We start from the raw sequence: 404,700 nt of genomic DNA, 5'->3' as shown, positions 1-404,700 counted from the left end.
TTGACAATTGTGCACGCTGTTGAGTTCTCAAGGATCGGCCGCACATCGCCCACCAGGCTTCCACCCAGCAGCTCGAGGCGCCTCGATGACTCCACCCATCCGCACCGCCGGGGGCTTCCCGTCGGCCTCGCCGAAGCGATGGAGTCCATCAGGCTGTGGGCGGAGAGTGGGGCTCTTGGAGCCTTTCTCATCCGCGGCGTCGCGCTGACAAGGGAAGACAGTACGTGGATCGACACGTGTTCGCAACTCACCCGAAACACACGGGCGTGTCGCGGTCCCCCCGGGGCTGTTCCGAGGGTCGGCGGGTCAGCCCGGCACGACGGCGGCGAGGTTCCGCTTGCCCCGTCGCAGCACGGCGAACCGGCCGTGGAGCAGGTCCGCCTCGGTCAGCACCGCGTCCTCGTCGTCCACCCGTCGGTTGTTGACGGACACCCCGCCCTGCGCGGCCGCGCGGCGTGCGTCGCTGTTGGACTTCGCCAGCCCCGAGGCCACGAGCAGCACGTCGAGCCGGTCCCCCACCGCGCCCGCGGCCCGCGGCAGCTCGGCGAGCGCGGCCTCAAGCGTGCCCTCGTCGATGCTGGCGAGGTCGCCGGTCCCGAACAGCGCCGCGGACGCGTCGCGCGCGGCGTCGGCGGCGGCGTCCCCGTGGACGAGGGCGGTCACCTCCCACGCGAGCCGGCGCTGCGCCTCCCGAGCTCCCGGCCGCTCGGTGCTGGTCCGTTCGAGGTCCTCGATCTCCTCCCGCGTCAGGAAGGTGAAGACCTTGAGCCGGCTCACGACGTCGGCGTCCGACGTGTTGAGCCAGAACTGGAAGAACGCGTACGGCGACGTCTGGGCCGGATCGAGCCAGACGGCGGTCCCCTCGCTCTTGCTGAACTTCCGGCCTTCGCTGTCCGTGATCAGCGGCGTCCCGATCGCGTGCACGGCCGCACCCTCCGCACGGCGGATGAGATCGATGCCGCTCGTGAGGTTCCCCCACTGGTCGCTGCCGCCCGTCTGCAGCACGCATCCGCGCGACCGGTAGAGCTCGAGGAAGTCGTAGCCCTGCAGGATCTGGTAGCTGAACTCCGTGTAGCTGATCCCGGCTTCCGAGTTCAGCCTCGCGGCCACGGCGTCCTTCTTGAGCATCGTGCCGATCCGGTAATGCTTGCCGATGTCCCTGAGGAAGTCGATCGCCGACAGCGGCGCGGTCCAGTCGAGGTTGTCGACCATCTCCGCGGCGGCCGGACCTTCGAAGTCGAGGAAGCGCTCGACCTGCGTCCGAACCGCGGCGACCCAGTCCGCCACGAGCTCCTTGGTGTGCAGCACCCGTTCGGACGACGGGCGAGGATCCCCGATCAGACCCGTGGAGCCGCCGACGAGCCCGAGGGGCCGGTGTCCCGCGAGCTGGAGACGTCGCAGCACCAGGAGCTGGGTCAGGTGACCGAGGTGCAGGCTCGGCGCGGTCGGGTCGAACCCGCAGTAGGCGGTGATCGGTCCCCCGGCGAGGGCCGCGGCGAGCGCCTCCTCGTCGGTCGAGACCTGGACGAGCCCGCGCCAGCGGAGCTCCTCCCACACGGACGGGAAGCTCGGATCGTTGTGCTGGCGGGCCAGCGCGGTCGGCGGCACGTCCCGACGCTAGCAGCCGGCCGCCTCGGGGCTCCGACGATCAAGCCGCGATGCTTGATCCAGCCGGAACAAGTCGCTAGGCTTGCGGGATGTTCGTGCTGACCGTCGACCAGGTCGACAGCCGCCACACGGCGACCGATGCGGTGGCCCCGATCCTCGCGGACCGGGACGCGTGGCGCGAGGCCGGCGCGGTGCTCGGCCCCGACCGCACGGCGGGCGACGAGTTCCAGGCGGTGTTCGAGGACGCCGGCGCCGCGCTCGAGGCGGCCCTGCGGCTGCGCCGCGACGGCGGCTGGAGCGTCGGGATCGGCGTCGGCGACGTGCGCTCCCCCCTCCCGGACACCACGGGCGAGGCGACGGGCACCGCGTTCCTCGCCGCCCGCGTCGCCGTCGAGGCGGCGAAGCGGGCACCGCACCGGCTCGCCGTGGTCGCGCCGGACGAGTCGGCCGCGACCGGCGTCACGGCGTTGATCGGGCTGCTGCTCGAGCTGCGCTCCCGCCGGTCCGCCGAGGGGTGGGAGGTGGCGGACCTCGCGGAGCAGGGCCTGACCCAGGCCGCCATGGCGGAGCGCCTCGGCGTCACCCCGCAGGCGATCAGCCTCCGCAGCCGCGCCGCCGGGGTGCGCCTGGACCGCGAGGCGGTCCCGGCCCTCGTGCGCGACCTGGCCGCGCTGCAGCCCGCCTGACGCCGGCGGCCGGAGCCGGACGTCCCGGGCTCCCCCTACGATCCTCCGGGTGAGCGTGTCCGGTCTCCTGCTCGTGCTCGGGTGGTTCCTGTTCGTGGTCTGCCCGATCGCCGCGGCCGTCGTCGCGGCGGTGGCGTGGCGCACGCGGGCCCGGGTGATGACGGTGCTCGCGGTGGCGCTGCTCGCCGTCACGCTCGTCGTCGCGGCGGTCCTGCCCGAGCCGGCGCCGGCCGTGGTCGTCGCGATCGCGGCGCTGGCCGCGCTCGTGATCGCCGTGACGGGCGGCAGCCCGGTCGTCCGGCTGCTGCTCGACCGCACGACGTTCGACGAGCAGGAGGGCGTGCACGGGGGCATCGTCGTCGGCGAGCGCGAGCTGCTGCGCGGCGGCGAGGTCATCGGCCTGCTCGAGCGGCTCGCGGTGGCGGGCGCGATCATGACCGGGTTCCCGGAGGCGCTGGCCGTGATCATCGCGATCAAGGGCGTCGGCCGCTTCACGGAGCTCGAGAACGGCGCGGTGCGGGAGCGCTTCATCGTCGGCACGCTCGGCAGCTGGATCTGGGCGGCCGCGGCCGCCGGCGTCGTCCTGCTGATCACCCGGTCCTGACGCGGCGCACGGCCGGCCGGTAGGCCGACACGGTCGGCTCGTCCGGCAGCCAGAACCGCCACGGGAAGGCGTCCGACCCGCCCGCTCCCGACACCCCCACCCGCGGCCCGGTGCGCACGTCGGCGGCGGGTGCGCCGAGCTCGAGGGCGAACGCCTCGTCGGCGAGCAGGTCCGCGCCGCCGTCGGCGAGCGCGATGCCGAGCGCGGACGCGAGGTTCGCCGGTCCCCTGGCGAGGTCCCGGGGCCGCACGCCGCGTCTGCGGCGGGCGGCGACCTCCTCCCCCGCGACGACCTCCCCCGCGCGCAGCAGGACGCCCGACGCGCTGCCGGGCGGGAGGCAGACGACGTTCGCGCAGGTGTGCATCCCGTAGGTGAAGTACGTGTAGAGCCGGCCGGCGTCGCCGAACATGACGTCGTTCCGCGGCGTCCTGCCGCGGTGCGCGTGGGAGCCCGGGTCCTCCCCCAGGCCGGAGTACGCCTCCACCTCGGTCAGCCGCACCGCGACCTCGCCGTCGGGCGTCCGGTGGGTCAGCACCGCGCCGAGCAGCAGCGGGGCGACCTCGACCGCGGGCGCCTCCAGCAGCCCGCGATCGGCCGCGGTGAGCGGCATCAGCGCGACGGCACCGCGAACAGGAAGCCGTGCGCGGCCGCGTAGACCAGGGCGAAGACGAGGATCGCGGCGGCGACGAGCACGACGCCGCGGATCACCCACGGGCTCGACCAGCGCCCGCCGTGCTCGGCCCCGTAGCGGCCGGTGCGGACGACCGCCCTGCGCTTCGGGGCCCTGGCGCTCACGGCAGCTCCCGCTTCGCGGCCCGCACCCGCTCGGTGAGGGAGGCGAGCTGCTGCCGCACCCGGTCCGGCGCGGTCCCGCTGACGCCGGTGCGGCTCGCGACCGAGCCCTCCGCCGTCAGCACCGAGCGCACGTCCGGCGTCAACGACGCGGACACCCGCTGCAGCTCCTCGTCGCTCAGCCCGCCCAGGTCGACGCCGCGCGCCTCCGCCGCGGCCACGAGGGCGCCGGTGATCTCGTGCGCGTCGCGGAAGGGCACGCCCTGCTTGACCAGCCACTCGGCCACGTCCGTCGCGAGCGAGTAGCCCTCCGGGGCGGAGGCGGCCATCCGCTCGGTGTCGAACCGCAGCGTGGCGACGAGCCCGGTCACCGCCGGCAGCAGGGTCTCGAGCGTCACGACCTGGTCGAAGACCGGCTCCTTGTCCTCCTGCAGGTCGCGGTTGTACGCGAGCGGAAGGCCCTTCAGCGTCGTCAGCAGCCCGGCCAGGTCGCCGACGAGGCGCCCCGCCTTGCCGCGCGCCAGCTCCGCGATGTCGGGGTTCTTCTTCTGCGGCATGATCGACGACCCCGTCGACCAGGAGTCGTGCAGCCGGGCGAAGCCGACGTCGCGGGTCGACCAGAGGATGACGTCCTCCGCCAGCCGCGACAGGTCGACGCCGATCATCGCCGCGACGAAGGCGAACTCCGCCACGACGTCGCGGGCGGCCGTGCCGTCCATGGAGTTCTCGACGGTGCGGGAGAAGCCGAGCAGCCGGGCGACGAGCGCGTCGTCGAGCCCGAGGCTCGACCCGGCGAGCGCCCCGGAGCCGTAGGGGGACGCGTCCGCGCGGCGGGCCCAGTCGCCGAGCCGTTCGAGGTCCCGCACGAGCGGCCACGCGTGCGCGAGGAGGTGGTGGGCGAGCAGCACCGGCTGCGCGTGCTGGAGGTGCGTGCGGCCGGGCAGGATCGCGCCGAAGGTCGCGTCCGCCTGCGCCGCGAGCGCGTCGACGAGGTCCACGAGCTGCAGGCCGACCACCCGCACGTGGTCGCGCAGGTAGAGCCGGATCAGGGTCGCGATCTGGTCGTTGCGGCTGCGGCCGGCGCGGAGGCGGCCGCCGACCTCCGGCCCGGCCTCCTGCAGCAGCGCCTGCTCGAGGACGGCGTGCACGTCCTCGTCGTCGGGGCCCGGCACGAGCGAGCCGTCCGTCACGCGCGCGTCGATCCGGTCGAGCGCGGCGACGAGCGCGGCGTGGTCCGCCTCGGAGAGGTGCCCGGCGGCGGCGAGCGCCTCCGCGTGCGCCTTGGAGCCGGCGATGTCGTAGCGGGCCAGCGCCCAGTCGAAGTGCGTCGACCGCGACAGCGCCTTCAGCGCGTCGGACGGCCCTTCCGCGAAGCGGCCGCCCCAGAGGGAGCCGGCGTTGGTGCCCGGGTGGTCGGTCATCTCGCGCGCCAGCCTAGGCCCGCTCGAGGAGCCAGATCAGGAGCGCCTTCTGGGCGTGCAGGCGGTTCTCCGCCTCGTCCCAGATCACGCTCTGCGGGCCGTCGATCACCTCGGGGGCCACCTCGTAGCCGCGGTCGGCGGGCAGGCAGTGGAGGAACAGCGCGTCCTCGGCGGCCCTGCCCATCAGCTCCGTCGTCACCTGGTACGGCGACAGCGCGTCGATGCGCACGGCCTTCTCGTCCTCGCGCCCCATCGACACCCAGGTGTCGGTGACGACGACGTCCGCGCCCGCGACCGCCTCGGCCGGGTCGTGCGTCAGCGCGACCGAGCCGCCGGTGGTCGCGGCGATGCGCCGCGCGTCCTCCACGACGGCCCCGTCCGGCGCGTACGCCTCGGGGAACGCGACCTTGACGTGCATGCCCGCGGTGGCGCCTGCGAGCAGGTAGCTGTGCACCATGTTGTCCGCGCCGTCGCCGACGAACGCGACCGTGAGGCCCGCGAGGCGCCCCTTGTGCTCGCGGATCGTCAGCAGGTCGGCGAGCAGCTGGCAGGGGTGGAAGGCGTCCGAGAGCGCGTTCACCACGGGGACCGTCGTGCCGGCGGCCATCTCCTCGAGGCCGGCCTGGCCGTAGGTGCGCCACACGATCGCGGACACCATGCGCTCGAGCACCCGGGCGGTGTCGGAGGGGGTCTCCTTGCCGCCGAGCTGGCTGTTCGCGGTGGAGATGACGAGCGGGCTGCCGCCGAGGTCGGCGATGCCGACCGCGAAGCTCACGCGGGTGCGGGTGGACGACTTGTCGAAGATGACCGCCACGGTCTGCGGGCCCTCGAGCGGGCGCCGGCCCCATCGGTCCGCCTTCACCTGCACGGCCAGGTCGAGGATCTCGGCCTGCTCGGCCGGGCTCAGGTCGTCGTCGCGGAGGAGGTGGCGGGTCATCGCTCAACGCTATTGGGCGGCGCGCTCCCGGCCGAATCGTGGGGTGCACGGGGTGATCTCGAGCCCCTCGCCCGGGAACACCGCCCGTGGGGCCCATCGCTCCGCTCGCACGTCGATCAGCGGGACGGGCGACCGCGTGCGCGCGCGGGTCAGGACGCGGCGAGGGCGGCGGCGAAGCGTTCGGTGAACGCCTCGACCTCCTCGTCGCCGACGATGAGCGGCGGCGCGATGCGGATCGAGGTCGGGTTGATCGGGTTGACGATGAGCCCGGCCTCGAGGGCGGCGGCGCCGATCGCGGGCGCGGCGCCGTCGGTGGTGCCGACGCCGATCAGCAGGCCGCGACCGCGCACCTCGGTGACGAGCGGCGAGCCCATCGCCTCGACGGCGGCACGGATCTGCTCGCCGCGGCGGGCCGCGTTGCCGACCAGGTCCGCGCGCTCGATCTCGCCGAGCACCGCGTTCGCGGCGGCCGTCGCGAGCGGGTTGCCGCCGAACGTGCTGCCGTGGTCGCCGCGCTGCAGCAGGCCGCTCGCGGCGCCGAAGGTCACCATCGCGCCGAGCGGCACCCCGCCCGCGATGCCCTTCGCCATGGTCACCGCGTCGGGCACCACGCCCTCGTGCTGGAAGTCGAACCACGCGCCGGTGCGCCCGAGCCCGGTCTGGATCTCGTCGATCACGAGCAGGGCGCCGGAGCGCTCCGTCAGCTCCCGCGCGGCGCGGAGGTAGCCGGCGGGCAGCGGGACCACGCCCGTCTCCCCCTTGATCGGCTCGACGATCAGCATCGCCACGTCGTCGCGGATCGCCTGCTCGAGCGCCTCGACCGTCGAGTCGATGTGCTCGACCCCCGCGGGCAGCGGCTCGAAGGGCCCCTGCAGGGCGGGCTTGCCGGTCAGCGCGAGCGCCCCCATGGTGCGGCCGTGGAAGGCGTTCTTCAGCGCGAGGATGCGCGGCCGGCCGGTGCGGCGGGCCAGCTTGAACGCGGCCTCGTTCGCCTCGGCGCCCGAGTTGCCGAAGTAGACGCGGCCGGCGTCGCCGGCGCCCGTGATCCGCTTCAGCCGCTCCGCCAGCTCGAGCTGCGAGGGGCTCGCGAAGTAGTTCGAGATGTGGACGAGCCGGCGCACCTGGTCCTCGACCGCCGCGACGACGACCGGGTGCGCGTGCCCGAGCGAGTTCACCGCGATGCCGCCGAGGAAGTCGAGGTACCGCGTGCCCTCGTCGTCCCACACCCAGCAGCCCTCGCCGCGGACGAGCAGGCGCAGCGGCGGCGCGTAGCTCGCCATCAGGTCGTGGGCGTGGCGCTGCCGCCAGTCCGTCTCCACCGCAGCGTCCGTCATGCCGGGACCACCTCCGTGCCGATGCCGCTGCCCGTGAACACCTCGAGCAGCACGGAGTGCGGCACGCGGCCGTCGATCACGGCCGCCTTCGGCACTCCGCCGACGACCGCTTCCAGGCACGCGGTCATCTTGGGGATCATGCCCGACTCGAGCGACGGCAGCATCGCCGTCAGCTCGGTCGTGGTGAGGCTGGAGACCAGGGAGTCGCGGTCCGGCCAGTCGGCGTACAGGCCCGGCACGTCGGTGAGCACGACGAGCTTCTCGGCGCCGAGGGCCACCGCGAGCGCCGCCGCGGCGCTGTCGGCGTTCACGTTGAGGGACTCGCCCGGCCGGTCGAGGTCGGGGGCGATGGTCGACACGACGGGGATGCCGCCGGCGTCGAGCTGCGCGAGCACCGCCGTCGGGTCGACCGCGACGACGTCGCCCACCTGCCCGAGGTCGACGGGCTCCCCGTCGACGACCGCGCCGCGGCGTCGGCCGCCGAACAGGCCGCCGTCCTCGCCGGAGATCGCGGTCGCGATCGGGCCGTGCAGGTTGATCGCCCCGACCAGGTCGCGGCTCACCTGCCCCGTCAGCACCATGCGGACGACGTCCATCACCTCGGGCGTCGTCACCCGGTAGCCGCCGCGGAACTCGCTCGTGATGCCGAGGCGCTCGAGCATCGCGGAGATCTGCGGGCCGCCGCCGTGCACGACGACGGGGCGGACGCCGACCGTGCGGAGGTAGACCACGTCCTTCGCGAAGGCCGCGGTGAGGGCGTCGTCCACCATGGCGTTGCCGCCGAACTTGATGACGACGACCCGCCCCGCGAAGCGGGTGATCCACGGCAGCGACTCGATGAGCACCGCTGCTTTCGCCGCGGCCTCCTCCGGCGTCGTCGTCTGGACGGGCAGCGCGGTCATGCGCGCGCCCCGAGGGGTGGTCTCGAGGCTCGCTGCGCTCGCACCTCGACCAGCGGAAGGGAGGTCACGAGGAGTACGCGCTGTTCTCGTGCACGTAGTCGTGGGTGAGGTCGTTGGTCCACACGGTGGCCGTCGCCTCGCCGGCGTGCAGGTCGATCACGACCGAGACCGCGCGGTCGGTGAGGTCGACGAGCGTGCGCGGCTGGTCCGGCTGCCCGGCGCGGCACACCTGCACGCCGTTCATGGCGACGTCGATGCCGAACGGGTCGAAGGCCGCCTGCGTCGTGCCGACCGCGGCGAGCACCCGGCCCCAGTTGGGGTCGTTGCCGAACACGGCCGCCTTGAACAGGTTGCTCCGCGCGACGGCGCGGCCGACCTCGACCGCGTCGTCCTCGTCCGCCGCGTTGCGCACCTCGATCGCGACGTCGTGCGCCGCGCCCTCCGCGTCGGACTGCAGCTGCAGCGCGAGGTCGCAGCACAGGTCGGTCAGCAGCGCCGTGAACTCGTCGAGGTCGGGGGCCACGCCGGAGGCGCCGGAGGCGAGCAGCGTCACCTGGTCGTTCGTCGACATGCAGCCGTCGGAGTCGAGGCGGTCGAACGTGACGCGGGTCGCGGAGCGCAGGGCGGCGTCGAGGTCCGCCGACTCCACGTCCGCGTCCGTCGTGATGACGACGAGCATGGTCGCGAGCCCGGGCGCGAGCATGCCGGCGCCCTTCGCCATGCCGCCGAGCGTCCAGCCGGTGCTCCCCCGCCGGACCGCCTGCTTCGGGCGGGTGTCCGTCGTCATGATGGCGCGGGCGGCCCGCCCGCCGCCGTCCTCCGCGAGCGAGGCGACGGCGCGGCCGACGCCGGCGACGACCTTCGTCGAGTCGAGCTGCTCGCCGATGAGGCCCGTGGAGCAGACGAGCACGTCGCCGGGCGACAGGTCGAGCGCGCGGCCCGCCGCCTCCGCCGTCTCGTGCACCACCTGGAAGCCGAGCATGCCCGTGTAGCAGTTGGCCCCGCCGGAGTTGAGGACGATCGCGGACACCACGCCGTCCTTGATCACCTCCTTGCTCCAGATGATCGGGTTCGCGGTGCAGCGGTTGCTCGTGAAGACCGCGGCGGCCGCCGCGGCCGGGCCGCGGTTGACGACGACGGCGAGGTCGGGCCCCTCGCCCGACCGCAGGCCCGCCTCGACACCGGCCGCCTCGAACCCTGCTGCTGCCGTGACGCTCATGGTGCCGTTCCGTCGATGGGGAGCCCTGCCGCCTCCGGCAGGCCGAGTGCGAGGTTCGCCGACTGGATCGCGGCCCCGGCCGTGCCCTTGACGAGGTTGTCGAGCGCGGCGACGACCACGAGCCGTCGGGCGGCCGTGTCGACCGCGAGGCCGAGCAGCAGCGTGTTCGCGCCGATCGCGTGCTCCACGGCGGGGAAGGACCCCGCGGGCAGCAGGTGCACGAACCGCTCGTCGCCGTACGCCTCGTCGTAGACGGCGCGGAGGCGCCGCTCGTCGGCGTCGGGGGCGAGCCGGGCCGTGCAGGTCGCGAGGATGCCGCGCGCCATCGGCACGAGCACCGGCGTGAAGGAGATGGAGCCGCGGACGCCGGTCACGAGCGCGAGGTTCTGCAGGATCTCGGGGGTGTGCCGGTGGACGCCGCCGACGGCGTACGCGTTCGCGGAGCCGAGCAGCTCGCTCGCCGAGAGGTCCGGCCGGGTCGAGCGCCCCGCGCCGGACGGGCCGACCGCGAGCACGGCGACGAGGTCCTCCTGCTCGACGAGCCCGGCCGCGACGGCCGGGGCGAGCGCGAGGCTGACCGCGGAGGCGTTGCAGCCGGGGGCGGCGATCCGCTTCGTGCCGGCGAGCGCCTCGCGCAGCCTGCCGCCCTCGGCGAGCAGCTCCGGGACGCCGTACGTCCACGCGCCGTGCCAGTCGCCCGGGTAGAACGCGCGCCAGTCCGCCTCGGACGCGAGCCGGTGGTCGGCGCCGGCGTCGACGACGAGCACGTCGTCGGGCAGCTGCTCGGCGATCGCGCCCGACTGGCCGTGCGGCAGCGCGAGGAACACCGCGTCGTGCCCCGCGAGCACCTCCGGCGTCGTGTCCTGGAACACGAGGTCGGCCGCGGAGCGGAGGTGCGGCTGCACCTCCCCCACCGTCCGGCCGACGGTCGAGCGCCCGGTGACGGTGGTCACCTCGAGCTCGGGGTGCTGCGCGATCAGCCGCAGCAGCTCCCCGCCGGCGTAGCCGCTCGCACCAGCGACGGCGACCCGGATGACCACCGTCCAACCCTACCGAGCCGCGCGGGCGCGGCTCCCGGGCGTCATCGGGCGAGGACCGCGGCGATCCGGGGTTCCCGGGCGGCGTCCGGCGCGATCGCCCCGGAGTCGCGGCAGGCTGTGCGCATGAAGCCCTACGAGGTCCGCGCCCCGCGGTCGGACGAGATCCGGCAGCTCGCCCGGCTGAAGATCGACTGGGCCCGGCTGGACCCGGCGCCGGACCGGGCCGCCGAGTGGGCCTACGCGGACGAGCTCGCCTCGTGGATGGACCGCATGGGCGACCGCATCGTCTGCCGGGTCGCGGTGATCGGCGACACCCTCGTCGGCATGGCCTGGCTGGTCGTCTTCGAGCGGGTGCCGGACTTCGAGCAGCGGAAGCGGCGCACCGGCGACCTGCAGAGCATCTACGTCGTCCCCTCGAAGCGCGGGCACGGCGTCGGCCGGGCGCTCGTCGAGGCGGTGTGCGCGGAGGCGGACCGGCGCGGGATCCCGCGGGTGACCGTGCAGTCGAACCGCAGCGGCATCGCGCTCTACGAGGCCTCGGGTTTCCGCGGCTCCGCCACCCTGCTGCACCGCGACGCGCCGACGGCGCCGACCCCGTAGGACCGGCGCCGTCGGGGCGCGCCTACTCGCGGAGGTGCGCGCCGGTGCGCTCCGCGGCGACGGCGACGCCCGCCTCCTTCGCCGCGGTCGCCTCGGCCGCGGTGAGGGTGCGGTCGGGGCTGCGGAACCGCAGCGCGAACGTCAGCGACTTCGTCCCCTCCGGCAGGCGGGGCCCCCGGTAGTCGTCGACGAGCGCGATCGACTCGAGCAGCGCGCCCGCGCCGGCGACGACCGCGTCGCGCACGTCGCCAGCGGGCACCGCCTCGGCGACGACGAGCGACACGTCCTGCGTCGCGGCGGGCATCGCGGAGATCGGCGCGACGTCCGGCGCGGTCGGCGCGGCCGCGACGAGCGCGTCGACGTCGAGCTCGACGGCGGCGACGCGGCCCGGCACGTCCTCGACCGAGCCGGGCAGCAGCTCGCCCGCGACGCCGACGACGACCTCGCCGACGAGCACCTCGGCGGCGCGGCCCGGGTGGTAGCCCGGCGGCGTCGCCTGGCGCAGGCGCACCGTCGTACCGACGGCCGCGGCGATCCGCGCGGCGACGTCGATCGCGTCGCGCCAGTCCACGGGCTCGGCGGCCGTGCCCGGCTGCTTGGCGACGCGGTCGCCGGTGAGCACGGCACCGACGTGGACGGGCTGCGGGGGGAGGTCGCCGAGCAGGCGCTCGAGCAGCTCCGGCGCCGGCCGCGCGCCGATGGGCGGCAGCTCGGCGGTGCCGTAGCCGACGCCCTCCGCGGGCAGGAAGACGAGCCCGATCTCGTACAGCGCCAGGTCCGTGAGGCCGCGCGCGCGGTTGCGCCGCACGGCGTCGAGCAGGCCCGGCAGCACCGAGCGGCGCAGCAGCGGCGCCGACGCGTCGAGCGGGTTCGCGACGCGCATCGACGGGCCGGGCGAGTAGACGGCCTGCTGGTCCGCCGACACGAGCGGGTACGACTGCACCTCCGTGCCGCCGGTCGCGGCGAGCACCGTGCCGATCGACCGGCGCAGGCGCTGCGGGCGCGTGAGGCCGCGCCCCGGCGGGGCGACGGGCAGCACCGAGGGGATGCGGTCGTACCCGACGATGCGGACGACCTCCTCGACGACGTCGACGGGCTCGAGCAGGTCCCGGCGCCACGACGGCGGGAGGACGAGCAGGCCCTCCTCCCCCGGCGCGACCGTGCAGCCGATCGCGCGGAGCGCGGCGACCGTCTCGGGCTCCGCGATCTCGGCACCGGTGCGGCGCAGCACGGCGAGCGCCGGCAGCAGCACCGGGGCGGGCGCCTGCGCGACGTCGTACCAGGTCTGGCCGGGGTCGGCGGTGCCGCCGGCGAGCTCGACGAGGAGGTCGACGGCCCGCTGCGCGGCGGCGCGGGCGACGGCCGGGTCGACGCCCCGCTCGAAGCGGCGGCTCGCCTCCGATGGCAGCCTGTGCCGGCGCGCGGTGCGGCCGATCGACACGGGGTCGAAGTTGGCGGCCTCGATCACCACGTCGACGGTCTCGTCGGAGATCTCGGTCGTCGCGCCGCCCATGACGCCGGCGAGGCCGATGGCGCCGCGGTCGTCGGTGATCACGAGGTCCTCGGCGTCGAGCACGCGCTGCTGGCCGTCGAGCGTCGTGAGGGGCTCGCCCGGCTTCGCGCGGCGGACGCCGAGGCCGCCCTGCAGCCGCGCCAGGTCGTAGCCGTGCAGCGGCTGCCCGATCTCGAGCATCACGTAGTTCGTGACGTCGACGGGCAGGGAGATGGAGCGGACGCCCGCGAGGCGGAGGCGGTTCGCCATCCACCGCGGCGTCGACGCGGTCGGGTCGATGCCGCGCACGACGCGCGTGACGAATACGGTGCAGCCCTGGCGGCCGCGGATCGGCGTCGCGTCCTCCACGGCGACCCGCACCGCGCCGTCGTCGGTCGACGGGGCCGCGACCTCGAGCGCCGGGTCGCGGAACGCGGCGCCCGTCGAGGCGCCGTACTCGCGGGCGATGCCGCGGATGGAGAGCGCGTAGCCGCGGTCGGGCGTGACGTTGATCTCGACCGCCGCGTCGTCGAGGCCGAGCAGCGCGATCGCGTCCGTGCCGACCTCGGGGTCGAGGCCGATCTCCGTCAGCCGCAGGATCCCCCCACCGGACAGGGGCGCAGTCTCCTCGGAGAGCCCGAGCTCGCGGGCGGAGGCGATCATGCCGTCGGAGACGTGGCCGTAGGTCTTGCGGGCCGCGATCGGGAACGGGCCGGGCAGGACCGCGCCGGGCAGGGTCACGACGACCTTGTCGCCCGGGTGGAAGTTGTCGGCGCCGCAGACGATGCCGCGCACCGCCTCCCCGCCGTCGGCCGCCCGCTGCCCGTCGGGCGCCACGCGCACGGAGCACCAGCGGATCGTCTTGCCGTTCTTCTGCGGCTCGGGCGTGAGCTCGAGCACCTCGCCGACGACGACGGGGCCGGAGAGCTCGCCGCCGTGGACGGTCTCCTCCTCGAAGCCGACGCGGACGAGCGCGGCGTGCAGCGCCTCCGGCGTGGTGCCCGCGGGGAGGTCGGCGTACTCCGCCAGCCAGGACAGGGGGATCCTCATCAGCGGGCCACCAGCCCCCACTGCCCGGAGAACCGGACGTCGCCCTCGATCATGTCGCGCATGTCGCTGAGTCCCTCCGCGAACTGGAGCGTCCGCTCGATGCCGAGCCCGAACGCGAACCCCTGGAACTCGTCCGGGTCGAGTCCCGCGGCGCGCAGCACGTTCGGGTGGACCATGCCGCAGCCGCCCCACTCGATCCACCGCGCGCCGCCCTTCGCGGTGGGGTGCCAGACGTCCATCTCCGCGGACGGCTCGGTGAACGGGAAGAAGTTCGGGCGGAGTCGGATCCGCGCGGCGTCGCCGAACATGCGGCGCGCGAGGTGCTCGAGCGTGCCGCGCAGGTGCGCCATGGTGAGGCCGCGGTCGATCGCGATGCCCTCGAACTGGTTGAAGACCGGCAGGTGCGTGGCGTCGATCTCGTCCGTCCGGTAGACGCGGCCGGGCGCCAGCACGTACAGCGGCGCGCCGCGCTCGAGCAGCGACCGCACCTGCACCGGGGAGGTTTGCGTGCGCATCACGAGGTGCGCGCCGACGGGCTCGACGAACAGCGTGTCCTGCGGGCTGCGCGCCGGGTGGTCGGGGTCGATGTTCAGCGCGTCGAAGTTGAACCACTCGTGCTCGAGCTCGGGGCCGCCCGCGACCTCCCAGCCCATCGCGACGAACACGTCCTCGACCGTCTCCCGCACGATCGTCAGCGGGTGCCGGGCACCCGGGCGCTGCCGGACCGGGGCGGCGGTCACGTCGACGCGCTCCGCCTCGAGGCGGGCGGCCTGCTCCGCCTCGGCGAGCACCGCCTCGCGCGCGGCGACCGCCGCGTTCACGCGGCCGCGCGCCTGGCCCACGAGCTTCCCGGCGGCGGGCTTCTCGGCGGGCTGCAGGTCGCGCAGCCCCGCGTTCAGCCGGGCGAGGGCCGAGCCCTCCCCGGTGTGGGCGATGCGGGCGGACTTCAGGGCGGCGGTGTCGGCCGCCGCGTCGATCGCGGCGAGCGCCGCCTCGACCGCGGCGGACACCGACTCCTCGGTGGGCTGGGCGTCGGACACGGACGACGATCCTACGGATCCGGGACCGGACGCCGATCCGGCCCCCGTCCGCGGGCGGGACCGGCGTGTCGGCTCCACGGGCCGGATCGCGCTCGACAATCTGCGCATCGTGGCCGCTCCGAACGACCAGACATGCTGATCTCGCGACCGACCGTCGGACCGTCCGCGACCGCGTTCGCCCGCAGCCCGCTGCCGCCCGCCGTGCTGCTCACCCGGATCGCCGACTACCCGATCCCGGACATGTTCGTCGGCTGGCGCATGTTCCCGGCGGTGACGGCCGTGGACGACGAGACCTGGGACCACGTCGGCGCGGCCCGCGTCCACCGGCTCGCCGACGGCGGTCAGGTGCTCGAGACGATGGTCGAGCACGTGCCGGGCCACGGCTTCGCCTACGAGCTGACCGGCTTCACCGACGTGTTCGGGAAGCTCGTCCACGGCGTGCGGGGCGAGTGGTCGGTCTCGCCCGACGGCGACGGCTCCCTCGCGCGCTGGACGTGGGAGTTCGCCCCCCGCCGGTTCCGCCGCACCCTGATGGCCCTCGTCGTCGGCCCGCTGTGGGGCGTCTACATGCGCCGGATGATCGCGGCCGTCACCGCGGCCGTGTCGCAGGAGCCCGCTCCCCGCGCCTGAGCCGCGCATCCGCTTGACTGCTGCCCGTGACGGTCGTCGTCCTGGGGCTCGTCTCCGCGCTGCTCTACGGCGTCTCCGACTTCTTCGGCGCGGTCGCCTCGCGGGCGCGGCCGGCGACCGACGTCGCGTTCGCCGCGCTCGTCGTGGCCGCGATCGCGGTGCTGCCGGCCTTCGCGGTCGTCGACTCCGCCTGGTCGGTCTCTGCAGTCGTGCTCGGCGCGCTCGCGGGCGCCGCCGCGGGGCTCGGCGTGCTCCTGCTCTACGCGGCCCTCGCCGCGGGGCCGGTCGGCTTCGTCTCCCCCGTCGTCGCGCTGATGAGCGCGGTGCTGCCCGCGCTCTACGCCTTCGCCACCGGCGAGGCGCCGAGCCGCGGCTCCATGCTGGCGCTCGCCGCGGTCGTGCTCGGCGGCGTGCTGATCGGCCTCGAGCCGGACGCCGGCCTGCGCCCGCACCGCCGCACCGTGCTGCTCACGCTCGTGACGGGGATCGTGTACTCGGCGTACTTCGTGTTCATGGACGCGACGCCGGAGGACTCCGGCGCCGTGCCGATGCTCTCGGACTCGGTCGCCGCGGTGGTCGCGGTCGGCCTGGTCCTGCTCGCTCGTCGGCGGCGGGAGGGGCCGGTGCGGCGGCCGACGGGCCGGGAGGCCGCGCTCATGGTCGCGGCGGGCGCGACGCAGGGCGTCGCGACCGTCCTGCTCGTCGTCGCCCTCCACCTGCCCGGGCTCGCGATCGTCGCGGCGCTCTCCGCGCTCTACCCCGTGACCACGGTGGGCCTGGCGGTGCTCGTGCTGCACGAGCGGGTCCGCGTGCGGCACGCCGTCGGCCTCGCGGTCGCCGTGCTCGGCGTCGCCGGGCTGGCGCTCACCCGCGGCTGACGCCGGGTCCGGGCCGGGTTCAGAGCGCGGCGGCCTTCGCGAGCAGGACCGCGCGGATCCGCTCGTTCGCCGTCAGGGCCGCCGCCGCCGCGAGCGCGGCGGTCGCCTCCTCCCGCCGGCCGAGCCGGGCGAGGAGCTCCCCGCGGACGCTCGGGACGAGGTGGCTGCCGCGCAGGGCGCCCTCCGCGACGAGCGCGTCGACCGCGGCGAGCCCGGCCGCCGGACCGTCCGCCATGGCGAGCGCGACCGCCCGGTTCAGGCGGACGACGGGGTTCGGCGACAGCGCCGCGAGCGCGTCGTAGAGGCGGACGATCCCGGGCCAGTCGGTGGCGGCGACGGAGGGGGCGACGGCGTGCCGCTCCGCGATCGCCGCCTGCAGGGCGAAGGGGCCCCGACCGCGACCGATCGCGTCGGCGCGCTCCAGCGCCGCGCGCCCGCGCCCGATCTGCGCCCGGTCCCAGCGGCTCCGGTCCTGGTCCTCGAGCAGCACCGGTCCGCCGTCCGGCCCGCGCCGAGCGGCGAACCGGGACGCCTGCAGCTCCATCAGGGCCAGGAGGCCGAGCACCTCCGGCTCCCGCGGCAGCAGGCGTCCCAGCACGCGGCCGAGCCGGAGCGCCTCCTCCGCGATCTCCGGCCGCATCCACTCCGCGCCGGACGTCGCCGCGTAGCCCTCGGTGAAGAGCAGGTGGACGACGCCGAGCACGCCCGCGAGCCGGTCGCTCCACTCCGCCGGGTCGGGCGTCGCGAAGGGCACGCCGGCCAGGGCCTTCTTGGCGCGGGTGATCCGCGCCTGCACGGTCGGCACGGGCACGAGCAGCAGGCGGGCGAGCTGCTCCGTGGTCAGCCCGTTCACGACCCGCAGGGTCAGGGCGACCTGCGACTCGCGCGACAGCGCCGGGTGGCAGGCGGTGAGCACGAGGCGGAGCACGTCGTCCGCGACCGGCTCCCACTCCGGGTCGGCCGCGTCCGCCAGGTCCGCGGCCATCGCCCGGTACCGGTCGTCCAGGCGCTCGCGCCGCCGCCAGCCGTCGATCGCCCTGCGCTTCGCCACCGCCGTGAGCCACGCGCCGGGGTTGCGCGGCGTGCCGACCGACGGCCACTGCTCGAGCGCCTCGACCAGCGCCTCCTGCGCGAGGTCCTCCGCGAGGCCGAGGTCGCCCGTCATCCGCGCCAGCGTCGCGACGATGCGCGCGCTCTCGATGCGCCAGACCGCCTCGACCGCGCGGACGGCGCCGACCCCCGCGGCCGCGTTCACCGCCCGGCGCGCCGAGCCTCCTCCTCGCGCCAGCCGACCTCCTTCTGCAGGTACTCGTTGTCCTCGTGGCCCGCGAAGTCGCTCTCGTCGGTCACGCGCCGGACCTCGATCTTGTTGCCCGCCGTCAGGGGCGCGCGCTTCGCCCACTCGACGGCCTCCTCCTTCGTGGCCGCCTGGATCGTCCAGAAGCCGTTGAAGAGCTCGTGCGCCTCGCCGTAGGGGCCGTCGGACACGATCGGCGCCTCGCCGGTGAACTCCACGACGGCGCCCTGCGCGGCGTCGGAAAGCCCCTCGCCGGCCAGCAGCACGCCGGCCTCGATCATCGCCTCGTTGTACTTCCCCATCGCCGTGATGACGGCGTCGAAGTCCATCTCCTCGAACGACTGCACCGACCCGCTGCTGCGCATGATCAGCATGTACTTCGCCATGGTGTCCTCCCGGACGCGTCCTGGGGCGCCCTCTGCGCCTCCCTGCCTACACGTCGAACGGGGATCGCGGGGATCGACATCGCGTTCGGGTGGTCTCGGCACGGGCGCGGAGCGCCCGGCTCGACCACCGATCGAGCCGGGCGCCGCGCGCCCGGCTCGACCGCCGCGAGGGGTCAGGCGCGGTGGCGGAAGGCGGAGGCGTAGAGGCAGACGGCCGCGGCGGTGCCGAGGTTGAGCGACTCGGCGGCACCGTAGATCGGCACGGCGACGGTGCGGTCCGCGAGGGCGCGGGCCGCCGCCGAGAGCCCGTGGGCCTCGTTCCCGAACAGCCACGCGGTCGGGCCGGACAGGTCGGCCCCCGGCAGCGGCTCGCCGTGCATGTCGGCGGCGAGCAGGGCCAGCCCAGCGCCGCGCACGGCGTCGGCCGCGGCGCCGAGCGGGACGCGGGTGGCGACCCGGAGGTGGAACAGGGAGCCGGTCGTGGCGCGCACGACCTTCGGGTTGTACGGGTCCACCGAGCTGCCGGTGAGGATCACCGCGTCGGCGCCCGCGGCGTCCGCGACGCGGATGATCGTGCCCGCGTTGCCGGGGTCGCGCACGTCGTCGAGCACCACGACGAGCCGGGCGCCCTCCTCGAACAGGTCCCGCAGCCGCACCGGGGTCTGGTGCGCGACCGCGAGCACGCCCTGCGGCGTGCGGGTGTCCGCCATCGCCGCCAGCGCGGCGTCGCTCGCGAACTCCACGTCGATGCCCGCGTCCGACGCCGCCTTCGCGAGGTCGGGGTGCCGCTCGAAGCCGTCGGAGGTGAAGTAGAGCTCCTCGACGGTCTCCGCCGCGGAGGCGAGCAGCTCGCGGACGACCTGCGGGCCCTCCATCAGGGCGAGCCCGGTCTCCTCCCGCTCCGCGCGCTGCTTCAGGCGCGCGACGCGCTTCACGGTGGTGTTCTTGGTGCTCTCGATCACGGGGTCTCCAGTCGGGGTCGTGGTCCCGGCCGTCGCCGGACGCAGAACGAGCCCGGCCGTGCGGCCGGGCTCGTTCGTGGTGGTGCTGCGCTCAGGCGGTGACGGCGGGCGCCGACGTGTCGGCCGGCAGCGCGGCCTTCGCGGTGGCGACCAGGCCGGCGAACGTCGCCGGCTCGTTGACCGCGAGCTCCGCGAGGATGCGGCGGTCGACCTCGACACCGGCCAGGTTCAGGCCCTGGATGAACCGGTTGTAGGTGAGGCCGTTCGCACGCGAGGCCGCGTTGATCCGCTGGATCCAGAGACGGCGGAAGTCGCCCTTCTTCTGGCGGCGGTCGCGGTACGCGTAGACGAGGGAGTGGGTGACCTGCTCCTTCGCCTTGCGGTAGAGGCGGGACCGCTGACCGCGGTACCCCTCGGCGCGCTCGAGGACGACCCGACGCTTCTTCTGCGCATTGACGGCGCGCTTGACCCTGGCCATTGCTTACTCCTTCAGGCTCTCGTCGGGCTTACTTGCCGAGCATCTTCTTGATCTGCTTCGCCTGGGGCGCAGCGACCTCGGCGTCTCCCGTGATGCGGCGGGTGAACCGGCTCGACTTGTTCTCGAGGTTGTGGCGCTTGCCGGCCTGGGCCTTCATGACCTTGCCGCTGCCGGTGATCTTGAACCGCTTCTTGGCACCGGAGTGCGTCTTCTGCTTCGGCATCACTGCTCCTGGGATGTCGGGGCGTCCTCGGCATCGGTGGATGCCGGGTTGTTCTGGTTCCGGGCGGCGGCGCGCTTCGCGTTCTGCTCCGCCTTCGCGTCGACCTTGCTCTTGATCGGGCCGATGACCATGACCATGTTGCGACCGTCGATCGTGGGGTTGGACTCCACGTTGCCGAACTCGCGCACGTCCTCCGCGAACCGGGCGAGCAGGCGCACGCCCTGGTCGGGGCGGGACTGCTCGCGGCCGCGGAACAGGATCATCGCCTTGACCTTGTCGCCGTCCTTGAGGAAGCCCTCGGCGCGCTTGCGCTTGGTCTCGTAGTCGTGCGAGTCGATCTTCAGGCGGAAACGGACCTCCTTGAGGACCGTGTTGGCCTGGTTGCGCCGGGCCTCCTTGGCCTTCTGCGCCGTCTCGTACTTGAACTTCCCGTAGTCCATGATCTTGACCACCGGGGGACGGGAGTTCGGCGCGACCTCGACGAGGTCGAGGTCCGCCTCACGGGCCAGCCGGAGGGCGGTCTCGATGGGGACGACGCCGACCTGCTCGCCGGCGGGGCCGACGAGTCGGACCTCCGGGACGCGGATCTTGTCATTGGTACGGGGATCGCTGATGCGTTGCTCCAAACAGTCGGTTGAGGGGTCGGCGCGGGACGCGCTTCCCCAGGGTTCAACCGGCGGACGCACAGAACGATTCCGCGGCTCCGCCCCGGGACACCGGTCCGGACACCGCTCTCGCACCCCTGCTCCCCGGATCACCGGAGGGAGGTGCTTCGACCTCGTCGCCCTTCGAGAAGGCGGGCGGGAGGTGGGATCGCTCCACTTGTACGCCGGGTCGAAGCCCGGAACCGCAGCATCGTACCAGGAACGCGGACCGGGCGCCCGGCCCGGGAGAATGCTGCGGTGACCGACTACCGCTACTCCCCCGACGACGCCCCCGGCGAGGCCGAGGCGGCCGACTCCCCCGACGAGCTGGCCGACGCGACGCGGGACATCGCGGACGTGCCCGCGGTCGAGGTGATCGGCGCGGCGGCCGTGCACCTCATGAGCGCCGCGGCCGTGAAGTGCGGCCTCGCCGACGACCCGGCCGCGCAGACCGACCTCGACGAGGCGCGGAAGCTCATCACCGCGCTCGCCGGCCTCATCACCGCGGCGGCGCCCGAGATCAGCGACTCGCACGCACGCCCCCTGCGCGACGGGCTGCGCACGCTGCAGCTCGCCTTCCGCGAGGCCTCGACCGTGCCGGACCCGGTCGGCAAGGGCCCGGGCGAGAAGTGGACCGGCCCCGTCACCTGATGCCCGCGTGACGCGGTGGTCTCGAGGCTCGCTGCGCTCGCACCTCGACCAGCGGGGCCGGGCGGGATGCGAGCGCAGCGGGACCGAGCAGGCGGCGGGTCAGACTGCGGCGAGGGCGCGCTCGGCGGGCGGAACCCAGCCGATGGCGGGCGCGACGTGCTTCGCGATCGTCTCGAGCAGGCGGGCGTTGTACTCGACGCCGAGCTGGTTCGGGATCGTGAGCAGCAGGGTGTCGGCGGCTTGGACGGCCGCGTCCTGCGCCAGCTCCTCCGCCAGCCGGTCCGGCTCCCCTGCGTAGGTCTTGCCGAAGCGGGCGTAGCCGCCGTCGAGGTAGCCGACCTGGTCGTCGGAGCCCTGCTCGCCGCCGAAGTAGAGGCGGTCGACGTCGGTCGTGATCGGCATGACGCTGCGGCTCACGGACACCCGCGGCTCCCAGTCGTGGCCGGCCGCCTTCCAGGCGTCCCGGTAGACCTGGATCTGCTCCGCCTGCAGCTCGTCGAAGGGCACGCCCGTGTCCTCGGTGAGCAGCGTCGACGACTGCATGTTCAGCCCCTGCTCCGCGACCCAGGTCGCGGTCGCCCGGGTGCCGCTGCCCCACCAGATCCGCCGCGCGAGGCCCGGCGACTGCGGCTGCACGGCGAGCGCCTGCGAGACGCCGGTCATCCGCGGGTCGGACGCGACCACGCCGGCCCCGTCGATCGCCGCCATGAACACCTCGAGCTTGTGGCGCGCGAGGTCGGCGTCGCTCATCCCCTCGGGCGGCACGAACCCGAACGCGTGGGCGCCGTTCAGCGCCGGCTCGGGTGAGCCGCGGCTCACGCCGAGCTGCAGCCGGCCGCCGGAGATCTGGTCGGCGACGCCCGCCTCCTCCGCCATGTAGAGCGGGTTCTCGTAGCGCATGTCGATCACGCCGGTGCCGAGCTCGATGCGGCTCGTGCGCGCGGCCATCGCCGCGAGCAGCGGGAAGGGCGCCGAGAGCTGCGGTGCGAAGTGGTGGACCCGGACCGACGCGTTGTCGATGCCGATCTCCTCCGCCGCGACCGCGAGCTCGATCGTCTGCAGCAGGGTGTCCTTCGCCGTCGGGGTGCTCGACCCGCGGGCCGGGCCCCAGTGGCCGAAGGAGAGGAAGCCGATGCGCTTCGTAGACATGTCAACCACTGTACCCCTTGCCGCCGCCCAGCGGGAGGGGGCAGGGTCGCCGGATGGCGCCGCTGACGGCCTTCTTCACCTGCTCCCTCGACCTCCGGCTCACCGACGGGGACGGGCGGTTCGACTGGGCCGAGCCGCCCGAGGACGTGCACGCGTTCGCGAACGACCTCGAGCGCACGGTCGGCACCCACCTCTACGGCCGCCGGATGTGGGAGACGATGCGGTACTGGGCGACCGCCCCTGACGACGGCTCGGTCGAGGGCGAGTACGGGCGGCTCTGGCGCCGCGCCGACCACGTGGTCTTCTCGACGACGCTCGACGCCGTGGACGTGCCCCGCACCCGGCTCGAACGGCGCTTCGACGCCGACGCCGTGCGGCGCCTGAAGGCCGCCGCCACCGCTCCCTTGACGATCGGCGGCGCCGGGATCGCGGCGCACGTCTTCGCGACCGGGCTGGTGGACGAGCTGCAGCTGCTCCTCGTCCCCGTCGTCGTCGGCGAGGGACCGCGCGTGCTGCCGGACGGCGCGCGGCTCGGGCTGGAGCTGCTGGAGCAGCGGACGTTCCCGGCCGGCTGGGTGCACCTGCGGTACGCCGTCGCCGGCCGCCCCTAGCGTCGTCGCATGGCGAAGCGCGATGCGGGAGCCCCGCGGATCGTCCCGGTGGCCCTGCCCGACCTGAGGGCGGGGTCGGCCGACGACCTCGCGGCCGGCGCCCGCGTCGACGGCCTCCGGGTCCACGGCGTCGACGCCTCGGGACGCGGGCTGCAGGACCTCGTGGTGGACGAGAGCCTGCTCGAGTCCGTCGTGCTGGACGGCGCCGTGCTCGACGGCGCGCGCGTCGTCGACAGCGTGCTCGAGGCCGTCACCGCGACGGCCCTGCGCGGCGCGCGGCTCACGCTCCGCGACGTCCGGCTCGAGGGCTGCCGGTTCGGCGCCGCCGAGTGGTTCGAGGCGGACCTCAGCCGCGTCGAGCTCGTCGGCTGCCGGATCGACTACCTCGGGCTCGCGGACGGCCGCCTGGAGGACGTCCGCCTCGTCGACTGCACCGTCGGGGACCTCGACCTGCGGGGGACGACGGCGCGGCGGGTCGCCGTCGTCGGCTCCCGGGTCCGGGAGCTGTCGGTGCGCGGCGCCCGCCTCGAGCACCTCGACCTCCGCGGCGCGGACCTCGAGGGCGTCGACGACCCGCGCGGCCTGGCCGGCGCGATCCTGTCCACGGACCAGCTGCCGCGGTTCGCGCCCCTCTTCGCGGAGGCGCTCGGGGTCACGATCGCCTAGGTGCGGGTGGTCTCGAGCCCCTCACCCGGTGGTGGGCGATCCGGATGGCGCCGCGGGTCAGCGGGGCTGGCCCGTCGAGGCCGAGGTGCCGCCGTCAACGGTCAGCACGGCGCCCATGATGTAGCCCGCGTCCTCCGTGGCGAGGAACAGCACGGCGGGCGCGACGTCCTCGGGCAGCCCGGGGCGGCCGAGCGCGATGCGGTCGACGAAGGGCGCGAGGGACTCGTCGTCGGACCCGACGCCGGCCGTCATCTCCGTCTGCGTGAACGCGGGCGCGACCGCGTTCACCCGCACGCCGCGGCCCCCGTAGTCGAGCGCGAGCGACTGCACGAAGCCGACGACCGCGTGCTTCGTCGCGTTGTAGGCCGCCTGCCCCCAGTCGCCGGAGAGGCCGGACACGCTCGCGACCGCGACGAGCGACCCCTTCGACGCCTCCAGGTGCGGGAGGACCGCCTGCGCGAGGTGGAACAGGCCGTCGACGTTCGTCCGGCGCAGCGCCTCCCAGTCCGACGCGGACAGGTCGACGAGCTCGCCGGCCGCGTACCCGGCCGCGTTGCTCACCACGACGTCGAGCCCGCCGAACGCCTCGACCACCGCGGCGACGACGCGCGCGACGTCGGCCGGGTCGCCCACGTCGCCCTGCACGGCGAGCGCCCGCCCCTCCTCGGCGCCGTCCACGACGCGCTGCAGCGCGTCCTCCCGGCGCCCCGTGACGGCGACGCGCGCCCCGTTGTCGAGGAACGCGCGGGCGATCGCCGCGCCGATCCCGCTGCCGCCGCCCGTGACGAGCACCGCCCTGCCCTCGACCGCGTACCGGTTCACCGTCATGCCGACCCCTCTCCGCCTCCCCCGATCCTCGGGGAGGCACCCGGGCGTCCGCTCGATCGGGCAGGCTCGAGGTCGACGAGGGGAGCGCCGATGCGCGTGGTGATCGTGGGCGGGGTCGCGGCGGGCATGTCCGCGGCGACGAGGCTGCGCCGGCTGGACGAGACCGCCGAGATCCTGGTGCTCGAGGCCGGCGAGCACGTCTCGTTCGCGAACTGCGGCCTGCCGTACCACGTGGGCGGCGTGATCCCGGAGCGCGCTGCGCTGCTGCGGGACGCGGACGGGCTCGCGCGCCGGTTCCGGCTCGACATCCGCACGCGCCACCGCGTGACGGCGATCGACCGGGAGGCGAAGCGCCTGCGGGTCGAGGCGGACGGCACGGCGTCCGAGGAGCGCTACGACGTCCTCGTGCTGGCGCAGGGCGCGGAGCCGGACGCCCTTCCCGCGGACGGCTCCGTGCCGGTGCACGCCCTCCGCAGCGTCGACGACATGGACGGCATCGTCCGCGTCGTCGAGTCCGGAGCGCGGTCCGCGGTCGTCGTCGGCGGCGGCTACATCGGGCTGGAGACGGCGGAGAACCTCGTGCGGCGCGGCCTCGCGGTCGCGCTCGTCGCGCGGGGCGACCAGGTGCTGCACACCCTCGACCCGGAGATGGCCGCCCCCGTCCACCGGGTGCTGCAGGACGCCGGCGTCGACCTCCGCTTCGGCGCGGCCGCGACCGGGGTGGTCGACGGCGCAGTCGTGCTCGAGGGCGGCGAGCGCCTCCCGGCCGACCTCGTGGTCGACGCGACCGGGGTGGCGCCGCGGTCGGAGCCCGCGCACGCCGCGGGGCTGGAGCTCGGTCCGACCGGCGGCATCGCCGTCGACGCGCGGCATCGCACGTCCGACCCCGCGATCCTCGCCGCCGGCGACGCGGTCGAGAAGCGGGACGCGGTGGACGGCGGCCCCGTCCTCGTCGCGCTCGCCGGCCTGGCGAACCGCCACGGGCGGTCGATCGCGGACGTGATCGCGGGCGAGCCGGAGGACGCGGCCCCGGCGATCGGCACGGCGATCGTGCAGGTGTTCGGCCTCGCGGTCGCGACGCTCGGCTGGACCGAGCGGCGCCTGCTCGCCGCGGGCCGGGCGCACCGCGTCCTCCACACCCACCCGGCGCAGCACGCCGGCTACTACCCGGGCGCGACCCCGCTGTCGATCAAGCTGCTCGTCGACGCGGAGACGGACCAGGTGCTCGGGGCGCAGATCACGGGTCGGGACGGGGTCGACAAGCGGATCGACGTGCTGGCGACCGCGATCGCGGGCGGCATCCCCGCATCCGCCCTCTCCCGGCTCGAGCTCGCCTACGCGCCCCAGTTCGGCTCGGCGAAGGACCCGGTGAACCTGCTCGGGTACGTCGCCGGGAACCTCGCCTCCGGAGCCGCGGCGACCGTGCAGTGGCACGAGCTGCCCGGCCTGCAGCGGAGCGGCTGGACGCTCGTCGACGTCCGCACCCCGCAGGAGTTCGCCGCGGGCGCCATCCCGGGCGCGGTCAACGTGCCGCTCGACGACCTCCGCGAGCGCCACGGCGAGCTGCCCGCCGAGCGGCTGGTCGTGCACTGCCAGGTCGGCCAGCGCGGGGCGACGGCCGCGCGGCTGCTGAACCAGCTCGGCCACGCGGCCGCGAACCTCGACGGCGGGTACCGCACCTGGCGCGACGCGGAGGCGACGCGGCGGCACGAGACGGAGGCGGCGGCCTGACCCGGGGCCGCCCCGGAACACGGGGGCGACCATGTGGTTATCATCCGGTAAGCAAATCTGTCCGGCCGACGGCGTCCGGTCCTCGTCACCGACCGCCGGAGCCCCATGAGCACGACCGCACCGGCCCCCCGCAGGGCCCTCTTCGACAAGGACCACCCGCACTACAAGTGGGTGGCCCTCAGCAACACGACGCTCGGCATGCTGATGGCGACGATCAACTCGTCGATCGTCCTCATCTCGCTGCCCGCGATCTTCAACGGGATCAAGCTGAACGCGCTCGACCCGGGCAACACGAGCTACCTGCTGTGGATGCTGATGGGCTTCATGCTCGTCACCGCGGTGCTCGTGGTCGGCTTCGGCCGCCTCGGCGACATGTACGGCCGCGTGAAGATCTACAACGCCGGCTTCGTGCTCTTCACGATCGGCGCGATCGCGCTCTCCCTCGACCCGTTCATGGAGGGGGCCGGCGCGCTCTGGCTGATCCTCTGGCGCGTGTTCCAGGGCATCGGCGCCGCGATGCTGTTCGCCAACTCGACCGCGATCCTGACGGACGCGTTCCCGGCGGAGCGGCGCGGCATGGCGCTCGGCATCAACCAGATCGCCGCGATCGCCGGCTCCTTCATCGGCCTGATCCTCGGCGGCCTCCTCGCCGTGATCGACTGGCGCGCGGTCTTCATCGTGTCCGTGCCGCTCGGCATCATCGGCACGATCTGGTCGTTCAAGTCGCTCCACGAGGTCGGCCAGCGCAACCCGGGGTCGCTCGACATCCCGGGCAACGTGCTCTTCCTCCTCGGCCTGACGTCCCTGCTCACCGGCATCACCTACGGCATCCAGCCCTACGGCGACGACGCGACCGGCTGGCTGAACCCGTGGGTGCTCGGCAGCATCATCGGCGGCGTCGTGCTGCTCGCGGTCTTCGTCGGCGTCGAGCTGCGCAGCCGCGCGCCGATGTTCCAGCTGCGGCTGTTCCGCTCCCGCCCCTTCGCGATGGCGAACCTCGCCGGCATCCTCGCGGCGGTGGGCCGCGGCGGGCTCCAGTTCATGCTGATCATCTGGCTGCAGGGCATCTGGCTGCCGCTGCACGGGTTCGCCTACGAGGACACCCCGCTCTGGGCCGGCATCTACCTGCTGCCGCTCACCGTCGGCTTCCTCATCTCGGGCCCGGTGTCCGGCATCCTCTCCGACCGCTGGGGCGCCCGCGGCCTCGCGACGACCGGCCTGCTGCTCAGCGCCGCCACGTTCGTCGCGCTGCTGCTCATCCCCGTCGACTTCGCCTACTGGGTGTTCGCGGTCATCACCTTCCTGAACGGCGTCGGGTCCGGCATGTTCGGCGCCCCGAACCGCGCGACGATCATGGGCAGCGTGCCCGCGGACCAGCGCGGTTCCGCCTCCGGCATGGCCGGCACGGTCCTGAACGCGGGCTCGTCGCTGTCGATCGGCATCTTCTTCTCGCTGATGGTCGCGGGACTCGCGGGCTCCCTGCCGCAGGCGCTGCGGTCGGGCCTCACCTCGCACTCGGTGCCGGCGCAGGCCGCGGACCAGATCGCGAACATCCCGCCGGTCGGCAGCCTGTTCGCCGCGTTCCTCGGCTACAACCCGATCGAGACGCTGCTCGGCCCGACGGGGATCCTGAAGGCGCTCCCCGCCGCCGACTCCGCCGCCCTGACCGGCAAGGAGTTCTTCCCGAACCTGATCGCCGGGCCGTTCCACGACGGCCTCGTCATCGTCTTCATCGCCGCCGCGGCGATGAGCGTCGTCGGCGCGATCGCCACCTTCGCGGGCGGCTCTCGCACGACGATCGACCGCCCGGCGGCCTCCGCCGCCGAGGCGCGGGGCGAGGCCGTGCTCGCGGAGGCGGACGACGCGTTCGCCCACCACGTGGCGGTCGCGCACGCGGAGCACGCGGACCGCGCCGAGGCGGCGGCCGGCGGCGAGGCCGGGGCGGTCCGGTGAGCACGGCGGACGCGGCCGGCCGGAGCGAGCTGGCGGAGCGGCTGGCCTTCGTGGCCGGCAGCATCAACCGCCGCCTCCGGCCGCCCGCCGACGCGCTGACCCACGTCGCGCTGTCGGCGCTCGCGTCCATCGACCGCGTCGGCGAGGTCCGGCCCGGCGAGCTTGCGCGGATCGAGGGCATCGCGGCGCCCGGGATGACCCGCCTGATCGCGGACCTCGAGGGTCGCGGCCTCGTCAGCCGGGCCGCGGACCCGGACGACGGCCGCTCGCAGCTCATCCGGCTCACGGAGCCGGGCACGGCGGCCCTCGCCGAGGCGCGCGCCGCCCGGGCGGCGGGCGTCGCGGCGATCCTCCACGAGGTCCCGCCCGAGGACCTCGCCGCCGTCGAGCGGGCGGTCGCGCTGCTCGAGCACGCCCTGCTCGTCTCGACGCCCGCCCCGACCCGAGCCTCCTGACCCGACTTCCGTTTTGAAGGAGTTCTCGGCCCTCGCGGTCGAGAACTCCTTCAGAACGGAATGGCGGGAGCGGATCGTCCCCTCCCCAGGGCGCATCCGCCCGATCGGGGGTTCCCGACTCGAGCGCGCCCTCCGCGCCGCGGCACCATGCCCGCGTGACGACGGAGCAGGAGTGGGCGGCCCTCGACGGGCTGGTGCGGACGGTGCTGCAGCAGCACGACGGCGTGGTGCGGACGAGCGCCCTGCTCGCCGCGGGCGTGACCGGCAAGCAGATCGGTGCGCTGACCGGACGCGGCGTCCTCGAACGTCCCCGGAACGCCTGGTACGTCGACCCGGCCCTCGGCTGGGAGGCGAAGTGCGCCGTCCGGGTCGGCGGCATCCTCACCTGCGTCTCGGCCGTCGACTCGTTCGGCCTCCCGGTCCCGAACCCGCCCGTGCGCCGCATCCACGTCCGGGTGCCCGGCAACAGCGCTCGGCGTCGCCACCACCGGAACAAGCGGCACTACGTCGTCCCCGGCGAGGACCGCGAGGTCGTGCTGCACTGGGCGGACGGACCGGGCGCGCGGCCGGGGTGGCGGGTGGGCCTCGTCGAAGCCCTGCTCGAGCTCGCGGGCTGCGTCCCGGAGGACTGGTGGATCGCCGCGCTCGACGCGGCTCGGCACCGTCCGCGCGACGGCGAGCCGCTCCTCTCGGACGATGACTGGACGCGCTTCCGCGAGCTCGTGCCGAAACGGCTGCACGCGGCGCTGGAGCTCGTCGACCCGAGCTCGGAGAGCGTGCTCGAGACGCTCCTCCGGCTCGGCATGCGGCGTCGGGGCATCCCGATCGTCGACCTGCAGTTCGCGCCGGACCCGGTGCACCGGGTCGACTTCCTGCTGCCCGGGAAGCTGATCGTGGAGGCGGACGGCGAGGCCTGGCACGACCCGGAGGCGGATCGGATCCGGGACGCCTTCCTGCGCCGCCTCGGCTACCGCGTCATCCGGTTCTCGTCCCGACGGATCCTCCACGAGCTGGAGGCCGTGCTGGACGAGATCGAGGCCGAGCTCAGCGCCTGATCTCCGTTTTGAAGGAGTTCTTCGAGCGCGAGCGCGAGAACTCCTTCAAAACGGAATCGGCGGGTCAGCAGAAGGCGGCCTCGAGCCGGACGGTCATCGAGTCGACCCGGGACCGGACCACCGGGTCCTCCGTCCACCGGCGCTGCACGCGCGCCATCAGCTCGGCGACCTGCTGCCGGTCCAGCGTCTCGTGGAGGACGATCACGACGAGGACCTCGGCGCCGTCGAGCGACGAGCCCGGGTCGTCCGTGCCGACCCGCGCGGTCGTGACCGCGGGCTCGTCGGCGACCGCGCGCCGGATCGCGCGAGCCACCTCGGGGTCGTTCCAGGGCGCGGTCCACGGCAGGTCCCGCGCCAGCGCCTCGAGCGTGCCGCGGCGCAGCCCGAACCGGTCGGTCGAGGGGTCGATCACGACCAGCTCGGTGCCGTCGCCCGCGGCACCGAGCGCCACCTGCCGGGCGGGCGCGGGCACGGGCCGCGCGGCCGGGTTCCAGGCGCTCATCGCGGCGGCGGAGGAGAACGCGGGCAGCACCCGGCGGCCGTCCGGTCCGGCGACCGTCACGAGCGCGAGCTCCGCCCGCTTGTCGTGGACGAGCCCCGAGTCGCTCGTCCCGGTCTCCCCGACCTCCGCGAGCAGCGGCACGAGCAGCCGGACGTCGCGCAGGGCGTCGACGACCGCCTCCGGTCCGGTCTCGCCGCGCCGAAAGGCCGCGAGCGCCGCCGCGTAGGCGGCGGGCGCGGTGCCGTCGTCGCCCGACCACGGGGACGGGGCCGCCTCGAAGGACCGCCCGGCCCAGGGGCGACCGGCCGAGTCCGACGGGTTCACAGCGTCGCGACGGCGAGCGCCTCGGTCAGCGTGAACGCGCCCGCGTAGAGCGCCTTGCCGACGATCGCGCCCTCCAGGCCGCGGTCGGTGAGGGATCGGAGCCGCTGCAGGTCCTCGAGGGAGGAGATGCCGCCGGAGGCGACGACCGGCTTCCCGGTGCGCTCGAGCACCTCGCCGAGCAGCTCGAGGTTCGGGCCGGCGAGGGTGCCGTCCTTCGTGACGTCGGTGACGACGTACCGGGCGCAGCCGGCGTGCTCGAGCCGGTCCAGCACCTCCCACAGGTCGCCGCCCTCCCGGGTCCAGCCGCGGGCGGCGAGGGTCGTGCCGCGCACGTCGAGGCCGACCGCGATGCGGTCGCCGTACAGGCCGATGATCCGCTCGGTCCACGCCGGGTCCTCGAGCGCCGCGGTGCCGATGTTCACCCGCTGCGCGCCGGTGCCGAGCGCGGCCTCGAGGCTCGCGTCGTCGCGGATGCCGCCCGACAGCTCGACGCGCACGTCCGGCACCCGGTCGATCGCGGCCTGGATCACCTCGAGGTTGCTGCCGCGGCCGAACGCGGCGTCGAGGTCCACGAGGTGGATCCACGACGCGCCCTGGTCCGCCCAGTCCCGCGCGGCGGCGATCGGGTCGCCGTACCCGGTCTCGCTGCCGGCCTCCCCCTGCACGAGGCGGACGGCCTGGCCGCCCGCGACGTCGACGGCGGGCAGCAGGACGAGCGGACGCGCGAGCGTCGGGTCGGGCAGGCTCACAGGGTCTCCAGCCAGTTGGTGAGGAGTCGCAGCCCGGCGGCGCCGGACTTCTCGGGGTGGAACTGGGTCGCGGCGAGCGGGCCGTTCTCGACGGCCGCGACGAACGGCCCGCCGTGCTCGCCCCACGTCACCATCGGCGCGGCGAGTCGGGCGTGGGGCTCCATGGTCCACTCGCGCACCCCGTAGGAGTGCACGAAGTAGAACCGCTCGTCGCGGATCCCCGCGAAGAGCCGCGACGCCTCCGGTGCGCGGACGAGGTCCCAGCCCATGTGCGGGAGGACGGGGGCGTCGAGGCGCTCGACGGTGCCGGGCCACTCCCCCATGCCCTCCGTCGTGACGCCGCCCTCGACGCCGCGGTCGAACAGCACCTGGAGCCCGACGCAGACGCCGAGGACCGGCCGCCCGCCCGCGAGGCGGCGGCCGATCAGCTCGGGCCCCCGCTCCGCCTCGAGCCCGCTCATGACGGAGGCGAAGGCGCCGACGCCCGGCACGTACAGGCCGTCGGCCTCCATCACGGCCGCGCGATCGGCGGTCAGGCGGACGTCCGCTCCGGCGGCCTCGAGCGCCTTGACCGCGGAGTGGACGTTGCCGCTGCCGTAGTCGAACACCGTGACGCGCGGTCGCGCGGTCACAGCGCGCCCTTCGTCGACGGGACGCCCGCGACCTGCGGGTCCGGCGCCTTCGCAGCGCGGAAGGCGCGCGCGAACGCCTTGAACTCGCTCTCCGCGATGTGGTGCGGATCGCGGCCGGCGAGCACGTCGACGTGGGCGGTCATCCGCGCGTTCAGCACGATCGCCTCGAACACGTGCCGGACCATCGAGCCGGTGAAGTGGCCGCCGATCAGGTGGAGCTCGAAGCCGGCGGGCTCGCCGCCGTGCACGAGGTAGGGGCGCCCGGACAGGTCGACCACGGCGCGGGTGAGCGCCTCGTCGAGCGGCACGGTCGCGTCGCCGAAGCGGGCGATGCCGCGCTTGTCGCCGAGCGCCTCCCGGATCGCGTCGCCGAGCACGATGCCGACGTCCTCGGCCGTGTGGTGCACGTCGATGTCGGTGTCGCCGCTCGCCGTCACGACGAGGTCGGTGAGCGAGTGCTTCGCGAAGGCGGTGAGCAGGTGGTCGAGGAACGGCACCGAGGTGCGGATCGTCGAGGCGCCGGTGCCGTCGAGGTCGAGCGAGAGCTCGATCGAGGACTCGGAGGTGGCCCGGGAGCGGGACGCGGTGCGGCTCATCGCGCGCCCACCGGGGTCAGGCTGGTCATGGCGTCGAGGAACAGGTCGGTCTCCTCCGCGGTGCCGGCGCTCACGCGGAGCGCGCCGGGGATGGCCAGGTCGCGGATCAGGACGCCGCGGTCGAGCAGCCCCTGCCAGAGGGCGCGCGGATCCTCGACGCCGCCGAAGAGCAGGAAGTTCGTCCAGCTCGGCCAGACGCGGTAGCCGAGCGCCTCGAGGCCGGCAGCGGTGCGGTCGCGCTGCGTGCGGATCTCGTCGACCATCCGCAGCATGAGCGGGGCGTGGTCGAGCGCGCCGAGCGCAGCCGCCTGCGTGAGCGAGGACAGGTGGTACGGCAGCCGGACGAGCCGGAGCGCGTCGATGAACGCGGGGTCCGCCGCCAGGTAGCCGAGGCGGGCGCCGGCGAAGGCGAAGGCCTTGCTCATGGTGCGGGAGACCGCGAGGCGCGGCCGCCCGGGCAGCAGCGTCAGGGCGCTCGGCGCGTCGGCGGGCATGAACTCCCCGTAGGCCTCGTCGACCACGAGCACGCCCTCGAACGCGTCGTAGGCGGCGCGGACGGCGTCGAGCCCGACCGGCGTGCCGGTCGGGTTGTTCGGCGCGGCCAGCACGACGAGGTCGGGCCGGGTGCGCTCGATCTCCGCCACGACGGTCTCGGGCGACAGGCGGAAGTCGTCGTCGCGTCGCCCCTCCACGACCGCCGTGCCCGTCGTGAGCGCGTAGTTCGGGTACATCGAGTACGTCGGCGGGAACGTGAGGAGGGTCCGGCCGGGGCCGCCGAAGGCCTGGAACACCTGCTGGAGCACCTCGTTGGAGCCGTTCGCGGCCCACAGCTGCGCCGGGCTCAGGTCGTGGCCCAGGTACCGCGCGAGCGCCTCTCGGAGCGCGGTGAACTCGCGGTCCGGGTACCGGTTGACCTCGTCGAGCGCGGCGCCGACCCGGCGCAGGATGTCGGCGCGGACCTCGTCCGGCACCGGATGCGTGTTCTCGTTCACGTTCAGCGTCACGGGCACGTGCAGCTGGGGGGCTCCGTACGGGCTCCGACCCACGAGGTCGGCGCGCAGCGGGAGGTCCGCGAACGAGGTCACCCCCCGATTCTCGCAGACGACGCCCGGCGGGCTCCCGGGGTCAGCCTGCGGGGAGGACGAGCACCTCGCCGGCCTGGATCACGGCCCCGTCGAGCCCGTTCGCGCGCTCGAGCGCGGCGACGGTGCCGCGGGGGTCGGCGTGCGGCGCGACGCGCTCGGCGATGGTCCAGAGGGTGTCCCCGGTGCCCACGACGACCGTGCGCACGGCGGTGCGCGGCTCGGTGCGGGGCGCGGCCTCCGCGGTGCCCGGCGCCGCCGCGAGCAGGGCGCCCGACAGGGCGAGGAGCGCGGGGAGCACCACCAGCACGACCCGACCGCGTCGCGTGAGCCGCAGCCGCGTCGGACGGGAGGCCGTCGCGGCCGGACGCGCCGCAGCGGCGGCGGACCGGGTGCCGGCCACCGCGGGTCGGACGTCGGCGGGACGGAGACCGGCGCGCAGCGGCGCCGGAGCGGTGCGCTGCTCGCGCACCACCGGCACCCGCTGCGCGCAGGCCGCCCCGCCCCGGACGGCGACGCGGCGCGCCGGCACCGGCGTGGTCTCGTACTCGATCCAGTCGTCCTGCACCGTGAACATCGCGTTCCCCTCCCGCATCCGCCGTCCGTTCGAACGTACCTTCGACTGTTCGAACCGGCAAGCAGATCTTCGAACGGGGCACCGACAGCGGTCCACGAGTGCTCGAACAGGTGTTTGCATCACGCGGCCGCTCGCGAATAACATGGGTGTGACTTCCCGGCGAGGACCGCGGGACCCCGGCCGATCTGGAGGACCGATGACCGACGAGCAGACCGAGGCGAAGCCGCGCACCCGGCGCCGCACCTCGCTGTCGCCCAAGCAGCACGCGATCCTCGAGGTCATTCAGAACTCGGTGGCCTCCCGCGGCTACCCGCCGAGCATGCGCGAGATCGGCGACGCCGTCGGCCTCGCCTCGCTCTCGAGCGTGACGCACCAGCTCAAGCAGCTCGAGCTCTCCGGCTACCTGCGGCGCGACCCGAAGCGCCCCCGCGCGCTCGAGGTCGTGATCCCGGTCCCGACCTCGTCGACCGTGGAGCACGACGCGCCCTCGATCCCGGTCGGCGACGCCGCGATGGTGCCGCTCGTCGGGCGCATCGCCGCGGGCATCCCGATCACCGCGGAGCAGCAGGTCGACGAGGTCTTCCCGCTCCCGCGCCAGCTCGTCGGCAAGGGCGACCTGTTCATGCTCAAGGTCGTCGGCGAGTCGATGATCGACGCCGCCATCTGCGACGGCGACTGGGTCGTCGTGCGGTCGCAGCAGACCGCTGAGAACGGCGACATCGTCGCGGCCATGCTCGACGGCGAGGCGACGGTGAAGGTGTTCCGGCAGCGCGACGGACACACCTGGCTGCTGCCGCGCAACACGGCCTTCGAGCCGATCCTCGGCGACGAGGCCGTCGTGCTCGGCAAGGTCGTCGCGATCCTCCGCGCGGTCTAGACCGCGCCGCCGGGCCTCCTCCGCACGGAGGAGATCGGGGGCAGGAGCCTGCGGGCGACCGCGCCGCCTCCGTACGGTGGACCCGCGCCGCTCGTCGCGGCGCGGGAGGAGCGGCCGTGATCGAGGCGACGGGGCTGGTGAAGCGCTACGGCGCGAAGACCGCGGTGGCGGGGATCGACTTCGAGGTGAGGCCCGGCCTGGTCACCGGGTTCCTCGGTCCGAACGGCGCCGGCAAGTCCACGACGATGCGCATGATCGTCGGTCTCGACGCGCCCACGGCGGGCTCCGTGACCGTGAACGGCCGGCGCTACCGCGAGCACCGGGCGCCGCTGCACGAGGTCGGCGCCCTGCTCGAGGCGAAGGCGGCGCACCGCGGCCGCAGCGCCCGCAACCACCTCCGGGTCCTCGCGGCGACGCACGGCATCCCGGACCGCCGGGTGCAGGAGGTCATCGACCTCGCCGGCCTCCACGAGGTCGCGGGCAAGCGCGTCGGCGGCTTCTCGCTCGGCATGGGCCAGCGCCTCGGCATCGCGGCCGCCCTGCTCGGGGACCCCGCCACGCTGATCCTCGACGAGCCGGTGAACGGGCTCGACCCGGACGGCGTCCGCTGGGTGCGCACCTTCGTCCGCGAGCTCGCCGCCGAGGGCCGCACGGTCCTGCTCTCCTCGCACCTGATGAGCGAGATGGCGCAGACCGCCGACCACGTGATCGTGCTCGGGCGCGGCCGGGTGCTCGCCGACATGCCGATCGGCGACCTGATCGCCGGCGGCGGGTCGAAGGTGACCGTCGCGTCGCCGCGCGCGACCGAGCTCGCCGCGCTGCTCGCGGCCCGCGGTGCGACGACCGCGCCGACCGGCGACGGCCGGTTCGACGTCTCCGGGCTCGACGCGGCCGCCGTCGGCGACCTCGCCGCGGCTTCGGGCATCGCCCTCCACGAGCTCACCACCGTCGGCTCCTCGCTCGAGGAGGTCTACATGGCCATGACCGCGGACGACGTCGAGTACCGCAGCGCGCCGACCGGCGTCGACACCGAGAGGACCCCGGCATGACCGCCGTTCCCGCGACCCGACCCGCCGGCTCGGCCGGGACCGCCGGCGTGACCGCGCTCCACGTCCTGCGGTCCGAGTGGCTGAAGCTCGTGACTGTCCGCAGCACCTTCTGGACCACGGCGGTGGCTCTGCTGATCGCCGCGGCGATCGCCCTGCTGTTCGGCGCGGCGGTCGACCCGGACCCGGGATCCGCGACGGCCTCCGCGCTGCTCGGTTCGACGGTCGGGCTCGGCTTCGTCGCGCTCGTCGTCGGCGTCCTCGGCGTGCTCGCGATCGGCGGCGAGTACGCGACGCTGCAGATCCGCTCCTCCTACACCGCGGTGCCCCGGCGCTGGCCGGCGCTCGTGGCCAAGGGGGCGGTGGTGGCCGCGTGGTCCTTCGTGGTCGGCCTCGTCGTGACCTTCGGCGGCTTCGGCGTCATCGCGGGGCTCTTCGCCGGCAAGGGGGTCGGCGTCCCGCTCGACGGTGAGGCGGTCGGCGTGCTGGTCGGCGGCGCCGTCTACCTTGCGGTGATCGGCGCCTTCTCGGTCGGGCTCGGCGCGCTCGTGCGGTCCTCGGCGGCGGGGATCACGATCCTCTCCGCGGTGCTCTTCGTCGCGCCGGTCGTCCTCCAGCTGCTGGCGGTCGCCCTGCGGGCCGAGTGGGTCGGCCGCGCGAACGAGTACCTGCTGTCGAACGCGGGCGGCGTGCTCTTCACCCGGCCCGGCGAGGCCTCCGTAGCCCTGTGGGCGGCGCTGCTCGCGCTCGCCTGCTGGCTGGCCGCGGTCTGGGTGCCGGCGCTCCTGCTGACCCGCGGGCGGGATGTCTGACGACGCGCGGACGCTGCCCGTCCCGGGCCTGCGGAACGGCCGGGACCTCGGCGGGCTGCCGCGGCACGACGGGACGAGGACGCCCTCCGGGGTCTTCCTGCGCTCCGAGGTCCCCGACCTCGTCGACCCGGCCGGATGGCGGGTCCTGATCGAGCGCGGGGTCCGGAGCGTGCTCGACCTCCGCGAGCCCGCCGAGCGGTCCGCGCGCCGCTCCAGCCCTCCCGCGGAGGTCGCGGACCTCCACGTCCCGCACGACGGCCTCGAGCACGAGGCCTTCTGGGCCGACTACTGGGACTCCGGCCTCGCCGGCACGCCCGTCTACTACCTCCCGCACCTGCAGCAGCTGCCCGAGCGCACCGTCGCCGTCCTCTCGGCGATCGCGGTCGCGCCCGAGGGCGGCCTCCTCCTGCACTGCGCGGGCGGCCGGGACCGGACCGGGATCATCTCCGCGGTCCTCCTCCGCATCGCGGGCGCGACCGACGACGCGATCACCGACGACTACCTGGCATCGATCGCGAACGCGTCGGCACTGGCGGCCGCCCGCGGCCGGCCGGACGAGGAGCCGGCGGTCGCGGCACTGCTCGCGTCGCGCGGCACGGACTCGGAGGAGGCGTTCCGCGCCTTCCTGGCCGGCCTCGACGTCGACGCGCTGCTCGCGGATCTGCCGGTCGAGCAGGCGAGCGCCCTCCGGACCTGGCGAGGAGCGCTGCCCGTCGCCTGATCCTCAGGCCGGCACCGCGTTGACGGCGTGCTCCCCGGTCGCCCAGAGGTGCTGCACCGCGTACGCCCGGTAGGGCGACCAGGCGCGCGACCGGACCTCGAGCGCGCGCGGCGCGTCGGGGAGGCCGAGCCGACGGGCGGCCGCGACGACGCCGAGGTCGCCGGGGAGGAAGGCGTCCGCGTCGCCCAGCGCGCGCATGAGCACCGTGTCCGCCGTCCACGGACCGATGCCGGGCAGCGCGAGGAGGGCCGCGCGCACGACCCGCGGGTCGGCCGCCAGGTCGACGACGCCGTCGGCGAGCGCCGCCGCGACCCCGAGCAGCGTCCGCAGCCGCGACGCGGGCATGCGGACGACCTCCGCGACCCGCTCGGGCGCGGCGACGAGGTCCGCGGCGCGCGGGAAGACGCGGGTCAGCCCGCCGTCGGGCGCCTCGAGCGGCGCGCCGAGGGCGGCGACGAGCCGGGCGGCATGCGTGCGCGCGGCGGCGGTCGAGACCTGCTGCCCGAGCACGGCCCGCAGCACCATCGCCTCGGGGTCGACCGTGCCCGGCACCCGCCGCCCCGGCGCGGCCGCCACGAGCGGCGCGAGACCGGGATCGGCGGCGAGGGCCGCGTCGACCTCGAGCGGGTCGGCGTCGAGGTCGAAGGTCCGCCGGACCCGACGCAGCGCCTCCTCCTCGTCCGCGGCCTCGCCGAGCACGAGGCGCACCGGCACGGCGTCGGCCTCCGGCAGCCCGACCGTCACGACGCTCGGGCCGCCCGGCAGCGGCACGACGGCGCGGTAGGCCCCGTCCGCCCACTCCTCGACACCCGGCACCGCGGTCGCGGCGAGGTGCCCGTAGAGGTTCGAGGGGTCGAGCGGCGGGCGGAACGGGAGGCGCCGGACGAGCTCGATCACGCGGTGAGCGTGAAGCGGCGCCGGTAGGCCTGCGGCGACGTGTGCAGCACCGTCGAGAAGTGGTGGCGCAGCACGGCCGCCTGGCCGAACCCGACCCGGCGTGCGACGTCCTCGACCGGCAGGTCCGTGGACTCGAGCAGCTGCTGCGCACGGGCGAGCCGCTGGCGCGCGACCCATGCGGCGGGCGTCGTGCCGGTCGACTCGCGGAAGCGGCGCGCGAAGGTGCGGGGCGACTGCAGCGCCCGCGCGGCGAGCACGTCGACGGTCAGGTCCTCGGCGAGGTGCTCCTCGATCCAGTCGATGACCGCGGCGTAGCCGTCGTCGGCGCACTCGGGGACGGGCACGGCGATGTACTGCGCCTGCCCGCCGTCGCGCTGCGGCGGCACGACCATGCGGCGGGCGATGACGTTCGCGGCACGCGGGCCGAGCTCGGTCCGCACCAGGTGGAGCGACGCGTCGATGCTCGCCGCGGTGCCGGCGCTCGTGATGATCCGATCCCGCTCGACGTAGAGCACGTCCGGGTCGACCGTGGTGAGGGGGCACGCGTCGGCCAGCTCGGCCGTGTGCTTCCAGTGCGTGGTGCTCGGCCGGCCGTCGAGCAGACCGGCGGCCGCGAGGACGAAGGCGCCGGTGCAGGCGCTCATCACCCATGCCCCGCGGGCATGCGCCGCACGCAGGGCCTCGAGGACCCGCGGGTCGACCTCGGTGCCGACGTCCGGCGCGGGCACCGCGATGAGATCGGCGTCCGCGGCCGCGTCGAGCCCCTCCTCGACCGTCAGCGTCAGCCCGTGCGGCAGGCGCACGGGACCGGGCTCCGCCGCGACGACGTGGAAGTCGAACGGCGGGAGGCCGTCGTCCGACCGGTCGATGCCGAACACCTCGCAGAGGATCCCGAACTCGACCACGGCCATCTCGTCGAGCGCGAGGACGGCGACCTTCTTCAGCACCGGACCAGTCTGGCAGAGATTCGACGGTCGGTGTCAGAACTGCCACTCGTGGCAGGAACGACCCGGTCGTAGCCTTCCTGCCATGACGCTCCTCCTCGTCCTCGCAGTCCTCGCCGCCGGCCTCGTGCTCGGCACGGTCGGAGCGGTCCGCACCGACGGCTACGGGCGGCGGCCCGATCACGACGACCGGACCGCCGCTCCGCAGCGGTACCTGTGACCGCTCAGCCGCGCACGAGGTAGGGCTCGAGCGCGGCCCGCTCCTCGTCGCCGACCAGGGCCTGGATCCGCGCGCCGCCCTCCTCGTACACGGTGGCGAGCACGCGGCCCTTCTCGTGGATCATCGACACGACGCCGCCCTCGTCGAACGGGACGAGCACCGTCACCTCGTGCCGCGGCACGGGCAGCAGGGCCGCGATGGTCCCGAGCAGCCGGTCGACGCCCTCGCCGGTACGGGCGGAGACGAACAGCGCAGTCGGCTCCATCCCGCGGAGCACGAGGCGCGTCGCCTCGTCGGCGAGGTCGGCCTTGTTGAAGACGACCTGCTCGGGCACGTCCCGCGCGCCGACCTCGGCGATGACCTGCCGCACGGTCGCCAGCTGGGAGGCGGGGTCCGGGTGCGACGCGTCGACGACGTGGAGCACGAGGTCCGCCTGCTCGACCTCCTCCAGCGTCGACCGGAACGCCTCGACCAGCTGGTGGGGCAGGTTCCGCACGAAGCCGACGGTGTCGACCAGCGTGTAGGGCCGGCCGTCCTCGGTCTCCGTGCGGCGCACGGTCGTGTCGAGGGTCGCGAACAGCGCGTTCTCGACCAGGGCGCCCGCCCGGGTGATCCGGTTGAGCAGGCTCGACTTCCCGGCGTTCGTGTAGCCGGCGATCGCGACGGACGGGATCGCGTTGCGGACGCGGTTCTGCCGCTTGACCGCGCGCGCGGGCGCCATGTCCGCGATCTCCCGGCGCAGCTTCGCCATGCGGGAGTGGATGCGGCGTCGGTCGAGCTCGATCTTCGTCTCACCGGGACCGCGCGAGCCCATGCCGGCGCCCGCCCCGCCGACCTGGCCACCGGCCTGGCGGGACATCGAGTCGCCCCAGCCGCGGAGGCGCGGCAGGAGGTACTGCAGCTGCGCGAGCTCGACCTGCGCCTTGCCCTCACGGCTCTTCGCGTGCTGGCTGAAGATGTCGAGGATCACCGCCGTGCGGTCGATCACCTTCACCTTCACGACGTCCTCGAGCGCGCGCCGCTGGCTCGGGGCCAGCTCGGTGTCGGCGATCACGGTGTCGGCGCCGACCATGCGGACGACGTCGCGCAGCTCCTCCGCCTTGCCCGAGCCGAAGTAGGTGGACGGGTCCGGGTGCGAACGGCGCTGCAGCAGGCCGTCCATGACCTGGGCGCCCGCGGTCTCCGCGAGGGCAGCGAGCTCGCGGAGGCTCGTCTCCGCCTCGACCTGCCCTCGCGAGTAGACGCCGATGAGCACGACGCGCTCGAGGCGCAGCTGCCGGTACTCGACCTCGGTGACGTCCTGGAGCTCGGTCGAGAGCCCCTGGACGCGGCGGAGCGACTGGCGCTCCTCCAGGTCGAACTGCTCCCCGTCGAAGTCGTCGTGGGTCGCGTCGATCGCGCGCTCGAGGTCCGTGGTGCGGATGGTGTCGGTCAAGAGACTCCTTGCGATGCGGCCCGGTCGGGTCCGCTGTGGTTCGATGCTTCGTCGTGGACGGGGAGCACTACTTCACCGCGCGGCCCGCCAGCGAGCTGCACGAGCGGACGATCCGCGTGGTGCTCCAGGGTGAGACCTTCGACCTCAAGACGGCTGACGGCGTCTTCAGCTCGGAGCATCTCGACACCGGGACCGCAGTGCTGCTCGCGACCGTCCCGCCTCCTGCGACGGAGGGGGATCTGCTGGACCTCGGCTGCGGCTGGGGTCCGATCGCGATCGCGTTGGCCAGACGGTCTCCCGGTGCTTCGGTGTGGGCTGTGGATGTGAACGAGCGCGCCCTCACGCTCGCCGCCGCGAATGCCCTGATCGCCGGCGTAGAAGTCAAAGCGACATGGCCCCAGGGTATTCCCGAGGACGTCCGGTTCGCCACGATCTGGTCGAATCCGCCGATCCGCATCGGCAAGGCGGCGCTGCACGAGCTGCTGGCCATGTGGCTGCCCCGGCTGGCGCCCGGCGGCACGGCGTGGCTCGTCGTCGCGAAGCAGCTCGGCGCCGACTCGCTGCAGCGGTGGGTCGCCGAGACCTTCCCGGACCTCGCCGTGTCGCGCGCGACGACCGACAAGGGCTTCCGGGTGCTGCGCGTCTCCCGCCCCTGATCGCGGAGGACGTGCGGATCCGCGAACAGGGTCAGAGCTCGGTGACGCCCGTGTAGACGAGCTCGGCCGGGCCGGACAGCGAGACGTGCTCGCCGTCCTCCGCCCGGAACACCCGGACGCCGAGGACGCCGCCCGGCACGGTGACGCGCCAGTCGTCCGGCGCGCTGGGGCCTGCCCAGTAGCGGGTCGCGAGCGCCGCGGCGACCGCGCCGGTGCCGCAGGAGAGGGTCTCGCCGCTCCCCCGCTCGTGCACGCGCATGCGGATCCGCCCGATGCCGTCCTCCACCAGCGGGTCCTCCGGCCGGACGAGCTCGACGTTCGCGCCGGCGACGGGCGGCGGGTCGAGCACGGGACCGGTCGACAGGTCGGCGGCGGCCAGCTCGGCGTCGTCGCCGAGCGCCACGACCACGTGCGGGTTCGGCACGTCGACGGCGAGGCCGGGACGGACGACGTCGACGCCGGCGATGCGCACGGCGACGTCGTCGGCGCCGAAGGTCCAGCCGCCGAGGTCGGCGGCGAAACCGGTCGCGGTGCGCTGCACGGTGACGATCCCGCCGCGCGTCGCGATCGGCAGCGAGCCGCCCGCGGGGATCTCGGCGAGGCCCTCGGCGAGCAGGAAGGCGGTGAAGACCCGGATGCCGTTGCCGCACATCTCGGCGACGGAGCCGTCGGCGTTGCGGTAGTCCATGAACCACTCGGCGTCCGCGTCGCCGGCGAGCGGCTCCGCGGCGACGCGGACTGCCCGGAGGAGCCCGTCGGCGCCGATGCCGAAGCGGCGGTCGCAGAGGCGCGCGACGTCGCTCGGGGCGAGGACGACGTCGCCGTCCGGATCGGCGACGAGCACGAAGTCGTTGCCGGTGCCGTGCCCCTTCGTGAAGCGGAGCTCGGTCATGGGCCGAGCCTAGCGAGCGGGCAGGACCCGCTCCGCCGCCGCCGGGCGCCCGAGGACGGCGACCGCGACCGCCGCGGCGACGGCCAGCAGGCCGCCCGCGACGCCGAAGGCGGCGCCGGGCACGGCGCCCGCGAGCAGGGACCCCGCCGCCGCGGCGAGGATCAGCACCGCGACCTGCACCGCGAAGACGGCGGGCACCCGCTGCGGCGCGACGAAGCGGTCGAGGACCAGGGCGGTGCCGAGGGACTGCACCGCGGTCGCGAGGCCGAGGGCGACGGCGAGCGGGACCGCGGCGAGCCCCGTGGCGAGCAGCCCGTAGACCGCCGCCATGGCCGCCGTCCCGCCGAGCAGCAGCCGGACGGCACGGTGGGGCCCGACCCGGCCGCCGACGAGCACGGCCCCCGCGACCTCGGCGAGCGCCAGGACCGCGAACGCGGCGCCGGCGGTGGTCGCGCCGGAGCGCACCGGCAGCAGCACCTGCAGCGTGCCGATCCCGAAGCCCGCGGACCCGGCGACGAGCAGGAGGGCGAGCACGCCCGAGCGCGAGCCGGTCGCCGCGGTGCGCGGTGCGGCGGCGCGCGCCGTCGCGGGGACGGCGCCGCGGTGCGCCGCGACGAGGAGGACGGCGGCGCCGATGCCGCCCGCGGCCGCGAGGGGCGGTGCCAGCGCGACGCGGCCCGACGCGGCCAGGCCGGCCGCGAGGAGCGGCCCGAGGGCGATGCCGGCCTGGAACAGCACGTTGACGAGCGCGTACGCCCCGGGGCGATCCGCGCCCGGCAGGGTGCCGGCGAACCGGCCGCGCACCGCGGGCGTGATCGCCGGGATCGCGAGACCGGCGAGCGCCGCGCCGGCGAGGCTCCAGGGCCCCTGGAGCAGGAGCACCGCGGGGACGCCGACCGCGGCGGCGCCGATGAGCAGCGGCGCCGTCCGCACACGCGCGAGCAGGGCGCCCTGGGTCACGACGCCGAGGGCGTTGCCGACGCCGAAGACCGCGGCGACGAGGCCCGCGTCGACGGCGGAGCCGCCGCGGGCGAGCGCCGTCAGCACGACGGTCAGGGGCCACATCCCGATCGGCACCGCGCCGATGAACGCCGCGAGCAGGGCGAGCGCGGTGGAGGGGCGGCGGAGCAGCCGGCCGTAGGTGCGCACGAGGGTCCTTCGATCGACCCGCCCACCCGGAAGAGGCTGCTTCCTCAGGGAGCCGCGCGGCGGCTCGAGGTCGAGGATAGCGCCGGGGACGTCACCGGGCGGCGCGGACCGCCGCGAGCACCCGGTCGGCGGCGGACGCGTCCGTCCCGTCGAGGGTGACGGCGCCCTCGTCGCGGGCGAACCAGGCGCGCTGCCGGCGCACGAGCCGCCACGTGAGCCGGATCGTCTCCGCCAGCCCCTCCTCCGCTCCCAGGTCGCCGCGCAGCACCGCGATCGCCTGCGCGTACCCGATCGCGCGGGACGCGGTCTGCCCGTCCGCGAGGCCGAGCGGCAGCAGGCCGCGGACCTCGTCGAGCAGTCCGCCCGACCACATCCGCTCCGCGCGCACCCGCAGACGGTCGGCGAGCGGCTCCCCCGGCACCTCCGCGACGAACCGCAGCGCGGGCCGCCACAGCGGCGCCGCGTCGGGCAGCGAGGCGGCGAACGGCCGGCCGGTGAGCGTCACGACCTCGAGCGCGCGGACGACCTTGCGCAGGTTCGCGGAGTGGATGCGGCTCGCCGCGACCGGGTCCTGCTCGGCGAGGCGCCGCCAGAGCGCCTCCGACCCGAGGACCTCGCCCTGCTCCTCCAGCTCGGCCCGCAGCACGGGGTCGGTCGCGGGGAACTCGAGCTCGCGGATCACCGACTCGACGTAGAGGCCGGAGCCGCCGACGAGGATCGGCACCGCACCGCGCGCCTCGACGTCCACGATCGCCGCGCGGGCGGCGTCCCGGTACACCGCGACGCTCGCGGTCTCGGTGACGTCCCACAGGTCGAAGCAGTGGTGCGGCACCCCGCGGCGCTCGGCGACCGGCAGCTTCGCCGTGCCCACGTCCATCCCGCGGTACAGCTGCATCGCGTCGGCGTTGACGATCTCGGCGGCGCCGCCCTCGCGCGCGATCGCCTCCGCGACGTCCAGCGAGAGTCCGGTCTTCCCGGTCCCCGTGGCCCCGGCCAGGACGAGCAGCACGGGCGGGATCAGCCCAGCAGGTCAGGACGCAGCCCGGGCAGGCCGAGCGACACCGCCCGACCGGCACCGGCGGGCTCCGGCACCGCGCAGGACGCGGCCTCGCGGGCGTCCCACGCGTCGCCCGCGCGCGTCCGCTCGAGGCGCGCCTCGGTGCCGACCGGCACGTCGCCGATGAGGAACGCGGGCGCGGCGTCCGTGACCCGCACGGTGACGAGGTCCCCGGGGCGCGGGGCGGGCGACCCCTCGGGCAGCCCGACGTGCACGAGCCGGTTGTCCCGCGCGCGGCCGGACAGGCGACGCGTCGCGCCGTCCTTCCGGCCCTCCCCCGCACCGACGAGCACCTCGACCTCGCGGCCGACCAGCGCCCGGTTGCCGGCCCACGAGAGCTCCTCCTGCAGCGCGGTCAGCCGCTGGTAGCGCTCCTGGACGACCTCCTTCGGCACCTGGTCGGGCATGGTGGCCGCCGGGGTGCCGGGACGGATCGAGTACTGGAAGGTGAAGGCGGAGGCGAATCGCGACTGCTCGACGACCCGCATGGTGTCCTCGAAGTCCTCGTCGGTCTCGCCCGGGAAGCCGACGATGACGTCCGTGGTGATCGCCGCGTCGGGGATGCGGTCGCGCACCGCGTCGAGGATCCGCAGGAACCGGTCGGAGCGGTAGGAGCGCCGCATCGCGCGCAGCACGCGGTCGCTGCCGGACTGCAGCGGCATGTGCAGCTGCGGCATCACGGCCGGCGTCTCCGCCATCGCGTCGATCACGTCGTCGGTGAACGCGGCGGGGTGCGGGCTCGTGAACCGCACCCGCCGGAGGCCCTCGATCCCCCCGGTGGCGCGCAAGAGCCCCGCGAACGCCCCGCGGTCCCCGAACTGCACGCCGTACGAGTTGACGTTCTGGCCGAGCAGGGTCACCTCGATCGCGCCGTCGTCGACGAGCGCGCGGATCTCGCCGAGCACGTCGCCGGGCCGGCGGTCCTGCTCCTTGCCGCGCAGCGACGGCACGATGCAGAACGTGCACGTGTTGTTGCAGCCGACCGAGATCGACACCCACCCGCTGTAGGTGGACTCGCGCTTGGTCGGCAGCGTCGAGGGGAACACCTCGAGCGACTCGAGGATCTCGACCTGCGCCGCGTGGTTGTGCCGGGCGCGGTCGAGCAGGCGCGGCAGGGCGCCGACGTTGTGCGTGCCGAAGACGACGTCGACCCACGGCGCCTTCTCGATGATCGTCGTGCGGTCCTTCTGCGCGAGGCAGCCGCCGACGGCGATCTGGAAGCCCTCGTGCTCGCGCTTCACCTTGGCGAGGTGCCCGAGGTTGCCGTAGAGGCGGTTGTCGGCGTTCTCGCGCACCGCGCAGGTGTTCAGCACGACGACGTCCGCCTGCGCGCCCGGCTCCGCGGCGACGTAGCCCGCCGCCTCGAGGGAGCCGGCGAGGCGCTCGGAGTCGTGCACGTTCATCTGGCAGCCGTACGTGCGCACCTCGTAGGTGCGCGCCGGCGCCTCGAGCAGGTCGGTCACCACTGCAGTGTAGGAACGCGGCGGGCGTCCGCCCCGCCGCGCCCCTGGCGGGGCGCTCCGCTGCTCGCGCGGCCGAGCGCTCGCCCCGATCAGCAGCGGGGCGCCCCGCTAGCGGATGCCCGCGCCCTCGAGCGCGCTCCGCACCGCGGTGCGGACGGCGGAGCCGCTGTACCCCTTGCGCATCAGGTAGGCCGTGAGCCGGCGCTCGGCGACGTCGAACGCCAGCGAGCCGAGGCGCCGTGCGCGCTCGTCGGCGACCTCCTGCAGCCGCGCCTCCGCGGTCTCCTCGTCCTCGGCCTGCTCGAGCAGCACGGCGTCGATGACGTCCTGCGGCACGAGCCGGCCGCGCAGCGTGGAGCGGATGGCCTGGTCGCCGAGCCCCTTCCGGTCGCGGAGGCGGTCGACCAGGCGCGCGGCGAAGGCCGCGTCGTCGAGCAGGCCGGTCCGACGGAGCCGGTCGACCTCGGCCTCGACGTCCTCGGGCGGCAGGCCCTTCGCGACGAGCTTCGCGCGGATCTCGCCCTCGGAGGCGTCATGCCGCGTCAGCGCCGCGATGGCGACGTTCTCCGCCCGCTTCGACGTCCGGGTCGGCAGCGGCGCGGGCTCGTCCGCGTCGACGCCGGGCACGGCCCAGCCGGGCGCGTCGTCCTCGCCGGCGGCCGGCGGGGAGCCCTCCTCGGCCCGGCGACGCGCCTCGGGGCCCGCGAGCCGCTCGATGTCGTCGAGCGTCTGCTCGCGGACGGGGCGCGGGAGACGGGAACGGCGGGAGGGGGCCGAGCGCTGCTCGACCCCCTCCTGCTGCCCGCTGCCGGCCCGGTTCCCCGGGAACTGCAGCAGCTCACCCATGGGTCAGGCGCCCACCTTGCGGGCGACCGGGGCGCGGCCCTGGAGCGGCTCGACCGGAGCGGCGGCGGCCGCGGCGGCCTCGTCCGCCGCCTGCTGCTTGTACGCGCCGACGCCGAGCTTCTTCAGGATCTTCTGCTCGATCTCGTTCGCGATGTCCTTGTTGTTGAGCAGGAAGTCGCGGGCCTTCTCCTTGCCCTGACCGAGCTGGTCGCCCTCGTACGTGTACCAGGCGCCCGACTTCTTGACGATGCCGTGCTCGACGCCGAAGTCGATGAGGCTGCCCTCGCGGGAGATGCCGACGCCGTAGAGGATGTCGAACTCGGCCTGCTTGAACGGCGGGGCCATCTTGTTCTTCACGACCTTGACGCGGGTGCGGTTGCCGACGGCCTCGGCCCCGTCCTTCAGGGTCTCGATGCGTCGGATGTCGAGCCGCACGGAGGCGTAGAACTTCAGCGCCTTGCCGCCCGCGGTGGTCTCGGGGCTGCCGAAGAACACGCCGATCTTCTCGCGCAGCTGGTTGATGAAGATCGCGGTGGTCTTCGTCTGGTTGAGGCCACCGGTCAGCTTGCGGAGCGCCTGCGACATGAGGCGGGCCTGCAGACCGACGTGGCTGTCGCCCATCTCGCCCTCGATCTCGGCCTTCGGCACGAGGGCCGCGACGGAGTCGATGACGATCAGGTCGATGGAGCCGGAGCGGATCAGCATGTCCGCGATCTCGAGCGCCTGCTCGCCCGTGTCGGGCTGCGACACGAGCATCGCGTCGATGTCGACGCCGAGCTTCTTCGCGTACTCGGGGTCGAGCGCGTGCTCCGCGTCGATGAACGCCGCGATGCCGCCGGCCCGCTGCGCGTTCGCGATGGCGTGGAGCGTGAGCGTGGTCTTGCCCGAGGACTCCGGGCCGTAGATCTCGACGATGCGGCCGCGCGGCAGGCCGCCGACGCCGAGGGCGACGTCGAGCGCGATCGAGCCGGTCGGGATGACCTCGACCGGAGCGCGCTCGTCGCTGCCGAGGCGCATGACCGAGCCCTTGCCGAACTGGCGGTCGATCTGGGCGAGCGCGGTCTCGAGGGCCTTCTCGCGGTCGGTGATGGATGGCATTGCAAGGTCTCCTCGTGTTCGCGACCCCGGTGTCCCGAGGTGCTCGGCTGCCCATCGGCTGTCGTCCCGATGCGGAATCGACAGGGCTGGCGGCACTCCGCCTGTCTGCTCCCGACTGTACGGAGCCCCTCCGACACCGGGTGGCGGACGGGCTCCGGCCCGTCGGGACGGGCGTGCGGAGCACCTGGGGAGGGAGCGTAGGCGTGATCGAACACGGATTCGAGCGACACGCCGCAGGAGGATCACATCGGTGTGATTCGCGTTCGAACGACGAAGGGCGCCCGCCGACCGGGAGGTCGGGGGCGCCCTTCGATCGGGGTCGCTCCGGGCGGACGCGCCCGCTACGAGTGCACGGGCCTGCCGCGGCCGTGCCAGCGGTCGCGGGGCACGTCGTTCGCGCGGCAGAGCGCGACCCAGACGTCGCCGGTCGGCACGCCGGCGGCCAGCGCCTGCTGCGCGGTGCGGCCGCCGAGCTCGTCGATCACGAGCTCGGAGACGAGCACGCGGCCCTGCTGCTCGCCGAACTCGTCGTCGACGGCGAGCCGGAACTCGCTGACCTTCATGGCCGGACCGTGGTCAGTGCGCCACCAGGTCGGGGCGGCGCAGGCGGTCGGTGTCGGTGCCGTCGCCGCGCGTGTAGCGCTCGCCGAAGTCGGCGGGCAGCGCGTCGGGCACCTCGAGGCCCTCGAGGACGGCGAGGCGGTCGCCCACCTCGCGCATGATGACCGAGACGGGCGTCTCCAGCGCGTCGGCGACCGACGCGAGGATCTCGCTCGACGCCTCCTTCTGACCCCGCTCCACCTCGGAGAGGTAGCCGAGCGCGACCGAGGCCCTGCTCGCCACCTGCCGGAGGGTGCGGCCCTTCTGCAGACGGAAGTCACGCAGGACGTCGCCGAGCTCCTGACGAACGAGAACCATGTCCCCTCCTTCTCGTGTCGTGTGGTGCGGATCCTGCTGCGGGACCGTCGAGCCGGGCGGCCGCCGAAGCGGACGGCCACTGTACCCCGACCGATCTGATGCAACGGTAGAGCCGCGCGCCGACACCGCAGGTGCCGCCGCACGAGACGTAACGGGATCGAAACCTCGGCTATTCCGGTGCGCGGAGGGTCTCGAGCAGCACCTCGAGGGCGAGCTCGACGGCGGCCGCGCGCACCGCCGCCCGGTCGCCGGGGAGCACCGCGGTCCGCGCCACGACGCGGTCGCCGACGGCTGCGCCGACCCACACGGTGCCGGCCGGCCGCCCGTCCTGCGGGCCCGGACCGGCGACGCCGGTGGTCGCCACGCCGGCGTCGGCGGGGCGCCCGTCAACGGCGCAGGCGCGGCGGACGCCGGAGGCCATCTGCCGCGCGACCTCGGCGTGCACGGGCCCCTCGCGGTCGAGCAGGGCGGCGTCGACGCCCAGCAGGCTGTGCTTCAACGGGGTCGCGTAGGCGACCACGGCCCCGTTCAGCACCGCGGAGGCGCCCGGCACGCGCACGAACGCGTCCGCGAGCAGGCCGCCGGTCAGCGACTCCGCCACGGCGAGCGTTCGGCCGTCCGCGGCGAGCCGGCGGAGGACCTCCTCCGCCGTCATCCGCGGTTGAGGCGGCGGTCGTCGACCAGGTACTGGATCCCGGTCGCGACCGTCACCACGAGCGCCGCGGCGATCAGCACGCCGTTCACCCAGGCCATCCACCCGCCGAGGAGCGCGGGCAGCGGGGCGAGCGCGAGCGTGATCGCGACGGACTGCAGCACGGTCTTCGTCTTGCCGCCCTTCGACGCGGGGATCACGCGCTTCGACAGCACCGCGAACCGCCAGACCGTGATGCCGATCTCGCGCACGAGGATGAGCGCGGTCACCCACCACGGCACCTCGCCGAGGGCGGAGAGCACGACGAGCGCGGCGCCGGTCAGCGCCTTGTCCGCGATGGGGTCGAGGATCTTGCCGAGGTCCGTGACGAGGTTGCGGCTGCGCGCGAGGTGGCCGTCGAGGCTGTCCGTCGAGATCGCGACGACGAAGATCGCGGTCGCGAGCCAGCGCAGCGCTCCGCCGTCCGCGCCGCGCAGCAGCACCACCACGAAGACCGGCACCAGCGCGATCCGCACGAACGAGATGAGGTTCGGGACGCTCCAGGTGCTGACGGGGCCGTCGCCGGCCCGCAGCATCCGCGGCCGCGTCGCTCCCGTGCTGCTCATCCCTGCAGGGTAGGGCCGCGGCCCGGTCCGCGGGTGGGAGGTGCCGCGGAGGGCGGGCGCCGCACGGGCGCGGCGCGGACGTGGAGGAGGCCCGGTCCCGTGTCGGGACCGGGCCTCGGATCACTCCCGGCCGGTGAGGCTCCAGGCGTCCTCGGAGTCCTCGCCGCCGCCGGAGTCGTCGTCGAAGTAGTCGAGCGCGACCTTGCCGCCGCCGCCCGCGGAGGCGCCGTTGCCCGGCATGCCCCGCACCGCGGCGAGCGTGTCCTGCAGCTGGTCCGCGGGCACGAGCACGTCGCGCGCCTTCGACCCCTCCGAGGGCCCCACGATCTTGCGGGACTCCATCAGGTCCATCAGCCGGCCGGCCTTCGCGAAGCCGACGCGGAGCTTGCGCTGCAGCATCGAGGTCGAGCCGAACTGGGTCGTGACGACCTGCTCGATCGCCGCGAGCAGCAGCTCCATGTCGTCGCCGATCTCGCCGTCGATCTCCTTCGCCGGCGCGACCTCGGCCACGTCCTCGCGGTAGTCCGGCCGCGCCTGGTTCTTGACGTGCTGGACGACCTTGGCGATCTCGGACTCGTTGACCCACGCGCCCTGGATGCGCATCGGGTTCGCCGCGCCCATCGGCAGGAACAGGCCGTCGCCCTGGCCCAGCAGCTTGTCGGCGCCGACCTTGTCGAGGATGACCCGGCTGTCGGTCGCCGAGCTCACCGCGAAGGCGAGCCGGCTGGGGACGTTCGCCTTGATCAGACCCGTGACCACGTCGACGCTCGGGCGCTGCGTCGCGAGCACGAGGTGGATGCCGGCGGCGCGCGCGAGCTGGGTGATGCGGACGATCGAGTCCTCGACGTCGCGCGGCGCGACCATCATCAGGTCGGCGAGCTCGTCCACCACGACCAGCAGGTACGGGTACTTCGACAGCTTCCGCTTCGAGTCCGGCGGGAGGCGGATCTCCCCGTTCGTCACGGCGCGGTTGAAGTCGTCGATGTGCCGGAAGCCGAACGACGACAGGTCGTCGTACCGCATGTCCATCTCCTTCACGACCCACTGCAGCGCCTCCGCCGCCTTCTTCGGGTTCGTGATGATGGGCGTGATGAGGTGCGGCACGCCTTCGTAGGCGGTCAGCTCGACGCGCTTCGGGTCGACCATGACCATGCGCACCTCCTGCGGGGTCGCGCGCATGAGCAGGCTCGTGATCATCGAGTTGACGAAGGACGACTTGCCCGCGCCGGTCGCGCCGGCGACGAGGAGGTGGGGCATCTTCGCGAGGTTCGCGACGACGTGGCCGCCCTCGACGTCCTTGCCGACGCCGATCGTCATCGGGTGCGGCGACTTGCGGGCCGCGGGCGAGCGGAGGATGTCGCCGAGGCTGACGATCTCCTTGTCCTCGTTCGGGATCTCGATGCCGATCGCGCTCTTGCCCGGGATGGGCGAGAGGATGCGGACCTCGTTCGAGGCCACGGCGTAGGAGAGGTTCTTCGCGAGGGCGGTGACCTTCTCGACCTTGACCCCGGGGTTCAGCTCGACCTCGTACCGCGTCACGGTCGGGCCGCGGAGGTAGTCCGTCGCCCGGGCGTCGACCTTGAACTCGTCGAGCACGCTCTGGATCGAGGCCTTGATCCGCTCGTTCGCCTCGCTCTTCGCCTTCGGCGGCGTGCCGGCGGCGAGCAGGTGCTCGGGCGGCAGGCGGTACGCGCCGGCCGGCGCCTGGGCCTGGTACTCCGACTCGGGCTCCGCCTCGGCCTCGGCCTCGGGGGTCGGGTGCTGCTCCGCGGCCGCGGGGACCGCGAGAGGCGCGGCCGGCTCCACGTGCTGCACGGGCGCGGTGCGGGGCGCCTCGGTGCGGCCCGCCGCGAGCTCGTCCAGGGTGAGGAAGCCGAAGTCGACCTCCTCCTCCGGCGCCGCGTCGACGTCGGGGACCGGCGTCGCCGCGGCCCCCGTGACGAACGGCTCGTCGGCGACCGGGACCACCGAGGTCGCGCCGACGACCTGCCCGGTCGCCACGTCGATGATCGGGCTGTCGAAGGCGGGGTCGCGCTCCTCGGCGGGTGCCGCGTCCTCGACCGGCTCCGCCTGCTTGCGGCTCCCGGGCCACCAGCGGCGGCGCTCGCCGCGCGCGGGCGCCTCGGTCTCCTCGAGCCCGAGGCCCGCGAGGTCCGCTCCGTGCAGGTCGTCGCCGACCGCGTCCGGCACCGGGGCGGCCCTGCTGCCGCGCTTCGGCTTCGGCGCCGTCTCGGACGCGGACTCGGGCGCTGCGCCCGGCCCGGCGTCGAACAGGTACCGGTAGAGGTCGCGGAGGCGGTGCGGCAGGCGGTTGGGCGGCGTCTTCGTGAGGACGAAGAGGCTGAGCACGAGCACGATCCCGCCGATCGCGCCGGGCAGCGCGGGCGTGCCGGCGAGCGCCTGCAGCGGCGTGACGACGAGCCAGCCGGCGACGCCGCCGCCCGCCGCGAGCTTCGGGAACTGCTCGGGCTGCGGGTTGCCGGCGACCACCTGCGCGATGGTCGACGCGGACACGACGAGCATCGCCGAGCCGACGCCGATCCGGCCGTTGTCGTGCACGGTCGGCGGGTGGCGGAAGAGCCACAGCGCGAGCAGCGCCATGAACACCGGCAGGCCGACGGCGACGACGCCGAACAGGCCGCCGAACGTGGAGAGGTGCACGGCCTGCGCGATCGGGTTGCCGCGGAGGAACCACTCGACGGCGCCGCCGATGACGGCGAGCAGGATCAGCAGGAAGGGCACGCCGTCGCGGCGCTGCTCCTTCTGGAGCGTCTCGGGCCCGAAGGTCCTCGCAGCGCCGCCGGCGACGTGGGCGAGCCCGAGGTACGCCCGGGTCGCGACGGTGTCCTGGTTCTCCGGCGTGAACGCCTTCGTGCGGCTCGACGTGCCGCCGCGCGTCGAACCGCCCCGCGCCGCGCCGGCGCGCGAGCGCGTCGTGGTGCCCGCGCTGCGGGCGACCGTCGCGCGGGCGGCATCCTTCCCCCTGGCTGCACCCATGCGGCCCAGGCTAGGCGCGGGGTCCGTCGCCGCCGGTGAGGCCCCCGGCCCTCGTTCGGGGGCCAGGGGCCTCCCGGCCGCTCACACCGCCGCCGCGTCCTCGGCGAGGATGCCGTCGATCTGGCCCATCGCCTGCTTCAGGCCCTCCTCCATGCCCATGTCGAGCAGCTGCTGCAGCTGCTCGACGGACCGGTAGGTCGAGACCACGCGCAGCCGGGTGCCGCCGTCGACGGGCTCGAGGAGGAAGTCCATGCGGCCCCAGCCGATCTCCTCGTCCGGCTGCCACTGCTCGTCGGCGAAGGCGTCCGCCACCTGGAACGAGCGCGGCTCGTCGACCGCGACGACGTCCCAGACCCCGTGCGGCCGCTCGCCGTCCGGGCCGGTCATGTAGTAGCGGGAGCGGCTCCCCGGCACCAGCTCGTGCCGCACGAAGGTCGCCGGGTAGCCGGGTAGCCGGGAGGACCCCAGTGCCGCTCGAGCCGGCGCGGGTCGGCGTAGAGGCTCCAGACGCGCTCGACGGGCGCCGCGAACTCCGCGACGACGGTCAGGGTCAGGCGGTCGAGGTCCTTCTCGACGTCGAGGACGGGCATCTCACTGCTCCTTCTGCTCGCTGGGATCCTCCGCGAGGAGGCGGTCCATGGCCGCGACGCGGTGCCGCCAGAGCGCCTCGTACCGGTCGAGCTGCTCGCGCGCGACCCGGATGCGCTCCGGCACCGCGTGCACCTGCTGCTCCCGCCCCACCCGGGTCCTGCCGACGAGCCCGGCCCGCTCGAGCACCGCCACGTGCTTCTGCACGGCCGGCAGGCTCATCGCGTACGGGCGCGCCAGCGCGGACACCGACTGCTCGCGGTCGACCACCCGGGCGAGGATGTCCCGCCGGGTCACGTCCGCGAGCGCGTGGAAGATCCGGTCGATCTCGTCCTGGCTCGGCACCACATCTACAACCATTTGGTTGCAGGTTACACCCGTCTCGGGGTGAGAGGCAAGAGCCCGACGACCGATTCGGACTACCGCTCGGGGTGGTTTCGGCACGGGCGCGGGGCGCCCGGCTCAACCAGCGGTGATCGCACGGGCGCGGGGCGCCCGGCTCGACCAGCGGTGGCCTCGACCCGGGCGCCAAGCGCCCGGGTCGACCAGCGACGACCGCTACGCGGAGACGACCACCGGGACGATCATCGGACGGCGGCGGTGCTTGGTGCTCACCCAGCGACCGACCGTGCGGCGCACCACCTGGCGGTACGCGTGCAGGTCGTTCGTGCCGTTCGACGCCGCCTCGCGCAGCGCGTCGACGATCTGCGGGCGCACCTTCTCGAACACCTCGTCGTCCTCGGCGAAGCCGCGGGCGTGGATCTCCGGGCCCACGACGCAGCGCCCGGTGGCGGGGTCGAGCGCGACGAAGATCGAGATGAACCCCTCCTCCGCGAGGATGCGGCGGTCCTTCAGGTCCGCGTCCGTGATCTCGCCGACGCTCGAGCCGTCGACGTAGACGAAGCCGAGGTCGTACTGCCCGGTCACCGTCGGCACGCCGGCCTTCAGGTCGACCGCGGTGCCGTTCTCCGCGATGATCACGCGGTCCTCCGGCACGCCCGTGTCCATCGCGATCCGCGCGTTCGCGACCTGGTGGCGGATCTCGCCGTGGATCGGCATCGCGCCGCGCGGCTTCAGGATGTTGTAGGCGTACATCAGCTCGCCAGCGGCCGCGTGGCCGGAGACGTGGACCTTCGCGTTGCCCTTGTGCACGACGGTCGCGCCGAGCTTCGTCAGCCCGTTGATGACCCGGTAGACGGAGTTCTCGTTCCCGGGGATCAGGCTCGACGCGAGGATGACGGTGTCGCCCTCGCCGATCTCGATCGCGTGCTCCCGGTTCGCCATCCGCGACAGGACCGCCATCGGCTCGCCCTGGCTGCCGGTCGACATGTAGACGATGCGGTCGTCCGGCAGCTTCGCGGCCTGCTTCAGGTCGACGAGCACGTCCTGCGGCACCTTCAGGTAGCCGAGGTCCGCGGCGATGCCCATGTTGCGGACCATGCTGCGACCGAGCAGCGCGACCTTGCGGCCGTTCTTGTGGGCGGCGTCGAGCACCTGCTGCACGCGGTGGACGTGGGACGAGAAGGAGGCGATGACCACGCGGCGCGGCGCGCGGCGGATGACGTCGTCGAGCACCGGGCCGATCGAGCGCTCGAGCGGCGTGAAGCCGGGCACGTCCGCGTTCGTGGAGTCGGCGAGGAACAGGTCGACGCCGCGCTCGCCGAGGCGCGCGAACGCGCGGAGATCGGTCAGCCGGTCGTCGAGCGGCAGCTGGTCCATCTTGAAGTCGCCGGTGTCGAGCACGGTGCCGGCGGAGGTCGTGATCGCGACCGCGAGCGCATCCGGGATGGAGTGGTTCACCGCGACGAACTCGAGCGAGAACGGGCCGAGCTGCTCGGTGCCGCCCTCCTTCACGACGTGCGTGTAGGGCTTGATGCGGTGCTCCTGCAGCTTCGCCTCGACGAAGGCGAGCGTCAGCGCCGACCCGAGCAGCGGGATGTCGCGCTTCAGGCGGAGCAGGTACGGCACGGCGCCGATGTGGTCCTCGTGGCCGTGCGTCAGCACCACGGCGACGACGTCGTCGAGGCGCTCCCGGATCGGCGCGAAGTCGGGGAGGATCAGGTCGACGCCCGGCTGGTCCGTCTCCGGGAAGAGCACGCCGCAGTCGACGATCAGCAGCTTGCCGTCGATCTCGAAGACCGTCATGTTGCGGCCGACCTCGCCGAGCCCGCCGAGCGGGACGATGCGGAGCGTGCCGCGCTCGACCGGACGGGGCTCCGGCAGCTTCTCCGCCATCAGCGGGTCGTCCCGGCGACCTTGGGCAGGGCGCCGCCGGCGGCCGCGTTGCGGTCCGGTCGGAAGTTCTTGAAGTCGGCCCCGGCCACGTCGTGCACCAGTGCCAGCTCGTCCTCGATCACGGCGGCCTCCGCCTCCTCGGGTCCCACCAGCGGCAGTCGCACGCGCGGGCTGCCGATGCGGCCGAGGCCGTGCAGCACGTACTTCGCGGCGACCGTGCCGGGGACGTGGGTCATGATCGCCCGCACGAGCGGCTCGAGCAGCCGGTGCTGCGCCGTCGCGGAGGCGAGATCGCCGCGGTTGACCGCGTCGACGATGGTCCGGTACGGCGCGGCGGCGACGTTCGCCGTCACGCCGATGAGCCCGGAGGCGCCGATCGCGAGGTGCGGGAGCACGTTCGCGTCGTCGCCGGAGAAGTAGAGCAGGTCCGTCTGGTTCAGCACCCGGCTGACCTCGCTGAAGTCGCCCTTCGCGTCCTTCACGGCGACGATGTTCGGGTGCTTCGCGGCGCGCAGGATCGTCTCGTACCGGATCGGCACGCCCGTTCGGCCGGGGATGTCGTAGAGGATCACCGGCAGGTCCGTCGCGTCGGCGACCATCCGGAAGTGCGTGAGCAGGCCGGCCTGCGTCGGCTTGTTGTAGTACGGCGTCACGATCATCACGCCGTCGGCGGCGTGCGCGGACTTCTTGTAGAGCTCGATCGCGTGGGCGGTCTCGTTGGAGCCGCCGCCCTGGACGATCTTCGCCCGGCCGGCCGCCACGTCGCGGGCGACCTCGACGAGGCGCAGCTTCTCGGGATCGGTCAGCGTGCTCGTCTCGCCGGTGGTGCCGGAGACGACGATGCCGTCCGCACCGGCCGTGATCACCGAGTCGACGTGCTTCTCGACCCCGGGCCAGTCCACCTCGCCGTCGGCGGTGAACGGTGTGACCAGGGCGACGAGCACCTGGCCGAACGGGTTCTCGGGCACGGACCGGAAGCCTACCGGGGAGATGCGCGCGTCCGGCCGCCGCGGTCGGCGGCCGGACGCGGCGGCGGCGCTACGGGGCGACGCGGCCGTTCTTCGTGAAGGCGGCGTGGGTCGCGGGCATGAGGGTCGCCCACTGCGCCTCCATCGCCTCCGCCACCAGCTCGATCTCGCGCTGCGGGAACGACGGCACGGTCGCCTCGGGGTGCTTCGTGCGCAGCGAGACGAAGTTCATGAGGCTGCGGGCGTTCATCGTCACGTACATCGACGAGTAGAGGTTCAGCGGCAGGACGATGCGGGCGACCTCGCGGGCCACGCCCTCGTCCAGCAGCCGCCGGTAGGCGGCGTAGGCCGCCGTCGACTGCGTGCGGACCGCGTCCTGCACGGCCTCGTGCTGCTCCGGCGTGCCGGGCAGGAAGTCGTAGGCGCCGGGCTTGCCGACCTGCACCAGGTTGCGGCTCGCGTCCGGCACGTAGAAGACCGGCTGCAGCTCGCGGTAGCGGCCCGACTCCTCGTTGTACGAGGCGATGCGGTGCCGCATGAACTCCCGGAACACGAATATCGGCGCCTGCACGTAGAAGGTCATCGAGTTGTGCTCGAAGGGCGAGCCGTGCCGGTCGCGCATCAGGTAGTTGATGAGGCCGCGGTCGCGCTTCTCGAGCTCCGCCTCGTCCGACGCGGACTCGAGCGACTGCTCCCCCACGGTGGAGACGCGGGCGGCGAAGAGCACGTCGGCGTCGCGGGCGGCGGACCGCACCAGCTCGACGGTCATGTCGGATCGGAACTCGGCTTCGTCGGTCACGGCCGCAACCGTAGCGACGCCCTGGGACGTCCGTCGCGGCCCCTACGCTCGCACCGTGATCGCGCTCGTGGCCGTGGTGGCGGCGGTCGTCGTCGGGCTCGTCGGCTGGCTCTGGTGGCGCGGCGACGGCACGGTCCGACGGGGCTCCGGCGAGGTGCTGCGCCCGCACGAGGCGGCGCTGTCGGACGACGCGTTCGGGTCCGCGGCCACGCTGCTGCTGTTCGGCTCGCAGCAGGACGAGCGGACGGACGCGGTGCGCCGGCGGCTGCTCGCCCTGGCGATCGAGCACCCCGGCGTCGCCGTCGCGGAGGTCGACCTGACCCGCCGCGGCGACCTCGCGGGGCGCTGGGCGGTCACCCGCACCCCGAGCGTCTTCGCGCTCGACGGCGGCGGCCGCCTGCGCGCGCGGGTCCTGGGCGCCGCGAGCGCCGACGTGCTGCGCACCGCGCTCGACACCGCGCTGCGACCCGCCGGCTGACGGGCGGGGGTGGGTACGCTCGGCCCATGGCGCAGAAGCGGGTCCCCGTGCCGTCCGCGAGGCCCGCTCCCCGGCGGCAGCCCCCTCCCCCGCCCGTCGAGATCCCGAAGCCGATCGTGCGGCGCCCGATCGCGAAGGACAGCCGGCTCACGGTGCTCGTCGGCGGCGCCTCCGGCCTGATCGGCACCGAGCTCGTGCGGCAGCTGCGGGAGGCCGGGCACACGGTGCAGCGCCTCGTGCGCCGCCCGCCGCGGAGCGCCGACGAGTTCAGCTGGGCCCCGGACGCGAAGATCGTCGACTTCCGCCTGCTCGAGAGCGTCGACGCGGTGATCAACCTCTCCGGCGCCTCCCTGAACCGCATCCCGTGGACGAGCGGGTACAAGGAGCAGATCCTCCGCTCCCGCGTGAAGGCGACGCAGGCGCTCGTCGAGGCGATGGGCATGGCCTCGTCGCCGCCCCCGGTGTTCCTGTCCGGCTCCGCCGTCGGCTTCTACGGCGACCGCCCCGGCGAGACCCTCACCGAGGAGTCGCCGCGCGGCACGGGCTTCCTGGCCGACGTCGTCGCCGAGTGGGAGGGCGCCGCGCTGCTCGCCCCCTCCCGCACGCGCACCGCGCTGCTCCGCACGGGCGTCGTGCTGGCGCAGGGCGGCGGCGCGCTGCAGCCGCTCACGCTCGCGACCCGGTTCGGGCTCGGCTCGACGGTCGGGCACGGCACGCAGCACTGGCCGTGGATCTCCCTCCACGACGAGGCGGCCGCGATCGTGCACCTGCTCACGAGCACGATCGAGGGCCCCGTGAACCTCGTCGGGCCGACCCCGGCGACGAGCGAGGAGATCACGCGGCGCATCGCCGGCGACCTCCACCGCCCGCACGTGCTGAAGCTGCCGGAGGCGGTCGTCGGTCTCGGCATGGGCGAGATGGGCCGGGAGCTGCTGCTGCCGAGCCAGAAGGTCGTGCCGGCGAAGCTCGAGGCGGATGGCTTCGTCTTCCGCCACCGTACGAGCGACGAGGCGATCGACGCGGTCCTCGCCGCCTGACGCCCGCCTCGCTCCCGACCGTCGCCCTCAGAGGCCCAGCGCCGCGACGGCCCGGGCCAGGTGCGGCTCGAAGGCCGCCGGGTCGGCCTCCCCCAGCTCCGCGAGCGTCCACCAGCGGACCGCGCGGAACTCGCGCTCGTCGGGCAGGAAGGGCGTCCCGCGATCGGCCGCGAAGGCGTACCAGAGGCTGATGTCGTCGTGCCGGGAGGCGGCGTCACCGGTCGTCGTCGTGACGGTGAGGAACCACGGCGCGCCCCCGGTCGCGGGGTCGGGAGGCAGGTCGACCCCGAGCTCCTCGCGCAGCTCCCGGACGGCCGTGCTCGCGGGGTCCTCGTCCGGCTCGACGTGGCCGCCGGTCGGCAGCCAGAGCCCGGCGAGGCGGTGGTCGGCCAGGAGGACGCTCCGCCGAGGGCGGTCGACGACCAGCACGTACGCGACGAGGTGCGGGTCGGGGGTCCTCGGGCGCTCGCGGCGGTACACGTCGTCGGTGCCGCGCAGCCACTCGAGCGCCCGCGCCCGGTGCTGCTCGCCGAGCGCATCGGTGCTCGGCAGCGCCGCGACGAGCCGGACGAGGTCCGTGCGCATCAGCGGGAGAGGGCGATCGCGCGGCGCACGGCCGCGCGGGCGCGGCGGCGGTCGCCCGCCATGTCGTAGGCGAGGCCGAGCCGCAGCCATGCGCGCCAGTCGTCCGGGTGCGCCTCCGCGTCCTCCGCGTAGGGCTCGAACGCGGCGTCGGCGGCGGCGCGCTCGACGCGGCCGCTCGCCCGCCGGGGCAGGTCGTCGCCGGGCAGCGGGCCCTCCCCGCGGAGCCGCCGGGTGAGGCGGGTCGCGCGGAGGCCGAACAGCAGCTCCCGGGCGAGCAGGTAGGCGCCGATCGCCGGGAGCACCAGCAGCGCCACCCCGATCGCGACGCCGACCGGCTGCCCGGACTGCAGGAACGCGATCGCCCGCGTCACGACGACGACCAGGTAGAGCACGAGGAGGAGCGCCATCAGCAGGGCGCCGCCGAAGGCCCTCACCCGAGCAGCAGCGGCTCGAGGCCGACCGTCACCCCGGTGAGCGCCGGCAGCGCCGCGATCGCGAGGCGGATGCCGGCCGCGTAGGCGACGGGCGAGGTGGTCTCGTGCCGGATCGTGAGCAGCTCGCCGGGACCGCCCAGCAGGACGTCCTGCTTGGCCTGCACCCCGTCGAGCCGGAGCGAGTGGATCGGCACGCTCGCGACCTGCTGGCCGCGCGCGCGCTGGTCCGTGTGCGGCGCGGAGACCGGGCCGAGCTCGGACCGGGCGGCCGCGATGCGCTCGGCGGTCGCGACGGCGGTGCCGGACGGCGAGTCCGCCTTCCCGGCGTGGTGCGCCTCCACGATCTCGATCGACTCGAACCACGTCGCCGCCTGCTCGGCGAAGCGGGCCGCGAGCACGGCGCCGACGGAGAAGTTCGGGACGATCAGCACGGCGGGCGCGTCCTCCGGCCGGCCGGCGCGGAGCGAGCCGATGCGCTCCCCCGACCAGCCGCTCGTGCCGACGAGGACGGGCAGGCCCGCCGCCGTCGCGGCCGCCACGACGTCGGGCGACACCTGCGGCAGCGTCACGTCGACGACCGCGTCCACGGCCTCGTCGAACCGCAGGGCGTCCGCGGAGCCGACGCGCTGCACGACCTCCGCGTCGGCCATGCCGTCGACGACCTCGGCGACGAGGCGTCCCATCCGACCCTGGGCTCCGACGACGGCGAGGCGGATCACGGGCGTCGAGCCTAGCCTTGGCGCACCATGCGCGTGATCGAGACGAGCCCCGACGACCCCGTCACGGCGGGCCTGCTGGCCGCCTACTTCGCGGAGCGGGTCGACGGGTTCACGGCCGGCCGGTACCGGGTCGCGTCGCCCGACCCGGCGCAGTTCCAGCCGCCCGGCGTCTTCCTCCGCATCGACGAGGACGAGGGCGCGCCCCTCGCCTGCGGCGGGCTGCGCGAGATCGCGCCCGCGGAGGACGGCCGCCGCATGGAGGTCAAGCACCTCTACGTCGCGCCCGCCGCGCGGGGCTCCGGCCTCGGCCGCCGGCTGCTGACCCTGCTGGAGGCGCACGCGCGACGCGAGGGCGCGGCCTGGCTCGTGCTCGACACGAACCGGTCGCTCGAGGCCGCGGCGGGCCTCTACCGCACGAGCGGCTTCGCGTCGGTGCCGCCCTTCAACGACAACCCGAACGCGACCGACTGGTACGCGAAGCGGATCGCCGGCGCCTGACACCCGGCGCCCGACGGCTCAGACCGGCAGCGGCTCGACGAGCCCGGTCCGCAGCTCGAAGGGCAGGTGCGCGAGGTCGTTGTGCGCCAGCAGCGTGATGGGGCGACCCGACCGGGCCTTGAGGATCGTCAGGCCGCCGTGGGCCTGGGTCAGCCCCAGCCACCGCCACTCGGGCGCGTCGAACGCGTGCCGCACGAACTCCGCGATGACGAGGTTGTGCGTGATGAGGAGGTCGTGGCGCTCCTGCCCGCCCGGCGTGACGAACTCCGCGAAGGCGTCGGCCATCTGCGCCCGGCCGGCCTCGATCTCGGCCTCGGTGGCGGAGGCGAACCAGCCGGAGAACGCCCGCGGCACCTCCGGCGTGGGGCCCGACGGCACGCAGTCGAACAGCAGCGCGGACGGCTTCGGCTCGACCGCGGGCAGCCGGTCGCGGATGATCTGCGCGGTCTCCGTCGCGACCGTGCTCGGCGCGTACCAGGCGCTCGTCAGCGGGACGCCGCCCAGGCGTTCGGCGAGGAGCGCGGCCTGCCGCCGTCCCCGCGGGGAGAGCGGTCCGTCGACGACGCCGTGCTCGGCGTCGCGCTGCTCGCCGTGTCGCACGAGGTAGAGGTACTGCGTCATCGCGCCGTCGATCGTAGCCGCCGCCCCTGCGGCCCCGGCGCGTGGGGACAGACCGGTCCGTCCCGGCGGGGTACGGTGCGGCTGTCCGCGACCCGATGGGAGGACCCGCCGTGACCGACGCCGCACCGGCTCCGAACCGTTCGTCGCCCGCCCGGGCGCGGCTCGCCGCCGTCGCCGACGAGCTCTTCTACGCGGACGGCATCACGGCCACCGGCATCGACCGCCTCATCGCGGAGGCGCAGGTCACGAAGGCGACCTTCTACAAGCAGTACGGCTCGAAGGACGCCCTGATCCTCGAGTACATCGCGGGCCGCGACCGGCAGGTCCGGCAGGCGCTCACCGCGCTGCTCGCGACGCGGCCGGACCCGGGCTCGGTGCTCGGCGCCGTCATCGACGCGGTGGTCGCGGACACGGCCCGGCCGGACTTCCGCGGCGACCCGTTCCTCAACGCGGCCGCCGAGTTCGCCTCGCCCGCGCACCCGGTCCGGGTCGCGATCGTCGAGCACCGCGACTGGTTCACCGGCTTCCTCGAGGACCGCTTCCGCGACCTCGGGCACCCGCGGCCGGGCGCCGCGGCCGACGAGTTCTCGCTGCTGCGCGACGGGGCCGTGTGCGGCTCCTACGCGGGCGACGCCGTCGCCGCGACGAGCGCGTTCGACCGGGCCGCGAGGCGGCTCGTCGCGGAGCCCGTCCCGGCCGGCTGACCGGGCGAGGTCACTCCGCGGAGGCGCGGTCGAGCGCCGCGACCTCGGCGCGCGACAGGTGCACGCCGGCCGCCGCGGTCGCCGCCCACACCTCCTCGACGGTCGTCGCCGACACGATCGGCGCCGCGATGTGCGGCCGCGTGAGCAGCCAGCCGAGGGCGACCGCGGCGGGCGGCACGTCCCGCTCCCCCGCGAACCGCACCACGGCGTCGACGATCCGCATGCCGCGGCGGGTGAGGTTCGGCTGCAGCCGCTCGGCGCGCGCGGGGTCGAGCTCTCGGAGCCGGCGGAGCGCGCCGCGGGTCGGCACCGTGGCCGCGAGGAAGCCGCCCGCGAGCGGCGAGCGCGGCAGCACGGCGAGCTCCTGCGCGTGGGCGACCGGGGCGACGCCGGTCTCGAAGGGCGCGCGGGCGACCAGGCTGTGCACGGGCGCGACGGCGACGAACCGCGGCAGCCCGCGCTGGCCCGCGAGCACGCGGGCCTGGATGAGGCGCTCGGGCGTGTGGTCGCCGGCGGCGAGGTGGCCGATGCGCTGCGCGTCGAAGAGCCCCGCGACGGCGGTGAGGGTCTCCTCCATCGACGTCGTGCGGTCGTGGCCGGCGAGCACGAGGAGGTCGAGCTGGTCGGTGCCGAGGCGGTGCAGCAGGCGCTCGACGGCGGCCTGGAGGCTCGCCGCGGTGAGGTCGCCGGCGGTGCCCACACGGGCGGCGAGCACGGTCTGCTCGCGGCGGCGGCGGCTCGCGAGCCAGGTGCCGACGAGCTGCGCCGACGCCCCGTCCGCGGCGTCGTCGACGACGAGCGCGTTGCCGCCCGCCGCGGCGTAGGCGTCGAGGGCGCGGTGGGCGGCGGTGCGGTCCGCGGCCTCGCCGAGGCGGGACACGTCGAGCACGACCGGGAACATCGCGAGGCCCGTCTTCGCGAGCGGGCGGAGGCGGTACGGCTGCGAGGGCGCGTCGAGCAGCGGCCGGGTCACCCGGTTCGCCATCTGCGCGATCGAGCGCTCGACGACCGCGAGGGCCGCGGCGACGGCCGGGTCGGGGTCCGTCGCGATCGGCTCGCGCGCCGGCAGCCCGCCTGGCCCGAGGTCGACGGGACGGGTCTCGTCGTCGGACCGGCTGTGCCTGCCCCGCGTCTCGTCCATCGGCCCCCCTCCCGGCGACCGAGCGTACGGCGCCGGGCGCGCGGCGCCCCGGCGACACCTCGGCGGGTCAGGAGTCGGTGGCGCGGTCCAAGCGGTCGATCTGGTCGGGCGTGAGCTCGAGGGAGGCGCCGGGCAGCAGGTCCGCGAGGGCGCGGGCGCTCGGCACCCGCACGACCGGCGCGGCGACGCCGGGCCGGGTCAGCAGCCAGGCGAGGGCGACGCGGCCGACGTGCTGGCCGACCTCGCCCGCGATCTCGTCGAGCACCCCGAGCACGGCCGCCCCGCGGCGGTTCACGTACTTGAGCGCGCCCTGGAAGATCGGCGACGCGGGCTTGTCGTGGCGGGAGCGGAAGTCGCCGCGGAGGTAGCCGTTCGCGAGCGGCGTGCGGGCGAGCACGCCGAGGTCCGCGGCGACGGCGATCGGCGCGAGGTCGCGCTCGTACTCGCGCCGCTCCAGCAGGTTGTACTCGGGCAGGATCACGACGATGCCCGGGATCTCGAGCCGGCGCGCGGTCTTCACGGCCTCGCGGAGCGCCTCCGGGCCGAAGCCGGTCGCCGAGATGTGCCCGACCTTGCCCGCGGCGATCAGCTCGGTCGCCGCGGTGAGCGACTCCTCGATCGGCGTCGCCGGGTCCTCGCCGTCGAGGCCGAGCAGGTCGATGCGGTCGAGCCGGAGCCGCTCGAGGGAGGCGTCGACGCCGCGCCGGATCGACTTGGCGGAGAGCCCGAGCGCGTCCGGGTGCTTGCCGACCTTCGTCGCGATGACGAGGCGGTCGCGGTTCGGGTGCCGGGCCAGCCAGGACCCGATCATGATCTCGCTGCGGCCGCCCGCGTAGTGCGCGGCCGTGCTGATCAGGTCGCCGCCCGCGGCGTAGAACAGGTCGAGGACGTCCGCCGTCTCCTTGGCGTCGGTCGCCCAGCCGAAGACGCTGCCGTCGAGGGCGATCGGGTAGACGGCCATGCCCGTCTGTCCCACCCGCCGTGAGATCGGTCCGGAGAGCGGACTCGCCACGCGCTCCCCCTCCGGAACACACGAACCTGGAAAGTCGCAGTATCTCATGTGCCGAGATGCTGCGAACACTCTTGACAGGAGCGCCCCGCATCCCTACCGGGACACGGGGCGCTCGTGCGGAGCCGCGGACGGTCAGACCGTCGCGGGCTCCTCGACGACCGGGGCGAGCGAGAGCTTGCCGCGGTCGTCCATCTTCGTGATCTCGACCTGGATCTTCTGACCCACGGACAGGACGTCCTCGACGTTGTCGACCCGCTTGCCGCCGGCGAGCTTGCGCACCTCGGAGATGTGGAGCAGGCCGTCGCGGCCGGGCAGCAGCGACACGAACGCGCCGAACGCGGCGATCTTCACCACGGTGCCGAGGAACCGCTCGCCGATCTCCGGGTTGTGCGGGTTCGCGATCGCGTTGACCGCGGCGCGCGCGGCCTCGGCCGACGGGCCGTCGACGGCACCGATGTAGACGGTGCCGTCCTCCTCGATGGAGATGTCGGCGCCGGTGTCGTCCTGGATGCCGTTGATCGTCTTGCCCTTCGGGCCGATCAGCTCGCCGATCTTGTCGACCGGGATCTGGACGCTGATGACGCGCGGCGCGGTCGGCGCCATCTCGTCGGGGGCGTCGATCGCCTGGTTCAGGACGCCGAGGATCGTCAGACGAGCCTCCTTCGCCTGCTGCAGCGCGCCGTCGAGCACCGACGACGGGATGCCGTCGAGCTTGGTGTCGAGCTGGATCGCGGTGACGAACTCGCTCGTGCCGGCGACCTTGAAGTCCATGTCGCCGAGCGCGTCCTCCGCGCCGAGGATGTCGGTGAGCGTCGCGTACTGCGTCTCCCCGTCCACCGTGTCGGACACGAGGCCCATCGCGATGCCGGCGACCGGGGCCTTGAGCGGCACACCGGCGTTCAGCAGCGAGAGCGTGGAGGCGCACACGGAGCCCATCGACGTCGAGCCGTTGGAGCCGAGGGCCTCGGACACCTGGCGGATCGCGTAGGGGAACTCCTCGCGGGCGGGCAGCACCGGCACGAGCGCGCGCTCGGCGAGGAAGCCGTGCCCGATCTCGCGACGCTTCGGCGACCCGACGCGGCCGGTCTCACCGGTCGAGTAGGGCGGGAAGTTGTAGTGGTGCAGGTACCGCTTCTTCGTGACGGGCGACAGCGAGTCGATCTGCTGCTCCATCTTCAGCATGTTCAGCGTCGTGACGCCGAGGATCTGCGTCTCGCCGCGCTGGAAGATCGCGGAGCCGTGGACGCGCGGGATGACCGCGACCTCGGCGTCGAGCGGGCGGATGTCCTTCAGGCCGCGGCCGTCCATGCGGACGCCCTCGGACAGGATCCGGCCGCGGACGACCTTCTTCGTGACCGACTTGTACGCGCCGGACACCTCGCCGAGCGCGGAGGCGGGCAGCTCGCCGCCGTCGACCATGGCCTGGACGGCGTCCTTGACGCGCGACTTCAGGTTGTCGTCGGCGTCCTGCCGCTCGATCTTGCCGGCGATCCGGTAGACGTCCCCGAGCTCCTGCAGCGCGAGGTCCTCGACGACCTTGTAGGTCGCCTCCGTGTAGGGCAGGAAGACCGGGTACTCGCGGGTCTCCTTGGCGGCCTGCTTCGCGAGCTCGGCCTGCGCCTCGATGAGCGACTTGAGGAACGGCTTCGCGGCCTCGAGGCCCTGGGCCACGACCTCCTCGTTCGGCTTCACGGCGCCGGCGCGGATCTTCTCGAACGCGGTCTCCGTCGCCTCGGCCTCGACCATCATGATCGCGACGTCGCCGGACTCGGTGACCCGGCCCGCGACGGTGAGGTCGAAGACGGCGTCCTCGAGCTGCGCGAAGGTCGGGAACGCGACCCACTGGCCGTCGATGAGGGCCAGGCGGACGCCGCCGATCGGGCCGCTGAACGGCACGCCGGACAGCTGGCTGGAGGCGGAGGCCGCGTTGATCGCGAGGGCGTCGTAGAACTCGCCCGGCGCGATCGAGAGGACCGTGATGACGATCTGGACCTCGTTGCGGAGGCCGTTGATGAACGACGGGCGCAGCGGCCGGTCGATCAGGCGGCAGACCAGGATCGCCTCCGTCGAGGGACGGCCCTCGCGGCGGAAGAACGAGCCGGGGATCTTGCCGGCGGCGTAGGACCGCTCCTCGACGTCCACCGTCAGGGGGAAGAAGTCGAACTGGTCCTTCGGGTTCTTGCTGATGCTCGTCGCGGACAGCAGCATCGTGTCCTCGTCGAGGTACGCGGCGACGGCGCCCTGCGCCTGCTGCGCGAGGCGACCGGCCTCGAAACGGATGGTGCGCTTGCCGAACTTCCCGTTGTCCAGGATGGCTTCGGCGGACTTGATCTCGGGACCCTCCAAGAGGCGTCTCCTTCTCTCTGTTCGTGTTCGAGCAGACGGAGATCAGCGGGGAGGAGCGTGGCAAGCCGACCCGTCCCGCGCCCCGGATGGATGCGGGTCAGGCGCGGCTCCTGGTCATCAGTAGAAGAGCGCGGGACCGCCTGCGGCCCCGAAGTCCACCACTAACGACCAGCTCCCTGCCGGTCTGCTCCGGTGCCCCGCACTGCTGCGGAGCGCTTCCATGCTACCAGGAGGCGTTTTCTCCCCACGTCCGGGGATCCGGCGCGTTCCGCGCGGGATCCCCGGACGTGCGGAGGAATCGGCTCAGCGGGCCGCCTTCGCCGCCATCCGCGGGCCCGCCACCGCGGCGAGCACCGCGATCGCGGCGCTGAACACGACGAGCACCGGCACCGCGGGCAGGAACGCGAGCGCCGCGCCGACCAGCAGCACGGGCACCGTGAGGCCGACGTAGGCGATCAGGAACATGGCCGCGAGCACCTCGCCGCGCTGCGGCGCCGGCACGAGGCCCGTCGCGATGCCGAGGGAGGCGCGGAAGAGGAGCCCGACGCCGAGGCCCGCGACGAGGCCGCCCGCCACGAACAGCCACTCGGCGGTCACGAGCGCGCCGGCCGCGAGACCGGCCAGGCCCACGACCATCGCGACGGTCGCGACGACGAGCTGCACCCGCACGGCCACCGGGGTGAAGAAGACCTGCCCGAGCGCGGCGACGGCGAACACCGCGAACGGCACGACGCCCGCGACGAGCCGCGAGGGCTGCTGGAACTCCCCCGCGAGGAACGAGGGGGCGAGCGAGGTGAAGAGGCCGAAGATCGCGAACGCCGCGAAGACGCCGGCGCCCGCGGCCGAGAAGACGCCGCGGCCCTCGGCCGGCACCGTGAGGCGCTGCGGGCGCCACGCGCGGGAGGAGCGCTCCACCGTCTCGGGCGCGACGAGCACGGCGACCGCGGCGAGCACCAGGACGACGAGCGCGACGACGTAGGGCGTGACGAGCGGGGCGGGCGCGTACTCCGCGAGGAGGCCGCCGACGAGCGGGCCGAGCCCCAGGCCGCCGATGTTGGCGATGGTCGCGACGACCGCGGGCACGCCGGGGCGCCGCGGCCCGCCGGCGCCGCGCCAGAGCTCGCCGAGGTGCGCGGTCGCGGCGGCCGTCAGCGCGCCGACGCCGAGGCCGGTGAGGAAGCGGGCGACGAGCAGCACCGGCACGGTCGGCAGGAGGAGGAACAGCACGCTCGCGACGACCTCGAGCCCGAGCGCGAACAGGGCCGGCGGCTTGCGGCCGACCCAGTCGGAGACGTGCCCGACGAGGTAGAGGCTGAGCGCGACGCCCGCCGCGTACGCCGCGAAGACCACGGTGACGACCCACGTCGGGAACCCGTCGCGCTGCTGGTAGAGCGCGTAGAGCGGCGTCGGGATGGTCGTGAACGCCATCGCGGCGAGGAACACCGCGGCGGTCGTCCAGAAGGCGGCGCCGTGGGGCAGCCGGCGGGAGGGGGCGGGCAGGGTCGTCGCGGTCACGGGTCGAGGATGCGCCCCGGGCGCGATCGTGTCCAACGAACGTCCTTGCTCGCAGCGATCGGCGTGATCGATCATTGGCGGCATGGACCTGCCCACCGTCGAGGCCTTCCTCGCCGTCGCCGAGGAGCGGCACTTCGGCGCCGCGGCCGCTCGCCTCCACCTCGTGCAGTCGAGCGTCTCCGCGGCGGTCGCCCGGCTCGAGCGCGAGCTCGGCGCCCGGCTGCTCGACCGGTCACCCCGCTCCGTCTCGCTCACCGAGGCGGGCGAGGCCGTGCTGCCGGAGGCGCGCCGCCTGCTCGCCGCCGCCGACCGCATGCGGCTCGCGGCCGGCGGCGAGGCGGGCCTGACGGGCTCGGTGCGGCTCGGCACCTTCTCGGCCCTGCCGCTGCTCGACCTGCCCCGGCTGCTCGCGGCGTTCGCGGCCGCCCACCCCCGCGTCGAGGTGCGGCTCAGCACGTCGCCCTCCGGCTCCTCCGGGCTCGCCGCCGACATCCGCGCCGGGCGGCTGGACGTCGGTCTCGTCGCCCTGCCGCCCGACCTCACCGGCGGGCTCGCGCTCACCCCGCTCGCGCGCCACCGGTTCGCCGTGCTCCTGCGCGAGGACCACCCGCTGGCCGGGCGCGCGCGGCTGCGGCTGGCCGACCTGGCCGACGAGTCCTTCATCGACGGTCCCGAGGGCTTCGGCCACCGGGTGTTCTCGGACCGGGCGTTCGCCGCGGCCGGCACGGCGCGGGTCGTCCGCACCGAGATCGCGGACCTCCCGTCGCTCGGCGACTACGTCGCGGCGGGCCTCGGCGTCGCCGTCGCCCCGGTGGAGCTGGTCGCCCCGCGCGCCGACGTCGTCGCGGTGCCGCTCGAGCCCGCCTTCGAGTGGGAGGTCGCGCTCGCGACCCGGGCCGACCCGGCGCCCGCCGTCACCGCCTTCACCCGGCTCGCGCTCGACCTGCGCGCCGCCTGACCCGGCTCACCAGCGCGCGCCGGTCATCCACGCGCCGCCGCGCTCGGTCACGACGGTGCGGAACAGCAGCCGCATGACCGACTCCTGGACCCGCGCCCCGACCGGGCCGGGGATCTTGCTGCTGCTCGCGCGCGCCCCGGCGGCGACGATCCGCTGCACGCGCCGCCGCCGGGCGCGCTCGAAGGCGGCGAGCCCCTCCTCCACGCCGCGCCCCGCCGCGGTCAGCTCGCGCCCGAGCACGACCCCGTCCTCGAGCGCCATCGACGCCCCCTGCCCGGAGCTCGGGGAGGGCGCGTGCGCCGCGTCGCCGACGAGCACGGCGGTGCCGCGGCGCCAGCGGCGGACGCGCGGGAGGTCGTAGGTGCTGTCGCCCGCCAGCTCGAGCCGGCCGGCGGCGATCAGCGCGGCGGCCGGCCCCGCGTCGTCCTGCACGAGGGCCACGAGGCGCTCCCGCCACCGGTCGTCCGTCGTGGTGGCGCGCACCTCCGCCGGGATCGGCGGCTCCGGCACGTTGACGAACCACACGACCTCCCCGGACGGCAGCGGGTGCGCGCCGAAGAACGCGCGTCGCCCGAAGACCATGGTCCAGGCGCGGGGGCGCAGCCCGGCCGCGATGCCCGGGTCGGCGGTCACGCCGCCGAAGTTCGTCAGGCCGACGTAGCGGGGCGCGGGCGCGCCGGGATCGACCGCGCGGCGGACGAGGGAGCGCACGCCGTCCGCGCCGACGAGGACGTCGCCGCGGAGCCGCTCGCCGCGCTCGGTTCGGACGGCGCCGTCGGCGACGTCGACCTCGACGACCCGGGCGTCGGCGCGCACCTCCACGCCGCGCCCGGCGGCGTGCTCCGCGAGGACGGCGACGAGGTCGGCCCGGCGCAGGGTCAGGCCGCGGAGGCCCGACGCGAGCGGGACGCCGATGGAGACGGTGCCGAGCACCCGCCCGGTGGCGCCGACGAGCAGGTTCTCGTCGGTCGGGGCGCCGACCGCCTCGAGGTCGGCGAGGACGCCGAGCGCGGCCGCCGCGCTCAGCCCGTTCGGCGCGACGGTGAGCCGGCTGCCCGCCGCTGCGGCCGCCGGGGAGCGCCGCTCGAGCACGGTGCTCGCGACGCCCCGGTCGTGCAGCGCGAGCGCCGTCGCGAGCCCGGCCGCGCCGCCGCCCACAATGAGAGCACGCATCTCCCACCCCTTCGAATGTCAAACTATACGAATATCGAAAGGTTAGGACCATGGAGGACGTCCGGCAAGCGGCGATCCGCGAGATCGGCGCGTCGATGCAGCGCTACCAGCGCAGCGTCCAGGCGTTCGACGACGCCGTCGGGCGGCGTCTCGGCCTCGGCCCCGCCGACCTGCGCTGCCTCGACTGGCTGGCCGACGGGCCGAAGACGGCGGGCGAGCTCGCCCGCGGCGCCGGGCTGCGCGCCGCGGCGACAACCGCGCTCGTCGACCGGCTCGAGCGCCGCGGCCTCGTCGAGCGCCGCCCCGACGAGGCCGACCGGCGTCGTATCCTCGTGCGGATGACGCCCGACGCCGAGGCGCGCGTCGGCGCGCTCTACGGCCCGCTCGTCGCGGAGGGCGTCGACGTGTTCGACGGGCTGGGCGCCGCCGAGATCGCCGAGCTGCGCCGCCTCCTCGAGCGGATGACCGCGCTGACCGACCGGCACCGCGCCCGCGTCGAGGAGGATCCGGGCGATCCGACGGCGACCTCTCGGGCTGGCGGGGCATCGTTCGGGTCGTGAGCACCGCGGACGCCGCCGTCACCACCGCCCCCCTCCACGCGGACGAACCGGTCCGGACGCACCGGCACGGCTGGTGGTGGAAGTCGCTGCTCGCCGGCGCCCTGCTCTGGCTGGTGACGGTCGTCGTCACGATCGCGACGAGCAACGCGAACCTCGTCCCGACGCTGATCCTGCTCGGCAGCTTCCTCGTCCCGTTCTCGGTCGTGCTGTTCGCCGCCGAGCGCATCAGCTCGTCGGTCCCCGTCGCGTCGCTGATGCTCGCCTTCTTCGTCGGCGGCGTGCTCGGGGTGCTCGGGGCGTCGGTGCTCGAGGCGCCGCTGTCCTCCGGCGGCCTCGGCGGGTTCCTGCTCGTCGGGATCATCGAGGAGCTCGTGAAGGGCGTGCTGCTCGTCGTCATCGGGCGCCACCTGGTGCCGAAGACGGCGCGGCAGGGCGCGCTGCTCGGCGCCACGGTCGGCGCGGGCTTCGCCGCGTTCGAGTCCGCCGGGTACGCCTTCAACGCGGCCCTCGGCAACGGCGGCATCGACCTGCTCAGCCTGCTGCAGACGGAGGTCACCCGCTCGGTGCTCACGCCGCTCGGGCACGTGCTCTGGACCGCGGTGCTCGGCGCCGCGCTCTTCGCCGCCTCCCGCGACGGGCGGCGCTACCGCTTCACCGCCGGCGTCCTGCTGGCCTACCTGCTCGTCGCCGTGCTGCACGGGCTCTGGGACTCGATGGGCGGGATCAGCACGATCATCGCCATCGTCTCGACCGGCAACGTCGTGCCGGCGCTCTCCTCCGGCACCCTCCGGCCGGGCACGCGGGGCGAGGTCGGCGAGATCACGACGGGCGTCTACGTGCTCGGCCTCGGCGTCATCTCGGTCATCGGCGGCCTGACGCTGCGCGGCATCGTCCGCCACCACCGGCCCCGCGACCGCGCGATGTCCGCGCAGCACGCCGCCGCGCGACAGGTGTTCACGGATGAGGGGATCCGGCAGGCCGGATCCCCTCATCCGTGAACACCGCTTGCGCTAGTTCGCGGTGATCTTCGCCGGGTTGAGGTTCCGGCCCGGGTCCGTCGCGGTGAAGAGGCCCTCGAGCACGCCGATGCCCTGCTCGGACAGCACGTCGGGCAGCCACGCGGCGTGCTCGACGCCGATGCCGTGGTGGTGGCTGGGGACGCCGCCGAGGTCGATGAACGCCTGCTGGATCGCCTGCTTCACGACGTCGTACTCGGCCTCCGGGTCGTCGCCCATGACGAAGGCGAACGTGAAGTACAGGCACGCGCCCGAGTGGTACGAGTGCGACAGGTGGCTCATGATCCAGCCCGTGCGGCCGAGCGACTCGTAGGCCGCCTCCGCCGCGGCGATCACGCCGTCGTGCATCCGGTCCAGCCCGGCCCACGGCACGCTCGTCTCCGACACGTCGCCCGCGGTGCCGCGGTCGAGCAGGAAGTCGCGCAGGTACGGGGTGTCGAACTTCTTCTGGTCGTAGAGCACGCCGGGGCCGGTGCCCACGCTGATGCCGCGGTTGCGCTTGACGATCTTCTCGACCGCCTTGCGCTGCCGCGCGACGTGCCCCGGCTCCCCCTCGTAGCCGATGAACGAGAGGCACATCTCGTCCAGGTCCCAGCCGCGGCGCTCGAGGAACGCGAACAGCGCCTTCTGCGCGAACGCGCCGAAGCCCTTCGACTCCTTCGACGTCGAGAGCGAGAAGCCCGTCTCGCGGCCGTCGGAGACGCGGGTGATCGCGGGGTGCACGTCGCTCTCGGCGATCTCGCGCATCGCCTTCGAGCCGGCCCGCCAGTTCGGGAAGAAGTAGGCGTGGATGACGCGCTTCGCCGGCACCCGGTGCACCTGCACGGTCGCCTCGGTGATCACGCCGAGCCGGCCCTCGCTGCCGAGGATCATCTCCCGCACGCTCGGCCCCGTGGAGGCAGAGGGGGTCGGGCGCAGGTCGAGCAGGCCGCCGGGGCGGGCGACGCGCATGCCCCGCGTGATGTCCGCGATGTCGCCGTACTTGTCCGACTGCATGCCGGACGACCGGGTCGCGATCCAGCCGCCGAGGCTCGAGTGGGTGAAGGAGTCGGGGAAGTGCCCGATCGTCCAGCCGCGGGCGTTCAGCTGCGCCTCGAGCGACGGGCCGAGCACGCCCGCCTGCACGCGGGCGAGCCCGGAGAGCTCGTCGATCTCGAGCACGCGGTCGAGCAGGCCGAGGTCGACCGAGACCACGGGCCGGGTCTCCCCCGGGATCGGCTCGAGCGAACCGGCGATGTTGCTGCCGCCGCCGAACGGGATGAGCACCGCGTCGTGCTGCACGACCGCGTCGACGACCGCCTGCACGGCGGCCTCGTCGGCCGGGTAGACGACGAGGTCGGGCACGCGCGGCAGACGCCCGGCGCGGACCTTGATCAGGTCGCGGATGCTCTTGCCGTAGGTGTGCACGACGCGGTCGAGGTCGTCGTCGGCGACGCGCTCGGCGCCCGCCGCGGCGGCCATCGCGGCGCGGAGCGCCCCGTCGGCGATCGAGGCCGGCACGTCGAGGGCGCCGAAGTCGGGCTGCTCGAGCGGCGAGGCCGCGTGCAGGTCGAGGCCGACGGCCTTCAGCACGAAGGGCGCGAAGTTCGGCTTGTCCTCGTGGTGGAAGGCGACGCCGGGCACGCCCCAGCCCCACCACTTCATGTGCGCCACGGGGTTCTCCCGCACGGCCGCCGCGTCCTCGCGGTCGGCGACGGTCGGGGTGACGAGATCGGTCATCGGGGTCCTCCGGAGGCGATGCGGCCCGTGGAGAGGACCGCGTGGGCGTGCTCGTCGTGCAGGCGCTGCACCTCGCCGCGGACGCGGCGCATGTACTCGGTCGGCGTCTCCCCCGCGTGCGCGAACACCGGGTCGCCGAACACGACGGCGACCGGGGGGCGACCGGCCTTCGGCCACTTCGAGCCGCGCGGGTGCGCGGCGTGCGCGCCGATGATGGCGACCGGCAGGACGGGCACCTTCGACTGGTTCGCGAGCGCCGCGGCGCCGACCTTGAAGGTGCCGATGCGGCCGGTCCGGCTCCTCGTCCCCTCGGGGAAGACGAGCAGCGGCACGCCGCGCTCGAGCAGGGCGCGCGCCTCCGACGCGGGACGGTTCAGCCCGGCGCGGTGGATGGGGAACGCGTTGAAGAAGAGCGCGGTGAGGCCCTTGCGCCACTTCACGTCGAAGAAGTAGTCGGCCGCGGCGCCGGCGGAGAGGTAGCGGGCGAGGCGGCGCGGGAGGGTCGTGAAGACGAGGGGCGCGTCGAGGTGGCTCGTGTGGTTCGCGACGACGACGAAGGCGCCGCGGAGGTCGCTCAGCCGTTCCCGGCCGAAGATCCGCACCGACACGACCGAACGGATGACGCCCCCGAGCAGCACCCGCTGCGCCACCCAGCGCGCGGCCGCCATCGGCTTCGAGGTGTACCGGTCGAATCGCACGACGGGTGGTTCGGAGCCGGGGGCGTGCTTGGTCGTCACCCGCGTCGTCACTCGGGAAGGCTACTGCGGCGGCGGTCGCTCAGCGCCTTGGAGACCCTGCGGATGCCGGATCGCGGCGCATGCCGCGCCACGAACATGAGCGCCTTGTACCGCGCGCTCGGCGTCGAGACCACGCGGCCCCGCAAGAGGTCGCGGAGGGCCGCGGCGACGAGGTCGTCGGCGTCGAGCCAGAGGGCGTCCGGCATCGACGAGCCGCTGATGCCCGCCCGGGCATGGAACTCCGTGCGCACCCAGCCCGGCTCGAGCGCCATGGCGGTCACGCCGGTGCCCGCGAGCTCGTTCGCGAGCCCCTCCGTGTAGACGGTCACCCAGGCCTTGATCGCGCTGTAGGCGCCCATCGTGATCCGGCCCGCGGTCGACCCCACGTTCACGATGCGGCCCCGGCCGCGCGCAGTCATCGCCCGCCCCGCGGCGCCGGAGAGCACCTGCACGGCCCGCACCATGACCTCGAACGCGCGGTCGTGGGCGGCCTGGTCCGTGGACAGCAGCGACGCGCGCACCGAGAAGCCGGCGTTGTTGACGAGGAGGTCGACGGGCGCGGCGGAGTCCTCGAGCCGCGCGGCCACGCGGTCGACGTCCCCGCGATCGGTGAGGTCGGCCCGGAGCACCTCCGCCCCGCGGCCGGCGGCGCGGTACCGCGCCGCCTCCTCCTCGAGCCGGTCCTCGTCGCGGGCGACGAGGACGAGGTCCCATCCGCGGGCGGCGAGGGCCCGCGCGAAAGCCGCGCCGATGCCGCTCGTCGCACCGGTCACGAGCGCGGTCGCCATTCCGCATACGATACGGACCCGATGACTGCCCCCGCTGGTGCCGACAGCGGCGCTCCCTCCATCGCCCCCGTGGAACGACTCTCCGGGCACGTGCTGCTCACCGGCGGCACCGGCTTCGTCGGCCAGGCCGTGCTCGAGCGCCTCCTCGTCTCCCACCCCGACACCCGGGTCTCGCTGCTCGTGCGCGGCAAGACCGGCCAGTCCGCCGACGACCGCGTGCGCAAGCTGCTGTCGAAGCCGGTGTTCAAGGCCTGGCGGGAGGCGGTCGGCCGCGACGAGGCCGCGCGGATCTTCGCCGAGCGCGTCACCGCGGTCGAGGGCTCGCTCGACGCCGTGCCGCCGCTGCCCGGCGACCTCACGCACGTGCTGCACAGCGCCTCGACCGTCTCGTTCGACCCGCCAATCGACGAGGCGTTCGCGACGAACACGGGCGGCGCGAGGAACCTCTACACGGCCATCCGGGAGTCCGGCGCCGACCCGCACGTCGTGCACGTGTCCACCTGCTACGTCGGCGGCCTCCGCAAGGGCGTGCTGCCCGAGGCCCGGCTCGACCACGACGCCGACTGGCGCGTCGAGGCCGACGCCGCCGCGGCGGCCCGCCAGCGCGTGGAGCTGCGCAGCCGCGAGCCCGGCGTGCTGCGCGGCCTGATGCTGCGCGCCCGCGCCGAGCACGGCAAGGAGGGGCCCCGCGCGGTCGCGATCGCCGCGGAGGCCGCCCGCGTCGACTGGGTCAAGCGCCGCCTCGTGACCGCCGGCCGCGCCCGCGCCCAGAGCCTCGGCTGGACCGACGTCTACACGCTGACCAAGGCGCTCGCCGAACGCGCCGCCGAGGAGCTGTGGGGGGCGGAGCACCGCCTGTCGATCGTGCGCCCGAGCGTCATCGAGAGCGCGCTCGAGCACCCGTTCCCCGGCTGGATCGACGGCTTCAAGGTCGCCGACCCGTTGATCATCGCCTTCGGCCGCGGGCAGCTCGAGGACTTCCCGGGCGTGCCCGACTCGGTGCTCGACATCATCCCGGTCGACTTCGTGGTGAACGCGATCCTCGCCGCCGCGGCGACCCCGCCGCCCGTCGCGGAGCCCCGGTACCTCCACGTCGCGTCGGGGGCGAGCAACCCGCTGCCGTTCCACGGCATGTACCGCAACGTGCACGAGTACTTCACCGCGAACCCGATCCCGGACACCCCTGGCGCGGAGCGGGTGCCGACCTGGCAGTTCCCGGGCGACCGCCGCGTGGAGCGCGCGATCCGCCGGGCGGAGGTCCTCGTCGGCGCGGCGAACTCGACCCTGGACCGGCTGCCGTCGACCCCGCGCCTGCGCGAGTGGCAGCGCACCATGGGGCGGCGCGAGCGCGACGTGCACAGCCTCCGGCAGCTGTCGGACCTCTACCGCGCCTACGTCGGCACCGAGCTGATCTTCGACGACGCGAACGCCCGCGCGCTCGGCGCCCGCATCCCGGCGGACCGGCCCGACGAGGGCTTCGACGTCACCCGCATCGACTGGCGCGACTACCTCCAGCGCGTCCACGTGCCCGCGATCACCCAGCTCATGCGGGTGTTCTCGCGCGGCCGGGGCGGCGACCGGAGCAGCGGGCCTGCGGCGCCGAAGCCGCTGCCGCAGCGCACCGACGTGCTCGCGGTCTTCGACCTCGAGGGCACCGTCGTCGACTCGAACATCGTCCAGCAGCTGCTGTGGGTGAGGCGCTCGCAGGGCGGCGAGGCCGCGGCGGCCGCGGAGGCCGGCTCGATCATCACGCGCCTGCCCGCGTACCTCGCCGCCGAGCGGCGCGACCGCGGCGAGTTCCTGCGCACCTTCCTCCGCCGCTACGCGGGCATGCCGGCCGAGCGGCTCGAGTCCGCCGTGCGCGGCGGCTACACCGACCTGCTGCTCGCCCACACGAGCGCGGCGGCCCTGCAGCGGGTGCGGGAGCACCGCGCCGCGGGGCACCGCACGGTGCTGGTGACCGGGTCGATCGGCGTGCTCGCCGAGCCGCTCGCGGCCCTGTTCGACGAGGTCGTCGCGGGGACGATGCACGAGGACGACGGCGTGCTCACGGGCTACCTCGGCGCGCCGCCGCTCGTCGACGAGGCGCGCGGCGCCTGGCTCGCGCAGTACGCGGCGCGCGGCGGGTTCGACCTGGGCGCCTCCTACGCGTACGGCGACAGCGTCGCGGACCTCCCGTGGCTCTCGCTCGTGGGCGAGGCGACGGCGGTGAACCCGGACGCGCGGCTCGCGCGGGCGGCGCTGAAGCGGCGCTGGCCGATCCTCGACTGGCGCCGCGGCGGCGTCTCGCGCGCCGACCTGATCGCGCGGTGACGGACCCGGACGACCTCGACGGCCTCGCCGCCCGGCTCCGCTCCGCGGGGATCGTCTTCGCCGAGGAGGAGGCCGCGCTGCTGGCCGAGGCCGCCTGGGGCGACGCGCTGGACCGGCTCGTCGAGCGCCGACGGGCGGGCGAGCCCCTCGAGCCGCTGCTCGGCTGGGCCGCGTTCGACGGGCTGCGCGTGCCGGTCGACCCCGGCGTCTTCGTGCCGCGGCGGCGCACCGAGCTGCTCGCCCACGAGGCGGCGCGGCTCGCCCGACCCGGCGCCGTCGTGCTCGACCTGTGCTGCGGCACCGGCGCGGTCGGCCTCGCCGTCGCGACGCGGGTCCCGGGCATCGAGCTGCACGCGGCCGACGTCGAGCCCGCCGCGGTCGCCAACGCGGCGCGGACGGTGGCGGGCGTCGGCGGGACCGTGCACGCGGGCGACCTGTTCGCCGCGCTGCCCGACGCCCTCCGCGGCCGGTTCGACGTCGTCGCGGTCAATGCCCCGTACGTGCCGACGGGGCGCATCGCCGACATGCCTCGGGAGGCGCGGGAGTTCGAGCCGCACGTCGCCCTCGACGGCGGCGACGACGGGCTCGACGTGCACCGCCGGGTCGCGGCCGGCGTGCGGGAGTGGCTCGCGCCGGGCGGCGCCGTGCTGATCGAGACCGGCCGGACCCAGGCGGCCTGGACGGCGCTGCTGCTCGAGGGCGCCGGGCTCGCCGCCTCCGTCGTGGCCGACGACGAGATCGACGGCACGGTCGCGATCGGGGCGGCCCCCCGCTGACGTCCGGGCCGACGTCGCTACCGTTCCCGCATGACGGACGACGTGCGGCTCGGGGTCTGGGCGATGCTCGGCGAGCCGAGGACGACGGCGGCGCTCGAGCACGCGGGTTTCGACTGGCTGCTGCTCGACCAGCAGCACGGCCACTTCGACGACGCCGCGGTGCGCGCGACCTTCGCCCTCCGGCGCGAGCACCGCGTGCCCGTCCTCGTCCGGCCGGCCGCCAACCGCGCCGACCTGATCGGGCGCGCGCTCGACGCGGGCGCCGACGGCGTGATCGTGCCGCTCGTCGAGAGCGCCGAGGAGGCGGAGGCCGCGGTCGCCGCCTCCCGCTACCCGCCGCGCGGGATCCGCAGCTCCGGTCCCCTGCCCGGTTCGGACCAGGCGGAGCGGCCCTTCGTCGGCGTCATGGTCGAGACCGCAGCGGGCCTCGCCGCCGTCGACGCGATCGCCCGGACGCCGGACCTCGACCTCGTGTTCGTCGGCCCGTTCGACCTGTCGCAGAGCCTCGGGACGACCGTGGACGACCTCCTCGCGGACGACGGGCCGGAGGCGCCGCTGCTCCGCATCCTCGACGCCTGCCGCGCCGCGGGCGTCCGGGCGGGCGCCTTCGGGGCGACGGAGCCGCGGGCGCGCCGCTTCCTCGAGCTCGGCTTCACCGACGTCGTCGCGGCGCTCGACACCTCCGTGCTCGCGGCGGGCGCCGCGATCGCCGCCCGCGTCCGCGGCTGAGGGGTCCGAGGGGTGGTCTCGAGGCTCGCCGGCGCTCGCACCTCGACCAGCGGGACCGCGCCCCGCGCCCGTGCCCACGGTGGTCGAGCCGGACGCCCCGCGCCCGTGCTCACGGTGGTCGAGCCGGGCGCTCCGCGCCCGTGCCGGAACCACGTCCGCGGGAAGGTTCCCGGTGCTCAGACCGCGGCGAGCTTCGTGCGCAGCGCCTCGTCCGACGGCTCGACCAGGTGGGAGCCGTCCGGGAACACGATGACCGGGATGTTCGGGCGGCCGCTGACCGCCATCGCCTCGTCCGCGGCCTCCTTCGAGACCTCCACGTCGACGTAGCGGTAGGCGACGCCCTCGCCGTCGAGCAGCGCCTTCGACCGGCGGCAGTCGCGGCACCAGTCGGCGCCGTACATCGTGATCTCGGCGGAATCGCTCATGCGCCGAGCCTACGGCGGTCACGAGAACCCATGAGTCCCGGCGGCCCCCTCCCGGCGGCGACGGCGCGGGGCTACCGTGAGCGCGGCTCGGGTCGACGACGACCGCAGGAGGTGCCCGGTGGGAGAGACGCCCGGCGGCCGCACGCCCCGCCGGCTCGTCGCGGAGTCCTGGGCGCGCGCCCGTGCCGGCCGGCTCGCGCCCGACCGGGCCGAGCCGGGGCCGCCGCTCGAGGTCGACCGACTCGAGGACGTCCGCGGCAGCCACCCGCTCGCGTCGGCGCTGCCGATCATCCGCTCGCTCCTGGTCCGCGACGCGGACGAGGACTCGGGCGTCGTCGTCGCGGTCGGCGACGCCGCCGGGCGGCTGCTGTGGGTCGAGGGCGACCCCGCGCTCGTCCGCCGCGCGGAGGCCATGCGGTTCGTACCCGGCGCGGACTGGTCGGAGCCCCGCGTCGGCACCTCCGCACCCGGCACCGCGCTCGCCCTCGACCGCCCGGTGCAGATCGCGGGCGAGGAGCACTTCGCGCTGCAGGTGCAGCAGTGGAGCTGCACCGCGGTGCCCGTCCACGACCTCCGCACGCACGAGACGATCGGCGTGCTCGACATCACCGGCGGCCCCGACGTCGCCGCGCCCCGGTCGCTGCCGCTGCTCGAGGCCACGGCCGCCGCCGTGGAGCGGGAGCTGCTGCTGCAGCGTCTCGCGCGCGGCGGCCGGCGCCGGGCCCCGAGGCCGGAGCCGGCGCGGGCGCCGCGGCTCGCGGTGCTCGGGCAGGACCACGGGCGGCTGGCGGCCGGCGGACGGACCGTCGAGCTGTCCCTCCGGCACGCGGAGCTGCTCACGCTGCTCGCCTGGCACCGGACCGGCCTGTCGGCCGAGCACCTGGCCGAGCTCGTGCACGGGCGGGCCGACGCCGTCGCGACGGTGCGGCCCGAGATGGTCCGCCTCCGGCACGTGCTCGCGGGCGTCGCGCCGTCGCTCGTGCCGGTCGCGCGGCCCTACCGGCTGCCCGTGCCGATCGACCTCGACGTGCGGCAGCTGCTCGCGCTGCTCGACCGCGGCGCGCACCGGGCGGCGCTCGACGCGTGGCGGGGCGAGGTCCTGCCGGGCTCGGTCGCGCCGGGGATCGAGGCGATCCGCGCGGAGGCGTCGGGCCGGCTCCGCGAGGCGCTGCTGGAGAGCGCCTCCCCCGCCCTGCTGCTCGACTACGCGGAGCGCGTCGCGCCGGGCGACCCGGAGCCCCTGTTCACCGCGCTGCGCCTCCTCCCGGCCCGCTCGCCGAAGCGGGCCGGCGTCGTCGCGCGCCTCGACGCCCTCGGCTGACCGCCGCCGGGCTGCAACGGGGTGCAACGTGCGCGCGCCTACCGTCGGCACCGGGCGCGGGGACCGCGCCCGACCGCCCGACCGGCCCGCGAACCGGGTCGGCGGCGCGGCCCGGACGACGAGGTCTGGAAGGACGAACGACCATGACGATGTACGCCGACGCCCCCGCCGAGAAGGCGGAGGAGACGCCTCCCGCCGCCGGCCCGCAGGTCTACGCCGCGCCGGGCGCCGAGGGCTCCGTCGTGTCCTACAAGCCGCGGTACGACCACTTCATCGGCGGCCGGTACGTCCCGCCGGCCGAGGGCCAGTACTTCGACGACATCACCCCGGTGACGGGCAAGCCGTTCACCGAGATGGCGCGCGGCACCGCGAAGGACGTCGACGCGGCCGTCGAGGCCGGCTGGAAGGCGTTCCCCTCCTGGAGCCGCACCTCCCCCGCCGAGCGCGCGCTCATGCTCACGCGCATCGCCGACCGGATGGAGGCGAACCTCGAGGCGATCGCCGTCGCCGAGACGTGGGAGAACGGCAAGCCCGTGCGGGAGACGCTCGCCGCGGACATCCCGCTCGCGATCGACCACTTCCGCTACTTCGCCGGCGCGCTGCGCGCCCAGGAGGGCGGGGTGTCGGAGATCGACCACGACACGATCGCGTACCACTTCCACGAGCCGCTCGGCGTGGTCGGGCAGATCATCCCCTGGAACTTCCCCATCCTGATGGCGACGTGGAAGCTCGCGCCCGCGCTCGCGGCCGGCAACTGCGTCGTGCTGAAGCCGGCGGAGCAGACGCCCGCGTCCATCCACCTGCTGCTCGACCTGATCAAGGACCTGATCCCGGCCGGCGTGCTGAACATCGTGAACGGCTTCGGCTTCGAGGCCGGCGCGCCCCTCGCCTCCCACCCGCGCATCCGCAAGATCGCGTTCACGGGCGAGACGACGACCGGGCGCCTGATCATGCAGTACGCCAGCGAGAACCTGATCCCGGTGACGCTCGAGCTCGGCGGCAAGAGCCCGAACATCTTCTTCGAGGACGTCGCGCGCGAGCACGACGCGTTCTACGAGAAGGCGCAGGAGGGGTTCTCGTTCTTCGCGCTGAACCAGGGCGAGGTCTGCACCTGCCCGTCCCGCGCCCTCGTCGCGAAGACGATCTACGACGGCTTCGTCGGCGACGGCGTGGAGCGCGTGAAGCGGATCAAGCAGGGGAACCCGCTCGACGTGTCCACGATGATCGGCGCGCAGGCGTCGAACGACCAGCTCGAGAAGATCCTCAGCTACATGGACATCGGCACGCAGGGCGGGGCGAGGCTGCTCACGGGCGGCGAGCGCGCGGACCTCGGGGGCGACCTGACCGACGGCTACTACGTGCAGCCGACGATCTTCGAGGGCACGAACGACATGCGGATCTTCCAGGAGGAGATCTTCGGTCCGGTGCTCGCGCTGACCTCCTTCGACGGGTTCGACGACGCGATCTCGATCGCGAACGACACGCTCTACGGCCTGGGCGCCGGGGTGTGGAGCCGCGACGGGTCGCAGCTGTACCGGGCCGGGCGGGCCATCGAGGCCGGGCGCGTGTGGTGCAACACGTACCACCAGTACCCGGCGCACGCCGCGTTCGGCGGGTACAAGCAGTCGGGCATCGGCCGCGAGAACCACAAGATGATGCTCGACCACTACCAGCAGACGAAGAACCTCCTCGTCTCCTACGCCGAGGGGCCGATGGGCTTCTTCTGATCCCTCCCCTCCACCGGCCGGCCCGTCGCGCGATGCGTCGTCTCGCGCGACGGGCCCTTCCCGTCCCCCACCCCGTCCCGAAACCGAGGAGTTCCCCATGACGGCGTCGAAGATCGACGTCACGCCTGCGGCGGCGGACCTGCTGCGCACGCTCGCGGGCAAGCACGGGCCGCTGATGTTCCACCAGTCCGGCGGCTGCTGCGACGGGTCGAGCCCCATGTGCTACCCCGTCGGCATGTTCCGCACGGGCGCCTCCGACGTGCACCTCGGCGACCTCGCCGTCGACGGCTTCGACCCGGTGCCCGTGTACATGTCCGCGTCGCAGTACGAGCTCTGGAAGTTCACGCACATCACGATCGACCTCGTCGACGGGCGCGGCAGCGGCTTCTCGGTGGAGGCGCCGGAGGGCAAGCGCTTCCTCATCCGCAGCCGCATGCTCACGGACGAGGAGGTCGCGGAGCTCGGCATCACCCCGCGCTTCCCCCTCCGCGCCCAGCCCCTCCCCCGCTAGCGGGGCCTTCCGCTGCAGATCCGCCCGAGCGCTCGCGCCGCTCTGCAGCGGAGCGCCCCGTCAGGTTCTGGAACGGCGTCGAGGCCGAGCGAGCCGTGCCTGCTCGCAGTAGGCCGCGAACGCGGTGCGCGGGTTCGTGGGCCGGACGCCGACCCGAGCGAGCACGACGCGGAGCGCTGCCGGTGAGCCCGACTGGACCCATCCGATGCGTACCAGTGCGCGGACTTCGAGGCGGACGTCGTCCTCGCGCCGCTTCTCCCGGATGACGGCTCGCGCCGGCCCCTGCGGCGCCATCGCGGCGTCGAGGTACTTCTGCTCGCCGTCGACCTCGACGCCGGCATCGGCCGACCGGAACCAGCCGTCGAGGAACACCTCGCCGTCCCGGACGCGCACCGGGCGCTGCAGCACGGGGACCTCGAGGCCCAGCCGCATGGCTGACGCCCGGAAGCGGGACTCGGCGGCGGACTCCCCGCCCGGATGCGCGAAGGCGACGACGTCCTCGATGCGACGGGACGCGCGGCGCTCGCCGGCGAGGTCCGCTGCCGCTTCGAGCGTCTCCCGCGGAAGACCGGCGAGCAGCGCGGCGTCCGCCGCCATCACGCCCTCCTCGAACGAGGACGCTCCGGCCACGTCGACCACCGTGCGTCCGACGCCGGTCACGAGCAGGTCCCCGATCAGCACGACCTCCTCGTCCTCGACGAGGAAGTGATGGGTGACGACGCCCGTGCGGTGCCGGTCGTCGTCCTCAGGCACGGTGACGTGGACCGCGGCCGCCCGCGAGCGGAGGACCGGGAGTCCGTGAACGACCGCGGCGGACCAGTGCGACACCACGACCGGGCGCGGGGACGTCGCCGTCACGGCTCGGAGCCGGACGAGGTGCTGCTGCTCGGGCGTGAGCGCCTCGAACGCGGACCGCTCGACGTAGCCCCGCGGACACAGGCGGAGCAGCAGCCCGGCTGCGACGTCCCGGCTGATGCTGCTGCGCTCCGAGGAGCTGCGCGTCCCGCCCGAGACCACGAGGATCTCGAGCCGCCACGGGTCGACGACGGGGGCGTCTGACGTCTGCACGCCCGGGATGATGGCCCGGCCTACCGCCCCTTGCACCGACTCCGCCTGGGGAGGACCCGATCCGCCACTGCAGCAGCGGCGGGCGGCCCGCTTTGGCGGGGCGCTCCGTCGCAGATGGAGCGGAGCGCTCGCGTAGATCTGCAGCGGAGGGCCCCGCTAGGGACGGGTCAGGCGGCGGGGAGGTCCGCGTAGAGGCCGCGGGCGCGGAAGGCCGCCTCGTTGATGGCGAGGCCCTGCATGCCGGGGAGCTTCGCGATCGCCTCGTCCATCTTCCGGACCTCGCGGAGGCCGTCGGGGCCGTCGAAGAGGTAGCCCATCACGAAGCGGACCTCCTCCTCCGGCTCGATCGTGGACCCGACCGGGCCCCACACCTTCGACAGCGCGAAGCGGGTGAAGGCGCGGGCGAGCTTCGACTCCTCGAGCCGCTTCGTCGCCTGCGTCGTGTAGAAGGCGATGTGCCGGCTCTCCTGCGCGGCGATGCGCTTCAGCAGCGGCGCGAGCGCCGGGTGCGGCTCGAGCGCCGCGAGGCGGCGGTAGGCGGAGGCGGCGCCGCGCTCGTTCACGCTCCCCCACGACATGTGGGTGGCGACGAAGTCCTTGCCGACGATGTTCCCGTAGACGGCCTGCTTGATCGGGTCGATCCGGTCGCGCCAGCCGAGCTTGATGCGGCTGGCCTTCAGCTGGTCGTACTCGACCTCGATGCCGTGCACCTTGAGCACGGCGGCGAGCGCCTCGCCGTGCCAGTACTCCTCGCGGTTCCACATCGTCATGAACGTGGAGACCTCGCCGTCGCCGTGCGACGGGGTGACGAGCATGTCCCGGAGGTAGCAGACGGTGTGGTACTCGACGTCGCACATGTACCGCAGCGCCCGGAGGGAGTCCTCGGGGAGCGGGTTCTCGCGGAACGCGTCCAGGTCGATGTCGCTCCAGGCGACGGCGGTGCTGGACTCGGCGAAGGTGTCGATGTCGAATGCCATGGTGCGGCGCTAGCGCGCCTCGTCCTTCCCGTCGGGGACCGGTGCCGCGTGCCGGGTTCGCACGCTGCGGAGAGGGGTTCGGACCGGGCGGCGGCCCGGTTTGCGGCTCGTGCGGCGCGCGATGTGCAGGCCGGCGAGGCCGGGCAGCGCGTCGATCCGCGCGTCGATGCCGTCCGCCCAGGAGGCGTCCGGGCCGAACAGCGTCCGGATGGCGTCGGCGGTCGCGGCGACGGGCTCGCGCTCGGCGCCGATCGGCCACGCGCGGCGGGCGAGGCGGCGGCGGGCGAGCACGCGGGCGGCGCGCGAGCCCATCAGCGCCTCGGACGCGGTCTCCGCGAAGAAGTGCGCCTGCCGGGCGATGCCCTCCCGGATCCGGGCGAGGTCGGCGGCGACGGCGGCGGGCGCGAGGTGCTGCGCGCGCTCGAGCATGGCGTCGACGATCCAGGCGTCGACGAGGCGCTCCGTCATCTGCACGCCCGTGAGGGCGCGGCCGTGGAGGTTCGCCACGACGGCCTCCCAGAGCGGCCCGAAGCGGTCGCGCACGGTGGCGGCGATCCCGCGGCGGATGGCGGGGACGGGGCCCGCGCCGGCGAGCGCGGCGAGCGCGTCGCCGAACCAGTGCGCCTCGTAGGCCCAGGTGGAGAGGAACGCGGTGATCCTGGCGTCCTTGTGGGTCGCGGTGACGAGCACGCGGGCGAGCCAGGAGCCGGTGCCCTGCGCGCGGCGCTGGACGTAGCGCAGCGCGTCGGCGAGGTCGGCGGGCAGCGCGGCGCCGAGACCCGTGAGGGTCTCGCGCATGGGTCCGGACGGCTGCCGCACGTAGGCGGCGACGTCGAATCGGGCGGTGCTCATCGGCCGAAGACTATCCGTTCCTGTGCGTTCCAGGGCTTGCGGATCGCACCCCAGATGTGGTTGAAGGGGCTTCCCTCCGAGGGGGTGTTCGGAGCCGCTCGGCCGACGGACGGGCGCCCGGGCTAGCGTTCCCCATGTGACCGCCTTCCTCCGTCTCGGTGCAGCGGGCGCCGAACGCCCTGCACTCCTCGCCGACGGCCGAACCTACGACCTCGCACCCCTCACGGGCGACGTCGACGCCGCCTTCCTCGCCGACGGCGGCCTCGACCGCGCCCGCCGCGCGCTCGCGGAGGGGCGGCTCTCGGAGCTGCCCGACGCCGACGACCTCCGCGTCGGCGCGCCGGTCGCCCGGCCGGGCGCGATCCTCTGCATCGGCCAGAACTACGCCGCCCACGCGGCCGAGTCCGGCAGCGCCCCGCCCACGCACCCGATCCTGTTCTTCAAGCACCCGAACACCGTCGTCGGGCCCTACGACGACATCGTGCGGCCCGCGGGCGCCGAGTCGCTCGACTGGGAGGTCGAGCTCGGCGTCGTGATCGGCACCGCCGCCTGGCAGGTGGAGGAGGAGGACGCCCTCCGCCACGTCGCCGGGTACCTGGTCGGGAACGACGTGTCCGAGCGCACCTGGCAGCGCGCGGAGTCCGGCGGCCAGTGGTCGAAGGGCAAGACCGCGCCGACGTTCTGCCCGCTCGGCCCGTGGCTCGTGCCGGCGGACGAGGTCGACCCGACGACGCTGCGCATCTGGAGCCGCATCTCGGGCGACCCGCGGCAGGACTCGTCGACGGCCGACATGGTCTTCTCCGTCGCTGCGCTCGTCGCGGACCTCTCCCGCTACGTGCGGCTGGAGCCCGGCGACGTCGTGCTGACCGGTACGCCGGAGGGCGTCGCGATGTCGGGCCGCTTCCCCTACCTCGCCGACGGCGACGTGGTGGAGGTCGGCGTGGACGGGCTCGGCGCGCAGCGGAGCACCGTCGTCGCGGGCTGACCCGCCGCTCGCGGGCCCGGCCGGTCAGTCGACCGGTCGGCCCTCGAGCAGCCGATCGGCCGCGAGCACGACGAGCGCGATCGCGCAGCCGATCGCGGTGTCGAGCACCCGGGTGCCGGCGATCGTCCACGGGTCCCCGGGCGAGCCCGCCTCGGCGATGAGCAGCGCGAGCGGGGTGATGAGCACGAGCGCTGCGCCGTAGTGCGCGACGACGACGAGCTCCGTGCCGAGCTGGAGCAGCGCGAGCACGACGGCCAGCACGAGGCCGGGTGCGGGCGCGCCGACGAGCGCCGCGAGGAGCACGAACACCCCGGCGCCGACCACGGTCCCGAGGGTGCGGTGGACGGCGCGGATGCCGGAGACCCGTCGCCCCGGACCCGACTGGAGCACGGCCACCACGGCGACGACGACCCAGTAGCCGCGGTCGAGACCGAGCACGGCGGCCAGCACGGCCGCCACGGCGGTGGCCGCGACGACCCGCAGCACCACGACCCGGCCGCCGCGGTCGAGCGCGAAGCGGAGCGGCGCGACCGGACGTCCCCGGTCGCGCCGCCGGACGGCGGGGACGGCGAGCGGCGCCACGACGACGAGGAGGGCGAGGACCGCGCCGCCCGCCGCGCAGCCGAGCACGAGGAGCGGGTCGAGGCCGGCACCGCCGTGCTCGGGAGCACCGCACAGCCGCGTCGCGACGCCCGTCACGAGCACCGGGAAGAGGGCGCCGGGCGGCCCGACGGCCGTGCCGACCGCGAGCACCACGGCGGCGACCGCGACGAGCGCGAGCACGATCGGGGCGGCGACCGGGTCGCCCCGCGTCGCCGCGCCCGCCGCCGTCGCGACGAGGAGGCCGAGCTGCACGAGCGGGAGGCGGCGCACGCGCTCGCGACGGCTGCGCGCGGAGAGGTAGAGGGCGGACAGGGCCCCGGTGGAGGCGAGCAGCCCGACGTCGGTGCGGCCCGCGACGGCGGGCGCGCCGACCGCGAGCAGCATCGCGACGGCCGCCTGCACCGCGATCCCGAGGCGCGGCGGGCTCGGCGACGGCCGCACGACCGCGCCGACCAGCCGTCGCGCTCGGCCCGCGCCCTCCGCCCCGTCCGTCCCCACCCCTCCATCGTCCCCGGCGGGGGCTGCGGGTACGGTCCCGGCATGCACGGGGATCTGCACGACGGCGAGCTCGCGGCGGACGAGCGCACCGTCGCCGCGCTCCTCGCGGCGCAGGCGCCCGACCTCGCCGCGCTGCCGGTCCGCGCGCTCCGGGCCGTCGGCACCGTGAACCGCGTCTTCCGGCTCGGCGACGACCTCGCCGTGCGCCTCCCGCGGCTGCCCGCGGGCGGCGCGGACGTGGCGCGGGAGGCCCTCGTGGTGCCGCTCGTCGCGCCCGCCCTGCCCGTCCCGGTGCCCGGGCCCGTCGTGCGCGGCGAGCCCGTCGCCGGCCTGTTCGAGGCCGCGTGGTCGATCGTCCGCTGGGTCCCCGGCGCGCCCGCGGCGGCGGGGGCGGTGCCGGCCGAGGACCTCGCCGCGGTCGTCGAAGCGCTGCGCGGCGTCGACCCGCGGCCGCTCCCCCGTGCCGGCCGCCGGCCGGCCGCGGCCGCGGACGCCTCGGTGCGCGACGCGATCGACCGGCTGGCGGGGTTCGACCGCGGCGCCGTGCGGGAGGCGTGGGCGGCGGCGCTCGCCGCGCCCACGTGGGACGGCCGCCCGGTCGCGATCCACGCGGACCTCCTCCCGCCGAACCTCGTGCTGTCGGCGGGGCGCCTCGCGGGCGTCCTCGACTGGGGCGGGGCGGGCGCCGGCGACCCCGCGAACGACCTCGTGCCGGCCTGGTCGTGCCTCCGCGGCGACGACCGGGCCGCGTTCCGCGAGCGGCTCGCGCCCGAGGACGGCACCTGGGCGCGGGCGCGCGGCATCGCGCTCGAGCAGGCGGTGCTCGCGATCCCCTACTACGTGCGGACGAACCCGGCCTTCGCGGCGCTGTGCACGGCGACGCTCGCGGAGGTGCTGGCGGACCGCTCGCGCTGACGGGTCAGCCGAACAGGCCCTCCCGGACGGTGGCGAGGGTGCGCTCGAGCAGCGCGTCCCGCGCCGCCTCGGGCACGGAGCGCAGGGGCCCGTCGAGCAGCAGCACGGCCAGGCCGTGCACCGCCGACCACGCCGCGATCTCCGCGTGGGGGCGCCGCTCGGGCGGCATCGCGCCGGACGCCACCGCGTCGTCGAGGACCTGCAGCAGCAGCCCGAACGGCCCGAGGCCGCCGCCCTCCGCGCCGCGCCCCGCCTCGGGATCGGTGTGGACCGAGAAGGCGGTGCGGAACAGCCCGGGCTCGCGGAGGGCGAACCGGACGTAGGCGCGGCCGACGGCGTCGAGCCGGGCGCCCGCCTCGCCGCTGCGGTCCGGGCCGTCGGCGCCCTCGAGCCCACGCGCGATCTCGGACGCGACGAAGGCGAGGCAGCGCAGGGAGACCGCGGCGAGCAGGTCCTCCCGGTCGGCGAAGTGGCGGTAGGCCGCGTTCGGCGAGACCCCCGCCTGCCGGGTGGCCTCCCGCAGCACCACCGCGTTCGGGCCGCCGCCCGCCGCGAGGCGCAGGCCGGCCTCGACGAGCGCGTTGCGGAGGTCGCCGTGCCGGTACGCGCGGCGCGGTGCGGACCCGCTGTCGGTGGCGTCCGGCACGCTCTCCTCGTCGCGGTGGACAGCGTTCACATCGGAGTCCATCATCGGCATCGTAGACACACGAGGAGGACCCGCATGAGCACCGTGGAGCCCGCGGGCTGGCGCCGGAACACGGCGCTGTTCCTGGGCGGGCAGACGATCTCGCTGTTCGGCTCGATGGTCGTGCAGTACGCGGTCATGTGGTACGTGACGCTGCAGACGCGGTCGGCGATCGCCGTGGCGCTCTACGCGGTCGCCGCCTTCCTGCCGCAGGGCGTCGTGTCGATCTTCGGCGGCACCTTCGCGGACCGCGTCAACCGCAAGGCGCTGATCATCGTGAGCGACACGAGCACCGCGCTCGCGACGCTCGGGCTCGCGGTGCTGATGCTGAACGGCGTCACCGACCTGTGGGTGATCCTCGTCGCGTGCGCCGTGCGGTCGGTGGGCGCCGGGTTCCAGCAGCCGACGGTGCAGGCGGTCATCCCCCAGCTCGTGCCCGCGGACCGGCTGCTGCGGATCAACGGCGTGTTCCAGACGATCCAGTCCGGCCTCGCGCTGCTCGCGCCCGCCGTCGCGGGCGCGCTCTTCGGCGCCTTCGGCATCGTGCCGACGTTCTTCCTCGACGTCGTGACCGCGCTGCTCGGCGTCGGGGTGCTGCTGCTCGTCACCGTCCCGACGCTCGACGCGGTCGCCGGGAAGACGACCGGGTTCCGGGAGGACCTGGTCGAGGGCGCGCGCTTCATCTGGCACCACGCCTTCATCCGGTGGCTGATGATCCTGTTCGCGGTGATCATCGTGCTGACCGGCTCCCCCAGCTTCGTCACGCCGCTGCTGATCGCGCAGGAGTGGGGCGGCGAGGTCTGGCTGCTGACGGTGCTCGAGCTCGCCTTCAGCATCGGGATGCTGCTCGGCGGCATCGCCGTCTCGACCCTGCTCGCGAAGCGCAGCCGCACCCGGATGATCGTGCTGTCGTCGTTCGGGTTCGGCGTCTTCTCGCTCGGCCTCGGCCTCGCGCCCGAGCTGTGGGTCTTCTACGCGCTGATGTTCCTGTTCGGCGCGATGATCCCGCTCTTCTCCGCGCCGTTCATGACGCTCGTGCAGGAGGCGGTGCCGCCGGAGAAGCAGGGCCGCGTGTTCAGCTACGTCACGATCGTGATGGCGCTGTCGTTCCCGCTCGGCATGGTCGCGTTCGGCCCGATCGCGGACGCGGCGGGCGTGCGGGCGCTGCTCGTCGGGACGGGCGTGCTCGCGATCCTGGTGACCGCCGTCGCCGTGCTCGTGCCGTCGGGCAGGAGCGCGATGCGGGCGGCGGCCGAGGGCGCGGGCCCCGCGGCGACCGCGGAGCGCGTCGAGGCGGAGGTCGACGCCGGCTGACCGGAGGTCAGGCGAGCAGCTCGCGCACGTCCGCGGCGGTGAGGGACGACGCGGTCGCGTCGCCGGTCCCGTCCATGACGGCGTCGAACAGCTCCCGCTTCGACTGCTTGAGGGCCATGACCTTCTCCTCGATGGTGTCCCGCGCGACGAGCCGGTAGACCATCACCTGGCGCTGCTGCCCGATGCGGTGGGCGCGGTCGACCGCCTGCGCCTCCGCCGCCGGGTTCCACCACGGGTCGAGCAGGATGCAGTAGTCGGCCTCGGCGAGGTTCAGCCCGAACCCGCCCGCCTTCAGCGAGATCAGGAACACGTCCGCCTCGCCGGAGCGGAAGCGGTCGATCGCCTCGCCGCGGCGGCGCGTCGCCCCGTCGAGGTACGCGTAGCCGATGCCCGCGGCGTCCAGCCGGTCCTTCACACGGCCGAGGAGGCGGGTGAACTGGCTGAAGACGAGCACGCGGTGGTGCTCCTCCAGCGCGTTCTCGAGCAGCTCGTCGAACAGGTCGAGCTTCGCCGACGGCACGCCCTCGTTCGCCGCGTCGACGAGCGCCGCGTCGAGCGCGACCTGCCGCAGCGTCGTGAGGGCCCGGAAGATCGTGAACCGGTTGCGGTCGAACTCCCCGATGAGGCCGAGCACCCGCTGCCGCTCGCGGTTGAGGTGCCGGTCGTAGACGGCGCGCTGCTTCTTCCCGAGCTCCACCTCGATGACCTGCTCGGTCTTCGGCGGCAGGTCGGAGGCGACCAGCTCCTTCGTGCGCCGCAGCAGCAGCGGCCGGATGCGGCGCTGCAGCTGGGCGAGGCGCTCCCGGTCGCCCTCCTTCTCGATCGGCTTCGCGTAGTGGTCCTGGAAGCCCGACGGCGACGGGAAGAGCCCGGGCGCGGCGATCGAGAGGATCGACCAGAGCTCCATGAGGTCGTTCTCGAGCGGGGTGCCCGTGATCGCGAGCCGGAACGGCACGTCGATCGCGCGGATCCGCTGGTAGGTCGTGGAGTGCCGGTTCTTCGCGAACTGGGCCTCGTCGAGCAGCATGCCGGCCCACGTGACGCCCGCGTACGACGCGGTGTCGAGCCGGAGCAGCGCGTAGGAGGTGACGACGATGTCGGCGTCCCCGATGGTCTCCGTCAGCGGGGTCCGGCTCTTGCGCACGGTCTCCGTGATCCCGACGACCTCGAGGTCCGGCAGGAACCGGTTCGTCTCCGCGATCCAGTTCGGCACGACCGAGGTCGGGGCGACGACGAGGAAGCGGGGCCGCGCCTCGCCCCGGGCCTCCGCCTGCTGCACGGCACGGCCGATCATCGCGAGCGACTGGACTGTCTTGCCGAGGCCCATGTCGTCGGCGAGCACGCCGCCGAGCCGGTTGTCGTAGAGGAAGGAGAGCCAGTCGTAGCCCTCCCGCTGGTACGGCCGGAGCTCCGCGGTGAACCCGGCGGGCAGGGGGTGCTGCTCGAGGTGCCCGTCCGCGGCGAAGCCCTCGGTCAGCTCGACCGCGCGGCGCCACGCCTCCGCCTGCCGGGCGACGACGCCGAGCGCGACGAGGTCCTCCCAGAGCGAGCCCTGGAAGCGCGAGATCCGCAGCGGGGCGCGCGGGTCGTCGGTGAGCTCGCGGGCCTCGGCGATCAGCGCCCGGAGGCGCTCGAACACGGGGTCGTCGAGCGGGAACCAGACGCCGCCCGGCAGCACCATCGCGTCGTCCCCGCGCGCGAGGGCGAGGAACACCTCGCCGAGGGGCGCGACCTCGCCGCCGACCCGGACCTCGATGTCGAGGTCGAACCAGTCGCGGTTCCCCTCGATCGCGCGCGTGCCGATCGCGACGACCGGCGCCTCCTCGGCCTCGCGGTACTCGACCGGCTCGCCGCGCTCGACCACGGTGACGCCCGGCACGGCCCGCACCGCGGGCAGCAGGTCGCGGCCGAACGCGACGGCGGCCATGCCGTGCACCGCGAAGGTCTCGCGCAGCTCGCCGTGCGCCCCGATCAGCTCCGGGGTGCGCGCCGCGTCGAGGCCGGCGCCGCGCAGCGCGATGACGATGCGGCGCTCCTGCAGCGGGTCGCGGATCGAGTCCTCGTCGCTGCCGAGCGACAGCGGCGTCGCGTCGCCGGGCAGGGTGTACCGCCACGACCAGCGGCCGGTGGCACCGCCCGGCCCGTGCTCGACCACGAGCTCGAGCGCGGCGATCGGCCGCGCGGGCGGGGAGAAGCTGCCGTCGCGGCTGACGATCGGCAGCACGCTCGCGAGCTTCCGGTAGTGGTGCGCGAGGAAGTCCGGCTCCTCGTCCGCCGGCACCTCGATGGGGTCGGGGAGGCGGAGGAAGGCGTGGGCGGCGGGCTGCAGCGGCTCCGCGAACGGCGCGAGCGCGATCCGCGCGTCGGCCAGGCTCTCGCCCGGCTCCCACGTCGCGACGCCGATCGCCGGGTCGCCGATGAGCGAGAACGGCGGCAGAAGGGCCGGGCCCGTCGCCGCGTCGCCCTGCGCGAGCAGCGGCGCGAGCCGCAGCCCGCCGTCCGTGCGGACGAGGTCGACCGCCGGCGTGAGCGGAGCGGCGGCGACCTGCAGCGGCACCTGCTCGCGCCCGCCGGTGACGAGGCCGATCCCGTGCTCCTCCGCCTCCTTCAGCAGCGGCCAGAGCGCGGTGGTCCGCGCGCCGCCGAGGGGCAGCCAGGATTCGGTGGCGAACGAGGGCGGCCCGGCGGTCAGCAGGCGGTGCAGCTCGCGGAGCACGCGGGTCTGCGCGTCGTCGTACTCGTGCACGGACCACTCGTTCGTGATCGTGCGCCACGAGACGCCGGTCCGACGCCAACGGCCGTTCGACCCGAGCAGGACGGGCCGCACCCCGACGATCGCGGGCCGTTCCCGCGGCGCGGTGCGCCGGGAGCCGGTCCACGGCAGGTCGGACTGCTGCAGCTCGAACACGAGGCCGAGCACCGCGCTCGACTCGTCGGGGTCGAGCCCGTCGAGGATCGGGTCGAGGGTCCGCCGCCAGAGTGCGTCCGCGACCGTCGGCGCGGGCGCGGCCGGTGCGCCGCGGCGCCCCTCGAGCAGCACGGCGCCGACGTGCTTGCAGTCCGCGCCGACGGGGCAGTCGCACCGGCCCGAGATCGGCACCGGGCCGTCCGGGGTCGGGCGGAGCCGCACGCGCGCCGAGTACCGGGCGTGCTCGGAGCCGCGCACCCGCCCGGTGAGGGTGGTCCGGTCCGTGCTCCAGCGCACGTCGGAGACCCGGCCCTCCTTCTGGTACCGGTCCGCCCGGGCGAAGCCGGCAGGGCCGGTGATGCGGGCGACGTCGAGGTCGGAGTACACGACCGATCCCCCTCCCCGCTTCGGCGAACCCTCCATTTTAGGGCGCCGCGGCACCCCGGCGCGGCCCGCGGCGCCGATGCCCCGGCCTGTTCGCCCTGGGCGGTCAGGCCGCGGCGAGCTCCCCCTGCGGGATCCGCGCGGCCAGCAGCTCGAGCGTCCGCTCCCGCGCGGGCACCCGGTCGATCGGGTCGCCCGCCGACGCCGCGGCGCCCGGGCTCACCATCACCTCGTCGACGCCGAAGCGCGCGGCGAACGCCGTCAGGCGCTCGGCGACCTCCCCGGCCTCGCCGATGAACCAGCGGCCCGCCATCTCGTCGACGATCTGCTGCTGCGGCGGCGTCATGCGCGCCTCCGCGGCGGCCTCGACGGTGTCGAGGGCGGTGAGGGGCGTGCCCGTGCGGAGGCGGGCCATGTGCTGCAGCTGCGGCAGCGCGAGGCGCATCGCCTCCTCGGCCGAGTCCGCGACGACCGCGTTCGCGGTGAGGAACGTGCGCGGCGCGGACAGGTGCTCCGACGGCATGAACCGCGCGCGGTACAGGTCGAGCGCGCGCTCCGTGCCCTGCCCGGAGAAGTGGTGCGCGAAGACGTACGGCAGGCCGAGCCGGCCGGCCAGCTCCGCCGAGTAGTCGGAGGAGCCGAGCAGCCACATCTCGGGCGCCCCGGCGGCCGCGGGCGTGGCGCGGACGGTGTACTCCTCGCCGGTCGCGAGCCGCAGGCCCGCGCCGTCCGGGCCGATCAGCGCCTCGATGTCGCGGAGGTGGTTCGGGAACGCGTCGACGTCGCTCGTGTGGCCCTCCGACCGCAGCAGCGCGGTGATCACCGGGTCCGAGCCGGGGGCGCGGCCGATGCCGAGGTCGATGCGGCCGGGTGCCGCCGCCTCGAGCGCGGCGAACTGCTCGGCGATCACGAACGGCGCGTGGTTCGGCAGCATGACGCCGCCGGAGCCGAGCCGGATGCGGTGCGTGCGGCCGGCGAGCACGCCGAGCAGCACCGGCGGGTTCGTCGACGCGACCGAGGGCATGTTGTGGTGCTCCGCGAGCCAGAACCGGCGGAGGCCGAGCGCGTCGGCGCGCTCCGCGAGCGCGATCGAGGCGGCGACGGCGTTCGCCGAGGTCTGCCCCGTCCGGACGGGGACGAGGTCGAGCACCGACAGCGCGAGATCCGGCATGCACGGGCCAACCGGCGACGCCGGGTGCGCATTCCGGCGGGCAGAATCGGGCGATGCGCACCTTCCCGCTCTCCTCCTCCCCGCGAGCCCGCGACGCGGTCCGGCACGAGCTGCGCCGCAGGCGGGTCGCCGTCGTGGCCCGGCAGGAGCTGCCCGCGTCGATGGTGCGGATCACGCTCGGCGGCGACGACCTCGAGGGCTTCGCGAGCCTCGGCCCGGAGGACCACGTCAAGCTGTTCTTCGAGGGACCGGGCGGGGTGGTCGGCCGGGACTACACGCCGAGCGAGTTCCGCCCGGTCGGCGCCTCCAGCGGCCCGGAGCTCGACGTCGACTTCGTCGTGCACGGCACCGACGGCCCGGCGACCGCCTGGGCGTCGTCCGCGGTCGACGGCGACGAGCTGGAGTTCGGCGGCCCCCGCGGCTCCCGGCTGGCGCCCACCGGGTTCCGGAACGCGCTCCTGATCGCGGACCCGGCCGGGCTGCCGGCGCTGCGCCGCTGGATCCGCGCCTTCGACGGCGAGCCCGTGACCCGGGCCGTGCTCTTCGGCGGCGCGACCGCGGACTACCTCGACGAGGTCGAGCGCGGCGCGGCGCTCGTGCAGGCGCTCGACGCGCAGCACGACCTGCTCGAGACCGTGCAGGCGCAGGACGTCGACCGGGACACCTTCGTGTGGGCGGCCGGCGAGGCGACCGCGCTCGTCCCGGTGCGCCGCCATCTGAAGGGCCTCGGGCTCGCGAAGGAGAACCTGTCGCTGCACGGCTACTGGAAGCGCGGCGAGGCCGGCCTCGACCACCACGCCCCGCTCGACCCCTCCGACCCCGACTGACCCCCGACGCGGCCTGATCTCGAGGCTCGCCGGCGCTCGCACCTCGATCGACGGGATGGAGCCCGCTGGTCGAGGTGCGAGCGCAGCGAGCCTCGAGACCACTCGCCTCAGCGGACGGAGGAGGGGCGGTCGTCGTTCGGGTCGCGGCGCTCCAGCGCGCGCATCGCGATGAGCAGGGCGGCGACGCCGAGCGCCGCGCGCACCAGCGCGAACGCGAAGCACGCGAAGGCGGCGCCCTCGCTGCCGACGGCGAGCAGCAGCCCGCCGAACGCCGCGATCGCGGCGTCCCCGACGAACGCGGCCCGGATCCAGAACAGCAGCCGCGACGCCGGGGTGATCACCGCTCCCCCGTGCTCAGGACCGCGTGCTCAGAACCCGCTCGGGGCGTGCGGGACGTAGTCGGCCTCGAGCGCGTCGAGCTCGTCGTCGGAGAGCTCCAGCTCCGCGGCGGCGATCGCGTCCTCGAGGTGCTGCGGCTTCGTCGCGCCCACGATCGGCGCGGTGACCGCCGGCTGGGCGAGCACCCAGGCGAGCGCGACCTGCGCGCGGGAGACCCCGCGGTCGGCGGCGACGCGGGCGACGGACTCGACGATCCGCCTGTCGCCCTCCTGGCCGTAGAGCCGGCGGCCGAACTCGTCCGCCTCGCTGCGGGCCGTCGCGTCGTCCCAGTCGCGGGTCAGCCTCCCGCGCGCGAGCGGCGACCACGGGATGACGCCGACGCCGGAGTCGAGGCAGTACGGGAGCATCTCCCGCTCCTCCTCGCGCTGCAGCAGCGAGTACTGGTCCTGCATCGACACGAACCGCGTGAGGCCCTCGACGTCGGCCGTGTGCTGCATCTCGGCGAACTGCCACGTCCACATCGAGGAGGCGCCGATGTAGCGCGCCTTCCCGGCCTTCACCACGTCGTGCAGGGCGGCCATCGTCTCGGCGAGCGGCACCGCCGGGTCGAAGCGGTGGATCTGGTAGAGGTCGACGTAGTCGGTGCCGAGGCGCTGCAGGGACGCGTCGATCTGCGTCATGATCGCGCCGCGCGACAGGCCGCCGCCGTTCGGGCCGGGGCCCATCCGGCCGTGCACCTTCGTGGCGATCACGACCTCCTCCCGCTTCGCGAACTCGCGCAGCAGGGTGCCGGTGATCTCCTCGCTCGTGCCGTCGGAGTACACGTTCGCGGTGTCGAAGGTCGTGATCCCCGCCTCGACCGCGCGGCGGAAGAAGGGCCGCGCGTCGTCGATCGGCAGGCTCCACGAGTGGTTGCCGCGGCCGGGGTCGCCGTAGCTCATGCAGCCGAGGATCACGCGGCTGACGGTCAGGCCGGCGTCGCCGAGTCGGATGGTCTCCATGCCCCGATCCTCCGCCTCCCGCGCTGGGCGCCCGCCGGGGCGGGCGGCGCGCTCAGCGGGTCTCGCCCATCCGGAGGTCCACGCGGAGGCCCTGCCGGGTCCGCACGATCTCGACCGGGATGCGCGGCTTCTTCCCCGCCATGTCGAGCCGGCTGAGCGTCTCGCTCACCACGCTCTCGAGACCGCGGGGAACCCGGCCGACCGGTCCGTGGATGCGCCCGTCCGCGAAGAGCCGCACCGGCATGGGCGCGTCGGTGCGCTCCTCCTCGTCCGTGCGGCGGGCGATCGCGGTCTCCACCACGTCGGCCTCGAGGAGGGTCGCGAGCACGTCCTGGTGGGGATCGCTGCCCGCCAGGCGGATGACCGTGTTGCGGTTCGCGGGGAGCAGGTCGAACTTGTAGTCGTCCAGCGATCCCCGCCCGCGGTCGTCCTTGGGGAACTCGGGATCACCCCCGCGTCGTCGGAAGAGCACGGCGCCATTCTGCCGTGGAGCCCGCTCTTATCGGATTCACATCCAGAACGGGGGCGCGGTCGGGGAATGAACGGGGGCGTCCTCTACGTTGTGTAGATCATGCAGCGCAGGACCCCGAGGATCGCAGAAGAGATCGAGGACGAGTTCGGCACCGTCACCCGGTACCGCCGCCACCCCAACGGGCGCGGGCTCGTCGCGACGGACGCCTCCGTCGACCCCACCGCCTTCATCGCGCCCACGGTCTACATCGAATCCGGTGCGCGGGTGGGCCGTTCGGTCCGGATCGCGTCCGGCAGCTGGGTGGACCGTGAGGCCGTCGTCGGCCCGCACGCCGAGATCGGCGCCGCCGTGCACATCGGTGCCGCGGCCGTCGTCGGCGAGGGCGCCCGGATCGGCAGCCACACGAAGGTCGGCGCTCGCGCCTCCATCGGCGCGGGTGCCCGCATCGCCCCCGACCAGCGCATCGACGAGGACGCGGTGCTCCCGCAGCAGGCCCTGTTCGGCGCCGCCGCCTGAGCACCCCGCCCCGTCCGCTCCGCTGACACGAGGAAGGGCCGCTCTCCGTCCAGGAGAGCGGCCCTTCCGTCGTTCAGGACCGGCGGCGACGACTATCGGCGCAGACCGAGTCGCTCGATGAGCGAGCGGTACCGCTGGATGTCGACGTCCTGCAGGTAGCCCAGCAGCCGGCGGCGCTGGCCGACCAGCAGCAGCAGGCCACGACGCGAGTGGTGGTCGTGCTTGTGGGTCTTCAGGTGCTCGGTGAGGTCCTTGATGCGGGTCGAGAGCATCGCGATCTGCACCTCGGGCGAACCGGTGTCGCCCTCGTGCGTCGCGTACTCCGCGATGATCGCCTTCTTGACCTCGGCGTCCAACGCCATGGGTGACTCCTTCTCTGCTCGCTGCGCGGTGTCGTGCGCGGGATGCGCGCGACGATCTGGGACCGCGGCCGGTTCACGGCGGCACGAGAGCCTACCAGGCGGCCGCGCCCCGGCCGACGGTCGGCCGCCCCTGAACGGATCCTGAAGCGCTCCGGCGAGCGCGCCGGGGGCCGCGGCACCGCCCCGTAGCCTCGTCGCCACCGGGGGAAGGAGGCCGTCGTGTCCGTCGTGCTCGACATCGTGCTCGTGCTGGTGCTGCTCGGCTACCTGGTCCAGGGCTGGCGGCTCGGCTTCGTGCGCAGCCTCGGCGCGATCGTCGGCATCATCGCGGGCGGCATCGCGGCCGCGCTGCTCTCCCCGCTGATCGGCTCGCTCGTGCCCGACGAGACCGGTCGCGTCGTCGCGACGATCGTCGCCGCGATCGTGCTCGTCCTGCTCGGCCACGCGGCCGGGTCCGGGATCGGCGCCGCGATCGGCGGCGTCCTGCGGCGCAGCCCGCTCGGCCCGATCGACCGGCTGCTCGGCGCCGCCGCGCAGCTCGTCGTCAGCGCCCTCGCGATCTCCGTGATCGCGTCGCTCGCCGTCTCGCTCGGGGTGCCGTACGTCGCCCAGCCGGTCGCGTCCTCCGCGGTCCTCCGTGCCATCGACACCGCCACCCCGGCCCCCGTCGACCGGGCGCTCGCGCAGCTGCGCTCCACCGTGCTCTCGAGCGGCATCCCGCAGCTCGGCATCGCCCTCGGCACCGGCACCGGGGGCGGGAGCACCGCCGTGCCCGGCGTCGACCAGACGGCCGGCCTCAGGACCGCGGCGGAGTCGGTCGTGAAGATCACGGGCCGGGCGCCCGCCTGCAACCAGGAGCAGTCCGGGTCGGGCTTCGTCGTCGCCGACGACCGCGTGCTGACGAACGCCCACGTCGTGACCGGCGTCACCGACCCGGTCGTGCTCGCGCCGAACGGGCAGGCGCTGCGCAGCCGCGTCACCTTCTACGACCCGCGCCGCGACCTCGCCGTGCTGGCGGTGCCCGGGCTCGACGCCGCGCCCCTCGCGATCGCGGACCCGCCCGGCGTGGGCGACCGCGGCGTCGTCGCCGGCTACCCCTTCGGCGGGCCCTTCACGGAGGGCGGCGCCCGCGTCGTGCAGTCCGGCCGCGTGTCCGTGCCGGACGTCACGGGCGGCGGCCGCACGGAGCGGGACATCGCCGCGATCGCCGCGGACGTGGAGCAGGGCAACTCGGGCGGCCCGCTGCTCACGCCGAGCGGGCGGGTGATCGGCCTCGTCTTCGCGAAGAGCACGAGCCAGTCGGACCTCGGCTACGCGATGACGCCGGACGAGTTCGGGAGCGTCGTGCAGCGCGCCGGCGACCTGTCGTCCGCGGTGTCGACCGGGCGCTGCAGCCGGGGGTAGGCGCGGGGTGGTCTCGAGGCTCGCTGCGCTCGCACCTCGACCAACGAGATGGCGGAGCGAGCGGCGCGGGCGGTCAGCCGGCGGCCGGCTCCACCACGACGAGGCGGCGGGTCGGGCGGGTGAGCGCGACGTAGAGCGAGCCCGCGCCCGCCTCCCGCGAGACCCGGTCGGGGTCGACGACCACGACGCTGTCGAACTCGAGCCCCTTGGCCGTCCACGGGTCGAGGACCGACACGGGCGCGCCGAGCCCCTGGGCGCCGTACCCGACCGGCTCCTCGAGCGCCGCGCGCAGCCCGTCGTGCAGCGACGGCACGAGACCCGCGGGCGCGACCACCGCGAGCGAGCCGCCGTCGCCCCGGCCGCGGTCGCCGACGACGGCGTCGACCGCCGCGGCGACGAGGCCGTCGACCGGCGCGTGCGCCACGGCGGGCGCCTCGCCCTCGCGCACCGACCGCGAGCGGGTGATCGGCAGGCCGTCGCGGAGGGCGCGCGACTCCGCGAGCTCCGCGATCGCCTGCGGCGTGCGGTAGTTGACGGTGAGCCGCTCGAGCCGGAAGTCCTCCGTCAGCGCCCCGATCGCCTCCCGCCAGTCCGCCGCGGGCGGCTGCATCGCGGACTGCGCGAGGTCGCCGACCACGGTGAACGACCGGAGCGGCCCGCGTCGCCGCAGGAGCCGCCACTGCATCGGCGTGAGCTCCTGCGCCTCGTCGACGACGATGTGGCCGTAGGTCCAGGTGCGGTCGACGGCCGCGCGCTCCGCGGTCGTGAGCCGGCCGGAGTCCTCGGCGAAGCCCTCGGCCAGCGCCTCCGCCGACACGAGCCCTTCGACGCCCATGTTCGCGATCGCGGCCTCGGCGTTCTCGATGTCGCGCTTCCGCTGCGCCTCCTGCGCCTGCGCCCGGGCGTCGCCGACGAGGTCCGTCTCGCCGAGCAGCTCGGCGGCCTCGTCGAGCAGCGGCACGTCGCCGACGGTGAAGGGGGCGCGCCGGGGCCGGGCCAGCAGGTCGCGGTCGCGCCGCGACAGCTCCGGGGCGGCGGCCGCGAGGTAGTCGGGCCGCGTGTACAGGTCGCCGAGCAGCTTCTCGGGCGTCAGCGGCAGCCAGGCGGTGTTGAGCAGCACCTTGACGTCCTGCGCGGTCCGGAGGTCCTCGCGGAGCATCCGCCGGTCCTCGTCGTCGACCGTCGTGCCGCGGGCCGCGACGCGCTCCGCGAGCAGCCCGGTCAGGTCCGCGAGCGCGTCCTTCACGAAGGCGACCCGCGCCACGTTGTGCGGCTTCCGGGTCTGCTGCGCACGGCGGATCGCCCGTTGGATGACGGACGGGTGCACGGTGAGGGCGACGCCGTTCACCTCGATGTCGACCGGCTCGGTCGGCGCGACCTGCCGCAGGTGCACGGCGCGGCGCAGCACGCCGGCCATCGACGTCCGGCCCTTCACGGCCGCGACGGCGGGCGGGTCCACCCTCGCCGCGTCGACCCCGGGGTAGAGCTGGCCGAGCGTGCGCAGCACGACGCCCGTCTCGCCGAGGGACGGCAGCACCTGCTCGATGTACTCGAGGAAGCTGCGCGACGGGCCGACGACGAGCACGCCGTTGCGCGCGAGCCGCTCCTTGTCCGCGTACAGGAGGTAGGCGGCGCGGTGCAGCGCGACCGCCGTCTTGCCCGTGCCCGGACCGCCCTGCACGACGAGCACGCCGCGCGCCTCCGACCGGATGATGCGGTCCTGCTCGGCCTGGATCGTCGACACGATGTCGTGCATCCGGCCGGTGCGCTGCGCGGTGAGCGCGGCGAGCAGCGCCGTCTCGCCCGTCAGCGTGACGTCCTCGGGGATGTCGCCGGGATCGAACACCTCGTCCTCGAGCCCGGTGACGTCGCGCCCGCGGGTCGTGAGGTGGCGCCGCACGCGCACCCCGAGGGGTGTCGCCGCGGTCGCCTGGTAGAAGGCGCTCGACTGCGGCGCCCGCCAGTCGAGCAGCAGCGGCTGCTGGTCGTCGTCGCGGAGGCCGATCCGGCCGATGTAGCGCAGCGCGCCGTCGTCGGCCTGCAGCCGGCCGAACACGAGCCGCTCGTCGACGTCGCGCAGGCGCTTCGTCCGGTCCTCGAGCAGCCGCGCCATCGCGTCGCGCTCGGTCCGCGCCTGGTGGGTGCCGCTCGCGCCGCCCCGTCGCACCCGCTCCAGCTCGGCGAGCAGCTGCGCCCGGAGGGCGTCGAGCCGCACGTACAGGCCGGACACGTACCGCTGCTCCCTGGCGAGCTCCGCATCCGCGACATCGGTCATGCGCTGCACCTCCCGTTTCGCGGCCATCCATCCTAGGCCCGGGTGCGGTCGCTCATCGGGCGGGGGACGCCGCCTCCGCGAGCAGCGCGTCGAGGCCCCCGCCCCGCTCCGGCCGGGCGCGGAAGGCCCAGGCGGGCAGCGCGCCCCGCTCGACCTGCGCGAGCACGAGCGTCGCGACGTCGCGGCCGGGGCTGCTGCGGAGGCAGCGCTGCGCGTACGCGCCCGCGGCGCTGCTGCCGCCGGACGCCCAGTGCAGCCACGCGAGCATCCCGTCGAGGGGCGCCCGGTCCGCGCGCGGCACCCACCGGGCGATCGCGAGGAGCAGCCCGATCGCGGCGTCGATCCGGTCGAGGTCGGGCCGCCGGAACCGGCCGCCCGAGATCGCCTGCCGGAGGCGCTCGAAGGTCGCTCCGCGCGCGGCCGGGTCGCGGGTCGCGCTCCACAGCTCCATGCCGAAGTCCCGGCCCCAGGCGAGCTGGAGCAGCACGAGGTTCTCGAGCCCCTGCCGCTCCCCCAGCGCGAACAGGAGGGCGCGGCACGGGCAGGGTCCCGCGGCGTCGTCGTGGGGCTCGAGGGCCGCCTCCACCAGGGCGACCACCTCCTCGACGTCGTGGCCCCAGCGGTAGCGCTCCATCGCCGCCTCCGGCTCGGCGGCCGGCCCGAAGGCGCTGCCGGGCTCGGCCAGCCGAACGCCGTGCAGCACGCCGCCCGGCCCCTCCCCACGCGTCCACCACTCGTCGTAGCGGTCGAGGAACGCGTCCTGCTGATCGGCGGGGGCGGGCGGCGGGTCCTCCACCCGGCGGAGGCGGCGCACCGGCTCCTCCGGCTCGATGAGGGCGAGGGGCAGGCCGCCGCGCGGCAGGTCCGGGTCGTCGAGCGAGCCCCAGCCGTCGGCCGCGACGCAGAACCGCTCGAGGACCTCGAGGCCTCTCCGCTCGGCCTGCTCCGCGACCGCGCGGACCTGCGCCGCGGCCGGCGGACGGCCGCTCGGCGCGAAGGTCTCGGGGGTCCAGGCCGCGACGGCGACGCCCGTCACGCCGTCGACGCGGAGTACGGTGCCGAGCAGGGCTGCGGCCCAGCGCTCCAGCTCGTCCGGGTCCGCCGAGTGCAGCAGGTCGATGCGCAGCGCGCCGTGCGTCCGCGACCTGGTGCCCTGGGCGCGCCGGAACAGCAGCAGCACGAGGCTGTCCTCCGGGACGCCGCCCGCCAGCAGGGGCACGAGCCTGAGGAGGTCGGCCGGTCCCGTCGCCCGCACCACGACGGGCGGTCGGCGGGAGGGTCGGGGACGGGACCGGCGGCGGGCGCTCTGCTTCGACATGCGCCGCAGCCTGGCGGCGGCCGGCGCACCGCGGCGCCCGAGGACCGGACGGATCCGGGGATCGGGGCGGGGAGGACCTGGGGAGGGAGGGATCCGCCGGAGGGGAGGTGAGGGTCCGGCTCAGACCGCGCGGATCGCGGCGACGTCGCGACCGGCGAGCCGCTCCCGGCCGCCGAGACCGGTGAGCTCGAGGACCACGCCGACGCCGGCGACGTGCGCGCCCGCGCGTTCGAGCAGGGTGCACGTGGCGTCGACGGTGCCGCCGGTGGCGAGCACGTCGTCGAGCACGAGCACCCGGGTGCCCGGGGCGAGCTGGTCGGCGCGGATCTCGAGCGCCGCGGCGCCGTACTCGAGCTCGTAGTGCTCGACGAGCGTCGCGGGCGGCAGCTTGCCCGCCTTGCGCACCGCGACGACGCCGGTGCCCGCGGCGTACGCGGCGGCCGCCGCGAGGAGGAAGCCCCGCGCCTCGATGCCGGCGACGAGGTCGAAGGCGCCGGCGAAGCGGCCCACGAGCTCGTCGGTGATCGCGCGGAGCGCGGCCGCGTCGGCGAGCGTCGGCGTGAGGTCGCGGAAGAGGATCCCGGGCTCCGGGAAGTCCGGCACCACGAGGGTCAGGCGGTCGACGAGTTCCGCTGCGGAGGCCACGGCGCTCGAACCTAGCGGGTCGCGGGACGGCGGCACCGGGCCGCCGTCCCGCGACGGGGCGTCACGCCTTCAGCAGGTCGATGACGAAGATCAGCGTGCGGCCGGAGAGGCGGTGGCCGCCGCCCGCGGGGCCGTAGGCGAGCGCCGGCGGGCAGGTCAGGATGCGGCGGCCGCCGACGCGCATGCCGGGGATGCCCTCCTGCCAGCCCTTGATGAGGTTGCCGAGCGGGAACGAGATCGACTGGCCGCGGCTCCACGAGGAGTCGAACTCCTCGCCGGTCTCGTAGTCGACGCCGAGGTAGTGGACGGTCACGGTGCCGCCCGGCTTCGCCTCCGCGCCGTCGCCCACGACGACGTCCTCGACGACCAGCTGGTCCGGCGCCGGCCCGGTGGGCGGGTCGAGCTCCGGCTTGACGGTGAGATCGGTGAGTTCGCTCATGGGCCGACAGTCAAGCGCACGGCCGGTCGGCGCGCGCTGACCGCGCCCTCCGGGAGGATGGAGGCGATGGACGACACCGCCCCGCCGCGTCGAGGCGCGCTGATCGACCTGAGCCCCCTCACCGCGTCGGCACCGTTCGCCCGGCTGTGGGGCTCCCGCGCCGTCGCGGGCATCGGCAGCCAGCTCACGCTCGTCGCCGTCGGCCTGAACGTCTTCGCGCTCGTCCGCCCGAGCGAGGGCGCCGCGGCCGCGACGTTCGCGGTCTCCCTGACGGGCGTGCTCGCGCTCGTGCCGACGGTGCTCGCCGGGCTCTACGGCGGCATGCTGGCCGACGCCTTCGACCGGCGGACCGTCGCGCTCGTCTCCGGCGTCGTGTCGTGGCTGTCGACGGTCGTGCTCGCGGCGCTCGCCTGGACCGGCGCCGAGAGCGTCTGGTCGCTCTACCTGCTGACGGTGCTCACCGCGACGGCGACGACGGTGCTGCAGGCGAGCGAGTCGGCGGCGACCCCGCGGCTCCTCCCCCGCGAGCTGCTGCCCGCCGCCGGTGCGCTGAACGGCATCGCGGTCGGCGTCTCGGTCACGCTCGGCCCGGGGCTCGCGGGCGTGCTCGTCGCGACGACCGGCTTCGCCTGGTGCTACACGATCGACGCGGTGCTGTTCGTCGCCACGCTCGTCGCCCTGCTGACGCTGCCTCGCCTGCCGCCGGAGGGCGCGGCGGACCGGCCGGGCCTCGCCTCCCTCGCCGGGGGCGTCGACTTCCTGAAGCGCGCGCCGAACATCCGCACGAGCTTCTTCGTCGACATCGTCGCGATGACCTTCGGGCAGCCGCGCGTGCTCTACCCCGCCGTCGGCGCCGTGACGCTCGGCGGGGGCGCGATCACCGTCGGCCTGCTGTCGGCCGCGTTCGCGATCGGCGCCCTGCTCAGCAGCCTGTTCTCCGGCCGGCTCGGCGGGGTGCGCCGGCAGGGCGTCGCCATCGAGCGGGCCATCCAGGTCTACGGCGCCTGCATCGCGCTCTTCGGCGCGGTGCTCGCGGTCGCCGCGATCGGCGAGTGGACGCGCGTGCTCCCCTCTCCCGCCGGACCGGTGTGGATCGCGATCGCCGCGGTGCTGCTCGCCGGGGCCGGCGGCGCCGACAACGTGAGCGCGATCTTCCGCGGCACGATGCTGCAGACCGCCGCGCCCGACTCCATGCGGGGCCGGCTGCAGGGCGTGTTCATCGTCGTGGTGACCGGCGGCCCGCGGGTCGGCGACCTCTGGGCGGGACTGCTCGCGACGACCGGCCTGCTGTTCCTGCCGCCGCTGCTCGGCGGCGTGCTGATCGTCGGACTGGTCACGCTGCTCGTCCGCCGCGGCTTCCGCGACTACGACGCGCTCCGCCCGACCCCGTGACCGGCGCGCTCGCGGCGCTCTTGGCGCGGGTCGTGGCCGCGACGCCGGTGCCGGGTGCGCTCGACCTCGTGGGCGCGGTCGCCGTGGTCGGCGCGCTCCTGCTGCTGCCGACGTGGCCGCACGTGCGGCACGGCATCACGATCGTCCACGAGGCGGGCCACGGGTTCGCGGCGACGCTGACCCGGCGACGGCTCGCCGGGATCCGCCTCCACTCCGACTCGAGCGGCCTGACGGTCAGCGTCGGGCGCCCGCGCGGGCCGGGCATGGCGCTGACGCTGCTCGCGGGCTACCCCGCGCCGTCCGTCGCGGGCGTGCTGGTCGCGTGGGCGGTCGCCGCGGGGCGCGCGCCGCTCGCGCTCTGGGGCGCGCTGGTGCTGCTCGTGCTCGTCCTCGTGCAGATCCGGAACTGGTTCGGGCTCTGGTCCGTCCTCGTCGCCGGCGGCCTCGTCGGCGCCGTCACGTGGTTCGCGGACCCGGCCTGGCGGATGCGCGCCGCACTCGTGCTCGCCGCGTTCCTCGTGCTCGGCGGCCTCCGCGCGGTCGTGGAGCTGCCCGCCGCGAGCCGCCGGGAGCGCGGGTCGGACGCCGACCAGCTCGCCCGCGTGACGCGGGTCCCGGCCGGCTTCTGGCTGCTCGTCCTCGTGCTGGCCGCGCTGGCCGGCGTCGCCGGCGCGGGCGCCCTCCTGGTCGCGCCCCTCGCCCGCTGAGCCCTCCGGTCCCCTTCGCGGATCCGGAGATCCGGGGCGACACGCCGTCCGCAGCAGCCCGCGAGCGGCGTGTCGCGCGAGAACTCCGGATCCGCGGAGGATCTCCGGATCCGCGAAGGCCTCAGGCGACGATGCCGACCGGCTTCGCCCGCCAGCCCGGGAACACGGTCTTCAGCTTCCCGGCCGACAGGTCGAGCCGCTTGCTCACGACCTCGGTGAGCACGTCGCGGTAGTCGTTCCAGCCGGGCACGTCGCCGAGCGTCGTGCGCTGCGCCAGCCCCTTCCAGACGCCGTGGACGCCGGGCCTGACGCCGCCGCCGACGACGAGGACCGCCCCGCCGTGGCCGTGGTCGGTGCCGCCGCTCGCGTTCTCCTCGACGCGGCGCCCGAACTCGCTCATCGTGACGACCGTCGTGTCGTCGAGCAGGTCGGAGCCGAGGTCGCTCGCGAACGCCGCGATCGCGCTCGCGAGGTCGCCGAGGTGCCGCTGCATGTCGCCGCGGTCGACGTTCCCCATGCCGGTGTGGGTGTCCCAGCCGCCGACGTCGATGCACGCGACGCGCACGCCGGCGCCGCCCTTGATCAGCATCGCGAGGTTCTTCAGCGCGTCCGCGAAGTTCCCGTCGGGGTACTTGACGGCGTCCGCCGCGGGCTTCGCGTCGCGGATCCGGGACACGGTCCCGAGCGCGCCGATCGCGAGCCTCGTCTGCTTCGCGATGGGGTGGTCGAGGCCCGTGTAGAGCGCCTGCAGCGCCGCGGTGGTCCGCTTCGTCTCCGTCTTGTCGACGTCGAGCTTCACGGACCCGAGGTCGTGCATCGCGATCGGGTTCGCGGCGCCGACGAGCGAGCGCGGGGTCGTGCCGCCGACCGCGACGCCGCGGAAGGTCGTGCCGGGGCCGGCGGCGACGAGCACCCGGTCGAGCCAGCCGGTGGTCAGGGACCCGCTCGAGCCGCGCTCGAGGCAGTCCTGCGCCTGGAAGTGGCTGCGCGACAGGTCGGGAGTCGACACCGCGGGCACCGCGGCGACCCGGCCCTGGTCGATCAGCGGCTTCAGCGGCGCCATCGCGGGGTGCAGGCCGAAGCCGCGCGCGGTGTCGAACTCGAGGAGCGAGCCGGCGCGCACGCCGATGTTCGGCCGCTCCTTCAGCAGCTGCGGGTCCGCGGCGGGCACGAGCATCGAGAGCCCGTCCATGCCGCCGCGGAGGAAGACGACCACGAGGGTGCCGCGCTGCACCTCGTCCGCGGCGGCGTAGGAGACGCGGCTCGTCACGAGCTGCGCGCCGAGGGTCGCGACGCCGACGCCGAGCCCGGCCGCGAGGAAGGTGCGGCGGTTGAAGCCGCCCGACCAGGCCGCGTCGCGCTCCTCCTCCGCGAGGCGCTGCGCCTCGGCCATGGCGCGCAGCGCCGCGTCCTGCGGGGTCGGGCCGAGGCGCTGCCAGTCGGGGCAGTCGGGGTGGAGCGTGCGGAGCACGTCCTCGGAGGGCGCGGGGGTCGCGGGGGTCGTCATCACGGGTCTCCTGTCGCGTCAGCGCAGCTGGAAGTACGGGGAGTCGAGCAGGAGCGTCGCGAGCTTGCCGCAGCGCCAGTCGTCGGTCGGGGCGGGCGAGCCCGCGGTGAGGCCGGCGCCGTGGACGACGGCGAGCAGGTGCTTCTTCGACGGCGTCGTGCCGAGCAGCCGCTTGCCGGCCGCCCGCGTCCATTGGAGGGTCGTCATGCCGGCGGTGCGCTTCACGAGCTTCGACGGCTTCGTCCAGCCGAGCTTCGGCCACCACCCGTTCACGAACGCGCGGTGCAGGTTCCAGCGCTGGAGCATCGCCCCGGCGCCGAGCCACGCGGCGGCGACGTCGGGGTAGCCGTTCGGCGGGCCCCACGCGTAGGGCGCGTGGCCCTGCGCGTTCAGGTTCCAGTAGAGCCAGCCGAGCGGCGTCTTCATGCCCGACGCCCGCTTCACGTCGAGCACGCGGAGCGCGCCGACCGCGTCCTCCAGCGGCCGGCGCATCTTGCCGCCGACGGAGGACCAGAAGTCGCTCGACTTGAAGATCGCGTCGACGACGGCCGTGATGCTCGTGCCGTGGCGCAGGTAGACGTGCGCGAGCCGGTTCACGAGGTCCGCGGAGGGGGTGTCCGACACGAACCGGGTCGCGAGCCGGCGGGCGATGTTCCGCGCGGTGGCGGGGTGGTGCGCGAGGTACTTCAGGTAGGCGTCGCCGACCTGCTCGCCCCGGTACATGGACCCGTTGGCGTGGCTGAACCCGAGCACCTTCACCCGGCCGGTCCAGTGCCACGGCTCGTTGAAGTAGTACTTCCCGGTGTCGTAGTCCCAGGTGCGGCCGGAGAGGATCTTCGCGCTCGAACGGACCATCGCCTCCGTGTACCCGGCGCCCCGGCCCACGGTGTGCAGCTCGAGCAGCTCGCGGCCGAGGTTCTCGTTCACGTCCGCCCGGCGCGACTCGTCGTTCGAGAGGTAGTTCAGCATCGCCGGGTGCTTCATCGCGGCGAGGAGCATGCCCTCGTAGGTGCCGAACGCGTGCCCTCGGATCACGTCCTTGATCCAGCTCGGCGTGGTGTGCCACTGGCCGCCGGGGATCGCGACGTGGAGGTGGTCGGAGAAGACGTCGACGACGATCTCGTACAGCTGGCGGTCGGAGAAGACCTGCCGCGCGAGGGTCGCCTGCGCGGTCGCCATCATGGCGTCCCAGCTGTACCGCTTCGTCTTCTTCACGATCGTGCCGGGCTTCGCGCCGTCGAGCGGGAAGAGCGCCGCGGCCTTCGCGCCGCGCGGGTCCTTGATCGACCTCGGGTGCAGCTGCCGCTCCAGCCAGCGGTCGATGCCGAGCCGCTTCAGGTCCGCGACGTCCTTCGGGCGCGGACCGAAGGTCGCACGGCGGAGGAGGTGGGCCTTCGGGTCGTGCGGGAAGAGGCTCGACCGCGAGCGCTTGACGGCCTTCGCCGCGGCGGACGCCGTCGGGTACTGCCGCCCCTTCCGGGCCGCGGTCGCGGCCGTGGCGGCCTCGGCCGCGTCGGCCTCCCCCACCAGCGCGTCGCCCGCGACGGCGCCGACCGCGAGGACGGCGCCGAGCCCGAACAGGCCGCGGCGGGACGACGTCCTGACGGGTCCCTGCGTGTCCGGCGCGTCGCGCTCGTCGATGTCGCTCATGCGTCCTCCCCTGCGGTGGCGCCAACCGTAGGGAGGGCCGCGGGCGGGCCCGATCGCGACACGGCGGGGTGCGCGGGTCCGCACGCGACCTTCCGGTCAGCGGGAACCCCGCGCTCCCACTTCGCTCCGCAGGCGGGTGGTGCCCACGAAACGGGGCGGGAGGGATCAGGGGGCGGTGAGCACCTGGCGGTCGGCGGTGATGCGGCCGAGCAGCTCCTGCTCGTCGGGGGTGCGGCCGATCGTGGCGCGCCCCTTCACGAGGCGCTGGCGGGCGTGCCCGAGCCGGGTGGCGTCGCGGATCAGCCGGTCCATCGCGGCCCGCTTGGCCCGCGGGTCGCGCTGCGCGTCGGCCCACCGCATCGCCTGGCGCCGCCCGCCGGGCGTCGAGATCAGCGCGACCTCCTGCGGCGTGAACCAGCCCGCCTGCGCGTACTCGCCGAGGCGCGCGCGGGTGATCGCGCGCTCGCGCGCCCGGACGACGAGCACCACCGCGACCGCGCCGAGGAAGATCGGCACCTCCACGCCGAGGTAGTAGCCGATCGTGTCGCGGGCGAGCGACAGCCCGCCGTTCCACAGCGCGTGCAGGATCGCGGCCGGGATCAGGCCGAGCAGGTAGGCGCCGAAGCCCGCCGCGGCGCCGCCCCCGCGCTCCGCCGCCTTCCCGATCGCGAAGCCGGTGCAGGCCGTGAAGAGCAGGTGCGCGAAGGGCGAGAAGACGCCGCGGACGACGAAGGTGAAGACGAACGCGGCACCGAGCCCCTGCTCCGCGAGCACCCGGCCGAAGTAGAGGATGTTCTCCGTGAAGGCGAACCCGGCGGCGATGCTCGTCGCGTAGACGATGCCGTCGACCGGGCCGTCGAAGTGCCGGCGGTTCACCCAGAACAGCAGCAGGACGCCGAGGCCCTTCGCGCCCTCCTCGACGAGCGGCGCCTGGATCACGGCCTGCGCGAAGTCGTCGGGCCGGCCGCCGGACGCGCCGACCACGAGCTGCACGCCGAGGTCGAAGATCAGGGCGAGGGCCACCGCGACGCCCGCGCCCCAGAGCACGGCGAACACGAGGGCGGGCCGCGGCTCCGGCTCCCACCGGTCGATCCAGCGGATGACGAGCAGCACGACGACGAAGGGCACGAGGGCGGCGACGGCCGCGATCGCGACGCCCGCGGCGCCGAGGGCGGAGATCAGGTAGAGCAGCACGACGACCACCGCGACGACGCCGAGGGCGATGCCGAGCGCCGCGGCGACGGCCCGCGCGGCGTGCCCGGGCGTGTGCTGGTCCGGCCCGATCGGCGCGAGGCCGACCGGGGCCTGCCGGATGTCGGTCACGGGACCATGCTCCCAGCGCCCGCCTCGGAGCGGACCGGGGTCACCAGACCTTGCCGGGGTTCAGGATGCCGAGGGGGTCGAACGCGGCCTTCACCCGCCTCGACAGGGCCATCACGTCCTCGCCGAGCTCGTCGGCGATCCACCGGCGCTTCAGCACGCCGACGCCGTGCTCCCCGGTGAGCGTGCCGCCGAGCGCGATCGCCGTGCGGAACAGCTCCTCCCCCGCCGCCCAGACGACGTCCGGGATCTCGCCGGGGGCGTGCGGCACCGAGGCGGGGATCACGATGTTCGGGTGGAGGTTGCCGTCGCCCGCGTGGGCGATGGTCGGGATCGGCAGGCCGTGGCGGCGCCCGATCGCCTCGACGGCGTCGAACATCTCGGGCAGCCGCGAGCGCGGCACGCAGACGTCCTCGATCAGCACCTCGCCGAGCCGCGCGAAGGCGGGGTGCGCGGCGCGGCGGAGGGCGACGAGGTCGGCGCCCGCGGCCGCGTCGAGGGCGACCCGGCCCTCGCCGCCCGCCGCGGCGATCAGCGCGAGGGCCTGCTCCGCCTCCTGCGGCGCGGCGCCGCCGTCGGTCTGCACGAGCAGGAACGCGCCGTGGCCGCCGAGCGCCGGCACGTCGCCGGCCGGGCCCTCGCCCGCGGCGACGAGCGCGTCGACCGCCGCGCACGACGCCGCGTCCATGAGCTCGAGCGCGGCGCAGCGGAGGCCGGAGGCGGTGATCGCCGCGGCAGCGGCCGCTGCGGACCGCACGTCGGGGAAGGTCGCACCGATGGTGACGACGGGCCGCGACTCGGTGCGGCGCAGCTTGAGGGTCGCCTCGACCACGACGCCGAGGGTGCCCTCGGAGCCGATCAGCAGCGCGGTGAGGTCGAAGCCGGTGACGCCCTTCACGGTGCCGCGGCCGAGCCGCACCAGCGTGCCGTCCGCGAGCACGACCTGCAGGCCGAGCACGCTCTCCCGGGTCACGCCGTACTTCGCGCAGAGCAGGCCGCCCGCGTTCGTCGCGATGTTGCCGCCGACGGTGGAGATCGCGCGGCTCGCCGGGTCGGGCGGCCACCAGAGGCCGCGGGGGGCGAGCACGGCGGCGAGGTCGTCGGTGACGACGCCGGGCTGCACGCGCGCGGTCTCGTCGTCCTCGTCGACCTCGAGCACCCGGTCCATGCCCGCGAGGTCGAGCACGACGGAGCCGGTGGTGCCGACCGCGCCGCCCGCGAGCCCCGTGCCGGCGCCGCGCGGGACGACGGGGACGCCCGCGGCGGAGGCGAGCCGCAGCAGCGCCTGCACGTCCTCGGTCGACCGGGCGCGGACGACCGCGAGCGGCACCTCCGGCGTCGTCCAGCCGCTGCGATCGGTGCGGACGCGGTCGAGCTCGGACCGGTCCGTGCTGACCGCCGGCCCCAGCGCCGCGGCGAGCTCCTCGAGGAACGCCATGCCGGCAAGCCTAGGGAGCGCGGCGGACGCCCCGGTTCCGGCCCTAGATTCGCGACCATGGCGGAGGACCACGAGGACGCGGACCCGACGGACGGTCGCGACGAGACGGCGACCGAGCGGCTCGACCGCAACTGGAACGCCCTCCTCCAGGAGCTGCGGGTCGTGCAGACCGGCACCCAGCTGCTCACGGGCTTCCTGCTCACCGTGGCGTTCCAGCAGACCTTCCGCGACCTGGAGGACTGGCAGCGGGTGCTCTACCTCGTCGCGGTCTCCCTCGCGGTGCTCTCGACGGTCTGCGCGCTGATGCCGGTGGCGCTGCACCGGGCCCTGTTCCGGCGGCGCGCGATGCGGACGCTGGTCGCGTGGGGCGACCGGATGGCGCGCCTCGGCATGGCGTTCACCGGCCTCGCGATCGCCGCCGCGCTCGCGCTCGTCTTCAGCGTCGCCACGGGTGCCGCCGGGGCGATCGCCGTCGCGGTGATCGGCGTCGTCGTGATCGCGCTCGCCTGGGCGGTGCTGCCGATCGGCCTGCGCCGTCGCGCCGGCGAGCCGCACGACCCGGACGGTCCCGGGCGCGGGTCCCAGCGCGGCTGACCGTCAGCGGCTGACCCGTCGGCGCTGATCCGTCGGCGCTGTCCCGTCAGCGGCGGGGTCCCGCCCGGAGCACGGCCCGCGTCGCACGCGCCGCGAGCACGCCGCCCACGACCGCGAACGACAGCACCCCCAGCACGGAGCCGGCGCTGCCGATCGACAGCACCGAGGCGAACGAGCCGACGCCGCCGACGGACAGGGCGGAGCCGACGCTGCCGACGGAGAGGACCGACCCGACGCTGCCGATCGACAGCACGGAGCCGGACGAAGCGATGGAGAGGACCGAGTCGCGCGCCATGCGGTGATCCTCCTCCTCGCGCCCCCGAGGCGGACGGTGCGGATCGGCGTCGGTCAGGCGGCGCCGGCGGCCTCGAGCAGGTCGCGGTGCGGCCGGTGCACCCGGAGCCCGCCCGCGAGCGCGCCGCCGCCGACGACCGCGTCGAGGACGCCCCGGAGCCCGCGTCGGAGGGCCCGGTAGGCCGCGTCGGCGACCGACGCCTCCGGGCTGCGCTCGCCGATGCCGCGCGCGTCGAGCTCGTCCATCAGCGCGCCGGCGACGAGCAGGTCCTCGGCGGCGAAGCGCATCCCGCCGGCCCGTGCGGCACCGGCGGCGACGACGGCGACGCTCGTCACCGCCTGCCGCGCCTCCTGGAGGGCGAGCACCCAGGCCGCGGTCTCCGCCACGCCGGCGAGCCCGGTCGTCACGACCGCGCCGATCGGCGGCAGGCGCTCGAGGGGCGGCACCGCCGGATCGATCGCGTCGACCCAGACGAGCACGTCCGCGTCGGCGCCGACCGCGTGCGCGCCCGGCACACCCCAGTCGAACCGGATCTGGTAGCCGCCCTGCTCCCCCATCGGAGCATCCTCGCCGACGGGCGCCCGGTGCGGCTGGGCGTGCGCTCGGGGCTCCCCGTCGATCCGCCCGACGCGGGAGCCGACGCGTTCAGGCGCGCTTGCGGCCCCCGCCGTCGCCGGAGGACGCGGACGACGACTTCGCCTTCGCGCGGTTCGCCTCGACGCTGCGCTTCAGCGCCTCCATCAGGTCGATGACCTCGCCGTCGCCCTCGTCCTCCTCCTGCTCGCCGAAGGTGGCCGCCGTGTCGACCGACTCGCCCTGCTCGAGCTTCGCGTCGACGAGCTTCTTCAGCTGCTCCTGGTACTCGTCGGTGAAGTCCGCGGGCGAGAAGTCGCTCTCGAAGCTCTTCACGAGGCTCGTCGCCATGTCGACCTCGCGCTTCTGGATGCGCACGTCGGCGTCGAGGGACGGGAAGGACGCCTCGCGCACCTCGTCGTCCCAGAGCAGCGACTGGAGCAGCAGCACCTTCCCGTGCACGCGCAGCACGCCGAGCCGGGTCTTCTGCCGCAGGGTGAACTGCACGATCGCGACGCGCTCCGTGTCCTCGAGCACCTTGCGCATCAGCATGTAGGAGCGCGGGCTCTTCGCGTCGGGCTCGAGGTAGTAGCTGCGGTCGAGCCGGATCGCGTCGACCTGGGCGGCCGGCACGAACTCGACGACGTCGATCTCGCGGCTCTTCTCGCTCGGCAGCGACTTCAGGTCCTCGGCCGTGAGCACGACGGTGCGGTCGCCGGCGTCGTAGGCCTTGTCGATGTCCTGGAACTCGACCACCCGGCCGCACACCTCGCAGCGGCGCTGGTAGCGGATCCTGCCGCCGTCGGCGTTGTGCACCTGGTGCATCGGGAGGTCGTGGTCCTCCGTGGCCGAGTAGAGCTTCACGGGCACGTTGACGAGACCGAACGTGATCGCGCCACGCCAGATGCTGCGCATGACCCGCCCTCCTGAGATGCACCGAATGCCTGATGGACTCCCGAGTATGACCGCCGGGCCGGGCGCGGGCCACCCCCGGATGGCGGGACTCAGCGCTCCAGCAGACTTCCAGGACACGCTGAGCGCATGGTCGGCCGGAACCCCGGGAAGCAGTCGGTCGAGGTGGACGGGCGCCGCATCGGCCTCACGAACCTCGACAAGGTGCTGTACCCGGCGGACGGGTTCACGAAGGGCGACGTGCTCGCCTACTACGCGGCCGTGGCCTCCGCCCTCGTCCCGCTCGCCGCCGGGCGCCCCGCCACCCGCAAGCGCTGGCCGGACGGGGTCGGCACCGCCGAGGAGCCGGGGCACCCCTTCTTCGTGAAGAACCTCGAGCCGCACGCGCCCGACTGGGTGCGGCGCGGCTCGATCGAGCACCGGTCCGGCACGACGACCTACCCCGTGATCGACGACCTCGCGACGCTCACGTGGCTCGCGCAGCAGGGCGTGCTCGAGGTGCACGTGCCCCAGTGGCGCTTCACGGCCGAAGGCGGCGCGGGGCGGCCCGACCGCCTGGTGCTCGACCTCGACCCGGGCGAGGGCGCCGCGCTGCCCGAGTGCGCGGAGGTGGCCCGCCTCCTCCGACCCGTCGTGGCCGGCATGGACCTGGACCTCGTCCCCGTCACGAGCGGGTCGAAGGGCATCCACCTGTTCGCGCACCTCGCCGGCCGCTGGACCTCCGACCAGGTCACGGAGATGGCGCACGAGCTCGCCCGCTCCCTCGAGGCCGACCACCCCGACCTCGTCGTCAGCGACATGAAGAAGGAGAACCGGCGCGGGAAGGTGCTGGTCGACTGGAGCCAGAACCGCGCCGCGAAGACGACGCTCGTGCCGTACTCCCTGCGCGGCACGCTGCACGTCGCCGCGAGCGCGCCGCGGACCTGGGAGGAGCTCGACGACCCCGGGCTGCGGCAGCTGCGGCCCGACGAGGTGGTGGAGCGCCTGCAGCGGGACGGCGACCTGCTCGCGCACGTCGCGCCCGCCGCGGCGCGCTCCGACGCGCTCACCCGGTACCGGTCGATGCGCGACGCGGGCCGCACCCCCGAGCCGGTGCCGGAGGCGGCGCCCGCGCGGGGCGCGGACGACACCTTCGTCATCCAGGAGCACCACGCCACCCGGCTGCACTGGGACTTCCGGCTCGAGCGGGACGGCGTGCTCGTCTCCTGGGCGCTGCCGAAAGGGGTGCCGGCCGACGGGCGGCGCAACCACCTCGCGGTGCACACGGAGGACCACCCGCTCGAGTACGCGGCCTTCACGGGCGACATCCCGAAGGGCGAGTACGGCGGCGGGCACGTCGACCTCTGGGACGCCGGCACGTACGAGACCGAGAAGTTCCGCGACGACGAGGTGATCGTGACCCTGCACGGCCGGAAGGACGGCGGCCTCGGCGGCGAGCCCGTCAAGGTCGCGCTGATCCGCGCCGAGCGGGAGAAGCCGAAGGGCAGCCAGGGCGAGCAGTGGCTGATCCACCGCATGGCGGTCGAGGACGCGCCCGCGGATCAGGCCGCCCCTGCGGAGGAGGCAGCGGCCCCGGGCACCGCCGAGCCCGCGGGAGCCCCGGCGCCCCGCGCCGCGGCGCCGGAGGGCCCGCTGCCGCGCACCCCCTCCCCGATGCTCGCGGTCGCCGGAGCGCCCCTCGACCCCGGCGAGGCGTGGTCGGTGGAGATGAAGTGGGACGGCGTCCGCGCCGTCGCCCGTGTCGACGGCGGCCGCGTGCTGCTCACGAGCCGGAACGACCTCGACCTGACCCCCACCTACCCCGAGCTGCAGGCGCTCGCCGAGCACGTGCACGCGGACGGCGCCGTGCTCGACGGCGAGGTCGTCGCCCTCGACGCGACGGGGCGCCCCTCCTTCTCCCGGCTGCAGCAGCGGATGGGGCTCACGCGGAAGCAGGACGTCGAGCCCGCGATGCGGGCGCAGGCGGTGCGGTACCTGCTGTTCGACGTGCTCGAGGTCGACGGGCACGCGACGACCTCGGCGCCGTACCGCGAGCGCCGGGACCTGCTCGAGCGGCTCGTCGAGGGCGGCGGCCCGATCGACGTGCCGCCGGTCGTCGCGACCGCGTCGGGCGACGCGCTGCGCGAGGCGGTCGACGACGCGATGGCGACGAGCCGGCGGCTCGGGCTCGAGGGCGTGGTCGTGAAGCGCGCCGCGGCCCCCTACCGCCCGGGGGCCCGCTCGAAGGACTGGGTCAAGCGCAAGCACGAGCGGCAGCAGGAGGTCGTCGTCGGCGGCTGGCGGCCCGGCCAGGGGCGCCGCGCCGGCGGCGTCGGGAGCCTGCTCGTCGGCGTGCACGTCGACGGCCGGCTGCGATACGTCGGCCGGGTCGGCACCGGCTTCAGCGACGCGGACCTCGACGCGATCGAGGCGCGGCTGGCCTCGCACGGCCGGAAGACGGCGCCGTTCGACGACGTGCCGCGCGCGGACGCGAGCGACGCGCACTGGGTCACCCCCTCCCTCGTCGGCGAGGTGCGCTTCGCCGAGTGGACGGACGACGGCCGGCTGCGCCAGGCGAGCTGGCGCGGCTGGCGCCCGGACAAGCGACCGGAGGAGGTCGTCCGGGAGCCCTGAGCCCGGCGGCGGGCTACCGTGGAGGCATGACGCCGCGCGAGCCCGGGACCCCCTCCGAGGACGAGGTGGAGCACGACTTCACCGTTCCCGGCGACGCCGACCTGCGACCGGTCGTGGACGAGGGCGGCGAGGAGCTCGCCGACGGGGACGAGTCGTGAACGGCCGCGCGATCGGCTGGGCGGTCTCGCTCGGCGTGCTCGTGGGCGGCGCCGCGTTCGCCGCGGTCGTGAACCGGCTCGACGAGGAGGACCGGCGCCGCGCCGCCGACTCCGCGCGCCTCCTGAAGGACCGCACGACGGCGTCGGCCGCGCACCTGCGCGAGCGGGCGGTCGAGACGGCGCAGGACCTGCGCGACCAGTGGACGGAGACCGCGCTCGAGGTCCGCGACCGGTGGACGACGACCGCGGAGGAGGTCCGCGCCCGCGCCGCGGACACCGCGGAGGACTGGCGCGAGCGCTCCTCCGAGGGCATCGAGCGCGCGCTGCGGCAGGCGGCGGAGGCGCGGGACGAGTCCCTGGCCGACGTCGACGACGAGGACGACGAGCCCGCCGGGCGCGGGCGCGCCTCCCGCGCGGCCGAGGACCGGCCGGACGAGGCCTGAGCGGACGCACCGAGCGGACGCACGGAGCGCCCTCGCTAGATTCTCGGGTCATGGCCGACCCCGCGCTGATCCCCGGCCCGCTCCCCTCCTGGATCGCCGGGCAGCGATGGTTCGCGAACACCGTCGGCGACGCCCTCGAGGTGGAGAGCACGCTGCCGTTGACCGCCGACGGCGCGGTGCGGACGCTGTTCGTGCGGGACAGGACGCCCGGCGCCGCCGCGGTGTACCAGGTCCCCGTCGCCCTGGACGCGGACGGGTCGCTGCGCGACGGCCCGCGGACCGACGAGTTCGTGCGGGTGCTGCTCGCCGTGCTCTTCGCCGGCGCGGTCGCCGAGGGCGACGCGGGCGTCGGCGCGGAGGGCGTGCCGATCGGCTGGAGCGGACCGCCGCCGGCGCTGCGCGCCGCCCGCGTGCTGTCCGGCGAGCAGTCGAACACCTCGATCATCGTCGACGCCGAGCGCGCCGACGGCTCCCCCGTCGGGCTGATGGTGAAGGTCTTCCGCGCGCTGCACGACGGCGAGAACCCGGACGTCGTGCTGCAGTCCGCGATCGCCGCGGCGGGCTCGGACCGCGTGCCGGCGACGTACGCCGCCCTGGTCGGGTCATGGCCCGACCCGGCGGCGCCGGGTGGCACCGCCCGCGGCCACCTGGCCGTCGCGCAGGAGTTCCTGCCCGACACCCGCGACGCCTGGCGGGTCGCGCTCGACGCGGCCCGCACGGGCGAGGACTTCTCCGACCGCGCCCGGGACCTCGGCGCCGCCACGGCCGAGGTGCACCGGGTGCTCGCGACCGCCCTCCCGACCGCGGAGGCGGACGAGGTCGCCCGCGCCGCGGCGCTCGGCAGCATGCGCTCCCGCGCCGAGCAGGCCGCCGCGCTCGTCCCGTCGATCGACGCCGCCGGCGGCGCGGTGCTCGCGACGCTCGAGGCGGGGCTCGCCGGGCCGTGGCCGCCGCTGCAGCGCATCCACGGCGACTACCACCTCGGTCAGGTGCTGCTCGTGCCGGACCGCGGCTGGGTGCTGCTCGACTTCGAGGGCGAGCCGCTGCGGCCGATGGCCGAGCGGACCGCGCCCGACCTGGCGCTGCGGGACGTCGCCGGCATGCTGCGCTCCTTCGACTACGTCGCGGGCACGCTCGCGCAGGAGGGCGGCGACGCCGACGCCGCGCGGTCCTGGGCGGACCAGGCGCGCGCCGCGTTCCTCGCGGGGTACGAGGCCGAGCTCGGCGCCTCCCTCGCGCCGCACGCGGCCCTGCTCGCCGCCCTCGAGCTGGACAAGGCGCTCTACGAGTGCGTCTACGAGGCGCGCAACCGGCCCGCCTGGCTCCCCATCCCCGAACTGGCCGTGCTCCGGCTGCTGGAGGCCGTCGCGTGACCGTCGAACCCCTGCCCGTCCCGCCCCTGCCGGTCGCCGAGCGGCGCCCGCTCACCCGGGTGCACCACGGCGACGAGGTCGTGGACCGGTACGAGTGGCTGCGCGACCGGGACGACCCCGCCGTGATCGCGCACCTCGAGGCGGAGAACGCGTACACCGATGCCCGGCTCGCCCCCCTCGCGCCGCTGCGGTCCGCGATCTACGGCGAGATCAAGTCGCGCACGAAGGAGACCGACCTCTCCGTGCCGTCCCGTGAGGGCGACTGGTGGTACTTCAGCCGCACGGAGGAGGGCAAGCAGTACGCCCGGCACTGCCGCGCCCCGATCGCCGGACCCGACGACTGGACGCCGCCGACCCTCGGCGACGAGGTCCCGGGCGAGCAGGTGCTGCTCGACGACGACGTCGAGGCGCGCGGCCACGACTTCTACTCGCTCGGCAGCTTCGACGTCTCCCCCGACGGCCGGCTGCTGCTCTGGGCCGTCGACACGGTCGGCGACGAGCGCTACGTGCTGCACGTCAAGGACCTCGGGTCCGGCGCGGTGCTGCCGGACGTCATCGAGGGCACGATGCCCGGCGCGCTCTTCGACGCCGACGGCACCGGGATCTACTACACGACCTGCGACGAGGCGTGGCGGCCGGACACCGTCTGGCGGCACGCGCTCGGCGGCGACGGCGAGGACGAGCAGGTCTTCACCGAGCCCGACGAGCGGTACTGGGTCGGGGTCGGCATGACGCGCAGCCGGCGCTACGTCGAGATCGGGGTCGGCTCGAAGATCACGAGCGAGTCGCTGCTGCTCGACACCCGGGAGCCGGAGGCGGGCTTCCGGCTCGTCTGGCCGCGCCGCGAGGGCGTCGAGTACTCCGTGGAGCACGCCGTGCTCGACGGCCGCGACCGGCTGCTGATCCTGCACAACGACGGCGCGGAGGACTTCGAGCTGGTCGCCGTCGACCCCCTGGCGCCGCAGGGCGAGCGCGAGGTGCTGCTCGCCTCGCGCCCGGGCGTGCGGCTCGAGGACGTCGACGCGTTCGAGCGCTTCGTCGCCGTCTCCTACCGGGAGGGCGGCCTCGCCCGCGTCGGCCTGCTCGAGGGCACCGCGATCGACGAGATCCGGTTCGAGGAACCCCTGTTCACGGCCGGGATCGGCTCGAACCCGGAGTGGGCGCAGCCCACGCTGCGCATCGGGTACGGCTCGCTGCTCACCCCCTCCACGGTCTTCGACCTCACGGTGTCCTCGACGGGCGGGGCGACGGGCGAGCGGACCGTGCTGAAGCAGCAGCCGGTGCTGGGCGGCTACGACCCCGCCGACTACCGCGAGCGCCGCGAGTGGGCGGTCGCCGAGGACGGCACCCGGGTGCCGATCTCGATCGTCGGCCGCGCCGACGTGCTGGAGCGCCGCTCCCCCGCGCCGATGCTCCTCTACGGCTACGGCTCCTACGAGGCGAGCATCGACCCGTCGTTCTCGATCGCGCGCCTCTCGATGCTCGACCGCGGCGCCCTGTTCGCCATCGCGCACGTGCGCGGCGGCGGGGAGATGGGCCGGCACTGGTACGAGCAGGGCAAGACCCTGTCGAAGCGGAACACGTTCACGGACTTCGTCGCCGCCGCGCGGCACCTCGTCGAGACCGGCTGGACCGAGCCGTCCCGCCTCGTCGCCGAGGGCGCGAGCGCCGGCGGGCTGCTGATGGGCGCGGTCGCGAACCTGGCCCCGGAGCTGTTCGCGGGCATCCACGCGGGCGTGCCGTTCGTGGATCCGCTCACCTCGATCCTCGACCCGTCGCTGCCGCTCACCGTGATCGAGTGGGACGAGTGGGGCGACCCGCTGCACGACCCCGCGGTGTACGCCTACATGAAGTCGTACTCGCCGGTCGAGAACGTCGGCGACCACCCGTACCCGCGGATCCTCGCGACGACGTCGCTGAACGACACCCGCGTGCTCTACGTCGAGCCGGCGAAGTGGGTGGCGCGCCTCCGCGAGGTCGGCGCGGACGTGCTGCTGAAGACGGAGATGAGCGCCGGGCACGGCGGTGTCTCGGGCCGGTACGCCGCATGGGAGGAGCGGGCCTTCGAGCTCGCGTGGATCCTCGACGTGCTCGGCCTCGCCGACGCCCCCGCGCGCGCCTAGAGCGCGACCCGGGGAGCGATCGAGCAGGACCCGGTCGATCGAGCAGGACGGGACGGCCCGTCACGTCCTGCTGGACCGACGCCGTCCTGCTCGATCTACGCGTCCTGCTCGATCGACGCGTCCTGCGCGATGGACGCGTCCTGCGCGATCGCCCTCGCCGGGGTCAGACGTCGAAGGCGGTCCCGCACTCCGCGCACGTGACGGTCGCGGTCTCGGCCGACACCGTGACGACGTTCATCGCGCGGCACTCGGCGAGCGGGCACTCCCCGTGCACCGTCGCGCCGACGTCGACGCCGTCCTTCGCCTCGACGAGCGTGTGCTTCGCCCGCCCGACCGCGTCCAACAGCGTCCCCTGCTCGCGCACCGCGCCTCCGATCGCCGACCCGTCAGCACCGTAGGGCGCCGCGCACGGGACCGGAAGCACGCCGGGTGCGTCCTGGGCCCGCCCTGGCGGACGCACCGGTCACGCCCAGGCACCGCACCCGTGCTGCACAGCCCGTGCGCCGGGTGCGCGGAGGGTGCAGGCGCAGTGTCGGGACCCGGTGCCGAGACCCGGCGCCGGGAAGGAAGCACCATGCGCGCGCTCGTCTACCACGGCCCGAAGAACGTGACCATCGACGAGGTCCCGGACGCGAGGATCGAGCGCCCCACCGACGCCCTCGTCCGCATCACCACCACGAACATCTGCGGCAGCGACCTCCACATGTACGAGGGCCGCACCGACGTCGAGACCGGCAAGGTGCTCGGCCACGAGAACATGGGCGAGGTCGTCGCGGTCGGCGAGGGCGTCGTCCGCGTGCAGGTCGGCGACGTCGTCGTGCTGCCGTTCAACATCGCGTGCGGGTTCTGCAAGAACTGCGAGGCGGGCCGGACGGGCTTCTGCCTCACCGTGAACCCGGGCAGCGCCGGCGGCGCCTACGGCTATGCGGACATGGGGCCGTACTCCGGCGGCCAGGCCGAGCTGCTCCGCGTCCCCTTCGCGGACTTCAACGCGCTCGTGCTCCCCGAGGACGCGCACGAGAAGGAGAAGGACTACACGATGCTGTCCGACATCCTCCCGACCGGGTACCACGGCACCCAGCTGGCGGACGTCGGCATCGGCGACTCCGTCGTGATCTACGGCGCCGGTCCCGTCGGCCTGATGGCCGCCATGTCGGCGAACCTGCGAGGCGCCGCCGAGGTGTACGTGATCGACCGCCAGCCGGACCGACTGAAGCTCGTCGAGCGGGTCGGCGCGACGCCGATCGACGACTCGGAGGGCGACGCGGTGCAGCAGGTGCTCGACCTGACGCAGGGGCAGGGCGCGGACAAGGGCGTCGAGGCGGTCGGCTACCAGGCCCACGACCACGAGGGGCACGAGCAGCCCGGCATGACGATCAACTCGCTGATCCAGGCGGTGCGCCCGACGGGCCGCATCGGCGTCGTCGGCGTCTTCGTGCCGGAGGACCCGAACGCCTCCTCCGACCTCGCGAAGCAGGGCGAGTTCCCGATGGACTTCGGCACGTTCTTCTTCAAGGGCCAGGCGATCGCGACCGGGCAGGCGAACGTGAAGCAGTACAACCGGCAGCTGCGGAACCTGATCCACCGCGACAAGCTCAACCCGGGGATCATCGTGAGCCACGAGCTCTCCCTCGATGAGGCGCCCGAGGCCTACCGCCGCTTCGACGACCGCGAGGACGGCTGGACGAAGGTGCTCCTCCACCCCTGACCCGCGCTGCTCGCGGATCCGGAGTTCTTCCGCGGATCCGCAGATCCCCGGCGACACGCCGCCGGCGCACGTCGCGCACCGGCGTGTCGACCCGGATCTGCGGATCCGCGAGACTCGACGAAAGGGGACGGACGGGCGGAGGGAGGCGAGATGCGGACCTGCTGCGTGGTGCTGCCGCTCGAGCCGCTCGAGGTCGGCGACGTCGTCGACCGGGCCGCGTGGCCGGCCCACGTGACGCTCGTCGGCAACGCCGTGCTGACCGACGGCGCGACCGACACCGCGGCCGCGGTGCTCCGCGCCTTCGCCGCCGCGACCCCGCCGCTCTCCGGCGTCGTCGCCGAGGAGGCGTGGTTCGAGCCCGCCGCCTCGGTCCGGGTGGACCTCGTCGACGCACCAGCGCTCCACGTCGCCCACACCGCGCTGCTCACCGCGTTCGAGCGGCACGTCGAGGGCTACGCGCTCCTGCTGCCCACGCACGGCCGGGCCGGGTACCGCCCGCACCGCACGGTCACGGCCGGCGCGCGGCCGGCACCGGGTGACGTCCTGGCGTTCCCGGAGGCGCTGCTCGTCGAGCTCGACCCGCCGGGCATGCCGGGCCGGGCGCTGATCCTCGCGCGCTGGCCCCTCGGAGGCGCGGCGGGCGCGACCGAGGTCGACGCCGGCGAGGTCCACCGCGTGCTCGACGTGCTCGCGGACGCCCCCAGGTGGGTGATCGGCGGCTGGGGCGTCGACGCGCTCGCGGGCGAGCGGACGCGGCCGCACCACGACCTGGACCTGCTCGTCGAGGCGGACGACCTCGCCGCCGTCCTCGCCGCGCTGGACCGCGCCGGGTACCGGCCGGGCTTCGTCTGGAGCGAGAACCGGTGGCAGGGCGAGGGCGACCGCCTGCTCCCCTCCGCCTTCGCCGCGGTCGACGACGCCGGCCGCGAGGTCGACGTGCACGCGGTCCGCTTCGACGGCGACCGGCCGGTGCCGGTGTCCGCCTCGAGCGTCGTGCTCCCCGTGGGCGCCCTCGGCGCGACGGGCCGCATCGGCGGTCGCGTGGTGCGCTGCGCGACGGCGGACGCGGAACTCGTGATGCACGAGGGCTACCCGCTGCCCGAGCGGCAGGAGGCGGACGTCGCCCTCCTCCGCCGCCTCGCCGCCGGCTGACCTCGCGCCCGACCGTCGCGGATCCGCAGTTCCGGGGCGACACGCCGCGACCAGCACGGTCGCGCGCGGCGTGTCGGCCGAGAACTGCGGATCCGCGAAGCGCGGGTCAGGCGGTGCGGACCAGCCGGGGCAGGAGGACCTGCTGGCCGAGCGTGACCAGGGCGCTGCAGGCCCAGTAGGCCGTGACGCCGATCGGGAGGGCGAGCCCGGTCGCCGCGGTGACGAGCGGGAGGAGCAGCAGCAGCCGGCCGCCCGGCGCCGGCGCCGCGCCCGCCGCGGCGAGGTGCTGCGTGAGCACCTGCGCGCCGGCGGTGACGAGCAGCAGACCGCCGCCGAGCAGCCCGGCCGCGGGACCGCCGGCGAGCGCGGTCGCGGCGAGGGGCGCGCCGAACGCGACGGCGGCGGCGAACGACGCGAGCGCCGCGGTGCCGGTCGCGTGGGCGGCGTGCTCGAGCGCCTGGACCAGGGCGAGGAACAGCGGCACCTGCACGAGCAGCGGCACGAGCGCGGCGGCGGGGCGGACGCCGTTCGCGCGCTGCAGCGCCGCCGTCTCCTCCGCGAAGGCGCGGCGGGACACGGCGTCGGTGCGGCCCCGATAGCGGTCGCGGAGCCGCGCGAGGTCGGGGGCGATCGCGCGCATCCGCAGCCCGGAGCGGTACTGGCGGACGGCGAGCGGGAGCAGCAGGACGCGGACGACGAGGACGAGCAGCGCGACCGCGGCGAGCCAGCCGACGCCGCCGGCGGGGTCGAGGCCCGCGGCGGCGAGGGCGCCGTGGAGCAGCGCGAGGACGGCCTCGACCGCGGCGCGGATCGGGGCGAGGAGGTCGGGCAGGGACATGGCGGGACACCTTCATGACGACGTCGGCGGTCGTCCCGGACGGGACGCCGGGGACGCCCCGGTCGCACCGGGGCGGGAGGCGCGGGACCCGCCGGATCGGCGGATCGACTCAGCGCGTCGCGCCCGGTGCCCTCGCGCGCGGGTGCCCCTCCGCGTCGGGATCGCTGCTGCGCAGCAGCACGCGCACGTCGGCGAAGCCGTCCGCCGCGGCGGCGGCGAGGACCGCGCGCGGCGCGCGCAGGGTCCGCAGGACCACCGCGACGGCGAGCACGGCCGTCAGCAGGCCGGCGGCGAGCAGCGCCTCCGCGCCGACCGCGTCCGGCTGCACGAGCACGACGAACGCGCTGAGCAGCCCGGCGATCACGCCCCCACCCTACGGCGGGCGCACGTCCAGGAGCACGTCGGCAGGACCGAGCGACGCCCGGTCCTGCTGACGTGCTCTAGAGCTTCAGGGCGTCGCGGAGGAGGGAGACGAGCGCGTCGAGCTGCACCGAGCTCTCCTGCGTCACCTCGCCGTCGTCGCCGTCGAGGGCGCGCGCCGCGAGGGACGCCTTCGAGTCGACCAGCTCGGCGATGCGCGCGTCGATCGTGTGCGCGGCGATGATCCGCCACGCGGTGACCGGCTCGGACTGCCCGATGCGGTGCGTGCGGTCGATGGCCTGCTGCTGCTCCGCCGCGGTCCACGACAGCTCGGCGAGCACGACGTTGGAGGCGACCTGCAGGTTGATGCCGACGCCCGCCGCGGACAGCGAGCAGACGATCGCCTTCGTCTTCTTGTCGTGCAGGAACGAGTCGACCGCGCGCTCGCGGGCGGCGGCGGTCTGGTCGCCGCGGATCGACACCGACCTGATGTCGCGGCGGGCGAAGGTCGCCTCCGCCTGGTCCATCACGTCGATGTGCTTCGCGAACAGGACGACCTTGCCGACGGAGCGCGCGAGCTGCGTGGCGTAGTCCGCCGCGAGCGCCGCCTTCGCCGACCCGATCTTGCGGATCATCGTGAAGATGTTCTCGCCGGTCGTCGCGCCGCGGGACTCCTCGAGCTCCTGCTCGGCGACGAGCCGGACGATGCGCATCCGCTCCTCGTCGGTCTCCGGCTTGCGGCCGGCAGCGATGGAGCGGTAGCGCTGCACGAGCCGCTGCTGCAGCTCCCGCTCCGCCTGCCGGATCGAGCGCCCGGCCTCGTCGTCGAGCTCGACGGGCAGGTCCACGACCCGCTTCGCGGGCAGGTCCGCCGCCACGTCGACCTTGCGGCGCCGCACGATGCCCATGTCGATCACGGCCTGGCGGGCCTCCGGGAGGAAGCCGGGGTCGGCGGGCGACAGCCCGGTCTCCTCGAGCCGCGCCATCAGCTCGGCGCGCGGCTTGGTGTCGTCGATCCAGCCGAGGAACTGCCAGATGGCCTTGAAGTCCTCGGTGCTGTTGATGACGGGCGTGCCGGTCAGGGCGAGCAGGAGGGGGTCGCTGCGGCGCTCGCGGAGCGCGGCGGCGAGGGAGAGCACGAGCTTCGAGCGCTGCGCCGAGTGGTTCTTGATGAAGTGCGCCTCGTCGACGACCATGCCCTTGAACCCGAGCGTCTTCAGCCAGCCCGAGTGCCGGTCGAGCACCTCGTAGTTGACGATCACGACGTCCGCGAACGCGTCCAGGTCGGCGCCGTCGCCGTGGATGACGGTCGCGGTGCGGTTCGGGATCCACCGCTGGACCTCCCGCGCCCAGTTCATCTTCACGACGTTCGGCACGACCGCGAGCAGCGGGAACGCGTCGGCGACGGAGGCGGCGATGAGGCTCTGCGCGGTCTTGCCGAGGCCCGGCTCGTCCGCGAGCAGGAAGGTGCGGTGGCCGCGGGCGACGCCCTCGATGAACTCCGCCTGGTGCCGCATCAGCTCGGTGCCGGGCGGGGCCCAGCGCGGCTTCGCCGGCGGCTCGGGCAGCTCCATGCTCGTGACGCCGTTGCCGCCGACCTCGAAGGCCTTGAACAGCGGGCCGAGCAGCTCCCAGTTCGCGAGCCGGCGGGTGAGGTGCGGGGTGCGGCCGAGCTCGAAGTCCGGCGGCAGGAAGGGGTTCGCGAGCAGGCGGGACCGCACGGAGACCGGCGTGACCTGCCGCTCCGCGAACGGGTCGGCGACGGAGGGCGCGGCGGGCGCCTCCTCGGCGGGGACCTCGTAGCCGGCCTCCTGCAGCATCCGCCGGCGCAGCGCCCTCGCGGCGTCGGACGGGGCGTGGTCGGGCTCGAGCAGCGTGATGAGCGAGGTGTCGCGCGCGGCGGTCTTCGCCAGGATCGTCGCGACGCCGTCGAGGCGCTTCAGGGTCTCGGCCCGCGCCTCCTCGGTCAGCTCCGGGTCGGTCTTCGCGCGGGCGCGCTCCTCGCGCACCAGCAGGGCGATGACCTGGAACTTCGTGCGGCCGGAGGGGCCGACGGGGCCCCGGGAGGCGGCCGTCTCGACCTCGCGGACCGCCCGTGCGAGCACGGGGATCAGTCCGGTGTTGTCGAAGGCGCCCTTCCGGGGCGAGCGCGACCGCGTGGGGGTCGCCGTGGATCGAACCAAGTGGGTCTCCAGAGGATGTCCGTCCGCGCGGATGGGAACCGCGGTGCGCCGCGAGCGCGGAACGAAGTGGAACGGTGCTGCCGGGGCGTGCGGACCAGACGGACGACGTCGGGGAAGGCAGGTGCCGGAGCCTGCAGCGCGGACAGTGTACCGCGGACCGCGCCTCAGCGCTGCGACGCGCCGCCCGACGCGCCGGGGGTCGGCACCGGGCGGAGGGGGCCGCGGGCGCCGCCCTCCAGCACGCTGCCGTCCACGTCGAAGCGGCTGCCGCAGACCGGGCAGTCCCAGCTCGTCTCGAGGTCGTTCCAGACGACGACGCCGCCGGCGCGGGTGCAGACGGCGGAGACGCTCCGCACGACGTCGCCGGTGCGGCTCGTCGCGACCGGCCCCGCGTCGGTGCGGGTGACGACGCCCCGCCCCTCGCGGAGCAGGCCGACGTCCGCGGAGGCGAGGCGCCGCATGCTCGACACCCGGGCGGAGGCGGCGCGCACGTCGGCGACGAGGCCGATGCGCTGGCTCTTCGGGCGGGTCACGCGGCGGCCGATCGTGGTCGCCCAGGCGGGCCGCTCCTGCCCGAGCAGGTCCGCGGCGAGGCGGATCCCCGCCGCCGCGCCCTGCGTCAGGCCCCAGCCGTCGAAGCCGGAGGCGAACGAGACCGCGCCGCCGCCGCGCGGCAGCAGCCCGACGAACGCGATCGGGTTGAAGGGGCGGTAGTCCTGCCCGCTCCAGGCGTCGGAGCGCGTGAAGCCGGGCACGACGCCCCGCACGGCGGCCTCGAGGCGGTCCGCGCGGCGCAGCTCGGAGCCGCCGGTCCCGACGGGGTGCGCCTCCCCGATGCCGTCGACCCGGCCGTCCGCCGCCGTCGCGATCGTCGTGCTGCCCGTCGGCCCGATCGCGGTGACGATCGGCAGGCCCGCGTCGGCCGCCGTGCCGCGGACGGCGAGCATCCGGAACGCGGCGGTCTTCAGCGCGTAGAGACCGCGGTCGAGGATCGGGGTGCCGGTCGCGAGCACCACGTGCTTCCCGGCGTACTCCCCCGCGCCGGTCTCGACGACGCTCGTGCCGCCGGGGCGGACCCGCACGTCGACGACCCGCTCCCGCTCGACGATCCGCACGCCCGCCGCCGTCGCCGCGATCGCGAGCGCGCTGAGCAGGCGGGTCGGGTCGACGAGCAGCTGGTCCGGGAGGCGGAGGGCGCCGTGGTGCTCGAACGGCAGCGCGTCCGCGTGCTGCAGCTTGTCGAGCCGGAGGCCCGCGCGGTGCGCCGCCAGGTGCTCCTCGTCGATCCGCGCCGAGCCCTCGGGCCGCGAGGCGACCAGGTAGGCGTCGCGCCGCTCGTGCGGCGTGCCGGTCGTCTCGAGCAGCTCCGCGAGGAGGGCGAAGCCGTCCGCGTTCATCGCCCGGTACGCGGCCGCGTTCTTCCGGGCCGTCTCGGTCGACAGCCGGCGGTAGGCCGTGCCGTGCAGCTGGCTGACCACGCCCGCGGAGCGGCCGGACGAGCCGCCCCCCACGGGCTCCGCGGTCACGACGACCACGCGGTGCCCGCCCCGGGCGAGCAGGAGCGCGGTGGTGAGCCCGACGACGCCCGCACCCACCACCACGTCGTCGACCGCGTCCGAGGGCATCCCCGAACCGTAGCCGGGCCGGATGAGGCGTCGCCGCACGGTCGGTCCGGGCCGGGCGCGCCTCCTAGGCTCGTCCGGTGCCGAACCCGCCGTTCCTCCTGTCCGACGAGGTCGCCGAGGCGCTCGAGACCGGTCGTCCGGTCGTCGCGCTCGAGTCGACGATCATCAGCCACGGCCTGCCGCGTCCCCGCAACCTCGAGGCGGCGCGCGACTTCGAGGCGCTGCTGCGCGACGCGGGCGTCGTCCCCGCCACCATCGCGGTGCTCGACGGCGTGCCGTGCGTCGGCCTCGACGACGAGGGCGTGCAGCGCATCGCGAACGAGGACATGGCGAAGGCGAGCATCCGCGACCTGCCGATCCTCGCCGCGCGCGGCGCGAGCGCCGCGACGACCGTCGCCGCGACGACCCACCTCGCCGCGCTCGCCGGCGTCCGCGTCTTCGCGACCGGCGGCCTCGGCGGCGTGCACCGCGGCGCCACGACGACCTTCGACGAGTCCGCGGACCTGACCGCGCTCGCCGAGCACCCGGTCGCGGTCGTCACCGCGGGCGTGAAGAGCGTGCTCGACATCGCGGCGACCCTCGAGCGGCTCGAGACCCTGTCCGTGCCGGTCGTCGGCTTCGGCACCACCGAGTTCCCCAGCTTCTGGCTCGCCTCCTCCCCCTTCACGCTCGACTGGCGGGTGGAGACGGCGGAGGAGGTCGCCGCGATCCTGCACGCGCAGGACGCAGCGCCCGACGACCGGCGGCCCCGCCCCGGGCTGGTGGTCGCGAACCCGGTGCCGCAGGACGAGCAGTGGGACCCGGCCGAGCACGACCGGGTGCTCGCGGAGGCGTTCGCCGCGGCCGACGCCGCGAAGGTCCGCGGCAAGGCGGTCACCCCCTTCCTCCTCTCCTTCATCGTGCAGGCGTCGCAGGGCGTCTCGCTCGAGGTGAACCTGAAGCTGGCGCGGAACAACGTGCGGGTCGCCGGCGCGATCGCCACGGCCTACGCGAAGGGGTGAGCGGGGTCCTCGCGCTCGGGGACGTCATCGACGACGTGATCGTCCGGCCGCTCGGCCCGATCGCGGCGGACACGGACACCCCGAGCGCCATCGAGCGGATCGCGGGCGGCTCCGCGGCGAACACGGCCTGCTGGCTCGCCGGGCTCGGCGTGCCGACGACGCTCGTCGCGACCGTCGGCGCCGCGGACGTCGACCGGCACGGGGCGGCCCTCGCCGCACGGGGCGTCGTGCCGCGCCTGACGGCCGGCGACCGCTCGACGGGCACGATCGTCGTGATCTCCCAGGGCGAGGCTCGGGCGATGCTGACCGACCGCGGCGCGAACGCGCTGACCGCGCCGGAGGACGTCGACGACGCCCTGCTCGCCGCGCACCGCCTCCTGCTCGTCACGGGTCACGTGTTCGGCGGCGAGGACCGCGACGCACGCTGGCACGCGCTCCTGGAGCGGGCCCGCGACGCCGGTCTGATCACCGCCGTGGCGCCCGGCTCCGCGGCGGTCGTGGCGGACCTCGGACCCGAGCGCTTCCTCGCCCTGACCCGCGGCGCGGACGTGCTGCTCGCGGGCGCGGAGGAGGCGCGGCTGCTCACGGGCCTCGAGGACCCGGCCGACGCGGCCCGCGCCCTCGCCGCGCACCACGGCCTCGTCGCCGTGACGCTCGGCAGGGAGGGGTCGCTCCTGGCCCGCGGCGGCGACGTCCGGCACGTGCCCGCCCTGCCGGCGGACGTCGTCGACGTCACCGGCGCCGGCGACGCCTACGCGGCGGGGCTGCTCGCCGCGCTGCTCGCGGGCGAGGACGACGGCGGGGCCGGTGCGGCGGGGGCGGCGCTCGCCGCCCGGGCCGTGTCCCGCGTCGGCGCTCGGCCCTGACCCGCCCGTCCCGGCCCCCAGCCGATCCCGGATCGACCGCGCATGCGTGCACGGCCGGAGGACGAATCCGGCGTCGCGCGGCGCGGCGCCCCGGCCCCCGGTTCACCGCGACGACCATGCCTGTTCAGGTGCCATCCACTCGGGGGGACGCGGAGCGTCGGAACCGCCGGGTACCTTGTGGCGCCACGCGAGGAAGCACGCGAGAGAGGCAGTGCCGACAGTGTCCAGCCGAGGCGCCGAGGGTTCGAGTACCAGCCGGACGGCGGAGCACGCCCGCCCCGACCACTTCCTGCTCCACCTGAGCGACACGCACCTGCTGGTCCCGGGCGGCCGGCTCTACGACGCGATCGCGCCGGAGCGCAGCCTGCAGCGCATCTTCGCCGATCTCGAGGCCTCCGGCACCCGGCCCGAGGCGATCGTCTTCACCGGCGACCTCGCCGACCACGGCGACGCGGAGGCCTACCGCCTCCTCCGCTCGATCGTCGAGCCCGCCGCCCGGCGGCTCGGCGCCCAGGTGATCTGGTGCATGGGCAACCACGACGACCGCGCGACGTTCCGCCGCGAGCTGTTCGGGCAGGCGCACAACCGCCGCCCGGTCGACCGCGTCTACGACGTCCACGGCCTCCGCGTCATCACGATGGACACCTCCGTGCCCGGCCACCACCACGGCGAGCTGAGCGGCGCCCAGCTCGACTGGCTCGCGGAGGAGCTCGCCTCCCCGGCGCCCCACGGCACGATCCTCGCCCTGCACCACCCGCCGCTGCCCTGCATCCAGGACCTCGCCGTGATGGTCGAGCTGCGCGACCAGGCCGGCCTCAAGGAGGTCGTGGAGGGCAGCGACGTCCGCGCGATCCTCGCGGGCCACGTGCACTTCTCGACCAGCGGCACCTTCGCCGGCATCCCGGTCTCCGTCGCCTCCGCCACCTGCTACACGCAGGACCTCACCGGCGAGGCGCGCGGCACGCGCCCGCAGGACGGCAACCAGTCGTACAACCTCGTCCACGTCTACGACGACACGGTGCTCCACTCGGTGGTCCCGGTCGCCGCGGGCACGACGATGTCGGCGACCTCCGCGTCGGACAGCGCCGCGATCCTCGCGGCCCACGGCGTGACGATCCCCGACGCGGTGAACCCGCACCTCCCGTCGCGGCGCTTCGACCGCGTCGACGAGGAGCTGGAGCTGCTCACCTCGCCGATCTCGATCATCCGCGACTAGCGACGTCGCTGCGCTCCGCGCCCTTCCGCTGGTCGAGGTGCGAGCGGAGCGAGCCTCGAGACCATCCCACGGGTCCTGATCTCGAGGCTCGCTGGCGCTCGCACCTCGATCGACGGGGGCGGGACGTGCGACCGCGCTCACCCGCTGGTCGAGGTGCGAGCGGAGCGAGCCTCGAGACCACGCCGCTGATGCGCGCCCTGGTCCCAATTGCGATGAAGCGCTCGCACGCAACTGCGGCTGCAGCGCGCAAGAACGAGCGCGGGTCCTGATCTCGAGGCTCGCTGGCGCTCGCACCTCGATCGACGGGAAGGATCAGCCGGTCGACCTACTCCGGCGGCTCAGCCGGCCTGGGCGGGTGCCGCGGCGTCGCCGTCGGCGCGCTCCCACGGCGCGGGCGACGGGAAGTAGGTCTGCAGGAACTCGGTGACCTTCTTCGCCCGCACGTCGGGCGCGACCTCCGGGAAGCTGCCGTCGTTCAGGCAGAAGAAGTCGACGTCGCGCCGCTTGCCGAGCTTCTTCAGCAGCCCCAGGCCCTTGTGCGTCGTCGTGTCGACGTAGAGCATCGACGACTCCCGGTTCTGGATCGACCGGCCGGTGAGCAGCGCGTAGTAGTGGTAGAAGCTGTTCGTGACGGAGATGTTGTCCTTCGCACGGAACGGGCTCGCCGCCGTCGCGCGGAACTCGTCGGCGAACACCTCCTCCATCTCCGCGACGACGTCCTTGCGGATCGGCGTCGCCGCGTGCTCGAGGTGGCGGGTGATGACGCGCCCGAACCGCTCCCGCAGCAGCCTCCGGTTCACGCGGGCGGAGTTCTCGTAGCCGCTGCGCGCCGGGTCGTTGTCGCCGAGCCCGATGCGGGTGTCCGCCTCGATGAACCGGCTGATCCCGCCCGGCGAGAAGAACACCTCGGGGCGCAGGGGCCGGCCGATGAACATGTCGTCGTTCGAGTAGATGAAGTGGTCGGAGAGCCCGTCGATGCGGTGCAGCTGCGCCTCGACCGCCTGCGAGTTGTGCGTCGGCAGCACCGCCGGGTCGCGGAAGAACTCCTCGCTGCGCACGATCCGCACCCGCGGGTGGTCCGCGAGCCAGGCGGGCGCCTTCGAGTCGGTGGCGATGTAGATGTTCCGCACCCACGGCAGGAAGGTGTGGACCGACCGGAGCGCGTAGCGCAGCTCGTCGATCTGCCGGTACCGCGCCTCCGCGTCGTCGCCCTCGCCGACGACGTAGGACGCCATGCGGCGCGCGCGGGCCCGCTGCCACTCCTTGTCGGTGCCGTCGACCCAGGAGAAGACCATGTCGATCGGGAACGTCACGTCGGAGACGAGGTCCGTGAACATGTCGCGGATCGTGTTCCAGGTGCGGCCGTACCGCTCGGTGGTGTCGGGGTGCACGTCGGCGTTCACGAACCGGCGGCGGGTCAGCGCGTTCGGCGCCGGCACGCGCACCTCCGCGCCCTGCCGCACCCAGAACTCGAACCGCACGCCCGCGTCCGGGTCCGCGTGCAGCACGCCGGCCGCGTCGACGCGCGGCCGGAAGACGGACAGGAGGCGGTCGGTGCGCGACGGCGCGACGTCGCCGTCGGCGATCAGCACCGTCTCGTCGCGCGCCCGGAGGTTGCGTTTCAGCGCGACCGCGAGGAACGGCTCGTCCGCGCACGCCGTGACGAGCGCGCGGGTGACGGCGAGGCGCTCGGACTCGTCGACGACGAGGATCGGCCGGTGGGCGTCGTCGCGGACGAGCAGGAACTCGACGTCCGCCGCGTCGAGCGCGTCGGCGAGGAACAGCAGGTCCGCGATCCGCGCCTCGGACGGCGTCTCGGGCCGCCCGGCGAGGGCGAGCACGCCGCCGACCTCGACGACGTCGGGGCGGGAGCGGATCCGCGAGGCGGGACTCTGCAGGGGTCGGAGCTTCGAGCGCGCGGGCATGCCGGGTCCTCCCTGCGGGTCGTGGAGCTTCGCTGACGGTCCTCCAGCCGCACGGTGCGGCGTCGTCGCGGCGCCCCGGAAGGGACGCTCCTGCAGGTGATGCTAGCGGGCCGCGCTCGCGGCGCGCCCGTGCGGCGGGCTAGGCCTGCGGCTCGAGCAGCGTGCGCAGCTCGCCCGCCCAGGCGGCGTACCCGGCCTCGGTGAGGTGGAGGCGGTCCGGCGTGTACTCGGCGCGCAGCTCCCCGTCCTCCTCCGCGAACACCGGCCAGAGGTCGAGGAACTCGGCCTTCACGGTCGGCGCGAACTGGCGCACGTGGATGTTGACCTCGCGGATCCAGTCGGCGCGCTCGCGCTCGCGCGGCAGCACCGACGCGACGACGAGGCGGGCGTCCGGCAGCTCGTGCCGGAGCTGGAACAGGATGTCCTCGAGGCCGCGCACGACCTGCTCGACGGTGGCGCGGCGGGACTCGTTCGTCCCCGCCATCAGCACGACCGCGGCGGGCCTCGCGGCCACGACCTCCTCGAGGCGGGCGGCGATGTCGGCGGTGGTGTCGCCCGACCTGCCGGCGTTCACCACCTCGCGGTCGGGGAACGCCTCCTGCCAGGGGCCGCCCTCGGTGAGGCTGTCGCCGAGCAGGAGCAGCGGCCCGTCCGGCGCGGAGTCGGGCCGGGGCGTTTCGGTGTCGCTCACGCCGCCAGGCTAGGGGGCCCTCCTGAGCGGGCCAAGCACCGCCGCGTACGCTGGAGCGCCGTGCCTGCCTCCGAGACCCCGACCGTCGCGTCCATCGCCGCCCTGATCGACCACGCGATCCTGAAGCCCGAGCTGACCGACGCGGAGGTCGACGCCGACCTCGACCTCGCGGCCCGCTGGGGCATCTTCAGCGTCTGCGTGCGCCCCTCGGACATCCCCCGGTCGGTCGCCCGCCTCGCGGGCACGCCCGTCGCGACCGGTACGGTCATCGGCTTCCCGCACGGCTCCACCTCGACCGCCGCGAAGGTCGCCGAGGCGCGCCGCGCCCTCGACGACGGCGCCGCGGAGCTGGACATGGTGCAGCACGTCGGGCGGCTGCGCAGCGGCGACGTCGCGGCCGTGGAGGACGACATCGCGGCCGTCGTCGCGGTGGCGGAGGGCCGCGTGGTCAAGGTGATCCTGGAGACCGCGTTCCTCACCGACGACGAGGTCGTGGCCGCGTCGAAGGCCGCCGAGCGCGCGGGCGCCTCTTTCGTCAAGACGTCCACGGGGTTCGCGGGCGGCGGCGCGACGGTGCACCACCTCCGGCTCATGCGCGGCGCGGTCTCCCCCGCGGTGCGGATCAAGGCGTCCGGCGGCGTGCGCGGCCTCGACACGCTCCTCGAGATGCGCGCGATCGGCGTCGACCGCTTCGGCACGAGCGCGACCGACGTGATCCTCTCCGACGTGCAGCGCCTCGTCGAGACCGGCGCGACCAGCGGCGAGACGGACGCCTCCTCCTACTGACGCGCGGGTCGGTCTCGAGTCCCTCGCCCGGGAACACCGGCCGTGGGGCCCATCGCTGCGCTCGCACCTCGACCAACGGGTCGGGCGAGCGCTCCGCACACCTCCGCTGATCGAGGTGCGAGCGCCGGCGAGCCTCGAGATCAGGACCCTCGCGCGGATCAGGAGGAGAGCGAGCGGACCTGCTCCACGTCGACCGCGATCTGCGCGACGAGGGGCTCCACGCCGGTGTAGGCGACCTGGCCGCGGATGCGGTGCGTGAACTCGACGTCGACGAGGTGGCCGTAGAGGTCGAGGGTCTCGTCGAGCACGTAGGCCTCGACCTGCTTCGGCGGCACGCCCTCGAAGGTCGGGTTGCTGCCGACGGAGATCGCGGCCGGATACGCGACGGGCGGGTCGAACGACCGGTCGACGAGGCGGCCCGCGTAGACGCCGTCCGCGGGGATCATCCCGTCGGACTGCTGCGCGAGGTTCGCCGTCGGGAAGCCGAGCTCCCGGCCGCGGCCCGCGCCGTGCACCACCTCGCCGCGGACGGCCGGGGGGCGGCCGAGCAGCTGCGCGGCCTCCTCGATCGCCCCGGCGCCGAGCAGCTCGCGGATCCACGTCGAGGAGACGCGCCGCGACTCCCGGGTGACCTGCTGCTGCACCTGCACGGTGAAGCCGCGCTGCCGCCCGAGGTGCTCGAGCAGGGCGACGTCGCCGCGGCCGCGGTGGCCGAACCGGAAGTCGTCGCCCACGAGCAGGCGCCGCATCGCGAGCGGGCCGAGCAGCACCTGCTCGACGAACGCCTCCGGCTCGAGGGCCGCGAGGGTCTCGTCGAAGGTGAGCACGACGGTCGCGCCGACGCCGGCGCCCTCCAGCAGCTCGAGCTTCTGCTCGAGCCCGACGAGCGGCGGCGGGTAGCGGTCGGGCCGGAGCAGCTCGAGCGGGTTGCGGTCGAACGTGATGACGACGGGCTCGAGGTCGTCGCCGGCGAGCGCCAGCAGGTCGTCGATCACGACGCGGTGCCCGGTGTGCAGCCCGTCGAACTTGCCGATGGTGACGGCGGACGGGCCGAAGCCCTCCGGGACCTCGCCGATCCCCGTGAAGACGCGCACGGTCAGGCGGTCCGCGCGAAGACGGCGCGCTGGCTGCGCAGGAACAGCAGCCCGAGGATCGGCAGCGCGAGCGGGATCAGCAGGTAGCCGAGCCCGAAGCCCCACCAGACCGTGTAGTCGAAGGGGAAGACGCGCGGCAGCACCAGCGACAGCGCGCCGACGACGACGACACCGACGAGCTCGAACGTGATGGCGGCGAACGCGATCCGGTAGGCGGTCCGCCCGGTGCGGATCAGGTTGATCGTCGCGACGAGGTAGATGACGCCGGCGACGAACGACAGCGTGATCGCGAGGGGCGCCTCGCCGAACGCCGTGATCGCCTGGTACACGCTCCGGAACACCGCCGCGATCGTCATGATGAAGTAGAAGACGATCAGGGTGCGGCCGGGCCCGGAGGTCTTCTGCCGCTCGGCGGTCGTGTCGGTCATCGCCCGCCGATTCTCCCACGCCGTCGTCGGGAGCCGCCGCCGCGGGTCAGGAGCCCTGCAGCGTCCAGATGATCTGCATCCGGACGAACATCACGCCGACCGCGAAGCAGGCGATGCCGACCACCACCACCGACCACCGGGTGCGCTCGGTGAGCGCCCAGAAGATCGCCGCGGGCGGGATGATCAGCGCCGCGATCAGGTAGGCCCACCACTCGACCGGGTTGCCCGACGGCGGGTTGCCGACGAACGGCGCGGCGATCCCGATGACGGCCTGCGCGAGCAGCAGCAGCTCGAGCAGCGCGGGCCCGGCGAGCGAGAGGTCGGAGGGCTTGCGGCCCGCGAGCCCGAGCACGACGGCGAGCACGGCGGCGACCGCCGCGACGATCACCGCGGCCGTCGTGAACCCGGCGATCACGCCCGCACCGGCTCGGGCGGCAGGTTCATGAGCACGCGGGTGCGGCCGCCCACGACCTCCACGAGCCCGATCAGGGCGCCCTCGGGGTCGAGCGCGGCGACGACGGGCGCGTCGGGGAGGTCGACGGGGAGGCGCTTGCCCTGCCGCAGCGCGACCGTCCCGGCCTCGTCGAGCCGCAGGGCCGGGAACAGGGTCGTCGCGATCTCGGCGGGGGCGCGGAGCGCGAGCGGCGCCTCGAGCGGCGCGGCGTCGGCGACGTCGAACGGTCCGACGCGGGTGCGCCGCAGCGCCGTGAGGTGGCCGCCGACGCCGAGCGCGGCGCCGAGGTCCCGGGCGAGCGCCCGGATGTACGTGCCGGAGGAGCAGTCCACGACGACGTCGAGCTCCTCGTCCCGCTGCTCGAGCACCTCGAACCGGCGGATCACCACCCGGCGCGACGGGAGGTCGACCGACTCCCCCGCGCGGACCAGCTCGTGCGCGCGGCGGCCGTCGACGTGGACGGCGCTGACGGAGGACGGCACCTGGTCGATCTCCCCGGTGAGCGCCGCGACCGCCGCCGGGATGCGCCCGCGGACCTCGTCGGTGACGACCGCGGGTGCACCGATCGGCGCGCCCTCCGCGTCGTCGGTGGTCGTGGCGGACCCGAGGCGGATCGTCGCCGTGTAGGTCTTGTCGAGGCCCACGAGGTGCGTCAGCAGCCGGGTCGCCCCGTCGACGCCGAGCAGCAGCAGGCCGCTCGCGGCGGGGTCGAGCGTGCCCGCGTGGCCGACCCTGCGGGTGCCGGCAAGGCGGCGCGTCCGCTGCACGAGGTCGTGGGAGGTGGGCCCGATCGGCTTGTCGACGAGGAGCAGACCGGCGGTCACCCCTCCATCGTCCCATCCGTCGCCGCCTACGCTGCCCGGGTGCGGATCGGCGTGATCGGGGCGGGGGCGCTCGGCGGGACCTTCGCGGCGCTGCTCGACCGCGCCGGGCACGAGGTCGTGGTGACGGCGCGCGGCGACCAGCTCGCGGCGATCCGCTCCGGCGGCCTGCGCCTCGACGGCGGGTACGGCGAGTGGACGGCGCGGCTCCGCGCCGACGAGACGCTGCGCGAGGCACCGGACCTCGCGCTGCTGGCGGTCAAGGCGCAGGACGCGGCGGCCGCGGCGGCGCAGAACGCGGCGGCGCTCGCCGGCGTGCCGGTCGTGGTGGTGCAGAACGGGGTGCGCGGCCCGCAGGCGCTGCGCGAGGCGCTGCCGACCTCGCCGCTGCTCGGCGCCGCGTCGATGATCGCCGCCTCCTACCTCTCCCCCGGCGTCGTCACGGTGACGGCGCGCGGCACGACCGTGCTCGCCCGGGAGACGGCGTCGGAGGCCGACCTGCGGTCCGCGGTCGCGGTGCTCGGCGGGGTCGCCGCGGTCCGCAGCGCGCCGGACCTCGCCGGCCTCCAGTGGTCGAAGCTCGTGGTGAACCAGCTGAACGCGGCGCCCGCCGTCACCGGGGTCGGGCTGCAGGAGGCGCTCGGGTCGCCGCGGCTGGCGGCGGCGGTCGCGGCGGCGATGCGGGAGACCGTCCGCGTGGCCCGGGCCGACGGCGTCCGGCTCGAGGGCCTGCCCGCGCTGACGCCCGCCCTGATCCGCGCGGTGGACCGCCTCCCCCTCGCGATCGCGGGCCGGATCGTCCGCCGCGGCGTACTCGCCCGCATGGGCGCGGTGCCGAACCCGGGCAGCACGCTGCAGAGCATCCGCCGAGGGCGGCCGAGCGAGATCGACCACCTGTCCGGCGCCGTCGTCGAGGCGGGAGCCCGGCTCGACGTCCCGACGCCGGTCAACGCGCGGATCGTCGCGCTCGTCCACGAGGTCGAGTCGACCGGGGCCTTCCTGCCGCCGGACGAGGCGGCCCGTCGGCTGCTCGGCTGAGCGTCAGCAGGCGTCCTCGAACTCCCGCCGCGGGTGCGACGGGTCCGTCAGGTCGAACGTCGCGTTGGCGAGCTTCCGGGCGTCGAGGCGCCGGAAGGCCAGGTCGACGAGCGCGGTCCACGCCGCGCGGTCGGTGCCGGGCAGCCGCTCGGCGTCGCGCTCGCGCGCGACCTCCCGCGGCACCTGCAGCCAGGCGCTCGTGTGCCAGATCCCGGCGAGGTCGCCGAAGTGGAGGAAGGGGCCGGAGACGACGAGCACCGCCCGGTCGGCCTCCGCGCCCGCGAGCGCGCCGCGGCGGTACGGCGTCAGCACCTCCGCCCGGAAGCGGGCCTCGTCGAAGAAGCGCTCCGGCGAGTCCGCCCGCGGCGCGGCGGCGAAGGCGCCCAGCGGCACCGCGAGCGCGGGGACGCCCAGCGCGGCGACCGCGGCGACCAGGTCCTCGGCGAACGCCTCGCGAGCCGCGGGGGTGCCGCGGTCCTCCGGGTCCTCGATGCCGTCGAGCCCGACGACCACGCGGCCGGCCGGGTGCACCTCGAGCACCTCGCGGGCGTACTCGGCGATCACGTCGGCCCGTGCGGGCTGCCATCGGGCCATGCCCGGCACGCTAGCCGCCTACGCTCGGAGCCCGTGCCCGTCACCCGACTCCGCGCCGCGCGCGACGCGGACGTGCCGGAGATCGCCGCCGTCGTCGACGCGGCGTTCGCGGCCTTCGTCGCGCGGACCGGGATCCGGCCCGCACCGCTCGGCACCGACTGGCCGACGACGATCTCGGCGCTCGGCGCGCTCGTCGCGACCCGGGAGGACCGGGTCGTCGGCGTGCTCGTGCTCTGGCCGCACCCGGGCCACGTGCTCGTCGAGACGCTCGCGGTGCTGCCCGCCGAGCACGGCACGGGCCTCGGCTCCCTCCTCCTCGACCGCGCCGAGCTGACCGCGATCGAGTCCGGCACGAACGCCGTCCGGCTCGCGACCAACGCGGCGATGACGGAAGCGCGGGAGTTCTACTCGCGCCGCGGCTTCGTCGAGCGCGGGCGGTGGACCCAGCAGGGGTACGACCGCGTCCACCTGGAGAAGCGGCTCGCATGACGGCGCTCGACCCCGCGCTCGTGACCGACTGGTTCGCGGCGCACGCCCGCGACCTGCCCTGGCGCCGCCCGGGCTTCAGCGCCTGGGGCACGCTCGTCTCCGAGTTCATGCTGCAGCAGACGCAGGTCGCCCGCGTCGTGCCGATCCTCGAGGACTGGCTGCGCCGCTGGCCCACCCCCGCCGACCTCGCCGCGGCGCCGCCCGCGGAGGTGCTCAGGGCCTGGGGCCGCCTCGGCTACCCGCGCCGCGCGCTCGCCCTCCACGCGTGCGCCACGGCGATCGCCGAGCGGCACGGGAACCGGGTGCCGGAGGACGTGGACGAGCTGCTCGCGCTCCCCGGCATCGGCGACTACACGGCCCGCGCGATCGCCGTGTTCGCGCACGGCCACCGGCACCCGGTCGTCGACACGAACGTGCGGCGGGTCGTCGCGCGCGCCGTGCAGGGCGTGGCGCAGCCGGCGGCGCCGAACGCGAGGCGCGACCTGCCCGCGATGGAGGCGCTGCTGCCCGACGACCGGGCGGCGCAGCGCGCGTTCAACGCCGGGATGATGGAGATCGGCGCCGTCGTCTGCACGGCGCGCGCCCCTCGGTGCGACGAGTGCCCGCTCGGCGCCGTCTGCGCCTGGCGCCTCGCCGGGTACCCGCCGCCGGACGCCCCGCCCGCGCGGCGGAAGCCGCGCTTCGAGGGCTCGGATCGGCAGCTGCGCGGCCGCGTCATGGCGGAGCTGCGGGCGAGCGACGTGCCCGTCGGCGAGACCGAGCTGGTCGCCGTCGTCCCCGACCCCGGGGTGCGCGCCCGGATCCTCGCGGGCCTCGAGCGCGACGGCCTCGCCGCGCGCGACGACGACGGCTGGTCGCTCCCCTCCTGACCCGTCGTCCCGTCGGCACGACGTGCCGACGGGACGAAGACGGGCGGGGGTCAGGCCCGGGCGGCCCGCCTCGGGTCGTACCGGGCGAAGGCGCCCGTGATCAGCAGCGCCGCCGCACCGGCGACGTGCCCGAGCCGGAACGGCTGCCCGCTGAACGCGAACGGCAGCACGGGGTTCCAGAGCACGGCGACGACGAGCGGCACCGGCAGCCACGCCCACTGCTTCGCCTGCCAGACGAACACGGTCGTGATCACGGCGAGCACGCTCACCGCGAACCGGATGTAGAGGTACCACTCCTGCCCGACGAGCAGCAGCCCGCCGAGCAGCACCATGGCGCCGAGCGCGGCGGGTGCCAGCGCCCGGCGCTGCTTGCCCGAGCCGTAGCGCTGCTGCACGGACGGCGGCGTGCGCGCCGCCGCCCGTCGTTCGGCGCGGTTCCCGCTCACTCCGCGTCGGCCTCGCGCGGCTTCACGTACGGGTCGGCGTCGCCGGCGTACTGGGCGCCCTCGGCGAGCGCCCGGGCCGCGCTGTCCCGCTCGCGGGCCTGCGCGAGCAGGTCCGCGACGTGGGCCGCGTTCTCCGGCACCGCGTCGGGGATGAACTCGAGCGACGGCGTGAGCCGGGCGCGGATGTTCCGGCCCACCTCGGTGCGCAGCAGGCCGGTGGCGGCCTTGAGCGCCGCCGCGGAGTCCTCGCGCTCCTGCTCCGTGCCGTACACGGTGTAGAAGATGCTCGCGTGCTGCAGGTCGCCCGTCATGCGGACGTCCGTGATCGTCACGAACCCGAGCCGGGGGTCGCGGAGCCCCTTCTCGAGGCGCTTCGCGATGATCTCCTTGATGCTGTCGCCGAGCTTCGCGGCGCGTCCGTGGTCGGCCACGGCTCCTCCTTCGGAACGAACGCGGATCCGCAGTTCCTGCGCGACACGCTGTGTCCGGGAACCCCGGACACGGCGTGTCGCCTCAGAACTGCGGATCCGCGAAGGAAATGCGGATCCGCGCGCTAGACGCGGACCTTCTCGCGGGTCTCGGTCGTCTCGATCTCGTCCCCGACCTGGATGTCGTTGAACCGACCGAGGCCGATGCCGGCCTCGAAGTCCGTGCGGACCTCGGTGACGTCGTCCTTGAAGCGGCGCAGCGACTCGATCGCCAGGTTGTCCCCGACGACCACGCCGTTGCGGATGACCCGCGCCTTCGCGTTGCGGGTGATCGTGCCGCTGCGGACGATGACACCCGCGATGTTGCCGAACTTCGACGAGCGGAAGACCTCGCGGATCTCGGCGAGGCCCGACTGGACCTCCTCGAACTCCGGCTTGAGCATGCCCTTCAGCGACTGCTCGACGTCCTCCAGCGCGGAGTAGATCACCGAGTAGAAGCGGATGTCGATGCCCTCGCGAGCGGCCCGCTCCCGGGCCTTCGGGTCGGGGCGCACGTTGAAGCCGATGATGATCGCGTTGTCGACCGTCGCCAGGTTCACGTCCGACTCGGTGACGGCGCCGACGCCGCGGTGGATGATCCGCAGCTGGACGCTGTCGTCGACCTCGATCTTCAGGAGCGACTCCTCCAGCGCCTCGACGGCACCGGACACGTCGCCCTTGATGATCAGGTTCAGCGAGTCGACCTTGCCGGCCTCGATCTGACCCATGAAGTCCTCGAGCGAGATGCGCTTGCGGGCCTTCGCCAGCGACGCGTTCCGCTCGGCGGCCTCGCGCTTCTCCGCGACCTGTCGAGCCGTGCGGTCCTCCTCGGTGACGAGGAAGGTGTCGCCGGCCCGCGGGACGGAGGAGAGGCCCTGGACCTGGACGGCCCGCGACGGGTACGCCTCCACGATCGCGACGCCGTTCTCGTCGGTCATCGCACGGACGCGGCCGTAGGCCGTGCCCGCCACGATCGAGTCGCCAACGCGGAGCGTGCCCGTCTGGATCAGCACCGTCGCGACGGCGCCGCGGCCCTTGTCGAGGCGCGCCTCGATGGCCACGCCGCGCGCGTCGCGGTTCGGGTTCGAGCGCAGGTCGAGCCCGGCGTCCGCGGTCAGCAGGACCGCGTCCATCAGGTCCTCGATCCCGAGCCCGGTGCGGGCCGAGACGTCGACGAACATCGTGTCGCCGCCGTACTCCTCCGCGACCAGGCCGAACTCGGTGAGCTGCTGCCGGACCTTCGCCGGATTCGCGCCCTCCTTGTCGACCTTGTTCACCGCGACCACGATCGGCACGCCGGCCGCCTGGGCGTGGTTCAGCGCCTCCACCGTCTGCGGCATGACGCCGTCGTCGGCGGCGACCACGAGGATCGCGAGGTCGGTCACCTCGGCACCGCGGGCACGCATGGCGGTGAACGCCTCGTGGCCCGGGGTGTCGATGAAGGTGATCGCGCGCTCGTTGCCCTCGTGCTCCTTCCACACCTGGTAGGCGCCGATGTGCTGCGTGATGCCACCGGACTCGCCCGCCACCACGTTGGAGTGGCGGATGGAGTCGAGCAGCTTCGTCTTGCCGTGGTCGACGTGGCCCATGACGGTCACGACCGGGGGCCGGATCTCCAGGTCCTCGTCGTCCTCGTCGTACTCGAACTCGATGTCGAAGCCCTCGAGCAGCTCGCGGTCCTCGTCCTCGGGCGAGACCATCTCGATCCGGTAGCCGAGCTCCTCGCCCAGCACCTGGAACGTGGCCTCGTCGAGCGACTCCGTCGCGGTCGCCATCTCACCGAGGTGGAACAGCACCGTGACGAGGTTGCCGGGGCTCGCGTCGATCTTGTCCGCGAAGTCCGTGATGGAGGCGCCTCGACGGAGGCGGATCGTGGTCGAGCCGTCGCCGCGGGGGACGCTGACGCCGCCCAGGGTCGGGGCCGACCGCATCTCGAACTCGGCGCGCTTCGTCCGCTTCGACTTGCGCTGACGGCTCTTGCCGCCGCCCTTGCCGAACGCGCCCGCCGTGCCGCCGCCGGGGCCGCGACCGCGACCGCCGCCACCGGGACGGGGACCGCTGAAGCCGCCCGCCGGGCGCTGGAAGCCGCCACCGGCGCCGCCGGGTCGAGCCGCGCCGCCGCCCGCGCCGCCGGGGCGCTGGAAGTTCGGACGCTGGCCGAAGCCCTGCGGCCGCTGGCCCATGCCGGGCCCGCCGGGACGCGGGGCGCCCGGACGGGGCGCGCCGGGACGCGGAGCGCCCGGACGCGGAGCGCCCGGACGCGGGATCGCGCCGTTGGCGCCGCCGCCCGCGCCGGGACGACCCATGCCCTGGTTCGAGGCGAACGGGTTGTTGCCCGGACGGGGCGTGCCGGGACGGCCCATGCCCTGGCTGGAGGCGAACGGGTTGTTGCCCGGACGCGGAGCGCCGGGACGCGGGGCGCCGCCCGGACGCGGGATCGCGCCGGGGGTCGCTGCGCCGCCCGGACGCGGGGCGCCGGGGCGCTCCTCGACCGGCCGCGCGGTGTCGTCGGTCGCAGCGGGACGCTGCGGCGCGGCCTGCTGCGCCGCGGGGCGCTCGGCCTGCGGCTGCGCCGCCGGCTGCTGGGGCTGCTGCGGCGCGGGCGCGCTCTGCGGCGCCGCCGGCTGCTGGGCGGCGGCGGGGGCCGCCGTCTCCGGGGCCTGCCGCGGCGCGGGGGCCGCGCTCGGCCGCGGGCCGGGGGTGCCGGGCCGCGCGACGGGGCCGGGTCGACCCGCGACGGGCGCGCCGGGGCGCGGTCCGCCGGCGGCGCCGGCCGTCGTGATGCCGTCGGCCGCGAGCTTCGCCTTCAGCTTGCGCACGACGGGGGGCTCGACGCTCGACGACGGGCCCTTGACGAACTCGCCCATCTCCTTGAGCTTCGCGAGCGCCAGCTTCGTGTCGATCCCGAGGTCGGTCGCGATCTCGTGGACGCGTGGTTTCGCCACTTCTCTCCTGTCCAGGCCCGCCCGGACAGGGCGGGCCGCTACTGCGGTGCGGGTCTCATCTCGAGTCGCTCATCGCTGGTCCATGTGCCTGTTCCACTTCGCGTGGTGAGAACTGCCCGCCCCGAACGGAGCGGCAGTGGAAGGAACGGCAGCCTGTGGCCGCTCCTCGCACGAGTGTACCCGGCCGCTGCGCGCCCCGGGCATGTCGTCGCCCCGGGTGCAACGGCCGCACCGCCTCCGCTGTTCCCGCAGGGGCCGGATGCGCGCCCCGCGGGCGCTCGGGTCAGTCGCCCTCGAGGATCGAGTCCGGCTGGATGTCGATCTTCGCGCCGGTCAGCTTCGCGGCGAGGCGGGCGTTCTGGCCCTCCTTGCCGATGGCGAGCGACAGCTGGTAGTCCGGCACGAGCGCGCGGACGGCCTTCGACGAGCGGTCGAGCACGAACGCGCTCGTCACGCGCGCGGGCGAGAGGGCGTTCGCGACGAAGGTCGCGAGGTCGTCGGCGTGGTCGACGATGTCGATCTTCTCGCCGCCGAGCTCCGCGGAGACCGCGCGAACGCGCGCGCCGAGCTCGCCGATCGCGGCTCCCTTGGCGTTCACGCCCGGCTGCGTCGCCCGCACGGCGACCTTCGACCGGTGCCCCGCCTCCCGCGCCAGGCCGGTGATCTCGACGACGCCGGACGCGATCTCCGGCACCTCGAGCGCGAACAGGCGGCGGACGAGCGCCGGGTGGGTGCGCGAGACCGTGATCGACGGGCCCTTCGGGCCGCGCGAGACGCTGGTCACGTACACGCGGATGCGCTCGCCGTGCCGGTAGCTCTCGCCGGGCACCTGCTCCTCGGGCGGCAGGATCGCCTCGATCGAGCCGAGGTCGACGTGGACCATCCGCGGGTTCGGGCCCTGCTGGATGACGCCGGCGACGATGTCGCCCTCGCGGCCCTTGAACTCGCCGAGCACGCGCTCGTCGCCGAGGTCGCGCAGGCGCTGGTTGATGACCTGCTTCGCCGCGAAGGCGGCGACGCGGCCGAAGTCGTGGGGGTCGTCGACGGCCTCGCCGACCTGCTCGCCCTCGTCGTCGAGCTCCGGCACGTAGACGGTGACCCGGCCGGACTTCCGGTCGATCTCCACGCGCGGCGACGGCGTGCCCGCCGGGGCGTGCTCGGGCCGGTCCGTGTGCTTCAGGTACGCGGTGAGGATCGCGGCCTCGATGATGCGCAGCAGCTCGTCGAACGGGATCTCCCGCTCGCGCTCCATCATCCGCAGGACGGCGAGATCGATCTCCATCGGGCCCTCCCCGTCCGCTCGGCGCCCGCGTTTCGGGCCCCCCTACGCTAGCAGCGCCCGAGTGAGCCCCTGGAGGTCGGCCATGAGCGAGGAGCGCACGGTGCAGCTGCGCCGGTACCGGATCGTCGACGGCGAGCTCGACGCCTTCGTCGCCTGGTGGCGCACGCGGCTGCTGCCCGCGCGGGAGGCGTTCGGCTTCCGCCTCGAGTCCGCGCTGGTCGTGCCCGAGACGCAGGAGTTCGTGTGGGCGGTCTCCACGGCCGGCGACGAGGCCGCGTTCCGGCGCCTCGACGCGGCGTGGACCGCGTCGCCGGAGCGCGCGGCGGCCTTCGAGGGCGTGCCGCAGCGGGTGGCCGGGATGGACCTGCGGATCGCGGTCCCCGCCGCCTGAGCCGAGGGGGTGTCCGAGCACCCCGTTACCGTGCGCGGCATGCGCCTGCTCCACACCTCCGACTGGCACATCGGCCGGACCTTCCACGGGCACTCCACGCTGGACGCGCTGCGCGGGGTGCTGCTGGAGCTGGCGGAGGCGGTCCGGCGCGAGCGCGTCGACGCGGTGCTCGTCGCCGGCGACGTCTTCGACTCGGCGACGCCCGCCGCGGCGGCGTTCGAGCTGTTCGAGGAGGCGGTGCTCGCGATCCGCGCGGCCGGCGCGGCCGTCGTGATGACGAGCGGGAACCACGACTCGGCGGCCCGGCTCGGGCACCAGGCACCGTTCGCCGCGGCGGGCGGCGTGCACGTCCGCACCCGGGCGGACCGCCTCGACGTCCCCGTCGAGCTGACGGACGAGCACGGCGCGGTCGACGTCTTCGGCCTGCCCTACCTCGAGCCGCTGCTCGTGGGCGGCCGCACGCACGAGGAGGCGCTCGCCGGCGCCATGGACCGGGTCCGGGCCGCCGTCGCCCGCCGCGGCAACCGCGCGGTCGTGCTCGCCCACTGCTTCGCGTCCGCCGGCGTGGTGCCGCGCGCCGCGGGCGGCGAGCGGGACATCACCGCAGGCGGGCTCGACGTCGTGCCCGTCTCGGTGTTCGCGGGCACCGAGGAGGCGCCGGTCGCCTACGTCGCGCTCGGCCACCTCCACTCGCGGATGCAGCTCGCGCCGCAGGTCCGCTACGCGGGCGCTCCCCTGCACTACTCGTTCGGGGAGACCTCGCCGCTGCGCGGCGCGTGGCTCGTCGACCTCGACGCGACCGGGCTGCACGACGTGCGCTGGCTCGACCTCGCGGTCCCGCGGCGGCTCTCCGAGATCACGGGGCCGCTCGAGGCGCTGCTCGCCGACCCGGCGCTCGCCGACCGCGAGGACGACTGGATCCAGGCCGTGCTCACGGACCCCGTCCGCCAGCAGGACGCCATGGCACGGCTGCGGCAGCGGTTCCCGTTCGTGGCGCGCCTCGAGCACCGGCCGGAGGGCGCGCCGTCGGCGGACGCGCGCAGCTACGGCGCGCGCACGGCCGGGCTGCCGGACGCGGCGCTCATCGCGGGCTTCCTCGAGCACGTCCGCGCGGGCGCCGGCCCGAGCGATGCGGAGAGCGCGCTCGTGGCCGACGTGCTGTCGGCCGTGCGGGCCGCGGAGCGCGCCGCGTGAGGATCCGTCGCCTCGTCGTGGAGGGGTTCGGCCCCTTCGCCGGTCGGCAGGAGATCGACTTCGCCCCGCTGGACGAGGCCGGGCTGTTCCTCATCACGGGCAGGACCGGCAGCGGCAAGTCGAGCATCCTCGACGCGATCTGCTTCGCCCTCTACGGCACCGCGCCGCGGTACGACGGCGCGCAGGCCCGGCTCCGCAGCGACCACGCGGGCGTCGGGGACCCGACGCGCGTCGAGCTCGAGCTCGTCGTCGCGGGCGAGCGCTGGCGGGTGGTCCGCTCCCCCGAGTACGAGCGCCTGAAGCAGCGCGGCACCGGGACGACCCGGGAGCCGCAGGCGGCGACGCTCGAGCGCTGGGAGCAGGGCGGCTGGACGGGCGTGGCGGCGCGCCCCGTCGACGTCGCGGAGCACCTCGGCCCGGTCCTGCAGCTGACGCGGGAGCAGTTCCTCCAAGTCATCCTGCTGGCGCAGGGCCGGTTCCAGGAGTTCCTGAAGGCGAAGTCCGAGGACCGGCTCGACCTGCTGCGCGCCCTGTTCGGCACGGAGCGGTTCCAGCTGTTCGAGCGGGAGATCGCGGAGCGCGCCCGCGCGCTCGAGCAGTCGGTGGGGGCGAGCGCGGCGGCGATCCGCGCCGACCTCGGCCGGATCGCCGACCTCGTCGGCGACGGGCTCCCGGACGACGCCGACGGGCCCTGGGCGGGGCAGGTCCTCGCCCGGCTGCGCGAGCGCGTCGTGGCCGCCGAGGAGGACGCCGCGACCTCGGGGGCGTCCTTCGCCGCGGCCGACGCCGCGCTCGCGTCGGCGACCGCGGTCGCCGACCGGCAGCGCCGCCGCGAGTCCGCCCGCGCCGAGCTCGCGACGATCGAGTCGCAGCGGGCCGCGGTCGAGCAGACCCGGCGCCGCGTCGCGGAGGCCGTCCGCGTGCTGCCCGTGCTGCCGTCCGTCGAGACCGCGGCGCGCGCGGTAGCCGAGCGGGCCGCGGCCGAACGGCAGGTCGCGGCGACCCGCGCGGCCCTGCCGAGCGACGTCGAGGACCCGGGCGCCGCGGGCGCGGAGCTCGACGGGCTGCTGGGCTCGCTCGCCGACCGGCTCGCGGAGGAGCGCGCGCTGCCCCGCCTGCGCGCCGGGGCGGCGGACGCCGAGCGCGGCGAGCAGGACGCCGAGCGGCGGCTCGCGGAGCTCGCGGCGGAGTCGGCAGGGCTCCCCGCTCGCCGCGTCGAGCTGCAGGAGCGGCGGCTGCGCGCCGAGGCGGCCGCCGACGGCCTGCCCGCCGCGGAGGCGGCGCTCGTCCGCGCGCGCCGCATCGCGGACGCGGTCGCCGCCGCGGATCGCGCCGCGGCGACCCGGCGCACCGCCGAGGAGGCGCTCGACCGCGCCCTCGCGACCGAGCAGGAGGCGATCGCGCGGACGCGTGCGCTGCTGCGCGCGAGGCTCGACGGCGCGGCGGGCCTGCTGGCGGGCGCCCTGCGCCCCGACGAGCCCTGCCCGGTCTGCGGATCGCTGGAGCACCCCGCGCCGGCGTCCACGGACGCGGGGACGCCCGACGACGCGGTGATCGCCGCCGCCGAGCAGGACCAGCAGCGCGCCGCCGAGCGCCGCGCCGCCGCGCAGGCGGCCGCGGACGACGCCCGCACGGCCCTGGCGACGGCCGCCGCCGCCGCGGAGGGCGCGACCGCCGAGGGCGCGGCCGACGGGGTCCGCGCCGCGAGCTCGGCCGTGGACGGCGCCCGTGCCGCCGCCGCGGCCCGGGAGGACGCGACGCGACGGCTCGGCGACCTCGAGGCCCGCGAGCAGGCCCTCGCGTCCGCGGTCGAGCGCGCCCGGGCGGTGCTCGCCGAGCGCACGGCCGCCACGGCCGCCGCGCGCTCCTCGCTGGAGGCCGCCGTCGCCCGCGTCGCATCGGCGCGCGAGGACGCCCCGACCGTGGCGGACCGCGTGGCCGCGCTGCGCCGGCGGCGCGCCGCGCTGGCCGCGGCGGAGGAGGCGGCCCGGCGCCGCGCGGCGGCGGTCGCCGCCGAGCGGGACGCCGAGGAGCGGCTCGCGGACGCGCTGGTCGCCGCCGGCCTGCCCGATGCCGGATCGGCCCGCTCGGCGGCGCTGCCGCGGGAGGAGCGGGAGGCGCTCGAGCGGCGCATCCGCGCGTGGGAGACCGCCCGCGACGGCGCCACCGCGCAGCTCGCGGAGCCCGACGTCGCCGGCGCCCCGGAGGAGCCCGCCGACGTGGCCGGCGCGGCCGCCGCGAAGCGGGAGGCGCTCGCCGCGCGCGACGCCGCGGCCGACCGGCTCGCGGCGGCGCGGCAGACGATCGCGGCGGCGGAGCAGCTGGCGGCCCGGGTCGCGTCCGTCGAGGCCGCGACCGCGGCGGACCGGGAGCAGCTCGCGGTCGTCGGGCCGCTCGCGGAGGTCGTCCGCGGCGGCGGGTCGAACGCCTTCCGGATGCGCCTCGAGAGCTACGTCCTCGCGGCGCGGCTGGAGCAGATCGTCGCGGCGGCGAACGTCCGGCTGGCCGCGATGACGGACGGCCGGTTCACGCTGCAGCACGACGACGGCCCGGCGTACCGCGGCGCCCGCAGCGGCCTCGGCCTCGCCGTCCTCGACGAGCACACCGGCCGGCCGCGCCCCGTCGCCTCCCTCTCGGGCGGCGAGACGTTCCTCGCGTCCCTGGCGCTGGCGCTCGGCCTCGCCGAGGTCGTGTCCGCCGAGGCGGGCGGCGTCCGGCTCGACACGCTCTTCGTCGACGAGGGCTTCGGCTCGCTCGACCGCCGGACGCTCGACACGGCGATGGAGACCCTCGACTCGCTCCGCGCGGGCGGCCGCACCGTCGGCCTGATCAGCCACGTGGAGGCGATGCAGGAGGACATCCCGGCCGGCCTCCACGTCGAGCGCCTGCCCGACGGCTCGAGCGCGGTCCGCTCCCGCGTCCCCTCCCCCGCCTGACCGGATCCCGGCCGGTCATGCCGGGCGGCCGGGATCGGGCGGACCCCGTCAGTCGCCTCCGCCGAGGAAGTCGGGCGCCGGCGCGGAGCCGCTCGGGCCGGGCGTCGCGCAGGCGCTCGGCGACGGCGCCGGGCTCGCGGACGCCGAGGCGCTCGGCGAGGGCGAGCACGCGGGCTGCGGACCCGGCCCGGTGAGCAGCCCGAGCACGATCGCGGTCACGACGAGGACGAGCGCGACCGCGCCGGCCCACGCGATCGGCGGGATGCGCACGGTCAGGCCGTCAGCACGGCGGCGACCTCGTCGACCACCGTGGAGGCGGGCACGGTCGAGCGGTCGCCGGAGGCCCGGTCCCAGACCTCGACGACGCCCTCGGTGAGGCCCTTGCCGACGACGACGACCGTCGGCACGCCGATCAGCTCGGCGTCCTTGAACTTGACGCCGGGCGACACGCGGCGGTCGTCGACGAGCACGTCGGCGCCGCGCTGCTCCAGCTCGCGCCCGATGCGCTCGGCCTCCTCGAACACGGCCTCGTCCTTGCCCGTCGCGACGACGAGCACGTCGAAGGGCGCCACCGAGCGCGGCCAGACGAGGCCCTTGTCGTCGGCGCCCTGCTCCGCGATCAGGGCGAGCACGCGGGTGACGCCCACGCCGTAGGACCCCATGGTCACGGTGACGAGCTTGCCGTTCGGGTCGAGGACCTTGAGGCCGAGCGCGTCGGCGAACTTGCGGCCGAGCGCGAAGACGTGCGCCATCTCCACGCCGCGCGCGAGCTCGACGGGCCCGGAGCCGTCGGGCGCGGGGTCGCCCGGCCGGACCTCGGCGACCTCCGCCGTCCCGTCGGGCACGAAGTCGCGACCGGCGGTGACGAAGCGGGCGTGCCGCCCGGGCTCGTTCGCGCCGGTGATCCACTGCGTGCCCGTCACGATCCGCGGGTCCACCAGGTAGCGGACGCCGGTCGAGCCGGCGTCGCCGAGCACGGGTCCCGCGGCGGACCAGGGGCCGATGTAGCCCTTGACCAGGCCGGGGTTCGCCGCGAAGTCCTCGTCGGTCGCCGCGTCGACGTCGGCGGGGTAGAAGACCGCCTCGGCGCGCTTCATGTCGACGTCGCGGTCGCCCGGCACGCCGACGACGACGAGCTCGCGCGCGCCGTCGGGGTGGGTCAGGGCGAGCACCACGTTCTTCAGCGTGTCCGCGGCGGTCCAGGGCTCGCCGCTCTCCCGCGGGACGCGCTCGTTCGCGAGCGCGACCAGGGTCGCGATCGTCGGGGTGTCGGGCGAGTCGAAGACCTCGGCGGCCGGCACGCCGTCGAGGGGCCGCTCCGCGGGCGGCAGCGTGCGGAACGCCTCGACGTTGGCGGCGTAGCCCCCGGCGGACCGCACGAACGTGTCCTCGCCGATCGCGGTCGGGTGCAGGAACTCCTCGCTGCGCGACCCGCCCATGGCGCCCGCGTGCGCCGACACGATGGCGTAGTCGAGGCCGAGGCGGGCGAAGATCCGCTCGTAGGCGTCGCGCTGCAGCTGGTACGACGCGGCCTGCCCCTCGTCGTCGACGTCGAAGGAGTAGGCGTCCTTCATCGTGAACTCGCGGCCGCGCAGCAGGCCCGCGCGGGGCCGCGCCTCGTCGCGGTACTTGTCCTGGATCTGGAAGATCGTGAGCGGCAGGTCCTTGTACGACGAGTACAGGTCCTTCACGAGCAGCGTGAAGACCTCCTCGTGCGTCGGCGCGAGCAGGTAGTCCGCGTCCTTCCGGTCCTTCAGCGTGAAGATGCCGTCGCCGTACTCGGTCCAGCGGCCGGTCAGCTCGTAGGGCTCGCGGGGCAGCAGCGCCGGGAAGTGGACCTCCTGCGCACCGGCCGCCTCCATCTCCTCGCGGACGATCGCCTCGATGCGCGCCTTCACGCGCAGACCGAGCGGCAGCCAGGCGAAGACGCCGGGGGCCTGGCGGCGGACGTAGCCGGCGCGGACGAGCAGCTTGTGGCTGATCACCTCCGCGTCGGCCGGGTCCTCCCGCAGGGTGCGGAGGAACAACCGGCTCATGCGCGTGACCACGGTCCAGGAGCCTACCGAGGGCCCTGGACGTGCGACGGCCCCGATCGGGGCGGGCGATCGGGGCCGGGCTGAGCGGGCGTTCGGGCCGCGCTGGAGGCCCAGGCTAGGAGCGGCGGCGTTCCGTGCACGGCCCCCAGTCCGAGGGCCGTCGGGCACACTGGGCGGCATGCCGCCCGCGATGGAGACCTGGTCCGCACCGGCGCTGCCCGTGCCGCTCGAGCCCGTCGAGGGCGCCGACGGCGACCAGTCCGCCGGCTCGGTCGACCTCGGCGGGTTCGGCGACGGCTCCTTCGGCGTCTGGACGATCACCGCCGGGACGTCGACGGACGTGGAGGTCGACGAGGTCTCGGTGATCCTCGCGGGCCGCGGCGCGGTCGAGGACCTCGACACCGGCGCCGAGGTCGCGCTGACGCCGGGGACCGTGCTGCGCCTCGCGGCGGGCACGCGGACGCGCTGGACGGTCGTGGAGCCGCTGCGGAAGGTCTACGTCGTCCGCTGAATCCCTTTTGAAGGAGTTCTCGCGCGGGACGCCCGAGAACTCCTTCAGAACGGATCAGACGGTGACGATCTCCGGGGTGCCCGTCGGGGCGCCGGGGCCCATCTCGTCGGCGATGCGGTTCGCCTCCTCGATCAGGGTGGCGACGATCTCCGACTCGGGCACGGTCTTGATGACCTGGCCCTTGACGAAGATCTGGCCCTTGCCGTTGCCGGACGCGACGCCGAGGTCCGCCTCGCGCGCCTCGCCCGGGCCGTTCACGACGCAGCCCATGACGGCGACACGCAGCGGGACGCTCATCCCCTGCAGGCCCTCGGTCACGTTCTCGGCGAGCGAGTAGACGTCGACCTGCGCGCGACCGCACGACGGGCACGACACGATCTCGAGCTTCCGCTCGCGGAGGTTCAGCGACTGCAGGATCTGCAGGCCGACCTTGACCTCCTCGACGGGCGGGGCGGAGAGGGAGACGCGGATGGTGTCGCCGATGCCCTCGCCGAGGAGGATGCCGAACGCGGTCGCGCTCTTGATCGTGCCCTGGAACGCCGGGCCCGCCTCGGTGACGCCGAGGTGCAGCGGCCAGTCGCCGCGCTCGGCGAGCAGCCGGTAGGCCTGCACCATCACGACCGGGTCGTTGTGCTTGACCGAGATCTTGAAGTCGTGGAAGTCGTGCTCCTCGAACAAGCTCGCCTCCCACACGGCGCTCTCGACGAGCGCCTCCGGCGTGGCCTTCCCGTACTTCTCGAGCAGTCGCGGGTCGAGCGAGCCGGCGTTCACGCCGATGCGGATCGAGACCCCGGCGGCCTTCGCGCGCTCGGCGATCTGCTTCACCTGGTCGTCGAACTTGCGGATGTTGCCCGGGTTCACGCGGACCGCGGCGCAGCCGGCGTCGATCGCGGCGTAGACGTAGTTCGGCTGGAAGTGGATGTCCGCGATGACGGGGATCTGGCTCTTCTTGGCGATGATCGGCAGCGCCTCCGCGTCGTCCCGCGAGGGGACGGCGACGCGGACGATGTCGCAGCCGGACGCGGTCAGCTCCGCGATCTGCTGCAGCGTCGCGTTGATGTTCGGCGTCGGCGTGGTCGTCATGGACTGCACGCTGACGGGCGCGTCGCCGCCGACGAGCACCTTCCCGACCCGGATCTGGCGCGACTTGCGCCGGGGCGCGAGCGTCACGGGCTGGGGTTTCGGCATGCCGATGTTCAGTGCGGGCACGGCACCTCCTTGCACCCGTCAGGCTACGCGGCCCGGGTGGACGCCCTGCGCACGCGCAGCGCCGAGGGGGGCGCCGCGCCGCGCCGGTCAGAAGATCGAGATCGGGCGCACGAGATCCGCGTAGATCAGCAGCACGCTCATGCCGCCGAGCAGGATCGCGACGGCGAACGTGAGGGGCATCAGCTTGGCGGTGTCGACGGGCCCCGGGTCGCGGCGGCCGAGGAGCCGGGCGACCCGGCGCCGCAGCCCCTCCCACAGCGCGCCGATCACGTGGCCGCCGTCGAGCGGCAGCAGCGGGATCAGGTTGAACACGAACAGCGCGATGTTCAGGCTGCCGAGGATTCCGACGAGGCTGGCGACCTTCGAGGTGACGGTGACCTGCGGGTTCGCGGCGATCTCGCCCGCGACGCGGCCGACGCCGACGACGCTGATGGGGCCGTTCGGGTCCCGCTCGCCGGAGCCGAAGGCGGCCTGCGCGACGCCGACGAGGCGGGCGGGCAGGTTGACGATCACGCCGGCGACCGCGGTGACGTTGTTCCAGACGGCGGGGACGACCGCGGTGACGGGCTGCCGCTGCAGCGCCTCGGTGGAGGTGATGCCGATGAAGCCGACCGTCTGCGTCCGCGTCGCCCCGTTCGCGTCCTTCTCCACCGCGCCGGCCGCATTGGTCACGGGCACGGTGTTCGTGGCGGGCGTGACGGTGATCCGCTCCGTGCCGCCCGCCTTCGCGGCGACGGTGAGCTCGATCGGCCTCCCCGCCGAGGTGCGGATGACGGCGGTGACGTCGTCCCAGGTGCTGACAGGCTTCCCGTCGATCGCCGTGATGCGGTCGCCGGGCTTCAGCGCGGTGCCGGCGGCGGGCGCCGGGGCGTCGGAGGCGGTGCAGGTGTCGCGGGTCTGCGTCGCGGGCACGATGCACTGCGAGATCGCGGCGACGGTCGTGGTCGGGGTGACGACGCCGAACCCGGTGAGCAGGATGCCGGTGAACAGGATCCCGAGGATCAGGTTGACGGTCGGGCCGCCCAGCATGATCACGACGCGCTTCCACACCGCGAGCCGGTAGAAGGCGCGGTGCTCCTCCCCCGGCTGGATCTGGTCCTGGCTCGAGTCGCGCGCGTCCTGCACGAGGGTGTTGAAGAACCCGGTCGAGGCGGTGCGGCCGCGCGACGGCGCCTCCACCTCCTCGACGACGTCCTCGACCGCCTCGCCCGCGGTGGCGGGCGGGCGGCCCTGGAACAGCCGCTCGCGCCTCCCCTGCTTCGCGGGCGGGAACATCCCCACCATCGAGATGTAGCCGCCGAGCGGGATCGCCTTGAACCCGTACTCGGTCTCCCCGCGGCGCCGCGACCAGACGGTGCGGCCGAAGCCGATCATGTACTGCGTCACGCGGACGCCGAACAGCTTCGCCGGCAGCAGGTGCCCCACCTCGTGCAGGCCGATGGAGACGACCACGCCGACGAGGATCACGAGGACCCCGGCGAGGTAGAGGAGGGGCTCGATCACGGCCGACAGGGTACGTCGGCCGCCCCGCCGAGCAGCGCGACCCGGCGGACCTGCACGCTATGAAGCGCCTGAGGAGGCGATGATCGCGTCCGCCGCCTCCCGCGCCCGCCGGTCGGCCTCGAGCACCGCCGCGCGGTCCGGTGCGCCGGGCTCCTCCGGCACCGAGGCGAGCACGGCCTCGACGAGCGGCACGATGTCGAGGAAGCCGAGCCGCCGCGCGTGGAAGGCGTGCACCGCCTGCTCGTTCGCCGCGTTGAACACCGCCGGACGCGTGCCGCCCGCCGCGCCGACCACCTTTGCGAGCGCCACGGCGGGGAACGCGTCCTCGTCGAGCGGCTCGAACGTCCACGACTGCGCGATGGTCCAGTCGATCGGCGCGCCCACGCCCGGGATCCGGTGCGGCGCGTCGAGCGCGAGCGAGATCGGGAGGCGCATGTCGGGCGGCGACGCCTGGGCGATGGTCGCGCCGTCGGTGAATTCGACCATCGAGTGCACGACCGATTGCGGGTGCACGACCACCTCGATCGCGTCGAACGGGACGTCGAACAGCAGGTGCGCCTCGATGACCTCGAGCCCCTTGTTCACGAGCGTCGCCGAGTTCGTGGTGACCATGAGGCCCATCGACCAGGTGGGGTGCGCGAGCGCCTGCTCGGGCGTCACCGACGCCAGCTCGGCGCGGTTCCGCCCGCGGAACGGGCCGCCCGACGCGGTCAGGACGAGGCGGCGCACCTCGTCGTGCGTGCCGGAGGCGAGGCTCTGCCAGATCGCGGAGTGCTCGCTGTCGACGGGGACGACCCGGCCGGGCGTCATGAGCGGCTTCACGACCGGGCCGCCGATGATGAGCGACTCCTTGTTCGCGAGCGCGAGCACGGCGTCGCCCTCGAGCGCCGCGATCGTCGGCCCCAGCCCCGCGGCGCCGGTGATGCCGTTGACGACCACGTCCGCCTCGACGTCGCGGACGAGCGCCTCCGCGGCCTCGGCGCCCTGCGCGAGCGCCCGGACGCCGAAGCGCTCGGCCTGCTCGTCGAGCAGCGCCCGGTTCGCGCCGGCCGCGAGGCCGACGACCTCGAAGCGGTCGGGGTTCGCGGCGACGACGTCGAGCGCCTGCGTGCCGATCGAGCCGGTGGAGCCGAGCAGCAGGACGCGGCGGCGGGGGCGGTCGGCGGTCACGGTGCCTCCGGGTGGTGGTGCACGGGGAAGGACACCGAGTTGGCGATGAAGCAGAGGCGGTTCGCCTCCGCGTGCAGGGAGTCGGCGAGCGCGCGCTGCGACTCGTCGGCGAGCGCGACCCGCGGGTGCAGGTCGACGCGGGTGAAGCGGCCGCCTCCGTCCCGGTCGACCTCCATCGCGCCGGTCGCGGCGTCGGTGTAGCCGGTGACCACGACGCCGTTGTTGACGGCGACGTGGAGGTAGGAGAGCAGGTGGCACTCGCTGAGCGCGGCGAGCAGCAGCTCCTCCGGGTTCCACCGGGCGGGGTCGCCGCGGAAGGGCCGGTCGGCGCTCGCGGGCAGGTCGGGCTTGCCCGCGATCGTGAGGAGGACGTCGCGGCCGTAGTCGCGGTAGCCGCTGGTGCCGGACCCGCGGTTCCCGGTCCACTCGGCCGCGAGCGCGTAGGTGTGCTGGGTCGCCACGGCTGCGAGCGTAGGCGAGGCCGCGGTCAGCGGGGCCGGAGCGCCGGCGGGACGGGGTTCGGCAGGTCCCACTCGCGCCGCGGCCCGTCGATCGCCCCGAGATCCTCGAGCTTCACGCGCACCCGGTCGGGCCCGACCTCGACGATGCGGACGGGGTGCACGGCGCCGTCGTCCTCGAGCTCGTAGGCGTCCGCGAGGTAGCCGAGGCCGCGCTCCTCGAGCGCGGCCCGCGCCTCCGCGAGGTCGGTCGGTCCGGTCAGGGCGCGCCCGAGCCGATCGAGCGCGACCCACCCGTCGCCCTGCTCGACGAGCTCGCCGAGCACCTCGCCGTCGTCCTCCCGCACGTGCTCCATGCGCCCACTCTCCCGCGATCGCCGCGCGACCGCGAGGCCGATGTCAGCCTCCCGCTGATCGAGGTGCGAGCGCAGCGAGCCTCGAGATCACCCCCCGCTGCATCTCGCGGATCAGGACCCGGTGCCGGTGGCGGTCGCCAGGACGTCGATCACGAAGACCATCGTGTCGGTGCCCTTGATGGTGCCGTCCTGGCTGCCGGTCTTCCCGTATCCCTCGTCGGGCGGGATGATCGCGACGACCTGCGAGCCGACCTTCTGGCCGACGAGCGCCTTGCCGAAGCCGGGCACGACCTGCGTGGTCGCGAAGCTCGTCGGGCTCTTGCCCCACGACTGGTCGAACACCTGGCCGTTGCGCCAGAGCACGCCCTGGTACTGCACGGTGACGGTGTCGCCCTGCTTCACCGTGGCGCCGGTGCCGACCTTGCGGTCCGCGATCTCCAGCTTCTTCGGGGCCGCGGTGGCGGGGATCTTCACGGTCGGCTTGCCGTCGCTCGCGAGCGTCACCGACGGGAAGCCGGACGGCAGGTCCTTCGCGACGCCGGTCGCCTTCGTCGGCGAGATGCCGACCACGTCCGCGACGAACACGATGGAGTCGCCGCCCTTCACGGGCAGCTGCTGCGAGCCGGCCTCGCCGAACGCCTTCGCGGAGGGGATGACGGAGACGACGCGGTCGCCCTCCTTCGCGCACACCACGGACTCGGCGAAGCCGGGCAGCACCTGCGTGGCGTCGACGGGGAACACGACGCGGGTCGTCTTCGTCCAGCCGCGGCTGTCGAGCTTCTTGCCGGTGCGCCCGTCGTACATGGCGTAGGCGAGGCTCACGCTGTCGCCCTGCTTCACCGCGGTGCCGCTGCCGATCGAGACCGTCGTGCGCTGCGTGCTCGTCACGCTGGTCGGGGTCGGGAAGGTCACCTTCGGCTCGCCGGTGCCGCTGCCCGTCACCTTCACGGCGGCGGACGCCGAGCCGGGCTCCGGGCACGCGAGGTCCGCGGCGGGCGCCGTCGTCGCGCTCGGCGCCGACGTCGCGGGCTTCGACGCCGACGGGGACGTCGTCGAGGCGGGGCTCGAGCAGCCGGCGAGCAGCGCGAGCGCGCCGGCGGCGGCGAGGGCGGGCAGGAGTCGGCGCGGGAGGTGCACCGAAGCATCCTGAGCCATCCTCGTCGCGACCCTGCGCGGCGCACCCGAGTTCTTAGACTGTGGCCGTGACATCCGTGCTGCCCGAGACCGCCGCCGACGCCCTGACGGGCCGCAGGATCGTGACGGAGGTGCCGGGACCGAAGTCGCTGGCCCTGCACGAGCGACGGCTCGCGGCCGTGCCGGTCGGCGTGAGCAGCACGCTGCCGGTCTACATCGCGCGCGCCCACGGCGCGGTGATCGAGGACGTCGACGGCAACCGGTTCCTCGACCTCGGCGCCGGCATCGGCGTGACGACGATCGGCCACACGGACGACGCGGTCGTCGCGGCGGCGAAGGCGCAGCTCGGCGACTTCCTGCACACGCTCTTCACCATCACGCCGTACGAGTCCTACGTGCGCGTGGCCGAGCTCGTCGCCGAGCGCACCCCCGGCTCGTTCGCGAAGAAGACCGTGCTCGTGAACTCGGGCGCGGAGGCCGTGGAGAACGGCGTGAAGATCGCCCGCAAGGCGACGGGGCGCCGCGGCGTCGCGGTGCTCGAGCACGGCTACCACGGCCGGACCAGCCTCACGATGGCCATGAACTACAAGGCCATGCCGTACGGCGCGGGCTTCGGGCCGTTCCCCGGCGACGTGCACCACGCGCCGAGCTCCTACCCCTTCCGCGACGGCCTGAGCGGCGAGGAGGCCGCGGCCCGCACGATCGGCTACCTCGAGAAGCACGTCGGCGCGGAGGACCTCGCGATCCTCGTCGTCGAGCCCATCCAGGGCGAGGGCGGCTTCCAGACCCCGGCCGACGGCTTCCTCCCCGCGCTGCAGCGCTGGGCGAACGCGAACGGCGTCGTCATCGCCGCGGACGAGATCCAGAGCGGCATGGGCCGCACCGGCGCCTGGTTCGCGAGCGAGCACTTCGGCTTCGAGCCCGACCTGGTGTTCTTCGCGAAGGGCATCGCCGGCGGGCTGCCTCTCGCGGGCGTCACCGGCCGCGCCGAGATCATGGACGCCGCGCAGCCCGGCGGCCTCGGCGGCACGTTCGGCGGCAACCCCGTCGCCGCGGCGGCCGCGATCGCCGTCTTCGAGCAGATCGAGCAGCAGGACCTCCTCGCCGCGGGCCGCAGCATCGAGGCGCGCCTCCGCCCGGCCCTCGAGGCCCTCGCGGCGGAGTTCGACGTCATCGGCGACGTCCGCGGCCGCGGCGCGATGATCGCGATCGAGCTCGTCGAGCCCGGCACCCGCGCCACGACGAAGACGCCGAACGCCGCAGCGGTCCGCCGCATCGCCGACTTCGCGGCGCAGCAGGGCGTCCTCGTCCTGACCGCGGGCACCTGGGCGAACGTGATCCGGTTCCTCCCGAGCCTCGTCATCACCGACGAGCAGCTCGACGACGCGGTCGCCGTGCTGCGGGAGGCGATCGCCGCCCTCTAGACGTCACGGCAGCCGGACGCGGACGGGCGCGTCCTCGTCCGGCACGTGGACGACCTCGTCGGGACGGGTGACGGGCGGCACGAGCTCCGTCACCCCGAGCAGGGTGCGCAGGTCGCCGGGGCCGCACCCGTCGACGAGGACGGCGGCCGCGCTCCGGAGCGCCGCGAGCGCGCGCCAGGCCGCCTGCCAGTCCACGGGCGACCCGACCACGGCGTCGTCCGCGCCGAGCCGCGACGGCGCCGCGTCCGGGGGGATCACGCTCCGGCCCGCCGCGGCGAGGCGCTCGGCGCGCTGCCGGGGCCGCGCGGTGACGAGCAGCAGCGGCCCGGCCGGCAGCGGCAGGGCGACCGACGCCGGCACGGGGGCGACGGGCGCCGCGAGCGCGAGCTGGACGAGGGCTCCCGCGCACCGGCCGCGGCCCGGCGGCTGCCGCGCGGTCCAGTCCGCGCGGGAGCCGCCGAGGGCGAGGTGGTCGTCGAGCCCGAGCGCGAGCAGCAGTGTCTCGTCGGCGAGCCCGAGGAGGGGGCGCAGCGGCAGGCCGGTCCACGCGGACGGGCCGCGCAGCGCGAGCACCGTCGGGGCCGCCGCGGGGTCCCGCAGCCGTGCGGCGAGCCGCTCCCCCGCCGCCGCGCGGTGCGCGTCGTCGAGGCGGTCGAGCAGGTGGTCGAGGTCGTCGACGACGAGCGCCTCGTCGCGGACGCCGATCCGGTCCCACAGCGCCGCGGGGTCCGGCGCGACCGGTGCAGAGCCGATCCCCCGCGCCGCGAGGGCGAGCGCCGTCGACCGCCCGCTGCGCGGGTCGCCGATCACGAGCAGCCGCGGCTGCCGCACCGGGTCCCAGACCAGCACCGGCTGCCGCTGCTCCTCCGGGAGGTCGGTCCGCCCGAGCGCGACGAGCGGCGCGGGCGGCGCCGGGAGGCGGTCGACCGGCAGGACCGCGGGCAGCGGCGGCAGCCAGGGCGCCGGGACCACCGCGTCGGGATGCCGGCGGGCAGCCTCGACCACCGCCCGGGTGACGACGGCGGAGGTCACGGCGGCCACGCGCACGGGCGTCGGCCGGTCGAGCAGCAGCACCGCCGCGCCGACCGGGTCCCGGCCGAGGCGGGCGGCCGCGTCCGTGCCCACCAGCGCCCTGCTGTCCGCCGCGTCCTGCACGCGCAGGCTGATCCGCAGCGGGCTGTTCGCGAGCACGTCCTCGCGGATAGCGCCCGCCGGGCGCTGCGTGCAGAGCACGAGGTGCACGCCGAGGGAGCGCCCGCGGGCGGCGAGGTCCTCGAACAGCGCCGCGAGGCCGGGCGCGCGGCTCACGAGGGCGCGGTACTCGTCGACGACCACGACGAGCCGCGCCAGGTCGGTCGACGCGACGTCGCCGGCACCGGCGTCGCGAAGCACCCGCTCCCGGCGGCGCAGCTCCGCGCCGAGGCTCGCGACCGCACGCTCGGCGGCGGGTCCGTCGAGGTCCGTGACGACGCCCGCGACGTGCGGCAGCGCCACGAGCGGGTCGAAGGCGGCGCCGCCCTTGCAGTCGACGAGCAGCAGCACGAGGCGCTCGGGCGGGTGCGCCGCGGCGAGCGCCAGGATCCAGGCGGTGAGCAGCGCGCTCTTGCCGCTGCCGGTCGTGCCGCCGACGACGGCGTGGGGCCCGTCCGCGACGAGGTCGACGTCGAGCGGGCCGTCGGGCCCGAGCAGGAACCGCGCCGCGAGACCGCCGGCGGCGGGCCGCTCGAGCAGCTCGGCGAGGTCGGCGCCCCCGCCCGAGGACGCCGCGGCGCGGTGCGCGGCCTCGGTGAGCAGGGCCGGCCGGAAGCGTCGGACCGGGCAGGCGGCCGCCGGGCCGCTCGCGTGGACGACGCGGGCGCCGGCGTCCGGGCCGATCTCCACCACGAGATCGGCGCTCGCCCCGTCCGCGGTCGGCAGCACGGTCGCGCCCGCGGCGCTGCCGGCGCCGCGCAGCCGGGCCACCGCGACCGCGCGGGAGAACGCGGCCGCGAGGGGCGCAGGCCCCGCGACCGCGACGGTCGCGGCGGCGGGGACGACGAGCGGCGCGTCCGGCAGCGCGGCGCCGTCCGCGAGGAGGCGGCGCTCGCGGTCGTCGACCGCCGCGCCGCCGACCACCGGCGGGCACGGCAGGTCCGCGAGCCCGATCATGAGCTCGCCCGACGGCGGCCGCCCCGACCACGCAGCGGGGTCGGCGACGAGCTCCGCGGGCGCCGGCGCCCGCCGACGCGCCTCCGCGACCGCGGCGGACCGCCGGACCGCGAGCTCGCGCTCCAGGGCGTCGAGCGCGACCTCGTGCGCAGCGCGCTGCCGTCGTGCCCTGCGGCGCAGCTGCAGCCGGCCGTCGAGCACCGCGGCGACGGCGAGGACCGGGCTGAAGACGGCGAGCAGCAGCACGGTCGGCGTGCCGAGCACCGCGAAGAGCCCCGCGGCGAGCACGACCGGCGCGATCACGCCGAGGACCGGGAACGGCGGCGGCTCCGGCGGGGCCGGGCGGGCGGGGAGGGCGAGCCGGTCGGTCACGGCGCGTGAGCCTGCCCCGTGCGCCCCGGGCGGCGCGAGCCGGACGGCTGGGGAGGGAGGGATCCCGGGTGCTACCGGGCGGTCTCGACGTCGACGACGTCGACGATCACCACGGTCACGTTGTCCCGGCCGCCCGCCGCGAGCGCCTCCTGCACGAGCGCCTGGGCGGTCGCCTCGGGCGGCGAGCCGGCCGCGACGAGCGCCTGGATCCGGTCCTCGCCGATCTCCTTCGTCAGCCCGTCGGAGCAGGCGAGCATCCGCACGCCCGGCTCGATCGGCAGCATCCAGTAGTCGGGCATCGGCGGCTCGTTGAAGCCGACCGCGCGCGTGATGACGTTGCTGTCCGGGTGGGTCTCGGCCTGGCTGCGGGTGATCGCGCCGGCGTCGACGAGCTCCTGGACGACCGAGTGGTCGACGGTGACCTGCTCGAACTCGCCGTCGAACCAGCGGTAGACGCGCGAGTCGCCGACGTTGAAGACGGCGAAGTAGGGGTCGTCGTCCGACATCGTGAGCGCGACGCCGGTGACGGTCGTGCCGGCGCCGGTGAGCGCCGTCCCGTCCAGGCGCGTGATGTCGTGCGACGCCTGCGCGAGCGCGAGGCCGATCGCGGCCGGCGTGACGAAGCCGTCCTTCGCGGCGCCGCGCAGCCGGGTCACGACCGCGTCGCTCGCCAGGTCGCCGGCGGCGTGCCCGCCCATCCCGTCCGCCACCGCGAAGATCGGCGGCACGGCGATGTAGCTGTCCTCGTTCACCTGGCGCCGGTGCCCGACGTCGGTCGCGGTGCCCCACGAGAGGACGACAGCGCCTGCGCCCGCCGGCAGCGCGATGCGGCGGGGGCCGCTGCTCGATCCGATCTCCGTCACCTGTGCGGCCTGCTCCTTCGCGGTCGGCCGGACCGCGGAGCCGGTCAGCGGTAGGCGAGTATCTCGATGACGTTCCCGTCGCCGATGTCGATGAGCGTACCCGGAACGACCGGCAGGGACTCCCCCGACTCGAGGCGACGCACCCCCGTGCCGGGCTGCCGGACCACCGTGCCGTTGGTCGACTCGAGGTCGGTGAGCACCAGGCCCTCCCGCGTCGGCCGCAGCTCGATGTGCGTCGCGGACACCTCCCGGCTCGGGCTGTCGACCCGGACGAGGCGCGGCAGGACGCCGCCGGTGACCCGCGGGCTGCGGGGCTGGCGGCCGACGTAGACGGGCGCGTCGACCCGCTCCGGCGCCCGGTCGCCGAGGCGGAACGCCGTCGCGGACTCCGTCTCCGGCGTCGGCGCGGTGGCCGGCGGCTCGCCCCGGTGCCGGCGGAGGGAGGCGGCGCGCCGTCCGAGGTCGCCGAGCACGTTCGTGTCGTGCGGGTCGAACGACGACAGCGGCGGCTGCGCGGGCTGCTGCACCGGCGTCGGCGCCGAGCGCGGCGCCGCGGCGGCCTCCGACGACCAGCCGAGCCACGGCCCGAAGACGACGCCGCCGTCGATGGGCAGGTCGCGCGCCTGCCGCGTCAGGTCGCCGGGCGAGCGCTGCAGCGGCCCGAGCTGGAAGCGCTCGACGCCGGTCAGCTCCGCGACGTACCAGGGCTCGGAGCCGCGCGCGTCGACCCGGCGCACCCGGCCGCCGACGGACACGTCCGCGCAGCCGCCGCCCCGAACGACGAACGTCGCGACGCGGCCGAGCGCCGCGATCGCGAACGAGTCCACCGCGGCGACCCCGCGCGACGGGATCGCCCCCACGAGCGCGTCGAGGCCGAGCGCGTCGTCGGCCGCGATCCGCCACAGCGTGCTCATCGTCGACACGCTCGTCGACGGCCCGAAGGCGCCGAGGAACCGGTCGGTGACGAGCAGCCGCCAGTCCGCACCCGGCTCGAGGACGTCGGCCGAGTAGAAGGCGCCTGTTCCCAAGAAAGCCGTCCCCCATCGAATCCCGAGAAGCCGCCGCCCGTGCGGGACCGGCGCTGATCCGAAGGCGCGCTCAGGCTCCGATGTAGGACATGACGTGCTTCAGGCGAGTGTAGTCCTCGAAGCCGTAGGCCGAGAGGTCCTTCCCGTAGCCGGAGTGCTTGAAGCCGCCGTGCGGCATCTCCGCGACGAGCGGGATGTGGGTGTTGATCCAGACGCAGCCGAAGTCGAGGGCGCGGGAGACCCGCATGGCCGTGCCGTGGTCGCGCGTCCACACGGAGGAGGACAGGCCGTACTCGACGTCGTTGGCCCACTCGATCGCCTGCGCCTCGTCGCGGAAGCGCTGCACCGTCTGCACCGGGCCGAAGATCTCCTGCTGCACGGCCTCGTCGTCCTGGCGCAGGCCCGAGACGATCGTCGCGTCCCAGAAGTAGCCGCGGTCCCCGTGGCGGGCGCCGCCGGTCTCGACGACGGCGTGGTCGGGCAGCCGGTCGACGAAGCCGGCGACGCGGGCGAACTGGTCCGCGTTGTTGACGGGGCCGTACAGCACGTCCTCGTCGGGCGCGCCGGTCGTCGCGTTGTTCCGCGCGTACTCGGCGAGCGCGGCGACGAACTCGTCGTGGATCCCCTCCTGCACGAGGATGCGCGTCGCCGCGGTGCAGTCCTGGCCGGCGTTGAAGTAGCCGGCGGTGACGATGCCCTCGACGGCGAGCTCGATGTCCGCGTCGTCGAAGACGATGACGGGCGCCTTGCCGCCGAGCTCGAGGTGCACGCGCTTCAGGTCGCTCGAGGCGGCCCGGGCGACCGCCATGCCGGCGCGCACGGACCCGGTGATCGAGACCATCGCGGGCGTCCGGTGCTCGACCATCGCGGCGCCCGTGGCACGGCCGCCGGTGATGACGTTGAGCACGCCGGCGGGGAGGAACTCCGCCGCGACCTCGGCGAGCAGCAGGGTCGAGGAGGGCGTGGTCTCGGACGGCTTCAGCACGACCGTGTTGCCGGCGGCGATGGCCGGCGCGAACTTCCACGTCGCCATGTTCAGCGGGTAGTTCCAGGGCGTGACCTGGCCGATGACGCCGACGGGCTCGCGGCGGATGAAGGAGGTGTGGTCCTTCATGTACTCCCCGGCGCTGCGGCCCTCGAGGTTGCGCGCCGCGCCCGCGAAGAAGCGGATCTGGTCGACCGACACGAGGATCTCGTCCTGCACGAGGCTGCCGAGCGGCTTGCCCGTGTCCCGCGACTCGAGCGCGGCGAACTCGTCCGCCCGCGCCTCCATCGCGTCCGCGATGCGGAACAGCGCGAGCTGGCGCTCCCCCGGGGTCGTGTCGCGCCAGGTCGCGAACGCGGTCCTCGCCGCGGCGAACGCCGCGTCCACCTGCTCCGGCCCGGAGTCGACCGAGGTGCCGTAGACCTCCTCCGTCACCGGGGAGACGAGGTCGATGCTGCCGGGACCGCCCTCCTGCAGCTCGCCGCCGATGAAGTTCCCGAGTGCCGTCGTCGTCGCCATGGCACGAACCTACCCGCGGGACGCCCGGCGCTGCGACGGCGGATTCCGGCGGTTCGCCGCCGCCGCGACGACGGATCCGGTAGCGGCGGGGCCGATCCCCTGCCAGACTCCTCCGTCGTGGCCTCCCGAGTGCGCGACCAGGCGACGCCCGTCCACCTCGACGACGTGTCGAAGGCGATCATCGACCAGCTGCAGGAGGACGGTCGCCGCTCCTACGCCGACATCGGCAAGCACGTCGGCCTCTCGGAGGCGGCGGTGCGGCAGCGGGTCCAGCGCCTGACCGAGGCCGGCGTGATGCAGATCGTCGCGGTCACCGACCCGATGCAGCTCGGCTTCACCCGGCAGGCGATGATCGGCGTCCGCGTCTCCGGCGACGTGCGGGAGGTCGCTGACCGGCTCGCCGAGATCCCCGCCGTCGACTACGTCGTGATGACCGCCGGCACCTTCGACCTGCTCGCCGAGGTCGTGTGCGAGAACGACGACGACCTGATCGAGCTGCTGAACGGCGAGATCCGCCGCCTGCCCGGCGTCACCGCCACCGAGACCTTCGTCTACCTGCAGCTGCGCAAGCAGGCCTACCACTGGGGCGTCCGCTAGCCCGTCCGCCGGTCGAGGTGCGAGCGCAGCGGGCCTCGAGACCACGCCATCGAGAGGGAGACCATGACCGTCACCGACCAGCTCGTGCCCGACCCCGCGCCCGCCGTCGACGCGGACCTGCAGCGCAAGGCGAAGGACCACCTCTGGCTGCACTTCTCGCGGCAGAGCGCGGTGGAGGCGGACGGCGTCCCGATCATCGTCAAGGGCGAGGGCCACCACATCTGGGACGCGAGCGGCCGGCGCTACATCGACGGCCTCTCCGGGCTGTTCGTCGTGAACGCCGGGCACGGCCGGCGCCGGCTCGCGGAGGCGGCGGCGAAGCAGGCCGAGCAGCTCGCGTTCTTCCCGATCTGGTCCTACGCGCACCCGGCCGCGATCGAGCTCGCGGAGCGGCTCGCGCTCGCCGCGCCCGGCGACCTGAACCGCGTGTTCTTCTCGACCGGCGGCGGCGAGGCCGTCGAGACCGCGTACAAGCTCGCGAAGCAGTACTTCAAGCTGATCGGCAAGCCGACGAAGTACAAGGTGATCTCCCGCCAGTACGCGTACCACGGCACCCCGCACGGCGCCCTGGCGATCACCGGCCTGCCGGGCATGAAGGCGCCGTTCGAGCCGCTGCCCGCGGGCTCCTTCCGCGTCCCGAACACGAACTTCTACCGGGCCGAGGAGGCCGGCGGCCCGACGGACGACCTCGAGGCGTTCGGGCGCTGGGCGGCGGACCGCATCGAGCAGCAGATCCTGCTCGAGGGCCCGGACACGGTCGCGGCCGTGTTCCTCGAGCCCGTGCAGAACTCGGGCGGCTGCTTCCCGCCGCCTCCCGGCTACTTCCAGCGGGTGCGGGAGATCTGCGACCGCCACGACGTGCTCCTCGTGTCCGACGAGGTCATCTGCGCCTTCGGCCGCATCGGGTCGACGTTCGCGTGCGACACGTTCGGCTACCGGCCGGACATGATCACCTGCGCGAAGGCGATGACGAGCGGCTACTCCCCCATCGGCGCGACGATCGTGTCGGAGCGCCTGTTCGAGCCGTTCCGCCACGGCTCGACCTCGTTCGCCCACGGCTACACGTTCGCCGGCCACCCGGTGTCCGCGGCCGTCGCGCTCGAGAACCTCGCGATCTTCGAGGAGGAGGGCCTGAACGAGCGGGTCCGCGAGAAGAGCCCGCTGTTCCGCGCGGCCCTCGAGCGGCTCCAGGACCTGCCGATCGTCGGCGACGTGCGCGGCGACGGCTACTTCTTCGGGATCGAGCTCGTGAAGGACAAGGCGACGAAGGAGACCTTCGACGACGCCGAGTCCGAGCGGCTGCTGCGCGGGTTCCTCTCCTCCGCCCTGTTCGACGCCGGCCTGTACTGCCGCGCCGACGACCGCGGCGACCCCGTGATCCAGCTCGCCCCGCCGCTCACCATCGGCGAGCCCGAGTTCGACGAGATCGAGGGCATCCTGCGCGGCGTGCTGACCGAGGCCTGGTCCCGCCTGTGACGGACGCGAGGTCGACCTCGTTCTGGCTCGACGACCTGGCCGAGCGCGGCATCGACGACCTCGCCCCGCGGCCGGCCCTGCCGGGCGACGTGGCGGCGGACGTGTGCATCGTCGGCGCCGGCTTCACCGGCCTCTGGACGGCGGTGTCGGTGCTCGAGCGGGAGCCCGACGCCCGCGTCGTGGTCCTCGAGCGGGAGTTCGCCGGGTTCGGCGCCTCCGGCCGCAACGGCGGCTGGGTGTCGGCGCTGCTGCCGATCGGGCCGGCCGAGCTGGCGCGTCGCCACGGCGCGGACGCCGCCCGCGCGATGTCGCTGGCGATCGCGGACACGGTGGCGGAGGTGGGCCGCGCCGCGGCGGCGCTCGGGATCGACTGCGACTACGACCGCCGGGGCACGTTCTCGCTGATCCGCACGGCGGTGGCGGACCGCGCGGCGCGCGACGAGCAGCGGGAGGCGGAGGAGGCGGGCCTGCCCGTGCCGGAGCGCGTGACCGACGCGACGCTCGGCTCGGCGCTGTTCACCGGGACCTGCGCCAGCGTGCACCCCGGCAAGCTCGTCCGCGGCCTCGCCCGGGCGGCCGAGGCGCGCGGCGCCCGGATCTTCGAGCGCACGCGCGCGACCGGGATCGCGCCCGGCCGGGTCACGACGACCGAGGGCACCGTGATCGCGGACCGCGTCGTCGTCGCGACGGAGGCCTGGGGCGCCGAGCTGCCCGGCATCGGCCGGCGCATCCTGCCGCTCTACTCCCTCGTGACCGCGACCGAGCCGCTGCCGGAGGCGGTCTGGGAGCGGATCGGGCTGCCCCGCGGCGCGACGGTGACGGACTTCCGGCACAACCTCGTCTACGGCCAGCGCACCGCGGACGACCGGCTCGTCTTCGGCGGGCGCGGCGCCCGGTACCACTACGGCAGCGCCATCCGGCCCGGGTACGACCGGTCGGCGATCGTCCACCGCCACCTCGAGCGCGCCGCGGTCGCGCTGTTCCCCGCGCTCGACGGCGCGCGGTTCACGCACCGCTGGGGCGGCCCGCTCGGCGTGCCCCGCGACTGGCACCCGTTCGTCTCGCCGCTCGCGGGCGGACGGGTGGTCGTCGCGGGCGGCTACGTCGGCGACGGCGTGGCCACCGCGAACCTCGCGGGGCGCACGGTCGCCGACCTCGTCACCGACCGGCGCACCCCGCTCACCGCGCTGCCGTGGGTCGGGAAGCGGCCGCCGCGGTGGGAGCCGGAGCCCCTCCGGTTCGCCGGCGTGAACGCCGTGATCGGCTCGCTGTCGATCGCGGACCGGGAGGAGGAGGCGACCGGCGTCCCCTCCCGCGTCGCCGCGGTGTCGGGCCGACTCGGAAGGGAATGAGCCGGGGCGTCGGCCCCTCGTCGCCCTAGGCTTGCCGCGACGAGGGAGCGCATCTGTCCTGGACGACCGTGAGCCGCCGCCCCGGCCCGTCGCGCCCCGGTCGCGGCGTGACCGGGCGCGACGTCGTCGTGCTCCTGGTCTTCGTGCTGATCGCCGCCGCCGTGGCCGCGCTCGGCACCGCGGTCGGCATCGCCCAGGTCGACGGCTGGTACGCCCGCGTCCCGCACGTCACGTGGACGCCGCCGGACTGGGCGTTCGGCGCGGTCTGGACGGTCCTGTACCTGCTCATCGCCGTGTCCGGCTGGCTGCTCTGGCGGCGGCAGGCGCAGGGCGCGCTCGTGCTCTACGTCGCGCAGCTCGTCGTCAACGCGCTCTGGACGCCGGTGTTCTTCGGCGGCTACCCGCTCATCGGCGTCGGCGCGCTGTGGATCGCGGTCGGCATCATCGTCCTGCTCGATCTGCTCGTCGTCGCGACGATCGCGACCGCGTGGCCGGTGTCGCGCGGCGCCGCGCTGCTGCTCCTGCCGTACCTCGCCTGGATCCTCTACGCGAGCACGCTGAACTGGGGCGACGCGGTCCTGATCTCGCTCGGCTGAGCGCCGGGCCGGCGATCCGCTCCTCCCCAGGGCCGGGACCGACCCGGATCGACCCGGCGGGCGCTCGGACGGCCCCGGGGCGCAGGGCGCGGCCTACCGTCCCGGCGTGCTCCCCGCTCCCGCTACCCTCCCCCTCATGACCGCCGTCCTCGGGTCCGACGGGCGCGCCCGCTGCCCGTGGGCGACCGGCGACCTGTACGCCGCCTACCACGACGACGAGTGGGGCGTCCCCCTGCACGGCGACCGGGCGCTCTACGAGAAGCTGACGCTCGAGGGCTTCCAGAGCGGGCTGTCCTGGCTGATCATCCTGCGGAAGCGACCGGCGTTCCGCGCCGCCTTCGCCGGGTTCGAGCCGGAGGCGGTCGCCGCGTTCGGCGCGGAGGACGTCGAACGGCTGCTCGGCGACGCCGGCATCGTGCGGAACCGGCAGAAGATCGAGGCGGCGGTCGACAACGCCCGCGCGGTCGCCGCGCTCCGCGAGCGGGACGGCGAGGGCGCCCTCGACGCGCTCGTCTGGTCGTTCGCGGACGCGGCGCGGGCCGAGCACGTGCGGCCCGCGGACCTCGGCGACGTGCCCGCGTCGACCAGCACCTCGAAGGCGCTCGCGAAGGCGCTGAAGCGCGAGGGCCTGCGCTTCGTCGGGCCGACGACGGTCTACGCGCTCATGCAGTCCGCCGGCCTCGTGGACGACCACGTCGACGGCTGCTGGCGCGCGCGCGACTGACCCGGGGCACTCCGTCGCCCCTCGTCAGACCACGGGGAGGCGCCCGAGCCCGTCCGCGATCGGGATCGCGGCGAGCAGGCGGCGCGTGTAGGGGTGCTGCGGATCCGCCCACACCTGCTCCGCTGGCCCCTGCTCGACGATCCGGCCCGCCTGCATCACGGCGATGCGGTCGGCGATGACGCGGACCACCGCGAGGTCGTGGCTGATGAACAGCAGCGATGCACCGCGCTCGAGCGCGACCCGGCGCATGAGGGCCGCGACGCGCGCCTGCAGACTCGCGTCGAGGGACGCGATCGGCTCGTCGCCGATCAGCAGCTCCGGGCCCGCGGCCATCGCCCGGGCGATCGCGACGCGCTGCCGCTGCCCGCCGGAGAACTCGTGCGGGTACCGGGAGGCGGCGGACGCCTCGAGCCCGACCGACTCGAGCAGCTCGACGACGGAGGGCGCCTCCCCGGCGGAGACGCGGCGGCCGTCCTCGATCTGCGCGCCGACCCGGCGACGCGGGTTGAGCGAGGCGTACGGGTTCTGGAACACCATCTGGATGCGCCGCAGCCGCTCCGGGCGCGACCGGAGACCGAGGCGGCCGATCGGCTCCCCGTCGAGGAGGATCCGGCCGCCGGCCAGCGGCTCGAGGCCGCAGACCGCGCGGGCGAGGGTCGACTTGCCGCAGCCGGACTCCCCCACGAGGCCGACGACCTCGCCGGCACCGACCTCGAGGTCGACGCCGTCGACGGCCGTCAGCACGCCCCGACCGGGCTGCCGGTACGTCACCGTCGCGCCCTCCACGGCCAGTCGAGTCGTCATGCGGACCCCTCCCCCGTGCCCGGCGGCGGCGTGCGCGGCAGGGACTCGACGAGCTCCCTCGCGTAGGCCGTCCTGGGCTCGCGGATCACCTGGTAGCGCGACCCGTGCTCGACGACGCGCCCGTCCCGCATCACGGCGACGGTGTCGGCGACGGCCGACATCACCCCGAGGTCGTGCGTCACGAGCAGCACGGCGAGCCCGAGGTCGTCGGTCAGCTCGCGCAGCAGCCGGAGCACGCCCGCCTGCACCGTCACGTCGAGCGCCGTGGTCGGTTCGTCGGCGATCAGCACCTCCGGGTCGCAGGCGATCGCGATCGCGATCGCGACGCGCTGCAGCTGCCCGCCCGAGAACTGGTGCGGGTAGCGCCGCAGCGCGGCCTCCGGCGACGGCACGCGGACGCGCTCGAGCAGCTCTGCGGCGCGGGTGCGCGCGGCGGCCCGGGACAGCCCCAGGTGCCGGCGCATGTGGTCGGTCAGCTGCGTGCCGATCGACAGCATCGGCTGGAGGCTCGCGGTCGGGTCCTGGAAGACCATCGCGATCCGGCGGCCGCGCAGCCGGTTCATCGCGCCGGGACGGAGGTCGAGCAGGTTCGGCACCCGCACCTTCCCGTCGTCGTAGGCGATCGTGCCGGAGCGGCGGGCCCCCGCCGGCTGCAGACCGAGCACGGCGAGGCCGGTCATCGTCTTGCCGGACCCGGACTCCCCGGCGAGGCCGGTGACCTGCCCGGCGGGCACGTCGACGTCGACGCCGTCGAGGATCCTCCTGCCGCCGAGCTCGAGGGCGAGCCCGCGGATCTCGAGCCCGCTCACAGCGACGACCCCTGCACGGCGCCCGCGATGCGCGGGTCGAGCGCGTCGCGGAGCGAGTCGCCGATGAGGTTGAAGGCGACGACGACCGAGAAGATCGCGAGGCCCGGAAAGGTGGCGAGCCACCAGCTCGAGAACTGCTCGACCCCGTCGGCGACCATCGACCCCCATTCCGGCGTGGGCGGCACCGCGCCGAGCCCGAGGAAGGACAGGCCGGCGAGCAGCAGGATCTGGTTGCCGAAGTCGAGCATCGCGAGCACCAGCATCGGCGCGGAGACGTTCGGCAGCACGTCGCGGCGCAGCGACGTGAACGGCCCGGCGCCGAGCAGCCGGCCGGCCACGACGTACTCCTGCCCGCGCGCGCCGAGCACGAGGGCGCGCATGACGCGGGCGTAGTTCGGCCACGACACGATGAGCAGTGCGACGACGGCGTTCGCGAGGCTGGGGCCGAGCGCCGCGGCGACCACCATCGCGAGGATGATCGTCGGGAACGCGAAGACGAGGTCGGCGATGCGCATGATCACCTCGTCGACGACGCCGCCGAGGTAGCCGGCGACCGCGCCCAGCAGGGATCCGATGACGAGCGACCCGGCGACCAGGACGACGGCGAGCGGCAGCGACGCCTGCACGCCCCACAGGGTGCGCGCGAGCACGTCGCGGCCGAGCTCGTCGGTGCCGAACGGGTGCGCCGCGGAGGGCGCCTGCAGCGCGACCTCCACGTCGCGCTGCAGCGGACCCTGCAGCCCGATCACCGGGTCGAGGAGGGCGATCACGATCCAGGCGAGCAGCACCACGGCGCCGCCGATCGCGGCGGGCCGGCGCCACGCGACCGGGAGGCGGAGGGAGCGCCGGCGGACGGCGGGGAGGGCGGTCATCCGACGCGCACCCGCGGGTCGACGAAGCCGTAGACGAGGTCGATGACGAAGTTCACGGTGATGTAGACGACGCCGACGACGAGGCCGACGCCCATGATCGATGGCAGGTCGAGCGAGGTCGCGGCCCGGAACGCGTACTGGCCGATGCCGCCCCAGGCGAAGACCTGCTCGGTGAGCACGGCGCCCGAGAGCAGCGAGCCGAACGCGAGGCCCACGATCGTGAGGATCGGCAGCAGCGCGCCCCGCAGGAGGTAGGCGACGACGACCCGGCCGGAGGAGAGGCCCTTCGCGCGGGCGGCGCGCACGTAGTCCTGGTTCAGCACGTCGAGGATCGACGACCGGGCGAACCGGACGAGCAGGCCGAGCGTGTAGACCGCGAGCACCGAGCCCGGCAGCACGAGGTGCGCGAACGCGTCCGCCGCGACGTCGGGCTGGCCGGCGAGCAGGGCGTCGACGGTGAAGAGGCCCGTGACGCGCGGCGGGGCGTCGTAGATCGGGCTGAGGCGGCCCGAGCCCGGGGTCCAGTGCAGCACGAAGAAGAACAGGAAGTACGCCGCGACCGCGAGCCAGAAGGTGGGCACGGAGATGCCGACGACGCTGATCGCCCGGATGAGCTGGTCGGAGAACCGGTTGCGGCGCAGCGCCGCGACGACGGCGAGCACGAGGCCGACGACGACCGCGACGACGATGGCGAAGACCGCGAGCTCGGCGGTCGCGGGGAACGCGTAGCCGAGGTCCTGCACGACGGGGTTGCGCGTGCCGATCGACGTGCCGAGGTTCCCCTGCAGCAGGTGGCCGAGGTAGAGGAAGTACTGCACGACGAGCGGCTGGTCGAGGCCCTGCGCGGCGCGGTAGGCCTCGACGATCTTCGGGTCGTCGGCGGCCCGCTGGCCGAGCGCGGCGATGACCGGGTCGCCCGGGACCAGGTTGGTGAGGACGAACGTGACGATCGTCACGCCGACGAGGAGCAGCAGCGACAGCCCGAGACGGATCGCGACGTAGCGCACCAGCGGCGGCAGACGCCGCCCGGGCCGAGCGGCCCGGGCGGCGGTCTCCGCGCGCTCGTCGAGTGCGCTACTCGATCGTGGCGAGGTCAACCGTCCAGATCGCGTTCTGCGTGACGCCGCTGACGCCGTTCGTCACCGCGTACTTGGCCGCCTGCACGAGCGGCACGAAGGCGCCGTCCGCGTTGGCCGCCTTCTGCCAGGCCTGGTAGGCCGCGGCGCGGGCGTCGCCCTGGGCCGCGATCGCGGCCTCCTTCGCCTTCGTGACCTCGGGCGCCATGTCCTTCGTCCAGCCGGCCCGGAGGCCGAGGCCCTCGCCGGGGCTGAAGGTCAGGTAGTCCGAGGGGTCCGGGAAGTCGGGGCCCCAGTACATGAGGCCGGCCTGCAGCTTGCCCGCCCGGAAGGAGTCGAGCAGGGTCGCGATCGGCAGACCGTTCAGCTTGACCTTCACGCCCGCGCCCTCGAGGTCGGACTGCACCGACTGCGCCATGTCCGCGAAGGAGACGCCGTCGAGCGCCGCGTCCGTCGGGTAGGACAGGGTGATCGACCGGCCCTGGTACTTCGCGAGGTCCGACTTCGCGGCCGCCGCATCGGTGGTGTTGTTCTCGTCGGACTCGAGCGAGCCGAGGAACTGCGACGGCACGATGCCGCCGGGCTGGGTCGAGCCGCTGCCCGCGATGGTCTGGATCGCCTTGTAGTCGATCGCGTGGCGGACGCCCTTGACGAAGTCGGGCTGGTTCGTCAGGCCGCCGGAGACGCCGGCGTTCTGGTTCAGCCACAGGTAGCCGACGTTCGCCGACGGGGTCTTGACGACCTTGATCGAGCCGGACGCGAGCCCGTTCACCTGCTGCGAGTTCAGGTTCAGCGCCAGCTGGGCCGAGCCGCCCTGCACGTCGATCTTCTGCGACGGGCCCTTGACGTTCTGCAGCACGACGCGGCCGTAGGCCGGCTTGTCGCCGACGTACTTCGGGTTCGGCTTGAAGACGACCTTGCTGCTCACGTTGTAGGAGGACAGCTGGTAGGGACCGGAGCCGGCCGAGGTCGCGTTCAGGTAGGACTCCGCGCCGTCGTCCTTGCCCGTGGTGCCGCCGTGCCCCTCGAGGGTCTTCGAGTCGAGCACGCCGAGCGAGGGGTTCGGCAGGATCGTCGGCAGCGCCGGGTTCGGCTGCGTGTCCGTGATCGTCATCGTCGTGTCCGACGTCTTCGTGATCGCGAACGGCTTGCCGGTCGAGAGGTTCGAGAGCAGGAACGAGGGGTTGCCCGCGATGCCCTGCACGCGCTTGTAGGACCAGACGATGTCGTCGATCGTGACCGGGTTGCCGGAGGAGAAGACGTGCTTCCCGTTCAGCGTGAGCGTGATCGTCTTCTCGTCGTCGCTCATCGTGTAGGTCGTGAGCTGCGGGACCGGCTTCGTGACGTCGCTGCCGTTGAACGTCAGCGCGGTCTCGTAGATCGCCTTGTCGACGATCGACCCGGTCAGCTCGAACGCCCGCGCGGGGTCCGAGGTCTTCAGGTCGAAGGCGTTGTCGACCACGAGCGTCTTGCTGCTCGTGCTCTGGCCGCCGCCGCTGCTCGAGGAGCAGCCCGTCACGATCAGCGCGACGGCCGCAGCGGTCGCGGTCATCGCGGTCAGCCGCGCCGGCAGGTGGTTCATCGGTCTCCTCGGGTCCGAGCGGCTCCCGGGCTTCCCCGGGCATCCGAACGGGGGCACGCTACGACTCCAGGGTTTCGGGGGCGTTTCGCACCCGCCGTTCGCCCGCCGATCGCAACCGATCCGTGACCCGGGCTCACCGCTCGAGCGCGGTCGGCTCCCGGTCACCCGCGAAGGCGGCGTCGGTGGCGCGGAGCACGCGGAGGACGTTCGCGCCCGCGAGCCCGGCGAGGTCGGCCGCGCTCCACCCGCGCCGGGCGAGCTCGTCGAGCACGAGCGGGTAGGCGTCGACGCCGGTCATGCCGTCGGGGAGCACGTCGACGCCGTCGAAGTCGCCGCCGAGCCCGACGTGCTTGACGCCGGCGACCTCGCGGGCGTGCTCGACGTGGTCGGCGACGACGGAGATCGGCACCTGCGGCGCGGGTCCCTCCCGGCCGCCGCGATTCCACTCCATGAACGCCCGGTCGAGGAACTGGGGGACGAACGTGATCATGATCACGCCGCCGTTGCCGGCGAGCCGGACGAGGACGTCGTCCGGCACGTTCCGCGGGTGATCGTTGAGCGCGCGGCAGGAGCTGTGGCTGAAGATGACGGGCGCCGTGGTCGTGTCGAGCGCGGCGTGCATCGTCGACGGGGCCACGTGCGACAGGTCGACGAGGATCCCGAGGCGGTTCAGCTCGCGCACGTAGGCGCGGCCGCGCTCGGTGAGCCCGCCGTGGACGGGCTCGTCGGTGGCGGAGTCGGCCCACGCGCTGTTCCGGTTGTGGGTCAGCGTGAGGTAGCGCACGCCGAGGGCCGCGAGCATGCGGAGCACGGCGGGCGAGTCGGCGATGCTGTGCGAGCCCTCGGCGCCGAGCAGGGAGGCGATCCGGCCGGAGGCGCGGGCCGCCTCGACGTCGGCCGCCGACCGGGCGAGCACGAGGTCGTCGGGGTGGGCCTCGACCATGCGGTGGACGAGGTCGATCTGCTCGAGCGTCTCGGCGACCGCGTCGTTGCCGCGGCCCTCGTCCTCGACGAAGACGCTCCAGAACTGGGCGCCGACCCGGCCGCGGCGCAGCCGGACCAGGTCGGTGTGGCCGGCGAGCGGCCCCTCGAGCCCCGCGACGGAGGAGCCGTGCTGCTCCCGCCGCTCCCACGGCCAGTCGTTGTGCCCGTCGATGATCGGCGCGAGCTCCAGCGCGCGCGTCACCGCCTCCGCCGCCGCCGTCGCCGAGACCCGCTGTGCCATGCCCTCAGCCTTGCAGAGCGCGGGCTCCCTCGACGCCGGTCAGACGCGGAGGACGAGGTCGGCGTCGCCGCGGGGCTCGAGCGCGACGCCGTACCGCTGCGCCCACGCGAGCAGCTCGTTACGGGAGCCCGCCTCGGCGCCGGTCGTCGCCAGCGCGCGGACGAGCTCGCCCTTCGCGTGCTTGTTGAAGTGGTTCAGGGCACGCCCCTCCGCGGTCTCGACCGCGAGGAAGGCGCTGCCCGCGGGCGCGGGCCCGAGCGCGACGTACGCCTCCGACCGGGCGTCGAGCACCCACTCCCCCGTCGCCGCGATCGCCGCGCTCACGGCGTCCCGCCAGTGCGCCTTGAGCGGCAGGCCGGGCAGCGCCGTGGAGCCGGACAGGCGGTACAGCGGGATCGGGTCGCTCGCGCGGAGGAGGCCGAACAGCGCGGAGGCGATCACGACGTGCTCGTCGAGCCAACGACGCGCCTCGGCGGGCAGCGCGCCCGCGGCGAGGCCGTCGTAGAGCACGCCCGTGTAGCGGTCGACCGCGGGCAGAGCGGCGCCCGTCGACAGCTCGCGGTTCCAGCGGGCCTCGTGCGCGTTGCGGGCGCCGAGCTTCAGCACGCCCGGCGCCTCCGCGAGCGGCACGCGCTTCAGCGCGGCGGCGGCCGTGCGCCGACGCCCGCGCAGGGACGGGAAGCCGAGCGCGGCGGGGTCGTAGACGCCGGCGCCGCCCTCCGCCTTCGTCTCCGACGGCGGCAGCAGGACGATCACGACGTGCGGAAGGGGCGGCTCACGAGGAGCCGCCCCTTCTCGGAACGGGTCAGGCCAGGGCGGCCGCGCGGGCCGCGATGGTCACCGTGTCGTTCTCCACGGAGATGAAGCCGTCCTCCGCGTTCGCGGTGATCCGGCCGCCGTCCGCGGCGGTGATGCGCACCTCGCCCGCGGAGAGGATGCCGAGGAGCGGCTGGTGACCGGCGAGGATGCCGATCTCCCCCTCCTTCGTCCGGGCGACGACCATCGAGGCCTGGCCGGACCAGACCTGCTCGTCGGCCGAGACGACGTTCACCGTGAGGTCGGCCATGATCAGCCGTTCTCCTTCGCGATCTGGGCGGCCTTCTCCTCGACGTCCGAGATGGCGCCGACGTTGAAGAACGCCTGCTCCGGGACGTCGTCGAACTCGCCCTTGGCGATCGCGTCGAACGACTCGACGGTCTCCTTCAGCGGGACCGTGGAGCCCTCGACACCGGTGAACTTCGTCGCCATGTACGTGTTCTGCGAGAGGAACTGCTGGATCCGGCGCGCACGCGACACCGTGATCTTGTCCTCCTCGGAGAGCTCGTCGACGCCGAGGATCGCGATGATCTCCTGCAGCTCCTTGTTCTTCTGGAGGATCTGCTTGACCGTCGTCGCGACGCGGTAGTGGTCCTCGCCCAGGTAGCGCGGGTCGAGGATGCGGCTCGTCGAGGTCAGCGGGTCGACCGCCGGGTAGAGGCCGCGGGACGCGATCTCGCGGGAGAGCTCGGTCGTCGCGTCGAGGTGCGCGAACGTCGTCGCCGGGGCCGGGTCGGTGTAGTCGTCCGCCGGCACGTAGATCGCCTGCAGCGAGGTGATCGAGTGGCCGCGCGTCGAGGTGATGCGCTCCTGGAGGACGCCCATCTCGTCGGCGAGGTTCGGCTGGTAGCCCACCGCGGAGGGCATGCGGCCGAGCAGCGTCGACACCTCGGAGCCGGCCTGCGTGAACCGGAAGATGTTGTCGATGAAGAGCAGCACGTCCTGGTTCTGGACGTCGCGGAAGTACTCCGCCATCGTCAGCGCGGACAGCGCGACGCGCAGGCGCGTCCCGGGCGGCTCGTCCATCTGGCCGAAGACGAGGGCGGTCTTGTCGAAGACGCCCGCCTCCTCCATCTCGCCGATGAGGTCGTTGCCCTCGCGGGTGCGCTCGCCGACGCCGGCGAACACGGACACGCCGCCGTGGTTCGCCGCGACGCGGTAGATCATCTCCTGGATGAGGACGGTCTTGCCGACGCCGGCGCCGCCGAACAGGCCGATCTTGCCGCCCTGCACGTACGGGGTCAGCAGGTCGATGACCTTGATGCCGGTCTCGAACAGCTGCGTCTTCGACTCGAGCTGGTCGAAGTTCGGAGCCTTGCGGTGAATCGGCCAGCGCTCGGTGATCTCGAGCTGCTCGCCCGGCTCGAGGTTGAGCACGTCACCGGTCACGTTGAACACGTGGCCCTTGGTCACGTCGCCGACCGGCACCGAGATCGGGGCGCCGGTGTCGCGCACCTCCTGGCCGCGGACCATGCCGTCGGTCGGCTTCAGCGCGATCGCGCGGACCACGTCGTCGCCGAGGTGCTGCGCGACCTCGAGCGTGATCTCCTGCGACTCGTCGCCGAGCACGATCGTCGTCTTGAGGGCGTTGTAGACCTCGGGGATCGCGTCGTGCGGGAACTCGATGTCGACGACGGGGCCGGTCACGCGCGCGACGCGGCCGACGCCGGGCTCGACCGTCTTCTGCTCTTCGGGAGCGGTGAGCGTCATGGCTCTGTCCTTCCTCAGCTGCTCGACAGCGCGTCTGCGCCGCCGACGATCTCGGAGATCTGCTGGGTGATCTCCTGCTGCCTCGCGTTGTTCGCGAGCCTGGTGTACTCGCGGATCAGCTTGTCCGCGTTGTCGGAGGCGGCCTTCATGGCCCGCTGGGTGGCGGCGTGCTTGCTCGCCGCGCTCTCGAGCATCGCGGCGTAGATCCGCGACTCGATGTAGACCGGGAGCAGCGCGTCGAGCACCTCGGCGGAGTCCGGCTCGAACTCGTAGAGCGGCAGCACCTCGGACTCGCCCGGCTGCTCGACGCCCTCCACGACCTCGAGCGGCAGGAGCCGCAGCATCTCGGGCGTCTGCGTCAGCATCGACACGAAGCGGTTGTAGACGATGTGGATCTCGTCCACGCCGCCCTCGTCCGTGTCCTTCACGAACGCGCCGACGACCGCCTCGGCGATCTCGTGCGCGGTGTCCGCGTCCGGGTTGTCCGTGCCGCCGACCCAGTCCTGCACGTACTCGCGCCGGCGGAAGCGGTAGTAGCCGACGGCCTTGCGGCCGACGAGGTAGGAGACGACCTCCTTGCCCTCGCCGCGGAGCAGCTCAGCGAGCTCCTCGCTCTTGCGCAGCACGTTCGAGTTGAACGCGCCGGCGAGACCGCGGTCCGACGAGAAGATCACGATCGCCGCGCGACGCGGGTTCTCGGACTCCCTCGTGAGGATGTGGTCGACGTTGGAGTACGTCGCCACCGCGGACACGGCTCGGGTCACGGCGCGCGCGTACGGCAGGCTCGCCGCGACGCGCTGCTGCGCCTTCGCGATCCGCGACGCGGAGATGAGCTCCATCGCGCGCGTGATCTTCTTCGTGGTCTGCGCGCTCCGGATGCGCGAGCGGTAGACCCGGACCTGGGCCGGCACGCGCTACCTCCGGTTCCGGGTGATCTGCGCCTGCTCGACGTCCTCGCGGTCCGCGGCCTCGAAGCTCTCCTTGCCCACGGAGGCGAGCGGCTTGCCCTCGCCCGTCGTGAACTGCTTCTTGAACTCGTCCACGGACTCGTTCAGCGCGGCCACCGTGTCGTCGCCCAGCACGTTCGTCTCACGCAGGGTGTCGAGCACCGAGGTGTTGCGCTTCAGGTAGTCGAGCAGCTCGCGCTCGAACCGCAGCACGTCCTCCACGGCGACCTCGTCGAACTTGCCGTTCGTGCCGGCCCAGATCGAGACGACCTGCTCCTCCACGGGGTACGGCGAGTACTGCGGCTGGCGCAGCAGCTCGGTGAGGCGGGCGCCGCGGGCGAGCTGACGGCGGCTGGCGGCGTCGAGGTCGGACGCGAACATCGCGAACGCCTCGAGCGACCGGTACTGCGCCAGCTCGAGCTTCAGCGTGCCGGAGACCTTCTTGATGCTCTTCACCTGGGCGTCGCCGCCGACGCGGGAGACCGAGATGCCGACGTCGACCGCCGGGCGCTGGTTCGCGTTGAACAGGTCGGACTGCAGGAAGATCTGGCCGTCGGTGATCGAGATCACGTTGGTCGGGATGTACGCCGAGACGTCGTTCGCCTGCGTCTCGATGATCGGGAGGCCCGTCATCGAGCCGGCGCCGAGCTCGTCGGACAGCTTCGCGCAGCGCTCCAGCAGACGGGAGTGCAGGTAGAAGACGTCGCCCGGGTAGGCCTCGCGCCCCGGCGGACGGCGCAGGAGGAGGGACACGGCGCGGTAGGCGGCGGCCTGCTTGGACAGGTCGTCGAAGATGATCAGGACGTGCTTCGAGTCGTACATCCAGTGCTGGCCGATGGCCGAGCCGGTGTAGGGCGCGAGGTACTTGAAGCCGGCCGGGTCGGACGCGGGGGCCGCGACGATGGTCGTGTACTCCATGGCGCCGGCGTCCTCGAGGGCGCCGCGCACGGAGGCGATCGTGGAGCCCTTCTGCCCGATCGCGACATAGATGCAGCGGACCTGCTTCTGCGGGTCGCCGGACTCCCAGTTCGACTTCTGGTTGATGATCGTGTCGATGGCGATGGCGGTCTTGCCGGTCTGGCGGTCGCCGATGATCAGCTGGCGCTGGCCGCGGCCGATCGGGATCATCGCGTCGATCGCCTTGATGCCGGTCTGCATCGGCTCGTGGACGCTCTTGCGCTGCATGACGCCGGGGGCCTGGAGCTCGAGGGCGCGGCTCTCGGTCGTCTCGATGACGCCGAGCCCGTCGATCGGGTTGCCGAGCGGGTCGACGACCCGGCCGAGGTAGGCGTCGCCGACGGGCACGGAGAGCACCTCGCCGGTGCGGCGCACCTCCAGGCCCTCCTCGATGCCCTGGAACTCGCCGAGCACGATGACGCCGATCTCGTCCTCGTCGAGGTTCAGCGCGAGGCCGCGCACGCCGTTGCCGAAGACGACGAGCTCGTTCGCCATCACGTTGGGGAGGCCCTCGACGTGCGCGATGCCGTCGGCGGCGTCGATCACGGTGCCCACCTCGGTGGCGGACGCCTTGCCCGGGTCGTAGGCCGCCGCGAAGTCCGCGAGGGCGTCGCGGATCGCGTCGGGGCTGATGCTGAGGTCGGTCATCGTCGATGTCCCTTGTCGTTCGAGATGGAAGTCGTGTCGGTCAGCCCGCGAGACGCAGGCGGAGTGAGTCGAGACGGGCGCGCACGGAGCCGTCGATCACGTCGTCGCCGACCGTGATCCGGAGGCCGGCGACCAGGTCCGGTTCGATCACCTGGTTGAGAGCGATTTTACGGCCGTAGGCGGCCTCCAGGCGTGCCGAGAGGGCGTTCGCCTGGTCCGCGCTCAGCGGACGCGCGGTCTCGACGACCGCGACCAGGCGGCCCGTCGCGTCCGCGACGATCTCCTGCGCCCGGTCGATCGCCTCGACCGGCTTGCGGCCGCGGGGCAGCTGCACCACGTGCCGCACGATCGCGCGGGTCGCGGGGTTCGCGTCCTGCAGCAGCGCGTCGACGAGCCCGATCCGCGCCTCGACCGGCGAGGCGTGGTTGCCGAGCGCGAGCTCGAGGCGCCCGTCGGACGTGATCGCGCGGCGGACCGTGAACAGCTCGGACTCGAGCCCCTCGGCGGACTTCGCACCCGCGAGGGCCCGGATGCCGAGCTCCTCGATCGCGCCGACGAGGTCGGCCTGCTCGGACCACCGGCCGCCCGCGAGGACGCCGAGGAGCTTGCGCGCCTGCAGCCCGAGCGCGCCGCCGACGGCCCGCACCGCGAGCGTCGCCCGCTGGTCGGCGGGGACGCCCGGGTCGACGAGCACGGCGACGAGCTGGTGCGACGAGGCGACGGCGCGCGCCGCGGCGAGCAGCTGCTCGCCGAGGTCGGCCGCCGGCCGCTTCATCGTCTCGAGCTCGGCCACCGCGGCCGCGGTGGAGGCACGGGTGGCGGCACCCATCAGCGGACTCCCGTTCCGGTCGGTTCGGTCACGGCCTGGCGCCGTGCTCGACCTCGAGGTCGGCGAGGAAGCGGTCGACGTACGCGACCGAGTTCTCGTCCTTGTCGAGGTGCTCACCGACGATGCCGGAGGCGAGGCTGAGCGCCAGCGTGCCGACGCCGGTGCGGAGCTCCGCCTCGGCCTTGGCCCGGCTGGCCTCGACCTGCGCGTTGCCCTGGGCGACGATGCGGTCGGCCTCGGACTGCGCGTTGTCGCGCGCCTCGGCCACGATGCGCTTCGCGTCCTCGCGGGCCTGGTCGCGGATCTTCCCCGCTTCCACGCGCGCCTCGGCGAGCTGCGCGTTGTAGCGCTCGAGCGCCTCGTTGGCCTCGCGCTGCGCGGCCTGCGCCTGCTCGATGTTGCCCTCGATCGCGGCGGTTCGCGCGTCGAGCAGCTTCGCCATGCGCGGCAGGCCGACGCGCCAGACGACCAGCAGGATGACGACGAAGATGACCGCCGACCAGACGAGGTCGTACGGCTCGGGCGCGAGCGGCCCGAACGGTCCAGTCCCGCCGGAGGTCTCCATCAGGATGTGCCCACCCATGACGGCTCCTTTCAGAGTTGTCGCGGGAGGGATCAGCGGAAGATGAAGCCGGTGGCGATGCCGATGAGGGCGAGCGCCTCGGTGAACGCGATGCCGATGAACATCTGCGTCTGCAGGCGGCCCTGGAGCTCCGGCTGACGGGAGATGCCCTCGATGGCCTTGCCGACGACGATGCCGACGCCGATGCCCGGGCCGATCGCCGCGAGGCCGTAGCCGACCGTCGCGATGTTGCCGGAGAGGGCGGCGAGCGTGGTGGTGTCCACTTGCTGGTTTTCCTTTCGTGGGCGTCGGGCGCGCGACTGGCGCGCCCTCCGGGTCGTTCCGACCGGTCGGCCGGTCAGGGGTCAGTGCTCGTCGGCGAGCGAGAGCTGGATGTAGACGGCCGTGAGCAGGGCGAAGATGTACGCCTGCAGCGCGGCCACGAAGAGCTCGAAGAGCGTGAAGGCGAAGCCGAACACGAGCGTGCCGAGCCCGAAGAAGCTGAAGCCGTTCGGGCCCTGCTGGAAGAAGAAGAACCAGGTCGCCGAGAAGAACAGCACGAGCAGCAGGTGGCCGACGAGCATGTTCATCGTGAGCCGCAGCGTCAGCGTGACCGGCCGCAGGATGAAGGTCGACAGGAACTCGATCGGCGTCAGCAGCAGGTAGAGCGCCTTCGGCACCCCCGGCGGGAAGAGCGAGGCCTTCAGGAAGCCGACGCCGTTCTTCTTGAGGCCGGCGTAGATGAACACGACCCAGGCGATCACCGCGAGCAGCAGCGGGAGGCCGATGACGCTCGTCCCGGCGATGTTCAGGCCCGGGATCACGCTGGTGATGTTCATCCCGATGACGAGGAAGAAGATCGTCGTGATGAGCGGGAGGAACCGCTTGCCGTCGTGCTCGCCGAGCACCTCGTACGCGATGTTGTTGCGCACGAAGTTGAACGGGAACTCGACGAGCGAGGAGCCGCGGGTCGGGACGACCTTGAGCGAGCGCGTGCCGATCACGACGAACAGGACGAGCACCAGCATCACCGCGAGGCGGATGAGCATGATCCGGTTCAGGGCGAACGGGGTGCCCTCGAAGAGGACGATCGGCGGGAAGAACTCCGCGATGGTCGGGGCATGGAAACCGCCGTCCTCGGCGGCCATGCTGATCTGGGTCAAGGCGTGGTGAAGCAGCGCTCTCTCCATGGTCGTGGGCGCGACGTCGTGCCTCGCGGTCAGGTGGCCGTGCTCAACCCTATCGGACCCGGTCGCCCGTCAGGGACGCGGAATCAGGATGAGAGCAGGAGGATCGTGCTCGATCAGCGCGTGCCGACGGGGATGCGCGCGCGGCTGACGACGACGGCGTCGACCACGAGCGAGGCGACCACCGTCGCGACGACGGCGCCGAACAGGACCCCGGGCGCGACCCACGGCTGATCGCGGAGCGCGAGCATCGCGACGAGGAACACGACGAACTTCACGAGCCAGCCGGCGAGCAGCGCGGCGAAGAACGCGTTCGTGCCGAGCCCGTCGAAGCGCCCCGCCACGAGCAGGCTCGCGGCCGTGACGCCGAGGAACAGCAGCGCGAACGCGGCGCCGAGCAGGCCGCTCACGAGGCCCGGCGTGCCGGCGGTGATCACGCCCACCACCGAGGCGATCACGGCGATGGCCGCCGCGACGATCGCGCCGAGCACGAGCGCGCGCCGGAGCACGCCGCCGGCGCTGTCGAACGCGCCGCTCACGCGGACCGCTCCTTCGGCGCCGTCGCGGCGCGGTCGAGCGGGTCGAGCACGGCGATCTCCCTCGTGGTCGTGGCGACCGGCTCCACCTGCACCGCGTACTCGCGGCGCTTGCGGCGGGACAGCGGCGCGAGCGTGGCGACCGCGCACACGGCCAGCCCGCCGCCGATGAAGCTCCACGCGACGACCTGGTCGGCGACGAGGAACAGCAGCGACCCGACGGAGATGACGGCGGTCCAGGCGTAGAAGATCAGCGTCGCGTGCAGGCGGCTGTGGCCCATGTCGAGCAGGCGGTGGTGCAGGTGCTTCCGGTCCGCGCTGAACGGGCTCTTGCCCGCCGCGATGCGGCGCACGACGGCGAGCCCGAAGTCGAGCAGCGGCACGATGAGGATCGCGACCGGCAGCAGCAGCAGCGTGAACGCCGGGGCGTAGCTGGCCCGGGAGTAGCCGTTCGGCGTGACGAACATCTCCGGGTCCATGTTCCCCGAGACGCTGATCGACGCGACGGCGAACATGAGGCCGACGAGCAGGCTGCCCGCGTCGCCCATGAAGAGCCGGGCGGGGTGCCAGTTCAGCGGCAGGAAGCCGAGGCAGACGCCGCACATGGTGGCGGAGATCAGGGTGCCGAGGCTGAAGTAGACGGCAGAGCCGCTCGCCTGCAGCGCCATGTAGCTGTAGAGGAAGAACGCCCCGTTGGCGATGATCGCGATGCCCGCGACGAGGCCGTCCAGCCCGTCGATGAAGTTCATCATGTTCATCACCACGACGATCATCACGAGGGTCACGGCGAGCGCGACCCAGGTGGACCAGATGGTGACGCCGCCGATCGGCAGCTGGTCGATCTGGAGGCCGCCGAGCCAGGCCAGCAGGCCGGCGGCGATGACCTGGCCGATGAGCTTGGTGCTCCAGTCGAGGTCGAAGAAGTCGTCGAGCACGCCCATCACCACGATGAGCGTCGCCGCGCAGAGGATCGCGATGATCGTCTTCTGGTTGCCCTGGAAGAACACGGCGTTGAAGTACGGGATCTGGGAGGCGATCAGCAGCGCCGCGAGCAGCCCGGTGTACATGGCGATGCCGCCGAGGCGCGGCGTCGGCCGGGTGTGCACGTCGCGGGCGCGGATCTCCGGGTAGAGCTTGTACCGGATGCCGACCCGCCACATGACGATCGACATCAGGAAGCTCACGACGGCGCCCGCGAGCGCGACGAGCAGGGTGACGATCACGCCGAGGACCCGGCCTCGTCCTCGACGGGCTCCGGCGCCTCGTCCTCCGTCGCCTCGTGCTGACCCGCCTCGGGGATCGAGAACGCCTCGGGCACGACCGCCTCGAGCTGGTCCCGCGTGATCACGCCCTCGCGGAGCACGCGGAGCGGTCCGCTGCCGTCGACGAGCCCGGTCGCGTCCACGATCGTGGAGGGCAGGGCGCCCGGGGTGCGGCCGCCGTCGAGGTACACGTCGATCGAGTCGCCGAGCTGGTCGAGCGCCTCCTGCGCGGTCTGCGCGGCGGGCTCGCCGGTGCGGTTCGCGGAGCTGACGGCGAGCGGGCCGGTCTCGGCGAGCAGCTCGAGGGCGATGCGGTCGTCCGGCATGCGGAGGGCGACCGTGCCCTCCGTCTCGCCGAGGTCCCAGGCCAGCGTCGACCGCGCCGGGAGCACGATCGTGAGCCCGCCGGGCCAGAACGCGTCGGCGAGCCTCACGACGGCCTCCGGCACCTCCTCGGCGAGCGCGTCGAGCGTGGAGCGGTTCGGCACGAGCACGGGCGGCGGCGCGCTGCGGCCGCGGCCCTTCGCGTCGAGCAGCGCCTGCACCGCGTCCGGCTGGAACGCGTCCGCCGCGATGCCGTACACGGTGTCCGTGGGCATGACGACGAGATCGCCGCGAGCGATCGCGGCGCGGGCTTCGCGCATCCCCGGCAGCAGGCTGATGGGATCGGCGCAATCGACGACCGTCGCCATGGCCGTCATCGTAGCCGCCGCGTCCCCGGTTCCCGGGGCAGCCCCGCGGCGGCTCGCGGGATCAGCCGGCGCGGCGGGCGGTGGTGACGCGGTCGCGGCCCGTGAGGTCCGGGTGCGTCGCCGCCTCCGTCCACCCGTCGGCCAGCAGCGCCCGGGTGCCCTCGCCCTGCAGCTCCCCGTGCTCGACGGCGAGCAGGCCGCCAGGGCGCAGCAGGCGCTCGGCGGTCGCGACGACGGCGCGCATCGGGTCGAGCCCGTCCGGGCCGCCGTAGAGCGCCGCGGCCGGGTCGAAGCGCTGCACCTCCGGGTCCCGCGGCACCATGCCGTCGGGGACGTACGGCGGGTTCGACACGACGACGTCGACGCCCGCCAGCAGCTCGGGCAGCAGGTCGGCGGCGACGGCGAGGTCGCCCGCCAGCACCCGGGCGTTCGCGGCGCCGACGTGCTGGCGGTTGCGCTCCGCCCAGGCGAACGCCTCCGGGCTGCGCTCGAGGGCGATCACCGTCGCGTCGGGGCGCTCGTGCGCGATCGAGAGCGCGATCGCGCCGCTGCCCGTGCCGAGGTCGACCGCGGTGCCGCCCTCGGGCAGGCCGCGGAGCGCGTGCTCGACGAGCACCTCGGTCTCCGGCCGGGGCACGAAGACGCCCGGGCCGACGAGCAGCTCGATGCGGCGGAAGTGCGCGACGCCGGTGAGGTGCTGCAGCGGCTCGCGGAGACCGCGGCGCAGCACGAGCGCCCGGTACCGGTCGGCGACCGGCTGCGACAGGGAGGAGCCGAGCAGGGCGAGCGCCTGTGCCCGGCCGCGGTTCACGCCGAGGACGTGCGCGAGCAGCAGCTCGGCGTCGATCCGCGGGTCCGGCACGTCGGCGAGGCGGAGGTGGCCGACCGCGGCGCGGAGCAGCTCGTCCGCGCGGCGCGGCGGCAGCCCGGTCACGTCAGCCGTCGGCGAGGGCGCGGAGCCGGGCGGCCTCGTCGGCCTCGATCGCGGACCGCACGATGGGCTCGAGCGCGCCGTCGAGCACCCGGTCGAGGTCGTACGCCTTGTACCCGGTGCGGTGGTCGCTGATCCGGTTCTCCGGGTAGTTGTACGTGCGGATGCGCTCGGACCGGTCGACGGTGCGCACCTGGCTGCGGCGGGCGGCGGACGCCTCGGCCTCCGCGGCCTCCTGCTGCGCGGCGAGCAGCCGGGCGCGGAGCACGCGGAGGGCGGCCTCGCGGTTCTGCAGCTGGCTCTTCTCGTTCTGCATCGACACGACGATGCCGGTCGGCAGGTGCGTGATCCGGACGGCCGAGTCGGTCGTGTTGACGCTCTGGCCGCCGGGGCCGGAGGAGCGGAACACGTCGATCTTCAGGTCGTTCGGGTCGATCGTCACCTCCTCGGGCTCGTCGACCTCGGGGAACACGAGCACGCCGACGGCGGAGGTGTGGATGCGGCCCTGCGTCTCCGTCTTCGGCACGCGCTGCACGCGGTGCACGCCGCCCTCGTACTTGAGGTGCGCCCAGACGCCCTCGGCGGGGTCGTTCGAGGAGCCCTTGATCGCGACCTGGACGTCCTTGTAGCCGCCGAGGTCGCTCTCGGTGCGCTCGAGCAGCTCCGTCCGCCAGCCCTTGGACTCCGAGTAGTGGACGTACATCCGGAGCAGGTCCGCGGCGAAGAGCGCGGACTCCTCCCCGCCCTCCCCCGCCTTGATCTCGAGGATGACGTCGCGCCCGTCGTCCGGGTCGCGCGGGATGAGCAGGCTCTGCAGGCGGTCGGAGGCCGCGGTCTCGGCGAGCTCGAGGTCCGGGATCTCCGCGGCGAACGCCGGGTCCTCCTGCGCGAGCTCGCGGGCCGCGGCGAGGTCGTCGCGGTACTGCCGGTACGCGTCCCAGGCCCCGACGATCTGCCCGAGCTCGGCGTAGCGCCGACCGACGCGGCGGGCGCGCCCGGCGTCGGCGTGCAGGTCGGGGTCCGCGAGCTGCCGCTCGAGGTCCGCGTGCTCCGCGACGAGCGGGGCGACGGACGCGAAGCGGTCGTCCGTCTCCCCCGTCACTTCGTGCTCGGCAGCGACTTCTGCATCTGCACGAGGAACTCGACGTTGGTGCCGGTCTCGCGCAGCTTGCTCGTGACGACGTCGAGCGCCTCCTGCGGCGTGTGGCCCGCGATCGCGCGCCGCAGCTGCCAGGTGACCTTGACCTCGTCCGGCCCCATCAGGATCTCCTCGCGCCGGGTGCCGGAGCGGGTGATGTCGATGGCCGGGAAGATCCGCTTGTCGGCGAGCGCGCCGGAGAGCACGATCTCGGCGTTCGCCGCGCCGGTGAACTCGGCGAGGATCGCCTCGTCCGCGGCCGAACCCGTCTCCACGTGCGCGGAGGCGAGGATCGTGAGCGAGCCGCCGTTCTCGATGTTGCGCGCGGCGCCGAAGAACTGCTTCGCCGGCAGCAGGGCCGCCGCGTCGATGCCGCCGCCGACCTGCCGGCCGGACTGGTGCGCGGTCTGGTTGAAGGCGCGGCCGAGGCGGGTGATCGAGTCGAGCAGGATCACGACGTCGTAGCCGAGCTCCACGAGGCGCTTCGCGCGCTCGACGGCCAGGTCGGCGACCGTGGTGTGGTCCTCGGCGGGCCGATCGAACGTGGAGGCGATGACCTCGCCCTTGACCGTGCGCTGCATCTCCGTGACATCCTCGGGGCGCTCGTCGACGAGCACGACCATGAGGTGGACCTCGGGGTTGTTCTTCGTGATCGCGTTCGCGACGGCCTGCAGCAGCAGCGTGGTGCCGGCCTTCGGCGGGGCGACCACGAGGCCGCGCTGGCCCTTGCCGAGCGGGGCGACGAGGTCGATGACCCGCGCGGTGAGCTTGCCGGCCTCGGTCTCGAGGCGGAGGCGCTCGGCCGGGTACAGCGGCGTGAGCGCGTCGAACTCGAGGCGGCCCTCGGCCTCCGCGACCGGCAGGCCGTTGATCGAGTCGACCTTGACGAGCGCGTTGTACTTCTGGCGGCTCGGCTGCTCGCTCTCCGGGATCTGGCGGATCGCGCCGACCACCGCGTCGCCGCGGCGGAGGTTGTACTTCTTCACCTGGCCGAGCGAGACGTAGACGTCGTTCGCGCCGGAGAGGTAGCCCGAGGTGCGCACGAACGCGTAGTTGTCGAGCACGTCGAGGATGCCCGCGATCGGGATCAGGACGTCGTCGTCCCGGATCTCGGGCTCGTCCCACTCGTTGCCCTGGCCGCGGCGCTTGCGGTCGCGGTAGCGGCCGCGGCGGCCCTCGCCGTCCTCGGCGGCCTGCTGCCGCTGCTGCTGGCCGTTCTGCTGCTGCCCGTTCTGCTGGGCCTGGTCCTGCTTCGGCTCCTGCTTGGCGGGCGCCTCGGCCTTGGCCTGCTGGGGCTCGGCCTTCGGCTGCTGCTGCGCGTCGCCCTCGGCCTGCTGCTGCTGGTCCGCGTTCTGGCGGGCGTTCTGCCCGCGCCCGCGACCGCGACCGCGGCCGCGACGGCCGCCGGTGCGCTCGCCCTCGGCGGGCTGCTCCTCGGGCTCGCCGCCCGCGGCGTCGCGCTCGGCCTGCTCGCGGGCCTGCAGCGCCTGCAGGTCCTCCGCGATGCCGGTGAGGCCCGCGTTGACGTGCGAGGCGGCGGAGCGCGGCGCGTCGGAGTCGGTCGACCCGGCGTCCTGCTCGGCGTCGGTCGCGGGCTGCTCGGCCTCGGTCTGCGGCTCGACCGGCTCGACCTGCGTCACGCCGGAGTCGGCGGCGGGCTCCTCGGCGGGCGCCTGCTCGGCGGCGGGCTGCTCGGCCTCGGCCGGGGCCTGCTCCACGGCGGGCTCGGCCGCGTCGGGCGCCTCGGCGCCGCCCTCGGCCTCGTCGACCGCGTCCTCGGCGGCCGTCACGGTCTCGGCCGCCTCCTCGGGCTGCGGCTGCAGCCCCTCCGGGTTCGGGTCGTGGGGCGCCTCGGCGGAGGGCGCGTGCTCCTCGGCCTGCTGCTGCTCGCCGTCCTGGACGTCGGCGTCCGGAGCGGCGGTGTCGGTCTGGTTCTCGTACTGCTCGTCGATGGCGTCCACGAGACTGCCCTTTCGCATGGTGGAGGTGTTCCCGATGCCGAGGGACACGGCGAGACGCCGCAGGTCGTCCACGCGCATGGCGGTCAGACGGCTGCGCGAGAGGCGCGGCACAGGGGTGCCGGCGGCTCGAGGTCGGGGTTCGACGTCGGTCACGATCGGATGATGGGGTCCTCGGGCCCCGGAAGGAGCGGACGGGTCTCTCCCGCCGCCCCTGGGTGTTCCCGGTCGCGGTGGAACCGCGGTCCGGAGAGGCTGCTCCGGCCTCAGATCCGGCCGGGAGACGTCCCGCGCGCTCCGTCAGGAGTGGGCGCGCGCAGGTGCCTGCTGGAGGTCGAGCGTAGCACCCTTGATGTCCACGGCCGGAAGGAGGGCGGTCCACCGCTGGGCCGCGCTCGAGGTCACGAGCCCGGCCGCGGCGAGGCGCTGCGAGGGGTCGCTCGCGAGCACCAGGATCGACGGCCCGGCGCCCGACACCACCGCGGCGTGGCCCGCCGCGCGCAGCAGCCCGATCATCCGGTCGGTCTCCGGCATCGCGCTCGCGCGGTACGACTGGTGGAGGCGGTCCTCCGTCGCGGTGGAGAGCAGCTCGGGCGACTGGATGAGCGCCGCGATGAGCAGGGTCGACCGCGAGACGTTGAAGATCGCGTCCGCGTGCGGCACCGACGTCGGCTGCAGGCTGCGGGCCAGCGCGGTCGACATCGTCTGCTCGGGCACGAGGACGAGCGGCGACACGCTGCGGTGCGGCAGGAGCCGCTTGTGCTGCGGGCCGTCGACGCCCGTCCAGGCGATCGTGAGGCCGCCGAACAGCGCGGGCGCGACGTTGTCGGGGTGGCCCTCCATCGCCGTCGCGATGGCGAGCAGGCGGTCGCCGTCGAGGTCGACGATCCCGTCGAGCAGGCCCTTCGCCGCGACGATGCCGGACACGACGGCGGCGCCGGAGGAGCCGAGCCCGCGGCCGTGCGGGATGACGTTGCGGGCGACGAGGTCGAGGCCGGGCGCCTCCTCCCCCACCTCCTCGAACACGCGCAGGATGGCGCGGGCGACGAGGTTGCGCTCGTCGACGGGCACCTCGCCCTCGCCGACCCCGTGCACCTCGACGCGCACGCCGGGCTCGTCCGAGGCGGTGACCGTCAGCTGGTCGTAGACGCTGAGCGCGAGGCCCAGGGTGTCGAAGCCGGGCCCGAGGTTCGCGGTGGTGGCGGGCACCTCCACGACGACCGTGCGGCCCGCGGGGACGCGGGAGGTCACCCGCCGAGGCCCAGGGTCGCCGCGACCGCGGCGGCGTCGACCGGCACGCTCGTCGGCGTCGCCTCCTCGCCGCCCGGGCCCTTCAGCGCCCACTGCGGGTCCTTGAGGCCGTGGCCCGTGACGGTGAGCACGACGGTCGAGCCGGCGGGGATCGCCCCGGCCTCGGACCGCTCGAGCAGGCCGGCGACGCTGATCGCGCTCGCGGGCTCGACGAAGATGCCGACCTCGGCGGAGAGGATGCGGTGCGCCGCGAGGATGCCGGCGTCGTCGATCGCGCCGAAGTAGCCGTCGCTGTCCTCCCGCGCGGTGATCGCGAGCCGCCACGACGCCGGGTTGCCGATGCGGATGGCGGAGGCGATCGTCTCGGGGTGCTTGACGACGTGGCCGTCGACGATCGGGGCCGAGCCGGCGGCCTGGAAGCCGAACATGCGGGGCAGGCGCGTGGTCGCGCCGCGGTCGACCTCCTCGCGGTAGCCGCGGTGGTAGGCCGTGTAGTTGCCGGCGTTGCCGACCGGGACGAAGTGGAAGTCGGGCGCGTCGCCGAGCACCTCGACGACCTCGAACGCCGCGGTCTTCTGCCCCTCGATGCGGTCGTTGTTGACCGAGTTGACGAGGTGGACCGGGTACTGCTCCGCGAGCTCGCGCGCGAGGTCGAGGCAGTCGTCGAAGTTGCCCTGCACCTGCAGCAGCTGCGCGTCGTGGGCGATGGCCTGGGACAGCTTGCCCAGCGCGATCTTCCCCTCCGGCACCAGCACCGCTGCGGTGATCCCGGCGTGCGTCGCGTAGGCGGCCGCGGAGGCCGAGGTGTTGCCGGTCGAGGCGCAGATGACGGCCTTCGCGCCGTGCTCGACGGCCTTCGAGATCGCCATGGTCATGCCGCGGTCCTTGAAGGAGCCGGTCGGGTTCATGCCCTCGAACTTCACGAATACGCGCGCACCGGTGCGCCGCGACAGCGCGGGCGCCTCGATCAGCGGCGTGCCGCCCTCGCCGAGCGTCACGACCGGGGTCGCCGCGGACACGTCGAGCCGGTCGGCGTACTCGCGGATCACGCCGCGCCACTGCCGCGACCGCACGCCCGCGGGAGTCGTCTCCACCGTCATCGCCCTCGTCCTCTACTCGCCCTCGATGCGGAGCACCCCGGCGACGGCCTCGACCTCGGGCGCGCCGCCCAGAGCCGTGACGACCGCCGCGAGCGCCGCCTCGGGCGCGCGGTGCGTACCGATCACCAGGGTAGCGGTGCCCCCGGCGGCGGCCCTCGTCTGCTGCGCCGTCTCGATCGAGACGTCGTGCTCGGCCACGATCGACGCGAGGCGGGCGAGCACGCCCGGCTCGTCCCGCACCGTGAGCGAGATCTGGTAGCGGCTCGACACGAGCCCGGCGTCGATCACCGGGAGGCCGGACGACGGCGGGGCGGCGAGGCCCGGGCCGCCGATGACGTGCCGCCGCGCGGCGGACACGAGGTCGCCGAGCACGGCGGACGCGGTCTCGGGCCCGCCGGCGCCCGCGCCGTAGAACATGAGGGAGCCCGCGGACTCGGCCTCGACGTAGACGGCGTTGTTCGCGCCGCGGACCGAGGCGAGCGGGTGGCGGCGCGGCAGCAGCGCGGGGTGCACCCGGGCGCTCACCGCCTCCTTCCCGTCCGGCCCGGTGAGCCGCTCGCAGATCGCGAGGAGCTTCACGACGTGGCCGGTCTCGCGGCTCGCGCGGATCTGGTCGCGGGTGATCCGCTCGATGCCCTCGACGGGCACGGAGGCGAGCGGCACGCGCGTGTGGAAGGCGAGGCCGGCGAGGATCGCGGCCTTGTGCGCGGCGTCGGTGCCGCTGACGTCGCCGGAGGGGTCCGCCTCCGCGTAGCCGTGGCGGGTCGCGTCCGCGAGCGCCTCCTCGAGCGTGTCGTCGTGCTCGTCCATCCGGTCGAGCACGAAGTTCGTCGTGCCGTTCACGATGCCGAGGATGCGGCGCACGTCGTCGCCCGCGAGGCTGTCGCGCAGCGGACGGATGATCGGGATCGCCCCGCCGACGGCGGCCTCGTAGTTCAGCTGGGCGCCGACGCGGTCGGCGGCGGCGAAGAGCTCCGGGCCGTGGGTCGCGAGCAGGGCCTTGTTGCCGGTGACGACGTCGGCGCCGCTCTCGAGGGCGAGGAGCACGAGCTCGCGGGCCCGCTCGACGCCGCCGATCAGCTCGACCACGATGTGCGCGCCGAGCACGAGGCTCTCCGCGTCCGTCGTGAGCAGCTCCTTCGGGAGCGCGGGGCGACGCGTCGCGTCGAGGTCGCGCACGGCGACGCCGGCGAGCACGAGCGGGGCGCCGACGCGCGACTCGAGGTCGGCCGCTCGGCTCAGCAGCTGGTTCGCGACCTCGGCGCCGACGGTGCCCGCGCCGAGCACCGCGACGCGGATCGGCTGCACGCCCGGGGTCACGCCGCGCCTCCGGCGAGGCCCGTGTCGCGGGCGAACAGGTCGGTCAGGGTCTCCCGGGTGATGAGCACGCGCTCCGCTCCGTCGGCCACCGCGACCACCGGGGGCCGCGTGAGCAGGTTGTAGTTGTTGGCGAGGCTGTGGTGGTACGCCCCGGTGGCGGGGACCGCGAGCAGGTCGCCCCGCCCCGCGTCGGCGGGCAGCAGGTCGGCCTGCACGACGACGTCGCCGGACTCGCAGTGCTTGCCGACGACGCGCACGAGGACGGGCTCTGCGGTCGAGAGCCGGTTCGCGAGGCGCACCTCGTACTCCGCGCCGTAGAGCGCGGTACGGAGGTTGTCGCTCATGCCGCCGTCGACGCTGACGTACCGGCGCACGGCCGGCCCGTCCTCGGTCTGCAGCTCCACGTCCTTCGTCGTGCCCGCCGAGTAGACGGTGACGCCCGCGGGCCCGACGATCCAGCGGCCCGGCTCGAACGCGAGGTCCGGCACGGGCACGCCGAGCTCGCGGCAGGCGTCGACCACGGTGCCGACGATGCCGTCGGCGAGCTCCTCGATCGCGACCGCCTCCTGGTCCGCCGTGTAGGCGATGCCGAAGCCGCCGCCGAGGTTCAGCTCGGGCACCGGGCCGCCGCCCAGCAGGTCGCGGTGCACCTCGAGCAGCCGCCGCGCCGCCTCCGCGAAGCCGCCGACCCCGAGGATCTGGGAGCCGATGTGGCTGTGCAGGCCGAGGAACCGCAGCTCCGGCCGGGCGCGGACCGCCGCGACGATGCCGGGGACCTGGGCCAGCGCGACGCCGAACTTCTGGTCCTCGCGCGCGGTGGCGAGGTACTCGTGGGTGGAGGCGTGGACGCCGCTGTTGACGCGGAGCCGCACCCCCTGCACCGCTCCGGCGCGGCGGGCGGCGTCGGCGACGCGGCCGACCTCCTCGGCGGAGTCGAGCACGATCGAGGCGACGCCGGCCTCGATGGCGGTGGCGAGCTCGTCGTCGGACTTGTCGTTGCCGTGCAGGCCGAGCCGCTCCCCCGGCACGCCGGCGGCGAGGGCGAGCGCGAGCTCCCCGCCGGTCGCGACGTCGAGGCGCAGGCCCGCGTCGCGCATCCACCGCGCGACGTCGGCGGTGAGGAACGCCTTCGCGGCGTAGTAGACGTGGGCGCGGGCGCCGAGCGGCGCCGTGCGGGAGCCGAAGGCGTCGAGCACGCGGCGGGCGCGGGTGCGCAGCTCGGTCTCGTCGAGCACGTAGAGCGGCGTGCCGTGGCGCTCGACGAGGTCGGTCAGGGCGACGCCCGCGATCTCGATGCGGCCGTCGTCGTCGCGGCGGGCGCTCGCGGGCCAGACGTGCGCGGGCAGGGCCTGCGGGTCGCCGGCGGCGGTGAGCCGGGCGGGCGCGAGCGGGTTCGGCGTGGTCACAGAGCTCTCGTCGGTCGATCGATCGAAGTGCCCGCGCCGGCCGCCGTCGCGCGGCGACGGCTCGGGCCGAGGGTGCGGGCCGAGGGCGAGCGGACCCGGCGTGGTCCCTGAAGCCGCTCGGATCCTACCGGGGCCTGCGAGTTGCCACAGATCGTCGCTCCGACGGCCTCAGAACGACCACGAGCGGGAACTCACCAGGAGGCGTCAGCGGCAGCTGCCGGTCTCGGCGGACCCCAGCGCGTTCAGGTCGACGTCGCGGGCCGCGAGCCCGGCCACCGCCTGCCCGGGCCGGATGCGGACGGAGGTGAGCTCGATGCCGCGCGGCAGGTAGCTCGCGGCGCACACCGAGACGCCGTCGGGCAGCAGCTGCTGCACGATCGCGGTCGCCGGGATCGTCGCCGGGCCCGCGGTGAGCGACGCGGAGGTGGGGCTGAGCCGTACGGTCTGGTCGTCGAGCGCCGGCTTCAGGGCGACCGCGACCTTCACGTCGATCCCGAGGAACTTGCGCGTCAGCGTCGTCGATACGGTGCCGTCGCCGAGCCGCGGCGCCGTCGCCCCGACGTTCCGCAGCGCGGGCACGGTCCGGAACGCCGCCTGGCCGACGGAGATCGTCCCCGTCGCGCGGTCGATCCTCCCGCCGTCGACCGGCAGCCCGGCGACTCGGATGCGCGCGGACGCCGGCGCGCCCGCGACCCGGAGGTCGGAGGAGGTGAGCGTCACGTCGTCGAACGAGCCGTGCAGGTACTGCAGCAGCGCGGAGCCGCCGCCGACGGTCGCGTCGACGCTCCCGGTCACGCCGTTCGGCAGGTTCTGCTCGACGCTCCGCTCGATCTGCGCCTCGGCGTTCGCGCGGAAGATCCGGTCGCCGACGAAGAAGGCGACGACGGCGAGCACCGCCAGCACGACGAGGACGATCAGGACGACGAGCCAGGCGCGGCGCCCGCGCCGGCGGCGCCGGACCGCCTCCTGCACCGGCAGCGGCATCGTCGGCGGATCCCGCCGGACGCCGGAGGTCTCGGTCACATGCGCTCCGGCGCCGAGACCCCCAGCAGGCCGAGGCCGTTGCGCAGCACCGTGGCGACCGCGTCGTTCAGCACGAGGCGCGTGCGGTGCACGTCCTCCACCGGCTCCCCCGCGGGCGGGATCACGCGGCAGTTGTCGTACCAGCGGTGGTACGCGCCGGCGAGCTGCTCGAGGTACCGCGCGACGCGGTGCGGCTCGCGGAGGGTCGCGGCGCGCTCGACGGTGCGCGGGAACTGCTCGAGCTGGCCGAGCAGGTCCGACTCCGTCGGGTGCACGAGCAGCGACGGGTCGAAGGCGTCGCGGCCGTCGTGCTCGCGGGCGACCTCCGCCTCCGCCGCCTTGCGGGCGACGGACCGGGTGCGGGCGTGCGCGTACTGCACGTAGTAGACGGGGTTGTCGTTCGTCCGCTTGGAGATGAGGTCGAGGTCGACGTCGAGCGCCGTGTCGACCGAGCTGCGGACCAGCGTGTACCGGGCGGCGTCGACGCCGACCGCCTCGACGAGGTCCTCGAGCGTGACCACGGTGCCGGCGCGCTTCGACATCTTCAGCGGCTTGCCGTCGCGGACGAGGTTCACGAGCTGGCCGATGAGGATCTCGAGGTTCACGTGCGGGGTGTCGCCGAAGGCGGCGACGACGGCCATGAGGCGGCCGATGTACCCGTGGTGGTCGGCGCCGAGCATGATGATCGCGCGGTCGAAGCCGCGGCTGCGCTTGTCGAGGTAGTAGGCGATGTCGCCCGCGATGTAGGCGGGCTCGCCCGTGCCGCGGATCACCACGCGGTCGCGGTCGTCGCCGAACTCGGTCGTGCGCAGCCAGAGGGCGCCGTCCGCCTCGTACATGTGGCCGAGCTCGGTCAGGCGCGCGACGGCCTTCTCGACCGCGCCGGTCGCGTAGAGGTCGTTCTCGTGGAAGTAGACGTCGAAGTCGACGCCGAAGTCGTGGAGCGACTCCTTGATCTCCGTGAACATGAGGTCGACGCCCCGCTCGCGGAAGACCTCGCGCGCCTCCTCCCGCGGCAGCGCGCGGATGTCGCCGCCGTAGCCCTCGACGACGCGCTCCGCGATCTCGGCGATGTAGGCCCCGCCGTACCCGTCCTCCGGTGCCGGCTCGCCGAGCGCGGCCGCGAGCAGGCTGGCCGAGTAGCGGTCGATCTGCGCGCCGTGGTCGTTGAAGTAGTACTCGCGGGTGACGTCGGCGCCCTGCGCCTGCAGCATGCGCGCGAGGCTGTCGCCGACCGCGGCCCAGCGCGTGCCGCCGAGGTGGATGGGCCCGGTCGGGTTCGCGGACACGAACTCGAGGTTGAGGCGCTGCCCGGCGAGCGTGTCGCCCCGGCCGAACGCCTCCCCCTCGGCGACGACGCGCGCCGCGAGCGCGCCGGCGCTCGCGGCCTCGAGCGTGATGTTGATGAAGCCCGGGCCGGCGACGGAGACCTCCGCGACGCCGGGGAGGGCGCCGAGGTCGCTCGCGAGCTCCTGCGCGAGGTCGCGCGGGGGCATGCCGATGCGCTTCGCGACCCGCATGGCGACGGTGCTCGCCCAGTCGCCGTGCTCGCGGGAGCGCGGGCGCTCGAGGACGACGTCGGCGTCGGACAGCGCGAGATCGGCGCCGCGTCGCGCGGCGGCCGACCGCACGAGTTCCCCTACAGCGACTTGGAGCTCGGCCGGAGTCATGGTCGACGAGCCTACCGGCGGGCGACACGCCGCTTCCGCCGCGCCGACGCGGCGCCACGGATGCGGGCGGGCCCGTTGCTACGGTACGACCGCCCCCGGACGGGGGTCGTGCCGCGACGGGAGGACCGACCCATGCCGACGATCCGCCGGGCGACCGCGCTGGTCGCCTCCCTGGTCGTGCTGGGCGCCCTCGCGGGCTGCACCTCGAACCCCGTGGCGGACATCCGGCCGTCGAGCGCCGCCCCGACCGCAGCGGCCTCCACCCCGGCTCCGACGCCGACCACTCCGCCGCCGACGCAGATCGCGGCGGACGCCACGCCCGTGTCGCTGAAGTGCAAGCAGCTGGTGCCCGCCGCCGTGGCCCGCGCGCTCGACCCGGCCTTCGCGGTCGTCAAGGGCTGGGTGCCGGAGGCGGACGACCCGACGGCGCGCCTCGAGGACCTGCACGGCACCACCTGCCGCTGGACGACGGCCGCCGGCGACCTGCTCGAGGTCGGCGCGGCGAAGCCGTCCGTGAAGGACGCGACCGCGCTGAAGGACGACCTCGTGCTGCGCAGCCAGTCCGTGCCGACGTACGGCGGCGAGGCCTACTTCCAGGTCGCCGACCACATCGGGCAGGCGGACGTGTTCCGCGGCCGCACCTGGCTGTTCGTCCGGTCGAACCGCTTCTACGAGCCGGGCGACGCCTCGGCCGTGGTCGCGTCCGCGCTCGACGGCCTGGGCCTCGGCGCGAAGCCGACCCCGACGCCCACGCCGAGCGGCACGCCCCTGCCCGGCGCGCCGGCTCCCGGTGCGACGCCCGCGCCGACCACCGCGGGCTGACCACCGCGATCGGCTGCACGGGACCTGACAGCCGGCTGCGATCGGGAATGACCCGCGGCTCCGCCGGTTCGGGCTCTGCATGACAGTGCAGGGCATCTCCACCATCGGACTCATCGGCGCCGGCAACATCGGCAGCGCGCTCGCGCGGCTCGCCGTGCAGCACGGCTACCGGGTCGTCATCAGCAACTCGCGCGGCCCGGAGACCCTCTCCGACCTCGTGTCGGAGCTGGGCGCCGACGCGAAGGCCGGCACCGCGGAGGAGGCGGCTCAGGCCGGCGACGTGGTCGTCGTCACCATCCCGCTGAAGAACATCGACGCCGTGCCGGTCGCGCCCCTCGAGGGCAAGATCGTGATCGACACGAACAACTACTACCCGCAGCGAGACGGGCAGATCGCTCGTCTCGACGCGAACGAGGCGACCACCGCGGGGCTGCTGCAGGAGCACCTGCCGGGCTCCAAGGTCGTCAAGGCGTTCAACCACATCGGCGCGGCCGACCTGACGACCGACGGCGCGACGCTCGACGACGGCAGCCGCCGTGCGCTCGCGGTCTACGGCGACGACGCCGAGGCGCGTTCGACCGTCGCGGCGATCATCGCCGAGTTCGGATTCGACACGGTCGACGGCGGCCCGCTCGCGGACAGCTGGCGCATCGAGCGCGACCAGCCCGGCTACGTGAAGCCGGACGACAAGGCGAACCTCGAGCAGCACCTCGCCGCGGCGGTCCGCGACAAGAACGGCCGCTGACCGCCTGACGCGGTACCCGGACCCTCGCGCGGCAGGTCCACCTCCCGCGCGAGGGTCCGGCCACCGCGTGGTGGAGATCGGGGAACGCTCGGGCTGATAACCTTGGGCGTCCCGTCGGCCCCTATAGCTCAGGGGATAGAGCGCTGCCCTCCGGAGGCAGAGGCCCAAGTTCGAATCTTGGTAGGGGCGCGCCCCGAATGAGGCCCGTGATCAGGGTGTGAACCTGGTCACGGGCCTCCACCTCTTCAGGGCGACGGGTCCCGTGCAATCAGTTCGGACTCGATCGGCGAGCGTTCGCGCGGCGAGAGCCGGCAGGGCCGGGATCTCGAGCATGGCCTCGTGCCGCAGTGGCACGGCGACGAAGGTCAGGCCGGCCGGTGCGGCGGCGCCGCCGCCGCGCATGACGAACAGGTCGTGCCGTGCCTCCGGCTGGGACGCCGTCACCGAGCAGCACTGAAGTCGGCGACATGCTCGGTCGCCCACTCGGAGAACGCCGTCGCCGGGCGGCCGAGGATGCGCCTGACGGTGTCGGTGGCGGGCGAGTTCCCGGCGGCCGCGTCGTCCAGGAACTGCAGAACGGCCTCGGCCTCGTGCTCGGGCATGAAGCGGACGTACTGGCCGAGCGCGTCATCCCGGGAGAGCTCGGCGACGTCGATCTCGCGGCGCAGCGCGGCGCCGATCGCGACGACCTGGTCGCGCTGCGAGAGCCGGCTCGGACCGGTGAGCAGCTCGGAGGTGCCGTCGGCGCCGGTGAGTGCTGCGACGACCACCGCCGCGATGTCGCGTTCGTGGATCGGCGCGGTCATCGCGTCCGGCTGGTAGAGCGCGACCGCGCGGTTCGCCTTGATCGGGAACGACCAGTTCAGCGCGTTCGTCGCCAGCACGAGCGGACGGATCGGCACGACCGTGAGACCTGACGCTGCGAACGCCTCCTCCACCTCGCGGTGCTCCTCCGTGATCGCGTTGCCGCGCGAGGTGGGGTGGATCACGCTGCCGGAGGACAGCAGCACGATCTGCTCCACACCGGCCGCTCGCGCAGCTGCGACCACGCCCTCCACGCCCTCAGGGACCGCGTAGAGGAACACCGATCCGACACCGTCGAAGGCGGCGTCGAGGGTGGACCGGTCCGTCAGATCCGCGGCGACCACCTCGACGCCCTCCGGGAACCGACCCGGCTCCGGCCGGCGCACGGACGCGCGCACGGGGGCCCCGCGCGCGATCAGCCCGGTCAGGACGTGGGCACCGACAGCACCGCGCGCCCCCATGACGAGCGTGGGCTTGGGCGAGAGAGCAGACATCGAGAACTCCATTGCACGTAGGAACTACGCGCCACAGGGAGTCGGTGCTCGACGAGGCGTTCCGACGCTGCACCTCGCTGCGACGAGTCTAGAACAGGCGCTGATCCGCGCCACACCCCGAAGAGGTCGGCGCGCCAGGGCGACAGCGATCTCGAGACTTTCGTAGCGGGACGCTTGAGTGCTCTGCCGCTAGGAGACGGGCCTCGGGCCGCCACTGATGCGACAGCCGGGCGCCGGGCCGTCGTCGTCCCTGGAGCCGCGGTCCGCGGAGCAGACCGTCAGATCACCGGCGCGGTCGTCACCATCCAGTGGCTGAAGCGGGCGTAGGCCGCGGCGAACGCTTCGGCGGTCGATGCGTGCTCGATGTCGCTCGCGAAGTCGCGCACCGCCGCGAAACGAGGGATGCGGGCGCTCTCGTAGGCATGCAGAGCCGAAGCCAGGTGGAACGGCGTCTCAGCGAGAGCGGCGTGCAGCACGATGACGTCCTCGATGCCGAGCGTCCCGCCGGCCGAGAGGTGCGGGGAGAGCCCGTGCGCGGCGTCGCCGATCAGCGTCACGTGGCGTGACGACCAGGTGCCGAGGGGCGGCACCAGCATGATCGGGTTCTCGAGGATCGCCTCGTCCGGGGTGTCGGCGATCATCTCGAGCAGCTCCGGCTGCCATTCGGGCGAGGCGAGGTGACGGGCGCGGGCGAGCGCGCGGTCGCGCTTCCCGCCGACGAGCTCTCCCGTGTCGAACTGGTTCACCATCCACATCGTGCGGTGGTCGTCCAGACGCGTGTACCCGCCTCGGGTGCCGTCGGTACCGATGGTGAGCGACGTGCCACCTCGCCGTTCGTCCAGGCGGGAGGGGACGATCGCGCGCCAGGCCGTGTGCGACCCGTGTCGCTCCGCCTGCGTCCCGGGCAGCAGCTGGGTGCGGACCCGGGAGTACACGCCGTCAGCCCCGATGAGCAGCGCGGCTTCGATCGTGGCGCCGCTGGACAGGCTGACCGTCACGCCGCCGTCGTGCTCCCCGAACCGTTCGAACGCGTCGTCGGTGCGGATCCAGTCGTCGCCGACGAGTCCCGCCAGCATCGCGTTGAGCTCGGGGCGTGGGACGAGCAGGAAGCGGTAGTCCTGCGCGGCCGTGCCAGGTGCACGCTTCGCCTCGCCGGCCGGTGTGTAGAACCACGTGTCGACCTCGTGGCTCATCGACCGGATCTCCCCTCCGATCCCGAGGTGGTCGAACACCTGCAACGCGTTCTGCCACAGGCCGATCCCCGCGCCGACCGCACGGATCTCGGGCGCCCGCTCCACGACGACGACCTCGTGCCCGGCTCGCTGGAACACTGCCGCGGTCGTCAACCCGACGAGACCCGCTCCGACGACGACGATCCGCATGACGACTCCTTGATGCTCGGCGATTCCTGCTCGCCTCATCGAAGCTCGAGCCAGCAGATACCTCCAATGCATAGATCGCACTCCTACTATGCCGAGAGTGGATAGCGACCTGCGCCAGCTCGTCGCCCTGGACGCTCTCATCGAGCTCCGGTCCGTGACCGCGGCTGCCGCGCTCCTGAACACCTCCCAGCCGGCGATGAGCCGCACGCTGGCGGCGATCCGCCGGACGACGGGTGATGCCGTGCTCGTCCGCGAAGGAGCACGGATGGTCACGACGCCGTACGCCGACAGCATCCGCGACGAGGTCCGCGAGCTCGTCCGGCGCGGGCAGGCGGTCCTGACACCGGTCCGGACGATCGAGCCCGAGCGGCTGACCCGCTCGTTCGTCCTGCGGGCCAACGACGCTCTCGCGACGGCGGTGCTCCCCCGCATCTCCGAACGCTTCAGCGCACTCGCACCGTCCGCGACGCTGCGGGTGGTCGGGGAGCCGACGACGAGTGCCGAGCACGTGCGCGGGTCGGAGGACGCATGGCTGGGGGAGGTCCGCGAGGCGCAGCCCGGAACGCGCCACGAGCAGCTCGGAACGACCGAGCTCGTCGTCGTCGGATCCCGGTCGGCGATCCCCGCCGAAGGCCTCGACATCGACGTTTTCGCAGCCCGCCGACACGTCGTCGTCTCCCGCCGCGGGCGCACACGAGACCGCATCGACGACACGCTCGAGGCGCTCGGGCGGCAGCGCCGGGTGCACCTGACCACGCCGACGGTCGGCATGGCCCTGAGCGTGCTCGGGGCCGACCACTCGACGATCTGCGTCATGCCGGCGATCTGCGTCGGCCTCGCCCTCGGCACGCAGGGGCTCCGGGCCGTACCGCTGCCCTTCGAGACCGCAGCGGTCGCAGCGACGCTCTCCTGGGCGGAACACCTCCACACCGACCCCGCACAGCAGTGGTTCCGCAGCGTCGTCGCCGGCACCACTCGAACAGCCCTCGCCACTCCTCCGGAGTAGCGCCGGGCCGGAGACTCGAACGCTCACGCGGAGACGTTGCACTTCCCTGCCCGTGGGACATCGTCCGCCTGGTCTCGCCGTTCGCCCCCCGAAGCGGGGATGTGCTCCAGGTGCAAGGATTCGCTCGATCCGGAAACGTGCGTGGTGAACCCCTTCCGACCGGAGTCGCCGATGCCTGAACCCCGCGCTGCAGCGTTCGAGCGCGTCTTCCGCGCCGACCATGCAGCGCTCGTCGCGTTCTGCTTCCGCCGCGTCGACGACTACGAGCTCGCCCGCGACCTGACTGCGGAGACGTTCCGCATCGCGTGGTCGAGATGGGATGAGCCTCGCCGCTCCGATCGCGCCTGGCTGTTCGGCGTCGCCCGCAACCTGATCGGCAACGAGTACCGCCGTCGCGCCGGCCGACCGACTCCCTTTCCGCTCGACGACGCGGAAGCACTCGACGCACGCGCCGAGTCGCGCTTCGACGCCATCGAGGTCCACGCCGCTCTCGCCACCCTCCCGGCGGCGCAGCAGGAGCTGCTGCGCCTGACCTACTGGGACGGGCTCAGCGCCGCGGAAGCGGCCGAGTCGCTCGGCATCACCCCCGCCGCCGTCTGGGTCCGATTGACCCGGGCCCGACGAGCCTTCGCCCACGCGTGGCACGACCAGAACCCGCAAGCCCTCATCGTTCCGACCAGGACTCACCCATGAACGTCCCCGAAGCACTTCGACGCGCCGACCCCGCTCGCACCCGTGCCGCACAGGAGCTCGACCCTGCCGCTGAGCACCTGCTGCAGCAGATCCTCGGCAGCCCTGTCGAGTCCGAGCAGACGAGCGCCGCCCCCGGCCGCCCTGGCGGTCGCCGGAGCAGGGACTGGAAGCCCGTCGTCGCCACCGGACTCGTCGCGGCGGCGGTCGTGACCGGCACGATCCTTGCGATCCGAGCCGTGCCGCAGAGCACCGGAGCCGGGCCCGCTCCCTCCGTGGCCACCGACACGAGACTGGAGGACGCCGTGTTCTCGACATTGGACACCGTCGCCGACGGTGTCGTCCCCGTGCGCCAGAAGTCGGCCCTCACCTGGACGGAGCAGAGCCCCGGCGCATCCGGCGGCGCGATCGACACGAGCGGGCGGGACCTGTTCATCGCCGCTGCCTGCGAAGGAGGCGGCTCGATCGCGATCCGTGTCTCCGACAGGCCGGACCTCACCCTCGACTGCGACACGCTCTCCACGCTCGGCCCCATCGATCTCACCGCCCTGCTGAGCAACCAGAAGCAAGCCGCAGACCTGCAGGTCGTGGCCACCTCCGGACACCCGAAGTACGTCGCGAAATCCATGGCCTTCGCCACACCGGCACCCACCGGCTCACCGCGCTGAGCGAAGGGGCGGGCAGCTCAGGAGGTCGCAGGCTCGCCACTCCGGTCGCGGGACGTCTCCCTCCCCTGCTCGTGAGACTCGTGCTCGCACGGCCGTCGGGTCCCTCCGCGGGGCGAGCAGTCCCAGCACATGAAGCCGTTCGAGGCATCCCGGAGGCGTCACCACCGCCCGAGCCGACGATCCCTGAGCGAGAGGAACAGATTGACCACGGGTCGAGCGCTGCCAGGTCCGTCCGGCCTGCGTTCGAGCCGCCCACGTACGCTCCGGATCATGAGCGATGCAGCGGCCGCCGGCCCGTTCCACGTCAGCGTGAACGTCGACGTGCGGATCACCGATCCGAGCAGGCTGGGCGGGGTCGATGAAAGCCGGTACGCCGAGGCGCTCACCCGCCTGATCCAGGGGCACGCGTGGGAGGCCGGACTCGAGATCGTCGATCCGAAATCGATCGAGGTGTCGGTCACTCGAGCCGCCTGAAGCCGTCCGTCCCTCGCGGATGGCGGTCAGAGCAGGATTCGCTCGGCGGACGGCCCGTCCGAACGACCGCGCCCGGAGATCGTGAGGCACGGGGCTCCAGCACGATGGTGAAGGAGCCGTGCCCGACCATCCCGCGGGGAGGACCGGTGCGCGCGAACAGCAGGCCGGCCGCACTCGCTCGGGAGTCGCAGAGCACGAGGTCGCCCGGCTCGTCGCACGAGTCGCGGAGCGGCAGCAGCACGAACGCGGTCGCGATCATCGCGACCAGGGTGGCGACGACGGGCCATGCGGAGCGCGCGGGCGCCGCGCTCTCGCGACCCTGCTCGCGAGACGCTGTGGCCGACCGCGGCGCCCGCGCCTCCGGGTCCTGCCGCAGGATGAGCGGGTGCTCCCGAGGTACCTCGCTTCATCGCTGTCGCTGCCGGACCGCAGTCGTTCCGCATCTCCCGCCGTGGCTCAAGGAGAGGTCCACTCGTTCGCCACGAGGCGAACGAGATGACGGACTCGTCCATGACGCCGACGAGGCGCGGACGTGTCGTCGTCCGACGGTTCGCAGAGGCGGACCTTCCCGACTTCCTCGCCTACCAGGGGCATCCCGCGGTCCGGGAGCACCAGCAGGGCACGACGATGACCCCGGCGCAGGCAGCAGAGTTCGTGGCCGAGCAGGTTCGACTGCGTTCCGACGAGCGCGACGCGTGGCACGGCCAGGTCATCGAGCACATCGGGGATCGGCGGGTGATCGGCGACCTCGGCCTCTGGAGGCCGGCGGAGAACGGTGGTCCGGTCGTCGGGGACCTCGGCTTCCAGCTCGATCCGGCCTATCACGGCCACGGGTACGCGCGGGAAGCGGTGCAGGCCTTGCTGCACGTCGCGTTCCTCGACCTCGGCGTCGACCTGGTGACCGCGTCCTGCGACGAGGCGAACGCCCGATCGTGGGGGCTTCTCGAGCGGATCGGCATGCAGCTGCAGAACCGCTCCAGCCAGGAGCGGCGATACGCCCTCACGAAGGAGCAGTGGCGCACGAACGCGAGCCGAGACCGCTGACCGACCAGGCCTGCGCAGGAGAGCGTGCGCCGAGCGCGCACGAGCCGGGATGTCCTGGCGACGTGACGGACGAGCCCGCCGAGCTGGTCCACGCCGCCGGTCCCGTCACTGCCGCGTGAGTCGGCGGTCCCGTGGTCATGCGGAGGAAGCAGCGGTCGGACGCGACCACGAGAGCGCAGATCGCTCTTCGGAAGCCGAGGCCCGAGTTCGAAACCCGTCATGGCGCGCCCGAATGCGGCCCGTGATCAGGGCGTGAACACGGTCTTGGGCCTCCACCTCTTCAGGCTCGGCTTCTCTTCGAGCCGTGACCCGAGGTGAAGCGCCCCATTCCCCGAGGTCTACGGTTGCGCCGACGGCACCAGCCGACGAAGGCAGGCTCTCGTGGCAGCGGAACTCCGGCACGACCCCGACGGCATCTTCGTCGTCGACGTCGAATGCGGGCTCGAGGAGGACTGGGGCGACGACACGATCGGCGCAGGCGTGCGCGTCGACGAGCACAACGAGGCCGCGCATCCGGTGATCGCCGCCGGGCTGCTTCCCGAGTAGCGGCCGCTCCCGCACACCGACTCCCTCGCCTCCCACCCCCTGCTCGCGAGACGGCTCGCTCGCGCACGAGGAGGCGGCTCGTCAGCGACGCCCGGTCGGGCTCGCGCGGTGGTCATCGGCGCCCGTCCTCTGGTTCTGCGGGTCGCGCCCCCGCTGCGCGTTGACGACCACGACCGGCGTGTGCCCTGATGGTGAGGTGAGCACGTCGGTCGGAGGCGTGGTCGGACGGGTCGTGCTGTGGGCCATCGCGATCACGGCCCTGGTCGTCGTGGCGGCACCGTTCCTGCTCTGGTGGTGGCTCTCCAGCCCGGCGCCGACGCCCTCCGCCGACGACGCCGGCGTCACGAGCTCGCTCCGCGAGATCGCCTACACGCTTCGGAACGATCGGGTCCGCGCCTCGGTCGATCGCGGCGCGTCCACGACGAAGGTCGCTGCGGTCCTCGGCGTCCCGTCCATGTCGCGCGCGGAGGTCCGCGCCACCGCCGATCCGGGCGGCGGAGGGCTCGTGCTGATCGGGGTGCACCGGGTCGGGGCCAGCGGGGTGGCCGTCGACCTGGTGCAGAGCGTCGTGACCCGCGGGCAGAGCAGCGGATTCTTCGCGCGAGAGGGACGGCCGTGGGTCGGCTGCTACCGCGTCGAGCTCCCGGTGCTGGCGATCGACGCCACGACGTGGACCGCACTGGACATCACCTGACCGACGTTCTCCGAGGCCCTGCAGCGCGCCGACCGCGTCCACGTGGACGGCGCGGAGGACCGTCCGCTGCTGCGCCCGCCGTGCTTCGGCACCACCGGCTACTGCCCGGGCGGTTGATCCGCCCGGTCCTCATGAGGGTGCCCTGTCGGCGGCATGAACGCTCGACCGAGCCGCGCCCACGCCCTCATCGGTGAACGCCGCGACCTGCGTGTGCACGTAACGTCGAGGCGGGGACGACCTCGCCGGCGCAGCCGACGCGAGCGCTCGTGGCCGACGCGGAGCACTGGAGGAGAGCCGCATGGGTGTGATCTCGATCGCGGTACCCGCCATCGAGCGGTGGTACTTCACCGAGATCGTGCGGGGTGCCGAGCAGCAGGCCCTCGCGAAGGGGCACGGACCGCGAATCCACCGGGTCGCGCTCGCCGAGGAGTCGACGGCAGTCGCGACCGCCGCGATCCAGGCCGACTTCCGCGACCAGGACAGCATCGGGGCGGTCGCCGCGGGCTTCCGCTACCGCGCCGATGCGCAGACCGTCGGGACGTCGTGGGCTCGGCCGCTGGTGCTCGTCGGCGGGAGCGCTCTCGGCTTCCCGACCGTGATGATCGACGACCTGACCGCGTCGCGGACCGCCACGGAGCACCTGCGCGGTCTCGGCCACACCCGCATCGCGCACTTCACCACGTCGACGGAGCACCAGGCCGGGCACCTGATCATCCGGCGGCGCGCCAAGGGGTACCGGCTCGCCATGGAGGCCGGCGGGCTCGAACCCGTCGTCGTCGAGCACGAGCTCGACCAGACCGCCGCCTACGAGGCGGCGCGGAGGGTGCTGACCTCCCCGAGCCGCCCCACCGCGGTGTTCGGCGTGACCGACGACATCGCCATCGGGGTGCTCGAAGCCGCACGCGAGCTCGGCCTGCAGCCCGGGCAGGACCTCTCGGTCGTCGGCTTCAACGACCAGCCTGAAGCGCTCGCCGAGGACCTCACGACCACCAGGATCCGACCGGCCGAGATGGGGGCGGCGGCGGTCGACATGCTGCTCTCCGGGCTCACGCCGGGTCTCGACCCGAGCCGGTCCCACCTCCACCCCAGCACCCTCGTCACCCGCGGCAGCACCGGCCGGGCCCGCGCCGCGACGGGCCGGAGCCCGATGCTCCGCTGAAGCCTCACCTCCGCACCTGGTCCTGCGAATCGGCAGGACGTCGAAGCGCCGCACGGCGGGGAAGCGGCGACGCCGGCTCACGGTCCCACCGTGCTCGCGTCACCCCGGATCTGAGACACCTTTCGTCCGCGCACGGAACTCGTGCGGGTCGCGGTTGCCCCGCGCACGCTGTCGCGATGACCGGAGCGAGCAGCGCCACGCGGCGCGTCACCCACCTCAACGCGAACTGGACCCCGGCCTCCGGCGGTGACGGTTCGTTCGAGCTCCTCGTCGTGACCGAGGACGAGCGGCGGCACAGCGTTCCGACGACGGCGGCCGGCCTCACGGCGCTCGCGAGCGTGCTCAGGGACGGTGTCGTCCTGCTGTGGGATCCGGACGGCCAGGTGCTCAGCATCGGGAACCTGTTCGGCGAGTGGATCCCCGCCGACTGGTCGAGCAGGAGCGGCCCGGCGAGCGGGTAGGACGACGAGTCCGCAGCGGAGGGCGCCCACGGCCGGCCCGTGGCGTCGCAGCCGCACGCTCAGTCCGGGATCGCCGCGGTTCGCTTGCCCGCCTCGGTGCGCTCCCGCCCGTGACGCGCGGTCGGCGCCTCGCCGAGCAGGTGGGCGCACGCCCGGAGGACGAGGCGCGTGGTCGCCTCCGCCGCGGGACCGGGCCGTCGCAGCCCGAGCAGGTCCCGCGCCCAGCCGGGCAGGGTCGCGACGGAGCCCGAGACGATCGCGGGGTAGGCGGGCCGGACGAGGGCCGGCAGCGGAGGGCGCCGGATGACCTCCACCGCTTCCCGCACGCGGTCGTCGGCCCGCAGGACGCCGGAGGCTCGGAAGGCGTCGAGCCGCCGCTCCAGCTGGTCCACCGTCCGTGGCGGCTCCCGCAGGCCCATCAGCTCGCCGGCGGTCGCCCACTGCGCCACGTAGGCGTCCGGGCCGCTCGGGATCGGCCTCCTGCCGTACCGCTGGTAGGCGCGCAGGAACGAGTCCATGAAGGCGATGTGCACCCAGGCCGCGAGATCGGGGTCGCTCGCGGCGTAGGCGATCCGCGCGCCGTCGGCGCCCTCGTAGGCGCCCTGGACGCGCTGGTGCAGGTGCTGCACCGCGCCGGACGCCGCCCGCGCCTGGTCGACCGTGCCGTAGGTCACCGTCGTTATCCAGCGGATCGTCCCCTGCAACCGCCCGAGCGGGTCCTCCCGGTACCGCGACCAGTCGTGGACCCCGGCCATCGCCCCCGGGTGCAGCGCCTGCATCAGCAGCGCCCTCGGGCCCGCCACGAGCGTCGTCGCGTCCCGATGCACCTCCCACGCCGCGCTGCCGACGGGGAAGAAGCCCGGGCCGCTCCCCCGTCCGAGCGCGCGGACCCACTCCGGCTCACCGGAGGCGTCGCCCGACAGCACCTCGAACAGACGGGCTCGGAACGGACTCGAGACAGCCACCTCGACATCGTCGCCGAGCAGGCGCCCGACCGACCGCGCGCTCCTCGCACTCCGAGCACTCCTGATGGGCGGGAGGGCGCGGCACGCAGCCGACTGTTCATCCGTCCGGCGCGGATCTCACCCGATCGACGGAGGCGGAGGTTCCCCCGGCGGCGGACGCTGAGCAGGTGCTCGTGCCGACCCTCGTCCGGGACCTCCCGCTGTGCTTCCCGGGGCGCGCGTGCGTCGACGTCCCGCCGGGTGGCGCGCAGGCCATGTACCTGGTCGCCGGTCTCACGCCCGCGAGTGCCGGGATCGCCGCCGCGCTGTGGCTCGGGCTCGGCGTCGCGCTCGTGATCGTCGTCGCGGGCCTGCGGCAGCACTGGCGCGGTCAGGGGCTGCGACCGCGGGCGGTGCTCCTCGCGGTCGCCCTCGTCCTGGGCGGCCTGATCCTCGCCTGGCTGATGCGGGGGTGGCTGGGCGAGGCCGCGCTCGCGTACGGCGGCGCCGACGGGCGGGCCGCCGCCCCGGTTCCGGCGGTCGTCATCGGATCGTGGCCGCTCGTGCGGTCCGCGGCCGTCGCCGGCGTCGCGCTCGGCGTGCTCGCGCTCCTCGCGATGCTGAGCATCGCCGCCGTTCCCCGTCGGCGGGATGCGCGCCGACGGGAGGGCGACCTCGGCTGAGCGTCGCGGCAGCACTCGCGCCGATCGGGGTCGGAGCGGCAGGATTCCGACTCATGCCGCTCGATCCGGGACCGTTCTTCCACGGCACGCGCGCTGCGCTGCAGGTCGGAGCGCTGCTGACCCCGGGCTTCCGGTCGAACTACCGGCCGGACGTCGTCATGAACCACGTCTACTTCACGGCGCTGCGGGACGGCGCGGGCCTCGCGGCCGAGCTCGCTCGAGGCGAGGGACGCCCGCGCGTGTACGAGGTGCGGCCGACGGGCGCGTTCGAGGACGACCCGAACGTCACGGACAAGAAGGCAACCCGACCCGCTCCTACCGGAGCGCGGAGCCCCTGCTGATCACCGGCGAGGTGGACGACTGGCGACGGCTGACGCCGGAGGAGCTGCGGCAGTGGCGGGCGCGGCTCGCGGCGATCACCGGCGAGATCATCAACTAGGCCGCCACCGACGCGCCTGCGAAGTCCTCGCAGGGCGCACCCGGGCGAGCGGAGGCATCCGGACCGCGGATCGTGGCGGATCCGCTGTCACATCCCGGTCGATGCGGACAGTCCTCGGTATGCGACCGCTCCTCCGCGGCCGTCACCACGACCGGCGGGCGACTGCTCGCCGCAGGAAGGAACCTCCGATGCCGCAGATCCGTACCCGCACCCGCGTGGCCGTGCTGCTCACCGCTGCGCTCGTCGCGTGCGGAGTCCTCGCGGCCGCCGCGCCCGCCGAGGCACGGACGTGGGACCACGAGCGGACCGACACCGTCCGCTTCACCGTCGCAGGCAAGCCCTGGACGCTGCGAGAGGTCGCCATCGGTCAGGAGCAGCAGACCATCCACGTCGGCCAGCACTCGGGCACCGTCTGGAGCCGGTACCGGCTGACCTTCACGGACGACCACGGGCACGTCATCGACCGGGTCGAGCGGCACCTGTACAAGCAGACGGTCATCGCCACCGCCTTCAGCGACCACCGCTTCGCCACGGTCTCGGCGTTCCGCGCCGCGAAGCACCGGGCCCTCACCGTCACCGCTGCGCGGGCGAAGGCGCAGTACCTGAAGAGTCTCCGGCTGGAGTCGGTCGACGCCGACGTCGAGACGAACATCGGGCAGGTCCTCGACTACCTCCAGACCCTGCCCGACGGCGCGAAGCCCGACTTCGACTCGGTCGTCGCGATCCACTCGCACGAGTACCGCGGATCCGTGACCATCTCCGGCACGGATCGGCAGCACTGGTCCGTCATCGTGCGCGACACCCAGGACGGTCGCGGCACGTTCTACGACGGAGCGACCGGGAGCGGCAGCACCTACTCCGTCTGATCGCGCGGCCGCGGTGCCGGTGCGGGCCCGGCGGCGAGGCCGATGCTCCGTGCTCGGCACTGCTCGGACGACTCGCGCCGAGGACCGGACTGCCGCCCGCACCGCCGAGCACGGCGGGTCGACGGCGGTCCTGCGCACAGGAGGGGATCGGCGACGTGCTCCTCCCCTCGATCAGCCCCAGGCGGGACGGCTCGGGGCGTCGGCCGGTGCGGACAGCTGGGCCATCAGGCCGGCGAAGTCCTCGAGGTGCCAGGTCGTGACGATCCTCCCGTCGCGGACCTGATGGACGTCCATCGTCCGCATCTCGATGCGCCGACCGGTCGGCTGATGCCCCATGAATGCGCCCTGGTGGGTGCCGGAGACGGTGTTGCGGACGGCGACGCGGTCCCCGTCGACGAGGACGTCCTCGTGGTGCACCGAGTAGTCCGGCATCGCCGACCGGAACAGGGCGATCTGAGCCGCCATGCCGCCCGGTCCCTGCTCCTGGCCCGGCGCGAGCGGGATGTCGATCCAGCCCTCGGCGAGGACCTCGTCGTAGATCGCGGTGTCACCGGTCCGGAACGGCTCGGAGAACGCCTCGACGATCTCGACGATGTCCGCGCGGCCGGCCGTGCTGCTCTGGTCCTGCGTGCTCATGGGAGTCCTTGTCTGCTGTCGGTACTGCGGGAGGAGGATCGCGTGCTGCTCGATCCGTTGCATAACGACGTTAGGCCACAACGGTCACGTTTGTCTACTGGCGTTAGGTAACAGACCTCCGGTACCCTGCTGCCATGCCTCCTCGCCCGGCGCCGGACCTCGACGTCCGTCGCGACCTGATCACGCGGACCGCCTGGCGCATCGCCGAGACGGAGGGGTGGCCCGCGGTCACGATGCGGCGGATCGCCGGCGAGCTGGGCGTCACGCAGCCGGTGCTGTACACCGCCTTCGCCGGCCGCCAGGCGCTCATCGACGCGGTCGCCCTGGCCGGCTTCGGGGCGCTCGCTGAGGCCCTCGAGGCGACGGATGCCGACCTGCGACCCCGCATGCAGGCGTACCTGGACTTCGCTGCCGCGCACCCGGCGATCTACGCCGCGATGTTCTCGATGCCGTCGGACCTGCGGTTCGGCGCGTCCACCCAGGAGTCGCTCCTGCACGCGTTCACCGCCGTCCGCGACGCCGTGCCCGACGCCGACGACACCCGCGCCGAGCTCGCGTGGGCGACGCTGCACGGTCTCGCGACGCTGGGAGCGAGCGGCCGTCTTCCGCTCGATCGCGCGCAGGCACGGCTCGAACGGGCCCACGAGCAGCTGTCGCGCTGAACCGGACCCCGAGTGCGGAGGTCCGCCCGGCACCTCCTGCACCGGACGGCCTCGTTCCGACGGCGGGCGCCGCCTCCGCCGCTCGCGGGCTCAGTCCGCGTCGTCGAAGCGGACCGGCAGCGGCGGCGTCGCGTACTCGCCGAGGGAGTAGCGGAGCCGCTCGACGAGGTCGCTCAGTGCGAGCTGCAGCGCCCGGTCGGTCGCGGGCTCCGCGATCAGCCCTTCCCGCGCGAGGCGGGCTGCGACGCGAGCCGCCAGCTCGGGATCGAGCCGGCCGAGCATGCTCTCGCCCGTCAGGATCGCGATCACGCCGATGAGCGCGGCCGCGTCCCGCTTCGCCAGCGGGCGGGGCGAGGGCTCGGCGAGCTCCATCCGGGCAGTCAACCGCCTCGCCGTCGCTCCGGGCGACGTCGACCCTGCGACACGTCAGCCGAGGGCGCCTCGCCAGGTGCGGAGGGCGGTCGCCTGATCGGGGCTCATCGCACCGAGGAGCGGCTCCACGTCGAGGCCGGCGAGGAACGCGCGGAAGGAGGCCTCCGTCGTCGTGCCGAGCCGCGCGAGCAGCCGGTCGACGCCCGGCTCCCAGTTCGGCACGCCCTGCGCGGCAGCCAGGCGCGGAGCGTTGCCGACCGTCTCCAGGTAGTCCGCGACGATCGCCTCGGGCTCCGCCACGGCGAGGACGAGCAGGAGCGCGGCCACGAGGCCGGTCCGATCCCGACCGCCGACGCAGTGGATCAGCACCGCACCCGGTTCGGCGTCGCCGATCGCGCCGAGCGCGGCCGCGACGGCGGCCGGGGACTCCCGCAGCCGGTCGAGGTAGTGCAGCGCCGCCCCGTCCAGCCCTTCGGCTCCGTGCCGGTCCGCGAACCCGGGGTCGTCGAGGTCCACGTGCACGACGGTCGCCCAGTCGGGTCTCCTCGTGCGGTCCCGGGCCCGCTCGTCCGGGCGGCGCAGATCGATCACGGTCCGGACGCCGCGGGCGCGGAGGTGCTCCCACCCCTCGACGGTCACGAGGTCCGGGCTCTCTGCGCGGATGAAGATCCCGCTCGGCGTCGTGCCGCCCGCCACGAGGGGCAGTCCGCCCAGGTCCCGCGCGTTGTGCAGACCCGGCACGTCGAGCGCGCGACCGACCATGCCATGACCGTAGAGCTCGAGCGGCGAGCGCGGAGGAGGAATCGTACGGTTGCTCGATGCACGAGTGGCGGAGCGACCGCGTCGGCAGTGCGCTGGCCGGCACGAACCCGACGGTCCTCCAGCGGTTGCCGGCCGCGTTCGCGGTGATCGGCGACGTGCAGTTCCTGCCCGGCTACTGCGTCGCGATCACCGACCGGCCCGGCGTCGACCGGCTCACCGATCTCCCTCGCGGCGACCGGATCCGCTTCCTCGCCAGTGCGGAGGCGCTCGGCGAAGCGGTGGAGCGCGCGTGCAGCGCCCTCGACTCCGGGTTCCGCCGGATCAACCTCGAGATCCTCGGCAACACCGACGCGTTCCTGCACGCGCACGTCTGGCCCCGATACGAGTGGGAGGGGGAGCACCTGAGGGCGAGACCCGTGTGGCTCCATCCTCCGGACCGGTGGAGCGACCCCGCGACCGCGCTCTCCCCCGCGCACGATCCGCTGCGCGCGCGCATCACCGCCGAGCTGAAGACCCTGACCCGCGAGGTCGAGCGGTGAAGGAGCACGTGGACGAGGTCGGGGCCGAGCACGACTCGGGCGCAGCATCCTCGCGGACCGTCCCGCCGCCCGTCGCCGGTCGGCCCGGCCCGCGCCCGAGGACGTCGACCGAGGGACCGCATCGACAGCTGGACCAGATCGCGCCGCCGGAGCTCTGGGGCCGGCTCGTGGCGAGCGTGTTCTCGCTGCCCGGCACCCTCGAGGGCCGCAGCCAGGTCTCCCCGATCTCCTCTCGCGCAGTGTTCCTGAGCGCCGACGAGCCCGAAGGCGCGCCCGGGACCTCGCTCGCTCCCGGACGGCGGCTCGAGCCCGTGCACGTGCACGGGTTCGAGGACACGAGCGTGCACCTCTGCCTCCCCGCTGAGCGCGGTCGGGAACTCGTCGAGCTCGGCTGGGCGGAGCCGCACCAGTTCGCGGAGCTCGGCACCGAGTTCATGGTCTACGGACCGCGGACGGAGGAAGAGCTGACGGTCGTGCTCGCGATCGTGGAGGAGAGTCTTCGATTCGCACTCGGCGGCTCCGAATCCGATCGGTAGCGCGGTGCTGTGCAACGGCGGCGGACGCACACGTCCTAGCGTCGCGGGGTGGACGGCGCACGACGCACCGAGGGCTCAGGGCGACGCGCGCGCCTGATCCTCGTCTGCGGTCTCGGCGGGTCGGGCAAGACGACGCTGGCCGACGGCCTCGCCCGCGAGCTGGACGTCGCGTGCCTGCACAAGGACGACGTCAAGACCGCGCTGCACGACGCCGGCATCGTGACGGCGCGGTCGTTCGACGTGTTCCGGACCCTGGTCGAGCAGCAGCTGTCGAACCGCGTCGACCTCGTCATCGAGGCGATCATGCACGTGCCGGCCGACTGGGTCCTCCTCCGCCGTTGGCAGGAGACGTTCGACCTCGACCTGGTCTGCGTGATCTGCGCGGCGGACCGGGCCGAACGAGAGCGCCGCATCCGGGCGCGCACCCGTCATCCGGTCCATGCCGAGGCGGACCGCCGGCAGCTCGTCGAGCCCGATCCGGTCGTCGAGTACGGGCTGCTGCCGGGCAGGCACATCCCGATGTCCACGGACGGCGATCCGAGCACCGGGGTGCGGGAGGTGCTCGATCGACTCGCAGCGCTGCGCCAGGAGCGGTGACGAGCACTCGTCTCAGGTCGAGCGCAGCGTCAGCCGAGCCGTCGCTCCCCCGGCGGAGACGGACGCACGGCCGCCGATCGGGATCGTCGCCTGCGGGCTCGTGTGGCCGAAGTCGACGTTCGCGATCACCGGGACGCCGGCGACGAACGGCTGTCGCCGGACGATCTCCTCGAGGAGCTCGCGGGTCATGCCGGTCGCGCGCTGGAACCGGCCGATCACCAGGGCTCGCACCTGCAGCGGATCGACGGCCTGCAGCAGCGACGTCAGATCGCGGGCGACGGTCGGCGGGTCGTGCAGCGCGCTGTCCTCGACGAACAGGACCGCGTCCTCGACGTCGGGCATCCATGCCGTGCCCTGCAGGAGGTTGACGGTGCAGAGGTTCCCTCCGACGATCGCGCCCTCCGCCTCCCCGGGGCGAAGCACCCACCAGCCGTCGTTCGGCATCGGTGACCGCGCGTCCTGATCCATGAACCAGAGGTCGTCGGTCCATTCCGTCGCCGGCTCGAGGTCGACCGGCTCATCCGTCATCACGGCCCGCCGGAACCACTCCATCGTCGGTTCGAAGTGGTCGCGCATGCCGAAGCTCGACCAGTGGGGCCCCGAGTACGTGATCAGGCCCGTGCGGGCGAGCATCGCGGCCTGCAGGACCGTGATGTCCGAGTAGCCGCAGAAGACCTTCGGGTTGCGGGCGATGAGGTCCCAGTCGAGGTGGGGCAGCAGCTCGTTCGCGTTGTAGCCGCCGATGACGGTCAGGATGCCGGCGACCGCGGGATCGGCGAAGGCGTCGTGCAGGTCCTCCACGCGTGCGGCGATCGACGTCGAGTCGAACGCGTCGCGCTCGTCGACGTGGCGCCCGTAGGTCAGCGTGAGGCCCATCGCACGGAAGCGCTCCTCGACCAGCGCGGTGTGGTCGAACTCCGTCACCATCGAACGGCTGCGCGAGGGCGCGACCACGCGCACCTCGTTCCCGGCGCGGAGTCGAGCGGGGACGATGGGAGCGCGCACCCGGTCAGCATGGCCCCGCGCGGGACGGAGCGTGCTCGGAGACGCATGACCGGTCCGACACGTCGGACGACGCTGCCCATATGCCCGAGCCGGGCCTATACTGCCGACCATGGCGCAACCACTGGGCGAGTCGGCGTTCTGGATCCTCACCGCGCTCGCGGCGGGCCGGCGGCACGGGTACGCGATCGTGCAGGAGGCGACGACCGCGTCCGACGGCGAGGTGCGGCTCAAGGCCACGACGCTCTACGCGGTGCTCGAGCGGCTCGAGCTGGACGGCCTCGTGCAGCAGGACGGGGAGGAGGTCGTCGACGGCCGGACGCGGCGCTACTACCGGCTCACCGACGACGGCGCTGGGCGGCTGCGTGCGGACACCGACCTGCTGGAGTCGAAGGTCCGCGCCGCCCGGTCGAACCTCGCGGGCTTCCGCGCCGCGAAGGGCCTGGCGTGACCGCCGTCCTGGAGCGCGCCACCGACGCGGACCTGCTCACGCTGCTCGAGCGGGACTACCGGCGCCAGCTCCGCTGGTACCCGAAGCCGTGGCGGACCGCCCACGGCGACGCGTTGATCGGCACCCTGCTGGACGAGGCGGACGACACCGACCGCTTCACGATGGAGCCCGGCGAGTGGCGGCACTTCGCCGCCGCCGGCCTCGAAGCGCGGCTGGACCGGTTCGCACCGCGGCGGGTCCGGGACGCGGCGGCGACGGTCCTGCTCTCCGCAGGCGTCGGCATCGCGCTCACCACCTTCGTGGTCGAGAGCTGGGCGCCGTGGAGCACCGGCGAGGACGGCCGCATCCGCGCGTTCGGACCGTTCTTCGACGCGGGTCCGGTGCTCACCGCCCTGTGGATCGTCGCCCTCCTGAGCGCGCTCGTGGGCCGGTGGTCGATCGGCCGCGTCGCCCTGCTCGTCTCGGTGCTCGCAGCGGTGCTCCTGCATCCGCTCGAGGCCCTGCTCGCGCCGCCGCAGTTCGTCAGCCTCGACCCGAGGGTGCTGACGCTCTCCGCCACAGCCGCGCTGATCACGGTGCTCGGCACGCCGCGCACCCGCACGCCCCTCGTCGCCGCGGCCGTCGGCTGGGCCGGTCTGGCCGCCGTGGCGCACGCGTTCGAGCTGCTCACGGCGATCGACTCCACGGGCAGCCCGACCGGCTTCCTCCTCGGCGACCCCGCTCGGACCAGCTGGACGGTCGCCCTCGCACTCGCCGTGGCCGCGGTCTTCGCGCTGGCTCGGTTCGCGCTGCCCGCCGCCGCCCTCCTGCTGTCGGTCGTTCCCCTCGCCGCCGGGCTCGAGGCGACCTTCATCGCGTTCGACTGGGCCGAGCCGATCGCGGGCGAGGTGCTGGTCGCCCTGCCTGTCGTCCTCGGCGTGATCGTCCTCGTGGTCACGTCGCATCGTGCGACCGCCAGCGGCGGCCGGGTGCGCGGTCATGCCGTCGCACCCGAGCGACGGCGACGCTCCGGACGAGCGGTCGGCGTCGCGGTGCCGATCGTCATCCTCGGCGGCACCGCCGGAGCGCTCACCGCGTCCGGACTCGACTGGACGCATCCGGTGGGCATGAGCTGGTCCGACTACTGGCGGACCACTGCGACCGGCCCGTTGCCCGACTTCGCTCACCACCCGGACGCCACGCTCACCTACGCGCTGCCGCACGGAGGGTCCTGCACGATCCGGGTCGCCATCACCGACACGTCCTCCGGCCCGAGGCCAGACCGCGCCGCGGCCGACACCGCACGCGCGGCGCTCGCCGAGGGCGCCGCGGACGGCACGCTCCTGGACCGCGAGCGCCTCCGCGCGGCGATCAAGGACAACCCCTCGCGGCAGAACACGTGGAGGAACTTCTGGGGCGTCGACATCCGGTACGGCGCCGGTACCGGCAACTACAACCCCGATGTGGAGTACTTCGAGGCCGTCGACGCGACGCTTCGGAGCGAGGTGCTGCAGAGCGTGGAACGAGCGGGCGCATCGCCGGAGGACGTCGACTACACCTCCGTCCAACGGTGCCGCGGCGAGCAGCGCTGAACGCCTCGCCGCCGGCTCCGTGGGCCGTTCCAACGGCAGGATGACCTCCAACCCTCCGGCCGCATCCGCTGCTCGGTCGGGGCCGGGGCGGGAGGAGACCGATGGCGATGGCAGCGCCGACGCGCCGAATCGCGGACCGCGTGCTCACCGTGGTCCTCGCCGGCGCCGTGCTCGTCTGGTCCGCCCTCTACGCGACCGCCGGACAGCTCTTCCTGCGCCCGGTGTCGACCTGCGCCGGTCCGGAGGACCGGTGCACGGGCCTGGTCGATCTCGGTGTCGGCCTCGGGGCCTATGGACCGGCGGTCGTGAGCGTCGTCATGCTCGCGGCGATCGCTTGGAGCGCGGGTCGCGGTCGGCCGACCGCGGGCGCGGCCTCGATCGCCGTTCTGGTCGTCATCGGGTTGACGGCACTCGGCCAGGCGATCGTCCCGCTCGGGATCCTGCCGCGCTGACGGCGCCTGGTCGCTTCGATCAGGAGCCGTCGAGGGAGGCGCGCGCGAGCGCGACCGTCCAGGTGAGCCATCGGACTGGAGGTCGCACACCCGAGAGTGTGCGACCGGGCGGCTCGCGTCTCAACCGTTCGCTGCGCGAGACCCGCTCCGCGCCGTCGACGCCGCTCGTGGAGCACGAGCGCCCATCACGACGACGGCTCGGCCTTTCCCGCGGCTGCGAGCGCCGGTACCGTTCGGCGATGGACCCGTTCTCGGCCCTCGCCCTCACGGTCACCGTCGCCGCGGCCGGCCTCTACGGGCTGTACTGGGTCGTCCGTCGCGCGGTCGCATCCGGTCGGGCCGACCGGGACGGGTGATCGGAACCGCGCGCCGCATCGACGGCCGACGGCCCCTACGCATCCGACGAGCGTGCCGTCGACCGGTCGCTACGGTCGAGCCATGAAGCGCTGGCCGCTCGTCGTCCTCCTCGTCGCAGGAGTGGTGTGCGCCGGGATCGGCGTCGTCGTCGGAGGGAACCCGTTCCAGCCCGCGACGTTCGGCTGGACCGCCTACTCCCCGCTCTCGGGCGAGCGGTACCGGCCGATCGACCCGGTCTGGCTGGTGTGGGCGCCGAGGATCGGCTTCCTCCTCCTCGCGGTCGGCGCCGGGTCCGCGGGAGCCGCGCTCGCGGCGCTCGTCCTCCGTCGCCCGTCGCGGTCCGCGCGAACGGCGCCGCCGACCGGCTGAAGGTCGCGCGGCGACCGCCGCGGTCCCGCACCTCGCGGATCAGCCGCCGGAGCGGATCCGCAGCGGCGCCGGCAGCAGACCGTGACGGTGCGCGAAGGAGGGCACCTGGTTCCGCGTCGGGAGGTCGAGCTTCTGCAGCAGTGAGCTGACGTGGTTGCGCACCGTGTTCTCGCTGATGCCGGCCAGCGAGGCGATCTGGGCGTTGCTGAGCCCCCGCGCGACGTGGAGGAACATCTCCTGCTCCCGCGGCGTCAGCACCTCGATCGCCTCGACCTCGGGCACGGCCGCGTAGAGCGGGTCGGGCAGCATCGGCGTCACGCGCGCCGCCTGCGTCACCGGCCGGCCCGCTGCGACGTCCCGGACGGCGCGGAGCAGCTCGTCCGGTGTCGCGTCCTTGGTGATGAAGCCCGCAGCGCCGGCGTCGAGCGCGCGCTGGACGGCGCCCTGGTCGCGGAACGTCGTCAGGACCACGATCCTCGTCGCGGGCAGACGCTCGAGGATCAGCCGCGTGGCGGTCAGTCCGTTGCCGTCGGGCATGCGGAGGTCCATGAGCACGACGTCCGGCCGCGTGCGCACCGCGGTCTCGACGGCCTCGGCGCCGGAGTGCGCGGCGCCCGCGAACGCGAGGTCCCGCTGCCCCTCGAGAAGCAGCCGCATCCCGGAGCAGAACAGCGGCTGGTCGTCGACGACGAGCACCGAGGTCGTCACGCGACCACCGCCGCGGTCGCCGGGAGGTGCGCGGTCACGAGGTAGCGGGCGGTCTCGTCGTCCACCCCGGAGGTGAGCCAGCCACCTGCGAGACGGGCCCGCTGCTGCATGCCGACGAGGCCCCGCCCGGGTGCGGCGCGCTCTCCGCCCCGCCGTGGGTCGACCGACGAGGTCACCGTGATCGCGACGCCGTCGCGCGTCCAGTCCAGGACGACGCGGATCGGCCCCGTCCCGGTGCCGTGGCGGATCGCGTTCGTCAACGCCTCCTGCACGATCCGGTAGGCCGCGAGCCCCGCCGCCCTCGTCAGCGGTACCGCGCTCCCCGACTCGACGTACTCGACCGCGCGACCGGTCGCGCGGACGGTCGCGACGAGCTCCGGCAGGTCGGCGGTGGAGCGGGCGGTGTCCCCGTCGGTCTGCTGCTCGAGGTGCTCGAGCAGCCCGCGCAGCTCCGTCAGCGCCACTCGGGCGCTGCTCGCGATCGTGCTGAGGGCCGAGCGTGCGGTCGCGTCGGTGACGTGCGCGGCGGCCCCGTCGGCCTGCGCCAGGATCACGCTCAGCGAGTGGGCCGTGATGTCGTGCACGTCCTGCGCGATCCGGTCGCGTTCCTCCGTCACCTGCAGCCGGTGCTCGCTCGCCGACAGTGCGGCTCGGGCGGCCGCGGACGCCGCCTCCGCCTCCCACTGCAGCCGCCGCGCCCGGTAGGTCGATCCGGCCATCCAGCCGGCGACGACCAGCAGCACCGAGCCGGCCGACCAGACGAGCAGCCCGACCAGCAGCTCCATCCCCTCGATGGAGGTGATCGGCGCCCACGACTTGCCGTTCACGAGACCGGAGGCGCCGCTGTAGGCGGGCCGGAAGGACCCGTCGTCGTTCATCCACACGACGGGCCCGAGGCTCGGCAGGTTGGTGAACAGCCCGATCAGCACGCCGAGCGGGAGCAGCGCGACGAGGACCCGGCGTGCTCTCGCCGTCGGGGTCCGTGCCGCGAGGACCGCGGCGACCAGGAACACGGCGGCGTACGGCAGCCATCCCGCCTGGTCGAACCGGGAGTCGGCGCGGACGAGCTGCAGCACGAACGCGCCGTAGAGAGCCAGGACGGCGACGCGCGGCAGGAGCGCCGAGATGCCGAGCCCGCCGAACAGCAGCACGCATGCCCACCAGGCCATGCCCTCGCCGCCGGTCCGGACGATCGCGGCCGACGACCACCACGCCAGCAGCGCGAGCGCCAGCACGGGCAGCACCGAGGCCTTCACGAGCCACAGCAACGACTTCATGGCCGCACGGTACGGCCGCGGATCAGACCGGCAGTAGGGCCGAGCGCGGAAGATGGTCCGAACGGACTACGCGCAGCTCGCCCGCGCCGCCGATGCCCTCGAGCCCCGCGCGAGCCCGACGTCAGGGCTTCTGCGTGGACAGCATCGCGATGCCCGCCACGGGCCCGCGGCCGGGCGTGCCGGCGCCGTCGGGATCGGGGCCGTTCGCCCCCAGGTCGACGACGCCGTTCGTCTGATCGAAGACGTGCGGCTCCACGTCGGAGACGTCGGATCGTTCGCGCTTCATCGCTGCTCCTGAACCATTCCTGCCGACACCGGTCGGGTGCGCCGACGGTACACCTCGGGGCGGGTCCCGCCCGACCCCCGTCCGGGCCGCGTCCCGCGCCTCAGACGACGACGCCGGCGGCCAACCGCTGCAGCGCCGCCACGTGACCGTCGAAGGCCCGCTTCCCGCGCGCAGTCAGACTGACGCTCGTCGTCCGGCGCCGGTCGGAGCGGGACGCGGACGACTCCTTCTTCACCTGCGCGTACCCGAGCTCGACGAGGGCCTTCACGGTCTTCGAGAGGTTCGCCTCGGACATGTCGAGCGTCGCCCGCAACGCGGAGAACTCCGCATCCTCGACGGGGCGGAGCAGCCCGCAGAGGCGCAGCCGGCTCGGCGCGTGGATGGCCTCGTCGAACGCCGGCTCAGCGGCCACCGCGGAGCTCCTCGCCGTGCATGCGCTCGAAGCGGCGACCGCCGACGACCACCGCGACGAAGGCCGCGAGGACGGTCGCCACCACCCACGGCTCGTTGCCGGTCGCGGCGAGGACCATCGAGGCGACGAAGAGCAGCAGCACGATCGCGAGGACGGCGAGCATCCGGGCGCGGCTGCGGGGGCCCGCTGCGCCGCTCACCGAGAACCCCGTCACGCGCCGGTAGGCGAGCATCAGGAAGACGAGGCCCACGCAACCGAAGGTCACGAGGGTCGAGCGCGCGCTGGTGCTGCCGACGGCGGGCGACGCGATGAAGGCACCCACGATCGCGCCGAGCACCGGGTGGTACCACCACGGAGCACGGACCCGCGCCGCGAGCGCGACCCGGTCGTGCTGCAGCGCGCGCAACGCCTCACGCGCCTCCTCGGGCGTCGCCCCGCCGGTCGCGTCCTGCCCCCACCCATCGCTTTCCATGCGGTTGAGCATTTCACTTGCCCGGCGGTTGAGCAACCCTGCGGCGAGGAGCGAGCTCAGTCCGGCGCGCCGCCGGTCGAGCGGAGGCCGGAGTCGTGCGGACGGTGCGCGGGATCCGGCGGCTGCCGGATCGGGGCGTCGCCGCCGGGCTCGACCGCGGCCCGGAAGCCCGCGACGGTCACGGGCACGGTCGCGAGGCAGGTCGTGAACAGCGGCCCCTCCTGCACGCCCTCCACCAGCACGCGCGTCGGCGGCTCGCCGGCGAGGTCGACGAGCCAGGCCCCCGGGCGCTCGTCCAGCGCGAGCGGCGCGTGCGCGTCGAGCGCGCGGTTCCCGGTGGCGGCCATCGCGGCCGACTGCGCCGCCTGCACGATCCGCGGGACGCTGGCGCGACCGCGGAACCCCTCGGGCGCGATCCGGCCCGCGCGGTACTCGGTCACGACGTGCACCGGGTCGCCGTCATCGATGCGGCCGTACGTGAGCGCGTGCGGGAACAGGATCATCGTGGCCGCGAAGCGGTCGCCGCCGATGTGCGAGCACTCCCAGGTCGCCTCGGGGAAGCGCGCGGCGAGGCGGGCTGCGACCGGGCGCCCGCGCACGGCGCAGCACTCGTCGTGACGGCCCTGCGCGCAGACGGCGAGGATCGGCTCGTCCGAGGGCTCGCCGGTGGACCCGTCGAGCGGCACGTCGAGCAGGTCCCGCGCAGCGGCGGCCTCGCCCCACCGGACGCCCTCCGCCCCCTCCCGGCTGTCGACGACCGCCCAGCGCCACCGCACCGGGCCGCGCGCGCGGCCGGGGCGGCGGATGGCGAGGAGGCGGACGCCCGCGCGGTGGGTGCGCGCCGCGAGCGCCCTGCCGACCTCGGGGTCCAGCACGGGCGACTCGGTGAACGCGTTCCAGCCCCACGCGCCGGCGACCTCGACGAGCAGCCAGCGGGTGCCGGGCGCAGCCGTCGCGACGAGGGACTCGTCGAGGAGGCGGGAGGCGGCGCTGCACGCCGGACCGCCGTCGCGGTGCGGGCTGAGGCTCCCCCGCGGCACCGTGGAGCGGATGCCGCTCATCGCGGGCTCACGCGTCGACGACCAGCACGCCCTCACGGAGCAGCCGTCGGGCGACGACGAGCGAGTCGTGCTCGTCGAGCTCCGCCAGCGCGCCCGCCTCGGCCGCACGGCCGGAGCGGAGGGCGTCGATGGCGGCGGCCGTCTGCGGCGGCAGGTGCAGCACGCGGTCGGGCAGGCGCAGCGCGACCTCCGCCGCGGTCGACTCGACCTCGGTGCGCAGCCCGTGCCGCCAGCGCACGGTCGCGTCCGGATGGAGCGCGGCCAGGGCGTCGACGGTCGCGAGCGGTCGCACGGGCTCCGGCCGCGTCATCCGGGTCAGGCGGCGGCCCAGCACCTCGGCGGCGCGACCGGGATCGGCGGGCTCGGCGAGCGCCGCGACCAGCGCGTCCGCGGCGCGGCGGATCGCGTCGGCGAGCTGCGCGGGGTCGCGCACGTCGACCCCGACGGGCAGCGGCTCGCGCAGTGGGTCGCTGCGCAGCGCGGTCTCCATGAGGTCCCTGCCGACGTCCGCGAGCGTCAGCGCCGGCATCCCGACGGTGATGTGCACGGTCGTCCCGCCCTGCGCGACGGCGGAGTGGATCCACCCGCTCGGCAGGTAGAGCGCGTCGCCCGGCCGGAGGACCGTCTCGATCGCCGGCGTCTCGGCGGCGCGGGCGGCGACCGCGGCCGCGCGCTGGGACCACGGCTCGTCCGCGAAGGGGTGCTCGCGCACGGGCTCGTGCACGACCCAGCGCTTCTCGCCGCTGATCTGCAGCACGAAGACGTCGTGCACGTCGTAGTGCGGATCGAACCCGCGCGACTGCGCGGGCGTGATGTACGCGTTGATCTGGACGGGGTGACCGAGGTCCAGGATCAGCTGGCGGCTGAAGTCGCGCAGCGGCTTCCAGGTGCGGTGCAGCCCCTGCAGCACGATCGTGGCCCCGGCAGCGAACTCGGCGAGCACGCGGTCGGTGCTCACCTGGTCGGCGACCTCGGCGCCGAAGCCGCCCGGAGCCGTGTAGGCGGACGGCGGCAGGACGACGCCCTCCTTGGCCATGCGGATGAACGGCGTCCGCAGCGCCCGATCCGCGAGCAGCTCGTCGACGGCGTCGGCGGTCAGCAGGTCGTCGAAGCCGCGGGACAGGTCCTCCGCGGGGCTGAGGAGCGCGCGCCGGCCCCAGATCTCGGCGGCGAAGCGGTCGGCGGGAACGGCGATGCAGCGGCTGAGGGCGGGCCGATCGCTCGGCTCGCCCTCAGTCGTCACGGTCCCGTGAGGAGCGTGCACGTCGGCAGGTCTCAGGCGCTGCCGTCGGCGCCGCCGTCGTGCCCGTTCGGGTTCGCCCCGCCGTCCGCCGGGCCCTCGCCCGCGTCGGCCGAGCCGTCCGCACCGCCGTCGTGCCCGTTCGGGTTCGCCCCGCCGTCCGCCGGGCCCTCGCCCGCGTCGGCCGGGCCGTCGGCGCCGCCGTCGTGCCCGTTCGGGTTCGCGCCGCCGTCGGCAGGGCCCTCGCCGCTGCTCGGGGTGCTGCTCGTGATGTCGTCGTCGTCGATGGCCATTGGCGGTCCTCCGGAGGTCGAGTGAAGCGCGGTCGCGCGGATGCTACGCCCCGCGCTCGAACGAACGGCAGCCGCCCCGATGCGGCCGACCGGCGAGCGCGCGGCGCGCCGCTCGTAGCATCGGCCCATGCCCCACGTCCTCCTCGACGCCACCCGCCGCGCTCTGGACCGGATCGCGGTGGAGGCGCAGCGGGACAGCCGAACGCCCGCCCTGGCCGCGGGCGTCGCGCACCGCGGCGACCTGCTCTGGTCCGCCGGCGTCGGCACGGCGGACCTCGCCGATCCGGGCGTGCCGCTGGGCGTCGACACGCAGTTCGCAATCGCCTCCAACACGAAGACGTTCACCGCCGTGATGGTGCTCCAGCTGCGCGACGAGGGCCGCCTGCGGCTCGACGACCCGGTCGACGAGCACCTCCCCGGCAGCGCCCATCCCGGCGTGACGATCCGGCAGCTGCTCGCGCACTCGAGCGGGATGCAGCGGGAGCCGGTCGCCGCCGAGTTCTGGGACACCCTCGAGGTGCCGCCGACGGACCGGTTCGTCGAGGACTGGAACGCGACCGAGCGGGTGCTCGAGCCGCACCGCTCCTGGCACTACAGCAACCTCGGCTACATCGCGCTCGGTCAGGTCGTCGCGGCGAAGGACGGCCGGTCGTGGGCGGAGAGCCTCCAGGCCCGCCTCCTGGACCCGGTGGGGCTCCGCGACACGACCCTGCAGGCGCGGGCGCCGAAGGCCGGCCTCTACTACGTGCCGCCGTACTCGGACGTGCCGGTGGAGGAGCCGGTGCTCTTCACCGGCATCCTCGCGGCCGCGGGCGGGCTCTCCAGCACGGTCGGGGACCTCGTCCGGTGGCACGCGTTCCTGCTCGACCCGGACGACGCGGTGCTGCGGCACGACACCGTGGCGGAGATGCTCGAGCCGCAGGTCCTCCGCGACGACCGGTTCAACGGCGCGCAGGGGCTCGGCTTCGCCCTCGTGCGCAAGGAGGGCCGCACCTGGTTCGGCCACACCGGCGGCGCGCCCGGCGGCATCACCGGCGCGTACTCCGACCGCGAGAGCGGCCTGACCGGGGTGGTGCTCATGAACAACAGCGTCGCGAAGACGCCGGAGGGCACCGCGATCCGGCTCGGGGAGGAGGTCGCGCTCCACGACGCGCCGCTGCCGGCGCCGTGGACGCCGGGGCCGACGCCTGCGCCCGAGCTGCTGCCGCTCGTCGGCGTGTGGTTCTCGGAGGGCTCCGCGTTCGAGCTCCGGATCCGTGCGGGTCGCCTCGAGGCGGTCGTCGGCGGCGCCGACCCGAGCACGCCGCCCTCGGTGTTCGAGCCCGACGGGCCCGACGCCTTCCGCACGGTCGCCGGCCGCGAGCGCGGCGAGCGGCTCGTCGTGCGACGCCGCGAGGACGGCTCCGTCCGCCTCCTGAGCTGGGCGACGTATCGCTTCACGCGTGAGCCGCTCGGCTTCGGCGAGCGCGCGGTCTGACGGCCGTGGCCGGGGTGAGCGCGTGACGGAGCAGGAGTCGGGCGAGCTCGGCGAGGGCGGAGGAACGCGCGTGCGGGTACCGCGTTCCTGACTCCAGCACGACCCCCTGCTCGGGACCCGGTGGCCGCAGGCGGACCGCGCCCGCCGCCCGGACCGCCCGACGGGGTGACCGCTTCCGTTTTGAAGGAGTTCTCGCCGGCTCGGGCGAAGAAGTCCTTCAAAACGGATTCGAGGGGGCGGGGGCTCGAGGCTCGTCGGCGCGGCCCCGGCGCGACCAGACTTGCGTCGTGGTCACCGAGCTGGTCCGTCCCGACGTCCGCTTCCACGCCTCGTTCGTGCGTGCCGTGGCCGAGTTCGGCGACGCGCACCTCGACGGAGCGAGCGACCTGCTGCCGCCGCGGTCCGAGCCGATCGACGCCGCGACGTTCTCGGCCCTGGTCGATCGGCTCCGGGCGGACGCCCTCGAGGCGACGCCGCGCGCGGCCGACCGCGTCCCGGCGACCGCGCTCTGGATCGTGGAGGGCGACGAGCTCCTGGGCTTCCTGCAGATCCGGCACCGCCTGACGCCCTTCCTGCTCGAGCAGGGCGGGCACATCGGCTACAGCGTGCGGCCCTCCGCGCGGCGCCGCGGCCACGCCTCCGCCGCCCTCCGCGCCGCACTGCCGATCGCGCACGGGCTCGGCATCGATCCGGTGCTCGTCTGCTGCCTCGAGGACAACGCCGGCTCCCGGGCCGTGATCGAGGGTGCGGGCGGACGGTACGAGGACTCGCGCCAGGGGCACCGCCGCTACTGGATCCCCACCGCCTGAGCGCTCGACCGCGACGGCCGGCCCGAGCCCGACGCCGCCGTGCGGTGCCGTCGCTCCACGCCCTGCGCGACGTAGGCGGCCGCGATCACCAGCAGGGCGCCGACCAGCCCGACCGGGCCGATCGCCTCACCCGCGATCACGACCCCGACGAGCAGCGCCCACACCGGCTCCGTGCCGAGCAGGATGCTCGCTCGCGCCGCCGACGTGCGGCGGACCGCCCACAGCTGCACGACGAACGCGAACACCGAGCAGAGCAGGCCGAGGAACAGCACGTCGGACCACCCGGCCGCGGTCAGGCGCGACGCGGCCGCCGGGAGCGCCGCGCCCGCGGCGACGGAGGAGGTCGCCGCGCAGACGAGCAGCTGCACGAGCACCACGCCGAGCACGCCGTCGGCGCGACCGCGGGTGAGCCGCGCGCTGGCCGTCACGTGGGCGGCGCGGACCACCGCGGCGGCCACGACCAGCAGGTCCCCCGCGTTCGGCGTGCGGAAGCCGCCGTCCGACACCAGGAGGGCGACGCCCGCCAGCGCGCCGGTCGCGGCGACGAAGAACGCGGGCGGCAGCCACGCCCGCGACGCCAGCCCCTCCAGCACCGGCGTGAAGACCAGGGCGAGGCTGATCAGCAGCCCCGCGTTCGTCGCCGAGGTGAGGTGCACGCCCCAGGTCTCCAGTCCGATCACGGCCGCCTGGGAGCAGCCGAGCAGGAGGGCGACGGCCAGCCCGCGCCCGCGCGGCAGGCGCTCGCGGCGCAGGAGGCAGAGGCCGCCGCAGGCCAGCGCGGCGACGAGGAAGCGGAGCGCGATCGCGGACGGCACCCCGACGACCGCCGACAGGTCCTTCGCGGCGAGGAAGCTGGCGCCCCACACCGCGGCGACGGCGACGAGCAGCAGGTCGGCGGCGGGACGGGATCGGACGGGCACGCGACCACTGTGGGCATACCCTCGATGAAGAACAACGCCCGAGTCCTTCACCGACGATTGAGCCGAACCTCATGGATCCCGCCCGCCTCCGCCTGCTCCGCGAGCTCGCGGACCGGGGCAGCGTCGCCGCCGTCGCTGCGGCGATGCACGTCAGCCCCTCCGCCGTCTCGCAGCAGCTCGCCGTCCTGCAGGCCGGCGTCGCCGTCCCGCTCACGGAGCGGCGCGGCCGGAACCTCGTGCTCACCGAAGCGGGTCAGGTCCTGGCCGACGCGGGGATGCGGGTCGAGGAGGCGCTGGCGGCCGCGCGGGACGCGCTCGGCTCCTTCGCCGAGCGCGACGATCGGGTGGTCGGCGTCGCCGCCTTCCACAGCGCGGGCCACGCGCTGTTCGGTCCGCTGCTCGCGGAGCTGGCCGGCGGCCCGCCGGTCTCGCTGCGCGACGCGGACGTCGCCCGTGCCGACTTCCCCGGCCTCACCGCGGACCACGACCTCGTGGTCGCGCACCGGCTCGCGCACGACCCGCCGTGGCCGGATCGACGGCTCGTCGTCGCGCCGCTCCTCGTCGAGCCGTTCGACGTCGCCCTGCCCGAGGACCACCCGCTCGCCGCGCTGCCCGCCGTCGACCCCGAGCTCCTCCGGGACGAGCGGTGGATCTCCGTGCAGGCGGGCTTCCCGCTCGCCGGGGTGCTCGACCACCTCGGCGCGCTCGCGGGCGCTCCGCTGCGCATCGAGCACCGGATCAACGAGTTCTTCGTCGCCGCCGAGGTCGTGCGCCGCGGCGGCGCGGTCGCGGTCATGCCGCGCGTCACCGCCGCCCCGCTCGCGGGGTCGGGGATGGTGCTGCGGCCCGTCCGCGGGCTCGACCTCGTCCGGCACGTCGACGTACTCGCGCGCCCCGACGCGGTGGCGCTGCGCTCGGTCCGCACCGTGCTCACCGCGCTCACCCGGGTGGCCGCACGGCTCTCGCGGCAGGTCCCCCCGCCCCGGCACGGCCCCGTCCCGTGAGAGCCTCGGGCGTGCCCGCCGCCGAGGACCCGCAGACGCTCTCCTGGTTCGGCGTGCGCTGTCTGTTCCGGCACCACGGGGACGTCTACGAGGAGCGCGTCACCCTCTGGCGAGCGCGCGACTTCGACCAGGCGATCGCCCTGGCGGAGGCGGAGGCGCGCGAGTACGCCGCCGTCCTCTCGAGCCCGGACGGGCAGAACGAGTACATCGGGTTCGCGCAGACGTACGTGCTCGACGACGAGCCGGGCCACGGCGCGGAGGTCTTCTCCCTGATGCGCGACAGCGACCTCCCGCCCGGTGCGTACATCGACCGGTTCTTCGACACCGGCGACGAGCACGAGTCGACGGTCTGAATTCGGCTCGTCCCGCAGCGCCCGTCCCGGATGCGTTCAGGCGGTGATCACGCCGCGCGCAGCACCCTGGCGGATCCGGCTCGAGGCGCCCTGGAGGGATGGGGCACGGATGACCGCGCAGCGCGACCGAGCGGTGGAGGCGGTGCCGCTCGCGGTCCGCGTCGAGTAGCCCCGTACCGCTCGCGGACGTGCAGCCGGCCCCGAACGGGCTCTCGCCGTTCGCACAGGTCCGTCTTGCGCGGAGGCCGCATCCTCGTCGGATGCAGCAGGACCGGCGCGCACGGCTCAGCCGGCGCGGCGGACTGCTCGCGGTCGGGGCGGCCGTCGGCCTCGCCGGCGTCTCCGCGACGGCACCCGCGGCGATCGGCCGCACCGCCGCGTCCGTGCCCAGCACGCGCGCCATCCACCTGATCGGCGACTCCTGGGCCGCCGGACTCTTCGCCGACCCCTCCCACGCGCTCGGCCAGGTCGCCGCGGCCGCCCTCGGCATGACCATCACGGTCGACGCGATCTCCGGCACCGGCTACGTCGCGACGGCGGGTGCCGAGGACTACCTGCAGCGCGCGCAGGAGGCGAGCGGCCGCCACCGCCTCGTCATCGTGCAGGGCGGCAGCAACGACGTCGGCGAGGACCTCGACGCGATCGCCGCCGCCGCGACCGGGACCTGGCGGACGCTCGCCCGCCGGTTCCCCGCCGCTCGCCTGCTCGCGCTCGGGCCGGGCCCCGACCCGGAACCCGTCGACGCCGACCAGCGCGCCGTCGACGCCGCCCTCCGTCGCGCGGTGACGGCGCAGGGCGTCCCCTACGTCTCCATGCTCGACGAGGACTGGATCCCCGCCGCGCGGGCCTCCGCGGTGCTCGGCGCGATCACGAAGCACCCGACGCCGGCCGGGCAGCAGTACCTCGGCCTGCGGCTCGCCGCCGCGATCCGCCTCATCCACCCCGAGGTGCTGACCGGCGTCTGATCAGGCGCTCCCCCTTCGGGGACGTGTGCCGGGCGGTCCGGGCGGCCTACCGTGGGCGCTCACGCACGTGCTGGGGGGGTTCATGCGTCCGTCCTCGTCCCGGCGGTTCCGGCTGCCGCTGCTGCTCGGCGCGCTCGCGGCGTCGGGCCTCGCCGCTGCCGCCGCCGCGCCCGCGGCGATCGCGGCGCCCGCGCCCCTGGCGATCACGGTCATCGGCGGCGACGCGCAGCTCAGCGCCGCGTGGAGCGCCGTCCCGGGCGCGACCGGCTACGTCGTGCAGTGGGGCGAGGGGTCCAGGACGAACCGGACGCTCCGCACCACCGGGCTGTCCGTGCGCATCCCGAAGGTGACGAACCGGAGGACCTACTCGGTGCGGGTGTCCGCGCTCGGCGTCGCCGCGAGCAGCGCGCGGCGGTCCGTGCGCCCCGTGCCGTACGTGCCCACCTCCATCACGAGCGTGCGCGCGGTGCCGGACGGCCCGGACCGCATCCGGGTCACGTGGTCGGGCGGCGGCCAGGCCCGCAGCGTGAAGGTGCTCGCGGGCGCCGACAGCATCACCGAGGCGCACCACTTCAGCACCGGGTGGCTGCCCGCCGCGGTGCGCTCCGCCGTCGTGACCGTGCCGCGCTCGCTCCGAGGCGTCCTCGGCGGCGGCACCGGCAACGTCGTCTTCGTCAAGGTCGCGCAGACGAACTCCCGCGCGGCGAACCCGAAGGACGCGTACGCCTTCTCGCTCCGCGACAAGTACCGGCTCACGCCGTCCGGCACCTGGTCGCTGGCGGGCATGGCGGCCGCCGGCGGCGACACGACCCGCCTCAGCGTCGCGACCTGGAACGTGCAGAGCATCACCGCCAGCGCCGGCTACGCGGTGCAGAACCGCTGGGCCGCCCGACTGCCGAAGGTCGTCGCGAACATCGAGGCGCACGCGCCCGCCCTCATCGGGCTGCAGGAGCTGACCACGGCGCGCGTCGAGCCCGACTGCCTCAACCCGCGCGGGCAGTACCTCTGCGTCGAGCAGTACCAGACCCTCGAGACCGCGCTCGCGTCCGCCCCGACCCCCTACCGCGACGCGCGCAGCGACGCGAACGCCTGGGTCTACGCGAACCCCGGCTCCTACGTCGACTCGCACCTCTTCTACGACCCCGCGCGGCTGACCGTGCAGGACTCGGGCTACGTCTCGCCGCGCGACCTGCTCGGCAGCGCGTGGCCGTCGTCCATGCCGAACGAGGCGGGCATGTGGGCGCGTTTCGGGATCCTCGACGGCACCGGAGCGGTCGGGCGCGGCTTCCTCGCCGTGTCCATCCACCTCCCGGCCGGGGACGAGGGCGCGGTCCGGCGGGCGGAGGCGGCGGCGATCGCCCGGTTCATGGACGGGAAGGCGCGCCAGGCCGACGGCACCTCGCTGCCGATCGTGTTCGTCGGCGACTTCAACGACAACGGCGCGCGCGAGGCGGACGCCGGCAGCCTCCGGCTCCTCGCGACCGGCTACCTGGACGCGGCCGCGACGGCGGACCGGACCGGCCTGAACTTCAGCACGGCGAACCAGAGCAACGGGGCCGGCGGCGTGGACGCGGACTACCCCGCGTTCCTGACGCCGCACAAATACCCGACGAGCCGGATCGACTACATCATGCTGAAGAACTCGCCGCACCCGATCTCGTACCGGAACCTCGTGCCGACGGCGGGCGACCGCTTCGACGGCGCGCTGCAGGGGTCGGACCACAACATGCAGCTCGCGGAGGTCGGGATCGGCGATCCGGTCCGCTGACCCGGGCGCCGTCGGTCCCGCGCGTCAGGCGCAGCCCAGCGGTCTGGCGGGTCGCGGCCACGCCGCCGCGTCGTCCTCGGCGCCGACGTAGGCGGAGCGGCCGTCGGCGGCGATCCAGATCCGGCGCCCCTCCCGCCGCCATCCCGTGTCGCGCGCATCGCTCGGGACGCGGACGTGCTCCCGGTACGGCCGGTCGAAGTACTCCCCCAGCTCCTGCAGCGGACGCGCGACGTAGCTCACGGGATCCTTCGTCCCGTCGCCGAGGGTGAGGAACGTCATCGACTGCCAGGCGCAGTGGGCGGGCCCGTCCGCGGAGACGACGGTCGAGGTCGGCACCCGGGTGCCGTCGGCGTCGGTCCAGACCTGGACGCCGCGTGCGCGGCTCACCGACTCCGGGAAGTCGGCGAGGTCGCACGTCGCGAACGACTCGACGTACCAGCCGTGCCCGTCCTTCGCGCCCGTCCCCGGGCCGGAGGGCCCGTCGCGCACGATGATCGCCTGGCGCGCGACCCCGTCGTACGAGGTCGTGAACAGCACGCGGTCGCCGTCGTCCCGCTCACGGACCAGCGCGTCGGTCGGGGACGAGAGGAACAGCCCCTCCCCCCGCTTGACCTCGATCGCCGCCTGCGGGTCCGCCGCCACCGCGCCCTCGTCGTTCCGACCCACCACGGTCTGCCCCCGGGGCGCGCTCGAGCAGGACACGACGCGCCCGGCCGCGCCCGGCCACTCCCACGGCGTCCTCCGATCGGCCGCCGACGGCGTGGCGACGAGCGGACCGGTGTACGGCGTCCGCTCGGCCGGCACGTCGTCGCTGATCCGGAGCCCGCCCGCGCCGCAGCCGGAGAGCAGCAGGGCGGCCGCGCCGACGGCGACGACGCCGAGGATCCTCATGCCGAGCACTGTCCTCCGGGCGCGCCGTCCTCTCAAGGACCTGCGCCGGATCGTGATCGCGGCAGCCGCGAGGTCAGTCGGCGGCGACCACCGCGGCCGCGCAGGCGATCGTCGCGGCGTCCTCGACGAGCGCGAACACCGCATCGGGCAGGCCCGTCGCGGCGCCGCCCGTGCGGAGCCACATGCCGGCGTAGCTGCCGACCGCGCCGCCGATCGCACCGAGCAGCACGCCGCCCTTCCAGCCGTCGCGCCCGGCGATCGTCGCGATGGCGGCCCCCGCGATCGCTCCGGTGCCGATCCGGCCGAGCAGCGGTCCCGGCTTCGTGCGCGCGGGGGTCGCCGGCAGCTTGTCCGCGACGAGCTCCCCCGCAGCCGCGAGCACGAGCGCGAGGCGGCCGGCGGGCGACCGGAGCACCGGCCAGTCCTTCCACGCGCCGTCGAGCGACGACCGGTCGCGGTACAGGGCGAGCATCGCGAGCGGGGTCATGGACCGCGCGCCGCTGAGCACGCCGAGCATGCCCGCTCGGAACGGGAGGGGGATCGTGGTGCTGCTGTCCGCCATGCGGTGCCTCCGCGGTCGATCGATCGGGTTGGTCGGACCATAGACGGCGGGCCTGGCCGAACCGCCGAGCGGGCTGGACGTTCGTCGAGCGGCGCCCGAGCACTTCGAGGTCCCGAGCACGTCGTCTCGTCGGCAGCGAGTGCGTGCAGAACGCGAGTGCCTGCAGAACGAAGGACCGGCTCGCCCCACCCGTTGCCGTTCTGCCCAGCGGCCGTCAGGCTCGACCCGTGCGCCTCCCCGCCGACACCCACGTCCACAGCGAGTGGTCGTGGGACACCGGCGGCCCGGTGCCGGAGAACGCGGGCCGGATGGCGGCGATGTGCGAGCGGGCGGTCCGCATCGGGCTCCCGGCGATCGCGTTCACCGAGCACCTCGACTTCAACGGCCGGGTCCGGTTCCATCCCGACGACCTGCTCCCGCAGCAGCGCAAGTACCTCGACGCGAGCGGTCACCTGGTGGTGCCGCCGCTCGACGTCGCCGGCTACCTCGAGTCGATCGACCGCTGCCGGCACCGCTTCCCCGAGCTGCGGATCCTCACCGGCGTCGAGTTCGGGCAGCCGCACCTGTTCGACGCGGAGGCGCGCGCCCTGCTCGACCTCGACGGGCTCGACCGCGTCAACGGGTCGCTGCACACGCTCGCGGACGGCGACGAGCGGGCCGAGCCGGGCACCCTCTACCGGTCCTGGGCGCCCGACGACGTCGTCATCGCGTACCTGCTCGAGGTGCCGCGGATGGTCGCCGGTTCCGACTCGTTCGCGGTCGTCACCCACCTCGACTACGCCGCCCGCGCCTGGCCCGTCGGGACGGCGGGCCCCTTCGAGGCGACCCGGTTCGAGGAGCCGTTCCGCGTCGCGCTCCGGGCGATCGCCGGCTCCGGCAGGGCGCTCGAGATGAACACGCGACGGCTGGAGCCGTGGCTGCCGCGGTGGTGGGCGGAGGAGGGCGGGCGCGCGATCAGCTTCGGCAGCGACGCCCACGACGCGCACGAGGGCATCGCGGGCGGCTTCCCCGAGGCCGTGGCGATGGTCGAGCAGGTCGGCTTCCGGGCGGGGCGCCGTGCGGAGGACCTGTGGACCCGGTGACCGGGCCGGCCCCGGCGCGGACCCCGGAGCCGATGAGCGACCGCGAGCTCGTGGCGCTGCTGGTCGCGATGCCGACCGCGGTCGTCGCCGCGGGCGTCGCGCTCGCCGCGATCGTGCTGCTCGTCGGCGGCGGCGTCGTGCGCGGCGGCGAGATCGGCGAGCCGGTGGACGTGAGCCGCCCGCTCGTCGTCGCCGTCGTGGCGAGCGCCGGGATCGCCGCGGCGGCCGTCGCCGTCGTCGCGCGGATCCTGCGGAGGACCGCGCGGCGCTTCCCCGCCTGATTCCGGTCCTGCCGGCACCCGCAGTGGGGCTCCCCCCGGACCGCTCGGCGCTCGAGTGTCGAGGGATGCGCATCGGGCGGGCCCTCGTCACCGTCGCCGTGCTCGGAGCGGTCTCGGCCGCGGCGGACGCGGCGCTGTACGTCGTGGCGCTCGCGTCCCTGTCCGGCGGTCCGTCGGCCACGGGGTGGGACGCGCTGCAGGTCGCGAACCGACTCGCCCTCGGCGTCGCGCTGCTCGGCGCGGCGACGGGCGTGCTCGCCGGCGCCCGCCGTCGCGGAGCCGCCGGCGTCCTCCTCGCGGCCGCGGCCGTCACCCTGACGCTCGCGGTCGGCCTGCGCGTGCTGGGCGAGCGGCTGGCCTCGATCCAGCCGACCGCGCAGCCGAGCGACCTGTACGTCGCGCTCCTCGCGATCGAGGGCACGGGGTCCGACCTGCTGCCGGTACCGATCGTCCTCGTGCTCGGCGCGGCCACCGCGGCGGCGTTCGGCCGGGTGCTGCGGGACCGGGCGCTGACGGCCTAGCTGACGGCCTGACGGCGCCCGCCGGTCGTCAGTCCTGCGGCGCGAGCTTCCGGCGCATCGTCGCGGCGCTCTCGTGCCAGACCGCCGCGTCGACCCGGACCACGACGACGGTCGTGCCCAGACGCGCGGTCCGGACGCCGACGCTCGCGGCCCGCGCGAGCCCGCGCATCCGCTTGCGCACCGCGGCGGCCTCCCGGTCGTCCGCGATCGTCCGCGCCGCCTGCTCCTCGTGCAGCGCCTGCCGCCACAGCGCCTGCGCGGTCCGCTCGACCGCGGTCACGGCCGCTCGGCCCGGTCGACGGCTGGCCGATCGACGGCCGCGCGGTCGGCGGCGGACCTGCCGGCGCAGTGCCGGCAGCCGCACGGCCGGTCGTCCTGGTCGTCGAGCACGGGGCCTCCCGACGGCGAGTATCGCGCGACCCCGCGGCAGCGTCCAGGCCCGACCCGTAGCGTCGATGCGCCGCACCCGCACCGCAGAGAACGAGGCCCCATGTCCACCTGGCTCATCACCGGCTGCTCGACCGGGCTCGGTCGCGCCTTCGCGGAGGCGGCGCTCGCGCACGGGCACGACGTCGTCGCGACCGCCCGCGACGCGGCCGCCGTGCAGGACCTCGCGGACGCGAACCCCGAGCACGTGCTCCCGCTCGCCCTGGACGTCACCGACGACGCGCAGGTGTCGGGCGCCGTCCGCGCCGCCGAGGAGCGGTTCGGCCACGTCGACGTGCTCGTCAACAACGCCGGCTACGGCTACCGCGCCGCGGTCGAGGAGGGCGAGGACGACGCCGTGCGGCGCCTCTTCGACACCCACTTCGACGGCACGGTCCGCACGATCAAGGCGGTGCTGCCCGGCATGCGCTCCCGCCGCTCCGGCGCGATCGTCAACCTCTCCTCCATCGGCGCCCGCATCGCGCCGGAGGGCTCCGGCTACTACGCCGCCGTGAAGGCCGCGATCGAGGCGCTGACGCTGTCGCTGCGCAAGGAGCTCGCGCCCCTCGGCGTCTCGGCCACCGTCGTCGAGCCCGGGGGCTTCCGCACCGACTTCGCCGGGCGCTCGCTGACCCAGTCCGCGACGCCGATCGCGGACTACGCGGACACCGCGGGGCGCCGGCGCAAGGAGCACGACACCGCCCACGGCACGCAGCCCGGCGACCCGCGCAAGGGCGCGGAGGCGCTCGTCACCGCGGTCGACTCGGGCCGGCCGCCGTACATGCTGCTGCTCGGCAACGACGCGTCGGACGGGTTCCGAGCCGCGCTCGACGCGCTCCGCGCCGAGGTCGACGAGTGGGAGGCGCTGAGCCGGAGCACCGACTTCGACGCCTGATCTGGCGACGCATCGACCCGCGGCCTACTGTCGCGCCATGACGGGAGCCATCGACCGCTGGATGGACGGCTACGTGCGCGCCTGGTCGACGAACGCGCCGGACGACGTCCGCGCGCTGTTCACGGAGTCGGCCGAGTACCGCACGGCGCCCTGGCTGGAGCCCGCCGAGGGGCACGACGCGATCCTCGCCATGTGGGAGCGCACGGCCGACGAGCCCGACGACCACGGGTTCAGCTGGCACCTGCTCGGCGCGGACGGCGGGCGGCACTTCGTGCAGGGACGGACGACGTACGCCGACGGCCGCGTCTACGAGAACCTCTGGGTCGTCGACCTCGTTGACGACGGCCGGGCGAGCGCGTTCACCGAGTGGTACATGGAGTCCGCGTCGAAGCCGCTCGGGCCGAACGCCTGACGCGGGGTGATCTCGAGGCTCGCTGCGCTCGCACCTCGATCAGCGGGGAGGGACCGCTCGCACCTCGATCAGCGGGAAGGGACCGCTCGCACCTCGATCAGCGGGAAGGGACCGCTCGCACCTCGATCAGCGGGGAGGCTCCGCCGGCACCTCGATCAGCGGTGCGAGCGGGCGGCGACGCGGGCGCGGAGGCCGGGCGGCTCGAGCGGGGCTCCGTGGCGGCGCGCGATGAGGAACAGGCGGTGCGCGGTGATGATCATGGCGAGCCAGGTCGCGCCGAGCAGCCAGCCCGCGAGCACGTCGGTGAACCAGTGCGCGGCGAGCAGCACCCGGGTCAGGCCGACGACGACCGCGATGACGACGGGCACGACCACGGTCACGACGCGGCCGGTGATCGTCCGCCGGTTGATCCAGAGCAGGTAGGCGACGATCCCGGCGATCACCGTCGCATTGAGCGTGTGGCCGCTCGGGAACGACGGCGACGTCTCGAACGGCGGGATCGCGAGGGACCGCGCCGGGCGGGACCGGTCGATGATGTCCTTCCCGGCGATCGTCATGAGCAGCGAGCCGAGCCCGGCCCCGACGACGAGGATCGCGGGCGTCCACGAGCGGCGGGTCGCGCAGAGCAGCGCGACGGCGGCGAGCGCCATGATCGGCATGCCGACGGGGCCGAAGAGGTACGCGACGCCGGCGGAGAACCCGTCGGTCGCGGGGTTCCGGAGGTGCGCGAAGGCCTTCAGGACGGGCAGGTCGAGCGCGGAGACGCCGTCGCGGTCGGTCACCGCGTCGTAGACGCGCGCCACGAGGAACGCGAGCAGCGCCGCCACCGCGGCGCCGACGACGAGGGTCAGCGCGAGCGCGGGTCGGGCGCCGACGCGGCGGCCGAGGTCCACGGCCGGTCGGACGACGGCTCGGCGCACCGGCGCGGGCAGCTCCCGGTCGACGGGGGCCCGCGCGCCGTCGTCCGGGTCGGTCATCGGCTCGCGCCGCTCCGCCGCAGCGCCGCGGATCGGATGGAGGCCCAGACCGCGAGCGCCAGGACCACCGACGAGAAGAAGACGTGGAAGGGCGTCCAGCCGTCCATGCCGAGGGTGCTGATCAGGTGCCCGCTGCCCCACTGCCCGACCGAGGCGACGAAGAGGACGACGGCGACGACCGTCAGCACGGGGGCCGCCCGGCGGAGGGCGACGACGGCGACGACCGCCGCGAGGAGCGCGGGCACGAGCAGACCGTAGGCGGTCCACCCGTGGATCTCCGTCCAGGCCTCCGCGCCGTGGCCCTTCGTGCGGATGAACTCGCTCGAGGTGAAGAACTGGATGAAGACGAAGAGGGTCGCGATGCCGGTGAGGATCGCGTAGGCGCGGCGTGCGCCCGGGGTCGCGGCGGGGCGGGTGACGGACATCGAGGTCCTTCCTGGGAGGCGGTCGAGCACCACCCTGCGGCGCGCGGCGTGCACGCCGAGCGCCAGGCGCATTCGAACCCTCGAATGCGCCCGCTCCTCCCAGGGCCTTCAGACCCGGCCGCGCCCCCGTTGCAGCGGCAGGACGACCTCGGCCACCGCGCCGCCGTCCGGGCCGTTCCGCAGGACGACCCGGCCGCCCGCGCGCTCGACGAGGCGGCGCACGAGCGCGAGCCCGAGGCCGGCGCCCTGCGACCCGCTCCCCCGGGCCTCCTCCGGCCGCGCGAACCGGTCGAAGGCGAACGGCAGGAACGACTCGGGCACGCCCCGCCCGTCGTCGACCACCTCGACCCGCAGCGCGTCGACGTCGCTCGCGACGCGGATGCGGACGGCGGAGGCGGGCTCGGCGGCGAGCGCGTTCCGCGTCAGGTTCGCGAGCACCCGGCCGAAGGCCGCGGGGTCGATGGCGACCTCGGCCGTCTCGTCGACGCCGTCCGCGAGCTCGAGGTCCACGACGACGGGACCGGCGAGCAGGCGGGCGCGGTCGACCTCCGCCATCGCCTCCGTGATCAGGTCGGCGACGGAGGAGGAGCCCGTCGGCTCCGCCGCGGCGCCCTCGGCGCGCGACAGCACGAGCAGCTCGTCCGCGAGCCGCGCGAGGCGGTCGACCGACCGCCGGATCTCGACGAGGTCGGCGGAGGGGGCACGGCGCTCCGCGAGCTCCGCCTGGGCGGCGAGCACCGCGATCGGCGTGCGCAGCTCGTGCGCGGCGTCCGCGGTCACGCGCCGCTCGTGCTCCGCGAGCGCCCGGAGGTCGTCGATCAGGCCGTTCAGCGTGACGCCGAGCGCGACGAGCTCACCGCCGCCCTCGACGGGCAGGGCGCCCGCCCCGCCTTCGGCGCGGAGCCGGTCCGCGGAGGCCCGCATGCGGTCGACGGGCCGGAGCGCGGCGCCCGCGATGAGGAAGGCGGCGACGCCGATGAGGACGACCGCGACCGGGGTGCCGATCGCGAGCGTGAGCATGGTGCCGCCGACGAGCGCGTCGCCCGCGGTGAGGTCGCGCGCGGCCCAGAGCCGCCACTGCCCGCGACGCGCGTCCACGGCGAGGTGGACGACGCGGAAGTGCCCGATCGAGGTCCGGACGGTGCCGACGTCCTGCACGGTCGCCACCGCGGCCGCGAGCGGACGGGGCATCGAGCTGTGCGCGACCCGGCCCTCCGGGTCCACCACGAGGATGAGCAGACCGGGCGACGACGGGTCGGGCCGCTCCTCCGGGTCGAAGCGGAGGTCGACCGCGTACGGGCGGAGGTCGTCGGCGGCGAGCTGCGTCGCCGACTCGAGCGCCACGTCCCGCACCTGCACCGCGACGAGGGCCGCCAGGGAGCCGAGCAGCACCGCCGCGACCGCGGCCGCGCCGACCGCCAGGCGCACCCGCAGCGACCAGTGGCGGACCGGTCGTCTCATGCCGGGGCGACGAGGCGGTACCCGACGCCGCGCACGGTCTCCACCATCGGGCCCGCGCCGGCGGCGGCGAGCTTCTTCCGCACGTAGCTGACGTACTGGTCGACGATCGCGCCGTCGAACCGGTCCGGGTCGCCCCACACCTCGGTGAGCAGCGTCCTCCGGTCGACCGCGTCGCCGGCCCGGGCGGCGAGGGCGCGGAGCACGCCGAACTCCTTGACGCTGAGCGGCACCGTGCGGCCGAGCACGGTCGCGCGCACGGCCGGCGGGTCGAGCACGAGGTCGCCGACCTCGACCCGGCCGCCCGCCGACGCGGAGCGGCGGAGCAGCGCCCGGAGGCGGGCGGCGAGCTCCTCGAGGGCGAAGGGCTTCACGAGGTAGTCGTCGGCTCCCGAGTCCAGCCCGAGGACCCGGTCGGCCACCCCGTCGCGCGCGGTGACGAGCACGATCGGGACCAGCAGCCCCTCCCGACGCGCGTGCCGGCACAGCTCGACGCCGCTCATGCCGGGCAGGCCGATGTCGATCGCGGCGGCGTCGAAAGCGCGTCCTCGGAGCGCGATCAGCCCGGCCAGGCCGTCCGCCGCCGTCTCGACGCGGTGCCCCTCCCCCTCGAGCGACTGCGCGAGGAGGGTCCGCATCCGCGGGTCGTCCTCGACCACCAGCACGTCCGCCACAGCCCGGAAGCCTGGCAGACGGCGGGCGCCCGCGGGCGACGGGTCGGCGCGTTCCCTTCGAGGACCCGAAGATCGCGGATCCGCTTCATGGAGGGTGCACAGCGGAGGCATCGGATCCGACCGCGCCGCCTCCGCACCATGGGGCCATGACGAGCTCGAGCGACCGCAGGCCGCGCACCGTCCGCGCGGAACGGGTGATGGGCACCGTCGTCTCCTTCGACGTGCGGGGGCCCGGCGACCACGCCGCGGCGATCGACGCGGCCGTCCGCTGGTTCCACGAGGTGGACGCGCGGTTCAGCCCCTACAGGTACGGCAGCGAGGTGTCCCGCGTCGACCGCGGCGAGCTGCCGCTCGACGAGGTCTCCGAGGACCTCGCGGAGGTGATCACCGCGTGCGACGCCCTCGAGGACTGGTCGGCGGGCGCGTTCTCGGCGGTGCGGGACGGGCGCTTCGACCCCTCCGGGTACGTGAAGGGCTGGTCGGTGGAGCGCTCGGCACGACTGCTCCGCGAGCAGGGCTGCGCGGACTTCGCGATCAACGCCGGGGGCGACGTGCTGGTCGCCTCGTCGGACCGCGACCGCGCCCCGTGGCGGGTCGGGGTTCGGCACCCGAGCGACCCGACGGCGCTCGCGACCGTGCTGCTCGCGCACGACCTCGCGGTCGCCACCTCCGGGCGCTACGAGCGCGGCGACCACGTCGTCGACCCGCGCACCGGCCGGCCGGCGACGGGTGCCGCGGCGGTGACCGTCTGCGGCCCCGACCTCGCCCTCGCCGACGGCTTCGCGACCGCCGCGCTCGTGCTGGGCGAGGACGGCCCTGCGTGGATCGCCGGGCTCGCCGGGTACGAGGCGTGGACCGCGTTCGACGACGGCCGCGTCGTGGCCACGAGCGGCTTCCCGCGCGTCGTGGAGGGGGTGCCGGTGCGCACCGCGCCGGCGGACGACCTGGCCGGAGCAGCGCGGTGACCGCGACGATGCCGCGGCCGACCCGGTCCGCGCCGCCGCCCCCGCCGCGCCGGCTCCCCCGGCGCGGCCGCCCGCTCGTGGTCGACCTGCTCGCCGCCGCGGCGGGGCTCGGTCTCGGCGTCACGATCGCCCTCGCGATCGAGGCGCAGACCCTCGCCTCGATCGGCACCCTCCCCGGCCTCCTCACCGCGGCGGGACGGATGGCGGGGCTGCTCGCCGGCTACGCGATGCTCGTCACCGTCGCCCTGTCGGCCCGGATCGGGCCGCTCGAGCGCGCCATCGGGCAGGACCGGCTGATCCGCTGGCACCGCGCGCTCGGTCCGTGGGGCCTCTGGCTGCTGCTCGCCCACGTCGTGCTGATCGTGCTCGGCTACGCCGGCGTCGCGCAGACCGGGGTGCTCGCGCAGGCGTGGGACCTGGTGCTGACCTACCCCGGCATGCTCGGCGCTGCGGTCGGCACCGCCCTGCTGCTCCTCGCCGGGGTCACGTCCTACCGGAAGGCGCGGCGGCGGCTCCGGTACGAGACGTGGTGGGCGGTGCACCTGTACACCTACCTCGCCCTGCTCCTCGCGTTCCAGCACCAGGTCGACACCGGCGCCTCCTTCGCCGGCCACCCGCTGGCGACCGCGTGGTGGACGGCGCTCTGGGTCGCGCTGCTCGCCGCGGTCGTCGGCTGGCGGGTCCTGCTGCCCGTCGTCCGCTCGCTCCGGCACCGCGTCCGCGTGGTCGACGTGCGGCGGGAGTCGGCGGACGTCGTGTCGATCGTGCTCGAGGGCCGGCGCCTCGACCGGCTTCCCGTCGCGGGCGGCCAGTTCTTCCAGTGGCGGTTCCTGACCCGCGGCCAGTGGTGGCAGGCGCACCCGTTCTCCCTCTCCGCCGTGCCGCGCGCGGACCGGATGCGGATCACCGTCAAGGACCTCGGGGACCACAGCCGCGACCTCGCGACCCTGCGGCCCGGCACGCCCGTCTTCGTCGAGGGCCCGTACGGGCGCTTCACGGCGGACGCCGCGACCGGCCACCGCGTCCTGCTCGTCGGCGCCGGCGTCGGCACGACGCCCCTGCGGAGCCTGCTCGACGACCTCGACGAGCACGCGGACGTAGCCGTGCTGCTCCGCGGCGGCACGGGCACGGCGATCGCCCTCCGCGACGAGATCGCGGGCGAGGTCGAGCGGCGCGGGGGGCGGTACTGGGAGGCGCTGGGGTCGCGCGACCGCATCGCCGTGACCGCCGACACCCTCCGCCGGGCGCTGCCGGACCTCCCCGACCGCGACGTCTTCATCTGCGGGCCCGCGGCATTCACGGCCGGGATCGCCGCGGCCTGCCGCGACGCGGGCGTGCCCGCGGCCCGCATCCACTTCGAGTCCTTCGCCTTCTGATCAGGAGCCCCTCATGCGACGCGCGCCCATCGTGATCACCGCGACCGTGCTCGGCACGGCCGGGGTGCTGCTCTTCAGGCCCCTCTCCCCCGGCACGGTCGCGAGCGCGACCGCCGACGACAGCGGGTCCTCCTCGTCCTCGTCGGGGTCGTCCGGGCAGGCGTCGAGCGGGTCCTCCCCGTCGGCGTCGGGCTTCTCGTCGTCCTCCCCATCATCGGGATCGACAACGGCGAAGGACGGCACGTACACGGGCACGGCCGAGACGACGCGCTTCGGCACGACGCAGGTCGAGGTCACTATCTCGGGCGGGAGAATCACCGAGGTCACGACCGTGCAGCTGAACCAGGCGGACCCGCGGTCGTTGCAGATCAGCGAGGAGGCGGCGCCGACCCTCCGGTCCGAGGTCCTCGCGAAGCAGACCGCCGCCGTCGACACGGTGAGCGGCGCGACGTACACGACGGCCGCCTACGAGGCGTCGCTCCAGTCCGCGCTCGACACCGCCGGCTACACGGCCCCCGACGGCTCGACCGCGAGCACCGACGTGTCGAGCATCCAGGAGTCCGGCGGCTTCGGCCACTGACCCGCGGCTGCGCGATCGCCGCCGTCGCTGATCGAGGTGCGAGCGCAGCGAGCCTCGAGATCAGGCTCGGGATGGTCTCGAGGTTCGCTGGCGCTCGCACCTCGACCGACGGGGATGATCGAGGCGCGGTCACGAGCCGCCTCAGGCGAGAGCGGGGCCCGTCGCGACGGGGCGGTCCGGGTGGTTCGACCACTCGCTCCACGAGCCCGGGTACAGCGCGGGCGAGAAGCCGGCGAGCATCAGCGCGACGACCTCGTGCGCGGCGGTGACGCCGGACCCGCAGTACGCGGCGACGGGCGCGTCGTCGCGGACCCCGAGCGCGGCGAAGCGCTCCCGGAGGGCGTCGGGCGGGAGGAAGCGGCCGTCGGCGCCGAGGTTCCCGGTCGTCGGCGCGCTCACCGCGCCGGGCACGTGACCGGCCCGCGGGTCGATCGGCTCGACATCGCCGCGGTACCGCTCCGGCGCCCGCGCGTCCAGCAGGACGCCGTGCTCGGGGAACGCGGCCGCCCCGTCGAGGTCGATGACGGGCAGCGCGCCGGAGCCGAGGTCGACGTCGCCCGGCTCCGGGGCGACGTCGCCGGTCTCGAGCGGCAGCCCCGCCTCGCGCCAGGCGGCGAGCCCGCCGTCGAGCAGCCGCACGTCGGGCAGTCGCGCGGCCCGCAGCAGCCACCACGCGCGCGCCGCGGAGAGGCCCTGCAGATCGTCGGCGACGACCACCGTGTCGCCGTCCCGGATCCCCCACCGGCGCGCGGCCGCCTGCAGCGACTCCCGCGACGGCAGCGGGTGCCGGCCCTCGTCCGGGCGACCGTGCCGGGCCAGCTCGCCGTCGAGGTCCACGTACACGGCGCCCGGGACGTGGCCGGCGCGGTGGTCCGCGCGGCCGTCCGGCCGGTCGAGCCGCCAGCGCACGTCGAGCACGCGGACGGGTCGCTCGGCCTGCAGCGCGGCGAGCTCGGCGGGGGCGATGAGGATCGGCGTCATGGCGGAGCCATCCTCCTCCGCGTCGCTCCCGCTCGGATCAGCGCGCGGGGTGCAGCGCGATCGTGTGCTCCGCCTTGCGGGCGCGGCCGATCAGGCCGACGGGGTGGAGCAGCGGTCGGGCGGACACGGGGACGAGCAGGGCGGGGTCGACCTCGAGCCGGCAGCCGGCCTCCCGCAGGTGCACGGTGAGGTCGAGGTCGTCGTGGATACCCTGGTCCTCCCGGTGGACGCGGTCGGCGACCCGCTCCCAGGCGGCCCGGCGCATCGCGAGGTTGGAGCCGAACAGCGGCGGCCCGCCGACCTTCCGCCCGATCCGCTCGAAGTAGGCGTACCAGTACCAGCCGGTGAGCGCGCGCCGGAGCGGCCGCGGCACGACCATGAACTCGCCGGGCCCGGAGAGCGCGTCGAGCGCGGGGTCCGCGACGAACCGGTCGACCACCCGCTGCGTCCAGTCGGCGGGCGGCCGGCTGTCGGCGTCGAGCCGCAGGATCAGGTCGCTCCGCGCCGCGTCGTACCCGGCGGAGGCCGCGGCCGCGATGCCGGGCTGCGCCTCCCGCACGACCCGCGCACCGTGCGCCTCCGCGACGGCGACGGACGCGTCGCTCGACCCGTTGTCGACGACGATCACCTCGTCCGGCCGCAGCCGCTGCGCGTCGAGCGCGACGAGGCACCGCTCGAGCGGGTCGCCGTCGTCCTTCACCGGCACCACCACCGAGCACGTCGGGCGCGCTCCCCTCATCCCCGTCCCTCCTGCGCAGCGAGCCGCCCGCCGTCGCTCGACGAGCGGCAGCGGGCGGCAGGCATCCTCGCTACTTCTTGCTGACCGCGTCCTTCACGGTCCCGGCGGCCTTCTCGACGAGGTTCGGCTTCGGCGTCGTGCCGTAGTACCGCTCGTCCGGCTGCGTCGGGGGCGGGAACGCCGCCGTGTCCTTCGGGTAGGGCGCGTCCTCGTAGGAGAAGGTGCCGCGGCCGTCGGGCGTCGGGCCGTTCGCCCACGTGCCCTCCTTCGCGGCGGCGCCGTCCGAGAAGTTGATGTACTTGTACTCCACGTCCTGCACCTCCTTCGAGATCGGGAAGTTGCTCGGTACGGGCAGGTCCTCGTAGCCCTCGGCGCGGAGCTCGGCCGCTGCCGCCGTCCACTGGTTCTGGTGCATCGTGTCGCGGGCGAGCAGGAACGAGAGCAGGTCGCGCACGCCCTTGTCGTCGGTCATCTGGTAGATCCGGGCGGCCTGGAGCCGACCCTGCATCTCGGCATTCGCGTTCGCGGTGAAGTCCGCGAGCAGGTTGCCGGACGCCGTGATGTAGGACCCCTGCCACGGGTTGCCGTTGCTGTCGACCGGCCGCACGCCGGCGCCGGCGACGATCGCTGCCTGCACGTCCGTGCCGCCGATGATCGCTCCGAGCACCGGGTCGGACTTCGCCGCGACCTCGGACTGCTCGACCGGCAGCTTCTCGTAGAGCTGCGCGATCATCACGGCGAGCATCTCGACGTGCCCGAACTCCTCGGCGGCGATGCCGAACACCAGGTCGCGGTACTTGCCCGGCAGGTGCATGTTCCAGCCCTGGAACGCGTACTGCATGGCCACGGAGATCTCCCCGTACTGGCCGCCGAGGACCTCCTGCATCCGCCGGGCGTAGATCGCATCCGGCTTGTCCGGCTTCGCCGTGAACTGCAGCTCCTGCTTGTGGAAGAACATGTCACCCCTCTCATCCGACGGGCCGTCCCCGCCGCACTGGTCCGAGGCACGCTAGGAAACTCGCCTGGTCGGAACCCGGTTTCGGGGAGGGGGTTGACTTCCCAGCGCGCGGCGCGCGCTCAGGTTCCGCATCGCGCGATCTGATCCCTACGCTCGCTCCATGGCTTCCATCACCGGCTTCGGCGGCGTCTTCCTGCGCGCGGACGACCCGATCGCCCTCGCCCGCTGGTACTCGGAGCACCTGGGCCTGTCGAACGAGGACGGCGCGACCGCGTTCCCCGCGCCGAGGGCCCACGACCAGGTCGTCTTCGCGTTCTTCGACCGCGAGGACGTGTACTTCCCGCCCGCGCAGCCGGCGATGGTGAACCTGCAGGTCGACGACCTCGACGCCGTCCTCGACCGGCTGATCGAGGAGGGCGTCGAGGTCGACCCGAAGCGCGAGACCTACGACTTCGGCCGCTTCGGCTGGGTCGTCGACCCGGAGGGCAACCGCGTCGAGCTCTGGCAGCCGACGGGCGAGTAGCCGGGCCTGCCGCAGCGGCGCCGGATCGGCCAGGGTGGAGGGGTGGAGACGCCGACGAGCCCCCTTCCGCAGCCGCCCGAGCTGAGCGAGGACCAGTGGCGGCGCCTCGAGCGCCACGGCACGGCCGTCGACCTCGCGGCCGGCCGCGTGCTCGTCGCGGCGGGCGACCGCTGGTACCCGTTGCTCGCCGTCGACGGCGGCGCGGTCGAGGTGGTGCGGCCCGCGAACCGCTGGTTCCCCGAGACGCTCGCGGACGCGCCGCAGGACCGCCGGTTCATCGGCGAGCTCGGGGTCCTGAGCGGGCAGCGCGCGTTCCTGACGGTGCGGGCGACGGGCAGGGGCCGGGTGCTCCGGTTCGAGACCGACGCGGTCCGCCGCCTCCTGGCCGAGGACGACGAGCTCGGCGACCTGCTGCTGCACGCGCTCTGGCAGCGGCGGACGTCCCTGACCGCCGGCCCCGCGGCGCTCACCCTGAAGATCGTCGGGCACGAGCACTCCCGGGAGGCCCTCGCCCTGCGCACCTACGCGGCACGGCTCGACCTCGTGCACACCTGGGTCGACGCCGACGACGCGTACTGCGCCGCCCACGACGTCGCGCCCGCCGACCTGCCGATCGTGTTCGTGCAGGGCGAGCCGGTCCCGAACGCGACCCCGGGCGTGCTCGCCGAGCGGCTCGGGCTCGCCTACTCCGAGTCCGAGGACCTCGCGGTCGACCTCGCCGTCATCGGCGCGGGACCGGGCGGGCTCGCCGCCGCGATCTACGGCGCGTCCGAGGGGCTGCGGACCGTGCTCATCGACGGCGTCGCGCCCGGCGGCCAGGCCGCCTCCACCTCGAGGATCGAGAACTACCTCGGGTTCCCGTACGGCGTCAGCGGCGGCAGCCTCATCGACGGCGCCCAGCTGCAGGCGCTGAAGTTCGGGGTGCGGGTCTTCGCCCCGTGCGAGGCCGTCGCGCTCGACGGCGCGGGCCCGGACCTGACCGTGACGCTCGCGGACGGCGCCGCGGTCCGGGCCCGCTCCGTCGTCGTCGCGACCGGTGCGGCCTACCGGCGCCTCCCGCTGGACCGGTGGGCGGAGTTCGAGGGCGCCGGCATCTACTACGCGGCCACCGCCCTGGAGGCGCGGCAGGTCGCCGGCTCGTCCGTGGTCGTGGTCGGCGGCGCGAACTCGGCCGGTCAGGCGGCGCTCTACCTCGCGGGCCTCAGCTGCGACGTGCACCTCGTCGTGCGCCGGCCGGACCTCCGCGCGACGATGTCGAGCTACCTGGTCGAGCGGCTGCTCGAGCACCCCGGGATCGAGGTGCACACGGAGTCGGAGGTGCACGCGCTGCACGGCGACGACGACCTCTCGGGCGTGACCCTCTCCTCCGGGCGGGAGGTGGCGTGCGCCGGCCTGTTCTGCTTCATCGGCGCGGAGCCGCCGACCGCGTGGCTCGAGCAGCCGGCGAAGGACGAGCGCGGCTACCTCCTGACCGGCAACGACGTGCCGCTCGACCACGCCGCGGCGATGCTCGCCGCGATCGGGCGCGAACCGCTCCCGTTCGAGACGAGCACGCCGGGCGTCTTCGCGGCGGGCGACACCCGCAGCGGGTCGATGAAGCGGGTCGCCGCCGCGGTCGGCGAGGGCTCGAGCGCGGTCGCGTCCGTGCACCGGGCCCTCGCCTGGACCCCGGCGCCGGACGCGGACCCCGTCTCCGCCTAGGGGCGGTCCGGCTCGGCGAGCAGCCCGAGGTCGCGGAGGCTCTCCGCGGTCTCGACGATCGTCGTCTCCGCCGGCCGCGGCCGGAAGCCGAGCTCGGCCTTCGCCCGGTCGTTGTGGATGACGAGCGGCGGCGCCTCCTCCCCCGGCGCCTCCTCCGTCGCCACCCGCGAGGCGAGCGCGCCGAGCCGGTCGCGGAGCACCGCCGCGACCTCGAGGAAGGTGCGGGTCGGGCCGTCGGCGAGCAGCAGGTAGCGGCGGCCGGCCGCCTCCGGGGTCACCATGGCCGCGCGGTGGGCGTCGGCGACGTCGCGCACGTCAGCGATGCCGAACCGCTGCCGCGGCACGACCGGCATCCGGCCCTCGAGCTGCGCGGTGAAGAACGCGAGGGAGGACCGGGCGGCGGTCGTGAGGGTCGGCCCGGCGATCCAGGTCGGGTTCAGCGCGACGAGCTCGAGCCCGCCGCCCTCCTGCGCCACGAAGTCCCACGCGGCGCGCTCGGCGACCGCCTTCGAGAGCGGGTACGCCGGCAGGCCCGGCGTCGCGGGGTCGGTCCAGTCGTCCTCCGTGTAGTCCCGGACCGGCTTCGGGGAGTACCCGACGGCGGCGAAGGAGGAGGTGAGCACGACCCTGCGGGCGCCCGCGTCCCGCGCCGCGCGGAGCACGCGCAGCGCCCCGTCGCGGGCCGGGACCACGACCTCGTCGGGGTCCGAGGACTGGATCATCGGCGAGGCGAGGTGGTGCACGTCCTCGACGCCGGCCAACGCCTCGGCCCAGCCGTCGTCCGCCGTCAGCGAGGCCGTGACCACCTGCAGGCCGCCGTCGTCGGCGCCCGCCCGGCGGACCGCCTCCCGCACCTCCGGCTCGCTCGCGAGCGACCGGACGGTCGTGCGCACCTCGACGCCGCTCCGCAGCAGGTCGGCGATCAGCCGGGTCGCGAGGTAGCCCGAGCCGCCGGTGACGAGGACGGCGCTCATCGGATCGCTCCCTCGAGAGCCGGGAGGACGGCCTCCACGCGGTCGCTCGCCGCGGCCTCATCTGCCGCGTCGCCGCGGTCGCGGGCGTCCCACAACGCGGCCTTCGCCTCGAGGTAGACGAGGTGCACCTGCAGCCGCTCGATCTCGGCCTCGATCCGGTGCGCGTGGCGGGTGAGCAGGTCGCGCTGCTCCCCTGCGGCGACCCGGCCGAGGGCGCGGTTCGCCTGGTAGGTCCGCATGTCCTCGATGCCGACGCCCATCGCGCGGAGGCAGGCGAGCGCCTGCAGCGCGTCGAGGTCGGCCTCCCCGTAGCGGCGGTGCCCGCTGCTGTCGTCCCGGGCGATCGGCCCGATCAGCCCGATCTCCTCGTAGTAGCGGAGCGTCGGGCCGCTGAGACCCGTCTGCCGCTCCACCTCCTGGATGGTCAATGCACTCATGCGGCCAGCACACCAGACCTCAAGCGCTTGAAGTCAAGCGGACCGCGCGCGTCTATCCGCTCCCGCCCGCCCCGCTCCTCGAGGTGCGAGCGCAGCGAGCCTTGAGACCCTTCAAGTTGCTCCGGATTCGTGCCGCACTGACGCCGGCGAAGCGGCAGGAATCCGGAGCAAGTCGGTCCGTCTCAACCGCATTCGTCCGTTTCCACCGCACTAGGACACGCCGTTCCATTGTGCGGAAAAGGCCTGGCTCGGAGCTGGATGCGATGTCGGTGGCTCGTGCTCGAATACGGGCATGAACCGGAACGCGGAGGCCCTGCTGGAGCAGGTCGACGCGTACGTCCGCGGGTTCGATCGCGTGTCCGAGAGCGGCCGCTTCGACGACGCGTCGTCAGACGGTCCGGTGCGGCTGCTGTCCGATCGGGAGCTGCTGGAAGCGACCGCCGCGGCGAGCCGCGCGATCCGGCTCCTGGCGGCGGAGCGGACGCAGCTCGCGGGCGAGATCGCGCGGCGCAGCGTGATCCGCGACGAGACGAACCTCGCAAGAACCATGGGTGCCGCGAGCCCCGCCGCGCTGCTCGCTCAGGTCGCGGGCGTCCCGCGCGAGGAGGCCGGCACGATCACGGCCCTCGCGACAGCGGTCCGTCCGCGCGAGGCGATCGACGGGACGCCGCTGCCCGCCAAGCGGGCGCACGTCGCGGCAGCACTGAACGGCGGCTGCCTCGACGTGTCGGTCGCGGCCGCGCTCGTGCGGTCGTTGAAGAAGGTCGAGAACGGCCTGACCCCGCTCGAGCTGGAGGGGCTGGAGCGGCAGCTGGTCGAGCGCACGCAGGAGGGGTACACCGCCGATGAACTCCTCGAGCACTTCCGCCTCGTGCCCGCGTACGCGCATCCAAAGGGGAACGGGCCGAAGGACGGCGAGCTCGCGGGTCAGGCGACCGTGTCGAAGCGCAAGCTCGACAACGGTCTCACCCGGTGGGTCCTCGACCTCGACCCGCTGACCGCGGGGTTCTTCGAGACCGCGCTCGACGCGAACACGTCGCAGCGGCGGTTCCAGCTCGTGCTCGACGACGCAGCGAAGCTCGACGACAAGGACTTGCGGCCGCTCAACAAGCGCCGGGTCGACGGGGTGCAGCGGATCGCGAAGAAGGTCCTCAAGATCGACGACGGGCACGTCGCCGGCACGGCCGTGACGATGCTCGTCACGATCTCCGAGGAAGCCCTCCGCAGGGGGGTCGGGCATGCGCTGCTGCCGGGCTGCACGGAGACGATCTCGGCCGCCACCGCGCGCATGCTCGCCGCGGAGGCCGAGATCATCCCCGTCGTGCTCGGCGGCGACAGCCAGCCGCTCGACCTCGGGACCGGCCGTCGGTTCTTCTCCGAGGCTCAGCGGCGAGCGATGGCCGTCCGGGATCAGGGCTGCGCGGGCCCGAACTGCGACGCGCCGCTCTCGTGGTGCGACGCCGCCCACATCGACCCCGCCGGGTACGGGCCCACCTCGATCGAGAACGGGATCCTGCTGTGCTGGCGATGCCACCGCCTTCACGATGAGCACGGATGGCAGGTGACCAGGAAGGACGGGCGCTGGTGGTGGACCCCACCGCCCCATGTCGATCCACGGGGAAGGCGCCGCCCGGGCGGGCCCATCCCACCGGTGAACCTGTCGGCCTGACCGAGCTCGTATGCGCGGGGTGGTCTCGAGGCTCGCTGCGCTCGCACCTCGACCAGCGGGGGTGGCGGTGGGGTGGCCTCGAGGCGCGGTGCGCTCGGCCTCGGCCGGCGGACCACGGTGGTCTCGATGCTCGCTTTGCTCGCAGGTCGATCCATGGACCACGGTGGTCGAGCCGGGCGCTCCGCGCCCGTGCCGAAACCACCTCGCGGGAGGACGACGGGGCGGAGCGGGGACCGTGTGCGGGCTCCCGGCGGGGGTGTCGTAGCCTCGCGTCCGGTCGACCGCTCGATGGCGAGCAGCCCCGCCGCCTCGAGAGGAACGCCGTGAACCGTGACGACGCCGCGTCCGCGGGCACCTCGGCCACCGAAGGGCAGGACGTCGTCGAGCCGGCCGACCCCGAGTCGCCCGAGCCCGCCGAGGACGAGCCGCCGCAGGAGGACCCGAGCGACAAGGCCGGCCCCGTCGGGCGCGGCCTCGCCGCAGCGGCGCTCGCGGCGCTCGGTGTCGTCTTCGGCGACATCGGCACCAGCCCGCTCTACGCGCTGAAGACCGTCTTCACGATCGACGGCGGCGTCGTCCGGGCCACGCCCGGCGACGTGTACGGCGTCGTGTCGCTCATGTTCTGGAGCGTCACGATCATCGTGTCGATCAAGTACCTCGGCGTCCTGATGCGGGCCGACAACGACGGCGAGGGCGGCGTGATGGCCCTCGCGGCCCTCGCGCAGCGCCTCTACAAGCACCGGCGTCGCCACACCGGCGTCTTCATCGTGATCGGCATCGTCGGCGTCGCCCTGTTCTACGGCGACTCGATCATCACGCCCGCGGTCAGCGTGCTCTCCGCGGTGGAGGGGGTGGAGGTCGCCGCGCCCGCGGTCTCCCACCTCACGGTTCCGATCGCCGCGGTGATCCTCACGCTCCTGTTCGCCGTGCAGCGCTTCGGGACGGGGAAGGTCGGCAACCTCTTCGGCCCCGTGATGATCCTGTGGTTCCTCGTGCTCACGGCGGCGGGCATCGGCACCGTGGTGCAGCACCCCTCCGTGCTGCAGGGCCTCTCCCCCACCTGGGCGGTCGTCTTCGTCGTCGCGCATCCGGGCATCGCCTTCGTCGCGATGGGCGCGGTGGTCCTCGTGATCACTGGCGCGGAGGCGCTCTACGCCGACATGGGCCACTTCGGCCGGTCGCCGATCCGGCGCGCGTGGTTCTTCGTCGTCTTCCCCGCGCTGACCCTCAACTACCTCGGCCAGGCCGCGCTCGTGCTGAACCGGCCGGGCGCCCGGAACAACCCGTTCCTCCTGCTGTTCCCCGAGGCGCTGCAGCTGCCCGTCGTGCTGCTCGCGACCGTCGCGACGATCATCGCGAGCCAGGCCGTCATCTCGGGCGCCTTCTCCCTGTCCCGCCAGGCGGTGCAGCTCGGGATCCTCCCGCCGCTGTCGATCCGGCAGACGTCGCAGTCGGAGAGCGGGCAGATCTACCTGCCCGTCGTGAACGCGCTGCTCTTCATCGGCGTGCTCGCCGTGATGTTCGTGTTCCAGTCGTCGTCGCGGCTCGCGACGGCCTACGGGGTCTCGGTCACCGGCGCGCTCGTCGTGGACACGCTGCTGCTCCTGCTCGTCGCGCCCCGGCTGTGGCACTGGAAGGCCTGGCAGATCGTGCTGGCCGCGGTCGCCTTCGGCGGCCTCGAGGTCACCTTCCTCGCCGGCAACCTGTCGAAGGTCGTGCACGGCGGCTGGGTGCCGCTGCTCATCGCCGCGGCCGTCATCACGGTGATGACCACGTGGCGCCGCGGCCGCCAGCTCGTGTCCGACGACCGGCGGGAGAAGGAGGGGTCGCTCGCCGAGTTCGTCGACGAGGTCCGCGAGCAGCACCTCGTGCGGGTCCCGGGCGTCGCGGTGTTCCCGCACCCGAACCGCGAGACGGTGCCGCTCGCGCTGCGCGCCAACGTCGACCGCAACCACGTGCTGCACGAGCGGGTCATCGTCGTCTCGATCCAGACGATCGGCATCCCGCAGGTGCCGCTGCACAAGCGGTACGAGTACGACCCGCTCGACTACGCCGACGACGGCATCGAGCACCTCACCATCCGGTTCGGCTTCTCCGAGACGCCGGACGTGCCCGCGGCGCTGCGGGCGGCGTGCGTCGCCGACGTGCTCGACCTCGAGCCGGACGCGATGGACCGGGCGTCGTTCTTCATCTCGCGCGGCGCCATCCGCCGCACGCGGGCGCACGGCATGGCGAAGTGGCGGAAGAGCCTGTTCGTCGGGCTCGCCCGCAACGCCGCCGACCCGGCCGCGCGCTTCCAGCTGCCCTCGACCCGCACGGTCACGATGGGCAGCGACGTCGACATCTGACGGGCCCCGCCCGTCAGACGTCGCTGGTGTCGGTCAGCGGGACGCCGAGCCAGCGCGCCAGGTCCAGGACCTCCGCGCGGACCATCTCGCGCTCCTCCTCCTCGAACGGCAGGAGCTCGTGGACGGCCTGCACGTGCAGGGCGCCCTCCCTGCGGTCGACCGCCGCCTCGAGCATCCCGGCGAAGCGGTCGCCGATCAGGATCGGGTGGGCGAAGAGGCCGTAGCGCCGCTCGGGCTTCGGCTTGAACTGCTCGAGCACGTAGCGGAAGCCGAAGACGGCCTCGAGGCGCGGCCGGTCGTACAGCATCGCGTCGTAGGGGTTGAGGAGGGCGACGCGACCGCCCGGGTCGTCGTCGAGCGCGGCGAGCGCCTCCGGGTCCACCCGCCAGGCGCCCTTCAGCCCCTCGATCTCGACGGGCTCGCCCGCGTCGTGCACCGGCGTCCAAGCGGAGTGCTTCGCGACACCGGCGGCGCGGAGCCGGCGTGCCGCGATGTCGCGCTCCGCCTCCTCCGGCGTCGGCTCGGGCGCCGCCGGGTAGACCCGCTCGGCGAGGTCCCAGACCTTGCTGCGCCCCTCGCGGCGCACGATCGCGACCTCGCCTCGGTACGAGAGCAGCTCGAGCATCCGCGGCACCTGGTTGTCGCTCCACCAGCCGCTGTCGTTCGACCGGGCCACCTCCGCGGTGTCCGGGATCGCGGAGGCGAGCAGCGGGCCCTCCGCGCGGAGCCGTGCGAGCACCTCGGTGCGGAACCGGGCGTTGACCGCGAGCCACTCCGTCGCCCGCGGGTGCTCGGCGTGCCGGCGGAGCTGGACGAGGAGGGCCGGCAGGGCCGAGACGGGGTGGAACGCGCCGTCGAGCTCGACGAGCAGCCGGTCGCGCTCGACGGCCTTCCGCAGGTGCGCGGGCTCGTAGCCCTCGCCGATCCGCGCCCACAGCATCGTGTGCTCGCACGGCGCGATCACGGCGGTCGGGTCGATCTTGATCCAGCCGACCTGCTCCGCCACCTCGACGGGGTCGCCGGGCCGGTCGGCGTCGAGCAGCTGCGCGCGCACGGCGAGGCGGCGCGCCTCGTCGCGCGAGAGCCGGTGGGGCGTCATGCCGCGAGGGTAGGAGGGCGGACCGACGCGGGTCGAGACGCGGCAGCGCCCGCCGGCCGGAGCCGACGGGCGCTGCGGGGTGCGGATCCCTACGCGGGCTGCTGCTCGCGGTGCGGCAGCTTCCAGCCCGGGCGCACGTAGTGGCACGTGTAGCCGTAGGGATTCTTCTCCAGGTAGTCCTGGTGCTCCTCCTCGGCCTGCCAGAAGGCGCCGGCGGGCTCGACCTCGGTGACGACCTTCCCGGGCCAGAGGCCGGAGGCGTCGACGTCGGCGATCGTGTCGAGCGCGACCTGCTTCTGCTGCTCGGACGTGAAGAAGATCGCCGAGCGGTAGCTGCGGCCGACGTCGTTCCCCTGCCGGTTCCTCGTCGACGGGTCGTGGATCTGGAAGAAGAACTCGAGGATGTCGCGGTAGGAGATCACCTCGGGGTCGAAGACGACCTCGACGGCCTCGGCGTGGTCGCCGTGGCGGCGGTAGGTCGCGTTCGGGGTGGACTCGTCGCCGGAGTAGCCGACGCGGGTGGAGACGATGCCCGGGCGGCGGCGCAGCAGCTGCTGCGCGCCCCAGAAGCATCCGCCGGCGAGGATCGCGGTCTCGGTCGCCATGGTCAGGACTCCTTCTCGTTGTGGTCGGACGCCGTCGTGTCGATCAGGGCGCGGTACCCGCCGTAGCCCTGGGCCTCCAGCTCGGCCTCCGGCACGAACCGGAGCGCGGCGGAGTTGATGCAGTAGCGCAGGCCGCCCTCGGCGACCGGGCCGTCGTCGAAGACGTGGCCGAGGTGGCTGTCGGCGGCGCCGGAGCGGACCTCGACGCGGACCATGCCGTAGCTGCGGTCCGTCTTCTCGACGACGCTCGAACCGGGGATCGGCCGCGTGAAGCTGGGCCAGCCGCAGCCGCTGTCGTACTTGTCGGCGGACGCGAAGAGCGGCTCGCCGGACACCACGTCGACGTAGATCCCCTTCTCGTGGTTGTCCCAGTAGCGGTTGCGGAACGCGGGCTCGGTCGCGTTCTCCTGGGTGACCGCGTACTCGCTGCGCGAGAGGCGGGCGACCGCGTCCGGGCTCCTGCGCCAGCGGGTGGCGGCCGAGTCGGTGCTGGTGGTCATGACGTCTCCTGTCCGGGACCGCCGGCTGCGGCCCTCGGAGGTGTCAACAGCCCGGGGCGCCCGTTCGTTCCCGGCCGGCGTCGACCTGGCGACGCCGCCACGACCCGGGCATCATCGCCCCATGACCATCCCCGGCATCGATCCCTCCGTCCCGCCGAGCGGCACGGGCTGCGTCGAGTGCGAGGCGACGGACTCCTGGTGGGTCCACCTCCGCCGCTGCGCCGCGTGCGGCCACGTCGGCTGCTGCGACGACTCCCTGAACCGGCACGCGACCGGCCACTTCGCCGCGACGGGCCATCCCGTCGAGCAGAGCTTCGAGCCGGGCGAGGACTGGTTCTGGGACTTCCGGAGCCGCTCGCTCGTCGCGGGTCCCCGCCTCGCCGACCCGCAGAGCCGGCCGCTCGCGCAGTCGGCGCCCGGGCCGGCGGAGCGCGTCCCGGCGGACTGGCAGCGCCTGCTCGGCGGCTGAGCCCGGTCCCCTGAGCTCAGTCCTCGGGCGGCCGCGTCGTGCGCTGGTGCCGCACGAGCACCGCGATCCCGGCGACGATCAGCAGCGCGCCGCCGATCGAGGCCGCGACCCACAGGGTCTCCGCGAGCCCGTCCGTCACGGCGAGCTGCGCGATGACGCTGACGAACAGCACGAGCACCCCGCCGAGCAGGAGGGCGACGCCGGGGCGGGAGGGGCGGCCGAGCACCCGTCGACGCTAGCCCCGGCCGGCCGTGCGCCCGCGCTCCGAGCGCGGCATGACGGGGATGACGCCCGTCTCGGCGGCCACGCGCCGGCGGTGCAGGTTCCGCTGCTCCGGCAGCGACACGTCGAACACGACCGCGAGCAGCCGCACGACCGCCGTCACCGCGACGCCGAGGGTCGCGGCGAGCGGCAGCGGCACGCCGACGGCGGCGAGCAGCGCGAGCGCCGCCGACCCGCTCGCCGCCGCGACCGCGTAGAGGGAGCCGACGTGCATCACGGCGACGGGGAGCCCCATGATCACGTCCCGCAGCACGCTGCCGCCGACGGCCGCGACGACGCCGACGAAGACCGCCGGCACCGCGGGCAGCCCGAGGACGAGCGCCTTGCTCGTGCCGAAGGCGCCGAACAGCCCGATGACCACGGCGTCGAGGCCGACGATGACGCCGGAGAGCCGCTGCAGCAGGGGCGCGAGCAGCATGCCGGCGAGCGACGAGAGCACGGCGGTGATCAGGTACCAGTCGCTCTGCAGCGTCGCCGGGGCGACGCCGAGCAGCAGGTCGCGGATCAGGCCTCCGCCCATGCCGATCAGCGTGCCGATGACGACGACGCCGAGCAGGTCGAGCCGGCGCTGCCCCCGGAAGCCGGAGGCGAACAGCGCGCCCTGCACCCCGCCGAGCCCGACGGCCGTGAGGTCGGCCCAGAGCGGGATGACGAACGCGGACTGCACGAGGACATCGTCCCCCGTCCGCGCCCGCCGACGGGTCAGGCGATGCGCTCGCGCACGAGGCGCGCGGTGGCCGGCGGGTCGACGGCGTGGTCGTGCGACTCGGGCACGACGACGAGGTCCGCCCCGGGCATCGAGGCCGCGAGCCGCTCGGCCGCGGCGACGAGGAACGGGAAGGTCGGCTCGCCGCGGAGGATCACCACCGGCTGGCCGACGCCGGTCATCGCGGCGGTCGGCGTCGAGACCGCCGCCGTGAGGGCCGCGTCGTAGACCGTCGACTGCGCGAGCGGCACGAGGCCGGCGAACATCGGGCTCGACCGGATCTGCTCGATCACCGGGTCGGGCAGGCCGACGCCCTCCCGTTGGAACAGCGTCACCGCGTCCTCGGGCCGGCCCTCGTCGACGAGGGCCTGCAGGCGGCCGGCCAGGTCCTCGGGGTCGCCCTGCCCGAAGCGGAACGGCGGCTCGGAGAGGAACAGGTGGGAGGCGGGCGCGCCCTCGCCCGCGGCGTAGAGGGCGAGGACCGCGCCGGACGAGTGGCCGAGCACCGCGGCGCGGCCGCCGACCGCCTCGATCACGGCGGTCAGGTCCTCCGCCTCCCGGAACGGCGCGGAGGGCGGGGTGTCGCCGCTGCCGCCCCGGGCGCGGCGGTCGTACACGACGCCCTGCAGCCCGAGCTCGGCGAGCGCGCCCGCGAGGGGGCGCCCGGCGTCGGCGGTCGAGAAGGCGCCGCCGACGATCACCACCGGGGTGCCGGAACCGATCGGCTCGTAGGCGATCCGGGTGCCGTCGGCGGACAGGGTGCGCTCCACGGGAGCCAGTGGAGCACGGCCGTCCGTGCACCCGTGTTCGCCTGCGGCGAACACACAGGGTGTGTTCCTCCCCGCGGCCCGACCGCGGGCGACTGTGAGCCATGGCCGAGCCCCGCACCTCCTCCGAGATCGTCTCCGGCAGCCCCGTGCCGGTCGACGCGGTCTGCCTCCGCTGCAAGCGGGAGGGCGTCTTCTCGATCCCGCTGTTCGTGCTGACGATGGACGGGCCGCGCCAGGTCGGCGAGCGGGTGTTCTGCGTCTGCGAGACGAAGCCCGCCGCGAAGGCGACGATCACGAACGGCGACGCGAAGCGCACCGGCGAGACGTGCGACCGCTGCAACCGCGTGAGCATGTACGAGGTGCCCTTCTACGCGATGACGCCCGCGGGCATCTCGCCGCACTCGACCCGCGTCATCTGCCGCGAGTGCGACACCCGGCCCCGCCGCTGACGGCGGCATAGGCTCGCGGCATGCCCGCCAAGTTCCTCGTCGTCCCGCAGTGGCAGGGCGCGGCGTCGAGCCGCGCGATGCGGTTGATCGACGGCGCGGAGGCGATCCGCGGCGACCTGCCGCACAGCGCGACCACCGCGATCGAGGTGCCGCTGGGCGCCGGGGACGCGGTCGGCACCGGCGTCGCCCGCTACTCGTCCGTCGCGACCGTGCGGGAGCGCGTCCGGAACGCGCTCGACGCGGTTCCGGAGGGCGACCTGCCCGTCGTGGTCGGCGGCGACTGCGGCGTCGAGCTCGCGGCGGTGGAGCGGGCGGCCGAGTCCGCCGCGGCGCGCGGCGCCCGGCTCGGGCTCGTGTGGTTCGACGCGCACCCCGACCTGAACACCCCGGCCACCAGCCCGAGCGGCGCGTTCTGCGGCATGGTGCTGCGGGCGCTGCTCGGGGAGGGCGCGGAGGGCCTCGTCTCGGCCGCCCCGCTCGACCCGTCGCGGGTCGTGCTCGCCGGCACCCGGACGATGGACGACCAGGAGGCCGCCTTCCTCGAGACGGCGGGCGTCGCGGTCGTCGGCGCTGACGCGCTCGGCACGGCGCTCGGCGCCGCGGTCGATGCGCTCGACGTCGACGAGGTCTACCTCCACGTCGACCTCGACGTGCTCGACCCCGGCGAGCTCGCGGGCATCATCGACCCGCAGCCGTTCGGCGCGAGCGCCGCGGACGTCACGGCCGCGATCGCCGCCGCGTCCGCGGGCCGCCGCGTGGTCGGCGCCGGCCTCACCATGTTCGCGCCCGCCTCCCCCGACGACGTCGTGGAGGACCAGGGCACCGTCCTCCGCATCGTCAGCGCCCTCACCGCCTCCACGCGCGCCCCGCGCTGACCCGCGCCCAGCGCGGCCTGCGGCGCGGGCGGCTACGGTGCCGATCAGCGGGAGCCGGTCGGGCTCGCCGCGGAAGCGGAGGAGACCATGGCGGAGACCTACGACCTCGTCGTCATCGGCGCGGGCCCGGTCGGCGAGAACGTCGCCGACTACGCGCACAAGGAGGGTCTGAGCGTCGTCGTCGTGGAGTCCGAGCTCGTCGGCGGCGAGTGCTCGTACTGGGCCTGCATGCCGTCGAAGGCGCTGCTGCGACCCGGTGCGGCGCTGCGCGGCGCCCGGCACGTCGCCGGCGCGAAGCAGGCGGTGACCGGCGGCCTGGACGCCGCCGCGGTCTTCGCCCGCCGCGACTCGACCGTCTCGAACTTCGACGACACCGGCCAGGTCTCCTGGCTCGACTCCGCGGGCATCGACCTCGTGCGCGGCAAGGGCCGCCTCGACGGGCCGAAGCGGGTCGTCGTCACGGCGCCCGACGGCTCCGAGGTCGTGCTCGAGGCGCGCGCCGCCGTCGCCGTCTGCACGGGCAGCGCCGCTCTGATCCCGCCGATCGAGGGCCTCGCCGACGCGAAGCCGTGGACCTCGCGGGAGGCGACGAGCGCCAGCGCCGCGCCCGGCCGACTGATCGTGCTCGGCGGCGGCGTCGTCGGCGCGGAGATGGCGACCGCGTACACCTCGCTCGGCTCGAAGGTCACGATGGTGGTCCGCGGCGGCCTGCTCGGCGGCATGGAGCCCTTCGCGGGCGAGATGGTCGCGGAGTCCCTGCGGCATGAGGGCGCCGACGTCCGGCTCGGCGCGGGCATCACGAAGGTCGTGCGCGACGGCGGCACGGTGACCGCGACGCTCGACGACGGCTCGACGGTCGAGGCGGACGAGATCCTCGTCGCCACCGGCCGCACCCCGCGCACCGACGGCCTCGGCCTCGCCTCCGTCGGCCTCGAGGACGGCGAGTGGCTGTCCGTCGACGACACCCTGCTCGTCGACGCGGGCACGAACGCGGACGAGCCGTGGCTCTACGCGGTCGGCGACGTGAACCGGCGCGCCCTGCTCACCCACCAGGGCAAGTACCAGGCGCGCGCCGCCGGCCGGGTCATCGCCGCCCGCGCGAAGGGCGAGTCCCCCGACACGGGCCCCTGGAGCCGCTACACGGCGACGGCCGACCACGACGCCGTGCCGCAGGTGACGTTCACCGACCCGGAGGTCGCCTCCGTCGGCCTCACCGAGGACGCCGCGAAGAAGGCCGGCCGCCGCATCCGCACGAGCGAGTACGACATGTCGTGGGTCGCGGGCGCGAGCGTCTACGACGACGCCTACGTCGGGCGGGCGAAGCTCGTCATCGACGACGAGACCGACGTGCCGATCGGCGCGACCTTCGTCGGCTACGACGTCGGCGAGATGCTGCAGTCGGCGACGCACGCGATCGTGGGGCGGATCCCGGTGCAGCGGCTCTGGCACGCGGTCCCCGCGTACCCGACGCTCAGCGAGATCTGGCTCCGCCTGCTCGAGACCGACGGCCGCGCGTGAGCGTCCTGCTGCCGCACCCCTCCCGCATGGAGGGGCGCACGGTCGTGATCACGGGCGCGAGCTCGGGCATCGGCCGGGCCGCGGCGACGGAGCTCGCGCTGCTCGGCGCCGAGGTCGCGGTCGTCGGCCGGAACCGCGAGCGCACGGAGGCCGTCGCGGCGGCGACCGGCGGCCGCGCCTTCCTCGTCGACTACGACCGCCTCGACTCGGTCCGGGAGCTGGCGGCCGCCCTGCTCGACGCCTTCCCGGCGATCCACGTCCTCGCGAACAACGCGGGCGGGATGGCGGAGCGGGCCGAGACGCCGGACGGGCACGACCTGACGTTCCAGCGGAACCACCTCGCGCCCTTCCTGCTGACGACCCTGCTGCTCGACCGGCTCCGGGAGACGGCGGCGAGCGCGCCGGAGGGCTCCGTGCGGATCGTGCAGACCTCGAGCGCGGCGTCCCTGTCGGGCCGGGTCCGGCTCGACGACCTCGAGAACCGGCGCGGGCGGTGGCTCGGCGGCTGGGGCGCCTACGGCGCGGGCAAGCTCGAGAACGTCCTGCTCACGCGCGAGCTCGCCCGACGGCTCGCGGGGGCCGGGGTGAGCGCCTACGCGTTCCACCCCGGGTTCGTCGCGACGCGCTTCGGCGGCGACGGACCGCTGATCTCCGCGCTCCAGCGCGCCTTCGCGCTGTCGCCGGAGCAGGGCGCGCAGCCGCTCGTCCGGCTGGCGGCCGCGGCCCGCGTCCCGGCGCCCTCCGGCAACTACTTCGACCGGCTGCGCGCGCCGGGCCGGACGGCGCGGCAGGCCGGCGACGCGGACCTCGCGCGCGGGCTCTGGGAGGCGAGCGAGCGGCTCGTGAGCGCACGCTGAGCGGTTCCGCTGCACGGAACCGCTAGGTTCTCCGTCGTGGTGCTGGCCGTGCTCGGTGGCGGCCTGCTCGTCCTGGGCCTGGTCGCGGTGGCGACCGGGATCCTGCCGGCCGCCGATGCCGCCGCACTCGGCGGGCGGATCGCCCCCGTGCTCGGCTTCGTCGTCGCGATCACGATCGTCGCCGCCATCGCGGCGGAGGCGGGGCTGTTCGACCGGCTCGCCGCGACCGCCGCCCGCGTCGCGCGCGGCCGCGGGGCGCTGCTCTGGCTGCTCGTGGTGGTCGTCGCCGTCGCGTCGACCGTCTTCCTCTCGCTCGACACGACCGCGGTGCTGCTGACGCCGGTCGTCGTGACGCTCGCCCGCCGGGTCGGCCTCTCGCCGATCCCGTTCGCGCTGACGACCGTCTGGCTGGCGAACACCGGCTCGCTCCTGCTGCCCGTGTCGAACCTGACGAACCTGCTCGCCGAGTCGGACCCGGCCTTCGGCTCCGCGTACATCGCCCGGTCCTGGCTGCCCGCGACGATCGCCGTGCTCGTGCCCGTCGCCATCCTCGCAGTGGTCTCGCGGAAGGCGCTGGCGCACCGCTACGAGCCGCCCGCCCCCGACCCGGTCGCCGACCCCGTGCTGTTCCGGGTCGCCGCGGTCGTCGTCGCCCTCCTCGTGCCCGCCCTCGCGATCGGCGACCCGGTCCTGCACGTGCCCGTCTGGGTGCCGGCGACGATCGCCGCCGCGGTGCTCGTCGTCGTCGCGGCCGTCCGGAAGCCGAGCGCGCTGTCCCTCCACCTGCTGCCCGTGCCGCTCGTGCTGTTCGTGTGCGGCCTGTTCCTCGCCGTCACCGCGCTCGGCCGGCTGGGGCTGACGGAGGCGCTCACCGCCGCCGCCGGCACCGGCGAGGGGCCGCTCGCCCTCCTCCGGCTCGCCGGCGTCGGCACGGTCGCGGCGAACCTCGCCGACAACCTGCCCGCCTACCTCGCGCTCGAGCCCGTCGCGGGCAGCGAGCACCGCCTCCTCGCCCTGCTCGTCGCGGTGAACGCCGGCCCCCTCATCACGCCGTGGGCGTCGCTCGCGACCCTGCTCTGGCACGCGCGGCTGCGCGCCGCCGACGTCGAGATCTCCTGGTGGCGCTTCGCCGGGCTCGGCCTGATCGCGGCGCCGCTCACCGTCGGTCTCGCGACGCTGTCGCTGCTGCTGGTCTAGGTCACCAGAAGGCGGGCGGGTGGCGGCGGGCCCACCCGACGCGGCGCTCCAGCTGCCGGGCGATCGCGAGCAGCGCCGCCTCGCCGCCCGGGCGGCCGATCAGCTGCACGCCGGACGGGGCGCCCTCGTCCGTCGCCCCGATCGGCACCGTGATCGCGGGCAGCCCGGCGACGTTGACGAACGACGTGTACGGCGCGGCCTGCACCTGCCGGTCGAACTCGGCGTCCGCGCCGGCGCCGTCCTCCGCGTACCAGCCGATCGGCCGGGGCGGCAGCGCCGTGGTCGGGGTGAGCACCGCGTCGAACGGCGCGAAGGCGGCGATCGTCCGCCGCTCGAACGCGGCGGCCGCGAGCAGGGCGGCGACGACCCGCTCGGCGGGCAGCGCCCGCCCGCGCTCGACGAGCTCGCGCGTGTACGGCTCGAGGCGCGCGAGCTGCGCATCGGTGCGGGCGGGGATCGTCGCCGCGCCCGCCTGCCAGAGCACGCGGAAGAACTCCGGGTACGCCTCCCCCGGCAGCCGCACGGGCTCGAGGCCGTGCCCGAGCACGTCGAGCAGCCCGCTCGTCCGCTCGACGGCCGCGGCGATGCCCGCGTCGAGGCGGACGTCGACGGCGTCGTCCCAGACGGAGCCCTCGAGGACCCCGACCGAGTAGCGGCCCTCGCCGCGCACCGCCTCCCCGAGGAACGGCTCGTCCTCGCCGCCCGGCGCGGTGGCGTAGCCGGCGGAGCGCGTGCGGCCGTGCGGCCGCACGAGCGCGTCGAGCAGCATGGCGGCGTCCGCGACGGTCCGGGCGATCGGCCCCGCGGTCACCAGGCCGGCGAGCGAGCCCTGGCCCCCCTGCGCCGGCACCCGCCCGCGGGAGGGCTTGATCCCGACGACGCCGCACCAGGCCGCGGGGATCCGGATCGAGCCGCCGCCGTCGGAGCCGACCGCGAACGGCGCGAGCCCGGCCGCGACCGCCGCGGCGGCCCCGCCGCTCGAGCCGCCGGCGCCCGTCTGAAGGTCCCACGGGTTGCGCGCCGGCGGGCGGCCCGCGGGCTCGGTGAAGCCGGTCAGCCCGAACTCGGGCGCGGTCGTCGCCCCGAGCACGACGGCGCCGGTCGCGTCCGTCGCCGCGGCGACCTCGTCGGACTCCGCGACGACCTCGTCGGCGAACAGGCGGGAGGCGCCCCACACCGCGCCGACGCGGCGGACGAGCTCCTTCTCGGCGATCGGGACGCCGCCGAGCGGCGCGGCGCCCTGGCCCGCCTCGTCGACGGCGGCCGCGGTCGCGAGGGCGGCGTCCCGGTCGACGCGGGCGAAGGCGCCGAGCGCGGGGTCGAGGCGCTCGATGCGGTCGAGGTGGTGCTGCACGAGCTCGAGGGACGTCGCGTCGCCGCGGCGGATCCAGTCCCACTGCTCTTGCGCGGTCAGCTGGTGGAGGGAGAACGCCATCGCTACTTCAGGCTCCGCTGCAGCATGACCGTGCCGATCCACCGGTCGAACTTGTACGCGACCTTCCCCATCCGCCCGGTCTCCGTGAACCCGAGGGAGCGGTGCAGCGCGAGCGACGCGTCGGCGCCGCTGTCCGCCACGACGGCGAGCAGCTGCTTCAGGCCGGCCTGCTTCCCCGCCTCCATCAGCGCGGTGAGCAGCGCCTTCCCGAGCCCCTTGCCCGTGGACGCGGGGCGCAGGTAGATCGACTCCTCCGCGGTGAAGCGGTAGGCGCGCTTCTGGATCCACGGCTCGGCGAGCGCGTACCCGAGCACCTGGCCGCTCGGCGAGACGGCGACGAGGAACGGCAGGCCGAGCCGGGCCAGGTAGGCGTACTTCGACCGCCAGGTGCGCAGCGACCGCCGCTCGGTGTCGAGGGTCACCATCGTGTTCGTGACGTAGTGGTCGTAGATCTGCCGGACGGCGGGCAGGTCCTTGGCCGTGGCGGCCCGGATCTCGTAGGAGAACGTCGGCTCGGGGGGATCGATGCGCCGCAGGTGGAACGGCTTCGCCAGCCTGCGGGGCTCGTACTCCTCTTCCAGCACGGCGCGAGGCTATCCGGCGCCGCCGTCAGGCGGCGGGAGGGAGCGACCAGTCGATCGGCGCCGCGCCCTGCGCGACCAGCAGCGCGTTCGCGCGGCTGAACGGGCGGGAGCCGAAGAACCCGCGGGACGCGGACAGCGGGCTCGGGTGCGCGGACTCGATCCGCGCCACGCCGTCGAGCAGCGGCGCCAGCCGGCGCGCGTCGTTGCCCCAGAGGATCGCGACGAGCGGGCCGCCGCGGGCGGCGAGCGCCCGGATCGCGTGCTCGGTGACGGCCTCCCAGCCCTTGCCCCGGTGGGAGGCGGGCGCGCCGGGGCGCACGGTGAGGCTCCGGTTCAGCAGCAGCACCCCGCGCTCGGTCCACGCGGTGAGGTCGCCGTGCGGCACGGGCGCGACGCCGAGGTCGGCCTGGAGCTCCTTGTAGATGTTCACGAGGCTGCGCGGGATCGGCCGCACGTGGCCCTCCACCGCGAACGACAGCCCGATCGGGTGGCCGGGCGTCGGGTACGGGTCCTGCCCGAGGATCAGCACGCGGACGGCGGGCAGCGGCGTGCGGAAGGCGCGGAGGACGACGGGCTCGGCGGGCAGCCAGTCCCGGCCGGCGGCCGTCTCGGCGTCGAGGAACCCGGTGACGCGCTGCAGCGCCGGCTCCACGGGGGCGAGCGCCTCCGCCCACGTCGGGTCGACGAGGCCCTCGGCCGCCAGCTCCGGCAGCGGGCGCCGCACCGTCAGTCCCCCGGCTCGCGGCGCACGAGCACACCGCCCGCGGCCGGGCTCGCCCACCAGGCGTTGCCGGTCCCGACGACGCGGGTCGCACCGCCGGCCACGACGACCGCGGTGTCCTCGTCGACGGCCACCCCGTGCGGCACCAGGCCCGCCTCGACGGCGACGAGGAGGCGGGAGGTCGTGCCCCACTGCGCGGCGTGCACGTCGACCGCGAAGGGGACGAGGCCGATGCCGTCGACGACGGCGAGCTCGTCGCGCTCCTCGGCGACCTCCTCGTCGAGGACGGGCCGGCCGAGCCGGCGCCAGCCGGCCACGAGGGCCCGGGCGGGCGCGATCGCCGAGCCCGCGGAGAAGCCGGCGTAGGGCACGCCGTCCGCGACGAGGGCCCGGATCCGCGCGGCCGCGGGCGCGACGGCGTCCGCGTACGCCGGGGTCAGCCCGCCGCCGACGAGCACGCCGTCGACGTCGGCCGGGATCGCACCGGGGTCGAGCCGGTCGCCCTCCCGCAGCGCGAGCACGACCGGATCCACGGCCGCCGCGGTCTCGACCGCGGCGAGCAGCTTCGCCGCGTGCTCCTGCTCGTCGCCGTCGCGCACCGCGACCACGACGACGCGGGGCCACGCCCGGCCCGAGCGCGCCGCCGCCTCCGCGGTGAAGGCGGTCCAGACCCGCCGGTCGCCGCCCCACCCGCCGCCGACGAGGTGGACGCCTCCGCTCACCGCTCCGCCACGGCGCCCGGCACGACCGGGGCCTCGGCGGACCAGGGGAAGACGATCCAGCGGTCCGTGTGCTTCCACGTCCAGTCGGGCGCGAACACGGTCTGCGGCTTCGTGTAGAAGCAGGCGCTGCGCACCTCGGCGCCCATGCGCGTGAGGATCTCCACCGCGAGCCGCAGGGTGAGGCCCGACTGGGAGACGTCGTCGGCCAGCAGCACCCGCTTGCCGTCGAGGGACGTGCCGTCGAGGTGCGGCGGCAGCAGCAGGGGCTCCGGCAGCGTCTCGTCCACGCCCGTGTAGAGCTCGACGTTGATCGAGCCGCAGCTCTTCACGCCGAGCGCGTACGCCAGGGCGCCGCCGACGAGCAGGCCGCCGCGGGCGATCGCGATCACGACCTCCGGCTCGAAGCCGTCGTCCGCGATCCGCTGCGCGAGCGCGCGGGTCGCCTCGCCGACCTCGCCCCAGGGCAGGACCTCGCGCTCGGGCTCAGTCATCGGTCTCGGGGACGCTCGCGGCGCGCTCGGCACGGCGACGGGCGGCCTCGAGCAGCTCGAGGTCGATGCGCGCGTGCTCCCGGGCGATGTCGTCCGCGTCCTCCGGCCGGCCGGCGGCGATCGCGTCGACGAGCCGCTCGTGCTCGCCCTCCGCGCGCTCCTCCGAAGCCGCCATCGAGTCCGGGTCGCCCCACACGTGGAGGGGCGCTCCGATCGAGATCTCCTGTTCGAGCGCGCTCAGCATGGTCTTCAGTGTGCCGTTCTTCGCGGCGTCCGAGATCGACTGGTGCAGGGCGGCGTCCGCGATCTGCTTCTGCCGCCCGCTCGGCGCCTCCCGGTACGCGTCGAGCCGCGCCCGCAGCACGGCGACGTCGTCGTCGTCCCGGTGCTCGGCGGCGGCGCGCGCGATCGCGCCGTGCAGGCGCCGCATGGCCTCCAGCCGGTCCTCGATCTCGCTCCAGCGGAGGCGGAGGGTGCGCACGACGGCGGCGTGGGAGTCGGGCGTCCACTGGACGCGGACGAAGGACCCGCCCCCGCGCCCTCGGGCGGTCTCGATCAGGCCGCGATCGTGCAGCACGGCGAGCGCGGCGCGCACGCTCGTGCGCCCCACCCGCAGCAGCACCGCGAGGTCCCGCTCGGCGGGCAGGCGCGATCCGGGGAGGAACTCCCCCGTCGCGATCGCGGTGATCAGGCGGTCCGAGATCTGCGCGACCAGCGGCGTCGGCTCCTGCGGCACATGACCTCCCTACGCAGTGACACGGCGTGACTCGCAGGACATGCTAGGGGTGCCGCAATGGTTCGCGAAGAACCTATCGCGTTCACAGGAGGTCCACGCGCGCACCGGGCGCCGTTCAGGCGGAGCGAGGAGGGTGTGGCGATGCCCGACTCCTCCGCTGCCGCCCCCGCGACCGACGACGAGCTCGCCCTCCTCGACCGCTACTGGCGGGCGGCGAACTACCTCTCCGTCGGGCAGATCTACCTGCTCGACAACCCCCTGCTCGAGGAGCCGCTCGCGCCGGAGCACATCAAGCCGCGGCTGCTCGGGCACTGGGGCACGACGCCGGGCCTGAACTTCCTGTACGCCCACGTCAACCGCGCGATCCGCGCCCGGGACCTCGACGCGGTCTTCCTCGCCGGGCCGGGGCACGGCGGCCCCGCCGTCGTCGCGAACACCTACCTCGAGGGCGTGTACAGCGAGACGTACCCGCACATCGGCGAGAACACCGAAGGGCTGCGGCGGCTGTTCCGCCAGTTCTCGTTCCCGGGCGGCATCCCGAGCCACGCGGCGCCGCAGACGCCCGGCTCGATCAACGAGGGCGGCGAGCTCGGGTACTCGCTGATGCACGCGACCGGGGCCGTGTTCGACGACCCCGACCTGCTCGCGGTCTGCACGATCGGCGACGGGGAGGCCGAGACCGGCCCGCTCGCGACGAGCTGGCACGCGCCCGCGTTCCTCGACGCGGCCCGCGACGGCGCCGTGCTGCCGATCCTCCACCTGAACGGCTACAAGATCGCGAACCCGACCGTGCTCGCCCGCCTGCCCGAGGAGCAGCTGCTGTCGCTGATCACCGGCTGGGGCTGGGAGCCGTTCGTCGTCTCCGGCGACGACCCCGTCGCCATGCACCGCGCCTTCGCGGACGTGCTCGACACGGTGCTCGACCGGATCGCCGCGATCCAGGGCGCCGCGCGCGGCGGGGGCGCGCCCGCCGGGCAGCCGCCGCGCTGGCCCATGATCGTCTTCCGCTCCCCCAAGGGCTGGACCGGGCCGAAGGAGGTCGACGGCCAGCAGGTCGAGGGGACCTTCCGCGCCCACCAGGTGCCGCTGTCCGAGGTCCGGACGAACCCCGAGCACCTGCGGCAGCTCGAGGACTGGATGAAGGGCTACCGGGTCGAGGAGCTCTTCGACGGGGAGGGCCGGCTGCTGCCGGAGCTGGCCGCGCTCGCCCCCGAGGGCGACCGCCGGATGGGCGCGAACCCGCACAGCAACGGCGGCCTGCTGCTGAAGGACCTCGAGCTGCCCGACTTCCGCGACTACGCGGTCAGCGTCGACGCCCCGGGCAGCGGCCAGACGCCGGCGACGACCGTGCTCGGCGAGTGGCTCCGCGACGTGATGCGGCTGAACCCGACCCGGTTCCGCCTCTTCGGCCCGGACGAGACCGCCTCCAACCGGCTGCAGGCCGTGTTCGGGGTGACGAACCGGGCGTGGCAGGAGCCGATCGTCGACACCGACGACCACCTCGCGCCGGACGGCCGGGTCATGGAGGTGCTGTCCGAGCACCTCCTGCAGGGCTGGCTGGAGGGCTACCTGCTGACCGGGCGGCACGGCCTGCTCAACACCTACGAGGCGTTCGCGCACATCGTCGACTCGATGGTCAACCAGCACGCGAAGTGGCTGCACGACATCAACGGCATCCCGTGGCGGCGCGACCTGGCGAGCCTGAACTACCTGCTCTCCAGCCACGTGTGGCGCCAGGACCACAACGGCTCCAGCCACCAGGACCCGGGCTTCATCGACCACGTGATCAACAAGAAGGCGGAGCTGGCCCGGGTCTACCTGCCGCCGGACGCGAACTGCCTGCTGTCCGTCGCCGACCACGTGCTGCGCAGCCGGCAGTACATCAACGTGATCGTCGCCGGGAAGCAGCCGCAGCTCGACTACCTGACGATGGACGAGGCGGTCGCGCACTGCACCCGCGGCGTCGGGATCTGGGACTGGGCCTCGACCACGGACGGCGAGCCGGACGTCGTGCTCGCCGCCGCGGGCGAGATCCCGACCATGGAGGCGCTGGCGGCGGCCGACCTGCTGCGGCAGCACCTGCCGGACCTGAAGGTGCGGTTCGTCAACGTCGTCGACCTGATGCGGCTGCAGTCGCCGGACGAGCACCCGCACGGCATGGACGACCGGGACTTCGACGCCGTGTTCACCTCGGACAAGCCCGTGGTCTTCGCCTTCCACGGCTACCCGACGCTGATCCACCGCCTCACCTACAAGCGGCAGAACCACTCCCAGTTCCACGTCCACGGCTACATCGAGGAGGGCACCACGACGACGCCGTTCGACATGGTGATGATGAACCGGCTCGACCGGTTCTCCCTCGCCATGCACGTGATCGACCGCGTGCCGTCGCTCGGCTCCTCCCAGGCGGTGCTGCGGCAGCGGTTCATGGACGACCGGCTCGCCGCGCGCCGCTACACCCGCGTCCACGGCGAGGACGATCCGGCCATCGCGAACTGGACCTGGCCCCGCCCCTAGGGCGGCCGGTCAGGGGCGGCGGAGCGCCGGGTACGGCGACGTGCGGAAGCCGAACGAGCGGTAGAGCGCCTCGCCGTCCGTGGTGGCGAACAGGTCCGTGCGGCGCACGCCGCGCGCGTCCAGCTCCGCGACGAGCAGGCCGACGCACGCCCGGGCGAGCCCGCGACCGCGATGCACGGCCAGGGTGCTGACGTTCGACAGGTGCGCGCGGCGGCCGACCGGGTCCGACGGCGACGGCGCGACGTCCTCGAGGACGGCCATCGCGCAGGACACGGGTCCGGCGTCCGGCAGGTCCGCGACGACGACGAGCACGTCGTCCCCGGCGAGGCGGCGCGCGAACCACTCCCGCGCGGCTCGACGCCACGCCGGACCCGTCACGTCCTGCCCCATCGCCTCGAACATCGCGGCGCGCAGGTCGACGAGCGCCGCAGCGTCCTCCGGTCCGGCGAGACGGGGAGCGACCACGCAGCCATCCTCCACCGGCGGCTCCGCGCGGGGGGCAGACGCGACGCGCGCGCTCCGTTACCGTGCGGGGCTCGGAACGACTCCTGGAGGTCCGCCGTGCGCCGTCGCACCCTGGTCCCGATCGGCTCCCTCGCCGCCGTGCTGCTCGCCGTGCCCGCGCTGCCGGCGCAGGCCGCAGCGCCCGAGATCAGCGGCACGGTCGTGCTCGGCGGGACCGCGCGGGCCGGCGTCCCCGTCTCCGTGTCGGAGCCGGGCGGCGACGTCGTCACCACGACCGAGACGGAGGCGGACGGCCGCTACGCCCTGCCCGCGCCCGCCGCGGGCACGCGCTACATCGTGTCGGTCAACGTGCGGGACGCCGCGACCCGCCCGCGGGCCGCCGTCGCCGGGTACCTCCCGACCTGGACCGGCGCGGGACCGGACGCCGTGCCCACCGCCGCACTGGTCGAGCCCGCCCTGGCGACCGGCGCGGACCGCGCGCTCGACGTCGCCGTGCCCGCCGCGACCCGCGTCCGCGGCGTGAACGCGGCCTTCGCGAAGCGGGACGTGCGGCTCGTCACCCTCGGCGGCCGGGCGACCGCGACGACCACCGCGGACGCGAAGGGCGCCTGGTCGTTCCTCGTCGCGCCCGGCAGCTACCGGATCGAGGTCGTCGGCACCGTCCGCTGGCTCGACTACCGCTCCCCCGCCTTCGCCGTGCCCGGCGGCGAGACCGTCGTCGTCAAGTCCTCCCCCGTCCGCTCCGGCACGATCAGCGGGCGGCTCACCTGGCGCGGGAAGCCGGTCGCGAAGGTGCACGTCTGGCTGCAGGGGCCGACGCGTAGCGAGGAGCCGGACGACGACCCGGTCGTCACCGACGCGAAGGGCCGCTACCGCTTCGCGGGCCTGAAGCCCGGGCGGTTCACCGTCCGCTTCGGCAATACGGGAGCGGCGTCCGACCGCATCCCGTACCTGCCCGCGAAGCGCGAGCGCACGGTCCGCAGCGGCCGCACCGCGGTGGTGGACGCGGCCCTGGTGCGCAGCGCGGTGCTCGACGGCCGGTTCGACGCGCCCGCCGGCGCGAAGCGCTACGTCGTGCAGATCCGGCGCGGCGGCGCGACCGGTCCGCTCGTCCGCAGCACCTCCCTCCCCGCCTCGGTGCGCACGGCGAAGAACCCCGTCCGCGCCGCAGGGCTCCGAGGCGGCACCTACACCGTGCAGGTGGTCGACACCACCCGCGGCACGAGGGCCGCCGTCCGCACCGTCCGGCTGCGAACGGGGGTGCGCACCGCGATCGGCGTGCTGCGCCCGACGAAGGCGACGCTGAGCGTCAGCGGCACCGCACCCGCGGGCGCCGCCGTCCGCGTCAGCGAGGGCTCGTTCTGGCGCACCACGACCGCGGACGGCGACGGCCGCTACGCGATCCGCGGCCTCGTGCCGGGCCGGTACGAGGTCACGGCGCAGGTCCGCGGCCACGAGGCCGTCACGGCGAAGCGGACCGTCGCGCGCAGCACGGTCGTCGACCTGCCGATCGGCGCCGCGCCCGACGTCCGGTCCGGCCGCGTGACCGGGCGCTTCACCGCGGGCGCGCTCGACGTGCCGCTCGCCGGCCTGACCGTCGACGGCGGTCAGGAGCTGCTCGTCCGGGACGGACGGCTGGACGAGGGGCTGTCGGCCGGCGCCCACCGGTTCACCGCGGTGCAGGTGCTCGGCGACCGGCTCTTCCCGGTCGCGACGCCCTACGACCTCGCGCTCCGCGACGACGACCGCGCGTTCACCGTGCCCGACGGCGGCACGGTCGAGCTCGGCGCGGTCGCGCTCGACGTCACCGGGTGAGCGGGCGCACCGCCGGGATCCGGGAGGATGTCGCGGTGCGTTCCCTGCTCGGCCTGAACGCGACGCTCGCCTTCCTGCTCGAGCTCGCCCTGCTCGCCGCCGCCGTCGCGATCGGCCTGCTGCTGCCCGCGCCCCTGCCCGTGCGCATCGCGGTCGCGGTGCTGCTGCCCGCCGCGGTGGTCGCGGTGTGGAGCGTCTGGATGGCGCCGCGGGCGGGCCGGCGGCTGCCGGCGCGCGGGCGCCTGCTCGTGCAGGTCGTCCTGTTCGCGCTCGCCGTGCTCGGCCTCGCGGCGCTCGGCCAGGTGCTCTGGGCGCTCGTGCTCGCCGTGCTCGTCGCGGCCCGGCTCGGGCTCGCGGTCCGCACCGGCCAGGTCTGACCCGGACCGTTCCGACTCAGACCGCGGGCACCTCGACGACGCGGCTCAACGGCCTCGTCACGGGCTCGGCGAGGACCTCGCCGTCGCTGTCGCAGAAGACGAGCGCGCTGCCCGCCGGCACTTCGAAACGCATGGGGTCCCCCCTCGGTTCGTGCGAGCAGGGTGGGCCGGTCCGCGCCCGCCCCGCAGCGGGACGCGCCGCGCGGCCCCCGCTCTGGGGGCGCGATCCCCTCCTCCCCAGGCCCCTCCCGTGCGTGCCGCCCGCCGCGCGGGCACACTCCCGCGCATGTTCGAGCCCCTGCTGCCCCTGACCACCGACGCCGACCTCGTCGCGATGGCGACCGACCTGGTCGGCACCGCGATCCGCCGCCAGACCTGGCTGCTCCTGCTCGACGACGAGCAGCGGCTCGCGCCCGTCGTCGTCCCCATGGACGGCGTGCCCGTCGACGCGGACCCCCGCCACATCGCGACCCTCGCCGCGCGCCTCGCCGAGCTGGTGGAGTCGGTGCCCGAGGCGGCCTCGATCGTGCTCGTCTGGGAGCGCCCGGGCGGCGCCGACGTCCGGATGCAGGAGGCGGACTGGATCGCGGGCCTCGCCGCGACCCCGGCGCCGATCCGCGCGCAGCTCGTGGCGTCGGACGACGGCGTGCACCTCGTCGACCCCGCGTTCGCCGCCCTCGTCGCCGAGTGACCCTCGCGGATCCGCGACTAGCGCTTGACGCGGATCGGGCCCTTCACGGTCTGCGAGCCGTTGCCCTGCGCCACGGGCTTCACGGTGACGAGGTCGAGGTTGACGTGGGCCGACAGCTCGACGGCGTGGACGATCGTCTCCGCGACGTCGTCCGCCGTCAGCGGCGCCTCCACGTCCGCGTACACGGCGTCAGCGCGGGCGCGGTCGCCGCCGAACCGGTTGAGGGAGAACTCCTCCGTCGCGACCATCCCCGGGGCGACCTCGATCACGCGGATCGGCTCCCCCGCCAGCTCGATGCGCAGCACCGCGACGAGCGCGTGCTCCGCGAACTTCGCCGCGTTGTACCCGCCGCCGCCGGCGTACGGGAGGTGGCCGGCGATGGAGGTGACCGTGACGACGTCGCCGCTGCCCGCGTCCTCCGCGCCGTCCCGGAGGGAGGGCAGCAGCGCCGACGTCACCCGCTTCGTCGCGACGACGTTCGCCTCGAACATCCAGCGCCAGTCCTCGACGTCGCCCGACTCGACCGAGTCGAGGCCGCGCGCCCCGCCGGCGTTGTTCACGAGCACGTGGAGCGGCCCGGCGGCCCGGACGTGCTCCGCGAGCGCCGCCACCGCATCCGCGTCGGTGAGGTCCGCCGCGAACACGTCGCACCCCGTCTCGGTGCGCAGCGCCTCCAGGCGCTCGGCGCGGCGAGCCACCGCGAGCACGTCCCAGCCGTGCTCACGGAGCAGCGCGACCGTCGCCCAGCCGATCCCCGTGCTCGCCCCCGTGACCACCGCGCGCTTCGTCATGCGCCCATTCAACCGTTACGCCCCGTGGCGTCCGCCGTTGTCCCCCGCGGCGCCGCCTCCTAGCGTCGCCGCCATGGCTGAGCACACCTGGCACTTCGAGACCGAGCAGATCCACGCCGGGGCCGCCCCCGACCCCGTCACCAACGCCCGCGCGACCCCGATCTACAAGACGACCTCGTACGTCTTCAACTCGGCCGACCACGCGAAGAACCTCTTCGCGCTGGCCGAGTTCGGCAACATCTACAACCGCATCCAGAACCCGACCCAGGCGGTCGTCGAGGAGCGCATCGCCGCGCTCGAGGGCGGGACGGCGGCGCTGCTGCTCGCCTCCGGCCAGGCCGCCGAGACCTTCGCGGTGCTGAACCTGGCGCAGGCGGGCGACCACATCGTCTCGTCGAGCTCGATCTACGGCGGCACCTACAACCTGTTCAAGTACACGCTCGCGAAGCTCGGCATCGAGACGACCTTCGTGACGGACCAGGACGACCCGGAGGCGTGGGCCGCCGCCGTCCGCCCCAACACGAAGCTGTTCTTCGCCGAGACGATCGGCAACCCGAAGATCAACGTGCTCGACATCGCCGCGGTCGCGGAGGTCGCGCACGCGAACGACGTGCCGCTGATCGTCGACAACACCATCGCGACGCCGTACCTGATCCGCCCGCTCGAGCACGGCGCCGACATCGTCGTCCACTCGGCGACGAAGTTCCTCGGCGGCCACGGCACGGTCGTCGCCGGCGCGATCGTCGACGGCGGCAGGTTCCCGTGGTCGCAGCACGTGGACCGGTTCCCGGGCCTCACGGAGCCGGACCCCTCGTACCACGGCGCCTCGTACACGACCGCGGTCGGCGACGGCCTCGCCTACATCATCAAGGCGCGCGTGCAGCTGCTGCGCGACATCGGCGCCGCGGTCTCCCCCGACACCGCCTTCAGCCTCATCCAGGGCATCGAGACGCTGTCGCTGCGGATCGAGCGGCACGTGCAGAACACGCAGGCGATCGCCGAGTGGCTCGACGGCCACGACGACGTCGCGACCGTGAACTACGCGGGCCTGCCGTCGAGCCCCTGGTACGCGGCCGCGAACCGGTACGCCCCGAAGGGCGTCGGCGCGGTCGTGTCGTTCGAGCTGAAGGGCGGCGTCGACGCCGGCCGGAAGTTCGTGGAGAGCCTGACCCTGTTCAGCCACCTCGCGAACATCGGCGACGTCCGCTCCCTCGTCATCCACCCCGCGTCGACCACGCACTCGCAGCTCACGCCCGAGCAGCAGCTGACGACCGGCGTGACGCCGGGCCTCGTGCGCCTCTCGGTCGGCCTCGAGCACGTCGACGACCTGAAGGCGGACCTCGAGGCGGGCCTGCGCGCCGCCCGGTCCCTCCGCGCGACGGTCTGACCCTCCCTCTTCTTCCTGCATCCGGGGAACCGCGCCCGCCGGCGCCGGTTCCCCGGATGCAGGGAGGAACGCCCGTGTGACGTCACACTCGGGCGCCGCCGCCCCGCGGCTGGGATGCTGAGGGCGGCATGGACTGGCAGACCTCGGAGGACACCGTCGCGGCACGGCCCGTGACGGACGCCGACGCGCGCTCGCTCGTCGGCAAGCCGCCCGCGAGCGGCGCGTGGCGCGAGGGCGACCCGGTCGCCGACCGGCGGTTCGTCGGCATCGCCACCGTCGTCACGGAGGCCGGCGTCCGCCTCCCCGGCGTCCGCATCGCCTACGAGACGTGGGGCGAGCTCGACGAGGACCGCGGCAACGCGATCCTCGTGCTGCACGCCCTCACCGGCGACCCGCACCTCGTCGGCCCCGCGGGCCCCGGGCAGCCCACGGCGGGCTGGTGGGAGGGCGTCGTCGGCCCGGGCCTCGCGCTCGACACGGACCGCTGGTTCGTCGTCGCGCCGAACATCCTCGGCGGCTGCGCCGGCACGACCGGCCCGGCCTCCCTCGCGCCGGACGGCGCGGAGTGGGGCGGCCGCTTCCCGTACCTCACGATCCGCGACCAGGTCGCCGCGCAGCTGGCCTTCGCGGACGTGCTGCGGATCGAGCGCTTCGCCGCCGTGGTCGGCGGCTCGATGGGCGGCATGCACGCGCTGGAATGGGCGCTCACCGCCCCCGAGCGCGTCGCCCGCCTGGCCGTGCTCGCGGCGCCCGCCCGGTCGAGCGCCGACCAGGTGGCGCTGAACAGCGTGCAGACCGAGGCCGTGCGAGCGGACCCGCGGTTCCGCGGCGGCGACTACTACGGCGCCGTCGACGGGGACGGCCCGCACCGCGGGCTCGCGCTCGCGCGCCGCATGGCCCTGCTCAGCTACCGCAGCTCCGGGGAGCTGAACGAGCGGTTCGGGCGGTCCTGGCAGTCCGGCGTCTCGCCGCTCGGGCACCACGGCCGGTTCGCCGTCGAGTCGTACCTCGACTTCCACGGCAACCGCTTCACCCGCCGGTTCGACGCGAACAGCTACATCCGCCTCGTCGACGCGATGAGCTCCCACGACGTCGCCCGCGGCCGCGGCGGCGTGGAGGAGGCGCTCGCGCGCTACGCCGGCCCCGCGCTCGTGCTCGGCATCGACTCGGACCGGCTCTACCCGCTCGACGACCAGCGGGTGCTCGCGCGGGGCCTGACCGGCGCGCTCGACGGGCCGGAGCCGACCCTGCTCGCCTCCGCCTTCGGCCACGACGCGTTCCTCATCGAGCGCGAGCAGGTCGGGGCGCAGCTCCGCCGGCTGCTCGCCGTCTGACCTCCCGCGCCCCCGGGGGTCGCGGGACCCCTACGATCGGAGCCCGGGAGGTCCGGATGACGGCAGCCGCGACGGAGACGCGTCGACGACGCGTTCGCGTCGCACTCGTCGACGACCACCAGCTGATCGTCGAGGGCCTCGCCGCCCGCCTCTCGGTGCCCCGGGCCCACATCGAGGTCGTCGCCGCGCTCACCGACTGGAACGGGCTGCTCGAGCACCCCGCGTTCCCCGTCGACGTCGCCGTCGTCGAGTTCGGCCTCGAGGACGACGTGCCGTTCGAGACGAAGGTGCAGCGCCTCGCGTCGGACGGCGTCGCCGTCGTCGCGCTCGCCCGCACCCGCGACGCGGCGACGGTGCACGCCGCGCTGACCGCCGGGGCGCTCACCCTCGTGCCGAAGAGCGAGCCCGCCGAGCACCTCGTCGCCGCGGTCCACGCGGCGGCCGAGGGCCGCGCCCGGCACGCCCCCGCCGTGCAGGAGGCGCTCGACGCCTGGGCGAACCGCGCCGACCCGAACCTCGGCCGGCAGGAGCTGACCGCGCTGCAGCTGTACGCGCAGGGCCGCAGCGTCCACGAGGTCGCCGTCCACATGGCGACGACCGACCAGACCGCGAAGAGCTACATCAAGCGCGGCCGCCGCAAGTACCGCACCGCGGGCATCGACCTCGGCACGAAGGTGCTGCTGCGCCGCCACGCGATCCGCGAGGGCTGGATCCCCCCGGAGTAGGACGAGCCCGCGCCTCGCGGTGATACCGGTCTGATACCACCCCGCGCAGGTTCCCCGGTCCCGACAAACCTTCAACCGGTGTGGCAACCTTGCGCGCCCGGAGCCCCGTGTTTCCATGACCGGGCGCTCCTCCCGGCCTCGAGGGGCGCCCCCGTCAGGGAGGCCGCGGGAAGTCATGGAACGGATCCTCAAACAGCGCGATCGCCTCCTGGGCATCAGCGCACGGCTCATCGGCGTGGTCTGCGCCGGGGCGTCGTTCGTGCTGCTCGTCCTCAGCGACCCGCGCCCGGGCCTCCTGCTCCTCGTCGCCCCCGGCTACGCCGTGCTGATCCTCGCCCTCGTGCGGATCGGCTCGACCCGCGCCATCGCCTGGCCGGCCGTCGCGCTCGTCGCCGGTCTCGTCACCGCCGCGCTCGCCCGCCTCGGGACCCTCGGCGCGTTCGACGGGCTGCTCGGCCAGGCCGGTCCGTTCCCGATCCCGACCGGGTCCGTCGACGCCGTCCGCCTGCTCCTCGCCGGCGCGATCGCCGCGGTCGCGATCGTGCTGACCCTGAGCCTCGGCCGGATGATCGTGCTCCTCGGCGCGTTCATCGCGACCCTCGCCACCGCCGTCGTGCTCTTCGCGGGCGACACCGCGCTCGGCTTCGTCGGGTTCTCGATCCTCGCCGGCTGGACCGGGCTCACGATCGCCGGCTTCGTCCTGTCCGCCGGGGTGCTCCGCGCCGCCCGTCGCGTCTCCTCCATCGGCCGCGCGCACCGCAGCGAGCGGCAGGCGAGCGAGACGGAGGCGCAGCGCCGTCAGGGCGCCCGCCTGCTCCACGACACCGTGCTCGCCACGCTCACCCTGCTCGCGCACTCCGGCGTCGGGGTCAGCCGCGACGCCCTCCGCCGCCAGGCCGGCGACGACGCCCGCCTGCTCCGCCAGCTGCGCCTCTCCCCCACCCCGATCACGATGGGGCAGGGCCAGAGCGACGGCGAGGGCGACGCGGACGGTCTGAAGAGCGACAGCCTGCAGGCGGTGCGCGCCCGGTTCGAGCGGCTCGGCCTCGACGTCAGCTGGCACGGCGCCGGCACCGTCTCGCTGCGGCCCGACCGCCTCGACGCCTTCCTCCTCGCCCTGTCCGAGTGCCTCGAGAACGTCCGCCGCCACTCCGGCGTCGGCGAGGCGCACGTCACGATCACCGACGACGAGGCGAGCGTCCGCGCCCTCGTCACCGACAACGGCGTCGGCTTCGAGCCGGCCGCCGTCCCGGCGGGCAAGCTCGGCTACCGCGAGTCCATCGTCGGCCGGATCGAGGAGGCGGGCGGCACCGCCCGCGTCTTCTCGGCCCAGGGCTCCGGCACCACCGTCGTCCTGGAGATGCCCCGATGACCGTCGCACCCGAGCGGGACGCGGAGATCGCGACCTCCCGCCACAAGGCCCTGCCCGTCGTCGCGATCGACGAGCCGCACCGCCGCCTGCCCGGGCTCCGCCTGCCGCACCTGCCGTCGGAGCGCCTCCGCTCCTCGCGCACGAGCCTCGGCACCGGGTTCCTCGGGCTCGCCGCGACCTTCGTCGCGGTCCTGCTGCTCTGCTTCGACCTCGCGCGGTTCGCCGGGGAGTGGGAGGCCTACGCCGAGCCCGGCCTCGCCGCGATGGCGTGGCTGCTGCTCGCCGGCCTCCTCGTCGTGCTCGCGGTCGCCGCGCGCACCGCGGGCGACGTGCTCGACTCGATCGTCAGCCTCGGCATCGTCGGCGGCCTCGGCGTCGTCGTCGCGCTCGACACCGCCGCGGTGTGGCAGAACGGCGACCTGGGCCGGGACCTCACCGCCGCGCCCGCCGTCGGCTTCGTGCTGCTCGCGATGGTCGGCGTCCGGTCGAGCCGCAGCATCACCGCGGCCGCTGCGCTCCTCGGCATCTCGCTCGCGATCCTCGTCGGCATCTCGGCCCTCCGCGCGCCGCTCCCGCCCGCCGGGGTCGTCGACGCGCTGACGATGATCGCGAAGGCCGTCGCGCCGCCGATCATCGCCGCCTGGATCGTCCACGTCTTCCGCCGGATCATCTCGACCGAGCTCGAGCGCGTGCTCGTCGCCTCGACGACGACCGCGCCGCGCTTCTCCGTCGGCATGCTCGCCTCGGAGGAGCTGGCCCGCCTCGACCTCGCGGCGGAGCAGCTCATGGACGGCATCGCGTCGGGCCGGACCCGGCTGCCGCTCAACCCGGCCGCCGCGCAGGCAGCCGCCGAGCTCGCCACGGAGCTGCGCCTGCACCTCATCGAGGGCCGACGCCAGACCTGGCTGTACCACGCGATCACGGAGTCGGAGCTGCTGGGCCGCTCGGTCACGCTGTCCGACCCGGAGTCGCTCGCCGGCCTCCTCGACCCGACGCAGCGCGACGGGCTGCTCTCCGCGGTGTGGCTGATGCTCGGCGACGCGCCCGAGCGGTCCCGCCGCTCGGCGGCCCGCGTGACCATCGAGATCACGGTCGGACCGGCCCGCCCGACCGAGGGCAAGGGCCGCACGATGCGCGTGCCGATCGTGGTGCAGACCACCGGCGTGGCGCGCGGCCGGGTCGACCCCGCCACATGGGACGCTATGCGCAAGGTCGGACGGCACACCGACTCGCAGCGCGGCGGCAGCCTCTGCGTGGAGATCGACTGCGTGGTCGATCGTCCCGCCGAGCGCTGATCCTCTCTCGAACGATCCCCCTCATCCTCCCCTTCCTGGAACCGGAGCCCACGAGTGACCACTGACACCCGGACCATCCGCCTCGCGATGGTCGACGACCACCGGATGCTGCTCGGCGGCCTCACGGAGTGGATCCGCGGCTACGAGGACATCGAGCTGGTCGCCGCCGTCACCACCTTCACCGAGCTGCTGACGCACCCGAAGTTCCCGGTCGACGTCGTCCTCATGGACGTCGACCTCAAGGACAACTCGCCGGTGTCGCTGCGCCTCGCGCAGCTGAAGCAGACCGGCGTCGCCACGGTGCTCATGTCGAGCTACTCGGAGCCGCAGATCGTCCGCGAGGCCCTCGCCTCCGGCGCCCTCGGCTACGTGCCGAAGAGCGAGGACATCTCGATGATCGTCAAGGCGATCCGCGCCGCCGGCCGCGGCGAGTCCTACATCTCGGCGGAGCTCGACCTCGCGATCAACTCCGGCGACGTCGGCGGCTCCCCGAAGCTGTCCGCGCAGGAGCGACGCGTCATGGCGCTCTACGGCGGCGGCGAGCCGGTCAAGACGGTCGCCTACGAGCTCGGCATCTCCGAGGAGACGGCGAAGTCGTACCTCAAGCGCATCCGCGAGAAGTACCGCGTCGCGGGCTTCGACGTGGGCACGAAGGTCGCCCTGCGCAAGCGCGCGATCCAGGACGGCATCCTGCTGCAGACGGACTGAGGTCCGCACCTGCGAACGGCCGGTCTCCTTCGGGAGGCCGGCCGTTCTTCGTCTCCTCGGCGGGGAACGCCGACAGGACGGAGGACGGAGGTCAGGCCTCGGGGCCGGCGAGCTCCGCGCGGGCGAGGCCGTGTCGTGCGGTGCGGGTCTCCAGCGAGAACGCGACCGCGGCGAGGACGAGCCCGAGCGCGGTCATGCCGATGCCGACCGCGATCGGCGACAGGTACCCGAGGCCCGCGGCGATGGCCAGGGCGCCGAGCGCCGCGCCGAGCGAGTTGCCGATGTTCAGCGCGGAGTGGGTGGAGGCGGCCGCGATCGTCGTCGAGCCGTGGGCCACGTCCATCAGCCGCACCTGGATCGCCGGGCTCAGGGCCGCGGAGAAGGCGCCGATCAGCAGCACGCCGACGAACAGGCCGACCGGGTCCGCGGCGCCGACGAGCAGCTCGGCGAGCGAGAGCAGCACGCCGACGAAGCAGACGAGCACGGCCCGCCGCACGCCGCGGTCGACGAACCAGCCGCCCGCGAGGTTGCCGATCGTCATGCCGACGCCGAACACGACGAGCACGAGCGGCACGACGCCGGCGGCAAGGCCCGTGACGTCGGTCGTGATCGGCGCGATGTAGGTGTACGCGGAGAAGAGGCCGCCGAAGCCGATGGCGCCGAGTGCGATCGCGAACCAGACCTGCGGGCGGGCGAAGGCGCGCAGCTCGCGCCCGACGGTCGCGCTCGCGTCGCTGTGCCCCCGCGGCAGCGCGATCGCGACGGCGACGAAGGTGAGCGCGAAGGCCGCCGCGACGACGAGGTACGCCGCGCGCCAGCCGGCCGCCTGGCCGATCGCCGTGATGACGGGCACGCCCACCACGTTCGCCGTGGTGAGGCCCGCGAGCACGAAGGCCGCGGCGCGGCCGCGCGCACCGGGGCCGAGCAGCTCGGACGCGGCCAGCGTGGCGACGCCGAAGTACGCGCCGTGCGGCAGCCCGGCGACGAACCGCGCGGCGACGACGAGGCCGAACCCCGGCAGGACGGCGGTCGCGAGGGTCGCCACGACGAAGCCGACGAGGAGGCCGAGCAGCAGGGTCTTCCGCGGCAGGCGCGCGCCGAACGCGGCGATGGTCGGCGCCCCGACGACGACGCCCGCGGCGTACGCCGAGACCATCACGCCGGCGTTCGCGACCGCGTCGGCGTGGGACCGCGCCCAGGCGTCGGGCAGCAGCTCCCGCGCGATGTCGGGCAGCAGGCCGAGGGCGACGAACTCGGTGGAGCCGATCGCGAAGCCGCCGAGCGCGAGCGCCGCGAGCGCCAGCACGACGACCGCGCGCGAGTGCTGCACCGGGTCCGCGACCGCCCGGCCGCGACCGTCGGGACCCACGCCTCCAGCCTAGGCGTGCGCCCGGACGGCCCCGTCCGTCAGCGGCGCGCCGGACCGGCGCCGGGTCGGGCCCGGCACCACGCGGAGCTCGATCAGGCACCAGGCCAGGAGGGCGACCTGGAGGCCGTCGCGCAGGGTCAGCAGCGCGATCGCCCACGGCGTCGGCGCGATGATCCAGGCGTAGAACCAGGGGTAGATCAGCTGGGTCAGACCGGCCGTCACGAGCACGAGCACCGCGGGCAGCCGGAAGCGGGCCGGTGCGACGAGCAGGCCGAGCAGCACCGGCGCGACGTACCAGGTGAGGTACTGGGGCGAGCCCACCTTGTTCAGCGCGACGACGGCGCTGACGAAGCCGAGCGCCGTCACGGCCAGCACGGTCGAGGGGTCGGCGCCCCGCCGCCGGGCGAGCAGCGCGAGCAGCACGACGAGCAGCACCCCGAGCGCGAGCACGGGGGTCATCAGGTCGGCGACGGTCTGCGCGCCGGCGCCGCGGAGCTGGAAGGTGAGGATCTCGGTGTCGTAGTAGACGCCGACGGCCGGGTCGCCGAACGCGGCCGACCAGAGCCACGGCAGCGCGACGGGGGCCTCGATCTGGATGCCGCGGGTCGCCTGCGCCGTGACGAAGGAGAACACCGTGCCGCGAGCGCCGGCGAGCAGCGCGAGCCCGATGATCACGGCCGAGGTCAGCGCGGCGCCCGACACGATCGAGGTGATGCGCCGGCCGCCGAGCAGCGCCGCGGCGAGGATCGCGGCCGGCCACACCTTCACCCAGGTCGCCACGGTGAGCAGCACGGCCGCGACGGCGGGCCGCTCCGCGAGCAGCAGCACGCCGACGATCGCGATCGGCAGGGCGACGGCGTCGATGCGGCTGAGCGACACCGGGCCGAGCAGCGCGGTGAACAGCAGCCACCACCAGGCGAGCCCCCGCCCGCGGCGGGCGAGGAGCACGACCGCCACCGCGTCGAGCACGGTGACGATGAGCAGCCACACGGCGAGGTAGGGCCCGCCGCCGAAGACCCCCGCGAGCACCATCGGCGGGAGCGCCGCGATCGGGTACACCCAGTCGGTGTCGATCCCGACGAGCGACCCGGTGGTGTGCCAGTAGTCGATCCAGAACCGGTAGACGCCGGTGACGTCCCCCGCCGGCTGGTTCGGCGCCCCGCCGTAGCAGAGCACCGCGACGAGGGCGTGCACGGCGACGAAGCCGACGACGAGGAGGACGCGGTCCCGCGGGGAGGTCGCCGGGCGGCGCACGTCGCTCACACGCGGAACCGTATCGAGGATCGGGGACGGCCCGTCAGCCGAACACCTCGCCCGGGAGGTCGGCCGACCAGGTCGCGACGCCGTCCGTGCGCATGCGGACCCACCGGAAGTCGTACGCGTCCTCGAGCGCCTCGGGCTCGACGAGGAAGAGCGCGGTCGCGAGGGCGTCCGCCACCATCGCCGACTCCGCCAGCACCCAGGTCGCGGCGACGGTGTCGACGGGCTCGCCGGTCCGCGCGTCGAGCACGTGGTGCAGGCGCCGGCCGCCCTCGAGGGACCAGTCGCGCCGGTTCACCGCCGACCCGGCGATCGCGCCCTCCGCCACCTCGACCACGCCGATGGCCGCGGTCGGGTCGTAGGGGTGCTCGAGGGCCACGCGGAGCGGCGCGCCCGCGACGCGGAGGTCGCCGCTCGCGTCGACGATGGCCTCGCGACGGCCGGCGTCGGCGAGGGCCGCGGCGACCAGGTCGACGAGCTGGCCCTTCCCGGCGCTGCCGACATCGAGCAGCGCGGGCGGGTCCGTCCGGACGACGGTGCCGTCGCGCCGGATCGCGGCCCGCGGCGCCGGCAGCCAACCCGGTGCGGGCCGCAGGTCGCCGGCCGGGCCGTAGCCGAGGTGGTCGAGGGAGGCGGCGACGAGCGGGTCGACCCCGCCGCCGGTGCGCTCGCGGAGTTCGGCGAGCAGGTCGAGCAGCGGCGGCGCCGTCGGCCCGAGATCGACCGCCTCGCCGGCCGCGATCCGCGCGACGCCGGAGTCGGGGCGGAAGCGGGACCACAGCGCGTCGTACTCCGCGATCACCTCGTCGACGCGCGCGACGAGCGCGGCCTCGATCGGCTCCGCCGCCGTGATCGTCCAGCGCGTGCCGATCGCGTCGAAGGCGATGCTCGTCCGCGCGCCTGCGGCGGTCCTCATCCGGCGGCTCCTCCCGGTGCGGCGGTGCCCGCCGCTCGACCGTACCGGGGCGCGGTCCGCGGCGCGCCCCGCGGTCCTCGTGGATCGGCTATGCGCCCGCGAGCAGCCGCCGGATCACGGCCGGCACGGCCTCGGCGACGTCGAGGGCCTGGATCGGGCCGCCGCGTGACGCGACGCGGCCGGCCTCGCCGTGGATCCACGCGGCGGCCGCGGCGAGCTCGGCGAGCAGCGCGGGCCGCTCCTGCAGCTCGGGCGAGTGCGTCGCGAGCAGCGCGCCGAGCACCCCGCCCAGCACGTCGCCGGAGCCGGCGGTCGCGAGCCAGGGCTGCCCCGCCCGCACCGCGTACCCGAGGCCGTCGGGGTCGGCGATCATCGTGGTCGCGCCCTTCAGCAGCACGGTCGTCCCGGTCGCGGCAGCGGCGCGGACCGCCCAGCGCTCGGGGTCCGCGGCCACCTCGTCCTTGCTCGTCTCGACCCCGGCGGCCGCGAGCACCGGGACGAGCTCGCCGAAGTGCGGGGTCAGGACGGCCGGCCCCTGCGCCTCCGGGACCAGGTCGAGCGAGCCCGCGTCGAGCACGACGGGCAGGCGCTGCTCGAGCAGTCCGACGAGGCGCTCCCGCTCCGCCGGGTCCCGGTCCGGGGAGGTGCCCGACCCGAGCAGCCACGCCTGGACGCGGCCGTCGGCGGTCACCACCTCGGGGCGCCGGGCGAGCACGAGCGCCGCCGGGCGCTCCGGCCCGAGGTAGCGGATCATGCCGACGCCGGTGCGGGACGCGGCCTCGACCCCGAGCACGGCGGCGCCCGGGAACCGGTCCGAGCCGGTGACGACGCCGAGCACGCCGCGCGAGTACTTGTCGCTGTCCGCCGACGGCACCGCGATCGCGCGCGCCGCCTCCACCGCCGAGAAGCCCGCCCTCGTCATGCCGCCAGCGTGCCACCGGACGGTCGGCGGCCCCTGGGTACGGTGGCTCGTCGTGGCCCTCTCCCTCTCCCCGCGCGCGGTCGTCTTCGACTACGGGGAGGTGATCTCGTACACCCCGTCCGACGAGGACCGGGCGGCGATGGTCGCGGAGGCCGGTGTCGAGGCCGAGCCCTTCTGGCGGGCGTACCACGCCGACCGCGACCGGCTCGACGAGGGCGTGCTCTCGACCACCGACTACTGGCTCGGCATCGGCGCGGCCTGCGGGCAGCGCTGGGACGTGCCGAAGGCGCAGCGGCTCTGGGCGCTCGACTTCCGCAGCTGGACGACCGCGGACCCGGAGGTGGTCCGCGTGCTCGTCGACCTGCGCGACGGCGGCACCCGCCTGGCCCTGCTGTCGAACGCGCACCCCGACTACGGCGGCCCGTTTCGCTTCTCCCCCGTCGGCGCGCTGTTCGAGCAGATCGTCGTCTCCGGCGAGCTGCTGCTGCTGAAGCCCGACCCCGCGATCTTCCGGGCCGCGGCGGACGCGCTGTCGCTGGACCCGGCCGACCTGGTCTTCATCGACAACCGTGAGGCGAACGTGCGCGGCGCCCAGTCGATCGGCATCACCGGGCACGTCTACACCGACCCGGCGTCCCTCCGCGCCTTCCTGGAGTCCCTCGCCTGACGCGCTCGCCCTCCCTCGCTGGTCGAGGTGCGAGCGAAACGACGGGCCCCACGGCCGGTGCTCCCGGGCGAGGGGCTCGAGACCACCCGCGCCTAGCGCCGGGTCGCGTCCTGGACCTCGCCGACCAGCTCCTCGATGACGTCCTCGAGGAAGAGGATCCCGCGCACCGCGCCGTCCTGCTCGACGACGCGGGCGAGGTGCTGCCGGTCGCGGCGCAGCACCGCCAGCGCGTCCTCGAGCTCCGTGCCCGCGGAGACGGAGATCAGCCGCCGCACGAGCTTCCCGGGGATCGGCCGGTCCCACTCGGCGAGCTCGAGCACGTCCTTCAGGTGCAGGTAGCCGACCGGCTTGCCGCCCGCGTCGACCAGCGGGTAGCGGGAGAACCCGCTCTGCGCGACGGCGCGCTCGAGGTCGTCCGGCGTCGCCGACGCGGGCAGCCCGACGATCTCCGCGAGCGGCACCGTCACGTCCGCGACCTGCTTCTCCGTGAACTCGAACGCGGCGGACAGCGTGCCCGACGCGTCGTCGAGGGTGCCCTCGCGCCTCGAGGTCTCGACGATCGTCTCGACCTCGTCGAGCGTGAACGAGCTGTTCGCCTCGTCCTTCGGCTCGACGCCGACGAGGCGGACGAGCGCGTTCGTGGTGCCGTTCAGGGCGTAGATGAGCGGCCGGAAGACCCGCTCCACGAACACCAGCGGCGTCGCGAGCAGCAGCACGGCCCGGTCCGGCACGGAGAACGCGACGTTCTTCGGGACCATCTCGCCGAACACGACGTGGAGGAAGGTGACGAGCAGCAGCGTGATCACGAAGGCGACCACGCCGGTCGCCTCCTCCGGCAGCCCGGTGAGGTGCAGCGGCACCTCGAGCAGGTGGTGGATCGACGGCTCGCTGACGTTCAGGATCAGCAGCGACGCGACCGTGATGCCGAGCTGCGTCGTCGACAGCATGAGGGTCGCGTGCTCCATCGCGCCGAGCGCGACACGGGCCGAGCGGCGGCCCTCCTCCGCGAGCGGCTCGATCTGCGAGCGGCGCGCGGAGATGACCGCGAACTCGCTGGCGACGAAGAACGCGTTGACCGCGAGCAGCACGACAAGCCACCCGATGCCCGCCCAGTCGTTCACGGGGCCCTCCCTTCCCGCACGGCCGCCACGTCGCTCCGCGCCGCGTCGGAACCGGCGGGCAGGGGCCCAGCCGCTGCGCGGCGGTAGCGCCTCACGGCGCTACCGCCGCGGTCTCGACCCGGTTCGCGGGCGCGTCGGGGTCCGCGCGGAAGCGGAGGCGGTCCACGCGGCGCCCGTCCAGCCGGAGCACCTCGAGGGTGCCCTGCTCGGTCTGCACGGTGTCGCCGACCTTCGGCAGGCGCCCGAGCTCGCTGACGACGTAGCCGGCGACGGTCTCGTAGAGGCCGGACTCGGGCACGCGGACGCCCGCCTGGTCGCGGAGCTCGTCGGGCCGCAGCATGCCGGGGAACGTGATCGAGTCGGTGCCGCGCACGACGCCGGCGCGGGTGCGGTCGTGCTCGTCGACGAGGTCGCCGACCAGCTCCTCCACGCAGTCCTCGAGCGTCGCGACGCCCGCCGTGCCGCCGTACTCGTCGAGCACGACCGCCATCTGGTAGCCGCGGCCGCGCAGCTCGCCGAGCAGCGCGTCCAGGGTCATCGTCTCCGGCACGCGGAGGGCCTCCGTCTCGATCGCGCCGACCGGCACGTCCGCGCGGCGGTCGCGCGGCACCGCCATCGCCTGCTTCACGTGTACGAGGGCGACGACGTCGTCGACGCCGTCCTCGCCGGTGACCGGGAAGCGGGAGTAGCCGGTCCGGCGCGCGAGGTCGAGCACGTCCGCGGCGGAGGCGGACCGGGCGACGGTGCTGAGGCGCGGCCGCGGCGTCATCACGTCGGCCGCGGTGTGGCCGGAGAAGGTCAGCGTCCGCTCGAGCAGGGTCGCGGTGTCGCTGTCGAGCACGCCCTCCATGGCGCTGCGGCGGACCAGGGAGGAGAGCTCCTGCGCCGTGCGGGCGCCCGAGAGCTCCTCCTTCGGCTCGATGCCGAGCAGCCGCATCACCCGGTTCGCGGCGCCGTTCAGCACCGCGACCGCGGGGCGGAAGACCATCGTGAACCCGGTCTGGAACGGCATCACGAACCGGGCGACGCGGACGGGGCCGGCGAGCGCGAGGTTCTTCGGCAGCAGCTCGCCGAGGATCATGCTGATCACGGTCGCGATGAGCAGGCCGAGCACGACGCCGACCGGCGCGACGGCCTCCTCGGGCACCCCGAGCGCGACGAGCGGCGCGTCGATGAACGCGGACAGCGCCGGCTCGAACGTGTAGCCGGCGAGCAGCGTCGTCAGCGTGATGCCGAGCTGCGCGCTCGACAGGTGCGTCGAGGTGATCTTCAGGGCCGCGATCGTGAGGTCGAGGCCCTTCTCCCCGCCGCGCTGCCGGGCTTCGAGGTCGGAGCGGTCGAGGTTCACGAGGGCGAACTCGGCGGCGACGAAGAGGCCGGTGCCGAACGTCAGCACCACGCCGATCGCGAGGAGGAGCAGGTCGAACCAGAGCATCTAGCGGACCACGGGACAGGGCGAATGATCGTCCATCAGGGCCCCGAGTGTACCGGCCGCGGTCCCGGCGTCCGCGTTCGATTCAGGATCCGCACGACCGGGAGACCCGTCGGCTCTCGGCTCCCCTGCCGGCGCCTCCGGCGGACGTTCGGGCACCGGGCCGCAGGATGCCGGGATGCGGTACGTGGTCGTGGGAGCGGGAGCGGTCGGCGGGGTCATCGGGGGCCTGCTGGCCGACGCCGGGCGGGAGGTCGCGCTCGTCGCCCGCGGCCCGCACGGGGACGCGATCGCCCGGGACGGGCTGGTCGTGCGGCGGCCGGACCGCGAGCTGCGCCTGCGCCTGCCGGTCGCGCCGACGCTCGAGGCGATCGGGCTGCGGGAGGACGACGCCGTGCTCGTCGCCGTGAAGTCGCAGCAGACCGCTGGCGTGCTGGAGCAGCTCGCCGCGCTGCGCGTCGGCGACCGCCGGGCGACCGACGTCCTCCCGCTGCTGCTCGCGCAGAACGGCGTCGCGAACGAGGACGCGGCGCTCCGCTTCGGTCCCCACGTGCACGGCGTCTGCGTGAACCTGCCGGCCACCCACCTCGAGCCGGGCGTCGTGATCGGCGAGGGCGCGCCGGTCGCCGGCGTACTCACGGTCGGCCGTGCGGAGGGCGGGACGGACGAGGTCGACCACCGGGCGGCGGAGGACCTGACCGCGGCGGGGTTCCGCGGCCGGGCGGACGAGGACGTGATGGCGTGGAAGCGCGCGAAGCTGCTCCGCAACGTCGGCAACGCCGTCGAGGCGCTCAGCGGCCACGACGACGAGGAGGGCGCCGCGCGGCTGGACGCGCTCGCGCGCGCCGAGGCGGAGGCGTGCTTCGCGGCCGCCGGGCTGGCCGTCGTCGACGACGAGCGGTACGCCGCGGACATCTCGGGCTACTCGGCGCAGGCGGTCGGCGGCCGCGGCCGAGCCGGCGGCTCGACCTGGCAGAGCGTCACGCGCGGGCAGGGCACCGTCGAGACGGACTGGCTGAACGGCGAGATCGCCCGCCTCGGCCGCCTCCACGGGGTGCCGACCCCGGCGAACGCGCTGCTGCAGCGGGAGATGTGGCGCCTGCTCGACGAGGGCGGCGAGCCCGGCTCCCGACGCGCGGCCGACCTCCTCGCCGCGCTGCGCTAGACCGACGCCCCGTCCCTGATCCGACCGAGCGCTCCGTCGGATCAGGGACTGCGCGTCGATCGAGGCGTCACCGCTGCAAGAGTGGGGCCGTGCCGGCGCTGCGTCTCGAGAGCGAGGAGTACGTCGAGGTCGCGCCGGACACGTCGATCGACGAGCTGCTCGCGTTCGTCGAGGCCCACCATCGCGTCGACGGCCGCGCCGGGCAGCCGGCGCAGGGGCTCCGGGTCCAGTTCGACGAGCCGCTGCCGGCGCACCTCCTTCGGGCGATCGGCGACGCGGTCGAGGCGTTCCCCGAGGTGGAGGTGTACGCGTGCGGCCGCGCCGACGCGGATCTCGCCTGGACGGCGCTCATGCCCCGCGTCCGGCACCTCTCGCTCTCGACGGCCCGGACCGAGTCGTTCGCCCCGCTCGCGGACCTCGTCGACCTGCGTGCGCTGTCGCTGCCGGAGACGCTCAGCCGGCGTCCGTCCCTCGCGCCCCTCGCTGCGCTGGCCGCGCTCGAGGAGCTCGGGATCGCCGGGCACGAGCGGGGCTTCGAGGTCGTCGCCGACCTGCCAGCCCTGCGGCACCTCGGCCTGTACGCCTCCCGCGTCGCGGACTTCGAGGCGCTCGCCGGGCACCCCGCGCTGGAGGCGTTCTCGTTCGGGTTCGGCCGGGTGCGCGACCTCGCTCCCCTCGCCCGGGTCCCGCACCTCCGCGCGCTCCGCTTCTGGCGCGTCAGCCGATTCGAGGACGAGCACGCGGAGGCGCTGGGCGACCTGGCCGGGCTGGAGTCGCTCGCGCTCGCCGATCAGCCCCGGATCACGGACCTCGCGCCGCTCACCCGAGCGCCGGCCCCGACGCTGCGGTCGCTCGAGCTCGACGGCCTGCATGGGCTCCGGAGCGCCGCGTTCCTCGCCGGACTCCCCGCGCTCGAGGAGCTGCTGGTCCTCGACAGCGGCGCGGTGCCGGACACCCTGACTACTTCGACGCTCCGTCCCTGATCCGACCGAGCGCTCCGTCGGATCAGGGACGGGGCGTCGATCGAGGCGTCACCAGCCGACGGGGAGCGGCTTGCCCTCCTCGTAGCCCGCGGCCGACTGCACGCCGACCGTCGCCCGCTCGCGGAACGCGACGAGGTCGGCCGCGCCCGCGTAGGTGAACGACGAGCGCACGCCGGTCGTGATCATGTCGAGCAGGTCCTCGACGCCCGGCCGGAGCGGGTCGATGAGGATCCGCGAGCTCGAGATGCCCTCCGCGAACAGCTCCTTGCGCGCGAGCTCCCAGGGGTCGCGGTCACCGAAGCGGGTGCTGACCGCCTTCGTCGAGGCCATGCCCCAGCTCTGCTTGAACAGCGCGCCGTCCGCACCACGCTCGATGACGCCGGGGGCCTCGATCGTGCCCGCGAACCAGGAGCCGATCATCACCGACGACGCGCCCGCGGCGAGCGCGAGCGCCACGTCGCGCGGGTAGCGCACGCCGCCGTCCGCCCACACGTGCGCGCCGAGCTGGTGCGCCGCGTCGGCGGTCTCGAGCACCGCCGAGAACTGCGGCCGCCCGACGGCGGTCATCATGCGGGTCGTGCACATCGCGCCGGGCCCGACGCCGACCTTGACGATGGAGGCGCCGGCGCGGACGAGGTCCCGCGTCGCCTCCGCCGTCACGACGTTGCCGGCGACGAGCGGCAGCCCGAGGTCGAGGCCCGCGACCGTCTCGAGCGCGTGCAGCATCCCCTCCTGGTGCCCGTGCGCCGTGTCGAGCACGAGCACGTCCGCGCCAAGCGCGGCGAGGTCCCTGGCGCGGGAGGCGACGTCGCCGTTGATGCCGATCGCCGCGGCGACGCGGAGGCGGCCCTGCGCGTCGAGCGCCGGCGCGTAGATCGCCTGCCGGACGAGGCTCCGCCGGCTCGCGGTGCCGATCACGCGGTCGTCCTCGACCACCGCGGCGAACTCGTGCTCGGACCCGTCGAGCAGCGCGTCCCAGCGGTGGAAGAGCTCCTCGGGTCCGGGCGCGGTCGGGGCGATCGACGCGAACGCCGGGGCGAGCAGGTCGCGGAGCCGCGTGCCGGGGTCCGCCTTCGCGAGCGCGGCCGCCGTCACCGTGCCCTGCACCGCGCCGTCCTTGTCCACGACGACGACGCCGCGGTCCGCCCCGCCCGTCACGAGCCGCTGCGCGTCCCAGACCGTCGCCTTCGGCGCGAGCACGATCGCCGAGTCCCAGCGGGTCGACTGCGCCTTCACCCACGCGATCGCGTCCTCGAGCTCGGCGCGCGGCAGGTCCTGCGGGAGCACCCCGAGGCCGCCCCGCCGGGCGAGCGTCGCGGCCAGCCGCGGGCCCGTCACCGAGTTCATGTTCGCCGCGACGACGGGCAGGGTCGCGCCCGTGCCGTCGTCGGGGACCAGGGAGACGTCGAGCCGGCTCGACACGCCCGAGCGCGCGGGCGCCAGGAAGACGTCCGAGTAGGTCAGGTCGTACGGGGGCGGCGCGCTGAGGAAACGCATGTCCGAAACGGTATCCGTGCCGCCTCGCGCACGCGCGTCGGGCGTAGCCTGGGGTGCTGCGACTGCAGGGAGCGAACGAAGTGGGCGAAGAGCCGGTGTCGGACCAGTTGACGGGGACCGAGGAGGGCGCCGCGAGCGAGTTCGGCGCCAACGAGTGGCTGGTGGACGAGCTCTACGAGCGGTTCATCGCCGACAAGGACTCGGTGGACCGGTCGTGGTGGCCGATCCTCCAGGACTACCGGCCGGTCGACCCCGACGCGGTGCTCCATCCGCAGGAGGAGCCGGGCGCCGCGACGGACGCCGCGGGAAGCGGCGAGCAGGCCGCGCCGCACACGAGCGACGCCCCCGCGCAGCCCGCCGCGGACGCCGCGCCCCGCGAGGTGCCCGCCCCGCCGAAGGCCGCACCGGCCCAGCAGCAGCAGGCCGAGCCGGCGAAGCCCGCGCAGCAGGCGCCCGCCGCGCCCGCGAAGGCCCCTGCCGCGCAGCCCGCGTCAGCGAAGGCGCCGGCTGCGAAGCCGATCCCCGCCGACGCGCCCGCCTCCCGCGTGCAGTCCGGCGCCGCGACCGACGACACCGTGACGCCCCTGCGCGGCATGGCGAAGGCCCTCGCGACGAACATGGACGCGTCGCTGTCGATCCCGACCGCGACGAGCGTCCGCACGATCCCGGCGAAGCTGATGATCGACAACCGCATCGTCATCAACAACCACCTCCGCCGCGCCCGCGGCGGCAAGGTCAGCTTCACCCACCTCATCGGCTGGGCGCTGGTCAAGGCGCTGATCGAGTTCCCGAGCCAGAACGTGCACTACGCCGAGATCGACGGCAAGGCGTCCGTGGTGCAGCCGGGCCACATCAACCTCGGCCTCGCGATCGACATCCCGAAGCCCGACGGCTCCCGCGCGCTCCTCGTCCCCTCCATCAAGCGGGCCGAGACGATGAACTTCGCGGAGTTCGTCGCCGCCTACGACGACCTGGTGCGCAAGGCGCGCGCGAACAAGCTCACCGTCGAGGACTTCGGCGGCACCACGATCTCGCTGACGAACCCGGGCGGCATCGGCACGGTGCACTCCGTGCCCCGCCTGACGGTCGGCCAGGGCGCGATCATCGGCGCGGGCGCCCTCGAGTACCCGGCGCAGTTCCAGGGCGCGAGCGAGAAGACCCTGATCGACCTCGGCATCTCGAAGACAATCACGCTCACCTCCACCTACGACCACCGCGTCATCCAGGGCGCGGGCTCGGGCGAGTTCCTGCGGATCGTGCACCAGCTGCTCATCGGCGAGGAGCACTTCTACGAGGAGATCTTCTCGGCGCTCCGCGTCCCCTCGGACCCGATCCACTGGGCGCAGGACATCAACGTGGACCTCGCGGACCACGTGTCGAAGACCGCGCGCGTGCAGGAGCTCATCAACGCGTACCGCGTGCGAGGGCACCTGCTCGCCGACGTCGACCCGCTGGTCTACCAGCAGCGGTCGCACCCGGACCTCGACATCCGCAACCACGGCCTGACGTTCTGGGACCTCGACCGCGAGTTCGTCGTCGGCGGCTTCGCCGGCAAGCGGGCGATGCGGCTGCGCGACGTGCTCGGCCAGCTGCGCGACAGCTACTGCCGCACGGTCGGCGTCGAGTACATGCACATCCAGGACCCGTCCCAGCGCACCTGGTTCCAGGCCGCGCTCGAGCGGCCCTACGCGAAGCCGACGCACGCCGAGCAGATGCGCATCCTCGGCAAGCTGAACCAGGCGGAGGCGTTCGAGACCTTCCTGCAGACGAAGTACGTCGGGCAGAAGCGGTTCAGCCTCGAGGGCTCCGAGAGCCTCATCTCGCTGCTCGACACGGTGCTGCAGCGGGCGACGGAGGAGGACGCGCTCGACTCCGCCGCGATCGGGATGGCGCACCGCGGCCGCCTGAACGTGCTGACCAACATCTGCGGCAAGACCTACGGCCAGATCTTCCGCGAGTTCGAGGGCACCCAGGACCCGAAGACGGTCCAGGGCTCCGGCGACGTGAAGTACCACCTCGGCACCGAGGGCGAGTACGTCTCGGCGACCGGCGAGACGCTCCCCGTCACCCTCGCGGCGAACCCGTCGCACCTCGAGACCGTCGACGGGGTGCTCGAGGGCATCGTGCGCGCGAAGCAGGACCGCGACCCGGTCGCGACGTTCCGCGTGCTGCCGATCCTCATCCACGGCGACGCGGCGATGGCCGGGCAGGGCGTCGTGGTCGAGACGCTGCAGATGTCGCAGCTGCGGGCCTACCGCACCGGCGGCACCGTGCACATCATCGTGAACAACCAGGTCGGCTTCACCACCTCGCCCTCCGACGGTCGCACCTCGATCTACGCGTCGGACGTCGCCAAGACGATCCAGGCGCCGATCTTCCACGTGAACGGCGACGACCCGGAGGCCGTCGCCCGCGTCGCGGAGCTCGCGTTCGCCTACCGGCAGGAGTTCCACCGCGACGTGGTGGTCGACCTCGTCACCTACCGCCGCCGCGGGCACAACGAGGGCGACGACCCGTCGATGACGCAGCCGGTCATGTACAACCTGGTCGAGGCGAAGCGCAGCGTCCGGAAGCTGTACACGGAGGCGCTCGTCGGCCGCGGCGACATCACGCAGGAGCTCTACGACGACGCGCACCGCGACTTCCAGTCGCGGCTCGAGCAGGCCTTCGCGGAGACGCACGAGGCGCAGACCGCCAGCATCCCGGTGATCGCGCCCGAGCCCGACGCGGACTCGGACCGGGTCGCCGACCTCGAGATGCCGTCGGCGCAGCGCGACGAGGGCGCGCCCGAGGGCCGAACCGTCGACGCGGGCGTCCTGCAGCGCATCGGCGACCGCTTCGCGAACCCGCCGGAGGGCTTCACGGTCCACCCGAAGCTGCAGCAGCTGCTGGCGAAGCGCGCCGAGATGACGCGCTCCGGCGGCATCGACTGGGCGTGGGGCGAGCTGCTCGCGTTCGGGACGCTGCTGCTCGAGGGCACCCCGGTGCGCATCGCCGGGCAGGACTCCGGGCGCGGCACGTTCGTGCAGCGCCACGCGGTGCTGCACGACCGGGAGACCGGCGCCGAGTGGACGCCGCTCGCGCACCTGTCCGACGACCAGGCGCCGCTCTGGATCTACGACTCGCTGCTCAGCGAGTACGCCGCCCTCGCCTTCGAGTACGGCTACTCCGTGGAGCGCCCCGAGGCCCTCGTGCTCTGGGAGGCGCAGTTCGGCGACTTCGTCAACGGCGCCCAGATCGTCATCGACGAGTACATCTCCGCCTCCGAGCAGAAGTGGGGCCAGCGCTCGAGCGTCGTGCTGCTGCTGCCGCACGGCTACGACGGGCAGGGCCCGGACCACTCGTCGGCCCGCATCGAGCGGTTCCTCCAGCTCGCCGCGCAGGACAACATGACGATCGCGCAGCCGTCGACGCCCGCGTCGTACTTCCACCTGCTGCGCCGGCAGGCCGTGGCGCGTCCGCGACGGCCGCTGATCGTGTTCTCCCCGAAGTCGATGCTGCGCCTTCGCAGCGCGACGAGCGGGGTGGAGGACTTCACCGAGGGCGGCTTCCAGCCGGTGATCGACGACGCGCGGATCCAGGACCCGGGCGCCGTCACGCGGGTCGTGCTGCACGCCGGCAAGATCCATTACGACCTCGCCGCCGAGGCGGAGAAGCGGGACGACCGGACGACCGCGCTCGTCCGCGTCGAGCAGTACTACCCGGTGCCGCGGACGGAGCTGGCCGAGGTCCTCGGCCGCTACCCGAACGCCGAGGTCGTGTGGGCGCAGGACGAGCCGGCGAACCAGGGCGCGGCGCCGTTCGTGCAGCTCGAGATGCTGCGCGGCCGGATCGACGAGGGCCGCGGCGTGCGGGTCGTGTCCCGGCCCGCCTCCGCCTCCCCCGCCGCGGGCTCCGCGAAGCGGCACCAGGCGGAGCAGGCCGACCTGATCCAGCGGGTCTTCGCCCTCTGAGACCTGAGCGTCTCGGAGGCGGTCCGGCGAGCCGGACCGCCTCCGAGGTGCAGGGCTAGTGGGTGATGGTCATCCGGAGGCTCGTGATGACCTGCACGCGCAGCTCCTCGGGAGCCGTGTCCCGGCAGGCGCGCTTCACGGCCTCGGTGAGCACGCGACCGAGGTGCACCTCGTCGGAGCAGTCCGCGCAGTTCGCGAGGTGCTCGGAGATGTCGGCGTACTCGTGACGCTCGAGCTCGTGGTGCAGGTACTCCTCGAGGTCCTGCTTGGCCTTCTCGCAGCCGCAGTCCGTCATCGGTCTCAGGCTCCCTTCCTGGCGGGGGCGGTCCGGCGCGACACCGCGCCCATCGCGATCCCGCGCTCCTGCGCGTACTCGGTCAGCCGCTCGCGGAGCAGGCGACGGCCGCGGTGCAGGCGGCTCATCACGGTGCCCACGGGCGTGTGCATGATGTCGGCGATCTCCTGGTACGAGAAGCCCTCGACGTCGGCCAGGTAGACCGCGAGCCGGAAGTCCTCGGAGATCGACTGCAGCGCCTCCTTGACCGTCGAGTCCGGGAGGTGGTCGATCGCCTCCGCCTCGGCGGAGCGGGAGGAGCGGGACGCGGAGGTCGTGGACTGGGCCTCGCCCAGCTGCCACTCCTCGAGGTCGTCGGTCGACGACTTGTACGGGTCCCGCTGCTTCTTGCGGTAGCTGTTGATGTAGGTGTTCGTGAGGATTCGGTACAGCCAGGCCTTCAGGTTCGTGCCCTGCTGGAAGGACCGGAAGGCGCCGAAGGCCTTCACGAACGTCTCCTGCACGAGGTCCTGCGCGTCGGCGGGGTTCCTCGTCATCCGCATCGCGGCGCCGTAGAGCTGGTCGATGAAGGGCAGCGCCTGCGTCTCGAACAGCGCGCGGAGCTGCGCCTGGTCGGGCGCGACGTCGTCGACGTCCTCGAGGCCCTCCTCGACGGTGTCCTCGAGCGTCGCCGCCTCGGCCGCGTCGGGCGCCTGCGCGAGGTCGGCCTCGTCGTCGATCGAGTCCTCGTCCGCGTCGCGGCCCTCGTCGTCGTGGTCGGCGTCGAGGAGGTCCTCGTCGGCGTTGGACTGGCTCGCGACGAGCGCCTCGAGCTCCGCGTCGTCGGCGGCGGAGCGGGCGGGCTCGGACGGGGACTGCATGCCGAGGGAGTGTAGTTGCGGCACCGGGAGGCTCACGGGACGCCGGGTCAGCAGTGCGGTCGCCATGCGTCCTCCTTCGTCTTCCGGGCCGGTCCTAGGCTGGAACCGATGGCGCACGCGACCTATTCCGCCGAGCTCTGGCCCGCCCCGACGGCGACCGGTCCGCTCGACGCGACGGTGCGCCTGCCGGGCTCGAAGAGCCTCACGAACCGCGAGCTCGTGCTGTCCGCCCTCGCCGACGGGCCGTCGCGCCTGCGGCGGGCGCTGCTCGCGCGCGACACGAAGCTGATGATCGCCGCGCTCGAGGCGCTCGGCGCCGTGGTCTCGCGGGAGGACGACGACCTCCTCGTGACGCCGGGACCGCTGCGCGGCGGCGCCGCGGTCGACGTGGGCCTCGCCGGCACCCTGATGCGGTTCCTGCCGCCGGTCGCCGCCCTCGCCGACGGGCCGGTGCGGTTCGACGGCGACGAGCGCGCACGGCTGCGGCCGATGGCGACGACGATCCTGTCCCTCCGCGCCCTCGGGGTGGAGGTGGACGATGAGGGCCGGGGCGCCCTGCCGTTCACCGTCGTCGGCGCGGGCGGTGTGGCGGGCGGCGCCGTGCCGCTCGACGCGTCGCAGTCGAGCCAGTTCGTGTCGGGGCTGCTGCTCTCGGCGGCGCGCTTCGCGAACGGGATCGAGGTGCAGCACCTCGGCGCCCGGCTCCCCTCCCTGCCGCACATCGACATGACGATCGACGCCCTCGCCCGCCGCGGCGTGCGGGCGGAGGCCGACGTGACCGCCGACCACGCGCGGTGGACCGTGCCGCCGCACCGGATCGCCGGCCGGGACCTCGTCATCGAGCCCGACCTGTCGAACGCGGCGCCGTTCCTCGCCGCCGCGCTCGTCGCGGGCGGCCGGGTCGTCGTGCCGGACTGGCCCGGGTCAACGACGCAGGTGGGCGACCGCCTCCGCGACTGGCTGCCCGCCTTCGGCGCCGTGGTCGAGCGGCACCGCGACGGCCTCGCCGTGACCGCGGACGGCGTCGCGACCGCACCGCTGCGCCCCGTCGACCTCGACCTCGGGGAGGGCGGCGAGCTCGCGCCGACGCTCGTCGGGCTCGCCGCGTTCGCGGACGGCACCTCGACCTTCACCGGCATCGGGCACCTCCGCGGGCACGAGACGGACCGGCTCGCGGCCCTCGCCGCCGAGCTCGGCGCGGTCGGGGTGCCGGTCGACGAGACGGAGGACGGCCTCGTCGTGCACGGCGGCCGCCCGGTCGCCGGGGACCGCCCGTGGCGCAGCTACGACGACCACCGGATGGCGACGACGGGCGCGCTGCTCGGCCTCGCCGTGCCCGGCCTCGCCGTGGAGGACGTCGCGACGACGGCGAAGACGCTGCCCGGCTTCCCCGCGCTGTGGGAGCGGATGCTGCCGTGAGCTGGCTGACGGACGAGGACGAGCCGTACGAGGAGTACGACGAGGCCGACGTCCGCGTCCGGCCGAACCGGAAGGGCACGCGCCCGCGGACGAAGCAGCGGCCCGCGCACGAGGCCGCGGTGCCCGGCCGCGTCGTCGCCGTCGACCGCGGCCGGATGCAGGTGCTCGTCGACGAGGACGGCGCCGACGAGCGCACCGTGCTCTCCACCCGGGCGCGCGAGCTCGGCAAGGAGGGCGTGGTCGTCGGCGACCGCGTGGACGTGGTCGGGGACCTCACCGGGGAGGAGGGGTCGCTCGCGCGGATCGTGCGCATCCAGCCGCGCACCACGGTGCTCCGGCGCAGCGCGGACGACACCGACGAGGTCGAGCGCGTCGTCGTCGCGAACGCAGACCAGCTGCTCTGCGTCGTCGCGGTGGCGGATCCAGAGCCGCGTCCGGCGCTCGTCGACCGCTACCTCGTCGCGGCGTTCGACGCCGGCATCGACGCCGCGCTGCTCATCACGAAGACCGACCTCGCCGACCCGGCGCCGCTCATCGCGGAGTTCGCGCCGATCGAGCTGACGATCCTCACCACCCGCCGCGGCGAGGATCTCGGCCCGGTCCGCGCGGCGCTGCTCGGCCGCACCACGGTCGCCGTCGGCCACTCGGGCGTCGGCAAGTCGACGCTCGTGAACGCGCTCGTGCCGGAGGCGCAGCGGGCCACCGGCGTCGTCAACGCGGTGACCGGCCGCGGCCGCCACACCTCGTCGTCGTCCGTGGCCCTGCGCCTCCACGCGACCGAGGAGGAGCGCGCCGCGGGGCTCCCCGCCGCCGGCTGGGTGATCGACACCCCGGGCATCCGCTCCTTCGGCCTCGGGCACGTGGACCCCGCGAACATCCTCAGGTCGTTCGCCGCGCGCGCCCTGCCCGTCGTCGACCCGCCCGACGGGATCCCGCTCGCGGACGCGCACGACTGGGAGATCGTCGACCGCGTCGGCGCCGGCGAGCTCGGCGACGCGGGCCGCCGCCGCCTCGAGTCCCTCCAGCGCCTCCTCGACGCGCAGGGCGGCCGGGTGACGGGCGCCGACGAGGACTGAGCGGCAGCGGGAGCCCCCTCCCCCGCTGGTCGAGGTGCGACGACGGAGCCTCGAGACCACTCCGCGCACCCCGCCGTTCACGGATGTCCGGGAGGATGGCGGCGTGCCGGACCTCGCCGACGACCTCGCCCTCGCCCTGCGCCTCGCCGACGCGGCCGACGCGCAGAGCCGCGCCCGCTTCCGCGCCGCGGACCTGCGCATCGAGACGAAGCCGGACCGCACCCCGGTCACGGACGGGGACCGGGCCGTCGAGCGGGCGATCCGGGAGATCCTCGCCGCCGAGCGGCCGGACGACGCGATCCTCGGCGAGGAGTACGGCGGCGACCGCGCCCCCGGCCGGCAGTGGATCGTCGACCCGATCGACGGCACCACGAACTTCCTCCGCGGCCAGCCGGTGTGGGGCTCCCTGATCGCCCTCGCCGTCGACGGGGAGCCCGTGGTCGGCGTCGCGTCCGCGCCGGCGCTCGGCCGACGCTGGTGGGGCGCGCGCGGGCAGGGCGCGTGGGCCGCCGACCTCCCCGCGGGCGAGCCGACGCGGCTCGCCGTCTCCGGCGTCCGGCGTCTCGAGGACGCCTTCATCAGCTACAACGCGATTCAGGGCTGGGACGACGCGGGCCGGCTCGACGCGCTGCTCGCGCTCACCCGCGGCTCGTGGCGCTCCCGGGCGCTCGGCGACTTCTGGGCGTACGTGCTCGTCGCCGAGGGCCAGCTCGACCTCGCCGGGGAGCACGACCTCAAGGTCTACGACATCGCCGCGCTCGTGCCCATCGTGCTGGAGGCGGGCGGCCGGTTCACCGACCTCGCCGGCGGCGAGGGACCCTGGCAGGGCACCGCGCTCGCGACGAACGGGCTGCTGCACGACGAGGTGCTCGCGGTCCTCGACTCACATCCGGCCGACCCAGCCCGTTGACCTGATGTGAGGGAGCCCTTCGAGCGGATCGTCGCCGCGCACGGCGAGGTCGTCTGGCGCGTCTGCCGCGGGCTGCTGCCCGAGCACGACGCGGAGGACGCGTGGAGCGAGACGTTCCTCGCGGCGCTGCGCGCGTGGGACCGCTTCGAGGGCGACCGCGTGCGCGGCTGGCTCGTCACGATCGCGCACCGGAAGGCGCTCGACGTGCTGCGGGCCGGCGTGCGCGTCGTGACGACGGAGGAGGGCGTCCCCGACTCCCCTGCGCCGCCCGCGGGGCGCGACCTCGACCTGTGGGCCGCGCTCGCCCGGCTGCCGGAGGGCCAGCGCACCGCCGTCGTCCACCACCACATCGCCGGGCTGCCGTTCGCGGAGGTCGCGACGGTCACCGGCACCACGCCCGCCGCAGCGCGGAAGGCCGCCTCCGACGGCGTCCGGCGGCTCCGCACCCTGCTCGTCCTGGAGGACGCATGACCGACACCGCGACCGACCCCGCGACCGACCCCGTGGTCGACGTCCTCGTCCCGCCGACCGACCCCGCCCTGCTCGCCCGGCTCCACGGCCGGCTCGAGGCGCGCGCGACGGGCGCCGACGCCCCGGACGTGCACTACCGGACCGTCGACTCCCCCGTCGGGCGTCTGCTCGTCGCGGCCACCGAGGCGGGCGTCGCCCGCGTCGCGTTCGAGCGGGAGGGCGAGGACGCGGTGCTCCAGCACCTCGCCGACCGGATCGGCCCGCGGGTGCTGCGGACCCCCGCCCGCCTCGACGCCGCCGCCCGCTGGTTCGACGCCTACTTCGCGGGCGCGCACGACCCGTTTGAGCTGCCCCTCGACACCCGGCTCGCGCGCGGCTTCCGGCTCGAGGTGCTCGAGCGCCTCCGCGCGGTCCCGTACGGCGAGCGGATCAGCTACGCCGCCCTCGCCGCGCGCACCTCCTCGCCGAATGCGGTGCGCGCGGTCGGCACCGCCTGCGCCACCAACCCGCTCCCCCTCGTCATCCCGTGCCACCGGGTGACGCGGTCCGACGGCTCGGTCGGCGCCTACCTCGGCGGCCCGGAGACGAAGGTGCGCCTCCTCGCGCTCGAGGCCGGCGCGGCGCTGCCCGGCTGACCCGGTCGCACGCAGCGTGCACACGGGCCGCACCGGGAACGCACTCAGACGCGACCGGTTGTGTGGCGGCATGCGTGCACTGACGTGGCAGGGGATGGAGAAGGTCTCGGTCGAGGAGGTGCCCGACCCGAGGATCGTGCAGCCGACCGACGCGGTCATCCGCGTGACCTCGGCGGCGATCTGCGGCTCGGACATCCACCTGTACGACCTCTTCGGCCCGTTCCTGAACAAGGGCGACGTGCTCGGCCACGAGACGATGGGCGTCGTCGAGGAGGTCGGTGCCGGCGTCACGCGCGTCAAGGTCGGCGACCGAGTCGTCATCCCGTTCGTGATCGCGTGCGGCGACTGCTTCATGTGCCGCCGCGGCCTGCACACGCAGTGCGAGACGACGCAGCAGCACGAGCACGGCACCGGCGCCGCGCTCTACGGCTACACGGAGCTGTACGGCGAGGTCCCGGGCGGCCAGGCCGAGCGGATGCGGGTGCCGCTGGCCGACTTCAACGCCACGGTCATCGGCACGGACCTGCCCGACCTGCGCTACCTGTTCCTCTCCGACATCCTCCCGACCGCCTGGCAGGGCGTGCAGTACGCGGAGGTGCCGGAGGGCGGCACCCTCGGCGTGCTCGGCCTCGGGCCCGTCGGCCAGTTCGCGGCGCGGATCGGCAAGCACCTCGGCTACCGCGTGGTGGCGACCGACCCGGTGCCCGAGCGGCGGGCGCTCGCCGAGAAGTGGGGCGTGGAGGCGTTCGACATCGACGGCGACGTCGTCGCGCGGCTGAAGGACGCGACGGACGGGCGCGGCCCGGACGGGATCGTCGACGCCGTCGGCATGGAGTCCCACGGGCAGGGCGCGGTCGGCCTCGCGCAGAAGGCGGTCGGGCTGCTGCCGGACGCGCTCGCGCAGAAGGCGATGACGACCGTCGGCGTCGACAAGCTCGTCGCGCTGCATACGGCCTTCGACGCGGTCCGCCGCGGCGGCACGGTCTCCCTCTCCGGGGTCTACGTCGGCACCGCCGACCCGACCCCGCTCATGACGCTGTTCGACAAGCAGGTCTCGATCCGCATGGGCCAGTGCAACGTGCAGCGCTGGCGCGACGAGCTGCTGCCGCTCGTCGAGGACCCGGCCGACCCGCTCGGCACGATGGACCTCACGACGCACGAGGTCGGGCTCGACGCCGCCCCCGACATGTACCGGATCTTCCGCGACAAGGAGGACGGCTGCATCAAGGTGGTCCTCCACCCCTAGGCGACTTCGCTCACGCTTCTGGACGCCGCGTCGCGGATGCGGCGTCCAGAAGCGTGAGCACTTCGGTCAGGAGGAGGGGCGCTGCTTCGCGCGGGAGCGCTGGTCGACCAGCGCGACGACGAGGCCGAGGAGCAGCACCAGGATCGCGAGGCCGCCGCCGCCCAGCGCGGCCAGGTGGTAGTCGCCGAGCTGCGCCCCCGCGAGGTCCGCGTTCAGCAGGGTGAAGAAGACCGCGGAGGCGCCCGCGACGCCGATCGCCGTCCCGACGCGCTGCCCGACCTGGGCCACCGACCCGGCGACGCCGGCCTGCGCGACCGGCACCTCCGAGAGCGTCAGGGTCTGGTTCGGCGAGACCACCGAGCCGCCGCCGGCGCCCGCGACGAACAGCCCCGCCGCCATCAGCCACGGGGCCAGCGCCGGCGGGCTCAGCACGGCGGCGGCGAGCGACAGGGCGAAGCCGAGCGCGGCCACGAGGAGGCCGAGCACGACGAGCGACCGCCCGTAGCGGCCGACGAGGCGGCCCGCGAGGTAGGAGGTCGCCGCCGACGCGAGCGCGAACGGGATCGTGACCATGCCGGCGAAGACGGGGGCGATGCCGAGCCCCTCCTGCAGCAGCAGCGTGTTGAGCAGGAAGGTGGCGGGCCCGGCCGCGAACCAGGCCGTCGCGATGATGAGGCCGTTCCGGTAGGAGGCCCGGCCGAAGAGGTCGACGTCGACCGCCGGGGTCCTCCCCGACGCCCGGTACCGCCGCTCCCACGCGAGGAAGCCGACGAGGAACGCGGCGGCGGCGAGCAGCGACGCCCAGCGCCACGGGCTGTCGTGCCCCTGCCCGGTGGTGAGGACGAACGGGACCATGAAGGCGACGACGGTGAGGCCGAGCAGCACGACGCCGACCGGGTCGATGCTCGCCCGACCCTTCGGCCGCTGCGCGCCCGGGAAGTACCGGGCGGCGAGCACGAGCAGGATCACGCCGAGGGGCACGTTCATCCAGAAGATGAGGCGCCAGCCGTCCTGCTCGCCGCCGAGCGCGATGAGCGCGCCGCCGATCGTCGGCCCGAGCGCGGTGCCGAGCCCGACGCTCGCCCCGTACGCGCCGAGCGCCCGGGCGCGCGCGTCGCCCTGGTAGAGCTCCTGCGCCAGGCCGAGCACCTGCGGCATCTGCAGGCCCGCGCCCACCCCCTGCAGGAAGCGGGCGATCAGGAGCACGCCGGCGCTCGGCGCGATCGCGCAGAGCAGGCTGAAGAGCGTGAACACCGCGAGCCCGATGAGGAACATCCGCTTGCGCGACACGACGTCGCCGAGCCGGCCGCCGGGCACGAGCGCGAGCCCGAAGGCGAGCGCGTAGCCGGCGACGATGATCTGCAGCTCGGTCGGGCCGGTGCCGAGCGCCTTCTCGATGGAGGGCAGGCCGACATTGACCTTGGAGAGGTCGAGGATCGTCAGCACGGCGACCGCGATGCTCACCGCGAAGGCCCGCCGCTTGGCCCCCTCGTCGAGGTCCGCCGCCCGCTGGTCCGTGGCGGCGGTCATGGCGGCGACGCTACGCCGCGGACCCCGGAGGGGTGCTGGGCGGCAGCGCCGCGAGGACCGTGCGCGCCAGCGCGTCGGGCGGCAGCGCCGCGTCGAGCCGCAGCACGTCCTCCGGCCAGGGCGCCGTGCCGTCGCGCATCGCGACGGCGGCCTCCCACGTCGGCTCGGGGATGCGGGTGAAGGGACGCGTCCTGCCCTCGAGCCGGGCCCGGTGCGCGCCCTCGTCGTCCGTCGCGAGCACGACCTGGAGGAGTCGGGCGCCGGTCGCGTCGGCGGCGCGGCGCCAGGTCCCGCGCGCTGGGTCGGAGTCGTTCACGGCGTCGACGACCACGTCGAGCCCGAGCACCAGGTTCTGCTCGGCAGCGGCGCGCACCACCTCGTAGGCCGCGATCCCGGTCGCGTCGGCGGGGATCCCGCACGCGCGCATCGCCTCCTCGACGTCGTCGATGGAGAGCCGCACCGCCGGGTGGAGGGCGGCGACCGCGTCGCCGACCGTCGACTTCCCGATGCCGGGAGGACCGGAGAGGACCACGAGCACGGCCATGCCCGCATCCTGCTCCATCAGCGCGACAGCGCCACGCGCCTCCTCCGCTCTGGCGAGCGGCGTGGAGATGGGGGGAATCGAACCCCCGTCCACTGCTGAGGAACCACGTCTTCTCCGGGCGCAGTCTGCGTGTGTCGTTCTGCTCGGCCCCGATCCTTACCGCAGACGGATTGCGATCGACGGGCCCAGCCCCGGTTGGAGTCCCACGGCGCCCCGAGGCGGAACGTCCGTAGCGAGCCTTCTAGCTGACGCCGGCTACCGGGGCGAAGGCGTTACCCGGGCCGACGGCGTCACTCTGGCTTAAGCAGCGAGAGCGAACGCGGTGCGAGACTTACTGGCACCTATTGTTTGCGTGCATCGTTAAGGAGATAAGCACGCCTCCTCCGCCCGCTTCCCGTCGTTGAACAGGCAATGTCGAAACCGATCATCCCCGTGGCGGAGACGCGTGGCGGCTGTCGCGCTGTGGAGTTGTGAGTGCCCTCGCGGGCTCGACGAGTGTAACGACACCCGCCGACAGGTTGTTCCCGGTCGCGCTCAGAGGGAGAGCGCGAGGTATCGGCTGTGCGGGTCCTCCGCGTAGTCGGCGAACGGTCCGCACGGGACGAAGCCGTGCCGGAGGTAGAGCCGAACGGCCGGCTCGAAGAACGGCCCGGTCCCGGTCTCGAGCAGCAGCCGGCGCTCTCCCCGCTCCCGGGCGAGGTCGACGAGCGCGACGAGGACCGCCGTCGCGACGCCCCTCCCCCGCGCGGCCGGTGCGGTGCGCATCGACTTCAGCTCGGCGTCGCCGCCGCCCAGGTCCTTCAGCGCGCCGCACCCGAGCAGCGATCCGTCGTCGTCGCGCGCCGTGAGGAAGACGACGCCGGGCGCCGCCAGGGCCTGCGGGTCGAGGGCGTGCACGCTCTCGGGCGGCGAGATGCGGCGCATGTCCGCGAGGTGCTCCTCGAGCAGCAGGCGCACGTCCGCGGCGAGCGGATCGCCCGGCGCGATCCTCACTCGCCGAGGTTGTTGCGCGTGCGCATGGCCCGCTCGGCCTCGCGCTTGTCCTGCCGCTCGCGGAGGGCGTGCCGCTTGTCGTACTCGCGCTTGCCCTTGGCGACCGCGAGCTCCACCTTCGCCTTGCCGTCGGAGAAGTAGAGCGACAGCGGCACGAGCGTGTAGCCGCCCTCCCGCACCTGCGAGTGGAGCTTCAGGATCTGCGCCTTGTGCAGCAGCAGCTTCCGGGTCCGCCGCGGCGGGTGGTTCGTCCACGTGCCCTGGTTGTACTCGGGGATGTGCACCGCGTCGAGGTACGCCTGGTCGCCGTCGATGTACGCGTACCCGTCGACGAGCGACGCCCGCCCCTGGCGGAGCGACTTCACCTCGGTGCCGGTGAGCACGAGGCCCGCCTCGTAGGTGTCCTCGATGGTGTAGTCGTGGCGCGCCTTGCGGTTCGTGGCGACGACCTTCCGGCCCTGCTCCCTGGGCATGCGTCACCTCCGCTCGACTCGTCCGCCCCGGTCCGGGACGGCCGATCAGTCTACCGAGCGCTAGACGCGGAGGTACCGGGAGATCGCGATGTTCGCCGACACCGCGGCGAGCACGATGCCCGCGCCGATGAGGATCGGCACGACGACGAGCGCGTCCGGCACCGTCACGAAGGCGATGTCGCGCTGCGCCTGCGCCAGGTAGCCCTGGACGAAGAACTGCACGATCCCGACCGTCGCGAGCGCCGCGAGCACCGACCCGATGAGCGCGGCGAGCACGCCCTCGAGGATGAACGGCGTCTGGATGAACCGGTTGGAGGCGCCGACCAGGCGCATGATCCCGAGCTCCCGGCGCCGCGAGAACGCGGACAGCCGGATGGTGGTCGAGATCAGCAGCGCCGCGGCGACGAGCATCAGCGCGGCGATGCCGGCCGCGGTGATCGACGCGGTGTTCAGCACGGCGAAGATCTGGTCGAGCAGGCGCCGCTGGTCCGTGACCGCGTCGACGCCCGGCATGCCGCTGATCGCCTCGCCGATGACGGCGGACTGGTTCGGGTTCTTCAGGTTGACCCAGAACGCCTCGTTCAGCAGGTCGGGCGTCACGTAGTCGGCGACCGGGTTGCCCTTGAACTGCTTCTTGAAGTTGTCGTAGGCCTTCTGGTGGTCCTCGAAGTAGTGATTGCGGACGAAGCTCTTGACCGGGGCGGTGTCGAGCGCCCGCTCGACCGCCGCGATCTGCTCCTTCGTCGCGCCGCCGTCCTGGCAGTTCGTGCTCGGCACTGCGCCGTTGCAGAGGTAGATCGCGACCTGGGCCTTGTCGTACCAGAAGTTCTTCATCTGGCCGATCTGCAGCTGCATGAGCGCCGCCGTGCCGACGAAGGTCAGCGACACGAACGTGACGAGCACGATCGAGACGACCATCGAGAAGTTGCGTCGGAGGCCGCTCGCGGCCTCGCCGAGGACGAGTCCGAGTCTCATGAGGAGGGTCCCACCTCGTCGTCGTCGTTCTTCCGGGCGCGCAGCCCGAGCCCGGTGATGAAGTCGAGGTGCTCGGGCAGCGGCTCGCGGTGCCGGGAGACGCCGCGGAGGTCGCCGTCGCCGGAGTCCTCGAGGTCCGGCATCGCGGCCAGGCCCGGGTCGGTGTGCGCGACCGCGGTCGGCCCGGTCTCGCCGCGCTGGGCGGGGACGGGGGCGGCGAAGAAGAGGTTGCGCCCGTCCGGGTGCTCCTCCTCGGCCGGCGGCGCGACCGGGGCCGCGCGCCAGGGCGCGTGCTCGCCGGGCAGCAGGACCGGACCCGTCTCCGCGCGCACCCAGATCGGCGGCTTCGCCACGGCCTCGGCGGCCGCCGCGGCGGGAGCGATCGGCTGCTGCGCGGTGCCCGTCGCGACCGGCTGCTGCGCGGTCGCGGGCTGCGGCACGACCGCGGGCTGCCCGGTCGCCGGGTCGATGACCCGCACCGGGTTCGTGGTGGGGCGGGAGGTCGAGCCGGTCGCGGGCCGCTGCGTCGGCACCGAGCCGGTGCCGGGCGCCGCCTGCTGCTGGCCGCGGCGCGCCCACAGCGGCACGGAGCCCCCCTGCTGCACCGGGGTCGCGGCGGTCGGCGGCTTCGGCAGCTTGATCGAGCTGGTGACGTAGGTCGCCTCGAGCTCGTCGCGGATGATCCGGCCCTGCACGAGCTCGACGACGCGCTTCTGCATCCGGTCGACGATGGTCACGTCGTGGGTCGCCATGACGACGGTGGTGCCCTGCTGGTTGATCCGGTCGAGCACCTGCATGATCCCCTCGCTGGTGCGGGGGTCGAGGTTGCCGGTCGGCTCGTCCGCGAGAAGGACGGAGGGCTTGTTCACGACGGCGCGGGCGATGGCCACGCGCTGCTGCTCGCCGCCGGAGAGCTCGTTCGGGAAGTTCGAGGACTTCTCGGCCAGGCCGACCGTCTCCAGCACGTCCGGGACGGTCGTCTGGATGAAGCCGCGGCTCTTGCCGATCACCTGCAGCGTGAAGGCGACGTTGTCGTAGACGGTCTTGTTCGGCAGCAGCCGGAAGTCCTGGAACACGACGCCGAGGCTGCGGCGGAAGTACGGCACCTTGCGGGTCGAGATCGAGCTGAGGCGCTGCCCGAGCACGTGGATCTCGCCGGAGGTCGCCTTCTCCTCGCGGAGCATGAGGCGCAGGATGCTCGACTTGCCGGAGCCCGAGGCGCCGACCAGGAAGATGAACTCACCGGCGCCGATCTCGAGGGACACGTCGTCGAGCGCGGGGCGCGGAGCGCCCCGGTATCGCTTGGTCACGGAGTCGAAGCGGATCATGTCGGCAGCCACGATAGGTGCCGGAGCGGCGCGAGGCGGGTCCGACAGGCGAATCCCATCGGTGACGTTCACGTTCCGTGCGGCGCCCGCACGCGGCGGGGATCACGCCGTCGACGGCTCCAGCGCGGCGTCGAGGGCGAGCAGCTCGCCCTGGAAGCGGGCGCGCAGCGCCGCCTTCGCGTCCGGTGAGCAGAAGGCGGCCTCCACGCCGCTCAGCGCGAGCCGGCGCGCGGTCGCCGCGTCCACGCCGAGGGCGACGAGCCTCTCCCGGTACTCGCGGCCGAGGTCGGTGCGGAAGAACACGGCGTCGTCGGTCGAGATGTTCACGTTCGCGCCCGAGGCGATCAAGCGGGCGAGCCGGTGGTCGGGGCCCAGCTCCCAGCCGGAGCAGATCGTCGTCGAGATGGGCGTGGCGTCGAACGGCACCTGCTCGTCGACGACGCGCGCGAGCAGATCCGGATCGTCGACCACCCGGTAGCCGTGGTCGATCCGGTCGACGTGGAGCACGTCGAGCGCGGCCCGCACGTCCTCCGGCCCCGCGTTCGGCGTCTCCCCCGCGTGGATCGTCGTGGCGTAGCCGAGCCGCTTCGCGAGCGCGTAGGCGTCGGCGAACCGCGCCGGGTCCTCCGTGCCCTCCGCGGTGAGGTAGTCCGCGCCGATCCCGACCACCTCCGGGTACGGCTCGTCGGCGACGAGCCGTACGAGCTCGACCGCCTGCTGCGGCGTCACGTCCTTGCGGATCGCGACGATCACGGAGAAGCCGACGCCGAAGTCCGCCTCGGCGCGGCGCAGCCCCTCGATCACGCCGTCCATGAGCGGCCGGTAGCCGAGCCCGACCTCGGCGAACGACTGCGGGTTCACGAAGTACTCGCGGTAGCGCAGCGCGCCGGCGGCGGCCGCGGCGCGCACGCCGTCGTAGGCGACGGCCGCGAGCTCGTCCGGGGTCCGCAGCACCTGGTGCGCCGCCTCGAACGCGACGAGGAAGTCGGCCAGGTCGCGGTAGTCGAACAGCGCCGCGGGGTCCGTCGTCGCGAGCGGCACCCCGTGCCGCTCGGCCTGGGCGATCAGCATGCCCGCGCTCATCGTGGAGACGAAGTGGCAGTGCAGCTCCGTCTTCGGCAGCAGGCGGAGGTAGTCGTCGAGGGAGAGCACGCGCCGCACGGTAGGCAACGGCCGTTTCCCGCAGGTTTCGCGCGAGCGCGACCCGAGCGGGCCGGGCCTCGCGGGATCAGGCCTCGGGGTCGCGCTTCCGCCAGCGGATGCCCGCGGAGAGGAACCCGTCGAGGTCGCCGTCGAACACCGCCGACGGGTTGTTCACCTCGTGCTCCGTCCGCAGGTCCTTGACCATCTGGTACGGCGCGAGCACGTAGGAGCGGATCTGGTCGCCCCAGCTCGCGGTGATGTTGCCGGCCAGCTCCTTCTTCTTCGCGGCCTCCTCCTCCCGGCGCTGGATCAGCAGCCGGGACTGGAGCACGCGCATCGCGGCGGCGCGGTTCTGGATCTGGCTCTTCTCGTTCTGCATCGACACGACGATCCCGGTCGGGAGGTGCGTGATGCGGACCGCGGAGTCGGTCGTGTTGACGCTCTGCCCGCCGGGGCCCGACGAGCGGAACACGTCGACGCGGATGTCGTTCTCCGGCACCTCGATCTCGCCGGACTCCTCGAGCAGCGGGATGACCTCGACGGCCGCGAAGCTCGTCTGGCGCTTGCCGGCCGAGTTGAAGGGGCTCATCCGCACGAGGCGGTGGGTGCCGGCCTCGACGGAGAGGTTGCCGAACGCGTAGGGGGCGTCGATCTCGAACGTGGCGGACTTGATGCCCGCCTCCTCCGCGTAGGAGGCGTCCATGACGGTCGCCGGGTACTTGTGCTGCTCGGCCCAGCGCAGGTACATGCGCAGCAGCATCTCCGCGAAGTCGGACGCGTCGACGCCGCCGGCGCCCGCGCGGATCGTGACGACCGCGGGACGCGGGTCGTACTCGCCGTTCAGCAGCGTCTGGACCTCGAGCTCGTCGACGGTCTTCTGGAGCCCCTTCAGCTCGGACTCGACCTCGGCGGCGGACTCGGCGGCCTGGGCCTCGTCGTCCTCCGCGTTCACGAGCTCGATCAGCACCTCGAGGTCGTCGAGCCGCGACTCGACGCTCGTCACGCGGGCGAGCTGCGACTGGGCGTGGCTCAGCTCGCTCGTCACCTTCTGCGCGGCCTCGGGGTCGTCCCAGAGGTCGGGCGCCGACGCCTGCCGCTCCAGCTCGGCGATGCGGGTCTTCAGGCCGTCGACGTCGACGACCGCGACCACGTCGGCGAGGGTCGAGCGGAGCGCCGCGATGCGGGGGCCGAGGTCGAGCTGCACGGGCCGACAGCGTAGTCGGCGGATCCGCGGCGGGCGCGGCGTAGCGTTGCGCGCGATGTCGAGCGCCGCCCCCTTCCGCCTCGGATCGGTGGCGCTCCCGGTCTACCTGCCCAGCCTGCTCTTCGCGATCGGCGAGGGCGCCGTGATCCCGGTCATCCCCGTGGACGCGGCGCGGCTCGGCGGTTCGCTCGCCCTCGCGGGGTTCATCTCGGCGCTGATCATGGTCGGGACCCTGATCGGCGACATCCCGAGCGGCTGGATCGTCGCGAAGGTCGGCGAGCGCAACGCGATGCTCGGCTCGGCCGTCGCCGCCCTGCTCGGCCTCGTGCTCTGCCTCGTCGCCGCCGTGCCCGCCGTCCTCGGCGTCGGAGTGCTGCTCATCGGCATCGCGACCGCGTCCTTCGCGCTCGCGCGGCAGGCGTTCATGACGACGTTCGTCCCCCGCTCGTACCGCGCACGGGCGCTGTCGCTGCTCGGCGGGATGTTCCGCGCCGGCTACTTCGTCGGCCCGTTCCTCGCCGCCGCGGTGATCGGGCTCACCGGCAGCACGCGGGCCGTGTTCGGCATCCACGCGGTCGCCTGCGTGGTCGTCGCGATCGTGCTGCTCGTGCTGCCGGACCCCTCCGCCGTGCTCGCCGAGCGCCGCTCGGCGCTGCTCACCGACACCCAGGCGATCCGGGTCGCGGAGGCGGGCGGCACGGAGCGGGAGGGCCTGTTCCGCACCATCGCCCGGCACCGCAGCGTGCTCGCCCGGATGGGACTGGCGGCCGCCCTGATCGGCGGCCTCCGCTCGAGCCGGCAGGTGATCCTGCCCCTCGCGGGCGTCGCGCTCGGGCTGCAGGAGAGCGGCATCGCCCTCGTCGTCGGCATCGCAGGCGCCGTCGACCTGGCCCTGTTCTTCACGAGCGGGCAGATCATGGACCGCTTCGGCCGGCTGTGGAGCGCCCTGCCGTCGATGATCGGGCTCGGCCTCGGCCACCTCGCGCTCGCCGTCGTCGTGCTGGTGGGCGCCGCCGGGAGCCCGACCGCGGTCGCCTGGTTCGTCGCGGTCGCGATCGGGATGTCGCTCGCGAACGGCGTCGGCAGCGGCATCCTCATGACGTTCGGCGCGGACCTGGCGCCGCGCCACGACCCGGCGCCGTTCCTCGGCGCGTACCGCTTCACCGGCGACGCGGGGAACGCCGCGGCTCCGCTCGCGCTGTCCGCACTCACGGCCGTCTTCTCGCTCTCGGCCGCCGCGGTCGTCATCGGGGCCGCTGGCCTCGTCGGCGCGGGCCTCATCGCCCGCTGGGTGCCCCGATTCATCCCCCGGGCCGCCCGCGCCTGACGGGCCCGACGCGGTGGTCTCGAGGCTCGCCGGCGCTCGCACCTCGACCATCGGGGTGCCCGTCGACTCCTCCGCTACCGGAACCGTGCCGCCGCGGTCGAGGTGACGACGACCGGAACCCCGTCCGGCAGCAGCGGGCTCGCGATCGGCGGCCGCCAGACCGCCCGGAGCTCGACGACGGCGCTGCGCCCGTCCGCGGTGCCGGCGCGGACGACGGCGAGGCCCTCGAGGTCGCCGGGCGCCGCGTCCGCCACGTAGGCGTCCACCGTGCGCCGCACCGCGGCGGCGGAGAGCTCCGGCACCACCTCGTTCCCGCGGACCGAGACGTCCGCGACGCGGAACGACTCGGCGCCCGCGAGCGCGGCGCCGTCCGCGACGGTCAGCAGGCGGAGCCGTTCGAGGTGGAGGCTCGTCGCCGCGGCCGCCACGACGACGAAGCCCGCCGCGACGACGAACAGCACGAGGACGAGGGGCAGCACGGCGCCCTCGTCCCGCGCCGGTCCTCCGGGCCTCACGGCGCCGCCGCGAACATCGACACCCGCTGGACCGCCCGCGCCTCGACGGGGACCGCGCCGGGCGACCGCAGTCCGATCGCGGGGGGCAGCAGCGGCAGGGTCGCGGCGACGCGGACCCGGACGTCCACGGTGCCGCGGGCCGTCCGGCAGTCCCCGGGCCGGGGCGCGCACCGCACCTGCACGGAGGCCGCGCCGACCGGCAGGCGCCAGTCGGCGAGCGCGACCCGCGCGGCCGCGTCCGCCGCGCGCCGGCCCTGGGCGTCCGTCTCGGCGAGCGCGACGCTGCGGGCAACCGAGCGGGCGACGCCCTCCGCGGCGAAGGAGGCGCTCTGCAGCGCGGCGACCGTCAGCACGAGGTAGACGAGCGGCACGAGGAGCAGGACGCCGAGCACGAGGACCTCGATCGCCGCGGAGCCGTCGTCAGGGCTCGGGTTCGAGCGCGGCATGGCCGGTCACCTCGATCGCGGCGGGCGGCCCGGCCAGGCCGATGACGGGCAGCGGGATCCGCGCGGTGACCGCGGTCGCCGGCTGCTCCGCCCAGGTGGTCCGTGACGCGGTGACCGCGGTCGCGTACGCGGGTCCGAGGCTCTGCGTCAGCACCTGCCGGGCGCGGAGGACCCCGTCCGCGTCGCTGTTGCCGACCACCGCCGACCAGCGGGCCCCCTCCGCGACGGCGTCGAGCGCCGTGGCGCGCACCAGCAGCACCGCGCCGACCTGCAGCACGCCGAGCACGAGGACGAGCAGCAGCACGGCGCAGAGCACGAACTCGGCGGGCGCGCTGCCGCGGTCCGCCTCCCCGTTCACAGACCCGAGACGCTCGAGATCGCCTGGTTGAAGAGCCCGGTGAGGGCCGGGCCGGCGACGCCCCAGAGGAGCACCACCAGGCCGGCGGTCATCATCGTCACGAGGACCCACCCCGGCACGTCGCCGCGTTCGGCGTCGTCCTCGGGGCGCATCGGCGTCGGGCGGGTCGTGGGCTGCGGCAGCATCGGGTCTCCCGTGGGTAGCGGCGTCGCGCCAGTGTGCCGACTGCGCCGCGCGGGCGTCGCCGGTTCTCCACAGGCGCGAAGTCGGCCTAGCCTGCCGACGTGCAGCAGGCGGCGGCGGTCCGGCCGATGACGGTCCAGGAGTACGACGACTGGCTCGTCGGTCAGCTCGAGGCGTACGCGGCGGACCTCGCCGAGGCGTCGGGCTCGACCCTCGAGGAGGCGCAACTCCGGGCCGAGCAGCAGCTGCGCGAGCTCCTCCCCCTCGGCGCCGCCACGCCGGGCCACCACCTGCTCCGCGTCCTCGACGCGACGGGGACGCCGGTCGGCGTGCTCTGGATCGGACCGCACCCGCAGCGGCGGGGCGCCGGCTGGGTCTACGACGTCGAGATCGAGGAGGCGCGGCGCGGCGAGGGCCTCGGCCGAGGCGCGATGCTCGCCGCCGAGCAGGTGACGCGCGACGCGGGCTGGACCGCGCTCGGGCTGAACGTGTTCGGGCACAACCCGCGGGCCCGCGCCCTCTACGACTCCCTGGGGTACCGCGTCGCGGCGACCTCGATGACGAAGCCGCTCGGCTGACGCCTCAGCCGGCGGCGATCGCCACGAGCCGGTCGAGCACCGCTCCGGGCGGCTCGGTCGCGTCGATCACGTGCGTCGCGGTCCGCTCGAGCAGCGGCTCGACCTCGGCGCGGTCCCGGACGATCGCCGCTCGCTCGTCCTCCCGCTTGCCGAAGTCGTTCGTGCTCCGCAGCCGGATCCGCTCGAGCAGCACCTCGATCGGCGCGGTGAGCAGCACGACGGCGTCGAAGCGGCGCGCGAAGCGCCCCTGGTTGCGGACGGTGCCGCTGACGAAGACGGGGCCCGACCGCGGCTCGTCGAGCAGCGCGATCATCCGGGCCGGGTGCCAGAGCCGCTCGCCGTCGACGACCTCGATCCAGCCCGGCTCGTCCGTGTCGACCACCGGGAAGCCGCGGGCGGCGAGGCCTGCGAGCGCGGTCGACTTCCCGACGCCGGACATGCCGGTGATCAGCACCGCGGTCACGAGGTGAGCGTGCCCCGCGGAGGGGCGTCTCCGCTACTCCTCGTGGTCGTGGTGCTGGTTGCGGTGCCGCCGCTGCCGGCCGAACACCGCGAGGAGCAGCACGACCAGCACGACGATCGCTCCGAGGAGCACGAAGGGCATGAAGGTCTGCGACTGCACGCCGGACGCCGAGAGCAGCGGGACGATCGCGGTCGCGGGAATCACCATGCCGTCGACGGTAGGTCGACCACCGGAGGGCACGGCGCGCGCGGGGCGGACTCCCCGGTCGCGTCCGGGCGACGTCCAGCCCGTCGGTGCCCCCGCTGCAGATCCGCGGAGGAAGCCCGGGACGACGGGCTCAGAGCTGCGTCTGGAGGACCAGGATCCCGGGGAACACCGCGAAGGCGACCGTGACCGGGAGGATCAGGAAGACGAGCGGGACCATCATCCCGATCTCCTTCCGGCCGGCCGCCTCGAGCATCGTCCGCCGCGCGTGCTCGCGGGCGTCCGAGGCCTGCACGCGCAGCACCTCGGCGAGCGGCGAGCCCCGCTCGAGCGCCGCGACGACGTGCGTGAGGGTGCGGGTCAGCGCGGGGATGCGCAGCTCGTCGGCGAGCGCCGTGAGGGCGGTCGGCAGCGGCACCCCGACCGCGGACTCGTCGACGACCCGCTGCAGCAGGTCCGCGAGCGTGCCGGACCCGACGCGGGCCACGCGGCGGAGCGCATCGCGGACGCCCTCCCCGGCACTGAGGCTGAGCGCGAGGAACTCGAGCACGGTCGGCAGCTCGCTCTCGATCCGGGCGGCTCGGCGGTCCCCCTCCGCGACGAGCAGCCGGTCCCGCACGAGCGGGCCGAGCACGACGCCCACGACGGGCCCGGCGACGAGCGCCGCCGGACCGCTCTGCACGGCCGAGACGGTGCCGAGCGCAGCCCCGGCGAGGCCGCCTGCGACCGCCCACAGCAGCTGGCGGAGCCGGTAGCCCTCGACGCTCCACGGCCGTCCCGCTCGGGCTAGGCGGACGGCGGCGCCGCCGTCGCCGCCGAGGAGGCCGCCGAAGGCGCGCCGGAACAGGTCGAGCGCCGGCGTCGCGAGCAGGCCGAGCACGGGGACGGGATCGGCGACCGGCGGCCGCAGCAGCCGCCTCGCCTCGGGCGACACGTCGGCGAGCGCGGGCGCGAGCCGGGCCGCGAGCCGCGGCCGGCCGAGCGACGGGACCCGGCTGCTGAGGCTCCAGAGCCCGATCCCGCCGACGAGGCCGAGCGCGAGCGCCGCCCACAGCTCGGGCGTCACCGGAACCACCGCCGGTCCTCGGGGAGGCGCCCGATCGCGAGCATCACGCGGTACGCGACCAGGGTGACGACGGCCGCGGCGAGCAGGAGGAGCGTGCCCTGCGGCGTCGCGTAGGCCCTCGCCGCCTCCGGCCGCGTGCAGAGCAGGGCGAGCACGATCCACGGCGCCGCGACGCCGAGCCGGCCCGCGCTCACGACCCAGCCCTGCCGCGCCTCCACCTCGGCGCGCAGGGCGAGGTCCTGCCGGAGGTGCGCGGCGAGGTCCCGGAGCACGGACGGCAGCTCGGTGCCGCCGACCTCGCGCGCCATCCGCAGCACCTCGATGAGGCGGTCGGCGGTCGGGTCCGCGAAGACCCGCTTCAGCTCGTCGAGCGCGGGCCCGACGGTGCCCGTGCGCCGCCACCGCTCCTCGAACCGCTGGAAGCCGCTCCGCAGCGGCGCCGGCCCGCTCGTCGCCAGCGCGGCGAGCGCGTCGGGCAGCGGCATGCCCGCCCGGATGGCGGCGACGAGGTGGTCGACGACCTCCGGCCAGAGCATGCGGACCGCGCGCTGCCGGCTGCGGGCGCGCCACCCGGCGACCGCCCAGGGCGTCGCGGCCGCGACGAGCAGCGCGAGGACCGCCACCGCGGCGAGCCCGGTCATGGCGAGCACGAGCGCGGCCGCCGCGACGCCGAGCACGAGGGACGTCGTGGCGAACGCGGCCGGCGACGTCCGGGGGAACCCGGCACGGTCGAGCCGGTCCTCGATCGCGGCGCCGATGCCGGTCGAGGGCCGGGCGACCCGGCCGGTGCGCGGCCAGAGCCACGGCGACGCGACGAGCACGAGGCCCGCGCCGCCGACCGCGCCGAGGAGCGGGATCACGCGGCGCGCCCGACGAGCGCCGCGGGGTCGAGCCCGGCCGCGAGGAACTTCTCCCGCTTCGGCGGCAGGCCCCCGGTGGCGCGGAGGACGTCGCCGTCGAGCGCGAAGAGCCGCGTCGCCTCGATCACGCCGCCCTCCGCGGCCGGAGCGCTCAGCGCACCGGTCGGCGCGAGCACCTCCCGGACGCGACGACGCCCGCCGCGCTGCAGCTCGCAGTGCACGACGAGGTCGACCGCGGAGGCGACGGTCGGCACGACGAAGCCGGCGTCGATGTTCCTGCCCGCGAGCAGCGGCAGCGTGCAGAGCTTCACGAGCGCGTCGCGCGCCGAGTTCGCGTGGATGCTGCACGCGCCCGGCACCCCGCTGTTCAGCGCGATCAGGAGGTCGAGCGCCTCCGCCTCCCGCACCTCGCCCACGACGAGCCGGTCCGGCCGCATCCGGAGCGCCTCCTTGATCAGGCGCCGGAGGGTGATCTCGCCCGTCCCCTCGAGGCTCGGCTGGCGGCACTGCATCGCGACGGCGTCGCGGCCCGGGACCCGCAGCTCGAAGGTCTCCTCGACGGTGACGACCCGGTCGGTCGGGCGCCCCGCGGCGAGGAGCGCGTTCAGCAGGGTCGTCTTACCCGCCTGCGTCGCGCCCGAGACGAGCACGTTCAGGCCCGCGAGCATCGCTGCGCCGAGGAACGCGGCCGCGGCCGGCGGCAGCGACCCGAGCCCGACGAGCGCGTCGAGGGTCGTGACCCGGTCGGAGAACTTGCGGATGTTGACCGCCCAGTGCCGCCGCGTGACGTCCGGCACGACGACGTGCAGCCGCGACCCGTCCGGCAGGGACGCGTCGACGAACGGCGAGGCGAGGTCGACCCGGCGCCCGCTCGACACGAGCATCCGCTCGACGAGGTCGCGGACCTCCTGCTCGCTCAGCACGATGGACGTGAGCTCGCTGACCCCGCCCCGCGCGACGAACACCCGCGTGGGGCCGTTGATCCAGATCTCCTCCACGCCCGGGTCGTCGAGCAGCGGCTGCAGCGGCCCGAACCCGGTCAGGTCCGCGACGATCCGCCGCTCCGCCCGCGCCTCGTCGCCGATGAGCGGCACGTCGGCGGCGAAGGCGTGCTCGGCGTAGGCGCGCAGCTCCTCGCGCACCGCCGTCTCGGGCGCCGCGCCGAGCGTGCCGCGGCGCGCCCGGGACCGCACCGAGTCCGCGATCACCTGCACGGGATCGGTCATGCGCGTCAGTGTGGCGACCGGCCGGGGGACGCGTCGGCGGTTCTCCACAGGCCGGTGCGGAGGCCCGCCGAGCGGGTGGCCCGCAGGACTCCTCCGATCGGTACACTGAGCGCGCTTCCGGCGGGAGTGGTGGAACTGGCAGACACGCAGGATTTAGGTTCCTGTGCTTCGGCGTGAGGGTTCGAGTCCCTCTTCCCGCACCGCCGGGTCGATGGAGGGAGCCGTATGATCACGACGGTCAGCGGACTCTTCCCGTTCCTCGACCCCGAGGCGCTGAAGACCGCGGGTCCGATCGGGCTGCTGATCGTCTGCGCGGTGATCTTCGCGGAGACGGGGCTGCTCGTCGGGTTCGTCTTCCCGGGCGACACCCTGCTGCTCATCACGGGCATCAGCGCCGAGGAGGGCCTCGGCATCAGCATCTGGATCGCCGCCCCGGCGATCGCGGTCGCCGCGTTCCTCGGCGGCGAGCTCGGGTACTACATTGGGAAGAAGACCGGTCCACGGATCTTCGAGCGAAGAGACTCCGGCTTCTTCAGCAAGGCGCAGGTCACCCGCACGTACACGTTCTTCGACAAGTACGGCGCGCTCGCGGTGATCCTCGCCCGGTTCGTGCCCATCGTCCGGACGCTCGCGCCCATCGCGGCCGGCGTCGGGCGCATGGACTACAAGCGCTACAGCACCTACAACGCGATCGGCGCGCTCGCCTGGGGCTTCGGCATCACGTTCCTCGGCTACCTGATCGGGTTCATCCCGCCGGTGTCGGACTTCGTGCAGCACAACATCGAGTTCATCCTGCTCGGCGCCGTCGTCCTCACCCTGATCCCGACCGCCTGGCACGTCCTGCACAACAGCCGCGCGGCCAAGCGTGCCGCGGCGACCGACAGCAGCAACGAGACGCTCTCGCGCGACTGACGCCCGCGGAAGCGCGCCCGCTACGGCCGCGGGACCGCCTCGGCGAGCGCGCGGAACGCCTTGCCGCGGTGGCTGATCGCGTTCTTCTCGTCCGCGGAGAGCTCCCCGGCGGAGCGCCCGTCCGCGTCGTCCGGCACGAAGAGCGGGTCGTAGCCGAAGCCGCCCTCGCCGCGCTCCGCGGGCAGGATCACGCCCTCCCACTCCGCGCGGCGGACGAGCTCGACGCCCTCGTCGACGTAGACGGCTGCGCAGACGAAGCGCGCGGTCCGGTCGGTCGCGTCGCCGAGGCGCTCGAGCAGCAGCCGGCGGTTGTCGCCGTCGTCGCCGGTGCCGGCGTAGCGGGCGGAGTGGATGCCGGGCGCGCCGCCGAGGGCGTCGACGACGATCCCGGAGTCGTCCGCGATCGCGGGCAGCCCGGTCAGCTCGTGGGCCGCGCGCGCCTTGATCAGGGCGTTCGCCTCGAACGTCTTGCCGTACTCCACGGGCGACGGCCCCTCCGAGCGGAGGAACTCGACGCCCGGCAGCAGCGGGCCGAGGATCGCGGTCAGCTCGGCGACCTTGTGGGCGTTGCCCGTGCCGAGCACGATCGTCGGCGGCGCGGGGGTCACGCGCCCTGCCCCAGCGCGGCGCGCTGCGCGGCGGCGAGCCGCTCCGTACCGCCGAGGGCCAGGTCGAGCAGGCGGTCGAGCTCGCTCCGGTCGAACGGCGCGCCCTCCGCGGTGCCCTGCACCTCGACGAACAGGCCGCGGCCGGTGGCGACGACGTTCATGTCCGTCTCGGCGCGCACGTCCTCCGTGTAGGCGAGGTCGAGCATCGGCTCGCCGTCGATGATGCCGACGGAGACCGCGGCGACCGAGTCGAGCAGCGGCACGGCCTTCTGGGCGATGAACTTCTTCTCGCGGCCCCACTCGATCGCGTCGTGCATCGCGACGTAGGCGCCGGTGATCGCGGCGGTGCGGGTGCCGCCGTCGGCCTGCAGCACGTCGCAGTCGAGCACGAGCGTGTTCTCGCCGAGCGCCTTCGTGTCGACGACCGCGCGGAGCGAGCGGCCGATCAGCCGGGAGATCTCATGCGTGCGCCCGCCGACCTTGCCCTTCACGCTCTCGCGGTCCATGCGGTCGTTCGTGGAGCGCGGCAGCATCGCGTACTCGGCGGTGACCCAGCCCCGGCCCTTGCCCTGCAGCCAGCGCGGCACGCCGTTGGTGAAGGAGGCGGTGCACAGCACCCGCGTGCTCCCGAAGGAGATGAGCGCGCTCCCCTCGGCCTGCGTGCTCCAGCCGCGCTCGATCGTCACCGGGCGCAGGTCGTCGGCGGCCCGTCCGTCGCGTCGTTCCGTCATCTCGACTCCTCGTCCGTCGTCTGGTCGTTCGTGCTCCGGCCCGGGACCGGCAGCGGGATCGCGCCGGTCTGCACGAGGTCGACGGCGGCGACCTCGGGGCCGAGGAAGCGGCGGGCGAGCCGGAGGAACGCGGCCTCGCTCTCCCCGGTCGCCTCGAAGCGGTAGGTCGGCGCGGTGCCGGCGGTCCGGAGCAGGTCGTGCTCGACCAGCTGCCGGTAGACGTCGGCGGCGGTCTCGTCCGCGCAGGACACGAGCGCGACGTCGGGCCCCATCACCCAGCGGATCGCGCCGGACAGGAGCGGGTAGTGCGTGCAGCCGAGCAGCACCGTGTCGACGTCCGCGGCCTTGAGCGGCGCGAGGTACTCCTCCGCGACGGCGAAGAGCTCGGGGCCGGTGGTGATGCCGGCCTCCACGAAGTCGACGAAGCGCGGGCAGGCGGCCTGCACGACCGTCACCTCGGGGTCGGCGACGAAGGCGTCCGCGTACGCGTTGGAGCGGACGGTGCCCTCGGTGCCGATGACGCCGATCCGCTTCGTGCGGGTGCGGCGCGCGGCCGTGCGCACGGCGGGCAGCACGACCTCGACGACCGGGATGCCGGCGCCGTGGGTGAACCGCTCGCGGGCGTCGCGGAACATCGCGGCGGAGGCCGTGTTGCAGGCGATGACGAGCAGCTTCACGCCCTGCGCGACGAGGTCGTCCATCACCGCGAGCGCGTACTCGCGCACCTCGGCGAGCGGCTTCGGCCCGTAGGGCGAGTGCGCGGTGTCGCCGACGTACAGCACCGACTCGTTCGGCAGCTGGTCGATGATCGCCCGGGCCACGGTCAGTCCGCCGACCCCGGAGTCGAAGACCCCGATCGGCGCGTCCGTCACGGCCGGACAGCCTACCGGCCCGCGACGGGCGGGATCCGAGCGGTCCGCGCGAGCGGCGCAGGAGGCGCGGGCGTCAGTCGGCGTCGCGGCGGCGGACCGACACGGTCACGAGCGCCACCGCGAAGGCGACGAGCACGACGGCGACGACGACGGCGGGGACGAGTTCGGTGGGCAGCAGGGTGCGAATCTGCGCGGTGAGGAGCACGACGTCCTGGGTGGGGACCATCGGAGGGGGACCTTCTTCGGCGGGCGGGGACCGCGGCGGATGGGTGGCCGCGCGGCAGCCCGGTCGGGTATCCGGGCGAGGGCCACGCTACGGAGCGCCTCCGGCCGGACGCGAGGCCCCAGTTGGAGGGGACGACGGGTCTCTAGGCTCGGATCGTGACGAGCACGGCGCTGCTGACCGACCGGTACGAGCTCACGATGCTGGACGCGGCGCTCCGCGACGGCACCGGCGACCGCGCGAGCGTGTTCGAGGTGTTCTCCCGCCGCCTCTCCGGCGGCCGTCGGTACGGCGTGCTCGCGGGCACCGGCCGGCTGCTCGAGGCGGTCGAGCGGTTCCGCTTCGGCGACGCCGAGCTGTCCTGGCTCGGGCAGGAGGGCGTCGTCTCCCCCGCCACGGTGGACTGGCTGGCCGACTACCGGTTCCGCGGCTCGATCAGCGGCTACCGGGAGGGCGAGCTCTACTTCCCCACCTCGCCCGTGCTCACCGTGGAGGGCTCGTTCGCGGAGGCGGTGATCCTCGAGACGCTGATCCTCAGCATCCTGAACGCGGACAGCGCGATCGCGACGGCCGCCGCGCGGATGGTGTCGGCCGCCGGCGACCGCCCGCTCGCGGAGATGGGGTCGCGCCGCACGCAGGAGCGGGCGGCGGTCTCCGCCTCCCGGGCCGCGTTCATCGCCGGGTTCTCGGCGACGTCGAACCTCGAGGCGGGGCGGCGCTGGGGCGTGCCGACGATGGGCACCGCCGCGCACGCCTTCACGCTGCTGCACGACAGCGAGGAGGCCGCGTTCCAGGCGCAGATCGACGCGATGGGGCCGAGTACGACGCTGCTCGTCGACACCTACGACGTGATGACCGCGGTCGAGACGGCGGTCCGCCTCGCCGGCCCGGAGCTCGGCGCGGTGCGCATCGACTCCGGCGACCTGCCCGTCGTCGTGCAGGCGGTGCGGGCGCGGCTCGACGAGCTCGGCGCGACCGGCACGCGGATCACCGTGACGAACGACCTCGACGAGTACGCGATCGCGGGTCTCGCCGCCTCCCCCGTCGACTCCTACGGCGCCGGCACCCGGCTCGTCGGCGGCTCCGGCTACCCGACCGCGGGCTTCGTCTACAAGCTCGTCGAGCGCGCCGACGCGGACGGCACGATGCGCGCGGTCGCGAAGAAGTCGGTGGAGAAGGCGGGCACCGGCGGCCGGAAGTGGGCGTTCCGCCTGCTCGAGGACGGCGTCGCGACCGAGGAGCGGATCGTCGTCGCGGACGAGCAGCCGGCCGTGCCGGACGCGCGGGACCTGATCGTGCCGCTCGTCGTCGACGGCGCCGCCGACCCGGCGCACCTCGGGGCCGACGGCGTGCGGGCCGCGCGCGAGCACCACGCGCGCGTCGTCCGCGAGCTGCCGCCGGAGGCGAAGCGCCTGTCGGGCGGCGACCCCGCCATCCCGACCGCGCTGCGCTGACTCATGCGGGCTGACGCGTTCGCGGATCCGCAAAAACGGCGCGACACGCCGTTCCGCGACCACCGCGAGACGGCGTGTCGGGCGAGAACTGCGGATCCGCGAGAGAAGTGCGGATCCGCGAGCAGCGGGGGCTACTTCAGGCGGTCGTAGATCTTCTTGCAGTCGGGGCAGATCGGGAACTTCTCCGGGTCGCGGCCCGGCACCCAGACCTTGCCGCAGAGCGCGCGCACGGGCTTGCCCGTGACGGCCGACTCGACGATCTTCTCCTTCTGCACGTAGTGCGAGTAGCGGTCGTGGTCGCCGTCCTCGGTCACCTCGCGGGTGAGGAGCTCCTCCAGCTCGCGGTCGAGGGTGGACGTCCCGCCGGCGGGGTCGGACACGGAGTCGAGCGGCATGCCGACCAGGGTAGGACGCCGGGGCGCCGACCGCGTCGCGCGTCCGCCGATCGCGGACATCAGGCGCGCAGCGCCGCCGCGAGCAGCTCCGGGCCGCGCCGCTCGAACACCCGACCGCCCGCGACGGTCCCCCACCAGAAGACGAGGCCGCCGAGCACGAGCCCGGCGGCGAGCGACGCCCAGGCGTAGCCGGCGCCGCCGGAGAGCGCGAGGAGCCCGAGCACGACGGCGGGCGCGGCGACGAGCAGCTGGAGCAGGAACAGCACCGACTGCACGACCGCGGCGAGGCCGCCGGTCGAGTTCGGGTGCTGGAACGGGGAGGAGCCCGGCCGCGGAACCGGGTAGGGCATGAGCGCGGAGCTGACGCCGCCGAGCCCGGCGCCCGCGAGGACGAGGCCGCAGGAGACGCCGATCAGGGGCGCGGCGAGCAGCAGGCTCCCGGCGAGCGCGGCGCTGACGAACGAGCCGATCACGAGCAGGGGCAGCCCGACGACGAGGACGGGTGCGAGCCGGCCGAGCCGGTCGTCCACGCCCCGGACCCCGGCGGCGACGTGCAGCCAGATGGCCGTGTGGTCGTAGGCGATGTCGTTGTGCGTGGCCCAGCCGAGGAACAGCGCGATCACCGGCACCGGGAGCAGCGCGAGGCGGTCCCCCGGCACGCCCGCGAGGCCGAGCACGAGGACGAGGACGATCGGCGTGACCGGGATGCTGATCGCGCTCACCCGGTAGCGGACGTCGCGCGCCCAGTACGAGGTGGCGCGGGCGGCGATCGCGCCGCGCGGCGTCGCGGGCAGCCGGCCGAACCAGCCGATGCCGGCGACGGTCTGCGGCCGCGCCTGGCGACCGGTCGACACGAGTGCGGTGCCGACGAGCGCGCGCCAGACGAGGGCGAGCACGACGAGGGTCGCCAGGGCGACGACCAGCTGCGCGACGCCGGCGGGGCTGCCCGCGGCGATGGTCGCGGGGGCGGCCCACGCCGCGCCGAGCGGCGTCCAGCCGAGCACCGCGACGACCGCGCCGATGCCGGTCAGCGCGCGCCGTCCGAGATCGAGGTTGGTGAGGAGCACGAAGAGGGGCGCGAGCAGCGAGACCGCGACCACGAACACCGCCGCGAGCGCCTCCCGCGACCGCCGGGTGGACAGCAGCAGCCCGGCCCCCGCGGCGCCGATGCGGGAGAGGAGCACGCAGGTCAGCACGATCACCGGCACGCAGACGAGCGCGACGAGGGCCGCGCCCGGGTTCCGCGACCAGGTCGCGACCGTCGCGAAGGCGACGAGCACGAGGGCGAGCCCGGGCACCCCGACGACGCCGGCGACCGCGAGCGCGATCGCGAGCCGGGTGCGCTCGACCCCGAAGAGCGCGAACCGCCGCGGGTCGAGCGTGTCGTCGACGCCGACGAACACCGGCACGATCAGGAACGCCAGCACCGCGAGCGAGCCGCCGCCGACCACCACCGACGTCGCGAGCGGCAGCGCGGCGAAGCGGAGGGCCACGAGCATCGCCACGAGCATCGCGGTGATGCCGCCGCCGTAGACGATCGCCAGCACGAGGCCGACGACCTGCCACGGGCTCCGCCGGAACTGGTTCGCGAGCAGCCGCAGCTTCAGCCGCACGAGCAGGGGCGTCATGGTCGGATCCGCTCCCGCCGTCACTCGGTGAAGGAGTGCAGCCACTCCATGCCCGCGGCGGCACGCCGCCCGCCGGCCAGCGCGACGAAGCGCTCCTCCAGCGTCTCGCCCCCGCGCACCTCGTCGGTCGTGCCGGCCGCGAGCACCCTGCCGCCCACGATGACGGCGACGTGGTCGCAGACCCGCTGGATCAGGTCCATGCCGTGGCTGGACAGCACGACCGTGCCGCCGGCGGCCACGTAGCGCTGCAGGATCTCCACGATGTTCGCCGCGGACACCGGGTCGACGGACTCGAACGGCTCGTCGAGCACGAGCAGCCGCGGCGAATGGATCATCGCCGCGGCGAGCGCGATCTTCTTCGTCATGCCGGCGGAGTAGTCGGCGACGAGGCGGCCCGTCGCGTCCTCGAGCCCGAACGCCGCGACGAGGTCCGCCGTCCGCTGCCGCACGGTCGCGGCGTCGAGGCCGCGGAGCACGCCGGAGTAGTGCAGCAGCTGCGCCCCGGACAGCCGGTCGAACAGCCGCAGGGCGTCGGGCAGCACGCCGATCGCCCGCTTCGCGCGGTCGGGCTCCGCCCAGACGTCGATGCCGTGCACGAGCACGCGGCCGCCGTCGGGCCGGAGCAGGCCGGTCACCATCGAGAGCGTCGTGGTCTTACCCGCGCCGTTCGGGCCGACGATGCCGGTGAACGATCCGGCGCGGACCTGCAGGTCGATGGCGTCGACGGCGACGGTGTCGCCGAAGCGCTTCGTGAGGCCCTGCAGGTCGAGCACGACCTCCGGGTCCCCGTCGGCGGCCGCGGCGGGCGCCACCGGATCCTGCTCGGCGGCCGGCTGCGCTGCCGCCTCCACCGCCTCGGACTCGGGGAGCTCCGGCGCCGTCACGCGCTCGACCGTATCGTGCCCCGCTCGCCGCCGCGCGGGGCGACCCATACCGTTCCGGGTACGGACCGGGGCCGGTCCCGCGTGGCAGCAGGCGGCCCCGGAGGCGTCGATTAGCATGAGCGACCGGCGCAGCGGCCGCCCGCCCCCGAACCCGCCGCCACCGAGGATCTCCGTGACCGCTGCTGTCTCCGCGCCGCGCACCGCCCGACCGGCGAGGCGCCAGACCTACTGGTCGCGCTACCGGCAGGCCCTCTGGCTGCTGACCTCGCGCGACCTCAAGGTCCGCTACACGACGAGCGCCCTGGGCTACCTCTGGTCGATCATCGACCCGCTCCTGATGGGGCTCATCTACTTCGTCGTCTTCGGCCTGATCTTCAAGCGCGGCGGGGTCTCGGAGGAGCCGTACATCCTCTTCCTGCTCTCCGCCGTGCTGCCGTGGACCTGGTTCAACGGCAACCTGTCCGACGCCACCCGCGCGTTCCGGCAGGAGGCGAAGCTGATCCGCTCCGTCAAGATCCCGCGCTCGATCTGGATCCTTCGGCAGATCGCGTCGAAGGGCATCGAGTTCGTCATCAGCCTGTCGATCATCGTGTTCTTCGCGCTGATCACGTTGACGGCGCCGAGCCCGCTGACGTTCGTCTACCTCCCCGTCGCGATCGCGATGCAGGTGCTGCTGACGGTCGGCTGCAACTTCATCATCGCGCCGCTGTCGGTGTTCTACCGCGACCTCGAGCGCGTCGTGAAGCTGGGCCTGCGCGTCCTCTTCTACGCCGCACCGGTGCTGTACCACCTGAACATCGGCAACCCGCTGCTGCACTTCCTCTACGGGCTCAACCCGATCGCGGGCATCCTCGACCTGTACCGGGGCTGCTTCTTCCCGCAGATCGTCGACTGGGTCTACGTGGTCGAGAGCCTGATCGTCTCCGTGATCCTCTTCACGATCGGCGCGGTCGTGTTCCGCCGGTCCGTCCCCCGCGTCCTCAAGGAGCTGTGATGGCCGGTCCCGTCATCTCGGTCGACGGCGTCGGCGTGCGCTTCCAGCGCGACAAGAGCCGCCGCCGCACGCTGAAGGACATGCTGTCCGGCAAGGAGCTGCGCCGCGCGCCCGACGAGTTCTGGGCGTTCCGGAACGTCAGCTTCGACGTCGCCTCCGGCGAGTCGATCGGCGTCGTCGGCCGCAACGGGCAGGGCAAGTCGACGCTGCTGAAGATGGTCGCCGAGGTGCTGATCCCCGACGAGGGCTCGGTAAGCGTCCGCCAGGGCGTCGCGCCGCTGATCGAGATCACCGGCGGCTTCGTCGACGACCTCTCGGTGAAGGACAACGTCTACCTCGCCTCCGGCCTGCACGGGAAGTCGAAGGACGAGATCGACGACGAGTTCGCCGACATCATCGAGTTCGCCGAGATCAAGGACTTCGTCAACACCCCCTACAAGCACCTCTCGAGCGGCATGAAGGTGCGCGTCGCCTTCAGCGTCGTCTCCCGCCTCGACGAGCCGATCCTGCTCGTCGACGAGGTGCTCGCGGTCGGCGACCGCGGCTTCCGCCGCAAGTGCTACGCCCGCATCGAGGAGATGCTCGACGAGGGCCGCACCCTGTTCTTCGTCTCGCACAGCGACGGCGACCTCAAGCGGTTCTGCCAGCGGGGCCTCTACCTCGACAAGGGCGCGCTGCAGTACGACGGCCCCATCGAGGAGGCCTTCGAGCGGTACACCGCCGACTACGCCTGATCCGCTCACGTCGACGCGAGCGGCCGGGTCAGCGGGGGTAGGGCTTCCCGCCGAAGGTCAGCGCGTACACGTCGCTGCCGGTCTTCTCGGGCACGAGCCGCAGCGGGTGCGACTTCGCGGGGTTCGGCAGCTCCAGCTGTGTCGCGAGCTCGGGCAGCGTCCGCGCCGGCCGGCCGCCGTTCACCAGCTCGTCCGCCTCGCCGTCGGTCAGCTGCAGCCCGTAGTCCCGCTCGATCCACGACCGCACCGACGCGCGCTCGGCGCCGAGCGCGCGGAAGCCGGGCAGGGCGAGCACGACCGTGCCGACGAGCGCGACGACCGCGAGCACCACCACGAGCGCGAGCAGCGGCGCGCGGCGCTTCGAGCGGCGTAGCGCCGGCGCGAAGACGATCGGCAGGCAGATCACCACGGTCGCGGCGAGCAGGGCGAGGAGCGCCGGCACGAAGACGAGGTTCTGGTCGGCGGCGAAGTACTGGATCTGCACGGTGTCTCTCGGAGGGGGTCGAACGGCCCGGGGCGCGGGACCTCGCGACGCTAGCACCGGGCGGCTCACCGGCCGCGCTCGGCGCGGGTTCCTATGATTCCCGCACCATGAACGCGCAGCCGGACGACGACGACGACCTGAAGACCCGGTGGACGAAGCAGGGCTTCGACCGCCTGCTGTCCGTCCATCGCCCGGTCGTGCTCGCGCACCTGAAGTCGATCCGCAAGCGGAACCCCTCGGCGTCGCCCGAGGAGGTGCTCCGCACCCTCGAGAAGCGGTACGTGACCGCGGTGACGACGGGCGGCGCCGCGACCGGCGCGGCCGCGGTGATCCCCGGGGTCGGCACGATCGCCTCCCTCGGCATCAGCGGCGCGGAGACGGTCGGCTTCCTCGAGGCGAGCGCGCTCTACGCGCAGTCCGTGGCGGAGGTCTACGGGGTGCCCACGACCGACCCCGAGCGCTCGAGCACGATGGTGATGGCGCTGATGCTCGGGCCCGCCGGCGCCAACCTCGTCCAGCAGTTCGCGGGCGAGGTCACCGGCACGGGGCAGCCGCGCAGCGCCTACTGGGGCGAGCTCGTCACGAAGCGGCTGCCGTCGACCGTGCTGCGCAGCCTGACCGACCGCGTCAAGCGCAGCTTCATCCGCCGCTTCGCGGCCCGGCAGGGCGCGAACATCGTGTTCCGGGCCGTGCCGTTCGGGATCGGCGCCGTCGTCGGCGGCGCCGGCAACCGGGTGGCCGGCCGCCGCGTGGTGAAGGCGACGCGGGACGCGTTCGGCCCGGCGCCCTCGACCTTCCCGGGCGAGATCGCCCTGCCGGACCCGTCGAAGGCGGTCAGCGGCTCCTAGAGCTGCAGCCAGCGGAACTGGAGAGGCGCGAGCGGCACGTCCGCCCACAGCTCCACGTCGGTGTCCGTCACCAGGTCGTGGCCGACGGCGGGCAGCGCCGCGAAGGCCTCGGAGGGCACGACGCGCTCCTCCTCGGACACGTTCGCGAGCACGAGCACCGTGCCGTCCGTGCCCGGCCGCTGGTAGCCGAGCACGTGCGGGTCGTGCGCGTGGAACGCGACGAGGGCGCCGCCCGCGAGCTCCGGCGTCTGCCGACGCACCTGGATCAGCCGGCGGAGGCCGCGGTGGATCGCACCCGCGTCGGAGTCCGGGTCGGTGCGCTGCGCGTATCGGTCGGCGGGGTAGGCCGGCCGGTGCACCCATCGGCTGTCGCCCGCGTGCTCCGGCACGGCCAGGTACCCGTAGTCGTTCAGCTGGCCGACCTCGTCGCCCAGGTGGAGCAGCGGCACCCCGCCGGTCGACAGCGCGATCGAGTGCGCGAGCAGCACCCGCTGCACGCCGAACGGGTCCCCCGCCTCGACGCCCGCGAGCGAGGCCGTCGTGCCGGACACCCGGGCGTCGCCGGTGCGCGGGTTCTCCTGGAACGGGACGCCGCGGGCGAACGAGCCGGGGAACCGGTCGATGTAGAAGTCGTTCAGGAACCGGCGGTGCCCGGCGCCGTCGATGCCGAGCTCGGCCGCGTCCTCGTCGGCGAAGGTCCAACCGATGTCGTCGTGGCTGCGCACGTAGTTCACCCAGGCCGTGCCGGGCGCGATCGCGTGGCGCCGCTCGAGCGCCAGCGCGAGCAGCCGCACGTCGCGGGTCGCGAGCGCCTCCCACGTCAGCGCCATCTGCAGCGGGTTGTAGGAGAGCCGGCACTCGTCCGGGTCGATGTACTCCACGACCTGGTCGGGGTGGACGATCGCCTCGGACTTGAACAGCACGGACGGGGCGGCGATCCGGCAGACCGCGTTGAAGGCCCGGAGCAGCAGGTGCGCCTCGGGCAGGTTCTCGCAGGAGGTGCCGAGCCGCTTCCAGATGAAGGCGACCGCGTCCATGCGCAGCACGTCGACGCCGACGTTCGCGAGGAAGAGCAGCTCCCCCGCCATCGCGGTGAAGACGGCCGGGTTCGCGTAGTTCAGGTCCCACTGGAAGTGGCGGAAGGTCGACCAGATCCACCGGCCGTCGGGCAGCTGCACGAACGAGCCCGGGTGGTCGTCGGGGAACACCTCCCGCGTCGTCGCCTCGAAGAGGTCGGGCATCGTGCGGTCCGGGAAGATCCGGTAGAAGTCCGCGTAGCGCGGGTCGCCCGCGACCGCGCCGACGGCCCACTCGTGCTCGTCGCTCGTGTGGTTGAACACGAAGTCGACGACGAGCGAGATCCCGGCCGCGCGGAGGTCGGCCGCGAGCGCCCGCAGCCGGTCCATGTCGCCGAGCGCCGGCGCCACCTCCCGGTAGCTGGAGACCGCGTAGCCGCCGTCGGAGTCGCCCTCGGGGGCCGCGAACAGCGGCATCAGGTGGAGGTAGGTCAGCCCGAGCTCGCGGAAGTACGGGATGCGGGCGCGCACGCCCTCGAGGTCGCCGGCGTACCGGTCGACGTAGCAGACGCCGCCGAGCATGCGGTTCGACAGGAACCAGCCCGGGTCGGCCTCGCGGGCCGCGTCGACCGCGCGGAGGTCCGCGGGCCGGTCGGCCGCGGCGCGGGCGACGACGACGAGCAGCGCCGCGAGCTGCTCGAGGCAGTCGCCCCGCTCGCCGTAGACCTCGGTGAAGTGCGCGAAGAGCCGGGGGAAGTGCCGGTCGAGCCGCGCGCGGAGGATGTCGTCGACGGCGACGCCCGACTCCGCCAGGCGCTGGTCGACGAAGCTCCGGGCGGCGACCGCCTGGTGCGCGAGCGAGAGCATCGCGACCTCCCCTTCGACTCCGAGCTCGAAGTCTAGGGATGGGCTCCCTGCGCGGTCAGGCGAGCCGCTGCGCGAGCAGCCCGATGCCGACGACCGCCAGGCCGATCACGACCCCGATGGCGACGAGCCGCCCCGAGCCCTCCCCCGCGAGCCGGAGCCGGCGGATGAACAGCACGAGGAGCGTCGCCGTGATGCCCACGGCGACGATCCCCCAGAGCGGCCCCACGGGCTACGGGGCCGGGGTGGCGCCGAGCGTGACGGACGCGGTGCGCTCCTGCCCGCCGCGGTAGTAGGTGAGCCGCACCTTCGAGCCCGCCGCGTACGCCCGGACCTGGCCGGCGAGGTCGGTGTAGCTCGTGACGGGCACGTCGCCGACGCGGGTGATCACGTCGTCCTTCTGGATCCCGGCCTTCGCGGCGGGACCGCCGGAGGTGACCGCGGTCACCTTGACGCCCGCGACGGTGCCCGCGGACGCCGTCTGGTTGGCGATCGACGAGACGCCGAGCTGGCCGTGGCTCGGGGTCTTGCCCGCGATGATGTCGTCCGCGATCCGCTTCGCGACGGTCGCCGGGATGGCGAAGCCGACGCCGATGCTGCCGGACTGCTGCCCGGAGCTCGACGAGCCGGTGCCGGCGATCGCGACGTTGACGCCGATGACGTCGCCCTGCGAGTCGAGCAGCGCGCCGCCCGAGTTGCCCGGGTTGATGGCGGCGTCGGTCTGCAGCACCGACAGGTAGATGTTGTTCGCCTGCGTCGGCGCGCTCTGCTGGCTCTCGTCGCCGAAGTCCCAGAAGTTGAAGGGGCTGCCGCCGCCCTGGCCGCCGTCGCCGCCGCTGTCCCCGCTGTCGCCGCTGCCGCTCTTCGGCACGACGGAGGACGCGACCGCGATGCTGCGGTTCAGCGCGCTGACGATGCCGGTCGTGACGGTGTTCGGCAGGTCCAGCGGCGCGCCGATCGCGACCACGGAGTCGCCGACGTTGACGTCGCCGGAGTCGGCGAACGCCGCGGGCCGGAGGTTCGTCGCGTCCGCGAGCTTGATGACGGCGAGGTCGTTCAGCGGGTCGGTGCCGACGATCTTCGCGGAGTAGATGTGGCCGTCCGCGGTGGTGACGGAGATGGTGCCGCCGGAGGTGTCGCCGTCGAGCGTCACCACGTGGTTGTTCGTGAGGACGTAGCCGTCCTTCGAGAGCACGATGCCGGAGCCGGTGCCGGACTCGTTCGGCGCGGTGACCGAGATCGTCACGACGGAGGGCGCGGCCTTCGCGGCGACCGCCGAGACGGCCGTCGCCGTCGACGGGTTGTTGATGACGATGCCGTTGCCGGAGCCGCTGCTCGTCTGCGTCACGGTCGTCCGCGGATTCACCGCGAGGGCGATGCCGGCGCCGATGCCGCCGCCGATCAGCGCCGCGACGACCGCCGCGGCGACGACCGGCACGAGGATGCCGCGGCGCTCGCTGCGCCGGAACGCCGAGCCGTCGCCCGCGGGCTCCGCCTGCTCGGGCGCCGCGACGGCCGCGTACGGCGCGGTCGCGCCCTCGTCGCGGAGGTGGCCGCCGTCGGTCTCGGGGATCTCGGGGCCGTCCTCGCCGGGACGCGGCGTCGTGTCGCTCATGGTGCTCCTTCCAAAGCCGTCCCAGGGTGCGTGCCGCTGCTGAGGGATTCTTATGAACCGGCAGAGGCGTTCCTACGACCGCGGGACCTCTAGGTTGGCGGGGGTGTGGAGGACGGGACCCTGGCGCCGGGCCGCTGCCGGAGCGGGACTGCTGACGGACGACGGGGTGCCGGGCACCACCATCTTCGCGGAGATGAGCGCGCTGGCGAACGCGACGGGCGCGATCAACCTCGGCCAGGGGTTCCCCGACACCGACGGACCGCGGGAGGTGCTCCTCGCCGCGCAGGAGGCGATCGCCGCAGGGCTGAACCAGTACCCGCCGGGCCGCGGCACCGCCGTGCTGCGGGAGGCGATCGCCCGGCACCAGCGCCGGTGGTACGGCCTCGAGGTCGATCCCGACACCGAGGTGCTCGTGACGGCCGGTGCGACCGAGGCCCTCGCCGCGGTGCTGCTCGCCTTCGTGGACGAGGGCGAGGAGGTCCTGACCCTCGAGCCCGCCTACGACGCGTACGGCGCGATCATCGCGCTGGCCGGCGGCGTGCACCGCACGGTGCCGGTCGACTGGCCGGCGTTCCGGCCGGACGCGGACCGCCTCCGGGACGCGATCACCGACCGCACCCGGGTGATCCTGCTGAACACGCCGCACAACCCGACGGGCGCGGTGCTCGACGAGGCGCTGCTGCGCGTCGTGGTCGAGGCGGCCGAGCGGCACGACGCGCTGATCGTGACCGACGAGGTCTACGAGCACCTCGTGCTCGACGGCGCCCGCCACGTGCCGGTCGCGACCCTCCCGGGCGCCCGGGACCGCACGATCACGATCTCCTCCGGCGGCAAGACCTTCAGCACGACGGGCTGGAAGATCGGCTGGCTCACGGGGCCGGCCGAGCTCGTCTCGTCGGCGCTGGCCGTCAAGCAGTTCCTCACGTACGTCAACGGCGCGCCCTTCCAGCCGGCGATCGCGGTCGGCCTGGATCTGCCCGACGCCGTCTTCGCCGGCATCGCGGCGGACCTGCAGGCGGGCCGCGACCTGCTCCTCGGCGGCCTGGAGGCCGCGGGCCTGCCGGTCTCCTCCCCCGCCGCCGGCTACTTCGTCATCGCCGACGGCGCCGCGCTCGGCTTCCCGGACGGCGCCGACCTGTGCCGGCGGCTGCCGGAGCTCGCGGGCGTCGTCGGCGTGCCGGTGTCCGCCTTCTGCCGGGGCGAGCAGGCCGAGCGGATGCGCTCCCTGGTCCGCTTCGCCTACTGCAAGTCCCCCGCGGTGCTGCAGGAGGCCTCTACGCGCCTGGCGACCCTCCGCCCCCGCTGACCGGCAGCGGCGCGGCCCGCTAGAGCGGCAGGACCGTGTACCGCCGCAGCCGCAGCGCCGGGTTGACCGCCCGCACCTCGCGCACGCGCTCGGGGTCGAGGTCGGCGATCGCGATCCCGCGCTCCTCCCCCAGCTCCGCGAGGACCGCGCCGGCCGGGTCGAGCACGAGGCTGGTGCCGACGCCCGCGGGCGGGATCTGCCCGGCGGCCGCGACGAAGGCGGTGTTCTCGATGGCCCGGGCGGCGAGCAGCGTGCGCCAGGCGTGCACCTTCCCCTCCCCGGGCACCCAGTCCGCGGGCACGAGCACGAGGTCGACCTCCGCGTCGGCGAGCACGCGCGTCACCTCGGGGAACCGCAGGTCGTAGCAGGTCTGCAGGCCGACCCGGAGGCCGTCGACGAGGAACGTCCGCGCCGGCTCGAGCGCGCCGGGCTCCACCCAGCGGCTCTCCTCGGCGCCGAAGGCGTCGTAGAGGTGCGTCTTCCGGTAGACGGCGACGACGCCGTCGCCCGACACGGCGACCGCGGCGTTCCGGAACCGCGCGTCGTCCCCGGTCTCGACGAGGCCGAAGACGACGACGGCGTCCGCCCGACCGGCCGCCTCCTGCAGCCCGGCGACGAACGGCCCGTCGAGCGGCTGCGCGTGCTCCACGAACCGGGGTCCCATCCGGGTCTCGAAGAAGGAGGCGTACTCCGGCAGCACGACGAGGCGCGCGCCGCGCTCCGCCGCGTCGGCGACGAGCACGGCCGCCTCCGCGAGGTTGGCCGCCGGGTCCGCGGTCGGGGCGAACTGCGCGACGGCGAGGCGGACCATGGCCACGATCGTAGGAGCGCTCGCGGTCGGCGTCCTGGAGCCCGGCGCTAGCGTGCGGGGCATGGACCTCGAGCTCACGGGCCGCGTCGCCCTCGTCGTCGGCGGCACCGGATTCATCGGCGGCGCGGTCGCCGACCGGCTCCGGCAGGAGGGCGCGACCGTCGTCGTCGCGTCGCGGCACCCGGAGGACGGCGCCGACGGCGTCGCACTCGACGGACGCGACGACGCGTCGGTGCAGCGCGCGGTCGCGGAGGTGCTCGAGCGGCACGGCCGGCTCGACGCCCTCGTCGTGACCGCGGCGCCGCCGGCGCACCTGCTCGACCGCAGCCGCGACGCGGACCCGGCGCAGGTCCTCGACGCCGTCGACGGCAAGGCGATGGTCTTCCTGCGCGCGGCGAACGCCGCGATCCCGGCGATGCGGGAGGCGGGCTTCGGCCGCATCGTCGTGATCAGCGGCCAGAACGCGTGGTTCTCGGGCAGCGTGACCGCCTCGGTGCGGAACGCGGTCGCGAACGTCGTCGCGAAGGACCTCGCGGACGGCCTCGCCGGCACCGGGGTGACGGTCAACGTCGTCAACCCGGGGCCGGTGAACGACGAGCCCGCCGCCGCCGTGCGGCCGGGTGCGGGCGGCGAGTCCTCGCCGCAGCAGATCGCCGACCTCGTCGCGTTCCTCGTCTCGCCCCGCACCGCGACGGTGTCCGGCGAGTCGATCGCGATCGGCCACCGCTTCCTCGGCGCGACCGGCCTGTAGCGGCGCCCGGGACCGGACGACCCCGGGAACGACGAAGGCCCCGGTCTCTCGACCGGGGCCTTCGTGCTTCGTTGCGGGGGCAGGATTTGAACCTACGACCTCTGGGTTATGAGCCCAGCGAGCTACCGAACTGCTCCACCCCGCGATGCGTGAAGAAGCCTATCAGACCTCGCGGGAGGTGTTCGCCGCTGCGGTCACCGGTCGGCGGCCACCGCTCGCTCGATCGCGTCCTGCAGCTGCTGGTCCGCCCGCGCCGCGGCCACGAGGTCGTTCTTCGCGTAGGCCTGCTCGCGCGCGGTGAGCGCCTTCTGCGCGTCCGCGAGCGCCCGCTGCACCTCCGGGTTGTCGGCGTTCGAGCCCGAGCCGGAACCGGTGGAGCCGCTGCCCGACCCGCTGCCGGAACCCGAGCCCGCGCCGGTCGACCCGGTGCCGGAGCCGGTGCCGGAGTCCGGGGTGTCGGCGCCCGAGTCGCCGCCGAAGAGCGAGTTCAGCGACTGGTCGAGCGTGTCCTCGAACGCGACCTTCGAGCCGAAGGAGGTGAGCACCTTCCGCAGCAGCGGGTACGACTGGCCGGTCGCCGACTTCACGTACACGGGCTCCACGTAGAGCAGGCCGCCGCCGACCGGGATGGTCAGCAGGTTGCCGGGCACGACGCTCGAGCCGCCGGTGCCGCCGATGTTCAGCAGGTTCAGCTGCGACTTGATCGTCGGGTCGGACTGGAACTGGTTCTGCACCTGCGTGGGACCGGACACGACCGTGTCGCGGGGCAGCACGAGCAGGCGCAGCTTCCCGTAGTCCTGGCGCTTCGTCCCCTTCTCGGCGCCGGCGTCCGCGTCGACCGCGAGGTAGCCGGTCAGCACGCCGCGGGACTCGCGCGTGTTCGAGCCCGGGATGTAGGTCGAGTACAGCGAGAACGTCGGGTCGTCCTGGCCCGGCAGCTGCATCGTCAGGTAGTACGGCGGCTGCTGGCTGCGGTCGTCCGTCGTGTCCGCGGTGCCCGCGGCCGCGGCGGGCGCCGACGGGTCCGGCGGCGTGCGCCACACGTCGTCCTTGCGGTACCAGGAGGTCGGGTCGGTCACGTGGTACTGCGTGAGGATCTGCCGCTGCACGCGGAACATGTCCTCCGGGTAGCGCACGTGGCTCATCAGCTGCGAGTCGATCTGCGACAGCGGCTTCACGGTGTTCGGGAAGACGCTGGTCCACGCCTTCAGCACCGGGTCCTGGTCGTCCCACGCGTACAGCGTCACCTTGCCGCTGTAGGCGTCGACCGTGGCCTTCACCGAGTTCCGGACGTAGTTGACGTCGTCCGTCGAGAAGTTGGCGCCCGCCGTGGTGCTCGAGTCGGAGAGCGCGTCGCTCAGGCTCTCGCTCGCCGAGTACGGGTAGCTGTCCGACGTGGTGTAGCCGTCGACGATCCACACGATCCGGCCGTTCACGACGGTCGGGTACGGGTCGTTGTCGAGCGTCAGGTACGGCGCGACCTTCTGCACGCGCGTGCGGGGGTCGCGGTCGTAGAGGATCTGCGAGTCCTGGTTGACGCCGTCGGTCGACAGCAGGATCTGGTCGGAGGAGAACTTCAGCGCGTAGACGAGGCGATTGAAGAGGTTGCCGACGCTCGGGCCGCCCTCCCCCGCACCGGTCGCCGCGTAGGTCGTGTTGCGCTGGTTGCCGTCCGCGTCGTTGCCGCTGACGTAGTCGAGCTCCACCGGCTTCGCGCCCTTCGGCGCGCCCACCACGGAGAACTGCGGGGAGCGCTCGCCGAAGTAGATGCCCGGCTGGGTGATGCCGAGCGAGCCCTTCGTCGGGATGTTCGACTCGAAGAACGACGGGGCGCCGTCGCTCGTGCGCTGGTTGCCGTAGGCGGCGACGAGGCCGTACCCGTGCGTGTAGACGAACGTGTTGTTGAACGCCGACGAGTTCGAGAGGCCCTGCTGGTTCAGCTCGCGGACCGCGACCACCGCGTCCTGCGTCTGGCCGTCGATCGTGTAGCGGTCGACGTCGAGGTAGGTCGGGAACGAGTAGTACTGCTTGAACTGCTGGAACTGCCCGAACGTCGGCGCGACCACGCGGGGGTCGATGATGCGGATGTTCGCGGTCGTCTGCGCGTCCGACCGCAGTGCGCCCTCCGTCGCGGAGGTGCTCGCGTTGTAGGGGATCTGCTCGAGCCCCTCGAGCCCGTACGCGTACTGCGTCGCCTTGATCGCGTCGCTGATGTACGGCCGCTCGAAGCCCTGCTCGTTCGGCTTCACCTGCAGGTTCCACATCGCCCACGGGAAGACGGAGCCGATGATGATCGACGTCACCACGAGCAGCCCGGTGCCGATGAGCGGCAGCCGCCAGCGGCCGATCACGGCGGTGACGACGAACAGCGCGGCGACGATCAGCGCGCAGACGGCGAGGATCAGCCGGCCCGGGATGACCGCGTTCGCGTCCGCGTAGGCGGCGCCGGTGAACAGCCCGCCGGTGCTCGTGTCGTAGAGCGTCGTGAACTGGTCGAGGTAGAGGCTGACCGCCTGCAGCACCAGGAAGACCGCGACCGTGATCGCGATCTGCACCCGGGCTGCGCGGGAGACGCGCACGTCGCGGCCGACGACGCGGATGCCGCCGTAGAGGTAGGCGGTCGCGAGCGCCGCGATGGTGCACACGACGAGCACCGCGGAGGCGAAGCCGACGATGCCGTGCAGCGCGGGCAGCGAGAACAGGTAGAAGCCCGCGTCGAGCCCGAAGACGGGGTCCTTCCGGCCGACCGTCGTGCCGTGCAGGAGCAGCAGGATCGGCTGCCAGCGCGCCGCGGCCGAGACGCCGGCGAACAGGCCGACGACCACGGGCGCGCCGATCATCACGACGCGGCGCAGCGGCTCGATGACCTGCTGGTAGCGGTCGAGCTGCGCGGTGAGCTTCGCGTAGACGGGCCGGAGGCGGTAGGCGAGCTGGATCGTCACGATCACGGGCACGGCCATCGCGAGGAACCCGACCACGAACAGGCCCGCGATCGTCAGCCACTCCGTGTACAGGACGCTCGAGTACCCGAGCTTCCCGAACCAGAGGGCGTCCGCGTAGAGCCCCGCGAAGAGGAAGAACCCGATGAGGAGGACCACCACAACGCCCAAGGTGATCGCGAGTGCCGCGCGTCGACGTCGTGCCGGCGCTGCTGTCTGCGTCGTCACCCGGGTGAGCCTACTTGGGCGGCGCAGGTCGGGAGCGCGCGAGCGGATCCCTGATCACGGACCTTTTCCAGCGTCTCAATGGCGCCGGAGAGGGTGGACACAGGAACCACATCGAGTCCGCTCGGGATGTGGCCCACGACCTCGCCGCAGTTCTCCTCCGGCGCGAGGAAGAGCGTGGCGCCCGCGGCGCGGGCCGCCGCCATCTTCTGCACGATGCCGCCGATCGCGCCGACCTCGCCGTCGCCGCAGATCGTGCCGGTGCCGGCGACGTGGCGGCCGCCGGTCAGCGACCCCGGCGTGAGCCTGTCGACGATGCCGAGCGCGAACATCATCCCGGCGGACGGGCCGCCGACGTCGTCGATGCGCAGGTCGACGGTGAACGGCGGGTCGATCTTCGCCGTGGTCGCGACCCCGAGCAGCGGCCGGGTGCCGCCCGAGCCATCCGGGACGCGCTTCGGCACGACCCGCACGCTGCGGGTGGCGCCGTCGCGGCGCACGACCACCGTCGCCGGCCGCGCGCCGTGCTCCAGCACCGCGTTCTGCAGCGAGCACGAGTCGGTGATGGCCTCGCCGTCGAAGGAGGTGACGACGTCGCCCTCCTCCAGGCGACCGGCCGCGGCGGAGCCGCGCTGCACGGTGCCGACCGTCACGGTCCCGCCGACGTCGTCGCCGAGCCGCGACAGCGCGGCCGCGATGGCGCTCTGCTGGGAGCCGGTCATCTGCGCCGCGCTCTCGCGGTCCGCCTGCTGCTGCGTCTCCCCGCGCGGGAACACGGCCTCGAGCGGGATGACCGCCTTCTGCGGGTCGATCCAGGCCTCGGCGAGGTCGAGCCACGACGGGCCGCCCTGCGCCGTGCCGAGCACCGACACGGTCAGCAGGTCGAGCCGGCCCGACGTCGGGTACGTCTTCTCGCCCTCGATCGTGATGAGCGGGGCGCGGTCCTTCCCGGCGCCGGCGCTGCCGAGGGTGTCGTAGACCGGGCCGGGCTGCTCGATCGCGTAGGGCGACGGGAGCAGCGCGACGACGAGCACGAGGAGCACCGCGGCACCGGCCACGACGGCCGTCGCGTTCGGGCGTCTGTGCGCGCGGAGCGAACGGGGCCGGTCGTCAGGCATGGGATCGCTTAGCGTAAACGCATGGCCGATGAGCCGGACGACGCCTCCGAGCCCGATCTCCAGGAGATGCTGCGCCGCATGATGGCGGGCGGCGGGGCGCCCGACACCGCAGCGCTCGCGAAGGCGATGGGCCTGCCCGGCGGCGCCGCGGGCCTCGAGCAGCTGATGGCGCAGCTGCGCCAGGCGATGCAGAACCCCGACGGCCGCGTCGACTGGTCGATCGCGACCGAGCAGGCGATCGCCGCCGCCGGCGCCGGCAGCCTCTCCGCCACGGATCAGCAGACCACCGAGGTGCAGCAGGCGTTCTCGGTCGCCGGGCTCTGGCTCGACGAGTCGACCGCGTTCGACACGCTGCCCGAGGCGCCCGCCACGATGACCCGCACGCAGTGGATCCGGGCGACGATGCCGTTCTGGATCCAGCTCGCGGAGCCCGTGGCCGGGCAGATCGCCGAGTCGCTGACCGCGGTCTTCACGGAGCAGATCCCGCCGGAGATCGCCGGCGAGCTCGCCGCGCGCGTGCCCGACGCCGGCCGGATGCTGCGGCAGGTGTGCGGCACGATCTTCGCCGCCCAGCTCGGCGCGGTCGTCGGCGGGCTCGCCGCGGAGGTCGTCTCCGGGGGCGACGTCGGCGTCCCGCTGCTGCCCGACGGCCGGGCGGCGCTGCTGCCGCAGAACCTCGACCGCTTCGGCGAGGGCCTCGACATCGACCGGCAGCAGATCGCGCTCTACCTCGCGGTGCGCGAGCTCGCCCACGCCCGCCTGTTCCGTCACGCCCGCTGGCTGCGGCTCGGCCTCACCTCGACGATCGCCGACTTCTCCCGCGACCTCGGCGTCGACCTCGACCAGGTGCAGCGGTTCGCGGAGGGCTTCGACCCGACGGACACGGAGCGCCTGAAGGAGGCGTTCTCGTCCGGCGAGCTGATCCCGCCGAAGACCCCGGCGCAGGAGGCCGCGCTGCAGCGGCTGGAGACCACGCTCGCGCTCGTCGAGGGCTGGGTCGACGTCGTCACCGCGGACGCCACGAGCCGGCTGCCGAAGTCCGGCGCCGTCGCGGAGACGGTCCGCCGGCGCCGCGCGACCGGCGGCCCTGGCGAGCAGGCGTTCGCGACGCTGGTCGGCCTCGAGCTGCGGCCGCGCCGGCTCCGCGAGGCCGCGGCGATGTGGCGCCGCGTCACCGAGGCGCTCGGCAGCGCCGGTCGCGACGCGCTCTGGTCGCACCCCGACCTGCTGCCGACGGCCGCCGACATCGACGACCCGGAGGCGCTGGTCGCCCGCCTCACCGCGCCGGAGCCGCCGAAGGACGACGTCGACCGCGAGATCGAGGAGCTGCTGCGCGGGGACGACCCGCCGCCGCCCGTCTGATCCGTCGCCCGGCCGGCCTGTGGAGAGCGGGCGACGCGGGCGACGGCGAGCCGCCATCCTCCCGGCGTGCTCCGCATCGACCCCGCCGCGCCGCCCCTGTGGCGCACGCCCGACAGCCTCCAGTTCGGCCACGACCCCGCGCTCGCGCGGCTCGACCCCGTGCCGCTCGGGGCGGAGGCCGTGCTCCACGCCCTGACCCTCGGCGTCGACCGGCGCGGGCTCGAGCGGCTCGCCCGAACGGCCGGCCTCGACGACCTCGACGGGCTGCTGGCCGGGATCGCCCCGGTGCTGGACCGGCGCGCGGCCGACCCGCCGCCGCTCGCGATCGCCGTCGAGGGCGCCCCGGACCTCGTCGCGGCGTTCGGGGACCAGCTCGGGCCGCGGCCCGCCGGGGCGCCCGACCTCGTCGTGCTGCTCGCGCACCACCTCGTCGCGCCCGCGGACACCGTCCGGCGCCTCGCCGAGGACCAGCCGCACCTGGCCGTGGTGTTCGACGACCAGGCCGCGGTGGTCGGGCCGCACGTCGTGCCCGGCCGGACCCCGTGCCTCCGCTGCGCCGAGGAGCACCGGCTCGAGGACCCGGCACGGCGGGCCGTCGCCGCGCAGCTGCTCCGCCGCGGTCCGGCCCGCACCGCGACCTCCCTCCGCACGCGGATCGGCGCGCTGGCGGTGCTCGCGGACGCGGTCGACGGGCTGCGGGAGGCCGGCGTCAGCGGCCTCGAGGGCGCGGCGGTCCGGGTCGCCCCCGACGGATCGGTCAGCCGCGAACGGCGGCCCTGGCACGCGGCGTGCTCGTGCCGGTGGGCAGCGGCGACGGCACCGACGGCCCCAGCTCCGTGAGGAACCGGGAGGGTCGGCGCTCGCCCGGCCGCGGCGCGGCGGAGCGGGCCCAGGACAGCCGGAGCCGGTCGCGTGCGCGCGTCACGCCCACGTAGAGCAGCCGGCGCTCCTCCTCCACCTCCGCCGGCGTGGTCGCGTACGCGATCGGCAGCAGCCCCTCCGAGCAGCCGACGAGGAACACGACGGGCCACTCGAGGCCCTTCGCCGCGTGCAGCGTCAGCACCGAGACCGCGCCGACCGGGGGCTCGTGCTGCGCGGCCGCCCGCTCGGCGAGGTCGGCGACGAACGCCGGCAGCGTCGTGCCCGGCGGGGCCTGCTCCGCGAGGGTGCCGAGCGCGTCGAGCAGCTCCCACTGCGTGCGCTGCTCCCCCGGCCCCTGCGGTGCGTGGTGCGTGTGCCCGAGCTGCCGCAGGGCGTCGCTGACCGACTTCACGAGCGGCTCCTCGAGGCGCGCCAGCACGGCCGCCCGCAGCAGCTCGATCGCCTTCCGCACGACCGGCTGCTCGAAGTAGCGCCGCGCCTTCCCCGTGGTGACCGGCACGCCCGCGGCCGCGAACGCCTGCTCGAGCAGCGCCGCCTGCGCGTTGATCCGGACCAGGACCGCGATGTCCGCGGGGGCCGTGCCCGACGCGATCTGCGCGGCGACGGCCTGGGCGACCCCGGCCGCCTCGTCCGCGTCGTCGGCGAAGTCGCGCAGGCTGATCGCCGGCTCGCGCGGATCCGCCGGGCGCCGTACGGCCGTGAGCGTCAGCGCGCCGCGGCGGCCCGTCATCAACGCGTTGGCGGCGCGGACGACGCCGTCGACGGACCGGTAGTTGTGCTCGAGCCGCACGACGGCGGCGCCCGGTCGCTCGCCGAACCGCAGCAGGTACTCGTTCTGCGCGCCGGCGAAGGAGTAGATCGTCTGGCTCGCGTCGCCGACGACGCAGACGTCGGTGTGGTCGCCGAGCCACGCCTCGAGCAGGCCCTGCTGCGCCGGCGACACGTCCTGGTACTCGTCGACCGTGAAGAACCGGTACTGCTCGCGGATCTCGGTCGCCACCTCGGGCTCGGACTCGATCATCCCGGTCGTCGCGAGCAGCACGTCCTCGAAGTCGATCAGCCGCTGCTCGTCCTTCAGCGTCTCGTAGCGCTCCTGCAGCTCGATCATCGCGTCGACGTCGAGGCCGTCCGGGAGCGCCCGGTCCGCCGCGACGACCGCGTACCGGTCGAAGCCCATCGCGGACGTCTTCCGGAACTCGATCTCGGCGGCCGCGTCCTTCAGGCCGGCGGGGCCGAGCCGCAGCCGCAGACCCTCCGCGGCGCGCGCGACGAGTCGGGCCTTGCCGTCGAGGATCGAGGGCGCCGGCGAGTTCATGAGCAGGGGCCAGAAGTGGTTCAGCTGCGCGAGCGCCGCCGAGTGGAACGTGCGCGCCGCGATCCCGGGCGCCCCCAGCGCCGCGAGCCGCGCCCGCAGCTCCGCGGCCGCCCGCGTCGTGAACGTCAGCGCCATGACGCGCTTCGGCGGGAACACCCCCGTCGCGACCCCGTAGGCGATCCGGTGGGTGATCGTGCGGGTCTTGCCCGTGCCCGCGCCGGCGAGCACGCACACCGAGCCCGTCAGCGCCTCCGCCGCGGCCCGCTGCTGGTCGTCGAGCGCGTCGAGCAGGGCCTCCGCCTCGCTCACCAGTCGCCCTCCAGGCGACCCCCGTACCAGTGCTCGATGATCGCGCGGGCGATCGAGGTCCGCCCCGGCAGCAGCAGCGTCGACCCCGCGGCCTCCGCGAGCTCCTCCCGCGACCACCACCGGGCCTCGCGGATCTCCTCGCCGTCCGGCTCGAGCGCCACCTCGCCGTCCTCGACCGTCCGGGCGAGGAAGCCGACCATCACGCTCGCGGGGAACGGCCACGGCTGCGACCCGAGGTACTCGCACGCGCCGACGCGGACGCGGACCTCCTCCAGCACCTCGCGGCGGACGGCGGACTCGAACGACTCCCCCGGCTCGACGAAGCCGGCGAGCACGGACACCCGGCGCTCGGGCCAGGCGGCGTTCCGCGCGAGCAGGAGGCGGTCGCGGCCGTCCACGACGCCCATGATCACCGCGGCGTCGGTGCGCGGGAAGACGTGCTGCCCGCTCGACTCGCGGTCGAAGCCGGCGGGGTACCGCACCCAGCCGCCGCGGCCGGGGACGGTCGGCTCGCCGGTGCGCGGGGAGAAGGCGGAGACCCGGTGCCAGTTCGCGAGGCCGAGCAGCTCGGCGAAGAGCCCGGCGTCGCGGGCGGACAGCGTCGCGCCGTCCAGGCGCAGGTCGGCCCACTCCCCCTGCAGCGGCGCCTCGTCGTACACGGCGCCGAGCACGACCGTGCCGGCGGGCGGGTCGCCCTCCTCGGTCGTCCGGCCGAGGTAGAGCAGCAGCTCGGGCCGCGGCAGCGCGTCGGTCGGCAGCAGCGCGAGCGCGCCGTCGGTCGCCCGGAAGGCCTTCCCGTTCGTGAGCACCGCGACGCGGGTGGCCGGGTCCGCCCACGCCTCGTCGAGCGCGCCGGGACGGTCGCGGTTCAGGGCGTCCCGGTCGAGCGTGCTGCGCGACAGCGGCAGCGAGTCGCTGAATCCCTCGGGCACGACGCGGCTCCCCTCCCCGGCGCGGACACGCCGATCGCGCCGGAGCCCGGCACGGCCCCCCGACCTAGCCTGGTCGGCATGCCCAGGCACCGCTTCACCCTAGCCGCGCTGGCGACGCTGGCCGTCCCCGGCCTGGACGTCGCGGTGACGCGGACGTTCACGGGCGGCGGCGACGGGCAGCACGACGCCGCGCTGCTCACGGACCGCGACGGCGAGCACCTCGTGGTCCGCGGGCCGGTCGACGCGCAGGCCGCCGCGCGGCTCGAGGCGGAGGTCGCCGTGCTCGGCGTCCTCACGCCCGGGGTCCGCGCCCGGCTGCCCTTCGCGGTCCCGAGCGGTGTCGGCGTGCTCCCCGCGCCGCGCGCGGTCGTCACCACCTACCTGCCGGGCGTGCGCCTGCACCCCGCGTCCGTCGGGGCGGACAGCGCCCTGGCCGGCTCGATCGGCCGGGCCGTCGCCGCGGTGCACGAGCTGCCGACCGGCGTCGTCGCGGACGCGGGCCTGCCCGTCGCGACCGCCGGGGACGCCGTCCGGGCCGTCGAGGACCTGATCCGCCGGGTCGACTCGACCGGCGAGGTCCCGCACGAGCTCGTGAACCGGTGGACGGAGGCGACCGCCGACACGACCCTGTGGGGCTTCCAGCCCTGCGTCGTCCACGGCGGCCTCGCGGCGGAGAGCATCCTCGTCTCGCCGGCGGAGGACCCCGACCGCCGCGTGGTGGGCGTGCTCGGCTGGGCCGGCCTGCAGGTCGGCGACCCGGCGCGCGACCTCGCCTGGGTGCTCGGCCTGCCCGTCCCCGGCGCCGCGGGCACGGTGCTCGACACGTACACCGCCGTCCGCGGCCGGGGCGCCGACCCGGCGATCGCCCGGCGCGCGCTGCTGCACGCCGAGCTCGAGATCGCCCGCTGGCTGCTGCACGGCGTCGAGCGCGACGACGCCCGCATCGTCGACGACGCGGTGCAGATGCTCGAGGCGCTGCTGGCGTCGCTGCTCGAGGGCACGGCCGGGACCCTCGTCGGCGAGCGGCTCCCGACGCTGACGGTCACCGAGGTCGAGCGGATGCTCGACGCCCGCCGTCAGCGGGCGGCCACCCTTCGAGGACCTCAGGACACCGCCCTTCGAGGACCTCAGGACACCGCCGCGTCGCGGGCCCCGCTCGCCGCCCAGGCGGCCCGGAGGTCCGCGGCCGAGTAGACCCGCTGCGGGCGCACGACCCGGTCGTGCGCCACGTAGTAGAAGGCCGCGTCGATCCGGTCCGGGTCGATGCCCTCCCGCGTCGCGTAGGCGAACCGGTAGAGCGCGAGCTGCAGCTGCTTCAGCTCCGCGTCCTCCGGCGTCGTCGGGGGCCGCCCCGTCTTCCAGTCCACGATCTCGATCCGGTCGCCGCGCCGGTAGACGGCGTCGATCTTGCAGACGAGGATCCGGCCCTCGAACGGCACCTGGATCTCGGTCTCGACCTCGAGCGGCTCGAGCCCGCCCCACTCGCTCGCGGCGAAGGTGCGCTGCAGCTCCTCGAGACCCGGCACGTCGTCGTCCTGCTCGATCGGCTCGTCCCGCTCCGACCGGCCGGCGTCGATCAGCTCCGCCGTCCCGGGGCGCCCGGCACGGCGCTCGACCCATGCGTGGAACACCGTGCCCAGCCGGGTCGCGCGGTACGGCCGCTCGGGCATCGGGCGGCGCACCGCGTCGACGACGGCGTCGAGGTCGTCGACGAAGTCCTTGAAGCGCGAGGCGGGGATGCGGTCGGGCAGCACGGTCGTGCCGCCGGCGGCCCGGCGCGCCCGCTCGGCGAGCAGCACGTCGACCGACCGCGCCCAGCGGCCGCCGTTGCCCGTCGCCGCCGTGACCGCGTCCGCCGCGGCCTGGACCGCCTCCCGGCGGCCGGCGAGCGGGTCGCTCGGCCACAGCAGCACCTCGGGCGGCGCGCCCTCCGGCCGCTCCTCGAAGGCGGAGGCGGCGGGCGGCGGCGGGACGACGCCCGCCTCCACGACGTCGAGGAGGAACGGCGAGGCGGAGCGCGCGCTCCGCTGGCCGCCCCAGAAGGATCCGGAGAGCAGCAGCCGGTGCCGCGCGCGCGTGACGGCGACGTACGCGAGGCGGCGCTCCTCCGCCAGGAGCATCGCCTTCACCTCGTCCTTGAACCCCCGCAGCGCGGCCTTCAGCGCCTTGCGGTCCTCGAGCCCGCGCCAGTCGAGGTCCGGCAGCTCCGCCGCGTCGCCGCGGAAGGCGTAGGGCAGCACGCCGGGCGACAGCCAGCCCTTGCTGCTCTGGGGCTTCGAGGGGAGCTCGTCGACGACGAGCCGCGGCACGGCGACGAGGTCCCACTCGAGCCCCTTCGAGCCGTGCACGGTCAGCACCTGCACGGTGCCGGCCTCGGGCGGCTCGCTGCGGGGCGACAGGTCCTCCTTCTGCTCGGCGGTCTGCAGCCAGCCGAGGAAGCCGCCGAGCGTCGCACCGTCCGCGACGGCGAGGTAGCCGGCGAGCGCCTCGTCGAACGCCTCGAGCGGGGCCGCGCCGAGCCGGCGCTCGTTCGCGGCGACCTCGATGTCGAGCCCGAGGGTCTCCACGACGAGCCGCACGAAGCCGGGCAGGTCACCGCCGGACCGCGCCCGGAGGCCGGCGAACAGGGCGCCCGCGTCGCGCAGCCGGTCGAGGCCGGCCTCGCTGAAGCCGGCGATCGCGCGGTGCGACCGTCGGCGGGCGAGGAAGTCGAGCGCGTCGACGATCGACGCGCTCTCCCCCTCCGCGAGGGAGCGGTCGAACGCCGCCGCGACCGAGGGGTCGAGCCGGCGCTCCGTCGGGTCGTGCTGCTCGAGCCAGCGCGCGAGGTGCTGCAGCGCGGCGAGGTCCGCCGGCCCGATGCGCCACCGGCCGCCCGCGAGCAGCCGCACGAGCTCCGGACCGGCCTGGGCGTCGTGCACCACGCGGAGCGCCGAGACGAGGTCCATCACCTCGGGCTCGAGCAGCAGGCCGCCGACGCCGAGCACGTGGTATGGCACGCCGGCGCGCCGGAAGGCCGCGAGGAACTCGGGCAGGGTGCGACGGGCGCGGACGAGCAGGGCCGCGGACGGCGGGCGGGCCGCCTCGTCCAGCGCGGTCCGGAACCAGGCCGCGACCGCGTCCGCCTCCTCCGCGAGCGTCTCCGGGAACACGGCGTCGACCTCGTGCTCGGACGCGGTCGGCGACGGGTCGAGCCGCCCGACCGGCACGCGGGCCGCGGCCGACAGCGGCGCCGCGATCGCGTTGGCCGCCGCGAGGATCCGCGTCCCGTTCCGCCAGCTCGTGCTGAGAGCGTGGACGGGCACCTCGGCGCCGGCGCCGAAGTCGCGCGCGAAGTCGTCGAGGTTCGCGGCGGAGGCGCCGCGCCAGCCGTAGATGGACTGGTGCGGGTCGCCGACCGCCATCACGGCGCCGCCGGCGAACAGGCGGGACAGCAGCCGGGTCTGGACGACCGAGGTGTCCTGGTACTCGTCGAGCAGCACCACCCGGTGCCGCGCGCGGATCGCCTGCACGACGTCGGGGGCCGCCGCGGTGATGTCGAGCGCGAGCGACACCTGGTCGCTGTACTGGACGGCGCCGATCGCGCGCTTGGCCGCGCGGTAGGCCTCCGCGAGCCGCAGCAGCACCGGGAGGGTGCGCGCCGGCACGAGCGCCTCGTCCACGTCGCCCTGGTAGGCGCTGCGCCCGCCGTACGGCAGCGCCTCGACCGCGGCGCGGTACTCGTCCGCCATCGCCGCCACCCCGGCCGGGTCCGCGGCGTGCTCGCCGAGGCCGTTCGCGAGGTCGAGCACGAGCTGCGTGATCCGGTCCACCCCGAGGTCGAGCTCCCCGAGCCCGGGGTCCGTCGACTCGACGACCGTCCGGCGCGCGAGCTGCCACGCGGAGGCCTCCCCGAGGACCACGCCGTCGGCGTCGCGCCCGATGCGGACGGCGTGGTCCCGGTAGAGGCCGTTCGCGAACGCGTTGTAGGTGGAGACGACCGGCGGGTCGAAGGGGTCGTAGCCGTCGGCGAGCCCGGCCGCGGCCAGCATGCGGAGGCGGTCGCGGACGCGCTCCGCGAGCTCCGACGCCGCCTTGCGGGTGAACGTGAGGCCGAGGATCTCGGACGCCTGCACCCGCCGGTTGGCGAGGAGCCACAGCACCCGCATCGCCATGGTCTCGGTCTTGCCGCTGCCGGCACCGGCGACGACCAGGGCGGGGCCGAGCGGCGCCTCGATGATCGCGCGCTGCTGCGGCGTGGGCGGCGGCTTCCGCAGGCGGTCGGCGATCTCGAGCGCGGAGACCGGTGCGAGCACGACCGGTCCGCCGACGACGGCCTCAGCCACCGCACACCTCCGGGACGCGCAGCAGCATGGGCCGGAAGGGGCTCGCGCCGAAGCGGACCACGGGCTCGATCGGCCCGGGGAACGCGGCCGCGGCCATGCCCTCGGCCGCGGCGGTCAGCCGCTCGCGGAAGGCGCCCGCGGCGTCGTCGTCCAGCACGGGCTGGGCGAGGAGCGCGTAGGGCTCCTTCCCCTTCTGCCGCACGTAGAGCAGCGCGGCGCCGGCGCTCGGCGCCGCCGGGTCGACGCCCGGCACGACGCCGGCGCGCACGGCGAGCTGGTAGACGCCCAGCTGGGCGTGCCGAGCGGTCTCGGGGCCCGTCGGGCGGGTCGACCCCGTCTTCAGGTCGACCACGCGGATCCGGCCGTCGCCGTCCCGCTCCACCCGGTCGATCGTCCCGGTGGCGAGCGCGCGGCCCACGGGGAACTCGAAGCGCGTCTCGCCGCCGAGCAGCGTCGCGCCCTCCGCCCCGACGTCGCGCAGGTAGCGGGCGATCGAGCCGATCATCCGGTCGGCGAGCCGGCGCTCCCGGTCCGCGATCCAGTCCGCCTCGAAGTCGAGCTCCCGCCAGCGGCCCTCGAGCGCCGCGAGCAGCATCGCCTCGTCCGGCGCCGTCGCGGTCTCCATGACCCAGTGCAGCATCGTGCCCACCGCGCCGGCGAGCAGCGGCTCGCCGCCGGCCACCCGCTCGAGGAACCAGTCGAGCGGCGACTCCTCGAACCGCTCGAGCTTCGACGGGGAGACCCGCACCGGCTGCTCGGGGTCGGCCACGAGCGGCTCGTCGCAGCTGGCGGGGGCGAGCCCCCACCAGGCCGTCGGCGCCGCGCCGGGCACCTCGGCCCGCGCGAGCCGGGCGAGGGCGGCGGCCGCCTCGGACCGCTCGGCGTCGTCCCCGACGACGGCGGAGCGGCGCAGCAGGCCGACCAGCGGCCGCAGCGCGTTCGGGGCGGTCGCCGCGGCGTCCGGCGCCGGGCCGTCGGCGAGCCCGAACAGCACGCTGGGCGCCTCGTCGTCGTTCGCGACCGCGGCGAGCACGAGGACGTCGGTCGCGCGGGAGGCCGCGAGGGCGAAGAGCCGCAGCTCGTCCGACAGCACCGCCTTGCGCTCGTCGACGGGCGACGCGGGGACCGCCCGCCCGTCCAGCTCGGCGACGAGCTCGCCGAGGCCGAGCAGGGAGCCGCGCGGCCGGAGGTTCGGCCACACGCCGTCCTGCAGCCCGGCGAGCACGACCGTGTCGTACTCCTGCCCGGCGACGCCGACCGGGGTGGTGACGAGCACGCCGTCCCGGAGGCCGCGCGGCGCGAGCGAGTCGTCCGCGACGTCGGCCTCGAGCCGCCCGGCGACGAAGCCCGCGGCCGGGTCGGTCGGGCCGCGCTCGGCCGCGCGCGCGGCCGCCGCGAAGAGGGCGACGAGGTCGTCGAGGTCGCGGTTCGCCTCGGCGGCGACGAGTCCGGCGCCGAGCGCCCGCTCCCGCCAGACCGGCGCGAGGCCGCTCGAGTCCCAGACCGCCCAGAGCAGCTCCTCGGCGGAGGCGCCCGTCGCGTCGAGGTCGCGGACGGCCTGCAGGGTCGTCGCGAGCCGGGACGCGCGGCGCACCGCGGGGACGTCGATGGTGGCGAGCCGGCCCGGCTCGGCGAGCGCCTCGACGAGCAGCTCGCCGCTGCTCCTGGCCCCGCCGCCGCCCAGCTCCTCCACCCGCAGCGCGAGGCGCAGGCGGCGCAGCGCCAGCCGGTCGAGCCCGCAGAAGGGCCCGGTGAGCAGGCCCTCCGCGGTCGCGGGCGTGAGCGGCAGCAGCCCGAGCGCGACGGCGACGACCTGGACGAGGGCCCGCGGCGCCCGCTCCCCCGCGTCCGCCGCGGCGCCGGCGGTGACGGCGGGCACGCCCGCGATCTCGAGCGCCCGCGCGAGCGGCTCGACGAGCGCGTTCGAGCGCACGACGACCGCCTGCCGGGCGAACGGCACGTCGTGCTCCAGGTGCCGGTCCCGCAGCAGGTGGGCGATCCGGGCGGCGAGCGCGCCCGGCCCGTCCGCCTCGATCGCGAGCACGGGCGCGCCGCCCGGCCGCGCCGTCGCGGTGCGCTGCGGGCCGCCGAGCGCCGTGCCGATCCGCTCCGTGACGCCGGAGACGAAGCGCCGGATCGACCCGGGGTGCCGGTGCACGGTCCGGAGCAGGAACCGGGCGGGCGCCTCGATGCCGAGGCGCTGCTCGAAGCGGCCGAGCAGGTCGGGCTCCCCGCCGCGGAAGGTGTCGGCGGCGACGTCCGGGTCGCCGAGCGCGACGACGGCGCAGCCCCGCGACGCGAGGGCGGCGAGCAGGCCGACGGCGGACTCGCCGAGGTCCTGCATGTCGTCGACGACGACCAGGCGGAGCCGCCCGGCGAGCTCGCCGGGCCGGTCGCGGAGCACCGCGGCGGTCGCGAGCGCGACGAGCTCCGCCGAGTCGAAGGCGTCGGGCGCGACGGCGGGCAGCACCTCGAGGTACTCCCGCCAGAACGCGGCGGCTGCGACCCACTCCGGGCGCCCCCGCTGCTCGCCGAGCGCGGCGAGCTCCGTCCAGTCGACGTCGCGCTCGGTGCACCGCGCGAACAGCTCGCGCAGCTCGCCGCGGAACACGCGGGTCTCGCGCACCTCCGCCCCGAGCCGCTCGGGCCAGGCGACCTCGCCCTCCGCGAGCAGCTGGCCGATCACGCGGTCCTGCTCGCCGCCGGAGAGCAGGACCGGAGCCTCCCGGCCGTCCTCCACGGCCTCGCGGCGCGCGATGTCGAAGGCGAGGGAGGCCGCCGTGCGGGCGAGCGGCGCCGAGACGGGTCGGCCCACCTCGAGCAGCAGCCGGTCGCGCAGCCGCGACGCCTGGGTGCGGCGCGGGGCGAGCAGCAGCACCTCCTCGGGCGCGAGCCGCCCGCTGCGGACCCGGTCCGCGACGAGCGCGACCGCGGTCGTCGTCCTGCCGGTGCCCGGGGCGCCGAGCACGACGGCGGAGGCGCCGTCGGGCAGGTCGAGCACCGCCCGCTGGTCGGGGTCGAGGGGCGGGAGGCCGGGCACGGCGGACACGGTAGGAGGAGGGACCGACACCGGTGGGGCGCCCCTCCGCGCTCCCCGCACGGGCCTGTCCGCCCAGCGCGGAACGCGGCCGGCGCACCGGGCGCCCGCGGGATACTGGCCGCGGGGCCGGTCGAGGGACCGGCCGGAACGCATGCCGCTCCGCCGAGACCGGCGGGGCACGAGAAAGGGGGCGGCCTCGTGGAGGTGCGCATCGGGATCCAGAACTCCGGCCGGGAGCTCGCGTTCGAGAGCGCGGAGTCGCCCGCCGCCGTGCAGAAGACCATCGGCGACGCGATCGAGAAGCAGGCGACCCACTTCACGCTGTCCGACGAGAACGGGCGCCTCTACCTGGTGCCGACGGCCTCGCTGGCCTACGTCGAGGTCGGCAGCGAGAAGACCCGGCGCGTCGGCTTCGTCGCCTGACGTGCAGCTGATCTACGCCGGCACGGTGGCGGTGGTCCTCGGCCTGGCCCTGCACGCGGTGCTGCCGCGGCGGGGCCTGACCGGGGTGCTGCTGCTGCCGGCCGTCGCGGGCGCCGCCTGCGCGATCACCTGGGTCGCGCTGACCTGGCTGCGGGTCGAGCAGGGCGGCGCCGCCATGTGGCTGGCGAGCCTGCTCGCGGCGATCGCCGCCGCGGCCGTCGTCGGCACCGCGGTCCGCTCGTCGCGGCACCGCAGGGACGAGGAGCGGCTCGCCGCGGTCTGAGCGCTGGTCGGGCTGCGGGGTGCATCGCATCGACGAGCGGCCGGTGCCGTCGTCAGGAGATCGCCCCTCGATCAGTAGCGAGCACCGCCGACGGTCCTGAACGGCGACCCGGGTCCTGAGACGCGTGCGAGGTGATCTCGAGGCTCGCTGCGCTCGCACCTCGATCAGCGGACTCGAGCGGGACCCGGCCGGGCGAAGCGGATCCTGCGGCGGTGCCGCCGCGGGTCAGGCGGTGAGGCCGAGGCGGTCCATGCGGCGCGTGTGGGCGGCGATCAGGCCGTTCAGCACCGGCTCGATGCGACGCTCCTCCGTCGACGCGGGCCGGCCCTCGGCGTCGCGCACGTCCGCGAGCGCGGCGCGGGCCACGAGCAGCGTGTCGCCGACCAGCCGGCGGCCCCACAGCGCGAGGCGGGAGCCGAGCCGCTTGTCGGTCCCGAGCCCGGCCTGGAGCACGGCGACGAGCGCGTCGTGCCCGATGTCGCGCTGCAGCAGCTCGACGACGCGCGGGCCCTCCGGCGCGGGGAGGCCGGCCGCGAGGCCGGCGAAGAAGTCGTCGAGCAGGCCCGCCGAGAGGTGCAGCGTGAGCACGGACTCGTGCCAGCCGGAGTCGGCGAGGCGGCGGCGGTAGCGGTCGACGTCGGCGGTGAAGGGGTGCATCGCCGCCGCGGACTCGCCGCCGCGGGCCTCGATCATCGCGGTGAGCGCGGTGTGCTGCTCGAGCACGGCGGCTGCGACCCGGGTGATGACCTCGCGGTCGCCGAGGTCGGTCGCGCGGCCGGCCACCGCGGAGGCGGACTCGAACAGCGCGAGCTTGAGGTAGGCGAGCCGCCCGAGCAGCGCGTCGGGGTCGGGCCGCAGGTCGCCGAGGGCGATCCGCTCCACCCGCGGCTCGGCCCCGCGGCGGCCACGGGGCGCGGCAGGGCGCCGTCGTCCCGTTCGGATCACCCGGCAAGCATATTGGCAGCGGCTAGGATGCTGCCCGTGGTCCGCCGAGGCGCGGGCCCCTCGCGCCGGTCAGGAACGCACGGAGTCGGCGCACCCCCGCGTGATCCGCACCGTGATCCGCGTCCCGCCGCGCGCGGAACCGCGCGCCGAACCGACAGGCACCGCTTCCTTTGACATTCGCAGAACTCGGCATCGACCAGGACATGGTCGACGTCCTCGCGGCGAAGGGCATCGTCGAGCCCTTCCCCATCCAGGCCCAGACCATCCCGCTCGGCCTCACCGGCCAGGACATCATCGGTCAGGCCAAGACCGGCACCGGCAAGACCCTCGGCTTCGGCCTCCCGATCATCCAGCGCCTCGGCCACGACCCGGAGCCGGGCGTGAAGGTCCTGGTCGTCGTCCCCACCCGCGAGCTGTGCGTGCAGGTCGCGGAGGACCTCGAGCTCGCCACCTCCGCCCGCCCGACCAAGGTCGCGGCGATCTACGGCGGCAAGGCCTACGAGGGCCAGATCGAGGCGCTGAAGGCCGGCGCGCAGATCGTGGTCGGCACGCCGGGCCGGCTGCTCGACCTCGCCGGCCAGCGGCTCATCTCGTTCGCGGACGTGCGGGAGATGGTCCTCGACGAGGCGGACAAGATGCTCGACCTCGGGTTCCTGCCCGACATCGAGAAGCTGTTCGCGCAGACGCCGGCGAGCCGGCACACCATGCTCTTCTCCGCGACGATGCCGGGCGCGATCGTCGCGCTCGCCCGCCGCTTCATGAACCGGCCGGTGCACATCCGCGCGACGGACCCGGACGAGGGCCTGACGCAGGCGAACATCCGCCACGTCGTCTACCGGGCGCACTCGCTCGACAAGGACGAGGTCATCGCGCGCATCCTCCAGGCGGAGGGCCGCGGCAAGACCGTGATCTTCACCCGCACGAAGCGCGCGGCCGCGCGCCTCCAGGAGGAGCTGACGGACCGCGGGTTCTCCGCCGCGGCGGTGCACGGCGACCTCGGGCAGGACCAGCGCGAGCGCGCGATGCAGTCCTTCCGCACGGGCAAGCGCGACGTGCTGATCGCGACGGACGTCGCTGCGCGCGGCATCGACGTCGACGACGTCACCCACGTCATCAACCACACGATCCCGGAGGACGCCGACGCGTACCTGCACCGTGCCGGCCGCACGGGCCGCGCCGGCCGCACCGGGACCGCGGTCACGTTCGTCGACTGGGACGACCTGCACAAGTGGGCGCTGATCGACAAGGCGCTCGAGTTCGGCAAGCCCGAGCCGGTCGAGACCTACTCGTCGTCGCCGCACCTCTACGAGGAGCTCGGCATCCCGGTCGGCACGAAGGGCCGCCTCCCCAAGGCGCCCGCGACGCCGAGCGAGCAGGCGCCGACCGCCGCGCAGAGCGCGCAGGGCGCGCCGCGCACCTCGTCGCGCTCGCGCAGCCGCACCCGCCGAGGCCCGTCCGGCGCCGCGGAGTCGTCCGCCCCGAAGTCGTCCGCCGCGGAGTCGTCCGCCTCGGAGCCGACGTCCGAGCCCCAGGACGCCGCCGCGGAGTCCGCGACGCCGCACGAGGAGCACGTGCCGGGCTCCGGCACGCACGACGGCAGCGGTGCGCCGCGTCGTCGGCGCAGGCGCCGCGGGCCGCGCCCCGCAACCCCCTCCGCCTGATCCCGGGCGTGTCTTCCGCCTGACGGCAGTCAGGATGAATTCATGTTCCGCTCAGTGCTGATCCTCAAGAAGGATCGGCGGTGCGGCCCACCCGGGCCGCACCGCCCCGCCGGCATCCCACCGGCCTGCATCTGAGCGGAGTCGCCCGTGCGCAGATCCCTCGTCGGCCTGACCGTCCTCGCCCTGGCAGCGGGGGTGATCACCACCGGGGGCGCCGCCAGCGCCGCCCCGGCGCCAGCGCCGGTCGGCGCTCGCGAGAAGGCGACCGTCGACGTCCGCGACGAGCTGCCGAACCCGCTCGAGGACAAGCGCCGCGCGCTGAAGTCCGCCGCCGTGCAGCAGGTCGTGGAGGGGAAGGCGAAGCCGGAGCTGCGCGACGGCTCGCGCGTCGTCCGCGTCCCCGGCTCCGCTCGCAGGGGCGGCCGCGACCGCTACGTCGAGCTCGCCCGCGAGCAGACCGACCGGATCTTCGTCGTGCTCGCGGAGTTCGGCACGCAGCGCGACCCGGCCTATCCCGACGTCGACAGCGACCCGGACACGCCCGGGCCCGTGGTGTTCGACGGCCCGCGGCACAACGCGATCCCGAAGCCCGGCCCCGCCGACAACTCCACCGTGTGGCAGCCGGACTACGACGCCGCCCACTACCGGCAGCTCTACTTCGGCGAGGGCCGCGGCGTGGAGAGCCTGAAGACCTACTACGAGACCCAGTCCTCCGGGCGCTACAGCGTCGACGGGCAGGTCACCGACTGGGTGAAGGTCCCGTACAACGAGGCCCGCTACGGCCGGAACACCTGCGGCGACGTCGTGTGCAGCAACACCTGGGACCTGCTCCGCGACGCGCTGCAGTCGTGGGTCGCCGGCCAGAAGGCGGCGGGACGGACGCAGGCGCAGATCACCGCCGAGGTGAAGCGGCTCGATGCCTGGGACCGCTACGACTTCGACGGCGACGGCGACTTCAACGAGCCGGACGGCTACATCGACCACTTCCAGATCGTCCACGCGGGCGGCGACGAGGCCGACGGCGACCCCCGGTACGGCGAGGACGCGATCTGGAGCCACCGCTGGTACGCGTACCAGAACGGCATCGGCACCACCGGCCCCGGAGCGGACAAGGCCGGCGGCGTCGAGATCCCCGGCACGGGCGTCTGGGTGGCGGACTACACGATCCAGCCGGAGAACGGCGGGCTCAGCGTGTTCGCGCACGAGTACGGCCACGACCTCGGCCTGCCGGACGACTACGACACCGCGGGCGGCCCGAGCAACAACACCGAGTGGTGGACGCTCATGTCGCAGAGCCGGCTGAACGCGAAGGGCGAGGCCCTCGGCGAGCGCGCCGGCGACCTCGGTGCGTGGCAGAAGCTGCAGCTCGGCTGGCTCGACTACACGACCGTGCGGGCCGGCCAGCGGAAGGTGATCGACCTCGGACCCGAGGAGTACAACTCGGCGAAGCCGCAGGCGGCCGTCGTCGTGCTGCCGGACAAGCAGGTGACCACGTCCCTGGTGAAGCCGTACGCCGGGTCGTACGACTGGTGGAGCGGCCAGGGCGACGACTACGACGCCTCGCTCTCCCGATCCGCCGCGCTGCCCGCCGGCACGGCGACCCTGACCGCGCAGGCGGCCTGGAACATCGAGGACTGCGGCGACGACCCCTGCGACTACGCCTACCTCGAGGTCCGCAGGGCCGGCGGCGCGTGGACGGCCGTCCCGGGCTCGATCACGAAGACCGCCGAGGGCAACGGGATCGACGGCGAGAGCGGCGGCTGGAAGCCGGCCTCCTTCGACCTGTCGGCCTACGCCGGATCGACCGTCGACCTCCGCTTCCGGTACGTCACCGACGGCGCGGCCCAGGGCACCGATCCCACGAAGGCCGCGGGCCTGTTCCTCGACGACATCCGCCTCACCGCGGGCGGCGCGACCGTCTTCACCGACGGCGCCGAGACCGCGGACGGCGGCTGGACGGCGGACGGCTTCGCCCGCAGCACGGCCACGGTGACGAACGACTACGCCAACTACTACATCGCGGCGAACCGCTCCTACGTCTCCTACGGCCGGTACCTCAGGACGGGCCCGTACAACTTCGGGTACGCCTCAACGAAGCCGAACCTGGTGGAGCACTTCCCGTACCAGCAGGGCGTGCTGATCCAGTACTGGGACACCTCGCAGGCGGACAACAACGTGAGCGTCCACCCCGGTGAGGGCCTGAACCTGGTCGTGGACGCGCACCCGACCGCTCGACGCGCCTCCGACGGCTCGGTGCTCCGCAACCGGATCCAGCTGTACGACGCCCCGTTCGGCACCGCCCGCGCGGACTCGTTCACGATCCACCAGGACGGGCGGCCGACCCGGGTGACCGGGCTGCCCGGCAACCCGCTGTTCGACGACCGGAGGAACTACGACGACGAGCGGGCCGAGGGCGCCGGCGTGAAGCTCCGGAAGGCCGGGGTGAAGATCCTCGTCCTGCCGCAGCGCGGCACGTCGAACCGCATCCTCGTCGGCTGAGCGGGCAGGGAGGAGGGGACGCGCGCCTCTCCTCCCGCCTGATCGGGCCGGACAGCCCGCGCCGCTAGTGTTCGAGGATGCCGACCCCGACCGACGTCGACATCTGGCCGCTGCTCGGTGTCTCCATCACCGTCTCCGACGTGGAGCTCCGCCCCGTCGACGACCGGACCGCGCTCGACCTCGGCCGGCTCGCGGCGGGCGGCATCCACGGCAACTTCCTGCCGTTCTCGACGCCGTGGACCCGCGGCGACGAGGTCGACGTCGCCCGCAACGTCTTCCGCTACCACTCGCGGATGCGGCACGAGATGTCGCCGGAGAAGTGGTCGCTCGAGTTCGCCGCGCGCCTCGACCACACGCTGATCGGGGTGCAGAGCCTGTTCGCGGAGAACTTCCCGCGGATCCGGTCGGCGGAGAGCGGCTCCTGGCTCGGCCAGGCGTGGCAGGGCAAGGGCATCGGGACGCTGAACCGGATCGCGATCCTCACGCTCGCGTTCGACGGGCTCGGCGCCGCGGAGGTGACGACGTCCGCGTGGGCGGACAACGTCGCCTCGAACGCGGTGACCCGCAAGCTCGGCTACGAGCCGAACGGCGAGGAGCGGCTCGAGCGCGAGGGCCGGGTCACGGTGCAGAAGCGGTTCCGCATGACGCGCGAGATGTGGGACGCCCGCGGGCCGGAGCTGCGGCCGCACGTCCAGCTGGAGGGCGTCGAGGCGCTGCGCCGCTGGCTCGAGATCGACTGACGCCCGTCAGGGCAGCACGGGGTCGGTGCCGGTGCCCTGCTCGATGATCGCGTCGACCACCTCGGGCGCCGTGGTCCGCTGACCGAGCCGGTTCGGCTTGCCGGAGCCGTGGTAGTCGCTCGAGCCCGTGACGGGCAGGCCGAAGCGCGCGGCGAGCGCCGCCGCGAGGCGGCCGCCGCCCGGCGTGTTCTCGGGGTGGTCCGCCTCGATGCCGAACAGGCCGGCGTCGACGAGCGCGGCGACCTCCTCCTCGGGGATCACCCACTCCGCGCGCGTCGCACCCGGGTGCGCGAGCACCGGCACGCCGCCCGCGGCGCGCAGCAGCGCGACGCCGTCGGCCGGGGTCGGCGCGTAGTGCGGCTCGACGTAGCCGCGGCGCGGGTGGAGGACGCCCGCGAAGGCCGCGCTGCGGTCCGGCTCGATCCCGAGGGCGACGAGCGCGTCCGCGATGTGGGGCCGGCCCACGGTCGCGCCGGGGGCGGTCTGCGCGACGACGTCGTCCCAGGTCAGCGGGTAGTCGGCCGCGATCGCGTCGACGATGCGGCGCGCGCGGTCCCGCCGCGAGACGCGGATCCGCTCGGTCTCGGCGACGAGGCCCGGGTGGGCGGGGTCGACGAGGTAGCCGAGGACGTGCACGCTGCGCCAGCCGAGCCGCGTCGAGAGCTCGACGCCGGGCAGGAGCCCGACGCCCGCCTCCCGCGCGGCGGCGGTCGCGTCCGCCCAGCCGGCGGTCGAGTCGTGGTCCGTCAGGGCGAGCCCGGCGAGCCCCGCCGCAGCGGCCTGGCGCACGACCGTGCCCGGCGGCTCGGTCCCGTCGGAGACGGTCGAGTGCGTGTGCAGGTCGAACCGTCCGCGCACCGCCACCCACCGATCCTAGGAGCGGCCGATGCGTCCGCGAGCCGCACCGACCCCGGCGCCGCCCGGCCCGTACCGTTGCCCTCCGTGCTCCGCCGGTTCGTCGCGACCCTCGTCGTGCTCGTGCTGGCCGCCGGGCTCGCGATCGTCGCCTGGCCGCAGGTGCTCGACCTGCAGCGCGCCCCGGTCGCCGCGCTCGCCGTCTCGTTCCGCGGCGCCGCCGTGCTCGCGGCCGTCGGCGTCGCCGTCGTGCTCACGGCCGTCGGCCTGGTCGTGCACCGGATCCGCCGCTTCCTCGGCGTCGTGAGCCTCGTGCTCATCGGCTTCGCGGTCGCCGTCACCGGCGTGCTGCTGAGCCGCGGGATCGGCGCGCCCGACGTGCCGGTCGCCGAGCGCTACGACCTCACGGTGCTGAGCTGGAACACGCTCGGCGACTCGGTGCCCGCGCAGACCATCGCCGCAGCGGCCCGCGACAACCGGGCGACCGTCGTGACCCTGCCCGAGACCACCGGGGACCGGGCGCGGCAGGTCGCCGCCGCCCTCGAGCGCGACGGCCTGCGGTACCGGGTGTTCTCCTCCTCGCAGCAGGCGGGCGTCCCGGCGCGGTCGACGTCGCTGCTCGTCCGCGACTCCCTCGGCGACTACCGGCAGGTGGAGGGCGTCGGCGACACCCACTCGGTGCCGAGCCTCGTCGTCGAGCCGGCGGCCGGGCAGAACGCGCCGCGGATCGTCGCCGTCCACACGCTCGCGCCCTACGCGCTCGACCCGGTCGGCTGGCGCGCCGACCTCCGCTGGGCGGCGGCGCGCTGCTCGGGCCGCAACGTGCTGATGGCGGGCGACTTCAACGCCACCGTCGACCACCTCGCCGGCCTCGGGCGCGGCACCGGACAGCTCTCGACCTGCCGCGACGGGGCGCTCGCGACCCGCAACGCGGCCGTCGGCACCTGGCCGACGAGCATGCCCGCCCTGATCGGCACGCCGATCGACCACGTGCTCGCGACGCCGAACTGGCGCTTCACGGGCTTCCGGGTCCTCGCCGACGAGGACGCGGCGGGCAGCGACCACCGCCCGGTGCTCGCCCGCCTCCGCCCCGCGGGCTGAGCGGACCCGCCGAGTCCCCCGCCCCGAGTTGCAGGCGGAGCCCGCGCCCTGGTGGGATCGGCGGGTGAAGGTCGTGCAGCGGGGGTCGACCGAGCCGGACTCGCTGTTCGCGATCGTGCTGCCCGGCAGCGGCTACCCCGCGCTCGGCCCCGTGCTGCACTGGCCCGCCCGGCTGCTCGCGGCGGCGGGCTGGCGCCTCGCGGTCGTCTCCTGGTCTCCGGAGACGGAGGGCGGCCGCGACCCGGTCGCGTTCGTGGAGGGCGCGCTGCAGCAGGCCGCGGGCGAGGACGTGCCGGACCTGCTGCTGACGAAGTCCCTCGGCTCGCTCGCCGCGCCCTGGGCCGCGCGCAACGACGTGCCCGGCGTCTGGCTCACGCCGCTGCTCGGGGACCCGGCGGTGCTGGCGGCGCTGCAGGGCATGGACGACCGCTCCATCGCCGTCGGCGGCACCGGCGACCGCAACTGGCGGCAGGGCGCGCTCGAGGAGAGCGGCATGGAGGTCGTCGAGGTGCCGGACGCGGACCACTCCCTCGAGCTGCCGGACTGGCGGGCCTCGCTCGCCGTGCAGGCGGAGGTCTTCGAGCGCCTCGCGGCGCACCTCGGCGAGTGACCGCCTAGCCGAAGAGGTGGCGGTTCGCCCGGGTCCAGGCGATGCGGCGCTCCTGCTCCGCGACGAACCCGTCCCGCACCCAGGTCGCGTGCGGCTCGAGCCCGCGCTGCGCGACGGCGACGTTGGCGCGCAGCGTCTCCTCCTGCTCCGCGATCACCGCGTCGACGAGCCCGTCGAGCGACTCGAGCCCGTAGGCCTCGGCGAAGACGCGGATCCGGGCCGGCCGGTCCGGCGGGGCCGGGAACCCGATCTCGGCCATCGCCGCGGCGTCGCTGCGGAACGGGACCGCGTACTCGAGCGCGTAGGCGACGTCGTGCAGCGCCGGTCGAGGAGCCGCCTGGTCCCAGTCGAGCAGGCCGACGGGCTCGTCGCCGCGCCACACCGTGTTCCAGGGCCCGACGTCGCCGTGGGTGACGATCTCGCCGGGGCGCAGGCCGCCCTCGGCGCTCATCCAGACCGCGTCGGCCGGCGGGGCGTAGTCGGCGACCGCGTCGTGGTAGCGGCGCAGGAGGCGCGCGTACGCCGCGAGCCCCGCCTCCGGGATCACCCGGCGCCACGCCTCCGGCCCGCTCACGCCCTCGATGTACGACAGGCGCTCGTTGCCGTCGGCGTCGAGGCCGAGGAACCGCACGGACTCCGCGAACCCGACCGCCTCGAGGTGCCGCAGCAGCCCCTGCACGGCCGGCGACCACCAGGCGGTGCGGCGCACGACGACGTCCCCCTCGCGGGCGACCACCCGGAGCGAGTCGGACTCGAACCCCGGGTCGACGACGAGCGGCGCGGACTCCACGGGTGAACAGTAGGTGAACCGGCGCCGGACGATCCGCCGAGCGGAGGACGACCCGCGGGTGGAGGATGGAGGCATGGCGAGCGAGCAGACCGACGTCCAGCCGTCCGAGCAGCGCGACGTGGAGCTCGAGACCGGCTCCGGCCGGACCGAGATCCCCAAGACGGACGCGTTCAAGCGGTACATCGCGAGCGGCTGGGCCGACCGGCCGGAGCACCTGCCTCCCGTCGCGCCGCTCGCGGCCGCTGCGGCCGCGCGCCGCGCCCGTCTCTCCGAGCGCTGGGCGGGCAAGCGGCTCGTGATCGAGGCGGGCGCCCCGAAGGTGCGCTCGAACGACACGGACTACCCGTACCGGGCGCACTCCGCGTTCTCCTGGCTGACCGGCTGGGGCGACGAGACGGTCGCGGGCTCCGTGCTGGTCTTCGAGCCGACCGACGACGGGCACGACGTCGCCCTCCACTTCCAGCCCGCGGCGGGCCGCGACACCGACGAGTTCTACGCGAACGCCGCGATCGGCGAGTTCTGGGTCGGCCGCCGGCCGTCCGTCGCGGAGGTCGGCGCCTCGCTCGGTCTCGAGGCGAAGGACGTCGCGGACCTGGAGCGGCGGGACGGCGACCTGACGCTCGAGGACGAGGCGCTCTCCCGCGACCTGTCCGAGCTGCGGCTCGTGAAGGACGACGCGGAGATCGCCGAGATGCGCGCCGCGATCGCCGCGACGAAGCAGGGCTTCGACGACGTGATCGCCGCGCTCCCCCGGATCACCGCGCACGACCGCGGCGAGCGCCTGATCGAGGGCGTCTTCTTCACCCGGGCGCGGGCGGAGGGCAGCGACCTCGGCTACGGCACCATCGCCGCCTCCGGGCCGCACGCGTGCATCCTGCACTGGACCCGCAACGACGGCCCGGTCGTGCCCGGCGACCTCGTGCTCATCGACGCCGGCGTCGAGCTGCCGAGCCTCTACACCGCGGACATCACGCGCACGCTGCCCGTGTCCGGCACCTTCAGCCCGGTCCAGCGGCGGATCTACGAGGCGGTCATGGAGGCGGCGGACGCGGCCTTCGCGATCGTGGAGCCCGGGATCCGGTTCCGCGACATCCACGCGGCGGCGATGGAGGTCATCGCACGGAAGGTGTCCGAGTGGGGGCTGCCGATGCTGCCCGCCGAGGACCTGGAGGGCGTCGAGCGGGCCGACCGCCGGTACATGGTGCACGGCACGAGCCACCACCTCGGGCTCGACGTCCACGACTGCGCGGAGGCCCGTCGCGAGCTGTACATGGACGGCGTGCTCGAGGCCGGCATGGTGTTCACGATCGAGCCGGGCCTGTACTTCCAGCCCGACGACCTGACCGTGCCGGAGGAGTTCCGCGGCATCGGCGTCCGCATCGAGGACGACGTGCTGGTCACCGCGGACGGCGTCGAGAGCCTCTCCGCGGGCATCCCGCGCACGCCCGACGACGTCGAGGCGTGGATGGCGTCGCTGCGCTCCTGACCCCTTCTCCTCCTCCATCCGGGGAACCGCGCCCCTGGCGCCGGATCGCCGGATGCAGGGAGGAACGGCGTCAGGCGGCGGCGCCCGGGCCGGGGCCGAGCGGCGGCTCGTCGAGGTCCGCGTCCTGGATGGTGGTGACCTCGGTCGTGCCCTGGGTCACGCCGAGGATGTTCCGCGCCCGGTTCGCGACCTCCGGTCCGACGACGAGCGAGTACGTGCTCGCGACGACCTGCATCACGCTGCTGAAGTCGCGGCGGTTCCGCGACAGCGCGTACGAGATGAGGCCGAACACGATGCCGAACGCGGCGCCGAGCAGCACGGCGCCGAACAGGTAGCCGGGGCCCGGGTTGGCGTTCGCCGGCGTGAAGATCGTCGTGACCAGGCCGAAGAGCAGGCCGAGCCAGAGGCCGGACGCGGCGCCGGCGCCGGCGGCGCGGCCCCAGGAGAGCCGTCCGGTGACGCGCTCGACGCTCTTCATGTCGTTGCCGACGATGGCGGCGGCCTGCACGGGGAAGCCGTCGGACTCCGCCAGCTTGTCGACCGCGGCCTGCGCCTCCTGGTAGGTGCCGTAGGTCGCGATGACGTCCCCGGCCGGGAGCGTGGGGAAGGCGACGGGACGGCCGCCGCCGAAGAGGCCCTGCGTGTTGGTCACGCGCCGAGCATCCCACGGGCCGCCGCGAGGATCCATACGGGCTGCTTGCAGGCGCCCATGAGCGGACTCCCCGGATCCGGTGGGCCGTCCGGCCTCGGCGGCCTACCCTTGGACCGTGAGCACGACGCGCATCTTCGTGGCCAGGCTGGCCGGATGCGCCGTCTTCGACCGCCAGGGCGACCGGATCGGCCGCGTGCGCGACGTCGTGGTCGTCTACCGCCGCTCCGCCTCCCCCCGCGTCGTCGGCATGGTCATCGAGATCCCCGGCCGCCGGAGGGTGTTCCTCTCCATCGGCCGGGTCGTGTCGATCGGCGCCGGCCAGGTCATCACGACCGGCCTGATCAGCGTCCGCCGCTTCGAGCAGCGGGCGAGCGAGGTCCGCGTCGTCGCCGAGATCCTCGGCCGCCGGGTGTCCCTCACCGACGGCTCGGGCGAGGCGACCGTCGAGGACGTCGCGATCGAGCAGGTCGGGCCCGCCGAGTGGGAGGTGGGCCAGGTCTTCGTGCGGCGCCCCCGCACCGGCCCGGCGCCCTTCGGCCGCGGTGCGACCGCGTTCGTGAAGTGGGGCGACATCCGCGAGCAGGACCGCGGCGGCCGCAGCCAGTCCGCGGCGCAGCTCATCCAGTCCACCGCGGACCTGCCGGCCGCCGACCTCGCGTCGACGCTGCTGGACCTGCCCGAGCAGCGGATGCTCGAGGTCGCCGACGAGCTCACCGACGAGCGCCTCGCCGACGTGCTCGAGGAGATGCCGGAGGAGTCCGGCGTGAAGATCCTCGCCCGGCTCGGCGACGACCGCGCGGCCGACGTCCTCGAGACCATGCAGCCCGACGACGCGGCCGACCTCATCGCGAAGCTGCCCGACGCCCGCAGCGAGGCGCTGCTCGACCTGATGGAGTCGGAGGAGGCGGACGACGTCCGCATGCTCCTCGCGTACGACCCCGACACCGCGGGCGGCATGATGACGCCCGACCCGATCATCCTGTCCGCGGACGCGACGGTCGCGGAGGGGCTCGCGCTGATCCGCCGCCACGAGCTCGCGCCGGCGCTCGGCGCGGCGGTGTGCGTCACCCAGCCGCCCTACGAGCCGCCGACGGGCCGCTTCCTCGGCATCGTGCACTTCCAGCGGATGCTGCGCTACCCGCCGCACGAGCGGCTCGGCAGCATCCTCGACACCCAGACGGAGCCGGTGCGCGCGACCGCGTCCGCCGCGGAGGTGTCGCGCATCCTCGCCACCTACAACCTGGTGCAGGTGCCGGTCGTCGACGAGAACCACCGGCTGGTCGGCGTGGTCACGGTCGACGACGTGCTCGACCGCCTGCTGCCCGACGACTGGCGCTCGACCGACGCGGAGGACGACGACGACGCGGACGAGCGGCCGGCGCCCAGGGTGAGCACCGACACCTCCGCCGTCACGACGGTCCCGCAGCGCGTGCCCTCGAGGAGGAGCCCCCGTGGCCGCGCCCGGTAGCCGCCGCGCCCGGCGGGACGTCGACCCGCTGGAGGCGCCGAAGGGCCTCCCCCGCGGTCGCCGTCGCCCCACGGGACGCGACGTGCTCGGCCGCTTCTCGGAGTCGTTCGCCCGTGCGATGGGCACCTCGGCGTTCCTCATCGGGCTCACCGTGTTCGTCGCGATCTGGCTGATCTGGAACGCGCTCGCCCCCGAGCAGGCGCAGTTCGACCCGGTCAGCAACGGCTTCGCGGTGATGACGCTGATCCTGTCCCTGCAGGCCTCCTACGCCGCCCCGCTGATCCTGCTCGCGCAGAACCGGCAGGACGACCGCGACCGCGTGCAGGTGGAGCAGGACCGGCAGCGGGCGGAGCGGAACCTCGACGACACCGAGTACCTCGCGCGCGAGATCGTCGCGCTGCGGCTGCTCGTGCGCGACATGGCGTCGCAGGACTTCGTGCGCTCCGAGCTGAAGGCGCTGCTCGAGGAGCTCGACCGCCGCGAGGTCGCGCGCGAGGCCGAAGCGGCCTCGGCCGAGGAGCAGGACGAGCCGCGCCGCGAGCCCGACCGCAGGGCCGCGCGGCCGTGACCGCGTCGTCGGAGGCGGTGCTGGCGGCGGTCGGCGCCGTCCGGGACCCGGAGATCCGGCGCCCGATCGCCGAGCTCGACATGCTCGACTCCGTCGAGCTCCTCGACGGCGTCGCCGACGTGCGGCTCAGCCTGACCGTCGTCGGCTGCCCGGCCGCGGACCGCATCGAGCAGGACGTGCGCCGCGCCGCCGAGGGCGTCGAGGGCGTGCGGGAGGTCGCGGTGCACCTCGGCGTGATGGCGCCGGAGCGCCGGGCCGCGCTGGCCGAGCGCCTCCGCGGCGAGCGGCGGAACCCCTTCGGTCCCGACTCGCTCACCCGCGTCGTCGCCGTCACGAGCGGCAAGGGCGGCGTCGGGAAGTCGACGGTCACCGCGAACCTCGCCGTCGCCCTCGCCCGCCGCGGCCTCGCCGTCGGCGTGCTCGACGCGGACGTGCACGGCTTCTCGATCCCCGGCCTGCTCGGCATCCCGCCGGAGACGAGCCCGGTCGACCTCGACGGGCTGATCGTGCCGCCGGTGGCGCACGGCGTGAAGGCCGTGTCGATCGGGATGTTCCTCCCGCCCGGCGAGCGGGACGGCGCGGTCGCCTGGCGCGGCCCGATGCTGCACCGCACGCTGAACCAGTTCCTCACGGACACGCACTTCGGCGCGCTCGACGTGCTGCTGCTCGACACCCCGCCGGGCACCGGCGACGTCGCGATCTCGCTCGGTCAGCTGCTCCCCCACGCCGAGGTGCTCGTCGTGACGACGCCGCAGCCCGCGGCCGCGGACGTCGCCGTGCGCTCCGGGCTCGTGGCCAGGAAGCTCGGGCAGCGGCTCATCGGCGTGGTCGAGACGATGGCGCCGGCCCGGCTGCCCGACGGCGGGGTCCTCGACCTGTTCGGCTCGGGCGGCGGCGAGGCGGTCGCGGCGCGGCTCGGCGTGCCGCTGCTCGCGCAGGTGCCGCTGTCCGCCGCGCTCCGCCGCGCCGGCGACGCCGGGACGCCGATCGTCGCCGAGCCCGGGGACGACGACGCCGCCGCGGCGCTCGAGGCGCTCGCGGCGGCGGTCGCGGGGATCGGCCGGGACCTCAGCGGGCGGCGGCTGCCGCTCGGCGTCTGAGGCCGGTCGGGCTCAGAAGCGGCGCGTGGGCACCGCGCGGTAGCCGTCCGTGCGCACGAGGTGCACGGTGCCGCCGATGCCGGCGAGGCCGAGGGCGGCGATGGCGACGAGGAGCACGGTCATTCGGGGTCTTCCTTCCAGAGGCGGGCGGGATCGGCGCCCCGGCACGGCCGGGAGCCGGAGCGGGAGGGCGCCCACGGACGTCGTGGGACCTCGGGCGCGGGAGGCGCCGGGAACCGCTCACCCACATTCAACCGCCGGGTGACGGTGTAGCACCAGCACCGCTTTCTTCACGGGGCTTTCAGTAGGACTACACGATCGGTACGCTGCGGGCATGGACGTCCGACGGCTCGAGGTGCTGCGGGAGCTGCAGCTGCGCGGCACGGTGACCGCCGTCGCGCGCGCCACGCACCGGACCCCCTCCGCCGTGTCGCAGCAGCTGAAGACGCTCGAGCGGGAGGTCGGCGCCCCGTTGACCGAGCGGTCGGGCCGGGGCCTCGTCCTGACGCCCGCGGGCGAGGCGCTCGCCCGCGCCGCCGCCGACGTCGCCGTCGCGATCGCGCACGCGGAGGAGACCTGGCGCACCTACCTCGCGAGCCCCGAGGGCCGCGTCGACCTCGCCCTGTTCCCCACGGGCGGCAGCATGTTCCTCCCCCGCCTGCTCGGCGCCGTGCGCGCGGTGCCCGGGCTCGAGGTCGTCGCGACCGACGTCGACCCCGTCCACGCCGACTTCGCACGGCTCGTCCCGGACTTCGACGTCGTGCTCGCCCTCGCGGTGGGGCCCGCGAGCGGCTGGGGCGACCGCGACATCGTCGCCGTGCACCTGCTCGACGAGCCGCTCGACGTCGCGCTCCCCGTCGGCCACCCGCTCGCCGGACGGGACGCGGTGACGCCGGCGGACGTCGCGGGCGAGCCCTGGATCGGCGTGCCGGCGGACTTCCCCTACGAGCGGCTGCTGCGGGAGGTCGAGCGCGTCGCCGGCTCGCCGCTGCGCGTCGTCCAGCGGTTCTCGGACACCCGCGTGACGGAGTCGCTCGTCGCCGCCGGCGAGGGCGTCGCGCTGCTGCCGCGCTTCACGTCCGGCGCGCCGGGCTCGGGCGTCGTCCTGCGCCCGCTCGCGCAGCTCGCGCCGGCCCGGCGGATCGCCGCGCTGCTGCGACGGGAGACCGTCGAGCGGCCCAGCGTGCGCGTCGTCCTCGACGCGCTGCGGACCATCGCGGCCGACCTCACGGCGTGAGGATCAGGTCGCCTCGTCGTCGTAGGCGGCCAGCGCGCGGGGACCGCTCGCGCGGCGGACCGGCTGCGGCTCGGCGTCGAGGTCCGCCTCCGGCTCCGGCTCCGGGTCGGCCCGACGCGGCTCCGGCGGCTCGAGGAGCGCGTCCCGGATGATGCGGCGCGGGTCGTACTGGCGCGGATCGAGCTTGCGCCACTCCTCCTCGTCGAAGTCGGGCCCGAGCTCCTCGCGCACGCGGTCCTTCGCGTCGTCGAGCATCCGCCGAGCGGCCCGGACGAAGCGCGCCAGCCTCGCCGCGTAGTCCGGCAGCTTCTCGGGGCCGACGAGGAAGAGCGCGATGACCGCGATCACCACGAGCTTCTCGAACCCCAGTCCCATCGGGCCAGCGTAGATCGAGAACGCCGCCGGAGGGACCATAGGCTTGGCCGGATGGCAGAGATCGCCGCCGGCTGGGCCTTCGCCGACGCATTCGTGCCCGAGGACGAGACGACGGGGTCGGCCCGGGAGGCCGCCCACCGCTTCGGGATCGAGCCGGTCTCGCCCGCGGTGGGCGCCGCGCTGGCGCTGGCGGCATCCGCGTCGCCGGCCGGCGCGATGATCGAGATCGGGACGGGCACCGGCGTGTCGGGGCTCAGCCTGCTGAAGGGCGCGCCGGAGGCGGTGCTGACGACGATCGACAGCGACCTCGACCACCACCAGGTCGCGCGCTCGGTCTTCCAGGCGGCAGGGCACAGCCCGCGCCGCACGCGCCTGATCACGGGTCGCGCGGCCGACGTGCTGCCGCGCATGAACGAGCAGGCGTACGACCTGGTGTTCGTCGACGCCGACTGGGAGCCCGTGGAGCAGTACGTGGACAGCGCGCTGCGCCTCGTCCGCCCGGGCGGTTCCGTGCTCGTCGCGCACGTGCTGCAGCGCGGACGGGTGGCGAACCCCGCTCGGCGGGATCCCGCGACCGTCGTCTACCGTCGGCTGCTCACGGCCGTGCGCGAGCGCGACGACGTGCTCGCCGGCCTGTCGATCGTCGGCGACGGCCTGCTGCACCTCGTCCGACGCCCGGCCGACCGCGCAGAGTGAGCGGGCGCCGCTCGCGCGGCGCCCGCTCTGATCCGCTTCGGGCTCAGCCGATGGCTGCCGAGAGCGCGTCGCGCAGCTCGGTCGCCTCCGCGTCGTTCACGGAGACCACGAGCCGTCCGCCGCCCTCGAGAGGGACGCGCACGATGATGAGGCGGCCCTCCTTGACGGCTTCCATGGGCCCGTCGCCCGTGCGTGGTTTCATCGCCGCCATGCGAGACACCTTCCTCTGGTGAAGTCGAAGACCATTATCCCACTCGCAGGCGCCACTCCCAAACCGCGGTCCCCCGAGTGCCTGATCAGGGCACGGTCCAGTAGTCCTGGACGGGCCCGTAGCAGGTCCACAGCCACACTCCCTGCAGCACGGCGGCCACGACGAGCACCGCGACCCGGGCCGGCAGGGCCCTCGGCGTGATCGCGCCGGCCAGCGGCGCCATCGGCATGAGCAGGCGGAACACGCTCGACTGCGGGAAGAACACCGCGAGCAGGTAGAGCGCGTAGGAGAGCGCCCACAGCCGGATGGTGGACCCCAGCCGGCGCACCGGCGGCGTGAGCAGGGCGAGCCCGAACAGGGCGACGAGGACGACCACGGCGAGCGGCCCGATCCATGCCGCGGGTCCCGCACCGACCAGGCGCGTCGCCCAGAAGTCGGCCGCGAAGAACCACGGCTCGACGAAGGTGATCGACGCCTCCGGCATCCACAGCGCCCGCCACGCCGCCTCCGTCGCGAAGTACGCGTCCGGCCGGCCGGTGACGGCCGCCGCGATGCCGCTCCACGCGAACCCCGCGGCGGCGCAGACCGCCGCGAGGACGGCGGCGCCCGCGAGCTCGCGGCCCGGCAGCGGCGGTCCGCCGCGCCGGGCGCGCACGAGGCGGACCACGACCTGCAGCCCGACCGCCAGCGCGAGCGCGAGGATCCCCGGTCGCGTGAAGGCGAGCACGAGGGCGACGGGCACCGCAAGGAGGTGGCGGCGCCGGTCGATCAGCAGCAGGGCGCCGAGCAGCAGCGCGAGCCCGAGCGGCTCGGCGTAGGTCGTCTGGAACATGAACGCGAGCGGCGAGCAGGAGAACAGCGCGACCGCGAACAGGGCGCGGCTCCGGCCGACGTGCGGCAGCAGCAGCGCGCCGAGCAGCACCGCGGCGGCGAAGCCGGCGGCGACGCTGACGGCGAGGGCCGGGATCCGCCAGTCGAGCACGCCGAACGTCAGCGCCTTCGACAGGTAGGGGTAGACGGGCAGGAAGGCCCACTGGTTCGTCGCCACCGAGCCGTCGTCGCCGAGCGGCAGGACCGACGGGTAGCCGTTCTCGGCGATGAACCAGTACCACTGGCCGTCCCAGGCCGACGCGAGGTCGAGCAGGCTCGGGTGCGCGCCGGCGCGGGAGCGGGGCGTCGCCTGCGTCTGCACCCAGAGGAGCAGCAGCGTGGTCAGCACGCGCGACGCGGCGAAGATCGCGAGCGCCGCTGCCCACCAGGGCAGGCGGGGACGGGAGGGGACCGCGGTCGTCGGCGTCGGCGCCGCGGTCGCGGTCATGCGCCGGTGAGCCAGGCCCGCAGGCCCGCCTCGACGGCGTGGATCTGCGCGACCGGCACCCGCTCGTCGTCGGCGTGGGCGAGCAGCGGGTCGCCGGGGCCGTAGTTCACGGCGGGGACGCCGAGCCCGGAGAAGCGCGCGACGTCGGTCCAGCCGTACTTCGGGCGCGGCTCCGCGCCGACCGCCTCGACGAACGCCTTCGCGACGGGCACGTCGAGCCCGGGTCGCGCGCCGGCGGCGAGGTCGACGACCGTCACCTCGAAGCCCTCGAACACGTCGCGGACGTGCTGCACGGCCTCCTCCGGGCTGCGCGAGGGGGCGAAGCGGTGGTTGACCTGCACGACGCACTCGTCCGGGATCACGTTGCCCGCGATGCCGCCGCGGATCGTCACCGCGTTCAGGCCCTCGCGGTAGACGAGGCCGTCGACCTCCACGCTCCGCGGCTCGTAGGCCGCGAGGCGGTCGAGGATCGGCGCGGCGAGGTGGATGGCGTTCACGCCGACCCAGCCCCGCGCCGAGTGCGCCCGCCTGCCGGTCGTGCGGATCTCGGCGCGCAGGTTGCCGTTGCAGCCGCCCTCGATGCCGGCGACGGTCGGCTCGCCGAGGATCGCGAAGTCGGCGCGGAGCTCCTCCGGGTGCTCGCGGAGCAGGCGGTTCAGGCCGTTCAGGTCCTCCCCCACCTCCTCGTGGTCGTACCAGATCCAGGTGATGTCGACGACGGGCTCGGCGACCTCGGCCGCGAGCTTCAGCTGCACGGCGACGCCGGCCTTCATGTCGACCGTGCCGCGGCCGACCAGGACGGCCTCGCCGTCCTCCTCCACGAACCGCGTGGGCAGGTTCGCGTTGACCGGCACGGTGTCGAGGTGCCCGGCGATGGCGACCCGGGTCGGGCGGCCGAGCTCCGTACGGGCGACGACCGTGTCGCCGTAGCGGCGCACGACGAGGTGGGGCACGGCGCGCACCGCCTCCTCGACGAGGTCGGCGAGCCGCGCCTCGTTCCCCGAGACGCTCTCGACGTCGCAGATCGCCTGCGTCAGCAGGGCGGCGTCGGCGGTCAGGTCCAGGCCGGGCACCCGCCCAGCGTACCGAGGGCCCTCGGGCGGCGCGGCCCCGTCGCTGGATAGCCTGGTCGGATGAGCGATCCGGCGCGGACGGCATGGGGACACGGCCTGGCGACGAGGACGAAGGACGGCACGGTCCTCGACGTCTGGTTCCCCGCCGTCGCCCTCGGCGCCGCGCCCGAGTCGGACCCGCCCGCCGCGCTCGAGGACCAGGAGCACATCGACGACCTGCGCCGGGTGCGCCTCGAGGCGGTCACGGTCGAGAGCGACCTCGACGGTCCGGTCGCCTCGACGGCGGACGCCTACCTCCGCCTCCACCTGCTGTCGCACCTCGTCGTGGAGCCGAACACGATCTCGCTCGAGGGCCTGATGGCGCACCTGCCGATCAACGCCTGGACCGCGCGCGGGCCGATGCTGCCCGCGGACGCGTCGCGGCGGCTGCCGCAGCTGCGCCGCGCCGGGCTCGCCGTGCTGGGGCTCGACCGCTTCCCCCGCCTCACCGACTACGTGCTGCCCGACCGGGTGCGGATCGCGGACGGCGCCCGCGTGCGGCTCGGCGCGCACCTCGCGCCCGGCACCGTCGTGATGCACGCCGGCTTCGTGAACTTCAACGCGGGCACGCTCGGCACCTCGATGGTGGAAGGACGGATCAGCCAGGGCGTGGTCGTCGGCGACGGCTCCGACATCGGCGGCGGCGCCTCGATCATGGGGACGCTCTCCGGCGGCGGCACGCAGCGGGTGTCGATCGGCCGCCGCAGCCTGCTCGGCGCGAACGCCGGCCTCGGCATCGCGGTCGGCGACGACTGCGTCGTGGAGGCGGGCCTCTACCTGACCGCGGGCACGAAGCTCACCCTGCGCGTGCCGGACCAGGAGCCGCGCGTCGTGAAGGCGGTCGAGCTGTCGGGCGAGGACGCGTGGCTCTTCCGCCGGAACAGCCTGACGGGCGAGGTGGAGGCGGTCCCCCGCACGGGCCCGGGCATCGCCCTGAACCCGACCCTCCACGCCTAGCGCCCGCCCCGACGCCCGCGAATCTGGGCGGGATCCGTCGTTCCGGGCGCCTCTTCTCGCCCGCATCGACGGGACTCGCCCGGAATCAGCGAAGGCCCGCGGCGTGCAGCTGCGCCGCCAGGCCGCCGCGGACCAGGAGCGTCGCCCAGATCCATCGCTCGACGGACGGCCTCGTCGCCGTGCGCCGCAAGCGGTCCTCGCGGAGCTTCTCGGCCTCCACGACCCGGCCGGGCGTGCGCCCGTCCAGCAGCTCGGCCTCGCGGTACTTCTTCAAGCCGTCGAACTCGCCGATGAGGTTGCAGCCCGGCCACCAGAAGTCGGTCTCGCCGACGAACCCGCGGCCGTCGAAGAACCGCTGCTGCAGGACGGGCGCCGGAAGCCCGGCCTGCACGATCTGGACCCGGGACCACGACTCGCCGGCCGACCCGGAGAGCGGGTCTGCGAAGGCGATCACCCGCTCGATGCGAGCACGGTGCTGCTTCGGCGACCACTCGTCCAGCACCTGCCGCATCTGCTCCTTCGAGACGCCGCGGGCCAGCGCCGCGTCCATCGCGACCACGGCCTCGTGGAACGGCTGGGTCGCCGCCAGGTCGAGCGCCGTCCGCTCGAGCGAGGTCGCCGTGATCCCGTCGAGCACGACGAGGTGCTGGTCCACGTCGTGCACCGCGTGCTTCCGGACCCCGTGCTCCGTCCTGCTGCCCGCCGCGGCGCTCACGCGCGCGTGCACGAGGCCGTCGGGCGCCAGGACGCTCGGCAGGTGCCAGAGCGCTCCCGCTGAGCGGTGGCTCGCGACGAACGCGGGATGCATCGCCGCCATCGCCGCGGCCTCGAGGCGTCGCCGCTCCTCGGCGCGCAGCCCGTCCCAGACCCGCGTCGGGACGTACGCGCCGCTGCGGAGCCGGGTCTGCTCACCGGCGCGGACGGCTCGTTGCAGCGCCCGGTCGCCGAGCGCCCGCTGATCGGAATCGCGGAAGAGGACGAGTTGATCGAGCCCGGTGATCGCCATGCCGGGAACGGTGCCGGACGGGACCCGACCGCCCGGGTCGGATCGCGGCGAGCGGGCCGCGACGCACCGATCCGGCCCTGGGGAGGGAACGATGCGCGCCTCCGGACCACCCGACGCCGGAAGACGGGCGCCTTCCGTCGATCCGGGCGCGGAGAGGCGCCCGCGATGACGGGAAGCGCCCGGAACTGCCCGGGGCGGCGGTCAGCGGGAGAGGTGGCGCTCCGTCGGGCCGACGTAGAGCTGCTGCGGGCGGCCGATCTTCGTCGTCGGGTCCGCGTTCGCCTCGCGCCAGTGGGCGATCCAGCCGGGCAGCCGGCCGATCGCGAACAGCACCGTGAACATCCGCGCCGGGAAGCCCATCGCCTTGTAGAGCACGCCCGTGTAGAAGTCGACGTTCGGGTACAGGCGGCGCTCGATGAAGTAGTCGTCCTCGAGCGCGATCTGCTCCAGCTCGCGGGCGAGGTCGAGCAGCGGGTCGGTGACGCCGAGGGAGTCGAGCACCTCGTCGGCGCTCTCCTTCACGAGCTTCGCGCGGGGGTCGTAGGACTTGTACACCCGGTGGCCGAAGCCCATCAGGCGGACGCCCTCCTCCTTCTTCTTCACCCGCTCCACGAACTTCTCGACGCCCTCGCCGGAGTCGCGGATCTTCGCGAGCATCGTCAGCACGGCCTCGTTCGCGCCGCCGTGCAGCGGCCCGGAGAGCGCCGCGATGCCCGCGGCGACCGAGACGAACATGTTCGCCTCCGTCGAGCCGACGAGGCGGACCGTGGAGGCGGAGGCGTTCTGCTCGTGGTCCTCGTGCAGGATCAGCAGCCGCTCCAGCGCCTTCGACAGCACCGGGTCCACCTCGTACGGCTCGGCGTTCGTGCCGAAGTTCAGCTTGAGGAAGTTGTCGACGAACGACAGCGAGTTGTCCGGGTAGAGGAACGCCTGGCCGAGCGTCTTCTTGTGCGCGTACGCCGCGATGACCGGCAGCTTCGCGAGCAGGCGGATCGTCGCCGCCTCGATCTGCTCCGGGTCGTGCACGGAGAGGCTGTCCTCGTAGTACGTGGACAGCGCGCTGATCCCGGAGGACAGCACCGTCATCGGGTGCGCGGTGTGCGGCAGCGCCGCGAAGAACCGGCGCATGTCCTCGTGCAGCAGGGTGTGCCGCCGGATGCGCGCGTCGAAGTCCGCGAGCTCGCTCTCGGTCGGCAGCTCGCCGTGGATGAGCAGCCACGCGACCTCGAGGTAGGTCGAGCCCTGGGCGAGCTCCGCGATCGGGTAGCCGCGGTAGCGCAGGATGCCCTGGTCGCCGTCGATGAACGTGATCGCGGACCGCGTCGACGCCGTGTTGACGAAGCCGTTGTCGAGCGTCGTGAGACCGGTGCCCCTGGTCAGGCCGCTGATGTCGATGCTCGACGCCCCCGCGGTGGCGGGCAGGATCGGGAACTCGGCGGAACCGCCCGGGTGCTTCAGGGTCGCGGTCTCGCGATCGGCGTCGGTCACCGCCACAGCCTACGGGGCGGTGCCCGAGGGGCCGGAACTCAGCCCTGGGGAGGCAGGGCGGAGACGACCGGGTGGTCCTTGTGGATCACGCCGACCTTCGCCGCGCCGCCGGGCGACCCGACCTCGTCGAAGAACTCGACGTTGGCCTTGTAGTAGTCCGCCCACTGCTCGGGCAGGTCGTCCTCGTAGTAGATCGCCTCGACGGGGCACGCGGGCTCGCAGGCGCCGCAGTCGACGCACTCGTCGGGCTGGATGTAGAGCATCCGGTCGCCCTCGTAGATGCAGTCGACCGGGCACTCGTCGATGCAGGCGCGGTCCTTCACGTCCACGCACGGCAGCGCGATCACGTACGTCACTCAGTCGTCCTCACGTCGTCGGCCCGGTCGCCCGAGCCGGTGTCCAGTATCCCATCGGCGTCCCGAGCGGCGGGCGGACGCCGCCGCACGCGCGGCCAGCCCACGACCGCCGCCGCGAGCACGGCGGGCGCGACCGTCCAGACCACCCCCGCGAAGTTCAGCAGGATCACGGTCGAGCCGCCGCTCTGCCCCGGGAGGGAGAGCAGCGCGACCGCCGTCACGATCCCGAGCGCCGCGGCGCCCGCGTACCAGCGCGTCGCGAACGCGAGCCGCAGCGCCACGAGGAACGCGACGACCATCGCGAGCGCCAGCACGAGGCCGATCGGCGCGCCCGTGCCGGTCGCGGCGGAGACGCCGACCTGGTGCTTGAAGGTGCCGATCGTGCCGACCACGAGGCCGGCGAGCGCGCTCGCCGGCAGCCCGACCGCGAGGTCGCGGCGAGAGGACGGCGCGGACTCCATCCCCCGATGGTCGTCGTCCGCCGCTCGCAATGGGACTAAGGGCAGGCTAACCTTCCTCTTCGGCGGGCGACCGGCCCACCCACTCCCCTGGCCCGACCGGAAGGACGCCGCGTGCTCGCCACCCTGGTCATCGGCCTGCGCGAGGGGCTCGAAGCCGCGCTCATCGTCGGCATCGTCGCCGCCTTCCTGAAGCGCAACGGCCGCGGCCTCGGCGCGATGTGGACGGGCGTCGGGCTCGCCGCGCTCCTGAGCGTCGGCGTCGGCGTCGCGCTCTGGGCGCTGGAGTCGGCGCTGCCGCAGGCGCAGCAGGAGGCGCTCGAGACCGTGATCGGCGCGGTCGCCGTGGTCTTCGTCACCTCGATGCTGTTCTGGATGAACCGCCACGCGCGGAGCATGAAGCGCGAGCTCGAGACCTCCGCCGGCGCGGCCCTGCACGACGGCGGGGCGCTCGCGCTCGCCGGCATGGCGTTCCTCGCCGTGCTGAAGGAGGGGTTCGAGACCAGCGTCTTCCTGCTGGCGACCTTCCGCGCGGCCCAGAGCGCCGGGCTCGCCGCGGCGGGCGCCCTGCTCGGCATCGCGATCGCCGCCGGGATCGGGTACGGCATCTACGCGGGCGGCGTGCGCATCGACCTCGGCCGCTTCTTCCGCATCACCGGCGCCTTCCTCGTCCTCGTCGCCGCGGGCCTCGTGCTCACCGCGGTCCGCACGGCGCACGAGGCGGGCTGGATCGTCGCCGGGCAGCAGCCGACCGTGGACCTCGGCTGGCTCGCCCCGAACGGCTCGGTCCAGGGCGCGCTGATCACGGGCATGCTGGGCATCCCCTCCGACCCCCGGCTCATCGAGGTCGTCGCCTGGCTCGCCTACGTCGTGCCGGTCGCGCTCGTCGTCTACTGGCCCGCCGCGCGCCGTCCCGACGCGGCCGCCGCGCAGCGGGTCCGGTGGGTCGTCGCCGGGGCCCTCGCGGCCGCCGCCGTGGTCCTCGCCCTCGCCGTGCCCGCGGCCCCGCAGCCGGTCGCCGGCGCGCGACCGCTCGCGGGCGGCGGCACCGCCGACCTCGCCGGGTCGACGCTGGTCGTCCGTGCGGACGGCGCCTCGGAGGACGTGCGCCTGGGCGCCGCGACCGCCGTCGGGCACGCCGGCCTGCCGACCCTGCAGCGGACCGCGTCCGGCTCGGCGCGGGTCGACGGACCCGCCACCCTCGCCCTCGCCGACGTCGTGCGGGTCGCGGGCGGCCGGCTGCCGGTCGGGCTGAACCCGGCGCAGGACCCGGGCCCCTTCACCGCCGCGTGGAGCGCCAGGACGTCCACCACCGCCTGGAGCGCGGACGGCGTCCTCGTCGACGCCCGGCGGACGGCCGTCACCGTGCTGACCCTCACCGGCGGCGGGCTGACCACCTCCCGCACGCTCGCCGTCAGCGCCGCCGCCGCGCCCGCCGCGCCGACCTGGCAGGTCGCCTCCGCGGCCGTCTCCCGCACCGCCGCGACGATCGCCGCCCGCGCCGCGGCCGGACCCGAGCACGCGCTCTGGGCCGTGCAGGTGCCCGTCGCCCTCCTGGTGGCCGCCGCCGCGGTCGCCCTCGCCGCCCTCCGCGCCCGCCGCCGTTCCGCGGCCGTCGTCGCGGCGCCCCGACCCGCCCCGCGAACGAGGAGCACCCCCTATGCCGTCAAGTGACCGTCGCGTCCGCACCGCCGCCGTCGCGGTCCTCGCGCCCGCCGTCGTCGCCCTGCTCGCCGCCTGCGCGAGCGGTGCGCCGGCGTCGAAGGCCGCGGACCCCACGGGCGCGAGCACGATCGCCCCGGTGTCGAAGGGCGTGTCCCGGGTCGACGTCGAGCTCGTCGCCGGCGCATCGGGCGACGAGTGCCGCGTGTCCGCCACCACGGCGAAGGCCGGCCCGATCACCTTCACGGTGTCGAACACGTCCGCCACGGGCATCACCGAGGTCGAGGTCGTGCAGGGCCAGCGCATCGTCGGCGAGAAGGAGAACCTCGCGCCCGGCCTCGCCGCCGTGTCCTTCACCACGACGCTGACCGGCGGCGCCTACTCCGTGGTCTGCCCCGGCGCGGCGACGGAGACGACCGCGTTCACGGTCACGGGCGAGGCCCCGAGCGGCAGCGGCAGCGACGCCGCCCAGCTGCTCGCCGCGGGCACGAAGACCTACGGCGGCTACGTCGAGAACACCCTCGGCGACATGGTGACCGCGGTGCGGAACCTGCAGGAGGCCGTCGACTCGGGCGACGTCGCCGCCGCCAAGCGGCAGTACGCGCTCGCCCGGCCCTTCTACGAGAAGGTCGAGTCCGACGTCGAGGGCTTCATCCTTCCCGGCGCCGACCCCACGGACAACCGGGGCAACCTCGACTACCTCGTCGACATGCGCGCCTCCAACCTCGACCCCGCCGTCGGGTGGAGCGGCTTCCACGCCGTCGAGCGCGACCTGTGGCAGGGCGGCCGCATCACGGCCACGACGAAGCGCTACGCCGCCGACCTCACCGCGAACGTCGAGAGGCTCGTGGCCCGTGCGAAGACCCTCTCCTACAAGCCGGAGGACCTCGCGAACGGCGCCGCCGGCCTGCTCGAGGAGGTCCAGTCCGGGAAGATCAAGGGTGAGGAGGAGACCTACAGCCACCTCGATCTCGTCGACTTCGCCGCGAACGTGGAGGGCGCGCAGCAGGCGTTCGCGAACCTCCAGCCCGGTCTCGCGAAGATCGACCCGGCGCTGACGAAGCAGGTCGCGGACCGGTTCACCGCGGTGCTCGGCGCGCTGCAGCAGTACCGGGACGCGGACCAGGCCGGGGGCTACCGCCTCTACACGCCCGCAGTCCGCGAGAAGGACGCGGCGTCGCTCAGCCGGCTCGTCCAGAGCCTGCAGGAGCCGCTGTCGAAGATCGCCGAGAAAGTGGCGACCGCCTGAATGCCGGACGATCTGGAGCAGGAGGCCGGGCAGGAGCAGGAGGCCGCTGACGCGGGCCGCTCGCCGGTCTCGCGCCGCGGGCTGATCGCGGGCATCGCCGGCGGCGTCGTCGCCGGTGCCGCCGCGGGGGCCGGGACCGCTGCGGCCTTCGGCGCCGCGCGCCCTGCGCACGCCGGCGAGGAGGACGCGTCGGAGGTCGTCGACCTCGCGCGCAGCCACCCGTTCTACGGGCAGGGGCACCAGGCGGGGATCGAGACGGAGCAGCAGCGCTACTCCGTCTACATGGCGTTCGACGTGACGTCCCCGGTCGCGTCCGACCTGCAGGTGCTGCTCGCGCGCTGGTCCGGCGCGATCGCGCAGATGATGAAGGGCCTGCCGATCGGTGCGGTGGAGCCGGAGGGCTCGAGCGCCGTCGCCCTCGACACCGGCGAGGCCTACGACCTCTCCCCCGCCTCCCTCACCGTGACGGTCGGCTTCGGGCCGAAGCTGTTCGACGACCGCTTCGGGCTCGCCGCGAAGCGGCCGAGGCTGCTCGCCGACCTGCCCGACCTGCCGAGCGACCAGCTGCAGGCGGACCTCTCGGGCGGCGACCTCAGCCTCCAGGCCTGCGCGGACGACCCGCAGGTCGCCTACCACGCGATCCGCGACCTCGTCCGGATGGCGCAGGGCGTCGCCTCCACCCGGTGGACCGTGCTCGGCTTCGGCCGCGCCTCCGCCGGGAAGGGGCAGTCGACCCCGCGGAACCTCATGGGCTTCAAGGACGGCACCCGGAACATCAAGGACGCCGCCGACTTCGACCGCTTCGTCTGGGTCGACGACGACCAGCCGTGGACCCGCGGCGGCAGCTACCAGATCGTCCGCAAGATCCAGATGAACATCGAGACCTGGGACGCGGCGGGCATCGGCGACCAGCAGGACGTGTTCGGGCGCACGAAGGCGGTCGGTGCGCCGCTCGGCGGGAAGAAGGAGTTCGACGCCCCGGACTTCGCGAAGCGGTCCGGCGACGCGCCCGTCATCCCGGTGACGTCCCACGTCGCGCTCGCGGCGCACGAGAACAACGGCGGCGTGAAGATCCTCCGCCGCGGCTACAACTACACGGACGGGCTGAACCGCTACGGGCAGCTCGACGCCGGCCTGCTGTTCATCGCGTACGTGAACGACCCGCAGCACTTCATCGCGCTGCAGACGCGGCTCGGCCGCGTCGACCGGCTGAACGAGTACATCCAGCACATCGGCTCGGGCGTCTTCTTCACCCCGCGCGCGCCGGGGCCCGGCCGCTACATCGGCCAGGAGCTGTTCACGGAGTAGGGGGCGCTCCGCTGGTCGAGGTGCGAGCGGAGCGAGCCTCGAGACCACCGGCACCGTCGCAGGTGCGGATGGTCTCGAGGCTCGCTGGAGCCCGCGCGGGCTAGGCGTCCGCGAGCTGGCGCTTCAGCCGCGACGCGTTGCGGGCGCGGGTGTGCGCGTCGAGCGCCACCTTGCGGATCCGCACCGCGTTCGGCGTGACCTCGACGCACTCGTCCTCGCGGGCGAACTCGAGGCTCTCCTCGAGCGACAGCTCCCGCGACGGGGTGAGGCGCTCCAGCTCGTCCGCCGTGGACGAGCGGATGTTGTTGAGCTGCTTCTCCTTGGTCACGTTGACGTCCATGTCGTCCTGACGGCTGTTCTCGCCGACGACCATGCCCTCGTAGACCTCGTCGGCCGGCTTCACGAAGAAGACGCCGCGCTGCTGCAGGTTCTGCAGCGCGAACGGGGTGACGACGCCCTGGCGGTCCGCGACCATCGAGCCGTTGACGCGGGTGGTGATGCCGCCAGCCCAGCGGTCGTAGCCGTCCGAGATCGCGTTGGCGATGCCGGTGCCGCGGGTGATCGTGAGGAACTCGGTGCGGAAGCCGATGAGGCCGCGGGACGGCACCCGGAACTCCATGCGGACCCAGCCCGTGCCGTGGTTCGCCATGGTCGTCATGACGCCCTTGCGCGCGGCGAGCAGCTGCGTGATCGCGCCGAGGTGCTCCTCCGGCGCGTCGATGGTCAGGTGCTCGAACGGCTCGTGCGTGTGGCCGTCGATCTCCTTCGTGACCACCTGCGGCTTGCCGACGGTGAGCTCGTAGCCCTCGCGGCGCATCTGCTCGACGAGGATCGCGAGCGCCAGCTCGCCGCGGCCCTGCACCTCCCAGGCGTCCGGCCGGCCCACGTCGACGACCTTGATCGAGACGTTGCCGATCAGCTCGCGGTCGAGGCGGTCCTTCACGAGGCGGCCGGTGACCTTGTGGCCCTTGCCGCCCTTGCCTGCGAGCGGGGAGGTGTTCGTGCCGATGAGCATCGAGATGGCGGGGTCGTCGACGTGGATCGCCGGCAGCGGCCGCACGTCCTCCGGGTCGGCGAGCGTGTCGCCGATCGTGATGTCCGGGAAGCCCGCGACCGCGACGATGTCGCCCGCGGCGGCGGACTCGGTCGGGTACCGCTCGAGCGCGCGCGTCGCGAGCAGCTCGGTCACCTTGACGTTCGCGACGGAGCCGTCGCCCTTCACCCAGGCGACGATCTGCCCCTTCTTCAGCGTGCCGTTGAAGATGCGCAGCAGCGCGAGGCGGCCGAGGAACGGGGAGGCGTCGAGGTTCGTGACGTGCGCCTGCAGCGGGTGCTCGTCGTCGTAGGTCGGCGCGGGGATGTGCTTCAGGATCGCGTCGAAGAGCGGCTCGAGGTCGCCGTTGTCCGGCAGCTCGCCGTTCTCCGGCTTGTTCCAGCTCGCGGCGCCGTTGCGGCCGGAGGCGTAGACGACGGGCACGTCGAGGATCGCGTCGAGGTCGAGCTCCGGCACGTCGTCGGCGAGGTCGCTCGCGAGGCCGAGGAGCAGGTCGTGCGACTCCTCGACGACCTCGTCGATGCGCGCGTCGGGCCGGTCCGTCTTGTTGACGAGCAGGATGACGGGGAGCTTGGCCTCGAGGGCCTTGCGCAGCACGAAGCGGGTCTGCGGCAGCGGCCCCTCCGACGCGTCGACGAGCAGGACGACGCCGTCGACCATCGACAGGCCGCGCTCGACCTCGCCGCCGAAGTCGGCGTGGCCCGGGGTGTCGATCACGTTGATGGTGACGGGGCCGTCGGTGGCGTGCACGCCGTTGTAGATCACCGCGGTGTTCTTCGCGAGGATCGTGATGCCCTTCTCGCGCTCCAGCTCGTTGCTGTCCATCGCCCGCTCGTCGACGTGGGCGTGGTCGGCGAACGAGTGCGTCTGCTTCAGCATCGCGTCGACGAGGGTGGTCTTGCCGTGGTCGACGTGCGCGACGATGGCGACGTTGCGCAGGTCGGAGCGGGTGGCGTGCGCCATGGAATGCCTTTCGGTCGGCGGCCCGGGATCGGGCGGTCTCGCGCGGCGCCCCGATCGTGACGAGGGCGCGCTGCGCGGTTCGGCGCCGTCGTGGCGCACAGGTACCACAACATCGTACCGGCGGGTGGTGTTCCAGGGGGGCCGCGGTAGCGTCCCGCCATGCCCGAGGTGCGCCTTCGTCCCTACCGCGCGGAGGACGCGCAGCGGTTCGACGCGGAGGCGCAGGTGCCGGGCGCGCTCGACTTCTTCGGCTGGGCGCCGTCCGACCGGGCGAGCAGGAAGTTCGCCCGCGACGGGATGCTCGGGGCGGACAGCGGCAACCTCGTCGTCGACGTGGAGGGCGTGGGGATGGTCGGCGACGTCGGCTGGGTCCCCGTCTTCCACGGTCCCCCGCCGAACTGCTTCGCGCTGAACGTCGGCATCGGCCTCTTCGCGGAGCACCGCGGTCGCGGGTACGGCACGGTCGCGCAGCGCCTGCTCGCCGAGCACCTCTTCGCCTACACGCGCTTCGAGCGCCTCGAGGCGTCGACGGACGTGCTGAACGTCGCGGAGCAGCGCGCGCTCGAGAAGGCCGGCTTCACGCGCGAGGGCGTGCTGCGGCACGCGCAGTGGCGCGCCGGCGCCTTCCACGACGTCGTGCTGTTCAGCCGCCTCCGCGGCGACTGACCCGTTCGTCCGCGGGTCAGCTCAGGACGGAGCGCGGCAGGTAGGCGGCCACGACCCAGTTCGGCCGGTCGACGACCTCGGTGATCTTCAGGTCGACGACGACGGAGCAGAGCACGTAGGCGTCGAGCGGCGAGAGGCCGGTCTCGCGCACCAGGTGGTCGATCATCGCGCGGACCGCGTCCTGCGACGCGCGCATGAGGTCGGGCGCCACGCCGGTCGTCGCGAAGTACCCCCGGTCCTCGATGCCCGTGCGCAGCGGGCCCGCCGTGCGGAACTGCGGCGCGGGGATCGTCCTCCCCCTGTGCAGGCGGACGCGGATCGCGCCGGAGAGGCTCGCCTCGATGGCGGCGCCGCACACCTCGCCGTCGCCCTGCGCCGCGTGCGGGTCGCCGAGCATCACGCGCGCGCCGGGCGTCGACACGGGGAGGAACACGCTCGTCCCCGCGACGAGGTCGCGCGTGTCGATGTTGCCGCCGAAGGCGCCCGGCGGGAACGGCGAGAGCGGCTCGTCGCTGTCGGGCGTCGCGCCCATCACGCCGAGGAACGGCCGGAGCGGCACCGTGGCCGCGCCCTGGAAGTCGGCGACCCCGTCCCCGAGCTCCCACCGGTGCACGTGGTACTCCGGGAAGTCGTCCTCGAGCAGGCCGAACTCGGGCAGCACGCTCGTCCAGCCCCACGTCCCCGACCGGTAGTCGAGGATCTCGAGCTCGACCGCGTCGCCCGGCTCGGCGCCCGCGACCACGACCGGGCCGACGAGCGGGTAGAGCAGGTCGTAGTCGAGGGGCGGCGGCACGTCGCCGTTGCGGTGGCCGGCCAGCTGACCGGCGCTGCACTCCTCCGCGTCGAACTCGATCACGTCGCCGTCGGCGACCTCGAGCACGGGCTCGTGCCGGGTGGTCCACATGCGGTGGACCGGCCCGGGGACGGCGTGCCGGGTCACGCCGCCTTCGGCTTCGTGGTGCGGATCGGGCCGGGCTCGCCGTCGATCAGGTCGGACCGCACCTGCGGGAAGTGGCAGTAGACGCTCTGGCCCGGCCGCTTCTCCTCGATCACCGGCTCGACCGTGCGGCAGTGCTCGCGCTCGGACTCGGACAGCTCGTTCTTGTACTTCGGGCAGCGGGTGTGGAACACGCAGCCGCTCGGCGGGTTCGACGGGCTCGGGAGGTCGCCGGTGAGCAGGATCTTCTCCCGACGCGCCTCCGTGGTCGGGTCCGGGACCGGCACCGCGGACAGCAGCGCGTGCGTGTACGGGTGCATCGGCGCCTCGTACAGCGTGTCCCGGTCGGTGATCTCCATGATCTTGCCGAGGTACATCACCGCGACGCGGTCGGAGATGTGGCGGACGACCGACAGGTCGTGCGCGATGAAGATGTAGGCCAGGCCGAACTCGGACTGGAGGTCCTCGAGCAGGTTCACGACCTGCGCCTGGACGGACACGTCGAGCGCGGAGACCGGCTCGTCGCAGACGATGAGCTTCGGCCGCAGCGCGAGCGCGCGGGCGATGCCGATGCGCTGGCGCTGACCGCCCGAGAACTCGTGCGGGTACCGGTTGTAGTGCTCCGGGTTCAGGCCGACGCGCTCCATCAGGCCCTGGACCGCGCGCTTCGTGCCGCCCTTCGGTCGCTCGCCCTGGATCGCGAAGGGGGCGCCGATGACCGTGCCGATCGTGTGCCGCGGGTTCAGGGACGAGTACGGGTCCTGGAAGATCATCTGCAGCTCGCGCCGCAGCGGCCGCATCTGCCGCGGCGAGAGGTTCGTGACGTCGCGGCCCTCGAAGCGCACCGTGCCACCGGTGGGCTCGATGAGCTTCGAGACGGCCCGGCCGGTCGTGGACTTGCCGCAGCCGGACTCGCCGACGAGGCCGAGCGTCTCGCCCGTCCCGAGGGAGAAGGAGACGCCGTCGACCGCCTTGACGGGGTTGCCCTTCTGCCCGAGCAGGCCCGTCCGGCGGCCGGGGAAGTACTTCTCGACGCCCTGGACCTCGAGGAGGGGCTCGCCCGTCCGGGTCGTCGCGGCCGGGGCCGGCTGGGATGCGGTGCTGGTCATCGTGGGCCTTCGCAGGTCAGAGGGTCGGCCGGATCTCGGTCAGCAGGATCTGCTGCCGCTCCTCCGGCGGGATGTGGCAGCGGACCTCGTGCCGCGTCACCTCGTGCGTCGTGCTCGTGGTGGGCAGCAGGTCCGGGTGCTCCGTGAAGCAGCGGCGGCCCTCGACGCGGTCCGAGAACCGGCATCGCGGGTTGAAGACGCAGCCCTTCGGCACGTTGATCAGCGAGGGCGGCGAGCCGGGGATCGGGGTGAGGCGCTCCTGCCGCACCCGGTCCATGCGCGGCATCGAGCCGAGCAGGCCCCACGTGTACGGCATCTCGGGCTGCGCGAACAGGTCGTCGACCGCGCCCTTCTCGACGCACTGGCCGCCGTACATCACGACGACCTGGTCGCACGTCTCCGCGACGACGCCGAGGTCGTGCGTGATGATGATGACGGCGGAGTTCAGCTCGTCGCGCAGCTCCTTGATCAGCTCGAGGATCTGCGCCTGGACCGTGACGTCGAGGGCGGTCGTCGGCTCGTCCGCGATCAGCAGCTTCGGCTGGCAGATCAGCGCCATCGCGATCATCGCGCGCTGCCGCATGCCGCCCGAGAACTGGTGCGGGTAGTCGTCGTAGCGACCGGCCGCGTTCGGGATGCCGACCTTCTGCAGCATCTCGATCGTGCGCTGCCGGGCCTCCTTCTTCGACACCTTGTGGTGCACGAGGTAGGCCTCGGAGATCTGGTTCCCGATCGTGTAGAAGGGGTGCAGGCTCGACAGCGGGTCCTGGAAGATCATCGAGACCTCGTCGCCCCGGACCCGGCGCATCTCGTTCTCCGACAGGGGCACCAGGTCCTGGTCGTCGAGCAGGATGCGCCCGGTGACCTTGGCCTGCGAGCCCTTGTGGAGCCCGAGGATCGCCTGCGCGGTGACGCTCTTGCCCGAACCGGACTCGCCGACGATGCCGAGGATCTCGCCGCGGCGCAGCTCGAAGGAGAGGCCGTCGACGCTCTTGACGAGGCCGTCGTCGGTCGGGAAGTGGACGCGCAGGTCGTCGACGACGAGGAAGGGCTGCTCGTCCGCGAAGTCGCGGACGGCTGCGGCGGACGGCGAGGTGTCGACCATCGGGTTGCTCCTGTCGCGGTGCGTCAGACGGAGACGCGCGGGTCGATGAACCCGTACAGCACGTCGACGATGAAGTTGGCGATCACGAGCGCGAACGCCGCGACGACGGTCACCCCGAGCAGGACCGGGAGGTCCAGGTCGCGGATCGCCTGGATCGACAGCGTGCCGAGCCCGCGGAGGTTGAAGACCGTCTCGGTGATGATCGTGGTGCCGATCAGGCCGCCGATGTCGATGCCGAAGATCGTGACGACCGGGGTGAGGGCCGCACGGAGTCCGTGCTTCACGACGATCGTACGTCGGTCGAGGCCCTTGGCCCGCGCGGTGCGGATGTAGTCCTCGTTCATCGTCTCGAGCACGTTGGACCGGGTGAGCCGGGCGTAGAGCGCGGCGAACAGCAGCGCGAGGCAGATCCACGGCAGCAGCAGGCTGAGGAACCAGCCGACCGGGTTCTGCGTGATGTCGACGTAGCCGTTGTTGTCGGGCAGCCAGCCGAGCGTGTACACGAAGATCAGCAGCGCGACCGGGCCGGTGAAGAAGATGGGCAGCGAGACGGCCGCGAGCGCACCGGTCATGCCCGCGCGGTCGACCAGCGAGCCGGGCTTGAGGCCGGACAGCGTGCCGACGGTGAGGCCGCCGATCAGCCACAGGATCGCCGCGCCGACGGCGAGGCTGATCGTGACGGGCAGGGCCTGGCCGATCAGGGTGCTGACGAGCTCGTTCCGGCGGAACGAGTAGCCGAAGCACGGGAACGGGCACTGCACCGCGGCGCTCGTGCCGTCGGTGACCGACTTGCCGAAGAAGCCGGCGAGGTACGACCAGTACTGCGCGGGCAGCGGCTGGTCGAAGCCGAACCGGTGCGTGAGGGACTGCAGCAGCTCGGGGGTCGCCGGCGCCTTGCCGATGTAGTAGTAGACGGGCGACGACTTCGCGAGCAGCGGGACGGCCTGGAAGATCAGGAACGTCACCATGCTCACGACGATCAGCACGAGGACCATGCCGATCAGACGGCTCACGACGAAGCGGATCATGTGCGTTCGGGCAGGGTGCCCGGCCGGTCTCGCGACCGGCCGGGCACCCGTTCCTTGTCCTTCCTCAGGGGAGGACGGGGTGACGCGTCAGCGTCACTTCCCGTCGCTGACGCCGACGTTGACCACGTCGTACGCGCCGAAACCGAGCGCGTTGTTGGCGGTCACGTTGGTCATGCGGGGGTTGCGGTACCAGAGGTCCGCGGCGTAGCGCGTCGGGAGGAACTGCGCACCCTCCATGAGGGCGTGGTTCAGCTTCTCGCCGGACTCCTGCGTCGACGGGGTCCCCGTGTCGTCGAGGATCTTGTTGACCTCGGGGATGTTGATCGACGCGTAGTTGCTGTTGCCCTGGGGCAGGATCGCGCCGCCGTTGACGATGTTCTGGAACATGCCGTACGGCGTCGGGAAGTCCGCGCCCCAGCCCGCGGCGATGAGGCCGAGACCCTGGTTCTTCACGTTGTTCGGCGAACCGACGAACGTCGCGTAGTAGTCGGCCGCGCTCGCCGTGGCGGGCGAGACCTGGATGCCGACGCGGCCGAGGGCCGCCTTGACCGCGGCGAACGCCTTGCCGTTCGTCACGTCCGGCGTGGAGTAGGCGTACTTCGTCGAGAAGCCGTTCGGCTTGCCGCAGGCCTTCAGCTCCTCCTTGGCCTTGGTCACGTCACCCGTGTTGTCCTTGCCGGACGGGTAGGGGTTGTACGACGGGTCGTAGCCGAGGATGCCGGGAGGGGTCGCGGAGTACGCGATCTTGCCGGCGGCGGCGCCGCCCGCGACGGCCAGGCCGGCCGCCTTGTCCCACGCGTAGAACACGGCCTTGCGGCAGTGGATGTTGTCGAACGGCGCGACGCTCGTGGCGATCGCGGTGTACCGCGTCGTCGGGCCGGCCGGGTTGTCGGCGTTGGCCTTGAGCTTCGGCTGCGTGAGGATCTGCGACTGGAACGTCGGGTTGACCGCCGTGTCCATGCGCGCGTCGAGGGCGCCGGTGCGCAGCTGGTTGTCGATGTCGTCGCTGTTGCTGTTGATCGTCAGGTCGATCTCGTCGGCCAGCGGCTTGCGGATGTCGTCGGTCGACTGCGTCCAGTACTTGTTGCGCGTGAACGTGACCGACTTCTTCGGGGTGTACGCCGAGATGACGAACGGACCGGAGGCGACGGGCTGCTTCGTGTAGTTCGCGCCGGTGTCCTTGGCCTTCGGGACCGGGGCCGACGTCGGCAGCGCGAGCAGGTAGTTGAAGTCCGCGAACGCCTTCTTCAGGTGGAAGGTGATCTTGTTCCCGGAGACCTCGATGGCCGAGCTGGGCAGGTCGCCGCTCTTGTACGGGCCCTTGTACGACGACGGCGCGTCGATGATCGCCGTGAAGTAGAAGCCCGGGCCGCCGGTGATGACGTCGGTCGCGTAGGAGCGCTCGACCGCGTACTTGACGTCCTGCGCCGTGATGGCGGAGCCGTCGGAGAACTTCAGGCCGTCCTTCAGCGTGTACGTCCACTCGGTGTAGTCCGCGTTGTGCGAGCCGAGGTCCGTCGCGAGGTCGGGCGCGAGGGTGAACTTCGTGCCGTTGACCTTCGAGTAGTTCACGAGCGTCCGGCTCTGGAGGCGCTGCATGTTGAGGCACCAGCCGTAGTAGGTGCGCGCCGGGTCCCACGAGTCGCAGTCGTCCGTCGAGGCCAGCTTCAGCGTGCCGCCCTTCTTCGTGGACGGGTTGATGACCTTGTCGACGGCGGCGTTGAAGCCCGTCGTCGCGGCCGAGCTGCCGCCGTTGCCGTTCGTGTTGCCGCTGCCGCCCGTGGAGCAGCCGGCGAGGAGCAGTGCCCCCGCGACGGCGACGCCGGCGATGCCGAGCGTCTTCCTTCTGAACCTCATCGAGATGTCCTCTCGCTCTGTGTGCTGTGTCGGGCGGCGGTGCGACCGCCCGTCGGTTCGGCCGGAACGGCCCGGCGGACGTCGGCGACGAGGTCGCCGCGACCGCACGATCGGAGGGCGCCTGCGGCGCCGGTGTGGAGGGTCCTCATCGACGCGCCTTGGGGTCGAGCGCGTCGCGCAGCCCGTCGCCGAAGAGGTTGAAGGCGAGCACCGTGATGAAGATCGCGAGGCCCGGCAGGAAGATGTAGAAGGGGTCGACCTGGATGAAGCCGCCCGCGTCGGACAGCATCTGGCCCCAGGAGGGCGTCGGCGGCACGACGCCGACGCCGAGGAACGACAGGCCCGCCTCGCCGAGGATGTTGTTCGGGATCGCGAGCGTCGTGTAGACGAGGATCGGCCCGACGAGGTTCGGCGCGATCTCGCGGAACATGATCCGCGCGTTGCCGGCGCCGAGGCTGCGGGCGGCCTCCACGAACTCCTTCTCGCGCAGCGAGAGCACCTGACCGCGGACGATGCGGCCGATGTAGGGGAACGAGAAGAATCCGAGGACGAAGACGATCACGGCGTACCGCGCGAAGGACGACGTCGTGATGATGCTCGACACGGAGACGAGCGCGAGCGAGAAGAGCAGCGTCGGGAACGACAGCAGCACGTCCATGATCCGCGACAGGACCCCGTCGATCCAGCCGCGGTAGAACCCCGCGATCACGCCGGCGAGGACGCCGAGCACGAGGGAGAGGGCGGTCGCGAGGCCCGCGATGACGAGCGAGGTGCGTGCGCCGTAGAGCAGGTTCGTGAGGATGTCGAGCCCGGCCTGCGGCGTCACGCCGAGCCAGAACTTCGCGCTCGCGCCGCTGAACGCGCCCACCGGGAGCAGCGTCAGCTCGTCCAGCACGTTCCTCGGCGGCGTGTTGTGCGCCGTCGCGAAGGTCTCGCTCCCCCGCCCGACGATGTTCAGGTACAGCGCCGCCAGCGGGTCCGCGAAGACCGCGGCGAGGATGAACAGCACGATCACGACGCCGCCGGCGAGCGCGAGCTTGTCGCGGCGGAGCCGCCGCCAGGCGATGGCCCACAGGGACCGGCCGGCGATGCCGGGGGCCGTCGCGTCCGGCGCCGGGTTGCCGTCGCCCTGGAGGCCGGAGCCGGCGAGTCCGTCGTCGGCCGCGACGGCCTCGAACTCGGTCGGTCCGCTCAGTGACACGCCTTGCCCTCCCGAGGACGCTCGTCGCGGCATACGTCGCCGCGCCCCCGGATGGGGACGCAGGAATCGTACGTACGCCGGGGGCACCGACAAAACCGGTGAAGAATTCGTTACATGTCGGAAATGGTCCACGTCGCATCGCTGCGCGATCCGGGCGGTCCGTTGCCCTCCGACAGTGTCGCACGCAACGCTGTTGCGCCTGCGCGCGGTTCCGTTGGCCTCGTCCACCTGCGCGCAGCATGACCGACACCGCCCGTCCACCCGGCGCCGCGGCGGCGCTCCGACCCGCGCGGCCCGGCGTCGACGTGCTCCTCGTGCTCGGCGTGAGCCTCGGCCAGTCCGCGGTCTACTCGGTCCTGTCGCTCGCCGACTCCCTCACCCGGGGCCCGCTGAACCGCCAGGTGCAGACGCTGAACCCGCAGCAGAACGACCGCGCGGTGTTCGACCTGGTCGAGCAGCTGCTCGCGATCGCGTTCCCGCTCGTGCCGGTGCTGCTCGCGTTCTACCTGATGGGCCCCGGCGTGCTCCGGCGCACGGGCCTCGACCTGCGGCGCCCCGGCTTCGACGTCGGCGGGGGCGTGCTCCTCGCGGCGTGCATCGGCGTGCCCGGGCTCGCGCTCTACTTCGGCGCGGTCGCGCTCGGCCTCAACCTCAACGTCGACACCTCCGGGATCGGGCCCCAGTGGTACGCCGTGCCGGTCCTCGTCCTCTCCGCGGCGCGCGCCGCGGTGCAGGAGGAGGTGATCGTCGTCGCCTTCCTCGTGGACCGGCTCGACGCGAAGGGCTGGCGACCGTGGGCGGTCCTGCTCACCAGCGCGCTGCTGCGGGGCTCGTACCACCTCTACCAGGGCTTCGGCGGGTTCGTCGGGAACGCGGTGATGGGCGTCGTCTTCGTGCTCGTGTACCGGCGCTGGGGCCGCCTCGGCCCGCTCCTCGTCGCGCACTTCGTGCTCGACCTCGTGAGCTTCATCGGCTACGACGTGCTGCGGCAGCTCGCGCCGGGCCTGCTGCCGTGACCCGGTCGCTCGCCTTCGCGACCGACGTGGCGCTGCGGACGGCGGAGGGCTCGGAGGCGGCCCCGACCGGCGACGCGCTCGTGGTCAGGACACCGGGGAACCCCGCGTACCGCTGGGGCAGCTTCCTGCTCGTGCCCGCCGCGGGCGACCCGGCGGCGCGCGTCCGCGAGCACGCGGCCGCCTTCCCGGGCGCCGGGTTCACGACGATCGGCGTCGACGACGCGCACCCGGCGCTCGACGAGGGCGCGTGGCGCTCCGCCGGGTTCGAGGTCGAGCGCCTGGCGGTCCTGACGTCGCAGGGTCCCGCGCCCGTGCCTGCCACGGGCGTCCGCCCGCTCGCCTCCGACGACGACTGGGCGGCGGTCACCGCGATCGCGCTCGAGCTCGCCGAGGCGCCGGACGAGGAGCACGTCGAGTTCACCCGTCGCCGTACGGAGGACCAGCGCGGGCTCGTCGAGCGGGGCCGCGCGGTCTGGCTCGGGGTGGAGGTCGAGGGGCGCGTGGTCGCCACCGCGGGCGTCGCCGCCGCGCTGCCCGGCGTCGCCCGCTTCCAGGACGTGCAGACCGCCGTCGCCCACCGGCGGCGCGGGCACGCGGGCGCGGTCGTCGCAGCGGGCCTGCGGGTCGCCCGCGAGGCCCTCGCCTGCGGCACCGCCGTCATCGTCGCGGACCGCGCGGGGCCCGCGATCGGGCTCTACCGGCGCCTCGGCTTCCGCGAGGTGGAGACGCAGCTGCAGCTGTCGCGCGTCGACGCCCCGGACGCCCGCATCGGGGACGCTGTCGGCGGCTCCGCGTAGCGTTCGCCGGGTGGTCCAGAGCATCGAGCTGCTGCTCGACGACGCGGCGGAGGGCGTGCTGCGCGCCGCCTGGACGGCGCTGGCGGACGCCGGGCTGCCGAGCCTCGCGACCCACTCCGGCGAGTCCAACCGGCCGCACGTGACGGTCGCGGTGACCGAGGAGCAGGGCTTCCCCGCGGCGGAGGCGGCGCTGCGGGCGGTCTTCGAGGGCTGGGGCCTCGGCGCCGGCGGGCTCGCCGCGGTGGTCGGGTCGCCCGTGCTCTTCGGCGGCCACCGCCACCGCTGGGTGCTGACGCGGCAGGTCGTGCCGAGCCGTCCCCTGCTGACCCTGCACGCGGCGGTCCACCGCGCGCTGCGGCTGCACGCGCCGGACGCGCCCGTGCACGAGCAGACGGCGCCCGACGCGTGGACGCCGCACGTGAGCCTCGCCCGGCGCGTGCCCGCGGAGCGGCTCGGCGACGCCCTCGGCCTCCTCGACGTGGAGCCGCTCCCCTGCCGGTTCACCGGCGCGCGCCTCTGGGACTCCGAGCGGAAGACCGTCACCCCGCTCGCCTGAGCCGCCCGCGCCGCGCCGTGCTCGGCCCGAGCCGGGGCCCGGCACGGCGCTCGCCGTGCCGGGCCCCGCGGCGGCGGGTCAGTCCTCGAACGCTCCCGGCGGCGGGCAGGCGCAGACGAGGTTGCGGTCGCCGTACGCCTGGTCGATCCGGCGGACCGGCGGCCAGTACTTGCCGCGGACCGAGCGCAGCCGCGCCTCCCCGTGGCGGGACGACTCGAACGGGTAGGCCGCGACCTCGCGCGAGTACGCGTGCGGCCAGACCGTGTCGGTGACGGCGCGCGCCGTGTGCGGCGCGTTCCGCAGCGGGTTGTCGTCCGCCGGCCACTCCCCGGAGCCGACCCGGTCCGCCTCCGCGCGGATGGCGAGCATCGCGTCGACGAACCGGTCGATCTCGCCGAGGTCCTCGCTCTCGGTCGGCTCGACCATGAGCGTGCCCGGCACCGGGAACGACATCGTCGGGGCGTGGAACCCGTGGTCGATCAGCCGCTTCGCGACGTCGTCGACCGTGACCCCGGTCTCCGCGGTGAGGGGCCGGAGGTCGAGGATGCACTCGTGCGCGACGAGGCCGCCGTCGCCCCGGTAGAGCACCGGGTAGGCGTCGCCGAGGCGCGCCGCGACGTAGTTCGCGGCGAGCACCGCCGCGTCCGTCGCCTCGCGGAGCCCGTCTGCGCCCATCATCCGCACGTAGGACCACGAGATCGGCAGGATGCCCGGCGACCCGAACGGCGCCGCCGACACCGGGGTGCCGCCGAACCGGCCCGGACCGCGGACGCCCTCCGGCGCCTCCTGCGCGAACGGGTGCGACGGCAGGTGCGGCGCCAGGTGCGCCTTCGCCGCCACCGGCCCCACGCCGGGCCCGCCGCCGCCGTGCGGGATGCAGAACGTCTTGTGCAGGTTCAGGTGGCTGACGTCGCCGCCGAAGTCGCCGAACCGCGCCCGCCCGACGAGCGCGTTGAGGTTCGCGCCGTCGATGTAGACCTGCCCGCCCGCGGCGTGCACCGCGTCGGTGACCGCCCGCACCTCGTGCTCGTAGACGCCGTGCGTCGACGGGTACGTGATCATCAGCGCGGCGAGCTCGTCCGCGTGGGTCGCGACCTTCGCGCGCAGGTCGTCGAGGTCGACGTTCCCGAGCTCGTCGCACGCGACGACGACCACCTTCAGCCCGGCGAGGACCGCGGAGGCCGCGTTCGTGCCGTGGGCGGACGACGGGATGAGGCACACGGTGCGCGCGTCGTCGCCGTTCGCGCGGTGGTACCCGCGGATCGCGAGCAGGCCCGCGAGCTCGCCCTGGCTGCCCGCGTTCGGCTGCAGGCTGACGGCGTCGTACCCGGTCAGGTCGGCGAGCCAGGACTCCAGCTGCCCGATCAGCTCGAGCGAGCCGGCGACGTCCTCCGCCGGCGCGAACGGGTGCAGGTCCCCGAACTCCGGCCAGGTCACGGCGGCCATCTCCGTCGCCGCGTTGAGCTTCATCGTGCAGGAGCCGAGCGGGATCATGCCGCGGTCGAGCGCGTAGTCGAGGTCGGCCAGGTACTTGAGGTACCGCATCATGCCGGTCTCGGAATGGAACGAGTTGAACACCGGGTGGGCGAGGTACTCGGAGGTGCGCAGCAGCTGCACGGGCAGCGTGGCGGCGCCACCGGCGACGAACACGGGCTCCCCGCCGCGCCCGTCGGCGAGCACCTCGACCAGCACCCCCACGACGGCGTCGTCGGTCGTCTCGTCGAAGGACGCGCCGACGGTGCCGGCGTCGACGCGCCGGAGCCACAGCCCGCGGTCGCGGGCCGCGGCGAGCGCCGCGTCCGCGTCGGCCACGTCGACCAGGATCGTGTCGAAGAACGGCTGCTCGTGCACCCGGGCGCCCGCCGCGCGCAGCATCGAGGCCGCGCGCGACGCCGTGGCGTGCACGTGCTCCGCGATCCGCTTGAGCCCGGCCGGCCCGTGGTAGACGGCGTACATCGAGGCCATGACGGCGAGCAGCACCTGCGCGGTGCAGATGTTGCTCGTCGCCTTCTCGCGGCGGATGTGCTGCTCGCGCGCCTGCAGGCTGAGCCGGTAGGCGGGCGCGCCGTCGGCGTCCTTCGACACCCCGACGAGGCGGCCGGGCAGCTGGCGCTCGAGCCCGGCGCGCACGGCCATGAAGCCGGCGTGCGGGCCGCCCATCGCCATCGGCACGCCGAAGCGCTGGCTGGAGCCGACCGCGACGTCGGCGCCGAGCTCCCCCGGCGGGGTCAGCAGCGTCATCGCGAGCAGGTCGGCCGCGACGGCCGCGAGCGCGCCCCGCGCCTTCGCGGCCTCGATCACGGCGGTCGGGTCCCACACGCGCCCGGAGGCGCCCGGGTACTGCACGAGCACGCCGAACAGGTCGCCCTCCGGCAGCCCGTCGCCGGCGAGGTCGGCCTCGAGCAGCTCGATGCCGACCGCCTCCGCCCGGCCGGCGAGCACGGCCTTCGTCTGCGGCAGCGCGTCCGCGTCCACCACGAAGCGGGCCGTGCGGGCGCGGGAGGCACGACGGGCGAGGAGCATGCCCTCCACGACCGCGGTCGCCTCGTCGAGCATCGACGCGTTCGCCGTCGTGAGGCCGGTCAGGTCCGCGACCGCGGTCTGGAAGTTCAGCAGCGCCTCGAGCCGGCCCTGCGAGATCTCCGGCTGGTACGGCGTGTAGGCCGTGTACCAGGAGGGGTTCTCGAGCACGTTCCGCTGGATCACCGCCGGCGTGACCGTGCCGGAGTAGCCGAGGCCGATGAGCGACGTGCGCACGGTGTTCCTGGCCGCGAGGCGGCGGAGCTCCGCGAGCGCCTCGCGCTCCGAGGCCGCGGGCGGGAGGCCCGTGACGAGGTCCTCGTCCTGGCGGATCGCGGCGGGCACGGCCCGGGCCATCAGCTCGTCGGTGGAGGCGACGCCGACCGCGGCGAGCATGCGCTCCTGCGCGTCGGCGGTGGTGCCGATGTGACGGCGCCGGAACGCGTCGGGCGCGCCGAGCGCCGGGCGGACGGCGAGGTCGGCGGCGTCCTGAGGCTGCGTCGTCCTGAGGTCCTCGAAGGGCTGGATGGTCATGCGGCTCCCGTCAGGGCGTCGTAGGCGGCCTTGTCGAGCAGCTCGGGCAGCTCCGCGACCTGCACCTTGAGCAGCCAGCCGGCGCCGGTCGGGTCGCTGTTGACGATCTCGGGGGCGGCGGCGAGCTCCTCGTTCACCTCGGTGACCGTGCCGCTGACGGGGCAGAACAGCTCCCCGACGGACTTCGTCGACTCGAGCTCGCCGATCACCTGGCCGGCCTCGACGGCGTCGCCGACCGAGGGCAGGTCGACGAACACGATGTCGCCCAGCTGCTCGGCCGCGTAGCCGGTGATGCCGACCGTGGCGATGTCGCCGTCGGCGGACACCCACTCGTGGTCGGCCGTGTACTGCAGGTCCTCTGCGTTCGCCATGGTCAGGCCTTTCGGGAGTAGAAGGGCAGCGGGACGGTCGTGACGGGGAGCCGGGAGCCGCGGACGTCGACGGCGAGCTCCTCGCCGGTCGCGGGGCGGTCGACGTAGGCCATCGCGACGGGGTGGCCGAGGGTCGGGCTGAGGACGCCGCTCGTGACGACGCCGACCTCGCGGTCGCCCGCGAGCACCGGGTAGCCGGCGCGGGCCGCGCGGCGGCCCTCGGCGGCGAGGCCGACGAGCACGCGCTCGCCCTCCGCCTCCGGCGCCTCGACGGCGGCCCGGCCCACGTAGTCCGCCGCCTTGTCGCGGCGCACGAGGCGGCCGAGGCCGGCCTGCTGCGGCGTCGTGAGCGGGGTGAGCTCGTGCCCGTACAGCGGCATGCCCGCCTCCAGGCGCAGCGTGTCGCGTGCGGCGAGGCCCGCGGGCACGAGGCCGGCGCCTCGGCCGAGGTCCATCAGCACGGTCCAGAGGCGCGGGAGGAGCTCGGGCGCGGCGTACAGCTCGAACCCGTCCTCGCCGGTATAGCCGGTGCGGGCGACGAGCACGGGGTGGCCGTCCCAGAGGGCGCGGAGGAAGCGGTAGCCCCGGAGGGCCGCGATCGACTCCCGGAAGTGCTGCTCGGTCGGGTCGGCGTCGTCCGCGACCGCGAACGCGGGGACCTCGAGCAGGATCTCCTCCGCGCGCGGGCCCTGGATCGCGATCAGGCCGACCTCGTCCGTCTCGTCCTGCACCGCCGCGTCGAAGCCGACGACGCGGTCGCGGAGCCGGTCGACGACGACGTCGCGGTTCGCCGCGTTCGCGACGACGAGGTAGCGGTCCTCGCCGGTGCGGTAGACCACGAGGTCGTCGACCACGCCGCCCTCGCCGTTCAGCAGCAGCGTGTACTTCGCCCGGCCGACCGCGACCGTCGACAGCTCGCCGAGCAGCGCGGCGTCGAGCGCGTCGGCGGCGCCCGGGCCGAGCACCAGGATCTCCGCCATGTGCGACAGGTCGAACAGCCCGGCGGCGCGGCGCACGGCGGCGTGCTCCGCGAGGTCGCCCGAGTAGCGCAGCGGCATCGTCCAGCCGCCGAACTCGGTGAAGGCGGCGCCGGCGGCCGCGTGCACGTCGTGCAGCGGGGAGCGGCGAGGGCTCGGATCGGTCACGCGGACTCCTCGGGCGTCGTCGCCGGACCGGCGGCGCCGGCCCGGGTGGAGCTCCCCCTCTGTTCTCGTGCCTGAGAGATTCGGGCCGCGCGCAGCCCTTTCCCCGTCGGCGGGAGCCCGCGCCCGCGAGGACGCTGCTCCGCTCTCCAGAGCGGCCTGCTCGATGCGGTGCGTGGACCTGAGAGATTCCGGGGCGGTTGCTCCTACGGTGCCGGCGCAGCGATGTCCCGCTGCGCCGGCTCTCCCGCATCGGCCGTTCGGCCGGTGTGTTCGGTTGTGCCGCCGACTCTACCGGGCGGTCCGGCACCGCACAGGGGCTAGGCGCTGTAGATGGTGTGGGCGTCCTCGGCGAGGTCGATGGTGCGGGAGAGCAGCCGCTCGATGGAGGTGGACCGGAGGAGGTCGAGCTGGTCGAGGGGCCCGAAGGGCGCGATCGCGGCGAGCTGCCACGCCGCCGCGGCGGGGTCGTCGTCGAGGCCGATGTCGGGCGGCCAGCGCAGCTCGGCCCCCGTCTCCTCCGCGAGCTTCAGCACGCTGCGGACGAGCCGGTCGGCGCGCTCGAGCATCGGCGCCAGGTCCTCCGACCACTCGGGGTCCGGGAGGTCCGACACCTCGGCGCGCGGGTACGGCGCGTCGTCGAGCCAGCGGTCCACGCGGATGCGCCGGACGCCCTGCGCGATGAGCAGGATCGACTCGCCGGACGTGTCGAGGCTGCCGATCTGCGCGACCGTGCCGATGTCGGTGCGCACGTCGCCGCCGCCGACCTCCTGGCCGCGCTCGATGAGGGTCACGCCGAACTCGCTCGGCTCGTCGGCGAGGATGTCCCGCAGCATCGCGAGGTAGCGCGGCTCGAAGACCCGGAGCGGCAGCGGCATGTGCGGCAGCAGCACCGAGCCGAGCGGGAACATCGGGAGCGCGTTCATCGCGTCAAGGCAACCACGGTTCTCCGTGTGCACGGGAGCCCGATCCGGTCGCCGGCCGTCCGGGGCGGATCGCCCGGGACGACGCCGCGAGCCGGCCGATTCTGGCCCGGACGTACGGAGAGGACGGCCTCCGGATGTGCAGGGAACGAGCCGGGAGCCGCGACACGCCTCCGGCGTGCACGCGACGCCGTTCGCGTGCGCACACCGGCGCGTGGCCACGACCGCTCCGCTCGGGGCGTTCCTCGCGTCAGCACTCCACGACGTTGACGGCGAGGCCGCCGAGCGCGGTCTCCTTGTACTTGTCGAGCATGTCGGCGCCCGTCTCGCGCATCGTCGCGATGACCTGGTCGAGCGAGACCGCGTGCCGGCCGTCGCCCCACAGCGCCATCGTCGCGGCGTTCACCGCGCGGGCCGCGGCGATCGCGTTGCGCTCGATGCACGGGATCTGGACGAGGCCGCCGACCGGGTCGCAGGTGAGGCCGAGGTGGTGCTCCATCGCGATCTCCGCCGCGTTCTCGACCTGCCGCGGCGTGCCGCCGAGCACCTCGGCGAGACCCGCGGCGGCCATCGAGGCGGCGGAGCCGACCTCGCCCTGGCAGCCGACCTCCGCGCCGGAGATGGAGGCGCCCCGCTTCAGCAGCACCCCGACCGCGCCGGCGGCGAGCAGGAAGCGGACGACGGCGTCGTCGCGCGCAGCCGCATCCCCGTCCCGGACCCCCGGCACCTGGTCGAGCGCGTAGGCGAGGACGGCGGGCACGATGCCGGCCGCGCCGTTGGTCGGCGCGGTCACGATGCGGCCGCCCGACGCGTTCTCCTCGTTCACGGCGAGCGCGACGAAGTTCACCCGCTCCTGCCAGCGCGCCGGGCCGCGGTCCGGGTCCTCCTCCTCGAGCCGCGCGAGCCAGGCACCGGCCCGCCGCCGCACGTGGAGGCCGCCCGGCAGCTCGCCGCCGCGCGCCGCGCTCGAGGCGACGGACGCGGTCATCACGGCGTGGATCGCGAGCAGCCGGTCGCGCACCTCCTGCTCGGGCGCGGTCGCGACCTCGTTGCGCAGCATGACCGCCGCGAAGCCGATCCCCTCGCGGTCGCAGTGCTCGAGCAGCTCGGCGGCGGTGCGGAACGGCAGCGGGACGGGGGTCGGGTCCGGGGCGGCGGCCGCCTCCCCCTCGAGCTCGACGAAGCCGCCGCCGACGGAGTAGGCCGTCGCGGTCGCGAGCAGCGCGCCTCCCGCGTCGAACGCGTCGAACCGCATGCCGTTCGCGTGGCGCGGCAGCCGGGTGAGCGGGTGCAGCACGAGGCCCTCGACCGTCAGCGGCACGGGGCGGACGCCGTCGAGCGGGACGAGGCCCGTCGCCGCCATCCCCT

The 404,700-nt window shown here is 74.6% G+C and carries 408 protein-coding genes, 3 tRNA genes, 1 other RNA gene, 1 pseudogene and 2 riboswitches (1 of these 415 running past the window's edge); of the genes and pseudogenes, 165 read left to right on the top strand and 248 right to left on the bottom strand.

Annotated elements, in window-relative coordinates; translation table 11 throughout:
* Nucleotides 1–306: 306 nt before the first annotated feature.
* Nucleotides 307–1,608 carry a tyrosine--tRNA ligase gene (gene tyrS / locus D1781_RS07915; RefSeq protein ID WP_119481630.1) on the bottom strand — a complete coding sequence of 434 codons (1,302 nt, stop codon included), beginning with the start codon at nucleotides 1,606–1,608 and terminating at the stop codon, nucleotides 307–309.
* A gap of 89 nt (nucleotides 1,609–1,697) precedes the next feature.
* Here tyrS and D1781_RS07910 point away from each other — a divergent pair, with 89 nt between their 5' ends.
* Nucleotides 1,698–2,294, top strand: coding sequence for a DNA-binding protein (locus D1781_RS07910; RefSeq protein WP_119481629.1), 597 nt, complete (start codon nucleotides 1,698–1,700; stop codon nucleotides 2,292–2,294).
* Nucleotides 2,295–2,343: 49 nt separating this feature from the next.
* Nucleotides 2,344–2,898, top strand: a complete 555-nt coding sequence (locus D1781_RS07905) for a hypothetical protein (protein WP_119481628.1) — start codon at nucleotides 2,344–2,346, stop codon at nucleotides 2,896–2,898.
* On the opposite strand, the gene D1781_RS07900 is transcribed toward D1781_RS07905, so the two are convergent.
* The 8 genes from D1781_RS07900 to argC all read right to left on the bottom strand — a co-directional run bounded on the left by D1781_RS07900 (nucleotide 2,885) and on the right by argC (nucleotide 10,543).
* Nucleotides 2,885–3,508 carry a DNA-3-methyladenine glycosylase gene (locus D1781_RS07900; RefSeq protein WP_119481627.1) on the bottom strand — a complete coding sequence of 208 codons (624 nt, stop codon included), beginning with the start codon at nucleotides 3,506–3,508 and terminating at the stop codon, nucleotides 2,885–2,887. The genes D1781_RS07905 and D1781_RS07900 overlap by 14 nt on opposite strands.
* Nucleotides 3,508–3,693, bottom strand: coding sequence for a hypothetical protein (locus D1781_RS07895; RefSeq protein WP_119481626.1), 186 nt, complete (start codon nucleotides 3,691–3,693; stop codon nucleotides 3,508–3,510). Before D1781_RS07895 ends, D1781_RS07900 begins: the two co-directional genes overlap by 1 nt.
* Nucleotides 3,690–5,111, bottom strand: coding sequence for an argininosuccinate lyase (argH, locus tag D1781_RS07890; protein WP_119481625.1), 1,422 nt, complete (start codon nucleotides 5,109–5,111; stop codon nucleotides 3,690–3,692). The genes D1781_RS07895 and argH overlap by 4 nt, the downstream gene beginning before the upstream one ends.
* Nucleotides 5,112–5,124: 13 nt before the next feature.
* On the bottom strand, nucleotides 5,125–6,048 hold the full coding sequence (gene argF / locus D1781_RS07885; RefSeq protein ID WP_119481624.1) for an ornithine carbamoyltransferase: 924 nt from the start codon (nucleotides 6,046–6,048) through the stop codon (nucleotides 5,125–5,127).
* A 149-nt stretch (nucleotides 6,049–6,197) separates the two neighbouring features.
* The gene (locus tag D1781_RS07880; RefSeq protein WP_119481623.1) at nucleotides 6,198–7,382 is read right to left on the bottom strand and encodes an acetylornithine transaminase; all 1,185 of its coding nucleotides are present in this window, start codon (nucleotides 7,380–7,382) and stop codon (nucleotides 6,198–6,200) included.
* Nucleotides 7,379–8,284 carry an acetylglutamate kinase gene (gene argB, locus D1781_RS07875; protein WP_119481622.1) on the bottom strand — a complete coding sequence of 302 codons (906 nt, stop codon included), beginning with the start codon at nucleotides 8,282–8,284 and terminating at the stop codon, nucleotides 7,379–7,381. Before argB ends, D1781_RS07880 begins: the two co-directional genes overlap by 4 nt.
* Nucleotides 8,285–8,348: 64 nt before the next feature.
* Nucleotides 8,349–9,503: a bifunctional glutamate N-acetyltransferase/amino-acid acetyltransferase ArgJ gene (gene argJ, locus D1781_RS07870; RefSeq protein WP_119481621.1), complete on the bottom strand. Its 1,155-nt coding sequence runs from the start codon at nucleotides 9,501–9,503 to the stop codon at nucleotides 8,349–8,351.
* Entirely contained in the window at nucleotides 9,500–10,543 is a 1,044-nt protein-coding gene (gene argC, locus D1781_RS07865) for an N-acetyl-gamma-glutamyl-phosphate reductase (protein WP_119481620.1), read from the bottom strand. The genes argJ and argC overlap by 4 nt, the downstream gene beginning before the upstream one ends.
* Nucleotides 10,544–10,666: 123 nt before the next feature.
* Here argC and D1781_RS07860 point away from each other — a divergent pair, with 123 nt between their 5' ends.
* Nucleotides 10,667–11,143: a GNAT family N-acetyltransferase gene (locus D1781_RS07860; protein WP_147392054.1), complete on the top strand. Its 477-nt coding sequence runs from the start codon at nucleotides 10,667–10,669 to the stop codon at nucleotides 11,141–11,143.
* Nucleotides 11,144–11,165: 22 nt separating this feature from the next.
* Here the strand turns inward: D1781_RS07860 and pheT are convergent, their stop codons facing one another.
* Together pheT and pheS are read right to left on the bottom strand one after the other, a co-directional pair.
* Nucleotides 11,166–13,685, bottom strand: coding sequence for a phenylalanine--tRNA ligase subunit beta (pheT, locus tag D1781_RS07855; protein WP_119481618.1), 2,520 nt, complete (start codon nucleotides 13,683–13,685; stop codon nucleotides 11,166–11,168).
* The gene (gene pheS, locus D1781_RS07850; RefSeq protein ID WP_119481617.1) at nucleotides 13,685–14,725 is read right to left on the bottom strand and encodes a phenylalanine--tRNA ligase subunit alpha; all 1,041 of its coding nucleotides are present in this window, start codon (nucleotides 14,723–14,725) and stop codon (nucleotides 13,685–13,687) included. The genes pheT and pheS overlap by 1 nt, the downstream gene beginning before the upstream one ends.
* A gap of 132 nt (nucleotides 14,726–14,857) precedes the next feature.
* Between pheS and D1781_RS07845 the strand changes: the two genes are divergently transcribed.
* Nucleotides 14,858–15,355: an SRPBCC family protein gene (locus tag D1781_RS07845; protein ID WP_119481616.1), complete on the top strand. Its 498-nt coding sequence runs from the start codon at nucleotides 14,858–14,860 to the stop codon at nucleotides 15,353–15,355.
* Between the two features lie 26 nt (nucleotides 15,356–15,381).
* Nucleotides 15,382–16,233 (top strand): DMT family transporter, encoded by an 852-nt coding sequence (locus D1781_RS07840; protein WP_119481615.1) that lies wholly within the window; start codon nucleotides 15,382–15,384, stop codon nucleotides 16,231–16,233.
* Nucleotides 16,234–16,252: 19 nt separating this feature from the next.
* On the opposite strand, the gene D1781_RS07835 is transcribed toward D1781_RS07840, so the two are convergent.
* The 6 genes from D1781_RS07835 to infC form a co-directional block, all read right to left on the bottom strand.
* The gene (locus D1781_RS07835; protein ID WP_199706432.1) at nucleotides 16,253–17,488 is read right to left on the bottom strand and encodes an RNA polymerase sigma factor; all 1,236 of its coding nucleotides are present in this window, start codon (nucleotides 17,486–17,488) and stop codon (nucleotides 16,253–16,255) included.
* Nucleotides 17,485–17,916 carry a YciI family protein gene (locus D1781_RS07830; protein WP_119481614.1) on the bottom strand — a complete coding sequence of 144 codons (432 nt, stop codon included), beginning with the start codon at nucleotides 17,914–17,916 and terminating at the stop codon, nucleotides 17,485–17,487. The genes D1781_RS07835 and D1781_RS07830 overlap by 4 nt, the downstream gene beginning before the upstream one ends.
* A 173-nt stretch (nucleotides 17,917–18,089) precedes the next feature.
* Complete coding sequence (locus D1781_RS07825) at nucleotides 18,090–18,878, bottom strand: TrmH family RNA methyltransferase (protein WP_119481613.1); 789 nt, start codon at nucleotides 18,876–18,878, stop codon at nucleotides 18,090–18,092.
* A 91-nt stretch (nucleotides 18,879–18,969) separates the two neighbouring features.
* Entirely contained in the window at nucleotides 18,970–19,356 is a 387-nt protein-coding gene (gene rplT / locus D1781_RS07820; RefSeq protein ID WP_119481612.1) for a 50S ribosomal protein L20, read from the bottom strand.
* Between the two features lie 28 nt (nucleotides 19,357–19,384).
* Entirely contained in the window at nucleotides 19,385–19,579 is a 195-nt protein-coding gene (rpmI, locus tag D1781_RS07815; protein ID WP_119481611.1) for a 50S ribosomal protein L35, read from the bottom strand.
* Nucleotides 19,579–20,205 (bottom strand): translation initiation factor IF-3, encoded by a 627-nt coding sequence (gene infC / locus D1781_RS07810; RefSeq protein WP_233551087.1) that lies wholly within the window; start codon nucleotides 20,203–20,205, stop codon nucleotides 19,579–19,581. The genes rpmI and infC overlap by 1 nt, the downstream gene beginning before the upstream one ends.
* Nucleotides 20,206–20,550: 345 nt before the next feature.
* On the opposite strand from infC, the gene D1781_RS07805 reads away from it, so the two are divergent.
* Entirely contained in the window at nucleotides 20,551–20,874 is a 324-nt protein-coding gene (locus D1781_RS07805; RefSeq protein WP_119481812.1) for a DUF1844 domain-containing protein, read from the top strand.
* 99 nt (nucleotides 20,875–20,973) lie between these two features.
* Here the strand turns inward: D1781_RS07805 and D1781_RS07800 are convergent, their stop codons facing one another.
* Nucleotides 20,974–22,023 carry an LLM class flavin-dependent oxidoreductase gene (locus D1781_RS07800; protein WP_119481609.1) on the bottom strand — a complete coding sequence of 350 codons (1,050 nt, stop codon included), beginning with the start codon at nucleotides 22,021–22,023 and terminating at the stop codon, nucleotides 20,974–20,976.
* Between the two features lie 53 nt (nucleotides 22,024–22,076).
* Here D1781_RS07800 and D1781_RS07795 point away from each other — a divergent pair, with 53 nt between their 5' ends.
* Entirely contained in the window at nucleotides 22,077–22,634 is a 558-nt protein-coding gene (locus tag D1781_RS07795) for a dihydrofolate reductase family protein (RefSeq protein ID WP_119481608.1), read from the top strand.
* Between the two features lie 9 nt (nucleotides 22,635–22,643).
* On the top strand, nucleotides 22,644–23,300 hold the full coding sequence (locus D1781_RS07790; RefSeq protein WP_147392053.1) for a pentapeptide repeat-containing protein: 657 nt from the start codon (nucleotides 22,644–22,646) through the stop codon (nucleotides 23,298–23,300).
* A 57-nt stretch (nucleotides 23,301–23,357) separates the two neighbouring features.
* Here D1781_RS07790 and D1781_RS07785 read toward each other — a convergent pair whose 3' ends face one another.
* A complete protein-coding gene (locus tag D1781_RS07785) occupies nucleotides 23,358–24,128 on the bottom strand; it encodes an SDR family NAD(P)-dependent oxidoreductase (RefSeq protein WP_119481606.1) in 771 nt (256 codons plus the stop codon).
* A 90-nt stretch (nucleotides 24,129–24,218) separates the two neighbouring features.
* Between D1781_RS07785 and D1781_RS07780 the strand changes: the two genes are divergently transcribed.
* From D1781_RS07780 to D1781_RS07765, 4 genes are all read left to right on the top strand, one after another.
* Nucleotides 24,219–25,859: an FAD-dependent oxidoreductase gene (locus D1781_RS07780; protein WP_119481605.1), complete on the top strand. Its 1,641-nt coding sequence runs from the start codon at nucleotides 24,219–24,221 to the stop codon at nucleotides 25,857–25,859.
* A 105-nt stretch (nucleotides 25,860–25,964) separates the two neighbouring features.
* Complete coding sequence (locus D1781_RS07775) at nucleotides 25,965–27,812, top strand: MFS transporter (RefSeq protein WP_119481604.1); 1,848 nt, start codon at nucleotides 25,965–25,967, stop codon at nucleotides 27,810–27,812.
* Nucleotides 27,809–28,267, top strand: a complete 459-nt coding sequence (locus tag D1781_RS07770) for a MarR family winged helix-turn-helix transcriptional regulator (protein ID WP_119481603.1) — start codon at nucleotides 27,809–27,811, stop codon at nucleotides 28,265–28,267. Before D1781_RS07775 ends, D1781_RS07770 begins: the two co-directional genes overlap by 4 nt.
* 155 nt (nucleotides 28,268–28,422) lie before the next feature.
* The gene (locus D1781_RS07765; RefSeq protein ID WP_119481602.1) at nucleotides 28,423–29,322 is read left to right on the top strand and encodes an endonuclease domain-containing protein; all 900 of its coding nucleotides are present in this window, start codon (nucleotides 28,423–28,425) and stop codon (nucleotides 29,320–29,322) included.
* A 64-nt stretch (nucleotides 29,323–29,386) separates the two neighbouring features.
* Here D1781_RS07765 and D1781_RS07760 read toward each other — a convergent pair whose 3' ends face one another.
* Genes D1781_RS07760 through D1781_RS07735 form a run of 6 tightly spaced genes read right to left on the bottom strand, consistent with a single transcriptional unit; the run spans nucleotide 29,387 to nucleotide 33,784 of the window.
* Complete coding sequence (locus D1781_RS07760) at nucleotides 29,387–30,148, bottom strand: SseB family protein (RefSeq protein ID WP_119481601.1); 762 nt, start codon at nucleotides 30,146–30,148, stop codon at nucleotides 29,387–29,389.
* The gene (priA, locus tag D1781_RS07755; protein WP_119481811.1) at nucleotides 30,145–30,891 is read right to left on the bottom strand and encodes a bifunctional 1-(5-phosphoribosyl)-5-((5-phosphoribosylamino)methylideneamino)imidazole-4-carboxamide isomerase/phosphoribosylanthranilate isomerase PriA; all 747 of its coding nucleotides are present in this window, start codon (nucleotides 30,889–30,891) and stop codon (nucleotides 30,145–30,147) included. The genes D1781_RS07760 and priA overlap by 4 nt, the downstream gene beginning before the upstream one ends.
* 2 nt (nucleotides 30,892–30,893) lie before the next feature.
* Nucleotides 30,894–31,529 (bottom strand): imidazole glycerol phosphate synthase subunit HisH, encoded by a 636-nt coding sequence (gene hisH / locus D1781_RS07750; RefSeq protein WP_119481600.1) that lies wholly within the window; start codon nucleotides 31,527–31,529, stop codon nucleotides 30,894–30,896.
* Nucleotides 31,526–32,125, bottom strand: coding sequence for an imidazoleglycerol-phosphate dehydratase HisB (hisB, locus tag D1781_RS07745; RefSeq protein WP_119481599.1), 600 nt, complete (start codon nucleotides 32,123–32,125; stop codon nucleotides 31,526–31,528). The genes hisH and hisB overlap by 4 nt, the downstream gene beginning before the upstream one ends.
* Nucleotides 32,122–33,210 carry a histidinol-phosphate transaminase gene (locus D1781_RS07740; RefSeq protein ID WP_119481598.1) on the bottom strand — a complete coding sequence of 363 codons (1,089 nt, stop codon included), beginning with the start codon at nucleotides 33,208–33,210 and terminating at the stop codon, nucleotides 32,122–32,124. The genes hisB and D1781_RS07740 overlap by 4 nt, the downstream gene beginning before the upstream one ends.
* 40 nt (nucleotides 33,211–33,250) lie before the next feature.
* Nucleotides 33,251–33,784, bottom strand: a complete 534-nt coding sequence (locus D1781_RS07735; RefSeq protein WP_119481810.1) for a LysM peptidoglycan-binding domain-containing protein — start codon at nucleotides 33,782–33,784, stop codon at nucleotides 33,251–33,253.
* A gap of 196 nt (nucleotides 33,785–33,980) precedes the next feature.
* On the opposite strand from D1781_RS07735, the gene lexA reads away from it, so the two are divergent.
* The 4 genes from lexA to D1781_RS07715 all read left to right on the top strand — a co-directional run bounded on the left by lexA (nucleotide 33,981) and on the right by D1781_RS07715 (nucleotide 37,240).
* Nucleotides 33,981–34,661 carry a transcriptional repressor LexA gene (gene lexA / locus D1781_RS07730; RefSeq protein ID WP_199706430.1) on the top strand — a complete coding sequence of 227 codons (681 nt, stop codon included), beginning with the start codon at nucleotides 33,981–33,983 and terminating at the stop codon, nucleotides 34,659–34,661.
* A gap of 116 nt (nucleotides 34,662–34,777) precedes the next feature.
* A complete protein-coding gene (locus D1781_RS07725) occupies nucleotides 34,778–35,710 on the top strand; it encodes an ABC transporter ATP-binding protein (protein ID WP_119481596.1) in 933 nt (310 codons plus the stop codon).
* The gene (locus tag D1781_RS07720) at nucleotides 35,707–36,519 is read left to right on the top strand and encodes a M48 family metalloprotease (RefSeq protein WP_119481595.1); all 813 of its coding nucleotides are present in this window, start codon (nucleotides 35,707–35,709) and stop codon (nucleotides 36,517–36,519) included. The genes D1781_RS07725 and D1781_RS07720 overlap by 4 nt, the downstream gene beginning before the upstream one ends.
* On the top strand, nucleotides 36,512–37,240 hold the full coding sequence (locus D1781_RS07715) for a tyrosine-protein phosphatase (RefSeq protein WP_119481594.1): 729 nt from the start codon (nucleotides 36,512–36,514) through the stop codon (nucleotides 37,238–37,240). Before D1781_RS07720 ends, D1781_RS07715 begins: the two co-directional genes overlap by 8 nt.
* A gap of 3 nt (nucleotides 37,241–37,243) precedes the next feature.
* Here D1781_RS07715 and D1781_RS07710 read toward each other — a convergent pair whose 3' ends face one another.
* Nucleotides 37,244–38,137 (bottom strand): DNA-3-methyladenine glycosylase family protein, encoded by an 894-nt coding sequence (locus tag D1781_RS07710; RefSeq protein ID WP_119481593.1) that lies wholly within the window; start codon nucleotides 38,135–38,137, stop codon nucleotides 37,244–37,246.
* Nucleotides 38,134–39,084, bottom strand: coding sequence for a helix-turn-helix domain-containing protein (locus D1781_RS07705; protein WP_119481592.1), 951 nt, complete (start codon nucleotides 39,082–39,084; stop codon nucleotides 38,134–38,136). The genes D1781_RS07710 and D1781_RS07705 overlap by 4 nt, the downstream gene beginning before the upstream one ends.
* 82 nt (nucleotides 39,085–39,166) lie before the next feature.
* Between D1781_RS07705 and D1781_RS18060 the strand changes: the two genes are divergently transcribed.
* On the top strand, nucleotides 39,167–39,301 hold the full coding sequence (locus D1781_RS18060) for a hypothetical protein (RefSeq protein WP_267899790.1): 135 nt from the start codon (nucleotides 39,167–39,169) through the stop codon (nucleotides 39,299–39,301).
* 4 nt (nucleotides 39,302–39,305) lie between these two features.
* On the opposite strand, the gene hflX is transcribed toward D1781_RS18060, so the two are convergent.
* Complete coding sequence (gene hflX, locus D1781_RS07700; RefSeq protein ID WP_233551161.1) at nucleotides 39,306–40,724, bottom strand: GTPase HflX; 1,419 nt, start codon at nucleotides 40,722–40,724, stop codon at nucleotides 39,306–39,308.
* A 65-nt stretch (nucleotides 40,725–40,789) separates the two neighbouring features.
* On the opposite strand from hflX, the gene D1781_RS07695 reads away from it, so the two are divergent.
* Entirely contained in the window at nucleotides 40,790–41,392 is a 603-nt protein-coding gene (locus D1781_RS07695; RefSeq protein WP_119481590.1) for a class I SAM-dependent methyltransferase, read from the top strand.
* Between the two features lie 31 nt (nucleotides 41,393–41,423).
* On the opposite strand, the gene dapF is transcribed toward D1781_RS07695, so the two are convergent.
* The 17 genes from dapF to thyX form a co-directional block, all read right to left on the bottom strand.
* Nucleotides 41,424–42,284, bottom strand: coding sequence for a diaminopimelate epimerase (dapF, locus tag D1781_RS07690; protein WP_119481589.1), 861 nt, complete (start codon nucleotides 42,282–42,284; stop codon nucleotides 41,424–41,426).
* 9 nt (nucleotides 42,285–42,293) lie between these two features.
* Nucleotides 42,294–43,433 (bottom strand): MFS transporter, encoded by a 1,140-nt coding sequence (locus D1781_RS07685; protein WP_119481588.1) that lies wholly within the window; start codon nucleotides 43,431–43,433, stop codon nucleotides 42,294–42,296.
* A 91-nt stretch (nucleotides 43,434–43,524) separates the two neighbouring features.
* Nucleotides 43,525–44,451 carry a tRNA (adenosine(37)-N6)-dimethylallyltransferase MiaA gene (gene miaA, locus D1781_RS07680; RefSeq protein ID WP_119481587.1) on the bottom strand — a complete coding sequence of 309 codons (927 nt, stop codon included), beginning with the start codon at nucleotides 44,449–44,451 and terminating at the stop codon, nucleotides 43,525–43,527.
* Nucleotides 44,451–45,953 carry a tRNA (N6-isopentenyl adenosine(37)-C2)-methylthiotransferase MiaB gene (gene miaB / locus D1781_RS07675; protein ID WP_267899789.1) on the bottom strand — a complete coding sequence of 501 codons (1,503 nt, stop codon included), beginning with the start codon at nucleotides 45,951–45,953 and terminating at the stop codon, nucleotides 44,451–44,453. The genes miaA and miaB overlap by 1 nt, the downstream gene beginning before the upstream one ends.
* A 108-nt stretch (nucleotides 45,954–46,061) precedes the next feature.
* Entirely contained in the window at nucleotides 46,062–46,799 is a 738-nt protein-coding gene (locus tag D1781_RS07670; RefSeq protein ID WP_119481585.1) for a regulatory protein RecX, read from the bottom strand.
* Between the two features lie 3 nt (nucleotides 46,800–46,802).
* Nucleotides 46,803–47,897: a recombinase RecA gene (gene recA / locus D1781_RS07665; RefSeq protein WP_119481584.1), complete on the bottom strand. Its 1,095-nt coding sequence runs from the start codon at nucleotides 47,895–47,897 to the stop codon at nucleotides 46,803–46,805.
* Between the two features lie 341 nt (nucleotides 47,898–48,238).
* Nucleotides 48,239–48,460, bottom strand: a complete 222-nt coding sequence (locus D1781_RS07660; protein ID WP_119481583.1) for a DUF3046 domain-containing protein — start codon at nucleotides 48,458–48,460, stop codon at nucleotides 48,239–48,241.
* Between the two features lie 13 nt (nucleotides 48,461–48,473).
* Nucleotides 48,474–48,815 (bottom strand): helix-turn-helix domain-containing protein, encoded by a 342-nt coding sequence (locus D1781_RS07655; RefSeq protein WP_119481582.1) that lies wholly within the window; start codon nucleotides 48,813–48,815, stop codon nucleotides 48,474–48,476.
* Nucleotides 48,816–48,984: 169 nt separating this feature from the next.
* The gene (locus tag D1781_RS07650) at nucleotides 48,985–49,470 is read right to left on the bottom strand and encodes a CinA family protein (protein WP_119481581.1); all 486 of its coding nucleotides are present in this window, start codon (nucleotides 49,468–49,470) and stop codon (nucleotides 48,985–48,987) included.
* Complete coding sequence (gene pgsA / locus D1781_RS07645; RefSeq protein WP_119481580.1) at nucleotides 49,467–50,072, bottom strand: CDP-diacylglycerol--glycerol-3-phosphate 3-phosphatidyltransferase; 606 nt, start codon at nucleotides 50,070–50,072, stop codon at nucleotides 49,467–49,469. The genes D1781_RS07650 and pgsA overlap by 4 nt, the downstream gene beginning before the upstream one ends.
* A gap of 120 nt (nucleotides 50,073–50,192) precedes the next feature.
* On the bottom strand, nucleotides 50,193–53,069 hold the full coding sequence (locus tag D1781_RS07640) for a DNA translocase FtsK (protein ID WP_119481579.1): 2,877 nt from the start codon (nucleotides 53,067–53,069) through the stop codon (nucleotides 50,193–50,195).
* A gap of 81 nt (nucleotides 53,070–53,150) precedes the next feature.
* Complete coding sequence (locus D1781_RS07635; RefSeq protein ID WP_325048799.1) at nucleotides 53,151–53,498, bottom strand: SRPBCC family protein; 348 nt, start codon at nucleotides 53,496–53,498, stop codon at nucleotides 53,151–53,153.
* Nucleotides 53,453–53,659 carry an SRPBCC family protein gene (locus D1781_RS18110; protein ID WP_325048798.1) on the bottom strand — a complete coding sequence of 69 codons (207 nt, stop codon included), beginning with the start codon at nucleotides 53,657–53,659 and terminating at the stop codon, nucleotides 53,453–53,455. Before D1781_RS18110 ends, D1781_RS07635 begins: the two co-directional genes overlap by 46 nt.
* 1 nt (nucleotide 53,660) lies before the next feature.
* The gene (locus tag D1781_RS07630; protein ID WP_119481578.1) at nucleotides 53,661–54,017 is read right to left on the bottom strand and encodes an ArsR/SmtB family transcription factor; all 357 of its coding nucleotides are present in this window, start codon (nucleotides 54,015–54,017) and stop codon (nucleotides 53,661–53,663) included.
* A gap of 198 nt (nucleotides 54,018–54,215) precedes the next feature.
* The gene (locus tag D1781_RS07625) at nucleotides 54,216–55,892 is read right to left on the bottom strand and encodes a ribonuclease J (protein ID WP_119481577.1); all 1,677 of its coding nucleotides are present in this window, start codon (nucleotides 55,890–55,892) and stop codon (nucleotides 54,216–54,218) included.
* The gene (dapA, locus tag D1781_RS07620; RefSeq protein ID WP_119481576.1) at nucleotides 55,892–56,860 is read right to left on the bottom strand and encodes a 4-hydroxy-tetrahydrodipicolinate synthase; all 969 of its coding nucleotides are present in this window, start codon (nucleotides 56,858–56,860) and stop codon (nucleotides 55,892–55,894) included. Before dapA ends, D1781_RS07625 begins: the two co-directional genes overlap by 1 nt.
* 70 nt (nucleotides 56,861–56,930) lie before the next feature.
* Nucleotides 56,931–57,629 (bottom strand): FAD-dependent thymidylate synthase, encoded by a 699-nt coding sequence (gene thyX / locus D1781_RS07615; RefSeq protein WP_233551158.1) that lies wholly within the window; start codon nucleotides 57,627–57,629, stop codon nucleotides 56,931–56,933.
* Between the two features lie 85 nt (nucleotides 57,630–57,714).
* On the opposite strand from thyX, the gene D1781_RS07610 reads away from it, so the two are divergent.
* Both D1781_RS07610 and D1781_RS07605 read left to right on the top strand, forming a co-directional pair.
* On the top strand, nucleotides 57,715–58,137 hold the full coding sequence (locus D1781_RS07610; protein ID WP_119481574.1) for a thioredoxin family protein: 423 nt from the start codon (nucleotides 57,715–57,717) through the stop codon (nucleotides 58,135–58,137).
* Nucleotides 58,138–58,163: 26 nt separating this feature from the next.
* Nucleotides 58,164–59,174, top strand: a complete 1,011-nt coding sequence (locus tag D1781_RS07605; protein WP_119481573.1) for a TIGR01777 family oxidoreductase — start codon at nucleotides 58,164–58,166, stop codon at nucleotides 59,172–59,174.
* A gap of 27 nt (nucleotides 59,175–59,201) precedes the next feature.
* Here the strand turns inward: D1781_RS07605 and D1781_RS07600 are convergent, their stop codons facing one another.
* From D1781_RS07600 to dapB, 3 genes and pseudogenes are all read right to left on the bottom strand, one after another.
* A complete protein-coding gene (locus D1781_RS07600) occupies nucleotides 59,202–59,759 on the bottom strand; it encodes an NUDIX hydrolase (RefSeq protein WP_119481572.1) in 558 nt (185 codons plus the stop codon).
* Nucleotides 59,759–60,193, bottom strand: coding sequence for a hypothetical protein (locus tag D1781_RS07595; RefSeq protein ID WP_407641662.1), 435 nt, complete (start codon nucleotides 60,191–60,193; stop codon nucleotides 59,759–59,761). Before D1781_RS07595 ends, D1781_RS07600 begins: the two co-directional genes overlap by 1 nt.
* A pseudogene (gene dapB / locus D1781_RS07590) lies at nucleotides 60,120–60,876 on the bottom strand (4-hydroxy-tetrahydrodipicolinate reductase); the annotation flags it as partial. The pseudogene dapB and the gene D1781_RS07595, both read right to left, overlap by 74 nt.
* Before the next feature lie 63 nt (nucleotides 60,877–60,939).
* On the opposite strand from dapB, the gene D1781_RS07585 reads away from it, so the two are divergent.
* A complete protein-coding gene (locus D1781_RS07585; RefSeq protein ID WP_119481571.1) occupies nucleotides 60,940–61,410 on the top strand; it encodes a GNAT family N-acetyltransferase in 471 nt (156 codons plus the stop codon).
* A gap of 18 nt (nucleotides 61,411–61,428) precedes the next feature.
* Here D1781_RS07585 and D1781_RS07580 read toward each other — a convergent pair whose 3' ends face one another.
* Complete coding sequence (locus tag D1781_RS07580; RefSeq protein WP_119481570.1) at nucleotides 61,429–62,031, bottom strand: histidine phosphatase family protein; 603 nt, start codon at nucleotides 62,029–62,031, stop codon at nucleotides 61,429–61,431.
* 110 nt (nucleotides 62,032–62,141) lie between these two features.
* On the opposite strand from D1781_RS07580, the gene D1781_RS07575 reads away from it, so the two are divergent.
* Nucleotides 62,142–62,735: a TetR/AcrR family transcriptional regulator gene (locus tag D1781_RS07575; RefSeq protein WP_233551084.1), complete on the top strand. Its 594-nt coding sequence runs from the start codon at nucleotides 62,142–62,144 to the stop codon at nucleotides 62,733–62,735.
* A gap of 10 nt (nucleotides 62,736–62,745) precedes the next feature.
* On the opposite strand, the gene D1781_RS07570 is transcribed toward D1781_RS07575, so the two are convergent.
* From D1781_RS07570 to D1781_RS07555, 4 genes are all read right to left on the bottom strand, one after another.
* Nucleotides 62,746–63,876: an aldo/keto reductase gene (locus D1781_RS07570; RefSeq protein WP_119481568.1), complete on the bottom strand. Its 1,131-nt coding sequence runs from the start codon at nucleotides 63,874–63,876 to the stop codon at nucleotides 62,746–62,748.
* Between the two features lie 67 nt (nucleotides 63,877–63,943).
* Complete coding sequence (locus tag D1781_RS07565) at nucleotides 63,944–64,837, bottom strand: aldo/keto reductase (protein ID WP_158590034.1); 894 nt, start codon at nucleotides 64,835–64,837, stop codon at nucleotides 63,944–63,946.
* 183 nt (nucleotides 64,838–65,020) lie between these two features.
* A complete protein-coding gene (locus D1781_RS07560; RefSeq protein ID WP_119481566.1) occupies nucleotides 65,021–67,234 on the bottom strand; it encodes a polyribonucleotide nucleotidyltransferase in 2,214 nt (737 codons plus the stop codon).
* A 303-nt stretch (nucleotides 67,235–67,537) separates the two neighbouring features.
* Nucleotides 67,538–68,749, bottom strand: a complete 1,212-nt coding sequence (locus tag D1781_RS07555) for an MFS transporter (protein WP_233551083.1) — start codon at nucleotides 68,747–68,749, stop codon at nucleotides 67,538–67,540.
* 82 nt (nucleotides 68,750–68,831) lie between these two features.
* Here D1781_RS07555 and D1781_RS07550 point away from each other — a divergent pair, with 82 nt between their 5' ends.
* Nucleotides 68,832–69,707, top strand: coding sequence for a LysR family transcriptional regulator (locus D1781_RS07550; RefSeq protein WP_119481564.1), 876 nt, complete (start codon nucleotides 68,832–68,834; stop codon nucleotides 69,705–69,707).
* Nucleotides 69,708–69,713: 6 nt separating this feature from the next.
* Here the strand turns inward: D1781_RS07550 and D1781_RS07545 are convergent, their stop codons facing one another.
* Complete coding sequence (locus D1781_RS07545; RefSeq protein ID WP_119481563.1) at nucleotides 69,714–70,880, bottom strand: FAD-dependent monooxygenase; 1,167 nt, start codon at nucleotides 70,878–70,880, stop codon at nucleotides 69,714–69,716.
* A gap of 50 nt (nucleotides 70,881–70,930) precedes the next feature.
* Between D1781_RS07545 and D1781_RS07540 the strand changes: the two genes are divergently transcribed.
* The gene (locus D1781_RS07540) at nucleotides 70,931–71,440 is read left to right on the top strand and encodes a MarR family winged helix-turn-helix transcriptional regulator (protein WP_119481562.1); all 510 of its coding nucleotides are present in this window, start codon (nucleotides 70,931–70,933) and stop codon (nucleotides 71,438–71,440) included.
* On the top strand, nucleotides 71,437–72,438 hold the full coding sequence (locus D1781_RS07535; RefSeq protein WP_199706428.1) for a PrsW family intramembrane metalloprotease: 1,002 nt from the start codon (nucleotides 71,437–71,439) through the stop codon (nucleotides 72,436–72,438). The genes D1781_RS07540 and D1781_RS07535 overlap by 4 nt, the downstream gene beginning before the upstream one ends.
* Before the next feature lie 12 nt (nucleotides 72,439–72,450).
* On the opposite strand, the gene D1781_RS07530 is transcribed toward D1781_RS07535, so the two are convergent.
* The 3 genes from D1781_RS07530 to D1781_RS07520 are packed head-to-tail and all read right to left on the bottom strand — an operon-like array spanning nucleotide 72,451 to nucleotide 75,700.
* Nucleotides 72,451–74,175 (bottom strand): FAD-binding oxidoreductase, encoded by a 1,725-nt coding sequence (locus D1781_RS07530; protein WP_119481561.1) that lies wholly within the window; start codon nucleotides 74,173–74,175, stop codon nucleotides 72,451–72,453.
* Entirely contained in the window at nucleotides 74,172–74,924 is a 753-nt protein-coding gene (locus D1781_RS07525; protein ID WP_233551081.1) for a lysophospholipid acyltransferase family protein, read from the bottom strand. Before D1781_RS07525 ends, D1781_RS07530 begins: the two co-directional genes overlap by 4 nt.
* Nucleotides 74,921–75,700 (bottom strand): SDR family NAD(P)-dependent oxidoreductase, encoded by a 780-nt coding sequence (locus D1781_RS07520; protein ID WP_119481560.1) that lies wholly within the window; start codon nucleotides 75,698–75,700, stop codon nucleotides 74,921–74,923. Before D1781_RS07520 ends, D1781_RS07525 begins: the two co-directional genes overlap by 4 nt.
* Nucleotides 75,701–75,769: 69 nt before the next feature.
* Here D1781_RS07520 and D1781_RS07515 point away from each other — a divergent pair, with 69 nt between their 5' ends.
* The 3 genes from D1781_RS07515 to D1781_RS07505 are packed head-to-tail and all read left to right on the top strand — an operon-like array spanning nucleotide 75,770 to nucleotide 79,518.
* Nucleotides 75,770–78,013 carry an HAD-IB family phosphatase gene (locus tag D1781_RS07515; protein WP_233551080.1) on the top strand — a complete coding sequence of 748 codons (2,244 nt, stop codon included), beginning with the start codon at nucleotides 75,770–75,772 and terminating at the stop codon, nucleotides 78,011–78,013.
* Nucleotides 78,010–78,789, top strand: a complete 780-nt coding sequence (locus D1781_RS07510) for a putative protein N(5)-glutamine methyltransferase (RefSeq protein WP_119481558.1) — start codon at nucleotides 78,010–78,012, stop codon at nucleotides 78,787–78,789. The genes D1781_RS07515 and D1781_RS07510 overlap by 4 nt, the downstream gene beginning before the upstream one ends.
* 30 nt (nucleotides 78,790–78,819) lie before the next feature.
* Nucleotides 78,820–79,518 carry an HpcH/HpaI aldolase family protein gene (locus tag D1781_RS07505; RefSeq protein ID WP_119481557.1) on the top strand — a complete coding sequence of 233 codons (699 nt, stop codon included), beginning with the start codon at nucleotides 78,820–78,822 and terminating at the stop codon, nucleotides 79,516–79,518.
* A gap of 176 nt (nucleotides 79,519–79,694) precedes the next feature.
* Here D1781_RS07505 and D1781_RS07500 read toward each other — a convergent pair whose 3' ends face one another.
* Nucleotides 79,695–79,943, bottom strand: coding sequence for a glutaredoxin family protein (locus D1781_RS07500; RefSeq protein ID WP_119481556.1), 249 nt, complete (start codon nucleotides 79,941–79,943; stop codon nucleotides 79,695–79,697).
* Nucleotides 79,944–80,061: 118 nt separating this feature from the next.
* Here D1781_RS07500 and D1781_RS07495 point away from each other — a divergent pair, with 118 nt between their 5' ends.
* The 3 genes from D1781_RS07495 (at nucleotide 80,062) to D1781_RS07485 (ending at nucleotide 83,502) form a co-directional block, all read left to right on the top strand.
* A complete protein-coding gene (locus D1781_RS07495; RefSeq protein ID WP_119481555.1) occupies nucleotides 80,062–81,264 on the top strand; it encodes a sigma-54-dependent transcriptional regulator family protein in 1,203 nt (400 codons plus the stop codon).
* Between the two features lie 149 nt (nucleotides 81,265–81,413).
* On the top strand, nucleotides 81,414–82,991 hold the full coding sequence (gene exaC, locus D1781_RS07490; protein WP_119481805.1) for an acetaldehyde dehydrogenase ExaC: 1,578 nt from the start codon (nucleotides 81,414–81,416) through the stop codon (nucleotides 82,989–82,991).
* Between the two features lie 97 nt (nucleotides 82,992–83,088).
* A complete protein-coding gene (locus D1781_RS07485) occupies nucleotides 83,089–83,502 on the top strand; it encodes a DUF779 domain-containing protein (RefSeq protein ID WP_119481554.1) in 414 nt (137 codons plus the stop codon).
* 60 nt (nucleotides 83,503–83,562) lie between these two features.
* On the opposite strand, the gene D1781_RS07480 is transcribed toward D1781_RS07485, so the two are convergent.
* The 3 genes from D1781_RS07480 to D1781_RS07470 all read right to left on the bottom strand — a co-directional run bounded on the left by D1781_RS07480 (nucleotide 83,563) and on the right by D1781_RS07470 (nucleotide 86,399).
* Nucleotides 83,563–84,570: a hypothetical protein gene (locus tag D1781_RS07480; protein WP_119481553.1), complete on the bottom strand. Its 1,008-nt coding sequence runs from the start codon at nucleotides 84,568–84,570 to the stop codon at nucleotides 83,563–83,565.
* Between the two features lie 167 nt (nucleotides 84,571–84,737).
* Nucleotides 84,738–85,547, bottom strand: coding sequence for an acyl-ACP desaturase (locus tag D1781_RS07475; protein ID WP_119481552.1), 810 nt, complete (start codon nucleotides 85,545–85,547; stop codon nucleotides 84,738–84,740).
* Nucleotides 85,548–85,556: 9 nt separating this feature from the next.
* Nucleotides 85,557–86,399: a hypothetical protein gene (locus D1781_RS07470; protein WP_119481551.1), complete on the bottom strand. Its 843-nt coding sequence runs from the start codon at nucleotides 86,397–86,399 to the stop codon at nucleotides 85,557–85,559.
* 136 nt (nucleotides 86,400–86,535) lie between these two features.
* Here D1781_RS07470 and D1781_RS07465 point away from each other — a divergent pair, with 136 nt between their 5' ends.
* Nucleotides 86,536–87,384 (top strand): fumarylacetoacetate hydrolase family protein, encoded by an 849-nt coding sequence (locus tag D1781_RS07465; RefSeq protein ID WP_119481550.1) that lies wholly within the window; start codon nucleotides 86,536–86,538, stop codon nucleotides 87,382–87,384.
* 24 nt (nucleotides 87,385–87,408) lie between these two features.
* On the opposite strand, the gene D1781_RS07460 is transcribed toward D1781_RS07465, so the two are convergent.
* Nucleotides 87,409–88,485 carry an FUSC family protein gene (locus D1781_RS07460; protein ID WP_119481549.1) on the bottom strand — a complete coding sequence of 359 codons (1,077 nt, stop codon included), beginning with the start codon at nucleotides 88,483–88,485 and terminating at the stop codon, nucleotides 87,409–87,411.
* Nucleotides 88,486–88,527: 42 nt separating this feature from the next.
* On the opposite strand from D1781_RS07460, the gene D1781_RS07455 reads away from it, so the two are divergent.
* The gene (locus D1781_RS07455) at nucleotides 88,528–89,400 is read left to right on the top strand and encodes a phosphotransferase (protein WP_119481548.1); all 873 of its coding nucleotides are present in this window, start codon (nucleotides 88,528–88,530) and stop codon (nucleotides 89,398–89,400) included.
* A 4-nt stretch (nucleotides 89,401–89,404) separates the two neighbouring features.
* On the opposite strand, the gene D1781_RS07450 is transcribed toward D1781_RS07455, so the two are convergent.
* On the bottom strand, nucleotides 89,405–90,088 hold the full coding sequence (locus D1781_RS07450) for a TetR/AcrR family transcriptional regulator (protein WP_119481547.1): 684 nt from the start codon (nucleotides 90,086–90,088) through the stop codon (nucleotides 89,405–89,407).
* Nucleotides 90,089–90,121: 33 nt separating this feature from the next.
* Between D1781_RS07450 and D1781_RS07445 the strand changes: the two genes are divergently transcribed.
* The gene (locus D1781_RS07445) at nucleotides 90,122–91,399 is read left to right on the top strand and encodes an MFS transporter (RefSeq protein ID WP_119481546.1); all 1,278 of its coding nucleotides are present in this window, start codon (nucleotides 90,122–90,124) and stop codon (nucleotides 91,397–91,399) included.
* 7 nt (nucleotides 91,400–91,406) lie between these two features.
* Here D1781_RS07445 and D1781_RS07440 read toward each other — a convergent pair whose 3' ends face one another.
* Nucleotides 91,407–94,694 carry a DEAD/DEAH box helicase gene (locus tag D1781_RS07440; RefSeq protein WP_119481545.1) on the bottom strand — a complete coding sequence of 1,096 codons (3,288 nt, stop codon included), beginning with the start codon at nucleotides 94,692–94,694 and terminating at the stop codon, nucleotides 91,407–91,409.
* A 103-nt stretch (nucleotides 94,695–94,797) separates the two neighbouring features.
* Nucleotides 94,798–95,862 carry an LLM class flavin-dependent oxidoreductase gene (locus D1781_RS07435; RefSeq protein WP_119481544.1) on the bottom strand — a complete coding sequence of 355 codons (1,065 nt, stop codon included), beginning with the start codon at nucleotides 95,860–95,862 and terminating at the stop codon, nucleotides 94,798–94,800.
* Between the two features lie 53 nt (nucleotides 95,863–95,915).
* Between D1781_RS07435 and D1781_RS07430 the strand changes: the two genes are divergently transcribed.
* A complete protein-coding gene (locus tag D1781_RS07430; protein ID WP_119481543.1) occupies nucleotides 95,916–96,689 on the top strand; it encodes a siderophore-interacting protein in 774 nt (257 codons plus the stop codon).
* Nucleotides 96,690–96,796: 107 nt separating this feature from the next.
* On the opposite strand, the gene D1781_RS07425 is transcribed toward D1781_RS07430, so the two are convergent.
* The 3 genes from D1781_RS07425 to D1781_RS07415 are packed head-to-tail and all read right to left on the bottom strand — an operon-like array spanning nucleotide 96,797 to nucleotide 98,501.
* A complete protein-coding gene (locus D1781_RS07425; RefSeq protein ID WP_119481542.1) occupies nucleotides 96,797–97,030 on the bottom strand; it encodes a hypothetical protein in 234 nt (77 codons plus the stop codon).
* 27 nt (nucleotides 97,031–97,057) lie between these two features.
* A complete protein-coding gene (locus D1781_RS07420) occupies nucleotides 97,058–98,029 on the bottom strand; it encodes an aldo/keto reductase (RefSeq protein WP_119481541.1) in 972 nt (323 codons plus the stop codon).
* Between the two features lie 52 nt (nucleotides 98,030–98,081).
* A complete protein-coding gene (locus D1781_RS07415) occupies nucleotides 98,082–98,501 on the bottom strand; it encodes a hypothetical protein (protein ID WP_119481540.1) in 420 nt (139 codons plus the stop codon).
* Between the two features lie 99 nt (nucleotides 98,502–98,600).
* Here D1781_RS07415 and D1781_RS07410 point away from each other — a divergent pair, with 99 nt between their 5' ends.
* A complete protein-coding gene (locus D1781_RS07410) occupies nucleotides 98,601–99,017 on the top strand; it encodes a transferase (protein WP_119481539.1) in 417 nt (138 codons plus the stop codon).
* Between the two features lie 92 nt (nucleotides 99,018–99,109).
* Here the strand turns inward: D1781_RS07410 and rpsO are convergent, their stop codons facing one another.
* Nucleotides 99,110–99,379, bottom strand: a complete 270-nt coding sequence (gene rpsO / locus D1781_RS07405) for a 30S ribosomal protein S15 (RefSeq protein ID WP_119481538.1) — start codon at nucleotides 99,377–99,379, stop codon at nucleotides 99,110–99,112.
* A gap of 219 nt (nucleotides 99,380–99,598) precedes the next feature.
* Here rpsO and D1781_RS07400 point away from each other — a divergent pair, with 219 nt between their 5' ends.
* On the top strand, nucleotides 99,599–100,783 hold the full coding sequence (locus D1781_RS07400) for a MarP family serine protease (RefSeq protein WP_119481537.1): 1,185 nt from the start codon (nucleotides 99,599–99,601) through the stop codon (nucleotides 100,781–100,783).
* Nucleotides 100,784–100,856: 73 nt separating this feature from the next.
* On the opposite strand, the gene D1781_RS07395 is transcribed toward D1781_RS07400, so the two are convergent.
* From D1781_RS07395 to D1781_RS07380, 4 genes are all read right to left on the bottom strand, one after another.
* Nucleotides 100,857–103,058, bottom strand: coding sequence for a HelD family protein (locus tag D1781_RS07395; RefSeq protein WP_119481804.1), 2,202 nt, complete (start codon nucleotides 103,056–103,058; stop codon nucleotides 100,857–100,859).
* 52 nt (nucleotides 103,059–103,110) lie between these two features.
* The gene (locus D1781_RS07390) at nucleotides 103,111–104,376 is read right to left on the bottom strand and encodes a DUF4192 family protein (protein ID WP_119481536.1); all 1,266 of its coding nucleotides are present in this window, start codon (nucleotides 104,374–104,376) and stop codon (nucleotides 103,111–103,113) included.
* Between the two features lie 120 nt (nucleotides 104,377–104,496).
* Nucleotides 104,497–105,021, bottom strand: a complete 525-nt coding sequence (locus D1781_RS07385) for an adenine phosphoribosyltransferase (RefSeq protein ID WP_119481535.1) — start codon at nucleotides 105,019–105,021, stop codon at nucleotides 104,497–104,499.
* 61 nt (nucleotides 105,022–105,082) lie between these two features.
* A complete protein-coding gene (locus D1781_RS07380) occupies nucleotides 105,083–105,460 on the bottom strand; it encodes an FKBP-type peptidyl-prolyl cis-trans isomerase (protein WP_119481534.1) in 378 nt (125 codons plus the stop codon).
* 66 nt (nucleotides 105,461–105,526) lie between these two features.
* Here D1781_RS07380 and D1781_RS07375 point away from each other — a divergent pair, with 66 nt between their 5' ends.
* Together D1781_RS07375 and D1781_RS07370 are read left to right on the top strand one after the other, a co-directional pair.
* Nucleotides 105,527–106,852, top strand: coding sequence for an MFS transporter (locus tag D1781_RS07375; RefSeq protein ID WP_119481533.1), 1,326 nt, complete (start codon nucleotides 105,527–105,529; stop codon nucleotides 106,850–106,852).
* Nucleotides 106,849–107,559 carry a M50 family metallopeptidase gene (locus D1781_RS07370; RefSeq protein ID WP_199706426.1) on the top strand — a complete coding sequence of 237 codons (711 nt, stop codon included), beginning with the start codon at nucleotides 106,849–106,851 and terminating at the stop codon, nucleotides 107,557–107,559. Before D1781_RS07375 ends, D1781_RS07370 begins: the two co-directional genes overlap by 4 nt.
* Nucleotides 107,560–107,680: 121 nt before the next feature.
* Here the strand turns inward: D1781_RS07370 and D1781_RS07365 are convergent, their stop codons facing one another.
* The 4 genes from D1781_RS07365 to D1781_RS07350 form a co-directional block, all read right to left on the bottom strand.
* A complete protein-coding gene (locus D1781_RS07365) occupies nucleotides 107,681–109,066 on the bottom strand; it encodes a DUF1501 domain-containing protein (RefSeq protein WP_119481532.1) in 1,386 nt (461 codons plus the stop codon).
* A gap of 18 nt (nucleotides 109,067–109,084) precedes the next feature.
* The gene (locus D1781_RS07360) at nucleotides 109,085–110,716 is read right to left on the bottom strand and encodes a DUF1800 domain-containing protein (RefSeq protein ID WP_119481531.1); all 1,632 of its coding nucleotides are present in this window, start codon (nucleotides 110,714–110,716) and stop codon (nucleotides 109,085–109,087) included.
* 165 nt (nucleotides 110,717–110,881) lie between these two features.
* A complete protein-coding gene (locus tag D1781_RS07355; protein WP_233551079.1) occupies nucleotides 110,882–112,039 on the bottom strand; it encodes a PrsW family intramembrane metalloprotease in 1,158 nt (385 codons plus the stop codon).
* Between the two features lie 40 nt (nucleotides 112,040–112,079).
* Nucleotides 112,080–113,474, bottom strand: a complete 1,395-nt coding sequence (locus tag D1781_RS07350; RefSeq protein ID WP_119481530.1) for an FAD-binding oxidoreductase — start codon at nucleotides 113,472–113,474, stop codon at nucleotides 112,080–112,082.
* Between the two features lie 57 nt (nucleotides 113,475–113,531).
* Here D1781_RS07350 and D1781_RS07345 point away from each other — a divergent pair, with 57 nt between their 5' ends.
* Nucleotides 113,532–114,068: a DUF6328 family protein gene (locus tag D1781_RS07345; protein WP_119481529.1), complete on the top strand. Its 537-nt coding sequence runs from the start codon at nucleotides 113,532–113,534 to the stop codon at nucleotides 114,066–114,068.
* A 46-nt stretch (nucleotides 114,069–114,114) separates the two neighbouring features.
* Here the strand turns inward: D1781_RS07345 and D1781_RS07340 are convergent, their stop codons facing one another.
* From D1781_RS07340 to ku, 3 genes are all read right to left on the bottom strand, one after another.
* Complete coding sequence (locus D1781_RS07340) at nucleotides 114,115–114,363, bottom strand: hypothetical protein (RefSeq protein ID WP_119481528.1); 249 nt, start codon at nucleotides 114,361–114,363, stop codon at nucleotides 114,115–114,117.
* Nucleotides 114,364–114,416: 53 nt separating this feature from the next.
* The gene (locus D1781_RS07335; protein WP_119481527.1) at nucleotides 114,417–114,920 is read right to left on the bottom strand and encodes a hypothetical protein; all 504 of its coding nucleotides are present in this window, start codon (nucleotides 114,918–114,920) and stop codon (nucleotides 114,417–114,419) included.
* 88 nt (nucleotides 114,921–115,008) lie between these two features.
* Nucleotides 115,009–115,851 (bottom strand): non-homologous end joining protein Ku, encoded by an 843-nt coding sequence (gene ku / locus D1781_RS07330; RefSeq protein WP_119481526.1) that lies wholly within the window; start codon nucleotides 115,849–115,851, stop codon nucleotides 115,009–115,011.
* Nucleotides 115,852–115,977: 126 nt separating this feature from the next.
* Here ku and D1781_RS07325 point away from each other — a divergent pair, with 126 nt between their 5' ends.
* From D1781_RS07325 to D1781_RS07310, 5 genes are read left to right on the top strand one after another with little or no spacing between them, the layout of a single operon-like run.
* Nucleotides 115,978–118,461 carry an ATP-dependent DNA ligase gene (locus D1781_RS07325; RefSeq protein WP_119481525.1) on the top strand — a complete coding sequence of 828 codons (2,484 nt, stop codon included), beginning with the start codon at nucleotides 115,978–115,980 and terminating at the stop codon, nucleotides 118,459–118,461.
* A 26-nt stretch (nucleotides 118,462–118,487) separates the two neighbouring features.
* Nucleotides 118,488–118,619 carry a hypothetical protein gene (locus tag D1781_RS18055; RefSeq protein WP_267899788.1) on the top strand — a complete coding sequence of 44 codons (132 nt, stop codon included), beginning with the start codon at nucleotides 118,488–118,490 and terminating at the stop codon, nucleotides 118,617–118,619.
* Complete coding sequence (locus D1781_RS07320) at nucleotides 118,616–119,062, top strand: hypothetical protein (RefSeq protein WP_119481524.1); 447 nt, start codon at nucleotides 118,616–118,618, stop codon at nucleotides 119,060–119,062. The genes D1781_RS18055 and D1781_RS07320 overlap by 4 nt, the downstream gene beginning before the upstream one ends.
* Before the next feature lie 50 nt (nucleotides 119,063–119,112).
* Complete coding sequence (locus tag D1781_RS07315) at nucleotides 119,113–120,435, top strand: phosphotransferase (RefSeq protein ID WP_119481523.1); 1,323 nt, start codon at nucleotides 119,113–119,115, stop codon at nucleotides 120,433–120,435.
* The gene (locus tag D1781_RS07310; protein WP_199706424.1) at nucleotides 120,432–122,558 is read left to right on the top strand and encodes a S9 family peptidase; all 2,127 of its coding nucleotides are present in this window, start codon (nucleotides 120,432–120,434) and stop codon (nucleotides 122,556–122,558) included. The genes D1781_RS07315 and D1781_RS07310 overlap by 4 nt, the downstream gene beginning before the upstream one ends.
* A gap of 163 nt (nucleotides 122,559–122,721) precedes the next feature.
* On the opposite strand, the gene D1781_RS07305 is transcribed toward D1781_RS07310, so the two are convergent.
* Nucleotides 122,722–122,922 carry a hypothetical protein gene (locus D1781_RS07305; protein ID WP_119481522.1) on the bottom strand — a complete coding sequence of 67 codons (201 nt, stop codon included), beginning with the start codon at nucleotides 122,920–122,922 and terminating at the stop codon, nucleotides 122,722–122,724.
* A gap of 210 nt (nucleotides 122,923–123,132) precedes the next feature.
* On the opposite strand from D1781_RS07305, the gene D1781_RS07300 reads away from it, so the two are divergent.
* Nucleotides 123,133–124,266: a glutathione-independent formaldehyde dehydrogenase gene (locus D1781_RS07300; protein ID WP_119481521.1), complete on the top strand. Its 1,134-nt coding sequence runs from the start codon at nucleotides 123,133–123,135 to the stop codon at nucleotides 124,264–124,266.
* Nucleotides 124,267–124,416: 150 nt separating this feature from the next.
* The gene (locus D1781_RS07295; RefSeq protein WP_147392052.1) at nucleotides 124,417–125,418 is read left to right on the top strand and encodes a nucleotidyltransferase domain-containing protein; all 1,002 of its coding nucleotides are present in this window, start codon (nucleotides 124,417–124,419) and stop codon (nucleotides 125,416–125,418) included.
* Nucleotides 125,419–125,524: 106 nt separating this feature from the next.
* Here the strand turns inward: D1781_RS07295 and yidC are convergent, their stop codons facing one another.
* The 4 genes from yidC to D1781_RS07275 form a co-directional block, all read right to left on the bottom strand.
* A complete protein-coding gene (gene yidC / locus D1781_RS07290) occupies nucleotides 125,525–126,256 on the bottom strand; it encodes a membrane protein insertase YidC (RefSeq protein ID WP_119481519.1) in 732 nt (243 codons plus the stop codon).
* A 109-nt stretch (nucleotides 126,257–126,365) separates the two neighbouring features.
* Nucleotides 126,366–126,620, bottom strand: coding sequence for a DUF6412 domain-containing protein (locus D1781_RS07285; RefSeq protein WP_119481518.1), 255 nt, complete (start codon nucleotides 126,618–126,620; stop codon nucleotides 126,366–126,368).
* A gap of 76 nt (nucleotides 126,621–126,696) precedes the next feature.
* Nucleotides 126,697–128,799, bottom strand: a complete 2,103-nt coding sequence (locus tag D1781_RS07280) for a DEAD/DEAH box helicase (RefSeq protein WP_233551078.1) — start codon at nucleotides 128,797–128,799, stop codon at nucleotides 126,697–126,699.
* Nucleotides 128,800–128,963: 164 nt separating this feature from the next.
* Nucleotides 128,964–130,424: an FAD-dependent oxidoreductase gene (locus D1781_RS07275; RefSeq protein ID WP_119481517.1), complete on the bottom strand. Its 1,461-nt coding sequence runs from the start codon at nucleotides 130,422–130,424 to the stop codon at nucleotides 128,964–128,966.
* A 77-nt stretch (nucleotides 130,425–130,501) separates the two neighbouring features.
* Here D1781_RS07275 and D1781_RS07270 point away from each other — a divergent pair, with 77 nt between their 5' ends.
* The 3 genes from D1781_RS07270 to D1781_RS07260 all read left to right on the top strand — a co-directional run bounded on the left by D1781_RS07270 (nucleotide 130,502) and on the right by D1781_RS07260 (nucleotide 133,507).
* The gene (locus D1781_RS07270) at nucleotides 130,502–131,425 is read left to right on the top strand and encodes a pseudouridine-5'-phosphate glycosidase (protein ID WP_119481516.1); all 924 of its coding nucleotides are present in this window, start codon (nucleotides 130,502–130,504) and stop codon (nucleotides 131,423–131,425) included.
* Nucleotides 131,422–132,291: a carbohydrate kinase family protein gene (locus tag D1781_RS07265; RefSeq protein ID WP_119481515.1), complete on the top strand. Its 870-nt coding sequence runs from the start codon at nucleotides 131,422–131,424 to the stop codon at nucleotides 132,289–132,291. Before D1781_RS07270 ends, D1781_RS07265 begins: the two co-directional genes overlap by 4 nt.
* 220 nt (nucleotides 132,292–132,511) lie before the next feature.
* The gene (locus tag D1781_RS07260; RefSeq protein ID WP_119481514.1) at nucleotides 132,512–133,507 is read left to right on the top strand and encodes a phosphodiesterase; all 996 of its coding nucleotides are present in this window, start codon (nucleotides 132,512–132,514) and stop codon (nucleotides 133,505–133,507) included.
* Nucleotides 133,508–133,845: 338 nt separating this feature from the next.
* Here D1781_RS07260 and D1781_RS07255 read toward each other — a convergent pair whose 3' ends face one another.
* The gene (locus D1781_RS07255; protein WP_199706422.1) at nucleotides 133,846–135,432 is read right to left on the bottom strand and encodes a stealth family protein; all 1,587 of its coding nucleotides are present in this window, start codon (nucleotides 135,430–135,432) and stop codon (nucleotides 133,846–133,848) included.
* 139 nt (nucleotides 135,433–135,571) lie between these two features.
* Nucleotides 135,572–136,123 (bottom strand): GDSL-type esterase/lipase family protein, encoded by a 552-nt coding sequence (locus tag D1781_RS07250; RefSeq protein WP_119481513.1) that lies wholly within the window; start codon nucleotides 136,121–136,123, stop codon nucleotides 135,572–135,574.
* A 60-nt stretch (nucleotides 136,124–136,183) separates the two neighbouring features.
* On the opposite strand from D1781_RS07250, the gene deoC reads away from it, so the two are divergent.
* A complete protein-coding gene (deoC, locus tag D1781_RS07245; RefSeq protein ID WP_199706420.1) occupies nucleotides 136,184–136,909 on the top strand; it encodes a deoxyribose-phosphate aldolase in 726 nt (241 codons plus the stop codon).
* A gap of 158 nt (nucleotides 136,910–137,067) precedes the next feature.
* Here the strand turns inward: deoC and D1781_RS07240 are convergent, their stop codons facing one another.
* Genes D1781_RS07240 through truB form a run of 4 tightly spaced genes read right to left on the bottom strand, consistent with a single transcriptional unit; the run spans nucleotide 137,068 to nucleotide 139,709 of the window.
* A complete protein-coding gene (locus D1781_RS07240; protein WP_119481512.1) occupies nucleotides 137,068–138,003 on the bottom strand; it encodes a bifunctional riboflavin kinase/FAD synthetase in 936 nt (311 codons plus the stop codon).
* A 2-nt stretch (nucleotides 138,004–138,005) separates the two neighbouring features.
* A complete protein-coding gene (locus D1781_RS07235) occupies nucleotides 138,006–138,431 on the bottom strand; it encodes a hypothetical protein (RefSeq protein ID WP_119481511.1) in 426 nt (141 codons plus the stop codon).
* A gap of 46 nt (nucleotides 138,432–138,477) precedes the next feature.
* Nucleotides 138,478–138,846: a hypothetical protein gene (locus D1781_RS07230; protein ID WP_119481510.1), complete on the bottom strand. Its 369-nt coding sequence runs from the start codon at nucleotides 138,844–138,846 to the stop codon at nucleotides 138,478–138,480.
* Nucleotides 138,843–139,709 carry a tRNA pseudouridine(55) synthase TruB gene (truB, locus tag D1781_RS07225; RefSeq protein ID WP_119481509.1) on the bottom strand — a complete coding sequence of 289 codons (867 nt, stop codon included), beginning with the start codon at nucleotides 139,707–139,709 and terminating at the stop codon, nucleotides 138,843–138,845. Before truB ends, D1781_RS07230 begins: the two co-directional genes overlap by 4 nt.
* A 39-nt stretch (nucleotides 139,710–139,748) precedes the next feature.
* Between truB and D1781_RS07220 the strand changes: the two genes are divergently transcribed.
* Nucleotides 139,749–140,744: a ketopantoate reductase family protein gene (locus D1781_RS07220; RefSeq protein ID WP_119481508.1), complete on the top strand. Its 996-nt coding sequence runs from the start codon at nucleotides 139,749–139,751 to the stop codon at nucleotides 140,742–140,744.
* 3 nt (nucleotides 140,745–140,747) lie between these two features.
* Here the strand turns inward: D1781_RS07220 and D1781_RS17495 are convergent, their stop codons facing one another.
* Nucleotides 140,748–141,338, bottom strand: coding sequence for a nucleoside/nucleotide kinase family protein (locus tag D1781_RS17495; protein WP_158590033.1), 591 nt, complete (start codon nucleotides 141,336–141,338; stop codon nucleotides 140,748–140,750).
* Between the two features lie 33 nt (nucleotides 141,339–141,371).
* On the opposite strand from D1781_RS17495, the gene D1781_RS17490 reads away from it, so the two are divergent.
* Both D1781_RS17490 and D1781_RS07210 read left to right on the top strand, forming a co-directional pair.
* Nucleotides 141,372–141,827, top strand: coding sequence for a GNAT family N-acetyltransferase (locus D1781_RS17490; protein WP_158590032.1), 456 nt, complete (start codon nucleotides 141,372–141,374; stop codon nucleotides 141,825–141,827).
* A complete protein-coding gene (locus D1781_RS07210; protein ID WP_119481506.1) occupies nucleotides 141,824–142,696 on the top strand; it encodes an HhH-GPD family protein in 873 nt (290 codons plus the stop codon). Before D1781_RS17490 ends, D1781_RS07210 begins: the two co-directional genes overlap by 4 nt.
* A 50-nt stretch (nucleotides 142,697–142,746) precedes the next feature.
* Here D1781_RS07210 and D1781_RS07205 read toward each other — a convergent pair whose 3' ends face one another.
* The 4 genes from D1781_RS07205 to nusA form a co-directional block, all read right to left on the bottom strand.
* A complete protein-coding gene (locus tag D1781_RS07205; RefSeq protein ID WP_119481505.1) occupies nucleotides 142,747–143,142 on the bottom strand; it encodes a DUF6804 family protein in 396 nt (131 codons plus the stop codon).
* The gene (gene rbfA, locus D1781_RS07200) at nucleotides 143,139–143,573 is read right to left on the bottom strand and encodes a 30S ribosome-binding factor RbfA (RefSeq protein ID WP_119481504.1); all 435 of its coding nucleotides are present in this window, start codon (nucleotides 143,571–143,573) and stop codon (nucleotides 143,139–143,141) included. The genes D1781_RS07205 and rbfA overlap by 4 nt, the downstream gene beginning before the upstream one ends.
* Nucleotides 143,574–143,695: 122 nt before the next feature.
* The gene (gene infB / locus D1781_RS07195) at nucleotides 143,696–146,554 is read right to left on the bottom strand and encodes a translation initiation factor IF-2 (protein WP_119481503.1); all 2,859 of its coding nucleotides are present in this window, start codon (nucleotides 146,552–146,554) and stop codon (nucleotides 143,696–143,698) included.
* A gap of 283 nt (nucleotides 146,555–146,837) precedes the next feature.
* Complete coding sequence (gene nusA, locus D1781_RS07190) at nucleotides 146,838–147,836, bottom strand: transcription termination factor NusA (RefSeq protein ID WP_119481502.1); 999 nt, start codon at nucleotides 147,834–147,836, stop codon at nucleotides 146,838–146,840.
* Nucleotides 147,837–147,918: 82 nt separating this feature from the next.
* On the opposite strand from nusA, the gene D1781_RS07185 reads away from it, so the two are divergent.
* Genes D1781_RS07185 through D1781_RS07175 form a run of 3 tightly spaced genes read left to right on the top strand, consistent with a single transcriptional unit; the run spans nucleotide 147,919 to nucleotide 152,357 of the window.
* The gene (locus D1781_RS07185; RefSeq protein WP_119481501.1) at nucleotides 147,919–148,227 is read left to right on the top strand and encodes a hypothetical protein; all 309 of its coding nucleotides are present in this window, start codon (nucleotides 147,919–147,921) and stop codon (nucleotides 148,225–148,227) included.
* A 39-nt stretch (nucleotides 148,228–148,266) separates the two neighbouring features.
* On the top strand, nucleotides 148,267–149,421 hold the full coding sequence (locus D1781_RS07180) for an exonuclease SbcCD subunit D (protein ID WP_119481797.1): 1,155 nt from the start codon (nucleotides 148,267–148,269) through the stop codon (nucleotides 149,419–149,421).
* The gene (locus D1781_RS07175) at nucleotides 149,418–152,357 is read left to right on the top strand and encodes an AAA family ATPase (protein ID WP_119481500.1); all 2,940 of its coding nucleotides are present in this window, start codon (nucleotides 149,418–149,420) and stop codon (nucleotides 152,355–152,357) included. The genes D1781_RS07180 and D1781_RS07175 overlap by 4 nt, the downstream gene beginning before the upstream one ends.
* A gap of 48 nt (nucleotides 152,358–152,405) precedes the next feature.
* On the opposite strand, the gene D1781_RS07170 is transcribed toward D1781_RS07175, so the two are convergent.
* Both D1781_RS07170 and D1781_RS07165 read right to left on the bottom strand, forming a co-directional pair.
* Entirely contained in the window at nucleotides 152,406–152,627 is a 222-nt protein-coding gene (locus tag D1781_RS07170; protein WP_119481499.1) for a hypothetical protein, read from the bottom strand.
* Between the two features lie 2 nt (nucleotides 152,628–152,629).
* Nucleotides 152,630–154,393, bottom strand: a complete 1,764-nt coding sequence (locus tag D1781_RS07165) for a proline--tRNA ligase (RefSeq protein ID WP_119481796.1) — start codon at nucleotides 154,391–154,393, stop codon at nucleotides 152,630–152,632.
* 178 nt (nucleotides 154,394–154,571) lie between these two features.
* Here D1781_RS07165 and D1781_RS07160 point away from each other — a divergent pair, with 178 nt between their 5' ends.
* Nucleotides 154,572–154,904, top strand: coding sequence for a cupin domain-containing protein (locus D1781_RS07160; protein WP_119481498.1), 333 nt, complete (start codon nucleotides 154,572–154,574; stop codon nucleotides 154,902–154,904).
* A gap of 54 nt (nucleotides 154,905–154,958) precedes the next feature.
* Here the strand turns inward: D1781_RS07160 and ispG are convergent, their stop codons facing one another.
* The 6 genes from ispG to D1781_RS07130 all read right to left on the bottom strand — a co-directional run bounded on the left by ispG (nucleotide 154,959) and on the right by D1781_RS07130 (nucleotide 160,737).
* Nucleotides 154,959–156,092, bottom strand: coding sequence for a flavodoxin-dependent (E)-4-hydroxy-3-methylbut-2-enyl-diphosphate synthase (ispG, locus tag D1781_RS07155; RefSeq protein WP_119481795.1), 1,134 nt, complete (start codon nucleotides 156,090–156,092; stop codon nucleotides 154,959–154,961).
* Nucleotides 156,093–156,200: 108 nt separating this feature from the next.
* Entirely contained in the window at nucleotides 156,201–157,613 is a 1,413-nt protein-coding gene (locus D1781_RS07150) for a M50 family metallopeptidase (RefSeq protein WP_119481794.1), read from the bottom strand.
* A gap of 60 nt (nucleotides 157,614–157,673) precedes the next feature.
* Complete coding sequence (gene dxr / locus D1781_RS07145) at nucleotides 157,674–158,786, bottom strand: 1-deoxy-D-xylulose-5-phosphate reductoisomerase (protein ID WP_119481497.1); 1,113 nt, start codon at nucleotides 158,784–158,786, stop codon at nucleotides 157,674–157,676.
* On the bottom strand, nucleotides 158,783–159,247 hold the full coding sequence (locus tag D1781_RS07140) for an OsmC family protein (RefSeq protein ID WP_119481496.1): 465 nt from the start codon (nucleotides 159,245–159,247) through the stop codon (nucleotides 158,783–158,785). The genes dxr and D1781_RS07140 overlap by 4 nt, the downstream gene beginning before the upstream one ends.
* Nucleotides 159,248–159,273: 26 nt before the next feature.
* Entirely contained in the window at nucleotides 159,274–159,600 is a 327-nt protein-coding gene (locus D1781_RS07135) for a hypothetical protein (RefSeq protein ID WP_119481495.1), read from the bottom strand.
* Between the two features lie 111 nt (nucleotides 159,601–159,711).
* The gene (locus tag D1781_RS07130; protein ID WP_158590031.1) at nucleotides 159,712–160,737 is read right to left on the bottom strand and encodes an FKBP-type peptidyl-prolyl cis-trans isomerase; all 1,026 of its coding nucleotides are present in this window, start codon (nucleotides 160,735–160,737) and stop codon (nucleotides 159,712–159,714) included.
* A gap of 65 nt (nucleotides 160,738–160,802) precedes the next feature.
* On the opposite strand from D1781_RS07130, the gene gabT reads away from it, so the two are divergent.
* Nucleotides 160,803–162,158, top strand: a complete 1,356-nt coding sequence (gabT, locus tag D1781_RS07125; RefSeq protein ID WP_233551077.1) for a 4-aminobutyrate--2-oxoglutarate transaminase — start codon at nucleotides 160,803–160,805, stop codon at nucleotides 162,156–162,158.
* A 3-nt stretch (nucleotides 162,159–162,161) separates the two neighbouring features.
* On the opposite strand, the gene D1781_RS07120 is transcribed toward gabT, so the two are convergent.
* The 4 genes from D1781_RS07120 to D1781_RS07105 form a co-directional block, all read right to left on the bottom strand.
* Nucleotides 162,162–164,678 (bottom strand): FtsK/SpoIIIE domain-containing protein, encoded by a 2,517-nt coding sequence (locus D1781_RS07120; protein WP_119481492.1) that lies wholly within the window; start codon nucleotides 164,676–164,678, stop codon nucleotides 162,162–162,164.
* A 71-nt stretch (nucleotides 164,679–164,749) separates the two neighbouring features.
* Complete coding sequence (locus D1781_RS07115) at nucleotides 164,750–165,541, bottom strand: PP2C family protein-serine/threonine phosphatase (protein WP_119481491.1); 792 nt, start codon at nucleotides 165,539–165,541, stop codon at nucleotides 164,750–164,752.
* A 44-nt stretch (nucleotides 165,542–165,585) separates the two neighbouring features.
* The gene (locus D1781_RS07110; RefSeq protein ID WP_119481490.1) at nucleotides 165,586–166,569 is read right to left on the bottom strand and encodes an FHA domain-containing protein; all 984 of its coding nucleotides are present in this window, start codon (nucleotides 166,567–166,569) and stop codon (nucleotides 165,586–165,588) included.
* A 70-nt stretch (nucleotides 166,570–166,639) separates the two neighbouring features.
* Complete coding sequence (locus D1781_RS07105; RefSeq protein ID WP_119481489.1) at nucleotides 166,640–168,073, bottom strand: gamma-aminobutyraldehyde dehydrogenase; 1,434 nt, start codon at nucleotides 168,071–168,073, stop codon at nucleotides 166,640–166,642.
* A gap of 117 nt (nucleotides 168,074–168,190) precedes the next feature.
* On the opposite strand from D1781_RS07105, the gene D1781_RS07100 reads away from it, so the two are divergent.
* From D1781_RS07100 to D1781_RS07080, 5 genes are all read left to right on the top strand, one after another.
* Nucleotides 168,191–168,670, top strand: a complete 480-nt coding sequence (locus tag D1781_RS07100; protein WP_233551075.1) for an Lrp/AsnC family transcriptional regulator — start codon at nucleotides 168,191–168,193, stop codon at nucleotides 168,668–168,670.
* Between the two features lie 63 nt (nucleotides 168,671–168,733).
* Complete coding sequence (locus tag D1781_RS07095; RefSeq protein WP_119481487.1) at nucleotides 168,734–170,146, top strand: aspartate aminotransferase family protein; 1,413 nt, start codon at nucleotides 168,734–168,736, stop codon at nucleotides 170,144–170,146.
* Nucleotides 170,143–171,498 (top strand): NAD(P)/FAD-dependent oxidoreductase, encoded by a 1,356-nt coding sequence (locus tag D1781_RS07090; protein WP_233551073.1) that lies wholly within the window; start codon nucleotides 170,143–170,145, stop codon nucleotides 171,496–171,498. Before D1781_RS07095 ends, D1781_RS07090 begins: the two co-directional genes overlap by 4 nt.
* Before the next feature lie 107 nt (nucleotides 171,499–171,605).
* Nucleotides 171,606–172,094 (top strand): TspO/MBR family protein, encoded by a 489-nt coding sequence (locus D1781_RS07085; RefSeq protein ID WP_158590030.1) that lies wholly within the window; start codon nucleotides 171,606–171,608, stop codon nucleotides 172,092–172,094.
* 136 nt (nucleotides 172,095–172,230) lie between these two features.
* Entirely contained in the window at nucleotides 172,231–172,818 is a 588-nt protein-coding gene (locus D1781_RS07080; RefSeq protein ID WP_119481485.1) for a DNA-3-methyladenine glycosylase I, read from the top strand.
* A gap of 24 nt (nucleotides 172,819–172,842) precedes the next feature.
* On the opposite strand, the gene D1781_RS07075 is transcribed toward D1781_RS07080, so the two are convergent.
* The 27 genes from D1781_RS07075 to argS all read right to left on the bottom strand — a co-directional run bounded on the left by D1781_RS07075 (nucleotide 172,843) and on the right by argS (nucleotide 201,129).
* Entirely contained in the window at nucleotides 172,843–173,622 is a 780-nt protein-coding gene (locus tag D1781_RS07075; protein ID WP_119481484.1) for an ABC transporter ATP-binding protein, read from the bottom strand.
* A complete protein-coding gene (locus D1781_RS07070; protein ID WP_199706416.1) occupies nucleotides 173,619–174,431 on the bottom strand; it encodes an ABC transporter ATP-binding protein in 813 nt (270 codons plus the stop codon). Before D1781_RS07070 ends, D1781_RS07075 begins: the two co-directional genes overlap by 4 nt.
* Nucleotides 174,428–175,303, bottom strand: coding sequence for an ABC transporter permease (locus D1781_RS07065; protein ID WP_119481482.1), 876 nt, complete (start codon nucleotides 175,301–175,303; stop codon nucleotides 174,428–174,430). The genes D1781_RS07070 and D1781_RS07065 overlap by 4 nt, the downstream gene beginning before the upstream one ends.
* On the bottom strand, nucleotides 175,300–176,310 hold the full coding sequence (locus tag D1781_RS07060) for an ABC transporter permease (protein WP_233551071.1): 1,011 nt from the start codon (nucleotides 176,308–176,310) through the stop codon (nucleotides 175,300–175,302). Before D1781_RS07060 ends, D1781_RS07065 begins: the two co-directional genes overlap by 4 nt.
* A 67-nt stretch (nucleotides 176,311–176,377) precedes the next feature.
* Nucleotides 176,378–177,961, bottom strand: a complete 1,584-nt coding sequence (locus D1781_RS07055) for an ABC transporter substrate-binding protein (protein WP_119481480.1) — start codon at nucleotides 177,959–177,961, stop codon at nucleotides 176,378–176,380.
* A 133-nt stretch (nucleotides 177,962–178,094) separates the two neighbouring features.
* On the bottom strand, nucleotides 178,095–179,186 hold the full coding sequence (locus tag D1781_RS07050; RefSeq protein WP_119481479.1) for a dipeptidase: 1,092 nt from the start codon (nucleotides 179,184–179,186) through the stop codon (nucleotides 178,095–178,097).
* 39 nt (nucleotides 179,187–179,225) lie between these two features.
* The gene (locus D1781_RS07045) at nucleotides 179,226–179,942 is read right to left on the bottom strand and encodes a YaaA family protein (RefSeq protein ID WP_119481478.1); all 717 of its coding nucleotides are present in this window, start codon (nucleotides 179,940–179,942) and stop codon (nucleotides 179,226–179,228) included.
* A 49-nt stretch (nucleotides 179,943–179,991) separates the two neighbouring features.
* Nucleotides 179,992–180,252, bottom strand: coding sequence for a F0F1 ATP synthase subunit epsilon (locus tag D1781_RS07040; RefSeq protein ID WP_119481477.1), 261 nt, complete (start codon nucleotides 180,250–180,252; stop codon nucleotides 179,992–179,994).
* Nucleotides 180,253–180,254: 2 nt separating this feature from the next.
* Nucleotides 180,255–181,712 carry a F0F1 ATP synthase subunit beta gene (atpD, locus tag D1781_RS07035; RefSeq protein WP_119481476.1) on the bottom strand — a complete coding sequence of 486 codons (1,458 nt, stop codon included), beginning with the start codon at nucleotides 181,710–181,712 and terminating at the stop codon, nucleotides 180,255–180,257.
* A gap of 14 nt (nucleotides 181,713–181,726) precedes the next feature.
* Nucleotides 181,727–182,623 (bottom strand): F0F1 ATP synthase subunit gamma, encoded by an 897-nt coding sequence (locus D1781_RS07030; protein WP_119481475.1) that lies wholly within the window; start codon nucleotides 182,621–182,623, stop codon nucleotides 181,727–181,729.
* A 3-nt stretch (nucleotides 182,624–182,626) separates the two neighbouring features.
* Nucleotides 182,627–184,264 (bottom strand): F0F1 ATP synthase subunit alpha, encoded by a 1,638-nt coding sequence (gene atpA / locus D1781_RS07025; protein WP_119481474.1) that lies wholly within the window; start codon nucleotides 184,262–184,264, stop codon nucleotides 182,627–182,629.
* A 40-nt stretch (nucleotides 184,265–184,304) separates the two neighbouring features.
* Nucleotides 184,305–185,093 carry a F0F1 ATP synthase subunit delta gene (locus tag D1781_RS07020; protein WP_119481473.1) on the bottom strand — a complete coding sequence of 263 codons (789 nt, stop codon included), beginning with the start codon at nucleotides 185,091–185,093 and terminating at the stop codon, nucleotides 184,305–184,307.
* A 28-nt stretch (nucleotides 185,094–185,121) separates the two neighbouring features.
* Nucleotides 185,122–185,676, bottom strand: a complete 555-nt coding sequence (locus D1781_RS07015; protein ID WP_233551069.1) for a F0F1 ATP synthase subunit B — start codon at nucleotides 185,674–185,676, stop codon at nucleotides 185,122–185,124.
* A gap of 32 nt (nucleotides 185,677–185,708) precedes the next feature.
* Nucleotides 185,709–185,939, bottom strand: coding sequence for a F0F1 ATP synthase subunit C (gene atpE, locus D1781_RS07010; protein ID WP_119481471.1), 231 nt, complete (start codon nucleotides 185,937–185,939; stop codon nucleotides 185,709–185,711).
* 81 nt (nucleotides 185,940–186,020) lie between these two features.
* Nucleotides 186,021–186,803 (bottom strand): F0F1 ATP synthase subunit A, encoded by a 783-nt coding sequence (atpB, locus tag D1781_RS07005; protein ID WP_233551067.1) that lies wholly within the window; start codon nucleotides 186,801–186,803, stop codon nucleotides 186,021–186,023.
* A gap of 155 nt (nucleotides 186,804–186,958) precedes the next feature.
* A complete protein-coding gene (locus tag D1781_RS07000; protein ID WP_119481469.1) occupies nucleotides 186,959–187,381 on the bottom strand; it encodes a hypothetical protein in 423 nt (140 codons plus the stop codon).
* The gene (locus D1781_RS06995) at nucleotides 187,378–188,601 is read right to left on the bottom strand and encodes an MraY family glycosyltransferase (RefSeq protein WP_233551066.1); all 1,224 of its coding nucleotides are present in this window, start codon (nucleotides 188,599–188,601) and stop codon (nucleotides 187,378–187,380) included. The genes D1781_RS07000 and D1781_RS06995 overlap by 4 nt, the downstream gene beginning before the upstream one ends.
* The gene (locus tag D1781_RS06990) at nucleotides 188,598–189,332 is read right to left on the bottom strand and encodes an L-threonylcarbamoyladenylate synthase (protein ID WP_119481468.1); all 735 of its coding nucleotides are present in this window, start codon (nucleotides 189,330–189,332) and stop codon (nucleotides 188,598–188,600) included. Before D1781_RS06990 ends, D1781_RS06995 begins: the two co-directional genes overlap by 4 nt.
* A 61-nt stretch (nucleotides 189,333–189,393) precedes the next feature.
* A complete protein-coding gene (prmC, locus tag D1781_RS06985; RefSeq protein ID WP_119481467.1) occupies nucleotides 189,394–190,266 on the bottom strand; it encodes a peptide chain release factor N(5)-glutamine methyltransferase in 873 nt (290 codons plus the stop codon).
* A 1-nt stretch (nucleotide 190,267) separates the two neighbouring features.
* Nucleotides 190,268–191,365, bottom strand: a complete 1,098-nt coding sequence (prfA, locus tag D1781_RS06980; RefSeq protein ID WP_119481466.1) for a peptide chain release factor 1 — start codon at nucleotides 191,363–191,365, stop codon at nucleotides 190,268–190,270.
* Nucleotides 191,362–193,515, bottom strand: a complete 2,154-nt coding sequence (gene rho, locus D1781_RS06975; RefSeq protein WP_267899787.1) for a transcription termination factor Rho — start codon at nucleotides 193,513–193,515, stop codon at nucleotides 191,362–191,364. The genes prfA and rho overlap by 4 nt, the downstream gene beginning before the upstream one ends.
* 144 nt (nucleotides 193,516–193,659) lie before the next feature.
* On the bottom strand, nucleotides 193,660–194,610 hold the full coding sequence (gene thrB, locus D1781_RS06970; RefSeq protein WP_119481465.1) for a homoserine kinase: 951 nt from the start codon (nucleotides 194,608–194,610) through the stop codon (nucleotides 193,660–193,662).
* Nucleotides 194,607–195,710, bottom strand: coding sequence for a threonine synthase (thrC, locus tag D1781_RS06965; RefSeq protein ID WP_119481464.1), 1,104 nt, complete (start codon nucleotides 195,708–195,710; stop codon nucleotides 194,607–194,609). The genes thrB and thrC overlap by 4 nt, the downstream gene beginning before the upstream one ends.
* A 12-nt stretch (nucleotides 195,711–195,722) precedes the next feature.
* Nucleotides 195,723–197,030, bottom strand: a complete 1,308-nt coding sequence (locus tag D1781_RS06960) for a homoserine dehydrogenase (RefSeq protein WP_233551065.1) — start codon at nucleotides 197,028–197,030, stop codon at nucleotides 195,723–195,725.
* Nucleotides 197,027–198,436, bottom strand: coding sequence for a diaminopimelate decarboxylase (gene lysA / locus D1781_RS06955; RefSeq protein ID WP_119481463.1), 1,410 nt, complete (start codon nucleotides 198,434–198,436; stop codon nucleotides 197,027–197,029). Before lysA ends, D1781_RS06960 begins: the two co-directional genes overlap by 4 nt.
* Nucleotides 198,437–198,640: 204 nt before the next feature.
* Entirely contained in the window at nucleotides 198,641–199,459 is an 819-nt protein-coding gene (locus D1781_RS06950; protein WP_119481462.1) for an LmeA family phospholipid-binding protein, read from the bottom strand.
* Nucleotides 199,456–201,129 (bottom strand): arginine--tRNA ligase, encoded by a 1,674-nt coding sequence (gene argS / locus D1781_RS06945; protein WP_119481461.1) that lies wholly within the window; start codon nucleotides 201,127–201,129, stop codon nucleotides 199,456–199,458. The genes D1781_RS06950 and argS overlap by 4 nt, the downstream gene beginning before the upstream one ends.
* Before the next feature lie 132 nt (nucleotides 201,130–201,261).
* On the opposite strand from argS, the gene D1781_RS06940 reads away from it, so the two are divergent.
* The 3 genes from D1781_RS06940 to D1781_RS06930 all read left to right on the top strand — a co-directional run bounded on the left by D1781_RS06940 (nucleotide 201,262) and on the right by D1781_RS06930 (nucleotide 202,885).
* The gene (locus D1781_RS06940) at nucleotides 201,262–201,951 is read left to right on the top strand and encodes a hypothetical protein (RefSeq protein ID WP_119481460.1); all 690 of its coding nucleotides are present in this window, start codon (nucleotides 201,262–201,264) and stop codon (nucleotides 201,949–201,951) included.
* A gap of 79 nt (nucleotides 201,952–202,030) precedes the next feature.
* The gene (locus tag D1781_RS06935) at nucleotides 202,031–202,696 is read left to right on the top strand and encodes an NADPH-dependent F420 reductase (protein ID WP_233551064.1); all 666 of its coding nucleotides are present in this window, start codon (nucleotides 202,031–202,033) and stop codon (nucleotides 202,694–202,696) included.
* 117 nt (nucleotides 202,697–202,813) lie between these two features.
* Nucleotides 202,814–202,885 (top strand) — tRNA-Arg (locus D1781_RS06930).
* A gap of 251 nt (nucleotides 202,886–203,136) precedes the next feature.
* On the opposite strand, the gene D1781_RS06920 is transcribed toward D1781_RS06930, so the two are convergent.
* Entirely contained in the window at nucleotides 203,137–203,994 is an 858-nt protein-coding gene (locus D1781_RS06920; protein WP_158590029.1) for an SDR family oxidoreductase, read from the bottom strand.
* Nucleotides 203,995–204,272: 278 nt separating this feature from the next.
* The gene (locus D1781_RS06915; RefSeq protein ID WP_119481457.1) at nucleotides 204,273–205,415 is read right to left on the bottom strand and encodes an FAD-dependent oxidoreductase; all 1,143 of its coding nucleotides are present in this window, start codon (nucleotides 205,413–205,415) and stop codon (nucleotides 204,273–204,275) included.
* Nucleotides 205,416–205,473: 58 nt separating this feature from the next.
* On the opposite strand from D1781_RS06915, the gene D1781_RS06910 reads away from it, so the two are divergent.
* The 9 genes from D1781_RS06910 (at nucleotide 205,474) to D1781_RS06875 (ending at nucleotide 212,118) form a co-directional block, all read left to right on the top strand.
* On the top strand, nucleotides 205,474–206,382 hold the full coding sequence (locus D1781_RS06910; protein ID WP_158590028.1) for a LysR family transcriptional regulator: 909 nt from the start codon (nucleotides 205,474–205,476) through the stop codon (nucleotides 206,380–206,382).
* Between the two features lie 141 nt (nucleotides 206,383–206,523).
* Complete coding sequence (locus D1781_RS06905; RefSeq protein WP_158590027.1) at nucleotides 206,524–207,075, top strand: RNA polymerase sigma factor; 552 nt, start codon at nucleotides 206,524–206,526, stop codon at nucleotides 207,073–207,075.
* On the top strand, nucleotides 207,072–207,740 hold the full coding sequence (locus tag D1781_RS06900) for a hypothetical protein (RefSeq protein ID WP_119481454.1): 669 nt from the start codon (nucleotides 207,072–207,074) through the stop codon (nucleotides 207,738–207,740). The genes D1781_RS06905 and D1781_RS06900 overlap by 4 nt, the downstream gene beginning before the upstream one ends.
* Nucleotides 207,741–208,010: 270 nt before the next feature.
* Nucleotides 208,011–208,214, top strand: coding sequence for a hypothetical protein (locus D1781_RS06895; protein ID WP_119481453.1), 204 nt, complete (start codon nucleotides 208,011–208,013; stop codon nucleotides 208,212–208,214).
* Between the two features lie 495 nt (nucleotides 208,215–208,709).
* Nucleotides 208,710–209,258: a GNAT family N-acetyltransferase gene (locus tag D1781_RS06890; RefSeq protein WP_119481452.1), complete on the top strand. Its 549-nt coding sequence runs from the start codon at nucleotides 208,710–208,712 to the stop codon at nucleotides 209,256–209,258.
* A gap of 381 nt (nucleotides 209,259–209,639) precedes the next feature.
* Entirely contained in the window at nucleotides 209,640–209,804 is a 165-nt protein-coding gene (locus tag D1781_RS17485) for a hypothetical protein (protein ID WP_158590026.1), read from the top strand.
* A gap of 196 nt (nucleotides 209,805–210,000) precedes the next feature.
* Entirely contained in the window at nucleotides 210,001–210,498 is a 498-nt protein-coding gene (locus D1781_RS06885; protein ID WP_119481451.1) for a hypothetical protein, read from the top strand.
* A gap of 298 nt (nucleotides 210,499–210,796) precedes the next feature.
* Nucleotides 210,797–211,657, top strand: a complete 861-nt coding sequence (locus D1781_RS06880) for a LacI family DNA-binding transcriptional regulator (RefSeq protein WP_119481450.1) — start codon at nucleotides 210,797–210,799, stop codon at nucleotides 211,655–211,657.
* A 176-nt stretch (nucleotides 211,658–211,833) separates the two neighbouring features.
* Nucleotides 211,834–212,118 carry a hypothetical protein gene (locus D1781_RS06875; RefSeq protein WP_119481449.1) on the top strand — a complete coding sequence of 95 codons (285 nt, stop codon included), beginning with the start codon at nucleotides 211,834–211,836 and terminating at the stop codon, nucleotides 212,116–212,118.
* A gap of 59 nt (nucleotides 212,119–212,177) precedes the next feature.
* Here the strand turns inward: D1781_RS06875 and D1781_RS06870 are convergent, their stop codons facing one another.
* Nucleotides 212,178–213,083, bottom strand: coding sequence for an oxygenase MpaB family protein (locus tag D1781_RS06870; RefSeq protein WP_119481448.1), 906 nt, complete (start codon nucleotides 213,081–213,083; stop codon nucleotides 212,178–212,180).
* Between the two features lie 173 nt (nucleotides 213,084–213,256).
* On the opposite strand from D1781_RS06870, the gene D1781_RS06865 reads away from it, so the two are divergent.
* From D1781_RS06865 to D1781_RS06855, 3 genes are all read left to right on the top strand, one after another.
* Nucleotides 213,257–213,745 carry a hypothetical protein gene (locus D1781_RS06865; protein WP_147392051.1) on the top strand — a complete coding sequence of 163 codons (489 nt, stop codon included), beginning with the start codon at nucleotides 213,257–213,259 and terminating at the stop codon, nucleotides 213,743–213,745.
* A 53-nt stretch (nucleotides 213,746–213,798) separates the two neighbouring features.
* Nucleotides 213,799–214,086, top strand: coding sequence for an NAD(+)--rifampin ADP-ribosyltransferase (locus D1781_RS06860; RefSeq protein WP_407641659.1), 288 nt, complete (start codon nucleotides 213,799–213,801; stop codon nucleotides 214,084–214,086).
* Between the two features lie 286 nt (nucleotides 214,087–214,372).
* A complete protein-coding gene (locus D1781_RS06855) occupies nucleotides 214,373–215,050 on the top strand; it encodes a hypothetical protein (RefSeq protein ID WP_119481446.1) in 678 nt (225 codons plus the stop codon).
* A 171-nt stretch (nucleotides 215,051–215,221) separates the two neighbouring features.
* On the opposite strand, the gene D1781_RS06850 is transcribed toward D1781_RS06855, so the two are convergent.
* Entirely contained in the window at nucleotides 215,222–215,686 is a 465-nt protein-coding gene (locus D1781_RS06850) for an ester cyclase (RefSeq protein ID WP_119481445.1), read from the bottom strand.
* 134 nt (nucleotides 215,687–215,820) lie between these two features.
* On the opposite strand from D1781_RS06850, the gene D1781_RS06845 reads away from it, so the two are divergent.
* Complete coding sequence (locus D1781_RS06845) at nucleotides 215,821–216,348, top strand: TetR/AcrR family transcriptional regulator (protein WP_119481444.1); 528 nt, start codon at nucleotides 215,821–215,823, stop codon at nucleotides 216,346–216,348.
* 90 nt (nucleotides 216,349–216,438) lie between these two features.
* Here D1781_RS06845 and D1781_RS06840 read toward each other — a convergent pair whose 3' ends face one another.
* Nucleotides 216,439–216,720, bottom strand: coding sequence for a hypothetical protein (locus tag D1781_RS06840; RefSeq protein ID WP_119481443.1), 282 nt, complete (start codon nucleotides 216,718–216,720; stop codon nucleotides 216,439–216,441).
* A 54-nt stretch (nucleotides 216,721–216,774) separates the two neighbouring features.
* Nucleotides 216,775–217,482, bottom strand: a complete 708-nt coding sequence (locus tag D1781_RS06835; protein WP_119481442.1) for a tyrosine-protein phosphatase — start codon at nucleotides 217,480–217,482, stop codon at nucleotides 216,775–216,777.
* Nucleotides 217,483–217,538: 56 nt separating this feature from the next.
* Here D1781_RS06835 and D1781_RS06830 point away from each other — a divergent pair, with 56 nt between their 5' ends.
* The 3 genes from D1781_RS06830 to D1781_RS06820 are packed head-to-tail and all read left to right on the top strand — an operon-like array spanning nucleotide 217,539 to nucleotide 219,154.
* Nucleotides 217,539–218,021, top strand: a complete 483-nt coding sequence (locus D1781_RS06830; RefSeq protein ID WP_119481441.1) for an HIT family protein — start codon at nucleotides 217,539–217,541, stop codon at nucleotides 218,019–218,021.
* Nucleotides 218,018–218,557 (top strand): luciferase domain-containing protein, encoded by a 540-nt coding sequence (locus D1781_RS06825; RefSeq protein WP_233551063.1) that lies wholly within the window; start codon nucleotides 218,018–218,020, stop codon nucleotides 218,555–218,557. Before D1781_RS06830 ends, D1781_RS06825 begins: the two co-directional genes overlap by 4 nt.
* A gap of 48 nt (nucleotides 218,558–218,605) precedes the next feature.
* Nucleotides 218,606–219,154, top strand: coding sequence for an AAA family ATPase (locus D1781_RS06820; protein WP_119481440.1), 549 nt, complete (start codon nucleotides 218,606–218,608; stop codon nucleotides 219,152–219,154).
* 12 nt (nucleotides 219,155–219,166) lie between these two features.
* Here D1781_RS06820 and D1781_RS06815 read toward each other — a convergent pair whose 3' ends face one another.
* The gene (locus tag D1781_RS06815) at nucleotides 219,167–220,159 is read right to left on the bottom strand and encodes a S66 family peptidase (protein WP_233551062.1); all 993 of its coding nucleotides are present in this window, start codon (nucleotides 220,157–220,159) and stop codon (nucleotides 219,167–219,169) included.
* Nucleotides 220,160–220,268: 109 nt separating this feature from the next.
* Between D1781_RS06815 and D1781_RS06810 the strand changes: the two genes are divergently transcribed.
* The 4 genes from D1781_RS06810 (at nucleotide 220,269) to D1781_RS06795 (ending at nucleotide 223,356) form a co-directional block, all read left to right on the top strand.
* On the top strand, nucleotides 220,269–220,607 hold the full coding sequence (locus D1781_RS06810; RefSeq protein ID WP_119481438.1) for a PadR family transcriptional regulator: 339 nt from the start codon (nucleotides 220,269–220,271) through the stop codon (nucleotides 220,605–220,607).
* Nucleotides 220,604–222,178, top strand: coding sequence for a hypothetical protein (locus tag D1781_RS06805; RefSeq protein ID WP_119481437.1), 1,575 nt, complete (start codon nucleotides 220,604–220,606; stop codon nucleotides 222,176–222,178). Before D1781_RS06810 ends, D1781_RS06805 begins: the two co-directional genes overlap by 4 nt.
* Nucleotides 222,179–222,279: 101 nt before the next feature.
* Nucleotides 222,280–222,630, top strand: coding sequence for a hypothetical protein (locus D1781_RS06800; RefSeq protein ID WP_119481436.1), 351 nt, complete (start codon nucleotides 222,280–222,282; stop codon nucleotides 222,628–222,630).
* A 438-nt stretch (nucleotides 222,631–223,068) separates the two neighbouring features.
* Nucleotides 223,069–223,356, top strand: coding sequence for a hypothetical protein (locus tag D1781_RS06795; RefSeq protein WP_119481435.1), 288 nt, complete (start codon nucleotides 223,069–223,071; stop codon nucleotides 223,354–223,356).
* A 39-nt stretch (nucleotides 223,357–223,395) separates the two neighbouring features.
* On the opposite strand, the gene D1781_RS06790 is transcribed toward D1781_RS06795, so the two are convergent.
* From D1781_RS06790 to D1781_RS06760, 8 genes are all read right to left on the bottom strand, one after another.
* Nucleotides 223,396–224,064, bottom strand: a complete 669-nt coding sequence (locus tag D1781_RS06790) for a response regulator transcription factor (RefSeq protein ID WP_233551061.1) — start codon at nucleotides 224,062–224,064, stop codon at nucleotides 223,396–223,398.
* Nucleotides 224,061–225,341 (bottom strand): sensor histidine kinase, encoded by a 1,281-nt coding sequence (locus D1781_RS06785; RefSeq protein WP_119481434.1) that lies wholly within the window; start codon nucleotides 225,339–225,341, stop codon nucleotides 224,061–224,063. Before D1781_RS06785 ends, D1781_RS06790 begins: the two co-directional genes overlap by 4 nt.
* 121 nt (nucleotides 225,342–225,462) lie before the next feature.
* Nucleotides 225,463–225,627 carry a hypothetical protein gene (locus D1781_RS17480; RefSeq protein ID WP_158590025.1) on the bottom strand — a complete coding sequence of 55 codons (165 nt, stop codon included), beginning with the start codon at nucleotides 225,625–225,627 and terminating at the stop codon, nucleotides 225,463–225,465.
* Nucleotides 225,628–225,727: 100 nt separating this feature from the next.
* Nucleotides 225,728–226,039: a transcriptional regulator gene (locus D1781_RS06780; protein WP_119481433.1), complete on the bottom strand. Its 312-nt coding sequence runs from the start codon at nucleotides 226,037–226,039 to the stop codon at nucleotides 225,728–225,730.
* Nucleotides 226,029–226,511, bottom strand: coding sequence for a hypothetical protein (locus D1781_RS06775; protein WP_147392050.1), 483 nt, complete (start codon nucleotides 226,509–226,511; stop codon nucleotides 226,029–226,031). The genes D1781_RS06780 and D1781_RS06775 overlap by 11 nt, the downstream gene beginning before the upstream one ends.
* Nucleotides 226,512–226,567: 56 nt before the next feature.
* A complete protein-coding gene (locus tag D1781_RS06770) occupies nucleotides 226,568–227,572 on the bottom strand; it encodes a sucrase ferredoxin (protein ID WP_119481431.1) in 1,005 nt (334 codons plus the stop codon).
* A 7-nt stretch (nucleotides 227,573–227,579) separates the two neighbouring features.
* The gene (locus tag D1781_RS06765) at nucleotides 227,580–228,815 is read right to left on the bottom strand and encodes a cupin domain-containing protein (RefSeq protein WP_119481430.1); all 1,236 of its coding nucleotides are present in this window, start codon (nucleotides 228,813–228,815) and stop codon (nucleotides 227,580–227,582) included.
* A 32-nt stretch (nucleotides 228,816–228,847) separates the two neighbouring features.
* Nucleotides 228,848–229,105: a BatC protein gene (locus tag D1781_RS06760; protein WP_119481429.1), complete on the bottom strand. Its 258-nt coding sequence runs from the start codon at nucleotides 229,103–229,105 to the stop codon at nucleotides 228,848–228,850.
* 127 nt (nucleotides 229,106–229,232) lie between these two features.
* On the opposite strand from D1781_RS06760, the gene D1781_RS06755 reads away from it, so the two are divergent.
* Nucleotides 229,233–230,582, top strand: coding sequence for a serine hydrolase domain-containing protein (locus tag D1781_RS06755; protein ID WP_119481428.1), 1,350 nt, complete (start codon nucleotides 229,233–229,235; stop codon nucleotides 230,580–230,582).
* A gap of 287 nt (nucleotides 230,583–230,869) precedes the next feature.
* On the top strand, nucleotides 230,870–231,391 hold the full coding sequence (locus tag D1781_RS06750) for a GNAT family N-acetyltransferase (RefSeq protein WP_119481427.1): 522 nt from the start codon (nucleotides 230,870–230,872) through the stop codon (nucleotides 231,389–231,391).
* Here the strand turns inward: D1781_RS06750 and D1781_RS06745 are convergent.
* Nucleotides 231,370–232,311: a DMT family transporter gene (locus D1781_RS06745; RefSeq protein WP_119481426.1), complete on the bottom strand. Its 942-nt coding sequence runs from the start codon at nucleotides 232,309–232,311 to the stop codon at nucleotides 231,370–231,372. The two genes, D1781_RS06750 and D1781_RS06745, sit on opposite strands and share 22 nt — an antisense overlap.
* 71 nt (nucleotides 232,312–232,382) lie before the next feature.
* Here D1781_RS06745 and D1781_RS06740 point away from each other — a divergent pair, with 71 nt between their 5' ends.
* From D1781_RS06740 to D1781_RS06725, 4 genes are all read left to right on the top strand, one after another.
* Nucleotides 232,383–233,315: a LysR family transcriptional regulator gene (locus D1781_RS06740; protein ID WP_119481425.1), complete on the top strand. Its 933-nt coding sequence runs from the start codon at nucleotides 232,383–232,385 to the stop codon at nucleotides 233,313–233,315.
* An 11-nt stretch (nucleotides 233,316–233,326) separates the two neighbouring features.
* Complete coding sequence (locus D1781_RS06735; RefSeq protein WP_119481424.1) at nucleotides 233,327–233,668, top strand: hypothetical protein; 342 nt, start codon at nucleotides 233,327–233,329, stop codon at nucleotides 233,666–233,668.
* 260 nt (nucleotides 233,669–233,928) lie between these two features.
* Nucleotides 233,929–234,633, top strand: a complete 705-nt coding sequence (locus D1781_RS06730; protein WP_119481423.1) for an SGNH/GDSL hydrolase family protein — start codon at nucleotides 233,929–233,931, stop codon at nucleotides 234,631–234,633.
* A 67-nt stretch (nucleotides 234,634–234,700) separates the two neighbouring features.
* Nucleotides 234,701–236,401, top strand: coding sequence for an endonuclease/exonuclease/phosphatase family protein (locus D1781_RS06725; protein ID WP_147392049.1), 1,701 nt, complete (start codon nucleotides 234,701–234,703; stop codon nucleotides 236,399–236,401).
* Nucleotides 236,402–236,425: 24 nt separating this feature from the next.
* Here the strand turns inward: D1781_RS06725 and D1781_RS06720 are convergent, their stop codons facing one another.
* The gene (locus tag D1781_RS06720; protein WP_147392048.1) at nucleotides 236,426–237,292 is read right to left on the bottom strand and encodes a hypothetical protein; all 867 of its coding nucleotides are present in this window, start codon (nucleotides 237,290–237,292) and stop codon (nucleotides 236,426–236,428) included.
* A gap of 73 nt (nucleotides 237,293–237,365) precedes the next feature.
* Complete coding sequence (locus D1781_RS06715; protein WP_119481420.1) at nucleotides 237,366–237,854, bottom strand: DUF4126 domain-containing protein; 489 nt, start codon at nucleotides 237,852–237,854, stop codon at nucleotides 237,366–237,368.
* A 227-nt stretch (nucleotides 237,855–238,081) separates the two neighbouring features.
* Between D1781_RS06715 and D1781_RS06710 the strand changes: the two genes are divergently transcribed.
* The 3 genes from D1781_RS06710 (at nucleotide 238,082) to D1781_RS06700 (ending at nucleotide 239,738) form a co-directional block, all read left to right on the top strand.
* Complete coding sequence (locus tag D1781_RS06710; protein ID WP_119481419.1) at nucleotides 238,082–238,936, top strand: PHP domain-containing protein; 855 nt, start codon at nucleotides 238,082–238,084, stop codon at nucleotides 238,934–238,936.
* Nucleotides 238,933–239,217, top strand: a complete 285-nt coding sequence (locus tag D1781_RS06705) for a hypothetical protein (RefSeq protein WP_147392047.1) — start codon at nucleotides 238,933–238,935, stop codon at nucleotides 239,215–239,217. Before D1781_RS06710 ends, D1781_RS06705 begins: the two co-directional genes overlap by 4 nt.
* Nucleotides 239,218–239,282: 65 nt before the next feature.
* Nucleotides 239,283–239,738, top strand: a complete 456-nt coding sequence (locus D1781_RS06700; RefSeq protein WP_119481417.1) for a hypothetical protein — start codon at nucleotides 239,283–239,285, stop codon at nucleotides 239,736–239,738.
* A 28-nt stretch (nucleotides 239,739–239,766) separates the two neighbouring features.
* On the opposite strand, the gene D1781_RS06695 is transcribed toward D1781_RS06700, so the two are convergent.
* Nucleotides 239,767–240,018 (bottom strand): hypothetical protein, encoded by a 252-nt coding sequence (locus tag D1781_RS06695; RefSeq protein WP_119481416.1) that lies wholly within the window; start codon nucleotides 240,016–240,018, stop codon nucleotides 239,767–239,769.
* Between the two features lie 210 nt (nucleotides 240,019–240,228).
* Between D1781_RS06695 and D1781_RS06690 the strand changes: the two genes are divergently transcribed.
* Together D1781_RS06690 and D1781_RS06685 are read left to right on the top strand one after the other, a co-directional pair.
* Nucleotides 240,229–241,059 (top strand): oxidoreductase, encoded by an 831-nt coding sequence (locus tag D1781_RS06690; RefSeq protein WP_119481415.1) that lies wholly within the window; start codon nucleotides 240,229–240,231, stop codon nucleotides 241,057–241,059.
* 37 nt (nucleotides 241,060–241,096) lie between these two features.
* Nucleotides 241,097–241,471, top strand: coding sequence for a nuclear transport factor 2 family protein (locus tag D1781_RS06685; RefSeq protein ID WP_119481414.1), 375 nt, complete (start codon nucleotides 241,097–241,099; stop codon nucleotides 241,469–241,471).
* Between the two features lie 155 nt (nucleotides 241,472–241,626).
* Here D1781_RS06685 and D1781_RS06680 read toward each other — a convergent pair whose 3' ends face one another.
* From D1781_RS06680 to D1781_RS06665, 4 genes are all read right to left on the bottom strand, one after another.
* Nucleotides 241,627–242,448, bottom strand: coding sequence for a phosphatase PAP2 family protein (locus D1781_RS06680; RefSeq protein ID WP_119481413.1), 822 nt, complete (start codon nucleotides 242,446–242,448; stop codon nucleotides 241,627–241,629).
* Entirely contained in the window at nucleotides 242,445–242,873 is a 429-nt protein-coding gene (locus tag D1781_RS06675; protein ID WP_147392046.1) for a hypothetical protein, read from the bottom strand. Before D1781_RS06675 ends, D1781_RS06680 begins: the two co-directional genes overlap by 4 nt.
* Nucleotides 242,874–242,981: 108 nt before the next feature.
* Nucleotides 242,982–244,334: a sensor histidine kinase gene (locus D1781_RS06670; protein ID WP_119481411.1), complete on the bottom strand. Its 1,353-nt coding sequence runs from the start codon at nucleotides 244,332–244,334 to the stop codon at nucleotides 242,982–242,984.
* Entirely contained in the window at nucleotides 244,331–245,005 is a 675-nt protein-coding gene (locus D1781_RS06665) for a response regulator transcription factor (RefSeq protein WP_233551059.1), read from the bottom strand. The genes D1781_RS06670 and D1781_RS06665 overlap by 4 nt, the downstream gene beginning before the upstream one ends.
* Before the next feature lie 146 nt (nucleotides 245,006–245,151).
* Here D1781_RS06665 and D1781_RS06660 point away from each other — a divergent pair, with 146 nt between their 5' ends.
* The gene (locus D1781_RS06660) at nucleotides 245,152–245,970 is read left to right on the top strand and encodes an FAD:protein FMN transferase (protein ID WP_199706412.1); all 819 of its coding nucleotides are present in this window, start codon (nucleotides 245,152–245,154) and stop codon (nucleotides 245,968–245,970) included.
* Complete coding sequence (locus D1781_RS06655) at nucleotides 245,967–247,346, top strand: ferredoxin reductase family protein (RefSeq protein ID WP_119481409.1); 1,380 nt, start codon at nucleotides 245,967–245,969, stop codon at nucleotides 247,344–247,346. Before D1781_RS06660 ends, D1781_RS06655 begins: the two co-directional genes overlap by 4 nt.
* Here the strand turns inward: D1781_RS06655 and D1781_RS17890 are convergent, their stop codons facing one another.
* Nucleotides 247,347–247,643: a hypothetical protein gene (locus tag D1781_RS17890; RefSeq protein ID WP_233551057.1), complete on the bottom strand. Its 297-nt coding sequence runs from the start codon at nucleotides 247,641–247,643 to the stop codon at nucleotides 247,347–247,349.
* A 34-nt stretch (nucleotides 247,644–247,677) separates the two neighbouring features.
* Here D1781_RS17890 and D1781_RS17885 point away from each other — a divergent pair, with 34 nt between their 5' ends.
* Nucleotides 247,678–247,926, top strand: a complete 249-nt coding sequence (locus D1781_RS17885; protein WP_233551055.1) for an FMN-binding protein — start codon at nucleotides 247,678–247,680, stop codon at nucleotides 247,924–247,926.
* Nucleotides 247,927–248,067: 141 nt separating this feature from the next.
* Here the strand turns inward: D1781_RS17885 and D1781_RS06645 are convergent, their stop codons facing one another.
* The 3 genes from D1781_RS06645 to D1781_RS06635 all read right to left on the bottom strand — a co-directional run bounded on the left by D1781_RS06645 (nucleotide 248,068) and on the right by D1781_RS06635 (nucleotide 250,604).
* On the bottom strand, nucleotides 248,068–248,907 hold the full coding sequence (locus D1781_RS06645) for a sulfurtransferase (RefSeq protein ID WP_119481407.1): 840 nt from the start codon (nucleotides 248,905–248,907) through the stop codon (nucleotides 248,068–248,070).
* Nucleotides 248,908–248,944: 37 nt separating this feature from the next.
* A complete protein-coding gene (locus D1781_RS06640) occupies nucleotides 248,945–249,646 on the bottom strand; it encodes a glycosyltransferase (RefSeq protein ID WP_119481406.1) in 702 nt (233 codons plus the stop codon).
* Between the two features lie 70 nt (nucleotides 249,647–249,716).
* Nucleotides 249,717–250,604: a manganese catalase family protein gene (locus D1781_RS06635; RefSeq protein ID WP_119481405.1), complete on the bottom strand. Its 888-nt coding sequence runs from the start codon at nucleotides 250,602–250,604 to the stop codon at nucleotides 249,717–249,719.
* Nucleotides 250,605–250,764: 160 nt separating this feature from the next.
* On the opposite strand from D1781_RS06635, the gene D1781_RS06630 reads away from it, so the two are divergent.
* Together D1781_RS06630 and D1781_RS06625 are read left to right on the top strand one after the other, a co-directional pair.
* The gene (locus tag D1781_RS06630; RefSeq protein WP_119481404.1) at nucleotides 250,765–251,127 is read left to right on the top strand and encodes a VOC family protein; all 363 of its coding nucleotides are present in this window, start codon (nucleotides 250,765–250,767) and stop codon (nucleotides 251,125–251,127) included.
* A 42-nt stretch (nucleotides 251,128–251,169) separates the two neighbouring features.
* Nucleotides 251,170–252,828, top strand: a complete 1,659-nt coding sequence (locus D1781_RS06625; protein WP_199706410.1) for a cyclic nucleotide-binding domain-containing thioredoxin-disulfide reductase — start codon at nucleotides 251,170–251,172, stop codon at nucleotides 252,826–252,828.
* Here D1781_RS06625 and D1781_RS06620 read toward each other — a convergent pair.
* Both D1781_RS06620 and D1781_RS06615 read right to left on the bottom strand, forming a co-directional pair.
* Complete coding sequence (locus D1781_RS06620; RefSeq protein ID WP_119481403.1) at nucleotides 252,825–253,802, bottom strand: NAD-dependent epimerase/dehydratase family protein; 978 nt, start codon at nucleotides 253,800–253,802, stop codon at nucleotides 252,825–252,827. The genes D1781_RS06625 and D1781_RS06620 overlap by 4 nt on opposite strands.
* On the bottom strand, nucleotides 253,799–254,239 hold the full coding sequence (locus D1781_RS06615) for a MerR family transcriptional regulator (protein ID WP_119481402.1): 441 nt from the start codon (nucleotides 254,237–254,239) through the stop codon (nucleotides 253,799–253,801). Before D1781_RS06615 ends, D1781_RS06620 begins: the two co-directional genes overlap by 4 nt.
* Before the next feature lie 292 nt (nucleotides 254,240–254,531).
* Between D1781_RS06615 and D1781_RS06610 the strand changes: the two genes are divergently transcribed.
* Together D1781_RS06610 and D1781_RS06605 are read left to right on the top strand one after the other, a co-directional pair.
* A complete protein-coding gene (locus tag D1781_RS06610; protein WP_119481401.1) occupies nucleotides 254,532–255,908 on the top strand; it encodes an HNH endonuclease signature motif containing protein in 1,377 nt (458 codons plus the stop codon).
* A gap of 323 nt (nucleotides 255,909–256,231) precedes the next feature.
* On the top strand, nucleotides 256,232–258,256 hold the full coding sequence (locus D1781_RS06605) for a potassium transporter Kup (protein ID WP_233551053.1): 2,025 nt from the start codon (nucleotides 256,232–256,234) through the stop codon (nucleotides 258,254–258,256).
* A gap of 13 nt (nucleotides 258,257–258,269) precedes the next feature.
* On the opposite strand, the gene D1781_RS06600 is transcribed toward D1781_RS06605, so the two are convergent.
* From D1781_RS06600 to msrB, 3 genes are all read right to left on the bottom strand, one after another.
* Nucleotides 258,270–259,355, bottom strand: a complete 1,086-nt coding sequence (locus D1781_RS06600) for a DNA glycosylase AlkZ-like family protein (protein ID WP_119481399.1) — start codon at nucleotides 259,353–259,355, stop codon at nucleotides 258,270–258,272.
* A gap of 89 nt (nucleotides 259,356–259,444) precedes the next feature.
* Complete coding sequence (gene msrA, locus D1781_RS06595; protein WP_119481398.1) at nucleotides 259,445–259,960, bottom strand: peptide-methionine (S)-S-oxide reductase MsrA; 516 nt, start codon at nucleotides 259,958–259,960, stop codon at nucleotides 259,445–259,447.
* A gap of 2 nt (nucleotides 259,961–259,962) precedes the next feature.
* Nucleotides 259,963–260,460 carry a peptide-methionine (R)-S-oxide reductase MsrB gene (gene msrB / locus D1781_RS06590; RefSeq protein WP_119481397.1) on the bottom strand — a complete coding sequence of 166 codons (498 nt, stop codon included), beginning with the start codon at nucleotides 260,458–260,460 and terminating at the stop codon, nucleotides 259,963–259,965.
* Between the two features lie 121 nt (nucleotides 260,461–260,581).
* On the opposite strand from msrB, the gene D1781_RS06585 reads away from it, so the two are divergent.
* A complete protein-coding gene (locus D1781_RS06585) occupies nucleotides 260,582–260,929 on the top strand; it encodes a UBP-type zinc finger domain-containing protein (RefSeq protein ID WP_119481396.1) in 348 nt (115 codons plus the stop codon).
* 16 nt (nucleotides 260,930–260,945) lie between these two features.
* Here the strand turns inward: D1781_RS06585 and D1781_RS06580 are convergent, their stop codons facing one another.
* Genes D1781_RS06580 through D1781_RS06570 form a run of 3 tightly spaced genes read right to left on the bottom strand, consistent with a single transcriptional unit; the run spans nucleotide 260,946 to nucleotide 262,687 of the window.
* Nucleotides 260,946–261,155 carry a hypothetical protein gene (locus D1781_RS06580; protein WP_119481395.1) on the bottom strand — a complete coding sequence of 70 codons (210 nt, stop codon included), beginning with the start codon at nucleotides 261,153–261,155 and terminating at the stop codon, nucleotides 260,946–260,948.
* A 9-nt stretch (nucleotides 261,156–261,164) separates the two neighbouring features.
* Complete coding sequence (locus tag D1781_RS06575; protein WP_233551050.1) at nucleotides 261,165–261,878, bottom strand: trimeric intracellular cation channel family protein; 714 nt, start codon at nucleotides 261,876–261,878, stop codon at nucleotides 261,165–261,167.
* Between the two features lie 35 nt (nucleotides 261,879–261,913).
* On the bottom strand, nucleotides 261,914–262,687 hold the full coding sequence (locus D1781_RS06570; protein ID WP_119481394.1) for an alpha/beta fold hydrolase: 774 nt from the start codon (nucleotides 262,685–262,687) through the stop codon (nucleotides 261,914–261,916).
* Between the two features lie 101 nt (nucleotides 262,688–262,788).
* On the opposite strand from D1781_RS06570, the gene D1781_RS06565 reads away from it, so the two are divergent.
* The 5 genes from D1781_RS06565 to D1781_RS06545 all read left to right on the top strand — a co-directional run bounded on the left by D1781_RS06565 (nucleotide 262,789) and on the right by D1781_RS06545 (nucleotide 267,583).
* On the top strand, nucleotides 262,789–263,136 hold the full coding sequence (locus tag D1781_RS06565; protein ID WP_119481393.1) for a hypothetical protein: 348 nt from the start codon (nucleotides 262,789–262,791) through the stop codon (nucleotides 263,134–263,136).
* 20 nt (nucleotides 263,137–263,156) lie between these two features.
* Nucleotides 263,157–264,011 carry an arginase family protein gene (locus D1781_RS06560; protein WP_119481392.1) on the top strand — a complete coding sequence of 285 codons (855 nt, stop codon included), beginning with the start codon at nucleotides 263,157–263,159 and terminating at the stop codon, nucleotides 264,009–264,011.
* 87 nt (nucleotides 264,012–264,098) lie between these two features.
* A complete protein-coding gene (locus D1781_RS06555) occupies nucleotides 264,099–265,529 on the top strand; it encodes a dihydrolipoyl dehydrogenase family protein (protein ID WP_119481391.1) in 1,431 nt (476 codons plus the stop codon).
* Nucleotides 265,526–266,386: an SDR family NAD(P)-dependent oxidoreductase gene (locus D1781_RS06550; RefSeq protein WP_325048794.1), complete on the top strand. Its 861-nt coding sequence runs from the start codon at nucleotides 265,526–265,528 to the stop codon at nucleotides 266,384–266,386. The genes D1781_RS06555 and D1781_RS06550 overlap by 4 nt, the downstream gene beginning before the upstream one ends.
* Before the next feature lie 36 nt (nucleotides 266,387–266,422).
* Nucleotides 266,423–267,583 (top strand): SLC13 family permease, encoded by a 1,161-nt coding sequence (locus D1781_RS06545; RefSeq protein ID WP_119481390.1) that lies wholly within the window; start codon nucleotides 266,423–266,425, stop codon nucleotides 267,581–267,583.
* 1 nt (nucleotide 267,584) lies between these two features.
* Here D1781_RS06545 and D1781_RS06540 read toward each other — a convergent pair whose 3' ends face one another.
* Genes D1781_RS06540 through D1781_RS06515 form a run of 6 tightly spaced genes read right to left on the bottom strand, consistent with a single transcriptional unit; the run spans nucleotide 267,585 to nucleotide 272,272 of the window.
* Nucleotides 267,585–269,018, bottom strand: coding sequence for an amidase (locus tag D1781_RS06540; protein ID WP_119481389.1), 1,434 nt, complete (start codon nucleotides 269,016–269,018; stop codon nucleotides 267,585–267,587).
* Between the two features lie 2 nt (nucleotides 269,019–269,020).
* Nucleotides 269,021–269,602: a GNAT family N-acetyltransferase gene (locus tag D1781_RS06535; RefSeq protein ID WP_119481388.1), complete on the bottom strand. Its 582-nt coding sequence runs from the start codon at nucleotides 269,600–269,602 to the stop codon at nucleotides 269,021–269,023.
* A gap of 25 nt (nucleotides 269,603–269,627) precedes the next feature.
* Entirely contained in the window at nucleotides 269,628–270,326 is a 699-nt protein-coding gene (locus tag D1781_RS06530; protein WP_119481387.1) for a uracil-DNA glycosylase, read from the bottom strand.
* A gap of 2 nt (nucleotides 270,327–270,328) precedes the next feature.
* On the bottom strand, nucleotides 270,329–271,045 hold the full coding sequence (locus D1781_RS06525; RefSeq protein WP_119481386.1) for a Type 1 glutamine amidotransferase-like domain-containing protein: 717 nt from the start codon (nucleotides 271,043–271,045) through the stop codon (nucleotides 270,329–270,331).
* The gene (locus tag D1781_RS06520; RefSeq protein ID WP_119481385.1) at nucleotides 271,042–271,536 is read right to left on the bottom strand and encodes a phosphoribosyltransferase; all 495 of its coding nucleotides are present in this window, start codon (nucleotides 271,534–271,536) and stop codon (nucleotides 271,042–271,044) included. Before D1781_RS06520 ends, D1781_RS06525 begins: the two co-directional genes overlap by 4 nt.
* Nucleotides 271,529–272,272 (bottom strand): FadR/GntR family transcriptional regulator, encoded by a 744-nt coding sequence (locus tag D1781_RS06515; RefSeq protein WP_119481384.1) that lies wholly within the window; start codon nucleotides 272,270–272,272, stop codon nucleotides 271,529–271,531. Before D1781_RS06515 ends, D1781_RS06520 begins: the two co-directional genes overlap by 8 nt.
* 141 nt (nucleotides 272,273–272,413) lie before the next feature.
* On the opposite strand from D1781_RS06515, the gene D1781_RS06510 reads away from it, so the two are divergent.
* Nucleotides 272,414–274,789, top strand: coding sequence for a phosphoketolase family protein (locus D1781_RS06510; RefSeq protein ID WP_119481782.1), 2,376 nt, complete (start codon nucleotides 272,414–272,416; stop codon nucleotides 274,787–274,789).
* A gap of 9 nt (nucleotides 274,790–274,798) precedes the next feature.
* On the opposite strand, the gene D1781_RS06505 is transcribed toward D1781_RS06510, so the two are convergent.
* Nucleotides 274,799–275,254 carry a GNAT family N-acetyltransferase gene (locus D1781_RS06505; RefSeq protein ID WP_119481383.1) on the bottom strand — a complete coding sequence of 152 codons (456 nt, stop codon included), beginning with the start codon at nucleotides 275,252–275,254 and terminating at the stop codon, nucleotides 274,799–274,801.
* A 96-nt stretch (nucleotides 275,255–275,350) separates the two neighbouring features.
* On the opposite strand from D1781_RS06505, the gene D1781_RS06500 reads away from it, so the two are divergent.
* The 3 genes from D1781_RS06500 to D1781_RS06490 all read left to right on the top strand — a co-directional run bounded on the left by D1781_RS06500 (nucleotide 275,351) and on the right by D1781_RS06490 (nucleotide 278,137).
* A complete protein-coding gene (locus D1781_RS06500; RefSeq protein WP_119481382.1) occupies nucleotides 275,351–277,069 on the top strand; it encodes a carboxypeptidase-like regulatory domain-containing protein in 1,719 nt (572 codons plus the stop codon).
* Between the two features lie 35 nt (nucleotides 277,070–277,104).
* Nucleotides 277,105–277,446: a DUF2568 domain-containing protein gene (locus D1781_RS06495; protein WP_158590024.1), complete on the top strand. Its 342-nt coding sequence runs from the start codon at nucleotides 277,105–277,107 to the stop codon at nucleotides 277,444–277,446.
* A gap of 286 nt (nucleotides 277,447–277,732) precedes the next feature.
* Entirely contained in the window at nucleotides 277,733–278,137 is a 405-nt protein-coding gene (locus D1781_RS06490; protein ID WP_119481380.1) for a hypothetical protein, read from the top strand.
* A gap of 17 nt (nucleotides 278,138–278,154) precedes the next feature.
* Here the strand turns inward: D1781_RS06490 and D1781_RS06485 are convergent, their stop codons facing one another.
* Nucleotides 278,155–278,928, bottom strand: coding sequence for an SDR family oxidoreductase (locus tag D1781_RS06485; RefSeq protein ID WP_119481379.1), 774 nt, complete (start codon nucleotides 278,926–278,928; stop codon nucleotides 278,155–278,157).
* Nucleotides 278,929–279,001: 73 nt separating this feature from the next.
* Here D1781_RS06485 and D1781_RS06480 point away from each other — a divergent pair, with 73 nt between their 5' ends.
* The 6 genes from D1781_RS06480 (at nucleotide 279,002) to D1781_RS06455 (ending at nucleotide 285,749) form a co-directional block, all read left to right on the top strand.
* Nucleotides 279,002–280,315, top strand: a complete 1,314-nt coding sequence (locus tag D1781_RS06480; protein WP_119481378.1) for a bifunctional o-acetylhomoserine/o-acetylserine sulfhydrylase — start codon at nucleotides 279,002–279,004, stop codon at nucleotides 280,313–280,315.
* 128 nt (nucleotides 280,316–280,443) lie between these two features.
* Entirely contained in the window at nucleotides 280,444–281,649 is a 1,206-nt protein-coding gene (gene metX, locus D1781_RS06475; RefSeq protein ID WP_119481377.1) for a homoserine O-acetyltransferase MetX, read from the top strand.
* Nucleotides 281,650–281,705: 56 nt separating this feature from the next.
* Nucleotides 281,706–282,374: a helix-turn-helix domain-containing protein gene (locus D1781_RS06470; protein WP_119481376.1), complete on the top strand. Its 669-nt coding sequence runs from the start codon at nucleotides 281,706–281,708 to the stop codon at nucleotides 282,372–282,374.
* Between the two features lie 175 nt (nucleotides 282,375–282,549).
* Complete coding sequence (locus D1781_RS06465) at nucleotides 282,550–283,746, top strand: sensor histidine kinase (RefSeq protein ID WP_119481375.1); 1,197 nt, start codon at nucleotides 282,550–282,552, stop codon at nucleotides 283,744–283,746.
* Entirely contained in the window at nucleotides 283,743–285,041 is a 1,299-nt protein-coding gene (locus tag D1781_RS06460) for a hypothetical protein (protein ID WP_119481374.1), read from the top strand. Before D1781_RS06465 ends, D1781_RS06460 begins: the two co-directional genes overlap by 4 nt.
* Nucleotides 285,042–285,128: 87 nt before the next feature.
* The gene (locus D1781_RS06455; protein WP_199706488.1) at nucleotides 285,129–285,749 is read left to right on the top strand and encodes a response regulator; all 621 of its coding nucleotides are present in this window, start codon (nucleotides 285,129–285,131) and stop codon (nucleotides 285,747–285,749) included.
* Nucleotides 285,750–285,840: 91 nt separating this feature from the next.
* Here D1781_RS06455 and D1781_RS06450 read toward each other — a convergent pair whose 3' ends face one another.
* From D1781_RS06450 to D1781_RS06435, 4 genes are all read right to left on the bottom strand, one after another.
* Nucleotides 285,841–287,118 carry an MFS transporter gene (locus D1781_RS06450; RefSeq protein ID WP_119481372.1) on the bottom strand — a complete coding sequence of 426 codons (1,278 nt, stop codon included), beginning with the start codon at nucleotides 287,116–287,118 and terminating at the stop codon, nucleotides 285,841–285,843.
* A gap of 9 nt (nucleotides 287,119–287,127) precedes the next feature.
* A complete protein-coding gene (locus D1781_RS06445) occupies nucleotides 287,128–288,381 on the bottom strand; it encodes a glycosyltransferase 87 family protein (RefSeq protein ID WP_119481371.1) in 1,254 nt (417 codons plus the stop codon).
* A 34-nt stretch (nucleotides 288,382–288,415) separates the two neighbouring features.
* A complete protein-coding gene (locus D1781_RS06440; RefSeq protein WP_119481370.1) occupies nucleotides 288,416–289,294 on the bottom strand; it encodes an FAD:protein FMN transferase in 879 nt (292 codons plus the stop codon).
* Between the two features lie 88 nt (nucleotides 289,295–289,382).
* Entirely contained in the window at nucleotides 289,383–290,216 is an 834-nt protein-coding gene (locus D1781_RS06435) for an ADP-dependent NAD(P)H-hydrate dehydratase (protein WP_119481369.1), read from the bottom strand.
* Nucleotides 290,217–290,268: 52 nt separating this feature from the next.
* On the opposite strand from D1781_RS06435, the gene D1781_RS06430 reads away from it, so the two are divergent.
* Nucleotides 290,269–290,883: an HAD family hydrolase gene (locus tag D1781_RS06430; RefSeq protein WP_119481781.1), complete on the top strand. Its 615-nt coding sequence runs from the start codon at nucleotides 290,269–290,271 to the stop codon at nucleotides 290,881–290,883.
* A gap of 92 nt (nucleotides 290,884–290,975) precedes the next feature.
* Here D1781_RS06430 and D1781_RS06425 read toward each other — a convergent pair whose 3' ends face one another.
* Nucleotides 290,976–292,004: a hemolysin family protein gene (locus D1781_RS06425; RefSeq protein WP_119481368.1), complete on the bottom strand. Its 1,029-nt coding sequence runs from the start codon at nucleotides 292,002–292,004 to the stop codon at nucleotides 290,976–290,978.
* A 91-nt stretch (nucleotides 292,005–292,095) separates the two neighbouring features.
* On the bottom strand, nucleotides 292,096–293,439 hold the full coding sequence (locus tag D1781_RS06420; RefSeq protein ID WP_119481367.1) for a hemolysin family protein: 1,344 nt from the start codon (nucleotides 293,437–293,439) through the stop codon (nucleotides 292,096–292,098).
* 175 nt (nucleotides 293,440–293,614) lie between these two features.
* Between D1781_RS06420 and D1781_RS06415 the strand changes: the two genes are divergently transcribed.
* Complete coding sequence (locus tag D1781_RS06415) at nucleotides 293,615–294,601, top strand: ketopantoate reductase family protein (protein ID WP_119481366.1); 987 nt, start codon at nucleotides 293,615–293,617, stop codon at nucleotides 294,599–294,601.
* A gap of 89 nt (nucleotides 294,602–294,690) precedes the next feature.
* Complete coding sequence (locus tag D1781_RS06410) at nucleotides 294,691–295,584, top strand: leucine-rich repeat domain-containing protein (protein ID WP_119481365.1); 894 nt, start codon at nucleotides 294,691–294,693, stop codon at nucleotides 295,582–295,584.
* A 48-nt stretch (nucleotides 295,585–295,632) separates the two neighbouring features.
* Here D1781_RS06410 and guaB1 read toward each other — a convergent pair whose 3' ends face one another.
* Nucleotides 295,633–297,081 carry a GMP reductase gene (guaB1, locus tag D1781_RS06405; RefSeq protein WP_119481364.1) on the bottom strand — a complete coding sequence of 483 codons (1,449 nt, stop codon included), beginning with the start codon at nucleotides 297,079–297,081 and terminating at the stop codon, nucleotides 295,633–295,635.
* 95 nt (nucleotides 297,082–297,176) lie between these two features.
* Here guaB1 and D1781_RS06400 point away from each other — a divergent pair, with 95 nt between their 5' ends.
* Nucleotides 297,177–301,034, top strand: a complete 3,858-nt coding sequence (locus D1781_RS06400; protein WP_119481363.1) for a multifunctional oxoglutarate decarboxylase/oxoglutarate dehydrogenase thiamine pyrophosphate-binding subunit/dihydrolipoyllysine-residue succinyltransferase subunit — start codon at nucleotides 297,177–297,179, stop codon at nucleotides 301,032–301,034.
* Between the two features lie 55 nt (nucleotides 301,035–301,089).
* On the opposite strand, the gene D1781_RS06395 is transcribed toward D1781_RS06400, so the two are convergent.
* Both D1781_RS06395 and D1781_RS06390 read right to left on the bottom strand, forming a co-directional pair.
* Nucleotides 301,090–301,329: a zf-HC2 domain-containing protein gene (locus D1781_RS06395; RefSeq protein WP_119481362.1), complete on the bottom strand. Its 240-nt coding sequence runs from the start codon at nucleotides 301,327–301,329 to the stop codon at nucleotides 301,090–301,092.
* A gap of 5 nt (nucleotides 301,330–301,334) precedes the next feature.
* Nucleotides 301,335–302,189, bottom strand: coding sequence for a sigma-70 family RNA polymerase sigma factor (locus tag D1781_RS06390; protein ID WP_325048804.1), 855 nt, complete (start codon nucleotides 302,187–302,189; stop codon nucleotides 301,335–301,337).
* Between the two features lie 108 nt (nucleotides 302,190–302,297).
* Here D1781_RS06390 and aroA point away from each other — a divergent pair, with 108 nt between their 5' ends.
* The 6 genes from aroA to D1781_RS06360 all read left to right on the top strand — a co-directional run bounded on the left by aroA (nucleotide 302,298) and on the right by D1781_RS06360 (nucleotide 307,946).
* Nucleotides 302,298–303,608: a 3-phosphoshikimate 1-carboxyvinyltransferase gene (gene aroA, locus D1781_RS06385; RefSeq protein WP_119481361.1), complete on the top strand. Its 1,311-nt coding sequence runs from the start codon at nucleotides 302,298–302,300 to the stop codon at nucleotides 303,606–303,608.
* On the top strand, nucleotides 303,605–304,684 hold the full coding sequence (rsgA, locus tag D1781_RS06380) for a ribosome small subunit-dependent GTPase A (RefSeq protein WP_119481360.1): 1,080 nt from the start codon (nucleotides 303,605–303,607) through the stop codon (nucleotides 304,682–304,684). The genes aroA and rsgA overlap by 4 nt, the downstream gene beginning before the upstream one ends.
* 103 nt (nucleotides 304,685–304,787) lie before the next feature.
* Complete coding sequence (locus tag D1781_RS06375; RefSeq protein ID WP_119481359.1) at nucleotides 304,788–305,594, top strand: inositol monophosphatase family protein; 807 nt, start codon at nucleotides 304,788–304,790, stop codon at nucleotides 305,592–305,594.
* 6 nt (nucleotides 305,595–305,600) lie between these two features.
* Entirely contained in the window at nucleotides 305,601–306,065 is a 465-nt protein-coding gene (locus D1781_RS06370; RefSeq protein ID WP_119481358.1) for an RNA polymerase sigma factor, read from the top strand.
* The gene (locus D1781_RS06365) at nucleotides 306,062–306,700 is read left to right on the top strand and encodes a methylated-DNA--[protein]-cysteine S-methyltransferase (protein WP_119481357.1); all 639 of its coding nucleotides are present in this window, start codon (nucleotides 306,062–306,064) and stop codon (nucleotides 306,698–306,700) included. The genes D1781_RS06370 and D1781_RS06365 overlap by 4 nt, the downstream gene beginning before the upstream one ends.
* Before the next feature lie 70 nt (nucleotides 306,701–306,770).
* Nucleotides 306,771–307,946: an alcohol dehydrogenase catalytic domain-containing protein gene (locus D1781_RS06360; protein ID WP_119481356.1), complete on the top strand. Its 1,176-nt coding sequence runs from the start codon at nucleotides 306,771–306,773 to the stop codon at nucleotides 307,944–307,946.
* A gap of 66 nt (nucleotides 307,947–308,012) precedes the next feature.
* On the opposite strand, the gene D1781_RS06355 is transcribed toward D1781_RS06360, so the two are convergent.
* The 9 genes from D1781_RS06355 to prfB all read right to left on the bottom strand — a co-directional run bounded on the left by D1781_RS06355 (nucleotide 308,013) and on the right by prfB (nucleotide 316,136).
* Nucleotides 308,013–309,476: an MFS transporter gene (locus D1781_RS06355; RefSeq protein ID WP_119481355.1), complete on the bottom strand. Its 1,464-nt coding sequence runs from the start codon at nucleotides 309,474–309,476 to the stop codon at nucleotides 308,013–308,015.
* Nucleotides 309,477–309,486: 10 nt separating this feature from the next.
* Complete coding sequence (locus D1781_RS06350) at nucleotides 309,487–310,020, bottom strand: AAA family ATPase (protein ID WP_158590023.1); 534 nt, start codon at nucleotides 310,018–310,020, stop codon at nucleotides 309,487–309,489.
* A 59-nt stretch (nucleotides 310,021–310,079) separates the two neighbouring features.
* Nucleotides 310,080–310,452, bottom strand: a transfer-messenger RNA (tmRNA) gene (gene ssrA / locus D1781_RS06345).
* Between the two features lie 102 nt (nucleotides 310,453–310,554).
* Nucleotides 310,555–311,013: a GNAT family N-acetyltransferase gene (locus D1781_RS06340; protein ID WP_233551043.1), complete on the bottom strand. Its 459-nt coding sequence runs from the start codon at nucleotides 311,011–311,013 to the stop codon at nucleotides 310,555–310,557.
* Nucleotides 311,010–311,486: an SsrA-binding protein SmpB gene (smpB, locus tag D1781_RS06335; RefSeq protein ID WP_119481353.1), complete on the bottom strand. Its 477-nt coding sequence runs from the start codon at nucleotides 311,484–311,486 to the stop codon at nucleotides 311,010–311,012. Before smpB ends, D1781_RS06340 begins: the two co-directional genes overlap by 4 nt.
* Nucleotides 311,487–311,546: 60 nt before the next feature.
* The gene (ftsX, locus tag D1781_RS06330) at nucleotides 311,547–312,461 is read right to left on the bottom strand and encodes a permease-like cell division protein FtsX (RefSeq protein WP_119481352.1); all 915 of its coding nucleotides are present in this window, start codon (nucleotides 312,459–312,461) and stop codon (nucleotides 311,547–311,549) included.
* Nucleotides 312,458–313,789: a cell division ATP-binding protein FtsE gene (gene ftsE / locus D1781_RS06325; RefSeq protein ID WP_119481351.1), complete on the bottom strand. Its 1,332-nt coding sequence runs from the start codon at nucleotides 313,787–313,789 to the stop codon at nucleotides 312,458–312,460. Before ftsE ends, ftsX begins: the two co-directional genes overlap by 4 nt.
* Nucleotides 313,790–313,891: 102 nt before the next feature.
* Nucleotides 313,892–314,941, bottom strand: a complete 1,050-nt coding sequence (add, locus tag D1781_RS06320; RefSeq protein ID WP_147392045.1) for an adenosine deaminase — start codon at nucleotides 314,939–314,941, stop codon at nucleotides 313,892–313,894.
* A 76-nt stretch (nucleotides 314,942–315,017) separates the two neighbouring features.
* Nucleotides 315,018–316,136: a peptide chain release factor 2 gene (prfB, locus tag D1781_RS06315; protein ID WP_119481349.1), complete on the bottom strand. Its 1,119-nt coding sequence runs from the start codon at nucleotides 316,134–316,136 to the stop codon at nucleotides 315,018–315,020.
* Nucleotides 316,137–316,191: 55 nt separating this feature from the next.
* Here prfB and D1781_RS06310 point away from each other — a divergent pair, with 55 nt between their 5' ends.
* Nucleotides 316,192–317,463: an MFS transporter gene (locus D1781_RS06310; protein WP_119481348.1), complete on the top strand. Its 1,272-nt coding sequence runs from the start codon at nucleotides 316,192–316,194 to the stop codon at nucleotides 317,461–317,463.
* A 74-nt stretch (nucleotides 317,464–317,537) separates the two neighbouring features.
* Here the strand turns inward: D1781_RS06310 and D1781_RS06305 are convergent, their stop codons facing one another.
* The 4 genes from D1781_RS06305 to D1781_RS06290 are packed head-to-tail and all read right to left on the bottom strand — an operon-like array spanning nucleotide 317,538 to nucleotide 318,967.
* Nucleotides 317,538–317,942: a pilus assembly protein TadG-related protein gene (locus tag D1781_RS06305; protein WP_119481347.1), complete on the bottom strand. Its 405-nt coding sequence runs from the start codon at nucleotides 317,940–317,942 to the stop codon at nucleotides 317,538–317,540.
* Between the two features lie 32 nt (nucleotides 317,943–317,974).
* Nucleotides 317,975–318,424: a hypothetical protein gene (locus D1781_RS06300; protein ID WP_119481346.1), complete on the bottom strand. Its 450-nt coding sequence runs from the start codon at nucleotides 318,422–318,424 to the stop codon at nucleotides 317,975–317,977.
* Complete coding sequence (locus D1781_RS06295; RefSeq protein ID WP_119481345.1) at nucleotides 318,399–318,782, bottom strand: TadE/TadG family type IV pilus assembly protein; 384 nt, start codon at nucleotides 318,780–318,782, stop codon at nucleotides 318,399–318,401. The genes D1781_RS06300 and D1781_RS06295 overlap by 26 nt, the downstream gene beginning before the upstream one ends.
* Nucleotides 318,779–318,967, bottom strand: a complete 189-nt coding sequence (locus tag D1781_RS06290; RefSeq protein WP_119481344.1) for a hypothetical protein — start codon at nucleotides 318,965–318,967, stop codon at nucleotides 318,779–318,781. Before D1781_RS06290 ends, D1781_RS06295 begins: the two co-directional genes overlap by 4 nt.
* 99 nt (nucleotides 318,968–319,066) lie before the next feature.
* On the opposite strand from D1781_RS06290, the gene D1781_RS06285 reads away from it, so the two are divergent.
* Nucleotides 319,067–319,543: a GNAT family N-acetyltransferase gene (locus tag D1781_RS06285; RefSeq protein ID WP_119481343.1), complete on the top strand. Its 477-nt coding sequence runs from the start codon at nucleotides 319,067–319,069 to the stop codon at nucleotides 319,541–319,543.
* Nucleotides 319,544–319,547: 4 nt separating this feature from the next.
* Here D1781_RS06285 and D1781_RS06280 read toward each other — a convergent pair whose 3' ends face one another.
* The 5 genes from D1781_RS06280 to D1781_RS06265 form a co-directional block, all read right to left on the bottom strand.
* Entirely contained in the window at nucleotides 319,548–320,006 is a 459-nt protein-coding gene (locus D1781_RS06280; RefSeq protein WP_233551042.1) for an AAA family ATPase, read from the bottom strand.
* A 33-nt stretch (nucleotides 320,007–320,039) separates the two neighbouring features.
* Nucleotides 320,040–320,213, bottom strand: coding sequence for a hypothetical protein (locus D1781_RS17475; RefSeq protein ID WP_158590022.1), 174 nt, complete (start codon nucleotides 320,211–320,213; stop codon nucleotides 320,040–320,042).
* Nucleotides 320,214–320,343: 130 nt separating this feature from the next.
* On the bottom strand, nucleotides 320,344–321,276 hold the full coding sequence (locus tag D1781_RS06275) for a type II secretion system F family protein (RefSeq protein WP_119481342.1): 933 nt from the start codon (nucleotides 321,274–321,276) through the stop codon (nucleotides 320,344–320,346).
* Nucleotides 321,273–322,136 carry a type II secretion system F family protein gene (locus D1781_RS06270; protein WP_119481341.1) on the bottom strand — a complete coding sequence of 288 codons (864 nt, stop codon included), beginning with the start codon at nucleotides 322,134–322,136 and terminating at the stop codon, nucleotides 321,273–321,275. Before D1781_RS06270 ends, D1781_RS06275 begins: the two co-directional genes overlap by 4 nt.
* Nucleotides 322,133–323,362, bottom strand: coding sequence for a CpaF family protein (locus D1781_RS06265; protein WP_119481340.1), 1,230 nt, complete (start codon nucleotides 323,360–323,362; stop codon nucleotides 322,133–322,135). The genes D1781_RS06270 and D1781_RS06265 overlap by 4 nt, the downstream gene beginning before the upstream one ends.
* A 120-nt stretch (nucleotides 323,363–323,482) precedes the next feature.
* Between D1781_RS06265 and D1781_RS06260 the strand changes: the two genes are divergently transcribed.
* Both D1781_RS06260 and D1781_RS06255 read left to right on the top strand, forming a co-directional pair.
* Nucleotides 323,483–323,562: transfer RNA gene (locus tag D1781_RS06260), tRNA-Leu, on the top strand.
* 25 nt (nucleotides 323,563–323,587) lie between these two features.
* Entirely contained in the window at nucleotides 323,588–324,274 is a 687-nt protein-coding gene (locus D1781_RS06255) for a DedA family protein (protein WP_199706408.1), read from the top strand.
* 20 nt (nucleotides 324,275–324,294) lie between these two features.
* On the opposite strand, the gene rdgB is transcribed toward D1781_RS06255, so the two are convergent.
* The 4 genes from rdgB to D1781_RS17470 all read right to left on the bottom strand — a co-directional run bounded on the left by rdgB (nucleotide 324,295) and on the right by D1781_RS17470 (nucleotide 326,711).
* Nucleotides 324,295–324,882 (bottom strand): RdgB/HAM1 family non-canonical purine NTP pyrophosphatase, encoded by a 588-nt coding sequence (gene rdgB, locus D1781_RS06250; protein WP_119481339.1) that lies wholly within the window; start codon nucleotides 324,880–324,882, stop codon nucleotides 324,295–324,297.
* Nucleotides 324,879–325,613 carry a ribonuclease PH gene (rph, locus tag D1781_RS06245; RefSeq protein ID WP_119481338.1) on the bottom strand — a complete coding sequence of 245 codons (735 nt, stop codon included), beginning with the start codon at nucleotides 325,611–325,613 and terminating at the stop codon, nucleotides 324,879–324,881. The genes rdgB and rph overlap by 4 nt, the downstream gene beginning before the upstream one ends.
* A complete protein-coding gene (gene murI, locus D1781_RS06240) occupies nucleotides 325,610–326,485 on the bottom strand; it encodes a glutamate racemase (protein WP_119481337.1) in 876 nt (291 codons plus the stop codon). Before murI ends, rph begins: the two co-directional genes overlap by 4 nt.
* A gap of 73 nt (nucleotides 326,486–326,558) precedes the next feature.
* Nucleotides 326,559–326,711, bottom strand: coding sequence for a hypothetical protein (locus tag D1781_RS17470; protein ID WP_158590021.1), 153 nt, complete (start codon nucleotides 326,709–326,711; stop codon nucleotides 326,559–326,561).
* 152 nt (nucleotides 326,712–326,863) lie between these two features.
* On the opposite strand from D1781_RS17470, the gene D1781_RS06235 reads away from it, so the two are divergent.
* Nucleotides 326,864–328,162: a nicotinate phosphoribosyltransferase gene (locus D1781_RS06235; protein WP_119481336.1), complete on the top strand. Its 1,299-nt coding sequence runs from the start codon at nucleotides 326,864–326,866 to the stop codon at nucleotides 328,160–328,162.
* Between the two features lie 131 nt (nucleotides 328,163–328,293).
* Here the strand turns inward: D1781_RS06235 and D1781_RS06230 are convergent, their stop codons facing one another.
* The 3 genes from D1781_RS06230 to D1781_RS06220 are packed head-to-tail and all read right to left on the bottom strand — an operon-like array spanning nucleotide 328,294 to nucleotide 331,117.
* Nucleotides 328,294–328,557: a DUF3039 domain-containing protein gene (locus tag D1781_RS06230; RefSeq protein WP_233551041.1), complete on the bottom strand. Its 264-nt coding sequence runs from the start codon at nucleotides 328,555–328,557 to the stop codon at nucleotides 328,294–328,296.
* A 59-nt stretch (nucleotides 328,558–328,616) separates the two neighbouring features.
* On the bottom strand, nucleotides 328,617–330,185 hold the full coding sequence (locus D1781_RS06225) for an ABC transporter permease (protein ID WP_119481334.1): 1,569 nt from the start codon (nucleotides 330,183–330,185) through the stop codon (nucleotides 328,617–328,619).
* A gap of 20 nt (nucleotides 330,186–330,205) precedes the next feature.
* A complete protein-coding gene (locus D1781_RS06220) occupies nucleotides 330,206–331,117 on the bottom strand; it encodes an ABC transporter ATP-binding protein (protein ID WP_119481333.1) in 912 nt (303 codons plus the stop codon).
* Nucleotides 331,118–331,241: 124 nt separating this feature from the next.
* Between D1781_RS06220 and D1781_RS06215 the strand changes: the two genes are divergently transcribed.
* On the top strand, nucleotides 331,242–332,063 hold the full coding sequence (locus tag D1781_RS06215) for an ABC transporter permease (protein WP_325048790.1): 822 nt from the start codon (nucleotides 331,242–331,244) through the stop codon (nucleotides 332,061–332,063).
* Nucleotides 332,063–332,797 carry an ABC transporter ATP-binding protein gene (locus tag D1781_RS06210; RefSeq protein WP_119481331.1) on the top strand — a complete coding sequence of 245 codons (735 nt, stop codon included), beginning with the start codon at nucleotides 332,063–332,065 and terminating at the stop codon, nucleotides 332,795–332,797. Before D1781_RS06215 ends, D1781_RS06210 begins: the two co-directional genes overlap by 1 nt.
* A gap of 28 nt (nucleotides 332,798–332,825) precedes the next feature.
* Here the strand turns inward: D1781_RS06210 and D1781_RS06205 are convergent, their stop codons facing one another.
* Nucleotides 332,826–333,281 carry a hypothetical protein gene (locus D1781_RS06205; RefSeq protein WP_119481330.1) on the bottom strand — a complete coding sequence of 152 codons (456 nt, stop codon included), beginning with the start codon at nucleotides 333,279–333,281 and terminating at the stop codon, nucleotides 332,826–332,828.
* Between the two features lie 107 nt (nucleotides 333,282–333,388).
* On the opposite strand from D1781_RS06205, the gene D1781_RS06200 reads away from it, so the two are divergent.
* Nucleotides 333,389–334,129, top strand: coding sequence for a hypothetical protein (locus tag D1781_RS06200; RefSeq protein ID WP_119481329.1), 741 nt, complete (start codon nucleotides 333,389–333,391; stop codon nucleotides 334,127–334,129).
* Here the strand turns inward: D1781_RS06200 and D1781_RS06195 are convergent.
* Genes D1781_RS06195 through D1781_RS06190 form a run of 3 tightly spaced genes read right to left on the bottom strand, consistent with a single transcriptional unit; the run spans nucleotide 334,126 to nucleotide 337,624 of the window.
* On the bottom strand, nucleotides 334,126–336,012 hold the full coding sequence (locus D1781_RS06195; protein ID WP_119481328.1) for an amylosucrase: 1,887 nt from the start codon (nucleotides 336,010–336,012) through the stop codon (nucleotides 334,126–334,128). The two genes, D1781_RS06200 and D1781_RS06195, sit on opposite strands and share 4 nt — an antisense overlap.
* Nucleotides 336,013–336,067: 55 nt before the next feature.
* Nucleotides 336,068–336,211, bottom strand: a complete 144-nt coding sequence (locus tag D1781_RS17465) for a hypothetical protein (RefSeq protein WP_158590020.1) — start codon at nucleotides 336,209–336,211, stop codon at nucleotides 336,068–336,070.
* Between the two features lie 30 nt (nucleotides 336,212–336,241).
* Nucleotides 336,242–337,624, bottom strand: coding sequence for a S1C family serine protease (locus tag D1781_RS06190; RefSeq protein ID WP_119481327.1), 1,383 nt, complete (start codon nucleotides 337,622–337,624; stop codon nucleotides 336,242–336,244).
* Nucleotides 337,625–337,676: 52 nt separating this feature from the next.
* Between D1781_RS06190 and D1781_RS06185 the strand changes: the two genes are divergently transcribed.
* Nucleotides 337,677–338,930, top strand: coding sequence for an aminotransferase class I/II-fold pyridoxal phosphate-dependent enzyme (locus tag D1781_RS06185; RefSeq protein ID WP_407641658.1), 1,254 nt, complete (start codon nucleotides 337,677–337,679; stop codon nucleotides 338,928–338,930).
* 19 nt (nucleotides 338,931–338,949) lie between these two features.
* Here the strand turns inward: D1781_RS06185 and D1781_RS06180 are convergent, their stop codons facing one another.
* Nucleotides 338,950–339,741, bottom strand: coding sequence for a carbon-nitrogen hydrolase family protein (locus D1781_RS06180; protein WP_119481325.1), 792 nt, complete (start codon nucleotides 339,739–339,741; stop codon nucleotides 338,950–338,952).
* A gap of 61 nt (nucleotides 339,742–339,802) precedes the next feature.
* Here D1781_RS06180 and D1781_RS06175 point away from each other — a divergent pair, with 61 nt between their 5' ends.
* Nucleotides 339,803–340,492, top strand: a complete 690-nt coding sequence (locus D1781_RS06175) for an SDR family NAD(P)-dependent oxidoreductase (RefSeq protein WP_119481776.1) — start codon at nucleotides 339,803–339,805, stop codon at nucleotides 340,490–340,492.
* Nucleotides 340,493–340,563: 71 nt separating this feature from the next.
* Here D1781_RS06175 and D1781_RS06170 read toward each other — a convergent pair.
* From D1781_RS06170 to D1781_RS06160, 3 genes are all read right to left on the bottom strand, one after another.
* Nucleotides 340,564–340,637, bottom strand: a tRNA-Met gene (locus tag D1781_RS06170).
* Nucleotides 340,638–340,686: 49 nt separating this feature from the next.
* Nucleotides 340,687–343,659 carry a UPF0182 family membrane protein gene (locus D1781_RS06165; RefSeq protein ID WP_119481324.1) on the bottom strand — a complete coding sequence of 991 codons (2,973 nt, stop codon included), beginning with the start codon at nucleotides 343,657–343,659 and terminating at the stop codon, nucleotides 340,687–340,689.
* Nucleotides 343,656–344,774, bottom strand: a complete 1,119-nt coding sequence (locus D1781_RS06160) for a YlbL family protein (protein ID WP_147392044.1) — start codon at nucleotides 344,772–344,774, stop codon at nucleotides 343,656–343,658. Before D1781_RS06160 ends, D1781_RS06165 begins: the two co-directional genes overlap by 4 nt.
* A 21-nt stretch (nucleotides 344,775–344,795) precedes the next feature.
* On the opposite strand from D1781_RS06160, the gene D1781_RS06155 reads away from it, so the two are divergent.
* Both D1781_RS06155 and D1781_RS06150 read left to right on the top strand, forming a co-directional pair.
* Nucleotides 344,796–346,136: a zinc-dependent metalloprotease gene (locus tag D1781_RS06155; protein WP_119481322.1), complete on the top strand. Its 1,341-nt coding sequence runs from the start codon at nucleotides 344,796–344,798 to the stop codon at nucleotides 346,134–346,136.
* 66 nt (nucleotides 346,137–346,202) lie between these two features.
* Nucleotides 346,203–346,976 (top strand): hypothetical protein, encoded by a 774-nt coding sequence (locus D1781_RS06150; RefSeq protein ID WP_119481321.1) that lies wholly within the window; start codon nucleotides 346,203–346,205, stop codon nucleotides 346,974–346,976.
* On the opposite strand, the gene D1781_RS06145 is transcribed toward D1781_RS06150, so the two are convergent.
* Together D1781_RS06145 and nudC are read right to left on the bottom strand one after the other, a co-directional pair.
* A complete protein-coding gene (locus D1781_RS06145) occupies nucleotides 346,894–348,645 on the bottom strand; it encodes an ATP-dependent helicase (RefSeq protein WP_119481775.1) in 1,752 nt (583 codons plus the stop codon). The genes D1781_RS06150 and D1781_RS06145 overlap by 83 nt on opposite strands.
* On the bottom strand, nucleotides 348,639–349,574 hold the full coding sequence (gene nudC, locus D1781_RS06140; protein WP_119481320.1) for an NAD(+) diphosphatase: 936 nt from the start codon (nucleotides 349,572–349,574) through the stop codon (nucleotides 348,639–348,641). Before nudC ends, D1781_RS06145 begins: the two co-directional genes overlap by 7 nt.
* A 78-nt stretch (nucleotides 349,575–349,652) precedes the next feature.
* On the opposite strand from nudC, the gene D1781_RS06135 reads away from it, so the two are divergent.
* The gene (locus tag D1781_RS06135; RefSeq protein WP_119481319.1) at nucleotides 349,653–350,768 is read left to right on the top strand and encodes a phosphotransferase; all 1,116 of its coding nucleotides are present in this window, start codon (nucleotides 349,653–349,655) and stop codon (nucleotides 350,766–350,768) included.
* Here D1781_RS06135 and D1781_RS06130 read toward each other — a convergent pair.
* Both D1781_RS06130 and D1781_RS06125 read right to left on the bottom strand, forming a co-directional pair.
* Nucleotides 350,702–353,899, bottom strand: a complete 3,198-nt coding sequence (locus D1781_RS06130) for an ATP-dependent DNA helicase (RefSeq protein WP_233551040.1) — start codon at nucleotides 353,897–353,899, stop codon at nucleotides 350,702–350,704. The genes D1781_RS06135 and D1781_RS06130 overlap by 67 nt on opposite strands.
* The gene (locus D1781_RS06125) at nucleotides 353,892–356,939 is read right to left on the bottom strand and encodes an ATP-dependent DNA helicase (protein ID WP_158590019.1); all 3,048 of its coding nucleotides are present in this window, start codon (nucleotides 356,937–356,939) and stop codon (nucleotides 353,892–353,894) included. Before D1781_RS06125 ends, D1781_RS06130 begins: the two co-directional genes overlap by 8 nt.
* A 198-nt stretch (nucleotides 356,940–357,137) precedes the next feature.
* On the opposite strand from D1781_RS06125, the gene D1781_RS06120 reads away from it, so the two are divergent.
* Together D1781_RS06120 and D1781_RS06115 are read left to right on the top strand one after the other, a co-directional pair.
* Complete coding sequence (locus D1781_RS06120) at nucleotides 357,138–357,362, top strand: DUF3107 domain-containing protein (RefSeq protein ID WP_119481317.1); 225 nt, start codon at nucleotides 357,138–357,140, stop codon at nucleotides 357,360–357,362.
* Between the two features lies 1 nt (nucleotide 357,363).
* Nucleotides 357,364–357,645, top strand: coding sequence for a hypothetical protein (locus D1781_RS06115; RefSeq protein ID WP_119481316.1), 282 nt, complete (start codon nucleotides 357,364–357,366; stop codon nucleotides 357,643–357,645).
* A 225-nt stretch (nucleotides 357,646–357,870) separates the two neighbouring features.
* Here the strand turns inward: D1781_RS06115 and D1781_RS06110 are convergent, their stop codons facing one another.
* A complete protein-coding gene (locus tag D1781_RS06110; protein ID WP_158590018.1) occupies nucleotides 357,871–358,527 on the bottom strand; it encodes a ferritin-like fold-containing protein in 657 nt (218 codons plus the stop codon).
* A 266-nt stretch (nucleotides 358,528–358,793) separates the two neighbouring features.
* Between D1781_RS06110 and D1781_RS06105 the strand changes: the two genes are divergently transcribed.
* The 3 genes from D1781_RS06105 to D1781_RS06095 all read left to right on the top strand — a co-directional run bounded on the left by D1781_RS06105 (nucleotide 358,794) and on the right by D1781_RS06095 (nucleotide 363,490).
* Nucleotides 358,794–360,251, top strand: coding sequence for a DEAD/DEAH box helicase (locus tag D1781_RS06105; protein WP_199706406.1), 1,458 nt, complete (start codon nucleotides 358,794–358,796; stop codon nucleotides 360,249–360,251).
* Between the two features lie 147 nt (nucleotides 360,252–360,398).
* Entirely contained in the window at nucleotides 360,399–362,750 is a 2,352-nt protein-coding gene (locus tag D1781_RS06100) for an immune inhibitor A domain-containing protein (protein WP_119481313.1), read from the top strand.
* 77 nt (nucleotides 362,751–362,827) lie between these two features.
* Entirely contained in the window at nucleotides 362,828–363,490 is a 663-nt protein-coding gene (locus D1781_RS06095; RefSeq protein ID WP_119481312.1) for a GNAT family N-acetyltransferase, read from the top strand.
* Between the two features lie 6 nt (nucleotides 363,491–363,496).
* On the opposite strand, the gene D1781_RS06090 is transcribed toward D1781_RS06095, so the two are convergent.
* The gene (locus tag D1781_RS06090; protein ID WP_407641657.1) at nucleotides 363,497–364,354 is read right to left on the bottom strand and encodes a PHP domain-containing protein; all 858 of its coding nucleotides are present in this window, start codon (nucleotides 364,352–364,354) and stop codon (nucleotides 363,497–363,499) included.
* 78 nt (nucleotides 364,355–364,432) lie between these two features.
* Between D1781_RS06090 and D1781_RS06085 the strand changes: the two genes are divergently transcribed.
* Nucleotides 364,433–365,446 (top strand): endonuclease/exonuclease/phosphatase family protein, encoded by a 1,014-nt coding sequence (locus tag D1781_RS06085; protein WP_158590017.1) that lies wholly within the window; start codon nucleotides 364,433–364,435, stop codon nucleotides 365,444–365,446.
* 64 nt (nucleotides 365,447–365,510) lie between these two features.
* Entirely contained in the window at nucleotides 365,511–366,056 is a 546-nt protein-coding gene (locus D1781_RS06080; RefSeq protein ID WP_119481310.1) for a hypothetical protein, read from the top strand.
* A 4-nt stretch (nucleotides 366,057–366,060) separates the two neighbouring features.
* Here D1781_RS06080 and D1781_RS06075 read toward each other — a convergent pair whose 3' ends face one another.
* Nucleotides 366,061–366,846: a phosphotransferase gene (locus tag D1781_RS06075; RefSeq protein WP_233551039.1), complete on the bottom strand. Its 786-nt coding sequence runs from the start codon at nucleotides 366,844–366,846 to the stop codon at nucleotides 366,061–366,063.
* Nucleotides 366,847–366,919: 73 nt separating this feature from the next.
* Here D1781_RS06075 and D1781_RS06070 point away from each other — a divergent pair, with 73 nt between their 5' ends.
* Nucleotides 366,920–368,332, top strand: a complete 1,413-nt coding sequence (locus D1781_RS06070) for an aminopeptidase P family protein (protein ID WP_119481309.1) — start codon at nucleotides 366,920–366,922, stop codon at nucleotides 368,330–368,332.
* A gap of 70 nt (nucleotides 368,333–368,402) precedes the next feature.
* On the opposite strand, the gene D1781_RS06065 is transcribed toward D1781_RS06070, so the two are convergent.
* Nucleotides 368,403–368,984 (bottom strand): general stress protein, encoded by a 582-nt coding sequence (locus tag D1781_RS06065; protein ID WP_199706404.1) that lies wholly within the window; start codon nucleotides 368,982–368,984, stop codon nucleotides 368,403–368,405.
* A 115-nt stretch (nucleotides 368,985–369,099) separates the two neighbouring features.
* Between D1781_RS06065 and D1781_RS06060 the strand changes: the two genes are divergently transcribed.
* The 4 genes from D1781_RS06060 to D1781_RS06045 all read left to right on the top strand — a co-directional run bounded on the left by D1781_RS06060 (nucleotide 369,100) and on the right by D1781_RS06045 (nucleotide 373,357).
* Complete coding sequence (locus D1781_RS06060) at nucleotides 369,100–370,452, top strand: magnesium transporter MgtE N-terminal domain-containing protein (RefSeq protein ID WP_119481771.1); 1,353 nt, start codon at nucleotides 369,100–369,102, stop codon at nucleotides 370,450–370,452.
* Nucleotides 370,436–371,020 (top strand): DUF1003 domain-containing protein, encoded by a 585-nt coding sequence (locus D1781_RS06055; protein ID WP_119481308.1) that lies wholly within the window; start codon nucleotides 370,436–370,438, stop codon nucleotides 371,018–371,020. The genes D1781_RS06060 and D1781_RS06055 overlap by 17 nt, the downstream gene beginning before the upstream one ends.
* Complete coding sequence (locus tag D1781_RS06050; RefSeq protein ID WP_119481307.1) at nucleotides 371,017–372,120, top strand: Mrp/NBP35 family ATP-binding protein; 1,104 nt, start codon at nucleotides 371,017–371,019, stop codon at nucleotides 372,118–372,120. The genes D1781_RS06055 and D1781_RS06050 overlap by 4 nt, the downstream gene beginning before the upstream one ends.
* A gap of 334 nt (nucleotides 372,121–372,454) precedes the next feature.
* Entirely contained in the window at nucleotides 372,455–373,357 is a 903-nt protein-coding gene (locus D1781_RS06045; protein ID WP_119481306.1) for a LysR family transcriptional regulator, read from the top strand.
* A gap of 3 nt (nucleotides 373,358–373,360) precedes the next feature.
* Here the strand turns inward: D1781_RS06045 and D1781_RS06040 are convergent, their stop codons facing one another.
* A complete protein-coding gene (locus D1781_RS06040) occupies nucleotides 373,361–373,732 on the bottom strand; it encodes a twin-arginine translocase TatA/TatE family subunit (protein WP_119481305.1) in 372 nt (123 codons plus the stop codon).
* 51 nt (nucleotides 373,733–373,783) lie between these two features.
* Between D1781_RS06040 and D1781_RS06035 the strand changes: the two genes are divergently transcribed.
* A complete protein-coding gene (locus D1781_RS06035; protein ID WP_119481304.1) occupies nucleotides 373,784–374,428 on the top strand; it encodes an O-methyltransferase in 645 nt (214 codons plus the stop codon).
* Nucleotides 374,429–374,471: 43 nt separating this feature from the next.
* Here D1781_RS06035 and D1781_RS06030 read toward each other — a convergent pair whose 3' ends face one another.
* The 3 genes from D1781_RS06030 to dapE all read right to left on the bottom strand — a co-directional run bounded on the left by D1781_RS06030 (nucleotide 374,472) and on the right by dapE (nucleotide 377,030).
* Entirely contained in the window at nucleotides 374,472–374,639 is a 168-nt protein-coding gene (locus D1781_RS06030) for a DUF3117 domain-containing protein (protein ID WP_119481303.1), read from the bottom strand.
* Nucleotides 374,640–374,724: 85 nt separating this feature from the next.
* On the bottom strand, nucleotides 374,725–375,957 hold the full coding sequence (locus D1781_RS06025; RefSeq protein ID WP_119481302.1) for a hypothetical protein: 1,233 nt from the start codon (nucleotides 375,955–375,957) through the stop codon (nucleotides 374,725–374,727).
* Complete coding sequence (dapE, locus tag D1781_RS06020) at nucleotides 375,954–377,030, bottom strand: succinyl-diaminopimelate desuccinylase (protein WP_119481301.1); 1,077 nt, start codon at nucleotides 377,028–377,030, stop codon at nucleotides 375,954–375,956. Before dapE ends, D1781_RS06025 begins: the two co-directional genes overlap by 4 nt.
* A gap of 60 nt (nucleotides 377,031–377,090) precedes the next feature.
* On the opposite strand from dapE, the gene dapD reads away from it, so the two are divergent.
* Entirely contained in the window at nucleotides 377,091–378,026 is a 936-nt protein-coding gene (gene dapD, locus D1781_RS06015) for a 2,3,4,5-tetrahydropyridine-2,6-dicarboxylate N-succinyltransferase (protein WP_119481300.1), read from the top strand.
* Between the two features lie 85 nt (nucleotides 378,027–378,111).
* Here dapD and D1781_RS06010 read toward each other — a convergent pair whose 3' ends face one another.
* The 4 genes from D1781_RS06010 to D1781_RS05995 form a co-directional block, all read right to left on the bottom strand.
* Nucleotides 378,112–379,032 (bottom strand): hypothetical protein, encoded by a 921-nt coding sequence (locus D1781_RS06010; RefSeq protein WP_119481299.1) that lies wholly within the window; start codon nucleotides 379,030–379,032, stop codon nucleotides 378,112–378,114.
* Nucleotides 379,033–379,233: 201 nt separating this feature from the next.
* On the bottom strand, nucleotides 379,234–380,520 hold the full coding sequence (locus D1781_RS06005; RefSeq protein ID WP_119481298.1) for a citrate synthase: 1,287 nt from the start codon (nucleotides 380,518–380,520) through the stop codon (nucleotides 379,234–379,236).
* Nucleotides 380,521–380,558: 38 nt separating this feature from the next.
* Nucleotides 380,559–380,876: a ferredoxin gene (gene fdxA, locus D1781_RS06000; protein ID WP_119481297.1), complete on the bottom strand. Its 318-nt coding sequence runs from the start codon at nucleotides 380,874–380,876 to the stop codon at nucleotides 380,559–380,561.
* Nucleotides 380,873–381,337, bottom strand: coding sequence for a hypothetical protein (locus D1781_RS05995; RefSeq protein ID WP_119481296.1), 465 nt, complete (start codon nucleotides 381,335–381,337; stop codon nucleotides 380,873–380,875). Before D1781_RS05995 ends, fdxA begins: the two co-directional genes overlap by 4 nt.
* Before the next feature lie 111 nt (nucleotides 381,338–381,448).
* Between D1781_RS05995 and efeU the strand changes: the two genes are divergently transcribed.
* From efeU to efeB, 3 genes are read left to right on the top strand one after another with little or no spacing between them, the layout of a single operon-like run.
* A complete protein-coding gene (gene efeU / locus D1781_RS05990; protein ID WP_119481295.1) occupies nucleotides 381,449–383,008 on the top strand; it encodes an iron uptake transporter permease EfeU in 1,560 nt (519 codons plus the stop codon).
* A complete protein-coding gene (gene efeO, locus D1781_RS05985) occupies nucleotides 382,995–384,245 on the top strand; it encodes an iron uptake system protein EfeO (protein ID WP_119481294.1) in 1,251 nt (416 codons plus the stop codon). Before efeU ends, efeO begins: the two co-directional genes overlap by 14 nt.
* Nucleotides 384,246–385,553, top strand: coding sequence for an iron uptake transporter deferrochelatase/peroxidase subunit (gene efeB, locus D1781_RS05980; RefSeq protein WP_119481293.1), 1,308 nt, complete (start codon nucleotides 384,246–384,248; stop codon nucleotides 385,551–385,553).
* Between the two features lie 100 nt (nucleotides 385,554–385,653).
* Here the strand turns inward: efeB and typA are convergent, their stop codons facing one another.
* Entirely contained in the window at nucleotides 385,654–387,570 is a 1,917-nt protein-coding gene (gene typA, locus D1781_RS05975) for a translational GTPase TypA (protein WP_119481292.1), read from the bottom strand.
* A gap of 159 nt (nucleotides 387,571–387,729) precedes the next feature.
* On the opposite strand from typA, the gene D1781_RS05970 reads away from it, so the two are divergent.
* Nucleotides 387,730–388,236, top strand: coding sequence for a GNAT family N-acetyltransferase (locus D1781_RS05970; protein WP_119481291.1), 507 nt, complete (start codon nucleotides 387,730–387,732; stop codon nucleotides 388,234–388,236).
* A gap of 16 nt (nucleotides 388,237–388,252) precedes the next feature.
* On the opposite strand, the gene D1781_RS05965 is transcribed toward D1781_RS05970, so the two are convergent.
* The 6 genes from D1781_RS05965 to D1781_RS05940 form a co-directional block, all read right to left on the bottom strand.
* Nucleotides 388,253–389,176, bottom strand: a complete 924-nt coding sequence (locus tag D1781_RS05965) for an acetamidase/formamidase family protein (RefSeq protein WP_119481290.1) — start codon at nucleotides 389,174–389,176, stop codon at nucleotides 388,253–388,255.
* Nucleotides 389,173–390,282: an ABC transporter ATP-binding protein gene (locus D1781_RS05960; RefSeq protein WP_119481289.1), complete on the bottom strand. Its 1,110-nt coding sequence runs from the start codon at nucleotides 390,280–390,282 to the stop codon at nucleotides 389,173–389,175. The genes D1781_RS05965 and D1781_RS05960 overlap by 4 nt, the downstream gene beginning before the upstream one ends.
* A gap of 16 nt (nucleotides 390,283–390,298) precedes the next feature.
* On the bottom strand, nucleotides 390,299–391,387 hold the full coding sequence (locus D1781_RS05955; RefSeq protein WP_119481288.1) for an ABC transporter ATP-binding protein: 1,089 nt from the start codon (nucleotides 391,385–391,387) through the stop codon (nucleotides 390,299–390,301).
* Between the two features lie 23 nt (nucleotides 391,388–391,410).
* Nucleotides 391,411–392,415, bottom strand: a complete 1,005-nt coding sequence (locus D1781_RS05950; protein ID WP_119481287.1) for an ABC transporter permease — start codon at nucleotides 392,413–392,415, stop codon at nucleotides 391,411–391,413.
* Nucleotides 392,416–392,508: 93 nt separating this feature from the next.
* Entirely contained in the window at nucleotides 392,509–394,272 is a 1,764-nt protein-coding gene (locus tag D1781_RS05945; RefSeq protein WP_119481286.1) for an ABC transporter substrate-binding protein, read from the bottom strand.
* 145 nt (nucleotides 394,273–394,417) lie between these two features.
* Entirely contained in the window at nucleotides 394,418–395,473 is a 1,056-nt protein-coding gene (locus tag D1781_RS05940; RefSeq protein WP_233551037.1) for an ABC transporter permease, read from the bottom strand.
* A 239-nt stretch (nucleotides 395,474–395,712) separates the two neighbouring features.
* Here D1781_RS05940 and D1781_RS05935 point away from each other — a divergent pair, with 239 nt between their 5' ends.
* Genes D1781_RS05935 through D1781_RS05925 form a run of 3 tightly spaced genes read left to right on the top strand, consistent with a single transcriptional unit; the run spans nucleotide 395,713 to nucleotide 397,842 of the window.
* Nucleotides 395,713–396,489 (top strand): CPBP family intramembrane glutamic endopeptidase, encoded by a 777-nt coding sequence (locus D1781_RS05935; RefSeq protein WP_119481284.1) that lies wholly within the window; start codon nucleotides 395,713–395,715, stop codon nucleotides 396,487–396,489.
* Nucleotides 396,486–397,286 (top strand): GNAT family N-acetyltransferase, encoded by an 801-nt coding sequence (locus D1781_RS05930; protein ID WP_158590016.1) that lies wholly within the window; start codon nucleotides 396,486–396,488, stop codon nucleotides 397,284–397,286. The genes D1781_RS05935 and D1781_RS05930 overlap by 4 nt, the downstream gene beginning before the upstream one ends.
* 10 nt (nucleotides 397,287–397,296) lie before the next feature.
* Entirely contained in the window at nucleotides 397,297–397,842 is a 546-nt protein-coding gene (locus tag D1781_RS05925; protein ID WP_158590015.1) for a 2'-5' RNA ligase family protein, read from the top strand.
* A gap of 78 nt (nucleotides 397,843–397,920) precedes the next feature.
* Here the strand turns inward: D1781_RS05925 and gcvP are convergent, their stop codons facing one another.
* The 5 genes from gcvP to D1781_RS05900 form a co-directional block, all read right to left on the bottom strand.
* Entirely contained in the window at nucleotides 397,921–400,896 is a 2,976-nt protein-coding gene (gcvP, locus tag D1781_RS05920; RefSeq protein WP_119481281.1) for an aminomethyl-transferring glycine dehydrogenase, read from the bottom strand.
* Nucleotides 400,893–401,267: a glycine cleavage system protein GcvH gene (gene gcvH, locus D1781_RS05915; RefSeq protein ID WP_119481280.1), complete on the bottom strand. Its 375-nt coding sequence runs from the start codon at nucleotides 401,265–401,267 to the stop codon at nucleotides 400,893–400,895. The genes gcvP and gcvH overlap by 4 nt, the downstream gene beginning before the upstream one ends.
* A gap of 2 nt (nucleotides 401,268–401,269) precedes the next feature.
* The gene (gene gcvT, locus D1781_RS05910) at nucleotides 401,270–402,412 is read right to left on the bottom strand and encodes a glycine cleavage system aminomethyltransferase GcvT (RefSeq protein WP_119481279.1); all 1,143 of its coding nucleotides are present in this window, start codon (nucleotides 402,410–402,412) and stop codon (nucleotides 401,270–401,272) included.
* A 57-nt stretch (nucleotides 402,413–402,469) separates the two neighbouring features.
* Nucleotides 402,470–402,564: riboswitch (glycine riboswitch) on the bottom strand.
* Nucleotides 402,565–402,568: 4 nt separating this feature from the next.
* Nucleotides 402,569–402,669: riboswitch (glycine riboswitch) on the bottom strand.
* A 60-nt stretch (nucleotides 402,670–402,729) separates the two neighbouring features.
* The gene (locus D1781_RS05905) at nucleotides 402,730–403,335 is read right to left on the bottom strand and encodes an LON peptidase substrate-binding domain-containing protein (RefSeq protein WP_199706402.1); all 606 of its coding nucleotides are present in this window, start codon (nucleotides 403,333–403,335) and stop codon (nucleotides 402,730–402,732) included.
* Between the two features lie 247 nt (nucleotides 403,336–403,582).
* Nucleotides 403,583–404,700: the 3' portion of an L-serine ammonia-lyase gene (locus D1781_RS05900; RefSeq protein WP_119481278.1), read on the bottom strand. Its footprint extends 298 nt past the window's final position; the window shows 1,118 of its 1,416 coding nt (coding positions 299–1,416); its start codon lies beyond the right edge, outside the window; it ends in the stop codon at nucleotides 403,583–403,585.

The sequence above is a fragment of the Amnibacterium setariae genome (genome assembly GCF_003581425.1).
Taxonomy (GTDB): Bacteria; Actinomycetota; Actinomycetes; order Actinomycetales; family Microbacteriaceae; genus Amnibacterium; species Amnibacterium setariae.
Note: the sequence above shows the minus strand (reverse complement) of the source record. Positions and strands in the feature narration are given on the sequence as shown.

Bases quoted from the DNA above. Each gene is read 5' to 3' on its own strand.
- D1781_RS07910 (WP_119481629.1), top strand. From the start codon at position 1,698: ATGTTCGTGCTGACCGTCGACCAGGTCGACAGCCGCCACACGGCGACC.
- D1781_RS07900 (WP_119481627.1), bottom strand. From the start codon at position 3,508: ATGCCGCTCACCGCGGCCGATCGCGGGCTGCTGGAGGCGCCCGCGGTC.
- argH (WP_119481625.1), bottom strand. From the start codon at position 5,111: ATGACCGACCACCCGGGCACCAACGCCGGCTCCCTCTGGGGCGGCCGC.
- argF (WP_119481624.1), bottom strand. From the start codon at position 6,048: ATGACCCGCCACCTCCTCCGCGACGACGACCTGAGCCCGGCCGAGCAG.
- D1781_RS07880 (WP_119481623.1), bottom strand. From the start codon at position 7,382: ATGACGGACGCTGCGGTGGAGACGGACTGGCGGCAGCGCCACGCCCAC.
- argB (WP_119481622.1), bottom strand. From the start codon at position 8,284: ATGACCGCGCTGCCCGTCCAGACGACGACGCCGGAGGAGGCCGCGGCG.
- argJ (WP_119481621.1), bottom strand. From the start codon at position 9,503: ATGAGCGTCACGGCAGCAGCAGGGTTCGAGGCGGCCGGTGTCGAGGCG.
- D1781_RS07860 (WP_147392054.1), top strand. From the start codon at position 10,667: ATGAAGCCCTACGAGGTCCGCGCCCCGCGGTCGGACGAGATCCGGCAG.
- pheT (WP_119481618.1), bottom strand. From the start codon at position 13,685: ATGAGGATCCCCCTGTCCTGGCTGGCGGAGTACGCCGACCTCCCCGCG.
- D1781_RS07845 (WP_119481616.1), top strand. From the start codon at position 14,858: ATGCTGATCTCGCGACCGACCGTCGGACCGTCCGCGACCGCGTTCGCC.
- D1781_RS07830 (WP_119481614.1), bottom strand. From the start codon at position 17,916: ATGGCGAAGTACATGCTGATCATGCGCAGCAGCGGGTCGGTGCAGTCG.
- rplT (WP_119481612.1), bottom strand. From the start codon at position 19,356: ATGGCCAGGGTCAAGCGCGCCGTCAATGCGCAGAAGAAGCGTCGGGTC.
- rpmI (WP_119481611.1), bottom strand. From the start codon at position 19,579: ATGCCGAAGCAGAAGACGCACTCCGGTGCCAAGAAGCGGTTCAAGATC.
- D1781_RS07800 (WP_119481609.1), bottom strand. From the start codon at position 22,023: ATGTCTACGAAGCGCATCGGCTTCCTCTCCTTCGGCCACTGGGGCCCG.
- D1781_RS07795 (WP_119481608.1), top strand. From the start codon at position 22,077: ATGGCGCCGCTGACGGCCTTCTTCACCTGCTCCCTCGACCTCCGGCTC.
- D1781_RS07790 (WP_147392053.1), top strand. From the start codon at position 22,644: ATGGCGAAGCGCGATGCGGGAGCCCCGCGGATCGTCCCGGTGGCCCTG.
- D1781_RS07785 (WP_119481606.1), bottom strand. From the start codon at position 24,128: ATGACGGTGAACCGGTACGCGGTCGAGGGCAGGGCGGTGCTCGTCACG.
- D1781_RS07780 (WP_119481605.1), top strand. From the start codon at position 24,219: ATGCGCGTGGTGATCGTGGGCGGGGTCGCGGCGGGCATGTCCGCGGCG.
- D1781_RS07775 (WP_119481604.1), top strand. From the start codon at position 25,965: ATGAGCACGACCGCACCGGCCCCCCGCAGGGCCCTCTTCGACAAGGAC.
- hisB (WP_119481599.1), bottom strand. From the start codon at position 32,125: ATGAGCCGCACCGCGTCCCGCTCCCGGGCCACCTCCGAGTCCTCGATC.
- D1781_RS07735 (WP_119481810.1), bottom strand. From the start codon at position 33,784: ATGTTCACGGTGCAGGACGACTGGATCGAGTACGAGACCACGCCGGTG.
- lexA (WP_199706430.1), top strand. From the start codon at position 33,981: ATGACCGACGAGCAGACCGAGGCGAAGCCGCGCACCCGGCGCCGCACC.
- D1781_RS07720 (WP_119481595.1), top strand. From the start codon at position 35,707: ATGACCGCCGTTCCCGCGACCCGACCCGCCGGCTCGGCCGGGACCGCC.
- D1781_RS07715 (WP_119481594.1), top strand. From the start codon at position 36,512: ATGTCTGACGACGCGCGGACGCTGCCCGTCCCGGGCCTGCGGAACGGC.
- D1781_RS18060 (WP_267899790.1), top strand. From the start codon at position 39,167: ATGACGCTCCTCCTCGTCCTCGCAGTCCTCGCCGCCGGCCTCGTGCTC.
- dapF (WP_119481589.1), bottom strand. From the start codon at position 42,284: ATGACCGAGCTCCGCTTCACGAAGGGGCACGGCACCGGCAACGACTTC.
- D1781_RS07670 (WP_119481585.1), bottom strand. From the start codon at position 46,799: ATGGGTGAGCTGCTGCAGTTCCCGGGGAACCGGGCCGGCAGCGGGCAG.
- recA (WP_119481584.1), bottom strand. From the start codon at position 47,897: ATGCCATCCATCACCGACCGCGAGAAGGCCCTCGAGACCGCGCTCGCC.
- D1781_RS07660 (WP_119481583.1), bottom strand. From the start codon at position 48,460: ATGAAGGTCAGCGAGTTCCGGCTCGCCGTCGACGACGAGTTCGGCGAG.
- D1781_RS07655 (WP_119481582.1), bottom strand. From the start codon at position 48,815: ATGGTTCTCGTTCGTCAGGAGCTCGGCGACGTCCTGCGTGACTTCCGT.
- D1781_RS07650 (WP_119481581.1), bottom strand. From the start codon at position 49,470: ATGACGGCGGAGGAGGTCCTCCGCCGGCTCGCCGCGGACGGCCGAACG.
- pgsA (WP_119481580.1), bottom strand. From the start codon at position 50,072: ATGAGCAGCACGGGAGCGACGCGGCCGCGGATGCTGCGGGCCGGCGAC.
- D1781_RS07640 (WP_119481579.1), bottom strand. From the start codon at position 53,069: ATGGGTGCAGCCAGGGGGAAGGATGCCGCCCGCGCGACGGTCGCCCGC.
- D1781_RS18110 (WP_325048798.1), bottom strand. From the start codon at position 53,659: ATGCCCGTCCTCGACGTCGAGAAGGACCTCGACCGCCTGACCCTGACC.
- D1781_RS07630 (WP_119481578.1), bottom strand. From the start codon at position 54,017: ATGGTTGTAGATGTGGTGCCGAGCCAGGACGAGATCGACCGGATCTTC.
- D1781_RS07625 (WP_119481577.1), bottom strand. From the start codon at position 55,892: ATGGCGGAGAAGCTGCCGGAGCCCCGTCCGGTCGAGCGCGGCACGCTC.
- thyX (WP_233551158.1), bottom strand. From the start codon at position 57,629: ATGACCGTCGAGCTGGTGCGGTCCGCCGCCCGCGACGCCGACGTGCTC.
- D1781_RS07605 (WP_119481573.1), top strand. From the start codon at position 58,164: ATGGCGCAGAAGCGGGTCCCCGTGCCGTCCGCGAGGCCCGCTCCCCGG.
- D1781_RS07600 (WP_119481572.1), bottom strand. From the start codon at position 59,759: ATGCGCACGGACCTCGTCCGGCTCGTCGCGGCGCTGCCGAGCACCGAT.
- D1781_RS07585 (WP_119481571.1), top strand. From the start codon at position 60,940: ATGCGCGTGATCGAGACGAGCCCCGACGACCCCGTCACGGCGGGCCTG.
- D1781_RS07580 (WP_119481570.1), bottom strand. From the start codon at position 62,031: ATGACGCAGTACCTCTACCTCGTGCGACACGGCGAGCAGCGCGACGCC.
- D1781_RS07570 (WP_119481568.1), bottom strand. From the start codon at position 63,876: ATGGACGAGACGCGGGGCAGGCACAGCCGGTCCGACGACGAGACCCGT.
- D1781_RS07565 (WP_158590034.1), bottom strand. From the start codon at position 64,837: ATGGCCGTCTACCCGATCGCCCTCGACGGCAGCGTCTTCGGCTGGGCG.
- D1781_RS07550 (WP_119481564.1), top strand. From the start codon at position 68,832: ATGGACCTGCCCACCGTCGAGGCCTTCCTCGCCGTCGCCGAGGAGCGG.
- D1781_RS07545 (WP_119481563.1), bottom strand. From the start codon at position 70,880: ATGCGTGCTCTCATTGTGGGCGGCGGCGCGGCCGGGCTCGCGACGGCG.
- D1781_RS07540 (WP_119481562.1), top strand. From the start codon at position 70,931: ATGGAGGACGTCCGGCAAGCGGCGATCCGCGAGATCGGCGCGTCGATG.
- D1781_RS07530 (WP_119481561.1), bottom strand. From the start codon at position 74,175: ATGACCGATCTCGTCACCCCGACCGTCGCCGACCGCGAGGACGCGGCG.
- D1781_RS07520 (WP_119481560.1), bottom strand. From the start codon at position 75,700: ATGGCGACCGCGCTCGTGACCGGTGCGACGAGCGGCATCGGCGCGGCT.
- D1781_RS07505 (WP_119481557.1), top strand. From the start codon at position 78,820: ATGACGGACGACGTGCGGCTCGGGGTCTGGGCGATGCTCGGCGAGCCG.
- D1781_RS07500 (WP_119481556.1), bottom strand. From the start codon at position 79,943: ATGAGCGATTCCGCCGAGATCACGATGTACGGCGCCGACTGGTGCCGC.
- exaC (WP_119481805.1), top strand. From the start codon at position 81,414: ATGTACGCCGACGCCCCCGCCGAGAAGGCGGAGGAGACGCCTCCCGCC.
- D1781_RS07485 (WP_119481554.1), top strand. From the start codon at position 83,089: ATGACGGCGTCGAAGATCGACGTCACGCCTGCGGCGGCGGACCTGCTG.
- D1781_RS07475 (WP_119481552.1), bottom strand. From the start codon at position 85,547: ATGGCATTCGACATCGACACCTTCGCCGAGTCCAGCACCGCCGTCGCC.
- D1781_RS07470 (WP_119481551.1), bottom strand. From the start codon at position 86,399: ATGAGCACCGCCCGATTCGACGTCGCCGCCTACGTGCGGCAGCCGTCC.
- D1781_RS07455 (WP_119481548.1), top strand. From the start codon at position 88,528: ATGCACGGGGATCTGCACGACGGCGAGCTCGCGGCGGACGAGCGCACC.
- D1781_RS07450 (WP_119481547.1), bottom strand. From the start codon at position 90,088: ATGGACTCCGATGTGAACGCTGTCCACCGCGACGAGGAGAGCGTGCCG.
- D1781_RS07445 (WP_119481546.1), top strand. From the start codon at position 90,122: ATGAGCACCGTGGAGCCCGCGGGCTGGCGCCGGAACACGGCGCTGTTC.
- D1781_RS07435 (WP_119481544.1), bottom strand. From the start codon at position 95,862: ATGCCGGATCTCGCGCTGTCGGTGCTCGACCTCGTCCCCGTCCGGACG.
- D1781_RS07430 (WP_119481543.1), top strand. From the start codon at position 95,916: ATGCGCACCTTCCCGCTCTCCTCCTCCCCGCGAGCCCGCGACGCGGTC.
- D1781_RS07420 (WP_119481541.1), bottom strand. From the start codon at position 98,029: ATGGAGACCATCCGACTCGGCGACGCCGGCCTGACCGTCAGCCGCGTG.
- D1781_RS07410 (WP_119481539.1), top strand. From the start codon at position 98,601: ATGCAGCGCAGGACCCCGAGGATCGCAGAAGAGATCGAGGACGAGTTC.
- rpsO (WP_119481538.1), bottom strand. From the start codon at position 99,379: ATGGCGTTGGACGCCGAGGTCAAGAAGGCGATCATCGCGGAGTACGCG.
- D1781_RS07395 (WP_119481804.1), bottom strand. From the start codon at position 103,058: ATGACCGATGTCGCGGATGCGGAGCTCGCCAGGGAGCAGCGGTACGTG.
- D1781_RS07390 (WP_119481536.1), bottom strand. From the start codon at position 104,376: ATGTCGAAGCAGAGCGCCCGCCGCCGGTCCCGTCCCCGACCCTCCCGC.
- D1781_RS07380 (WP_119481534.1), bottom strand. From the start codon at position 105,460: ATGAGCGAACTCACCGATCTCACCGTCAAGCCGGAGCTCGACCCGCCC.
- D1781_RS07375 (WP_119481533.1), top strand. From the start codon at position 105,527: ATGGACGACACCGCCCCGCCGCGTCGAGGCGCGCTGATCGACCTGAGC.
- D1781_RS07365 (WP_119481532.1), bottom strand. From the start codon at position 109,066: ATGACGACCCCCGCGACCCCCGCGCCCTCCGAGGACGTGCTCCGCACG.
- D1781_RS07360 (WP_119481531.1), bottom strand. From the start codon at position 110,716: ATGAGCGACATCGACGAGCGCGACGCGCCGGACACGCAGGGACCCGTC.
- D1781_RS07350 (WP_119481530.1), bottom strand. From the start codon at position 113,474: ATGGCGTTCCTCGAGGAGCTCGCCGCGGCGCTGGGGCCGGCGGTCAGC.
- D1781_RS07345 (WP_119481529.1), top strand. From the start codon at position 113,532: ATGGCGGAGGACCACGAGGACGCGGACCCGACGGACGGTCGCGACGAG.
- D1781_RS07340 (WP_119481528.1), bottom strand. From the start codon at position 114,363: ATGGCGCGCGACTCGGTCCTCTCCATCGCTTCGTCCGGCTCCGTGCTG.
- D1781_RS07335 (WP_119481527.1), bottom strand. From the start codon at position 114,920: ATGGGGGAGCAGGGCGGCTACCAGATCCGGTTCGACTGGGGTGTGCCG.
- ku (WP_119481526.1), bottom strand. From the start codon at position 115,851: ATGCGCAGCATCTGGCGTGGCGCGATCACGTTCGGTCTCGTCAACGTG.
- D1781_RS07325 (WP_119481525.1), top strand. From the start codon at position 115,978: ATGGTCGGCCGGAACCCCGGGAAGCAGTCGGTCGAGGTGGACGGGCGC.
- D1781_RS18055 (WP_267899788.1), top strand. From the start codon at position 118,488: ATGACGCCGCGCGAGCCCGGGACCCCCTCCGAGGACGAGGTGGAGCAC.
- D1781_RS07315 (WP_119481523.1), top strand. From the start codon at position 119,113: ATGGCCGACCCCGCGCTGATCCCCGGCCCGCTCCCCTCCTGGATCGCC.
- D1781_RS07300 (WP_119481521.1), top strand. From the start codon at position 123,133: ATGCGCGCGCTCGTCTACCACGGCCCGAAGAACGTGACCATCGACGAG.
- D1781_RS07295 (WP_147392052.1), top strand. From the start codon at position 124,417: ATGCGGACCTGCTGCGTGGTGCTGCCGCTCGAGCCGCTCGAGGTCGGC.
- yidC (WP_119481519.1), bottom strand. From the start codon at position 126,256: ATGTCCCTGCCCGACCTCCTCGCCCCGATCCGCGCCGCGGTCGAGGCC.
- D1781_RS07275 (WP_119481517.1), bottom strand. From the start codon at position 130,424: ATGCCCTCGGACGCGGTCGACGACGTGGTGGTGGGTGCGGGCGTCGTC.
- D1781_RS07255 (WP_199706422.1), bottom strand. From the start codon at position 135,432: ATGCCCGCGCGCTCGAAGCTCCGACCCCTGCAGAGTCCCGCCTCGCGG.
- D1781_RS07235 (WP_119481511.1), bottom strand. From the start codon at position 138,431: ATGACCGACACGACCGCCGAGCGGCAGAAGACCTCCGGGCCCGGCCGC.
- D1781_RS17495 (WP_158590033.1), bottom strand. From the start codon at position 141,338: ATGGCCCGATGGCAGCCCGCACGGGCCGACGTGATCGCCGAGTACGCC.
- D1781_RS07210 (WP_119481506.1), top strand. From the start codon at position 141,824: ATGACGGCGCTCGACCCCGCGCTCGTGACCGACTGGTTCGCGGCGCAC.
- nusA (WP_119481502.1), bottom strand. From the start codon at position 147,836: ATGGAGATCGATCTCGCCGTCCTGCGGATGATGGAGCGCGAGCGGGAG.
- D1781_RS07185 (WP_119481501.1), top strand. From the start codon at position 147,919: ATGAGCGAGGAGCGCACGGTGCAGCTGCGCCGGTACCGGATCGTCGAC.
- D1781_RS07180 (WP_119481797.1), top strand. From the start codon at position 148,267: ATGCGCCTGCTCCACACCTCCGACTGGCACATCGGCCGGACCTTCCAC.
- D1781_RS07165 (WP_119481796.1), bottom strand. From the start codon at position 154,393: ATGAGCCGGTTGTTCCTCCGCACCCTGCGGGAGGACCCGGCCGACGCG.
- D1781_RS07160 (WP_119481498.1), top strand. From the start codon at position 154,572: ATGCCGCCCGCGATGGAGACCTGGTCCGCACCGGCGCTGCCCGTGCCG.
- ispG (WP_119481795.1), bottom strand. From the start codon at position 156,092: ATGCCGAAACCCCAGCCCGTGACGCTCGCGCCCCGGCGCAAGTCGCGC.
- D1781_RS07135 (WP_119481495.1), bottom strand. From the start codon at position 159,600: ATGGAGCACGTGCGGGAGGACGACGGCGAGGTGCTCGGCGAGCTCGTC.
- D1781_RS07105 (WP_119481489.1), bottom strand. From the start codon at position 168,073: ATGGCGACGACGACGGCACTCGGGAACTTCATCGGCGGCGAGCTGCAG.
- D1781_RS07095 (WP_119481487.1), top strand. From the start codon at position 168,734: ATGACCGTCACCGACCAGCTCGTGCCCGACCCCGCGCCCGCCGTCGAC.
- D1781_RS07080 (WP_119481485.1), top strand. From the start codon at position 172,231: ATGACCGCCGTCCTCGGGTCCGACGGGCGCGCCCGCTGCCCGTGGGCG.
- D1781_RS07075 (WP_119481484.1), bottom strand. From the start codon at position 173,622: ATGACGACTCGACTGGCCGTGGAGGGCGCGACGGTGACGTACCGGCAG.
- D1781_RS07065 (WP_119481482.1), bottom strand. From the start codon at position 175,303: ATGACCGCCCTCCCCGCCGTCCGCCGGCGCTCCCTCCGCCTCCCGGTC.
- D1781_RS07055 (WP_119481480.1), bottom strand. From the start codon at position 177,961: ATGAACCACCTGCCGGCGCGGCTGACCGCGATGACCGCGACCGCTGCG.
- D1781_RS07050 (WP_119481479.1), bottom strand. From the start codon at position 179,186: ATGGCACAGCGGGTCTCGGCGACGGCGGCGGCGGAGGCGGTGACGCGC.
- D1781_RS07040 (WP_119481477.1), bottom strand. From the start codon at position 180,252: ATGGCCGACCTCACGGTGAACGTCGTCTCGGCCGACGAGCAGGTCTGG.
- atpD (WP_119481476.1), bottom strand. From the start codon at position 181,712: ATGACGCTCACCGCTCCCGAAGAGCAGAAGACGGTCGAGCCCGGCGTC.
- atpA (WP_119481474.1), bottom strand. From the start codon at position 184,264: ATGACCGACCTCAGCATCAGCCCCGACGCGATCCGCGACGCCCTCGCG.
- D1781_RS07020 (WP_119481473.1), bottom strand. From the start codon at position 185,093: ATGGGTGCCGCCACCCGTGCCTCCACCGCGGCCGCGGTGGCCGAGCTC.
- D1781_RS07015 (WP_233551069.1), bottom strand. From the start codon at position 185,676: ATGGGTGGGCACATCCTGATGGAGACCTCCGGCGGGACTGGACCGTTC.
- atpB (WP_233551067.1), bottom strand. From the start codon at position 186,803: ATGGCCGCCGAGGACGGCGGTTTCCATGCCCCGACCATCGCGGAGTTC.
- D1781_RS06990 (WP_119481468.1), bottom strand. From the start codon at position 189,332: ATGGCGACGGTCGTCGATTGCGCCGATCCCATCAGCCTGCTGCCGGGG.
- thrC (WP_119481464.1), bottom strand. From the start codon at position 195,710: ATGACGGTGGAGACGACTCCCGCGGGCGTGCGGTCGCGGCAGTGGCGC.
- argS (WP_119481461.1), bottom strand. From the start codon at position 201,129: ATGACTCCGGCCGAGCTCCAAGTCGCTGTAGGGGAACTCGTGCGGTCG.
- D1781_RS06940 (WP_119481460.1), top strand. From the start codon at position 201,262: ATGCCGACGATCCGCCGGGCGACCGCGCTGGTCGCCTCCCTGGTCGTG.
- D1781_RS06935 (WP_233551064.1), top strand. From the start codon at position 202,031: ATGACAGTGCAGGGCATCTCCACCATCGGACTCATCGGCGCCGGCAAC.
- D1781_RS06920 (WP_158590029.1), bottom strand. From the start codon at position 203,994: ATGTCTGCTCTCTCGCCCAAGCCCACGCTCGTCATGGGGGCGCGCGGT.
- D1781_RS06915 (WP_119481457.1), bottom strand. From the start codon at position 205,415: ATGAGGCGAGCAGGAATCGCCGAGCATCAAGGAGTCGTCATGCGGATC.
- D1781_RS06900 (WP_119481454.1), top strand. From the start codon at position 207,072: ATGAACGTCCCCGAAGCACTTCGACGCGCCGACCCCGCTCGCACCCGT.
- D1781_RS06895 (WP_119481453.1), top strand. From the start codon at position 208,011: ATGAGCGATGCAGCGGCCGCCGGCCCGTTCCACGTCAGCGTGAACGTC.
- D1781_RS06890 (WP_119481452.1), top strand. From the start codon at position 208,710: ATGACGGACTCGTCCATGACGCCGACGAGGCGCGGACGTGTCGTCGTC.
- D1781_RS06880 (WP_119481450.1), top strand. From the start codon at position 210,797: ATGGGTGTGATCTCGATCGCGGTACCCGCCATCGAGCGGTGGTACTTC.
- D1781_RS06875 (WP_119481449.1), top strand. From the start codon at position 211,834: ATGACCGGAGCGAGCAGCGCCACGCGGCGCGTCACCCACCTCAACGCG.
- D1781_RS06860 (WP_407641659.1), top strand. From the start codon at position 213,799: ATGCCGCTCGATCCGGGACCGTTCTTCCACGGCACGCGCGCTGCGCTG.
- D1781_RS06855 (WP_119481446.1), top strand. From the start codon at position 214,373: ATGCCGCAGATCCGTACCCGCACCCGCGTGGCCGTGCTGCTCACCGCT.
- D1781_RS06850 (WP_119481445.1), bottom strand. From the start codon at position 215,686: ATGAGCACGCAGGACCAGAGCAGCACGGCCGGCCGCGCGGACATCGTC.
- D1781_RS06845 (WP_119481444.1), top strand. From the start codon at position 215,821: ATGCCTCCTCGCCCGGCGCCGGACCTCGACGTCCGTCGCGACCTGATC.
- D1781_RS06840 (WP_119481443.1), bottom strand. From the start codon at position 216,720: ATGGAGCTCGCCGAGCCCTCGCCCCGCCCGCTGGCGAAGCGGGACGCG.
- D1781_RS06835 (WP_119481442.1), bottom strand. From the start codon at position 217,482: ATGGTCGGTCGCGCGCTCGACGTGCCGGGTCTGCACAACGCGCGGGAC.
- D1781_RS06830 (WP_119481441.1), top strand. From the start codon at position 217,539: ATGCACGAGTGGCGGAGCGACCGCGTCGGCAGTGCGCTGGCCGGCACG.
- D1781_RS06810 (WP_119481438.1), top strand. From the start codon at position 220,269: ATGGCGCAACCACTGGGCGAGTCGGCGTTCTGGATCCTCACCGCGCTC.
- D1781_RS06800 (WP_119481436.1), top strand. From the start codon at position 222,280: ATGGCGATGGCAGCGCCGACGCGCCGAATCGCGGACCGCGTGCTCACC.
- D1781_RS06795 (WP_119481435.1), top strand. From the start codon at position 223,069: ATGAAGCGCTGGCCGCTCGTCGTCCTCCTCGTCGCAGGAGTGGTGTGC.
- D1781_RS06785 (WP_119481434.1), bottom strand. From the start codon at position 225,341: ATGAAGTCGTTGCTGTGGCTCGTGAAGGCCTCGGTGCTGCCCGTGCTG.
- D1781_RS17480 (WP_158590025.1), bottom strand. From the start codon at position 225,627: ATGAAGCGCGAACGATCCGACGTCTCCGACGTGGAGCCGCACGTCTTC.
- D1781_RS06775 (WP_147392050.1), bottom strand. From the start codon at position 226,511: ATGGAAAGCGATGGGTGGGGGCAGGACGCGACCGGCGGGGCGACGCCC.
- D1781_RS06770 (WP_119481431.1), bottom strand. From the start codon at position 227,572: ATGAGCGGCATCCGCTCCACGGTGCCGCGGGGGAGCCTCAGCCCGCAC.
- D1781_RS06760 (WP_119481429.1), bottom strand. From the start codon at position 229,105: ATGGCCATCGACGACGACGACATCACGAGCAGCACCCCGAGCAGCGGC.
- D1781_RS06755 (WP_119481428.1), top strand. From the start codon at position 229,233: ATGCCCCACGTCCTCCTCGACGCCACCCGCCGCGCTCTGGACCGGATC.
- D1781_RS06740 (WP_119481425.1), top strand. From the start codon at position 232,383: ATGGATCCCGCCCGCCTCCGCCTGCTCCGCGAGCTCGCGGACCGGGGC.
- D1781_RS06730 (WP_119481423.1), top strand. From the start codon at position 233,929: ATGCAGCAGGACCGGCGCGCACGGCTCAGCCGGCGCGGCGGACTGCTC.
- D1781_RS06720 (WP_147392048.1), bottom strand. From the start codon at position 237,292: ATGAGGATCCTCGGCGTCGTCGCCGTCGGCGCGGCCGCCCTGCTGCTC.
- D1781_RS06715 (WP_119481420.1), bottom strand. From the start codon at position 237,854: ATGGCGGACAGCAGCACCACGATCCCCCTCCCGTTCCGAGCGGGCATG.
- D1781_RS06700 (WP_119481417.1), top strand. From the start codon at position 239,283: ATGCGCATCGGGCGGGCCCTCGTCACCGTCGCCGTGCTCGGAGCGGTC.
- D1781_RS06690 (WP_119481415.1), top strand. From the start codon at position 240,229: ATGTCCACCTGGCTCATCACCGGCTGCTCGACCGGGCTCGGTCGCGCC.
- D1781_RS06685 (WP_119481414.1), top strand. From the start codon at position 241,097: ATGACGGGAGCCATCGACCGCTGGATGGACGGCTACGTGCGCGCCTGG.
- D1781_RS06680 (WP_119481413.1), bottom strand. From the start codon at position 242,448: ATGACCGACCCGGACGACGGCGCGCGGGCCCCCGTCGACCGGGAGCTG.
- D1781_RS06675 (WP_147392046.1), bottom strand. From the start codon at position 242,873: ATGTCCGTCACCCGCCCCGCCGCGACCCCGGGCGCACGCCGCGCCTAC.
- D1781_RS06670 (WP_119481411.1), bottom strand. From the start codon at position 244,334: ATGAGACGACCGGTCCGCCACTGGTCGCTGCGGGTGCGCCTGGCGGTC.
- D1781_RS06660 (WP_199706412.1), top strand. From the start codon at position 245,152: ATGACGAGCTCGAGCGACCGCAGGCCGCGCACCGTCCGCGCGGAACGG.
- D1781_RS06645 (WP_119481407.1), bottom strand. From the start codon at position 248,907: ATGACGCCGATCCTCATCGCCCCCGCCGAGCTCGCCGCGCTGCAGGCC.
- D1781_RS06640 (WP_119481406.1), bottom strand. From the start codon at position 249,646: ATGAGGGGAGCGCGCCCGACGTGCTCGGTGGTGGTGCCGGTGAAGGAC.
- D1781_RS06635 (WP_119481405.1), bottom strand. From the start codon at position 250,604: ATGTTCTTCCACAAGCAGGAGCTGCAGTTCACGGCGAAGCCGGACAAG.
- D1781_RS06630 (WP_119481404.1), top strand. From the start codon at position 250,765: ATGGCTTCCATCACCGGCTTCGGCGGCGTCTTCCTGCGCGCGGACGAC.
- D1781_RS06620 (WP_119481403.1), bottom strand. From the start codon at position 253,802: ATGAGCGCCGTCCTCGTCACCGGCGGCTCGGGCTACCTCGCGACCCGG.
- D1781_RS06615 (WP_119481402.1), bottom strand. From the start codon at position 254,239: ATGAGTGCATTGACCATCCAGGAGGTGGAGCGGCAGACGGGTCTCAGC.
- D1781_RS06610 (WP_119481401.1), top strand. From the start codon at position 254,532: ATGAACCGGAACGCGGAGGCCCTGCTGGAGCAGGTCGACGCGTACGTC.
- D1781_RS06600 (WP_119481399.1), bottom strand. From the start codon at position 259,355: ATGACGCCCCACCGGCTCTCGCGCGACGAGGCGCGCCGCCTCGCCGTG.
- msrA (WP_119481398.1), bottom strand. From the start codon at position 259,960: ATGGCGACCGAGACCGCGATCCTCGCCGGCGGATGCTTCTGGGGCGCG.
- msrB (WP_119481397.1), bottom strand. From the start codon at position 260,460: ATGACCACCAGCACCGACTCGGCCGCCACCCGCTGGCGCAGGAGCCCG.
- D1781_RS06585 (WP_119481396.1), top strand. From the start codon at position 260,582: ATGACCATCCCCGGCATCGATCCCTCCGTCCCGCCGAGCGGCACGGGC.
- D1781_RS06565 (WP_119481393.1), top strand. From the start codon at position 262,789: ATGGCCGAGCCCCGCACCTCCTCCGAGATCGTCTCCGGCAGCCCCGTG.
- D1781_RS06560 (WP_119481392.1), top strand. From the start codon at position 263,157: ATGCCCGCCAAGTTCCTCGTCGTCCCGCAGTGGCAGGGCGCGGCGTCG.
- D1781_RS06555 (WP_119481391.1), top strand. From the start codon at position 264,099: ATGGCGGAGACCTACGACCTCGTCGTCATCGGCGCGGGCCCGGTCGGC.
- D1781_RS06540 (WP_119481389.1), bottom strand. From the start codon at position 269,018: ATGGCGTTCTCCCTCCACCAGCTGACCGCGCAAGAGCAGTGGGACTGG.
- D1781_RS06520 (WP_119481385.1), bottom strand. From the start codon at position 271,536: ATGACTGAGCCCGAGCGCGAGGTCCTGCCCTGGGGCGAGGTCGGCGAG.
- D1781_RS06510 (WP_119481782.1), top strand. From the start codon at position 272,414: ATGCCCGACTCCTCCGCTGCCGCCCCCGCGACCGACGACGAGCTCGCC.
- D1781_RS06490 (WP_119481380.1), top strand. From the start codon at position 277,733: ATGTTCGAGCCCCTGCTGCCCCTGACCACCGACGCCGACCTCGTCGCG.
- D1781_RS06485 (WP_119481379.1), bottom strand. From the start codon at position 278,928: ATGACGAAGCGCGCGGTGGTCACGGGGGCGAGCACGGGGATCGGCTGG.
- D1781_RS06480 (WP_119481378.1), top strand. From the start codon at position 279,002: ATGGCTGAGCACACCTGGCACTTCGAGACCGAGCAGATCCACGCCGGG.
- metX (WP_119481377.1), top strand. From the start codon at position 280,444: ATGGACTGGCAGACCTCGGAGGACACCGTCGCGGCACGGCCCGTGACG.
- D1781_RS06470 (WP_119481376.1), top strand. From the start codon at position 281,706: ATGACGGCAGCCGCGACGGAGACGCGTCGACGACGCGTTCGCGTCGCA.
- D1781_RS06465 (WP_119481375.1), top strand. From the start codon at position 282,550: ATGGAACGGATCCTCAAACAGCGCGATCGCCTCCTGGGCATCAGCGCA.
- D1781_RS06460 (WP_119481374.1), top strand. From the start codon at position 283,743: ATGACCGTCGCACCCGAGCGGGACGCGGAGATCGCGACCTCCCGCCAC.
- D1781_RS06455 (WP_199706488.1), top strand. From the start codon at position 285,129: ATGGTCGACGACCACCGGATGCTGCTCGGCGGCCTCACGGAGTGGATC.
- D1781_RS06440 (WP_119481370.1), bottom strand. From the start codon at position 289,294: ATGAGGACCGCCGCAGGCGCGCGGACGAGCATCGCCTTCGACGCGATC.
- D1781_RS06435 (WP_119481369.1), bottom strand. From the start codon at position 290,216: ATGACGAGGGCGGGCTTCTCGGCGGTGGAGGCGGCGCGCGCGATCGCG.
- D1781_RS06420 (WP_119481367.1), bottom strand. From the start codon at position 293,439: ATGCTCTGGTTCGACCTGCTCCTCCTCGCGATCGGCGTGGTGCTGACG.
- D1781_RS06415 (WP_119481366.1), top strand. From the start codon at position 293,615: ATGCGGTACGTGGTCGTGGGAGCGGGAGCGGTCGGCGGGGTCATCGGG.
- guaB1 (WP_119481364.1), bottom strand. From the start codon at position 297,081: ATGCGTTTCCTCAGCGCGCCGCCCCCGTACGACCTGACCTACTCGGAC.
- D1781_RS06395 (WP_119481362.1), bottom strand. From the start codon at position 301,329: ATGACGGACTGCGGCTGCGAGAAGGCCAAGCAGGACCTCGAGGAGTAC.
- D1781_RS06390 (WP_325048804.1), bottom strand. From the start codon at position 302,189: ATGCAGTCCCCGTCCGAGCCCGCCCGCTCCGCCGCCGACGACGCGGAG.
- aroA (WP_119481361.1), top strand. From the start codon at position 302,298: ATGGCGCACGCGACCTATTCCGCCGAGCTCTGGCCCGCCCCGACGGCG.
- D1781_RS06365 (WP_119481357.1), top strand. From the start codon at position 306,062: ATGACCGACACCGCGACCGACCCCGCGACCGACCCCGTGGTCGACGTC.
- D1781_RS06360 (WP_119481356.1), top strand. From the start codon at position 306,771: ATGCGTGCACTGACGTGGCAGGGGATGGAGAAGGTCTCGGTCGAGGAG.
- D1781_RS06355 (WP_119481355.1), bottom strand. From the start codon at position 309,476: ATGACCGCCGCCACGGACCAGCGGGCGGCGGACCTCGACGAGGGGGCC.
- D1781_RS06350 (WP_158590023.1), bottom strand. From the start codon at position 310,020: ATGGCCGTGCTCGTGGTCCTCTCCGGTCCTCCCGGCATCGGGAAGTCG.
- smpB (WP_119481353.1), bottom strand. From the start codon at position 311,486: ATGCCCAGGGAGCAGGGCCGGAAGGTCGTCGCCACGAACCGCAAGGCG.
- ftsX (WP_119481352.1), bottom strand. From the start codon at position 312,461: ATGAGACTCGGACTCGTCCTCGGCGAGGCCGCGAGCGGCCTCCGACGC.
- ftsE (WP_119481351.1), bottom strand. From the start codon at position 313,789: ATGATCCGCTTCGACTCCGTGACCAAGCGATACCGGGGCGCTCCGCGC.
- D1781_RS06310 (WP_119481348.1), top strand. From the start codon at position 316,192: ATGTCGAGCGCCGCCCCCTTCCGCCTCGGATCGGTGGCGCTCCCGGTC.
- D1781_RS06300 (WP_119481346.1), bottom strand. From the start codon at position 318,424: ATGCCGCGCTCGAACCCGAGCCCTGACGACGGCTCCGCGGCGATCGAG.
- D1781_RS06290 (WP_119481344.1), bottom strand. From the start codon at position 318,967: ATGCTGCCGCAGCCCACGACCCGCCCGACGCCGATGCGCCCCGAGGAC.
- D1781_RS17475 (WP_158590022.1), bottom strand. From the start codon at position 320,213: ATGGTGATTCCCGCGACCGCGATCGTCCCGCTGCTCTCGGCGTCCGGC.
- D1781_RS06265 (WP_119481340.1), bottom strand. From the start codon at position 323,362: ATGACCGATCCCGTGCAGGTGATCGCGGACTCGGTGCGGTCCCGGGCG.
- D1781_RS06255 (WP_199706408.1), top strand. From the start codon at position 323,588: ATGATCACGACGGTCAGCGGACTCTTCCCGTTCCTCGACCCCGAGGCG.
- rph (WP_119481338.1), bottom strand. From the start codon at position 325,613: ATGACGGAACGACGCGACGGACGGGCCGCCGACGACCTGCGCCCGGTG.
- D1781_RS17470 (WP_158590021.1), bottom strand. From the start codon at position 326,711: ATGGTCCCCACCCAGGACGTCGTGCTCCTCACCGCGCAGATTCGCACC.
- D1781_RS06230 (WP_233551041.1), bottom strand. From the start codon at position 328,557: ATGCCGCTCGACTCCGTGTCCGACCCCGCCGGCGGGACGTCCACCCTC.
- D1781_RS06225 (WP_119481334.1), bottom strand. From the start codon at position 330,185: ATGACGCCCCTGCTCGTGCGGCTGAAGCTGCGGCTGCTCGCGAACCAG.
- D1781_RS06220 (WP_119481333.1), bottom strand. From the start codon at position 331,117: ATGGGTCGCCCCGCGCGGCGGCGAGCGGGGCACGATACGGTCGAGCGC.
- D1781_RS06210 (WP_119481331.1), top strand. From the start codon at position 332,063: ATGGCCGGTCCCGTCATCTCGGTCGACGGCGTCGGCGTGCGCTTCCAG.
- D1781_RS06200 (WP_119481329.1), top strand. From the start codon at position 333,389: ATGAACGCGCAGCCGGACGACGACGACGACCTGAAGACCCGGTGGACG.
- D1781_RS06195 (WP_119481328.1), bottom strand. From the start codon at position 336,012: ATGCTCTCGCTCGCGCACCAGGCGGTCGCCGCCCGGAGCTTCGTCGAC.
- D1781_RS06190 (WP_119481327.1), bottom strand. From the start codon at position 337,624: ATGAGCGACACGACGCCGCGTCCCGGCGAGGACGGCCCCGAGATCCCC.
- D1781_RS06185 (WP_407641658.1), top strand. From the start codon at position 337,677: ATGAACCGGCAGAGGCGTTCCTACGACCGCGGGACCTCTAGGTTGGCG.
- D1781_RS06180 (WP_119481325.1), bottom strand. From the start codon at position 339,741: ATGGTCCGCCTCGCCGTCGCGCAGTTCGCCCCGACCGCGGACCCGGCG.
- D1781_RS06175 (WP_119481776.1), top strand. From the start codon at position 339,803: ATGGACCTCGAGCTCACGGGCCGCGTCGCCCTCGTCGTCGGCGGCACC.
- D1781_RS06160 (WP_147392044.1), bottom strand. From the start codon at position 344,774: ATGCCTGACGACCGGCCCCGTTCGCTCCGCGCGCACAGACGCCCGAAC.
- D1781_RS06155 (WP_119481322.1), top strand. From the start codon at position 344,796: ATGGCCGATGAGCCGGACGACGCCTCCGAGCCCGATCTCCAGGAGATG.
- D1781_RS06135 (WP_119481319.1), top strand. From the start codon at position 349,653: ATGCCCAGGCACCGCTTCACCCTAGCCGCGCTGGCGACGCTGGCCGTC.
- D1781_RS06105 (WP_199706406.1), top strand. From the start codon at position 358,794: ATGGTCGACGTCCTCGCGGCGAAGGGCATCGTCGAGCCCTTCCCCATC.
- D1781_RS06095 (WP_119481312.1), top strand. From the start codon at position 362,828: ATGCCGACCCCGACCGACGTCGACATCTGGCCGCTGCTCGGTGTCTCC.
- D1781_RS06070 (WP_119481309.1), top strand. From the start codon at position 366,920: ATGGCGAGCGAGCAGACCGACGTCCAGCCGTCCGAGCAGCGCGACGTG.
- D1781_RS06045 (WP_119481306.1), top strand. From the start codon at position 372,455: ATGGACGTCCGACGGCTCGAGGTGCTGCGGGAGCTGCAGCTGCGCGGC.
- D1781_RS06040 (WP_119481305.1), bottom strand. From the start codon at position 373,732: ATGGGACTGGGGTTCGAGAAGCTCGTGGTGATCGCGGTCATCGCGCTC.
- D1781_RS06035 (WP_119481304.1), top strand. From the start codon at position 373,784: ATGGCAGAGATCGCCGCCGGCTGGGCCTTCGCCGACGCATTCGTGCCC.
- D1781_RS06030 (WP_119481303.1), bottom strand. From the start codon at position 374,639: ATGGCGGCGATGAAACCACGCACGGGCGACGGGCCCATGGAAGCCGTC.
- D1781_RS06025 (WP_119481302.1), bottom strand. From the start codon at position 375,957: ATGACCGCGACCGCGGCGCCGACGCCGACGACCGCGGTCCCCTCCCGT.
- dapD (WP_119481300.1), top strand. From the start codon at position 377,091: ATGAGCGATCCGGCGCGGACGGCATGGGGACACGGCCTGGCGACGAGG.
- D1781_RS06010 (WP_119481299.1), bottom strand. From the start codon at position 379,032: ATGGCGATCACCGGGCTCGATCAACTCGTCCTCTTCCGCGATTCCGAT.
- D1781_RS05995 (WP_119481296.1), bottom strand. From the start codon at position 381,337: ATGGAGTCCGCGCCGTCCTCTCGCCGCGACCTCGCGGTCGGGCTGCCG.
- efeO (WP_119481294.1), top strand. From the start codon at position 382,995: ATGCCGTCAAGTGACCGTCGCGTCCGCACCGCCGCCGTCGCGGTCCTC.
- efeB (WP_119481293.1), top strand. From the start codon at position 384,246: ATGCCGGACGATCTGGAGCAGGAGGCCGGGCAGGAGCAGGAGGCCGCT.
- typA (WP_119481292.1), bottom strand. From the start codon at position 387,570: ATGGCGCACGCCACCCGCTCCGACCTGCGCAACGTCGCCATCGTCGCG.
- D1781_RS05970 (WP_119481291.1), top strand. From the start codon at position 387,730: ATGCCCGAGGTGCGCCTTCGTCCCTACCGCGCGGAGGACGCGCAGCGG.
- D1781_RS05960 (WP_119481289.1), bottom strand. From the start codon at position 390,282: ATGACCAGCACCGCATCCCAGCCGGCCCCGGCCGCGACGACCCGGACG.
- D1781_RS05955 (WP_119481288.1), bottom strand. From the start codon at position 391,387: ATGGTCGACACCTCGCCGTCCGCCGCAGCCGTCCGCGACTTCGCGGAC.
- D1781_RS05950 (WP_119481287.1), bottom strand. From the start codon at position 392,415: ATGATCCGCTTCGTCGTGAGCCGTCTGATCGGCATGGTCCTCGTGCTG.
- D1781_RS05945 (WP_119481286.1), bottom strand. From the start codon at position 394,272: ATGAGGTTCAGAAGGAAGACGCTCGGCATCGCCGGCGTCGCCGTCGCG.
- D1781_RS05935 (WP_119481284.1), top strand. From the start codon at position 395,713: ATGACCGACACCGCCCGTCCACCCGGCGCCGCGGCGGCGCTCCGACCC.
- gcvP (WP_119481281.1), bottom strand. From the start codon at position 400,896: ATGACCATCCAGCCCTTCGAGGACCTCAGGACGACGCAGCCTCAGGAC.
- gcvH (WP_119481280.1), bottom strand. From the start codon at position 401,267: ATGGCGAACGCAGAGGACCTGCAGTACACGGCCGACCACGAGTGGGTG.
- D1781_RS05905 (WP_199706402.1), bottom strand. From the start codon at position 403,335: ATGAACGCGCTCCCGATGTTCCCGCTCGGCTCGGTGCTGCTGCCGCAC.